Origin of the sequence: Microlunatus panaciterrae (assembly GCF_016907535.1) — a bacterium.
GTDB classification, from domain to species: domain Bacteria; phylum Actinomycetota; class Actinomycetes; order Propionibacteriales; family Propionibacteriaceae; genus Microlunatus; species Microlunatus panaciterrae.
Genome location: NZ_JAFBCF010000001.1, coordinates 3,026,517 through 3,487,889, shown reverse-complemented (window position 1 = coordinate 3,487,889; position 461,373 = coordinate 3,026,517). Strand labels below are relative to the sequence as shown.

391 protein-coding genes, 6 tRNA genes, 5 pseudogenes and 1 riboswitch (2 of these 403 running past the window's edge) are annotated in these 461,373 nt (G+C 68.4%); of the genes and pseudogenes, 195 read left to right on the top strand and 207 right to left on the bottom strand.

Annotation, left to right across the window (positions count from 1 at the left end; translation table 11 throughout):
* The 7 genes and pseudogenes from gap to uvrA form a co-directional block, all read right to left on the bottom strand.
* A protein-coding gene (gap, locus tag JOE57_RS15880; protein ID WP_204919528.1) for a type I glyceraldehyde-3-phosphate dehydrogenase crosses the window boundary here: on the bottom strand, positions 1 to 319 show its 5' portion. 686 nt of this gene lie to the left of the window's left edge; only the first 319 of its 1,005 coding nucleotides appear in the window; its start codon is at positions 317 to 319; its stop codon lies off the left edge, out of view.
* A gap of 159 nt (positions 320 to 478) precedes the next feature.
* Positions 479 to 1,465: a DNA-binding protein WhiA gene (gene whiA, locus JOE57_RS15875; protein WP_204919526.1), complete on the bottom strand. Its 987-nt coding sequence runs from the start codon at positions 1,463 to 1,465 to the stop codon at positions 479 to 481.
* Positions 1,466 to 1,550: 85 nt separating this feature from the next.
* A complete protein-coding gene (locus JOE57_RS15870; RefSeq protein ID WP_420827686.1) occupies positions 1,551 to 2,531 on the bottom strand; it encodes a gluconeogenesis factor YvcK family protein in 981 nt (326 codons plus the stop codon).
* Complete coding sequence (gene rapZ / locus JOE57_RS15865) at positions 2,528 to 3,418, bottom strand: RNase adapter RapZ (RefSeq protein ID WP_338041342.1); 891 nt, start codon at positions 3,416 to 3,418, stop codon at positions 2,528 to 2,530. The genes JOE57_RS15870 and rapZ overlap by 4 nt, the downstream gene beginning before the upstream one ends.
* A 7-nt stretch (positions 3,419 to 3,425) precedes the next feature.
* Positions 3,426 to 5,429 carry an excinuclease ABC subunit UvrC gene (uvrC, locus tag JOE57_RS15860; RefSeq protein WP_204919524.1) on the bottom strand — a complete coding sequence of 668 codons (2,004 nt, stop codon included), beginning with the start codon at positions 5,427 to 5,429 and terminating at the stop codon, positions 3,426 to 3,428.
* A gap of 50 nt (positions 5,430 to 5,479) precedes the next feature.
* Entirely contained in the window at positions 5,480 to 5,914 is a 435-nt protein-coding gene (locus JOE57_RS15855; RefSeq protein ID WP_338041341.1) for a Rieske (2Fe-2S) protein, read from the bottom strand.
* A 503-nt stretch (positions 5,915 to 6,417) separates the two neighbouring features.
* Positions 6,418 to 9,306: pseudogene (gene uvrA, locus JOE57_RS15850) on the bottom strand (excinuclease ABC subunit UvrA); the annotation flags it as partial.
* A gap of 89 nt (positions 9,307 to 9,395) precedes the next feature.
* Between uvrA and JOE57_RS15845 the strand changes: the two are divergent.
* Positions 9,396 to 10,163 (top strand): maleylpyruvate isomerase family mycothiol-dependent enzyme, encoded by a 768-nt coding sequence (locus tag JOE57_RS15845; protein ID WP_204919519.1) that lies wholly within the window; start codon positions 9,396 to 9,398, stop codon positions 10,161 to 10,163.
* A gap of 71 nt (positions 10,164 to 10,234) precedes the next feature.
* Positions 10,235 to 10,903 (top strand): MBL fold metallo-hydrolase, encoded by a 669-nt coding sequence (locus JOE57_RS15840; protein ID WP_204919518.1) that lies wholly within the window; start codon positions 10,235 to 10,237, stop codon positions 10,901 to 10,903.
* Here JOE57_RS15840 and JOE57_RS15835 read toward each other — a convergent pair.
* Positions 10,870 to 12,093, bottom strand: coding sequence for a hypothetical protein (locus JOE57_RS15835; protein WP_204919516.1), 1,224 nt, complete (start codon positions 12,091 to 12,093; stop codon positions 10,870 to 10,872). The two genes, JOE57_RS15840 and JOE57_RS15835, sit on opposite strands and share 34 nt — an antisense overlap.
* Before the next feature lie 153 nt (positions 12,094 to 12,246).
* On the opposite strand from JOE57_RS15835, the gene lon reads away from it, so the two are divergent.
* Positions 12,247 to 14,607 carry an endopeptidase La gene (gene lon, locus JOE57_RS15830; RefSeq protein WP_204919514.1) on the top strand — a complete coding sequence of 787 codons (2,361 nt, stop codon included), beginning with the start codon at positions 12,247 to 12,249 and terminating at the stop codon, positions 14,605 to 14,607.
* A 59-nt stretch (positions 14,608 to 14,666) separates the two neighbouring features.
* Here lon and JOE57_RS15825 read toward each other — a convergent pair whose 3' ends face one another.
* The 7 genes from JOE57_RS15825 to polA all read right to left on the bottom strand — a co-directional run bounded on the left by JOE57_RS15825 (position 14,667) and on the right by polA (position 25,719).
* Positions 14,667 to 15,638, bottom strand: a complete 972-nt coding sequence (locus JOE57_RS15825; RefSeq protein ID WP_204919512.1) for a TerC family protein — start codon at positions 15,636 to 15,638, stop codon at positions 14,667 to 14,669.
* 235 nt (positions 15,639 to 15,873) lie between these two features.
* Entirely contained in the window at positions 15,874 to 17,970 is a 2,097-nt protein-coding gene (uvrB, locus tag JOE57_RS15820; RefSeq protein WP_204919511.1) for an excinuclease ABC subunit UvrB, read from the bottom strand.
* A gap of 99 nt (positions 17,971 to 18,069) precedes the next feature.
* The gene (locus JOE57_RS15815; protein ID WP_204919509.1) at positions 18,070 to 19,110 is read right to left on the bottom strand and encodes a hypothetical protein; all 1,041 of its coding nucleotides are present in this window, start codon (positions 19,108 to 19,110) and stop codon (positions 18,070 to 18,072) included.
* Positions 19,107 to 20,294, bottom strand: a complete 1,188-nt coding sequence (locus tag JOE57_RS15810; protein WP_239578975.1) for a PrsW family glutamic-type intramembrane protease — start codon at positions 20,292 to 20,294, stop codon at positions 19,107 to 19,109. Before JOE57_RS15810 ends, JOE57_RS15815 begins: the two co-directional genes overlap by 4 nt.
* A gap of 254 nt (positions 20,295 to 20,548) precedes the next feature.
* The gene (gene coaE, locus JOE57_RS15805; RefSeq protein ID WP_204919505.1) at positions 20,549 to 21,163 is read right to left on the bottom strand and encodes a dephospho-CoA kinase; all 615 of its coding nucleotides are present in this window, start codon (positions 21,161 to 21,163) and stop codon (positions 20,549 to 20,551) included.
* An 87-nt stretch (positions 21,164 to 21,250) separates the two neighbouring features.
* Positions 21,251 to 22,729: a 30S ribosomal protein S1 gene (gene rpsA, locus JOE57_RS15800; RefSeq protein WP_204919503.1), complete on the bottom strand. Its 1,479-nt coding sequence runs from the start codon at positions 22,727 to 22,729 to the stop codon at positions 21,251 to 21,253.
* A 236-nt stretch (positions 22,730 to 22,965) separates the two neighbouring features.
* Positions 22,966 to 25,719 carry a DNA polymerase I gene (gene polA / locus JOE57_RS15795; RefSeq protein WP_204919501.1) on the bottom strand — a complete coding sequence of 918 codons (2,754 nt, stop codon included), beginning with the start codon at positions 25,717 to 25,719 and terminating at the stop codon, positions 22,966 to 22,968.
* Positions 25,720 to 25,789: 70 nt separating this feature from the next.
* Here polA and JOE57_RS15790 point away from each other — a divergent pair, with 70 nt between their 5' ends.
* On the top strand, positions 25,790 to 26,248 hold the full coding sequence (locus JOE57_RS15790; RefSeq protein WP_239578974.1) for a PaaI family thioesterase: 459 nt from the start codon (positions 25,790 to 25,792) through the stop codon (positions 26,246 to 26,248).
* On the opposite strand, the gene JOE57_RS15785 is transcribed toward JOE57_RS15790, so the two are convergent.
* From JOE57_RS15785 to JOE57_RS15760, 6 genes are all read right to left on the bottom strand, one after another.
* Positions 26,230 to 26,937 carry an ABC transporter ATP-binding protein gene (locus tag JOE57_RS15785; RefSeq protein ID WP_275588361.1) on the bottom strand — a complete coding sequence of 236 codons (708 nt, stop codon included), beginning with the start codon at positions 26,935 to 26,937 and terminating at the stop codon, positions 26,230 to 26,232. The genes JOE57_RS15790 and JOE57_RS15785 overlap by 19 nt on opposite strands.
* Positions 26,930 to 27,817, bottom strand: coding sequence for an ABC transporter ATP-binding protein (locus JOE57_RS15780; protein ID WP_204919496.1), 888 nt, complete (start codon positions 27,815 to 27,817; stop codon positions 26,930 to 26,932). The genes JOE57_RS15785 and JOE57_RS15780 overlap by 8 nt, the downstream gene beginning before the upstream one ends.
* A gap of 13 nt (positions 27,818 to 27,830) precedes the next feature.
* Entirely contained in the window at positions 27,831 to 29,546 is a 1,716-nt protein-coding gene (locus tag JOE57_RS15775) for a branched-chain amino acid ABC transporter permease (protein ID WP_204919494.1), read from the bottom strand.
* Positions 29,543 to 30,490 (bottom strand): branched-chain amino acid ABC transporter permease, encoded by a 948-nt coding sequence (locus JOE57_RS15770; RefSeq protein WP_204919492.1) that lies wholly within the window; start codon positions 30,488 to 30,490, stop codon positions 29,543 to 29,545. The genes JOE57_RS15775 and JOE57_RS15770 overlap by 4 nt, the downstream gene beginning before the upstream one ends.
* Positions 30,491 to 30,620: 130 nt before the next feature.
* On the bottom strand, positions 30,621 to 31,790 hold the full coding sequence (locus JOE57_RS15765) for a branched-chain amino acid ABC transporter substrate-binding protein (RefSeq protein ID WP_204919490.1): 1,170 nt from the start codon (positions 31,788 to 31,790) through the stop codon (positions 30,621 to 30,623).
* A gap of 226 nt (positions 31,791 to 32,016) precedes the next feature.
* Positions 32,017 to 32,643 carry a response regulator gene (locus JOE57_RS15760; protein ID WP_204920510.1) on the bottom strand — a complete coding sequence of 209 codons (627 nt, stop codon included), beginning with the start codon at positions 32,641 to 32,643 and terminating at the stop codon, positions 32,017 to 32,019.
* A 201-nt stretch (positions 32,644 to 32,844) separates the two neighbouring features.
* On the opposite strand from JOE57_RS15760, the gene JOE57_RS15755 reads away from it, so the two are divergent.
* A tRNA-Leu gene (locus JOE57_RS15755) sits at positions 32,845 to 32,930 on the top strand.
* Between the two features lie 90 nt (positions 32,931 to 33,020).
* On the opposite strand, the gene pyk is transcribed toward JOE57_RS15755, so the two are convergent.
* From pyk to JOE57_RS15735, 4 genes are all read right to left on the bottom strand, one after another.
* Positions 33,021 to 34,436 (bottom strand): pyruvate kinase, encoded by a 1,416-nt coding sequence (pyk, locus tag JOE57_RS15750; protein WP_204919488.1) that lies wholly within the window; start codon positions 34,434 to 34,436, stop codon positions 33,021 to 33,023.
* 70 nt (positions 34,437 to 34,506) lie between these two features.
* Positions 34,507 to 35,433: an RluA family pseudouridine synthase gene (locus JOE57_RS15745; protein ID WP_204919486.1), complete on the bottom strand. Its 927-nt coding sequence runs from the start codon at positions 35,431 to 35,433 to the stop codon at positions 34,507 to 34,509.
* Positions 35,430 to 36,041, bottom strand: a complete 612-nt coding sequence (locus tag JOE57_RS15740; protein ID WP_239578973.1) for a signal peptidase II — start codon at positions 36,039 to 36,041, stop codon at positions 35,430 to 35,432. The genes JOE57_RS15745 and JOE57_RS15740 overlap by 4 nt, the downstream gene beginning before the upstream one ends.
* Positions 36,014 to 36,469, bottom strand: coding sequence for a TraR/DksA C4-type zinc finger protein (locus tag JOE57_RS15735; protein ID WP_204919484.1), 456 nt, complete (start codon positions 36,467 to 36,469; stop codon positions 36,014 to 36,016). Before JOE57_RS15735 ends, JOE57_RS15740 begins: the two co-directional genes overlap by 28 nt.
* Before the next feature lie 97 nt (positions 36,470 to 36,566).
* On the opposite strand from JOE57_RS15735, the gene JOE57_RS15730 reads away from it, so the two are divergent.
* Complete coding sequence (locus JOE57_RS15730; RefSeq protein ID WP_204919482.1) at positions 36,567 to 36,959, top strand: hypothetical protein; 393 nt, start codon at positions 36,567 to 36,569, stop codon at positions 36,957 to 36,959.
* Between the two features lie 114 nt (positions 36,960 to 37,073).
* Here the strand turns inward: JOE57_RS15730 and JOE57_RS15725 are convergent, their stop codons facing one another.
* The 17 genes from JOE57_RS15725 to mraZ form a co-directional block, all read right to left on the bottom strand.
* Entirely contained in the window at positions 37,074 to 37,892 is an 819-nt protein-coding gene (locus JOE57_RS15725; RefSeq protein ID WP_204919480.1) for a DivIVA domain-containing protein, read from the bottom strand.
* A gap of 131 nt (positions 37,893 to 38,023) precedes the next feature.
* Positions 38,024 to 38,317, bottom strand: a complete 294-nt coding sequence (locus JOE57_RS15720) for a YggT family protein (RefSeq protein ID WP_204919478.1) — start codon at positions 38,315 to 38,317, stop codon at positions 38,024 to 38,026.
* A gap of 61 nt (positions 38,318 to 38,378) precedes the next feature.
* Complete coding sequence (locus tag JOE57_RS15715) at positions 38,379 to 38,891, bottom strand: cell division protein SepF (protein ID WP_204919476.1); 513 nt, start codon at positions 38,889 to 38,891, stop codon at positions 38,379 to 38,381.
* 126 nt (positions 38,892 to 39,017) lie between these two features.
* Positions 39,018 to 40,307 (bottom strand): cell division protein FtsZ, encoded by a 1,290-nt coding sequence (gene ftsZ / locus JOE57_RS15710; protein WP_204919474.1) that lies wholly within the window; start codon positions 40,305 to 40,307, stop codon positions 39,018 to 39,020.
* Positions 40,308 to 40,575: 268 nt separating this feature from the next.
* Complete coding sequence (locus JOE57_RS15705) at positions 40,576 to 41,316, bottom strand: cell division protein FtsQ/DivIB (RefSeq protein ID WP_204919472.1); 741 nt, start codon at positions 41,314 to 41,316, stop codon at positions 40,576 to 40,578.
* A complete protein-coding gene (gene murC, locus JOE57_RS15700) occupies positions 41,313 to 42,869 on the bottom strand; it encodes a UDP-N-acetylmuramate--L-alanine ligase (protein ID WP_204919471.1) in 1,557 nt (518 codons plus the stop codon). The genes JOE57_RS15705 and murC overlap by 4 nt, the downstream gene beginning before the upstream one ends.
* The gene (murG, locus tag JOE57_RS15695; protein WP_204919468.1) at positions 42,869 to 43,969 is read right to left on the bottom strand and encodes an undecaprenyldiphospho-muramoylpentapeptide beta-N-acetylglucosaminyltransferase; all 1,101 of its coding nucleotides are present in this window, start codon (positions 43,967 to 43,969) and stop codon (positions 42,869 to 42,871) included. The genes murC and murG overlap by 1 nt, the downstream gene beginning before the upstream one ends.
* Positions 43,966 to 45,270, bottom strand: coding sequence for a putative lipid II flippase FtsW (gene ftsW, locus JOE57_RS15690; protein ID WP_338041340.1), 1,305 nt, complete (start codon positions 45,268 to 45,270; stop codon positions 43,966 to 43,968). The genes murG and ftsW overlap by 4 nt, the downstream gene beginning before the upstream one ends.
* 36 nt (positions 45,271 to 45,306) lie before the next feature.
* Complete coding sequence (gene murD / locus JOE57_RS15685; RefSeq protein WP_420827685.1) at positions 45,307 to 46,785, bottom strand: UDP-N-acetylmuramoyl-L-alanine--D-glutamate ligase; 1,479 nt, start codon at positions 46,783 to 46,785, stop codon at positions 45,307 to 45,309.
* Positions 46,767 to 47,837: a phospho-N-acetylmuramoyl-pentapeptide-transferase gene (gene mraY, locus JOE57_RS15680; protein ID WP_204919463.1), complete on the bottom strand. Its 1,071-nt coding sequence runs from the start codon at positions 47,835 to 47,837 to the stop codon at positions 46,767 to 46,769. The genes murD and mraY overlap by 19 nt, the downstream gene beginning before the upstream one ends.
* Positions 47,834 to 49,285, bottom strand: coding sequence for a UDP-N-acetylmuramoyl-tripeptide--D-alanyl-D-alanine ligase (locus JOE57_RS15675; RefSeq protein WP_204919461.1), 1,452 nt, complete (start codon positions 49,283 to 49,285; stop codon positions 47,834 to 47,836). The genes mraY and JOE57_RS15675 overlap by 4 nt, the downstream gene beginning before the upstream one ends.
* Positions 49,282 to 50,814, bottom strand: coding sequence for a UDP-N-acetylmuramoyl-L-alanyl-D-glutamate--2,6-diaminopimelate ligase (locus JOE57_RS15670; RefSeq protein ID WP_204919459.1), 1,533 nt, complete (start codon positions 50,812 to 50,814; stop codon positions 49,282 to 49,284). Before JOE57_RS15670 ends, JOE57_RS15675 begins: the two co-directional genes overlap by 4 nt.
* Entirely contained in the window at positions 50,808 to 52,526 is a 1,719-nt protein-coding gene (locus JOE57_RS15665; protein WP_420827703.1) for a peptidoglycan D,D-transpeptidase FtsI family protein, read from the bottom strand. The genes JOE57_RS15670 and JOE57_RS15665 overlap by 7 nt, the downstream gene beginning before the upstream one ends.
* A 307-nt stretch (positions 52,527 to 52,833) precedes the next feature.
* Positions 52,834 to 53,529: a cell division protein FtsL gene (gene ftsL / locus JOE57_RS15660; protein WP_204919456.1), complete on the bottom strand. Its 696-nt coding sequence runs from the start codon at positions 53,527 to 53,529 to the stop codon at positions 52,834 to 52,836.
* Positions 53,526 to 54,515 carry a 16S rRNA (cytosine(1402)-N(4))-methyltransferase RsmH gene (gene rsmH / locus JOE57_RS15655; RefSeq protein WP_338041339.1) on the bottom strand — a complete coding sequence of 330 codons (990 nt, stop codon included), beginning with the start codon at positions 54,513 to 54,515 and terminating at the stop codon, positions 53,526 to 53,528. The genes ftsL and rsmH overlap by 4 nt, the downstream gene beginning before the upstream one ends.
* Complete coding sequence (locus JOE57_RS19005) at positions 54,512 to 54,646, bottom strand: hypothetical protein (protein ID WP_275588360.1); 135 nt, start codon at positions 54,644 to 54,646, stop codon at positions 54,512 to 54,514. The genes rsmH and JOE57_RS19005 overlap by 4 nt, the downstream gene beginning before the upstream one ends.
* A 214-nt stretch (positions 54,647 to 54,860) precedes the next feature.
* The gene (mraZ, locus tag JOE57_RS15650; protein WP_204919454.1) at positions 54,861 to 55,289 is read right to left on the bottom strand and encodes a division/cell wall cluster transcriptional repressor MraZ; all 429 of its coding nucleotides are present in this window, start codon (positions 55,287 to 55,289) and stop codon (positions 54,861 to 54,863) included.
* 338 nt (positions 55,290 to 55,627) lie between these two features.
* Between mraZ and JOE57_RS15645 the strand changes: the two genes are divergently transcribed.
* From JOE57_RS15645 to JOE57_RS15635, 3 genes are read left to right on the top strand one after another with little or no spacing between them, the layout of a single operon-like run.
* Positions 55,628 to 56,614, top strand: a complete 987-nt coding sequence (locus JOE57_RS15645) for an AAA family ATPase (RefSeq protein WP_239578972.1) — start codon at positions 55,628 to 55,630, stop codon at positions 56,612 to 56,614.
* 2 nt (positions 56,615 to 56,616) lie between these two features.
* The gene (locus JOE57_RS15640) at positions 56,617 to 57,903 is read left to right on the top strand and encodes a DUF58 domain-containing protein (RefSeq protein WP_204919450.1); all 1,287 of its coding nucleotides are present in this window, start codon (positions 56,617 to 56,619) and stop codon (positions 57,901 to 57,903) included.
* A complete protein-coding gene (locus tag JOE57_RS15635; protein ID WP_204919448.1) occupies positions 57,903 to 60,116 on the top strand; it encodes a transglutaminase TgpA family protein in 2,214 nt (737 codons plus the stop codon). Before JOE57_RS15640 ends, JOE57_RS15635 begins: the two co-directional genes overlap by 1 nt.
* Positions 60,117 to 60,320: 204 nt before the next feature.
* Here the strand turns inward: JOE57_RS15635 and JOE57_RS15630 are convergent, their stop codons facing one another.
* The 8 genes from JOE57_RS15630 to JOE57_RS15595 form a co-directional block, all read right to left on the bottom strand.
* Positions 60,321 to 60,719 (bottom strand): DUF3040 domain-containing protein, encoded by a 399-nt coding sequence (locus JOE57_RS15630; protein WP_204919446.1) that lies wholly within the window; start codon positions 60,717 to 60,719, stop codon positions 60,321 to 60,323.
* A gap of 185 nt (positions 60,720 to 60,904) precedes the next feature.
* Positions 60,905 to 62,071: a DNA polymerase IV gene (dinB, locus tag JOE57_RS15625; protein ID WP_204919445.1), complete on the bottom strand. Its 1,167-nt coding sequence runs from the start codon at positions 62,069 to 62,071 to the stop codon at positions 60,905 to 60,907.
* A 10-nt stretch (positions 62,072 to 62,081) separates the two neighbouring features.
* The gene (locus JOE57_RS15620) at positions 62,082 to 62,810 is read right to left on the bottom strand and encodes a methyltransferase domain-containing protein (protein WP_204919443.1); all 729 of its coding nucleotides are present in this window, start codon (positions 62,808 to 62,810) and stop codon (positions 62,082 to 62,084) included.
* A gap of 50 nt (positions 62,811 to 62,860) precedes the next feature.
* Positions 62,861 to 66,829: a DNA polymerase III subunit alpha gene (locus JOE57_RS15615; RefSeq protein WP_204919441.1), complete on the bottom strand. Its 3,969-nt coding sequence runs from the start codon at positions 66,827 to 66,829 to the stop codon at positions 62,861 to 62,863.
* Positions 66,826 to 67,284: an SAV_6107 family HEPN domain-containing protein gene (locus JOE57_RS15610; protein ID WP_204919439.1), complete on the bottom strand. Its 459-nt coding sequence runs from the start codon at positions 67,282 to 67,284 to the stop codon at positions 66,826 to 66,828. The genes JOE57_RS15615 and JOE57_RS15610 overlap by 4 nt, the downstream gene beginning before the upstream one ends.
* 11 nt (positions 67,285 to 67,295) lie before the next feature.
* Positions 67,296 to 67,640, bottom strand: coding sequence for a DUF6504 family protein (locus JOE57_RS15605; protein ID WP_204919438.1), 345 nt, complete (start codon positions 67,638 to 67,640; stop codon positions 67,296 to 67,298).
* A 285-nt stretch (positions 67,641 to 67,925) separates the two neighbouring features.
* Complete coding sequence (locus tag JOE57_RS15600; RefSeq protein ID WP_204919436.1) at positions 67,926 to 68,660, bottom strand: PIG-L deacetylase family protein; 735 nt, start codon at positions 68,658 to 68,660, stop codon at positions 67,926 to 67,928.
* Positions 68,661 to 68,820: 160 nt separating this feature from the next.
* Positions 68,821 to 69,804, bottom strand: a complete 984-nt coding sequence (locus JOE57_RS15595) for a PfkB family carbohydrate kinase (protein ID WP_204919434.1) — start codon at positions 69,802 to 69,804, stop codon at positions 68,821 to 68,823.
* A gap of 66 nt (positions 69,805 to 69,870) precedes the next feature.
* Here JOE57_RS15595 and JOE57_RS15590 point away from each other — a divergent pair, with 66 nt between their 5' ends.
* The gene (locus JOE57_RS15590; RefSeq protein WP_204919432.1) at positions 69,871 to 71,355 is read left to right on the top strand and encodes an FAD-dependent oxidoreductase; all 1,485 of its coding nucleotides are present in this window, start codon (positions 69,871 to 69,873) and stop codon (positions 71,353 to 71,355) included.
* Between the two features lie 64 nt (positions 71,356 to 71,419).
* Complete coding sequence (locus tag JOE57_RS15585) at positions 71,420 to 73,609, top strand: HelD family protein (protein ID WP_204919430.1); 2,190 nt, start codon at positions 71,420 to 71,422, stop codon at positions 73,607 to 73,609.
* Here JOE57_RS15585 and metF read toward each other — a convergent pair.
* Positions 73,560 to 74,483, bottom strand: coding sequence for a methylenetetrahydrofolate reductase [NAD(P)H] (gene metF, locus JOE57_RS15580; protein ID WP_204919429.1), 924 nt, complete (start codon positions 74,481 to 74,483; stop codon positions 73,560 to 73,562). The genes JOE57_RS15585 and metF overlap by 50 nt on opposite strands.
* 48 nt (positions 74,484 to 74,531) lie before the next feature.
* On the opposite strand from metF, the gene JOE57_RS15575 reads away from it, so the two are divergent.
* From JOE57_RS15575 to JOE57_RS15560, 4 genes are read left to right on the top strand one after another with little or no spacing between them, the layout of a single operon-like run.
* Positions 74,532 to 75,662, top strand: a complete 1,131-nt coding sequence (locus tag JOE57_RS15575; RefSeq protein ID WP_204919427.1) for a polyprenyl synthetase family protein — start codon at positions 74,532 to 74,534, stop codon at positions 75,660 to 75,662.
* 12 nt (positions 75,663 to 75,674) lie between these two features.
* Positions 75,675 to 76,880 (top strand): ankyrin repeat domain-containing protein, encoded by a 1,206-nt coding sequence (locus JOE57_RS19245; RefSeq protein WP_204919425.1) that lies wholly within the window; start codon positions 75,675 to 75,677, stop codon positions 76,878 to 76,880.
* Between the two features lie 10 nt (positions 76,881 to 76,890).
* Positions 76,891 to 78,036, top strand: a complete 1,146-nt coding sequence (locus tag JOE57_RS15565; RefSeq protein WP_204919423.1) for a MalY/PatB family protein — start codon at positions 76,891 to 76,893, stop codon at positions 78,034 to 78,036.
* 2 nt (positions 78,037 to 78,038) lie between these two features.
* A complete protein-coding gene (locus JOE57_RS15560) occupies positions 78,039 to 78,782 on the top strand; it encodes a lipoate--protein ligase family protein (protein WP_204919422.1) in 744 nt (247 codons plus the stop codon).
* 173 nt (positions 78,783 to 78,955) lie between these two features.
* Here the strand turns inward: JOE57_RS15560 and thiE are convergent, their stop codons facing one another.
* Positions 78,956 to 79,678, bottom strand: coding sequence for a thiamine phosphate synthase (thiE, locus tag JOE57_RS15555; protein ID WP_338041338.1), 723 nt, complete (start codon positions 79,676 to 79,678; stop codon positions 78,956 to 78,958).
* A 60-nt stretch (positions 79,679 to 79,738) separates the two neighbouring features.
* On the opposite strand from thiE, the gene thiO reads away from it, so the two are divergent.
* The 6 genes from thiO to JOE57_RS15525 all read left to right on the top strand — a co-directional run bounded on the left by thiO (position 79,739) and on the right by JOE57_RS15525 (position 86,344).
* Positions 79,739 to 80,878, top strand: a complete 1,140-nt coding sequence (thiO, locus tag JOE57_RS15550) for a glycine oxidase ThiO (RefSeq protein ID WP_204919420.1) — start codon at positions 79,739 to 79,741, stop codon at positions 80,876 to 80,878.
* A complete protein-coding gene (gene thiS / locus JOE57_RS15545) occupies positions 80,875 to 81,084 on the top strand; it encodes a sulfur carrier protein ThiS (protein ID WP_204919418.1) in 210 nt (69 codons plus the stop codon). Before thiO ends, thiS begins: the two co-directional genes overlap by 4 nt.
* On the top strand, positions 81,077 to 81,847 hold the full coding sequence (locus JOE57_RS15540; RefSeq protein WP_204919416.1) for a thiazole synthase: 771 nt from the start codon (positions 81,077 to 81,079) through the stop codon (positions 81,845 to 81,847). The genes thiS and JOE57_RS15540 overlap by 8 nt, the downstream gene beginning before the upstream one ends.
* 130 nt (positions 81,848 to 81,977) lie before the next feature.
* Positions 81,978 to 84,056, top strand: a complete 2,079-nt coding sequence (gene pknB / locus JOE57_RS15535; RefSeq protein WP_204919414.1) for a Stk1 family PASTA domain-containing Ser/Thr kinase — start codon at positions 81,978 to 81,980, stop codon at positions 84,054 to 84,056.
* 66 nt (positions 84,057 to 84,122) lie between these two features.
* Entirely contained in the window at positions 84,123 to 85,061 is a 939-nt protein-coding gene (locus JOE57_RS15530) for a DMT family transporter (protein WP_338041337.1), read from the top strand.
* Positions 85,058 to 86,344: a hypothetical protein gene (locus tag JOE57_RS15525; protein ID WP_204919412.1), complete on the top strand. Its 1,287-nt coding sequence runs from the start codon at positions 85,058 to 85,060 to the stop codon at positions 86,342 to 86,344. The genes JOE57_RS15530 and JOE57_RS15525 overlap by 4 nt, the downstream gene beginning before the upstream one ends.
* Here JOE57_RS15525 and JOE57_RS15520 read toward each other — a convergent pair.
* The 7 genes from JOE57_RS15520 to JOE57_RS15490 form a co-directional block, all read right to left on the bottom strand.
* Positions 86,313 to 87,455, bottom strand: a complete 1,143-nt coding sequence (locus JOE57_RS15520; protein WP_338041336.1) for a flavin-containing monooxygenase — start codon at positions 87,453 to 87,455, stop codon at positions 86,313 to 86,315. The genes JOE57_RS15525 and JOE57_RS15520 overlap by 32 nt on opposite strands.
* 37 nt (positions 87,456 to 87,492) lie before the next feature.
* Entirely contained in the window at positions 87,493 to 88,155 is a 663-nt protein-coding gene (locus JOE57_RS15515; protein ID WP_204919408.1) for an SDR family oxidoreductase, read from the bottom strand.
* Complete coding sequence (locus JOE57_RS15510; RefSeq protein WP_204919407.1) at positions 88,155 to 88,811, bottom strand: MBL fold metallo-hydrolase; 657 nt, start codon at positions 88,809 to 88,811, stop codon at positions 88,155 to 88,157. Before JOE57_RS15510 ends, JOE57_RS15515 begins: the two co-directional genes overlap by 1 nt.
* Positions 88,812 to 88,840: 29 nt before the next feature.
* On the bottom strand, positions 88,841 to 89,860 hold the full coding sequence (locus tag JOE57_RS15505; protein WP_204919405.1) for a GntG family PLP-dependent aldolase: 1,020 nt from the start codon (positions 89,858 to 89,860) through the stop codon (positions 88,841 to 88,843).
* A gap of 210 nt (positions 89,861 to 90,070) precedes the next feature.
* Complete coding sequence (locus JOE57_RS15500; protein ID WP_204919403.1) at positions 90,071 to 91,465, bottom strand: class II 3-deoxy-7-phosphoheptulonate synthase; 1,395 nt, start codon at positions 91,463 to 91,465, stop codon at positions 90,071 to 90,073.
* Positions 91,466 to 91,533: 68 nt separating this feature from the next.
* Positions 91,534 to 92,334, bottom strand: coding sequence for a lysophospholipid acyltransferase family protein (locus tag JOE57_RS15495; RefSeq protein ID WP_204919401.1), 801 nt, complete (start codon positions 92,332 to 92,334; stop codon positions 91,534 to 91,536).
* Entirely contained in the window at positions 92,331 to 93,104 is a 774-nt protein-coding gene (locus tag JOE57_RS15490; protein WP_204919400.1) for a lysophospholipid acyltransferase family protein, read from the bottom strand. The genes JOE57_RS15495 and JOE57_RS15490 overlap by 4 nt, the downstream gene beginning before the upstream one ends.
* Positions 93,105 to 93,274: 170 nt before the next feature.
* Here JOE57_RS15490 and JOE57_RS15485 point away from each other — a divergent pair, with 170 nt between their 5' ends.
* Both JOE57_RS15485 and JOE57_RS15480 read left to right on the top strand, forming a co-directional pair.
* Entirely contained in the window at positions 93,275 to 93,805 is a 531-nt protein-coding gene (locus JOE57_RS15485) for a hypothetical protein (RefSeq protein WP_204919398.1), read from the top strand.
* Positions 93,802 to 95,040: an ornithine cyclodeaminase, nickel-pincer nucleotide-dependent gene (locus tag JOE57_RS15480; RefSeq protein WP_204919396.1), complete on the top strand. Its 1,239-nt coding sequence runs from the start codon at positions 93,802 to 93,804 to the stop codon at positions 95,038 to 95,040. The genes JOE57_RS15485 and JOE57_RS15480 overlap by 4 nt, the downstream gene beginning before the upstream one ends.
* Here the strand turns inward: JOE57_RS15480 and JOE57_RS15475 are convergent.
* The 6 genes from JOE57_RS15475 to JOE57_RS15450 form a co-directional block, all read right to left on the bottom strand.
* The gene (locus JOE57_RS15475; RefSeq protein WP_204920503.1) at positions 94,973 to 96,046 is read right to left on the bottom strand and encodes an ROK family glucokinase; all 1,074 of its coding nucleotides are present in this window, start codon (positions 96,044 to 96,046) and stop codon (positions 94,973 to 94,975) included. The genes JOE57_RS15480 and JOE57_RS15475 overlap by 68 nt on opposite strands.
* Before the next feature lie 11 nt (positions 96,047 to 96,057).
* A complete protein-coding gene (locus tag JOE57_RS18780) occupies positions 96,058 to 96,909 on the bottom strand; it encodes an SRPBCC family protein (RefSeq protein ID WP_239578971.1) in 852 nt (283 codons plus the stop codon).
* A 4-nt stretch (positions 96,910 to 96,913) separates the two neighbouring features.
* Positions 96,914 to 98,050 (bottom strand): glycosyltransferase family 4 protein, encoded by a 1,137-nt coding sequence (locus tag JOE57_RS15465; protein ID WP_204919394.1) that lies wholly within the window; start codon positions 98,048 to 98,050, stop codon positions 96,914 to 96,916.
* On the bottom strand, positions 98,047 to 99,300 hold the full coding sequence (locus JOE57_RS15460) for a gluzincin family metallopeptidase (RefSeq protein ID WP_204919392.1): 1,254 nt from the start codon (positions 99,298 to 99,300) through the stop codon (positions 98,047 to 98,049). The genes JOE57_RS15465 and JOE57_RS15460 overlap by 4 nt, the downstream gene beginning before the upstream one ends.
* 53 nt (positions 99,301 to 99,353) lie before the next feature.
* Positions 99,354 to 100,445 carry an NlpC/P60 family protein gene (locus JOE57_RS15455; protein ID WP_204919390.1) on the bottom strand — a complete coding sequence of 364 codons (1,092 nt, stop codon included), beginning with the start codon at positions 100,443 to 100,445 and terminating at the stop codon, positions 99,354 to 99,356.
* A 9-nt stretch (positions 100,446 to 100,454) separates the two neighbouring features.
* A riboswitch (cyclic di-AMP (ydaO/yuaA leader) is annotated at positions 100,455 to 100,620 on the bottom strand.
* Positions 100,621 to 100,711: 91 nt separating this feature from the next.
* Entirely contained in the window at positions 100,712 to 100,948 is a 237-nt protein-coding gene (locus JOE57_RS15450) for a hypothetical protein (RefSeq protein WP_338041335.1), read from the bottom strand.
* Between the two features lie 168 nt (positions 100,949 to 101,116).
* On the opposite strand from JOE57_RS15450, the gene JOE57_RS15445 reads away from it, so the two are divergent.
* From JOE57_RS15445 to JOE57_RS15435, 3 genes are read left to right on the top strand one after another with little or no spacing between them, the layout of a single operon-like run.
* Positions 101,117 to 102,832, top strand: a complete 1,716-nt coding sequence (locus JOE57_RS15445) for a DEDD exonuclease domain-containing protein (protein WP_204919389.1) — start codon at positions 101,117 to 101,119, stop codon at positions 102,830 to 102,832.
* 28 nt (positions 102,833 to 102,860) lie between these two features.
* Positions 102,861 to 103,139 carry an Lrp/AsnC family transcriptional regulator gene (locus JOE57_RS15440; protein WP_204919387.1) on the top strand — a complete coding sequence of 93 codons (279 nt, stop codon included), beginning with the start codon at positions 102,861 to 102,863 and terminating at the stop codon, positions 103,137 to 103,139.
* 8 nt (positions 103,140 to 103,147) lie between these two features.
* Positions 103,148 to 103,339 (top strand): hypothetical protein, encoded by a 192-nt coding sequence (locus tag JOE57_RS15435; protein ID WP_204919385.1) that lies wholly within the window; start codon positions 103,148 to 103,150, stop codon positions 103,337 to 103,339.
* A 22-nt stretch (positions 103,340 to 103,361) separates the two neighbouring features.
* On the opposite strand, the gene JOE57_RS15430 is transcribed toward JOE57_RS15435, so the two are convergent.
* Together JOE57_RS15430 and JOE57_RS15425 are read right to left on the bottom strand one after the other, a co-directional pair.
* Positions 103,362 to 104,222 carry a rhomboid family intramembrane serine protease gene (locus tag JOE57_RS15430; protein ID WP_204919383.1) on the bottom strand — a complete coding sequence of 287 codons (861 nt, stop codon included), beginning with the start codon at positions 104,220 to 104,222 and terminating at the stop codon, positions 103,362 to 103,364.
* Positions 104,223 to 104,275: 53 nt separating this feature from the next.
* Complete coding sequence (locus JOE57_RS15425; RefSeq protein WP_420827684.1) at positions 104,276 to 104,794, bottom strand: peptidylprolyl isomerase; 519 nt, start codon at positions 104,792 to 104,794, stop codon at positions 104,276 to 104,278.
* Positions 104,795 to 104,975: 181 nt separating this feature from the next.
* Here JOE57_RS15425 and JOE57_RS19240 point away from each other — a divergent pair, with 181 nt between their 5' ends.
* The gene (locus JOE57_RS19240; RefSeq protein ID WP_204919380.1) at positions 104,976 to 106,094 is read left to right on the top strand and encodes a sunset domain-containing protein; all 1,119 of its coding nucleotides are present in this window, start codon (positions 104,976 to 104,978) and stop codon (positions 106,092 to 106,094) included.
* Positions 106,095 to 106,325: 231 nt separating this feature from the next.
* Here the strand turns inward: JOE57_RS19240 and JOE57_RS15415 are convergent, their stop codons facing one another.
* Complete coding sequence (locus tag JOE57_RS15415; protein ID WP_204919378.1) at positions 106,326 to 107,336, bottom strand: LacI family DNA-binding transcriptional regulator; 1,011 nt, start codon at positions 107,334 to 107,336, stop codon at positions 106,326 to 106,328.
* 33 nt (positions 107,337 to 107,369) lie between these two features.
* On the bottom strand, positions 107,370 to 109,376 hold the full coding sequence (locus JOE57_RS15410) for an aldo/keto reductase (protein WP_239578970.1): 2,007 nt from the start codon (positions 109,374 to 109,376) through the stop codon (positions 107,370 to 107,372).
* Between the two features lie 182 nt (positions 109,377 to 109,558).
* Here JOE57_RS15410 and JOE57_RS15405 point away from each other — a divergent pair, with 182 nt between their 5' ends.
* The 3 genes from JOE57_RS15405 to JOE57_RS15395 are packed head-to-tail and all read left to right on the top strand — an operon-like array spanning position 109,559 to position 112,715.
* Positions 109,559 to 110,845 carry an ABC transporter substrate-binding protein gene (locus tag JOE57_RS15405; protein WP_204920500.1) on the top strand — a complete coding sequence of 429 codons (1,287 nt, stop codon included), beginning with the start codon at positions 109,559 to 109,561 and terminating at the stop codon, positions 110,843 to 110,845.
* Positions 110,845 to 111,822 carry a carbohydrate ABC transporter permease gene (locus tag JOE57_RS15400; RefSeq protein ID WP_204919376.1) on the top strand — a complete coding sequence of 326 codons (978 nt, stop codon included), beginning with the start codon at positions 110,845 to 110,847 and terminating at the stop codon, positions 111,820 to 111,822. Before JOE57_RS15405 ends, JOE57_RS15400 begins: the two co-directional genes overlap by 1 nt.
* Positions 111,819 to 112,715, top strand: coding sequence for a carbohydrate ABC transporter permease (locus JOE57_RS15395; RefSeq protein ID WP_420827683.1), 897 nt, complete (start codon positions 111,819 to 111,821; stop codon positions 112,713 to 112,715). Before JOE57_RS15400 ends, JOE57_RS15395 begins: the two co-directional genes overlap by 4 nt.
* A gap of 18 nt (positions 112,716 to 112,733) precedes the next feature.
* Here JOE57_RS15395 and JOE57_RS15390 read toward each other — a convergent pair whose 3' ends face one another.
* Entirely contained in the window at positions 112,734 to 113,495 is a 762-nt protein-coding gene (locus JOE57_RS15390; protein WP_204919374.1) for an endonuclease/exonuclease/phosphatase family protein, read from the bottom strand.
* A gap of 82 nt (positions 113,496 to 113,577) precedes the next feature.
* On the opposite strand from JOE57_RS15390, the gene JOE57_RS15385 reads away from it, so the two are divergent.
* Positions 113,578 to 114,576, top strand: coding sequence for a DUF2804 domain-containing protein (locus JOE57_RS15385; RefSeq protein ID WP_204919372.1), 999 nt, complete (start codon positions 113,578 to 113,580; stop codon positions 114,574 to 114,576).
* Positions 114,577 to 114,588: 12 nt separating this feature from the next.
* Here JOE57_RS15385 and JOE57_RS15380 read toward each other — a convergent pair whose 3' ends face one another.
* Positions 114,589 to 117,849, bottom strand: a complete 3,261-nt coding sequence (locus tag JOE57_RS15380; RefSeq protein ID WP_204919370.1) for a S41 family peptidase — start codon at positions 117,847 to 117,849, stop codon at positions 114,589 to 114,591.
* A 107-nt stretch (positions 117,850 to 117,956) separates the two neighbouring features.
* Between JOE57_RS15380 and JOE57_RS15375 the strand changes: the two genes are divergently transcribed.
* Both JOE57_RS15375 and JOE57_RS15370 read left to right on the top strand, forming a co-directional pair.
* Complete coding sequence (locus JOE57_RS15375) at positions 117,957 to 118,496, top strand: hypothetical protein (RefSeq protein ID WP_204919368.1); 540 nt, start codon at positions 117,957 to 117,959, stop codon at positions 118,494 to 118,496.
* A gap of 32 nt (positions 118,497 to 118,528) precedes the next feature.
* Complete coding sequence (locus JOE57_RS15370) at positions 118,529 to 119,212, top strand: A24 family peptidase (RefSeq protein WP_204919366.1); 684 nt, start codon at positions 118,529 to 118,531, stop codon at positions 119,210 to 119,212.
* A gap of 3 nt (positions 119,213 to 119,215) precedes the next feature.
* Here the strand turns inward: JOE57_RS15370 and JOE57_RS15365 are convergent, their stop codons facing one another.
* A complete protein-coding gene (locus tag JOE57_RS15365; RefSeq protein WP_204919364.1) occupies positions 119,216 to 119,620 on the bottom strand; it encodes a pilus assembly protein CpaE in 405 nt (134 codons plus the stop codon).
* Positions 119,621 to 119,684: 64 nt separating this feature from the next.
* On the opposite strand from JOE57_RS15365, the gene JOE57_RS15360 reads away from it, so the two are divergent.
* Positions 119,685 to 120,566 (top strand): DUF2510 domain-containing protein, encoded by an 882-nt coding sequence (locus JOE57_RS15360; RefSeq protein ID WP_204919363.1) that lies wholly within the window; start codon positions 119,685 to 119,687, stop codon positions 120,564 to 120,566.
* Here the strand turns inward: JOE57_RS15360 and trpD are convergent.
* From trpD to JOE57_RS15345, 3 genes are read right to left on the bottom strand one after another with little or no spacing between them, the layout of a single operon-like run.
* Positions 120,563 to 121,630 carry an anthranilate phosphoribosyltransferase gene (gene trpD / locus JOE57_RS15355; RefSeq protein WP_204919361.1) on the bottom strand — a complete coding sequence of 356 codons (1,068 nt, stop codon included), beginning with the start codon at positions 121,628 to 121,630 and terminating at the stop codon, positions 120,563 to 120,565. The two genes, JOE57_RS15360 and trpD, sit on opposite strands and share 4 nt — an antisense overlap.
* Before the next feature lie 4 nt (positions 121,631 to 121,634).
* Entirely contained in the window at positions 121,635 to 122,072 is a 438-nt protein-coding gene (locus JOE57_RS15350) for a response regulator transcription factor (RefSeq protein WP_204919359.1), read from the bottom strand.
* Positions 122,069 to 123,133 (bottom strand): cytochrome c oxidase assembly protein, encoded by a 1,065-nt coding sequence (locus tag JOE57_RS15345; RefSeq protein WP_338041334.1) that lies wholly within the window; start codon positions 123,131 to 123,133, stop codon positions 122,069 to 122,071. Before JOE57_RS15345 ends, JOE57_RS15350 begins: the two co-directional genes overlap by 4 nt.
* A gap of 146 nt (positions 123,134 to 123,279) precedes the next feature.
* On the opposite strand from JOE57_RS15345, the gene ctaE reads away from it, so the two are divergent.
* From ctaE to JOE57_RS15315, 6 genes are all read left to right on the top strand, one after another.
* Entirely contained in the window at positions 123,280 to 123,987 is a 708-nt protein-coding gene (gene ctaE / locus JOE57_RS15340; protein WP_204919357.1) for an aa3-type cytochrome oxidase subunit III, read from the top strand.
* Positions 123,988 to 124,107: 120 nt separating this feature from the next.
* Complete coding sequence (qcrC, locus tag JOE57_RS15335; protein ID WP_204919355.1) at positions 124,108 to 124,911, top strand: cytochrome bc1 complex diheme cytochrome c subunit; 804 nt, start codon at positions 124,108 to 124,110, stop codon at positions 124,909 to 124,911.
* A complete protein-coding gene (qcrA, locus tag JOE57_RS15330; RefSeq protein WP_204919353.1) occupies positions 124,908 to 126,008 on the top strand; it encodes a cytochrome bc1 complex Rieske iron-sulfur subunit in 1,101 nt (366 codons plus the stop codon). Before qcrC ends, qcrA begins: the two co-directional genes overlap by 4 nt.
* Positions 126,008 to 127,786 (top strand): cytochrome bc1 complex cytochrome b subunit, encoded by a 1,779-nt coding sequence (gene qcrB / locus JOE57_RS15325; RefSeq protein WP_204919351.1) that lies wholly within the window; start codon positions 126,008 to 126,010, stop codon positions 127,784 to 127,786. The genes qcrA and qcrB overlap by 1 nt, the downstream gene beginning before the upstream one ends.
* A gap of 93 nt (positions 127,787 to 127,879) precedes the next feature.
* Complete coding sequence (locus tag JOE57_RS15320; protein ID WP_204919349.1) at positions 127,880 to 128,635, top strand: hypothetical protein; 756 nt, start codon at positions 127,880 to 127,882, stop codon at positions 128,633 to 128,635.
* Positions 128,636 to 128,792: 157 nt separating this feature from the next.
* Positions 128,793 to 130,310, top strand: coding sequence for a GuaB1 family IMP dehydrogenase-related protein (locus JOE57_RS15315; protein ID WP_204919347.1), 1,518 nt, complete (start codon positions 128,793 to 128,795; stop codon positions 130,308 to 130,310).
* A 1-nt stretch (position 130,311) separates the two neighbouring features.
* Here the strand turns inward: JOE57_RS15315 and JOE57_RS15310 are convergent, their stop codons facing one another.
* The 6 genes from JOE57_RS15310 to ctaC all read right to left on the bottom strand — a co-directional run bounded on the left by JOE57_RS15310 (position 130,312) and on the right by ctaC (position 137,033).
* Positions 130,312 to 131,199, bottom strand: coding sequence for a 3-methyladenine DNA glycosylase (locus tag JOE57_RS15310; RefSeq protein WP_239578969.1), 888 nt, complete (start codon positions 131,197 to 131,199; stop codon positions 130,312 to 130,314).
* A gap of 106 nt (positions 131,200 to 131,305) precedes the next feature.
* Complete coding sequence (locus JOE57_RS15305) at positions 131,306 to 133,684, bottom strand: PEP/pyruvate-binding domain-containing protein (RefSeq protein WP_204919345.1); 2,379 nt, start codon at positions 133,682 to 133,684, stop codon at positions 131,306 to 131,308.
* Positions 133,685 to 133,694: 10 nt separating this feature from the next.
* On the bottom strand, positions 133,695 to 133,967 hold the full coding sequence (locus JOE57_RS15300) for a DUF2277 domain-containing protein (protein ID WP_204919344.1): 273 nt from the start codon (positions 133,965 to 133,967) through the stop codon (positions 133,695 to 133,697).
* A 56-nt stretch (positions 133,968 to 134,023) separates the two neighbouring features.
* Positions 134,024 to 134,419 (bottom strand): cytochrome c oxidase subunit 4, encoded by a 396-nt coding sequence (locus JOE57_RS15295; protein ID WP_204919342.1) that lies wholly within the window; start codon positions 134,417 to 134,419, stop codon positions 134,024 to 134,026.
* Positions 134,416 to 136,191: an aa3-type cytochrome oxidase subunit I gene (ctaD, locus tag JOE57_RS15290; RefSeq protein WP_204919341.1), complete on the bottom strand. Its 1,776-nt coding sequence runs from the start codon at positions 136,189 to 136,191 to the stop codon at positions 134,416 to 134,418. Before ctaD ends, JOE57_RS15295 begins: the two co-directional genes overlap by 4 nt.
* Positions 136,188 to 137,033, bottom strand: coding sequence for an aa3-type cytochrome oxidase subunit II (ctaC, locus tag JOE57_RS15285; protein ID WP_338041333.1), 846 nt, complete (start codon positions 137,031 to 137,033; stop codon positions 136,188 to 136,190). Before ctaC ends, ctaD begins: the two co-directional genes overlap by 4 nt.
* A 102-nt stretch (positions 137,034 to 137,135) precedes the next feature.
* On the opposite strand from ctaC, the gene JOE57_RS15280 reads away from it, so the two are divergent.
* Together JOE57_RS15280 and JOE57_RS15275 are read left to right on the top strand one after the other, a co-directional pair.
* Positions 137,136 to 138,278 (top strand): aminotransferase class V-fold PLP-dependent enzyme, encoded by a 1,143-nt coding sequence (locus JOE57_RS15280; RefSeq protein WP_204919339.1) that lies wholly within the window; start codon positions 137,136 to 137,138, stop codon positions 138,276 to 138,278.
* Positions 138,279 to 138,342: 64 nt separating this feature from the next.
* Positions 138,343 to 138,579 (top strand): sulfurtransferase TusA family protein, encoded by a 237-nt coding sequence (locus tag JOE57_RS15275; protein ID WP_338041332.1) that lies wholly within the window; start codon positions 138,343 to 138,345, stop codon positions 138,577 to 138,579.
* 136 nt (positions 138,580 to 138,715) lie between these two features.
* On the opposite strand, the gene JOE57_RS15270 is transcribed toward JOE57_RS15275, so the two are convergent.
* Entirely contained in the window at positions 138,716 to 139,078 is a 363-nt protein-coding gene (locus tag JOE57_RS15270) for a HesB/IscA family protein (RefSeq protein WP_204919335.1), read from the bottom strand.
* A 146-nt stretch (positions 139,079 to 139,224) separates the two neighbouring features.
* Complete coding sequence (locus JOE57_RS15265; RefSeq protein WP_204919333.1) at positions 139,225 to 140,295, bottom strand: glycerate kinase; 1,071 nt, start codon at positions 140,293 to 140,295, stop codon at positions 139,225 to 139,227.
* Positions 140,296 to 140,347: 52 nt separating this feature from the next.
* Here JOE57_RS15265 and JOE57_RS15260 point away from each other — a divergent pair, with 52 nt between their 5' ends.
* On the top strand, positions 140,348 to 140,938 hold the full coding sequence (locus JOE57_RS15260; protein WP_204919331.1) for a DinB family protein: 591 nt from the start codon (positions 140,348 to 140,350) through the stop codon (positions 140,936 to 140,938).
* A gap of 23 nt (positions 140,939 to 140,961) precedes the next feature.
* Positions 140,962 to 142,134 carry a quinolinate synthase NadA gene (nadA, locus tag JOE57_RS15255; RefSeq protein WP_204919329.1) on the top strand — a complete coding sequence of 391 codons (1,173 nt, stop codon included), beginning with the start codon at positions 140,962 to 140,964 and terminating at the stop codon, positions 142,132 to 142,134.
* Between the two features lie 91 nt (positions 142,135 to 142,225).
* Here nadA and larA read toward each other — a convergent pair whose 3' ends face one another.
* From larA to JOE57_RS15240, 3 genes are read right to left on the bottom strand one after another with little or no spacing between them, the layout of a single operon-like run.
* Positions 142,226 to 143,521, bottom strand: a complete 1,296-nt coding sequence (gene larA, locus JOE57_RS15250; protein WP_204919327.1) for a nickel-dependent lactate racemase — start codon at positions 143,519 to 143,521, stop codon at positions 142,226 to 142,228.
* Positions 143,521 to 143,805 carry a PspA-associated protein PspAA gene (gene pspAA, locus JOE57_RS15245; RefSeq protein ID WP_204919325.1) on the bottom strand — a complete coding sequence of 95 codons (285 nt, stop codon included), beginning with the start codon at positions 143,803 to 143,805 and terminating at the stop codon, positions 143,521 to 143,523. The genes larA and pspAA overlap by 1 nt, the downstream gene beginning before the upstream one ends.
* Complete coding sequence (locus tag JOE57_RS15240) at positions 143,802 to 144,677, bottom strand: PspA/IM30 family protein (protein WP_204919323.1); 876 nt, start codon at positions 144,675 to 144,677, stop codon at positions 143,802 to 143,804. Before JOE57_RS15240 ends, pspAA begins: the two co-directional genes overlap by 4 nt.
* A gap of 312 nt (positions 144,678 to 144,989) precedes the next feature.
* Here JOE57_RS15240 and JOE57_RS15235 point away from each other — a divergent pair, with 312 nt between their 5' ends.
* From JOE57_RS15235 to JOE57_RS15225, 3 genes are all read left to right on the top strand, one after another.
* Entirely contained in the window at positions 144,990 to 145,559 is a 570-nt protein-coding gene (locus JOE57_RS15235) for a DUF3043 domain-containing protein (protein WP_204919321.1), read from the top strand.
* Between the two features lie 67 nt (positions 145,560 to 145,626).
* The gene (locus JOE57_RS15230; protein WP_204919319.1) at positions 145,627 to 146,634 is read left to right on the top strand and encodes an aldo/keto reductase family protein; all 1,008 of its coding nucleotides are present in this window, start codon (positions 145,627 to 145,629) and stop codon (positions 146,632 to 146,634) included.
* Complete coding sequence (locus tag JOE57_RS15225; RefSeq protein ID WP_204919318.1) at positions 146,634 to 146,849, top strand: hypothetical protein; 216 nt, start codon at positions 146,634 to 146,636, stop codon at positions 146,847 to 146,849. Before JOE57_RS15230 ends, JOE57_RS15225 begins: the two co-directional genes overlap by 1 nt.
* A 39-nt stretch (positions 146,850 to 146,888) precedes the next feature.
* Here the strand turns inward: JOE57_RS15225 and JOE57_RS15220 are convergent, their stop codons facing one another.
* The gene (locus JOE57_RS15220) at positions 146,889 to 147,236 is read right to left on the bottom strand and encodes a hypothetical protein (RefSeq protein WP_204919316.1); all 348 of its coding nucleotides are present in this window, start codon (positions 147,234 to 147,236) and stop codon (positions 146,889 to 146,891) included.
* Complete coding sequence (gene gcvT / locus JOE57_RS15215) at positions 147,220 to 148,353, bottom strand: glycine cleavage system aminomethyltransferase GcvT (RefSeq protein WP_338041331.1); 1,134 nt, start codon at positions 148,351 to 148,353, stop codon at positions 147,220 to 147,222. Before gcvT ends, JOE57_RS15220 begins: the two co-directional genes overlap by 17 nt.
* Before the next feature lie 139 nt (positions 148,354 to 148,492).
* Here gcvT and JOE57_RS15210 point away from each other — a divergent pair, with 139 nt between their 5' ends.
* On the top strand, positions 148,493 to 149,998 hold the full coding sequence (locus JOE57_RS15210) for a leucyl aminopeptidase (protein WP_204919312.1): 1,506 nt from the start codon (positions 148,493 to 148,495) through the stop codon (positions 149,996 to 149,998).
* A 140-nt stretch (positions 149,999 to 150,138) separates the two neighbouring features.
* Positions 150,139 to 151,170 carry a hypothetical protein gene (locus JOE57_RS15205; RefSeq protein WP_204919310.1) on the top strand — a complete coding sequence of 344 codons (1,032 nt, stop codon included), beginning with the start codon at positions 150,139 to 150,141 and terminating at the stop codon, positions 151,168 to 151,170.
* A gap of 87 nt (positions 151,171 to 151,257) precedes the next feature.
* Here the strand turns inward: JOE57_RS15205 and JOE57_RS15200 are convergent, their stop codons facing one another.
* Positions 151,258 to 151,602, bottom strand: coding sequence for a hypothetical protein (locus JOE57_RS15200; protein ID WP_204919308.1), 345 nt, complete (start codon positions 151,600 to 151,602; stop codon positions 151,258 to 151,260).
* 79 nt (positions 151,603 to 151,681) lie between these two features.
* On the opposite strand from JOE57_RS15200, the gene lpdA reads away from it, so the two are divergent.
* From lpdA to JOE57_RS15165, 7 genes are all read left to right on the top strand, one after another.
* On the top strand, positions 151,682 to 153,076 hold the full coding sequence (gene lpdA / locus JOE57_RS15195; RefSeq protein WP_204919306.1) for a dihydrolipoyl dehydrogenase: 1,395 nt from the start codon (positions 151,682 to 151,684) through the stop codon (positions 153,074 to 153,076).
* Positions 153,077 to 153,240: 164 nt separating this feature from the next.
* Entirely contained in the window at positions 153,241 to 155,040 is a 1,800-nt protein-coding gene (gene sucB / locus JOE57_RS15190) for a 2-oxoglutarate dehydrogenase, E2 component, dihydrolipoamide succinyltransferase (protein ID WP_204919304.1), read from the top strand.
* 14 nt (positions 155,041 to 155,054) lie between these two features.
* Entirely contained in the window at positions 155,055 to 155,990 is a 936-nt protein-coding gene (locus JOE57_RS15185) for a TIGR01777 family oxidoreductase (protein WP_204919303.1), read from the top strand.
* A complete protein-coding gene (gene lipB / locus JOE57_RS15180; protein ID WP_204919301.1) occupies positions 155,987 to 156,727 on the top strand; it encodes a lipoyl(octanoyl) transferase LipB in 741 nt (246 codons plus the stop codon). Before JOE57_RS15185 ends, lipB begins: the two co-directional genes overlap by 4 nt.
* A 9-nt stretch (positions 156,728 to 156,736) precedes the next feature.
* Entirely contained in the window at positions 156,737 to 157,693 is a 957-nt protein-coding gene (lipA, locus tag JOE57_RS15175; RefSeq protein WP_204919299.1) for a lipoyl synthase, read from the top strand.
* A 33-nt stretch (positions 157,694 to 157,726) separates the two neighbouring features.
* Complete coding sequence (locus JOE57_RS15170) at positions 157,727 to 158,497, top strand: DUF4191 domain-containing protein (RefSeq protein WP_204919297.1); 771 nt, start codon at positions 157,727 to 157,729, stop codon at positions 158,495 to 158,497.
* Positions 158,498 to 158,621: 124 nt separating this feature from the next.
* Positions 158,622 to 160,415, top strand: a complete 1,794-nt coding sequence (locus JOE57_RS15165) for an ABC-F family ATP-binding cassette domain-containing protein (RefSeq protein WP_204919295.1) — start codon at positions 158,622 to 158,624, stop codon at positions 160,413 to 160,415.
* Between the two features lie 12 nt (positions 160,416 to 160,427).
* On the opposite strand, the gene JOE57_RS15160 is transcribed toward JOE57_RS15165, so the two are convergent.
* The gene (locus JOE57_RS15160) at positions 160,428 to 161,216 is read right to left on the bottom strand and encodes an alpha/beta hydrolase fold domain-containing protein (protein ID WP_204919293.1); all 789 of its coding nucleotides are present in this window, start codon (positions 161,214 to 161,216) and stop codon (positions 160,428 to 160,430) included.
* A 158-nt stretch (positions 161,217 to 161,374) separates the two neighbouring features.
* Between JOE57_RS15160 and JOE57_RS15155 the strand changes: the two genes are divergently transcribed.
* Genes JOE57_RS15155 through JOE57_RS15140 form a run of 3 tightly spaced genes read left to right on the top strand, consistent with a single transcriptional unit; the run spans position 161,375 to position 166,700 of the window.
* Positions 161,375 to 164,203: an FAD-binding and (Fe-S)-binding domain-containing protein gene (locus JOE57_RS15155; RefSeq protein WP_239579877.1), complete on the top strand. Its 2,829-nt coding sequence runs from the start codon at positions 161,375 to 161,377 to the stop codon at positions 164,201 to 164,203.
* A complete protein-coding gene (locus JOE57_RS15145; RefSeq protein WP_204919289.1) occupies positions 164,200 to 165,570 on the top strand; it encodes an FAD-binding oxidoreductase in 1,371 nt (456 codons plus the stop codon). The genes JOE57_RS15155 and JOE57_RS15145 overlap by 4 nt, the downstream gene beginning before the upstream one ends.
* A gap of 26 nt (positions 165,571 to 165,596) precedes the next feature.
* Positions 165,597 to 166,700 (top strand): pyridoxal-phosphate-dependent aminotransferase family protein, encoded by a 1,104-nt coding sequence (locus JOE57_RS15140; protein WP_204919287.1) that lies wholly within the window; start codon positions 165,597 to 165,599, stop codon positions 166,698 to 166,700.
* 22 nt (positions 166,701 to 166,722) lie between these two features.
* Here JOE57_RS15140 and JOE57_RS15135 read toward each other — a convergent pair whose 3' ends face one another.
* A complete protein-coding gene (locus JOE57_RS15135) occupies positions 166,723 to 167,181 on the bottom strand; it encodes an RDD family protein (RefSeq protein ID WP_420827682.1) in 459 nt (152 codons plus the stop codon).
* A gap of 271 nt (positions 167,182 to 167,452) precedes the next feature.
* On the opposite strand from JOE57_RS15135, the gene glnA reads away from it, so the two are divergent.
* Positions 167,453 to 168,877, top strand: a complete 1,425-nt coding sequence (gene glnA, locus JOE57_RS15130; protein ID WP_204919286.1) for a type I glutamate--ammonia ligase — start codon at positions 167,453 to 167,455, stop codon at positions 168,875 to 168,877.
* A 1,388-nt stretch (positions 168,878 to 170,265) separates the two neighbouring features.
* Here glnA and folE2 read toward each other — a convergent pair.
* Genes folE2 through queC form a run of 4 tightly spaced genes read right to left on the bottom strand, consistent with a single transcriptional unit; the run spans position 170,266 to position 172,874 of the window.
* Positions 170,266 to 171,075: a GTP cyclohydrolase FolE2 gene (gene folE2 / locus JOE57_RS15125; protein WP_204919284.1), complete on the bottom strand. Its 810-nt coding sequence runs from the start codon at positions 171,073 to 171,075 to the stop codon at positions 170,266 to 170,268.
* Positions 171,076 to 171,079: 4 nt separating this feature from the next.
* The gene (queD, locus tag JOE57_RS15120) at positions 171,080 to 171,448 is read right to left on the bottom strand and encodes a 6-carboxytetrahydropterin synthase QueD (protein ID WP_204919282.1); all 369 of its coding nucleotides are present in this window, start codon (positions 171,446 to 171,448) and stop codon (positions 171,080 to 171,082) included.
* Positions 171,445 to 172,080 carry a 7-carboxy-7-deazaguanine synthase gene (gene queE / locus JOE57_RS15115; protein ID WP_204919280.1) on the bottom strand — a complete coding sequence of 212 codons (636 nt, stop codon included), beginning with the start codon at positions 172,078 to 172,080 and terminating at the stop codon, positions 171,445 to 171,447. Before queE ends, queD begins: the two co-directional genes overlap by 4 nt.
* Positions 172,077 to 172,874, bottom strand: a complete 798-nt coding sequence (gene queC / locus JOE57_RS15110; RefSeq protein WP_204919278.1) for a 7-cyano-7-deazaguanine synthase QueC — start codon at positions 172,872 to 172,874, stop codon at positions 172,077 to 172,079. Before queC ends, queE begins: the two co-directional genes overlap by 4 nt.
* A gap of 8 nt (positions 172,875 to 172,882) precedes the next feature.
* Between queC and JOE57_RS15105 the strand changes: the two genes are divergently transcribed.
* From JOE57_RS15105 to JOE57_RS15045, 13 genes are all read left to right on the top strand, one after another.
* Positions 172,883 to 173,752, top strand: a complete 870-nt coding sequence (locus JOE57_RS15105) for a hypothetical protein (RefSeq protein WP_204919276.1) — start codon at positions 172,883 to 172,885, stop codon at positions 173,750 to 173,752.
* Positions 173,749 to 174,885 carry a DGQHR domain-containing protein DpdB gene (gene dbpB / locus JOE57_RS15100; protein ID WP_204919274.1) on the top strand — a complete coding sequence of 379 codons (1,137 nt, stop codon included), beginning with the start codon at positions 173,749 to 173,751 and terminating at the stop codon, positions 174,883 to 174,885. The genes JOE57_RS15105 and dbpB (JOE57_RS15100) overlap by 4 nt, the downstream gene beginning before the upstream one ends.
* On the top strand, positions 174,882 to 176,132 hold the full coding sequence (gene dpdA / locus JOE57_RS19000) for a tRNA-guanine transglycosylase DpdA (protein WP_204919272.1): 1,251 nt from the start codon (positions 174,882 to 174,884) through the stop codon (positions 176,130 to 176,132). Before dbpB (JOE57_RS15100) ends, dpdA begins: the two co-directional genes overlap by 4 nt.
* 10 nt (positions 176,133 to 176,142) lie before the next feature.
* Positions 176,143 to 177,246 carry a DGQHR domain-containing protein DpdB gene (gene dbpB / locus JOE57_RS15090; protein WP_204919270.1) on the top strand — a complete coding sequence of 368 codons (1,104 nt, stop codon included), beginning with the start codon at positions 176,143 to 176,145 and terminating at the stop codon, positions 177,244 to 177,246.
* A gap of 137 nt (positions 177,247 to 177,383) precedes the next feature.
* The gene (dpdE, locus tag JOE57_RS15085) at positions 177,384 to 180,773 is read left to right on the top strand and encodes a protein DpdE (RefSeq protein WP_204919269.1); all 3,390 of its coding nucleotides are present in this window, start codon (positions 177,384 to 177,386) and stop codon (positions 180,771 to 180,773) included.
* A gap of 1 nt (position 180,774) precedes the next feature.
* Positions 180,775 to 183,372 (top strand): protein DpdF, encoded by a 2,598-nt coding sequence (dpdF, locus tag JOE57_RS15080; protein WP_204919267.1) that lies wholly within the window; start codon positions 180,775 to 180,777, stop codon positions 183,370 to 183,372.
* The gene (gene dpdG, locus JOE57_RS15075; RefSeq protein ID WP_204919265.1) at positions 183,372 to 184,292 is read left to right on the top strand and encodes a protein DpdG; all 921 of its coding nucleotides are present in this window, start codon (positions 183,372 to 183,374) and stop codon (positions 184,290 to 184,292) included. Before dpdF ends, dpdG begins: the two co-directional genes overlap by 1 nt.
* The gene (dpdH, locus tag JOE57_RS15070; protein ID WP_338041329.1) at positions 184,289 to 187,345 is read left to right on the top strand and encodes a protein DpdH; all 3,057 of its coding nucleotides are present in this window, start codon (positions 184,289 to 184,291) and stop codon (positions 187,343 to 187,345) included. The genes dpdG and dpdH overlap by 4 nt, the downstream gene beginning before the upstream one ends.
* The gene (locus tag JOE57_RS15065) at positions 187,342 to 188,052 is read left to right on the top strand and encodes a hypothetical protein (protein ID WP_204919261.1); all 711 of its coding nucleotides are present in this window, start codon (positions 187,342 to 187,344) and stop codon (positions 188,050 to 188,052) included. The genes dpdH and JOE57_RS15065 overlap by 4 nt, the downstream gene beginning before the upstream one ends.
* Positions 188,049 to 192,545, top strand: coding sequence for a protein DpdJ (dpdJ, locus tag JOE57_RS15060; RefSeq protein WP_204919259.1), 4,497 nt, complete (start codon positions 188,049 to 188,051; stop codon positions 192,543 to 192,545). The genes JOE57_RS15065 and dpdJ overlap by 4 nt, the downstream gene beginning before the upstream one ends.
* Entirely contained in the window at positions 192,542 to 193,066 is a 525-nt protein-coding gene (gene dpdK / locus JOE57_RS15055; protein ID WP_204919257.1) for a phospholipase D-like domain-containing protein DpdK, read from the top strand. Before dpdJ ends, dpdK begins: the two co-directional genes overlap by 4 nt.
* Positions 193,056 to 195,221 (top strand): protein DpdD, encoded by a 2,166-nt coding sequence (gene dpdD, locus JOE57_RS15050; RefSeq protein ID WP_204919255.1) that lies wholly within the window; start codon positions 193,056 to 193,058, stop codon positions 195,219 to 195,221. Before dpdK ends, dpdD begins: the two co-directional genes overlap by 11 nt.
* Positions 195,222 to 195,886: 665 nt before the next feature.
* Complete coding sequence (locus tag JOE57_RS15045) at positions 195,887 to 196,249, top strand: helix-turn-helix transcriptional regulator (protein WP_204919254.1); 363 nt, start codon at positions 195,887 to 195,889, stop codon at positions 196,247 to 196,249.
* Here JOE57_RS15045 and JOE57_RS15040 read toward each other — a convergent pair.
* The 3 genes from JOE57_RS15040 to JOE57_RS15030 all read right to left on the bottom strand — a co-directional run bounded on the left by JOE57_RS15040 (position 196,227) and on the right by JOE57_RS15030 (position 198,148).
* The gene (locus tag JOE57_RS15040) at positions 196,227 to 196,436 is read right to left on the bottom strand and encodes a hypothetical protein (RefSeq protein WP_204919252.1); all 210 of its coding nucleotides are present in this window, start codon (positions 196,434 to 196,436) and stop codon (positions 196,227 to 196,229) included. The two genes, JOE57_RS15045 and JOE57_RS15040, sit on opposite strands and share 23 nt — an antisense overlap.
* Before the next feature lie 423 nt (positions 196,437 to 196,859).
* Positions 196,860 to 197,072 (bottom strand): hypothetical protein, encoded by a 213-nt coding sequence (locus JOE57_RS15035; RefSeq protein WP_204919250.1) that lies wholly within the window; start codon positions 197,070 to 197,072, stop codon positions 196,860 to 196,862.
* A gap of 74 nt (positions 197,073 to 197,146) precedes the next feature.
* The gene (locus tag JOE57_RS15030; protein WP_204919248.1) at positions 197,147 to 198,148 is read right to left on the bottom strand and encodes a TerC family protein; all 1,002 of its coding nucleotides are present in this window, start codon (positions 198,146 to 198,148) and stop codon (positions 197,147 to 197,149) included.
* 206 nt (positions 198,149 to 198,354) lie between these two features.
* On the opposite strand from JOE57_RS15030, the pseudogene heR reads away from it, so the two are divergent.
* A pseudogene (heR, locus tag JOE57_RS18770) lies at positions 198,355 to 199,059 on the top strand (heliorhodopsin HeR).
* Positions 199,028 to 199,153 carry a hypothetical protein gene (locus tag JOE57_RS19330; RefSeq protein WP_204920491.1) on the top strand — a complete coding sequence of 42 codons (126 nt, stop codon included), beginning with the start codon at positions 199,028 to 199,030 and terminating at the stop codon, positions 199,151 to 199,153. Before heR ends, JOE57_RS19330 begins: the two are co-directional and overlap by 32 nt.
* 421 nt (positions 199,154 to 199,574) lie before the next feature.
* Here the strand turns inward: JOE57_RS19330 and JOE57_RS15010 are convergent, their stop codons facing one another.
* Positions 199,575 to 200,087, bottom strand: coding sequence for a putative immunity protein (locus JOE57_RS15010; RefSeq protein WP_204919242.1), 513 nt, complete (start codon positions 200,085 to 200,087; stop codon positions 199,575 to 199,577).
* A 183-nt stretch (positions 200,088 to 200,270) separates the two neighbouring features.
* On the opposite strand from JOE57_RS15010, the gene JOE57_RS15005 reads away from it, so the two are divergent.
* The 8 genes from JOE57_RS15005 to JOE57_RS14970 all read left to right on the top strand — a co-directional run bounded on the left by JOE57_RS15005 (position 200,271) and on the right by JOE57_RS14970 (position 206,803).
* Positions 200,271 to 200,594, top strand: coding sequence for a YciI family protein (locus JOE57_RS15005; RefSeq protein ID WP_204919240.1), 324 nt, complete (start codon positions 200,271 to 200,273; stop codon positions 200,592 to 200,594).
* Positions 200,591 to 201,823, top strand: coding sequence for a sigma-70 family RNA polymerase sigma factor (locus JOE57_RS15000; RefSeq protein WP_204919237.1), 1,233 nt, complete (start codon positions 200,591 to 200,593; stop codon positions 201,821 to 201,823). Before JOE57_RS15005 ends, JOE57_RS15000 begins: the two co-directional genes overlap by 4 nt.
* Before the next feature lie 85 nt (positions 201,824 to 201,908).
* Positions 201,909 to 202,193, top strand: a complete 285-nt coding sequence (locus JOE57_RS14995; RefSeq protein WP_204919235.1) for an ArsR/SmtB family transcription factor — start codon at positions 201,909 to 201,911, stop codon at positions 202,191 to 202,193.
* Positions 202,190 to 202,603, top strand: coding sequence for a VOC family protein (locus JOE57_RS14990; protein ID WP_204919233.1), 414 nt, complete (start codon positions 202,190 to 202,192; stop codon positions 202,601 to 202,603). Before JOE57_RS14995 ends, JOE57_RS14990 begins: the two co-directional genes overlap by 4 nt.
* Positions 202,604 to 202,909: 306 nt before the next feature.
* Positions 202,910 to 203,668: an NAD(P)H-binding protein gene (locus tag JOE57_RS14985; RefSeq protein ID WP_204919231.1), complete on the top strand. Its 759-nt coding sequence runs from the start codon at positions 202,910 to 202,912 to the stop codon at positions 203,666 to 203,668.
* A gap of 179 nt (positions 203,669 to 203,847) precedes the next feature.
* Positions 203,848 to 204,735 carry an RNA polymerase sigma-70 factor gene (locus tag JOE57_RS14980; protein WP_204919229.1) on the top strand — a complete coding sequence of 296 codons (888 nt, stop codon included), beginning with the start codon at positions 203,848 to 203,850 and terminating at the stop codon, positions 204,733 to 204,735.
* A 140-nt stretch (positions 204,736 to 204,875) separates the two neighbouring features.
* Positions 204,876 to 206,168: a radical SAM protein gene (locus JOE57_RS14975; RefSeq protein WP_204919227.1), complete on the top strand. Its 1,293-nt coding sequence runs from the start codon at positions 204,876 to 204,878 to the stop codon at positions 206,166 to 206,168.
* Positions 206,165 to 206,803: a class I SAM-dependent methyltransferase gene (locus JOE57_RS14970; protein WP_204919225.1), complete on the top strand. Its 639-nt coding sequence runs from the start codon at positions 206,165 to 206,167 to the stop codon at positions 206,801 to 206,803. The genes JOE57_RS14975 and JOE57_RS14970 overlap by 4 nt, the downstream gene beginning before the upstream one ends.
* Before the next feature lie 242 nt (positions 206,804 to 207,045).
* On the opposite strand, the gene JOE57_RS14965 is transcribed toward JOE57_RS14970, so the two are convergent.
* A complete protein-coding gene (locus JOE57_RS14965) occupies positions 207,046 to 208,134 on the bottom strand; it encodes a hypothetical protein (RefSeq protein ID WP_204919223.1) in 1,089 nt (362 codons plus the stop codon).
* A gap of 148 nt (positions 208,135 to 208,282) precedes the next feature.
* Here JOE57_RS14965 and JOE57_RS14960 point away from each other — a divergent pair, with 148 nt between their 5' ends.
* The 3 genes from JOE57_RS14960 (at position 208,283) to JOE57_RS14950 (ending at position 211,318) form a co-directional block, all read left to right on the top strand.
* Entirely contained in the window at positions 208,283 to 208,789 is a 507-nt protein-coding gene (locus JOE57_RS14960) for a CHRD domain-containing protein (protein WP_204919221.1), read from the top strand.
* Between the two features lie 64 nt (positions 208,790 to 208,853).
* Positions 208,854 to 209,180: a putative quinol monooxygenase gene (locus JOE57_RS14955; protein ID WP_204919219.1), complete on the top strand. Its 327-nt coding sequence runs from the start codon at positions 208,854 to 208,856 to the stop codon at positions 209,178 to 209,180.
* Positions 209,177 to 211,318, top strand: a complete 2,142-nt coding sequence (locus JOE57_RS14950) for an ADP-ribosylglycohydrolase family protein (protein ID WP_204919217.1) — start codon at positions 209,177 to 209,179, stop codon at positions 211,316 to 211,318. Before JOE57_RS14955 ends, JOE57_RS14950 begins: the two co-directional genes overlap by 4 nt.
* Here the strand turns inward: JOE57_RS14950 and JOE57_RS18765 are convergent.
* Together JOE57_RS18765 and JOE57_RS18760 are read right to left on the bottom strand one after the other, a co-directional pair.
* A complete protein-coding gene (locus tag JOE57_RS18765; RefSeq protein WP_239578965.1) occupies positions 211,305 to 211,556 on the bottom strand; it encodes a hypothetical protein in 252 nt (83 codons plus the stop codon). The genes JOE57_RS14950 and JOE57_RS18765 overlap by 14 nt on opposite strands.
* An 8-nt stretch (positions 211,557 to 211,564) precedes the next feature.
* Positions 211,565 to 212,233: a hypothetical protein gene (locus tag JOE57_RS18760; protein ID WP_239578964.1), complete on the bottom strand. Its 669-nt coding sequence runs from the start codon at positions 212,231 to 212,233 to the stop codon at positions 211,565 to 211,567.
* A 150-nt stretch (positions 212,234 to 212,383) separates the two neighbouring features.
* Between JOE57_RS18760 and JOE57_RS14940 the strand changes: the two genes are divergently transcribed.
* Positions 212,384 to 213,388 carry an aldo/keto reductase gene (locus tag JOE57_RS14940; protein ID WP_204919215.1) on the top strand — a complete coding sequence of 335 codons (1,005 nt, stop codon included), beginning with the start codon at positions 212,384 to 212,386 and terminating at the stop codon, positions 213,386 to 213,388.
* Here JOE57_RS14940 and JOE57_RS14935 read toward each other — a convergent pair.
* Positions 213,376 to 214,269, bottom strand: a complete 894-nt coding sequence (locus JOE57_RS14935; RefSeq protein WP_204919214.1) for an ROK family protein — start codon at positions 214,267 to 214,269, stop codon at positions 213,376 to 213,378. The two genes, JOE57_RS14940 and JOE57_RS14935, sit on opposite strands and share 13 nt — an antisense overlap.
* Positions 214,270 to 214,476: 207 nt before the next feature.
* Here JOE57_RS14935 and JOE57_RS14930 point away from each other — a divergent pair, with 207 nt between their 5' ends.
* The 3 genes from JOE57_RS14930 to JOE57_RS14920 are packed head-to-tail and all read left to right on the top strand — an operon-like array spanning position 214,477 to position 217,963.
* Positions 214,477 to 215,361: a fumarylacetoacetate hydrolase family protein gene (locus JOE57_RS14930; RefSeq protein ID WP_204919212.1), complete on the top strand. Its 885-nt coding sequence runs from the start codon at positions 214,477 to 214,479 to the stop codon at positions 215,359 to 215,361.
* Positions 215,351 to 215,779 carry a PPOX class F420-dependent oxidoreductase gene (locus tag JOE57_RS14925; RefSeq protein WP_239578963.1) on the top strand — a complete coding sequence of 143 codons (429 nt, stop codon included), beginning with the start codon at positions 215,351 to 215,353 and terminating at the stop codon, positions 215,777 to 215,779. Before JOE57_RS14930 ends, JOE57_RS14925 begins: the two co-directional genes overlap by 11 nt.
* 39 nt (positions 215,780 to 215,818) lie before the next feature.
* Positions 215,819 to 217,963, top strand: a complete 2,145-nt coding sequence (locus JOE57_RS14920; protein WP_204919204.1) for a glycoside hydrolase family 36 protein — start codon at positions 215,819 to 215,821, stop codon at positions 217,961 to 217,963.
* Here JOE57_RS14920 and JOE57_RS14915 read toward each other — a convergent pair.
* Positions 217,960 to 221,463, bottom strand: coding sequence for a patatin-like protein (locus JOE57_RS14915; RefSeq protein ID WP_204919202.1), 3,504 nt, complete (start codon positions 221,461 to 221,463; stop codon positions 217,960 to 217,962). The genes JOE57_RS14920 and JOE57_RS14915 overlap by 4 nt on opposite strands.
* 29 nt (positions 221,464 to 221,492) lie before the next feature.
* Positions 221,493 to 222,560 carry a glycoside hydrolase family 130 protein gene (locus tag JOE57_RS14910; RefSeq protein ID WP_239578962.1) on the bottom strand — a complete coding sequence of 356 codons (1,068 nt, stop codon included), beginning with the start codon at positions 222,558 to 222,560 and terminating at the stop codon, positions 221,493 to 221,495.
* 177 nt (positions 222,561 to 222,737) lie between these two features.
* On the opposite strand from JOE57_RS14910, the pseudogene JOE57_RS19325 reads away from it, so the two are divergent.
* From JOE57_RS19325 to JOE57_RS19230, 3 genes and pseudogenes are all read left to right on the top strand, one after another.
* Positions 222,738 to 223,305 (top strand): annotated as a pseudogene (locus tag JOE57_RS19325) (rhomboid family intramembrane serine protease).
* A gap of 89 nt (positions 223,306 to 223,394) precedes the next feature.
* Complete coding sequence (locus tag JOE57_RS14900; RefSeq protein WP_204919200.1) at positions 223,395 to 223,970, top strand: hypothetical protein; 576 nt, start codon at positions 223,395 to 223,397, stop codon at positions 223,968 to 223,970.
* Positions 223,963 to 224,169 carry a DUF6186 family protein gene (locus JOE57_RS19230; protein ID WP_204919198.1) on the top strand — a complete coding sequence of 69 codons (207 nt, stop codon included), beginning with the start codon at positions 223,963 to 223,965 and terminating at the stop codon, positions 224,167 to 224,169. The genes JOE57_RS14900 and JOE57_RS19230 overlap by 8 nt, the downstream gene beginning before the upstream one ends.
* A gap of 10 nt (positions 224,170 to 224,179) precedes the next feature.
* Here the strand turns inward: JOE57_RS19230 and JOE57_RS14890 are convergent, their stop codons facing one another.
* Positions 224,180 to 224,896: a hypothetical protein gene (locus JOE57_RS14890; protein ID WP_204919196.1), complete on the bottom strand. Its 717-nt coding sequence runs from the start codon at positions 224,894 to 224,896 to the stop codon at positions 224,180 to 224,182.
* Between the two features lie 794 nt (positions 224,897 to 225,690).
* Here JOE57_RS14890 and JOE57_RS14885 point away from each other — a divergent pair.
* From JOE57_RS14885 to JOE57_RS14870, 4 genes are all read left to right on the top strand, one after another.
* Positions 225,691 to 226,674 carry a Gfo/Idh/MocA family protein gene (locus JOE57_RS14885; protein ID WP_204919195.1) on the top strand — a complete coding sequence of 328 codons (984 nt, stop codon included), beginning with the start codon at positions 225,691 to 225,693 and terminating at the stop codon, positions 226,672 to 226,674.
* Between the two features lie 30 nt (positions 226,675 to 226,704).
* Positions 226,705 to 227,709 (top strand): Gfo/Idh/MocA family protein, encoded by a 1,005-nt coding sequence (locus JOE57_RS14880; protein WP_204919193.1) that lies wholly within the window; start codon positions 226,705 to 226,707, stop codon positions 227,707 to 227,709.
* Positions 227,710 to 227,917: 208 nt separating this feature from the next.
* Complete coding sequence (locus tag JOE57_RS14875; RefSeq protein ID WP_204919191.1) at positions 227,918 to 228,448, top strand: gamma carbonic anhydrase family protein; 531 nt, start codon at positions 227,918 to 227,920, stop codon at positions 228,446 to 228,448.
* Positions 228,445 to 229,293, top strand: a complete 849-nt coding sequence (locus JOE57_RS14870) for a nucleoside hydrolase (RefSeq protein WP_204919190.1) — start codon at positions 228,445 to 228,447, stop codon at positions 229,291 to 229,293. Before JOE57_RS14875 ends, JOE57_RS14870 begins: the two co-directional genes overlap by 4 nt.
* A gap of 34 nt (positions 229,294 to 229,327) precedes the next feature.
* On the opposite strand, the gene JOE57_RS14865 is transcribed toward JOE57_RS14870, so the two are convergent.
* Positions 229,328 to 230,863 (bottom strand): mannitol dehydrogenase family protein, encoded by a 1,536-nt coding sequence (locus JOE57_RS14865; RefSeq protein ID WP_239578961.1) that lies wholly within the window; start codon positions 230,861 to 230,863, stop codon positions 229,328 to 229,330.
* Positions 230,864 to 231,334: 471 nt separating this feature from the next.
* Between JOE57_RS14865 and JOE57_RS14860 the strand changes: the two genes are divergently transcribed.
* Together JOE57_RS14860 and JOE57_RS14855 are read left to right on the top strand one after the other, a co-directional pair.
* Positions 231,335 to 232,186 (top strand): DUF559 domain-containing protein, encoded by an 852-nt coding sequence (locus tag JOE57_RS14860; RefSeq protein ID WP_204919188.1) that lies wholly within the window; start codon positions 231,335 to 231,337, stop codon positions 232,184 to 232,186.
* Positions 232,187 to 232,370: 184 nt separating this feature from the next.
* Positions 232,371 to 233,354, top strand: coding sequence for an aldo/keto reductase (locus tag JOE57_RS14855; RefSeq protein ID WP_338041328.1), 984 nt, complete (start codon positions 232,371 to 232,373; stop codon positions 233,352 to 233,354).
* A gap of 76 nt (positions 233,355 to 233,430) precedes the next feature.
* On the opposite strand, the gene JOE57_RS14850 is transcribed toward JOE57_RS14855, so the two are convergent.
* Positions 233,431 to 234,327 (bottom strand): LysR substrate-binding domain-containing protein, encoded by an 897-nt coding sequence (locus tag JOE57_RS14850; protein ID WP_204919185.1) that lies wholly within the window; start codon positions 234,325 to 234,327, stop codon positions 233,431 to 233,433.
* Between the two features lie 146 nt (positions 234,328 to 234,473).
* On the opposite strand from JOE57_RS14850, the gene JOE57_RS14845 reads away from it, so the two are divergent.
* From JOE57_RS14845 to JOE57_RS14825, 5 genes are read left to right on the top strand one after another with little or no spacing between them, the layout of a single operon-like run.
* Positions 234,474 to 235,196 (top strand): DUF4129 domain-containing protein, encoded by a 723-nt coding sequence (locus tag JOE57_RS14845; RefSeq protein ID WP_204919184.1) that lies wholly within the window; start codon positions 234,474 to 234,476, stop codon positions 235,194 to 235,196.
* Positions 235,193 to 235,759, top strand: coding sequence for a hypothetical protein (locus JOE57_RS14840; protein WP_204919182.1), 567 nt, complete (start codon positions 235,193 to 235,195; stop codon positions 235,757 to 235,759). The genes JOE57_RS14845 and JOE57_RS14840 overlap by 4 nt, the downstream gene beginning before the upstream one ends.
* Positions 235,753 to 236,733 carry an AAA family ATPase gene (locus JOE57_RS14835; protein WP_204919180.1) on the top strand — a complete coding sequence of 327 codons (981 nt, stop codon included), beginning with the start codon at positions 235,753 to 235,755 and terminating at the stop codon, positions 236,731 to 236,733. Before JOE57_RS14840 ends, JOE57_RS14835 begins: the two co-directional genes overlap by 7 nt.
* A 13-nt stretch (positions 236,734 to 236,746) precedes the next feature.
* The gene (locus JOE57_RS19225) at positions 236,747 to 238,111 is read left to right on the top strand and encodes a DUF58 domain-containing protein (protein WP_204919178.1); all 1,365 of its coding nucleotides are present in this window, start codon (positions 236,747 to 236,749) and stop codon (positions 238,109 to 238,111) included.
* A complete protein-coding gene (locus tag JOE57_RS14825) occupies positions 238,108 to 238,713 on the top strand; it encodes a hypothetical protein (protein ID WP_204919176.1) in 606 nt (201 codons plus the stop codon). Before JOE57_RS19225 ends, JOE57_RS14825 begins: the two co-directional genes overlap by 4 nt.
* 35 nt (positions 238,714 to 238,748) lie before the next feature.
* Here the strand turns inward: JOE57_RS14825 and JOE57_RS14820 are convergent, their stop codons facing one another.
* From JOE57_RS14820 to JOE57_RS14800, 5 genes are all read right to left on the bottom strand, one after another.
* Positions 238,749 to 238,901: a hypothetical protein gene (locus JOE57_RS14820; protein ID WP_204919174.1), complete on the bottom strand. Its 153-nt coding sequence runs from the start codon at positions 238,899 to 238,901 to the stop codon at positions 238,749 to 238,751.
* A 153-nt stretch (positions 238,902 to 239,054) separates the two neighbouring features.
* Positions 239,055 to 239,567: a DsrE/DsrF/DrsH-like family protein gene (locus tag JOE57_RS14815; protein ID WP_204919172.1), complete on the bottom strand. Its 513-nt coding sequence runs from the start codon at positions 239,565 to 239,567 to the stop codon at positions 239,055 to 239,057.
* Between the two features lie 52 nt (positions 239,568 to 239,619).
* Positions 239,620 to 239,934: a TusE/DsrC/DsvC family sulfur relay protein gene (locus JOE57_RS14810; RefSeq protein WP_204919170.1), complete on the bottom strand. Its 315-nt coding sequence runs from the start codon at positions 239,932 to 239,934 to the stop codon at positions 239,620 to 239,622.
* A gap of 10 nt (positions 239,935 to 239,944) precedes the next feature.
* Positions 239,945 to 241,201: a type III sulfide quinone reductase, selenoprotein subtype gene (gene sqr / locus JOE57_RS14805; RefSeq protein WP_204919168.1), complete on the bottom strand. Its 1,257-nt coding sequence runs from the start codon at positions 241,199 to 241,201 to the stop codon at positions 239,945 to 239,947.
* 122 nt (positions 241,202 to 241,323) lie between these two features.
* Entirely contained in the window at positions 241,324 to 243,774 is a 2,451-nt protein-coding gene (locus JOE57_RS14800; protein WP_204919166.1) for a RyR domain-containing protein, read from the bottom strand.
* A 180-nt stretch (positions 243,775 to 243,954) separates the two neighbouring features.
* Between JOE57_RS14800 and JOE57_RS14795 the strand changes: the two genes are divergently transcribed.
* The 4 genes from JOE57_RS14795 (at position 243,955) to JOE57_RS14780 (ending at position 247,800) form a co-directional block, all read left to right on the top strand.
* A complete protein-coding gene (locus JOE57_RS14795; RefSeq protein WP_204919164.1) occupies positions 243,955 to 244,944 on the top strand; it encodes an MsnO8 family LLM class oxidoreductase in 990 nt (329 codons plus the stop codon).
* A gap of 83 nt (positions 244,945 to 245,027) precedes the next feature.
* Positions 245,028 to 245,768, top strand: coding sequence for a VIT1/CCC1 transporter family protein (locus JOE57_RS14790; RefSeq protein ID WP_204919162.1), 741 nt, complete (start codon positions 245,028 to 245,030; stop codon positions 245,766 to 245,768).
* A 37-nt stretch (positions 245,769 to 245,805) separates the two neighbouring features.
* Positions 245,806 to 246,465, top strand: coding sequence for a class I SAM-dependent methyltransferase (locus JOE57_RS14785; protein ID WP_204919160.1), 660 nt, complete (start codon positions 245,806 to 245,808; stop codon positions 246,463 to 246,465).
* A 165-nt stretch (positions 246,466 to 246,630) separates the two neighbouring features.
* Positions 246,631 to 247,800 (top strand): acetylxylan esterase, encoded by a 1,170-nt coding sequence (locus tag JOE57_RS14780; protein ID WP_204919158.1) that lies wholly within the window; start codon positions 246,631 to 246,633, stop codon positions 247,798 to 247,800.
* Between the two features lie 33 nt (positions 247,801 to 247,833).
* Here the strand turns inward: JOE57_RS14780 and JOE57_RS14775 are convergent, their stop codons facing one another.
* From JOE57_RS14775 to JOE57_RS14740, 8 genes are all read right to left on the bottom strand, one after another.
* A complete protein-coding gene (locus tag JOE57_RS14775; protein ID WP_204919157.1) occupies positions 247,834 to 248,715 on the bottom strand; it encodes an inositol monophosphatase family protein in 882 nt (293 codons plus the stop codon).
* A 115-nt stretch (positions 248,716 to 248,830) separates the two neighbouring features.
* Positions 248,831 to 252,145 carry a DEAD/DEAH box helicase gene (locus tag JOE57_RS14770; protein ID WP_204919155.1) on the bottom strand — a complete coding sequence of 1,105 codons (3,315 nt, stop codon included), beginning with the start codon at positions 252,143 to 252,145 and terminating at the stop codon, positions 248,831 to 248,833.
* A gap of 95 nt (positions 252,146 to 252,240) precedes the next feature.
* A complete protein-coding gene (locus tag JOE57_RS14765) occupies positions 252,241 to 253,350 on the bottom strand; it encodes a Gfo/Idh/MocA family protein (RefSeq protein WP_204919153.1) in 1,110 nt (369 codons plus the stop codon).
* A gap of 44 nt (positions 253,351 to 253,394) precedes the next feature.
* A complete protein-coding gene (locus JOE57_RS14760) occupies positions 253,395 to 254,057 on the bottom strand; it encodes a hypothetical protein (RefSeq protein ID WP_204919151.1) in 663 nt (220 codons plus the stop codon).
* 110 nt (positions 254,058 to 254,167) lie between these two features.
* Positions 254,168 to 255,403: a lanthionine synthetase LanC family protein gene (locus JOE57_RS14755; RefSeq protein WP_204919150.1), complete on the bottom strand. Its 1,236-nt coding sequence runs from the start codon at positions 255,401 to 255,403 to the stop codon at positions 254,168 to 254,170.
* Between the two features lie 107 nt (positions 255,404 to 255,510).
* Positions 255,511 to 256,443, bottom strand: coding sequence for a T3SS effector HopA1 family protein (locus tag JOE57_RS14750; protein WP_204919147.1), 933 nt, complete (start codon positions 256,441 to 256,443; stop codon positions 255,511 to 255,513).
* The gene (locus JOE57_RS14745; RefSeq protein WP_204919145.1) at positions 256,443 to 257,414 is read right to left on the bottom strand and encodes a phosphotransferase; all 972 of its coding nucleotides are present in this window, start codon (positions 257,412 to 257,414) and stop codon (positions 256,443 to 256,445) included. Before JOE57_RS14745 ends, JOE57_RS14750 begins: the two co-directional genes overlap by 1 nt.
* Before the next feature lie 3 nt (positions 257,415 to 257,417).
* Complete coding sequence (locus JOE57_RS14740) at positions 257,418 to 258,857, bottom strand: chymotrypsin family serine protease (protein ID WP_204919142.1); 1,440 nt, start codon at positions 258,855 to 258,857, stop codon at positions 257,418 to 257,420.
* A gap of 173 nt (positions 258,858 to 259,030) precedes the next feature.
* Here JOE57_RS14740 and JOE57_RS14735 point away from each other — a divergent pair, with 173 nt between their 5' ends.
* Entirely contained in the window at positions 259,031 to 260,296 is a 1,266-nt protein-coding gene (locus JOE57_RS14735; protein ID WP_338041327.1) for a geranylgeranyl reductase family protein, read from the top strand.
* A 96-nt stretch (positions 260,297 to 260,392) separates the two neighbouring features.
* On the opposite strand, the gene JOE57_RS14730 is transcribed toward JOE57_RS14735, so the two are convergent.
* A complete protein-coding gene (locus JOE57_RS14730) occupies positions 260,393 to 261,175 on the bottom strand; it encodes a helix-turn-helix transcriptional regulator (RefSeq protein ID WP_204919136.1) in 783 nt (260 codons plus the stop codon).
* A 73-nt stretch (positions 261,176 to 261,248) separates the two neighbouring features.
* Here JOE57_RS14730 and JOE57_RS14725 point away from each other — a divergent pair, with 73 nt between their 5' ends.
* Positions 261,249 to 262,196, top strand: a complete 948-nt coding sequence (locus JOE57_RS14725) for a phytanoyl-CoA dioxygenase family protein (protein ID WP_204919133.1) — start codon at positions 261,249 to 261,251, stop codon at positions 262,194 to 262,196.
* Positions 262,197 to 262,278: 82 nt separating this feature from the next.
* Here JOE57_RS14725 and JOE57_RS14720 read toward each other — a convergent pair whose 3' ends face one another.
* The gene (locus JOE57_RS14720; protein WP_204919130.1) at positions 262,279 to 262,638 is read right to left on the bottom strand and encodes an SPW repeat domain-containing protein; all 360 of its coding nucleotides are present in this window, start codon (positions 262,636 to 262,638) and stop codon (positions 262,279 to 262,281) included.
* Between the two features lie 128 nt (positions 262,639 to 262,766).
* On the opposite strand from JOE57_RS14720, the gene JOE57_RS14715 reads away from it, so the two are divergent.
* The gene (locus JOE57_RS14715) at positions 262,767 to 263,765 is read left to right on the top strand and encodes an SDR family oxidoreductase (RefSeq protein ID WP_204919128.1); all 999 of its coding nucleotides are present in this window, start codon (positions 262,767 to 262,769) and stop codon (positions 263,763 to 263,765) included.
* A gap of 8 nt (positions 263,766 to 263,773) precedes the next feature.
* Here the strand turns inward: JOE57_RS14715 and JOE57_RS14710 are convergent, their stop codons facing one another.
* On the bottom strand, positions 263,774 to 265,096 hold the full coding sequence (locus JOE57_RS14710; protein ID WP_204919125.1) for an erythromycin esterase family protein: 1,323 nt from the start codon (positions 265,094 to 265,096) through the stop codon (positions 263,774 to 263,776).
* Positions 265,093 to 266,427, bottom strand: coding sequence for a phosphoribosyltransferase family protein (locus tag JOE57_RS14705; protein ID WP_204919122.1), 1,335 nt, complete (start codon positions 266,425 to 266,427; stop codon positions 265,093 to 265,095). The genes JOE57_RS14710 and JOE57_RS14705 overlap by 4 nt, the downstream gene beginning before the upstream one ends.
* A 281-nt stretch (positions 266,428 to 266,708) precedes the next feature.
* Between JOE57_RS14705 and JOE57_RS14700 the strand changes: the two genes are divergently transcribed.
* Complete coding sequence (locus tag JOE57_RS14700; RefSeq protein ID WP_204919120.1) at positions 266,709 to 268,178, top strand: FAD-binding oxidoreductase; 1,470 nt, start codon at positions 266,709 to 266,711, stop codon at positions 268,176 to 268,178.
* Positions 268,179 to 268,256: 78 nt separating this feature from the next.
* Here JOE57_RS14700 and JOE57_RS14695 read toward each other — a convergent pair whose 3' ends face one another.
* The 5 genes from JOE57_RS14695 to JOE57_RS14675 all read right to left on the bottom strand — a co-directional run bounded on the left by JOE57_RS14695 (position 268,257) and on the right by JOE57_RS14675 (position 275,267).
* Positions 268,257 to 270,695, bottom strand: coding sequence for a TIM-barrel domain-containing protein (locus JOE57_RS14695; protein ID WP_204919118.1), 2,439 nt, complete (start codon positions 270,693 to 270,695; stop codon positions 268,257 to 268,259).
* Between the two features lie 173 nt (positions 270,696 to 270,868).
* Positions 270,869 to 271,708 (bottom strand): pentapeptide repeat-containing protein, encoded by an 840-nt coding sequence (locus JOE57_RS14690; RefSeq protein WP_338041326.1) that lies wholly within the window; start codon positions 271,706 to 271,708, stop codon positions 270,869 to 270,871.
* Positions 271,709 to 271,779: 71 nt separating this feature from the next.
* Entirely contained in the window at positions 271,780 to 272,421 is a 642-nt protein-coding gene (locus JOE57_RS14685; RefSeq protein WP_204919115.1) for a fasciclin domain-containing protein, read from the bottom strand.
* 86 nt (positions 272,422 to 272,507) lie between these two features.
* The gene (locus JOE57_RS14680; protein WP_204919112.1) at positions 272,508 to 273,476 is read right to left on the bottom strand and encodes a neutral zinc metallopeptidase; all 969 of its coding nucleotides are present in this window, start codon (positions 273,474 to 273,476) and stop codon (positions 272,508 to 272,510) included.
* A gap of 105 nt (positions 273,477 to 273,581) precedes the next feature.
* Entirely contained in the window at positions 273,582 to 275,267 is a 1,686-nt protein-coding gene (locus JOE57_RS14675) for a serine/threonine-protein kinase (protein WP_204919110.1), read from the bottom strand.
* Positions 275,268 to 275,657: 390 nt separating this feature from the next.
* On the opposite strand from JOE57_RS14675, the gene JOE57_RS14670 reads away from it, so the two are divergent.
* The 4 genes from JOE57_RS14670 to JOE57_RS14655 all read left to right on the top strand — a co-directional run bounded on the left by JOE57_RS14670 (position 275,658) and on the right by JOE57_RS14655 (position 281,388).
* Positions 275,658 to 276,194, top strand: coding sequence for a hypothetical protein (locus JOE57_RS14670; protein ID WP_204919109.1), 537 nt, complete (start codon positions 275,658 to 275,660; stop codon positions 276,192 to 276,194).
* A 137-nt stretch (positions 276,195 to 276,331) separates the two neighbouring features.
* Positions 276,332 to 279,019 carry a pyruvate, phosphate dikinase gene (gene ppdK / locus JOE57_RS14665; RefSeq protein ID WP_338041404.1) on the top strand — a complete coding sequence of 896 codons (2,688 nt, stop codon included), beginning with the start codon at positions 276,332 to 276,334 and terminating at the stop codon, positions 279,017 to 279,019.
* Between the two features lie 264 nt (positions 279,020 to 279,283).
* On the top strand, positions 279,284 to 279,757 hold the full coding sequence (locus JOE57_RS14660; RefSeq protein WP_204919104.1) for a MarR family winged helix-turn-helix transcriptional regulator: 474 nt from the start codon (positions 279,284 to 279,286) through the stop codon (positions 279,755 to 279,757).
* Positions 279,754 to 281,388: a chloride channel protein gene (locus JOE57_RS14655; RefSeq protein WP_204919102.1), complete on the top strand. Its 1,635-nt coding sequence runs from the start codon at positions 279,754 to 279,756 to the stop codon at positions 281,386 to 281,388. The genes JOE57_RS14660 and JOE57_RS14655 overlap by 4 nt, the downstream gene beginning before the upstream one ends.
* A gap of 22 nt (positions 281,389 to 281,410) precedes the next feature.
* Here the strand turns inward: JOE57_RS14655 and JOE57_RS14650 are convergent, their stop codons facing one another.
* Positions 281,411 to 282,835 carry an alkaline phosphatase PhoX gene (locus tag JOE57_RS14650; RefSeq protein ID WP_338041325.1) on the bottom strand — a complete coding sequence of 475 codons (1,425 nt, stop codon included), beginning with the start codon at positions 282,833 to 282,835 and terminating at the stop codon, positions 281,411 to 281,413.
* 515 nt (positions 282,836 to 283,350) lie between these two features.
* On the opposite strand from JOE57_RS14650, the gene JOE57_RS14645 reads away from it, so the two are divergent.
* The 7 genes from JOE57_RS14645 to JOE57_RS14615 all read left to right on the top strand — a co-directional run bounded on the left by JOE57_RS14645 (position 283,351) and on the right by JOE57_RS14615 (position 292,130).
* The gene (locus JOE57_RS14645) at positions 283,351 to 284,394 is read left to right on the top strand and encodes a hypothetical protein (RefSeq protein ID WP_239578958.1); all 1,044 of its coding nucleotides are present in this window, start codon (positions 283,351 to 283,353) and stop codon (positions 284,392 to 284,394) included.
* A complete protein-coding gene (locus tag JOE57_RS14640; RefSeq protein ID WP_204919099.1) occupies positions 284,391 to 286,487 on the top strand; it encodes a phosphocholine-specific phospholipase C in 2,097 nt (698 codons plus the stop codon). Before JOE57_RS14645 ends, JOE57_RS14640 begins: the two co-directional genes overlap by 4 nt.
* 82 nt (positions 286,488 to 286,569) lie before the next feature.
* Positions 286,570 to 287,025, top strand: coding sequence for a group II truncated hemoglobin (locus JOE57_RS14635; RefSeq protein WP_204919098.1), 456 nt, complete (start codon positions 286,570 to 286,572; stop codon positions 287,023 to 287,025).
* Positions 287,026 to 287,086: 61 nt separating this feature from the next.
* Complete coding sequence (locus JOE57_RS14630; protein WP_275588356.1) at positions 287,087 to 288,034, top strand: chitosanase; 948 nt, start codon at positions 287,087 to 287,089, stop codon at positions 288,032 to 288,034.
* A gap of 204 nt (positions 288,035 to 288,238) precedes the next feature.
* Entirely contained in the window at positions 288,239 to 289,261 is a 1,023-nt protein-coding gene (locus JOE57_RS14625; protein ID WP_204919097.1) for a MauE/DoxX family redox-associated membrane protein, read from the top strand.
* Positions 289,258 to 290,079, top strand: a complete 822-nt coding sequence (locus JOE57_RS14620; protein WP_204919095.1) for a hypothetical protein — start codon at positions 289,258 to 289,260, stop codon at positions 290,077 to 290,079. The genes JOE57_RS14625 and JOE57_RS14620 overlap by 4 nt, the downstream gene beginning before the upstream one ends.
* Positions 290,076 to 292,130 (top strand): DUF642 domain-containing protein, encoded by a 2,055-nt coding sequence (locus JOE57_RS14615; protein WP_204919092.1) that lies wholly within the window; start codon positions 290,076 to 290,078, stop codon positions 292,128 to 292,130. The genes JOE57_RS14620 and JOE57_RS14615 overlap by 4 nt, the downstream gene beginning before the upstream one ends.
* A 201-nt stretch (positions 292,131 to 292,331) precedes the next feature.
* Here JOE57_RS14615 and JOE57_RS14610 read toward each other — a convergent pair whose 3' ends face one another.
* The gene (locus JOE57_RS14610) at positions 292,332 to 292,742 is read right to left on the bottom strand and encodes an ester cyclase (protein WP_204919091.1); all 411 of its coding nucleotides are present in this window, start codon (positions 292,740 to 292,742) and stop codon (positions 292,332 to 292,334) included.
* A 264-nt stretch (positions 292,743 to 293,006) separates the two neighbouring features.
* Between JOE57_RS14610 and JOE57_RS14605 the strand changes: the two genes are divergently transcribed.
* Positions 293,007 to 293,726, top strand: coding sequence for an alpha/beta hydrolase (locus tag JOE57_RS14605; RefSeq protein ID WP_239578957.1), 720 nt, complete (start codon positions 293,007 to 293,009; stop codon positions 293,724 to 293,726).
* 193 nt (positions 293,727 to 293,919) lie between these two features.
* Here JOE57_RS14605 and JOE57_RS14600 read toward each other — a convergent pair.
* The 9 genes from JOE57_RS14600 to JOE57_RS14560 all read right to left on the bottom strand — a co-directional run bounded on the left by JOE57_RS14600 (position 293,920) and on the right by JOE57_RS14560 (position 301,907).
* A tRNA-Ala gene (locus JOE57_RS14600) sits at positions 293,920 to 293,992 on the bottom strand.
* Between the two features lie 67 nt (positions 293,993 to 294,059).
* Positions 294,060 to 294,698, bottom strand: a complete 639-nt coding sequence (locus JOE57_RS14595; RefSeq protein WP_204919086.1) for a histidine phosphatase family protein — start codon at positions 294,696 to 294,698, stop codon at positions 294,060 to 294,062.
* On the bottom strand, positions 294,695 to 295,063 hold the full coding sequence (rsfS, locus tag JOE57_RS14590; protein WP_204919084.1) for a ribosome silencing factor: 369 nt from the start codon (positions 295,061 to 295,063) through the stop codon (positions 294,695 to 294,697). Before rsfS ends, JOE57_RS14595 begins: the two co-directional genes overlap by 4 nt.
* 48 nt (positions 295,064 to 295,111) lie before the next feature.
* Positions 295,112 to 295,759: a nicotinate-nucleotide adenylyltransferase gene (gene nadD, locus JOE57_RS14585; RefSeq protein ID WP_204919081.1), complete on the bottom strand. Its 648-nt coding sequence runs from the start codon at positions 295,757 to 295,759 to the stop codon at positions 295,112 to 295,114.
* Positions 295,760 to 295,804: 45 nt separating this feature from the next.
* Complete coding sequence (locus JOE57_RS14580; protein WP_204919079.1) at positions 295,805 to 295,951, bottom strand: hypothetical protein; 147 nt, start codon at positions 295,949 to 295,951, stop codon at positions 295,805 to 295,807.
* 23 nt (positions 295,952 to 295,974) lie between these two features.
* Entirely contained in the window at positions 295,975 to 297,213 is a 1,239-nt protein-coding gene (locus tag JOE57_RS14575; RefSeq protein WP_204919078.1) for a glutamate-5-semialdehyde dehydrogenase, read from the bottom strand.
* Between the two features lie 67 nt (positions 297,214 to 297,280).
* Positions 297,281 to 299,782, bottom strand: coding sequence for a transglycosylase domain-containing protein (locus JOE57_RS14570; RefSeq protein ID WP_204919076.1), 2,502 nt, complete (start codon positions 299,780 to 299,782; stop codon positions 297,281 to 297,283).
* 85 nt (positions 299,783 to 299,867) lie between these two features.
* Positions 299,868 to 300,476 carry a hypothetical protein gene (locus JOE57_RS14565; protein WP_204919074.1) on the bottom strand — a complete coding sequence of 203 codons (609 nt, stop codon included), beginning with the start codon at positions 300,474 to 300,476 and terminating at the stop codon, positions 299,868 to 299,870.
* A 738-nt stretch (positions 300,477 to 301,214) separates the two neighbouring features.
* Positions 301,215 to 301,907: a TetR/AcrR family transcriptional regulator gene (locus JOE57_RS14560; RefSeq protein ID WP_204919072.1), complete on the bottom strand. Its 693-nt coding sequence runs from the start codon at positions 301,905 to 301,907 to the stop codon at positions 301,215 to 301,217.
* A gap of 396 nt (positions 301,908 to 302,303) precedes the next feature.
* Here JOE57_RS14560 and JOE57_RS14555 point away from each other — a divergent pair, with 396 nt between their 5' ends.
* From JOE57_RS14555 to JOE57_RS14515, 9 genes are read left to right on the top strand one after another with little or no spacing between them, the layout of a single operon-like run.
* Positions 302,304 to 302,522 (top strand): Flp family type IVb pilin, encoded by a 219-nt coding sequence (locus JOE57_RS14555; protein WP_204919070.1) that lies wholly within the window; start codon positions 302,304 to 302,306, stop codon positions 302,520 to 302,522.
* 49 nt (positions 302,523 to 302,571) lie between these two features.
* The gene (locus JOE57_RS14550; protein ID WP_204919068.1) at positions 302,572 to 303,015 is read left to right on the top strand and encodes a TadE/TadG family type IV pilus assembly protein; all 444 of its coding nucleotides are present in this window, start codon (positions 302,572 to 302,574) and stop codon (positions 303,013 to 303,015) included.
* Positions 303,003 to 303,959, top strand: coding sequence for a pilus assembly protein TadG-related protein (locus tag JOE57_RS14545; RefSeq protein ID WP_204919065.1), 957 nt, complete (start codon positions 303,003 to 303,005; stop codon positions 303,957 to 303,959). Before JOE57_RS14550 ends, JOE57_RS14545 begins: the two co-directional genes overlap by 13 nt.
* 12 nt (positions 303,960 to 303,971) lie before the next feature.
* Positions 303,972 to 304,697, top strand: coding sequence for an RcpC/CpaB family pilus assembly protein (gene cpaB, locus JOE57_RS14540; protein ID WP_204919063.1), 726 nt, complete (start codon positions 303,972 to 303,974; stop codon positions 304,695 to 304,697).
* The gene (locus JOE57_RS14535; RefSeq protein ID WP_204919061.1) at positions 304,694 to 305,971 is read left to right on the top strand and encodes a CpaE/TadZ family protein; all 1,278 of its coding nucleotides are present in this window, start codon (positions 304,694 to 304,696) and stop codon (positions 305,969 to 305,971) included. Before cpaB ends, JOE57_RS14535 begins: the two co-directional genes overlap by 4 nt.
* Complete coding sequence (locus JOE57_RS14530) at positions 305,971 to 307,449, top strand: TadA family conjugal transfer-associated ATPase (RefSeq protein ID WP_204919059.1); 1,479 nt, start codon at positions 305,971 to 305,973, stop codon at positions 307,447 to 307,449. The genes JOE57_RS14535 and JOE57_RS14530 overlap by 1 nt, the downstream gene beginning before the upstream one ends.
* Complete coding sequence (locus tag JOE57_RS14525; protein ID WP_204919057.1) at positions 307,446 to 308,402, top strand: type II secretion system F family protein; 957 nt, start codon at positions 307,446 to 307,448, stop codon at positions 308,400 to 308,402. Before JOE57_RS14530 ends, JOE57_RS14525 begins: the two co-directional genes overlap by 4 nt.
* Positions 308,403 to 308,433: 31 nt before the next feature.
* The gene (locus tag JOE57_RS19220; protein ID WP_204919055.1) at positions 308,434 to 309,333 is read left to right on the top strand and encodes a type II secretion system F family protein; all 900 of its coding nucleotides are present in this window, start codon (positions 308,434 to 308,436) and stop codon (positions 309,331 to 309,333) included.
* Positions 309,334 to 309,337: 4 nt separating this feature from the next.
* On the top strand, positions 309,338 to 309,976 hold the full coding sequence (locus JOE57_RS14515) for a prepilin peptidase (protein ID WP_204919053.1): 639 nt from the start codon (positions 309,338 to 309,340) through the stop codon (positions 309,974 to 309,976).
* Positions 309,977 to 310,004: 28 nt separating this feature from the next.
* Here JOE57_RS14515 and JOE57_RS14510 read toward each other — a convergent pair whose 3' ends face one another.
* From JOE57_RS14510 to rplU, 11 genes are all read right to left on the bottom strand, one after another.
* Positions 310,005 to 310,511: a methylated-DNA--[protein]-cysteine S-methyltransferase gene (locus JOE57_RS14510; RefSeq protein ID WP_204919051.1), complete on the bottom strand. Its 507-nt coding sequence runs from the start codon at positions 310,509 to 310,511 to the stop codon at positions 310,005 to 310,007.
* A gap of 80 nt (positions 310,512 to 310,591) precedes the next feature.
* Positions 310,592 to 311,053: a pyridoxamine 5'-phosphate oxidase family protein gene (locus tag JOE57_RS14505; protein WP_204919048.1), complete on the bottom strand. Its 462-nt coding sequence runs from the start codon at positions 311,051 to 311,053 to the stop codon at positions 310,592 to 310,594.
* 88 nt (positions 311,054 to 311,141) lie between these two features.
* Entirely contained in the window at positions 311,142 to 312,257 is a 1,116-nt protein-coding gene (locus JOE57_RS14500; RefSeq protein WP_239578956.1) for an ABC transporter ATP-binding protein, read from the bottom strand.
* Positions 312,254 to 313,327 carry an ABC transporter ATP-binding protein gene (locus JOE57_RS14495; protein WP_204919046.1) on the bottom strand — a complete coding sequence of 358 codons (1,074 nt, stop codon included), beginning with the start codon at positions 313,325 to 313,327 and terminating at the stop codon, positions 312,254 to 312,256. Before JOE57_RS14495 ends, JOE57_RS14500 begins: the two co-directional genes overlap by 4 nt.
* A gap of 2 nt (positions 313,328 to 313,329) precedes the next feature.
* On the bottom strand, positions 313,330 to 314,271 hold the full coding sequence (locus JOE57_RS14490; protein ID WP_239578955.1) for an ABC transporter permease: 942 nt from the start codon (positions 314,269 to 314,271) through the stop codon (positions 313,330 to 313,332).
* Positions 314,268 to 315,308 (bottom strand): ABC transporter permease, encoded by a 1,041-nt coding sequence (locus tag JOE57_RS14485; RefSeq protein WP_204919044.1) that lies wholly within the window; start codon positions 315,306 to 315,308, stop codon positions 314,268 to 314,270. Before JOE57_RS14485 ends, JOE57_RS14490 begins: the two co-directional genes overlap by 4 nt.
* Before the next feature lie 106 nt (positions 315,309 to 315,414).
* Positions 315,415 to 317,085 (bottom strand): ABC transporter substrate-binding protein, encoded by a 1,671-nt coding sequence (locus JOE57_RS14480; protein WP_204919042.1) that lies wholly within the window; start codon positions 317,083 to 317,085, stop codon positions 315,415 to 315,417.
* Between the two features lie 191 nt (positions 317,086 to 317,276).
* On the bottom strand, positions 317,277 to 318,470 hold the full coding sequence (proB, locus tag JOE57_RS14475) for a glutamate 5-kinase (RefSeq protein WP_204920475.1): 1,194 nt from the start codon (positions 318,468 to 318,470) through the stop codon (positions 317,277 to 317,279).
* A complete protein-coding gene (obgE, locus tag JOE57_RS14470) occupies positions 318,448 to 319,950 on the bottom strand; it encodes a GTPase ObgE (RefSeq protein ID WP_204919040.1) in 1,503 nt (500 codons plus the stop codon). Before obgE ends, proB begins: the two co-directional genes overlap by 23 nt.
* Positions 319,951 to 320,202: 252 nt before the next feature.
* Positions 320,203 to 320,475 (bottom strand): 50S ribosomal protein L27, encoded by a 273-nt coding sequence (gene rpmA, locus JOE57_RS14465; RefSeq protein WP_204919038.1) that lies wholly within the window; start codon positions 320,473 to 320,475, stop codon positions 320,203 to 320,205.
* A gap of 9 nt (positions 320,476 to 320,484) precedes the next feature.
* Positions 320,485 to 320,796: a 50S ribosomal protein L21 gene (rplU, locus tag JOE57_RS14460; RefSeq protein ID WP_204919037.1), complete on the bottom strand. Its 312-nt coding sequence runs from the start codon at positions 320,794 to 320,796 to the stop codon at positions 320,485 to 320,487.
* Between the two features lie 373 nt (positions 320,797 to 321,169).
* Here rplU and JOE57_RS14455 point away from each other — a divergent pair, with 373 nt between their 5' ends.
* Together JOE57_RS14455 and JOE57_RS14450 are read left to right on the top strand one after the other, a co-directional pair.
* Positions 321,170 to 321,928 carry a HipA family kinase gene (locus JOE57_RS14455; protein WP_204919035.1) on the top strand — a complete coding sequence of 253 codons (759 nt, stop codon included), beginning with the start codon at positions 321,170 to 321,172 and terminating at the stop codon, positions 321,926 to 321,928.
* A complete protein-coding gene (locus tag JOE57_RS14450) occupies positions 321,925 to 322,305 on the top strand; it encodes a DUF3037 domain-containing protein (protein WP_204919033.1) in 381 nt (126 codons plus the stop codon). Before JOE57_RS14455 ends, JOE57_RS14450 begins: the two co-directional genes overlap by 4 nt.
* Here JOE57_RS14450 and JOE57_RS14445 read toward each other — a convergent pair.
* Positions 322,302 to 323,747 carry an FAD-dependent oxidoreductase gene (locus tag JOE57_RS14445; RefSeq protein WP_204919031.1) on the bottom strand — a complete coding sequence of 482 codons (1,446 nt, stop codon included), beginning with the start codon at positions 323,745 to 323,747 and terminating at the stop codon, positions 322,302 to 322,304. The two genes, JOE57_RS14450 and JOE57_RS14445, sit on opposite strands and share 4 nt — an antisense overlap.
* Positions 323,748 to 323,783: 36 nt before the next feature.
* Here JOE57_RS14445 and JOE57_RS14440 point away from each other — a divergent pair, with 36 nt between their 5' ends.
* Positions 323,784 to 324,173 (top strand): DUF1304 domain-containing protein, encoded by a 390-nt coding sequence (locus tag JOE57_RS14440; protein ID WP_204919028.1) that lies wholly within the window; start codon positions 323,784 to 323,786, stop codon positions 324,171 to 324,173.
* Between the two features lie 31 nt (positions 324,174 to 324,204).
* On the opposite strand, the gene JOE57_RS14435 is transcribed toward JOE57_RS14440, so the two are convergent.
* Both JOE57_RS14435 and JOE57_RS14430 read right to left on the bottom strand, forming a co-directional pair.
* Positions 324,205 to 327,351 (bottom strand): Rne/Rng family ribonuclease, encoded by a 3,147-nt coding sequence (locus tag JOE57_RS14435; protein ID WP_338041324.1) that lies wholly within the window; start codon positions 327,349 to 327,351, stop codon positions 324,205 to 324,207.
* A 308-nt stretch (positions 327,352 to 327,659) separates the two neighbouring features.
* Positions 327,660 to 328,379, bottom strand: coding sequence for a TIGR03936 family radical SAM-associated protein (locus tag JOE57_RS14430; protein WP_338041323.1), 720 nt, complete (start codon positions 328,377 to 328,379; stop codon positions 327,660 to 327,662).
* A gap of 70 nt (positions 328,380 to 328,449) precedes the next feature.
* Between JOE57_RS14430 and JOE57_RS14425 the strand changes: the two genes are divergently transcribed.
* Complete coding sequence (locus JOE57_RS14425) at positions 328,450 to 329,712, top strand: CynX/NimT family MFS transporter (RefSeq protein ID WP_204919025.1); 1,263 nt, start codon at positions 328,450 to 328,452, stop codon at positions 329,710 to 329,712.
* Between the two features lie 173 nt (positions 329,713 to 329,885).
* Positions 329,886 to 330,794, top strand: coding sequence for a type IV toxin-antitoxin system AbiEi family antitoxin domain-containing protein (locus tag JOE57_RS14420; RefSeq protein ID WP_204919023.1), 909 nt, complete (start codon positions 329,886 to 329,888; stop codon positions 330,792 to 330,794).
* A 123-nt stretch (positions 330,795 to 330,917) separates the two neighbouring features.
* Here JOE57_RS14420 and JOE57_RS14415 read toward each other — a convergent pair whose 3' ends face one another.
* The 4 genes and pseudogenes from JOE57_RS14415 to JOE57_RS18990 form a co-directional block, all read right to left on the bottom strand.
* A complete protein-coding gene (locus JOE57_RS14415; RefSeq protein ID WP_204919021.1) occupies positions 330,918 to 332,912 on the bottom strand; it encodes a TIGR03960 family B12-binding radical SAM protein in 1,995 nt (664 codons plus the stop codon).
* A gap of 153 nt (positions 332,913 to 333,065) precedes the next feature.
* Complete coding sequence (locus JOE57_RS14410) at positions 333,066 to 333,347, bottom strand: HU family DNA-binding protein (protein ID WP_425561290.1); 282 nt, start codon at positions 333,345 to 333,347, stop codon at positions 333,066 to 333,068.
* Between the two features lie 127 nt (positions 333,348 to 333,474).
* Positions 333,475 to 334,153: pseudogene (locus JOE57_RS14405) on the bottom strand (response regulator).
* Positions 334,146 to 335,444 (bottom strand): histidine kinase, encoded by a 1,299-nt coding sequence (locus JOE57_RS18990; protein ID WP_204919019.1) that lies wholly within the window; start codon positions 335,442 to 335,444, stop codon positions 334,146 to 334,148. Before JOE57_RS18990 ends, JOE57_RS14405 begins: the two are co-directional and overlap by 8 nt.
* Positions 335,445 to 335,603: 159 nt before the next feature.
* On the opposite strand from JOE57_RS18990, the gene JOE57_RS14395 reads away from it, so the two are divergent.
* From JOE57_RS14395 to JOE57_RS14370, 6 genes are read left to right on the top strand one after another with little or no spacing between them, the layout of a single operon-like run.
* A complete protein-coding gene (locus JOE57_RS14395; RefSeq protein WP_204919017.1) occupies positions 335,604 to 336,758 on the top strand; it encodes an extracellular solute-binding protein in 1,155 nt (384 codons plus the stop codon).
* Between the two features lie 27 nt (positions 336,759 to 336,785).
* The gene (locus JOE57_RS14390) at positions 336,786 to 337,679 is read left to right on the top strand and encodes an ABC transporter permease (protein ID WP_204919016.1); all 894 of its coding nucleotides are present in this window, start codon (positions 336,786 to 336,788) and stop codon (positions 337,677 to 337,679) included.
* Entirely contained in the window at positions 337,679 to 338,530 is an 852-nt protein-coding gene (locus JOE57_RS14385) for an ABC transporter permease (protein ID WP_204919014.1), read from the top strand. The genes JOE57_RS14390 and JOE57_RS14385 overlap by 1 nt, the downstream gene beginning before the upstream one ends.
* Positions 338,527 to 339,690, top strand: coding sequence for an ABC transporter ATP-binding protein (locus JOE57_RS14380; RefSeq protein ID WP_204919013.1), 1,164 nt, complete (start codon positions 338,527 to 338,529; stop codon positions 339,688 to 339,690). Before JOE57_RS14385 ends, JOE57_RS14380 begins: the two co-directional genes overlap by 4 nt.
* The gene (locus JOE57_RS14375; RefSeq protein WP_275588352.1) at positions 339,690 to 340,595 is read left to right on the top strand and encodes a glycerophosphodiester phosphodiesterase; all 906 of its coding nucleotides are present in this window, start codon (positions 339,690 to 339,692) and stop codon (positions 340,593 to 340,595) included. Before JOE57_RS14380 ends, JOE57_RS14375 begins: the two co-directional genes overlap by 1 nt.
* A complete protein-coding gene (locus tag JOE57_RS14370; protein ID WP_204919009.1) occupies positions 340,579 to 341,403 on the top strand; it encodes an inositol monophosphatase family protein in 825 nt (274 codons plus the stop codon). Before JOE57_RS14375 ends, JOE57_RS14370 begins: the two co-directional genes overlap by 17 nt.
* A gap of 26 nt (positions 341,404 to 341,429) precedes the next feature.
* On the opposite strand, the gene ndk is transcribed toward JOE57_RS14370, so the two are convergent.
* Genes ndk through JOE57_RS14355 form a run of 3 tightly spaced genes read right to left on the bottom strand, consistent with a single transcriptional unit; the run spans position 341,430 to position 343,725 of the window.
* Entirely contained in the window at positions 341,430 to 341,864 is a 435-nt protein-coding gene (gene ndk / locus JOE57_RS14365) for a nucleoside-diphosphate kinase (protein ID WP_204919007.1), read from the bottom strand.
* A 26-nt stretch (positions 341,865 to 341,890) separates the two neighbouring features.
* Positions 341,891 to 342,262, bottom strand: coding sequence for a DUF4233 domain-containing protein (locus JOE57_RS14360; RefSeq protein WP_338041322.1), 372 nt, complete (start codon positions 342,260 to 342,262; stop codon positions 341,891 to 341,893).
* Complete coding sequence (locus tag JOE57_RS14355; RefSeq protein WP_204919005.1) at positions 342,253 to 343,725, bottom strand: bifunctional folylpolyglutamate synthase/dihydrofolate synthase; 1,473 nt, start codon at positions 343,723 to 343,725, stop codon at positions 342,253 to 342,255. The genes JOE57_RS14360 and JOE57_RS14355 overlap by 10 nt, the downstream gene beginning before the upstream one ends.
* Before the next feature lie 114 nt (positions 343,726 to 343,839).
* Between JOE57_RS14355 and valS the strand changes: the two genes are divergently transcribed.
* Positions 343,840 to 346,458 carry a valine--tRNA ligase gene (valS, locus tag JOE57_RS14350; protein WP_204919003.1) on the top strand — a complete coding sequence of 873 codons (2,619 nt, stop codon included), beginning with the start codon at positions 343,840 to 343,842 and terminating at the stop codon, positions 346,456 to 346,458.
* 235 nt (positions 346,459 to 346,693) lie between these two features.
* On the opposite strand, the gene JOE57_RS14345 is transcribed toward valS, so the two are convergent.
* A complete protein-coding gene (locus JOE57_RS14345; protein ID WP_204919001.1) occupies positions 346,694 to 347,272 on the bottom strand; it encodes a TetR/AcrR family transcriptional regulator in 579 nt (192 codons plus the stop codon).
* A 96-nt stretch (positions 347,273 to 347,368) separates the two neighbouring features.
* Here JOE57_RS14345 and JOE57_RS14340 point away from each other — a divergent pair, with 96 nt between their 5' ends.
* Positions 347,369 to 348,223: an oxidoreductase gene (locus tag JOE57_RS14340; protein ID WP_204918999.1), complete on the top strand. Its 855-nt coding sequence runs from the start codon at positions 347,369 to 347,371 to the stop codon at positions 348,221 to 348,223.
* Between the two features lie 178 nt (positions 348,224 to 348,401).
* Here JOE57_RS14340 and clpX read toward each other — a convergent pair whose 3' ends face one another.
* The 3 genes from clpX to JOE57_RS14325 all read right to left on the bottom strand — a co-directional run bounded on the left by clpX (position 348,402) and on the right by JOE57_RS14325 (position 351,098).
* Positions 348,402 to 349,691, bottom strand: a complete 1,290-nt coding sequence (clpX, locus tag JOE57_RS14335; protein ID WP_204918997.1) for an ATP-dependent Clp protease ATP-binding subunit ClpX — start codon at positions 349,689 to 349,691, stop codon at positions 348,402 to 348,404.
* 103 nt (positions 349,692 to 349,794) lie between these two features.
* On the bottom strand, positions 349,795 to 350,451 hold the full coding sequence (locus JOE57_RS14330; protein WP_204918996.1) for an ATP-dependent Clp protease proteolytic subunit: 657 nt from the start codon (positions 350,449 to 350,451) through the stop codon (positions 349,795 to 349,797).
* A 14-nt stretch (positions 350,452 to 350,465) separates the two neighbouring features.
* Positions 350,466 to 351,098 (bottom strand): ClpP family protease, encoded by a 633-nt coding sequence (locus tag JOE57_RS14325; protein WP_338041321.1) that lies wholly within the window; start codon positions 351,096 to 351,098, stop codon positions 350,466 to 350,468.
* A gap of 148 nt (positions 351,099 to 351,246) precedes the next feature.
* Between JOE57_RS14325 and JOE57_RS14320 the strand changes: the two genes are divergently transcribed.
* Positions 351,247 to 351,729 carry a glutathione peroxidase gene (locus JOE57_RS14320; protein WP_204918994.1) on the top strand — a complete coding sequence of 161 codons (483 nt, stop codon included), beginning with the start codon at positions 351,247 to 351,249 and terminating at the stop codon, positions 351,727 to 351,729.
* Between the two features lie 134 nt (positions 351,730 to 351,863).
* Here the strand turns inward: JOE57_RS14320 and tig are convergent, their stop codons facing one another.
* A complete protein-coding gene (gene tig / locus JOE57_RS14315) occupies positions 351,864 to 353,291 on the bottom strand; it encodes a trigger factor (protein ID WP_204918992.1) in 1,428 nt (475 codons plus the stop codon).
* A 201-nt stretch (positions 353,292 to 353,492) separates the two neighbouring features.
* Here tig and JOE57_RS14310 point away from each other — a divergent pair.
* The 7 genes from JOE57_RS14310 to JOE57_RS14280 all read left to right on the top strand — a co-directional run bounded on the left by JOE57_RS14310 (position 353,493) and on the right by JOE57_RS14280 (position 356,767).
* Positions 353,493 to 353,565: transfer RNA gene (locus JOE57_RS14310), tRNA-Pro, on the top strand.
* 46 nt (positions 353,566 to 353,611) lie between these two features.
* Positions 353,612 to 353,685 (top strand) — tRNA-Gly (locus JOE57_RS14305).
* A gap of 175 nt (positions 353,686 to 353,860) precedes the next feature.
* Complete coding sequence (locus tag JOE57_RS14300; protein WP_204918990.1) at positions 353,861 to 354,271, top strand: YciI family protein; 411 nt, start codon at positions 353,861 to 353,863, stop codon at positions 354,269 to 354,271.
* Between the two features lie 6 nt (positions 354,272 to 354,277).
* On the top strand, positions 354,278 to 355,468 hold the full coding sequence (locus JOE57_RS14295; protein ID WP_204918989.1) for an RNA polymerase sigma factor: 1,191 nt from the start codon (positions 354,278 to 354,280) through the stop codon (positions 355,466 to 355,468).
* 145 nt (positions 355,469 to 355,613) lie between these two features.
* A complete protein-coding gene (locus JOE57_RS14290) occupies positions 355,614 to 356,063 on the top strand; it encodes an iron chaperone (RefSeq protein WP_204918987.1) in 450 nt (149 codons plus the stop codon).
* Between the two features lie 166 nt (positions 356,064 to 356,229).
* Entirely contained in the window at positions 356,230 to 356,469 is a 240-nt protein-coding gene (locus JOE57_RS14285) for a hypothetical protein (protein WP_204918985.1), read from the top strand.
* 85 nt (positions 356,470 to 356,554) lie between these two features.
* Complete coding sequence (locus JOE57_RS14280) at positions 356,555 to 356,767, top strand: hypothetical protein (protein ID WP_204918983.1); 213 nt, start codon at positions 356,555 to 356,557, stop codon at positions 356,765 to 356,767.
* A gap of 70 nt (positions 356,768 to 356,837) precedes the next feature.
* Here the strand turns inward: JOE57_RS14280 and JOE57_RS14275 are convergent, their stop codons facing one another.
* The 3 genes from JOE57_RS14275 to JOE57_RS14265 form a co-directional block, all read right to left on the bottom strand.
* The gene (locus JOE57_RS14275) at positions 356,838 to 357,110 is read right to left on the bottom strand and encodes a GlsB/YeaQ/YmgE family stress response membrane protein (RefSeq protein WP_204918981.1); all 273 of its coding nucleotides are present in this window, start codon (positions 357,108 to 357,110) and stop codon (positions 356,838 to 356,840) included.
* Between the two features lie 611 nt (positions 357,111 to 357,721).
* Positions 357,722 to 359,740, bottom strand: coding sequence for a hypothetical protein (locus tag JOE57_RS14270; protein ID WP_204918979.1), 2,019 nt, complete (start codon positions 359,738 to 359,740; stop codon positions 357,722 to 357,724).
* A gap of 57 nt (positions 359,741 to 359,797) precedes the next feature.
* Positions 359,798 to 360,835, bottom strand: coding sequence for a glycerophosphodiester phosphodiesterase family protein (locus tag JOE57_RS14265; protein WP_204918977.1), 1,038 nt, complete (start codon positions 360,833 to 360,835; stop codon positions 359,798 to 359,800).
* Positions 360,836 to 361,190: 355 nt separating this feature from the next.
* Here JOE57_RS14265 and JOE57_RS14260 point away from each other — a divergent pair, with 355 nt between their 5' ends.
* Together JOE57_RS14260 and JOE57_RS18735 are read left to right on the top strand one after the other, a co-directional pair.
* Positions 361,191 to 361,442 carry a hypothetical protein gene (locus JOE57_RS14260; RefSeq protein ID WP_204918975.1) on the top strand — a complete coding sequence of 84 codons (252 nt, stop codon included), beginning with the start codon at positions 361,191 to 361,193 and terminating at the stop codon, positions 361,440 to 361,442.
* Positions 361,442 to 362,314 (top strand): annotated as a pseudogene (locus JOE57_RS18735) (MFS transporter); the annotation flags it as partial. The gene JOE57_RS14260 and the pseudogene JOE57_RS18735, both read left to right, overlap by 1 nt.
* A gap of 29 nt (positions 362,315 to 362,343) precedes the next feature.
* On the opposite strand, the gene JOE57_RS18730 reads toward JOE57_RS18735, so the two are convergent.
* Both JOE57_RS18730 and JOE57_RS14250 read right to left on the bottom strand, forming a co-directional pair.
* Complete coding sequence (locus JOE57_RS18730) at positions 362,344 to 363,738, bottom strand: CHASE3 domain-containing protein (protein ID WP_204918974.1); 1,395 nt, start codon at positions 363,736 to 363,738, stop codon at positions 362,344 to 362,346.
* Between the two features lie 281 nt (positions 363,739 to 364,019).
* Positions 364,020 to 365,465, bottom strand: a complete 1,446-nt coding sequence (locus tag JOE57_RS14250) for a CYTH and CHAD domain-containing protein (RefSeq protein WP_204918972.1) — start codon at positions 365,463 to 365,465, stop codon at positions 364,020 to 364,022.
* A gap of 132 nt (positions 365,466 to 365,597) precedes the next feature.
* Here JOE57_RS14250 and JOE57_RS14245 point away from each other — a divergent pair, with 132 nt between their 5' ends.
* Entirely contained in the window at positions 365,598 to 366,683 is a 1,086-nt protein-coding gene (locus JOE57_RS14245) for a hypothetical protein (protein ID WP_204918970.1), read from the top strand.
* Between the two features lie 406 nt (positions 366,684 to 367,089).
* Here the strand turns inward: JOE57_RS14245 and JOE57_RS14240 are convergent, their stop codons facing one another.
* The 4 genes from JOE57_RS14240 to JOE57_RS14225 all read right to left on the bottom strand — a co-directional run bounded on the left by JOE57_RS14240 (position 367,090) and on the right by JOE57_RS14225 (position 374,435).
* Complete coding sequence (locus JOE57_RS14240) at positions 367,090 to 368,190, bottom strand: ScyD/ScyE family protein (RefSeq protein WP_239578953.1); 1,101 nt, start codon at positions 368,188 to 368,190, stop codon at positions 367,090 to 367,092.
* A gap of 185 nt (positions 368,191 to 368,375) precedes the next feature.
* On the bottom strand, positions 368,376 to 369,401 hold the full coding sequence (locus JOE57_RS14235) for a magnesium and cobalt transport protein CorA (RefSeq protein ID WP_338041320.1): 1,026 nt from the start codon (positions 369,399 to 369,401) through the stop codon (positions 368,376 to 368,378).
* A 394-nt stretch (positions 369,402 to 369,795) separates the two neighbouring features.
* Positions 369,796 to 371,235: an FAD-binding oxidoreductase gene (locus tag JOE57_RS14230; protein ID WP_204918967.1), complete on the bottom strand. Its 1,440-nt coding sequence runs from the start codon at positions 371,233 to 371,235 to the stop codon at positions 369,796 to 369,798.
* 101 nt (positions 371,236 to 371,336) lie between these two features.
* Positions 371,337 to 374,435, bottom strand: coding sequence for an ATP-binding protein (locus JOE57_RS14225; RefSeq protein ID WP_204918965.1), 3,099 nt, complete (start codon positions 374,433 to 374,435; stop codon positions 371,337 to 371,339).
* Between the two features lie 209 nt (positions 374,436 to 374,644).
* On the opposite strand from JOE57_RS14225, the gene JOE57_RS14220 reads away from it, so the two are divergent.
* From JOE57_RS14220 to JOE57_RS14210, 3 genes are all read left to right on the top strand, one after another.
* Complete coding sequence (locus tag JOE57_RS14220) at positions 374,645 to 375,637, top strand: M14 family zinc carboxypeptidase (protein ID WP_204918963.1); 993 nt, start codon at positions 374,645 to 374,647, stop codon at positions 375,635 to 375,637.
* A gap of 67 nt (positions 375,638 to 375,704) precedes the next feature.
* Entirely contained in the window at positions 375,705 to 377,132 is a 1,428-nt protein-coding gene (locus JOE57_RS14215) for a DNA polymerase IV (protein ID WP_204918961.1), read from the top strand.
* Between the two features lie 40 nt (positions 377,133 to 377,172).
* Positions 377,173 to 377,469 (top strand): DUF503 domain-containing protein, encoded by a 297-nt coding sequence (locus JOE57_RS14210; RefSeq protein ID WP_204918959.1) that lies wholly within the window; start codon positions 377,173 to 377,175, stop codon positions 377,467 to 377,469.
* Between the two features lie 39 nt (positions 377,470 to 377,508).
* Here the strand turns inward: JOE57_RS14210 and JOE57_RS14205 are convergent, their stop codons facing one another.
* The 6 genes from JOE57_RS14205 to JOE57_RS14180 are packed head-to-tail and all read right to left on the bottom strand — an operon-like array spanning position 377,509 to position 385,659.
* Positions 377,509 to 378,369 carry a DUF4261 domain-containing protein gene (locus JOE57_RS14205; RefSeq protein WP_204918957.1) on the bottom strand — a complete coding sequence of 287 codons (861 nt, stop codon included), beginning with the start codon at positions 378,367 to 378,369 and terminating at the stop codon, positions 377,509 to 377,511.
* 17 nt (positions 378,370 to 378,386) lie between these two features.
* Positions 378,387 to 379,235 carry an alpha/beta fold hydrolase gene (locus JOE57_RS14200; RefSeq protein WP_204918956.1) on the bottom strand — a complete coding sequence of 283 codons (849 nt, stop codon included), beginning with the start codon at positions 379,233 to 379,235 and terminating at the stop codon, positions 378,387 to 378,389.
* Positions 379,232 to 379,954, bottom strand: a complete 723-nt coding sequence (locus JOE57_RS14195) for a DUF998 domain-containing protein (RefSeq protein ID WP_204918954.1) — start codon at positions 379,952 to 379,954, stop codon at positions 379,232 to 379,234. The genes JOE57_RS14200 and JOE57_RS14195 overlap by 4 nt, the downstream gene beginning before the upstream one ends.
* A complete protein-coding gene (lysX, locus tag JOE57_RS14190; RefSeq protein ID WP_204920464.1) occupies positions 379,951 to 383,241 on the bottom strand; it encodes a bifunctional lysylphosphatidylglycerol synthetase/lysine--tRNA ligase LysX in 3,291 nt (1,096 codons plus the stop codon). Before lysX ends, JOE57_RS14195 begins: the two co-directional genes overlap by 4 nt.
* Positions 383,242 to 383,296: 55 nt before the next feature.
* Complete coding sequence (locus JOE57_RS14185) at positions 383,297 to 384,880, bottom strand: hypothetical protein (RefSeq protein WP_204918952.1); 1,584 nt, start codon at positions 384,878 to 384,880, stop codon at positions 383,297 to 383,299.
* Positions 384,853 to 385,659 (bottom strand): Fpg/Nei family DNA glycosylase, encoded by an 807-nt coding sequence (locus JOE57_RS14180; RefSeq protein ID WP_204918950.1) that lies wholly within the window; start codon positions 385,657 to 385,659, stop codon positions 384,853 to 384,855. The genes JOE57_RS14185 and JOE57_RS14180 overlap by 28 nt, the downstream gene beginning before the upstream one ends.
* A gap of 55 nt (positions 385,660 to 385,714) precedes the next feature.
* Here JOE57_RS14180 and JOE57_RS14175 point away from each other — a divergent pair, with 55 nt between their 5' ends.
* Positions 385,715 to 385,978, top strand: a complete 264-nt coding sequence (locus JOE57_RS14175; RefSeq protein WP_204918948.1) for a hypothetical protein — start codon at positions 385,715 to 385,717, stop codon at positions 385,976 to 385,978.
* A 436-nt stretch (positions 385,979 to 386,414) separates the two neighbouring features.
* Here JOE57_RS14175 and JOE57_RS14170 read toward each other — a convergent pair whose 3' ends face one another.
* Both JOE57_RS14170 and JOE57_RS14165 read right to left on the bottom strand, forming a co-directional pair.
* Entirely contained in the window at positions 386,415 to 386,888 is a 474-nt protein-coding gene (locus tag JOE57_RS14170) for a ribose-5-phosphate isomerase (RefSeq protein WP_204918947.1), read from the bottom strand.
* A 37-nt stretch (positions 386,889 to 386,925) separates the two neighbouring features.
* Positions 386,926 to 387,678 carry a DsbA family protein gene (locus tag JOE57_RS14165; protein ID WP_239578952.1) on the bottom strand — a complete coding sequence of 251 codons (753 nt, stop codon included), beginning with the start codon at positions 387,676 to 387,678 and terminating at the stop codon, positions 386,926 to 386,928.
* Between the two features lie 44 nt (positions 387,679 to 387,722).
* Here JOE57_RS14165 and pepN point away from each other — a divergent pair, with 44 nt between their 5' ends.
* Complete coding sequence (gene pepN, locus JOE57_RS14160; RefSeq protein ID WP_204918945.1) at positions 387,723 to 390,293, top strand: aminopeptidase N; 2,571 nt, start codon at positions 387,723 to 387,725, stop codon at positions 390,291 to 390,293.
* Positions 390,290 to 391,429: a Nif3-like dinuclear metal center hexameric protein gene (locus JOE57_RS14155; protein WP_204918943.1), complete on the top strand. Its 1,140-nt coding sequence runs from the start codon at positions 390,290 to 390,292 to the stop codon at positions 391,427 to 391,429. Before pepN ends, JOE57_RS14155 begins: the two co-directional genes overlap by 4 nt.
* 22 nt (positions 391,430 to 391,451) lie before the next feature.
* Here JOE57_RS14155 and JOE57_RS14150 read toward each other — a convergent pair whose 3' ends face one another.
* Together JOE57_RS14150 and JOE57_RS14145 are read right to left on the bottom strand one after the other, a co-directional pair.
* The gene (locus JOE57_RS14150) at positions 391,452 to 391,838 is read right to left on the bottom strand and encodes a DUF5130 family protein (RefSeq protein ID WP_204918941.1); all 387 of its coding nucleotides are present in this window, start codon (positions 391,836 to 391,838) and stop codon (positions 391,452 to 391,454) included.
* Positions 391,825 to 392,112, bottom strand: a complete 288-nt coding sequence (locus JOE57_RS14145) for a hypothetical protein (protein ID WP_204918939.1) — start codon at positions 392,110 to 392,112, stop codon at positions 391,825 to 391,827. Before JOE57_RS14145 ends, JOE57_RS14150 begins: the two co-directional genes overlap by 14 nt.
* A gap of 62 nt (positions 392,113 to 392,174) precedes the next feature.
* Between JOE57_RS14145 and pyrR the strand changes: the two genes are divergently transcribed.
* Genes pyrR through JOE57_RS14125 form a run of 4 tightly spaced genes read left to right on the top strand, consistent with a single transcriptional unit; the run spans position 392,175 to position 395,673 of the window.
* Positions 392,175 to 392,780, top strand: a complete 606-nt coding sequence (pyrR, locus tag JOE57_RS14140) for a bifunctional pyr operon transcriptional regulator/uracil phosphoribosyltransferase PyrR (RefSeq protein WP_204918938.1) — start codon at positions 392,175 to 392,177, stop codon at positions 392,778 to 392,780.
* A complete protein-coding gene (locus JOE57_RS14135) occupies positions 392,780 to 393,733 on the top strand; it encodes an aspartate carbamoyltransferase catalytic subunit (protein WP_204918936.1) in 954 nt (317 codons plus the stop codon). Before pyrR ends, JOE57_RS14135 begins: the two co-directional genes overlap by 1 nt.
* Entirely contained in the window at positions 393,730 to 395,001 is a 1,272-nt protein-coding gene (locus JOE57_RS14130) for a dihydroorotase (RefSeq protein ID WP_204918934.1), read from the top strand. The genes JOE57_RS14135 and JOE57_RS14130 overlap by 4 nt, the downstream gene beginning before the upstream one ends.
* Positions 395,002 to 395,052: 51 nt before the next feature.
* Positions 395,053 to 395,673, top strand: a complete 621-nt coding sequence (locus tag JOE57_RS14125; RefSeq protein ID WP_204918932.1) for a mechanosensitive ion channel family protein — start codon at positions 395,053 to 395,055, stop codon at positions 395,671 to 395,673.
* Positions 395,674 to 395,777: 104 nt separating this feature from the next.
* Here the strand turns inward: JOE57_RS14125 and JOE57_RS14120 are convergent, their stop codons facing one another.
* A complete protein-coding gene (locus JOE57_RS14120) occupies positions 395,778 to 396,209 on the bottom strand; it encodes an OsmC family protein (RefSeq protein WP_204918930.1) in 432 nt (143 codons plus the stop codon).
* Positions 396,210 to 396,280: 71 nt separating this feature from the next.
* Between JOE57_RS14120 and JOE57_RS14115 the strand changes: the two genes are divergently transcribed.
* The gene (locus JOE57_RS14115) at positions 396,281 to 396,694 is read left to right on the top strand and encodes a globin (RefSeq protein ID WP_204918928.1); all 414 of its coding nucleotides are present in this window, start codon (positions 396,281 to 396,283) and stop codon (positions 396,692 to 396,694) included.
* A 29-nt stretch (positions 396,695 to 396,723) separates the two neighbouring features.
* Here the strand turns inward: JOE57_RS14115 and JOE57_RS14110 are convergent, their stop codons facing one another.
* The 6 genes from JOE57_RS14110 to JOE57_RS14085 all read right to left on the bottom strand — a co-directional run bounded on the left by JOE57_RS14110 (position 396,724) and on the right by JOE57_RS14085 (position 406,227).
* Complete coding sequence (locus tag JOE57_RS14110; RefSeq protein WP_204918926.1) at positions 396,724 to 397,755, bottom strand: NAD(P)-dependent alcohol dehydrogenase; 1,032 nt, start codon at positions 397,753 to 397,755, stop codon at positions 396,724 to 396,726.
* Between the two features lie 10 nt (positions 397,756 to 397,765).
* Positions 397,766 to 398,617: a thioesterase family protein gene (locus JOE57_RS14105; protein ID WP_204918924.1), complete on the bottom strand. Its 852-nt coding sequence runs from the start codon at positions 398,615 to 398,617 to the stop codon at positions 397,766 to 397,768.
* Between the two features lie 112 nt (positions 398,618 to 398,729).
* Positions 398,730 to 400,190 carry a rhamnulokinase gene (locus tag JOE57_RS14100; protein ID WP_338041318.1) on the bottom strand — a complete coding sequence of 487 codons (1,461 nt, stop codon included), beginning with the start codon at positions 400,188 to 400,190 and terminating at the stop codon, positions 398,730 to 398,732.
* A 2-nt stretch (positions 400,191 to 400,192) separates the two neighbouring features.
* Positions 400,193 to 402,253, bottom strand: coding sequence for a bifunctional aldolase/short-chain dehydrogenase (locus tag JOE57_RS14095; RefSeq protein ID WP_204918922.1), 2,061 nt, complete (start codon positions 402,251 to 402,253; stop codon positions 400,193 to 400,195).
* A 6-nt stretch (positions 402,254 to 402,259) separates the two neighbouring features.
* Complete coding sequence (gene rhaI / locus JOE57_RS14090; RefSeq protein ID WP_204918920.1) at positions 402,260 to 403,426, bottom strand: L-rhamnose isomerase; 1,167 nt, start codon at positions 403,424 to 403,426, stop codon at positions 402,260 to 402,262.
* Positions 403,423 to 406,227: a glycoside hydrolase family 78 protein gene (locus tag JOE57_RS14085; protein ID WP_204918918.1), complete on the bottom strand. Its 2,805-nt coding sequence runs from the start codon at positions 406,225 to 406,227 to the stop codon at positions 403,423 to 403,425. Before JOE57_RS14085 ends, rhaI begins: the two co-directional genes overlap by 4 nt.
* A 350-nt stretch (positions 406,228 to 406,577) precedes the next feature.
* On the opposite strand from JOE57_RS14085, the gene JOE57_RS14080 reads away from it, so the two are divergent.
* On the top strand, positions 406,578 to 407,594 hold the full coding sequence (locus JOE57_RS14080) for a LacI family DNA-binding transcriptional regulator (RefSeq protein WP_338041317.1): 1,017 nt from the start codon (positions 406,578 to 406,580) through the stop codon (positions 407,592 to 407,594).
* 16 nt (positions 407,595 to 407,610) lie between these two features.
* Entirely contained in the window at positions 407,611 to 408,393 is a 783-nt protein-coding gene (gene fabG, locus JOE57_RS14075; protein WP_204918915.1) for a 3-oxoacyl-ACP reductase FabG, read from the top strand.
* Between the two features lie 184 nt (positions 408,394 to 408,577).
* Here the strand turns inward: fabG and JOE57_RS14070 are convergent, their stop codons facing one another.
* The 4 genes from JOE57_RS14070 to JOE57_RS14055 form a co-directional block, all read right to left on the bottom strand.
* Positions 408,578 to 410,392, bottom strand: coding sequence for an AMP-dependent synthetase/ligase (locus tag JOE57_RS14070; RefSeq protein ID WP_204918914.1), 1,815 nt, complete (start codon positions 410,390 to 410,392; stop codon positions 408,578 to 408,580).
* A 173-nt stretch (positions 410,393 to 410,565) separates the two neighbouring features.
* A complete protein-coding gene (locus JOE57_RS14065) occupies positions 410,566 to 411,789 on the bottom strand; it encodes an acetyl-CoA C-acetyltransferase (protein ID WP_204918912.1) in 1,224 nt (407 codons plus the stop codon).
* A 185-nt stretch (positions 411,790 to 411,974) separates the two neighbouring features.
* Positions 411,975 to 413,120 carry an acyl-CoA dehydrogenase family protein gene (locus JOE57_RS14060; protein WP_204918910.1) on the bottom strand — a complete coding sequence of 382 codons (1,146 nt, stop codon included), beginning with the start codon at positions 413,118 to 413,120 and terminating at the stop codon, positions 411,975 to 411,977.
* A 160-nt stretch (positions 413,121 to 413,280) separates the two neighbouring features.
* Complete coding sequence (locus JOE57_RS14055; protein ID WP_204918908.1) at positions 413,281 to 413,832, bottom strand: YceI family protein; 552 nt, start codon at positions 413,830 to 413,832, stop codon at positions 413,281 to 413,283.
* A gap of 100 nt (positions 413,833 to 413,932) precedes the next feature.
* Between JOE57_RS14055 and JOE57_RS14050 the strand changes: the two genes are divergently transcribed.
* The 3 genes from JOE57_RS14050 (at position 413,933) to JOE57_RS14040 (ending at position 418,232) form a co-directional block, all read left to right on the top strand.
* A complete protein-coding gene (locus tag JOE57_RS14050) occupies positions 413,933 to 414,397 on the top strand; it encodes a MarR family transcriptional regulator (protein ID WP_204918906.1) in 465 nt (154 codons plus the stop codon).
* A gap of 18 nt (positions 414,398 to 414,415) precedes the next feature.
* Positions 414,416 to 417,229, top strand: a complete 2,814-nt coding sequence (locus JOE57_RS14045) for an FAD-binding and (Fe-S)-binding domain-containing protein (protein WP_204918904.1) — start codon at positions 414,416 to 414,418, stop codon at positions 417,227 to 417,229.
* Positions 417,230 to 417,308: 79 nt separating this feature from the next.
* Positions 417,309 to 418,232 (top strand): LLM class F420-dependent oxidoreductase, encoded by a 924-nt coding sequence (locus JOE57_RS14040; RefSeq protein ID WP_204918903.1) that lies wholly within the window; start codon positions 417,309 to 417,311, stop codon positions 418,230 to 418,232.
* Positions 418,233 to 418,247: 15 nt separating this feature from the next.
* Here JOE57_RS14040 and ettA read toward each other — a convergent pair whose 3' ends face one another.
* The 6 genes from ettA to JOE57_RS14010 all read right to left on the bottom strand — a co-directional run bounded on the left by ettA (position 418,248) and on the right by JOE57_RS14010 (position 426,729).
* A complete protein-coding gene (ettA, locus tag JOE57_RS14035) occupies positions 418,248 to 419,930 on the bottom strand; it encodes an energy-dependent translational throttle protein EttA (protein WP_204918901.1) in 1,683 nt (560 codons plus the stop codon).
* A gap of 127 nt (positions 419,931 to 420,057) precedes the next feature.
* Positions 420,058 to 420,519: a single-stranded DNA-binding protein gene (locus JOE57_RS14030; protein WP_204918899.1), complete on the bottom strand. Its 462-nt coding sequence runs from the start codon at positions 420,517 to 420,519 to the stop codon at positions 420,058 to 420,060.
* 161 nt (positions 420,520 to 420,680) lie between these two features.
* Entirely contained in the window at positions 420,681 to 422,327 is a 1,647-nt protein-coding gene (locus tag JOE57_RS14025; RefSeq protein ID WP_204918898.1) for a YfjP family GTPase, read from the bottom strand.
* Complete coding sequence (locus JOE57_RS14020) at positions 422,327 to 424,201, bottom strand: GTPase domain-containing protein (RefSeq protein ID WP_204918896.1); 1,875 nt, start codon at positions 424,199 to 424,201, stop codon at positions 422,327 to 422,329. The genes JOE57_RS14025 and JOE57_RS14020 overlap by 1 nt, the downstream gene beginning before the upstream one ends.
* 53 nt (positions 424,202 to 424,254) lie before the next feature.
* Positions 424,255 to 425,766, bottom strand: a complete 1,512-nt coding sequence (locus JOE57_RS14015) for a PrsW family intramembrane metalloprotease (protein WP_204918895.1) — start codon at positions 425,764 to 425,766, stop codon at positions 424,255 to 424,257.
* A gap of 81 nt (positions 425,767 to 425,847) precedes the next feature.
* Positions 425,848 to 426,729: a slipin family protein gene (locus tag JOE57_RS14010; protein WP_204918893.1), complete on the bottom strand. Its 882-nt coding sequence runs from the start codon at positions 426,727 to 426,729 to the stop codon at positions 425,848 to 425,850.
* A 75-nt stretch (positions 426,730 to 426,804) separates the two neighbouring features.
* Here JOE57_RS14010 and JOE57_RS14005 point away from each other — a divergent pair, with 75 nt between their 5' ends.
* On the top strand, positions 426,805 to 427,317 hold the full coding sequence (locus tag JOE57_RS14005) for a MarR family transcriptional regulator (RefSeq protein ID WP_204918892.1): 513 nt from the start codon (positions 426,805 to 426,807) through the stop codon (positions 427,315 to 427,317).
* A gap of 253 nt (positions 427,318 to 427,570) precedes the next feature.
* Positions 427,571 to 428,401, top strand: coding sequence for an oxidoreductase (locus JOE57_RS14000; RefSeq protein WP_204918890.1), 831 nt, complete (start codon positions 427,571 to 427,573; stop codon positions 428,399 to 428,401).
* Between the two features lie 45 nt (positions 428,402 to 428,446).
* On the opposite strand, the gene JOE57_RS13995 is transcribed toward JOE57_RS14000, so the two are convergent.
* The gene (locus tag JOE57_RS13995; protein ID WP_204918888.1) at positions 428,447 to 429,070 is read right to left on the bottom strand and encodes a maleylpyruvate isomerase family mycothiol-dependent enzyme; all 624 of its coding nucleotides are present in this window, start codon (positions 429,068 to 429,070) and stop codon (positions 428,447 to 428,449) included.
* Between the two features lie 66 nt (positions 429,071 to 429,136).
* Between JOE57_RS13995 and JOE57_RS13990 the strand changes: the two genes are divergently transcribed.
* Positions 429,137 to 429,580, top strand: coding sequence for a MarR family winged helix-turn-helix transcriptional regulator (locus JOE57_RS13990; RefSeq protein ID WP_204918886.1), 444 nt, complete (start codon positions 429,137 to 429,139; stop codon positions 429,578 to 429,580).
* Between the two features lie 26 nt (positions 429,581 to 429,606).
* Here JOE57_RS13990 and JOE57_RS13985 read toward each other — a convergent pair.
* Positions 429,607 to 429,679, bottom strand: a tRNA-Arg gene (locus JOE57_RS13985).
* Between the two features lie 124 nt (positions 429,680 to 429,803).
* Between JOE57_RS13985 and JOE57_RS13980 the strand changes: the two genes are divergently transcribed.
* The 3 genes from JOE57_RS13980 (at position 429,804) to JOE57_RS13970 (ending at position 431,849) form a co-directional block, all read left to right on the top strand.
* Complete coding sequence (locus JOE57_RS13980) at positions 429,804 to 431,027, top strand: MFS transporter (RefSeq protein WP_420827681.1); 1,224 nt, start codon at positions 429,804 to 429,806, stop codon at positions 431,025 to 431,027.
* A gap of 35 nt (positions 431,028 to 431,062) precedes the next feature.
* Positions 431,063 to 431,671 carry an oligoribonuclease gene (orn, locus tag JOE57_RS13975; protein WP_204920460.1) on the top strand — a complete coding sequence of 203 codons (609 nt, stop codon included), beginning with the start codon at positions 431,063 to 431,065 and terminating at the stop codon, positions 431,669 to 431,671.
* Between the two features lie 102 nt (positions 431,672 to 431,773).
* Positions 431,774 to 431,849, top strand: a tRNA-His gene (locus JOE57_RS13970).
* Positions 431,850 to 432,270: 421 nt separating this feature from the next.
* On the opposite strand, the gene JOE57_RS18725 is transcribed toward JOE57_RS13970, so the two are convergent.
* Positions 432,271 to 432,669 carry a recombinase family protein gene (locus JOE57_RS18725; RefSeq protein ID WP_338041316.1) on the bottom strand — a complete coding sequence of 133 codons (399 nt, stop codon included), beginning with the start codon at positions 432,667 to 432,669 and terminating at the stop codon, positions 432,271 to 432,273.
* A gap of 154 nt (positions 432,670 to 432,823) precedes the next feature.
* On the opposite strand from JOE57_RS18725, the gene JOE57_RS13960 reads away from it, so the two are divergent.
* From JOE57_RS13960 to JOE57_RS13885, 16 genes are all read left to right on the top strand, one after another.
* A complete protein-coding gene (locus JOE57_RS13960; protein WP_204918885.1) occupies positions 432,824 to 433,648 on the top strand; it encodes an alpha/beta fold hydrolase in 825 nt (274 codons plus the stop codon).
* 132 nt (positions 433,649 to 433,780) lie between these two features.
* Positions 433,781 to 434,038, top strand: a complete 258-nt coding sequence (locus tag JOE57_RS18720) for a helix-turn-helix domain-containing protein (protein WP_338041315.1) — start codon at positions 433,781 to 433,783, stop codon at positions 434,036 to 434,038.
* 32 nt (positions 434,039 to 434,070) lie between these two features.
* Positions 434,071 to 434,691 (top strand): DUF1819 family protein, encoded by a 621-nt coding sequence (locus JOE57_RS13950; RefSeq protein ID WP_204918883.1) that lies wholly within the window; start codon positions 434,071 to 434,073, stop codon positions 434,689 to 434,691.
* Positions 434,688 to 435,287, top strand: coding sequence for a BREX protein BrxB domain-containing protein (locus JOE57_RS13945; RefSeq protein ID WP_204918882.1), 600 nt, complete (start codon positions 434,688 to 434,690; stop codon positions 435,285 to 435,287). Before JOE57_RS13950 ends, JOE57_RS13945 begins: the two co-directional genes overlap by 4 nt.
* A 5-nt stretch (positions 435,288 to 435,292) precedes the next feature.
* Positions 435,293 to 438,814: a BREX system P-loop protein BrxC gene (gene brxC / locus JOE57_RS13940; RefSeq protein WP_204918880.1), complete on the top strand. Its 3,522-nt coding sequence runs from the start codon at positions 435,293 to 435,295 to the stop codon at positions 438,812 to 438,814.
* Between the two features lie 12 nt (positions 438,815 to 438,826).
* Positions 438,827 to 442,348, top strand: coding sequence for a BREX-1 system adenine-specific DNA-methyltransferase PglX (gene pglX / locus JOE57_RS13935; RefSeq protein WP_204918878.1), 3,522 nt, complete (start codon positions 438,827 to 438,829; stop codon positions 442,346 to 442,348).
* On the top strand, positions 442,341 to 442,526 hold the full coding sequence (locus JOE57_RS13930; protein ID WP_204918876.1) for a hypothetical protein: 186 nt from the start codon (positions 442,341 to 442,343) through the stop codon (positions 442,524 to 442,526). The genes pglX and JOE57_RS13930 overlap by 8 nt, the downstream gene beginning before the upstream one ends.
* A complete protein-coding gene (pglZ, locus tag JOE57_RS13925; RefSeq protein WP_204918875.1) occupies positions 442,523 to 445,018 on the top strand; it encodes a BREX-1 system phosphatase PglZ type A in 2,496 nt (831 codons plus the stop codon). Before JOE57_RS13930 ends, pglZ begins: the two co-directional genes overlap by 4 nt.
* A gap of 14 nt (positions 445,019 to 445,032) precedes the next feature.
* Positions 445,033 to 447,150 carry a BREX system Lon protease-like protein BrxL gene (gene brxL, locus JOE57_RS13920; RefSeq protein ID WP_204918873.1) on the top strand — a complete coding sequence of 706 codons (2,118 nt, stop codon included), beginning with the start codon at positions 445,033 to 445,035 and terminating at the stop codon, positions 447,148 to 447,150.
* The gene (locus tag JOE57_RS13915; RefSeq protein WP_204918872.1) at positions 447,147 to 449,000 is read left to right on the top strand and encodes an ATP-dependent nuclease; all 1,854 of its coding nucleotides are present in this window, start codon (positions 447,147 to 447,149) and stop codon (positions 448,998 to 449,000) included. Before brxL ends, JOE57_RS13915 begins: the two co-directional genes overlap by 4 nt.
* Positions 448,997 to 450,724: a UvrD-helicase domain-containing protein gene (locus tag JOE57_RS13910; RefSeq protein ID WP_204918870.1), complete on the top strand. Its 1,728-nt coding sequence runs from the start codon at positions 448,997 to 448,999 to the stop codon at positions 450,722 to 450,724. Before JOE57_RS13915 ends, JOE57_RS13910 begins: the two co-directional genes overlap by 4 nt.
* Complete coding sequence (locus tag JOE57_RS13905) at positions 450,721 to 452,820, top strand: GTPase domain-containing protein (RefSeq protein ID WP_204918868.1); 2,100 nt, start codon at positions 450,721 to 450,723, stop codon at positions 452,818 to 452,820. Before JOE57_RS13910 ends, JOE57_RS13905 begins: the two co-directional genes overlap by 4 nt.
* Entirely contained in the window at positions 452,813 to 454,543 is a 1,731-nt protein-coding gene (locus JOE57_RS13900) for a GTPase domain-containing protein (protein ID WP_204918866.1), read from the top strand. The genes JOE57_RS13905 and JOE57_RS13900 overlap by 8 nt, the downstream gene beginning before the upstream one ends.
* A gap of 373 nt (positions 454,544 to 454,916) precedes the next feature.
* On the top strand, positions 454,917 to 455,255 hold the full coding sequence (locus tag JOE57_RS13895; protein WP_204918864.1) for a relaxase domain-containing protein: 339 nt from the start codon (positions 454,917 to 454,919) through the stop codon (positions 455,253 to 455,255).
* Positions 455,256 to 455,326: 71 nt separating this feature from the next.
* The gene (gene mobF, locus JOE57_RS13890; RefSeq protein WP_204918862.1) at positions 455,327 to 458,557 is read left to right on the top strand and encodes a MobF family relaxase; all 3,231 of its coding nucleotides are present in this window, start codon (positions 455,327 to 455,329) and stop codon (positions 458,555 to 458,557) included.
* A gap of 141 nt (positions 458,558 to 458,698) precedes the next feature.
* Positions 458,699 to 458,896 carry a hypothetical protein gene (locus tag JOE57_RS13885; protein WP_204918860.1) on the top strand — a complete coding sequence of 66 codons (198 nt, stop codon included), beginning with the start codon at positions 458,699 to 458,701 and terminating at the stop codon, positions 458,894 to 458,896.
* Positions 458,897 to 459,065: 169 nt separating this feature from the next.
* Here the strand turns inward: JOE57_RS13885 and JOE57_RS13880 are convergent, their stop codons facing one another.
* Positions 459,066 to 461,373: the 3' portion of a DEAD/DEAH box helicase gene (locus JOE57_RS13880; protein ID WP_275588511.1), read on the bottom strand. It continues 551 nt past the right edge of the window; the window shows 2,308 of its 2,859 coding nt (coding positions 552-2,859); its start codon lies off the right edge, out of view — the gene reads right to left on this strand; the stop codon is at positions 459,066 to 459,068.

Sequence of the window (461,373 nt, the reverse complement as noted above, 5' to 3'; positions counted from 1 at the left end):
CCTTGGTGGCGTCGGTGAAGAAGCCGGTGGACTCGATCACCACATCGGCGCCCAGGTCCTTCCACGGCAACGCGGCCGGGTCCTTCTCGGCGAAGGACTTGATGACCTTGTCGCCGACCTTGATGCCGCCCTCGACGACCGCGACCTCCTGGCCGAGCCGGCCGAGGATCGAGTCGTACTTGAGCAGATGGGCCTGGGTGTCGTCATCGCCCAGGTCGTTGAAGGCGACCACCTCGATGTCGGCGCCGCTGGCGACGGCGGCGCGGAAGAAGTTGCGGCCGATGCGGCCAAAGCCGTTGATACCCACACGTACGGTCATGCTGGTGTGTCTCCATCCTGCTCAGGGGCAATTCTCGAAGTCGTTTCGGACACTACCCACAGTAACGAACTTCGCGTTCTGCGCTAGGTACCGGACCTAGCGGTGGTACGCAGCCCAGACCAGGCCGACGCTGGTCTCAGTGCCGGGGCCGGCCGCCGGCTATTCGGCGTCCTCGAGCATGTCCGGGCTGAGGTTGGCCTCGGTGTTGGGGATGCCGAGCTCGGCGGCCCGTTTGTCGGCCGTGGCCAACAGCCGGCGGATCCGGCCGGCGACGGCATCCTTGGTCAGCTGCGGGTTGTGCAGCTGGCCGAGCTCCTCCAGGCTGGCCTGCTTGTTCTCGATCCGGAGCAGCCCGGCCGCCTTGAGGTGGTCCGGCACCTGGTCGCCGAGGATCTCCAGAGCACGCTCCACCCGGGCCCCTGCGGCCACCGCGGCCCGTGCCGAGCGGCGCAGGTTGGCGTCGTCGAAGTTCGCCAGCCGGTTGGCCGAGGCACGGACCTCCCGCCGCATCCGGCGCTCCTCCCAGGCGAGGAGGGACTCGTGCGCGCCCAGCCTCGTCAGCAGCTGGCCGATCGCGTCCCCGTCGCGGATGACGACCCGGTCGACGTTGCGGACCTCGCGCGCCTTGGCGCTGATGCCGAGTCGCCGGGCCGCGCCCACCAGGGCCAGCGCCGCCTCCGGGCCGGGGCAGGTAACCTCGAGGGCCATCGAGCGGCCCGGTTCGGTCAGCGAACCGTGGGCCAGGAAGGCTCCGCGCCAGGCGGACACGCACTCGTCCAGGCCGCCGCTGACGACCTGGGCCGGGAGTCCCCGGGCGGGCCGACCACGGGAGTCGATCAGCCCGGTCTGCCGGGCCAGCGCCTCACCCTCCTTGATCACCCGGACGATGTAGCGGGTGCCGCGCCGCAGGCCGGAGCCGTTGACGATGACCAGGTCGCTGGGATGACCGAACACGTCGGCGATCTCGGTCCGCAGCCGCCTGGCGGCGGCACCGGTGTCCAGCTCGGCCTCGATCACGATCCGGCCGCTGACGATGTGCAGGCCGCCCGCGAACCGGAGCGTCGCAGCCACCTCCGCCTTCCGACAGCTGGGCTTGGTGACCTTGATCGTCGCCAGTTCTGCCTTCACCTGCGCCGTCATCGCCATTGCTGCATGATGCCACGCTCACCCGCCGGATAGCCCATCAGCCCCGGAAATCCGCCTCCGGCCCGGGCCGGCTAAGACTCTGTGGTCAGCTGTCGAAGATCTCCGCGTAGGCGGACGCCAGCCGCAGCGGGTCGTGGCGCGGCGAGCCGTCCCGGGCTGCCAAGTCGGCGACGACCAGCTCGGCACCGAGTGAGGCGGCGTAGGATTTCAGGTGCCTGTCCTCGGCGGCGAACCGCGCATCGGCAAGGACCACGTCCAGCCGCAGCCGGGGCGCGTGCTCGGCCAGCAGCTCGATATGCCGGGCCGCGGTGAAGCCTTCGGTCTCGCCGGCGGGCTCCAGGTTGAGGGTGAGCAACCGCCGGGCGGGGGTGCTGCTGACGGCGGCGGCGAGCTCCGGCACCAGCAGGTGCGGGATGACCGAGGTGAACCAGGAGCCGGGGCCCAGGATGACCCAGTCGGCCGCCAGCACCACCTCGACCGACTCCGGGCAGGCCGGCGGATCATGCGGATGCAGCCGTACGGCGCGGACCTCGCCGGTCGTCTTGGCCACCTGCGCCTGGCCGCGGATGGAGGAGATCTCGTCCGGCAGCATCGGGTCCAGCCCGATCACCTCGGCCTCGATCTCCAGCGGCACAGACGACATCGGCAGCACCCGACCACGGGCGCCGAGCAGGGAGGCCACCATGTCCAGCCCGGCGACCGGGTCGCCCAGCCGTTCCCACAGCCCGGCGATCAGCAGGTTGCCGATCGCGTGACCGCTCAGCGGGCCGGTACCGCGGAAGCGGTACTGCAGCACCTCAGCCCAGGTCCGGCCGGACTCGTCGTCGCCGCACAGCGCCGCCAGTGCCATCCGCAGGTCGCCGGGCGGGAGACAGTCCAGCTCGTCGCGGAGCCGGCCGGAGGAGCCGCCGTCGTCGGCCACCGTCACCACCGCCGTCAGCTGGTCGGTGACGCGACGTAGGGCGGTCAGGTTGGCGTACAGCCCGTGCCCACCGCCGAAGGCGACCACCGCCGGCAGTCGCGGGTTGATCGTCAGCCCCCCCGGCAGCGACAGCGCCGAGCTCATTCCCGGCCCACGTCGCGGTGCAGCACCTTGGTGGCCATCCCCTGGGCACGGAGCCGGCGGCCGAACTCCTCCGCCATCGCCGTGCTCCGGTGCTTGCCGCCGGTGCACCCGATGGCGATGGTGGCGAACCGCTTGCCCTCGGTGATGTAGCCGCCGGCCATCACATTCAACAGGTCCTGCAGCCGGTCGAGGAACTCCTCGGCGCCCTTCTGTCCGAGCACGTAGTCGCTGACCGGCTGGGTCAGCCCGGTGAGCGGGCGCAGCTCCGGCACCCAGTGCGGGTTGGGCAGGAAGCGCACGTCCACCACCAGGTCGGCGTCGACCGGGATGCCGTTCTTGAAGCCGAACGAGACGAGGGTGACCCGGAGCTGGTCGTTGTCCGGTCCGCCGTAGGCATGGGCGACCCGGGAGGTGAGCTGGTGCACATTGAGGGACGAGGTGTCGATCACCAGGTCGGCCGCGGCGCGGAGCGTGGCCAGCGTCTCCCGCTCACGGAGGATGCCGTCGAGCAGCCGGCCGTCGCCCTGCAGCGGGTGCGGTCGGCGGACCGACTCCTGCCGACGGACGATCACGTCGTCGCTCGCCTCGAGGTAGAGGATCTCGGGCAGGGTGCCGACCGCGTTCAGGTCGGTGAACATGGTGGGCAGCTGTTCGAAGAAGGTCCGGGTCCGCACGTCCAGGACGACGGCCAGCCGGCTGATCTCGGACTGCTGCGCCAGCGCGCAGACCTGCGGCAGCACGCTCGGCGGCAGGTTGTCGATCACATACCAGCCCAGGTCCTCCAGCGCGTTGGCTGCGGTGCTGCGGCCGGCGCCTGACATGCCGGTCAGCACCACCAGCCGGAAGGGCTCCGGTGCTTCAGGGGTCGCAGGCTGCTCGGTGCTCACCCGGCCATTATCCCGCCCGGTTGTCTACGCCGCCGAGCACCTCTCCGGTGGCGGTGTTGATCGACTCCCCTTCCGGCTTCTGCTGCAACGCCGACTTGATGGCCAACGCGGTCTTCAACCCGAACCCGGGCACGTCGGCGATCTCCTCAACGGTGGCCGCACGGAGCTTCTTCAGGGAGCCGAAGTGAGCCAGCAGTGCCTTGCGCCGCACCTCGCCGAGACCCGGCACCTGGTCCAGCAACGACTCGACCATCGACTTGCTACGCCGGGACCGGTGGTGGGTGATGGCGAACCGGTGGGCCTCGTCCCGCAGCCGTTGCAGCAGGTAGAGCCCCTCGCTGGTGCGGGGCATGATCACCGGTTCGTCGGTGTCAGGCAGCCAGACCTCTTCGAGCCGCTTGGCCAGCCCGCAGAGCGCCACGTCGTCGATCCCCAGCTCGAGCATGGCCTGGGCGGCGGCCGCCACCTGCGGCGGACCTCCGTCGACGACCACCAGACTGGGCGTGTACGCGAACCGGCGCGGAGCACCGGTGGTCGGGTCGACCAGCAGCGGACCCTCGCCGTCGACCGGGGCGGCGGCGGCACGGTCGTCCAGCAGCCGACGGAACCGGCGGGTGATCACCTCGTGCATCGAGGCGACGTCGTTCTGCCCCTCCACACCGCGGATGACGAACCGGCGGTACTCCCCCTTGCGCGGCAGCCCGTCCTCGAACACGACCATCGAGGCCACCACCTCGGTGCCCTGCAGGTTGGAGATGTCGAAACATTCGATCCGCAGCGGCGCGGTCGGCAGGTCGAGCGCCTGCTGGATCTCCTCCAGGGCGCGGTTGCGGGTGGACAGGTCGCCGGCCCGGCTGGTCTTGTGCCGGATCAGCGCCTCCTGGGCGTTGCGCGACACCGTCTCCATCAGCACCTTCTTGTCTCCCCGCTGCGGGACCCGGATGGCGACCTGGGAGCCGCGCCGGTCGCTGAGCATCCGGGTGAGGGTCTCCACCGAGGAGGGTTCGGCGGGTACCAGGATCTCCCGCGGGATGGACGCGGCCTCCGGCGGTTCGGGGTCGCCCTCGGCGTACAGCTGCTCGGCGTACAGCTGGACCAGGAACTTCTCCAGCAGCTCACCGGTGTCGGCATCGTCGACCCGGTCGGCGACCCAGCCCCGCTCGCCGCGGACCCGGCCCCCGCGGACGTGGAAGATCTGGATCGCCACCTCCAGCGGATCCTCGGCCAGGGCGACCACGTCGGCGTCGGTGCCGTCCCGCAGCACGATGGCGTTCTTCTCCATCGCCTGCTGCAGCGCACCGATGTCGTCGCGCAGCCGGGCTGCGCGCTCGAACTCGAGGCTGGCGCTGGCCGCCTTCATCTCGTTCTCCAGCCGTCGCAGCATCGGAGCAGTCTGGCCGGCCATGAAGCGGCAGAAGTCCTCGACGATCGCCCGGTGCTCATCGGCGCTGACCCGGCCTACGCAGGGGGCGGAGCACTTGCCGATGTAGCCCAGCAGGCACGGCCGGTCGATCTGCTTGGCGTGCTTGAACACGCCCTTGGTGCAGGAACGCATTGGGAACACCCGAAGCAGCAGGTCGACCGTCTCCCGGATCGCCCAGGCGTGCGAGTAGGGCCCGAAGTACCGGTTGCCCTTGCGCTTGGGGCCGCGGCCGACCATCACCCGGGGGAACTCCTCCGCCAGGGTGACGGCCAGCCACGGGTAGGACTTGTCGTCGCGGTACTTGACGTTGAACCGCGGGTCGAACTCCTTGATCCAGGAGTATTCGAGCTGCAGCGCCTCGACCTCGGTCTGCACCACCGTCCAGTCGACCTTGGCCGCCGTCAGCACCATCGACTGAGTGCGCGAGTGCAGGTTGCTCAGGTCGGCGAAGTAGGAGTTCAGCCGCGAGCGCAGGCTCTTGGCTTTGCCGACGTAGATGACCCGGCCATGCTGGTCGAAGAAGCGGTAGACGCCCGGCGCTGTCGGAATGGCTCCCGGCGCGGGACGGTAGGAGGAGGGGTCGGCCACTGCACCAGACTAGGTGGGCCGACCGACAGTGCCCGGCCCAGGCCCGACTGCTACCCGCTGATCACCAGGTCCGCACCGGACACGGTCACCTTCGCCGCCGGCAGGGCCTTCTGGGCCGGTCCGCTGACCGGTGACCCGTCGGTGATCGAGAAGTGGCTGCCGTGGCAGGGGCAGATGATCTCGGCGTTCTGGATCTGCCCAACCGGGCAGCCCGCGTGCGTACAGATCTTGCTGAACGCCTTGAACTGGCCGGCCGCCGGCTGGGTGACCACATAGTCCGCATCGGGCAGGATGACACCACCGCCCTCCGGTACGTCGGCCTTGGCGACCCGCGCGCCGGCGCCGGTGGTCTTGGCGGCGGACGGGGAGGTGATCCGGCTCTCGGTTGTACAGGCGCCGAGGGCGGCGGCACCGGTGCCGGCCAGTGCAACCAGGCCGGCGGACTTCAGCACAGTGCGGCGGGTGGGACCAGCGGGTTTGGACACGGGGTTCTCCTGTCGGCGGGCACGCTTGTTGGGTTCACGACCGGGAACCACCGTTGGTTCCCACTGACGGGACGACGCCGAGCAGGCCGAGGTTCATCCCGTCTCAGCTGTTGGAACTGACCAGGCTGGAAACGTCAACTCGCCTTGCGCGCCGGTCTCCTGTCGTCGCCCGCCTTGCCCGCCACCCGTGGCGTCGCCGCGGTGGCGGCGCCGCGCGGGCTGGTCCCCAGGGTGCTGCGGGCGGTGCTCTTCTTGGCCGGGCTCTTCTTGGCCGGGCTCTTCTTGGCCGGGCTCTTCTTGGCGGTGCTCCTGCTCCCGGCGGCCTTCTGGGTGGCGCTTCCACTGGCGACGCCGGTCGTGGCCGTGCTCTTGCTGGCGGTGCTCTTGCTGGCGGTGCTCTTCTTCGCGGTGCTCTTCTTCGCTGGGCTGGCCCCCCTGGCACCGCTGGTCCTGCCGGCCGACGACGGGTTGGCCGCCTTGCCGCCGGCCCCGTTGCTCGTGGACAGCAGCTCAGGCTGTGCCGAACCGACCGGCACCTCCCGGCCGTCGAGCAGGGGGCGGAGGAAGGCGCCGGTATGCGACGCAGGATGCATCGACACCTCCTCCGGGGTCCCCTCGGCGACGACCATGCCGCCCCGCGAGCCGCCCTCGGGGCCCATGTCGACCAGCCAGTCGGCGGTCTTGATCACGTCGAGGTTGTGCTCGATCACCACCACCGTGTTGCCGGCATCGACCAGCCGGCCGAGCACCCCCAGCAGCTTGCGGATGTCCTCGAAGTGAAGCCCGGTGGTCGGTTCGTCCAGCACATACATGGTGCGCCCAGTGGAGCGCTTCTGCAGCTCGCTGGCCAGCTTGACCCGCTGGGCCTCACCGCCGGACAGGGTCGGCGCCGACTGCCCCAGCCGGACATAGCCGAGGCCGACATCGACCAGCGTGCGCAGGTGCCGGGCGATCGCCGGCAGGGCCGCGAAGAACTCCAGCCCCTCCTCGATCGGCATGTCCAGCACCTCGGCGATCGTCTTGCCCTTGTAGTGCACCTCGAGGGTTTCCCGGTTGTACCGGGCGCCGTGGCACACCTCGCATGGGACGTAGACGTCCGGCAGGAAGTTCATCTCGATCTTGATGGTGCCGTCGCCGGTGCAGTTCTCGCACCGACCGCCCTTGACGTTGAACGAGAACCGGCCCGGCTGGTAGCCGCGGACCTTCGCCTCGGGGGTCTCGGCGAACAACCGCCGGACATGGTCGAACACGCCCGTGTACGTGGCCGGGTTGGACCGTGGCGTACGCCCGATCGGGGACTGGTCGACGTGGATGATCTTGTCGATCTGGTCGACGCCGCTGATGGTGCGGTGCCGGCCCGGCACCTCCCGAGCGTTGTAGATCCGCTTCGCCAGCGCGGTGTAGAGGATGCTGTTCACCAGCGTCGACTTGCCTGACCCGGACACCCCGGTGACCGCGATCAACTGTCCGAGCGGGAAGGTCACCGAGACGTCGCGCAGGTTGTGCTCGACCGCGTTGTGGACCGTGATCGCCCGCTGGGGATCGCGTGGCCGGCGGGTCGCGGGCAGCGGGATGCTCCGCCGTCCGGAGAGGTAGGCGCCGGTCAGCGAGTCCGGATGGTTCAGCAGCTCCTCGACGGTGCCGGACACCACCACATGACCGCCGTGCTCCCCCGCGCCCGGGCCGATGTCGACGGCCCAGTCGGCCATTCTGATGGTGTCCTCGTCGTGCTCGACGACGATCAGGGTGTTGCCCAGGTTGCGCAGCCGCACCAGCGTCTCGATCAGCCGGCGGTTGTCGCGCTGATGGAGGCCGATGCTCGGCTCGTCGAGGACGTACAGCACGCCCACCAGGCCGGAGCCGATCTGGGTGGCCAGCCGGATCCGCTGCGCCTCCCCGCCGGAGAGGCTGGCCGTGGGCCGGCTCAGCGAGAGGTAGTCGAGCCCGACATCCAGCAGGAACCGGAGCCGCTCGTTGATCTCCTTCAGCACCCGCTCGGCGATCTGTCGCTCGCGGTCGCTCAGCTCGAGACCGGACAGGAACCGGGCCGCCTCGTCGATCGACATCGCCGACACCTCGGCGATGTTGCGGTCGCCGACCGTGACGGCAAGCGAGGTCGGCTTCAGCCGGGCGCCGCGACAGACCGTGCAGGGCACCTCGCGCATGTAGCCGGCGAACCGCTCCCGGGAGGTGTCGGTCTCCGCCTCGGCGTGCCGACGTTCGATGTAGGACACCACGCCCTCGAACCGGGCGTTGTAGCTGCGCTCGCGGCCGTAGCGGTTGCGGTAGCGGACGTGCACCTGGTCACCGACGCCGTGCAGCAGGGTCTTCTTGGCCGAGCTGGGCAGCTCGGCCCAGGGCACCTCGGTGCTGAAGCCCTCGCTCTGGGCCAGCGCGTCGACCAGCCGGATGAAGTAGTCGGCGACATGCGCCGACGACCAGGGGGCGATGGCACCCTCGGACAGGCTCTTCTGGTCGTCCGGGACCACCAGCTCGGGGTCGACCTCCATCCGGGTGCCGAGGCCGGAACACTCGGGGCACGCCCCCCACGGCCCGTTGAAGGAGAAGGCCCGCGGCTCGAGCTCGTCGATGCCGATGTCGTGCTCGTTGGGGCAGGCCATCTTCTCGGAGTAGCGGCGCTCCCGACCGGGGTCGGCGGCGTCCAGGTCGACGTAGTCGATGGTGACGACGCCCTGGGTCAGCCCGAGGGCGGTCTCCACCGAGTCGGTCAGCCGCTGCTTCATGCTGGGTTTGATCGCGAGCCGGTCGACCACGACGTCGATGGAGTGCTTCTTCTGCTTGTCCAGCGTCGGCGGTTCGGTCAGGGTGTGGATCTGCCCGTCGATCCTGGCCCGGCTGAAGCCCTGACCGGCCAGCTGGCGGAACAGGTCGACGTACTCCCCCTTGCGACCGCGGACCACCGGGGCCAGCACCTGGAACCGTGTGCCCGGCTCCAACGCCATCAACCGGTCGACGATCTGCTGCGGCGACTGCCGGCTGATCGGCTCGCCGCAGACCGGGCAGTGCGGGCGCCCGGCGCGGGCATACAGCAGCCGGAGGTAGTCGTACACCTCGGTGATCGTGCCGACGGTCGAGCGGGGGTTGCGGCTGGTCGACTTCTGGTCGATCGAGACGGCCGGGGACAGGCCCTCGATGAAGTCGACGTCGGGCTTGTCCATCTGCCCCAGGAACTGCCGCGCGTACGCCGACAGGGACTCCACATAGCGACGCTGGCCCTCGGCGAAGATGGTGTCGAAGGCCAGGCTCGACTTGCCCGACCCGGACAGGCCGGTGAACACGATCAACGCATCTCGGGGCAGGTCGAGGGAGATGTTGCGGAGATTGTGTTCGCGCGCGCCGCGCACGATGAGCCGGTCAGTCACGCCGAACATGCTATGCCGCCGTACTGACAATTCTCGACTCGTGCCGTGCCGGGGACCAGCCGACACGGCTGTCCGGGCCGCGCACTAAGTTGTCTTCCATGGATTCGCGTGATGTGCCGGCCGAGCCGGAGAAGGCGGCCACCGAACCCGGGTCCAGGTCAGACCTGCACGCGGTCCGGAGCCTGGTGACCCACGCCACCCAACGATTGCTGGGTGACACCATTGCCGTGACCGACGAGCAGTGGTCGGCCCCCAGCAGACTGCCGGACTGGTCCCGGGCGCACGTCGGCACCCACCTGGCCCGGCAGGCCGACGCGCTGGTCCGGTTGACCGACTGGGCCCGGACCGGTCAGCCCACCGCAATGTACGCCTCGGGTGAGCAACGCGACGCCGAGATCGCCGCCGGCGCCGGCCGCACCGGGTTGGAGATCCAGATCGACCTGGATACCACCGCCGACCACCTGGCCGAGGCCTTCGAGGCGCTGGACGAGGCCGCCGCATGGGACACCGAGGTGGAGCTCCGTGGCGGCCAGACGGTCAGGGCGCGACTGCTCCCGCTGGCCCGGTTGGGTGAGGTGCTGCTGCACCATGTCGACCTGGACATCGGCTTCGAGGTGGCCGATATCGACGACCTGTCGGCCGAGTGGTTGCTCGAGTGGTTCGCCTTCCGGTTGGGTCAGCGGGAGGGCTTCCCGGCGCTCAGGCTGACCGCCGACTCGGGCCACACCGTCTCCGTCGGCGACCCGTCAACGGGCCAACCCTCCGAGGTGAGCGGACCCGGCAACCTGCTGCTGGGCTGGCTGACCGGTCGGCTGGCCGGCTCGCAGCTGGCCGGCGCCGAGGGCATCACCCTTCCGCCACTCTGAACTCCGCTGTACCGGCCCCGGCCGACCCTTGTCATCAAACGAGAGTGCGCCCAACGAGAGGATGGTTAACGATGCCTGGTCTGGGACATGTCGAGCCCGGCGGTCCACCACTGGTCACTGCGCTGTCGGACACCGTCACCCTGACCAAGATCTCGGTGGGACCGATGGACAACAACGCCTATCTGCTCCGCGCCGGTGGTCAACCGGGCGCCGGCGTGCTCATCGACGCAGCCGACGACCCGGAGCGGCTGACGACGGTGATCGGTTCCGAGCAGCCGGCGGTCATCGTCACCACGCACCGGCACGGCGATCACTGGCAGGCGCTGGCCGAGCTGGCCCGCAGCTCGCAGGCGCAGCTGGTCTGCGGCCGTCCGGACGTCGACGCCATTGCCACCGGAGCCTGGGTCGAGGGTCTGGTCGGCGTCTGGGACGGAGACGTGATCGCGCTCGGCGACGAGTCGCTGGATGTGATCGGGTTGGTCGGCCACACCCCGGGCTCGATCGCGCTGGCCTACCGTGGTGGCCCGGTGCCGCACCTGTTCAGCGGCGACAGCCTCTTCCCGGGCGGCCCGGGCAAGACCGGCTCAGCGGCCGACTTCGCCACCCTGATGGACGACCTGGAGCACAAGGTCTTTGCCGAGTTCGACGACCAGACGGTGGTCCATCCGGGCCACGGCGACGACACCGTCCTCGGGCAGGAGCGACCTCAGCTGCCCACCTGGCGGGCCCGCGGCTGGTAGCCGGGCTGGGGCAGGTCGAGTCCCGGTAGGTGCACCTTGATCTTGGCCGCCATCATCTTGTAGAAGTCGTCGCTGTCCAGGTAGGCACTGTGGTTCTGCTGGATGGCTCGGCCCAACAGCAGCCCCATGTCGTCGACGCCGTCGATGATCCCCTCGGCCCGGAAGCTCATCAGGTCGGCGTAGTCCCAGACGTTCCACCAGTAGCCGAGATGCCGCTCGTCCGGCCGGGGCACCAGCTCGATCCGGCCGGCCCCGTACGCCGGGCTGCTCTCCAGAAAGAGCTTCAGCTCCTCGAACAGTCCGACCTGCGAGCCGCAGGAGCACCAGAAGTCGATCCGTACCTCCCGGTACTGGGGCATCCGGGGCAGGAAGTGGCTGATCACGTCGTAGATGATCTGTCCGCCCATGCTGTGACTGAGCACCACCAGCGGCTCACCGCCGCGGTCGAGCTGCAGTTGGCGCGCCTCGGCCAGCACACTGAGCGTCCGGGCCGGGATCGGGCCTGGGTGCAGCGCGTCGCCGCGGAGCCGCAGGTAGGCCAGCAGGTCGCCCATGAAGATCGGCACATAGTTCTCCAGCGGGCTGCGGATCCGGTTCAGCACGGCGATGATGTTGGCCCGCTGGCGAGCCAGCACCCGATCGCCGGCCGGCTTGATCTGCTTCCCCAGCGACTCCCACCAGCGCGGTCCCTCACGGCCGTCGGCGCCCTGGCCACTGCGCCGCAGCGAGGCTCGGGCGCCTTCGATCGCGTCCGACAGGAAGTCGTCCGCCTCGGTCGCGGTCGCACACGACTGCAGGGTGGCCGACGTGTCCGGGTGCCGCGCCACCGCCCAGATGGCCTCGATCAGGCCCGGCCACTGCGAGGTGTCGGGGGTCCGCCCCAGCACCTCGTGCTCCAGTCGTTGGCCCAGCTCCTCGCCGGACAGCGGACGCAGGTCGACCTTCGCCGGGTGTCGGGCCTCCTGACCAGGGGACACCCGGAAACGGTCACCCCAGGCGAGCGTCGCTCCCAGGTCACCCCAGTACATCCGCAGGATGGGCACCCCGGCCGGGTCGGCGGAGATCGCCGGAGCGACGTGCGCGCGCAGCCTCGCCTCCACCTCCGCCCAGGGCACCTTGCCGTACCTGCGCGGCAGGTCAGCCTGGCTGTCGTCACGGATGGCGACACCGTGGATGAAGACGATGGGCATGCCCGGCTTCCTTCCGCTGAGGTCTCAACTTCAACCTTACGGGTGTCCACAGGCGGTGCAGCCGGCCAGGTTTCGCCCTGGGAGAACGCTGGAACAAAGTGCCCTGGCCAGACCTTGAGTCTGTGACACTCAAGTCTTGGAGGTTAGGTTCCGATGGCCGCACCCACCCGTTTACCCGTTCTTTTTCTCACCGATCTCGTCGTCCTGCCCGGGATGGTCGTTCCGATCGAGCTGGACGACGCGGCCCGGGCTGCCGTCGACGCCGCCGGCAGCAGCGCCGGTGGCAGGTTGCTGATCGCGCCGCGGCTCGAGGACCGCTACGCCTCCTACGGTGTTGTCGCCTCGATCGTGCAGCAGGGTCGGCTTGCGACCGGTGAGCCCGCCGCGGTCATCCGGGCCGAGCATAGGGCCCGGATCGGCTCGGGGGTCTCCGGCCCCGGCTCCGCCCTGTGGGTGGAGGCTGAGGAGGTCCAGCACGCCGAGCCGGACGAGACGGTCAAGGCGCTCGCCGCCGAGTACAAGGCGCTGGTGGTGTCCACCCTGCAGCGTCGCGACGCCTGGCAGGTGATCGACACCGTCAACCGGGTCAACGACACGTCGGCACTGGCCGACCTGGCGGGCTACGCCCCCTACCTGGACGACGCCAAGAAGCGCCAGCTGCTGGAGACTCCCGACGTTGTCCAGCGGCTTACGCTGCTGATCGGCTGGACCAAGGACCACATCGCCGAGGTCGAGGTGAACGAGAAGATCGCCGACGACGTCCGCGAGGGGATGGAGAAGAGCCAGCGGGAGTTCCTGCTCAAGCAGCAGCTCGCCGCCATCCGTAAGGAGCTGGGCGAGGACGCGCCGGAGGGGGCCGAGGACTACCGGTCCCGGGTTGAGCAGGCCGACCTGCCGGACGAGGTGCGTAAGGCGGCCCTGCGCGAGGTCGGCAAGCTCGAACGCGGCAGCGACCAGAGCCCGGAGGCGGGCTGGATCCGCACCTGGCTGGACACCGTGCTGGAGCTGCCGTGGAACAAGCGGACCCGGGACGCCACCGACATCGCGGCCGCCCGCGCCGTCCTCGATGCCGACCACCACGGCCTCGAGGACGTCAAGGACCGGATCGTCGAGTATCTGGCGGTCCGGGCCCGACGGGCCGAGCGGGGTCTCGAGATCGTCGGTGGACGTGGCTCCGGAGCCGTCCTCGCGCTCGTCGGTCCGCCCGGCGTGGGCAAGACGTCGCTGGGCGAGAGCGTGGCCAGGGCGCTGGGCCGCACCTTCGTCCGGGTGGCCCTGGGCGGGGTACGCGACGAGGCCGAGATCCGGGGACACCGGCGCACCTACGTCGGTGCGCTGCCCGGCCGGATCGTGCGGGCCATCAGCGAGGCCGGCTCGATGAACCCGGTGGTGTTGCTGGACGAGATCGACAAGGTCGGTTCGGACTACCGTGGCGATCCGGCCGCGGCTCTGCTGGAGGTGCTCGACCCGGCTCAGAACCACACCTTCCGCGACCATTACCTCGAGGTCGACCTCGACCTGTCCGACGTGTTGTTCCTGGCGACGGCCAATGTGGTCGAGTCGGTCCCGCAGGCTCTGCTGGACCGGATGGAGGTGGTGGCGCTGGACGGGTACACCGAGGATGACAAGATCGCGATCGCCCGCGACTTCCTGCTCCCCCGTCAGCTGGAGCGGGCGGCGTTGACCGCCGACGAGGTGCGGCTCACCGACGAGGCGCTGCGCATGATGGCGGCCGACTACACCCGCGAGCCGGGTGTCCGCCAGCTGGAGCGGCTGATCGCCAAGGCGCTGCGCAAGGCCACCACCCGGCTGGTGGGGCTGCCGGCGCCGACGGGAGACTCGCGCCCGGACCGGGTGGTGATCGACCTGGCCAACCTGCGCGACTACCTGGGCCGGCCCCGGTTCACCTCCGAGGCTCACGAACGCACCTCAGTGCCCGGTGTGGCCACCGGCCTCGCCGTGACCGGCCTCGGCGGTGACGTGCTCTTCATCGAGGCGAACGCGGTGGAGGGCAAGGGTGGGCTGACCCTGACCGGTCAGCTCGGCGACGTGATGAAGGAGTCGGCCCAGATCGCGCTGTCCTACGTCCGGGCGCACGCCGTTGCGCTGGGCATCACCCGGCCGGAGATCCTGGACAGCAACATCCACATCCACGTCCCCGCGGGTGCGGTGCCCAAGGATGGTCCGTCGGCGGGTGTCACGATGGTGACCGCCCTGACGTCGATGGCTCTCGGCCGCCCGGTGCGCTCCGACGTCGGGATGACCGGGGAGGTGACGCTGAACGGGCGGGTGCTGCCGATCGGCGGCGTCAAGCAGAAGCTGTTGGCCGCCCAGCGGGCCGGGCTGACCACGGTCTTCGTCCCCCAGCGGAACGAGCCGGACCTGGACGACGTACCCGCCGAGGTGCTCGCGGCCATCGACGTCCGGCCGGTGAGTGATGTGGCCGACCTGCTCGCGAACGCGATCGAGGGTGAGCTGACCGGCACCGAGCCGGTGCGGCACAGCGCGGCCTGACCCCTGCTCAACGGCCTCCGTCCGCCTGCTTGGCGGTCGGGGGCCGTTGTGCCTTCGAGCTAGAGCAGCTCCTCGGCCGCCTTGGCGTTCTCCTCGTTGCTGGACTTGACCAGGCTTGCCACTGTGGTGATGGTGAGGGTGACGATAATGAACGTCAGTGAGAGCCAGATCGGCACCTCGAAGTCGACCACGTGGTATTCGTGCAGAGCGTGCAGCACGAGCTTGAGCCCGATGAAGGCCAGGATGACCGACAGTCCGATCGACAGGTAGACGAGCCGGCGGAGCAGGCCGCCGATCAGGAAGTACAGCTGCCGCAGCCCCATCAGGGCGAAGACGTTGGCGGTGAACACCAGGTACGGCTCCTGGGTCAGACCGTAGATCGCCGGGATCGAGTCGAGCGCGAACAACAGGTCGGTGCTGCCGAGCGCGATGATCACGAACAGCATCGGGGTGATCAACCGATGACCGTCCTGCAGCACGGTCAGTCGGGTACCGCGGAAGTCATCGGTGGACTTGAAGTGCTTCTTCACATAGCGCATGGCCGGGTTCTCCGGCGCCTCCTCGTCCTCCTCCTTGAGGTAGTCCAGCACCAGCTTGACGGCGGTGTAGAGCAGGAAGGCGCCGAACAGGAAGAACACCCAGCTGAACCGGTCGATGGCCGCCGCGCCGACAGCGATGAAGATGCCGCGCATGACGAGGGCGAGGATGATGCCCACCATCAGCGCGAACTGCTGCAGGTGCCTGGGCACCTTGAGCTTGGTCATGATGATGACGAAGATGAACAGGTTGTCGATCGACAGGCTGTACTCGGTCAGCCAGCCGGCGAAGAACTCCCCGGCATAGCGTGCACCCGAGATGGCCCATACCCCGAAGCCGAAGAGGACCGCCAGGCTGACGAAGATCCCGATGAACAGTCCGGCTTCCTTCATCGACGGCTCATGCGGGCGGCGTCCGATGATGAAGACGTCGATGGCGAGAACCGCGATCATCACGACAACGGTGATGATCCAGGCGTAGAGGTGTACGTGCATGCGCGCAGCCTTTCGAGAAACTCGATCCGAGAACATTGACGTCTCGGAGGTCTCTTCCGCTAGTCGCCTAGCCGATGGCACCGGGAGCGCCCGGACGAGCTCGTACGGGAGGCAGCCGTGATGACGATGCCGACGCGAAGGAATACTCCCCTCCGCCGTCCACTATGTCAGGTCGCCCCGGCGCTAGGCGAATTTGACACCCGGCGGCCGGGCGGGACCTGCCGGGGTGGACCGGTCAGCGGTTGGCCTCCACCATCTGCCGCAGCTCCTTCTTCAGCTCTGAGATCTCGTCCCGGAGCCGGGCGGCCACCTCGAACTCGAGGTTGGCGGCAGCGGCGTGCATCTGGGAGGTGAGCTCCTCCACCAGGTCGGCCAGGTCCCCTGCCGGCATCCCGGCCAGCTTGCGGGCGTGGGCGCCGGCCTCTCCGTCCGCGCCCAGCGCCGGCACCGGCGACTTGCGCCGACGGCCACCCCCGGAGAGCAGCTCCTCGGTATCGGCGTCCTCCCGGGCCAGCATGTCGGTGATGTCGGCGATCCTCTTCCGCAGCGGCATCGGGTCGACGTTGTTCGCCTTGTTGTAGGCGACCTGCTTCTCCCGGCGCCGGTTGGTCTCGTCGATGGCGGCGGCCATCGAGTCGGTGATCCGGTCGGCGTACATGTGCACCTGCCCGGACACGTTCCGGGCGGCACGGCCGATCGTCTGGATCAGGCTCTTCTCGCTGCGCAGGAAGCCCTCCTTGTCGGCGTCCAGGATGGAGACCAGCGACACCTCCGGAAGGTCGAGGCCCTCGCGCAGCAGGTTGATCCCGACCAGGACGTCGTACTCCCCCAGCCGCAGCTCACGCAGGAGCTCGATCCGGCGCAGGGTGTCCACCTCGGAGTGCAGGTAGCGGGTCCGAACGCCGTTCTCCAACAGGTAGTCGGTCAGGTCCTCCGACATCTTCTTCGTCAGCGTGGTGACCAGCACCCGCTCGTTCCTTTCGGTCCGGAGCTTGATCTCGGCCATCAGGTCGTCGATCTGGCCCTGGGTCGGCTTGACGATGACCTCCGGGTCGATCAGGCCGGTCGGCCGGATGATCTGCTCGACGAAACCGTCCGAGCGGGCCAGCTCGTAGTTGCCCGGCGTGGCGGACAGGTAGACCGTCTGCCCGATCCGCTCGACGAACTCCTCGAACCGCAGCGGCCGGTTGTCCATCGCGCTCGGCAGCCGGAAGCCGTGCTCGACCAGGGTCCGCTTGCGGGACATGTCGCCCTCGTACATGCCGCCGATCTGCGGGACGGTCACGTGCGACTCGTCGACCACCAGCAGGAAATCCTCCGGGAAGTAGTCCAGCAGGCAGTTCGGCGGGGTGCCCGGTCCGCGCCCGTCCATGTGCCGGGAGTAGTTCTCGATGCCGGAGCAGGTGCCGATCTGGCGCATCATCTCGATGTCATAGCTGGTGCGCATCCGCAGCCGCTGCGCCTCCAGCAGCTTGTGCTCGCGCTCCAGCTCGCCCAGCCGGTCGGCCAGCTCGGCCTCGATCGTGCTGATGGCCCGCTCCATCGTGTCCGGTCCGGCCGAGTAGTGGCTGGCCGGCATGATGAAGATCTCCTGGTCCTCGGAGACCACCTCTCCCGTGAGCGGGTGCAGGGTGGACAGCCGCTCGATCTCGTCGCCGAAGAACTCGACCCGGACCGCGAGCTCCTCGTACTTGGGGAAGATCTCCAGGGTGTCGCCACGGACCCTGAAGGTCCCTCGGGTGCCGGCCAGGTCGTTGCGCGCGTACTGGATGCCGACCAGCTGGCGCAGCAGCGAGTCCCGCTCGATCTCCTCGCCGACCTTGAGCGTCACCATCCGCTCGAGGTAGGACTCCGCGCTGCCCAGGCCGTAGATGGCCGACACGGTCGCCACCACGATGACGTCCCGCCGGGTGAGCAACGAGTTGGTTGCCGAGTGTCGCAGCCGCTCCACCTCCTCGTTCAGCGAGGAGTCCTTCTCGATGTAGGTGTCCGTCTGCGGGACGTACGCCTCGGGCTGGTAGTAGTCGTAGTAGGAGACGAAGTACTCCACCGCGTTCTTGGGGAAGAACTGGCGCAGCTCGTTGGCGAACTGGGCAGCCAGCGTCTTGTTCGGCTGCATCACCAGCATCGGCCGCTGCAGCCGCTCGGCCAGCCAGGCGATGGTCGCGGTCTTGCCGGTGCCGGTGGCGCCCAACAGCACCACGTCCTGCTCGCCGGCGTTGATCCGGCGTTCCAGGTCGGCGATGGCCGCGGGCTGGTCCCCGGAGGGGTCGAAGTCGCTCTCGACCCGGAACGGGGCCACCCGACGCTGGAGCTCATGGACCGGACGCATGACATCGAGACTACGTCCGGCCACTGACAAAGCGCGAAGGGCGTCTCCGCTGGACTGCGGAGACGCCCTCGGCGTCGACTCTCTACCGGCAATGCGGCGTCAGGACACCTGCCCCTTCACCATCGACACCACCATGGACGCGAAGTCCTTGTTGAGCTGTGTCAGGTCGCTGCCCTTGTCGAAGTACACCGTCCCGACCACCGCCAGGCCGTCCGCGGACCGGATCGACACCAGTGAGGTGACCTGGATCTGGGCTGACCCCTGCGACGTTGCCACGGTCACCATCATCGAGCAGGCGGCGGCCTTGACCTTGCTGTTGCCGAGGTCGCGGGCCTTCGCCTCGCCCAGCTTCGGGTCGCTGTACTTCGCCGACAGCTGCTTGTGGTAGTCAGTGCACACCTGCTCCGGCGTCGCCGTGGCCTGCAGCTGCGCCTGCTGACCGACGAACACGTCGCGTCCGTTGCTCAGCTGGGCCAGGTTCGGCTTCTTGCTCTTCAGGTCCCAACCGGCCGCCGGGGTCAACGTGATGTTGTTGCCCAGGTCGATCGACTCGCCCGGCGGCTGCTGCTCCTGCGAGGCACTGGGCGACGGTTGGTCCGTCGTCGTCGACGGCGACGGGGTCGGGTTGTCCGGCGGACTGGACGTCGTCGGGCCGGAGGATGGGGTGGTCTGCTGCCCCGGCGTGATGGTGACCGTGGGTCGGTCCTTGCCGTTGGTCAGGGCGATCACGATCCCACCGACCGCAGCCAACAGCACGACCGCTGCCACCACGATGCCGATGATCATCGCGTTGCTCTTCTTCTTCGGCGCCCCACCGGGGCCGGTCGGGCCGCCGGGACCCTGTCCACCACCGAAGCCACCCTGACCGCCCCCGAGGCCCTGACCGGTCCCGAACTGCTGCGGCGGTCCCTGGTAGCCACCCTGCGGGTAGCCGGCCGGCTGGCTGTACCCCTGCCCTGGCTGCCCCGGCTGCTGCGGCTGCTGCGGATAGCCCGGCTGCGGCTGCGGCGGGTACCCGCCCGGCCCCTGCGGTGGGTAACCGCCTGGGCCCTGCGGCGGGTAGCCACCCTGCCCCTGCGGTGGTCCCTGAGGTGGGTAGCCGCCCGGCTGAGGGCCCCACTGGCCCGGGTCCTGGCTCATGCCCGGCCCTCCTCGTCATTGCGGAACGTGTCCTGAGCGGTGTCCTCGGCCGCTGTGTGCGGCTGTGCTGTCGGGGTGCTGGGCTGTTCGGACCCCACAGTCGGTGGCGGCTGCTGGGCGAGGGTGTCCTCGGCAGCTCCGGCCGTACCGGCAGCGTGCGCCCCGGCTGGGCCGGCTCCCGTAGCTGCCAGCACCTTGACCCGGTGGGACTTGGGGGTGACCCGGACGGCCGTACCGCACGCGTTGCAGAAGGCTGCGTGCTCCAGCAGCGGCATCTCGCACTGGGCACAGAACTGCAGCTCGCCGGCGGCACCGAGGCCGCCCTGGCGGGCCGACCGCTCCAGCGCCGCCTCCATCAGCCCCACATGCAGCACGTTGCGGATTCTCAGGATCAGGATGCCGAGGATGATGATGCCCCAGAGGATGCTCAGGAAGATGCCGGTGGCCGAGTTCGACACGAACGAGAACAGGTAGGCACCTGCCTGGTAGGCGATGTTGGCCACGATCGCCTCGGCCAGCCCACGGTAGTAGCGCGGCGTGAAGCCGTCGTAGCCCTTGCCCAGGCCTGAGTATTCGGCGCAGGCGATACCGGTCGCTGTACCGAACAGCAGCGGCTTGACGAAGCCCTCGAGGAAGATCAACGAGACCCACTGACCGGGGTCCTGTGCCACCAGGCCACCGGTGAGCAGGTCCCAGTGCTTGACCAGGGTGTCGAAGGTGGCGTACGCCACGCCGGAGATGACACCGAAGGTCAGGCCATCCATCAGGTCGTCGAACTCGGGCCGGCTGGCGAGGATGATCGGGCCGACCTGCTTGATCGCCTCGCCGATGATCGGCACCAGCAGGGCCATGATCAGGAAGCCTCCGATGGTGGGGGCCGAGATGGTCTCCCCACCCAGCCCGGTGATCGGAACGGCGTTGCCGGCGAGCATCCGCCAGACGATGGTGAAGGCGATGGTGAGTGCCCCGGTGAGGACGAAGGCCAGCGCCGTCACCGGAATGGGCTCGTCCTCCCAGAGGTTCACGTCGTAGATGTAGACGATGTAGACCACCGGGATGGCGAAGGCAGCCACCAGCACGGCGATCGGCATGGCGCCGAAGATCGCCGCCAGCAGGGCGACGGTCAACGCGATGACCAGGGCGACCCGGTAGGTCTGCGGGCGCTGTCCGACCCCGCGCGGCATGATCGTCGAGATCAGTGCAAACGAAGCAACCGGCTCGTCCGGTTTGACAGCAAACGACTTCCGTCGCGCCAAGTCCGGGGATCGCATGTCCTGCCCACAGATCTGGCAGAAGTGCGCCACCTCCGGCATCTCAGCCCGACAACGTGGGCATTCCAACGCCAACCTCCTTGATCAAGTCGGGGCGGAAGACACCCGACGCCACTTAGGGTCCCGTATCACAGGGTCGCCCGCAAACACCATTGACAACGTTGTGATCACGTTTTCGCAAAGCCCTCGCCGGTGGCCGGGCTGCGGAGGCTGGCCCACAGCTCGGCCACCCGGCGCTCGAGCCGGGACGGGGAGCCGTTGTTGTCGATCACCACATCGGCGACCGCGAGCCGCTGCTGCCTGGACGCCTGGGCGGCGATCCTGGCGCCGGCCTGTTCGGCCGAGAGACCCCCGCGCTCCAGCAGCCTGGCGAGCTGCACCTCAGGATCCACGTCCACGACCACGACCAGGTCGAAGCCGTCCTGTTGACCGGTTTCCACCAGCAGGGGGATCACGTGCACTACGACGGCATCGACCGGCGCCTGCCGCTCCAGCTCGGCCGCGCGGTGCCGGACCGCCGGGTGGATGATCTTCTCCAGGTCGCGTCGAGCCGCGGCGTCGCTGAAGATGATCTTGCCCAGTGCGGCCCGGTCCAGGGCCCCGTCGGCGAGCACTGCTGGCCCGAACCGCTCGACCACCGCAGCCAGCCCCGGGGTGCCGGGTGCCACCACCTCTCTGGCCAGCAGGTCAGCGTCGATGATCACCGCACCGTGGCGGTGCAGCAGCTCCGACACCGCTGTCTTGCCCGAGGCGATGCCCCCTGTCAGTCCGACCCTCAGCATGGGGCTCAGTATCCCGGAAACGACGAGACCTCCCACCCGCAGGTGAGAGGTCTCGTCGTCGTTCGTGCTGCCGGTGGGCCGCTCGGCTCAGTTGCCGCCGGTGAGCTTGTCCCGCAGCGCCTGCAGAGCCTCGTCGGAGGCCAGCGAACCCTCGGGTGCCTGCGGCGTCCCGGTGGCAGCCGCCGGCTCGCTGCCTGCGGTGCTGGCGGACGAGTAGGAGGAACCTTCGGCAGCCGCGCCTTCGGCTGCCTCGGCCTCTTCCACCTGCTTCTTGTGCGCCTCCCAGCGAGCGTGCGCCTCGGCGTACTGCTGCTCCCAGGCGGCGCGCTGCTCGTCGTAGCCCTCGAGCCACTCGCCCGTCTCCGGGTCGAAGCCCTCCGGGTAGAGGTAGTTGCCCTGGTCGTCGTAGGACGCGCTCATGCCGTACAGGGTCGGGTCGAAGTCCTCGGCTCCGGCGTCGACACCCTCGTTGGCCTGCTTCAGCGACAGCGAGATCCGGCGGCGCTCCAGGTCGATGTCGATGATCTTGACCATCACATCGTCGTTCACCTGGACGACCTGCTCCGGGATCTCGACGTGACGCTCGGCGAGCTCGGAGACGTGCACCAGACCCTCGATGCCCTCCTCGACCCGCACGAAAGCACCGAACGGAACCAGCTTGGTGACCTTACCGGGCACGATCTGGCCGATCTGGTGGGTGCGGGCGAATGCCTGCCACGGATCTTCCTGAGTGGCCTTGAGCGACAGCGAGACGCGCTCGCGGTCCATGTCGACATCGAGCACCTCGACGGTGACCTCGGTGCCGACCTCGACAACCTCGCTCGGGTGGTCGATGTGCTTCCAGGACAGCTCGGAGACGTGCACCAGGCCGTCGACGCCGCCAAGATCGACGAACGCGCCGAAGTTGACGATGGAGGACACGACGCCCTTGCGGATCTGGCCCTTCTGCAGCTGGGTGAGGAAGTTCTGCCGCACCTCGGACTGCGTCTGCTCCAGCCAGGCCCGCCGGGACAGCACCACGTTGTTGCGGTTCTTGTCCAGCTCGATGATCTTCGCCTCGAGCTCCATTCCGACGTACGGCTGGAGGTCGCGGACCCGGCGCATCTCGACCAGTGAGGCGGGCAGGAAGCCGCGCAGACCGATGTCGATGATCAGGCCGCCCTTGACGACCTCGATGACATGGCCGGTGACGACCCCGTCCTCTTCCTTGATCTTCTCGATCGTCCCCCAGGCGCGCTCGTACTGAGCCCGCTTCTTGGAGAGGATCAGCCGACCTTCCTTGTCCTCCTTCTGCTGGACCAGGGCCTCGATCTCATCGCCCACGCTGACCACGTCGAACGGGTCAACGTCGTGCTTGATGGAGAGTTCCTTGGAGGGGATCACACCCTCGGTCTTGTAGCCGATGTCGAGGAGGACCTCGTCACGGTCGACCTTGACGACGGTGCCGGTGACGATGTCACCGTCGTTGAAGTACTTGATGGTTGCGTCGATAGCCTCGAGAAAGGCTTCGGGCGATCCGAAGTCGTCGATTGCGACCTGCGGTGGTGCCTCAAGGGAGGACGTCATGTAGTAGGGCTCCGATAGTGGGATTACGGTTGGGTTGCACGCCGTAGCCCGGTCCGTAGGTGCCGAGGAATCAACGGAGGTTCTTCAAACCCGGTGCTGACAAGCGTTCGACTCGTACGAGCGTGACCTACTCTGTCCGAAGTCACGCAGGCCACAGCGCCCACCCAGACTACCGAGTCGGGCGAATGAGGGTCAATTTCGGCCAGATAACGGTCCAGGCCCCTGCCGGCAGCCGCTCAGTGGGCGGCCTCGTGCCAGGACCGGCCGGTGCCGACCGAGACGTCCAGCGCAACCGTCATCTCTGCCGCGTGTCCCATCTGCTCGCGGACCAGCTCCTCCAGGGCGGCCGCCTCACCCGGGGCGGCCTCGAACACCAGCTCGTCGTGCACCTGGAGCAGCATCCGGCTGCGCATCCCGGCGGCGTCGATCGCGCGCTCCACCTTGAGCATGGCCACCTTGATGATGTCGGCCGCGGATCCCTGGATGGGGGCGTTCAGGGCCATCCGCTCGGCCATCTCCCGGCGCTGCCGGTTGTCGCTGTTCAGGTCCGGCAGATAGCGCCGCCGACCGAGCATGGTCTCGGTGTACTGGGTCCGGCGGGCCTCCGCCACCAGGGACCGGAGGTAGTCGCGGACCCCGCCGAAGCGCTCGAAGTACTCGTCCATCAGTCCCTTGGCCTCGGACACCTCGATCCCCAGCTGCTGGCTCAGACCGTAGGCGCTGAGGCCGTAGGCCAGGCCGTAGTTCATCGCCTTGATCTTCGCCCGCTGCGCCGTGTCCACCTGGTCGGCGGGGACGCCGAAGACCCTGGCCGCCATCACGGTGTGGAAGTCCTCGCCCGAGCGGAACGCCTCGATCAGCCCGGCGTCGGCGCTGGCATGAGCCATGATCCGCATCTCGATCTGGGAGTAGTCGGCGGTCAGCAGCGACTCGAAGCCCTCGCCGACGACGAACGCCTCCCGGATCCGGCGCCCCTCCTCGGTCCGGATCGGGATGTTCTGCAGGTTCGGGTCGGTGCTGGACAGTCGCCCGGTGGCGGCGATGGTCTGCACGTAGGTGGTGTGGATCCGGCCGTCGTCGGCGACCGACTTGAGCAGGCCCTCGACGGTCTGGCGCAGCCGGATCGCGTCGCGGTGGATCAGCATCTGCTCCAGGAACGGATGCCCGGTCTTGACGTAGAGCTGCTGCAGCGCCTCGGCGTCGGTGGTGTAGCCGGTCCGCGTCTTGCGGGTCTTCGGCATCCCCAGCTCGTCGAAGAGCACCACCTGCAGCTGCTTCGGCGACCCCAGGTTGATCTGCTTGCCGAGCACCCGGAACGCCTCGTCGGCGGCGCGGTTGACCGTCGAGTCGAACTCGGACTCCAACTGGTGCAGGTGGTCCAGGTCGATGGCGACGCCGGTCTTCTCCATCCGCGCCAGGGTGCGCACCAGCGGCAGCTCCACGTCCCGCAGCAGCGCCGTCTCGTTCCGCTCCTCGATGCCGGCGTCCAGCGCCTCGGCGAGGTCGATCACGGCTCGGGCCCGGACCATCGCCGCCTCGGCCGCCACCTTGGCGCCGGAGTCATCGTCGCCGAAGTCGAGGGCGAGCTGGTCCTGGGTGGCCGGGACCCCGGCCGTCTCCACCCGGAGCTCCCGCTTCAGGTAGCGGACGGTGAGGTCGGCCAGGTCGAAGGTGCGCTGGTCGGGCCGGGTCAGGTAGGCGGCCAGCTGGGTGTCGGAGGTGATCCCCAGCAGGTCCCAGCCCCGGGCCCAGGCGGCCAGCAGCGGTCCCTTGGTGTCGTGCAGCGCCTTGGGCCGGGTGGGGTCGGCCAGCCAGGCGGCCAGCGCGTTCTCGTCCTCGGGGCCGAGCTCGGTCACCTCGACGTAGGCGGCGGCGCCGTCGGCGGCCGCCAGCGCGAGCGCGCCGATGTCACCGGTCCCCGACCCCCAGTGGCCGATGACGTCGACGCCGGTCCGCGCGCCGGCGGCGTGCCGCTGCAGCCATCCGGGCAGCTCCCCTGCGGCCAGGATCTGCCCGGTCACCTCGAACCCGCCCTCCGGCTGCGGCTCCTCGTTGGGCAGGGTCTCCAGCAGCCGGTCCCGCAGCACCCGGAACTCCAGGCCGTCGAAGAGCTGGTGGACCGCCTCACGGTCCCAGTCCCGGCGGAGGAAGTCGTCGACGGTGAACGGCAGCTCGAGGTCGAGCACCAGGGCGTTGACCTGCCGGTTGCGGCGGACGTCGTCGAGCCGCTCCCGGAGGGCCTCGCCGGCCTTGCCCTTGATCTCGCCGGCCGACACCAGCAGGTGCTCCAGACCGTCGAACTGCTCCAGCCACTTGGCCGCCGTCTTCGGCCCCACCCCGGGCACGCCGGGCAGGTTGTCGCTGCTCTCCCCCACCAGTGCTGCCAGGTCGGGGTAACGCCGGGGGGTGACCAGGTATTTCTCCTGCACGGCAGCCGGAGTCATCCGGGCCAGGTCGGAGACGCCCTTGCGCGGGTACAACACGGTGACCCGGTCCGAGACCAGCTGCAGCGCGTCCCGGTCGCCGGTGCAGATCAGCACGTCCATGTCGGCTGCGGCTGCCCGGGTGGCGAGCGTGCCGATGATGTCGTCGGCCTCGAACCCCTCCTTCTCCAGGTGCACGATGTTGAGGGCGGTCAGTACCTCCTTGATCAGGTCGACCTGGCCGCGGAACTCGTCCGGCGCCTTGGAGCGGTTCGCCTTGTACTCGGTGTAGACCTCCGACCGGAAGGTCTGTCGGGAGACGTCGAAGGCGACCGCGAGATGGGTCGGCCGCTCATCCCGGAGCACGTTGATCAGCATCGAGGTGAAGCCGTAGACGGCGTTGGTGTGCTGTCCGGTGGTGGTGGAGAAGTTCTCCACCGGCAGCGCGAAGAACGCCCGGTAGGCCACCGAGTGCCCATCGATCAAGAGCAGCTTGGGACGTTCGGTCGACCCGTCCGCGGTCGCGGTGCTGGGGCTGGCGGTCGGCGGCTTCTTGACGGTCGGCACAGCTCAGACTCTATCCGCGACCTCAGACAGCCCACCGCCACCGTCCGGCCGGGCACCTATGCTGACGCTCATGACGACCGACCTGCCGGAGTGGTTCCTCAACGTCCGCAGCGCGCTGGACGAGAAGATGGGGCTTGAGGTGCTCGAGCTGTCCGCCGAACGGGTGGTCGGCCGGATGCCGGTCCAGGGCAACACCCAGCCGATGGGCCTATGGCACGGGGGCGCCTCCTGCGTGCTGGCGGAGACGCTGGCGTCGATCGGCGCCGCCAGCCACGCGCTGCCGGACCGGCTCGCCTTCGGTGTCGACATCAACGCCACCCACCACCGTTCGGTGGCCGAGGGCTGGGTCACCGGCACGGCGACGGCGCTGCGGCTCGGCCGTACGGTGGTCAGCTACGACGTGGCGCTGACCGACGACACCGGTGAGCGGATCGCGACAGCCCGGGTCACCTGTCAGCTGGCACCGGCCCGGGCTACGCCGGTCGACCTGCTGGCCGGCGCCCAGCGAGCTCAGTCCTCACCCAGGTAGGCCTTGCGGACCGCCTCGTCGACCAGCAGGTTTCTGCCGGTGTTCTCGAGCACGATCCTGCCGACCTCCAGCACGTAGCCGTAGTCGGCGAGCGACAGCGCCGCCTGCGCGTTCTGTTCCACCAGCAGGATGGTGACACCCTCGGACTTGAGCTCGACGATGGTGGACATGATCCGCTGCATCATCAGCGGCGAGAGCCCCATCGACGGCTCGTCCAGCATCAGCAGCTTCGGTCGGCTCATCATCGCCCGGCCGATCGCCAGCATCTGCTGCTCGCCCCCGGAGAAGGTACCGGCGGGTTGGGCCCGCCGCGCCTCGAGGATGTCGAACAGGGCGAACACCCGCGCCAGGTCCTTGGCTATCCCCGCCTTGTCCCGGCGGGCGAAGGCGCCCAGCCGCAGGTTGTCCTCGACCGTCAGCCGCGGGAAGATCCGCCGCCCCTCGGGCGACTGCGCCAGACCGCGGGTCAGCACCTCGTGTGCGGGGACGCCGTCGATCCGCTTCCCGTCGAACCAGATCTCGCCGGACTCGGGCCGCAGCAGGCCGGAGATGGTCTTCAGCGTGGTCGTCTTGCCGGCACCGTTGGTGCCCACCAGGGTGACCACCTGGCCCTGCTCGACCTTGAAGGTGATCCCCTTGACGGCGCGGACCCGGCCGTAGGCGACCTTCAGGTCCTTGACCTCAAGCATGGCGGTCCCCCTCATCCGGTGCGGGCCTCCCGGTCGGCTCCGGTGCGGTCCTACCGCCGGTCGGATCCGGGCCGGTCGTTGCGGCGGCCGGTTCCTCGGCCGGCCCGGTGCCGATGTAGGCCTCGATCACCCGCGGGTCCGACTGCACCTCGGCCGGTGTCCCCTCGATCAACGCCTTGCCCTGCACCAGGCACAGCACCCGGTCGCAGAGGTTGAAGATGAACCGCATGTCGTGCTCGATCACCACCACAGCGAGGCCGGAGTCGCGAATCTTGAAGATCAACTGCTCCGCCTGCCGGGTCTCCTGCGGGTTCATCCCCGCCGTCGGCTCGTCCAGCAGCACGAGCTTCGGTTCGGTCGCGAGCGCCCGGGCGATCTCCAGCCGGCGCTGGTCACCGTAGGAGAGGTTGCGGGCGAGATGGTCGGTGACCGTGCTGAGCCCGACGAAGTCGAGCAGCTCCTGCGCCCGAGCCCGGGTCTCGCGCTCCTCCCGGCGGAACTTGGGGCCGCGGATGATGGAGGTGAAGGCCCCGGAGCTGGTCCGGCAGTAGCGTCCGACCATCACGTTCTCCAGCGCCGTCATGTTGCCGAACAGTCTGATGTTCTGGAAGGTCCGGGCCATCCCGGCCTTGACCACCTTGCGAGGCTTGGGTGGCAGCACCGCCCCGTCGAAGACGACCCGGCCGGTGGTCGGCAGATAGAGCCCGGTCAGGCAGTTGAAGAAGGTCGTCTTGCCGGCGCCGTTCGGACCGATCAGTCCGACGATCTCACCCGGGTTGACGTGGAAGTTGACCGAGTCGACCGCCACCAGGCCGCCGAACCGCATAGTGACGTTCTCCACCGTCAGCAGAGCCTGCGTGTCGGCCTCGGCCTGCGTCATCGCCCCACCCCCTTCATCGAGTCGTCCCCTTCGTCGCGGCACGGACCTCCAGCTCGTCCTCGATCCGCTCGGCGAGCTCCTCGTCCTCCTCGTGGAACTCCAGCGCCCGGCGACGGCTGGCCACCAGACCCTCCGGTCGGAACCGCATCATCAGGACCAGCAGCAGGCCGAAGATCAGCAGCCGGTACTCGTTCACGAACCGCAGCTTCTCCGGCATCAGCTTCAGCAGGGTCGCACCGACCAGTACCCCGAGGACGGTGCCCATGCCGCCCAGCACGATCGCGGCCAGCAGGAAGGCCGACTCCAGGAAGATGTACTGGTCGGGGGTGACGCTGATGTCCTGGTGTGCCTTGATGGAGCCGGCCACCCCGGCCAGGAAGGCGCCGCCGGCGAAGGCGAACACCTTCAGGCCGAACACGTTCACGCCCATCGCCTCGGCGGCCTTCTCATCCTCACGGATGGCCACCCAGCCGCGGCCGATGCGGCTGTTGTTCAACCGGGTGAAGACGAGGATGAACAGCCCGACCATCACCAGCAGCAGGAAGTAGTAGTTGGAGAACCGGCCGAGCTCCAGGCCGAGGACCGTGTGTCGTTGGCCGAAGTCGTACCCGAACAGGACGAGATCGGGGACGGCCGGGATCCCGTTGGACCCACGGGTGAGCAGCGGCCCGTCGGTGCCGTCCAGGTTGTTCATCGAGATCCGGAAGATCTCACCGAAGGCGAGCGTAACGATGGCCAGGTAGTCACCGGAGACTCGCAGGGTCGGCGAGCCGATGATCAGGCCGAGGGTGGCGGAGATGCAGGCGCTGATCAGCACCACCACGATGAACGGGGGGTGCCAGCCGACGGTGGAGAACGCCGACTCGGACAGAATCGCCGAGGTGAAGGCACCGGCACCGAGGAAGGCGATGTAGCCGAGGTCCAGCAGACCGGCCAGTCCGACCACGATGTTGAGGCCCATCGCGGTCCCGGCGAAGATCAGCACCTGGGTGGCGATGGACATGTTGGCGTCCGAGCCGCCCTGGGTGAACGGGAAGGCGAAGGCGACCACGAACGCTGCCAGGATCAGCACCTTGCGGTGCCGGGCCGACGCGGCCGACAGCCACTGCATCAGCCCGGAGCGGATCAGCACGGCGACGACAGTGGCGACGAAGGTGACGAAGGTGACGAACGCCCCGCCCCCGCTGAGGTTCAGCGCGAACGCCGCCGCCAGCATGGCGGCGCCGACCGTCAACGCGATCAGCAGGATCTCCAGCCACTGCGGAGCCTGGGCCGCCGCGATCGTCGGAGCACGGTCGGCCGCCATCAGCCGGGTCCCGACGAACGAGGCGGCGCCACCGGCCAGCGCGACCCAGCCGCCGTACATCACGTTGACCAGACCGCCCAGCTCCAGGGCGATGCTGACCAGCACCAGCAGCAGGAACACCAGGGCGCCGGTGGAGGCCGCCTTCGCCGCCCGGACCCAGCCGAGCCGGTGCCGGAACCGGCCGACCCCGATCAGCCGGGGAACCAGCAGAGCGGCCAGCACCAGCACGCCGAGCGCGAGGCCGCAGAACTGCAGCGGCGACGGGCCGCCGAGGAAGGTCATGTCGTCCAGTGCCGCCGACCCGTAGGCCCAGGGCAGGTAGGCGGAACCGATCAGGACCACGGCGCCGACCAGGCCGACGAGCCGGCCGGTGGTGTGGGAGCGGAGCTGCTGTTCGCGGCTCAGCGTGGGGATCTTGATCATGCCCGGTCCACCACCCTCGCACCCAGCAGCCCTTGGGGCCTGAAGACCAGCACCAGAATCAGCAGAGCGAAGGCCCAGACGTCCTTCCAGGCCGAACCGCCGAACTGGCCGGGGATGAACGCCGTCGCCATCGACTCGATGACGCCGAGCACCAGGCCGCCGACGACGGCCCCGTTGATGTTGCCGATACCGCCGAGGACGGCGGCGGTGAAGGCCTTGAGCCCCGCCAGGAAGCCCATCTTGAAGTCGATGTTGGTGTAGCGGAGCCCGTGCGCCAGGCCGGCCACCGCCGCGAGCGCGGCGCCGACGGCGAACGCGACCATGATGATCTTGTCGACGTTGATGCCCATCAGCCGGGCCGTGTCCGGGTCCTGCGAGGTGGCCTGCATGGCGCGGCCCAGTCGGGTCTTGTTCACGAAGACGTAGAGGAAAATCCAGCAGATCACCAACGCGATCAGGGTGAAGAGCGCCGCTCGCTGGATGATGATGCCGCCCAGATCGATGGCCTCACCGGTCACCCCGTCGATCTGGGGGAACGGGATGGCCCGCTTGGCGTCAGGGAAGCCAGGGATCCGGCCGAAGAAGAGCCGGATGAACTCCTGCAGGAAGACCGAGATGCCGATCGCGGTGATCAACGGCGCCAGTCGCGGAGCGTTGCGCAGCGGCCGGTAGGCGAATCGCTCGGTCAGCAGGGCGACGGCGACGGCGACGGCCATCCCACCGATGAGCATGACGGGCAGCATCCACCAGGCGTGGATGTCGCTGCCGCTGCCCAGCACCAGCCAGGTGGCCAGCGCACCGAACGCCCCGATCATGAAGATCTCGCCGTGGGCGAAGTTGATCAGCTGGATGATTCCGTAGACCACTGTGTAGCCGACAGCGATCAGGGCGTAGAGAGCTCCGAGTGACAACCCGTTCACGAGCTGTTGGAGGAAGACGTCCATCAGGCCTCCGGTCGACGATGGTACGGGCACGGAGGTGGGGGCCGGCTGCTGCGCCCGCCCCCACTCCATTGGGCCTTCATGAAACTGCGATGCACCAATGATGCGCCACTGTCAGGCTCAGCGGGTCAGGTTACTTGAACTCGCCGGTCTTCTCTGCCGTCCACTTGCCGCCCTTGACCTTGTAGACCGTCAGGACCCGGGTGGTGGTGTCACCGAACTGGTCGAAGGCCACCTTGCCGGTCGCACCGTCGAAGGAGACCTTGCTCATCTCGGTGATGGTCGGCTCCAGCGCCGACTTCACATCCTTGGCGTCCTTGAGCGAGACCTTCAGTGCGTTGATGATGGCGTTGGCCGCGTCGTAGGAGTAGGCCCCATAAGCCGCATAGGGCTCGGAGTAACCGGCCTTCTGATAGGCGTCGACGAAGGCCTTGGCCGAGGCCAGCGAGTCGGTCGGCGCGCCAACGGAGGTAGCCAGGTCACCCTCGCTGGTCTTGCCGGCCAGCTGGATGTAGGCCGGGTCGTAGATGCCGTCGCCACCCATCAGCGGGACCTTGAGGCCGGCGGCCTTCATCTGCTGGCTGAGCGGACCTGCCTGCGGGTACTCACCGCCGTAGTAGACGGCCTTCGGCGAGGCGCCCTTGACCTTGCTGATCACCGAGGAGAAGTCCTTGTCGTCGGGGTTGATCGTCTCGGCAGCCAGCACCTTGCCGCCCATCTCCTTGTACGCCTTGGTGAAGGCCTCCACCAGGCCCTGACCGTAGGCCTTCTTGTCGTGGATCGTTGCCACCTCGGTGAAGCCGGCGTCATAGAGGTACTTGGCGGCGAACGGGCCCTGGATCAGGTCGTTGGTGCAGGTACGGAAGTAGTTCTTGTAGGCCCGCTTCGGGTTGCTGGCGGCGTCCGGGCCGCGGGTCAGTGCAGGTCCGGTGTTAGCCGGCGACACCTCGGTGATGTTGGCCGAGTTGAGGACCGGCTGCACCGCCTGGGCGACGGAGGAGTTCAGCGTTCCGACGACCCCGATCACCTCAGGATCGCCGGCCAGCTTGGTGGCTGCGTTCCGGCCGGTGTCGGGTTGTGCCTGGTCGTCCTCAGCGGCGATCTCGAGCTTCCAGCCCGGGATCGCGTTGGACTCGTTGGCCTGCTTGATGGCCAGGTCGACCGAGTTGCGGATGCCGAGCCCGAGCGCGGACAGGTCACCGGTCAACGGAGCGATCACGCCGATCTTGGCGACCTTGGCTTGGCTGGCGGCGGTGCCGCCGCCGCTGGTTTGGGTGCGGGTACCGCACGCGGACAAGGCCATAGTGGCAGCCAGCAGAGCGACCCCTGCTACGGCGAGCCTTCCTTTGAGCACGATTCCTCCTGTAGGTACTTGTCCAGCAGGTCGCGCCGAGGCAGCCGCGACCCTGCCCCGCGATGGCGGGCATGCTGCACACTACGTCGCCGGGCCAGGAGGATGGCTCAAAGCGCCACGCGTGTTGCCAACCTGTTACACGACCGCAAAGACGCGTCAGCCGGCGGCGCGGGCGTCACTTCTTCGAGGTGGACTTTCGCGCGCCGGACTTCTTCTCTCCAGCGCCGTGTTCGATGACGCCTTCGGCCACCTCACGCATCGACTTGCGCAGATCCATCGCCGTCTTCTGGATCCAGCGGAACGCCTCCGGCTCGGTCAGCCCGAGCCCGATCTGGAGCAGCCCCTTGGCCTTGTCCACCGCCTTGCGCGACTCGAGTCGTTCGTGCAGGTCGGCGACCTCCGCCTCCACCGCCTGGATCTCGGCGTAGCGGGCCATCGCGATCTCGATCGCCGGAACCAGGTCGGCCTTGCCGAACGGCTTCACCACATACGCCATCGCACCCGCCTCACGGGCCCGGTCCACCAGGTCGCGCTGGCTGAATGCCGTCAACATGACCACCGGCGCGATCCGGTCCGCGGCGATCCGCTCGGCTGCGCTGATGCCGTCCAGCTTGGGCATCTTGACGTCCATCACGACCAGATCCGGCCTCAGCTCCACAGCCAGCGCCACCGCCTGCTCACCGTCGCCGGCCTCGCCGACCACCTGGTAGCCCTCCTCGGTCAGCATCTCGACCAGGTCGAGCCGGATCAGCACCTCGTCCTCGGCCACCAGCACCCGCGTCGCCGTTGTCTCGTCGATGATCTGTGCGGCCGTCTCGGCTGCCGGCGCCGTTTCGGTCGCGTCGTTCTCGTTTGTCACGGGCTCACTCTAACGGTTCGCCGGAGCGGCCCGGTGACTCGGTGCGGCCGACCTCGAGCGGCATGGCTACAATGATCCGGCGCAGCGCGAAGGCAGCCGTCATCCTCCGGGTGGGTACGTCGTCGGGCAGCGCGCTGCACCTCTGCCGGGGTGGCGGAATGGTATACGCGGACGGCTCAAACCCGTCTGTTCGCAAGGACATAGGGGTTCGACTCCCCTCCTCGGCACCACACAGCCCGACCACCGGGCGCCATCCTCATGGGACAGGCTCCGGTTCACCGACGCCGGCCCGATCGGACAAGCGCCGGCGAGGACCTGGCTCAGAGCGGAGCGCCGACCCGTCGGACGCGGAGCAGGTTGGTGGCCCCGGCGACCCCAGGCGGGGACCCGGCGACGATCACGACCCGCTCGCCGGGCTGGATCAACCCGAGCTCGGTCAGCGACTTGTCGACCTGCCGCACCATCTCGTCGGTGTGGTCGACGGTGGGCACCAGGAACGACTCGACGCCCCAGCTCAGCGTCAGTACCGCCCGGGTCGCATCCTCCGGGGTGAAGGCGAGCAGCGGGATCGGCGACCGGAGCCGCGAGAGCCGGCGAGCGGAGTCGCCGGACTGGGTGAAGGCGACCAGGTACTTGGCGCCCACCCGTTCGGCCACCTCCGCAGCCGCCTTGGCGATCACGCCGCTGGTGGTGTGCGGGTCCCAGTCGATCGACTGGACCTGGTTGATGCCGTGCGACTCGGTGTTGTCCACGATCCGGGCCATCGTCTCGACGGTGACCACCGGGTAGGCGCCGACGCTCGTCTCACCGGACAGCATCACTGCGTCGGCGCCGTCCAGGACGGCGTTGGCGACGTCGGAGGCCTCGGCCCGGGTCGGCCGCGGGGCCGAGATCATGGACTCGAGCATCTGGGTGGCGACGATCACCGGCTTCGCCCAGCGGCGGGCCGCGGTGACGATCTTCTTCTGGACCAGTGGCACCTCCTCGAGCGGCAGCTCCACGCCCAGATCCCCGCGGGCCACCATGAAGGCGTCGAACGCGTCGATGATCTCGTCCAGGTTCTCGACCGCCTGCGGCTTCTCGATCTTGGCGATGACGGGGACGCGACGGCCCTCCTCGTCCATCACCTGGTGCACCATCTCGATGTCCCGACCGGACCGGACGAAGGACAGTGCGACCATGTCGACGCCGTTGCGGAGCGCCCAGCGGAGGTCGTCGATGTCCTTCTCGCTCATCGCCGGCACGCTGACCGCCACACCCGGAAGGTTGATGCCCTTGTTGTTGCTGACCGGGCCGCCCACAACCACCCTGGTCACGACATCGGTCTCGGTTACCCCCGTCGCCTCGAGAGCGATCCGGCCGTCGTCGATCAGGATCATGTCGCCGGCGCTCACGTCACCGGGCAGGCCCTTGTAGGTGGTGGAGCAGCGGTTCACGTCGCCGGAGATGTCGTCGACCGTGATCGTGAAGGTGGCGCCGTAGGTCAGCAGCACCTTGTCGTCGGCGAACCGACCGAGCCGGATCTTCGGGCCCTGCAGGTCGGCGAGCACCCCCACCGGCCGGCCGGCCGCCTTGGCTGCAGCCCGGACACTGTGCAGGTTCTTCTCATGGTCCGAATAGTCGCCGTGGCTCATATTGAGCCGGGCGACGTCCATCCCGGCATTGACCAGCTCCAACAGACGTTCGGGGGCCGATGAAGCCGGGCCGAGCGTGCAGACAATTTTGGCTCTTCGCACCCCACGACAGTAGCGAAGTCGGATGTGCTCTGGGAAACCACCGCCCTACTGGTCCGCTCGACCGCGCCGGTCAGCCGCCGCGGACGAGGTCCAGCGCCCGTCGCAGGTCCGGCGGGTAAGGGGACTCGAAGGTGACGTACTCGGACGTCCGCGGGTGGGTGAAGCCGAGCCGGACCGCGTGCAGCCACTGTCGTTCGAGTCCGAGTCGGGCCGCCAGCACGGGGTCGGCACCGTAGGTGGGGTCACCGATGCATGGGTGTCTGATCGCGGCCATGTGGACCCGGATCTGGTGCGTCCGGCCGGTCTCCAGCTTTACCTCGAGCAGGGTCGCGCCGACGAAGGCCTCCAGCGTCTGATAATGGGTGACGCTGTGCCGGCCGCCGGACATCACGGCCATCTTGTAGTCGGCACCCGGATGCCGCCCGATCGGCGCCTCGATCGTGCCGACGAACGGATCCGGATGGCCCTGCACCAGCGTGTGGTACGTCTTGTCCACGGTGCGCTGCTTGAAGGCGCGCTTGAGCATCGTGTACGCGTTCTCGCTCTTGGCAACCACCATCAACCCGGAGGTGCCGACATCGAGGCGTTGCACCACCCCCTGCCGCTCGGGCACACCCGAAGTGGAGATGCGGAAGCCTGCTCCGGCCAGGTGCCCGACCACCGACGGGCCGGACCAGCCGAGGCTCGGGTGGGCCGCAACACCCACCGGCTTGTCGACCACCACCAGGTCGTCGTCGTCGTAGATGATGTCGAGGCCTTCAACGACCTGCGGCACCACCGCCACCCCGTTGCCGGACTCCGGCATCGCGACCTCGAGCATCGCACCGGCGTTCACCCGGTCGGACTTCGCGACCTGTACCCCGTCCAGCTGGACCTGCCCGGCCGCGATCAGGTCGCTGCTCCGGGATCGGGAGAGGCCCAGCATCCGCGCCATCGCAGCGTCGACGCGCTCCCCCTCCAGGCCCTCGGGAATGAGCAGCACCTTGACATCGCTCACGGCTGCTCCGCCTCGGTCTGCGGAGACTCCGCGGCCGAGCCGGCAGACGGTTCCTTGGCCGGCCGGATGTAGCGTCGCCCGTCCAGGGTGACGTTGCGGACCACGGACAGGAACATGATGGCGACGGCGGCTGCGGTGATGCACATATCGGCGACATTGAAGATCGGCCACCTCGGCAGCTGGAGGAAGTCGACGACGTGACCGTGCAGGAACCCTGGATCGCGGAACAGCCGGTCGCCGAGATTGCCGGCCACCCCGGCGGTCAGCAGGCCGAGAGCAACGGACCAGCCGGCGTGCCCGATCTTCGGCACCAGGCGGACCAGGACGAACACCAGCACCAGGATCGAGAGGGCGGCGAACACCACGGTGTACTTCTCCCCCAGGCTGAACGCGGCTCCCGGGTTGCGGACCAGGTGCAGGTGCAGCAGACCGCCGAGCAGCCGGACCGGTCTGCTGCCGTCCAGGTAGGCCATCGCCAGAACCTTGGTGGCGATGTCCAGAACCAGGCCGGTCAGCGCCACCCCGGCGAACAGCAGTCGCAGCCCCCGCGGCGAGCGCCGGACGACCAGCGTGCTGTCGGCTATCGCCGTTCCTCGCGTTGCTTGCATGTCACGCACAGTGTCGCACGCGGAAACGCCTGCAGCCGCCCCTTGCCGATCGGCTGACCGCAGTTGTCGCAGCGGCCGTAGGTGCCGAGCTCGATGTGCCGCAGCGCCAGCCTGGACTGGTCCAGCATCTCCCTGGCGTTGTTGGCCAGCGACATTCCGTGGTCCCGCTCGAAGTTGGCCGAGCCCACATCGGCCGGGTCACGTCCCGCACCCTCGGTGCCGTCGCGCAGCAGCCCGACCAGCTCGGCCTCGGACGTCTCGATCTCCTTCTCCAGTCGTTCGATGTCCTCGACCAGCTCGGTCTTCACCTCATCCAGCTCGGCCGTGGTCCAGGGGTCCTCGCCGTCGCGAACGGGCAATGAGGCTGCGTCGACCGGGGTAGCGGTCTTGTCCGGAACGTGCTCCGGATGGGTAGGGGTCTTCTTCACCGACGGTGCTTCCTTTGTTCTGGTGTGGGCACGCGACTCTACCGCAGCCGCTGTCGGCGTTGCTCGGGTCACTGACTGTTGGGTGTCTGCTGCCTTCTTGGCAGCCGTCCTCGTTGCTGTCGTCTTCGTTGCTGTGGTCTTCGTTGCTGTGGTCTTCGTTGCTGTGGTCTTGGCTGCAGTGGTCTTGGCTGCTGCCGTCGTCTTGGCTGCCGTCGTCGCTGCTGCCGCGCTCTTCGCTGCCGTGCCAGCGGCGGAGCTCTTCTTGGCTGCAGCGGTCTTTCTGGCTGCGCTCGTCTTGGCGGTTGACTTGGTCACTGCCGTCTTCGGCGAAGTGTCCGTACTGGACTTCCGCACCGCCCTCGTCGTGGTTGTGCTCGACGTCGCCACGCTCTTCTTGGCGGGTGTCATGAAGCCCCCTCTGGCTGGTCGGAGTCTGGCTGATCCGACGTATCGCAGTGACAGTAGGGCCGAAATGTCGTTTCTTCAATGACCGGCGGGCAAAATTCAGACTTTCATCAGCCGAGGGAGCACAAAGGAAGAGCCTCAGATTCGGGGCTCTTCCCTCTGTTCGGATCTGTTTGTGCCTACCGCGTGCCGCTCTCGGTCAGTGCTGCTCGCCGAGCAGCGCATCCAGCCGGGGCGTGTTGCTGCCGGGCGAACCGCCACCGAGCGTCGGAGCGTCGTCGCGGTGCTCGTCCGGTCCGGCGCCCTGCTCCTCGGCAGGCCGGTCCTGGTCGGCGTGGGCCAGCTCGGGTACCTCGTCCGGCTCGGCCCGGCCCTGCCTGATCTCGTCCAGATGACCCTGCAGCTGCTGGGTCAGGTTGGTGCGGAAGGCGGCCTCGAACTGCCGCAGGTCGGCGACCGCCTGGCTCAGCTCGTCGCGCTGACGCTCCAGGTCGCTGAACATGTCGCGACGGCGGTTGGCGATCTCCTGGTCCAGCTGCTCGGAGCGACCCAGGGCATCGGCCTGCAGCCGCTCTGCGCTGACCCTCGCCTCGGACTCGACTCGTTCAGCGCGGGTACGCGCATCAGTGGTGACCTGATGAGCGGCGCGGTCCGCCTCCTCCTTGATCCGGTCGGCCTCTTCCTTGGCCTCGGCGACCAGCTGCTCGGCCTGGTTGGCGGAGAGCTCCACCAGCCGGACCACGGCTGCACTGGCCTCCTTGCTGGTGGTGACGACGATGGGTCCGCCGCCGGACGGTTCGCCCTGCTCCGCCTGGTAGACCGGGGCGGCCTGCGGGACGGCTGGCGCCGAGGACTTCAGCGACTCGACCTGCCGCTTCAGGTTCTGGTTCTCTTCGATCAGCTGAGCGAAGGTCTCCTCGACCTGGTCGACGAACTCGTCAACCTCCAGGACCTCATAGCCAGATTTGCGGGCCATGCGGAACCGCATGTTGCGCACATCGTCCAGCGACAGCGTCATCGTTCACCTCGGGTTTGGTAAGTGGAACTCAGGGGGTGGGCCACTGCCCATCTCGCCTACCGTACCGAATGTGGCTGCAGATGCCACATCCGCGGTCGCTGTGTCGACCCCACTGCCAGGCCGCGCCGCGTTCACCGGATCAGCGTGAAAGTCACCACCCGCATCAGGATGCTGACCAGGATGAACAGCGCCAGAAAGGCCAGATCGAGCATCATGTTGCCGACCCGAACCGGCGGCAGCACCTTACGGAGCAGCCGCAGTGGCGGATCGGTGATGGAGTAGATGATCTCGGCGAACACGAGCATCGGCCCGCGCGGCTCCCATTCGCGGACCAGCACCGGAATCCAGGAAAGGATCATCCGGGCGAAAAGGATCAACAGGAAGATCCACAGGACTCCGTTGAGGACTAACCCAGCAACTGCCACATTCACTCCGACTCAAATCAGCGCGTCGACAACGACCTGCCGACGACTTGGCTGGACGGAGTCAGCTCTGGTTGAAGAATCCGCCCGCAATCCGTTCCTTGTCCTCCGCTGTGACGTTCACATTTTGCGGCGACAGCAGGAACACCTTGCTTGTTACACGTTCGATAGTGCCACGCAGGCCAAAGATCAGGCCAGCGGCGAAGTCGACCAGGCGCTTGGCGTCCACGTCCTCCATCTCGGACAGATTCATGATCACCGGGACACCGTCGCGGAAGTGCTCACCGATCGTGCGCGCTTCGTTGTAGGTACGCGGATGCACGGTGATGATGCGGGACAAGTCAGCCTTCTGAGGGGTCACAGGAGCGGGCGGGGAGTGGACCGTGCTGCCGTTGGAGGGACGCCTGGTCTCGAGCGGCGTCACACTGGCGGGCCGATGCGATTCGGCGCCGACGAGGTCCTCCCGGCTGACGCTCTGGGTGGACTCCTGATCGGAGTCGTAGTCCTCGTAGTCAGCGTATCGATCGTCGGTGACCAAGCCCAACCATGCAGCCGCACGCTTCAATTTTTCGGCCATCTGTCCGCCTCGCCATCCTTCTGCTTCTCCCGGGTGCACGTCCGGGGACGACACTACCGGCTGGACCCCGCCAATCCAGGCAACGTCGCGGCCGACACGCGCCGCGAGTTGCCCGGTGCGGTGGGCCTACTTCAGGAAGTCCGGGATATCCAGGTCGTCATCGTCGCCGGTGGGCCGGGACTGCCTGGGCGGCTGCTGAGCCGGCTGGCCCTGCCCGGCCCCAGGGTTGCTCGGCTGGAAGACGCCACCACCCTGGACCGGGCTCGGCGGCTGCTGGGGGGCGACCGGGGGCGGCTGCTGGTTCTGCCCGCCCTGCTGGTTCTGCCCGCCCTGCTGGCCGAGGTGACCGGCAGCCGAGCCGCCGAACGGGTTGGTGGTCTGGGTCGGAACGGCGGGCCGGGCCGGGGCCGCCTGCTGGTTGCGGACATCCGGGTTGCGGGTGATGCCCGGCTGCCGGCGAGGTGGCTGGCCGCCATCGAAGCCGGCGGCGATCACGGTGACCCGCACCTCGTCGCCGAGGGCGTCGTCGATGACCGTACCGAAGATGATGTTGGCGTCCTCGTGTGCCGCTCCCTGGATCAGGTTGGCCGCCGCGGAGACCTCGAACAGACCGAGGTCGGAACCGCCGGCGATGGACAGCAGCACGCCATGGGCCCCGTCGATGCTGGCCTCCAGCAGCGGGGACGAGACGGCCATCTCGGCAGCTGCGCGGGCGCGCTCCTCGCCGCGAGCCGAACCGATGCCCATCAACGCCGATCCTGCGTTGGACATCACCGACTTCACGTCGGCGAAGTCCAGGTTGATCAGGCCGGGCGTGGTGATCAGGTCGGTGATGCCGGAGACACCCTGCATCAGCACCTGGTCGGCCTGCTTGAACGCATCCAGGATGGCGACCTGGTGGTCGATCATCTGCAGCAGCTTGTCGTTCGGGATGACGATGAGGGTGTCGACCTCCTCGCGCAGCTGCTCGATGCCGGTCTCGGCCTGGGTGGAGCGGCGCTTCCCCTCGAAGCTGAACGGCCGGGTGACCACGCCGATGGTCAGCGCACCGAGCGCCCGCGAGATCCGGGCCACCACCGGAGCACCGCCGGTGCCGGTGCCGCCGCCCTCGCCCGCGGTGACGAAGACCATGTCGGCGCCCTTCAGCACCTCCTCGATCTCCTCAGCGTGGTCCTCGGCCGCCTGCCGGCCCTTGTCGGGGTCAGCACCGGCACCGAGCCCCCTGGTCAGCTCGCGGCCGATGTCCAGCTTGACGTCGGCATCACTCATCAGCAGCGCCTGAGCGTCGGTGTTGACCGCGATGAACTCGACACCCCGCAGGCCCGCCTCGATCATGCGGTTGACGGCGTTCACGCCGCCCCCGCCGACGCCGACGACCTTGATGATGGCCAGGTAATTCTGTGATGCGGTGACCACGCGCTACGCCTCTTTCTCCTGCTTCGGAACGATGGGGCCCCGATGCAGATCCCAGGGCAGAGGCTCCCGGCGGGACCAGGAGTCTTGACCTGAGGTCAACGTCTTAACCAGACCACGGGGAAGGATGGAGGCAGACAGGGCGTGATGCACACGCTATGAGATCGGTTGTACGGGTGTCCACACAGGAGCGACTGACACGCCCTCCAACCTTCAGAACCCGGCTATCTCTGAAGGTGAGGTTCACCTTTACCTTTCCACCGGTCGGAACTCAGCGGGTGGTGGGGTACGCAGGTGCCGAGACGTCGTAGACAGAGGCCCTGCGCTTCAGCAGCGCCTTGGCGACCTGGGCCTTCAGCCCGGATTGCTCAGCGCTCCCCCACACCACCACCGAGCCGTTCTCCAGCAGCAGCCGGATGGTGTCGGGAGAGTCGGCGGTGATCTTGTCCACCTTCTTGGCGACCGACCTGGGCAGCGCGCTGACGACGACGCCGAGGTCAGCCAGCAGCTGTTGGTCTGCCATCGGGTCGACATCGACCACCAGCCGCTTGCCCGGGTCGCTGACGACCTGGAACGGCACCCCGTGCCGGTCCACCATCACATAGCTGCCCTGCCGTCCGGCGGCGTAGACCGCCGTGCGCTCGGTAACGGCGATCCGGACCGTGCTCGGCCAGGACCGGGAGACGATTACCGACTCCACCGGCTTCAGGGCCCGGACCCGGGCGGCCACCGCGTCCAGGTCCTGCCGGGCCATCGGCACCCCGACCGGGACCGCAGCTGCGGTCTGGACCTGCTGGCTGGTCAGCAGCTGCACGCCAGTCACCCGGACCTGCTTCACCGCGAGGACCGGAGAGAACCCGACCAGCCAGGTGAGGCCGGCCACCAGGGCAACCAGCAGCAGCCCGATGCCGAGCCGGACCGCCAGCCCGCGACGGGAGTGGAGGCGGCGGCGGCGCCGGATCAGGCCGGCGTCGGCGACCGTACTCGGCCGCCGCAGGGTGGTCTGGCTCATCCGGCATCCTTCGCGACCGTGTCCCCGTGACCGTTATGCCCATGCCCGTTGTGCCCGTGCCCGTTGTGCCCGTGCCCGTTGTGCCCGTGCCCGTTGTGCCCGTGCGGGGCGTGCTGGCGCCGCTCGATCTCGGCCACGATCAGCGGCGCGATCTTGGTCACGTCGCCGCAGCCGATGGTGATGACCAGGTCGCCCGGGCGGGCGACGTCGGCGACCGCCGCGGGGGCCGCGTCCCAGTCCGGTTCGTAGGTGACGTGCGCTGTGCCGGGGGTGATGGCATCGCTGACCATCCGTCCGGTGATCCCCTCGATCGGATCCTCCCGGTCGCCGCAGACGTCCATCACGACGGCCTCGTCGGCCAGCTCCAGCGCCTGGGCCAACTCGGCCCAGAAGTCCCTGGTGCGGGTGTAGAGATGGGGCTGGAAGCAGGCCACCAGCCGGCCCCCGTCCAGCCCGACCTGGGCGGCCCGCAGCGTCGCCGCGACCTCGGTCGGATGGTGGGCATAGTCGTCGTAGACGCGGATGTCGCCGGCCCGGCCGACCAGCTGGAACCGACGGTAGGTGCCGCCGAACGCCGCGAGGGCTGCCCTGGCGGGCGGGTCCTCCGCGCCGAGCCAGCGGGCGACAGCGTAGGCGGCGGCGGCGTTGTGCACGTTGTAGCGGCCGGGAACGGCTAGCTCCACCGGCCCGCCCGAGCCCAGGCCGTCCAGGGTGAAGGAGGACCCGACACCGGCGAAGCCGACGTCGGAGATCCGCAGATCGGCGTCGGGACTCTCCCCGTAGGTGATGATCTCGATCCGCCCCCCTTCGGTCTGGCTGCCCTCGGCACGCTGGTGCTCGCGGACCTTCTCTGTGAGCGCGATCGCTCCCGGGTCGTCGGAGCTGACCACCAGCAGTCGCACCTGTTTCCCGGTGGCGAAGCGGAGGAACCCGGCCGCATAGTTCTCCGGAGTTCCCCAGTTGACCAGGTGGTCCGGGTCGACGTTGGTGACCACAGCGACCTCGGTCGGATACTGCAGGAACGACCCGTCGCTCTCGTCGGCCTCGACGACGAACACGTCGCCGCCGCCCAGGTGGCCGCCGGTCTTCGAGCCGGTCCGTGCACCACCGATCACAAAGGACGGGTCGAGACCGCAGGCGGTCAGCACCTCGGAGATCATCGCCGTGGTGGTGGTCTTGCCGTGCGTCCCGGCCACCGAGATGCCGCGGTGACCGGTCATCAACGATGCCAGTGCGGCGCTGCGGTGCAGTATCGTCAGGCCCCTGCGCCGGGCCTCGGCCAACTCCGGGTTGTCCTCCCGGATGGCCGAGCTGGCGACGACGGTCCGGGCTCTCCCGAGCTGTTCGGCTGCATGCCCGACGTGCACCCGGGCTCCGCGCGCCTCCAGTGCCCGCAGGTACGGCGAGTCCTGCCGGTCGCTGCCGCTCACCTCGACTCCGAGCTCGGTGAACACCGAGGCAATGCCGTTCATCCCGGAACCGCCGATGGCGATGAAATGGACCGGGCCCAGGCTGTCGGGGGCGGGCACCGTCACTGGTTCGATCAAGCCCATCAGCGAGCCACCTCCAAGGTCATCTTCGCCAGCTGGCTGGCGGCATCCGGCACGGCAACGCTACGGGCAGCCGCCGCCATCCGGGCCAGCACGTCCGGGTGCTGGATCAGCGCGGGGATCCGCTCGGCCAGGTAGTCGCCGGTGCAGTCGGCGTCGCGCAGCAGCTCGCCGCCACCGGCGCCGACCACGGCGGCGGCGTTCCTGGCCTGCTCACCGTTGCCGTACGGCCAGGGCACGAAGATCGCCGGCAGCCCGACCACGGCCGTCTCGGCCACGGTGTTGGCGCCGGAGCGGCCGAGCATCAGGTCCGCCGCAGCGTAGGCCTGCTCCATCCGGTCGACGAAGGCCAGCGGGCGGTAGGCCGCGCCGGTCTCGGAGTCGACCAGCTCGTGGATGTCCTCGGTCATGTTCTTCGGGCCGAGCACGTGCAGTATCTGGATCCCCCGCGACAGCAGCCCTGCCTTGGCCTCGGCCACCGCCTGGTTGATCCGCTGGGCTCCCTGCGAGCCGCCGCTGACCAGCAGCGTCGGCAGCTCGGCGCTCAGCCCGAACAGGGCCCGTGCGGGCGGTCGGGCCTGCTCCCGGTCCAGCTGGGTGATGGCCCTCCGCAGCGGTAGCCCGAGATAGCGGGCGTGCGGCAGCGGGGTGTCCGGGAAGGAGACCGCGACCCGTTCGGCGAACCGGGCGGCGAGCTTGTTGGCCAGGCCGGGCAGTGCGTTCTGTTCGTGGATCACGATCGGCACCTTCAGCCGGCGGGCCGCCAGGTAGACCGGGGTGGAGACATAGCCACCGAAGCCGAGGACCACATCGGCCTGGTGCCGTCGCAGGATCGCCTCCGACTCCCGCACCGCGCCCCACAGCCTGACCGGCACCTTGAGCAGGTCCAGGTTGGGCCGGCGTGGCATCGGCACCGGCGCGATCAGCTCCAGCGGCAGCCCGGCCTCCGGCATCACCCTGGTCTCCAGGCCCCGGGAGGTGCCGACAGCGGTCAACGAGATGCCGTCGGACAGTTCGGTCAGCGCCTGGGCGGTGGCGATCAGCGGCGAGGTGTGGCCGGCCGAACCGCCACCGGCGAGGACGACGCTCAGTGGCCGGGTCATCGTCGACCCGGTTCGACGGCTCGGGCCCGGCGGGAGCCGACAACGGTCGTCATCCGCGGCCTGGGCTTCTTCTTGTCCGGGCGCAGGATCTTCCTCGCCTCCGGCTCGTTTCGGGCACAGGCCACCAGCAGGCCGAGGGCGCCCAGGTTGGCCAGCAGAGCCGACCCGCCATAGGACACCAGCGGCAGCGGGACGCCGGCGATCGGGACCATCCGCAGGACCACGGCCAGGTTGATCAGGGCCTGGATCATGAACCAGGCGGTGACGCCGGCTGCCGCGTACCGGGAGAAGTTGTCGTCCGAGCGGAGCGCGATCCGCACTCCGGCATAGCCGAGCACCAGGAACAGCGCCAGCACCACCAGGCTGCCGAACAGGCCCAGCTCCTCACCGATCACGGCGAAGATGAAGTCGGTGTGCGCCTCTGGCAGACTGCCCCATTTCTGCCGGCTGGCGCCCAGGCCAACCCCCCACCAGCCACCGGAGGCGATGGCCAACATGCCGACGGTCGCCTGCATGTTGGCACCGGCGGTGTCGGCGTTCGGGTTGAGGAAGGCGGCCAGCCGCCCCATCCGGTTGGGGCTGGTGACGAACAGCGCCACCACCCCGGCCACCCCCAGACCGCCCAGGGCGAGCAGGATGCGCATCGGCGCGCCGACGATCCAGAGCACGCCGGCGACGATCCCGGCCATCACGACCGCGGTCCCGGCGTCGCCCTGGAAGACGATCAACAGGATCATCAGGCCGGTGACGGGCAGGAAGGGGACCAGTAGGTGCTTGGGCTGGTCGAGCAGCCTGTCCTTGCGCGCAAGGATGTCGGCGCTCCACACGATGATGGCGAGCTTGGCGAACTCCGACGGCTGCATCCGCAGCGCCGAGGTGCCGAGGTCGAGCCAGTTGCGGTTGCCGTTGACGGTCACACCGAGCGGTGTGTAGGTCAAGATCAACAGCACTGCGGCGACCAGCATTCCCACCCAACCGAGCACTCTGAGCCTGGAGGGTGAGAGCCGCGCCATCACCCAGGCGAACAGGAAGCCCAGCACCAGGAAGACGATCTGGCGCTTGACGAAGTAGTAGGAGTCGTCGGTGTGCACGTAGGCGTACACGCTGGACGCCGACAGCACCATCATCATCCCGAGGCCGAGCAGCAGCCCGGCCGAAGCCAACACCAGGTGGTAGCTCGCCAGCGGCCGGTCCAGGATATTTCTGACCGCGGCCAGCAGGCCACCGGGGCCGTGATCCTCGCCGCTCCCCTTGGACTTCGACGCAGCGCTGCTGCGAGACGGGGGCGACAGGGTGGTCACGCTGCGGCTCTCCTTCTCTGGTTGCGGATCACCGGCTCATCCGGACCGCGGCCCGGACTCGTCGAGGTCCTCGACCGCACGGGCGAAGGCCTCACCGCGGGCGGCATAGTCGGTATACATGTCCAAACTGGCGCACCCCGGCGTCAGCAGGACGGCGTCACCGGGCCTGGCCAGGGACGCAGCCGCGGCGACGGCTTGAGCCATGGCACTAGTGTCCGTTGATTCGATCCTGATCACGGGGACTTCCGGCGCGTGTCGGGCAAGGGCGTCGGCGATCACGCCACGGTCGACACCGAGCAGCACCGCCCCCCGCAGCCTGCTGCCGTGCCGGACCACCAGGTCGTCGAAGGTGGTGCCCTTCGCCTGTCCGCCGGCGATCCAGACCACGGAGTCGAAGGCGCGCAGGGCCGCATCAGCGGCGTGCGGGTTGGTGGCCTTGGAGTCGTCGACCCACCGGACCCCGTCCCGGTTGGCCACTGTCTGGATCCGATGACCCCCGACAGCGACGCTGCGCAGTCCGTCACGGACCGCCGTGGCCGGCACCCCGAACGAGCGGGCCAGCGCGGCCGCGGCCAGGGCGTTCGCCACATTGTGCGGTGCAGCAGGCGACACGTCGGACACCTTCGCCAGCTCCAGCGCGGAGTCGCGGCGCTGTTCGACGAACGCCCGGTCGACCAGCAGGTCGTCGACGACACCCAGCATCGACAGCCCGGGGGTGCCCAGGGTGAAGCCGATGGCGCGGGCACCCTCGACGACGTCGGCCTCCTCGACCAGTCGTTCGGTGGCGGGGTCGGCCACGTTGTAGACGCAGCTGGCGTGCACACCGTGGTAGATCTTGGCCTTGGCTGCGGTGTAGGCCTGGAAGTCGCCGTGCCACTCGAGATGGTCCGGCTGCAGGTTCAGCACCGCAGCCGAGTGCAGCGACAGGGAGTTCGACCAGTGCAGCTGGAAGCTGGACAGCTCCACCGCCAGCACGTCGTACGGCTCCGGGTCGAGCACCGTCTCCATGATCGGCCGGCCGATATTGCCGACTGCGGCCGTGCGCAGACCGGCGGCGGAGAGGATCGAGGCGAGCATCTGGGTGGTGGTGGTCTTGCCGTTCGTGCCGGTGATGCCCAGCCACGGCACCGGCCGCTGTGGTCGGCTGAGCCGCCAGGCCAGCTCGACCTCACCCCAGATCGGCACCTGGCGACGAGTCGCGACGACCAGCAGCGGCGCCGTCGGGGCCCAGCCGGTGGTGATCACCAGGTCCGTGTCGGCGGGCAGCGCGGCGGTGGCGCCCGGACCGAGCCGGACGTCGGCGCCCAGCACCTCGAGCAGCTGGCCCTTCTCCCGGTTGGCCTGGTCGGCCTTGTCGTCGAGCACCGTGACCCGGGCGCCGAACTCGATCAGTCCGTCGGCTGCGGCGAAACCGGAGACGCCGATGCCGGCGACGACGACGTGCGCCTGCGGCCAGGGCGACGCGCCGTCGGCCGTCGGCAACCAGCTGAGTCGAGTCATGATCCTGCCACCCATTCGGCGTAGAAGATTCCCAGGCCGGCCGCAACGAACAGGCCGGCGATGATCCAGAAGCGCATCACGATCGTCACCTCGGCCCAGCCGAGCAGCTCGAAGTGGTGATGCAGCGGCGACATCCGGAACAGACGCCTGCCCTTGGTCAGCTTGAAGAAACCGACCTGGAGGATCAGCGACATGGTGATGATCACGAACAGGCCACCGATGATCAGCAGCAACAGCTCGGTCCGGGTGAAGATCGCCAGTCCGGCGAGCGCGCCGCCCAGCGACAGCGATCCGGTGTCGCCCATGAAGATCTTCGCCGGTGACGCGTTCCACCACAGGAACCCGAAGCAGGCACCGGCCAGCGCGACAGCGACGACGGCGAGGTCGTACGGGTCGCGCACCTCATAGCATTTCGGCCCGGCCGAGGCGGTGTAGGCGCAGCTCTGGTTGTACTGCCAGATGTTCATCAAGGTGTACGCCCCGAACACCATCACACAGGCGCCGGTGGCCAGCCCGTCCAGTCCGTCGGTCAGGTTGACCCCATTGCTGGCGGCGGCGACCAGCAGCAGCACCCAGATCAGCACCAGCACGATCGGCAGCTCGAGGAACGGGATGTCGCGCAGGAACGAGACGAACTGGGATGCCGGGGTGATGCCGCGTTCGTCCGGGAACTGCAGTGACAGCAGCCCGAAGACGATGGCGACCACCGCCTGGCCGGCCATCTTCGCCTTGCTCCGCAAACCGAGCGAGCGCTGCTTGGAGATCTTGATGAAGTCGTCCAGGAAACCCACCAGCCCGAGCCCGGTGAACAGGAAGAGGACCAGCATCGCCGAGGCGGAGGGGACGGTCATCGTCAGCAGATGCGAGGCGAAGTAGGCGAACAGCACCGAGGCGATGATGACCAGGCCGCCCATCGTCGGTGTTCCGCGCTTGGTGTGGTGCGAGGTCGGGCCGTCATCACGGATCAGCTGCCCGTAGCCGCGCCGAACCAGCATGCTGATCGCGACCCGGGTCCCCAGCAGAGTGCCGAGCAGACCCAGGCAGCCGGCGAACACGATCGCCTTCATCGGCTCGCCTCAACCGCCGAAGCAGCCAGCAGGGCGTCGGCGACGGTCTCCAGACCCACGCCACGCGAGGCCTTCACCAAGACGATGTCTCCTTCGCGCAGCCGCTCCACGAGGACGGGCACCGCCGCAGCCTTGTCGTGAACGAACAACGCTTCCTCTCCTGACAGACCGGGCCCGGCGCCGTCTCGGGCGTCCGGCCGGCCGGCTCCGACGCTGATCCCCCGGGCGGCGTCGCCGATGACCACGACCCGGGAGATGCCCAGCGCTGCCGCAGCCGCGCCGATCGCGCGATGCTCGGCCTCCGAGCCGTCGCCCAGCTCGAGCATCTCGCCGAGCACTGCCCAGGTCCGGGCCTGAGGATATCGACGCCGGCGGGAATGTCCCAACTCGGCGAGGGTCTGCAGGGCGGCCAGCATCGAGTCGGGGTTGGCGTTGTAGGCATCGTTGACCACCACGACCCCGTCGGGGCGTTCGGAGATCTCCATCCGCCAGCGGGACCGGAGCCCGGCAGCGCTGAGGGCGGACGCAATCCGGTCCAGGTCGACGCCGAGGGCCGTTGCCGCCACGGCAGCCGCGACCGCGTTAGGCACCTGGTGCCGGCCGAGCAGGCGCAGCCGGACCTCGGCACGCCGGTCGCCGGCGTGCAGCGTGAAGCTGTACCGGCCGAGGTCGTCGCCGGCGGCGTCACCGGCCCAGACGTCGGCGCTCGGGTCTTGGGTGGAGAAGGTGAGCACCCGGGCGCGGGTCCGGTTCCGCATCGCGGAGACCAGCGGGTCGTCGGCGTTCAGCACGGCCGTGCCGTCGGCCGGCAGTGCCTCGACCAGCTCGCCCTTGGCCAGCGCAATCCGCTGCTGGCTCCCGAACTCGCCCAGGTGGGCGTGCCCGACGTTCAGCACCACACCGACGTCGGGAGGCGTCAGCTGACAGAGGTAGGCGATGTGGCCGACGCCGCGGGCGCCCATCTCCGAGACCAGGTAGCGCGTGCTCGGTTCGACCCCGGTCGCAGTCAGCGGCACACCGATCTCGTTGTTCAGTGACCCTCGGGGGGCGATCGTGCTGCCGTCGGCCTCCAGCACCTGAGCCAGCAGGTCCTTGGTCGAGGTCTTGCCCTGCGAGCCGGTGATGCCCACGACTCTCAGGCCGGTGCGTCTGGCACGGCGCACGACCTCGGCGCCGATCTGGCCGAGCGCCGCCTGCGGGTCCGGCACGACCAGGCAGGGCCCGCCGGACACCGGCCGCGCGGTGACGGCCGCGACCGCTCCCCGCTGCCAGGCCTGGTCGACGTAGTCGTGCCCGTCCACGTGCTCACCCGCGAAGGCGACGAAGACCGCTCCCGGCACCACCGCACGGGAGTCGATGACCACGGCCGTCACCTGGGCGTCCGCGCCGGTGGCCGGTGGCGGACAGCCGATTGCCGCGGCCAGCTCAGCCACGCTGAGCGGCATCATGCCGCTCCTCCGTTGAGGACGTTCCACTCCTGTTCGACCACTGCACTGTCGCTGAACGGATGCACGGTGCCGCTGACCTCCTGGCCCTCCTCGTGGCCCTTGCCCAGAATCGCGACGACATCATGAACACCGGCCCGTTGCAGAGCCAGCCGGATCGCTGACCGACGGTCGCCGCCGTCCAACACCTCGACGCCACCGGTCAACGAGGTCGCCACCTCCCGGGCACCCTCGAGAACACGGGCCCGGATCGCCGCCGGTTCCTCGGTACGTGGGTTGTCGTCGGTGACGATGACGACAGCCGCTCCGCGCGCCGCGGCGGCACCGATCGGTCCGCGCTTCTGCACGTCCCGGTCACCGCCCGCTCCGAGCACGACGATGCAGCGCCGTCCGGCCAGCGAGGACAGTACCGAACCGACCGCCTGGGGGGTGTGCGCGAAGTCGACGATCACGGTCGGCGCCTCAGGGCCGAGGTCGACGCGCTGCATCCGTCCCGGTACCTGCGCCGCGGCCAGCCCGGTGACCGCGCGATCGAGATCGACGTCGACCGCGGCCAGCATCGCGACCGCGGTGACGGCGTTGGCGATGTTGAACTCCCCCGGCAGGCCGAGGACGAGGTCGAGCTGGCCGAGCGGCGTCGTCAGCACCAGCCGGCTCGACCCGTCGGTCTGTGGCTCGATCCGGTCCGGGAAGAAGTCGGCCCCCGGCGCCAGGCTGGTCGTGGTCAGCCGGACGGCCGCGCCGGCCCTGACCCGGTCGGCGAGCTGGCGTCCGCGCGGGTCGTCGATGTTGACCACCGCGTGCCGGGTGCGGGCTGCGGTGAACAGCTCCGCCTTGGCTTCGAAGTAGGCCTCCTCGGTGCCGTGGAAGTCGAGATGGTCCCGGCCGAAGTTGGTGAAGCCGGCGACGTCGAAGGTGATGGCGTCGGCCCGGCCGAGAACGACCGCGTGCGAGGACACCTCCATCACGACCGAGTCGGCCCCGCCCTCCCGCATGGTCGCCAGCAGGGCCTGCAGCTCCGGCGACTCGGGCGTGGTGATGGTCGTCCGGGCCGACTCCAGCGCCTGCCCGTCCAACCGGAAGCCGATCGTCCCGATCAGTCCGGGCCGCCGTCCGGCGGCCCGGAGGGCCGCCTCCAGCAGGTAGCTGGTCGTCGTCTTGCCGTTGGTGCCGGTGACCGCCAGCATCGTCAGCCGCTCGCTCGGCCGGCCGAAGATGTCCGCTGCGGCCCCGGCCATCGCCCGGCGCGGGTCGGCCACAACGACGACAGCGGCCGGCAACCCGGCCGCCAGCGCCGCCCCCTCGGCGTCGGTCAGCACGGCTGCGGCACCGGCGTCGACCGCCGCCGCGGCAAACCTGGCCCCGTGCGTCGACCGTCCCGGCAGGGCGACGTACAGGTCGCCCGGCTGGACCAACCTGGAGTCGAGCGTGATGCCGGACACCCCGACGTCTGGGCGGTCCGTGCCAGGGAACAGCGACCCCAACGGGATCGGGTGCGGTTCCGGCGGGCGCAGTGACCGGGGCGTCACCATTCGATGGGCTTCTCGGGAGCTTTCCTGGTCGAGGGCAGGACCGAGTAGCGGGACAGGGCGAACTCCATCACGTCGTGATAGACGGGGCCCGCCACACCGCTACCCGTGTCACCCGCGCGCGGGTTGTCGACGACCACGTACGTCATGATTTCAGGATTGTCGGCAGGGGCAAACCCGACATACGACACGGTGTAGCCCCGATAGCAGCCACAGCTGCTGTTGACCCGCTCGGCGGTGCCGGTCTTGCCCCCGGTCCGGTAGCGGTCGATCGCCAGCTTGTGGGTGCTGTCGTTGACAACGACCGCCTCCATCACGTCGCGGACCTTCGCCGAAGTCTCCGCGGACACCACCCGCCGCGGTGCCGCCCGGTCGAGCGGGACCGACGCACCGGTGCTGTCGCTGGCCGACTTCAGGATGGTCGGCTGGTGGTAGACGCCGCCGTTGATGATCCCGGAGATCGCCGCCGCTTCCTGGATGGCGGTGACCGACAGTCCCTGACCGAACGAGATCTGGTCGCGCGTGTAGTCCTTCATGTCGGGTCCGGGCAGGTGACCGGCAGCCTCCCCGGGCAGCTCGATGCCGGTCTTGGCGCCCAGACCGAAGCGGGCGAGATAGTCGTGCAGAGTCGCCTTGTCGCCCTGCCGCGCGAGCAGCACGGTGCCGATGTTCGATGACTTGGACACGACACCGCGCAGCCTCAGCTGCAGGTCGCCGTGGGAGAAGTAGTCCTTGATGTAGCCGCCGCCGGAGGACACCCGCCCGGGGACCAGGACCTTGGTGTCCGGCTTGGCGACGCCGGAGTCCATCAGAGCCGCCATGGTGAGCACCTTCTCCACGCTGCCCGGCTCATAGGCCGCCGAGACGGCTCGGTTGCCGCGGTCCTCGGCGTCGGCCTTGCCCGGCTTGTTGGAGTCGAAGGTCGGGTAGTTCGCCATCGCCAGCACTTCGCCGGTCTTGACGTTCATCACGATCGCCGTTCCGGTGTCAGCCTTCGACTCGGTGACCTGGGCCGCCAGTCGTCGCTGGGCGACCCACTGCAACTCCGAGTCGAGGGTCAGCTGGTAGTTCACCCCGTTCGTTGCCGGGGTGACGACGCTGCTGCCGAGCGGGATCTTGCTGCCGTTGGGTGCACTCTCGTACACCTCCTTGCCCTCCACGCCGGCCAGCTCGGTGTTCCGGCCGTACTCCAGGCCGGCCAGTCCCTGGCCGTCGGCGCCGACGAAACCGACGATGTTGGAGCCGACCGCACCGGCCGGGTAGGTCCGGATCGGGTCGCTCTCCCGGAAGATGCCGTAGAGATCGAGGTCGGTGAGCTCGGCGGCGATCTTCGTGTAGGTGGCCGCTGGGACCTTCTTCGCCACGTAGACGAAACGGGTGTTGGGCTTCGTCAGGGCCGCCATCGTCTTGGTCCGGTCCAGCTCAAGGTATTTCAAGAGCACGGTCGTGATCTCGGCGGCGTGCGGTGCGGTGTGCACCGGGTCGGCAGTGATCGCCACCGCGGGCTCGGTGGCCGCCAGCACCTCGCCGTTGCGGTCGGTGATGTCGCCCCGGGACGGCAGCAGCGGCAGGGTGCGGGTCAGCTGGCTCGCCGAGGTGGCCGCCAGCGCCGAGGAGTCGAAGCCCTGCAGCTGCACCAGCCGGCCGGCGCACAGCGACACGGCGATGGCCAGGGCCAGCATGACCATCCGCAGCCGGCGGCCGGAGTCGCCCAAGGGCATCCGCAGCGGACCCCGGTAGGACTTCTTCTCCTGGGCCCTCCCCCGGCCTGTTCTGTGCTGCCCCGCCCTGTGCTGCCCCGCCCTGTGCAGCCCGGTCCTACCCGATGCTGTCGTCCGCGGCCCGGCCGAGCCGTGGCCGGTGCTCCGTCCCCCGGTGCCGGAACCTCGCTGCGCCCTGGCGGTCCTGGTCGCGCTCGTCTTCTTCGGTTCAGTCGTCTTCCTCGAGCCAGCGGCCTTCCTGGGCGGGGTGGCCTTGCTGCTGCCGGCGCGGGACGGGTGTGGGCGACGTTCGGTTGCCATCTCAGCCGCGCCCTTCCGTCTGCTTCTTCTGAGCTCCCGCCTTCTTCGCCGCAGCATCCTTCTTGCCCTTGGCGGCGGCGTCCTTCCCGGTCTTGGCGGCAGCGTCCTTCTTCGCCTTCGCGGCAGCGTCCTTCTTCGCCTTCGCGGCAGCGTCCTTCTTCGCCTTCGCGGCAGCCTCCTTGGCCTTCGCGGCCGCCTCCCGCTTGGCCTCGGCGGCCTTCGCCTTGCGTTTCGCTTCGGCGGCGGCCGCCTCTGCGGCCAGCTGCTCGGGCGTCTTGACGATCAGGCTAGGGACCTCGTTGCCGTCCACCCTCTTCGGCTTGCCCACCAGCTTGCCCTCGGGCAGCACCAGGAAGGCCGGCTCGGGATTGGGCCGCATGCCCATCTGGGAGGCCTTCAGGGCGAGCTCCTGCGGCGCCCGCAGATCGGCCACCTGACGGCTGAGCGTGGCCTCGGTGTAGGCCAGCTCGGTCGCTTGACGGTTCAGTGCGCGGGCCTCGAAGGCCTGGTTCTGCAGCGACGTGTTGAGCATCAACAGCCCGGCCATCCCGATGCCGAAGAGGCCGATCAGCACCAGCACGAACGGTGTCCGAGCCATCCTCGGAGCGAGCGTCGGCACCGGTCTCAGCCTCGGCTGGATGGCCGGCTCCGACAACGATTCCCTCAACCCGGTGATGGGTGCCCACAACGCGCTCACGCGGCCGCCTCCTCGATTCGTACTGCTGCCCGCAGCCGGGCCGAAGCCGCCCGCGGGTTGGAACGTGCTTCTTCTTCTGTCGGTCGCTGCGCCCCACGGGTCAGCAGCCTCAGCTCCGGGCCGAACCCGGCGGGGACCACCGGCAGGTTGCGGGGCGCCCGGTCGGTGGACCTGACCCGGAGGATCTGCTTGACCAGCCGGTCCTCCAGTGAGTGGTAGGCGAGCACCGCGATCCGGCCGCCGACAGCAAGGGCCGCGATGGCCGCCGGCAGTACCGCCTCCAGCGCCTCCAACTCGGCGTTGACCTCGATCCGCAGTGCCTGGAAGGTCCGCTTGGCCGGATGTCCGCCGGTCTTGCGGGCCGCCATCGGGATCGCGTCGTAGAGCAGCCGGACGAGCCGGGCCGAGGTCGTGAACGGTTCGAGCTCACGTTCAGCCACGATCCTCCTGGCGATCCGGTCGGCGAACCTCTCCTCGCCGTACGTTCTGAGGATCCGGGCCAGGTCGGCCGCGCTGTAGGTGTTGAGGACCTCGGCCGCGGTCTTGGCCTGCTTGCCGTCCATGCGCATGTCCAGCGGGGCGTCGACGGAGTAGGCGAACCCGCGCTCGGTCCGGTCGATCTGCAGCGAGGAGAGGCCGAGGTCGAGCAGCACGGCCTGCACCCGCGGCGTACCCAGCTCGTCCAGCACGTCCGGCAGCTCGTCGTAGACCGCCTCCACCAGGGTGGTCCGGTCGGCGAACGGCGCCAGCCGTCGCCGCGCCTGATCCAGCGCCTGCGGATCACGGTCGAGCCCGATCAGCCTGGCCTGTGGGCAGGCACGTAGCAGAGCCTCGGCGTGTCCGCCGAGGCCCAGAGTGCAGTCGACCAGGATGTGATCCCCGCCGGAGCCGGCCGGCTCGTCCGCGGCGGGCTGCAGAGCGGGTGACAGCAGGGCGACGATCTCGGTCAGCATCACCGGGATGTGCCGGTCCTCGGACCCATTCACCCGAGCCACCTGACCAGGGCCCAGAGCAGCAGCGTCGCACCGGTGGAGGCGGCGAGGGACAGTCCGGCGACGGCTACCCCATCTCGGGCGTCGTGCCTGATCCGGCGCGACTTCGTCTCCAGTGCGGACATCTCGACCCCAGCCCTACATGCGGTTTGGTGTTGCCTTGCGGTTTCGGTGGTTCCCCCGAGTGGTGCAGCACGGCTCGTGTCTTGAGGTTTCAACCCGAGGCCTGCGGGAAGTACTACCTGGCACCGGGGAAGGTGTGCCAGGGAGTCAGACCTGCAGGTTGAAGCCTCACTACACGAGCCGTTCGGTTCTCGAACCTGAGTCGGGTGGGCCGACTCACAGTCCTTCGAACACTTCTTCGTTCATCTCGGCGAACGCCGATTCCTGCTGCGTGGAGTACTCCGCCCAAGCGGCGCTGTCCCAGACCTCGACCCGGTTGATCGCTCCGACCACGACACAGTCCTTGTCGAGACCCGCATAGGCCCTCAGATGGGGAGGGATGGTGATGCGGCCCTGCTTGTCCGGTGTCTCGTCCGAGGCCCCGGACGCCAGCATGCGCTGGTAGTCGCGGACCCGCTTGACGCTGGTCGGTGCGCTCTGGAGTTGTTCGGTCTGCTGGATGAACGTCGCCATCGGCCAGATGGTGAGGCAGCGGTCTTGTCCCCGCGTGATCACCAGGCCGTTGGCGAGCTCGTCCCTGAACTTCGCCGGGAGGAAGAACCGGCCCTTCTCGTCGATCTTCGGAGTGTGCGTACCCAGAAACACGGACGCACCTCCTAGCTCCACTTAAGGACCGATCTGCTCCACTTTGCGCCACTGTACTCCACTTTGCTCCACTGGGCATCTTTTCCCCTCCCCCTGCCTCCCGGTGTGTTGCTGGGCTGGCCGAGCGGAGGCACCGCGCCGGTTGGTGCGGGGTGGCCGCGACCGAAGCGGGGTCAGGGTGGGTTGCCCTCCCACCGCGTACTTTTGGTGCACGCCCCCTGCTCTGTGGACGGGCGCATAGCATGAGTACGCACGCCACCGCTGGTGGCAGGTGCGCGCCGGCCCAGTCGGCGACTGGTCACACAGCCGACATGTCGGCGCGGGCACGGAGGGTTCAGTTGAGTCTGAGTTACGACAAGAGCGCCGAGGCCACGACCTACTCCCTCGGGGATGTGGTGCAGATCGCCGGCCGGATCCGGACCGCCATCGAGCGAGTGATCGAGGGCAAGCGCAGCTCGATCGATCTGGCCCTGGTGGTGCTGCTCGCCGAGGGGCACCTGCTGGTGGAGGACGTCCCGGGAGTCGGCAAGACGATGCTCGCCAAGTCCCTGGGTCGGTCCATCGCCTGCTCGGTCCGCCGGGTGCAGTTCACCCCCGACCTGTTGCCATCCGACATCACCGGCGTCTCGGTCTTCAACCAGGAGACCCACGACTTCGAGTTCAAGCCGGGCGGCATCTTCGCCAACATCGTGGTGGGTGACGAGATCAACCGGGCCTCACCGAAGACCCAGTCCGCGCTGCTGGAGTCGATGGAGGAACGCCAGGTCAGTGTCGACGGCACCACCTACCTGCTGGAGGCGCCGTTCATGGTGGTGGCGACCCAGAACCCCATCGAGATGGAGGGCACCTATCCGCTGCCCGAGGCGCAGCGGGACCGGTTCATGGCCCGGATCGAGATGGGCTACCCGACCCCCAGCTCCGAGCTGGACATGCTCGACTCGCACGGCAGCAGCGACCCGTTGGCTCAGCTGGAGCCGGTCACCGACGGCGCGACCGTGCGCGGCCTGATCGAGGCGGTCAAGACCGTCTATGTCAGCCCGGCGGTGAAGCACTACATCGTCCAGATCGTCAACGCCACTCGGCATTCCCATGACCTGCGGCTGGGCGCCTCGCCGCGGGCCACCCTGCAGCTGCTGCGGGCCAGCCGGGCGTACGCGGCGTTGGCCGGACGGGACTACGTCAGCCCCGACGACGTCGCCGCGCTGGCTGTGTCGGTATTGGCGCACCGGGTGCTGCCGTCCACCGACGCCCAGCTGGCCCGGCGCAGCGTGGCCGACATCATCTCCCACGCGGTGCACGCGGTGAAGATCCCCGACCGAGCCTGACGATGCGCAAACCCTGGCAGCTGCTCACCGGGCGGGGACGGATGTTCGTCGTCGCCGGGGTCGTGGTCGTGCTGATCGCCATGGCGACCGGCCAACGTGACGTGATGCGGGTCGGGCTGCTGCTGGCGGTGCTGCCTGTCGTCGCCGGCGTGCTGGTCGCCAGGGCCAGGCTGCGGATGTCCTGCGAGCGGTCGGCGGAGCCGGCTCAGGTGTCGCTGGGGTCCCCGATCCGGGGCAGCATCACCCTCGGCCAGGACGGGCGGCTGCCGGCCGGCATCTTGATGCTGGAGGACCAGGTGCCTCCCGAGCTCGGCAACCGGCCCCGCTTCCTGGTCGACAAGGCCGACCTGAGCTGGCGCCGGGAGGTGGACTATCCCCTGCTGGGTCGGGTCCGGGGCAGGTTCCACACCGGCCCGCTGCGGGTGCGCACCACCGACCCCTTCGGCCTGGTCCGGCTGGACCGGCAGTTCGTGGCGACGACCGAGGTGATGGTGACTCCCGAGATCGTGCCGCTGCCGGCGATGCGCTCCGCCGGCGGGGTCGGCAACACCGGCGAGGCCAGGCCGCACCGGATCGGCACCGTCGGTCAGGACGACGCCCTGGTCCGGGAGTATCGACACGGCGACGACGTCCGGCGGATCCACTGGCGCTCGACGGCCCGCTGGGGTGACCTGATGGTGCGGCGCGAGGAGCAGGCCTGGGATCCGAGCGCCAGCATCATCTTGGACTCGCGGGCCTCCGCGCATGCCGGCCAGGGGATGTACAACTCGATCGAGTGGGCCATCTCGGCTGCCGCCTCGATCGCCACCCACTTCCTGGATGACGGCTTCAGCATCGAGATCTACGAGGCCGACGGACCGCTGCACATCACCGGCACGATGGGTCAGCACAGCTCCGCCAGCCACCAGCTGGTGATCAGCCGGCTGACGGACCTGCGGGCCCGCCAGACCCACAGCATGCATTACGCGGTCGAGGCGGCAACGGCGGACCGGGCCGGCCAGCTGGTGATCGCGATCATGGGCCGGACCAGTGCGGACGACGCCTACGCCCTGCTCCGGGCCCGCCGCAACCGGGCGCAGGGGTTGGCGATCATGCTCGACGTCGACACCTTCGCCGACCGGGCGCGGGCCGCTGACGAACCCTCCGAGCTCCAGCGCAAGGCGCGCGCGACCCAGGAGCTCGCGGCCCAGATCCTGCGGGACAACCAGTGGCGGGTGATCGAGGTCAAGCGCGGCATGTCCGTCGCCGACGCGTGGAGCGGCCTCGAGCAGCTGTCGGCGGTGGCCTGATGCACGCCACCGACCGATCCGGGATCGCCGTCGCCGTCTCGGTGATGCTGGCGACGTTCGCACTGACCCCGCTCACCAAGGACAGCTCGTTCCTCGGCGTCAGCTGGGTCGTCATCATCGCCCTCGGCGTGGTGGCCGTGCTGATGCGCCGGGCCCGGTTGAGCGCACCCGCGGTGCTGGTCGCCCAGCTGCTGCTGCTCGGCGTCGTCCTGGTCGCGCTCAGCCTCACCATGCCGGCGCCTGCCGCGCCCTGGTACGAGCACTTCTTCGGTCTGTACGGCGCCGGGGCCGAGCACATGCGGACGCAGGCCTCCCCGATGGATCCCGACAACGGGGTGAAGCTGATCTTCGTGTCCGCGATCGGCGTGATCGCCGTGATGACCGACCTGCTTGTGTCGGGAATCCGCCGCCCGGTGTGGGCGATCGCGCCGCCGGCGACCCTGTTCCTGGTGCCGGCCATCGGTCTCGGCACCGACACCGGGCTGATCAGCTTCGGCTGTCTGGCTGTCGGCTACCTCGGCATTCTGGTGGCCGAAGGTCTGAACTCCACCGCCCGGTGGACGCGTGGCCTGAGCCGCGACTCGGCCGAGGGCATGGGAACCGCCGCGCCGGTGGTCTGGCGGTCCGCCGGCTATATCGCCGTCCCTGCTGTGGTGCTGACTGTCGCTCTCGGCGTCATCATGCCGACACTGAGCCTGCCGGGTTGGGGTCTGGGCAGCGGCCAGGGCGGCTCCGGGCCGCTGGAGCTGGCCGACCCCACCCTGGACCTGCGGCGCAACCTGAACCAGCCCACCGACCGTCAGGTGATGAGCTACACGACCGACCGGCCCGGCGGGGTCTACCTTCGAATGGCGTCGCTCCCCAAGTTCAGTGACGCCGGTTGGCAGGTCGCCACGATCCGGCTCGACCGTGGCGACCAGCTGCCGGCGGTGCCGGGGCTGCGACAGGAGCCGGCGAAGCGCCGTACCACCACCATTACGGTGGGCGACTTCCGTTCGGAGTATCTGCCGCTGCCGTACGCGCCCCGCCGGATCCAGGTCGCCGGCCAGTGGGGGTCGGACGAGCAGTCCCTGGTCGTGCACTCGACCAGGTCGGGCAGCGGCATCCGCAACCTCACCTACACCGTGGAGAGCGTCGACATCGATCCGAGCGGCGAGGACCTCGCCCAGGCCAGTGCGGGGACGCCCACCGACTCCGCGCTGACCAGCGTCGTGCCGAACGACCTGCCGGACTCGCTGGTGAAGCTGACCCGTCAGGTGACGGCGAACGCGCCCACCCCGGCACTGAAGGCGGCCGCCATCCAGGCCTACCTGCGCAGCGCCCGGTTCACCTACAGCACCGAGCCGCAGCCGGGCACCGGCTACCAGGCGCTGGAGAACTTCCTGCTGAAGGACCGGCGCGGCTACTGCGAGCAGTTCGCCGGTTCGATGGCCATGATGGCACGCGTGGTGGGGATCCCGTCCCGGGTCGCGGTCGGCTTCCTACCGGGCGACCGGCAGGGTGACACCTTCAAGGTATCCGTGCGCGACATGCACGCCTGGCCCGAGCTGTATTTCTCCGGGTTCGGCTGGGTCCGGTTCGAGCCGACGCCGGCGGTGGCGTCGGCCCCGTCGTGGACGGTCCGTGGTCCCAGTGACGCCGGTGAGGACCCGACCAGCCGACCGAGCAGCACGTCGCCCACCCAACGCGCGTCGGCCGGCCCCAACCCGACCGTCGCTCCGACCCAGGGCCCGACCACGGGCGACTCGACCGCCGGGTTCCCGTGGCGCAAGACGCTGACCGGCAGCGGCATCGCTCTGTTGGTGCTGCTGATCCTGGCGTCGCCGGCGACGATCCGGATCCGCCGCCGCAGCGCCCGGATGGCCGACGGCCTGATGCCGGATGAGCGGGTGGAGGCCGCCTGGGCCGAGATCAAGGACACCCTGGTTGACCTCGGTGGCTCCTGGCCGGAGGGGTCTCCTCGGATGATCGGGACGGAGGTCGCCACCCGCCTGCATCAGGACAAGTCGGCGACGCTGACCCAGGTGGCGACGCTGGTGGAACGCGCCCGCTACTCACGCAGCTTCGACGACCCGGCCTCGGTGCAGAACATCAACCAGATGACCGACGAGATCCGTCGAGGGCTGGCCGAGCCGAGGTCCGGCTGGCAGCGGCTGTGGGCCTTTGTGGCGCCCCGGTCGCTGTTCCGTGGGCTGTTCCGCGCCCGGGACTGACACCCTGTCTCGGCGGCAAGGCACAGCCGAATTTCAGACGCAGCGAGCCTCACCCAAGACGCAGCCGAACTGGAAAGCGGCAGACGACAAAGCGACCCTCGATGGAGGGTCGCTCAGCCTGTGGGGTGGTGCGGTATCAGTGTCAGATCGGTGGTGCTGTGAGATCGGTGGTGCTGTGGGAGAGGGTTGTGGCGCTGCGAGGGCTCAGAAGCCGGACTCGTCGCGCCGGCGACGCCAGCGCTCCTCCATCTTGTCCATGAAGCCCTGGGAGTCGTCCGAGCCCGAATGCGGTGTCTTGAGACGGTCCGGGGTCGACTCATGGTCGGAACCGCCGCCGGTGACATGTTGCCAGGAGTAGATCGCGGTGACTGCTGCGGCGACCATCAGGACGAACCCGAGCACGCTGAGGAACAGGTAGGTCGACATCCCGGCGATCAGCAGCGCAAGCCCGGCGAAGAACGCCACACCGGCCAGTGCGGCACGTCGGCGGTGCACCCTGCGCACCCCGGTGCCCCGAAGCGTATTGACCAGCTTCGGATCTTCCGCAGCAAGAGCAGCTTCCATCTGTGCGAGGAGCCGCTGCTCTTCCTCTGAGAGGGCCATGGGCCACCTCCCGCATTCTCGTCGAGCCCGGTCCGTCGTGCTTGTTCACCGGTGAGGCAGAGAGGTGACGCAACGACCGATCCACTCCTCTTGAGTGGATCTGCGACCAGTCTAGGCGGCAGAGGGGTGAAGGGAAACCCATCAGGCAAAACAGTGACCGGGCCCGGCAAAAGTGTGCCGATCCGTTATCCGCGTGCCCGCCTGGTCAGCGCGGCCCGTTGCACCGCCGCCGGGCCGAACTTGCGAATCGCCGCGTCCATCGCCTGCTCCGCCTCCCGCCAACCCTTGTCGGGTTCGGTCAGCTCGGGTTGCCGGTAGGCCCGCTCCGCCTCGACCAGTCCCTCCACCCGGACACCGACCCGCCGGATCCTGGCCCGCTGCAGGCCGAGCTTCTCATACAGGGCGACGGCGTGATGGTGGATCTCGTCGGTGACATCGGTCGGGCTGGTGACGGTCACCGACCGGGTGAGGGAGGTGAAGTCGGCGAACCGGATCGAGATGGAGATGGTGCGACCCATCATCCGCGCCTTCCGGAGCCGGTAGGCCGTCCTGGCGGACATCCGCAGCAGCTCGCGCTTGACCACCTCCGGGTCGTCGGTGTCCTTGCCGAAGGTCTCCTCCGAGCCGACGCTGCGCTCCGGCGCCCTGGCGACCACGCCGCGGTGGTCGCGACCCCAGGCCAGGTCGGACAGCAGCGCACCCTGGTGTACGCCGAAGGCTCGCTGCAGGGTGCTCCTGGATGTGTGGGCCAGCTCAGCCACGGTGAACAACCCGAGCCGGTGGAGCTTCTCGCTGGTCGACTCCCCCACCCCCCACATGGCCTCGACCGGCAGCGGGTGCAGGAAGGAGATGACGTCGTCGGCCGGCACCTCGCGCAGCCCGTCGGGCTTGGCCGCCTGCGAGGCGAGCTTGGCGATGAACTTGGTGGGGCCGATGCCGACCGAGCAGGTGATCTGCTGTTCGTCGGCAACGACCGCCCGTAGGTACTCACCGATCGCGCTGGGCGGTCCGAGCTGCCGGACCGAGCCGGTGATGTCGAGGAACGCCTCGTCGATGGACGCCGACTCGACCACGGCGGTCACCGACTCGAAGATGACGACGATGGCTTTGGAGACCTCGGCGTAGGTGTCGAAGTCCGGCTGGATGATGATCGCCTTCGGGCACAGCCGGCGGGCCTGCGTCATCGGCATCCCCGAGCGCACCCCCCGCTCCCGGGCCGGGTAGGTCGCCGACAGCACCACCCCACGGGTGGAGCCACCGACCATGACCGGCTTGCCCTTCAGCTCGGGACGGCGCCGCAGCTCCACCGAGGCGTAGAAGGCATCCATGTCGATGTGCATGATGATGCTCATGTCGGCGGTCCTAGCCGGCGGAGGGGGTCTGGGCAAAGACATGCACCAGTGGGGCCATCGCCCGGAACGCCGGGTCCTGGCTGATCTCCGCCTCGAGCGCGTACAGCTCGTCATAGGCGCCCGTCTCGGATTCGACCAGGGCCTCCGGCACATGGTCGGCGATGGCGCCGATGCCGTGCAGGCTCAGGTTGACGAACCCGGCCGCCTGCACCAAGTCGGTGACCCGGTCCACGTCGAACCGGGAGGCGTCGGCGAACACCCGCCGGGCCGAGGCGAGGTGGCCGGCCAGTGCCTGGCTGAGGACCACCGCATGCCGCTGGGACACCAGCAGACTGAGCGCTCCGCCGGGACGCAGCACCAAGGCCATGGCGGCCAGCGCATCGACCGGCGAGTCGACCACTTCCAGGACCCGGTGGCAGACCACGAGATCAGCGCCGCCGACACCGATCAGGTCGACCACGTTGCCGGCATCGCCCTGGACACCGCGGATGCGACCGGTGGCCGCCGACTCGGCGGTGCGGCGCTCCAGTGAGGCGAGGGCATCCGGGCTGGGGTCGATGACGGTCACCGAGTGGCCGAGCCGGGCGAGGGCGATGGCGAGGCCGCCGGTGCCGCCGCCGACGTCCACCACATCGCAGACACCGGTGCCGGTGCTGGCCTGCCAGCCCTCGAGCTGGCTGGTCAGCAGATCGAGCAGGTACGCCTGGGAGACGGATCGGCGCCGTCGTGGCCCGGCCATCGGCGTTCTCCTTCTCTCGATCAGCAGACGTGTGCAGAAGCCTAGTGCAGTCATCGTCCTGAGCTCCCTGGGCTGGTGTGCCAGACCTTGCGTGGTGGGTCGGTGATAGTGCTGTCGGCCGGCTTGATGTCGGCGTACGGGGACTGCCGGAAACCGCTGGCGTGCACCAGCACCCGTCGCCTGCCCATGCCCCCGCCACGGGTGTGCTGCTGGGCGTCCCCATCCGCGACAGCGGGAAGGGTGGTGGCACCCCCGGGGCCGACCAGCTCCTCATCGGCTGGCCGGGCGCCGTCGGCCGGGCGGGCGTCGGCCGGGCCGAACCCCTCGGGCGGCAGTGCCATCAGCTCGTGCACGGCCTCGATCGCGCGGCCCGCATCACCGGTCTGGTCCAGGGTCGCCCGCCAGCAGCTGTGCAGGGCGTTCAGGTCCCAGCAGCCGGTGGCCCGCAGCGACACCCCGCGTGGTCCGGTCCGCCGCAGCTCGCCCCGGACGACCAGCATCCAGGAGGCGAACAGGGTCGCCGCATACGGACCCTGGGCGTCTTCGAAGAAGGTGGCATCCACCGGCCCGGTGGTGTCGTCCAGGGTGAGGAACACCACCCTGCGGCCGGACCGCACCGGCGGCGTCTGGGTCGCCACCTTGACGCCGGCCACCAGCAGCTCGGATCGGCTGCGGGCCGACAGCAGGTCGGCCGAGAAGGTGATGCCCAGCTGTTTCATCATCGGCAGGTAGAAGTCGACCACGTGCCGGCTCGCATCCAGGCCGAGAATGCTCAGCTCGGCCCGGACCCGTTCGGCATCGGACATCTCGGGCAGCCCCGAGCAGACCAGGTCGGACGCCGGTGGTGCCGGCGTCGCCTGTTCGGGTGTCTCCAGGTCGGGCTCCTCGGTGAAGTCGAAGGCCAACTGGACCGACTGCGCCCGGACCGGGGCGGTGGCGGCCGACTGGGCCTTGGCGAGATCCCGCGGATCGGTGCCGGTGCTGGATGGCCGGGTCGAGCTGGTCCGCCGCAGCCCACGGGCCTTTGAGGCGGCCCGGGCGGCCGCCTGCTCCTCACGTTGCAGGTCGGCCACGGCCAGCAGCAGGTCCCGCCGGGTGACCCGGTTGCGCCGCCGGACCGGGGTGGAGACCCCGATGCCGTAGATCGAGTCGAAGCCGCCGGCCAGCACCAGCCGCTCCACCACCGGATGCGAGACGGAGGACCTGAACCAGAAGTCCGACAACGAGTGGTAGGGCCGGCCGGCCACGATCCGTTCGATCTCGGTCTCGTTGATGCCCTTCACATCGGCCAGCGACAGCCGGATGCCGAAGTCACGGCCGTCGGGCAGCCCGGCACCGGGGGCCAGCCTGGGCGGCAGCCCGAGCACGGTCGGTGGCGGCTCGTCATATCGGCCCACCCGTTCGACGGTGTAGGCACCGGTGCTGGCGTTGACGTCGAGGCTGAGGATCGCGACACCGAGCCGCCGGGCCTCTTCGATGATCAGCCGCTTCGGGTACATGCCGGGATCGTGGGTCAGCACCCCGGCCAGGAAGTGCGCCGGATAGTGCGCCTTCAGCCAGGCCGACTGGTAGGTCGGCAGGGCGAACGCGGCCGCATGCGCCTTGCAGAACCCGAAGGAGGCGAAGGCCTCCAGCACCTCCCACACCTGGTCGATCACCGACTCGGGGTAGCCCCGTCGGCGGGCGGCCGGAACCAGCCAGGCCTTCACCTCGTCCTTGCCGAGGTGGTCCCCCAGCCCGCGCCGGGCCTCGTCGGCCTCGGCCAGCGAGCAGCCGGTGAAAGTGGCGATGATCTGCAGCACCTGCTCGTGGAAGACCACCACCCCGGCGGTCTCGCGCAGGTGCTCCTCCAGATCGGGGTGCAGGAACTGCGGAAGGCTCCACCCTTGCCTGGCCCGGAGGAAAGGGGTGATCATGTCGCTCTTGACCGGCCCGGGCCGGAACAGGGAGATGTCGATGATGATGTCATTGAACGTCTCCGGGGCGAACTTGCCGACCAGCTCGCGCTGACCGGGCGACTCGATCTGGAAGCAGCCCAACGTCGCCGCGTTCTTGATCATGGCGAACGTGTCCTGGTCGTCGAGCTCCAGCCCGTCCACATCGACCTCGATGGCCTCGGTCCGCTTGATCTCGCTGATCGCATGGGCCATCGACGACTGCATCCGGATGCCCAGCACGTCGAGCTTCAGCAGCCCGAGGTCCTCGACATCGTCCTTGTCGAACTGGCTCATCGGGAACCCGCCGTGGCTGGCCTCCACCGGGGTCCGGTCCAGCAGGGTCGCGTCGCTGAGCAGCACCCCGCAGGGATGCAGGGCGATGTGGCGGGGCAGCCCGTCGAGCGACTCGACCAGGCTGAACAGCAGGTCGAGCCGACGCTCCCCCAGCCCGGCAGCACGCAGCTCCGGCAGGTCACGTAGCGCAGACCGGGCATCCCTGGCCCGGATGTGCGGGAAGGCCTTCGCGATCGCGTCGACCTCCCCCGGCGGCAGGCTGAGCGCGGCACCGACATCACGGACGGCATGCCGCACCCGGTAGGTGTCCAGCATGGCCACACAGGCCACCCGCTCACCGCCGAAGGTGTCCAGGATCTTCTCGTAGACGTCCAGCCTGCGGGCGGACTCGACGTCGATGTCGACATCGGGGAGCGCCCGCCGCAACGGCGACAGGAACCGCTCCATCACCAGTCCGTGCCGCAACGGGTCGACCCCGGAGATGCCGAGCAGGTAGTTGACCAGGCTGCCGGCGCCCGACCCGCGGGCGGCGCACCGCACTCCCATCTCCTTGATCAGGCCGACGACATCGGCCACGGTGAGGAAGTACGGCGCGAACCCGAGCCCGGCCACCACCTCCAGCTCCGCTGCCAGCCGAGCCTCGATCCGGCCCATCTCGGTCGGCCCGGCCGCGCCGTAACGGCGGGCGACACCGTCACTGCAACGTTGCCGCAGGATCGCCAACGCGTCGGCGGCGGGCGTGCCAGACCGGTTCAGGCCAGACCGGTTCAGGCCAGACCGGTTCAGGCCAGACCGGTCCAGGCCAGACCGGTTCAGTACCGACAGCTCCGGGAGGTGGATCTCCCCCAGACCGAGGTCACGACGCGGGTCCAGGGCACATCGGGTGGCGAGGGCACGGGTCTGGGCCAGCAGCCGGGTGCCACCGTTCTCCCCTCGGCCGGCCTGCCTGGCCACCTCGTCGGCGATCTCGGCCATCTCCTTGCCGGACTTGAGATAGCCCTCAGCGTTGCGCCGGTCGACGTTGCGGGTGTCCAGGGCCACCAGCCGGCGGGCCGAGTCCAGCACGTCCACCGTCGGAGCCAGGTGCCGGTCGCTCATCCGGACCGCGTTGGTCAGCACTGCCGAGATGCCCTGCCGGTCGGCGAGCCCCAGCATCCGGGCGGCCTGGGTGAGCGAGCCGAACCCGTCACCAGGGTTGCGGTAGTGGGTGACCGCGACCGCCAGCTGCTGGAGGTCGACCCGTTCCTGCCACCGGTGCAGCACCTCCTCGGCCAGTCCGGGCTGGTTGGCCGAGGCGGCCTCGCCGAGCTCGGAGTCGGCCCCGAGCATGATCATCAGCTGACCGTCGGCGGCATGGTCGGCGATGAGGTCCAGACTGCTGACCGGTTCCCCCCGGTGGCCGGACAGATGGGTGGTCGAGACGAGCCGGCAGAGCGAGGCCCAGCCGGCCTTGGAGGTGGCCAGCACCACCACCCGCGGCAGCCGCTGGTCGCGGACCGCACCGCCACGGGTGGGCGTCCGAGAAGTCGCTCGGGCTGATCTCCGCCCACCGGCGAGCCGGTCGAACAGGAAGGGCACGGCGAGGTCGACACCGAGCACCGGAGCTATGCCGGTGCGCAGACAGGCTTTCGCGAACCGGACCGCGCCGTAGAGGCCGTCCCGGTCGGTCAGGGCCAGGGTGTCCATGTCGTACTCGGCGGCGCGTTCCACCAGGGTGGACGGATGCGATGCGCCGTAGCGCAGGGAGTAGCCGGAGGCGACCCGCAGATGGACGAACGGGTCGGTCATGGCCGGCCTGCTCTCGAGTCGCGATGATGATCAAGACCACGATGATGATCAAGACGCCGCTCCACCAGCCCGAGAAAGATCTGGGCGTCACGGACCAGGTCATCCGCCTCGCGACCGGTCACGATCGCTGTCGCACCGGCCCGGACGGCGTCACGCTTGCCTTCGGTGGCGGCGAAGAACGCGGCCCACTCGCCGTACTCAGGAGCCACCTCCGCCAGCACCCGCCAGGCGTTGCGTGGCCGGCCGCTGTTCCTGCTGGTGCGGGTGGCACGAAGCGCCAGCACGACGGCGGCGATGCGGAGGGCGGCCATGTGGGCTGCCAGGAACCTCTCACTCGGGTGTCGAGCCAGCTCTGCCTCGATCAGTGCCGACCGGGCCCGGTTCAGGTCCGCGCGAAGCTGGTTGCCGAGCGGGGTCGAATGTTGCGGAGCGGACTCCGGATGCGGTTCAGCCACGGTCGTCAACCTCAGTCCATCACCGTACGGAGCCGCCACTGACCGGTGCCCCAGACGTGGGACAGCTCGTAGACGCCCTGATGCCCGGCCCGGCCGTTGGCGGCCACGACCCGCCAGACCTCCTCCTCGGCCAGCAGGTCGGCCTCCACCTCCTCGGCGTCGCCGCGACCGGACCGGGAGTCGGTGCCACGCAGGGCCCGGGCCGAGGGGCCGTCCCACCAGGCGCCCGTCTCCACCCACCGGTTCTGCACGTCGCGTACCACCCACAGGCGGTTCCGCCACAGGAACTGGGCAGGGGCTTCGAGTCCGCAGACCAGACCCCGCCGGACCTCGATCGGATCGTTGTATGAACGCATGTCTTCTTCCCTTAGGCCGAGCAGATCTCACTTCTCGACCCCTCCCTGACAGCAGTCAGGGACTGGGGCACCCCGGCACGGACGGGGGTCGAGTCCATCCGTGCCGAGGCGAGCCCATGCGCGTGCCGCGAACACGTGCATCGCCAGCAACTGAGCTGGCAGATCGAACGAGTCGGCTATCCGGCCCTTCCCCAAGTGCCTGATATCGAACATCTGTTCGAACAAGAACTACGGTACACCGGGTCACTGACAGTTCGTCAAGTGCCGCAGCCGGGACCGCTGATGTCAGTCGCCCCAACCCATCCGGAACACCTCGAAGGTGGTCGCCAGCGGAACTCCGAACCGGGTGCCCGCCTGCCGGGCGCCGCTCTCCAGGAACTCCCCGGCGTCGAAGTTCTCCCAGCCCAGTCCGTCGATGTAGGCCCGGTGCGCCTTCAGCGAGGCGACCCCGGCGTCGAAGGTCGCGGTGATGTCGACCGCATGCTCGGCCATCGGCGAACCGGCCGCCCAGACCTCCCTGACCCCGCCCCAGGTCTGCAGTCCCTGCTCGACCTGCTCGGGGAAGATCCACCGGTTGCCGGCATCGCGGACCGCGTCCAGAGTCGCCCGGCCGACGGCGATGTGGTCGGCCTGGTTGAGCGACCGGCCACCCCAGTGGTCGCGGAAGTTCCCGGTGATGACGATCTCCGGGCGGTGCCGGCGCACCGTCTCGCAGATGACGCGGCGCAACCCCACCCCGTACTCCAGGATCCCGTCCGGCAACCCGAGGAAGTCCACCCGGTCCACCCCGACGATGCGCGCCGACTCGACCTGCTCGGCCTCCCGGACCACCTTCGCCTCGATCGGGTCGAGCCCGTCGATCCCGGCCTCCCCACTGGTCACCATGCAGTAGTTGATCGACTTGCCCTGGCCGGTCCAGCGGGCGATCGCCGCGGCCGCGCCGAACTCGAGGTCATCCGGGTGCGCCACCACCGCCAGCGCCGTGGTCCATGACTCGTCCAGCTGCTGCAACTCGGTCATGACCTCAGCGTAAGGGACAGCACCAGGGGCGGCTCTGCCCGAGTCCGCTCCCCACTGACAGGAATCGACCACTCGTTCCTCGCCACCCTCTTTGACAGGCCACTCTTGAGCGTGCCGCCGGATCCGCCGCGCGATCGAGTGGTCGATTCCTGTCAGATCTCTAGAGCCGGATGCCCTTCAGATGTGGCTCGATGTCGGCCGCCGCGTCGTCACCGAACGCCGCAGCGAAGCGCGGCAGGAAACTGCCGTTGAAGCGGTATTCCTGAGTTCCGACGATGGCGATCACATAGCTGGACAGCAGCGAGCCGATCTGCGCACACCGCTCCATGCTGACGCCCCAGGCCAGCCCGGCCACGAACCCTGCGCGGAACGCGTCGCCGACACCGGTGGGGTCGACCCGCGCCGTCTCCGGTGCGATCGGCACGTCGACCCGGTCCTCGCCCTTGATCTCGACGGTGGCACCGTGCCGGCCGCGGGTGATCACCCGCACCCCCACCCGCTCGAGGATCTCCTGGTGGCTCCAGCCGGTCTTCTGGCTGATCAACGAGTCCTCGTACTCGTTGGAGAACAGATAGGCCGCCCCTTCGATCAGCCGCCTGATCTCGTCACCGTTCATCCAGGCCATCTGCTGCGACGGGTCGGCGACGAACTCGTACCCGCGGATGCGGCACTCCTCGGTGTGCCGTTGCATCGCCTCAGGGTCGTTCGGGGAGATCACCACCAGGTCCAGCCGACCGACCTTCTCCGCTATCGGGGTCAGCTCGATCTGCCTGGCCTCGGCCATCGCCCCGGTATAGAACGAGGCGATCTGGGCATGGTCGGCGTCGGTGGTGCAGACGAACCGGGCAGTGTGGGCCGTCTCCGAGACGTGCACCGGCCAGGTGAGTACGCCGTGACGGTCCAGCCAGGCGCGGTATTCCCGGAAGTCCTCGCCGACCGAGCCGACCAGCAGCGGGTCGAGCCCCAGCGCGGCCAGCCCGAACGAGATGTTGGGCGCGATGCCGCCGCGCCTGATCTGCAGCTCCTCGACCAGGAACGACAGCGACACCTTGTCCAGGTGTTCGACCACCAGCGACTCCGAGAAACGACCCGGGAAGGTCATCAGATGGTCCATGGCAATCGAGCCGGTCACCGCAATATGCACGTCTGAGAGCCTAGCTGCGCTGCGACCGGGCCGCTGAACGCCGCTCGGGTCCCCTACGCTCGCCCCATGGGAGACGACCGCCGGGTGCTGGTGATCGGTGCCGGCCTGGCCGGGATGGCGGCCGCCGCGCGGCTGGCCAAGGCCGGTCACCGGGTCGAGGTGTTCGAGGCCCGAGACCGGGTGGGTGGGATGTACGCGGCCGAGGTGCTGCGCCCTTCGACAGGCTCAGGGCGCGTAGCGCAAGGCTCAGGGCACGTGGCGCAAGGCTCAGGGCACGTGGCGCAAGGCTCAGGGCACGTGGCGCAAGGCTCAGGGCACGTGGCGCAAGGCTCAGGGCACGTGGCGCAAGGCTCAGGGCGCGTAGCGCAAGGCTCAGGGCACGGCGAGCCAGGGTCAAGGCCCGGGGGTGAGGTGCTGGTGGACGCAGCGCCGGCGGTGATCGGGTTCCCGGCGCCTTGGCGTGACCTCTTCCGCAAGAGCGGCCGGCCGATGGATGCGGAGATGGCTCGGGCCGGGATGGACCTGGTCCCGGCCGCACCCGCCCGGCACCGGTTCGCCGACGGCACCGAGCTGGTGCTGCCGACCGACCGGGGCGACCAGCTCGAGGCGCTCGGCGAGGCCTACGGGCGGCCGGTCGCGGAGCGTTGGCGCGGTTTCGTGGACCACCTCGATGACGTCTGGCAGGCGCTGCGACCGCTGGGCCTGGAGTCGGAGCTGCGCGACCGCGACCAGCTGAGGGCGGTGCCGAGGAAGCTGCTGAGACCCCGGCACAGTGTGGAGACGCTGGCCCGCGGCATCGGCGAGCCGCACCTGGCCGACATCATCCGCGGGGTCGCCTACCGGCTGGGTTCGCCGCCCGGGCGGACACCGGCCTTCTGCGCTGTGCAGCTGTCGGTCGAGCGGCGGTTCGGCCGCTGGACCGTCGTCACCCCCACCGAGCAGGGCCGGACCTCGACTCTGGTCGAGCTGCTGGCCGAGCGGCTGCGGTTGCGGCGAGTGCCGGTCCGACTGGAGACCCCGGTGCTGCGGATCAGGGTGGACGACACCGGACGGGCCGTGGGCGTGACCACGGCCGACGGTGATCTGGTCGACGGTGCGGCGGTGATCTGCACCGCCGACCCGTGGCAGAGCTGCAACGTGCTGCTCGCGAACGCCCTGCTGGACCGCTCGGCCGTTGCGCTGCGGCGAGCGGTGAACCGGCTGTCACCGGCGCGCCACCCCTCGGTCCGACACGAGCTGCTTGCCGACGGCTGCACCGAGGTGACCGAGACGATCAGCTATGACGGCAGCGGCGTCCCGGTGGTGACCTTCGACCGCCCGGTGGGCACCGGCACCGTCCGCAGCAGCCACGACCACCGCGTCAGCACCGCGCGACCCGGCGCCGGGGTGGCCTGGAACGGCTTCCGCAGCTGGCTCCACCGCCCTCCAGTCACCACCAGCGTTCCCGGGCTGTTCCTGGCCGGGCCCTTCTCCCGCGGCGGCGCGGGGCTCTCCCAGACCCTGCTGTCCGGCGCGCTGGCCTCGTACGGCTGCCACGATCTCCTCGGATGAGGAAGACCTGGCGAATACCGAGTAAACTCAGATGTTCACTTTTCTGGGGTAAGGATCACTCTTCTTGACTTCTCCGAAATCGCCGGCTCAGCCGACCACCGCGTTGGAACAAGAGATCGCCATCGAGCAGGCTCACGTCGACCTGGTCTATACGCGTCTGGCGGAGGCGACCCGGTCAGCCAGGCAGGTCGCCAGCGAGGGCCGCTCGCTGTTCCAGTCCGACCGCGCCGACTTCGTCCGGGAGGAGGACGGCACCGGGCTGTACGAGCGTGACGTTTTCGCCTTCCAGTCCGCCAAGCGCCTCGCCGTCCTGGACGCCGAGCACGAGGGCCTGGTCTTCGGCCGGCTGGACCACACCACCGGCGAGATCCGCTATGTCGGCCGGATCGGCGTCCGCGACGGCGACTACGAGCCGCTGGTGATCGACTGGCGGGCACGGGCCGCCGAGCCCTTCTACCGGGCCACCCCGACCAACCCGATGGACGTGGTCCGACGGCGGGTGTTGCGCTGCCGGGGCGACCGGGTGATCGGCGTCGAGGACGACCTGCTCGACGGTGAGAGCGCAGGCTCCGAGCTGGTGGTGATCGGCGAGGGTGCGTTGATGGCGGCCCTGACCAGGGCCCGCGGCCACACCATGCGCGACATCGTCGCCACCATCCAGGCTGAGCAGGACGAGGCCATCCGGGCGCCCTACCAGGGTGTCACCACCATCTCCGGCGGCCCGGGCACCGGGAAGACCGTGGTCGCCCTGCACCGGGCGGCCTACCTGCTCTACTCGCACCGGCGACGGTTCGAGAACGGCGGCGTGCTCGTCGTCGGCCCCTCACTGGTGTTCATGAACTACATCGAGCGGGTGCTGCCGTCCCTGGGCGAGGACTCGGTCACGCTGCGACCGATCGGGATGGTGGCCTCGGACGTGGTCCGGCTGCGCGGCGAACGGGTGGATGAGCCCGTCGCCGCCGCGGCGAAGGGCAGTCTGCGGATGGTGCAGGTGCTCCGACGGCTGGTCTCCGACCCACTCACCTCCACCCCGCAGGAGCTCAGGCTCACGTTGCGCGGGGACGTGCTGCGGGTCGGCAGCCACACGCTGGAGCGGATCCGCCGGGACGTCCTCGCCCATCACAAGCTCAACCAGGGCCGGGAAGCCGCCGAGGCGGCCCTGCTGAAGGCGCTCTGGCGCTCGAAGCCGGCCGACCTGGACCTGGAGCGGGAGGAGTTCGACGACCAGGTCTCCGACACGGCGACCTACCGGATGTTCCGCAACGCCTGGTGGCCGACGCTGAGCGCCACCCAGGCCCTCGCCCGGCTGGGCGACCGCGAGGTGATGTCCAGGGTCGCCGACTCGGTCCTGTCACACGCCGAGCAGGAGGCCGTCAGCGCGAGCTACCGACAGCAGCTGGACTGGACGGTCGCCGACGGGGCGCTGCTGGATGAGCTGGTCGACCGGCTGGGGGCCGTTCCGGAGTCGGAGGATGACGAGATCTCGCTGTTCATCGACACGGACGAGGAGGTCAACGAGGTCGTCACCACGATGGATCGGCTGGCCGGCCCGCGCGAGATCGACCCGTTCGCCGAGGCACACCAGACCTACGCCCACATCCTCGTGGACGAGGCTCAGGACATCACCCCGATGCAGTGGCGGATGCTGCGCCGTCGGGGCGCCCAGGCCAGTTGGACCATCGTCGGCGACCCGGCCCAGAGCTCCTGGTCCGACGCCGAGGAGGCCGAACGTGCCCTCAACGAGACCATCGGGCGTGCGCCGCATCGGCACTTCCGGATGAGTACCAACTACCGCAGCCCGGCCGAGGTGTTCGAGCTGGCTGCGCAGGTCGTGGTGGACGCTTACCCGCAGGCCGACCTGCCGACGGCGGTCCGCTCCACCGGGATCGAGCCCGAGCTCAGGGTGGCCGACGGCGAGGGCCTGCCGGCGGCCGCGGTGGAGGTGGCCAGGGAGCTGCTCCGGCAGGTCGAGGGCACGGTGGGGGTCATCTGCCCGCCGTCGCTGCTGGCCGAGGTCGGCACCGCCCTCCGGCAGGGAGGTCTGCAGGTCGACCAGACCCGGGTCGTGGCCGTCACCCCTCTGCAGTCCAAGGGGTTGGAGTACGACGGTGTGGTGGTGGTGTCCCCCGATGACGTGGTCGCCGAGTCACCTGGTGGCGTACGGACGCTCTACGTCGCCCTGACCCGACCGACCCAACGGCTGGTCACCGTCGATGCGGCGCCTGGTGCAATCTGGCGTAAATCTCTCGGGTAGCCAGCGACCTGTTCTGGGTGAAGAAGTGCAGGCCCGGGGCGCCGCCGTTGAGCAGCGTCTCCGACAGTTCGGTGGCGATCTCGATGCCGACCCGGCGGACCTGGTCGGCGTCGTCGGCGACCTCGTGCAGCCGGTCGGTCACCGTCGCCGGCAGCGCCGCACCGGAGAGCTCGGCGAACCGGGAGATCTGCGGCAGGCTGGTGACCGGCATGATGCCGGGGATGATCGGGATGTCGCAGCCGAGCGCCCGCACCCGCCCGACCAGGTCGAAGTAGTCCTGGGCCCCGAAGAACAGCTGGGTGATGGCGAAGCTCGCCCCGGCCCGAGCCTTGTCGACTAGGATGCGGGCGTCCAGGTCGGGGTCGCCGTGCTCGGGGTGGACGTCCGGGAAGGCGGCGACGCCGACGCAGAAGTCGCCGAGCTCGCGCACCAGCGACACCAGCTGGGTGGCGTTGTCGAGGCCCTCCGGGTGCGGCACCCATAGTTCGCGCGGTCCACCGGGCGGGTCGCCACGGATCGCGAGCACGTGCCGGATGCCGGCGGCGGCGTACGAGCCGATCACTCGGCGCAGCTGGTCGCGTGACTGGCTGGCGCAGGTCAGATGGGCCATGGTCCGCAGGGTCGTGTTGCGGGCGATGTCCTCGGTGACCCGGATGGTCCTCTCCCGGGTCGAGCCGCTGGCCCCGTACGTGACCGAGACGAAGTCCGGGCCGAGCGCCTCGAGGTGGCGCACCGTCTGCCACAGCTGACGCTGCTGAGCGTCGTCCTTCGGCGGGAAGAACTCGAACGAGAACAGCGGGCCGGTCGAGCTCTCCAGCAGGTCCGCGATCGTCGGCGTACGGGAGCGCCGGGAGAACTCGGTTCGAGCGGACATAGCCACACCCTAGGTCAGCGCCCCAGGTCCACTTCGTAGGCTCACCATGTGGGCAATGATCACAACGACGCTCCGAGCCGGGTCCTCGACCCGTCCGATCCGGTGTCGCCGACGTTCCGGACCGCGGTGTCGGAGTCGATTGCGACCTTCCTCGCCAGCCAGCTGCCGGTGCTGGACGCCATCGGCGACGAGCTCGGTCCGGTGCACACCCTCGCCGGCCGGCTGCTGTCCGGCGGCAAGCGGTTGCGGCCCGCCTTCGCGGTCTGGGGCTGGGTCGCGGCCGCCGGCCTGCCGTCGTCCTCGCCCGGGCCGTTGCTGACGGCCGCCGCCAGTCTGGACCTGCTGCATGTCAGTGCGCTGGTTCACGACGACGTGATGGACTCCTCCGACCTGCGGCGTGGTCAGCCGGCGGCGCACCGCGAGTTCGAACGGCTGCATGCCACGGCCGGCTGGCTCGGCGACTCGGCGGTGTTCGGGCACGCCGGGGCGATCCTGCTCGGCGACCTGCTGCTGATGTGGTCGGTGCAGATGCTGCACGAGGCAGGCCTGGACCCGGTCGCGCTGGGCCGCGCACTCCCGGTGCTGGAGGCGATGCGTACCGAGGTGACCTGTGGGCAGTTCCTCGACGTGGTGGCCCAGGCGCAGCCGACCAACGGCCACGGGAGGCAGCGGGCCCTGGACGAGGCCAACCGGGTGGTCGAGTACAAGTCCGCGCGTTACACCGTCCAGCGACCCTGCCAGTTCGGCGCCGCGCTGGGCGGTGGCGACGAACGACTCCAACAGACCCTCGCCGACTACGGCTCCCCGCTGGGCCGTGCCTTCCAGTTCCGCGACGACCTGCTCGGGGTATTCGGCGACCCGGCGCTCACCGGGAAGCCTGCCGGTGACGATCTTCGCGAAGGCAAGCGCACGCTGCTGGTCGCGCACACCTATGCCCAGACCACGCCGGCCGGCCTGGCGCTGCTGGACGCGCTGTTCGGCGACCCTGGGCTGGATGCCGATGGCGTCGCCCGGCTGCAGCAGGTGATCGCCGACTCCGGCGCCAAGCAGGCGGTGGAGCGGATGATCAGCTCCAACCACGACCGCGCGCTGGCCGCTCTCGCCGCCGGCGAGCTGACCGACCCTGGCCGTACGGCGCTGACGGCCCTGGCTGAGGCCGCCGTCCAGCGGGACTACTAGGCGGGCTGCGCCGTGACCGAGTTCGCCGAACGCCTGCTTCGCGAGGGCTGCCTGGACTATACCGACGACCGACCCGAAAGGGTCGCGTCCGCCCAACGCCTGCTCGCTGACCGTCCAGACCTGGCGGCGACGGACGTGTTCACGATGGCGGCGACCGGCGCCCACCACCGCCTCCGCACCCTGCTCGCCGACCAGCCGGAGCTCGCCGATCGCCCGGGCGGCCCGTGCGACTGGCAGCCGCTGCTCTACCTCTGCTACAGCCGTCTCGGTGACGGCCCCGGCCGTTCGGCCGTGGAGACTGCGCGGCTGCTGCTGGCGGCCGGCGCCGACCCGAACGCCGGCTTTCTCTGGAACGACCTGCCGTCGCCGTTCACCGCGCTGACCGGTGTCCTCGGCGGCGGCGAGCAGGACCAGCCGGTGCACCCGGACGCGGCACGGCTGGCGCGGCTGCTGCTTGAGGCCGGCGCCGACCCCAACGACAACCAGGGTCTCTACAACCGGATGTTCTCTGCTGCCGACGATCATCTCGAATTGCTGTTCGAGTTCGGTCTCGGCGCCGGCCTCGACAGCCCGTGGCGCCGGCGGCTCGGGCACCGCTATCCCTCCCCCACCGAGATGGTGACCGAGCAGCTGCGCTGGGCGGCCGACCACGGTCTGCAGCACCGGGTCGAGCTGCTGCTCCGGCATCAGGTCGACCCGGACGGCCGGGGCTACCACCCCAACTACGGTGACCAGACGCCCTATCGGCTGGCGGTGCTGGCCGGCTTCCCGGTGATCGCGCAGCTGCTGGCCGAGGCAGGAGCCGACACCTCGGTGGTGGACGAGGTCGACAGCTTCCTCGGCGCGTGCCTGGCCGGCGACGAGCAGCGGGCTGCCGACTGGGCCGCCGCCGACCCGTCCCTGCCGCGGCGGGCGCGGGAGCGGCTGCCCACCGCCGTGGCCAAGGCCGCCGAGAACGGCCGCACCGGTCCGGTCCGGCTGCTGCTCGGCTACGGCTTCGACCCAGGGGTTCCCGAACGGTTCGGCCGCACCGCACTGCATGAGGCCGCCCACGGTGGCCACACCGACCTGGTCCGGCTGCTGCTGGAGGTGGGCGCCGACCCGAGCGTGACCGACGACCGGTTCCGGGCGACGCCGGCCGACTGGGCCCGGCACAGCGGGCAGCTGGACATCGCCGAGCTGTTGAGCGACGCCGAGCGCAAGCTCGGCAGCCGTTAGTCTTCGCCGCATGCCGAACCCGTTCGAGCAGCTCTCGCTGGAGGCCCTGCGGCGTCGTACCAGCCTGAAGTGGCGGCTGTACGAGCCCGACGTGCTGCCGCTCTGGGTGGCCGAGATGGATCTGCTGCCGGCACCGGCTGTCGTCCGGGCGCTGACCGACGCGCTCGACCTGGGTGACACCGGATATCCGTTCGGCACCGGCTACGCCGAGGCGTTCGCCGACTTCGCCGGCTGGCGCTGGGACTGGCCGATCGCGGCGGACAGCATGGCGACGGTGCCCGATGTGCTGACCGGGACCGCCGAGGTGCTCAAGCTGCTGACCGGTCCGGGCGACGTCGTCGTCGTCAATCCGCCGGTGTACCCCCCGTTCTACCGGTTGGTCGAGAGCATCGGGCGGCGGATCGGTGAGGCGCGGCTGACTGCGGGGCACCGGATCGACCTGGTCGCGCTGGACCGTGCCTTCGGCGAGGCCCGCGCCGGTGGCCGACCCGCGGCCTACCTGCTCTGCAGCCCGCACAACCCCACCGGCACCGTGCACAGCCGGACCGAGCTGCAGGCGGTGGCCGAGCTCGCGGCCGGCCACGGGGTCAGGGTGGTGGCAGACGAGATCCACGCCCCGTTGGTCTATCCCGACACCCCGTTCGTGCCGTACCTGAGCCTGCCGGCGGCCGCGGACGCCTTCGTGCTGTCCTCAGCGTCGAAGGCCTGGAACCTGGCCGGGTTGAAGGCGGCGCTGGCCGTCGCCGGCCCGGCGGCGATGCCCGACCTGGCAAGGCTGCCGCCCGAGGTCGGCTACCTGGTGAGCCACCTGGGCGTCATCGCCCATCGGGCCGCGCTGACCGGCGGGCGGGACTGGCTGGCCGAGACGGTGTCCGGTCTGGACCAGAACCGCCGGCTGCTGGCTCGACTGCTCGCCGCTGAGCTGCCGCAGGTGCGCTACCAGCCGCCGGCCGGCGGCTATCTGGGCTGGCTCGACTTCCGCGACCTCGAGCTGGCCGGCGACCCGGCCGAGCTGATCCTGCAGCGCGGCCGGGTGGCCCTCAACTCGGGACCGACGTTCGGCGGTGGCGGCGAGGGGTTCGCCCGGATCAACCTGGCCACCTCGCCGGCGATCCTGACCGAGGCCGTCCGGCGGATCGCCGCGGCGGTCGGCTGACGATGCAATTGCTGTCCGGACCCCTCCAGCCGGCCGACCCGGCGCTGGAGATGGCCTTCGCGTTGGCCCTGCTCCGCCAGGTGGACCGGGCCGAGCGGGACGACACGGTGCGGATCTACCGGGCGGGGGTACCGACGATGGCGTTCGGTCGCCGGGACACCAGGCTCGCCGGCTTTGCGGCTGCTGTCGAGATGGCCCGGCGGTCCGGGTTCGCACCGGTCGTCCGCGCAGCCGGTGGCCGGGTCGTCGGCTACACCGGATCCGCGCTGGTGGTCGACCACGTCGGCCGGGGGTCGCGGTTCCCGAGCGGGATGGAGCAGCGGTTCGCCGACTTCGGTGCCCTGTTCGCCAGGGTTCTCCGCAGCCTCGGCGTGGACGCCAGGGTCGGCGAGGTGCCCGGCGAGTACTGTCCCGGCGCCCATAGCGTGAACGCCCGCGGCACGGTGAAGCTGGTGGGCACCGCGCAGCGGATCGTCCGTGACGCCTGGCTGTTCAGTGCCGTGCTGGTGGTGGACGGCACTGCGGCGCTCCGGCCGCTGCTCACCGAGGTGCACCGCCGACTCGACCTGCCGTTCGACGCCGCCTCGGTCGGCTCGGTCGCTGACGAGGTGCCCGCCGTCACCACCGCCGATGTGCAGGCAGCCGTGCTCGCCGGCTACGCCGACCGCTACGACCTGCGGCCGGTGGAACCGGCAGCGACCACCCTCGCGCTGGCCCGTGGGCTGGTCGGCGACCACCGGGCCTGACCCGGGCGACCGGGCTCAGGTTCGAGGGGGTCAGGTTCGAGGGGGCTCAGGTCCGAGCGGGCTCAGGTGCGCTGGGACCTCGAGACCGGCAACTCGTCCTGACTAATCCTGGACACCTGACTAATTCCTGGGCACCTGGCTAATTCCTTGGGCACCTGACTAGGAAGACGAGCTCATCCGCGAGCCAGGGCCGCGAAGGTGTACCGCTCCATCCGCTGGTCCGCGTTCCAGGCCTCCCGCAGCCGAGCCTTCAGCGCGGCGGCGGCGGCCGCCGGGTCGGACGCCTCGGTGATCGGACGGACCACGCAGATCCGCTTCGCGCCGGCGGCGAGCACGTCGTCGAGGTTGTCCGCGTTGACGCCCCCGATCGCGAACCACGGCTTGGACGCCACGTCCCACGGCGGTTGGACCTCGGTGGCGTAGCGGACCAGGTCCAGCCCGACCGGCGGATAGTCGGGCTTGGTCGCGGTGGCGTACACCGGCCCGACACAGAAGTAGTTCACGTCGTCGTCTTCCACGGCCTGGTCGGCCTGCTGCCGAGAGTGGGTGGAGCGACCGATCAGCGCCCAGCGGTGCAGGTGTCGGCGGGCCGCCCTGGCCCCGCCGTCGGTCTGGCCGAGATGCAGCAGGTCGGCGGAGAACCGTCCGGCCAGCTCGGCGGAGTCGTTGACACAGACCAGGCCCTGGTAGTTGAAGGCGACCTCACGGGCGCGCCCCAGCACCTCCAGCTCCTGCTCGGGAGCCATCCCCTTCTGCCGGATCTGGATGATGTCGACGCCACCGGAGAAGGCGGCGTGCAGGAAGTCCTCCAGGTCACCCTGCCGCTCACGCGCATCCGTGCACAGGTAGAGCCGGGCGAGGCGCAGCCTGGTTTCGAGTCCCATCAGTGCAGTCACCTCTCCAGCCTAGTGGGGCGGCCCCGGTCGGTCCGTCGGCCAACTCAGTACCATGACGTGGTGCCCCAGACCCCTACCGCCGACGTCGTCATCGTCGGCGGCGGACTGATCGGCACCTCCATCGGTTGGCGCCTCGCCCAGGCCGGGCTGCGGGTCACGGTCGTCGCCGGTGATGCCGAGGCTGCCGCCTCGCGCGTTGCGGCAGGCATGCTGGCGCCGGTGACGGAGACGACGTTCACGGAGGAGAAGCTGCTCCGGCTGACACTCGCCTCGATCGGCATGTTCGACGACTTCGCCACCGAGGTCGGGACCGCCAGCGGCCTGCCGGTCGGGCTGCGGCGGACACCGACGCTCTCGGTAGCCTCCACGGCCGACGACGCGGCCCGGCTGGGCATGCTGGCCGACTACCTCACCCGGATCGGCCTCGAGTCGGAGCGGCTGACCAGCCGCGAGTGCCGGCGGCAGGAGCCGCTGCTGGCGCCTACCATCCGCTCCGGGCTGCTGGTCGGCGGCGACTGGAGCTGTGACAACCGGCTGCTGTGGGCCGCCCTGCGCGAGGCCGCCGGTCGGGCCGGCGTCCGCCGGGTCGACGGCGCCGTCGGCCGGCTCGAGCTCGCCGGCGACCGCGTCGTCGGGGTCCGGCTCAGCGACGGCAGCGGGATCGCCACCGATCAGGTGGTGGTGGCGGCCGGCGCCTGGGCAGGCCAGCTGGACCTGCCCCTCCACCTCCCGGTCCGGCCGGTCAAGGGCCAGATCCTGCGACTTGACCCGGCCGGGCTGCCGCAGCCGGGCCTCACCGTCAGGGCCTTCAGCCAGGGGGCCGAGGTCTACCTGGTGCCGCGCGAATCGGGGCACGAGGTGGTGGTCGGGGCGACCGTCGAGGACCTGGGCTTCGATCCCAGGGTCACCGCCGGCGGCGTCTACGAGCTGCTCCGTGACGCCCGGGCGGTGATCCCGATGACCGCCGAGTACACGCTGGCCGAGACCTCGGTGGGATACCGACCGGGGACCCCGGACAACGCACCTATCCTGGGAGCCAGTGGCATCGACGGGGTGACCCTGGCCACCGGCCACTACCGCAACGGGGTGCTGCTGACGCCGATCACGGCATCGGTGGTCGCCGCCGCCGTCCTGGACGGGGCGCTGCCGGACGTCGCAGCCGGTTTCACCCTGGCCCGTTTCGAGGAGCGAGAGAGATGATCATCTACGTCAACGGCGAGGAGCGCAGCGTCAGCGACGACGCGACCCTGATCGACGTACTCGGCGCTGAGGTGGAGAACGGCGAGCCGCGGCGCGGGATCGCCGTCGCCGTCGACGGCGCGGTCGTCCCCCGCCGCCAGCTGACCGGCACCGAGCTGCGTTCCGGAACGCGGGTCGAGATCGTGACGGCGGTGCAGGGTGGCTGACGACACGCTCAAGATCGCCGACCGTGAGTTCGGATCACGACTGATCATGGGCACCGGTGGCGCACCGAGCCTGGAGGTGCTCGAGGCCGCCCTGGTCGCCTCCGGAACCGAGCTGACCACGGTCGCGATGCGCCGGATCGACCCCAGAGCCGCCGGCTCGGTGCTCGAGCTGCTCGATCGGCACTCGATCGCGACGCTGCCGAACACGGCCGGCTGCTACACCAGCGCCGAGGCGGTGCTGGTCGCCCAGCTCGCCCGCGAGGCGCTGGGGACCGACTGGGTGAAGCTCGAGGTGATCGCCGACGAGGTGACCCTGCTGCCCGACCCGATCGAGCTGCTCGACGCGGCCGAGCAGCTCGTGGCCGACGGCTTCGTGGTGCTGCCTTACACCAACGACGACCCGGTGCTGGCTCGGCGGCTGGAGGACGCCGGCTGCGCGGCGGTGATGCCGCTCGGGGCACCGATCGGCTCCGGGCTGGGCATCCGGAACCCGCACAACATCGAGCTGATCGTCGCCGCCGCCGGTGTGCCGGTGGTGCTCGACGCCGGCATCGGTACCGCCTCGGAGGCGGCGTTGGCGATGGAGCTGGGCTGCGACGCGGTGCTGCTGGCCTCTGCGGTGACCCGCGCCGAGCACCCGGTCCAGATGGCCGAGGCGATGCGGCTGGCTGTGCGCGCCGGCCGGCTCGCCCGACTGGCCGGACGGATCCCGGTGCGCCGCTATGCCCGGGCATCCTCCCCGGACGAGGGGCGCATCGACTAGGTGGAACGGCAGTCGCTATTCGTCCAGAGACCGGCGCGCCGCGCCCGGAAAGGCGGCGAGCCGCTCCTACACTCCAAGACAAGGCCCACACGGCCCTCCTTCCCCGACCGTGTCTGGAGCAGGCGTGACAATGACGAGCCTCGGTGACCCCCTGGTGGGGCATGTGCTCGACGGTCGCTACCAGATCATCCAGCGACTGGCCCGCGGTGGCATGGCCACCGTCTACCAGGCCGTGGACACCCGGCTGACCCGCACCGTCGCCGTCAAGGTGATGCATGTCGGCCTCGGTGACGACGCCGAGTTCGCCCGCAAGTTCGACCGCGAGGCCCGCGCCGCGGCCCGGCTGTCCCACCCCAACGTGGTCTCGGTGTTCGACCAGGGCCGCGACAACGGCCGGCCGTACATCGTGATGGAGTACGTCGAGGGAATGACGGTGCGGGACGTGATCAGCCGCGAGGCGCCGGTCTCCGCATTGCGCGCCCTGGACCTGATCGAGCCGGTGCTGAACGCGCTGGCCTGTGCCCACGACGCCGGGCTGGTCCACCGCGACGTCAAGCCCGAGAACGTGCTGATCTCCGACCGGGGCCAGATCAAGGTCGCCGACTTCGGGCTGGCCAAGGCCGTCACCGCGCAGACCTCCACCGCCACTGCGGGCCTGCTCATCGGCACCGTCTCCTATCTGCCACCTGAGCTGGTCATCTCCGGCAAGGCGGGGCCGCGCTCGGACGTCTACAGCACCGGCGTGGTGCTGTTCGAGCTGCTCACCGGGCGCAAGCCGCACACCGGGGAGACGCCCATCCAGGTCGCCTATGCCCATGTCCACAACGACGTCCCGCCGCCGTCGGAGTTCGCGGCCCCTGGCACCATCCCGCCCTACCTCGACGCGCTGCTGGCCTGCGTGACCGCACGCGACCCGGACGCCCGGCCGCACGACGCGCGGGTGATGCTGATGCAGGTACGCCGGGTGCGGGCCGCTCTGAAGGAGGGCCTGCATGACGACCCGGAGCTCACCCAGGACCTGACCACCCCGCTGCTCGGGCTGCAGGACCGGCCCGCGTTCGGCGACGACGAGCTCGCGGCAGTCGATCCCGACCCGTTCTCAAGGGCGCAGGGGGTCGACTTCGAGCCGACCACGACCGTCACCGGCCCCGCGGCTGACCGGCCCGCGGGTCACGCGTCGGCCCAGCGGGTGCTGACCCGGGTGCCGGTGTCGCCCCCCTCCCCGTCACGCGTCAGCGCCTTGGCCGGCTCGCGGCGCCGTCCGGCCACGACCAGCCCTGTCGGCACGGACCGTCTGCAGGACCAGCACCGCCGGCAGCGCCGCAACCGCTGGCGCGGCTGGATCGCGCTGGTCCTGGTGCTGATGCTGACGGTGCTGGCTGCCACCGCGGGTTGGTACCTCACCAAGGGCCGCTACACCACCGCCCCCGCTTTGACCGCGATGACGCAGGACCAGGCCGCGGCCGCGGCACGTGAGTCCAGCCTCAACATCGCCTTCCACCAGGCGTTCAGCGAGACCGTCGCCAAGGGCAGCGTCATCTCCACCGACCCGGCTGCCGGCAGCAGGATCGAGTCCGGCGCCACGATGACGGCGGTCGTGTCGAAGGGTCCGGAACGGTACGCCATGCCCGACCTGGTCGGTGAGAGCCGGACCGACGCGCTCGCCGCCCTGAAGAAGCAGAACCTGGCGGTCGGCAAGGTCTCCGAGACCTGGGATGACACCACGGCCAAGGACCATGTGCTGAGGGCCTCCCAACGGGCCGGCGCCAGGCTCAAGAAGCTGACCCCGGTCGACCTGACCGTCTCTCGCGGACCGAAGCCGATCGACATCGTCGACTACACCGGCAAGTCGGCCACGGACGCGCAGAAGGCGCTGAAGAAGGCCGGCTTCACGGTGAAGGAGACCACCCGCCATTCCGGCAGCGTCGCCGCCGGTCTGGTGATCAGCCAGAGCCCGGACAAGGGCAACGGCAAGAAGGGCGACACCATCGCGCTGGTCCGCTCGCTCGGGCCGGTGCTGGTGACGGTCCCGAACGTGCGCGCGATGGGGCTGCAGGCCGCCACCCGGGTGATGGCCGACCGCGGCTTCAAGGTGGCCAAGAAGCCGGTCAGCCAGAACTTCCTCGGGGTCGGTTTCGTCGCCTACACCGATCCGCGGTCCGGCACCAAGGCACCCAAGGGCTCCACCGTCACCCTCTACTACGTCTGAGCGCGCCCCTCTGCTGTGACGCCCCATCGCCTGTGAGACCCCATTCACTGTGAAAGCCTGCTGCCCGTGAGCCCCCGGCGCAACCATCTCGCCTTCGTCGCCATTCTGGCCATGACGGCTGCCTGGGGCTCGACGTTCTTCATGATCAAGGACGTCGTCACCCGGATCCCGGTCACCGACCTGCTGGCGGTCAGGTTCGCCATCGCGAGCCTGGTGCTGGTGCTGGTCGCCTTCCGGCAGCTGAGGATGAGCGCGGCCACCTTGGCCCGCGGTGTCGGGCTCGGGCTGCTGTACGGGGTCGCCCAGATCCTGCAGACGGTGGGCCTGTCCCACACCGCGGCCAGCGTCTCCGGCTTCATCACCGGTCTCTACGTCGTGGCCACCCCGCTGTTGGCGGCGCTCATCTTCAGGGTCCGGGTCAGTGCCGTCACCTGGATCGCCGTCGGGCTCGCCACCGGCGGGCTGGGCGTGCTGTCGCTCCAAGGTTTCGCCCTCGGCTACGGCGAGCTGCTCACCCTCGGTGCGGCCATCATCTATGCCGGGCACATCATCGCCATGGGCCGCTGGAGCACACCGGAGACGACGATGAGCCTGACCGTGGTGCAGATGGTCGTCATCGCCCTGGTCTGCACGGTCGGCGCCCTGATCGGCCCCGGGGACTGGCGGATCCAGCTGCCCGGGTCCGGCGGCGACTGGCTGGTGATCGTCTACCTCGCCGTCGTCGCCGGCGCCCTGACCATGTTCCTGCAGACCTGGGCGCAGGCCCGGATCGAGCCCACCCGGGCTGCGGTGGTGATGTCGATGGAGCCGGTCTGGGCCGCAGCGTTCGCGGTGGCCCTCGGTGGTGAGAGGATCAGCTGGCGGATGCTGCTCGGCGGCCTGGCGATCCTGACCGCCATGTATCTGGTGGAGCTGGCTCCGCGACGCAGCCTGAGGGCGGCCGAGGCCACTCTCGAGGCGGCCGATGACCTGACCGCTACCCCGGAGAGGCCCCATTCCCCATGAACAGCAGCACGGTCCTGCTCATCCTGGTGCTGCTGGTGGCCGCAGGTGTCGCCGTAGCGGTGGTCTTCGCCGTGCGGCGCCAGCTCTGGAAGGGGAAGATCCGCGAGCTCGGCTGGCGCTACGAGTCGTCCCCCAGCCTGGCCAGCGCCCAGTCGCTCGGTGTGCCCCCGTTCGGTGTCGGTATCAGCCGGAAGGTCGACAACGCCATCGTCGGCCGCACCCGGTCGGGCTGGGCCTTCCAGTCGCTTGAGTACACCTACACCGGCGGTGGACCCGCGTTCGACGACCGGGTGGCGATGGTGAGCCTGCCGCTCGCCCTGCCGGAGCTGTACGTCTGCAGCCGGGCGACGACGCCGCGCCGCACCGGGGTCCGCTGGCCGGAGGTGACGGTCGACCCGGCCTTCGGGACTGTCTTCGGCGTCCGGGCGGCCGAGCCCGGCTACGCTACGGCGGTGCTGACCCCGCAGGCTCGCCAGCAGCTCGTCGACTGGGCCCGAACCGGGCCGGTCGACCTCAGCATCGACCACCGGTCACTGGTCGCGTTGGGAGCGCCCAAGGACCCGGACGAGCTGACCGTGTTCGTGGACCGGCTCGCCGGGGTGGCTGCGGCGATGGACCTGGGCCGGCTCGGTGGGTACGCGATCGCGGACAAGGTGCCGGGGTACGGCTTCTACGGCCAAGACTGGGCCTGGGTCGGGGTGGACGACTCACTGATCCCCGCCTTCGCCGGGATCGACCCGTTCGGCGTGGGGACCGGACGGCGGACCTCGGACGTGATCCGCGGCACCGTCCGCGGCGTGCCGATGACGGCCTTCCGCTACCACTGGCAGACCACGCACACCGAGACCAGCACAGACAGTGAGGGCCACACCCACACCCGCACCGTCACCGACCACCACCAGCAGCCGATCATCGCGCTGAGCCTGCCGGTGCAGGTGCCCGATCTGTCGGTCCTGCCGGAGGGCCTGCTGCGGCGGCGGCGCGACATCGACTTCGAGAGCCAGGCGTTCAACGAGGCGTTCACGGTCATCTCAGCCAGCCGGAAGCTCGCCTACGACGTGATTCATCCGCGGATGATGGAGTTCCTGCTGGCTGCTCGGCCCGGCAGGTTCTGCTTCCACCGCAACCTGCTGGTTGCCTACCCAGCGTCGCATGACACCCAGTTGATCAGCCAGACGACGGACTTCCTCACCTCGTTCCTGGGCCGCATCCCGGAGTTCGTCTGGCGTGACCTGGGCGCGACCCAGCCGCTCAGCGTGCCGACGCCCGCTCTCGGGCGCTGATCGCCCGGGCGACGGCCCGGGCGTCCAGGTTGATCTGCAGCAGCAGGCCCTTCAGCGCGTTGGCGAGACCGACGAAGTAGAGGTCGGGTGCCCACGGGCTGGTCCGACCGCCCTTCACCAGCGGGCGGTCACCGCTGAGCACCCCGAGATGGCCCACCAACGCGGGCAGTGTCCGCCGATAGCCGGTTGCGGCGATCACCACATCGGCCCGGACCCGCTGCCCGTCCGCGAGCTGCACCCGGTCGGGGTGCAGGGCGACCACGGCCGGCACCACCCGGACCGTACCCAGCCGGAGCTGGGACAGCAGTCCGACATCGATGGTCGGCACTACATCCGTACGGCGCATCTGCGCGACCAGACCCTCGCTGGGCCGACCCACGCCGAAGCCGGTCAGGTCACCGACCGTCACCCGCTGCAGCAACCGGTTGACCGGGTCGACGACCGGTGCGGGCAGCAGGTCATTGAGGATGCCGAGCAGCGTCGTCGGCACCGGCCCGATCTGGCGTGGCACGATCTGCGGCGGTGTGCGGATCGCCAACCGCACCGAGCGGGCACCGTGCTCGGCCAGGTCGGCGGCGATCTCCGCGCCCGAGTTGCCGCCACCGACCACCAGTACGTCCAGGCCACGGTAGACCGACCCGTCCCGGTAGGCCGCCGCATGCAGCAGCTCGCCGGTGAACTCTGAGGCTCCCGGCCAGTCGGGCAGCACCGGCTCCTGGTTGTAGCCGGTCGCCACCACCACGCTCCGTGCCGTCAGCTCCCCCTGCCCTGTCAGCACCCGGTAACCGCCGGCGGACCGTTCGACGCGATGGACGTCGACGCCGAGCCGGACCTGCAGCCGGTGGTGCGCCGCATACTGCTGCAGGTAGGCGACCAGGTCGTCCCGGCCGACCCAGCGGCCCATCGTGGCCGGGATGCGCAGTCCCGGCAGGTGCGACTGGACGCGTGGCGTGTGCAGATGCAGCCGCGCGTACCGGTTCGCCCAGGATTCCCCGACCGTGTCGCCGCGGTCCAGCACCTGCGCCTCGACTCCATGCCGGCCCAGCGCCGCCGCAGTCGCCAGGCCGGCCGGTCCCCCGCCGACCACCACAACCGCAGTTGGCTCGCTCACCCGCTCAGCGTAGGACCGGAACGGCGGCCCCGGTGCGCTACTGCCCGGCCCCGGCCTGCGCGGCCAGCGCCTCATTGATCGGTGTCTCGCCGGAGATGGCCTCGAACTGGCACCGGACCGCCGTCCGGTGCAGAAGCGCCTCGATCACCAGCGCCGCCACATCAGCCCGCGGGATACTGCCGGGCCCGGTCTGTTCGGCCAGGGTGACCAGTCCGGTCGGCTGGTCGTCGGTCAGACCGCCCGGCCGGATGATAGTCCAGTCCAGGTCACGTCGGCGCAGGTCGGCGTCCGCCTCGCTCTTGGCCCGCAGATAGATCTGGAAGACGTCGGTCGAGTCGGGGTCGAAGCTGTCGGCACCGAGGGCCGAGACCATCAGGTAGCGGTTGACACCCGCCCGCTCCGCGGCATCGGCCAGCAGCACGGCGGCATCACGGTCGACGGTGAGCTTGCGCTCCGGTCCGCTGCCGGGTCCCGCGCCGGCGGCGAAGACCACCGCGTCCACCCCGACCAGGTCAGCAGCCAGGGCGTCGAGGGCCACCTGCTCCAGGTCGATCAGCACCGGGATGGCGTCCAGCTGCAGCAGGTCGACCGCGTGGTCGGGGTTGCGGATCAGACCGACGGCCTGATGTCCCGCCTCGGCAAGCCCCTGCAGCACCAGCCGGGCGATCTGGCCGTGACCGCCGGCGACGACGACGCGCATCAGAACGCCTGCGGCCGGCCGCCGCGCAGGTCGACGAGCGCGGTCTCGGTCATGTCGTTGACCCGGCCCAGGACCAGTGCCCGGCCGCGGTCGTTGAGCAGCTCGTCGTGGATCGGGAAGCCGTGCGGAGCTGCGACGGCGCGGACGAAGTCGATGGTCTCCTTCATCGCCGCCCAGGGCCCGTAGGCGGGCATCGCCAGGACGTCGACTCCCTCGGGTGCGGTCGCGTAGGAGTCACCCGGGTGGAACACGGTCGGTTCGCCCTCGGCACTGACCAGCAGGCCGACGTTGCCGATCCTGGGGATGTCCCGGTGGATCTCGGCGTGCGTGCCGCCGACAGCAGAGATCGTCACCGGCCCGAGCGAGACGGTGTCACCAGCCGCGATCGGCGTGATCGCGCCCAACTCGGCGATCTTGCCGTCCCGGACCAGGCCGGGGATGCTCGGCTCCACCAGCACCCGCGCCGACGGGTTGGCGGCCAGCAGGGCAGGCAGCTGCTGGTCGTCGAGATGGTCGGGGTGCAAGTGGGTCACCAGCACGGCGTCGAGGTCGGTCAGGGAGCGCCAGGCGTCGGACAGGTTGCCGGGATCGAACAGGATCCGCAGGCCCGCCATCTCCACCAGGACACAGGCGTGCCCGAGATGCTGAAGGTGCATTCCCCCACCGTACGACACGACGGCACCGCTCAGAGCAGTTGGCCGACGATCTCTCCGGCCCGGCGGCAGCCGTCCGCGTCGACGCCGAGGTGGGTGACGGCCCGCACCAGCCGGGGGCCCAGCGCGGACACCAGCACCTGCTGCTCGGCCGCGGCCCGGGCCACCTCCGCGGCGGAACGCTCGCCGGTGTCGATCACCACGATGTTGGTCTGCACCGCGTCGGGGTCGACCGCAGCCGGGGCACGGTCGGCCACTGCCGCGGCGAAGCTGCGGGCGTTGGCGTGGTCATCAGCGAGCCGGTCGACGTGCCGGTCAAGGGCGTGCAGTGCAGCCGCCGCCAGCATTCCCGCCTGCCGCCAGCCGCCGCCGAGACGCTTGCGCCACACCCTGGCCCGGGCGATCCGCTCGGCCGAGGCCACCAGCACCGACCCGACCGGAGCGCCGAGGCCCTTCGAGAAGCAGACGCTGACGGTGTCGAACAGCCGGCCGTAGTCCAGCAGCGGGATTCCGGTGGCCACCGCGGCGTTCCACAGCCGGGCGCCGTCGAGGTGGAAGCCCAGCTCGTGCTCGGCGCACAGTTCGGCGATCGCCCTCAACTGGTCGAGGTCCTGGAGCGTCCCGCCGCCGAAGTTGTGGGTGTTCTCCACCGCAACGGCTGCTGTCGAGACGAGATAGGGACCGGCCTTCGGCGAGATGATGGCGGCCACCTGGTCGAACTCGGCCAGCCCGCGGTGCGACGGGAACGTCCGCATCGTCAGTCCGTGCACCGCCGCATGGGCGCCCATCTCCGCCCGGGCGATGTGCGCCTGGACGTCGCACAGCACCTCCTCACCCGGCTCGACCAGGGCCCGGACACCCAGCAGGTTGGCCATCGAGCCGGTCGGGCAGAACAGACCGGCCTCGTGTCCCAGAATGCCGGCGACCCGATGCTCCAGCTCCAGCACCGTCGGGTCCTCGCCGTAGACGTCGTCCCCGACCGCAGCAGCCAGCATCGCCTCCCGCATAGCGCTGGTCGGCTTGGTCACCGTGTCCGAGCGCAGGTCCACCACGTGCCCTGAGCTTGTCGAAGGGCCAATGACGCGCCCTGAGCTTGTCGAAGGGCCCTCCACGTGCCCTGAGCTCAGTACGTGCCCTGAGCTTGTCGAAGGGCGTCCTTCGACAAGCTCAGGACGCGGATTGGGTTCAACAGCCGGTCCTTCGACAAGCTCAGGACGCGGATCGGGCTCAGGACGCGGATGGGGTGGGAGCGCGGTCACTGCTCAGAAGTCGATCGGCTGGTAGTCCTGGACCGGGTTGGCCCGCCGGATCCGGCCGTCCGTCAGCCGCTCGGCGACCATGAAGGCGAGCTCCAGCGACTGGTTGCGGTTCAGCCGCGGGTCGCAGAGGGTCTCGTAGCGGTTCACCAGGTCGGCCTCCACCAGGTCGTCGCCGCCACCGACACACTCGGTCACGTCACCCCCGGTCAGCTCGACGTGGACACCACCAGGCCAGGTGCCAAGCTCGTCGTGGACGTCGAAGAAGCCGTTGACCTCGTCGATCACATCGGTGAAGGCGCGGGTCTTGTAGCCGTTGGCCGCCTCGAAGGTGTTGCCATGCATCGGGTCACAGACCCACGCAACCTTGCGACCGCTGTCGGTGACCTTCTTCACCACGTCCGGCAGTACATCGCGCACCCGGCCTGCCCCCATCCGGGTGATGAAGGTGATCCGGCCGGGCTCGTGGTCCGGGTCCAGCCGGTCGGCCAGCTGCAGAGCGGTGTCGGCGGTGGTGGTCGGGCCCAGCTTCACCCCGAGCGGGTTGCGGACGTGCCGAAGCAGCTCGACGTGGGCGCCATCGAGCTGACGGGTGCGCTCGCCGATCCAGAGGAAGTGGCCCGACACGTCGTAGGGCAGGCGGGTGCGGGAGTCGATCCGGGTGAGGGCCTGCTCGTATTCCAGGCTGAGCGCCTCGTGGCTGGCGTAGAAGTCGACCGTGCGGAACACGTCGTCGTCGATGCCGCAGGCGACCATGAAGGCCAGCGCCCGCTCGATCTCCGACGCCAGATGCTCGTAGCGCTGCCCGGCAGCGGAGTTCTTGACGAAGTCGGCGTTCCAGGAGTGCACACTGCGCAGGTGCGCGAAGCCGCCGGTGAGGAACGCCCTGCTCAGGTTCAGCGTGGCTGCCGACGCGTTGTAGACATCCAGCAGCCGTTGCGGGTCGTGCGCCCGCGCCTGCGGCGTGAACGCGAAGCCGTTCACCGCATCGCCACGGTAAGCGGGCAGGGTGACACCGTCGCGGGTCTCGGTGTCGGAGCTGCGCGGCTTGGTGTACTGCCCCGCCAACCGACCGACCTTGACGATCGGCACCTGCGCGGCGTACGTCAACACGACCGCCATCGACAGCAGCACCCGGAGCTTGCCGGAGATGTTGTCGGCGGTCACGCCGTCGAAGGTCTCCGCGCAGTCACCGCCCTGCAGCAGGAACGCCTCGCCGGCGGCAACGCTGGCCATCTTCGCCCGCAGCTCGTCGCACTCGCCGGCGAAGACCAGGGGTGGCAACCGACGCAGCTTGGCGACCACCTGCTCGACCGCGGCGGTGTCCGGGTAGGTCGGCTGCTGGAGCGGCTTCAGGGCATGCAGATCAGCCAGTGACGGGATGTAGGACGACTCGGACACGCGCTAAGCCTAGACGCCCGACCTCCGACGCCCGCCAGCAGCCAGCAGATGGACCGGCCGAGCACGGGTCAGGCCTGCGGGGAGGTCTCGGCCTCCTCCTGGGCGGCGGCCTCCCGAGCGGCCAGCTCCTTGGCCTGTGGTGCGTACATGTCGATGTACTCCTGCCCGGAGAGCTCCATGATGGCGTACATGATCTCGTCGGTGATGGAACGCAGGATGAAGCGGTCCTCGCTCATCCCCTGGTAGCGGGAGAAGTCGAGCGGCTTGCCGAACCGGATGGTCGGGCTGATGATCTTACTGATGATCTTGCCCGGCGGCGCGATCACATCGGTCCCGATCACCGCCGTCGGGACCACCGGGACGTTCGCCTCCAGCGCCAGTCTCGCCACCCCGGTGCGGCCCTTGTAGAGCCGGCCGTCATGGCTGCGGGTGCCCTCGGGGTAGATGCCGAACAGCTCACCGCGCTCCAGCACCTTCAGCCCGGCCCGCAGCGCGCCCTCGCTGGCGCGGCCGCCCTGACGGTCGATCGGCACCTGACCGGTGCCGGTGAAGAAGCGTTTCTGCGCCCAGCCCTTCAGACCGACGCCGGTGAAGTAGTCGGACTTGGCGACGAAGGTGACCCGGCGGTCCAGGGCCAGCGGCATGAACAGCCAGTCGACGAAGGACAGGTGGTTGCTGGCCAGGATCGCCGGACCGTGCGCTGGGACGTTCTCCACGCCCTCCTCGATCGGCCGGAAGATCTTGCGTACGCCGGGTCCGAGGAGCACGTTCTTGAGCACCCAGTAGATCCCCCGGCCCCCCTCGCCGCCCTGACCGCTCTCAAGCTCGACCTTGTCGCCGTCGACCCGGACCAGCCGGTCCTCGCTCATCTCGACGACCCGGAGCTCAGCGTGACCGGCACCGGCGGAACCGGGCGGCCGAACCCTGGTCGCGGTGCGGTCGCGGCAACGAGCTCGCGCCCTTCGGCCCGGGCCGTCTTGACACTGATGGCGTAGGCGTCGACGTACTCCTGGCCGGAGAGCTCCATGATCGCGTTCATGATCTCGTCGGTCACCCAGCGCAGCACGTCCCGGTCGCTGCCGGCGGAGGCATAGCGGGTGAAGTCGAGCGGCTTGCCGATCCGGATCCCGGGCCGGCGCATGATCGGGAAGCCGAAGAACCTGCTGCGCACGGCCTGGGTGGCGAACATCGCCACCGGGATGACCGGGACGCCCGACCTGAGCACCAACCTGGCGGTGCCGGTCTTGCCCTTGTAGAGCCGGCCGTCGGGAGAGCGGGTGCCTTCCGGGTAGATCCCGAGCAGGTGTCCCTCCTCGAGCACCTCGAGCACCCCGTCCATGCTGGTGGCACTGGCCCGGCCGCCGGAGCGGTCCATCGACTTCTGGCCGATGCTCTTCAGGAACAGGGTCGTCAACCGGCCGCGGAAGCCGCGACCGTGGAACAGCTCGGCCTTCGCCGGAAAGGTCACCCGCCGGCCGATCATCGCGGGCAGCAGCACCGTGTCGCCTGCCGACAGGTGGTTGCTCGCCAGGATGGCCGGGCCCTCGTCAGGGAGGTTCTCCGCTCCCTCCACCCAGGGTCGGCAGACCAGCCGCAGAGCGGGTGCGACAGCGAACCACTTGAACAGCCAGTACAACAACCGAGCCTCCTGATGTCGAGCAAAACCCTAGGCCCTCGGAGCCGATCGTGCGACCAGCGGCCCGTCTGTGCCCTCAGGTGGAGAATACTTGCGCGCCTGTCTACGATTCGCTCGTGAGCAGTATGTTCCGGTGCGATGATGCCCGGCACCGGCTGGGGAAGGGTTGACCGGTGCCCCGCCCCAGCGAGGACGATCGGGAGGCGATCGACCGCGCCTTCGCCGAGATGATCGCCGGCTACCACCTCACCGCGGAGCGCGATGAGCCGATCGCCGACAGGACCGCACCGGAAGAGCCCGCGACAGCGTCCCCCGCTGCACCGGCGCCCCCCGCTCCCCGCCCGAGCGTCCACGGCGCGAACGACCCGCCCGACCCGGGCTGGGCCGACGAGCATCCGCTGTTCAGCTATCCGATCACGCCGGACGAGTCGGCGAAGTCGAAGGAGCCGGTGCAGCAGGACCCGGTCGAGAGCTTCGTGCCGGAGCCGGTTCCGCCGCTGACCCGTCCGGCCTGGCCGGTGCTGCTCGGTTGGATCGGGATGGGTTACGCCGTGCTGACCATGCTGGTGGTGCTGGTCGGGGTGCGGCCGCCCTCCTGGGTCGGTTGGTTGGCGGTGGGCGGCTTCGTCGGCGGTTTCGGCATCCTGGTCGCCCGGCTCCCCCGCAACCGTCCCCCGGATGCGGGTGACGGGGCGGTGCTGTGAGCGCCGAGGAGACCGTCGAGCTCAGCGGGCACATCATCGACAGCGGCGTGTTCTCGGCGTTGCTGGACGACATCCACGAATACGGCGCCGACTTCACCATCACCCGGTTCGAGGTCGGCCACCACTCCGGCGACCCGTCCTGGGCACAGGTGCGGGTCTCGACCGAGACGGCGGACGACCTGCAACGACTGCTGATGCGGTTGCAGACCCATGGCGCCAACCTGGTCGACATCGGCGAACCGCAGATCGTCGCAGCCGATGCGGACGGCGTCTTTCCGGACGGGTTCTATTCGACCACCAACCTGGAGACCCAGCTGCGGCTGGGCGGCCGGTGGGTCAGCGTCGAGCGGCCGGAGATGGACTGCGGCCTGGTGGTCGAGGATGGGGTGACCGGCCCCACGGTCCGTACCGTCCCGATGGCCGATATCCGTGCCGGCATGCGGGTGGTCTGCTCGGCCCAGGGTGTCCGGGTCACGCTGCCGCAGCCGTCCGAGAGCGACCGCGGCTTCGGCTTCATGGATTCTCAGGTGTCGAGCGAGAAGCCGCAGGCGCTGCTGGTGCGGCAGGTCGCCGACGAGATGCGGGCGACCAGGGCGGCCGGGCAGAAGGTGCTCTGGGTCGGCGGTCCTGCGGTCGTGCACACGGGCGCGGCGCCGGCGATGGTCGCACTGGTCGACGGCGGCTACGTCGACGTGCTGTTCGCCGGCAACGCGCTGGCTACCCACGACATCGAGGCCGCACTGTACGGGACGTCGCTCGGTGTTGACCTGGTCGCCGGGCGCGGCGTCCAGCATGGCCACGAGCACCACATCCGGGCCATCAACCAGATCCGCCGGGCCGGTTCCATCCGCGCCGCGGTCGACACCGGCGTGCTGACCGGCGGTGTGATGCATGCGCTGGTGCGTGGTGGCCACGACTTCGTCCTGGTGGGCTCAGTCCGCGACGATGGGCCGCTGCCGGATGTCTTCACCGACGTCCTGGAGGGTCAGCGGGCGATGCGGGCCCGGCTGGACGGGATCGGCTTCTGCCTGATGGTGGCCACCACCCTGCACTCGGTCGCTACCGGCAACCTGCTGCCGGCATCGGTCCCACTGGTCTGCGTCGACATCAACCCGGCGACGGTGACCAAGCTGGCCGACCGCGGCTCGGTGCAGGCCCGCGGCATTGTCACCGACGTGGGGCTTTTCTTGCACCAGCTTGCCGCGGAACTAACGGACTATCGCGTCGGGCCTTGATCCGGCGGCGGCCCTTGCGGCGACGAGGCCAGAACCCTGCGCGGGCGGTCTCCGGCGGCTCCAGCAGCGAGTGCCTGGCCAGGTCGGCCGCGCCGATCAACCCGGCGTCGTTCTTGAATCGGGCCAGCGTGAGCAGCGCCTCCGGCCGATAGCCGCGACCGGTCAGTGTCCGGTGGAAGGACCGTTGGGCCGGCACCAGCAACAGGTCCCCGGCATCGCTGACCCCGCCGCCGATCACCACCAGGTCCGGGTCGAGTGCGGCAGCCAGGTTGGCGATCCCCTGCCCCAGCCAGCCACCCACGTCGGCCAGCAGCTCGGTCGCCGTCGGCTCACCCTGGATCGCCGCTGCCGTGATGGCCGGCCCGGTGATGTTCTCCACCTTGCCGCCGGCCATCTCCAGCAGCCTGGCCGCGACCGGAGAGTTCGCCAACGCCATCTCGCGGGCCTCCCGGACCAACGCGTTGCCCGACGCGTACTGCTCCCAGCAGCCGCGGTTGCCGCACTCGCAGCGGTGACCGCCCGGGACGGTGATCATGTGGCCCCACTCGCCCGCCATCCCGTAGCGGCCGCGGAACAGCTGTCCGTTGATGACCAGCGCCCCGCCGATTCCGGTACCCAGCGTGACACAGACCATCACCGCCGAGCCGATCCCGGCGCCGAACTTGTACTCGGCCCAGGCGGCGGCGTTGGCGTCGTTGTCGACGATCAGCGGCAGGTCGAGTCGCTCGTTGAGCCGGTCCCGCAGCGGCTCCTGCCGCCAGGCCAGGTGGGGCGAGAACGCCACCACCGCCTGGTGGGTGTCCACCCAGCCGGCGGCCCCGATCCCGATCGACTCCACCCGGAACTCTCGGCGCAGGTCCGTGACCACGTCGACGATGGTGTCCTCCACCGCCCGTGGACTGCGCGACGGGGTCAGCTTCCGCTGCCGGGCCAGGATGTTGCCCTGCTCGTCCACCACCCCGGCGGCGACCTTGGTGCCACCGATGTCGACACCGATACTGAGCAGCTCGGTCACGGTCAGCCTTCGACCCGCTTCTTCAGGCCCTTCAGAGCACCGTCGATGATCGTCTTCTCGGCCTTGCGCCTGAACATCCCGATCATCGGCATGTTCACGTCCACCTTCAAGGTGTACGTGACGGTGGTGGTGCCGCCCTTCGGGGTCAGCAGATACGACCCGTCCATGGTCTTCAGGAGGGTGCCCTTGACCAGCTTCCAGCTGACTGCGTCGGTTGCCCAGCTGTACTCGAGAACGTAGTCGTCCTTCACCAGAGCGTGATCGAGGACCATCCGCACCGTCTTCGCCTTGCCGCCCTCGGAGGTCAGCACCTCCGCGCTCTTCATCGAGTCCACCCACTGCGGGTAGGAGTCGAAGTCGGAGATGACCGCCATGATCTCGCTGGGTGTCGCCGCAATATCGATACTGGACTGGGTCTGGTCCGCCACTGTGCCCGCCTTTCGCGATGGTCGCCTGCTCAGAACACTATCGGCATCGCGGGAACGTACCTCCAGCTCGTCCTTCAGGCTGAACAGCAGCCGTCGCCAGCGGCGCCCGTAGGCGGCGAGCAGCAGTCGTTCCCGCCGACGCCACAGGGCGGCGAACGGACCACGCGGGATCCGCGGCTCGGTGTCAGTTCCGGCGACCGTGGGCTGAGCCCGCAGCCACCAGTGCACCACCGCACCGCGACCGACGGCCTGTACCCACCACTCGCAGCTGCCCACCAGCTCCCCGCTGACCACGGCCCGGACACCTTCGGCACCCCGGTCCTCGTACGGTCGCAGCACCAGGCCGGGGCTCCATTCGCCCACCCGGGCGCGCAGCCGCTCGGCGATCAGAGCCGGATCGGCGGCGATGTAGGTTTCGGACTCCATCAGGTCAGTCTGCTGGAGGCAGGTCGAGAGCGTCGAACAGGGTGGCTCGGGCCCGGTCGATGCCGAACCGGTCGAGCACGAGTGCCCGGCCGGCAGCGCCCATCCGGCGGGCCAGCTCGGGTTCGGCGAGCAGCCGGTCGAGTCTGGCGGCGATGGCGTACGGGTCGTGCGGGTCGACCAGGTAGCCGGTCTCGCCGTGTCGCAGCGTCTCGGCGGCACCGCCGGAGTCGCCGACCACCACCGGCAGCCCACAGGCGGCCGCCTCGACGAAGGCCAGTCCGAGCCCCTCGGGGTTGAGCCCGGCCAGCCGCGTCCGAACCGGCAGCGCGAACACGTCGGCCTGCTGGAGCTGGTGCACGATCTGCGGGTGCGGCAGTGAGCCGGTGAACCGAACCGTCGACGTCAGGTTCCGTTCGGTCACCTGGGTCTCCAACCTGCCCCGGTCCGGACCGTCACCGACGAGCACCAGCTCCGGTGGGGTCGGCCAATGGCGCCTACTCAACAACAGCGACCAGGCGTCGAGCAGCGTCGAGAATCCCTTCTGTGCAACGAACCTTCCGACGGCGATGCAGCGCGGCCGGTCGCCGGGTGGCCGACCCGCGGCGGCCGGTGCGAACGCTGCCGGGTCGACCGGTGGGGCCAGTCTGATCATCCTGGCGCGGGCGGCCGGCGACAGCGCAGGGGCGATCCGGCTGGCGGTGTAGTCGGAGATGGCGGACAGGTGGTCGACCCCATCGGCCATTTGGCGGAGCAGCCGTCGGGCACCGGGTAGCGCCGCCCACCAGGTCTCGTGGCCATGGCTCACGGCCAGCAGCCGGACGGCCCCGGCTGCGCGGAGCGTTGGTGCGAGCAGGCTCAGCGGCGCGGCGGCGCCGAAGACCACCCTGGTGGAGCCGGTGCTGACCAGCAACCGGCGCGCCTCCATTGCCACTAGCGGGGTGGGCAGCAGCAGTCGGTGCCGGCGCACCACCGTGAACGGCAGCGTGCTGTCGAGGGCGTCGGCACCCGGGACCCGGGAGGTCAGCACTGTCACCCGGTCTTCCGGCCGCTCAGCAAGCAGCCGAGCCAGCTGCAGGACGAACGACTCGATGCCGCCGATCCGCGGCGGGAAGTCGTTGGTGACGATCAAGGTCCCGGTCATCGGCCGGCCGCCTGGTGCTGGACGTAGCGACGCCAGCCGGAGGTGAAGTCGGCCAGGCTGACCCCGAGCAGGGCCGGCATCGCCCGGGACAGGTCCCCGCCGTAGCGCCGCTGCAGCTGGTCGTAGAAGTCCCGCGCAACGGCCGGCGACGTGAGGTGGGCCAGGTAGCTGACGGCGAACCAGGCCTCGGCGTAGCTGAGGTCCAGATCCTGCGCCTGCGGGGAGAACTGTTCGTCGCCGGGCAGCGCCCGCGGCGCGCCGTGGCTGCGGGTGTCGGCCAGGAACCCGGCGGCCGCGGCGTGGCTGGCCTGCGGGTAGGCGCGGTAGGCCACGAAGTCGGCGTAGCCCTCGACCACCCAGAGCGGGGACGGCGAGCTCGGCGAGGCGAGGATCACATGGGTGGCCTCGTGGGCGAGGAGGACGGCCACCGCCAACTCACCGAGCCGGTCGCTCTGGGCCGGGTTGACGATGATGCGCAACGGAGCGGAGGCAGCCTTCGTGCCGTCCGGCCAGGTCAGAGCGGCTATCTGGCGGTAGCTGCCGGGGGTCGCGGCCACCATCCGCTCCAGTGCGCGCTGGCTGCCCGGGACCTCGATCACCAGGCGAGGAGTTCCGCCGAGCTGGCGAGCGACGGCGAGGGCCGCCCGGTCCGCCCTGGCGAGCCAGGGCCCGAGGGCGACGCCGGTGCTGCCGATCACGGTGGCATGCCCCCGCCGGGCTGCATGCACCGGCTCGCAGCACCACAGCGGTTGAGCGGTCGTGCGGTCGCCGTCGGTGCTGCCGGCCAACAGCTGACGGCCCTGCTCGCCGCGGAAGGTGAGCCAGACGATGTGCTCCGCCGGTGACCGGTCACCCTGCAGCCGCCAATCGACCAGCGCCTCGGCCACCCAGGCGCCGCCGCCCAGCAGCTGCTGCCGGCGCGCCGACAGCGGGCGCTGCTGGCCGGTGAGGGTGATGTCGAAGGACAGCAGGCCGAGCCCGGTGAGATTGTCGTAGAGCATCGCCGCGGTGGGGGTGAAACCCGGGTCGGCCCGGGAGAGCCAGCGGGTGAAGGTGTCCCGGTCGGCCGACAGCACGGCGCCGCCGATCGCGTCCGCGGCCTGCTGCGCCAAGAGCAGTGCAGAGCCTCGCGCTGTCCCGGTCGGGCCGGCAGTGGTCGGGCCGGCACTGGTCGGGCCGGGGGCGGTCGGGCTGGCTGTGCAGCCGGCCACCAGGGCCAGAATGAGCAGTAGGGCCGCGAGCCAAGACAACAGCCCTCCCGGGCGGTGGGCTCGGGAGGGCTGGACGTTCCGGGTGGGCAGGGTCAGCCTGGGCGACGGGCGCCGGCGAAGGGCATCGAGTCGACGCTGGCGTAGCCGATGGGCTTGCCGGGCCGGGAGGCGTGGATGACCTGGCCGTTGCCCGCGTACAGCGCGACATGGCTGAGGCCGCTGTAGAAGAACACCAGGTCGCCGGGCTGCAGCTCCGATCGGGACACCGGACGTCCGTTGCCGAACTGTGCCTGCGAGGTCCGAGCGAGGCTGACGCCAGCAGCGGCCCAGGCGGCGCCGGTCAGGCCGGAGCAGTCGTAGGCGTCCGGCCCGGCGCTGCCGTAGCGGTACGGCTTGCCGAGCTGGCGGCGAGCGAAGGCCAGCGCGGTGGCGCCCTTGCCGGATCCGGTGGAGGTCGACGGAGCATCCTTGGAGGTGCGATCGCTTGAGCGCGAGGTCGCGGTGCCGGAGCGCGAACCCGCCGACTGGGCACTCTCGGCCGCCTTACGGTCGGCGGCGGCACGGGCGGCCTCTTCCGCGGCGAGGCGGCGGCGCTCCTGGTCGGTGAGCTTGCTGAGCACGGCCTTGGCCTGCAGGACCTTCTGGTCCGAGGCTGCGCGAAGGTCCTTGAGCTTCTGCTCGTGCTTCTTCAGGTCACTCAGGTCGGTCTCGGCCGAGCGTTGCAGACCGGCCAGGTTGGCCTGTTCCCGCTGGAAGTCCTGCAGCACGGTGTTCTGGTTCTCGCTGACCTTCTCCACGGTGGAGATCTGGCTCAGGAACCCGGCTGTGTCCGAGGTAAAGAAGAGCTGGGCAGTGGTGTCGATGGTGCGGTTCTGGAACTGCGCCAGCGCCACCTGGCCGACCTGGTTGCGCATCCGGGCGACCTTGGCGGTCTGCGCCGCGACGTCTGCCTGCTTGGTCTTCAGCGCCTTCTTGCCCGCGGCCACCTTCTGTTGGATGCCGGCGTACTCCTGGTCGATGGCGGCCGCCTCGGTTTCCAGCTGGGTGACCTGGGTCTTGGCCTCGTCAATGGTGAGCGGTGGGTCGGCGGCTGCCGGCACACCGGAGAAGATGGTCGCCGTCAGAGCGACTGCCGAAACCCCCAGAGCAGCGTTCCGCAGGAACGTACGAGTGCGTGATGTCACGCCGAGCTGACCCCTTCACAGTTGACGCCGACCAGGTGAGCTGACGGATTCGGGCGGGGAAGGTGCGCCCTACAGCCAACCGCTGCACCGCGGTCTGCCGATTCACCCCACAAGATTGGTTCCCCGGCTCCCCGGTGTGCGCGAGCGTACGCCGGGGATTGAGCGTGCCCCGTGGCTGAGGACTCTTGCCCCCGACTGCACCACGACGCTGAGGACAGCGTAGGTCACGAAATGATCACTGTCCAACCGGTCCGGGTCCTGGTTGATCAGGCATAGTCCTGCCAGGTCAGCGGCGCCTGGACCGATACTCCGGGTGTGGTCCGCGGCACCAGCCGCAGCGGCGGCACCAGGCCCGAGTCGGCCAACGCGGCCAGCGCCGCCCGCTCGTCACCGTCAAGGTCGACCCCCTCCTCCGGCGCGCCCAGCAGAACGCTGATGACGCAGTCGTCACAGGCCAGCCCGCGGGCCACGCAGGTCTGACAGTCGACGTGCAGGGAATCCATCTCGATCTCCTCCATCTGAGGGCGGCCCCGTCCACTGGGCGGGTCCGCACCATCTCCGTCCCGGCGCAGCGGCCGGGATGTAGCCCACTCTGGCCGAGGCCACTGACAGTGCCGCCGGACGACCTCACTCAGCCAGGGAATGTCAGCGGTGTAACTTACGGTGCTGCCATGAGCACCACCGGCACACTGCAGGACTCGTTCGACGACCTCGGCACCCACCTGTCGCACGTCACCTTCTGTGTCGTCGACCTGGAGACCACCGGTGGGGCCGAGGACGACTCGATCACCGAGATCGGCGCGGTCAAGGTGCGCGGCGGTGAGGTGCTGGCCGAGTTCCAGACGCTGGTCAACCCGCATGCGCACATCCCGCCGCTGATCGCCGTACTGACCGGCATCACCAACCAGATGGTCGCCGAGGCCCCCGCGCTCCCGCAGGTGCTGCCGGCCTTCCTCGAGTTCGCCGGCGGCACCGTTCTGGTGGCTCACAATGCGGGCTTCGACGTCGGCTTCCTGAAACGGGCCTGCGCCCGGCAGGAGTACCCGTGGCCGCGGTTGCCCGTCCTGGACACGGTCGCGCTGGCCCGGACCATCCTGCTCCGCGACGAGGTGCCGAACTGCAAGCTCGGCACCTTGGCTCAGCATTTCCGCTCGGCCACCACCCCCAACCACCGCGCGCTGGCGGACGCCCGGGCCACCGTCGACGTGCTGCACGGCCTGATCGAGCGGGTCGGCAACCTCGGCGTGCACACCATTGAGGACCTGCAGGAGTTCACCCGGCGGGTCTCCCCGCAGCGACGGGCCAAGCGCGGCTGGGCCCATGACCTGCCTGCCAAGCCCGGGGTCTACCTGTTCGTCGCCGACCAGGACGACCAGCGGCACGTGCTGTACGTCGGCAAGAGCAGGAACATCAAGACCCGCGTGCGGACCTACTTCACCGCCTCCGAGACCCGACCACGAATGGACGAGATGGTCCGTCTCGCCACCGGTGTCGAGGCGATCCCCTGCGAGACGGCGCTGCAGGCGGAGATCTTCGAGCTGCGCATGATCGCCGCCCACAGTCCGCGCTACAACCGGCGGTCGAAGTTCCCCGAGCGCCAGCACTGGATCAAGATCACCCAGGAGGCCTTCCCCCGGCTGTCACTGGTACGCAGCGTCCGCGACGACCGGGCCACCTACTTCGGGCCGTTCCGGCGCCGCCAGCAGGCCGAGGACGTGGTGCTCGCGCTGTACGACGCCTTCCCGATCCGCCAGTGCACGCCCCGACTGAGCACCCGGACCACGACACCGGCCTGTGCGCTGGCCGGGATGGGCCGCTGCTGCGCCCCCTGCGACGGCACCACGCCGGTGCACACGTACGCGCTGATCGTCGAGCAGGTCCGGCAGGCGCTGGCCGGAGACGCCCGCCCGGTGGTGTCGGCGATGCGGGAGCGGCTGCATCGGCTGATCCGACAGCAGCGGTTCGAGGAGGCCGCGACCATCCGGTACCGGTTGGAGACCCTGGCTCAGGCGGGCCGACGGTTCCACCGGGTCCGCAGCCTGGCCGGCTGTCCGCAGATCGTCGCCGCCCGTCGGGAAGGCCCGGACTGGGAGATCCACGTCATCCGGTACGGCAGGCTGGCCGCAGCCGGCCTGGCGACCCCCTCCGACGTCCCGCAAGCGGTGGCGCGGGCGATGGTGGTCACCGCCGAGACGGTGGAGCGGCCGATCGACCCGCTGCCGGCAGCCGGGATCGAGGAGACCGAACGGATCGCCGATTGGCTGGAGCAGCCTGGCGTCCGGCTGATGGAGATCGAGGGCGACTGGATGTGGCCACTGCACGCGGTGCTGACCCATGCGGACCTGGTGCAGTACGGACTCGGCACAGCCGCCCTGGCGACCGCCTGACCGCCGGGCCGAGGCTAGGATGACGCCCATGGTCACCGCGATTGTGTTCGTCAAGGCCGACGTCGCCCGGATCCCCGAGGTCGCCGAGCAGCTGGCCGCCCTCGACGGCGTCAGCGAGGTCTACTCCGTGACGGGGCAGATCGACCTGATCGCCCTGGTCCGGGTGTCAAACCACGACCAGGTGGCCGACGTCGTCGCCGACCGGATCAACAAGGTGCCGGGGGTGCTGAGCACCGAGACGCACATCGCCTTCCGGGCGTACTCGAGCCACGACCTCGAGGCGGCCTTCTCGCTCGGAGCCGACTGACCGGCCCGATGCCCCAGCAGACGACGTCCACGCCCCCGTCGGTCGACCGGGACCCGGCCCGCTGGCTGTCCTCGAGGGCGCTGCCGGTGCTCACCCTGCTCTTGGCGACCGCTTTGCTGGCGACCATCGTGATCGCGCTGCTGCTCTGGCACACGCCGGTGATGGAACCGCTCGACATCCCGACCGCCGGCCGCGGCTGAGCGGATCCGGCCCGGGGGCTGGTCAGCCCACGCCGAGGCTCACGCGCAGCACGACCGCCGCCGCACACAGCACCGCGACACCGGCCAGCCCGAGCGCCTGGACCGTGGTGCGCCGGTCCCTCGGAGCGAAGGCCAGTACATACCCGGTCAGCGCGCCGACCGCCATGCCGCCCAGCTGCCCGATCCAGAGGTAGCCGCCGAACCCCATCACAAAGCTGTACAGCAGCAACAGCACCAGTAGTCCAATGTCGCCCCGGATGTCCTCGCCAGCCCGCAGCTTGACGATGCCGTTGGCGGCCAGCAGGCCCACCACTGCGGCCGAGGCGCCGACGGCGACCAGCTCGGGAGGCCCGAAGACGAACAGGCCGGTCGCCCCGCCCAGGCCGGAGAGGACGAAGAGCGCCAGGAACCGCCACCGTCCGAGAACAGCCTCCAGGGTCCGCCCGGCGATCCACAGCACCAGCCCGCTCATCAGCAGGTGCAGCAGCCCGTAGGTGGAGAAGCCATAGGTCAGCAACCGCCAGTACTCGCCGCCGTACACCCGGAAGTTCGCCAGGACCAGCAGGTTGGCTACCAGGCCGCTGCTGATGAGGTTGAGCACATACGCGCCGGCGAGGACCCCCATCAGGATCTTGGTCATCGGTGCGGAGCCGGAGGTCAGCGCCCCGCCGAACCGGGTGCGCGGAGCCCGCACGCTGGACCGGTCGCGCCGGACGCAGTCAGGACACTGGAAGCCGACCGAGGCGGGCTGCATGCACTCGCCGCAGATCGGTCGGTCGCAGCGCTGACAGCTGATCCCGGTGTTCCGGTCGGCGTGCCGGTAGCACGCCTGGAAGCGGGGCGCCTCGAACCCGGGCCCACGTGCCTGCGGTGGTTCAGACACCGGCCACACCCTTCTCGACGCCTACACGCTTCCCGGGGTCCTGTTGCGCCGGCTCAGTCAGAGATCTCCACCGTCTCGATGACGACAGGCGAGGTCGGGCGGTCGCCACGGTCGGTGGAGACCGAGGCGATGGCGTCCACGACGTCGCGGCTCGCCTGGTCGGCGACCTCGCCGAAGATGGTGTGCCGACGGTTCAGGTGCGGCGTCGGGCCGACGGTGATGAAGAACTGCGAGCCGTTCGTGTTGGCACCCGCGTTCGCCATCGCCAGCAGGTAGGGCTTGTTGAACACCAGCTCGGGGTGGAACTCGTCGGCGAACTCGTAGCCGGGTCCACCGGTTCCGGTGCCCAGCGGGCAGCCGCCCTGGATCATGAAGCCGTCGATCACGCGGTGGAAGGTCAGCCCGTCGTAGTACTTGCCGGTGGTCTTCTGGCCGGTCTTCGCGTCGGCGTACTCCTTGGTGCCGCTCGCCAGCCCGACGAAGTTCTCGACAGTCTTCGGAGCGTGGTCCGGAAACAGGTTGATCACGATGTCGCCGTGGTTGGTGTGCAGGGTCGCGGTCTTGGAAGCCACAGAGGTTGCCTTTCGCATCGGGTGGTACGTCGGCTGCCATCCTGTCACGTGGCCCAAAACCGGAACTGACCGGACCACTTGGCCGGCTGCTGCCGCTTTCCCCCTGCCGGGAGGCCGCAGCCAGACGGTACGGTGGAAAAAAGCTCCACTGTGGAGCTGGAGGTCTCACCACGGAGGAAATGTGAAGCGCAAGAGTTCCGACCGCTACGAAGCCGCCCGAAAGAAGGTCGTCCCAGCCGCCGACGAGTTCGTCCACACGGCCGCTGAGCGCATCGCACCGCTGGTTCACGATGCCGCCGACCGAGTAGGGCCGCTCGCGCAGTCCGCCGCCGACCGAGTAGGGCCACTGGCCCAGTCCGCCGCAGATATGGTCGCTCCACTGGCCCAGTCCGCCCGGGACCGCGTCGTCCCCTACGCTCAGCAGGCCGCCGAGGCGGTCACCCCCTACGCCCACCAGGCGGCGGAGCGGGTCGCACCGCTCGCCCACAGCGCCAAACAACGCAGTGCCAAGGCCGCCCATGACGCGCTGGACAAGTACGGTCCCGTGCTCGACGACGCCCTCGACCGGGTCACCCCTGCCGTCGAAGCTGCCCGGCACCGGGTGCAGGACGACCTGCTGCCGAAGCTGTCCGAGGCGCTCGAGGCAGCAGCAAGCTCCGCTGTCGCAGTCGAGGCGACCAAGCGTGGCCGGGCGACGGCCGCAGCCCTGAAGGGCGAGCTGGCCGTACCGGAGAAGAAGAAGAAGGGTCGCTGGGTCAAGCGGCTCGCCATCGTCGCCGCTGTCGGCGGTCTGGCCGCCCTGGCCGCCAAGAAGCTGCTCGGCAACAACGACAACGAGTGGCAGGCCGCGCGACCCACCGCCCCGTACGGCAGCACGACCGAGGCAGCCAAGCCGACGGTCTGGACCGACGTCTCGGACACGTCCGCCGGGGGCGCGACCGCTGCGGGAAAGCAGGGCGAGGAGAAGCCAGGCGAGGAGAAGCCAGGCGAGGAGAAGGCGGCGGGCGAGGAGAAGGCCGAGGTCGCCGCCACGGCAGCCACCGAGCTGAGCGAGTCCGAGGGTGCCACCGCGGAAGGTGCAGGCGAGAGCGGCGTCGAAGCGAGCTCAGACGGCTCCGGCTACGGCGAGGGCGCCTATGTGGGGACCGAGCCGCCGGAGGGCTTCGTCATCAAGGGCAACGAGCGCTCGATGAAGTACCACCTGCCGGACTCGGCCGGTTACACCGGGACCATTGCCGAGGTGTGGTTCAACTCCGAGGCGGCTGCGGAGGCCGCCGGCTTCACCCGCGCTCAGCGCTAGTCGGCCCGCAGACGAATGGTCAGGCGCCCCACCCACTCGGGTGGGGCGCCTGATGTCTCTGGGGGCACAGCTGCAGGGCCAGCCCTTCGACAGGCTCAGGGCGCGGTGGGACCTCGGGCTCAGGGCGCGGTGGGACCTCGGGCTCAGGGCGCGGTGGGACCTCGGGCTCAGGGCGCGGTGGGACCTCGGGCTCGGGGCGCGGTGGGTCCGCGGGCTCAGGCTCGCGAGGACTCAGCTGGACTCGCGGATGACCAGCCGGTGCGACACCGTGCGACGCACCATCGGACCGCCGAGCGGCAGCGTCCCGGCGTACATCCCGAGCACCGTCTCTACCGCGGCCTGGGCCACCTGGGTCATGTCCAGGGCGAGGGTGGTGAGCTGGGGGCTGACGAAGGTGCCGATGCTGAGGCCGTCGATGCCGATGACCTTGACCCGGTCCGGGACGGCGACGCCCGCCTGACGCAGGGCCTGCAGTGCGCCGAAGGCGGTGATGTCGTTGAAGGCCATGATGGCATCGGTCTCCGGCCGGTCCACCAGCAGCTTGCGGGTGGCCTCGGCCGCCGGACCCAGCCCGATTCCCTCCGCCCGTACGACCGGCACCGACAACCCGCGCAGCTCCATCGCCGACACGAACAGCCTGGCCCGGAAACTGGGCCGGGTCGCGCTGGTGACATCCAGCATCACCGGTTGCCGGACGCCACGCTCCAGCAGATGGTCGACCGCCTCCGACATGGCGGTGGCGAAGTCCAACACGATGGACCCACGCTGGGTCTGCTCCTTCGACACGTCGATCTCCACCACCGGCATGCCGGCCAGCAGGACGTCGGCCTGCTCGGAGGCCAGCCCGAGGTAGCCGATGACCGCGTCCACCTGGTGCGTCAGGTCGGCGATCAGCTCAGCCGGGTGACTGGTGTGGATGGTGTCGGCCAGCACCACGTTCCAGCCGTTGTCGGCCGCGAAGCCCACCACTGCCGAAGCCAGTTCGGGATAGTACGGGTTGGTCAGGTCGTCGATCACCAGTCCGAGGGTCCGGTGCTCCTGCTTGACCAGACCCCGCCCGAACCGGGAGGGGCGGTAGCGGAGCTCACGCGCGGCCTGGAGCACCCGCTCCTTCGTCTCCACGCTGATGCCGGGCATGTTGTTCATGGCCCTGGTCACGGTCTGGCGGGAGACGCCGGCTGCCGCCGCCACGTCGTTGATCGTGCTCGGCCGAGCCACCCCGCCCTGCCGCACCTCCGCCATGACCGTGACCCTATCGAGTTCGGGCCGGATCGCTCAGCCGGTGGCCAGGTCCAGCCAGGCGACCTGTTCCGGCGTCAGCTCCACCCGCAGCCCCTCCATCGAGGAACGGCACTCGGCGATCGAACGTGGCCCGAACAGCGGGAAGGTCGGGAACGGCTGGTGCAGGACGAAAGCGAGCGCGACAGCCGTGGTGGCCACCCCGAACTCTGCGGCCAGCTTCTCCGCCCGCCGCAGTCGCTCGAAGTTCTCGTCGCTGTAGTAGCAGCGGACCAGCTCCGGGTCGGAACGGTCCTCCGGCCGAGCCCGACCGGTGAAGAAGCCCCGCGCCTGGGACGACCACGGCATCAACGGGATCTGCCGTTCGGCCAGCCAGCGCTTCGACTCCGGGTCGGTGGCGTGCCTGCAACCCTGCCAGGGCACGTCATAAGCCTCGGCCAACCCGAAGTGGTTGCTGAGCACGGAGAAGCCGTGCTTGCCGTTCGCCCGGGCGTACGCGTTGGCTTCGTCCATTCGCTCCGTCGACCAGTTGGAACCGCCGAACACCCTGATCCGACCTGCCCTGACATGCTCATCCAGCACGTCGACGAACTCGTCCACCCCGATCTCCGGGTTGTCGCGGTGCATCAGGTAGATGTCGGCGTAGTCGGTCTGCTGCCGCTCCAGCGACTCCAGCAGCTGACGGGTGATCGACTCCGGGTCGCAGTGCGGGGTGTGCGCACCCTTGGTGATCACCACCACCTCGTCGCGGATGCCGCGGTTGGTGATCCACTGCCCCAGCAGCCGCTCATGGTTGCCACCGCCGTAGATGTAGCCGGTGTCGAAGGTGTTCCCGCCGACGCTGAAGAAGTGGTCGAACAGTGCCGACGCGTGCGAGAGGTTGGGCTGGTTGTCGCAGCCCATCACCAACCGGGACACCCGCTTGCCCACGCCGTCGATCTCGCCGTAGCGCATCAGGCTGTCGTCGACCGACAGCGCGGCACCCGAGACCGTCGGGATGTCCGCGTCGTCGGTCTCGAAGGGATAGCGCAGCCCGATGGCGGCGCGCCACTGGTCCAGCACCTTCGCGTTGCCCAGGGAGTCGTCGAGGCTCATCTCCACCGCCTCGCCCGCTCCCGCGGACGAACCAGCGCGCACACTGGCGGCCAGCGCGTCGGCCTCGAGCGCGTACGGCTTCGCGTCCCCGAACGACATCGTCTCCGGCGCCTTGCCGACCACGGTCAGCGTCAGCATGGGGTCGGTGGTCAGCGTCCACGGGTCGTTCAGGTGGATCTTGCCTGCGGAGCCGTAGATCGTCACGTCGTTGCTGTCGGACAGCCGAACGCCGGTCCGTACCGACGCGCTGACACCGCCGGGGAAGCTCAGCAGGGCCACCGTCCACTCGTCCACACCGGTCTCGCCGACGGTGCCCACGGCGGAGAGCTCAGTCGGCTCGACGAACGCCCGACCCACTGCGGCACCGGCGATCGCCCGGGCGTAGGACACCGGGTAGCCGCCGACGTCGAGAATGCCACCGCCGGCGAGGTCGGCCTGGAAGAGCCTTCCGGTGGGGTTGCCCGCGGCGAAGGCGAACGAGGCGTCGATGTGCGTGAGCTCACCGATCGCACCGTCGGCCACCAGCTCGAGCACCCTGCGCGTATGCGGGTGAAACCGGTACATGTACGCCTCGACCAGGCTGACGCCGGCGCTACGGGCCGCGTCGACCATCGCCATCACCGACCCGTGGTTGACCGCCATCGGCTTCTCGCACAGGACGTGCTTGCCGGCCTCGATCGCGGCCAGCGTCAGGCGGGCGTGACCGGTGTGCACGGTGGAGATGTAGACGCCGTCCACCTGGTCGTCGGCGAGCACCTCGGTATAGCTACCGGCCGTTCCCTCGACCCCGTGCTCGGCGGCGAAGCTTCTCGCCCGCTCGGGGTCGGAGCTGCCGATCGCCTGCAGCACCCCCGCCCGGCTGCTGGGCAGTTGGGAGGCGAACCTGCGGGCGATGTTTCCCGGGCCGAGAATGGCCCAGCGGAAGGTGTTGTCCATTTCCTCGTTCATCCATCCTGTGTCGCGGATCGAATCGGGCGAGCCTGCGTGAACGTTCACGCCCAAGCACGCTAACGCGACCGGCAGCTCGGGTCAAGGGGTTGACATGATCAACTTGAGCGTGTCACAGTGCCCGAGTTCCGTGATCGTTCACGTCGGGGGAAGCTTCAGCTCAATGATGAGAGTGAGACTGCATGGATTCCCTGTCCCGACGACGATTCCTGGCCGGCGCTGCTGCGCTGGCGGGTGGCGCTGCTACCGGCCTGCTCTCCGGCTGCGGCTCGAGTGTGTCGATCTCGAAGAGCCCCGACGAGCTGGTCCTGTGGTACTGGAACCGGTCCATCTCCCCCACCCTGCTCGGCCAGGCCGCCAAGCAGATCCCGGGCACGGACAAGAGGCTGCGGGCCGATGTGATCGGTGGCACGTTCGACACCAAGCTGCGGACCAGCCTTGCCGGCGGCGCCTACATTCCCGACATCAGCGGCATCAACTCCAACTGTTCGCTGTACTTCCCGAGCGAGGATCTGTTCACCGACCTGAACGAGCTGGGCGCGGCCGAGCACAAGGACAAGTACTTCGACTGGAAATGGCAGCTGGGCACCACCCCGACCGGTCGGCTCTGCTTCTGGCCGATGGACACCGGACCGACCGGCTTCTACTACCGCTCCGACCTGTTCAAGAAGGCTGGCCTGCCGGAGGATCCGGAAGCGGTCAGTGAGGCGGGCAGCACCTGGGAGAGCTGGATCGAGCTCGGCCAGAAGCTGAAGAAGAACGCCCAGGCGTCGATCATCAGCAACGCCTCGATGATCTTCGGACAGTTCATCAACGCCAGCCCCGAACGCTACTTCGACAAGCAGAACAGGCCGCTCTACGCCCAGGAGGGCAGCGCCGTCCGCAAGGCGTGGGACCTGTCGGTACAGGCGATCAAGGCCGGCGTGACCGGCAACCTGCAGATCAGCACCGACCAGAACTCGGCCTGGGTGAGCGGCAAGACGGCCGGCCACATCGAGGCCGTCTGGTGGGCCGAGATCCTTAAGGATACCGCTCCGGACACCTCCGGCCACTGGCGGCTCGCCTCCCAACCGGTGAAGCCCGGCAACAGCGGCGGCTCCTTCCTCACGGTGCCCAAGACCGCCAAGGACCCGGAGGCAGCCTTCGCCTTCATCAGCTGGCTGACCTCCCCGGAGAACCAGGCGGCCACGTTCAACGAGATCCAGCTGTTCCCCTCCACCCCGGGGTCGTTCACCAGCGGCACCATGAAGGGTGGCGGCAAGTTCTTCGGACCGCAGGATGAGCTGAGCTTCTTCGAGCAGGCGGCCAAGGAGGTCCCCACCACGTTCGTCAGCACCTACGAGAGCCAGGTCGGCGCCTTCGCCCTCGAGCTCGCCAACGTCGAGACCGGCGGCAAGGACCCCAACCGCGCCTGGGACGACGCCGTCTCCCAGACCGACCGGGTCCTGAAGAAGAGAGGAGTGATCTGATGGCGATCGCCGAACAGACCCCGACCACGCGGCTGGAGCAGTCCACCCCGGAAACGCGCCGACGACCCACTGCCTTGAAGAAGTTCTGGCCCCAGTACCTCGCCGTCTCACCGTTCTACATCTTGTTCCTGATCTTCGGGCTGTTCCCGATCCTCTTCTCGATCTTCCTCTCCTTCCAGGACTGGGACGGGATGGGTGAGATGAAGTTCGTCGGGTTGGCGCAGTATCAGTACCTGCTGAGTGACCCGCGGTTCTGGAACGCCGTCGGCAACACCTTCATCATCTGGTTCCTCTCGACCATCCCGATGCTCTTCTTCGCACTGGTGATCGCCTTCCTGCTGCACCAGAACATCCGGCTGAAGGGCTTCTACCGGGTCGCCTTCTTCCTGCCCAACGTGACCAGCATGGTGGCGATGGCCATCGTCTTCGGCTCGGTCTTCTCCGACTCCTTCGGCCTGGTCAACTCCGCGCTGACCGCGCTGAAGATCGAGAACATCCCCTGGCTGTCCACCAGTCTCGGGATCAAGGTGACCATCGCGGTGATGGTGATCTGGCGTTTCACCGGCTACAACGCGATCATCTACCTTGCCGGTCTGCAGGCGATCCCGACCGAGCTCTACGACGCGGCGAAGGTGGACGGTGCCAGCACCTGGCGGATCTTCTCCTCCATCACCGTTCCGCTGCTCCGACCAGTGATCCTGTTCACCGTGATCACCTCGACCATCGGCGGACTGAGCCTGTTCACCGAGCCGCAGGTGCTGCTCGGCAACGGCGGCGGTACCGACGAAGCCGGCATGACCATCGTGCTCTACCAGTACAACCAGGCGTTCACCCAGTTCGACTTCGGTTACGGGTCGGCCATCGCCTGGGCCCTGTTCATCATCGCCTCCCTCTTCGCCATCATCAACTGGCGGCTGGTCGGCGAACGCGACGGTATGAAGATCCGCCGGAACAACAAGACGGAGGCCGGCTCATGAGCAACGCCACCCTTACCCGCCCTCAGCTGGCCGACCCCACCCAGGCCCGTCAGGACCGGAATGCGGTCAAGCGCAGCATGGTTGCGCGGGTGGTCACGCACCTGTGCATCTGGGTGGGAGTGATCATGTCGATTTTCCCGTTCTACTGGCTGGTGGTGATGTCGACCAATACCACCGGCGACATCTTCGGCTACCCGCCCAAGCTGACCTTCGGCCCGCACCTGCTGGAGAACCTGCACAACGTGATCGCGAATGTCGACCTGCTGCAGTCGCTGGCGAACACCGTCTTCGTGTCGCTCTCCTGCGCCCTGCTGGTGATGTTCTTCGATTCGCTGGCCGCCTTCGCGTTCGCCAAGTACCACTTCCCCGGCAAGAACGTGTTGTTCATGATCCTGCTCGTCACCTTCCTGATCCCCGGCAGCCTTTCGCTGGTGCCGAGCTTCGTCCTGGTCTCCAAGCTGGGCTGGATCGGCGGCTTCCAGTCGTTGATCATCCCGGGCGCAGCCAACGCGTTCGGCATCTTCCTGTTGCGGCAGTTCGCCACCAGCTCGATTCCCGACGAGCTGGTCGAGTCCGCCCGGATTGACGGCGCCGGGTTCTTCCGTACCTACTGGAACGTGGGAGTGCCGATGCTGCGCGGGGGTCTGGCCTTTCTCGGCATCTTCACCTTCATCGGTGCCTGGAACGACTACGTCTGGCCGCTGATCGTGCTGGTCGACCCCAAGCGACAGACGCTGCAGACGGCACTGCAGACCCTGAACACGATCTACAGCACCGACTACGGGATGGTGATGGCTGGCGCCTTGATCAGCGTGCTGCCGTTGATCGGCGTGTTCATCATCGGTTCGCGCCACTTCATCTCCAACATCGCCGCCGGCGCCCTGAAGGGCTGAGCGGCAGAGGCCGGAGGTTCAGCGAAGGGCGACCAGGTCCGCCACCACCGGGTAGTGGTCGGAGGCGCCGGAGCGGACCACCCAGGTCCGGAGCGGAGCCAGCTCCCGGCTCATCCAGATGTAGTCGATCCGGCGCCCGCTGGAGGTGAACGGCAAGCCTCGCCCGGCCCGCCAGGCGTCGGTCAGCCACCGCCGCAGCCCGGACAGCTCCCCGGCCCGGGAGAGAGCGTTGAAGTCGCCGGCAACGACGGTCGGGAGCTGCCGCTGGTCGAGGTGCTGCACCAGCTCGGTCGCCTCATGCCGACGGGCCCGGCGGTCATGCGCCGACAGGTGCGTGTTCACCAGCCGGATCGTCCTGCCGCCCCAGTTGACCTCTGCCGTCAGCAGTCCCCGCGGCTCGTTGGCCCGGAGCGCGTAACGGAGGTGTCCGCGATCGGAGAAGGGCAGCCGGGACAGCAGAGCCAGACCGTACTCACGATCGGGAGCGGCTTCGCGGTCGGCGGGCAGCACCAGGATGGGCGCGAAGTGCAGGTGCATCCCCAGCCGCTCCGCGTACCACTGCGGCTGGTCCAGGTGCCCGCTCCGCGGGTGGAAGTGGCGGTCGACCTCCTGCAGGGCGACGATGTCGGGTGAGCAGGACTCGATTGTGCTGGCGATCGCCCCCAGGTCCAACCGGTTGCGCCGGTCGGCGCCGTGATGGGTGTTGTAGGTCATCACCCGCAGCCGGCCGCCCGCTGCATCGGCCGGGCCCGGGCGCTCTTGCCGGAAGCTCCATCGCACCCGCGCGATCCTATGCCGCCTCCCGGCCAGTCCGCCGGACGCCCTGACCGAGCCCGGATTTCGCACTACGCTCGTCGTCACCATGACACGCCAGCATGAGGTCGAGATCACCGAGCCGGTCGATCTCTGCCTGCCCGACGGCCGGTTGAACCCGGCTGCGGTGGGCTGGACCCGTCGACCCCTGCATCGCTCGGTCCTGACCGGGTGGGGCCGGCGCAAGCGGTGGGAGTACTGGGGGATCGTCTCCCCCAGCCACATCATCGGCGTCACCGTCTCCTCGCTCGACTATGTCGGGGTGCACGAGCTCTATGTGCTGGACCGCCAGACGGAGGTGGAGACCGACTGCACCAGGGTGGTGCCCCTCGGGCGGGGCGTTGAACTGCCGGAACGCAGCGGCGTGGGCACCGTCAGCGGTCGGGCGCCAGGCTTGCGGATCGACATCGACCAGCAACCGGACGGGACCCTGCTGGTGGCCACCGGGCCCGACGTGAGGCTGCAGTTGCTGGTCGAGCAACCGGCCGGGCACGAGTCGCTCGGCGTTGTGGTGCCCTGGAGCCGGCAGCAGTTCGTCTACACGGCCAAAGACGTCGGTCGGCCGGTCAGCGGCAGCCTGCATCTGCGCTACGAGGAGCATCCGGTGCCGCTCGACTCCTCCTTCGCCGTGCTCGACCACAGCCGGGGACGGTGGCCGTACCGGACCCACTGGACCTGGGCCGCAGGCAGCGGCACGGAGGCCGGCCGCCAGCTGGCCATCCAGCTCGGCGGCGGCTGGACCGACGGCACCGGCTCGACAGAGAACGCTCTCTTCGTCCAGGGGCGCATGCACAAGATCAGCGAGGACCTGACCTGGGAGTACCGCCGGGACGCCCGGCGTCGCCCCTGGCTCATCCGCGGCGAGCGGCTGGCGGCCAGTTTCCACCCGTTCCACGAGCGGGTGGCCAGGACGAACCTGGGCCTGGTCGCCGGCGAGACGCACCAGATGTTCGGTTTCTTCGAGGGCTGGGCCAGCACGGACAGCGGCGAGCGGGTCGGCCTGGACGGGCTCGTCGGCTGGGTCGAGGAGGCCGACAACCGCTGGTGACGGTCCGGCGGCTCAGCGCCGCACCCGGGGCGGCGGCATCGCCGGAGGTTCCGCCGCCGGGGTCCGCGCCAGCCGGTCCAGCGCCTCGGCCACAGCCCGGTCCAGCTGGACGTCCTCCGGCCGGTACCAGTCGGCCGGGGAGACGACGACCTCGATGTCGGGGTCGATGCCGTGGTTCTCGACCCCCCACCCGTAGCCCTTCAACCAGAACGCATACCGCGGCTGGGTGACGCCGGTGCCGTCGACCAGCTCGAACCGGCCGTCGATGCCGACGACGCCGCCCCAGGTGCGGACGCCCACGACCGGGCCGAGCCCCATCGCCTGGGCGGCCGCGTTGACGATGTCGCCGTCGGAGCCGGACCACTCGTTGGCGACGAAGATCACCGGTCCGCGGGCCGACTGGTGCGGGTAGTCCTCCTGGCTCGCGTAGTGCCGCGCCGTCGTCCAGCCGAGCACCTTGCGGGCCAGCCGCTCGATCACCAGCTGGCTGGTGTGCCCACCGCGGTTGTAGCGGACATCCACGATCAGCCCTTCGTGTCGGGTGGCGACGTCGATGTCACGGTGGATCTGGGCCCAGCCGGGCCCCGCCATGTCCGGTATATGCAGGTACCCGAGCCGGCCGCCACTGGCCTGCCGCACATAGTCCCGCCGCCCGGCGACCCAGGCCTGGTAGCGCAGCGGCTCCTCGTCAGCGAGCGGCAGCACGACCACCCGCCGGTCCGGCGATCCGTCGGCCGGTCGCAGGGTGATCTCCACCGGCTTGTCGGCCGCCCCCGTCAGTGCGGCACCTGGACCGAGCCTCGGGTCCAGGGCGCGACCGTCGACAGCCAGAATGAGGTCGCCGACCGCCGCACCGATCCCGGCAGCGCGCAGCGGCGAGCGCGCATCAGGATCCGACGACTCACCGGGCAGGATCTTGTCGATCCGCCAGCCGCCACCCTCCACCGGTGACAGGTCGGCACCGAGCAGGCCGACCCGTCGGCTCTGGTCGCCCGGCGGCTGGCGTGGCATCACGTAGGCGTGGGAGGTGTTCAGCTCGGCCACGGTCTCCCAGAGCAGGTCGACCAGGTCGTCGTGGCTGCTCAGCGCGTCCACGATCGGCCGATAGGGGTCGAGCACGCTCTCCCACTCGATCCCGTCCAGGTCGGCGCGCCAGTAGTGGTCCCGCATCAGCCGGGCGTTCTCCTCGAACATCTGGCGCCACTCGGCAGCCGGGTCGAGCTCGAACCGGAGCCTGCCGAGGTCGACCTCGACCCGGGCCGAGTCGTCCGGCTTGACCTGCCGGTCGGCGGGCAGCACCAGCACCGAGTCGCGGTCGCGGACGACCACCCGCTGGCCATCGCCGGAAAGGGCGTACGAGTCGAGCCGATCCACCAGCGTGACCAGCTTGCGAGCCTCGAAGTCGAAGCACTCCAGCACGTCGGCGGGCTCATCCCCCTGGACGCCTGAACGGGAGCTGCCCAGCACGCCTTGGACCGGACGCTCCCGGATCCACAGCACCCCCTTCGCAGCCGCGCGCAGATCGCGGTAGTTCCCGGCCGCGACGGCGAACGGGAGGATGCGCTCCTCGAAGCCGTCGAGGTCGACCGGGTCGCTGACGACCGCCGCGGCCGCCGCGACGGTGTCCGTCTTCGCCCGCTCATCGGCCTCCTTCGCCTTGCTCAGCCGCCACCCGTCCGCGCTGGGTCCGAACGGGGCCGGTGTGGTGCTGGCGAGTGGGATCAGGTAGGGCCGCACCGCCGAGGAGAACATCAGATTGAACACATGCGTGTCGTAGTTGGGGTCGAAGGTCCGGGCCGACAGGAATGCGAGGTATTTCCCGTCCACGGTGAAGCTGGGCGAGAAGTCGGCGAACCTGCCGTCAGTGAGCGCGACCGACTCGGCAGTGGGGTCGGACAGGTCGACCAGCCTCAGCTGGGAGTGGATGCCCAGCGGGTTCATCGGCTGGCTCCAGACGAGATAGCGGCCGTCCGGCGAGAAGGCCAGGTCGACCGCCTCCCCCTCACGGCTTCGCCCGACCTGGCGGACGTCCCCGCTGTCCACGCTCAGCACCCACACCCGGCCGTCATGGCTGATGCCGGCAACCTGGTCGCCGGCCCGGTTCGGCTCCAGATGCAGCACCCGTCCCAACTGGCCGGCGGCCAGTACGCGCACCGGGACGTCGGCAGTGAAGGCGTGCACCTCCAGCCGATCCTCGCCAGCCGCATCGCTGACGAGGATGGCCTGGGCGGTGTCGCCGAGCGCCCGCGGCTCGCGGATCCGGATTGCGGAGTCGGCTGCCAGGGCCCGGGCCGGCCCTTCCCGGTGCGACAGGTGGTAGGCGTTCCCGCGCCAGGCGACCAGGGATCCGTCAGCACCATGATCGGGCCGGATATCGGTGAGGTTCTCGGTCGGCGTGAGCAGCCGCGGGCGCCGACCCGGCGCGGGCGCGCCGAGGGAGACCTCGATCCGCATCGGTTCGGCGCTCAACTCCGGCAACAGGTAGAGCGCACCCCGGGCGTGGTACACCACCCGTTCGCCGTCGGAGGCCGGGTCGCGGACGTACCCCTGGTCGACGGTGTGGTGGGTGTGCCGGGTCAGCTCGGCGGAGCTGGCCAGCGGCTGCAGCGAGAACAGGTTGGCCTGGGCGTCCGCCCGGCCGGGGAGATCCGCCTCGTGGTCGCTGGCGAACAGCAGTCGGTCTCCGATCCACAGCGGAGCCACCAGCCCTGCGGTCAGCTCGGGCAGCAGCCGTTCGTAGTCGGCGCCGTCACCGGCCCGGTCGAGCCACAGCTTGGCGGCGGTCCCGCCGCGGTAACGCTTCCACGCAGCAGGCTCGCGGCTGCCCGGTGTCGCCACCACCACCGGACCGTCCGGGTGCACCGCAACTCCGGACACCGGCCCGTAGCGCAGCCGCTCCATCCGGCCGTCCAGGTCGACGGCCTTGGCGAACACGTGGCGCAGGTTGTCCTCCCCGGCCGACGACGCCACCAGCACCCGACCGTCGCCCGTCCAGCCCAGCACCCGAGTGGTCGCGTTGCCCCAGTAGGTGAGCCTGCGAGGCTGGTAGCTGTCGAGATCCATCACCATCACGTCCCACTGGCCGTCGCGGGTGGAGGTCCAGGCCAGCTGCCGGCCGTCCGGGGAGAATCGCGGGTACTTCACCGGGACGGTGTCGCTGGTCAGACGTGATGCGCGGCCACCCGCCACGGGAGCGACCCAGAGGTCGTCGGCGGCGCAGAACACCAGCTGGTCGGCGTGCAGGTGGGGATACCTGAGGTAGGCGTCGGACATGCTCGGGAGCCTACCGGCGGGCACCGACACGGGCATCAACGAACCGTGACCGCGGCACCTGCCGACGGACCGCTCACAACCGGGTGCCGACGCTGGCCTTCCTGGACATGACCAGCAGGACCCGACCCAGCGCCACCCTCCAGAACAGCGGCACCCCCAAGGACATCGCCACCCTCCAGGACAGCGCCACCACCCCGTGCGAACTGTCCTGGGTAGACGCGACCCCGTTCCGTGCCCATCTGCGGCATCTGCGGGAAGCGACCGGGGAGGACTGGCGGGTGATCGCCCTGCTGGCCGGCATCCCCACCGGCGCCATGGAACGGCTGATGTTCGGCCGCCGCGGCCGCCCGGTCCGCCGGATCAGTCCGGTGGTGGCGCGCCGGCTCTACCGGCTCTCGCCCCACCGGATCAACAGGGCCGGCGCGGCGATGGTCCCGGCCGGTCTGACCGGGAAGCTGCTGGCTCAGCTGGTCGAGCACGGATCGTCCACCCTCGAGCTGGCCGAGCGGCTGCGGCTGCCGCACCCCGAAGTGGTCGCCCTGGTCGCCGGCCGGCAGCTCCGCTGCAGCCGCCTCACCGCGCTGCGCACCCGGGTCGTGCACGAGGCAACGGTCGGCCAGCAGTGGCGGGCGGATCGGGCGGCCTGACGTGCGAGCCGGAGACAGTACGATCGACGACCATGGACAGCTGGCCTGGATGGTTGGGAGTCGCAGCCGTCACCGGCCTCGCGATGCTGCTGGTGACGGCCCCGACGCTGCGTCGCCTGCCCGAGCCCGAGCGGTCGCCCGAGCCGGAGCCCGAGGCCAAGATTCCCTACCGGCGGTTGGCCCAGCCGCCGTTCGTGCTCGGCTGCACTGCGCTGTCGGTGGCCGCCGCGCTGGTCGCTGCGGTGACCATGCCGGTCCAGGTGCTGCCACTCTGGCTGGTGCTGGCGACCGTCGGTGTGCTGCTGGCCGCGATCGACGCCGTCACCACCTGGCTGCCGTTGCTGCTGACCCGGGTCGCCTGGCTGCTGATGGGGCTGGCGGCCCTGGTCAGTCTCCTGTTCGGGGCTTCCCCCAGCCAGCTGGTCCGCAGCGCCCTCGGAGCAGCGCTGGCGACTGCGCTGTACTTCGCCATCTGGTGGCTGACCCGGGCGGGGATCGAGTTCGGCGATGTCCGGTTCGCACCATTGATCGGCGCGGCTGCCGCCGCCCAGTCGTGGCCGCTGCTGATCCTGGCGCTCGTCCTCGGCACCGTCGCCGGCGGAATCTTCGGGCTGGTCCGGCTGCTGTCGGGGCGGCGGCAGGCGTTCCCCTATGCACCCTCGATGCTGCTCGGCCCGTTCCTGGCCGGCCTGGCCCAGCAGCTGTCGGGGGTCTGACCTTCAGTCGGGCTCGCCGAAGGTGTACAGCAGGGCGCGGGCGTAGGCGTCGCTGGCCTCCCGCTCCGGTGGCGTGTGGTAGGCGCGGCGCGGTCCGGAGACGGTCACCACGTAGCCGTCCGGTGATCGGTCGAGAGACAGGAAGACCTCCTCCAGCAGGGTGCGCAGCTGCGACTCCCGTGGCAGCCAGACCACCTCGCTCGACTCGACCGAGTCCAGCGCCCATTCGACCGTTCCGTTGAAGTGGAACCGGGACTGGCCGTCCTTGACGACCAGCTCGACCACCATGTCGCTGATGGTGAACACGGAGTCGGCGATCTCTGGGCGTGGGATGAAGAACTGGTCGGCGTTGGCCGGTTCCCAGGTCAGGTGGGTCGACAGCCGCTGGGCGAGATCACGAGAGATCATGCAGAGAGTATTCCCGATCGTCCATCGCCCCGGGGTCATTGGCCGGTCGGGCTAGGCTTTCGCGGTGACCACCCCTCGACCCGGCTGGTACCCCGACCCGGCCGGGACGGAAGACCTCTTTCGGTTCTGGGACGGGCAGGAGTGGACCGAGGCGATCAGCGAGTCGCGTCAGGCGCCCCCGCCACGCGCAGTCCCGCCGCCCTCCGCAGCCTCCCCCGCCAGCACGGATTCCAGTTCTTGCGGGAGGCTCGACCCGGGACCTCGGCACACCGGCGTGGCCGTGGTCGCCTTCACGATCGGGGTGGCGTTGTTCGTCACCGCCGGGCTGTGCCTCGGTGCGGGCCTGGTCTGGCAGCAGTCGAAGGCGAAGACGCTGTCCCGGCCGTCGACCAGCACCCCCGCCGCCGGCCCGGCAGGCCAGGTCGACGAGGCCACCGGCAGGGCCAGGATCGGCCGCGTGGAGATGCAACTGCCGGGTGAGCCGTACCAGGTCTACGCCGGGTCGGTGCCGGTCGAGGGCGCGTTCGACATCTTCTTCGTGTCGAATGCGGTCGTGCACCGCAACTTCGCCGCACACCAGGACTGGTCGGCCACCGTCGGCTTGGCGCACCTCACCGGCTCGGCCGTCAAGAAGCAGGGACTGACCGGGGCAGGTGAGTCCACTCTGCGGACGATCACGCAGCACTTCTTCGGCGGCCATCCGACCACGGTGACCACTCCGACGGTCTCGAGCGGTCAGGTCAGCGGTCATCCGTCCGTCATCGTACGAGCCGAGGTGCACTACGCGATCAGCAAGCTCGCCAGCAGCCACGACGTGGTCACGGTGGTCCTGGTCCAACTGAACGACGGGTCCCTGGTCGCGGCGATCAGCTCCATCCCCGACGACGCGGAGCCGGCCGTTCGCCGGCAGGCCGCCGCGGCGCTCGCGACCCTGCAGATCTCCTAACCGGCCGCCTGCCGGGTCGCCGCGACCCACTGCTGCAGCTTGGCTCCGGCGGCGCCGGAGGTGAGAGACTCCTCTGCTGCGACCAGCTGGTCGGCGAACTGGCCGACCAGGTCGGCGTCCAGGTCCGGGCCGTTGAAGGCGAGCAGGGCGGCTGCCGCGTTCAGGGTGACGATGTCCCGCACCGGTCCCGCCTTGCCGGCCAGCAGCTCCCGCACGACCTCGGCGTTGGTGGCCGGATCACCACCCACCAGGTCCTCGACCCTCGCCCGCGGCAGACCCAGCAGCGTCGGGTCGAACTCGCTCCGCCGGACCTGCCCGTCACGGAACAGCCAGATGCTCGACGTGGTCGTCGTGGTCAGCTCGTCCAGCCCGTCGGCACCGTGGAAGACCATCCCCTGGTTGCCGCGTCGGGCGAACACGCCCGCCATCAGCTCGGCCATCCGCGGATCGGCGACGCCGACCGCCTGCGCGTTGGGGCGGCCGGGGTTGGTCAGCGGGCCCAGGAAGTTGAAGGTCGTCGGGATGCCCAGCTCGCGTCGTGCGACGGAGGCATGGCGCAGCCCGGGATGGTAGTGCGGGGCGAACAGGAAGCCGATTCCGGCGCTCTGGATCACCTGCTGCTGCCGGGCGGGGGGCAGGTCCAGCACGACGCCGAGCTGCTCGAGCACGTCGGCCGTCCCGCAGGCCGACGAGGCCGCCCGGTTACCGTGCTTGACCACCAACGCACCCGCGCCGGCGGCGACGATGGCCGCCATGGTGGAGATGTTCACGGTGTTGGCCCGGTCGCCGCCACTGCCGACCACATCGACCGCTCGCCCCTCGACGGTGATCGGGCTGGCGTACGACAGCATCATCTCCGCCAACCCGACGATCTCCTCGACGGTCTCGCCCTTGGCCCGCAGCGCCACCACGAAGGCTGCCATCTGCACCGGAGTCGCCTCGCCGGCGAGGATCTGACCCATGGCCCAGGCTGTCGCGTCGCTGCTCTGGTCCTCACCACGGACCAGCCCCGAGAGCACGGTCGGCCAGGTGAGCCGGGGCCCACCGTGCTGGTTCACCGTCATCGGCTCAGCCGGGGGTGACCGAGGTGCCCAGCCGACTGCGCAGCAGCGCTGCGACGGCAGCGGGCAGCCGGATCGGGTCGACCGGGTGCGAAATGGCTGCCTCGGCGCGCGACCAGGTCGCCAGCCAGGCGTCGTCGGGCCGGCCGGTCAGCACCAGGATCGGTGGGCACTGGAAGATCTCGTCGTGCAGCTGTCGGCAGATCCCCATCCCGCCGGGGACGGCCTCCCCGTCCAGCACCGCAACATCGATGCCGCCTCCGTCCATGGCCCGAATCACGGCCGGCTCAGTGGCCACCTCGACCACACGGAGCTCCGGCAGGTCGGCGGCGACCCGGCGACCGAGCGCCAGCCGGATGTCCTCGCGGACCGTCCGGTCGTCGGAGTAGACGAGGACCGTGGCCTGGGCGACCGGGGGCGTGTCAGGGTGGTCTGCGGGGCTCATGTTCGTCTGTCCTCATTCTGCCGTGGCTGGGTCAACGGAGTCTGCACCGTCGTCGGGTTCGACTGCAGCGAGTCGATGGTATCGCGCCGTTGCTGCTGCGCTCCCGCTGCTTGGGCCCGGGCTGCCTTGGCCTCGAGCATGTCCAGCCGCCGGTCCTCCCGGAGTGCCTCCCGCTGGCTGGCCGCGAACCACTGGACGAACAGCACAGCGATGAACACCAGGGCGACCACGTCACCGCTGCCCCACAGGATGCCGCCGGCCAGGTACTGGTCCTGGGCGGGGCTCTGCCCCCAGGTCCGGTGGAACGACAGGTACCAGTCCTCTGCTATCAGGGCATCCGAGCTCATGATGGTGATGCCGAGAAACGCGTGGAAGGGCATCGAGAGGAACAGCAGCAGCAGCCGTAGCGGATGGGTGACCCGACCCGGCACCGGGTCCACCCCGACCAGCGGCACCAGGAAGAGCAGTCCGATCAGCACGAAGTGCAGGTGCAGCACGTTGTGCCAGAACGGTGAGGCCAGCGTGATCGGATAGATGTCGGAGTAGTACAGCGCGAACGGGTTGGCGACGAACAGCGCCAGAGCCAACGGCGGGAAGGTCAGCACTCGCGCCACTCTGGAGTGCACGACGGTGAGGAGCGCCGACCGTGCCCGGCGCGGAAGGGTGCGCAGTGCGAGAGTGACCGGTGCGCCGAGGGCCAGGAACAGCGGCGTCATCATGGCCAGGATCATGTGCTGCACCATGTGCACGCTGAGCAGCACCGTGTCGTAGGTGCCGAGCGCCGAGAGGGTGGCGATCGCAGCACTGCCCAGCCCGCCACCCAGGAATGCCACCGTCCGGCCGATCGGCCACCGGTCGCCTCGCCGGCGGAGCCGCTGCACCCCCCAGAGATAGAGCGCCGCTGTCACCAGCAGTCCCAGGCCCAGGAACCAGTCCCAGCTCCAGGCGGTCAGCAGCCTGATCGGCGTGAGCGGAACGGGCTGCTCGTGCGGCGTCGCATGCATCGGGACGAGCCAGCCGACCGTCAGCGGAAGGACGGATTTGGCCACGAAGATGCTCACAAGGTCAGGCTAGTGCCCGCCGGAAGGCGCCTCGACCCCCGTCCAGGCATGCCCGAAAGCCGCCTTCGCCGGAGTCGAAGACACAAGAACACACCGATAGCGTGCCCCGGGGTGACCAAACCTGCAGGGCGGGCAATAATGACCACGTGGCAACTTCAACGGACACGGCGACCGGGCTACCGACCAGGCCCCACGGCGCGCTGCACCAGATCCCGCAATCCCGCCTGCGCGGCCATCCCGGCCGGCCGGACGCGGTAGCGGTCGGCACCATCGTCTGGTTGGCATCGGAGCTGATGTTCTTCGCCGCCCTGTTCGCGGCCTACTTCACCATCCGCAATGTCACCAACGCTGCCGCCACCGACCCGGCCCAGAGCCTGTGGGCCATCTCGACCGAGCACCTGAACATCCCCTTCGCCATTCTCAACACCAGTGTTCTGGTGGCGTCCTCGTTCACCTGCCAGATGGGTGTCTTCGCGGCCGAGCGCGGGCAGGTGTCACGGGCCGGCAGCCTGCTGAAGGTCACCAAGTGGGGGCTCCGGGAGTGGTACGTCCTCACCTTCCTGATGGGCTCGTTCTTCATCGGCGGCCAGGTGTTCGAGTACGCCGAGCTGATCCACGAGGGTCTGACCATCTCCGCCAACGCCTACGGGTCGGTGTTCTTCCTGGCTACCGGGTTCCACGGCCTGCACGTGACCGGTGGCCTGATCGCCTTCCTGCTGCTGATGGGGCGCACGTTCCTGGCTCGTACCTTCACTCACGAACAGGCGGTCAGCGCCGTTGTAGTGTCCTACTACTGGCACTTCGTCGACGTCGTCTGGATCGCCCTGTTCGGGGTCATCTACCTGCTCCGCTGAGCGTGTCGAGGCTCACACCGCAAGGCCCCACAACTGAACAGCCGGGTGCAACCAAACGTCGCCCGGGCACCGAATAGTCATCAGAACTCCACGAGTTTCGGATCAACCGAAGGGATCCCAGTGCGTTTCCTGTCTTCGCGACGACGTCACCCGGCGGCCAAGGGGCTGCTGTTGGTGTTGGCGCTGTTCACCATGGGCGCGCTGTACTCCCTGGTGGCGCCGGCCGCCCAGGTCTCCGCGGATCCCGGCACCAGCCAGCAGGTGGCCAAGGGCAAGGCCCTGTTCGCGGTCGGCTGCGCCTCCTGCCACGGCCTGAACGGCGAGGGCGGCAGCCAGGGACCGTCGCTGGTGGGCGTGGGCGCGGCCGCAGTCGACTTCCAGGTGGGCACCGGACGGATGCCGATGTCGCGTCCCGGCGCGCAGGCGCCGCGCAAGGAGAACCGCTACACCGACGAGGAGATCGCCGCACTGGCGGCCTTCGTCGCGACTCTCGGTCCAGGCCCGGCCATCCCCACTCCCGACCAGTACGAGCCGAAGGGCCTGTCCAGCGAGGACATCGCCCGCGGCGGTGAGCTTTTCCGCACCAACTGCTCGGCGTGCCACAACTTCGCCGGCGCCGGTGGCGCCCTGCCCAACGGCAAGTACGCCCCCTCGCTGGAGGGCGTCAGCAGCAAGCACCTGTACCAGGCGATGCTGACCGGCCCACAGCAGATGCCCGTCTTCTCCGACGAGGTGATAACCCCGAAGGACAAGCGCGAGATCATCGCCTACCTGCAGACGCTGGAGACCCGGCCGAGCCAGGGTGGGTTGACCCTGGGCGGCCTCGGCCCGGTCGCTGAGGGCTTCTGGGCCTGGGTGCTCGGCCTCGGGTCACTCGTCGGCTTCGCTATCTGGATCGCAGCAAAGGGGGCTCGCGCACGATGAGTCAGCACGATACGCACGACTCCGCCGGACACGACAGCACCGGCAAGGAGCTGGCCGTCACCGACGACCCGCGCTATCCGGTGCCCAACCCGGGACTGGAGGAGCACCTGCCGCGGCTGACCGACGTCGACGAGAAGGCCGGTAAGCGCGCCGAACGCCAGGTCGCCACCATGTTCGGACTGGTGCCGCTGCTGGCGATCGCCTTCGTGGTGATCTACTTCGCGGTCCCGAAGGATCTGGCGATCGACTTCGGCCCGCTGCACGCCAACGCCCTGCACACCCTGCTCGGCCTGACCCTCGGTGCGGCGATCCTGCTGATCGGCATCGGTGCCGTGCAGTGGGCCCGGCAGCTGATGGGTGACGTCGAGATCAGTGAGGACCGGCACCCGGCGGCCTCCTCGGAGGAGGCCCGGGCCGCGACCCTGGCCGAGTTCGACAAGGGTGTCGCCGAGTCGGGCATCACCCGGCGCAAGGTGCTCGGCCGCAGCCTGGCCGGTGCGCTGGGCGTGCTGGGCCTGCCGGCACTGGTGATGCTCGCCGACCTCGGCCCCTGGCCCACGAAGAAGGTGCGGGCCCAGACCATCGAGCACACCATCTGGAAAGAGGGCATCCGGCTGGTCAACGACATCACGTACACCCCCATCAAGGCCGAGGACCTCCGCATCGGGCAGCTGGTGAACGCGCAGCCGGAGAACCTGCAGGACCTGGAGGGCGTCGAGTTCGTCCAGGAGAAGGCCAAGGCCTCGATCATCATCGTCCGGATGAACCCGCAGACGATCAAGATCCCCGACTCGCGCAAGGACTGGCACGTCGGCGGGATCCTCTGCTACTCCAAGATCTGCACCCACGTCGGTTGCCCCATCAGCCTGTGGGAACAGCAGACCCACCACCTGCTCTGCCCGTGTCACCAGTCGACCTTCGACCTCGGTGACGCCGGCGTCGTGGTCTTCGGCCCGGCGGCCCGTTCGTTGCCGCAACTGCCGATCACCACCGACGCCGACGGCTACCTGGTCGCCCGGAGCGGGTTCACCGTTCCGGTCGGACCCAGCTATTTCGAGCGGGACTCGCGTCAAGACTTCAAGCAGGGTGACAACTGATGGCAAAGCCAGCCGCAACCACAAACCAGGCGCCGATTGTCGAGGCGCACGCCCCCGACAAGCAGCTCGGCCCGGTACTCAAGGCCGCCGCCGGACCCGCCAAGTGGGCCGACGACCGTCTCGGGCTCGCCGCCCTGGGGCGCAAGAACCTGCGTAAGGTGTTCCCCGACCACTGGTCGTTCCTGCTGGGTGAGGTGGCGCTGTACAGCTTCATCATCCTGCTGCTGACCGGCGTCTTCCTGACCATCTGGTTCAAGCCGTCGATGGCCGAGGTGGAGTACGACGGCACCTACCAGCTGCTTCGCGGACTGCCGATGTCGGAGGCGTTCTCCTCGACCCTCGACATCTCGTTCGACGTCCGCGGCGGCCTGCTCATCCGGCAGATGCACCACTGGTCCGCGATGCTGTTCGTGGCCGCCATGCTGGCGCACATGCTCCGGATCTTCTTCACCGGTGCGTTCCGCCGGCCACGGGAGATCAACTGGCTGCTCGGCGTCGCCATGTTCTCGATCGGCATGATCGAGGGCTTCGCGGGCTACTCGCTGCCGGACGACCTGCTCTCCGGCACCGGCCTTCGTTTCGTCGACGGTCTGATCCGGTCGATCCCGATCATCGGCACCTGGGCGGAGTTCTTCGTCTTCGGCGGCCAGTTCCCGGGCGGCATCATCATCGCCCGCCTGTACATGGCCCACATCCTGCTGATCCCCGGGCTGATCCTGGGCCTGATCAGCGCCCACCTGGCCCTGGTGGTCTACCACAAGCACACCCAGTACCCGGGCCCCGGACGGACCGAGAAGAACGTGGTCGGCTACCCGCTGTTCCCGGTGTACATGGCCAAGGCCGGCGGCTTCTTCTTCATCGTCTTCGGTGTCACCACGCTGATGGGTGCGCTGCTCACCATCAACCCGGTCTGGATGTTCGGACCGTACAACCCGGCACAGGTGACGGCCGGCTCGCAGCCGGACTGGTACATGGCCTTTGTCGAGGGCGCGATCCGCATCATCCCGAACTGGGAGTGGCACATCGGCGGCACCACCTGGTCGTGGAACATCTTCCTGCCCGGTGTCGGGCTGATGGGTCTGCTGTTCACGGTGATGGGCGTCTACCCGTTCATCGAACGCTGGGTCACCGGCGACACCGGTGAGCACCACATCCTGGACCGGCCCCGAAACAGGCCGACCCGGACCGCCTTCGGTGTGGCAGCGATGACCTGCTACGGCCTGTTCTGGATCGGCGGCGGCAACGACATCATCGCCACCCAGTTCAACCTGTCACTGAACTCGATCACCTACTTCCTGCGGTTCGCGGTCTTCATCGGACCGGTGCTCGCGTTCCTCATCACCAAGCGGATCTGCATCGGCCTGCAGCGGTCCGACCGGGCCCGGCTGCTGCACGGTGCCGAGTCGGGGGTCATCGTCCGCGATCCCTCGGGTGAGTACGCGGAGAAGGAGGTCCCGGTCAGCCTGGACGAGGCCTATGCCCTCACCCAGCACGCCGAGCTGCTGCCGATCGAGGCCGGTCCCGAGGAGGACGCCAACGGCGTGCCCGCCAAGACGATGTCGGCCAAGGAGAAGCTCAGGATCAGGGCGAGCCGGTTCTACTTCAAGGACAACGTCCGCAAGCCCAGCCGGGCAGAGCTGGAGGCGGCGGCCGCCCACCACGACGGTCACGGCAATGGCAACGGGCACCCGGTCGAGGGCAACGGGCACGCCATCGAGGGCGAGGAGCGCAAGGAGATCGGAGCCGTCCGGACCGACGAGTTCGGCATTCCCCGGTAGTCGGGCCTGTGTCGTTGGTCACGCCTGACAACGATTCGCCTCACGGCATCGTTGAACGGGGGTACTGACCGACGATAGCCGCTTTCGAGGGACATGACCGACAATCAGCGCCGCACGCCCACCGACCACCAGTCCGAGCCTGACCACCGGAAGAGAACGAGCCGGCTGGACCTGTCCCTGAGCCAGGTGCTCAGTGGTGCGGCCGCGGCGGCGACCGCAGCCGCACTCGGTTCCCACCTCGGCGTGGCCGGCACCATCCTGGGAGCGGCAGTGGCGAGTGTCATCGCGGCCATCGCCGGATCGGTCTACACCGCCTCGTTGCGCCACACCGGGAGCGGTGTGAAGAAGGTGCTGATCCGGTCGGCCGGTCATGACACCGGGCAGGCCACCCTGCAGCCGCCCATCGCAGTCGGCGGCCCACACCGGACCCGGACGCCCAAGCGGCTCACCGGCGTACTGGTGGTGGCCGGTGCCGCCTTCACCCTGGCCGTGCTGGGGATCACCGCGACCGAGGCCCTTCTCGGCCACTCGCTGTCCGGCGGCGGCGCGACCACGGTGCAGCAGGTCAGCCACCCCGCCGGGAACGGGCAGGTCGACACCACCCGGACTGACCGGCGGCAGCCGACCCAGACGCCCAGCCAGGACCCCTCGGCCACAGCCGCCACCCCTGCCGGTCCAGCGCCCACGCCGACCTCGGCCGACCCGACCTCGGCGTCGACCACGACGGCGCAGCCCGGCGATGCCTCCCCGACGACCGGGACCGTGCCGCCGGCGGCGCCGAGCCAGTCGACGACGACCGGGGCCGCCGGGCAGTCGGCCTCCCCCACCGCCGGCGACGGTTCCCGCTGAGGTCTGCTGGCGACGCGGCGGGCTGGGCGCCAGTCAGCCCGTCGAGCCGCCAACACCCGTACAAAGCCAAGGAAACTGTCACTCAGCCAGGCGGATTTCCCTGGCTTCGTGACAGTTTCCCAAGTCGACTTGGGAAACCGACACCCCCCCCGCGCTGATGGGCACCGGCTCGCTCGGAGGGGGCCGACCGGAGGAGAATGGTGGAGTGCGATTCCTCAACCCGAGCCATACCCCGGCTTATGACCTGACCTACTCCGACGTCTTCATGGTCCCCCGCCGGTCCGCGATCACCTCAAGGCTGTCGGTGGATCTGACCAGCACCGACGGGATCGGCACCACGCTGCCGCTGGTGGTCGCCAACATGACCGCCGTCTCCGGTCGGCGGATGGCCGAGACGGTGGCGCGGCGCGGCGGCATCGCCATCATCCCGCAGGACATCCCGACCGGCGTGGTCGCCGAGACCATCACCAAGGTGAAGGCCTCCCACATCGTGTTCGACACCGCGGTCACGGTGACGTCCGACACCACCGTCGGCGGCGCCTTGGCGCTGCTTGCCAAGCGCGCACACGGCCTGGTTGTGGTGGTCGACCGAGACCGTCCGATCGGAGTGGTGTCGGAGTTCGCCGCGGCCGGCGTCGACCGGTTCGCCCAGGTGCACGAGGTGATGACCGACGACATGCTGGTCGTCGGCCCGACCGCGTCGCCCGAGGAGATCTTCGACGCGCTCAGCGTCCGGCACGAGGAGACGGCTCTGGTGGTCGCCGACGGCCGGTTGCTGGGCGTGATGACCCGCAGGGGTGCCCTCCGCTCCACCCTGTACCGACCCGCTCTCGACCGGGACGGGCAGCTGATGGTCGGCGCCGCCGTCGGCATCAACGGCGACGTGGCCGGTCGGGCCGAGGCCCTGCTGGCGGCCGGCATCGACACGCTGGTGGTCGACACCGCGCACGGCCACCAGGACAAGATGATGCAGGCGCTGAAGGCGGTCCGTGAGGTGCGCGACCGGCTGGCCGAGGCCGGCGGATCCGCGTCCCGTCGGGTCCCGATCGTGGCCGGCAACGTCGTGGCAGCCGAAGGTGTCGATGACCTGGTCGAGGCCGGTGCGGACGTGGTCAAGGTCGGTGTCGGGCCGGGGGCGATGTGCACCACCCGGATGATGACCGGGGTGGGCCGCCCGCAGTTCAGCGCGGTGCTGGAGTGCGCCGAGGCCGCCCGGGCTGCGGGTCGTTCGGTCTGGGCCGACGGCGGTGTCCGCTACCCCCGGGACGTGGCGCTGGCGCTGGCGGCCGGCGCGGGCAGTGTGATGATCGGTTCCTGGTTCGCCGGCACCTACGAGAGCACCGGCAACCTGCTGCACGACCACCAGGGCAGGATGTACAAGGAGTCGTACGGGATGGCGTCGGCTCGTGCGGTGAAGCTGCGCACCCGGGACTCCTCCGGCTTCGACCGGGCCCGGGCCGGCCTGTTCGAGGAGGGCATCTCGTCGTCCAGGATGTACCTCGACCCGGAGCGGCCCAGTGTGGAGGACCTGATCGACTCGATCATCGCCGGCGTCCGGAGCAGCTGCACCTATGCCGGTGCCGCCGACCTGGAGGAGTTCCACCGCCTTGCCGTGGTCGGCGTCCAGTCACACTCGGGTTATGACGAGGGCCGGCCGCTGCACGCCAGCTGGTGAGTCACCCGAGCAGCTCGTCGGTCAGCCGGAGCAGGGCCCGACGCAGCGGCTCAGCCCGGTCGGCGAACACCCGTTGAGCCGCGACGTAGACCGCCCTGCCCTCGGCCGTCTCGACCGCCACCGGTGCGTACCCCAGCGAGGTCAGGTCGTAGGGGCTCGCCCGCATGTCCAGCTCTCGGATCTCCCGGGCCAGCGCGAAGCAGTCGGCCACCAGCTCCGACGGGGTCAGCGGCGACAGCTTGTAGGCCCACTTGTACAGGTCCATGTTGGCGTGCAGGCAGCCTGGCTGTTCGACCTCCGGCTGGCCTTGCCGGGTCAGCGGGAGCAGGTTCAGCGGTCTGGCCGGCTCGGTGAAGAAGCGGTAGGCGTCGAAGTGGGTGCAGCGCACCCCGCGCTCCTCGACGATGGCGGCCACCCGCTCCGGGGGGAACCGGAGCGGCAGCTGCGGGTGGCGGAGCCGACGCTGGTCCTGCCGGTAGACCATCGCCCACTCGTGCAGACCGAAGCAGCCGTACTGGGCCGGTCTGCCGACGGTCCGCCGGAGCAGGTTGTGCACCCAGGCCACCGTCTCACCGCGGGCCGACAGCACCGCAGCAGTGTCGACGCTCACCCCGGCGCTGCTGCGACGGTAGTCGCGCAGGTCGGCCAGCTCGGCCGCCGAGTCGCCGGTGAGCCGCACGCCGTGGCCGGGGTGCCAACGGCGCAGCTGGTAGGGCCGGTAGGAGTAGTACTCGAACAGGAAGTCCTCGACCGGGTGCGGCCGGCCGTGGCTGCGCCGTTGCCGGTGTCCCTCCAGCCAGCTGTCGACGCGGGCCCGGTGGTCGTCGCGACGGGCATGCCAGGTCGGCTCGTCAAGCACGAGCGGCTGGGCGGTGGGCGCGGTGGACACGGCACCCCATCCTAGGCGCGCTCGGCCCCCGGTGCGCTCGGGCCTCGGTGCAATCGGGCGGCGCCGCCCGGGCAGGTCGCGGCCCGGTCCGGATCCAGTTGGACCGTCACCCCGGCAGCACGACCCCGCGGTTTCCGTCGACGGTGACCAGGCTGCCCTCGGCCAGGGTGTCGACCGCGTCGAGGGTGCCGAGCACGGCCGGGATGCCATACTCGCGGGCGACGATGGCCGCGTGCGAGCCCGGGCCGCCGGTGTCGACGACCACCGCTGCAGCCCGCCGGAACAGGGGTGTCCAGGACGGGTTCGTGTACGGCGCCACCAGCACCTCGCCGGGTTGCAGTCGGTCGAACTCCGCTGCCGAGCGGATGATCCGTACCGGACCGGTGGCCACGCCGGCGGCACCGGCGGTCCCCCTGGCGAGGGTGCTGCCATCCTTGGGCGGCACTGACAGGTAGCGACGGTCTACCACCGGCCGGCGACCGAGGGTGGCACTCACCCGCCGTCGGTGCTCCACCAGAGCGCGGAGGCGGTCCCGGTCTTCGGGACCGGGTGGCCAGGTCAGCGCCAGCTCGTCCCGGCGGAGCCAGAAGACCTCCTCGGGCGCAGCCAACGCACCCACGTCGGTGAGCCGGCGACCATACTCGAGCAGGATGCGTCGCACCACCGGCTGCGCCATGGTGGCGTAGTAGTGGGTGTCCTCGCGGAACTGGGTGAAGCCTCGGGCCCGTTCGAGCTGCACCTCGACCCGCCGCCGGATCGGGGGCAACCGGGTCAACGGATGGGCGAAGAGCTCCCGCTCGGCTCTCGCGGTCCCGTTCGCGGTCGCGGCTGCCGGTTGCCCGGCACTGGCCTTCAACAGGGCCAGCACGGTCTCCGGGGCGTCGCGCCAGCAGGGCTGGCTGACATAGAGGAGCAACGACTCGCGGTGGCCGTGCACCCGCAGGAAGGCGTCGAAGTCGGCCAGGAAGCCGACCCCGGACGGTGAGGCCGCCAGCGTCGCCCGGATCCGGTCAGCAGGCTGCTCGACGAAGGTTCGGGCCAGCTCCGCGTCGGCCCGGATCCGGTCGGCCAGCTCCTCCAGCCACCGGTTCGTCTCCGCGGTCCTGGTCTCGACGCCGGCCATCAGGGTGCCGATCAGCCGACCGCGGTTCAGCAGCCGTAAGGTGATCTGGAACCGGCCGAGGGCCAGCACCGCACGGGCCAGGAACCGGCTCCGGAGCTCGAGCGCGCTGACGAACAGCTCCAGGGCACCGGTCATCGTCGGCTCGAGATCCGCGTACGGCAGCAGGGTCAGGTCGCGCCCCAGCCCGTCGCTGACCCCTGCCAGGAACCGCCGCATCCGCGGATCGTCCATCAGGACCTCTCGGCTGTAGCGATCCCCGTGCACGGCACTGCGGAGCATCCGCACCGGGGTGGACGGACCCACCCGAGGGGCTACCGGCACCAGCTCGACCAGAACGCCGTCCTGCTCGACCAGAAGGTCCTCGAAGGACCGCGGTCGCACGCCCATCGAGCCGACGAACAGTTCCACCCCCGCATAGCCGGCGGCGGTCCAGCTCGTCACGTCCATCGGGGTGGGCCGGATGGGCAGCAGTTCGGCCAGCATGGTGGCCATCGCCCGCTGCGCCCGGCTGACGTCGACAGGGGTGGGAAGGGCGGTCATCGCGCGAGCCTGCAGGATGTGGAACCGGCCGTCGGCCAGGGCCCACTCGATGTCCTGCGGCTGCCCGAAGAGTCGCTCGATCCGGGTCGCCAACCGGGTCAGCTCACGGAGCTGGCTTCGGGTCAGCACCGGTGTAGTGCCGACCGCGCCGGTGGTCTGGGTGACGCCGCCGCCGCGGACGGATCGGATCGCCACCTCGGCCCGCCCGAGGGTGATCGTGCGTGCCCGGCCCGTGCGCTTGTGCACCAGGTAGTGGTCGGGGGTCACCAGGCCGGCCGCGACCGCCTCGCCCAGCCCGGGGCTGGCGTCGACCGCGGCCAGCTCGCGTGCACCGCTGACCGGGTCGGCGGTGAAGATCACGCCCGCCACCTCGGAGTCGACCATGGCCTGGACGACCACGGCCATCGAGGAAGCCGCGTCGTCGAGGCCCAGCTCGGACCGGTAGTCGACCGCCCGTTCGGTCCACAGCGAGGCCCAGCAGCGGTGGACGGCAGTCAGCACCGCGTCCTCGCCGACGACGTTGAGGAAGGTGTCGTGCTGGCCGGCGAACGCGGCCCCCGGCTGGTCCTCGGTGGTGCTGGAGGACCGGACGGCCACCGGCCCGACCTCGAGCCGCCGGTAGGCCGCACGGATGGCCTCGGACACCTGGGCATCCTGGTCACGGCGGCGGAAGGCCTCGGTGGTGACCACATACCCTGGCGGGACCGGCAGACCGGCCCGCAGCAGCGCACCGAGCGCCGTCGCCTTGCCACCGGCGAGACTCAGCGACTCGGGCCCGAGCTCAGCCAGCGGCAGCACCAACGGGACGCTTGCGATGACCATCGATGCCGGCTCAGGCGTTCGCGAACCGCTTCGCGCTGCGCTCGCGGGCCCGCTCGGCCTCCACCTCGCGGTTCTTGGGTGGAGCGGAGGTGGTCAGCGCCTCGAGCAGGTGGTGGGTGGCGTGCGCCACCTCCGCAACGGCCCGGTCGAAGGCCTCCTGGTTGGCCTTCGACGGCTTGGTCGTCCCCGCCACCTTGCGGACGTACTGCAGCGCGGCGGCGTGCACCTCGGCAGACGTGGCCGGCGGGTCGAAGTTGTGCAGTTGATGGATGTTCCGACACATACTGCGACCCTAGTCGTTGGCGGCGACAAGATCACCCCTGTCGACGACGCAAGCGGCTAGTGCGCGTGCTCCTTGCGGTAGAACTCGTAGATCCAGCCGGTGCAGGTGAAGGCGCCGAGGGCGAAGCCGAGGATCATCAGCCACCAGCCGAACACCGGACCCAGCGCGATCAGGGCCACGGTCAGCGCGCAGAACAGCGGCCAGATGCTGTGCGGCGGGAAGAAGCCGAGCTCGCCGGCGCCCTCGGCGATCTCGCCGCCCTTGCGGTCTTCCGGCCGGGGGTCGATCCGGCGGGAGATGAGCCCCAGGTAGCCGGTGATCATGAACACCAGGAAGAAGGTGAGCAGCAGCGCGGCGGTGCCGGCCGGTTCGTGACTGGAGAACCAGTAGATGGGGGTGACGACCAGGAAAAAGATCGTCAGCGCACCGAAGATCCAGGCCTCTGCCCTCATCGGCCCTCCCCCGCCTCGTGGTGACCGGCCTCGTGGTGACCGGCGCGATTGTGCAGCTCCGCCATCCTGCCCTCGTCCTCACCGGCGTCGAGCAGCCCGTCCTCGTCGGCGTTGTTGGCCGGGTACTCCAGCAGTGCGACCTCCGGGTGGTGCAGGTCGAAGGCCGGCGACTCGGATCTGATCCGCGGCAGCGAGGCGAAGTTGTGCCGCGGCGGTGGGCTACTGGTGGCCCACTCCAGCGACCGACCCCAGCCCCACGGGTCGTCTGAGTTCACCAGCGGAGACTTGCGCGAGATCCAGACGTTGTACAGGAACGGCAGCATCGAGACCCCGAGCAGGAACGCACCCACCGACGAGACCTGGTTGAGGACGGTGAAGCCCTCGTTCGGCAGGTAGTCGGCGTACCGGCGCGGCATCCCTTCGACGCCCAGCCAGTGCTGGACCAGGAACGTGGTGTGGAAGCCGATGAACAGCAGCCAGAAGTGGATCTTGCCCCAGGTCTCGTTGAGCATCCGCCCGGTGAACTTCGGCCACCAGAAGTAGAAGCCGGCGAACATCGCGAACACCACCGTGCCGAAGACCACGTAATGGAAGTGAGCGACCACGAAGTAGGTGTCGGACACCTGGAAGTCCAGTGGTGGGCTGGCCAGGATGACCCCGGTGATGCCGCCGAACAGGAACGTCGTCAGGAAGCCGATGGACCACAGCATCGGGGTGTCGAAGGTCAGGCTGCCGCCCCACATGGTGCCGATCCAGTTGAAGAACTTCACCCCGGTGGGTACGGCGATCAGGAACGTCATGAAGGAGAAGAAGGACAGGCTGACCGCACCGGTGACGAACATGTGGTGGGCCCACACCGCCACCGAGAGGGCGCCGATGCCGAGGGTGGCGCTGACCAGACCGATGTAGCCGAAGATCGGCTTGCGGCTGAAGACCGGCAGGATCTCGGTGATGATGCCGAAGAACGGCAACGCGATGATGTAGACCTCAGGATGACCGAAGAACCAGAACAGGTGCTGCCACAGGATCGGTCCCCCGTTGGCGGCGTCGAACACGTGCGCCCCCAACGCGCGGTCGGCCTCGAGCACCAGCAGCGCCGCAGCCAGGATCGGGAACGCGATCAGCACCAGGATCGAGGTGACCATGATGTTCCAGGTGAAGATCGGCATCCGGAACATGGTCATGCCGGGAGCCCGCATCGTCAGGATCGTGGTGATGAAGTTCACCGCGCCCAGGATGGTGCCCAGACCGGCCAGGTAGAGGCCCATCAACCAGAGGTCACCGCCGACGCCGGGAGAGTTCACCGCATCGCTCAACGGCGCGTACGCGAACCAGCCGAAGCTCGCTGCCCCCTCGGGTGAGAGGAAGCCGGAGACGGTGATCAGGCCACCGATCAGGTACAGCCAGTAGGAGAACATGTTCAGCCGCGGGAAGGCCACATCGGGGGCACCGATCTGCAGCGGCATGATCGCGTTCGCGAACCCGGCGAACAGCGGGGTGGCGAAGAGCAGCAGCATGATCGTGCCGTGCATGGTGAAGAACTGGTTGTATGTGTCGTAGGACAGATACTGCAGCCCCGGGAAGGCCAGCTCGGCACGGATGGCCAACGCCAGCAGACCGCCGAAGGCGAAGAAGCACATCGAGGTGATGAAGTAGAGGTTGCCGATCACCTTATGGTCGGTGGTCGTCACCCACTTCCAGATGGTCTGGCCGAGCTCACGGGTCGGTGCTGCGACGTCGGTCGCCGTTGCGGTCCGCTCCAGTGTGGTCACCGGTCACCTTCTTTCTGAGTGCCACCGATGGTGGTGCTGCTCTGCGCGCCCTTCGCCTCGCCGATCTGGCCCTTGTCGGCAAGGCTCTTCAGGTGCGCGTTGTAGTCGGACTGGCTGACGATCTTGACGGTGAAGATCATCGCCGAGTGGTAGGTCCCGCACAGCTCGGCGCACTTGCCGGCGAAGGTCCCCTCCTTGGTCGGCGTCACGTCGAAGGTGTTGTGCCGACCAGGCACGACGTCCATCTTCATGTAGAACGACGGGATCCAGAAGGAGTGGATGACATCGGGAGAGGAGAGCTTGAACCGGACCGACTCGTTGACCGGAAGGTAGAGGGTCGGCGACTTCTCGATCGTCCCGGTCTCCCAGACGTCGTTGCCGACCGCCGAGTTCTGGGCTTCGCGGTAGTTGAACGTCCATGACCACTTCTGGCCGACCACGTCGATGGTGTGTGCCGGCTTGGCCTCCTTGGCCAGCACGTTGTCCTGGCTGATCACGGTGAAGTAGAACAGCACCGCGATGGCGATGAACGGCGCAGCCGTGTAGAAGATCTCCATCGGCAGGTTGTACCGGGTCTGGCGCGGCAGCTCGCTGCCGCGGCGGCGGAACCGGATGATGACGTAGCCGATCAGGCCCCAGACACCGAAACCGACGATGCCCCCCAGGATCCAGAAGCCGATCCAGAGGTCATGGATGTACGGCGCCCGGTCACCGGCGGCCTCGGGTAGCCCGAGCCGCTGCAGATGCGCGACATCCGCTGAGCTGCACCCGGCGAGCGCCAAGGCGGCGACCGCAACCATCGCCGCCAGCGGCCGGCGCAGCCACTTGTCCCTCACACCCACGTCGTGCCTTCCTAGGTTCAAAGATCAGACTGGTCGAAACACTACGGTCACCTTAACGCAGGACGTCGGAGCGAACGGTGCGGGTTCGGTTAAGTTTCAGGTGTGGCGAATTCGGTGGTCCCAGCCTTCCTGGACGCGTCTTCCGGTGAGCCGATGCTGCCCGAGGCACGGGAGGCCTGGAACGCGGCGCAGGACTCCGGCTGGGGCGACGTGCTCCGGCTGCACCGGCCGGGCAGACTGGCTGCGCAGGCCCTCGACCGGGCCCGAGCCCTGGTGGCCGAGACCGTCGGCGCCCGGGAGGACGAGGTCGTCTTCGTCAGCTCCGGCACCCATGCCGCCCACGCGGCCATCGCCGGCCTGGCGCTGGGGCGAGCCCGAACCGGCCGCGGGCTGGTCGCCTCCGCTGTCGAGCACTCCTCCGTGCTGGCTGCCTGCGACACCTTCGGCGACGGCCGTCGGGTTGGGGTGGACCGGCTCGGCCGGGTCGACCTGGCCGGGTGGCGCGAGCAGGTGGAACGCCCCGACGTCGCGGCCGCCTGCCTGCAGGTCGCCAACCACGAGGTCGGCACGCTGCAGCCGTACGGTGAAGCGGCTGAGATCTGCCAGGGCGCGGGCGTACCGCTGGTGCTGGACGCGACCAGCGCGCTCGGCCGGATCCCGCTCGACCAGGCCGGCGGATGGTCGGTGCTGACCGGATGGGCCGGGGCCTTCGGTGGACCGGCGTCGGTCGGCATCATGGTCATCCGTCGGCGAGCCCGCTGGCGAGCCCCCTACCCCGCCGACGACTACCAGGCGGGTCGGTGGCCGGGCCCCGTCGACGTACCCGCCGTGGTGGCGGCCGCGGTCGCCCTGCACACCTGGGTGCAGCAGCGGGCGGAGGTCGCAGACCGGCAGCGGGTGCTGGTGGACCGGATGCGGCACCGGATCGCCGCGACGGTGCCCGACGTCGACCTGGCCGGCGACCCCGACCAGCGGCTGCCGCACCTGCTGACGTTCTCCGTCCTCTATGTCGCCGGCGAGGCGCTGACCCTCGAGCTGGACCGGGCCGGTATCGCCGTCGCCAGCGGGTCGGCCTGCAGCGCCAGCTCGGAGGAACCCTCGCACGTACTGGCGGCGATGGGGGCACTCACCCACGGCAATATCAGAGTCGGGTTGACCCGGACCTCGTCCCAGACCGAGGTCGACGCCCTCTGCACCGCGCTGCCCCCGATCGTGGCCGAGCTGAGGTCACGCCTCGACCTGTGAGCGTGCGGCCGGGGCCCTCTCCTCGGCACGAGGTGTTGACTGGTCGGGGTGTTGAATGGTCGCCGTGACCACATCCCCGGAGGACCAGCCGGCCCTGCAGCTGGACTGTCTCGGGATGAAGTGCCCGCGGCCGATCATCGAGCTGGCCAGGCGGATGTCCGAGGTGCCCGTCGGAGCGGTGGTTGAGCTGCTGGCCGACGACCCGGCGGCCGGACCGGATGTCGCCGCCTGGTGCCGGATGCGCAGCCAGCAGCTGGTCGCCGACCAGCGACCGCGGTTCCTGATCCGCCGCACGGCCTGACAGCGATCACACCCGGAGACGGCCAAGGCCCCCGCTCCGAAGGAACGGGGGCCCCAGGCTCGATACCACAGGCTCATTGGCTGAGACTCGGTGCTGTCGGCTGGCGCTCGGCGCTACCAGCCGCGAACGCCAGGTCTCAGTGGAAGCTGTCGCCGCAGGCGCACGAGCCGCCGGCGTTCGGGTTGTCGATGGTGAAACCCTGCTTCTCGATGGTGTCGACGAAGTCGATGGTGGCGCCGGACAGGTAGGGGGCGCTCATCCGGTCGGTCACCACGTTGACGCTGCCGTAGGACTTGACGATGTCGCCGTCCAGGCTGCGCTCGTCGAAGAACAGCTGGTAGCGAAGGCCGGAGCAGCCACCCGGCTGGACCGCGACGCGGAGCGCCAGATCGTCACGTCCCTCGCCCTCGAGCAGAGCAGCGACCTTGCTCGCTGCCTCGTCGGTGAGCACGATGCCGTCGGTCACGGGGGCTGCGGTGGTCTGGTCCTGCACAGTCATATTCTTCTCCAGTCTGCTGACTCGGCTTGTACATCGCAGAACCTCACGACACCGGCGAGTATTCCCGCCGACTGTGCTCGTCCTGCCGGAGTCAGTCTACGACCGCCGGACGGGCGTTCCAAACCCCCAGGACGCGGCTGTTGTCCTCACCAGGACCAGGACCGGGCGATCCGGCGGCTGGTCGCCGCCAGTTCGGCGGCGGTGGTGTCCCCGCCGGTGGGATCGTCCCCGGCCGAATCCCGGACCGCGTAGGCCGACTCGATCCCCATCGTGCGCATCTCCCGGCCGCCGATCAGAACCTCGCCGGCGACCACGATGCAGGGGCAGAGCGCCGCGCCCGCCTGCCGTGCCGCCTCGGCGACCACGCCGCCGCCTCGGCCGGCGAAGTCGAACACGCCGCAGCCGGTCACCACCAGGTCGGCACGCCGAACCGTCGCGGCCAGGTCGGCCAGCTCGGCGGTGAAGGCGGGGCCGGAGAGGATCCGGCCGCCGAGTGCGGCGATCGCCATGCCGGTGCCGCCACACGCCCCGACACCGGGCAGGTCGAGGACCTCGGGTCGAGCCAGTCGGGCGAGGCGCTCCAGGCTGGCGTCGGTGGCCAGCAGCCTCGCCGGGTCGTCGCCGGCCTCGCGACCCTTGAGCGAGGTGATCCCCCGCAGTCCGACCAGGAGCTGTTCGGTCTGGTCACCGGGAACGACGCCGATGAGCTCGGCGTCCCCGAGCAGCTCGATGACCGGGTCCAGGTCGAGCCGGGTGAGGTCGCCGAGGGCGGCCACTCCTGCATCGAGCGGGACGTCGGCGGTGGCTCCCAGGGCAGCCAGCAGGCCGGCGCCGCCGTCGTGGCAGCGGGCTGCGGTCAGGTCGACGAGGATGCGGGCGGGCCGGGTCGCGGCGTTCTGCAATGCCTGCCGGAGGGCCCGTCCCAGCCCCACCGAGCTGCCGTGCAGGTCGATACCTGTAGACGGCTGGGCCGACGGGGGTTCCGGGGCGACCAGGAGGGCATCCGCGCCGACCGTCAGGTTGACGATGAGGTCGTCGAGCACGCCGGAGACGAGGTCGCTGCCCCACTGGTCGGCGACCGCCTGGGCGAAGCCACGGCCGGCCTCCCCCATCGGGACCACGGCGACCTCGGCGTCAGGCCAACCCTCGGCGATCGCGGTGCCGGCCCGGGCCGATGACATCGCACCGATCGAGTCGACGGCCACCACTACACGCATGAGGAGGATTGTCCTCTAGTGGTTGTCAGAGGGCCGTGCCAGGTTGGACTTCATGGACACCGGGCGCGAGATCGACTGGACAGCCGAGCTGGCGCAGCAGCTCGACTGGCACTGGCAGCACCAGGTCCGGCCACGGTTGGCCGGGCTGACCGACGCGGAGTACTTCTGGGAGCCGGTGGCCGGCTGCTGGAACCTGCGCCCGCGTTCGGCCGGCACCCCACCGGAGGCCGCCGGCGGCGGTGACTTCGTGATCGACTTCGCCGTGCCCGAGCCGGTGCCGCCGCCGGTCACCACGATCGCCTGGCGGATCGGTCATCTCCTGGTCGGCGTGCTCGGCGCACGCAACGCCAGCCACTTCGGCGGTCCGCCGATCGACTATCAGAGCTATGACTATCCGGGAACGGCGGCACTGGCGCTCGAGCGGCTCGACCAGGCGTACGCAGGCTGGATCGGCGGGGTGCGCGGCCTCGACGATGCCGGGCTGGCCCGGCCGTGCGGGGAGTACGGCTTCGAGCAGGACCCGATGGCCGGGCTGGTGCTGCACATCAACCGCGAGACGATCCACCACTGCGCCGAGATCGCCCTGCTGCGCGACCTGTACGCCCACCGTCAGCCACCCCTCGATCCTCGCCCGCCTGGCTGAGGGGGCGCCGGTAGGCTGGGAGAATGACCATCACCTCCACCCCGCTGTCGCTCTTCGTGCTGGGCAAGGAGTCGGACCCGCAGTCCGAACGAGGGGTCGAGTGCCCCGGGGACCTGCCGCCCGCCTCCGACCCTGCACTGGTGGAGCGAGCGCGCCGCGCGAAGGCTGCACTGGGCGACCGGCTGTTCGTCCTCGGCCACCACTACCAGCGGGACGAGGTCATCCAGTTCGCCGACGTCACCGGTGACAGCTTCAAGCTGGCCCGCGAGGCGGCTGCCCGGCCGGAGGCCGAGTTCATCGTCTTCTGCGGAGTGCACTTCATGGCGGAGTCCGCCGACATCCTGACCGCGCCGGAGCAGAAGGTGATCCTGCCCGACCTGGCGGCCGGCTGCTCGATGGCCGACATGGCCCGGCTGGCGCAGGTGGAGGATGCCTGGGACGTGCTCGCGGCCGCCGGCGTCGCCGACGTCACCGTGCCGGTGACATACATGAACTCGTCGGCCGACATCAAGGCGTTCTGCGGTCGGCACGGCGGCGTCGTCTGCACCTCCTCCAACGCCAAGTCGGTGCTGGAGTGGGCCTTCCAGCGTGGTGAGAAGGTGCTGTTCCTGCCCGACCAGCATCTCGGCCGCAACACCGCCGTCCTGCAGCTGGGCCTCGGGCTGGACGAGTGCGTCGTCTACGACCCGCACCGGCCCGACGGCGGGCTGACCGCCGAGCAGCTGGCGGCGGCGAAGGTCATCCTGTGGAAGGGCCACTGCTCGGTGCACGGCCGGTTCACGGCCGAGGCCGTCGACGACGTGCGCGCCCGGATCCCCGGCGTCAAGGTGCTGGTGCACCCCGAGTGCCAGCACGAGGTCGTGCTGAAGGCAGACCTGGTCGGCTCCACCGAGTTCATCATCAAGACCCTGGAGCAGGCACCCGAAGGCTCGGCCTGGGCGATCGGCACCGAGCTCAACCTCGTCAAACGGCTCGCGAACGCCCACCCGGACAAGCAGATCGCCTTCCTGGAGAAGACGGTCTGCTACTGCGCCACGATGAACCGGATCGACCTGCCGCATCTGGTCTGGGCGCTCGAACAGCTCGTCGAGGGCAACGTCGTCAACCAGATCACCGTCGACGAGGAGACCAGCCGGTACGCCAGGGAGGCGCTCCAGCGGATGCTGGACCTGCCCGGCGAGACCGCCAAGGACTAGCCACCGCCAGCTGCATCCTGATGCCGTCCCGTCAGGCTGAGGTTGGATCTCCGGTCGTCTCCGGTAGGGGTCGGCAGCGCCGCCTCGGGGGTCAGCGCAGGTAGGGAATCGTCTGCGGACCCTCGGGCAGGACGCAGCAGCGTGCCCCCGGGCCGGCCGCGGCCAGTGCGGCGAGGACGAAGGCGCCGACATCGTCGACCGCACCTAGGTGCGCCGTGGCGAGCTGCTCGCCGGTCAGGCCGGCACAGTGCACGCTGACCCTCGCCCGGGTCTGCACCTTGGCCTGGATCTGCACCTGCCACTGGTCCGGCACGGTCTCCGACCGGCCCTCGATCTGGGCCAGCAGGGCCGCCGGCGACTCCGCAGACGTCAGGACGTCGACGTACGAGCCATGGTCGGGAAAGCCGTCTGAGCACTCGGCGACGGCAACCAGCACGCCACCGGGCTTGACCACCATCGCGCCTGCCGACATGCCCTTCACCGCCTGGTAGAGGTTCTGGTCCAGCGGGTAGCCGGAGTTGGTCGTGACCACCACATCGAACGGACCGTCCACCGGCACCATCGCCAGCTCCCTGGCCTTCTCGCAGGCGGCCGCGTGCATCGCGAGCAGGTCCCCGCCGAACGCCTCGACGATCTCATGGTCCCGGTTCATCACCACGTCAACTGCGTAGGTCGCACCGGTCTGGGCGGCGATCGCCCGGACGTCGTCGTGCACCGGGTTGGTCTCGGTCACCCCCCAGGTCGCCCTCGGGTCGGCGATCCGGGCCGCGTCGTGCAGCACCAGCACCGTGTCCAGACCGGCCAGGCCCGGCGCGATCATCTTCGGGCCGCCGCTGAAGCCGGCGAAGAAGTGCGGCTCGACGAACCCGGTGGTGATCTTGATGTCGGCCTCCACCCAGTGGGTGTTCAGCCACACCGGCACACCGTTGCCGGCGGTCCCGCACCAGGTCAGGCTGTCCGGGTCGCGGGCGTCGTGGTTGACGACCCGGACCCGGTCGACCACAGCGTCGGTCAGCATCTCCCTGAGTTCGGCGTCGTCGTTGCCGCGGTGGGTGCCGGTCGCGACCAGGATGGTCACGCGGTCCAGGTCGACCAGGTCGGCGATCTCGGCCAGCACCGCCGGGACCATCACCTCGCGCGGCTGAGCCCGGGTGCCGTCGCAGACCGAGATCGCCACCGTCGAGTCACGGGAGGCCCCAGCCGCGGCCAGCCGCTCTCGCAGCGGGAGCCCCGCCACCGGCTCGCGGAGGGCGCGGCGCACCTCGGCAGCCGGGTCGGCGACGCCGGGCCGGTAGCTCGGCTCGATCACGGTGGTCTGGTCACTGGGCAGGTCGACGACCAGCCCGTCGCGGCCGTAGGCGAGCCTGATCTGTCGGGTGCCGGGCATCAGCCGGGGATGAGTCCCTCTTCGGACTCGTCCAGCAGCCGCCGCACCTCGTCGAGGGTCGCGTCGGACGAGGGCAGGATGAGGTCGGAATCCTGCAGCGCGTCATCAGGGACGACCGCGCCGCTGCTGCGGACCTGCTCGAGCAGCGAGTGCAACGCCGCAGCCAGCTGCTGCTCGTCGTTCGCCTGCACCGCCTGCTCGACGGCATCGTCCAGTCCGTTCAGGGCGGCCACCGCCTGCTCGTCGAGCACCCACTGGCCCTCGCCGAGGATGCGCACGATCATCGCAGGTCCTCGTGGTTCGGCTGCTGCACCCCAGGAGCCTGCTGCTGCCCGGTCGACCACTGCTGGCCGGCGTCCGGGGCGGTGTAGCCACCCTGGGTGGGCGGCGCCGCCGACTGCGGCGTCGGGTTGCCCTGACCCTCGAGGGCGGCGGGCGCAGCCGCGGCCGGACCGGCGCCGAGGGATGCCTTCATCCGGGCCAGCTCGTTCTCGACGTCGGAGGACGAGGCCAGCTGCTCGAGTTCGAGGGTGATGTCGTCCTTGGCCGTACCGGTCGGGTCCTCCAGTGCACCGCTGGCGAGCAGCTCGTCGATGGCACCGGCCCGGGCCTGCATCTGGGCGGTCTTGTCCTCCGCGCGCTGGATGGCCAGCCCGACGTCGCCCATCTCCTCTCCGATGCCGGAGAAGGCCTCGTTGATCCGGGTCTGCGCCTCGGCTGCGGAGTAGGTCGCTTTGATGGTCTCCTTGCGGGTCCGGAAGGCGTCGACCTTGGCCTGCAGCCGCTGGCTGGCGCGGGTGAGCTTCTCCTCCTCGCCGAGCAGCTGGGCGTGCTGGGTCTGCAGGTCGGCCAGCTGCTGGGCGATACCCGACTTGCGGGTCAGCGCCTCGCGGGCCAGGTCCTCACGACCGACCTGAAGAGCCTTCTGCGCCTGCTGGTTGAGCTTGTCGATCTGAGCGTTGAGCTGGTTGGCCTGCAGTTCCACCCGCTTGCGGCTGGTGGCAACGTCGGCGACGCCACGACGGACCTTCTGCAGGAGCTCGAGCTGGCGCTGGTAGGAGTAGTCGAGGGTCTGCCGCGGGTCTTCCATTTTGTCCAAGGCCTTGTCGGTCTTGGCGCGGAAGATCAACGAGATGCGCTGAAAAATGCCGCTCATGACGTGTCAGCTGGTCCTTCCAGTCTTCTGGGTGCAACGAGGTGTCCCTCACTCTATGCCTGCGGCGGTAGCGAACACAGGTCACGGTTGCGGGTAGTTTCGTCATTGGGTGGAACCCCTGACAGAATCCAGGGGTTCGAGCGATCGGGTCGGGGTGGCGGCCGGCGGCACCGCCGAGAGCCTCACCGGAGGCGATCGCGAGAGGGCCCAGCTCCACTGCACCACCCGTCACCAGCCCTGTCCAGTTCAACCCCGTTAAGTTCAACCCCGTTTAGCCAGCATCGTCCAGCCAGCACAGTCGAAGAGGTACCCGTGGCATTCTTCCGTCGCAACAACAACGAGGTCGCCGACCCCGAGCCGAGCGAGCCGACGATGGACTCGACCGTCGCCGGGCGGGCGAAGAAGGACCGGCCGACGCCGACCCGGAAGGAGGCTGAGGCGCTCCGCCGGCAGCGGCTGCACCGTCAGCTGACGAAGAAGGAGGCCCGGGCGGAGAACGCCCGCGCTGCCCGTACCGACCGGATGCGCGCGATGCAGGCCCGGGACGCGACGCCCGAGAAGGCCCTGATGCGTGACTATGTGGACTCGCGTTTCAACATCGGCGAGTTCCTGCTGCCGAGCCTGGTGGTCATCCTCGCGCTCACGTTCCTCAACTCGGTGCTGCCCGCACTGACGTTCATCAGCACCATCCTGATGTACCTGTTCATCCTGCTGGTGATGTTCGACGGCTTCCTGATGTGGCGGGGCTTCAAGAAGGTGCTGGCCGAACGGCAGCCACGGGCGCAGACCAAGGGGCTGCTGTTCTACGGGATGAACCGGGCGATTCAGATCCGTCGCTTCCGGGTACCGCCTCCCCGGATCAAGCGCGGCGAGTCCTTCTGACCGACCCAGCTCTGATCCACCCCCATTCTCATCGGCACGTCTCCCATCATCGAGTGAAGAGGACAGCATGGAGTTTCGTTATCTTGGCAACAGCGGCCTGAAGGTCTCGGCCGTCTCCTACGGCAACTGGGTGACGCACGGCTCGCAGGTCGAGGCCGAAGCCGCTACCCGTTGCGTCCAGGCGGCACTGGAGGCCGGCATCACCACCTTCGACACCGCGGACACGTACGCCAACACCAAGGCCGAGGTCATCCTCGGTGACGCGCTCGCGGGTCAGCGGCGGGAGAGCCTGGAGATCTTCACCAAGGTCTACTTCCCCACCGGCCCCGGCGGCCCGAACGACACCGGTCTGTCCCGCAAGCACATGATGGAGTCCATCAACGGCTCGCTGAAGCGGTTGAAGACCGACTACGTCGACCTCTACCAGGCGCACCGCTACGATCACGAGACTCCTCTCGAGGAGACGATGCAGGCATTCGCCGACATCGTCCGGGCTGGCAAGGCGCTCTACATCGGCGTCAGCGAGTGGACGCCCGATCAGCTGCGCGCCGGGCACGCCCTGGCCCGCGAGCTGCGCATCCCGTTCGTCTCCAACCAGCCGCAGTACAGCGCCCTCTACCGGGTGATCGAGCCGGAGGTCGTGCCGACCTGCCGTGAGCTCGGCATCAGCCAGGTGGTGTTCTCGCCGATCGCCCAGGGAGTGCTGACCGGCAAGTACAAGCCGGGCCAGCCGGTGCCGGAGGGTTCCCGGGCCACTGACGAGCGCGGCTCGCAGTTCATCCAGCACATGCTCACCGACGAGGTGCTGACCCGGGTGCAGAAGCTGGCGCCGCTGGCCGAGGCCGAGGGGCTGAGCATGGCCCAGCTGGCCGTCGCCTGGGTGCTGCAGAACGACAACGTGGCCTCCGCCATCACCGGCGGGTCACGCCCGGAGCAGATCGCCGACAACGCCGCCGCCGCCGGCAAGAAGCTGTCCGCCGAGACGATGGCCGGCATCGACGAGGCGCTCGGAGACGCGGTCGAGCGTGACGGCTCGGTGGTCGGGCAGGCCTCGCCGAAGTCCCGGCTGACCTGATGAGCTGGCGCTGGCAGGCCGACAAGCCCCGAGGCGTCGTCATCGACGCCGCCGGGCTGGGACTGGAGCAGACGTTCCCGGCCCAGGGCGACGCGGAGAGCTGGCTGGGCGAGGCCTACCCGGAGCTGGCCGAGGCGGGCGTGACCGCCGTCAGCCTGTTCGAGGGGGACCGGCTGGTGTACGGACCGATGAGCCTGGCACCGGAAGGCACCTGACCGGACGGCTCCGGGTCGAAGACGAGCGGACCTCGGCGGTCAGCGTGGTGTGTCATTCGCGCCGGGCGGCGGGGTCCGCCGTCGCCGGCGGTTCTCGCCGGTGAGGAGCATGGCGCCGAAGCCGGTCACCACGACGCCCACGCCGACGATCACCGGCCTGGCGTTGCGGACCGCCGCAGCCCGCTGTTCATAGCTCTGCACTCCGGTGCCGTCGGCCTTGCGGCAGACGTCCCCGGGGTGCATCAGCGCGCCCCGGCAGGTGACGTCCGGGTGCGCGCCGAGGGTGAATGGGTAGGCCATGATCAGCAGCCCGACGATGATCAGCAGCAACTGGGCCACTGGCGGCCAGGGCGCTGTGCGCCGGGCATGATCAGGTTTCACGGACACCGGGGGTGACGAACGGCGGCCGGGTGATCACGAACGACTCGGCCCGGCCGCGGATGTCCACCGTCACCGTGTCACCGTCGGAGAAGGCGGCATCGACCAGTGCCAGGGCGATGCCCGTCTTCAGCGTCGGGGAGAACGTCCCCGAGGTGACCTCGCCGATCCTGTCGCCGGCCGGGCTGGACACCGTCATGTGCGGTCGCGGGATCCCTCGACCGACCGCCTTGAGACCGCGCAGCAGCCGACTCGGGCCGGCCTCCTTCTCGGCCCGCAACGCCCGGTCGCCGAAGAAGGCGGGCTTCTTCCAGCCCACCGCCCAGCCGAGCCGCGCCTGCACCGGGGTGATCTCTGGTGAGATGTCCTGGCCGTGCAACGGGTAGCCCATCTCGGTACGCAGGGTGTCGCGGGCACCCAGGCCGGCGGGCCGCAACCCGTACGGCTGGCCGGCGGCGACCACCGCGTCCCAGACGGCGACGGCCCGGTCGGCCGCTGCCACCAGCTCGTAGCCGCGCTCGCCGGTGTACCCGGTCCGGCAGACGGTGACGGGCGCGCCCTGGAAGGAGGCGGTGACGAAGGACATGTAGTCGTGGCCGGCGGGCAGCCCGGCAGCGGTCAGCACCGCGTCGGAGTGCGGTCCCTGGACGGCGATCACGAAGAAGTCCCGGTGCTGGCTGGTGACCACGACCCCCGGCAGAGCTGCCTCGGCCAGCCGGGCCACGACGGCCGCGCAGTTGGCCGCGTTCGGGATCAGGAATACCTCGTCGTCGGACTTGAGATAGGCGATCAGGTCGTCCACCACACCACCGTCGTCCGCGCAGAGCAGGGTGTACTGGGCCTGTCCGGGGCCGATCCTGGTCAGGTCGGCGGTCAGACAGGCGTTGACGAAGTCCGCTGCCCCGGGACCGGCGACGGTGGCCTTGCCGAGATGGCTGACGTCGAAGAGGCCGACCGCGTTGCGGACCGCCGCGTGTTCGGCCAGCACTCCGCCGGCGGCGTACTCCAGCGGCATCGACCAGCCGCCGAACTCGGCGAACTTCGCACCGGCCTCCAGGTGGCGGCCATGCAGCGGTGACGTCTGCAGCTCGGTGGCTGCCGGCCCTGCGTGGTCGTCGGGCGACACGGTGTCTCCTCTCCGCCCGGAAGCCTCCGGGGACATTCGGAACCTATCGCAATCTCGACGCCGGATCGGACGGGCTAGCCTGTCTGTTGCCCAGCCTGTCTCTTGCTGGTCCCACCCGCCTTGCTGAAAGGGAACCCTCGTGCCCGCACCCGCACTGCCCCCGCTCACGTTCTCCCGTACCGTGCCCAACGATGCCGATGTGCTGATCATCGGTCTCGGCGGCTCCGGAGTGGTCGGCGTTCCCGACGGTGTCGAGAAGGACTACGCGAAGCGGTACGGGGTGGCGCTGGCCGAGATGGCCAAGAGCCTGGGGGCCAAGGCCGCGGCGGACAACTGCCAGGCCATCCCGGGCATCGCCGGCGGTCCACGGATCCTGGTGGTGGGGATCGGCGAGACGGAACCGACCCCGGAGGACCTGCGGCGGGCCGCCGGCGCCGGGGTGCGCAGCGCGGCCGGGCTGGCCGACGACGAAGCCCTCGGTGTTGCCGTGTCGCTGGGTGCCACCGAACCGGAGACGGTCCGCGCCGTCGCCGAGGGGGCGCTACTGGGCAGCTACCGCTACGCCCCGATCACCTCCGGCGACGCCGCCGAGGCGCGGATAGGCAAGATCACCGTGATCGGCGAGGCGAGCAGCCGTCAGGGTCCGCTCCAGGACTCGGTTGAGGCCGCCAAGGTGGTCGCAGCTGCGGTGCTCGTCGCCCGGGAGTGGGTCAACATCCCGCCGAACCTCCTCTATCCGGAGTCGTTCGCCGAGGAGGCCCGCGGCCTGGTCAAGGACGCCAAGATCGCTATCGAGGTGCTGGACGAGAAGGCGCTGGCCAAGGAGGGCTACGGAGGCATCCTGGCGGTCGGCGGCGGGTCGTCGCGCCCTCCGAGGCTGGTGCGGCTGAGCTATGCGCCGCGCGGGGCGAAGTTCCACCTGGCCCTGGTCGGCAAGGGCATCACCTTCGACTCCGGCGGTCTGAACATCAAGCCGGGCGACGGCATGTACACCATGAAGAGCGACATGTCCGGCGCCGCGGCGGTCCTCGCCGCCACCCATGCGATCGCCCAGCTCGGTCTCAAGATCAAGGTCACCGCCTACGGCGCGCTGGCCGAGAACCTGCCCTCCGACACCGCGTACCGGCCGTCGGACGTGTTGACCATGTACGGCGGCAAGACCGTGGAGAACGGCAACTGCGACGCCGAGGGCCGGCTGGTGATGGCCGACGCGCTGGCGCGGGCCGGTGAGGACAAGCCGGACCTGATCATCGACGTCGCCACCCTGACCGGCGCCTGCGTGGTGGCCCTCGGCGAGCGCACCGGCGGCCTGATGACCAACGACGAGGAGACCGCCGATCGGATCCTCGACGCCGCCGAGATGGCCGGCGAGGACTTCTGGCAGCTGCCGATCCCCAAGGAGATCAAGCCCAAGCTCGAGTCCAAGGTCGCCGACTTGCGCTCCACCGGCAGCGACCGGTATGCCGGCGCCCTGGTCGCGGCCGCGTTCCTGCGCGAGTTCATCGGCGAGGACACCCCCTGGGCCCACCTCGACATCGCCGGCCCCGCCTTCCACGGCGGCGCCCCCTACGGCTATGTCTCCCCCGGCGGCACCGGCGTCGCAGTCCGAACCCTCGTCGCCCTCGCCGCCAACCTGACCGCCTGAGACCCCGTTGGCGGCTTGTGCAGGTTTCAAGACCCGCACGACCTGCACAGCCCGCCAACGCGGAAGGCAATAAGGGCTGAGGCTGTGGAAAACCCCGATTTTCTCTCGATCCGAGTCTGCCGGTCGCGCAGTCTGGCGGGATGGCACGTAGCCGGTTCCGGACTGAGCTGACCACTGCACAGCTGCCGCTCTCGGCGGCCGAGCTCGTTGCCCGCGGCGTCACCAGGTCGATGCGCTGCGGACCGAAGTGGCGGCGCACGAGCCGCGGCTTCTTTCTGCCCAGCCAGCTGCCGGACACCCCGACCCAGCGCATTCTTGCGGCCGTTCCCCTCGTGCCGGCTTCCGGTGCCATCACCGGCTGGGCTGCAGCCTTCGCCCGCGGGGTCGACGACCTAGACGGTTTGGACCCGTGCACGATGCAGCCGCTCCCAGTGCTGATCTGCCTGGGCCGGGACGTCGGCCGTGGAACGGCTGCGGCGTACTGCCGGGACCGGCTCCCCGATTCTGATGTCGCCGAGGTGGCGGGGATCAGGTTCACCACTGCCCTGCGTGCCGGGATGGACTGCGCACGGTCGGCCCCAGACCTTGCTGAGGCAGTGGCTGTCGTGGATGCGATGGCCCGGCAACGTGTCTTCGGGCTGGGGCTGCTGGCGCGCTACCTCGGGCGGCACCCGGGTTGGCGAGGCATCCACCAGGCCCGCCGAGCCTGCGAGTTGGCTGACCCCCACGCGCGCAACGGGTGGGAGTCAAGGCTCCGCGTCTTCTACCAGGTCGACCTGGGACTGCCCAGGCCACTGGCCAACGCTCCCCTCTTCGACCGGCGAGGCAATCTTCTCGGGATTGGGGACCTGGTGGACCCGGATGCCGGTCTGGTGCTGGAGTTCGACGGTCAGGACCATCGAGGTCGCCACCGGCATCGGGCTGACAACGTACGCGAGGAGCGGCTGGAGGACCATCATCTGGTCGTGATCCGTGTCGACAGTCTGGATCTGCGCCACCATCGGGCCGATCTCAAGGCGCGGGTACTCAGCGGTCGACGCCGTGGTCTGGCCCGTGACCGGAGCCGGGACCGGTGGACGCTGCGTCAGCCCGACTGGTGGCTGGCCGACGAACCGATCGACGAACAGCTGACTGCTGAGGAACTCGGGTGGCTGCTCGGCGACGGCCGCTGATCCCCAGGCCCGTACGCTTTGGCGGGCTCTGCACCTCTTCCCCGCATTCCGACCTGCATAGCCCGCCAAATGCCGGAGTATGGGCGCTCAGCGCAGGTGAGGATGCTTCTTGTTGCGTGTGTTGTAGTCCCGCATCCGCTGCGGGTAGCCGACGACGGCGGCGTCGTAGCCGGGGATCTGCAGGTGCTCGGCGAAGGCGTGGGCCCATTCGGGTGACGGGACCACCCGTCGGGTCCACTCGCCGTCGTACGCGACCAGCAGCAGGGTGGTCTGGGTGACCGAGGTCTTGGGCTCGACGTATGCCTCAACCCCCTTGCGGGTGCGGGCGAACTCGGTCAGGTGCAGAGTGACGGCGTCGTCGACCTGACGACCGGCGCGACCGCCCCTGGTCCCGCGCCTCAGCCGTGCCGGACCCCTCTTGAACCAACCCATGTCGCCAATTATGGCTGCGCCGACCAAGATGCAGCGCCACCTCGACTCCGCCGGAGCGGCAACTGACAAGATGGCGGCCATGACTGCGAGCTATGACCTGGTCATTCTGGGCGCCGGCAGCGGGGGGTACGCCTGCGCCCTCAGGGCGGCGCAACTGGGGCTGACGGTGGCCCTGATCGAGAAGGACAAGGTCGGCGGCACCTGCCTGCACCGCGGCTGCATCCCGGCCAAGGCGATCCTGCACGCGGCCGAGATCGCGGATGCGGCCCGCGACGGCGCCAGGTTCGGGGTCCACGCCACCGTCGAGTCGATCGACGCGGTCGGCGTCCGCGACTATGCCGACGGTGTCGTCAACCGGCTCTACAAGGGCCTGACCGGACTACTCGGCTCACGCACCATTACCGTCGTCGCCGGTGAGGGCCGGCTGGTGCGGACCGAGGACGGTCCGGCGGTCGTGGTCGGCGACCAGACCTACACCGGTACCGGCATCGTGCTGGCCTCTGGCTCCTACCCACGGACGCTGCCCGGACTCAGCATCGACGGCGAACGGGTGATCACCAGCGACCACGCGCTCCGACTCGACCGGCTGCCCCGCTCGGCTGTGGTGCTCGGCGGCGGGGTCATCGGGGTCGAGTTCGCGTCGGCGTGGCGGTCGTTCGGTGTCGACGTCACCGTCGTCGAGGCGCTCCCCCGGCTGGTGCCCAACGAGGAGCCGGAGATCTCCCAGGCGCTGACCCGGGCCTTCCGCCGACGCGGGATCCAGGCGGTCACCGACCATCCGATGGAGTCTCTGGAACAGACCACGGACGGCATCCGGCTGAAGCTGGGCGACCGCTCCCTCGACGCGGATCTGCTACTGGTGGCCGTCGGACGCGGCCCGGCCACCGACAACCTGGGCTATGCCGAGGCGGGGGTCGCCCTGGACCGCGGCTTCGTCACCGTCTCGGCCCGGTTGGAGACCTCGGTGCCCGGCGTCTACGCGGTCGGCGACCTGGTCGCCGGGCTCCAGCTGGCCCACCGGGGGTTCGCGCACGGCATCTTCGTCGCCGAGGAGGTCGCGGCCCGCACCGGCCGGTACGACAGCAGCCCCGTCCCGGTGCTGGACCGCGACATCCCGAAGGTGACGTACAGCGACCCCGAGATCGCCTCGGTCGGCCTGACCGAGGCCCAGGCCCGGGAGACGCTGGGTGAGGTGGAGACCCTGAAGTACGACCTGGGCGGCAACGGCAGGTCGCAGATCCTCAAGACGCAGGGCTTCGTCAAGCTGGTCCGGGCCAAGGACGGACCGGTGGTGGGGGTGCACATGATCGGCGCCCGGATCGGGGAGCTGGTCGGCGAGGCGCAGCTGATCACCAACTGGGACGCCCATCCCAGCGACGTGGCCGGGCTGATCCACGCCCACCCCACCCAGAACGAGGCGCTCGGTGAGGCGCACCTGGCCCTGGCCGGCAAGCCGCTGCACGTGCATGGTTAGCCCGGTGGCCCGGGCCGGGGCGATGCCCACCCACTCAGGCGTCGTCCGAATGCCCGCCATTCGGCGCAGCCCTCGCGCGGCCCGGAGCCTCGGAGGCTAGGCTGATCCCGACTTAACGCAGATCACGTCACCGTGCCCAGCACACGAAGGGGTCCCGAACCACCATGTCGACTTCTGTAACTCTCCCCGCACTCGGCGAAAGCGTGACCGAAGGTACGGTCACCCGATGGCTCAAGCAGGTCGGCGACACGGTCGCCGCCGACGAGCCGTTGCTGGAGGTGTCCACCGACAAGGTCGACACCGAGATCCCGTCCCCCGCCGCTGGCGTGCTGCTGGAGATCAAGGCGCAGGAGGACGAGACCGTCGAGGTCGGCGCCGTGCTGGCCGTGATCGGTGACGAGGGTGAGGGCGGCGGCGAGGCTGCGCCGGAGGCCGAGGAGCCTGCAGCCGAGAGCGAGCCGGAGCCGGCAGCGGAGCCGGAGCCCACCCAGGAGCAGGCGCCCACCGCCGAGGACCAGTCCGAGCAACCCGCCCCCAAGCCGGCGAAGGCGTCGTCGGGCGCGGGCACCGAGATCACGTTGCCTGCTCTGGGCGAGAGCGTGACCGAGGGTACGGTCACCCGCTGGCTCAAGCAGGTCGGTGACCGGGTCGAGAACGACGAGGCCCTGCTGGAGGTCTCCACCGACAAGGTCGACACCGAGATCCCCTCCCCTGCGGCCGGGGTGCTGCTGGAGATCCGGGTCCAGGAGGACGAGACCGTCGAGGTCGGCGCCGTGCTGGCCGTCGTCGGCGAGGAGGGAGCGGCCGAGGCCGAGCCCGAGCCGACACCCGAGCCCGAGCCGACACCCGAACCCGAGCCGACACCCGAGCCCGAGCCGACACCCGAACCCGAGCCGACACCCGAGCCCGAGCCGACACCCGAACCTGAGCCGGAGCCCAAGCCCGAGCCGAAGCCGGAACCGAAGGCCGCCCCGGCGCCGGAGCGCCGATCCGCCCCCGTGCCGGTGGCGACAGCCACCGACGCCGAGGCCGGCTATGTGACCCCGCTGGTCCGCAAGCTGGCGGCGGAGCACGGGATCGACCTGGGCACGGTGAACGGGACCGGTGTCGGCGGTCGGATCCGCAAGCAGGACGTGCTGGCTGCGGCCGAGTCCGCCAAGGCCGCGCCGGAGCCGGAGCCGGCGGCCGCCCCCGCCGCGAGCGCACCGGCAGCTGCCGCGGTTGCGGTGCAGCCGAGCTCGCTGCGTGGCACCACCGAGAAGATGACCCGGCTGCGCAAGACCATCGCCAACCGGATGGTCGAGTCGCTGCACGTGGCCGCCCAGTTGACGACCCTGGTCGAGGTCGACCTGACCAACGTGTCCCGGCTGCGGGCCAGGGTGAGGGACGACTTCGCCGCCCGCGAAGGCGTCAAGCTGTCCTACCTGCCGTTCCTGGTGAAGGCGGCGGTGGACGCGCTGAAGGTGCACCCGAAGGTCAATGCCACCATCGACCTCGAGGCCGGCACGATCACCTACCCGGCGGCCGAGAACGTGTCGATCGCCGTCGACACCGACAAGGGGCTGCTGGTGCCGGTGCTGAAGGAGGCCGGCGACCTGAGCCTGGCCGGCATCGCCCGCAAGATCGCCGATCTGGCCGAGCGCAGCCGCACCAACAAGCTGGTCCCCGACGACCTGGCCGGTGGCACCTTCACCATCACCAACACCGGCAGCCGGGGCGCGCTGTTCGACACCCCGATCATCAACCAGCCGCAGTCGGCGATCCTCGGCACCGGCGCGCTGGTAAAGCGTCCGGTGGTGGTGACCGACAAGGTGCTGGGTGAGGTGATCGCGGTCCGCGACATGATGTACCTCGCCCTGTCGTACGACCACCGGATCGTCGACGGCGCCGACGCGGCCCGCTTCCTCAGCACCCTGAAGGAGCGGCTGGAGGAGGGTGACTTCGGCGCGGAGTTCGGTCTCTGACCTACGCTGACGGGGTGAGCACAGACACCAAGAAGTTCCTGCTGGCCGGCAGCTCCGGATTCCTGGGCAGTGCGCTCCGGGTGCATCTTGCCGAGCACGGGCATGAGGTGGTCCGGCTGGTGCGGCGGCCGCCGGCGACAGCGACCGAGTTCCGCTGGGACCCCGCCGCCGGCACCGTCGACCAGAGCGCTCTCGAGGACGTCGACGTGGTGGTCAACCTGGGCGGCGCCGGCATCGCCGACCGGCCGTGGACGCAGGCGCGCCGGGAGGTCATCCTGAGCTCTCGGCGCGAGACCACCCTCACCCTGTCGCGTGCGCTGGCCCGGCACGCCGACACCGGCGCCCGGCCGGCACTGCTGCAGGCCAGCGGGGTCGCCTGGTACGGCACCCGGTCCGGGCCGGAGCCCTTCACCGAGGACGCCCCGGTCGCCGACGACTGGCTCGCCGGTGTGGTGCAACGGTGGGAGGACGCCACCCGGCCGGCCACCGAGGCCGGGCTCCGGGTGGCGCTGCTGCGGACCAGCCCGGTGATGGACGGCTCCGGCGGTCCGCTGAAGCTGATGAAGCTGCCGTTCTCCCTGGGTCTGGGAGCCCGGCTCGGCGACGGTAGCCAGCACATGGCCATGATCAGCCTGACCGACTGGCTCAACGCGGTCAGCTGGATCGCCGACCACGAGGACGCCTCCGGCCCGCACAACCTCACCCTCCCGCAGCCCTGCACGAACGCCGAGTTCACCGCGGCACTCGCGGCTGCCCTGCACCGACCGGCCGCTCTGCGAGCTCCGGCCCTGGTGCTCAGAACCGCCCTGGGCGAGCTGGCCGACCAGCTGCTCGGCGACCAGAACATCGTGCCGCGACGGCTGCTGGACGAGGGGTTCAGCTTCGTCGCTCCAGATGTCGAAACGACGGTCCGGGTGGCGCTCGGCCAGCGCGTAAACTCGCCGGCATGAGTCTGGAGTTCCGATACCCCGGCGGCCTGGGCAGCGCGCTGACCGACTACCGCGAGGCCTGGGACCTGCAGCGCAGCATCCACGCCGAGGTGGTCGCCGGCTCGAGCCCCGACACTGTGATCCTGCTGGAGCACCCACCCGTCTTCACCGCCGGCAAGCGCACCGAGGCGCATGAACGTCCTCTCGACGGCACCCCGGTGGTCGACGTCGACCGTGGTGGCAAGATCACCTGGCACGGCCCTGGACAGCTGGTGGGCTATCCGATTGTGAGACTGCCGGACGCCGTCTACGTCGTCGACTACGTCCGACGGCTCGAGGAGGCCATGATCCGCACCTTCGCCGAGCTGGGCCTGGCCAGCGGGCGGGTGCCGGGACGGTCCGGCGTCTGGGTGCCGGCCGACGCCACCCGACCGGAGCGCAAGGTCGCCGCCATCGGCGTCCGGGTCGCCGCCCGCGCCACGATGCACGGCTTCGCCATCAACGTCGATCCGGACATGTCCTGGTTCGACCGGATCATCCCCTGCGGGATCGCCGACGCCGGCGTCACCTCGCTGGCGCTCGAGCTGGACCGGCCGGTGCTGATCACCGAGGTCGCGCACGTGCTGCGGCCGTACCTGGAGGAGATGCTGTCCTTCCAACCCTACGACCGGTCCCCCGACGTCGCGGCCGTGCCGCCGGTGCCGGCAGGCGTCAGCTACGGTCTCACCGTTCCCAGCCCCGCCGGGGTCAGCGAGTAGTCTGGCCTGGTGACCATCGCACCCGAAGGACGCAAGCTGCTGCGGCTCGAAGTTCGCAACGCAGCAACCCCCATCGAGAAGAAGCCGTCGTGGATCAAGACGACGGCGAGGATGGGTCCGGCGTACCGCGAGCTCACCGAGCTGGTCAAGAGCGAGGACCTGCACACGGTCTGCCAGGAGGCCGGCTGCCCCAACATCTTCGAGTGCTGGGAGGACCGCGAGGCCACCTTCCTGATCGGCGGCGACCAGTGCACCCGGCGCTGCGACTTCTGCCAGATCGACACCGGCAAGCCGGCCGACTTCGACGCCGCCGAGCCGCTGCGGGTGGCCGAGTCGGTGCAGAAGATGGGCCTGCGGTACGCGACCGTCACCGGCGTCTGCCGCGACGACCTGCCCGACGAGGGTGCCTGGCTGTACGCCGAGACCATCCGCAAGATCCACGAGCTCAACCCCGACGTCGGCGTGGAGATGCTGGCCCCCGACTTCTCCGGCAACCTGGACTACCTGTCCCAGCTCTTCGACGCCTCCCCGGAGGTGTTCGCCCACAATGTGGAGACGGTGCCGAGGATCTTCAAGCGGATCCGGCCGGGCTTCCGCTACGACCGGTCGCTGGACGTGCTGCGGGCCTCCAGAGACGCCGGCCTGGTAACCAAGTCCAACCTCATCCTCGGCATGGGCGAGAGCCGCGCCGAGGTCTCCGAGGCACTGCGCGACCTGCACGACGCCGGCACCGAGATCATCACCATCACGCAGTATCTGCGCCCGTCGCCGCGACACCATCCGATCGCCCGCTGGGTGACGCCGGACGAGTTCGTCGAGCTGCAGGGTGAGGCCGAGGAGATCGGCTTCGCGGGCGTGATGAGCGGTCCGCTGGTCCGTTCCTCCTACCGCGCTGGCCGTCTCTACCGCCAGGCCGTAGAGTCCCGCCTGGACTGGAAGCCACTCGCTGCCCGCACCCAGAGGTAACACGAGCCGAGACAGAGTAGAAGAGAACCCACGATGGCCAAGACAGACGCGAAAGACGCCAAGGCGCAGCTCAAGGCGGCGAAGCAGGCCGAGAAGGCCCGCAAGAAGTCCAGCACCGACCCCGCCGACATGGGCCGGGTCCGCCAGATCATCAGGGCCTACCAGCTCACCCACGAGCATGACAAGCAGCTGCCGCTGCTGATGCTCGGCGCCTTCCTGCTGCCGATCGTGCTCGGACTGGTCATCTCACTGTTCTGGCCACACCCCATCTACCTGACCTTCCTGGGCGTCATGGTCGGCCTGCTGCTGGCCATGATGATGCTGGCCCGGCGCGCCAAGCGCGCCACCTACAAGCGGTATGCCGGACAGGCCGGTTCGGCCGAGGTGGCACTGCAGATGCTGCCGAAGCAGTGGGTGTCCGCCCCGGCCATCGCCGCCAACCGCCACATGGACGCCGTCCACCGGACCCTCGGCCCGGGTGGCCTGGTGCTGATCGGCGAGGGTGAGCCCGGCCGACTGAAGCCGCTGCTCGCCTCCGAGGTCAGGAAGCATGAGCGGGTCGCGTACGGCGTCAAGGTGACCACCATCGTGATGGGCGACAAGCCGGGCCAGGTCCCGCTGGACAAGCTGACCGACCACATCCGCAAGCTGCCCAAGACGCTCCAGCCGGCCCAGATCACCGACATCAAGATGCGGCTGCGGGCGCTGGACGCGGTCCGACCGCAGCTGCCGGTGCCGAAGGGGCCGATGCCCACCAGTCCACGTCAGGCCAAGGGCTCTCGACAGGCGATGCGCGGGCGCTAGCTGGCTGAGGCACCGCCGCCCCGCCCCAAGCGCGGTCGGACCCAGCACGGTCGGCCCCAACACGGTCGGACACAGCATGGTCGGACCGGGCACGGTCGGACCATGCCGCTAGGATGGAAGGTCCATGGCCAATCTGATCAATGCCGAGCGCATCTCCAAGTCGTACGGCACCCGCACCCTGCTCGACAACGTCAGCATCGGACTCGGCCAGGGCGACGTGATCGGGGTCGTCGGGCGCAACGGTGACGGCAAGACCACCCTGCTGCGGATCCTGACCGGAGTGCTCGAGCCGGACTCCGGGCGGGTCACCCACACCGGCGCCGTCTCGGTCGGCTACCTGCACCAGGCCGACGACTTCTCCGCCGACGCCACCGTGCGGGACATCATCGTCGGCGGCCGGCCGGACCATGTCTGGGCCGCCGACCCCCTCACCCGCGGTGTCGTCGAGCACCTGCTGGCCGAGGTCGACCTGGACGCGACCGTCTCGTCGCTGAGTGGCGGCGAGCGACGACGGACCGCGCTGGTCGCGCTGATGCTGAGCAACCACGACCTGCTGGTGCTGGACGAGCCGACCAACCATCTCGATGTGGAGGCCGTCAGCTGGCTGGCCGCGCATCTCAACCAGCTGCAGGCCCGCAATGTGGCGATGCTCGTGGTCAGTCACGACCGCTGGTTCCTGGACGCGGTCTGCACCCGGATCTGGGAGGTGCACGACGGGGTCGTCGACGCCTACGACGGGGGCTACGCGGCGTACGTGCTGGCCCGGGCGGAACGGGCCCGGCAGGCGGCCGGGATGGAGGTCCGCCGAAAGAACCTGCTGCGCAAGGAGCTGGCCTGGCTCCGCCGTGGCCCGCCGGCTCGCACCTCCAAGCCGAAGTTCCGGATCGACGCGGCGAACACCCTGATCGCCAACGAACCGCCTCCCCGGGACCGGTTCCAGCTGCAGCAGTTCGCGGTCTCCCGGCTGGGCAAGGACGTCTTCGATCTCCACCACGTTGACGCCGCCGTGGGCTCCGGCGATGACCGCCGGATGCTGCTGTCCAACCTGGACTGGTCGATCGGGCCGGGCGACCGGATCGGGCTGGTCGGGGTCAACGGCGCCGGCAAGACCACCCTGCTGCGGCTGCTGACCGGCGACCGCCAGCCCGACGCCGGCACGGTGAAGCGGGGCCGCACCCTGCAGATCGGCCACCTGTCCCAGGCGGTCACCGAGCTGGACGGCTCCGAGCGCGTACTGGACGCGGTGAACGCGATCCGCCGGGCGACCACACTGGCGTCCGGACGGGAGAGCACCACCTCGTCGCTGCTGGAGGACTTCGGCTTCACCGGCGACAAGCTCACCACCCGGCTCGGGGAGCTGTCCGGTGGCGAGCGGCGCCGGCTGCAGTTCCTGCGGCTGCTGCTGGCCGAGCCGAACGTGCTGCTGCTGGACGAGCCGACCAACGACCTCGACATCGACACGCTGACCGTGCTGGAGGACTACCTGGACTCCTGGCCAGGCACGCTGATCGTGGTCTCGCACGACCGCTACTTCCTCGAGCGGGTCTGCGACGTGACCTACGCACTGATGGGCGACGGCCGCTGCGTGCTGCTGCCCGGCGGCGTCGAGCAGTATCTCGAGCATCGGCGCAACCAGCCTCGCGGACCGGTCCGCAGCGGCGGCTCCGAGGCCGGCTCCGTCGTCGACGGCCAGGGTCCCTCCGCGGCCGAGGTCCGGCAGGCCAGGAAGGACCTGTCCAGGATCGAGCAGCAGATTAAGAAGCTGGACGGCCGGACCGCGAGGCTGCACAGCGAGATGGCCGCGGCGGCCGCCGACTACGCCCGGCTGACCGAGCTGCAGGCCGAGCTGGACCAGGTCACCGCCGCCAAGGAGGAGCTCGAGCTCAGCTGGCTGGAGACGGCCGAGCTGGTCGAGTGAGGCATCAGCGCCTCACTGACGTCCGCCCCTCGGATCATCAGCCCGTTCACTGGTCTCCCCCGGGTCGAGCACGCCGGTCTCGGTGAGCCAGCGGGCGCACAGCTCCATCCACTGGGTCACGTGCGGCACCTCGTCCAGGATGCTCAGACCGTGCCGGCCGTGCGGGAACACATGCAGCTCGACCGGGACACCGTTGCGGGCCAGCGCGTCGGCGTACCGCAGCGAGTTGGAGAGCGGCACGGCGTCGTCGTCAGCGGTGTGCCACAGAAACGTCGGCGGCGTCCTGCTGCTCACCCGGTACTCCAGCGAGTGGTCGCGCCGCAGCTGCAGACTCGGCTCGCCGAGCAGGTTGCGCGCCGAGGGCTCGTTCACCTCGTGCACGAACGAGATCACCGGATAGCCCAGGATCGCGAAGTCGGGCACGCCGCCGTCGGCATCGGCGTTGGACAGCGAGGCCGCCAGGTGACCGCCGGCGGAGAACCCGATCACCCCCACCCGCTCCCGGTCCACGGCCAGGCCGAGGTCACCGGCCCGCAGGGACCGCAGCGCTGCCACCGCATCCTCCAGCGGCGCCGGGTGGCGATGCGGCGACATCCGGTATCGGAGCACGACGGCGTGCAGGCCGAGCCCGTTCAGCCAGCGGGCCACCGGCTCGGCCTCGTGGTCGGCATGCATCTCGTAGGCTCCGCCGGGCAGCACCAGCACCGCCGGTCGCGGCCCGGGGCCGGGGGATCCGGCTTCAGGGGATCCGCCTTCAGGGGATCCGGCTGCAGGATGCACGGTCAGTGAAAGGTCCGTCACGGCCGCGAGCCTAGCGACCGTAGGATGACCAGCAGACAGGGCCGGCGGTGCGACGGCCTGTCGGCCTCGGACGACGACCAGAAGCGAGGAACCACGTGACCCGGACCCAGGCCTCGTCCCGGGCGGTCGACGACGCCGCCGAACCGGCGGCACTGGCGATGCTCCGCGACGCGCTCGGCGATGGCGCGGACGTCAGCTCGCGTGCCTTCGATCGGATCAGCGCCGCCGTCGACGCCTCGCACTACCTGCTCACACCGAGTGCCGTCATCCGTCCCCGCGACGCCGCCGAGGTGGGCATCGTGCTCGCCCACGCCCGGGCGTCCGCGCTGCCGCTGACCTTCCGCTCCGGTGGCACCAGCCTGTCCGGCCAGGCGGTCACCGACGGGCTGCTGGTCGACACCCGGCGCCACTTCCGCCGGATCGAGGTCCTCGACGACGGCCGGCGCGTCCGGGTGCAGCCGGGTGCCACCGTGCGCCAGGTCAACGCCCGGCTGGCCCGCCATGGCCGCAAGCTGGGTCCCGACCCGGCCAGCGAGATCGCCTGCACGATCGGCGGCGTGGTCGCCAACAACTCCAGCGGGATGGCCTGCGGGATCACCCAGAACTCCTACCGCACCCTCGAGTCCATGATCATCGTGCTGCCCAGCGGCACGGTGCTGGACACGGCCGACCACGACGCCGACGAGCAGCTGCTGAGCCGTGAGCCGCAGCTGCACGCCACCCTCGCCAGGCTGCGCCGGGAGCTGACGACCGACCCCGAGCTCCGGCTGGAGGTGGAGCGGCAGTACAGCATGAAGAACACCATGGGCTACTCGCTGAACGCGCTGCTCGACTTCGAGCAGCCGGCGCAGATCCTGGCCCATCTCATGATCGGCAGCGAGGGCACGCTGGGCTTCGTCGCCGAGGCGACCTTCCGTACCGTGGCGGTGCACAAGCAGGCGGCCACCGCCTTCTGCGTGTTCTCGACGCTGGAGGCGGCGACCGACGCGCTTCCGGCGCTGGTGGCGAGTGGGGCGACGACCATCGAGCTGCTCGACGCGGCCTCGCTCCGGGTGGTGCAGCAGGATCCGGCAGCGGTCGGCAGCATCCCCGACATCGAGATCACCGGGCAGGCGGCGCTGCTGGTGGAATACCAGGCCGCCGAGCCGGACGCCCTGGCCCGGCTGCGGGACATGGCCACCGAGGTGCTGGCCGGACTCGCGCTGGAGCTGCCGGCCGAGCTCGTCTCGGACCCGGCCATCCGCGGCAACCTGTGGCAGCTGCGCAAGGGGTTGTACGCCGCCGTCGCCGGCAGCCGGCCCAGCGGCACCACCGCGCTGCTCGAGGACATCGCGGTGCCGGTCGGTTCGCTGTCGCGGACCTGCGCCGACCTGCAGGTGCTGTTTGACCGGTACGGCTACGCCGATGCGGTCATCTTCGGCCATGCCAAGGACGGCAACATCCACTTCCTGATCAACATCGACTTCTCCGAGCCCGACCAGCTCGCCGGCTACCGCGCCTTCACCGAGGAGATGGTCGAGCTGGTGCTGGCCGCCGGCGGGACGCTCAAGGCCGAGCACGGCACCGGCCGGATCATGGCGCCCTTCGTTCGTCGCCAGTTCGGCGACCGGCTCTACGGGTTTCTGCTGGAGATCAAGAACGGCTGCGATCCGACCGGCCTGCTCAACCCTGACACGGTGCTGAGCTCCGACGCGGAGCTGCATCTGAAACATCTCAAGGCCACCCCGGGTGTCGGGCCGGAGGTCGACCGCTGCGTAGAGTGCGGCTACTGCGAGCCGGTCTGTCCCAGCCGTGACCTGACGACCACTCCGCGGCAGCGGATCGTGGTCAGGAGAGCGATGGCCGAGGCCGCCCGGGACGGCAACGAGCGGCTGCTGGTCGAGCTCAGCGAGGCCGCCGACTACGAGGTGGTCGACACCTGCGCCGTGGACGGGATGTGCCAGACCGCCTGCCCGGTGTTCATCAACACCGGCGACCTGGTGCGACGGCTGCGGTCCGAGTCGGCCGGCCGGGCCGCCGAGGCCGGCTGGAAGGTGGCAGCGAAGGCGTGGGGCCCGTTCACCGCGGTGGCGGCGGCCGGGATGTCGGTGGCCGCGGCGCTGCCGCCGGCCCTGATCGGTGGGCCCAACCGGCTGGCCCGGCGGCTGGCCGGCGCCGAGGCGGTCCCGCTGCTGTCCGCGGAGCTGCCCACCGGTGGTCGCCGGCGCCGGGCCAGCCCCGGGCATGAGGCGGTCGAGGCGGTCTACTTCCAGGCCTGTGTCGGCACCATGTTCGGGCCGGCGGACGGCTCGGACGGCGTCGCCGCAGCCCTGCGGGCGCTCTGCGACCGGGCCGGGATCGCGCTCAGCACCCCCGAACGACCGGCCACGCTCTGCTGCGGCACGCCCTGGAAGTCCAAGGGCATGACGGACGGCTACGAGCTGATGACCCGCCGTACGGTGCGGGCGCTGTGGCTGGCCACCGACTTCGGCCGGTTGCCGGTGATCTGCGACGCGTCGTCGTGCACGGAGGGGCTGGCGCTCGCCTGGGAGCAGCTGGCTGCGGCCAACGGGCGGCAACCCGAGGACCTCCGGTTCGTCGACGCGGTCCAGTTCGTCGCCGAGACGGTGCTCCCCCGGCTGCCGGCGACCAAGCGGATCGGGTCCCTGGCGCTGCACCCGACCTGCTCCAGTACGCGGTTGGGCACCAACAGCCACCTCAACCAGATCGCCGAGGCGATCGCCGAGGATCCGGTGGTGCCGAACGGGTGGGGCTGCTGCGGCTTCGCCGGCGACCGCGGACTGCTGCATCCCGAGCTGACCGCCAGCGCGACCCAGCCGGAGCGGGAGTCGCTGGCCGAGCGGAGCTTCGACGCGTACGCCTCCAACAACCGCACCTGCGAGCTCGGGCTGACCCGCGCCACCGGGCAGCAGTACCGGCACATCCTCGAACTGCTGGAGGAAGCCACCCGACCGGCCGCCGACGCGGTCGCTACATTGACCACATGAGCCCCACCCCACCGCTGGACGAGCTGATCGCGGAGCTTCCCGACGGCGCGGTGACCACCGACCCGGCCACGATGGAGGGCTACCGGTTCGACTGGGCCCGCGACACCGGAGCCGGCATGCCGCTGGCCGTGGTCCGGCCGCTGGACGCCGATCAGGTGCAGACCACCGTCCGCTGGGCGCATCGTCACCGGGTGCCGGTGGTGCCGCGCGGCGCCGGCAGTGGCCTGTCCGGCGGCAGCTCGGCTGTCACCGGAGCCCTCACCCTCAGCCTGGACCGGATGCGGGCCGTCGAGATCGACGCCGCCACCCGGGTGGCGGTGGTCGAGCCGGGGGCGCTCAACGCCGAGGTCAAGGCCGCGGCGGCCGAGCATGGACTGTGGTACCCACCGGACCCGTCCTCGTTCGAGATCTGCTCGATCGGCGGGAACATCGCCACCAACGCCGGCGGTCTGTGCTGCGTCAAGTACGGCGTCACCACCGACTATGTGCTCGGGCTCGACGTGGTGCTGGCGGACGGCACGCTGGTCACCCTGGGCGGCCGGCGGATCAAGGACGTCGCCGGGCTGTCGCTGCTGAAGCTGTTCGTCGGCAGTGAGGGGACGCTCGGCATCGTCACCCGGGCGATCCTGCGGCTCATCCCCGCACAGCCGGTCCGGGCCACGCTGGTGGCCACCTTCCCGACCGTGAAGGCGGCCGCCGAGGCGGTGGTCGAGGTCGGCCGGACCCTGCGGCCGTCGATGATGGAGCTGATGGACCGGGCCTCGGTCAACGCGGTCGAGGACTATCGGCCGATGGGACTGGACCGGGAGGCTGGCGCCATGCTGCTGGCGCAGTCCGATGCACCGGGCGAGGCCTGCGCGGTGGAGATCGACACCATGGAGCGGATCTTCACCGCGGCCGGTGCGGTCGAGACGTTCGTCACCCACGACGCCGAGGAGGGTGAGATGTTCGCCGCCGCCCGGCGCGCCGTCTTCTCAGCCGTCGAGGCCCGCGGGGCGCTGATGCTGGAGGACGTCGGGGTGCCGGTGCCGATCCTGCCGGTGCTGCTGACCGGCATCGCCGAGATCGCCGACCGCTACGACATCGAGGTGCCGGTGGTGGCGCATGCCGGTGACGGCAACACCCATCCGAACATCATCTACGACCCCGCCGATGCCGACTCCCACGCCCGCGCGTCGGCCGCCTTCGTCGAGATCATGGAGCTGGCCATCTCCCTCGGCGGCACCATCACCGGCGAGCACGGCGTCGGCCGGCTGAAGCGGGCGGCGCTGCCGGCCCAGCTGGGACCCGAGGTGATGGCGCTGACCCACACGATCAAGCACGCGTTGGACCCTGAGGGAATCCTGAACCCCGGCGCGGCACTCTGAACGGAGGGCCAGGTAGGTTCAGAACCATGCCATCTGCATTCCCCGTACTGGAACGTCATCTGTTCGGACCCGGCCCCTCCAACCCCTATCCGGAGGCCACCGCCGGGCTCGGGCTGCCGCTGCTCGGTCACCTCGATCCCGAGTTCCTGCGGATCATGGATGAGACCTGCAGCCTGCTGCGGACCGCCTGGGGCACCAGCAACGCCCGCACGCTGCCGCTCAGCGCCACCGGTTCGGCCGGGATGGAGGCCGCCTTCGTCAACACGGTGACCGACGGCGACGTCGCCGTGATCGCCGTCAACGGGCTGTTCGGCGAGCGGATGTGCGACGTGGCGGCCCGCTGCGGCGCCGAGGTGGTGCGGGTCGACCACGAGTGGGGTGCGCCGATCGACCCGGAGCGGGTGGCCCAGGCGCATCCGAACCCGAAGGTGATCGCCGCCGTGCACGCTGAGACCTCGACCGGGGTCCGCTCCGACATCGAGGCGCTGGGTCAGTTGAAAGGTGACGCGCTGCTGATCACCGATGCGGTCACCTCGATCGGCGGGATCGAGCTGCGGGCCGACGACTGGGGCATCGACGTGGGTTACGCCGGCACCCAGAAGTGCCTGGGGGTGGCGCCCGGGCTGGCACCGTTCACCATCAACGACCGGGCCTTCGAGCGTCGGATCACCACCCCGCGGTCCTGGTATCTCGATCTCGGCCTGCTCGGCGGCTACGTCGGGACCGGCGGCGGGGGTGGCCGGACCTACCACCACACGGCTCCGGTGGCGATGGTGGTCAGCCTGCACGCCGGGCTCAACCGGGTCCTCGACGAGGGACTGGAGCAGGTCTGGGCCCGGCACGCCGAGGCTGGCCAGCAGCTGCAGGACGGCCTGCAGGAGATGGGCCTGGAGCTGTTCGCCCAGGAGGGCTGGCGGCTGCCCGAGCTCACCACCGTCAAGGTGCCGGACGGGGTCGACTCCGCCGCGGTCCGGGCGCTGCTGCTCGAGCGGCACAACATCGAGATCAGCGGCGGCGCCGGTGCGTACGCGGCGACGGTGTGGCGGATCGGCCTGATGGGTCACAACGCGCGTCCGGACGCGGCCCTGCTGATGCTGGCCGCGTTGAAGGACGTGCTGGCCCGGGTCTGAGGCGGCTCCGGCGCTGACTCAGCTAGCGCCGGTTGATGACGACCGTTCCGACGGCCAGGTCGTGCAGGCCGCGGCGGTTGCCGTCGACGACCATGGCCGGCAGCGCCAGGCAGACCAGGGCGGCCCGGGCGATGCCGCGCAGGAACCCGAGCGGCCGGCCGTCCATCCGGTACACCCCGATCCGGGTCAGGGTCTGGCCGATGCTGCCGCCGGTGAGCACCGACAGCACCGCCGACTCGACGAAGAAGACGGTCAGGATCATCCAGGACCGCCAGCCGCTGCCGGTGAGGACGGCAGTGCCGAACAGGCCGACCGCGGCGGCCATGCTGAGCGCCCAGTCCAGCAGCAGCGCGGTCACCCGTGCCTTCCACGACGCGAGCGAACCGCGACCCGTGCTCGGCAACCCGAGCATCTCCCCCGGGTACTGCTTGTCGGCCGGGGTCGACGTCCGCTCCCCGCTCGTCCGCTCATCGTTCGCCACAGGCCGAGGCTACCCGGCCATCGGCCGTCGGGCGGGGGGTGGCGTCTCGCAGAGCAGGCAGACGGGACGGTGGCGTACCGCCGGGACTGGACTGGTGGGAGACTGCGGGTGTTACACGCGCGAAACATTTGTGCAACTGGACAGAAATCGGAGGTCCCTAGGCTCGGTCGTATCCGAGCGTGAGGAGCACGATCGCGCTCGTCCAGCCCAGAACCGCTCACCCGAGCACTGGTGCTCTCACCGAGCACTACCGACTTTCACCGGAGGACAGATGTTCCAAGGAGCCGACGACCTGTTGGCCTACGTCAAGGACGAGGGTGTCGAGGTCATCGACATCCGCTTCTGCGACCTGCCCGGCATCATGCAGCACTTCACCGTTCCCGCAGGCTCGTTCGGTCCGGAGGTCTTCGAGGAAGGCCTCGCCTTCGACGGATCGTCGATCCGCGGATTCCAGAAGATCCACGAGTCGGACATGGCCCTGCTGCCGGACCCGACCACCGCCTACCTGGACCCGTTCCGCCGGGCCAAGACGCTGTGTGTGAACTTCTTCGTGCACGACCCGCTGACCAAGGAGCCGTACAGCCGGGACCCGCGCAACATCGCCCGCAAGGCGGAGGCCTACCTGGCGTCGACCGGCATCGGCGACACCGCCTACTTCGCACCCGAGGCGGAGTTCTACGTCTTCGACGACGTGCGGTTCGAGACCAAGGCGAACACCGGCTACTACTCCATCGACTCCGAGGCCGGCGCCTGGAACACCGGCCGGGTCGAGGAGGGCGGCAACCGCGGCTACAAGGTCCGCTACAAGGGCGGGTATTTCCCGGTCGCCCCGGTCGACCACTTCTCCGACCTGCGTGACGACATGGTCCGCCACATGGAGAACTCCGGCCTGATCGTCGAGCGCGCCCACCACGAGGTCGGCACCGCCGGCCAGGCGGAGATCAACTACCGCTTCAACACGCTGCTGAGCGCCGGCGACGACGTGATGAAGTTCAAGTACATGGTGAAGAACACCGCCTGGGCGGCCGGCAAGACGGCCACCTTCATGCCGAAGCCGATCTTCGGTGACAACGGCTCCGGGATGCACGTGCACTCCTCCATCTGGGACAACGGTGACCCGCTGTTCTACGACGAGGCGGGCTACGGCGGCCTGTCCGACATCGCCCGCTGGTACATCGGCGGCATCCTGGCCCACGCCCCGGCGCTGCTGGCCTTCACCAACCCGAGCGTGAACTCCTACCACCGGCTGGTGCCCGGCTTCGAGGCCCCGGTCAACCTGGTCTACAGCTCGCGTAACCGCTCGGCCTGCATCCGGATCCCGATCACCGGGTCCAACCCGAAGGCGAAGCGGGTCGAGTTCCGTTGCCCCGACCCGTCCTCGAACCCGTACCTGGCGTTCTCGGCCATCCTGCTGGCCGGCCTGGACGGCATCCAGAACAAGACCGAGCCGGCCGCGCCGATCGACAAGGACCTCTACGAGCTGCCGCCCGAGGAGCACGCCTCGGTGCCGACCGTCCCGGCCAGCCTGGACGCGGTGCTGGAGGCTCTGGAGTCCGACAACGAGTTCCTGCAGCAGGGTGACGTCTTCACCCCCGACCTGATCGAGACCTGGGTCGACCTGAAGCGCACCACCGAGATCGACCCGATCCGGCTGCGTCCGCACCCGCATGAGTTTGAGCTGTACTACGACATTTAGTCCCGCGTGGGTGACGCCCACCGGCTGAGTGCCTCAAAACGGCCCCTGACCTGCGAAGACACCTTCCAACGTCTTCCATCGTCAGGGGTCGTTTTTTGGTCACATGTGGCCCCATATGGCCGACGCCCCGCCGCCATGTGACCCAAGCCAGGCCTCGTAAAAACTCACGTCACCCTCAGGCGCCTTGGCGGTGAAAAGATTCCGCCATGGCCGAGGTCGCACTGGCCCTCACCCGGGGAGCGTTCCACTATTTTGGAAGATGATTGGAATCTATTCCAGAATAGTGAAGCGCGGCAGCTCGCTACTGGCCTGGCGTCGACCAGATCACGGCGCCCGGTCTCGATTGGAGTCCGGCTTACGGCCTGCGGGACCTCGCCGACTTCCTGCTGGAACGCACCGAGACGGACTTCTCCAAGCCGCTGGTGGCGGTCTCGCTCAAGACCCGGGCGGAAACGCTTTACGAAGCCATCCTCGAGCCGTTGGACGGACACCCTTCGCATCCTCTGAGAGCGAAGACATCGGTTTCGTCCACGGGAGCAAGAACAGCCGATCACTCAGTTCCAGCAGTGAGTTCCTGGGCGAGTTCAGCGCGCGCCCCGCCGGCATCTTGATCGCGACCGGCCAGTTGCTTGGCGAGGGCTTGATGACCCACGATCGACGCTGCAGTCGTCACCTACCCGTCTGAGAGCATGGGCCACCTGATGCAGGTTGCGGGTCGCGCGATCCGATGGGCACAGGGCAAGAAGACAGCACACGTAGTCCAGGTACGGGCCTCGAAGCTTGACTACCACTTCGACCAACGGTCGCTCAACCAAGACATCAGCGATGCTCTGCGACCGACTCTGCACGACATCCCAGTTTCGACCCTTACCGAACTCGTCGATCAGGTCGAGCGAATCATGGCCGAACAGGGTTGCCGGACCCAGTTGTTGAACGGATTCGCTCTGCACTTGGCGCCATCGACATTGAGCGCCCGAGTCTGATGCTCGCCGGTACTCCATACTTTGGCGACGCAACCAGGTTCTCCGAAGATGCCGTGCGGGACGGCGTTCGGGTCGACAAGAATGAACGCGGCCGCTTTGTTCGTCTGTTAACGAAGCTTCTGACCGTTGCAGCGACATCAAGAACTCACGCGCCTTCTCAGCCAAGTTCCTGCTGGACGAGCGCTCGGCGGGCGGGCTCGGGCTTCGTACGCAAAGCTCCAGTCGATGCAGTACGCACGCAGGGAGATTGCCCGCGAGCCGTACTACGGAGCTGATTGCCGTGGCTACAACTCAGGCAAAGCCACTACCTGGTTGAAGTAGTTCACGTTCTCCTACCGACCCTCAGTACCCGTCGAACTGGAGGCGTTCCTTTCAGATACCTACAACCGAGCGGAGTTGCTCAGCTCATATAGTGCCGAGCCTGCCCGCTGGGCTACCCGGAGACCACGAGACGGCAGCCACCGCGTCGTGGCTGTGGATGCTCTCGAAGTTTCGTACGCTCACCGAGTGGGCTATCCCGCGTTCACGGCAAGCCTGTGACAGATCGCGCGCCATATCTTCGACGAAGGCTGGACGGTCGTGGGCCGCCATAGTGACAACGCGCTCGTCTGGACGCTTGATCAGTGGGAACACGGGGCTTGAACCGACTGAGCGAATCATGGCGAAGGCAGCGGCGACGTCGAGGGGATAGATGTCCTCATCCCGCCCCACAGTCGTGAGACGCACCCTGCTGCGCTGATTGTGGGCACCGTAGTCGCTAATCGCCTTACTGCAGGGACACAGGCTGGTGACGTCCGTGCCGACGGTGACGGCGAGCTCGGCCTGCCCAGCGATTAACTTCGCGTCCAACTCGACGTCACAGACCTGCCACGCTTCCTTCTCCGACGCCGGAGCTTGAACCCGGAACGCCATCGGCGTCGCCACGACGACCTGGACCTTGTCGACGTCGAGGCGGTCCGCAGCCACCTTGAGGGCCTGAGGAAGCCGTTCAGGCTCGAGGTCCTGGAGTTCGTCATGGATGATCTCGACCATCCGACTCATGTGGGTGCCGCGACGATCGGCCGGCAGCGTCACCGTGACGTCGAACGTCGCAATGCCACTGTGCATGCTCGCGCCGTCGTTGAAGCGAACGGGGTACTGCACCCCAGCGATGCCGACGCGATCGAGCTCGATTTCACGCTCGTCCACCTGATCCTGAATGTCCGGCAGCGCCACCTGACTACTCCCCGCGGTAGATGCAGCCAGAGGTGCAGGTTTCACGAACCCGCACCTCTGTGAGGTTTGAAAGGTCCACGCTCAACCGATCCCAGATCCACTTCGCCAGTACCTCGCTGGTCGGGTTCTCGAGACCCACAACGTCGTTGAGGTAGCGGTGGTCGAGTTGGTCCTCAAGGGGCTTGAAGGCGACCTTCAGGTCGCCGAAGTCCTGAACCCAACCAGTGCTCTCCCCCACTGGCCCAGCCACGTGGACCTCGACTCGATAAGAGTGTCCGTGAAGTCTGGCGCACTTGTGACCCTCAGGGACGTTTGGCAGCCGGTGAGCTGCCTCAAAGGTGAACTCCCGGTAGATCTCGGCGGTGTGGGTCACGGAATTCCTAGGTGTTTGTGCGTCTGCAGACTCAGTTGCCAGAGCGGATGATCAAGACAGAACTTCACGGCCAGTTCGGTGTTCGCGGCCGCGTCCGGGCCGTCCATCGGCTGCACGCGGAAGCTCTCAAAGTCCAGGTGTTCGAACGTCGTTGGGTCAACTCCGCCCTGCGGGACAACGAACTTGAGTTCCTGTCCTTCGTGGACGATTAGATCGGAGCCAATCTTGGGGCTGACACAGAGCCAGTCGATGTCCGGAGGCGGTGCGACCGTTCCGTTCGTCTCGACGGCAACGTAGAAGCCCCGCTCGTGGAAAGCCGCGATGGCCGCCGGGTCCAACTGCAGAAGAGGCTCGCCACCGGTGCAGACGACCATGGGGCGTCCGCCACCGTTCACCGGCCACTTCGCAGCCACAGCCTCCGCCAACGTCTGCGCGTCGGCGAACTTGCCGCCACCCTCGCCATCAGTTCCGACGAAGTCGGTGTCACAGAACTTGCAGATCGCTCGTTCGCGGTCAGCCTCCCGGCCGGTCCACAGGTTGCAGGAGCTGAAGCGGCAGAACACAGCGGGGCGGCCAGCGTGCGTGCCCTCGCCCTGGAGCGTGTAGAAGATCTCCTTGACCTTGTAGGTCACGCAATCGCCTCCTGATAGCTGACCGGGTCTGAAAGACCAGCGTCCGCAAAGCCGCGGAGGCGCAGGAGGCATGAGTCGCAATGACCACAAGAACGGCCGTCGTCGTCCGGGTCGTAGCAGGACAGGGTGAGCGAGTAGTCGACACCAAGCTTCGTTCCGAGCTCAACCGTCTCCGCCTTGGTGAGGTTGATCAGCGGCGTGTGGATCTTGAGTTGGGTGCCCTCAACGCCGGCCCGAGTCGCGAGGTTGGCCATCTGCTCGTATGCCGCGATGTACTCGGGACGGCAGTCGGGGTAGCCGGAATAGTCGAGCGCGTTAACACCGATGAAGATGTCGGCTGCTCCCACCACTTCGGCGTAGGCCAGCGCGAATGAGAGGAACACCGTGTTGCGAGCTGGCACATAGGTGATGGGGATCTCGTCGTCGCCAATCTCGTCCGCCGAGTCGTGCTTCGGCACCTCGACATCCGCGGTCAACGCAGATCCACCGAACACACGAAGGTCGATGCCGCACACCACGTGTCGCGCGACCCCAGCCGCCTCGGCGACGCGCTGCGCCGCAGCAAGTTCGACCTCGTGCCGCTGTCCATAGCGGAAGCTCAGGGCGTACGGCTCGAAACCCTGGTCCTTCGCGATCGCGAGCACTGTCGTCGAGTCCAGGCCCCCGCTCAGCAGGACGATGGCCTTCCGCGTCATGTCCAACACCCTCTTCACTCGGTCGATGGGGGCCTCTTGCCCCGTACTGTCGAAACTACACGATAGAGTAGCTGGAACGAACGCGTAGTTTCGGAGCATGTGAGGCCATGTCGCGACACAAACTGACGATCATCGTCACCTGTACTGACAGGAAGTCGGCGACCCCTGATGACGAGTTGATGGTCCGCAATCTTCCCACTGGACAGGTGAGCGCTCGCGCCCGGGTGTGGAAGGAGGGCCTCGCGCGAGCGACGGTGCGCCGCCCCCTGATCGACCTGTACGGCGGCGAGACGTGGAGTCAGGTTCGTGCCCTAGCACTCAAGGCCACGAACCTCAGGTACGAGCCAACGATGTTCGTGGTTTCGGCAGGACTCGGGCTCCAGCACGTCTCCACTTCGGCTCCCGCCTACGCCGCGACTTTCAGTACCGGTCACGCCGACTCGGTCGGCGCATCTCTTTCGGAGTCTCAAACTTGGTGGGGCGCACTCCCCCACGCCGACGTCCCTCTTGCAGGACGAGCGATCTGGGTCTTGTCTGAGGCCTATTCACGCGTTGTCGGCCAGCAGTTGCTCGAGGACACCGCCCCCAGTGACGTACTGGTGTTCGGCGGGTCAAAGGAGATCCGCGACAGCCTGCGCGTCCCCTCGGACCGATCATTGCGGCGTGCGCTCGGGGGCACCGTCACCAGTCTCAATGTTCGCGCCGCAACGCAGTGGCTGAGTTTGTCCGACGGCAAGGATCCATTCACGAGTGCGGCGCGGGACAAGTGGCGAACCTGGTCGCACGAGAAGCGGCATCGCGAGGTCTTTGATCGCAAGCCCATGTCTGACTCTGCGGTGGTTGCGTTCGTCCGAGAGCTCCGCGTGCATCAACCCACCGTCTCCAAAACGGGCGCGCTCAAGGTTCTTCGCGAGGCGGGCATGGCATGTGAGCAACGACGATTCTCGACTCTCTTTCAACAGGCGGTGACTCGATGACGGATCCAAAGTGGCTGGTACGCCGGGCACTCAAGGTTCTTCAGAGCGAGGACACTCCGCTCTATCTCTTCACGTTGGCAGCTGAGGAAGTCGACCTGGTCGCGGACGTTGCGCGGATCGGTCGGGATGAGGCAGGCAAGCTCATCGGATACCAGCGCCCAGAGAAGCAGAAGCACGTGAAGCAGATCCAGGAGTACCTGGACTCGGAGGATCCAATCTTTCCCAACGGGCTGATCCTCGCGTTGCCGCCTGAGGTCAAGTTCAAGTCGAGTCGTGGGCCGACCACGACAGATGGGCTGGCTGTCGCCGGAACGCTGGAGATCCCGATAGCTCCCGACGGCGATGGCCCGCGGCCGGCTTGGATCGTCGATGGCCAACAGCGAAGCCTTGCACTATCTCGCACCAAGAACCGCCGGCTCCCGGTGCCGGTGGCAGGCTTCGTCGCGGCCTCGCTCGAACTTCAACGAGAGCAGTTCTTGCGGGTCAACACCGTCCAACCACTACCGACTGGGCTCGTCACAGAACTTCTCCCAGAGATCGCCAGCGTTCCCTCTGCACGGATGGCCACGAGACAGTTGCCCTCCGCCCTGGTTGACATGCTGAATCACGACTCAGATTCGCCGTTCCATGGACTCATCCGACGGGCATCCACTCCGGCAGACGACAAGAAGGTCACTGTCGTCACTGACAACAGTCTCGTAGAGGCGATCCGAGAGTCTGTCGAATCCCCGTCTGGGGTCCTCTTCCCCTACCGGAATATCGCGAGTGGGACCACAGACACCGAGGGCATCCGACGTGTCCTCGTCGCCTATTGGGGCGCCGTACACGACACCTTCCCCGAGGCTTGGGGTGCGAACCCAACTGCGAGCCGCCTCATGCACGGAGTCGGAATCCGAGCCATGGGCCGACTCATGGATCGAGTCATGACCCACGTACGAGACGACGACCCTCGTGCTCGTGAACTCGCCGCAGCAGAACTGCGTCTCATCGCTCCGAAATGCCGCTGGACGGACGGCACGTGGGAAGACCTGGGCGTTGCGTGGAACGACCTGCAGAACACCCCTCGACACATCAGCGCGTTGTCCAACTACCTGGTTCGGACGTACCTTGCTGAGCGAACGGGCCGCAAGTGAAGTTCTACTTCCCCGACAGCCAGGACCTCGTCAGTCCGGCCTACGACTTCCTCCGGGACGAGTACCCGGCCCACCGCGTTCGTCAGCGGGACGACCGGTACGCGCACGAGGTCCTAGCCGAGGCTCCGTACCACGGAATCCTCGTCAGCAAGTCGATCGTGGACGGATCGATCAAGGGCGCTGGCAAGTACTCCGGTGCACAGCGGGCTCGCCTGTACCGGATGGGCGTCCATCGCTTCTTCCGGTTGCCTCGTGGCGTGGAAACGTTGGGCGACAACGGCGCCTTCAACTACATCGATGAGCCCGTCCCACCCGTGACGGTCGCCGAGACGCTCGACTTCTACGAGGAGTGCGATTTCGACGCCGGAGTGAGCACAGACCACGTAATCTTCGGTTACGAACCCGAGGCAACTGCGAAGACCGCGGATCCCGAGTGGGTCGAACGGCGCAAACTCACGCTTCGCCTCGCCGAGGACTTCATCTCGCTCACGAATGATCGACGCACCCGTGTTCAACCAGTCGGCGCCGCCCAGGGATGGAGCCCAACGAGCTACGCCGACAGCGTCAACGCCCTCCAAGAGATGGGATATGAGCGCATTGCGCTGGGCGGCATGGTGCCTCTGAAGACCGACCAGATCCTGGCCTGCCTGACTCAGATCTCGACCATCCTCGCGCCCGGAACCGAACTGCACCTGCTCGGGATCACCCGTATCGACGCCATGGACCGGTTCTCCGCACTGGGCGTCACCAGTTTCGACAGCACGTCAGCCTTCAGGCAGGCGTTCATGGACGATCGGAAAAACTACCACACGAACGAGCGCGCGTACGTGGCAATCCGCGTGCCCCAGGTCGACGGCAACCCCACTCTGAAGCGGGCGATCCTGGCAGGCTCCGTCAGCCAGAAGGATGCCCTCACTGCCGAGCGTGAGGCGCTCAAGGCACTTCGTGCGTTCGACGGCACGCCGGCAGGGCGCCAAGACTGCCTGGACGCGCTGGGGGCATACGAAGTCGTGTGCCAGAGCAAGAAGTCGTACCTCGACGCGTACGCGGAGACTCTGGAAGCCGAGCCCTGGCGTCACTGTCCCTGCTCTATCTGCAGGGAGCACGGGGTGGAGGTCGCCATCTTCCGCGGTACTGAGCGAAACAAGCGACGTGGATTCCACAACCTTTCGGTCCTCAGGCACCAGATGGGGCAACTTGTCCACAGCCGCGCAGCGGTTACCAACTTCGCAGACGCCAACACCTAGGATTTCGTCCGTGGCCGACTGTTACGAGATCCGACTCCCTGCCCTCAAAATTCGCCAGGGCGAGCAGGCCATCTTCGCGTTCGGTGTAGACGGCAAGCGGATCCACGAGTTCACGACAGTGAGTCGCGTTCACCGTGACGACACCGAACTTCAGGGCTACCAGCGCCCCGAGGTCCTGAGCCACATCCGGGCGATCCGGAGGTACCTCGAGTCGGACGGAGCGATGCTCCCGAACGCCGTGGTCCTTGCGTTCGATGAGCGGGTCAGCTTCGAGGCATCTACCGATCGAAGCGCCTTGGACTACGTCACGGCAGGCGAACTCGTGATCCCTGTTGACGAGTCGCTTCCCGACGATCAGAAGCCGGCATGGCTGGTCGATGGTCAGCAGCGCAGCGCAGCAATCCGTGACGCCGACCTTGCAGAGTTCGCTGTAGCTGCTGTCGGGTTTATCGCGCACGGTGAAGCTGAGCAGCGCTCACAGTTCATCCTTGTCAACAACACGAAGCCGCTGCCGAAGGGGCTCATCCACGAACTCTTGCCTGACACCGAGGGGCACCTGCCGACGGCGTACGCCAAGAAACAACTGCCGGCGCGCGTGCTCTCAGCACTGAACTTCGGAAGCCGGGCTGACGGTCAGCCGTTCGCAACTCGCATCGCCACACCGACGATGGCGAACGGCTACATCAAGGACAACAGCGTCCTGAAGATGATCGAGAACAGCCTCTACGACGGCGCGCTCTACCAGTACCGCGACCCCATAGACGGCACGGGCGACGTCGACCAGATGCTGCTCCACCTGAACTACTTCTGGACGGTGGTCGCAGTGACTTTCCCAGAGGCGTGGAACCTGCCACCTACCAAGTCCCGGCTCACGCATGGCGCCGGTATCCAGGCCATGGGCTACGTGATGGACCAGTTGACTGACGGAGTGCCGGCGGTCGAACTGCCTGGGCTTAACCTGGAGAAGAGGGTTGCCAGTCTGCGGTCGCACTGCGCGTGGACCTCGGGGAACTGGGATTTCGGGGCCGAGCAGATTCGGCGTTGGAACGGAGTCCAGAACACCCCGAATGACGTTCGGTTGTTGACCAGCCACTTGCTCCGCGCCCTGCGCTGACACTCTCCAGCCGCCGGATTGCGCCAACTACCCCCAACTGTCGGACGTCTTTATTGCTTTACTACGCTCTGTGGGGTGAGGGCGAAGCGGGGGCAGGAATGACGGGTGGGGTGGTGTGCCCACTGTGCGGTTCGGCGATGGTGATGCAGTTCGCCTCCCGTGGGCGGAACGCCGGGCAAGCCTTCTGGGGCTGCCCGCAGTTTCCGCGCTGCCGCGGATCGCGCGACGCCGAGGGCAAGGCGCCGCAGCCGCGCCAGCCACGCAAGAAGGCTGCCCCACCGTCCTCTCCGATGATCGGACGGCGAACAAGGTCCCTGAGTCGCGGCGACCTGCTGGTGTCCTCGGATAACCGCTTCGGCCCCGGCAAACTCGTGGCGCGAGAGGGCGACCGCCTGGTGCTCGAGTACTTCGACGCGCCCGGCCCAGCCGCATCAGACCGCTACCGCGAGGCGGTATCGCGCGCAAGCCTCACCCGACTGACCCTGTTCCCCGAACTTCGCGTCTTCTGGCAGGACAAGGATGACCGTTGGCGCTCCGGGCGCATCATCGAGGCAAACGAACACAACGACATCTACGTCCGGGGGCACGAATGGGAGGGATTTGTCCCCGAGGGGCAACTGCACGTTCGCTGGAACAAACCTCTGGTGGATCCGGTCGGCTTCGGGGAAGCCGGCATGCTCGAGTCGCCGATCCTCGCTGAACTGCGTCTTCCCTTCTTGCGCAGCATCCTTCAGCAGCGCTCGGCGGCCCATGGGATGCGATCCGTGCTATCGAGCTGCATCGAACTCCATGCCCACCAGGTTGAGACGGCTTGGCGAGTTCTGCAGGACCCTGTCCAGCGCTATCTCCTTGCCGATGAGGTCGGGCTAGGCAAGACCATCGAGGCGGGGATCATCATCCGCCAGATGCTGCTGGACAGCCCCAGTCTGCGGGTCCAATTGATCTTGCCTCCGTTTCTACTCGAGCAGTGGAAGCGAGAGTTGACCCAGAAGTTCCGCGTGCAGGACTTCACCGGGGCGCATGTCCGCTTCAGCCGTGATGATGAGCCGTCGGACTGGGACGCGGCAGACCTCGTCGTTGTCGACGAGGCACACAACCTTGCACGGATGTCAGTCAGCACGGATCCCGATCTCGCATTTCGCTTTGATCGGCTTCGTGAAGTCGCCCTTGCAAGTCCGCGCCTATTAATGCTTTCCGCGACACCAGCCTTGCACAACGAGGACCCCTTCCTAGCGATGCTCAAGCTGCTTGACCCCGCGGTTTACGCCGACACCACCGCCGAGCAGCTCCGATCGCGCCTAGAAGCTCGCGCCGGCCTGGGCCGCGTGTTTCTGGGGCTGCAACCCCACCTCCCAGGCGTCCTGCTGAAGGGGCGCCTGAAGGAGGTCGAAGCGTCGTTCCCCGACGACGCCGAGGTTGGTGAACTGGTTGCGCGCGCCCGCGAGTCGGTGGCCACACAAGACAAGGACGAGACGGCATCACTGATCCAGGCACTGCGCACGCACGTTGCCGAGGTCTACCGCGTCCACCGACGAATGCTTCGCACCCGGCGAACGACGGCGCTGGAAGGCACCTACCGGGTATCCGGTCGTCGCGCGCCCGAGCCAGTTCTGTTGGAATCGACCCCGCGCGACGAAGTTGCAGACGCTCTCGACCGATGGCGGGAACAAGCTCTGGCATCGGCCGAAGGCAACCCGGCAGCGATGACCATGGCCGGACGCGCGTTCGCGGAGGCCGTAGCAGTGGCCCTTGATCCGAGCGCGCTACAAGAGTGGGCGGCAGGCCACGCCGCTGCTCCAGTAGCCGCCGAGGAGGTCGCCGCGCTTAAGCGCATCGAGCAGGACATGGCCTACGCGGACCGACGGGCCACCGTCAGTCGCCCGTTCGCTGACGCACTGAGCGAACTCATGACGTCGAACGAGCGTGCCGTCGTTTTCTGCCCCACAGTTGACTTGGCAACTGAACTGGCTGAGGAACTCAAGGATCTTTTCGGCGCCAAGTCGGTCTTCTGCCATGTGACGACCCAACGTAGCGAGGAGAATGAGCGTGCGGTGCGCTCGTTCGAAGCGGTCCGCAAGGCGGCGGTCTTGGTCGCCGATTCATCGGCCGAAGAAGGTCGCAACCTCCAGTTCGCCAATGTTCTGGTGCATCTGGGGCTTCCGGGATCAGCGAACCGTCTTGAGCAGCGCGTCGGCCGCTGTGACCGGTGGTCACCCGAAGGGTCAGGAGAGTGGCGATCATATGTCGTTTCGGGACATGCGGATCACATCTATGCTGGCGCCTGGGAGCGCATCCTCTCGGACGGTTTCGGGATCTTCGACAGTTCCGTCGCCAGCCTTCAGCAGGCCGTCGACGACGCAACCGACGAGGCGTGGCGGATTCTCCTTCAGATGGGTCTCGGCGGCGTCGCCTCCGCGGTGACGCGGGTTCGGGAGATGCTCGCCGCGGAGATCGAGCGCGTCCGCGAACAGGACGCGCTCGACAGTCTGGAGACGAGCGTCGACGAGCGCTCCGTTTACGCGCGGATCGCGGACGTCGAATCCGACGCATCAGCCTTCGCGAAGGTAAGCGACGACCTTCTTGCAGCGAACAGTGCCGCTGGCAATCTACGATTCGAGCGGAAGGGCAACCCTGCCGCCGGCTTGGGCGGTTACGAGGCGCTCGGCCGCCTGCCGGGAAAACAAGCGCAGATTCCGCTGATCTCTGCATCGCGCCTCGTTCGGGACTTCCTTCCCCTGAAAGGCCACGTCGGAACGTACGTTCGGGAGGTCGCCCTCGCGCGTGAGGACGTCCACCTCTACCGGTACGGAGATCCGTTCATCGACGCCGTCAGCGATTTCCTCTGGCACGACGATCGCGGCCGAGCGTTCGGGATGTGGCGCTGGCTGCCCGAGTGGCCCCGCGACGACACGCCCCTTTATCGGTTCGACTACGCCGTCGAGGCCGACCCTCTCGATGGTCCGTCCTCAGAATATCCTCGTCGCGAACTCATGACGGTCAGTGCAGGCATGGACCAACGTGCGCTGACGCGGCGCGCCGACGGGATCTTCCCTCCCATCATCGTCAGCGTTTGGATGACATCCGGTGCGCAGGAGTTGACATCCAGGTCGCACCTCGACGCGCTTTCCGCCCCATACGCGAAGCCGGGTCCGATTCGTGCCGGCGGCGACTACTCGCTAAACCGTGTCAGGATCAACGAGGCCTACGAACTCATTCCCGCAGGCAACTGGGGCGAGTCTTGGCGATCCGCGGAAGGAGCCGCTCAGCGGCTAGTCCGCAGTCGAGAGGACGTTCGTGCTGCGGTCGAGCGAGCTACTGCCATCGCCAACCGAGACTCAGCAACGAGGCTGTCGCAACTGCGTCTCCGAGCCATGCGCACAACAGGATCGGAACTCGTCCGTTTGGAGGAGGAACTTTATCGCGAGGAAGCCATCGCCAGCGCCATGACCGCCGCCGTGACCGCACCATCACTACGGCTTGACAGCACCGGCATCGTGGTTCTCTCCGGCCGAGCCCTGACGAGCTGACATGACCGATCAGTGGAACTTGGCGAGAGCCCACCTGGCTGGCGCCAAAGACAACCGCGACCTTCTGACCGGGTCCCACCGCCGACTGGTGGATGCATGGTTCTCGGAGGTGCCGGGGGCCGAGATCGCGGGTGATGTTGCCGCGCTCCTGGGCCAGGTACTGCGTCACCGCCGAGGGACTTCAGGTCATTCCAATAGCTTCCTGATCCTTCGACTCGACGAGCGAGGCGTTCCGGTTGAGACACTTCGCCTGGCGAACCTCGACGTCACCAAGTTCGGCCTGTACGAGCACCACATCGCCATCGGCCCAGACTGGGCGCCCGACTGGCTCCGCGGCGACGTGCGCTGGATCGACTTGGCCTGCACGAGCCCCGACAGTTTCGAGGGCCCGAAGGGGGTCGTGTCCACCTCTGCCCGACACGACATGGCGGTGCCGGTTGACCCGTCTGTGGCTGCTATTGCTGGCATCGACACTTACCGTTCGCGCAGCCAGGCGAGCGCCGTCCGGACGGCCGCACTTGCACCTGCAGGCGACACGCTCCACGTGGTCCTACCAACCGGGACAGGAAAGTCCCTGGTGGGCATCGCGCCCGGGTTACTCGCCCGTACAGGGGTAACGGTCGTCGTGGTCCCGACCATTGCACTGGCCCTTGACCAGGAGCGCCAACTTCATCAACGGTTTCCGAACCAGGGCCTCCCTCAAGAATTGGCCTACTACGGCGATCGTGCGGCGACTGAAAAGGAGGCGATCAAGGAGCGCCTGCGCGACGGTAGGCAAAGGGTGCTCTTCACCTCGCCCGAGGCTCTCGTCACCGGTTTGGCGCAGGCTCTTCGGCGCTTGGCTGCCCGGGGCGAACTGAGCCACGTCGTGATCGACGAGGCACACCTCGTACGCACCTGGGGCCTGAGTTTCCGACCCGAGTTCCAAGTCGTCGCCTCCCTGATTGCCGAACTGCGAGAGGTCGCCCGAGCGCAAGGGGTAGCACCGCCTCATGTTGAACTACTGACAGCTACCCTCTCCCGACAGAGCCTGCTGCTGAACGACGAACTGTTCGCCGGAACCGGCACCTCCCTATTCGTAGGTTCGACATACCTACGCACTGAGATCCGCTACCTGTTTGCGCCGCCCGCCCCCAACGAATCGCGCCTCGACCGAGTAGTCGAAGCGCTCCACCACCTTCCGCGGCCGGCGATCGTGTATACGACCAAGAAGGAGTCGGCCGACACCCTCGCAGTTCGGCTCCGACAGGCGGGGTTTGGCCGCACGGCGGTCTTCCATGGCGATGTGCGCGCCGGCGACAGGCTCAAGGTCCTGCGGGCATGGTCGGGCGATGCCGGCCCGACGTCCGTCGACGTCGTCGTGGGGACTAGTGCCTTCGGCCTTGGTGTTGACCAAAGCGACGTTCGTTCTGTGATCCATGCCTGCGTGCCCGCCTCAGTCGACCGCTTCTATCAGGAAGTTGGGCGCGGTGGCCGCGACGGTCACGCGGCCGTGTCGGTCTGGATGCCGAGCACTACCGATGCCCAGGAGGGGCGCGCCATCGAGAACGCCACCGTTCTTGGTGACAAGAAGAGTTGGGGTCGTTGGGACGCGATGCGTTCAGCGCGCATCTCGGACGACCCGTTGCGCCGCGAACTTGTTGTGGACACCAGCACCGTTCCTTCCTGGCTTTACCACGCCTCTGACAGCAACCAACTGTGGAACCGCAACACTCTGGTCCTGCTGCAACGGGCCGGGGTACTCGATATTGTCGACACTCCCCCGCCGACCCTGGAGCGCGTTGAATGCGAACCTGAGGCTGATTGGCAACAGCGCGTCGATGCTGCCTGGTCCGCATACGTGAAGCACGCGACCGTCCGCATCCGCTCGGGCATTCCGAATGTCGACGAGGCAACTGTCCTGCACGCGATCGATAGGGTTCGACGTGAGATCCGTGATTCAGAATCCGACTCGCGCGACCGGATCGAGCGCATGTTCAGGCTGGACGAATGCTGGGGTTCAATCCTGAGCGAGGAATACGCGTACGAAGACGTTGGCGCGATGTGCGCTCATCAGGTCGTCGCGCCCGCGTGCTCGGGGTGCCCCGCTGTCGCACACGTTCACGAGCCGTCTTTGCGGGCTGCGCGACCGGTCGTGCAGGAGGCATTTCTCCCGCAACTGCACCGCGAGGTAAGTCCCACGCTTGCGGCGATGGCCACCAGTGGTCGGACACTGGTCGTGACCTATCCCGAGGGAGATCTCCGGATCCACCTTGCAGAACTCGTTACGAAGGCAGTGACACACGGCGTCCGAGGAATCTTGGCTTCCGCAAGTCTGGTCGGCTTGCCCGCGGTAGTTGACGCAGGTCGCTCTGCACCGGAAGGACTGGTCGCCACTGATCCGCTCGTTGCGGGTCCACCCCGAACGTTCCCGATCCCCACGTTGGTCCTCTTGGACCCGACCGATCCACCCCAGTTGAGTTGGCTCGCAGGTCAAACTGGTTCCCTTCGGATCGTCGTGCTTCCGGAAGAGACGACGGACCCCGAGTATCCCGGCCAACCAGTAAAGAGCATTCGCGTCCCGCATTGGACGCTCTCGTACTTCCTTAGGAGCTTGTGATGGCAGTACTCAACCCGCCACGCACCCTGCCGGGCCTCGGCCGCGCCATCGTGAACTACCTCCTCGATGCGCGTCGTTCGCCGACCGAGGACGACCTCGTCGCCGCCTTCAAGCCGGAAGGCCTAAACCCCGGCGCCGAGGCAGCCGGCGGACTGAAGAACACGATCTCCTCTCTGCGCGCGATCAACGTGCTCGAAACGAATGCCGACGCAACGCTTCAACTAGGGCCTCAGGTCCCGACCCCGAAGTCTCCATTCGACGCTCCGAAGTTTCGACGACTCCTTCAATCCCGCGTCTTCGACCTCGGCCGGGATGGCGACATTTGGGCAACACAACTCGGCGACGGCCACACCAGTGGTGCACGTGACCTCAACCGCGCCCTGACCTGGGTGATGGCTCAGGACGCGCTGGGCCAACCACTGTCTTGGACCGAGAACCTGCAAACGCTCCAGCCTGAGCAGTTCGGCACCACCGATCGCGAATCGTGGGCCATCGTCAATGACACTCGTTGGGTGGCGGCTTCCCGATGGATTGTCGCCCTCGGTTTGGCGACCCCGTCGGTCATGAAGGACCGGACCGGCGTGGTTCCGCTACCAGTTGCAGCGGTCGAGGACGCACTGCGAACCATGCCCGCAGACCGTCTCCCAATCCATGACCTCCTCGCGCGCATCGGACAGGCACTTCCCGTCCTTCATGGCGGGTCGATGCGTTCCGGGCTGGTATCCCTCCTCGGCACCGACCCGGACCCAGGAATCATCGCCGACTGCGCGGACAGCTCGGTCGGGCAGGCACTGCGCACTCTCGAGGAGCGCGGCCGTATCCGGTTCGAAACACTCCCAGACGCACAAGGCATCCGTCTGTCCCGATTCGACGCCGCGCGACAAACGCACGCCATCGTGAAGTCTGGAGGAAAGAAGTGAGTTGGCGTGGCACCCTCCCTGCGGCCTGCTGGAATGCACATGAGGCTTCAGCGATCATCCCTGTCGAGGCGGAAAGCACGTCTGACGGCGTCTTCCTAGCCACACACAGCACCATCCCGATCACCCAGCGTGACCAGGTGGACAACGCCCGCGGCGGCGCGGTGGTTGACGAACGCTCCTTGCTTCGTGCTGTACAGGAGCAGCCTGCGGACCAGCCGATCATTCCCATCCTCGGCAAGTCCGGAACAGGCAAGTCCCACCTCGTCCGGTGGCTACGAGCTCACCTGGAAACGAAGGAATCGACCCGCCTGATCTTCGTCCCCAAGCACCGAATGTCGCTGCGTGGGATCCTCGAACTGATCCTTGAACACGCAAGCGGCGAGCGGGCCGACGAACTCCGGGCAAAGGTCGCGACCGCAGTCGATGCCGCCGCGGACGAGAAGACCGCACAATTGAAACTGCGCAACGCACTAGCAGTGAACATCGAGACACGTGGGAATCGCACCGACGGGTCACCCGAGGAGATCGAACTCCGCGCGTATCTCGCTTCTCCCGGTGGCCTTCCGGCGCTCTTCGGCGACGACGTCTTCCGAAGCCGACTCCTCGACCAGAACGGGCCCATCGCCCGCCTTGTGCGCGAGAAGTTGTCCGGGAAGGGCGATGAGGACAAGGACGATGCCTTCGGCTTCACCGCCGACGACCTGAACCTCTCTGTTGACGACGTCAACCGGGCCGGCCAGGCCGCACGCGAGGTCGCCGGCGCGCTGACCAGCGAACGCTCCTTTCGTGAACTCGCCGCAAGAATGATCAACGAGCAACTCGGCCCGTCCGTGAGCGAGGTCTTCGGCGTGGGCGGCGACGATCTCAAGCAGATCCTCACCGACGTCCGCGTGGAGATGGACAAGCAGGGCCTCGAGCTATTGGTGCTCATCGAGGACTTCTCGATCTTCCAAGGCATCCAGGGTGGGCTGATCGATGCCATCACGCTCATCTCTACTGAGGCGCAGAGGCTGTGTCCGATGCGAGTCGTAATGGCCGTCACCACCGGTTACTTCATCAATCAGATGCCGGAAACTGTCTACACGAGGACGTACCGAGTCTTTGATCTCGACCTACCCGACGGAAGGGGTGCGTCGTTCCAGCCAGCAGGGTTCGCGGGTCGATACCTCAACGCCGTTCGAGTCGGGGCAACGGAGCTCGATGCAGCACATGCAGGCGGGGATGAGGTACCCAACGCCTGCGAACAGTGCCCCGTCAACGCGGAATGCCACTCATCGTTCGGCCAGGTTGACGGCTACGGCCTCTTCCCGTTCAACACCGCCGCCCTCGACCGCGCCATCAAGAGCCAATCCACGGACGGCGGTTTCGTGGCTCGCAACGTGCTGACCCGTGTCCTTCGGCCGGTGCTGCATCGTGATCAGGCCGAGATTGACAATGGCCGCTTCCCGAGCTATGGCTTCGCCAATGACTTCCGGTCCGGTGCGAGCGACCGCCTGGCGAACATCGAGGACCAGTTCAAACTGCGGTCGCCCGGAGACGAGGAACTTTCCGAACGTCGCGTTCGGCTCGTCCGATTTTGGGGCTCAGGGGCGGGCGCGGTAAACCTCGCGCCGACGATCCATGACGCCTTCGAAGTCACGCCGATCAACGGTCTCGACGATCCGAAACCGCCGATCGTGGACCCCCGTCCGTCTACGCCCACCCAGCCTTCGCCGACTCCCACCCCGACTCCACAACCAGTCGCTGCGGGTCCGGCGCTCGTCAAGGCCGTCGATGGCTGGCTCGCAACCGGCAACATCCTGCAAGGCGAAATTAACGACCTTCGAAACATCGTCTTCCAGGCGGTTCGACAGCGACTCGCGTTCGACGACGGTTACGGCGGCGACAGTCTGTGGGGCAACGACAAGGCCCTCGCACCAGGGTTCGAAGCGAAGATGGTCGAGTTCAGCCAAGCGAAGATCGCTGGCGCTGTCTTGCCGATGGACCGATCGAACCCAGAAGACATGCGAGCGCTGCGGGCACTCGCATGGGCCAACCACAAGAACAACTGGGCAGAAGTGCCGGACGGAGAGCGTCTACAGAGGCTCACCGAGACTGCCATCGACCGATGGGCAACGAGGGTGGGTGGCACCATCCTCCCGCCGGAGCGTCCCAACGATGACACCGAACTGGCTCGGCTCGTCGAAGTGCTACTCAACATTGCACGAGCGCTCGGAATCGCCGATGCGTTCAAGTCGGACACCACCAGTCGGATCCGAGCCCTCTTCGCCCCAATCCCTGCACGGACAGATCTCGAGTCGAGAGCCGGTCTCAGGTCCCTCCACGGCTTCCTGGTGGACGGTGCCGGCAGCGGTAACAGCGTGACTCGCGTCGGCCGCGGCCAACTCCAACAGCGACTGCTCCGTCACGCCTCCTACAGCCAGGGTTCCGGCAAGCCCCTTGCCCTGGACCTCCACAAGGTGGCCAAGGTCGTCCGGAGCGGGGCCGCGGGCGCGCCCTGGCCGGAGTCGACACCCGACCTGGTCAAGTCCTCGGTCTCGACCATCGAGGCCCGGCTCGCGTCAATCGACTCCTTGCACGCCGAAGCTTCGAACCTGGTTCCCGATCTCTCCGACCTCGGAGGCGAGCTTGCCGACGTCGCCGCAGAACTTCTAGTCCTCGTGAACGAGCGAGCAAACGCCGGCGCGCTGCCAGGCGGGATCAATCCAGCCGACCTCCAAGCCGCAGCGAAGGCTGTCAGGCCCGGCGACCAACGCAAGGTCGAGGCCACCTTTGCTGAGCTGAGTCGCTGGGATCAACTCACGATTGAGGAGAAGTTCCAGGTCCTGAATGGCGACTGGGACGAGCCAGCGCGGCGAGTGGATACCTGGCTCCGGATGGCCCGTCAAACCGTGCGCCTGCTTGAGCACAGCCTTGGCAACGGCAGCCCCTCTGACGTGCAGCGCGAATACGCTGAGGCACGCGACCAACTGATCGCCGACCTCACGGCCATGGCCGACTCAATCTCGACCCCAGCAACCGAAGATTCATCCGGACCAGAGGAACTCGCATGACCCTGCGCAGCACCATCCAGGATCTGCGTGCCCACGCCGACGTCGCCAACGACGAACACCAGGTCAAGGTCCGGACAGGACAACTCGCAGATCTCAGTGCACGCCTCGCACCGCCTTTGGCGGAGTTGCCCGCGCTCAACGTCGCGCTGAGTGAGGTTGAGCAACTCGATGTTGAACTGCCGGCGGGCCGCGAACAGGATGCATCCCAGGTAGCCGAGAGTCTCCGTGTGCTGGCGACTGAGGTTCCGTCGCTCGGAATGGATCAGAATCTCGACCTCGCCAAGGAACGCGTCCGGTCAGCCGAGAAGTACGCCAAGGAACTACGCGCTCTCGTCGCAGGCACGTGGCAGACGTATGTGAGTCAGCCCCCGCCAGCGGTCAATGGCGATCTCATCGACGCACTGGCGCAGGGCGGTGTTGACGTCGAGGAGATTCGCGATGCTCTGGAGACGGCGCGCGCCCGGTTGCTCACAGTCACCAGCAGGCTGATCCCGGACCGCGGTGCGGTTCAGAAGTATCGAGACGCCATCGAGTCGATCCACCGTTGCGGCGAACAAATCGGAGAGGTGGTTGACGCCGATATCGCCGAGGGCATCGTGGGGTCTCAGGAGCCGTCCGGCGTGCCACTGACCTGGTTCACGGCTGATCGTCTCGAGAAGCTCCGTGCTCTTGGCATCGTCGATCGATTCAAGGTGCACCTGCGATGAACCCGGCGCTGCTGACCAGGATGCTTGACCGACTCGAGTCCCTCGAGGATCCACTGCTGTGCTGGGGCGTCGTCGACGGGGGCTTCAGCACGGATGAACTTCGTCAGGTGATCGGCGACGAACTCACTTCCAGCCACGAGTGGGATCTGAGTGCAGACGACGTCATTGAGGCAATGACTGCGCGCGCGCTACTCGTGCACGACTCAAGCGCGTCGCCAGGCCGTTGGCGTACCCGCAACGGCGAGACCATCCGCTTGGTGGCGCGACTGCGACAGACCTTCCTCGGCCAGACCTGGCAATCGGGGACCAATCTGATCTCCGACTTCCGCTACGCACGCCGGCCCCGCTTCTACCCAAAGCGCGATCACCCCTGGACCACGGCTCTCGAAGGGGTCGTTGGCCCCATCGACGCGTATCGAGGGGTGCTTGGGGTCCTAACCCAACGCGATGGCAAGCATGACCTCTTGGGAGGGTTCCAGGTCCGCGCTACGAGGCACATCTTGACCGCGTTGCAGAGTCAGTCCACAACAGCCACCGTGGTCGGTGCCGGAACCGGAAGCGGAAAGACAAACGCGTTCTACCTCCCTGCGTTCAGCTACCTGGCCGGCATCACGGACCCTTCCGCATGGACCCGCGCCCTAGCCGTCTATCCCCGGACCGAACTGCTGAAGGATCAACTGGACACGGCGTTCGCCCATGCTTGCCGACTCGACGATCTGTGGAAGCTGTCCACTGGACGATCGATGACGATCGGCGCCCTCTACGCCAGCACGCCCACGAGTGCGAAGAACGTAAGGCTTCCCCATCGCGGTTGGGGAAAGCGCCCCCAAGGCATGGCTTCCCCGCAGATGCGCTGTCCCGGTGATGGCTTCGCCCAATGTGGAGGCGAACTCGTCTGGCCGAACGAAGACATCGATGCCGGGGTCGAACGCCTCGTTTGCGCTACCTGCCGGCGCTCGTTCGGACAGGACCAGGTCGTCCTTACCCGGCAATCAATGCAGAAGTCCCCTCCCGACCTGCTCTTCGTGACTACCGAGATGCTCAATCGCGGTCTCTCCGATCTGAACCTCACGCGACCTTTGGGCATCGACGTGCCGGTCGGCAAGAAGCCTCGGATGATGCTCCTCGATGAGATTCACACCTACGACGGAACCACCGGCGCACAGGCTGCGATGGTGCTCCGCCGGTGGCACCACAGCATTCAAACTCCCATTACGTTCGTCGGTCTTTCTGCGACGTTGTCGAGCCCGATCCGCCACATGGCAGACCTGACCGGGGTCGACGACGAACTCGTCACCAGCATCACGCCCGATGCCGACGAGTTGGAGTACGAGGGCGCGGAATACTTGCTCGCCCTCCGCAGCGATCCCACCAGCGGCGCGTCTGTACTATCCACCACCATCCAGACATCCATGCTGCTCCCGCGGGCGCAGGATGAGCCGGCGAGTCGGATCTCATCCGGTATTTACGGAACGAAGGCCTTCGTCTTCACGGACGACCTCGATGTCACCAACCGTCTCTTCTCGTACCTCCTTGACGCGGAGGGGCAGCGGTACGCGTTCGGGAAGCCCAAGTCCTTCAAAGCTCCTCTCGCGTCAGTACGCGCCAACCCCAACGGGGGCGATGTCACGCAACAGCGCCGCGCGGGTCAACTCTGGGATCTGTCGACCGCTATCGGTCACAAGTTCGCGACTATCGGCGAGGGCTTGCGCGTTAGTCGAACCACGTCCCAAGACTCAGGCGTTACTGCCGACAGCCAGTTGATCGTCGCGACAGCCTCACTCGAAGTTGGCTTCGACGACCCCGACGTCGGCGTAGTCATTCAGCACAAAGCACCTCGCGGGGTAGCCGCCTTCCTTCAGCGGAAGGGGCGAGCGGGACGCAAGCGGACCATGCGGCCCTACACAGCAGTCGTGCTGTCCGACTACGGCCGCGACCGCGCGACGTACGAGTCGTGGGACACCCTGTTTGATCCCGTGCTGCCTGATCTCGTGCTCCCGATCCGCAACCGAGCCGTACTACGCATGCAAGCCACCATCGCGATGATCGATTGGCTAACAAGTCAGCTTCGGCAACAGGGCGTCCCGAGAACGACAATCGGTTGGACCGCCCTTGGCCAGAAGCCGGCCGACAGTTTCGCCAAGCCGGGCCGCGAGACTCAACTCAAGGCCGTTGAGATCTTGAACGATGCCCTCCGCGATCCGGACCGTCAGCGAAGCCTGCGCACGTGGGTGCAGAACGCACTCGGCCTGTCCGACTCAGAGGCCAACGAGGTCTTGTGGCATCCGCCGAGGCCACTGTTGCTTCAGGCGATCCCTACGTTGCGTCGCCGACTCCTCCACAACTGGAGCGTGGCAGAGGCCAGCGGAGTCCACGAGTTTCGCGATCTCATGGGTGGCAATCCCCTGCCCGACTTCTTCCCGATGAACCTCTTCAGCGAACTAGCTTTGCCCGAGACCTTCGTGAGCATTCCGCCCCAGTCGGACCGGGATACCGACCGAGAGCTCCAGGCGATGGGTCTCGGCCAGATGCTCCGCGAGTACGCACCTGGTCGCGTTTCACGCCGATTCGCAACTCGGAATCTCGAGCACCGCCACTGGATTCCCGTTCCGATCGGCGTTGCTGAACCTGTGCTTGAGCTCACCACAATCCTGCCGGTCTTCGGAGTCGAGGAACCTTGCACCGTCGACATCGACGGCACACCGACGACCACAACGGTGGTTCGCCCCGATCAGGTCGTAGTCGAGCTACCGCCGAAGGCAGTGAAGGACTCGTCCAACGCAACGATGCAATGGCGGTCGCAGTTCATCGAAACGGGGACCGGCCTGATCATCCGCGTGCCAACGGCCGACCCTGTCGGGCGCCTGATCAGGGACGCTCGCTTCTTCGTGCATGCTCAGAACGCTCACGTCAATGTCCATCGTGCGGCCGTGAGCGCTGATGCCACCCTGAACCTCGAGGACGGCACTGAGCAGCGAGTACGATCACGGTTCACGCTTCATGGCCAACCGGCAGCGATGGGCTCCACTTTTGACGTGGACGGATTGCGCATCCGAGTGGAACTGCCGGAGGACATCGCCATCCCAGCCGACCTCCTGCCCGGGCTGCGCAGTGCCTGGTTCAAGCACGTCCTGCTCAATGACGATGAGTTACTGGGCTCCCTGAATAGCTTCCGGATCGACTGGCTGCACCAGTGCCTAGAGGCCATGCTGCTCACCACGTCAGTACGTGACCAGAGCACGCTCGCGGAGGCTTACGCAACGATCCACGACTCGTTTGACGACAAACTCGACGAAACCCTCGACGCCATGTTCAGAGCCTCCAGCGTGATCGAGTCAGAGTCCGCGGTGCTGTCACGAATGGGCGCTCGGCTCAAAGAAGCACTCAAGGACCCCGCGATCGCGGCCCGACTCGACGCCTTGGCGCCGCAATACTGGTCTCCCGAGCCCGCAACTTTCAGCCACTGGCTCCGGGAGCGGACGCTTTCGACGCTTGGACACGCGACGCTTGCTGCGGCGAGACAGATCTGCCCGGAACACGATCCTGAAAGCGTCATCGTTGACATCGAGCCCGGATATGACGCCGACGGCAGGCCGCGGGCCGGCGAGATTTGGTTGTCCGAGTCGTCGATCGGCGGCGGCGGATTCGTCGAAGCCCTCGCAGCGCGCGTCCGCCCCGATCCGCGTCGACTCCTTCGGCTCATCCTCCGAGCTACGCAGCCCAGTACGTACGAACTCGTTGACAGCCACCTTCAGCGGGTAATCGACCTCATGGCAACGGACGCCACCTGGTCTGGCCTCGTCAACGACTTTCGATCTGCGCCTGATCAGGTAACGCGCGTCCAGGCGCTCGGGCGGATCAGGGATGGCCTTCGCCAATCAGGCATCTACGGCGCCGAACAGTCCGTCGTTTCCTCACTAGCAAGCCGCGTTCTTCGGCCGGGTTCAACACCATCGACTGACGCGACGTTGGCGACTGTAACAACCGAGTGGAAGTCTGAAGAGCGGCGGCTCGGTGTCGAGATCCCGCCTCGCACCTGGGCGTACCTGATGCGTACGCGCTCCGACCTCGATTCTGGTTTGGTCCTCACAGGCGGAGGTAGCGAGCGCCAGCGCATGGATGCGGTACAAAGCCTGCTCTGGCCCCGCGGCTGGCAACTCCGTGCCGAAGAATTGAACGTGTGGAATCCCTTTGCCGAGAACTTGCCTGCGGCACCCGAGGTTCTGCGATCGCTCGCGTCAGCGGGCGATCCTCCGCTCCCGCTGACCGGCGACTTCCGAAATCGCGTCCGGCAGACCCTGGCACAGCGTGGCTCCGCACAGGTTCTGGCCACCCCAGAGCAGGCCCGGGATCTCGCAGACCTGCTCGTGGGTGTGTGTGTCGAACCAGTAGTGACCGAATACCTCAACGTGTATCCCCGAGTCGTGGAGATCGACCATCGGGCGAATGGCGACGTGCTCGTCACACTCGAACTCGCTGAGGTGTCGGCATGAGACGGATCACGACCTCGGGCCGCGGACAGACCCGCGTTCTAAACGACCTGATGCAGAACCTGCTCATCACGGAACTGCTGGTTCCCTCCGGGCAACTGTGGGTTCTGTCGCCTTGGATCTCCGACATCGAGGTCATCGACAACACAGCGGGCCAGTTCAAGACCGTCTTGCCAGGCCTCCCGTCGCGAAGGATCCGGCTGACGGAGGTCTTGATCGAACTGGCTCGTCGTGGCAGCGATGTTCGCGTCCTGACTCGCAATGTTGAGAGCAACGTTGTTGCCCGTCAGCGACTCGAGAATGTCGGCGGACTGGGCGCCAAACCGGCAGTGAGAATCCATCCCAACCTCCACGACAAGGGCATCTTGGGTGACCGATTCCACCTTCAGGGATCCATGAACTTCACGTACTTCGGACAGGCGGTCAACGCAGAGGGCGTCACGTTGACGCGCGACCCTCACGCGATCGCGGAAGTTCGGATCGCGTACAACGCTCTCTACGAAGGTGCAGGTCATGCAGGCTGAGGAGTTCTTCGGCTCGGGCAACGACATCACCCCCGCACGGCTGCCGCCCGAGCACGAGACATCGATCGAGAACTGGCTAGATGCCATCAGACGTGGACAGATCGCGTTCCTGCCGAGGGTGACCAACAGAAACCTTTACTGGTACGGCTTCGCGCCCACGTTGCGGGAACGGAAGGAACTGCTCACGCTCCTGGACGCCTGGATTGGCCCTACGTTCAGCGACCTGCCAAGAAGCCGAGGGCGCCTGTACCCCCAGGATCCGTTTGATATTGTTCTAGCCTCAACGGACGTACCACCTCTGCGGTTTGAGGTACTCCCACGCGGCAGTGCGGCGTCTCGTGATGAAGTACGTCAAACGCTCCTCGTGCTCTCCAAGATGGTGTGGAAGCGTCCGCGCTCGGAGTTCGACGCACCTCGAACCACGGTCGAGGTCCTCGACGACCTAGGCCACGCAATCGGCGCTCGAGATCGTCGGATTGCCCTCGCGTGCCTCCGGGAACTTGAGGCCTCCGCTGATCTCGACCAGTCGAACCTCGCATTCCTCCGCTTGCGGGTATACGCGGGGCTTGGGGACACGGCTGCAATCTTCGCCGACCAAGACCTGGAGCACGTCCTCCAACTGCGTCGCCCACTCGGGATCACCCGACTGCTTCAGAACGCGGTCTACGAACTCTACCTGGAGTCGGCTGACACCTCCGGTGACGGAGCAGCCTTGCTCGAGGCTGCCAACCGGATCCCGGCCGGTCTCCGGACGCTCGCGACGGGAGGCGCGACACAGGCTCGACCGGCGCTGCTGGTCGAGTTCATGCTCGCGAAGTTGCGAGGCGCCGCAACCGCAACGCTTGATCGGTTGGCCGACGAGGCTCAGTCATTCTCGCCAACGTTGGCGAACCCCCTCCGCCTGCTGATCACGCCAGAAGCCGAACCTCCTGAGACGCTGGCTCAAGACACGTCGGATCCGGCGACGGTCACGCCGACAGACGAACTCCACCGCCTCATCGCGGAAGGCGAGTTCGCTGCCGCAGTCGTCGCCGGCCTTGCCGAGACACCGTCGTCGACCACTGCCGCCCTGCTGCTCGGATGCATTCGCGAACTGGAGGATCCCCAACTAGCTGCCGAAGTCGCGACGTTCGTCGAGGCTTCGGGGCTTCACGAGGAGTCGCGCAAAGACGATGTCGTCGTCCGGGCCGACCTGGAGTGGCTGGCCGGGTTCCTCAACCCGCAACGGAACCTCGGATGGCTCGGCTGGTTTGACGCATTGGAAGCTAACGATGTCCCAGGCGCAGCGGTCGACTTCAGCGTCAGCGCCGATTGGGCGCCGCTCGACCATGCGACCGTCGCGAACCGCCTAGCTTCCTTGGATGAAGAGACGTTGGCTCGGCTCGGAGACCATGGCGGTGCATTCATGGCAGCGCATTCGTCACTGTTCGCGGCCGTCGACGGCGCCGAACTCTGCGAACGAGTACTCGCGGGCTTTGCCGTCAGCGAAAAGAACACCGCGGGCATCCGGGTTCAGACAGTCGCACTCCTGGAGTACACGTCTGCGTCCGGCCCAGGGGCCGACATTCTGGCCTCCTCGCTGCTGTGGACAGAAGACATCCTGCGGGCGGGAACCTCCGCCGTCACTGCGCACTGGACGGTCGACGTCCTGCAGGCGGCAACGACGAGTCCCCAAGCACGCGCATTGGATGCCAAGACTCGATTGTTCTACTGTGCGCTCGAGGTTCTGCGGCCGGTGCGCTCCAGCCTCAGCCTCGCTGATATCGAAGGACTTCGCCTGGTCGCCGAGGAGTTGGCAACCAGCCTGCCCGTCGACTTCGAGGTTCAGACTTCAGACGCAGACCCCGCCGCGGCCTACCGACATCTTGAAGCTTCGGTCGTCGTGCTCTATTCGCTCACCGAGTCTGCGATTACCCGTGCCGCGCAGGTCCTTCGGCGGCTTATCCCAGGCATTGATGTACGCACGACGGCTGAGCATGACGGGAGTCAGCAACTGGCGGCCCTCAGTGCAAACGCCGACGTATTCGTCATGGTTGCGGCATCGGCTAAGCATGCCGCGACCAACTTCATCAAGGACCACCGCGGGGGCCGCCCAATCATCCAGGTCAACTCGCGAGGTTCGTCCGCCATTCTGCGCGAGCTAAGTGAAGGGTGACGCCGCGGAATGGGATCCCGCTGAGCACCGCCAAACTGGCGTGACCGCCGCAGCAGTTGCACGACCCGCCGAGTGGACTGCCAGGAGAGCGACCTTGATGGCGTCCCAAGCAAGGACAATTGCGACGAGGTTGAAGCAGCCAGGGGCCCGGCCGTGACCGCCTCATCGATGACGTGCATCCACGTCAGCAGGACGGTCGCCAGCGCGAGGAGCACTACGGCCATGCCGAAGGCGGGCGGCGCGGTGCGAACTCGACGGGCCATCAGGTTCGAGGGTGCGCAACGCTTGAAATAGCGATGGCTTGCCGCAACGACAGCAATGACCGGGAGCGCGAGCAGTATTAACATCGATGCCTCCGAGGAAGTGGACCTTCCTCGAGCCGCCGCATCCGCGGACGCTGCCTGTCCCCCGCGGAACCTGTGGATACGAGTGGGCCCGTGGCTCCCTATGGAGCCGAAACGACCCGAGCGCTGGCGGCCACCGAGGCCGCGCCACGATCGAACGAGCCAGCGGCCGCCGCAGCGCGGACGGCCCCATAGTTCGCTGGCGGTCGCTTCGCTGTGCCTCGCTCTCCGCTCCCGCGCCGATTGGCAGGTCCGAGGTGATCCGGGTAGCGGTCGCGGTACGCGGCTAAGGACGAAACGCATCTCGCGTATGCTGCTTCCATGCCGGGCGAGTGGACCTTCATGTCGAACCACGGGCACGTGTTGGTGTGTTTGGCCCGTGACCCGGACGCGCGCATGCGCGACGTGGCCGAGGCGGTCGGGATCACCGAGCGGGCGGTCCAGCAGATAGTGCGGGACCTGGTGGCGCAGGGCTACCTGCGCAAGGAAAAGGTGGGTCGCCGCAACCAGTACGAGGTCGTGCGCAAGGCGCACTTCCGCCACGAGATGGAGGCCCACGTCACGCTCGGCGAGTTCGTCGGCCTGGTGGTCGACCGCGAGCGAGCCGTCGGCCAGCTTCGCGGTCCGCACGGCACAGTGAGCCAGCGGAGCCTAGACGATCCTAGGGACGACGAACTCGGCTGATCAGCGCCGCGCGGACGTGGGATTCCAGGTCGCCGTCAAGGACCAGTGCGATTTGGCCGCCGGGCAGGATGACCGGCTCGATGAGGTCGTCGACGAGATCGTGCACCACTTCGGTCACCACCTCAGTCGTTGTGCCGGACGACCCGACCACGGCGATGCCGGGGCTGATGAAGCTGTCCTCGACCAAGGGCATCCCGGCACGCGGGGCTGCACGGTGCGCCAGCAGTGCTCAATCCCGGTGGCGACGTCCGCCGGTCCGCCCCGCAACGCCTGGGTAAACGTCCCAGGGTGCCCTGGCGACGGTTCCGGAGATACTTCTCGATTGTCTCGATGCGGGCCAGGGCGAGGTCCAGGGCGGTGTCTCGCGGCCGGTACCGACGCGTCCGGCGAGCCGCTCGAGGTTGCTGCTCACGGCACAGAACCGGTCGAGCAGGCGGGGTCATCCAGCCAGGACCAGCGGGCTGGGGTGCTCGGCGCGGTGGTCGCCCAACATCCGGTCCACCGCGCGGAGAAAGCTGTCGTTCAGATCGCTGCGGGCCTTTTCCGCGCCGGGATCACCATGTCCGTGAAGTCTGATCCCTCCGCTGCCGCGACACGGATCCACTTGGCCTTACCGGCTGGGCGGTCCGTGGCCGGCGCTCCCTGCCAGCTCCTCGATCCGTCGCTGACGAGCCTGAGCTAGCCGTCGCCGTCGCGACACCACCAGTGCGGCGTCGCTCGACCACGACAGGCGGGACAGCACGAGCACCACGTCGACGGTCGCCTCCATCATCAGCTCGGCCCACAGCAGACTTGCCACGAGCTCCTCGAGCGTGAACTTCACCGTCCAACACCAGCCGCACCCTTCCCAGGCTCACGCTCAACCGCGTCTCGTGCCCGGCTCTGCGATGCCGAGCGTCATCGCAGAGCCGCCTCGGTGTCGTCGGCCTCGCTGTCGTCGGCCTCGTTGTCGCCTGCATCGGGGGCCGACTCGTCAGCGACTGTCGCCGGCAGGTCCCGGGTGGCGCGCAGGCTCCACACGACGGCGACGGTGATGCTCGTGGCGATCACGGCCATGGAGAGCCAGATCGGGACCTTGTAGACGTCGAGGAGCAGCATCTTGACGCCGACGAAGACCAGAACCACGGCCAGACCGGCCTTGAGGTAGATGAACCGGTGGATCAGGTCGGCGAGCAGGAAGTACATCGCCCGCAGGCCCAGGATCGCGAAGGCGTTGCTGGTGAAGACCAGGAACGGGTCCTGGGTGACAGCAAAGATCGCGGGGATCGAGTCGACGGCGAAGATGATGTCGGTGACCTCCACCAGGATCAGCACGGTGAACAGCGGGGTCGCCACCCACTTGCCGGCCTTCTTCACCCAGAACTTCTGCCCGTGGTACTCCGCGGTGGACGGCACCCGCCTCTTGACCCAGCGCAGTACCGGGTTACGCGACGGGTCCAGTTGGTCATTGCGGTGGGTGAACATCTTCCAGCCCGTGAACACCAGGAATGCGCCGAACAGGTACAGGATCCAGGCGAAGTTCTCGATCAGTACCGCACCGCCAGCGATGAAGATCGCCCGGAACACCAGAGCGCCGAGCACCCCGTAGAACAGCACCCGGTGCTGGTACTCACGAGGCACGGCGAAGTAGGTGAACATCAGCGCGAATACGAAGACGTTGTCGACCGCCAGCGACTTCTCGATCAGATAACCGGCGTAGTACTCACCGCCCGCTTGGGCGCCGTAGACCCACCAGACCACGCCACCGAACGCCAGGCCCGAAGAGACCCAGACCGCTGACCAGATGGCGGCCTCACGAACCGACACCACATGGGCGGTGCGGTGGGCGAACAGGTCGATCGCCAGCATCGTGAGAATGACGGCGAGGACCGCAGCCCAGGTCCAGAGCGGAACATCCATATTAAGGTACCTCCACCGTGCCCGCACGACGGCGAGCAGTTGGAGGTCTCCCCCACCATCCCAGGTGCCTGGGGCGGCCGACGCTCCGGGCCGAACAGGGTCGGCCGAACTGACGGAGACATCGTGAGCGGGGTACTCCCCTCGTGGGGTACAGTATTCACGAAGTATGATTCGTATGTCAAGCCTGCTGCTGATGGGAGCGCCCGATGACATCACGACCAGCCGATACCCAGCCCAACGCCCAACGCGGTGTTCATCCAGTGGCAGCCTCGCTGCGGCGCGACAACGCAGCGGCCGGGCTGGTTCATCTCGTACAAGCGACGGTCGTGATCGTCCTCGCGACGAGCTTTGCCCTTCCGGTCACCGCCTCCTACCTGCAGGGCCCGCCCGGGACTCCCACTCGGGACCCAGTAACGCTGTTCGAGATCCCGACCGGCGCAGCCGTAGCGGCCTTCCTGGCTCTCTCGGCACTGGCGCACGCGCTGATGTGCACCGTGTGGTGGCGCCGTTACCTCACCGACCTCGACCGGAGCCGCAATCCCGCCTGATGGGTGGAGTACTCGATCTCGTCGTCATTGATGATCGTGCTGATCGCGCAACTCGTCGGGATCTCCGACATCGCTGCCCTGCTGGCGCTCTTCGGCGTCAACGCCGCCATGATCCTGTTCGGCTGGCTCCAGGAACGCTACGAGAAGCCGGGCGGGCACGGCTGGCTTCCCTTCATCTTCGGGTGTATCGCAGGGATCGTGCCCTGGCTGGCCATCAGCATCTACCTACTTTCCCCCGGCTCGACCTCCTCAGCGACCCCGCCCGGATTCGTGTACGGCATCTTCATCTCGCTCTTCGTGTTCTTCAACATCTTCGCGCTCAACCCAATGGCTGCAATACCGTGCCCGCGGCCGCTGGTCTGACTACCTCTTCGGCGAAAGGATCTACATCCTGCGCAGCCTCACCGCGAAGTCCGCTCTGGCCTGGCAAATCTTCGCCGGCACGCTCGCCTCCTGACCCCGGCCAGCGCACACCAACTGTCTCCAGTCGTGGAAGGTCCAGCCGCGTGCGGGTACTGGAGCGTTGGCTGCTTGCGCATGCGCCACTCCCCACTAGTAGTGCGTAGATGGATCCTGGTGAGGCTGGTGGTTTTCGTGAGGCTGCTGCACCCATTTACGGCCCGGGACGGGCGCCCCGACAGGGGCACTTTGGCTAGATGGGATTTGGGCCAAAAGCCTCTGGACGTGATCCGACGGACGCAACTACTACGGTCTCGGGCCGGAACTATCGATTCGCTCGGTGGGGTGAGGGATTGGCCCGCGCTTACAACAAGTAAGTGCTCACCGGCATGTTCCAATACCGGCCAACGTCACCCATCACGGCCCGGAGTATTCGAGTTTTCCTACTACGACATCTGAATCGCCCTGACGCGAGCCCATCAGTCAAATACCGACCAGCAGAGGTCATTCCGCAACCTCTGGTCATCCAGTACGAGCTCGCGGATCGCCTCCGGCAGTTGGTCCTGCTGCCATTGACACTCAAGTCGCCCCGCAGCCAGGCTCTCGCCCTCCGGCGCGGCAACCCGTGCCGCCTTGATCGCATAGGCGGCCGCCCCGAGCTCATGCGCGGCGACGTGGGCGACGGCTCCGGCTTGGCCGGCGGCATAGGCGGCATGCCGTGCCGCTCCACGCAGGTCCCGGGCGGCTCCCATGGCATGGCCGCCCGCCGCGCGAGCCTCCATCATCGTGACCTCACCACGGGCCCAGCCGCGAGCCTGTTCGATCGCCCGACGCGGGCGGAGGTCCCCAGGCTGGGCCGACTCGAAGAGGTCGAGCACGTGCTCGGCGCAGGAGGCCGCCCAGAGAGCGAGAAGACGGTGATCAGAGTCAGTGAGAGTCCCCCCACGGCGGATGGTCACGAACCGAGGGTCCCGGACCTTGGACAGGATCATGGTTGGCGCTCCTTCTGCCTCCACCGCCGCACCCACAATGCTCATACGCGACCATGAACGAGAACAAGCCGATGAGTCCTTGCAAGAAACCTGGAGGCGGTGTCGGATCGGACCAGAGGTGTTCGTAGCAGGGGTGAGCGGCCGCCCACCAAGGGCGCCCCACAGCACAGGAGATGATCCCAGATGCAATACCTGTTCTCCGTCATCGACGACGGCGCCGGCTTGGCCACCCCGACCGAGGAGGCCGACATCGACGCGTTCAACGACCGGCTCCGGGCGGAGGGTCACTGGGTGTTCGCCGCCGGCCTCGGCTCCCCCGACTCGGCCACCGTCATCGACAACCGCCGCGGTGAGGCGGTGGTCACCGACGGGCCGTTCGTCGAGTCGAAGGAATACCTCGCCGGCTTCTGGATTATCGAGGCCGCAGACCTGGACCAGGCGCTCAAGCTCGCTGCCGAGGGGTCGAAGGCCTGCAACAGAAAGGTGGAGGTGCGACCGTTCCTGTGAGCGAGCTCGAGGTCCGGGAGGCGATCACGCGCGCCCACCGGGAGGAGTGGGCGCGGGTGGTCGCCGCCCTGACCAGGCGTTTCGGTGACCTCGACATCGCCGAGGAGGCGGCGGCCGAGGCGTTCGCGACCGCCGTCGCGCGGTGGCCGACCGACGGCGTACCGGCCAACCCCGGCGCCTGGCTGACCACCACCGCCACCCGCAAGGCCATCGACCGGCTCCGGCGCGAGAACAAGCGCGACCACAAGCAGCAGGAGGCTCAGATGTTGCACGACGACGCTCCGCCCGAGCCTCTCGGCGCCATCGACGACGAGCGGCTCCGGCTGATCTTCACCTGCTGTCACCCGGCGCTTGCGATGGATACCCGGGTGGCGCTGACGCTGCGCATGGTCGGTGGTCTGACCGTGCCCGAGATCGCCCGCGCCTTCCTGGTGCAGGAGGCCACCATGGGGCAGCGGATCACCCGCGCGAAGGCCAAGATCAAGGCGGCTCGGATCCCTTATCGGGTGCCGTCCGCGGAGGATCTGCCGGTACGCGTCTCCGGCGTACTCGCCGTGCTGTTCCTCGTCTTCAACGAGGGCTACCTGGCGACCGGACCGGACACCGATCCCGTACGCCACGACCTGACCGCCGAGGCGATCCGGCTCACGCGTCTGATCCGTACCCTGATGCCGCAGGACGGTGAGACGACTGGGCTGCTGGCGCTGATGCTCCTCATAGAGGCCCGCCGGACCGCCCGGGTCTCGCCGACCGGCGAGCTCGTCACCCTCGACGAGCAGGACCGTGGGGCCTGGGACGCGGCGCTGGTCGCCGAGGGGCATCGGCTGGTGCGCGAGCGGCTGGCCGCCGGGGTGGCTCCCGGTCGCTACCAGCTCCTCGCAGCGATCAACGCCGTGCACACCTCCGCTCGTGACATACGCGACACCGACTGGTCGCAGATCGTCGCCCTCTACGACCAGCTCGTCCGCCTCGACCCCTCGCCCATCATCGCCCTCAACCGGGCCGTCGCGATCGCCGAGCTTGACGGTCCGGAGGTGGCCCTGGCGGCCGTCGACCGGCTCGAGGACAGGCTGGCCGGCTATCACGCCTACCACGCGACCCGCGCCGACCTGCTGCGCCGGCTGGGTTCCAGCCAGCGGTCACGCGAGGCCTACGACCAGGCCATCGAGCTGGCGGGCAACAGCGCCGAAATCGCGTACCTGACCCGCCGCCGCGACCAACTGGGCTAGCGCCCGAGCGGAGCGGCGCGGACCGGGACATGCAAGTAGGCGCTTGCCCTTGATATGCAAGTCCGTGCTTGCCTATGGTGGAGCCATGGTGGATGTCTTCCGGGCGCTGGATGACGAGACGCGGCGCCTCGTCCTCGATGAGCTCGCCGCCAGTGACGGCAAGACCCTGTTCGACATCTGCACCGTGCTGACGACCCGGCACGGTCTCAGCCTGACCCGTCAGGCGATCTCCCAGCACCTCGGCGTACTCGAGTCGGCGGGGCTGGTCGTGACGGAGCGACGTGGTCGTTCCAAGTTCCACTACTTCAACCCCGCACCGCTGTCCGAGATCACCCGGCGGTGGCCCCACCCAGAGAGGACCCGTTCATGAGGATCAACCTGACGACCGTGTACGTCGACGACCAGCGAGCCGCACTCGCCTTCTACGTCAACGTCCTCGGCTTCACGAAACGCCGAGACATACCGGTCGGCGAGGCTTCCTGGCTCACCGTCGTCTCGCCGGAGTCTCCGGACGGACCGGAGCTGCTGCTGGAGCCGGCCGGTCACCCCGCGGTCAAGCCGTATCGGGACGCCCTCGTCGAGGACGGCATCCCGCTCGCCCAGTTCGCCGTCGACGACGTCGAGGCCGAGTATGCCCGCTTGACCAGCAAGGGTGTGTCGTTCACCCAACCTCCCACCGACATCGGCGCCGCCGTCCTCGCCGTCTTCGACGACACCTGCGGAAACCTGATCCAGATCGTTGCGGAGAAGCCGGAGACCGCCGAAGGCCCGCCAAGCTAGGGTCCACGAGATCCGGCTGGAGAGTCTGCAGGACGCGGCGGTAGTCAGGAAGGCGAGGGCGGACTCAGGCTCAGGACGCGGAGGCCCTTCGACAAGCTCAGGGCGCGAAGGCCAGGCTCAGGGCGCGCGTGCCGAGGTGTTTACGCGCTCTGAGCTTGTCGAAGAGCGGTGAGCTGATCACCGACCCTCCGCACCCGTTTCGCGGTACCGGGGGCGGGCGTGTCACAGGTCAGCGGCCTGTCTGGTCATGAGTAGTGCAGGAACACCCCAGCACTCAACACCCCTCAACGCTCAAAGGAGCACACCGTGAAGATCGTGATCATCGGCGGCACCGGACTCATCGGCTCAAAGCTGGTCCGGAAGTTGACCGCGGACGGACACACAGCAGTGCCGGCCGCGCCGAGCACCGGCGTCAACACCCTCACCGGCGAAGGCCTGGACGTTGCATTGAAGGAGGCCGACGTGGTCGTCGACGTCTCCAACTCACCATCGTTCGCAAACGACGACGTGCTGTCGTTCTTCACCACCTCCACCACCCACCTTCTTGCCGCGGAGAAGGCCGCCGGTGTGACCCACCACGTGGCATTGTCGGTGGTCGGCACCGAACGGCTGCCCGACAGCGGATACCTCCGCGCCAAGGCTGCCCAGGAGCAGTTGATCGAGAACTCTGGGCTCCCCTACTCGATCGTGCAGGCGACCCAGTTCTTCGAGTTCGTCTCCGGGATCGCCGACTCGGCCACCGTCGACGGGGAGGTGCGGCTCTCGTCCGTGTGGTTCCAGCCGATGGCCGCCGAGGATGTCGCGACCGCGCTCGGTCGGGTCGCTGCCGAAACGCCACTGAACGGCCGGCTGGAGATCGGTGGGCCGCTGAAGGTGCGGATGGACGAGTTCATCCGGGAGGCCTTGAAGGAGCGCCACGACCCACGGACGGTCGTCACCGACCCTGACGCACGCTATTTCGGAGCCCTGCCCACCAACGGTGAGCTGGTCCCCGGTCCCGACGCCGAGTTGGCTACCACGACGTACCGAGACTGGGTGTCGGCGCAGCTGGCCTCCCAGGGCTGAGACTGGTCGTGCCGCGGGTCGGTGGCCCGGTCGCCGGACGCGCCGCACCGGGTCGCCACACCTTCGGAGCTGCTGGTGGCCAGCGCAGCCCTCTCTGGTGCGTGACGACCATGGTGCCGCGAACCACGACTGCGACGACGCCTCCCAGCGGTCGCCTCACAACCCCTTAGGCTCAGCCCATGGGGACGGACGTCGACGGCGGTCTAGGACCTGCCCTCGAGATCTTCGACACCGCCCGGCCGCGCCTGTTCGGCATCGCTTACCGGATGCTCGGGAGCGTCGCCGAAGCGGAGGACATCGTCCAGGAGGCCTGGCTGCGTTGGCAGCAGACCGACCGCGACGTCGTACGCAACCCACAGGGCTTCCTGACCACGGTCACCACGCGGCTGGCGATCAACACGGCGGACTCCGCCCGCGTCCGCCGGGAGCGGTATGTGGGTCCGTGGCTGCCCGAGCCGGTCGACACCAGCGCCGACCCCACTCTCGGGGCCGAGCGGGCAGAGGCGCTCGAGGCGGCGGTGCTGATGCTGCTCGAGACGCTACCGGCGCGTGAACGGGCGGCCTACGTGCTCCGGGAGGCCTTCGACTATCCGTACGGCCAGCTCGCGGAGCTGCTGGAGACGAGCGAGGCGAACGCCCGTCAGCTGGTCAGCCGGGCCAGGAGACACGTCGGCACCAACGACCGTGAGCCTGTCACCGCCGCCGAGCACCGCCGCCTGCTGGACGCGTTCGTGCAGGCCGCACAGGAGGGCGACCTCGAGGCGCTGGAGCGGCTGCTCGCCGAGGACGTCGTGAGCCTGTCCGACGGCGCCGGCGTCGTCCGGCGGGCGGCGCGCATCCCGGTGGTGGGGCGGAGTCGCGTGGCGAAGTTCCTCGTGGCCTTCGCGCCGTCGTTCTGGCCGGGCACCGAGGTAGCGGTGCTGCAGACCAACGGCCGACCATCGGTGCTGATCCGTCAGGGCGACCAGCCGGTCGCGTTGCTCACCCTCCGCATCAGCAGCGCAGGTATTCACCGGATCATGTGGGTGATGGTGCCGGACAAGCTCGGGGTGGCTGCCCGGGGCTAGGCGCCGCACCGAGGGCTGATCCACACCAGCCACGCCGCACCTCGGAATCGACCACCCGGATCCACCCGTCCTCTAGGGGGTCCTTGGACTCTGGGCTCAGCGGCGGGGCGCTGCTTGACTGGTCCCGAGGAGGAGTGCCGGTGAGCGTCGCCGAGAGCAGCACCGTGGCGGCTCTGCGGCCTGCGGTCGTCCTTGACTCCTTCGATGGGCCGATGGGGGCCTATGTGCACGTGCCGTTCTGCGAACGGATCTGCCCCTTCTGCCCCTACAACAAGGTGCGCGCGGAGGAGCACCTGGCGCAGCGGTACTTCGCGGCACTGCACCGGGAGATTGACTGGTACGTGGCCGAGCGCGGCGTCCCGTTCACGTCGCTGTACATCGGCGGCGGCACCCCGACGCTCTACCCCGACGAGCTGGCCGAGGTGATCCGACAGATCCCGGTGTCCGGGGAGCGGGCGGTGGAGGTGCTGCCGACCCATGGCACCGTCGAGCGGCTGGATCGTCTCGCCGAGATGGGCATCACCGCAGTCAGCATCGGCGCGCAGTCGTTCCACGACGGGGTGCTGCACCAGCTCCGCCGGCCCCACGACGCGGCGGCGAGCCGGGCGGCGGTGGAGAACGCTCTCGGCCGGTTCGCGCTGGTGGACGTGGACCTGATCGTCGACGTGGCCTGGGAGGATCGGGACGCGTTCCCGGGCGCCTTCATCGACGACGTCCGCACCTGCTTCGCTCTCGGGGTGGACCAGGTCTCCACCTACCCGCTGATGCGCTTCGGCTTCACCCCGTTCGGCACGGCCCGACACGACCGCCGCCGTGAGCATGCCGTACTCGCTCAGGTGACCGAGCTGGCGGAGTCGATGGGCTACGAGCGCCGCTCGGTCTGGACGTTCAACCGGCGGGGCGCGGCGCCGTACACGTCGATCACCCGGCGCCGTTTCCTCGGGATGGGCGCCGGCAGCACCTCCTATGCCGGCGGCGACTTCTACGTCAACCATTTTGGCGTCGGCAGCTACGCCGACGCGATTGAGCACGGCCGGCTGCCGGTCGCCCGCTGGCTGCATCTGGGTCGGTGGGGCGGCGCCGCCTATGACGCGTTCTGGCAGGCCTACTCCGGCGGCGTGGACGTGGAACAGCTCAGGCAGTCGTACGGCCAGGTGGTGGCGGCGGTGGCCCGCGCCGGACTGGCCCCACTGGTGCTGGCCGGGCTCCTCCGTCGCGCTGCGGGCGGCTACCGGCTCACCGCGCGCGGCTTCGACGCGTACCACGATCTGGAGCGCTGGGTGACCTACCAGCTGATCGAACCGTTGTGGGCCGAGATGCTCACCGAGCACGCGGCACTGCCGTGCGAGGAGACTCGGGCCCGCTGGGTCACACCCGAGCGGGCCCGCAGTGGGCGAGCCTGGTCGTTGGCCCGCCGGCTGTTCGAGCGATGACGCCGGCCGGCCGGAGGCACCGGCTGAGCGACCGGTGGTGGACGGTCGTGTCGCCCGGCTACGACCGCGCGGTGGGACTGGTGGGATGGCACCGCTGGCTGGACACCCTGGTCGCCGATCTCGGCTCCGGCCGCGTGCTGGAGGTGGGCTGCGGACCGGCGCACCCGGCGCCGCGGCTGCTGGCCCGCGGGGTGGATTATGTCGGGCTGGATCGCAACGCCGCCATGCTGGCCCGGGCTGCCCGGCGCACCGGCTGTGGCCCGGGCACGGCGGCGCTGGTCCGAGCGGACGTGACCGCATTGCCGTTCGCCGACGATGCCTTCGACGTCGTGCTCGCCGCCGGGGTCCTCGGGCTGCTGGATTGCGACTCGCGACGTGCCGCCCTGCAGGAGATGGCGCGGGTGGCGCGCACCGAGGTCCGGCTGCTCGAGCCCGTCCACCGGCCCGGCACGCCGCAGCGGAGGATGAGATCGCACCTGCTGGCGCTGGTGCGGGATCGGCCGCTCGAGCTGGCCGAGTTGGTCGCATGCGGGCTCGAACCGAGGCTGTGCGGGCCTCCCCTGCTGGCCGGTGTCTACTCTGCCGTCTGCGCGATGAAGCCTCGTGGGAGGAATCGACCACTCGTCACCGACTGAGCGGGCCGCCCCGCCTGGGCCGGCCGGCACGGGCCCCATGAATGGTCGTTTTCTTGCATCCCCACGATCATCCCGGTGCCCTGAGCGTTGTCGAAGGGCCATCGTCACGTTCTCGGCCTTCGACAGGCTCAGGCCGCGGATCGCGCCACGTGCCCTGAGCTTGTCGAAGGGCCATCGTCACCTTCTCGGCCTTCGACAGGCTCAGGCCGCGTATTGGGGCGCTCAGGCCCGCGCACCTAAGGTCAGGCGAGGCGGAGGGCGGGCTCGGGGCGGTGGACGCCGCGCGGGCGGTAGCCGACCGCGGCGGAGAGCCCGGCCAGATCGGCCAGCAGCCAGATGATGGCCAACCACATCTCGGTCCCCTGCAGGCCGGGCTCGGTCTCGGCCAGGGCTGCCGTGGAGGGGTGCGGAGCCTGGAAACCGAAGCCGGCACCGTCGGTCCAGTGTCCGAGCGCGTCGGCCAGCAGAGTGCGCGCGGTCTGGGTGATCTCGTCACTGCGATAGCCCGTCTGCCGGCCGGCCAGCCAGAGCGGGTGGGCGACGTCCAGGACGTTGCAGGCGTTCTGCCGGTGCGGGGCGAAGAAGCGCTGGCTGCGGGTGTGCTCCAGGACGGTGTCGATCACGCGCTCGGGGTACGGCAGCGGAAGGTCGAACTGGGCGAAGGTCCCGCGGGAGGCCCGGTAGAACCCGTTCACCACCTGCAGCAGCCCGTCGTCCGGGCCGGGGGTCCCCCACATCCCGGTTCGTCGGTCGGCCCTGGTCAGCAGCCAGCCGAACACCGCCTCGGCCGCCCCACGGGTGCCGGGAACGCCGCGGGCGAGGTTCCAGCGCAACGCCGTCCCGACCATGTCGACCCAGTGGCCGGACCGCCACGGCTGACCCTCCCAGGGCTGGCGCTCCAGTCCGTCGATGAGCTCGGCAGCATCGGCGTCGGCGACGATGTGGGTCGGTTCGGCGAACCTGCTGCCGAGGATGTCCAGGGCGTAACCGACGCAGAGCACGTGATAGTTGGCCTGGTCGTCGAACAGGTCGGTGACCGGAGGCAGCTGCTCACCGGTCTGGTCGAAGGCGGACACCAGGCCGGTCTTCGGATCCTGCAACTCGATCAGCCGGTCCCGGTGCTGCTCGGCCGACAACTGCGGCGGTGGGCCGCCGAGCAGCAGGTCGGCGATCTCGATGGCGTCACACTGGGCCCGCACGGTCGGCGGCTGACCAGGTCGGTCGACGAAGAGACCGCCGGAAGGCCCGGTAACCCAGCTTCGGGCCAGCACCTCCGCCGCCTGATCACGAGCCCGATCAACGAACGTCACCAGCTGCTCACCGAGAGTCACCCGGCACACGCTACCGGGCTGGGTTGAAACGAATCAATCCCCGCCCACCAGGTGTCGGCGAGCGACGACTGTTGACCGGGCCGTTGACAGGTCGCGGCCGGGCGCGCACGCTGAGGAAGTCCATGTCTCGACCGGAGGGGAGCAGTCAATGACGACTACCGAGAGCAGGTTCGCCGCACTACGGCACAACGGGGTTTGGCGCAGGAGTGTCGCGCTGGCGGCGATAGCGACCATCAGCATCGGCGCGACCGTCCCGGCGTACGCCGACGGTGGCCATCATCGCCACTCGAACAAGACGTTGCACGCCACCCTGACCGGTGCCAAGGAGGTTCCTGGACCCGGCGACGCCAACGGGCGCGGCAAGGCGACGGTGAAGCTTCGGCAGCACAAGATCTGCTTCACCCTGACCTGGCGGAGGATCGACGCGCCCACCGCCGCCCACATCCATGCGGGCAAGGCCGGTGTCGCCGGACCCGTGGTCGTCCAGCTGCTCTCGGTGCCGGGCGGCCTGGGTGCACCGGTCAACCGCGTCGGCGGCTGCACCGAGGTCGACCCGGCGCTGGTGAAGAAGATCCGCAAGGACCCGCGCAGCTACTACGTCAACATCCACAACAAGGACTTCCCGTCCGGTGCCATCAGGGGTCAGCTGCACTAGCCCGGTCGATCGGTGCTGGCCCTAGAGTGTGGGCAGCACACAGCACCGAGACCGAGGAGTTCGGATGATCTTCATCTGCGTCAAGTTCCAGGTTCAGCCGGAGTACGCCGACAGCTGGGTGGACTTCACCTCGGAGTTCACCCAGGCCACTCGCAACGAGCCGGGAAATCTCTGGTTCGACTGGTCCCGCAGCGTCGACGACAGCTGCGAGTACGTCCTGGTGGAGGCGTTCCGCGACGGTGAGGCCGGCGCCGAGCACGTGCAGTCCGAGCACTTCAAGAAGGCCATGCAGCAGCTGCCCACCCGGCTGGTCGCCACCCCCAAGATCATCAACTTCGAGACTGAGGGTGACGACTGGTCCGAGATGGGCGAGATGACCGTCCCGGCATGACCCGGAAGACGTCCACCATGACCAGCAGTCGAAGCGTCACCCTGCTCGACCAGCCGTCGTTGCCCGACGACTACCTGACCCGGGTCTACGCGGGCGTGCTCGGCAAGATCATCGGCGTCTACCTGGGTCGGCCGTTCGAGGGCTGGACGCACCAACGGATCATCGCCGAGCTGGGCGAGATCACCGACTATGTCCATGATCGACTCGGGCAGCCACTCATCGTCACCGACGACGACATCACCGGCACGTTCACCTTCATCCGGGCCCTGGAGGACCGCGGCTTCGACCCGGGGCTGACGCCGGCCCAGATCGGCGAGTCCTGGCTCAACTACCTGATCGAGAACCGCACCATCTTGTGGTGGGGCGGCCTGGGCACCTCGACCGAGCACACGGCCTACCTCCGGCTGAAGTCCGGCATCCCCGCCCCGGCAAGTGGCTCGGTGGCATGCAACGGCCGGGCCGTCGCGGAGCAGATCGGTGGCCAGATCTTCATCGACGGCTGGGCGATGCTGTCCCCAGGCGACCCGGAACGGGCCGCCGAGCTCGCCCGCCGGGCCGCCTCCGTCAGCCACGACGGTGACGGGATCCACGGCGCCCAGGTGATCGCCGCAATCGAGGCGCAGGCGTTCATTGAGCCCGACCTGGAGACGCTCCTCGACACCGCCGTCGGCCTCATCCCGGCCGACTGCACCCTGGCCAGGGCAATCGCCGACGTACGACAGTGGCACCGTGACAGCTCCGACTGGTACGCCACCCGCGCGCTCATCGAGCAGCACTACGGCTACCACCTCTTCCCCGGCGTCTGTCACATGGTGCCGAACCACGCGCTGATCATCGCCGCCCTGCTGCACGGCGACGACGACTTCAGCCGGACGATGATGATCATCAACAGCAGCGGTTGGGACACCGACTGCAACTCCGGCAGCGTCGGCGCGATCATGGGCATCAAGAACGGTCTGCGGGGCATCGACGATGCCACCGGCACGGACTGGCGCGGCCCGCTGGCGGATCGGCTCTACCTCCCGTGCGCCGAGGGCGGCCGAGCGATCTCCGACGCAGCCACTGTTGCGGTGCGGATCGCCAACGCCGGCGAGATCCTGCACGGAAGGGCACCGACGCGACCCAAGCAGGGCGCCCGGTTCCACTTCAGCCTGCCCGGTTCGGTTCAGGGCTTCCAGTCACTCGGCGCCACGCCTGACGACCCCGAGCAACCCGTACGCCCGCTGGTGATCAGCAACGACGCCGGACGGCTGGAGCTGACGCTGCGAGAGGACAGCCGGGAGGCGTTCGTGGCGACCCCGACGTTCATCCCGCCGGAGGCGGTCGAGATGCCGGGCTATCAGCTGATCGGCTCCCCCACGCTCTACCCGAGCCAGCGGGTCGAGTTCACCCTGGCCGCGCCCGCGGCCAACCGGGCCGACGTGACCGTCCGACCGCTGATCGACTACTACGGCGCAGGCGACCGTGTGCAGCGGAGGTTCGGTGACCCCTGCACCCTCAGCGCCGGCGCCGACCACACCGGTGGCTGGGTCATCCCCGACGTCGGCGGAGCTCCCGTGCTGCGGTTCGGTTTCGCCCTCACCGGAGAGCCGGGCGATGCGCTGCTGGTCGACCGGGTCCACTGGGACGGTGCGCCGACACTGACCCTGGGCCGGCCGGCCTTCGACAGCACACTGTGGCGGCGCGCCTGGGTGGATGGTGTCGACGACTGGGCCGGGCACTGGCCGGAGGACTACAAGCTGGCACAGAACCGCGGCACCGGGCTGATCGCCCAGGGCGACGAGACCTGGACCGACTATGAGGTGTCCGCCGACCTCGACGTCCTACTGGCGCTGAGTGCCGGCGTGGCTGCCCGGGTCGGCGGCCTGCGCCGCTACTACGCGGCGGTGATCGCCGGCGACCGCGCGAGGCTGATCAAGGAATGCGACGGGCTCGAGGTGCTCGCCGAGGTGCCGCTGCCTCACCCCGGCTCGCGTCACCGGCTGAAGCTCCAGGTCACCGGCGACCGGATCAGCGGCACGGTGGACGGAGTCCCGATCGGGTCGGTCAGAGATCACAGTCTCACCGGTGGTGCTGCCGGGCTGTTGATCTCCGAGGGGACCCTGTCCAGCGGGCCGGTCGAGGTTAGGAGCTGCTGAGCGCCAACAACCGTTCCGGCGCGAGGCAGGAGATGAGGCAGCGTTCCTTGCGATCCTGCAGCAGCTGAGCGGTCCAGTCGGTGAATCCACCGTCACCGATCTCCAGCTCCTCGGCACCACGGATGCCCATGATCATCATCGCCGCGCTGCGGTAGTAGCCGTGGGCGCGGGTCCGCTGCGGGTCCGCCAGCACGGGGGTGGCCGACGCCGCCAGAGCCGGCGCCACCTGCTCGGACATCCGCTGACTCAGCGCCGGTGCGTCGAACAGGGTGTAGTTGATCTTGCCCGACCCGGCCCGAGCACGACTTCCAGCACCCTCTGCCAGTACCGCAGGTGCAGGCTGAGCAGGTCGGCCTCGGTCCGGGCCGAACCGTGGTCACGGGCGCTCGAGACGAGCGCGAACAGGGTGAAATGGGAGCTGAATCCCGCCGGGAAGCGCTGGGTGCGCAGCACCCGGTGACAGCTGGCCAGATGCACGTCCGCCGTCGGGTCGAGTCCGCGCCGCCGAGCCGCTTCCACCGCCAGTACGTTCGTCTGATCGCTGACCACCTCGCTGTTGCGCACCGTACTGAGGACCCGGTTCTGATCGGCCGCACCGACGGCCGTACAGGTGCCCAGTGGTGCCACCGGCGACAGGGCCACCCCGGCGAAGGTGTCCGGCAGCAGCTCCCAGAGGGTGGCCTCCAGCCGGCTGAGACGTCGCGGATCGACCTCGGCCGGCCGGACGAAACGGTCCTCGGACCAGCGACGCATCAGACGCGCGGGGCTCACCTGCTCGGCTCGGGTACGAGCCACTGCGAGCTGCAGGCTCTGCAGGTCGGTGGGCGTCATGGTCTCGGACAGCACCTGTTCGGCACCCGCAGGCAGCTGTCCCCACACCCGGCGGGCATGGCCGGAACGCGTGTCGTCGGTCATGGCCACACCCTAGGTGGGCCCGGCCGCGACGGCCAGTGGATTGACGACCGCCCCAGGTGGGTAGACACACTGAGGAGGGACGATGACAGACTGCCCCGGGACGAGCCGTCAGCGCCGTCCTCCCAATCGACCACCCGCAGGAGATCAGTGATGGAGTACACCAAGCTCGGCCGTTCGAACATGTCCGTGAGCAAGATCTGCCTCGGCACGATGCATTTCGGTCCCAAGGCAGACGAGCAGCAGTCGTTCGCGATCCTGGACCGCGCCCTGGAGCTCGGCATCAACTTCATCGACACCGCCAACGTGTACGGCGGCGCCGACGACCCCGGACGTTCCGAGCAGATCATCGGCAACTGGTTCGCCGCCCGCCCCGGAGCCCGCGACCGGGTGGTGCTCGCCACCAAGGTGTACGGCCCGATGGGCGACAGCGACGACCCGAACGAGGCCGGCGGCTTCTCCGCCTACAAGGTCCGCCGGCACCTGCAGGATTCACTGCGCCGGCTGCAGACCGACCGGGTCGACGTCTACCAGGTGCACCACATCGACGAGCGGGTCTCGCCAGAGGAGTTCTGGGGCACGTACGAGAAGGCGGTCGCCGACGGGGATGTGCTCTATGCCGGATCCAGCAACTTCTCCGGCTGGGGGCTCGCCAGGTTCCAGCAGCAGGCCTGGCAGCGCGGCTTCACCGGGTTCGTCTCCGAGCAGACCCAGTACAACCTGCTCAGCCGGGTGCCGGAGATGGAGGTGCTGCCGGCGGCTCGCCACTTCGGCATCGGTGTCATTGTCTACATGCCACTGGCCGGCGGTCTGCTGACCGGCAAGACCCAGTCGTTCGACGGCTCCCGGACCCGTCAGGTCGAGGAGGAGTACGGGATCAGCCTCGGACCCGACAACAGCCAGTTCAGCGACTTCAGCGAGCTCTGCCGGCAGATCGGCGAGCCGGAGTCGGTGGTGGCCACCGCCTGGGTGCTCCAGCATCCAGCGGTGGACTCGGCCATTGTCGGCATCCGCACAGTCGAGCAGTTGGAGGGAGTCGACCGGGCCGCCGCACTGCAGCTCGACGAGTCAGCCATGGCCCGACTGGATGAGATCTTCAACATCAACAACGGCCGCCGGATCGGGCCCGGAGAGTCCCCGCAGGCTCACGCCTGGTGACGCGCAAGGTCGGCAGCCCCCAGCGGGCCGGCGTCGGCGGCCAGGGTCCCGGCCGCGAACTCCGGCGTCAGGCCCGCCCAGTAGGCTCCGAGCTCTGAGCGCATGCTCCGTTGGGCCTGCTCGGCGAACAGGTCGTAGGCGTCCGACACTCCGCCGCTGATCACCACCAGCTGCGGGTTGACCAGCATGGCCACGTTGGCCAGGCCTCGGCCCAAATAGTCGCCCAGCTCGAGGTAGCAGCCGAGGGCCCGCTCGTCGCCGGCCCTGGCCAGCTCGTACACGTCCGCCCCGGGCAGTATGGCTGCCGCCCGCCGGTTGATCGAGCGACCGCTGACATAGTTCTCCATGCAGCCGTGCCGACCGCACGCGCACGGGTAGCCGTCCGTGATCATCACACTGTGGCCGATCTCACCGGCGGCGCCCTGGTGCCCGCGGACCAGCTCGCCGTTGACGATGAGCGCACCGCCGACGCCACTGCCCAGGGTGATCGCCGCCATCGACGTCGCCGCCGCCCCGGCGCCGAAGCGGTACTCGCCCCAGGCAGCGGCGTTGGCGTCGTTCTCCAGCACCATCGCCAGCCCGGTGCGCTGCTCCAACCGGTCCAGCAGCGGCTCCTGCCGCCAGGACGGGAAGTTCGCCGAGAACACCACCGAGCGGCGGTCCGGGCCGATCCACCCGGCAGCGGCGAGCCCGACCGACGACACGTCCGGAAGGCTGCTGCGCAGCGCCGCGATGCAGGCCACGATCGCGTCCTCGATGTCGGCGCTGCTGCCCGCGCTGGGCGTCGGCTGCACGTCCCGCCCGACCACCTCGCCCGACTCGGTGACCGCCGCCCCCTTGATGCTGGTCGCACCGATGTCGATGCCGAGGGTGAGAGTCATGCTGCGCACTCCTGTCTGGGATGGCCGGCCCGGTGGGGAAAGCTCGAGGTCACTATCGCAAATGCCGATCATCATCGTTCGTCGACTCCCCGCACTTCCCAACGAGCGACACGGTGTGCGGGGTGTGAGACGGTGCCGGGGCGCGTCGCCCGCCGAGGCGGCCCTGTCGCTAGGGTGGAGAAGCCCCCCGTCAGAACAGGAGCCACGATGGCGCTGGTCCGCTTCTCCCACAACGGTGTCCCGACGTTGGGTGTCGACACCGACGACGGCATCCGGCCACTGGAGCTGACGCTGGCCGAGCTGCTGGCGCTGCCCCTGGACCAGGCGCAGACCCTCGTCCAGACCGTCCAGGCGGACCCCGTCGACGCGAGCTGGCTGCTGCCGCCGGTGGATGTCCAGGAGGTGTGGGCGGCCGGCGTCACCTACCGGCGCAGCCGGGACGGGCGGATCGAGGAGTCCGGCAACGAGACCCTCTATGACCACGTCTACGCCTCGGCGCGGCCGGAGATCTTCTTCAAGTCCACCGCCGGCCGGGTCGTCACCGACCAGCAGCCGGTGGGCATCCGGGCCGACTCCGGCTGGGATGTGCCCGAGGCCGAGATCGGTCTCGTGATCAACTCCGCCGGCGAGATCTTCGGTTTCCTGGTGGGCAACGACATGAGCAGCCGTTCGATCGAGGGAGAGAACGCGCTCTACCTTCCGCAGGCCAAGGTGTACGAGGCCTCCTGCGCACTCGGCCACCGCATCGTCGGCGTCTGGGAGGCGCCCGAGCTGCCGCTGGCGGTGTCGGTGTCGATCACCCGGGACGGTGAGCAGGTCTACAGCGCGCATACCGACAGCAGTGCGATGAAGCGTGGCTTCGAGGAGCTGGTCGACTGGCTGACGCTGGCGATGCCGTTCCCGGACGGTGTCGTCCTGCTCACCGGCACCGGTCTGGTGCCGGATTCCTCCTTCACCGTCCGCGCCGGCGACCTGATCACCGTGCAGATCGACGGTGTCGACTCGCTGACCAACCCGGTGATCACGGTCGGCGGCTCCGCACCCGACCCGGTCCGGACGGATGGCGACAGGAGCTCGAGCCTTGCTCGCTGACCCGTTCCGGCAGCTGTTGGCGGCGTCGCACCACGGCGTCCTGGTCACCCTGAAGCGTGACGGTCGGCCACAGATCTCCAACGTCGCCCACAGCTATGACCCGGTCGGTGACCGGATCCGGGTGTCGATCACCGACGACCGGGCCAAGACCCGCAACCTCCGCAGGGATCCCCGGGTCAGCTTCTATGTGACCAGTCCCGACTTCTGGTCCTACGCCGTTGCGGAGGGAAACGCCGACCTGACACCGGTCGCCGCAGAGCCCGACGATCCGACGGTGGAGGAGCTGATCGAGGTCTACCGCTCGATCGGCGGCGAGCATCCCAACTGGGACGAGTTCCGCGCGGCCATGGTGGCCGAGCAGCGGCTCGTCCTGCGTATCCGGGTGGACCATCTCTACGGCATGGTCCGACCCACCTGATCCTGTCCGCCCGACCCTCCCCACCCTCGAGAGCGAGCCATGAGCCCTTCCCTGATCGACTTCGGCACCGACCTGGTCCTCACCTTCCGCTACGACGACGACACCCCGCTGAGCCTGGTGTCGATCCGTCCGGCGATCGGGCCTGCGCATGCCGACCCTGCGACCGTGCCGGCGGTGCCCTTCGTGGAGGTGCTGACCGTCGCCGACGGACGCCGGCCCGGCTACCGCTACAGCGAGACGCTGGTCGGCTCACGGCTGCGCTACGTCTCGCACCAGGCCACCGGGACCGACCTCCGGATCACCCAGAACGATCCCGTCACCGGGCTCATCGTCACCAGTGTGATCATCGCGACCCCGGGTCGTGGCGCGTTCCGCAGCTGGACCGAGGTCGAGCTGCCTGGGCCCGGTGAGGTGTTGCTGCAGGCCGTCACGTCCTTCGCCACCGGCGCCTTCCTGACCGACTCGGGCGTCGAGCTCAGTGCGCTCGACCTGCTCACCGCCGAGTCGGACTGGGTGGTCGAGAACCGCTGGCAGCGCCGGCCGGTCCGCGACCTGCAGCTGGTCGACATCAACACCGATGCCCACTCCCACAGCCCGCGCAGCCGGATAGGCGTCACCGCACACTCGTCCTGGTCGACCGGCGAACGGCTGCCGATCGGGGTGGTCGCGGCGCGCGACGGCGGCTACGCGCTCGGCTGGCAGATCGAGCACAACGGGCCCTGGCATTTCGAGGTCGCGGAGAACCTGACCGGGGCGTACCTGGCGCTGCTCGGGCCGACCGACCTGGAGCACGGGTGCCTGGTGCTGGTCGACAACACGCACCCCTTCACCTCGGTCCCGGTCTCGGTGGCCTGTGTCGACGGGACCGCCGACGACGCCTTCGCGGCCCTCACCTGGCAAAGGCGTGCCCTGCTTCGTGACCACCCGCAGAACGCAACCCTGCCGTTGATCTTCAACGACTACATGAACACCCTGATGGGTGACCCGACCACGGAGAAGCTGCTCCCGCTGATCGACGCAGCGGCGCAGGCCGGCGCCGAGTACTTCTGCATCGACGCCGGCTGGTACGACGACGGCGGCTACTGGTGGAACAGCGTCGGTGAGTGGAAGCCCTCGACGAACCGATTCCCCGGTGGCCTGGGCGAGGTGATCGACCGGATCAGGAGCCACCAGATGGTTCCCGGTCTGTGGTTGGAGCCCGAGGTCGTGGGGGTCGAGAGCCCGGTCGCCGACCGGCTGCCGACCGACGCCTTCCTGCAACGGCACGGCACCCGCATCGTTGATCATGAGCGCTACCTGCTGGACCTGCGGCACCCGGCGGCCAGAGCCCACCTCGACGAGGTGGTCGACCGGCTGGTCGGCGAGTTCACCGTGGGCTACTTCAAGCTCGACTACAACGTCACCCCGGGACTCGGCACCGACCTGGACGCCGTCTCCCCCGGTGCCGGTCTGCTCGCCCACAACCGTGCCCTGCTCTCCTGGCTCGACGGTGTGCTCGACCGACACCCGGACCTGATCTTGGAGAACTGCGGCTCGGGGGCGATGCGGCAGGACTACGCGATGCTGTCCAGGCTGGCCCTGCAGTCGACGTCGGACCAGATGGACCCGTTGCTGTATGCCACCATCGCTGCGGCGGCACCTGCCGCGGTGCTGCCCGAGCAGGCCGCCAACTGGGCCTACCCCCAACCAGGCATGAACGACGAGGAGATCGTCCTGACCATGGTCAACGGGATCGCGGGCCGGCTCTACCTGTCCGGCCATCTGGCCCAGATGAGCCCATCCCAGCTGGCCCTGGTCACCGCCGGGGTGGAGGCGCACAAGGACCTCCGCGCGGCGCTGCCCACCACCGAGCCGTTCTGGCCGCTCGGCCTGCCGGCCTGGACGGCACCGGTGGTCTGCGTCGGCCTGAGAGGTGCCGACGCAACCTACCTGAGTGTATGGAAGCGGTCCGAGGGCGAGCGGACGATCGAGCTCCCGCTGACCGAACACCGAGGTCATCACCTCCGGCTGGCGGAGCACTTCCCGAGCGCCGACACCCCGGTGCAGGACCGACACGACTGGACCTTCGACTGGGACCCCGAGACGGCCGTGCTGCGGATCGGGGTCGGCGCGAGCGCACCGTCGGCGCGGGTGCTGTCGCTGATCCCCTCCCCGGGCCGCACCGACACCGGCCAGCCTGCCTAGGCCTCCGGGCCGAGCGGAGGCTGGATGGTGGCGCATCGCTCGGTCCAGACATAGAGCCCGGCGAGGCTGAGCGCCAGGGCGACGTACTGGACGGCGAAGCCGACGAGCCAGTGGTCCGGCAGCAGGCAGACCGCGAAGCAGGCCACCACCACCACCGCTGTGGACACCAGCAGCAGGCCTGGCGACACCGTCCGGTCCGAGCTGCGGCTGGTCCGGCGGCGCAGGCTCGCCCACACCACGTCGAGCTGGGTGGCCAGGAAGGCGCCACCTGCCAGCAGTCCGCCCCAGGCGGCCTGCGCCCAGCCGTTGTGCACGTCGAACTGCCAGTGCAGGCGGAGCGCAACCGTCCAGAACACGATGCCGACCACGATCACCGTGGCCGGGACGAGGCGCAGCAACCACAGTCTGGCTCCGTTCAGAGGGACCCCGCTGCGGGCGTGCTCTCTGGCGGCGTTGGGCAGCAGCAGGTGCGCCAGGAAGACGAACGAGGCCAGCCCCAGACCGAGAATGACCGGGACGTGCGCGGCCGAGGCCCAGCTACCGGTGGCGGCACTGATCGCTCCCCAGGACAGCAGGCCGGCCAACAGCGTGCTGAACGGTGAGACCAGCGACAGCAGCAGAGCGGGCAGGAACGTCGGCGCCAGGGCCCACGCGGCGGTTCTGCGGACGAGGGCCCACGCCGGTTCGGACCGGTGCCTGGTCCCCTGGGCTGGGGCGGCGCCGGGCGGCTCCGGAGCCCGGGTCCCCACCACCGCCCGCCAGATCACCAGCCCCAACTGGACGAGGACGCGGCGCAGCTCGGCCCGTCGGAGCAGCTCCATCACCGTCTCCTCGCCGACCTCACCCACCCTCCGCAGCCGGTCCAGCGGGCCGGGTGCGCCGCCGGCCTGGGCCCGAGGGGGCGGCACCGTCGCGGCGACGCCGTCGGCCTGGGGTGGGTCGTCGCGCCCGACGGCGCGGTCGTTGAGCTGGTGGAACCAGCCGATCTCGGTCGCCAGGATGTCCCAGTGCAGCCGTTCGGTGGCGACATCGACGAACCAGGACTCCACCGCGCGGTCGCCGTTGACCAGCTCCTGCTCGAGCTGCTGCCAGCGTGAGCCGAGGAATGCCGCCCACTCCTGGTCGTGCGCGCCGCCGGTGAAGAACTCCCGCAGGGCCCGACGCGGGTCGGCAGAGTCGGCGTCGGGGGCGAGGGCGGCGGCCACCCGGTCCTCCCTCGCGATCAGGGAGACCAGCGTCTGGGCACTGTCGAGCCGACCCCAGATCCAGTCGTTGTCGCGCCACCGCGCGCTGAGAAAGCCGGCGAAGTTGGCGACCTGGTTGCCGCTCAGCTTGAGGTTGACCCTGTTCTGCTCGGTGATCGGACCCTTCAGCAGTCGATCCTCCAGCGGACTCCTGTTGGTTGCCGACATGACCGCGAACAGCGGCACGGCCGGGCTGGACAGCGGGTCCGGCCGCAGGCCTCCGACCAGCACCTCGAGTGAGCACAGCGTCTCGCCCATCGTGGCCCGCCGCGAATGCTGGGTCGGTTCGAGCCGGTCGGGCGCGTCGATCAGGTCGAAGGCCTCCTCACAGCCGAGCACCGCCTCCCACAACATCGCGTACGGCGTGACTGGCTCCCCCGCGTCCGGACCCGGGCCCCTGGCGGCCGTGGCACGCGGGATCGAGGCGGAGGAGCTCTTCACCGCCAGCACGGCCAGGTCGTAGGCCCACCGGCGCCAGAACAGGGCCATCGCCTCATGGCCCGTCTCGGCCGGGGGCTGATCCAGCTGGGCCAGCAGGGCGGCGAGCTCACGGGTCGCCTGCCGGAGCAGCGCCACCGGCGCAGCGACCGGGTGCCCGTCGCCGTCTCGCAGATGCTCGTCTGCCAGCCGCAGCAGGATCCGGTCGCGAGCGGCGATGGTCATCTCGATGGCCAGCCGTACGGCGTACAGCCGGGACCTCAGCCCGGCGACCTCCGGGTGGTCTCCGGCCTGTTCGGCCACCCGGACCGCCTCCATCAGCAGGGTCACCGCGCGGGCCGCCACCAGTGGGGTCTGCGCCTTGAAGCCCAGCTGTCCCTGCACGTCCTGGCTCTGCAGCGGGCCGGCCAATGCAGCGGCGTCGTCGTCGGACACCGGGCGGAGCAGCGGCGCGGTGCGCTCCGACTCACCGAGAGCCTGCACCTGGCGGTCCGGGTAGGTGTCGGGCGGCAGTGGCAGCGGGTCCGGCGCGACCAGCGCGTACGGGTTCAGCAGCAGCTGTCGCAGCCGTCCGATCTCCATCCGGCCGAGCAGCCGGACATAGGTCGGGTCAACCTGGTCCCCGGCCGCGTCCCGCAGACCCTCGGACCCGGCCAACGACAGCGTCGCCACCATCGCTGCCTGCTGCGCACTGGTCAGTCCGGCCGCCTCGCTGAGCGCCTGGGCGTCGTCGAGGACGGACTCGGTGTTGGCCTTGACCCGCAGCGAGGCGATCACCAACTTGATCATCCCGAGCACCGACCTGCTCCGCGGCCGGTCCCTGTTGATCACTCCCGCATCCGCCGCCGCGGCTGTGGAGTCCTTGTCCGGCACCGGCTCGAGATAGACCAACCAGCGGTCCACCGGTGCCGTCGCCGGCATCCCGGCGATGCTGCGGATCGCCCACGCGATCGGGATGTTGTCCAGCAGACCGCCGTCGACGAGTTCCACCCGGCCGGGCATCTCGTCGTCTTCGGTGCCGGTCTCCGAGCTCACCCCGTAGAGGTCGACCTGCTGCTCCGGTACGTCGGTCAGCACCCATGGAGCGCTCGGCTCGAAGGCGCCCGGGAACGAGGAGGTGGTCCGGGCGGCGTAGGCGAGCCTGCGCCGGCCGAAGTCGGACTCGATGAAGTCGTTGATCGCGTGATCATGGTCGGTCTCCCGGCTGACGTACAGCGCGTCGGCGATGCCGGGATAGCGGAATCGGATGAAGCCGGCGTTGGTTCGGGCTCGCAGCGGCGAGCCGGCGGTCGGGAACAGCGCGTCGCGCCGACCCTGCAGCCGGGTGGCCGTGACCAGCAGCCGCAACGGATGCTCACTCACCCGGGTCAGGTCGCTGGTCTGCAGTTGCCGCATCGCCAGCACCAGCTGCCGGTAGAACGCCTGGTCCCCGTGCAGCAGCGACAGCGGCGGATCGGCCCACGGTCGTCGGGCCAGCCGGTGCAGGTCGGCAACCTTGAGCCAGACGTCACGCACACCGTCGTCGAACCGGGCTCCGGAGGCGATGTTCTGACTCAGCAGGACGCCGTTCAGGCCGCCCGCGCTGCTGCCGGACAGCACATCGACCAGGACCTTGTCGTAGCCGCACAACCGGAGCAGGGCGCGGTAGCGCGACGACTCGGTGGTGGCGTCCGCTGGCGCCGCCTCACCGCCGTCGCCCTCCTCGCGGAGCCGGGCGATCTCCCGGCAGGCGCCTCCCATCCAGACCGCCAGGCTCACTCCGCCCTTCATCGCCAGCGCGATCCGCAGCTCTCCCGGCAACCGGGCACGATCATCCATGGTGCATCTCCTCGGTGCGGTCCGCTCTGTCAGCCGAGCGTGTCGATCCGGGCCACGCCGATCTTGGAGTCGGCCATCCCGTAGAAGGCGTAGCGCACGCCCGCGACCTCCTCGATCGCGGTCGGGAAGACCACATTGGGCACTATGCCGGAACGTTCGTCCTCCGTCTCCGCCGCCAGCAGCGGCTCCGCAGTCCGGGACCGCACCTGCCACGGCTGGTCGGCGTCCAAGATCATCGCGCCGGCCGCGTAGTTGACGTTCTGCTGCTGGTCGAAGGCGCTGTCGATCCGGCCGGTCACGCCGTGGTGCAGCACCAGCCAGCCCTCGGGCACCCGCAGCGGGGGCGGGCCGGCGCCGATCTTGAGTGCCTCGAAGGGATATTCAGGGCCGGCCAGGAAGCGGTGCTTGGACCAGAGCGTCAGAGCTGCCGAGTCACGCCGCACGTCCGCCAGCGGGAGGAAGCTGATCCAGATGCTGTGCCGGGACTCCGCCAACCACGGGGGTGGTTGGCTGCCCTCCCCCGGTTTGATCTCTTCGAGGTCCCACATGGGCCGGTGCAGAACCGCCAGGCTCGGCACCCCGTCCGGGTCGGTGACCGGCTCGGGGAAGAACACGGTGTCCTTGTTGTGGTACAGGTTCAGGTCGACGTCGTGACGGTCGTCGTAGCGGAACAGCACAGGCCCGAGGCGCGTCCAGCTGCGCAGGTCGGTCGAGGTGGCGATGGCCGTCCTCGGCCCGAGGGGGCCGTAGGCGACGTAGGTCATCACGTGCAGGCCGAGCTCGCCGACCCAGGTCACCCGCGGGTCCTCCACCCCGGCGTTGCGGGCGCCGTGCTCGAAGGACCGCTCCGGCTCCAGCACCACCCCCTGGCGTTCGACCGAGCTGGGCACGCCGTCGACCACGGTGACCCGGGCCAGGCCGACCCTGGACACGTTGCCGGCCGCGACCAGCCGCGGCAGCAGGTAGAGCTCCCCGTCCGGCCCGCGCCCGGAGGCGGGGTTGAGCACCCCTTCCACCTCGAGGGCATTGCCCTCTTCCGGGCTCATCACCACGCCGCACCGGGTCAGGCGGTAGGGAAACGGCTGGCTCTCGGTCATCTGTCCTCTTCTCCGGCCGGCGACCCGGCGACCCGGTGGCCCCGGCCCCGGTGTCGGATGGCAATACCGTACCGCTGCTGGAGGGTGGGGAACGCGGATCGGTGACCGCCCGTTGGTGACGATGAAGGAGGCGTGATGAGACGCGGTGTGGAGAGCGCCGGTGGGGCCGCGGCACTGATGCTGTTGTTGCTCGGGCTGCTCTGGGTTCTGGAGATCGTCGACCAGGCCGGCGGCCACTGGCTGGACAACTACGGCATCCATGCACGTGAGGTCGACGGGCTGCCGGAGATCCTCACTGCGCCGTTCCTGCATGCCGGTTTCGCCCACCTGATCAGCAACTCGCTGCCGTTCTTCGTCCTCGGCTTCCTCGTCCTTCTCCGGGGGTCTGTACCGCTGGGTCGTCTCCTCCCTGGTCAGCATCGTCAGCTCAGGACTGGCCGCCTGGGCGCTGTCGCCCGTCAACAGCGTGGTGCTCGGCGCCAGCGGTCTGATCCTGGGCTGGCTGACCTACCTGCTGGTGCGCGGTTTCCTGACCCGCAATGTGGGACAGGTGATCATCAGCGTGCTGGTCCTGCTGGTGTACGGCGGCATGATCTCCGGGGTCTTCCCCACCTCCGCCGGTGTGTCCTGGCAGGCCCACCTCGGCGGTGCCGTTGGAGGCGTGCTGGCCGCCTGGTGGCTGCATCGACGCAGCAGCCACCACCGGAGCCGGACGGTGGCCGTCGGGAGACGCCCCAGCCGCTGACCGTGGCTGATCGCCAGCACCGGTCCCCTCTTGCGGGCGTACGGTGGGTGGCGCGAACCCCGGGAGGTGGGTGAGGCGAGGTGTCCGAGGTGCTGAGGCAGACCAGGGTGGCTTCCTGGTCGATGCTGGTGCTGCTGCTGACCGGCATCTTCCATCTTGTTCGCGGGGCTCCGCTGGATGCGGTCCTCTTCTTCGGGATGGGCGTCGCGCTGGCGCTGGATGCGCGGTTCGGGGCCCGGTTGGCGGCGCCGGACGTGCCGACTCTGCCGTCCCGGACCTGGCCGGGCGTCGTGGTCGCGGTGCTGATCGGTCTGCTGCTCGGCTTCGCGTCGCGGCGGGGCCTGGCCGCGCACCTGGTGATCCCGGCCATCGGAGTCGCGACCCTGGCGTTGGGCTGGGGCCAGCGGGACTCCGCCGGCGTGACGCCGAGGCAGCGCCTGCTGCGGCTGTCGCGCTGGGTGGTCGTCGCCCTGGTCCTGTGTCTGTGGGAGCTCGTCAACTATCTGATCCAGCGGGTCACCGGGCGCGACTTCGCCCATCCCGCCATGTCGGACCTGATGGACCCGCTGCTCGACGTCCGGCCGTTGCGCGCCGGCCTGGTCACCCTCTGGCTGCTCGGCGGGATCGCCCTGCTCAGGCTCGGGCGAGGATCTCACCGTGACTAGCCGGCTGGTCACGATCCTCGGCTTCGTCCTCGGCGGCCTGGCGCTGCTGGTCCTGGAGGTCTGGGCACGGCGCACCGACCGCTCCCAATCGCTGGCGGGGATTCTGGACCGGGTGATGGAGCGACGCGTCAGCCGGCTCACCATCCTGCTGTTCTGGTGGTGGCTCGGCTGGCACTTCCTGCTGGTCCCCGCGGCCTGACCTCAGCCGGTCAGTCGGGCAGCAGGCGGCACACCGGGCACTGGCGTTCGGCCAGCCAGCGCGCGGACCTCGGTCGCAGCCCACCTGCCAGCCGGTCCAGCTCGCCGTCGGTGAACGCGCCCGACTGAGCCCAGAGCAGCACCACCCCCTCGCCTCGGACGACGATGCGCTGCCGCGAGTCAGCGACCGAGCAGAAGACGCCGTTGCCCTGGTCTTCGCACCGGACGGCCAGGTTCGGGTCCGGGGAGCAGTTCCTGGGTGGCTGAACCACGCTGTCGTCGATCTGGGTGACCTCGACCCGGAGCGCGCGACCCTCCGGGTCCTCCACCTGGTAGGAGAAGCCGCGGGCGACCACGCTCTCGATCACCGTTCCATACGACCAGCCCCGGTCGTCGGCCAGACCTACCGGAGTCACCCCCTCCCTCAGGTAGGCCTGCTCCCGATTGTCCGCAGTGCGCAGGTCGAGCGCGACCGTCGAGATCGGCGCCAGCGACAGCACCAGAAGCAGCGCCAACCCCCGCACCACCCATGCCGGGGCCTGGAGTGTCGACGGCAGCATCGGCCCGGCTGGCTGGGTGACCCAGGCGGCCGCCGCCGGTGACAGCAGTGCCATCACGACGCGGACCAGCTCCAGCCCGGGTGAGGCGATCGCGCAACCGACCAAGGCGATCACCAGGAGCCCGAACAGCAGCCCCATCCGGGTCCGGTGACAGAGAACCAGCAGCACGACGGCGCCCGCCGCCAGTCCGGCGACGGCGCCGTAAATGACCCAGCCGAGGCAGGCGAGGCCCTGGCATCACACCGGGACGAGGCGACCGCCCCCGCGACCACGCCCAGCGCACCGATCGCGACTGCGGCCAGCACCACCAGGTAGCCGCGGAGCAGCCGGTTGACGCCCATCGGCCGCCCCGCACCCGCGACCTGCAGGTCCGGACGGCCGTCGGGGTGGGAACGATCAGTGGTCTCGGTTGGGCGCACCTCACCACCTTGTCAGCCGGCCGGTCCGCGGACATCAGTCCTGCGTCGGGTCCGCGCCCATCCCTGGGTCTGAGCTGGGCCCTCTTCGGTCAGATCCCGGTCGTGCCGAAAAACCCTCCGGCCTCGAGAACGGGCAGTAGGTCTCCATCTGCGGACCGACCCGGTCCCGGGCCCCATCGGCTTGTACCTCGACGAGCCCGGCGGCGCATACAGGGCGAACCCGCCCGACCAGGCGTACGGTTTGTCGCCCTCCTGGAATTTGCGTAGGCGGGTGCAGCCAGGTCCAGGTCGGGCGCAGTAGTTCTCCACGGCAGGTGTTGGCGGTGGACAGTCTGGTCAGCGGGTCGGTATCGCCGCCACCTGGTTCTGCAGCCCGACGAAGGTCGGCGCCTTCATCCGGAGGTGCGTCGTGCCCCCGCGTCGTGCGTCCAGTACCGAGGATGAGGGGTACCAATATGTCCGGACAATGGATACGGTGGGATTACTCCAAACGATGGAGTTTACGGAAAAGAAATCACTTCGCGAGATGAAGGGTTGATCATTTTGGCCGCACCACTCAGGGTCGCCGTCCTCAGCTTCTGGCATGTCCATGCCGGCGACTACGCGCGTCAGACCCAGCAGCATCCCGGCACCGAGTTGGTGGCCGTCTGGGACGATGACGAGGAGCGCGGCAAGCTCGGCGCCGAGCAGTTCGGGGTCGAGTACGTCTCCGACCTGGACGCCCTGCTGGCCCGCGACGACATCGACGCTGTCACCATCACGACCTCCACCGACGTTCACCGCGACATCATGGTGAAGGCCGCCGAGGCTGGCAAGCACATCTTCACCGAGAAGCTGCTAGCGCCCACGGTCGCCGAGGCCGAGGAGATCATCGCCGCCGCCGACGCGAACGACGTCAAGCTGATCGTGTCGTTGCCACGGCTCTACCACGGCTATACACAGGCCATCACGGAGGTCATCACCTCCGGCAAGCTGGGGCGGATCACCTACGGCCGGGTCCGGCTCTCGCACTCCGGCGCGGTCCGCAACTGGCTGCCCGAGCGCTTCTACGATCCGCAGACGGCGATCGGCGGCGCACTCACCGACCTGGGCTGTCACCCGGTCTACCTGACCCAGCTCTTCCTCGGGGAAGCGCCGAACACCGTCAGCGCCACCTACCGCTCGGTCACCGAGCGGGCGGTCGACGACCATGCAGTGGTGACGGTCGGCTACGACGACCAGGCCATCGGCGTGATCGAAGCCGGCTTCGTCAGCCAGAACCCGTTCACGATCGAGCTCAACGGCACTGAGGGCAGCCTGCGCTACACCGATGCTGGCAACCACCTGACCGTGTTCGGCGAGGCGTTCGGCGACGGCTGGCAGAGTGTCGATGTCCCAGAGCACGGGCAGGATGCCTACGGCCAGTGGGTCGACCACATCAGCAACGGCACCCGGGCCGACGACAACCTGGCCCGCGCTGTGGAGCTGACCCGGCTGGTGGTGGCCGCGAACGCCTCAGCCGCCGACGGCCGCTCCGTCATCCTCTAACCCTCCTCTGGCACAGAACGGAAACCCCCCATGACATCCACCCCCATCAAGGTCGGCCTGATCGGCGGCGGCGGTATCGCCAGCGCCCACATCAAGGGCTACCAGGCCTATGCCGACAAGATCGGCGTCACGGCAGTCGCCGACGCCGACGCCGAGACCGCCAAGCGCCGGGCCGAGGAGCTCGGTGCAACGGCGTACACCGACTTCAACGAGCTGATCGCCGATGCCGACATCGACGCGGTCGACATCTGCCTGCCGCACCATCTGCACAAGGACGCCATCGTCGCCGCGGCGAAGGCCGGCAAGCACATCCTGTGCGAGAAGCCGCTGTGCCTGAGCCCGGACGAGGCCCGCGAGGTGCAGGCGGCTGTGACGGAGAACGGTGTCACGCTGATGAGCGCCCACAACCAGCTGTTCATGCCGGCTGTCGCCAAGGCCAAGGAGCTGCTGGAGGCCGGCACCATCGGCACGGTCTACGAGGTCCGTACGACCGACAGCTTCTTCAACAACTTCGACCCGGCCAACATGGGCTGGCGGGCCAGCGCCAAGACCAGTGGCGGCGGTGAGCTGATCGACACCGGCTACCACCCCAGCTATCTGATGCTGCACCTGGCCGGCGGCTCCCCCGTCGAGGCGACGGCGCTCCTTTCCACCCACCGGTTGAGGTTCATGGAGGGTGAGGACTCCGCCCAGGTGCTGATCCGGTTCGACAACGGCGTGGTGGGGCATCTGGTCACCAGCTGGGCCTACACCCCGGCGACGGTCACCGAGCGCTTCTCCGCAGTCGGTGAGCTCGGCTCTCTGCACAGCGACGGCACCTCGCTGACCTACAACCTGCGCAGCGGCGAGTCCGAGACCTTCGACTTCGAGCCGGTTGACACGATTCCTGCCGAGATCGGTCACTTCGCTGACTGCCTGATCAACAACACCCGCCCGCTGCACACCGAGAAGGAGGGCATCGAGGTGCTCGGCATGATCCTGGCCGCCTACGAGGGCGCCAAGAACAAGAGCATCGCCCCGGTCCTCCAGGTCTAGGCCCACCGCGCCGTGATGCCCCCGTGCCCTGAGCTTGTTCCCGTGCCCTGAGCTTTGTCGAAGGGCACCTGCGCCCTGAGCCCTCACCGCGCGGGGACAGGCTCAGGGCGCGTTCTCGCTCAGGGCAGGTATCGGTGGCCTCGACGCGCGACCGCGTAGGCGGCTATGGAAACATGCGGAGGGCAGCCCACAGCCAGGAGGACCTCGTATGACCCCACACATCCTCAGCTTCGGCGACGCGACCCCCGAGGTCGATGCCAACGCCTGGCTGGCGCCGACAGCGACGGTGATCGGGCAGGCCACCGTCGAGGCACGGGCGAGTGTCTTCTACGGGGCAGTGATCCGTGCGGATATGGACCGGGTGAGCCTCGGCGCGGGCAGCAACCTGCAGGACAATGTGGTCGTCCACACCGATACCGGATTCCCAACCGTCATCGGCGCCGGGGTGAGTGTCGGACACTCCGCCGTCGTTCATGGCTGCACCGTTGAGGACGACTGCCTGATCGGCATGAACGCCACCGTCCTGAACGGTGCCGTGATCGGCACCGGCTCGCTGGTGGCCGCCGGCGCCGTTGTACTAGAGGGGACGGTGATCCCGCCCCGCTCGCTGGTCGCCGGAGTCCCCGGAAAAGTCCGCCGCCAGCTGACCGACGAGGAGTTCGCGCACGTGGTGGAGAACGCCCGGATCTATGTCGGTCTCGCGGCCCGCCACCGCGACGCGGAGCGGGTGCGGTCGTGAACGTCGCCCTCGACACCGACATCGGCACCGATGTCGATGACCTGCTGGCCCTCGCCGTCCTGTTCGGCTCCCCCGAGCTCGACCTGGTGGCGGTCACCACGGTGTACGGCGACACCCAGCTCCGGGCCCAGATGGTGGCCCGGGCCTACCGGGCAGCCCTGCGGGACCTGCCCCCGATCGTTCCCGGTCTGCGGCAGCCCCGGTCGGGCCGCGAGATCTACTGGCCCGGTCACGAGGGTGATCTGATGCCCGACCTCGGCCGCGAGTCGGTGGACGCCGATCTTGACGCGGCCGACGTACTCGCTCGTACGCCACTCGTGATCGGGATCGGTCCACTGACCAACATCGCCGAGGCAGTCGAGCGGCCCGGCTGCGGCATCGAGCAGCTCTACCTGATGGGTGGCAACTTTCCCGGCGGAATCGAACACAACATCAGCTGCGACGTGGTGGCCGCTGCAGCCGTGTTCGAGGCCCAGGTCCCGGTGACGATCATCGGCATCGACCAGACCAGCCGAGCCAGGATCGATCCGGCGGCAGTGGAGCTGTTCGATCATGCCGGCGACTTCGGCCAGCTGGTGGCCGCTCACGTGCTGCAGTACTGGCAGGTGACCGGCCGCGGCCACAACACTCCGCACGACCCGCTCGCGGTGTTGATGATCACCAACCCGGAGCTGTTCACCTTCGTCAACGGGACGATCACGGTGACCGAGACGAGCAAGGGAGACGGGCGCACCGAGTTCAGCCCTGACCCGGCCGGGCCGCACCGGATCGTCGCCGACTTCGAGGTGGCCGCGGCAACAGAGGAGATCGTCCGGCGGATCTGCGCCGCCCCGCAGCCACTCTGAGCCGTGCCGCCCGACCTGTTCAGTCGAAGCGGAATCAGCGAGCCACCAGCGCCTGGAGCGTGGCCCGGGCTCCGTCCTTGTGCAGCGAGTCCAGCGCCCACGTGTACGCCGAAACGAACCGCTCGTCGTCGACCAGGTCGGCGAACAGCTGACGGTTCTCGATGAAAGCGGTCGGCTCGTCGTGCTGCCGTGCCGCCGTCGCCTTCAGCGACTCGGCCAGCCGGTCCACCACCGTGATCGGGTTGCCCTGCTCGTCGACCCCCTCCGCGTACCTGGCCCAGCTGGCCACGACAGCTGCCGACAGCCGGATCTCCCCTCCGTCGGCCAGGTTCTGCTGGATCACCGGCACCAGCCACTTCGGGATCCGGTCGGACGACTCGGCCGCGAGCCGGGCGATCGTGTCGCGGACCTCGGGGTTGGAGAAGCGCTCGATCAACGTCTCCATGTAGTCGCCGAGATCGATCCCCGGTACCGGCTTGAGGGTGGGCGCGGCCTCCTTGCGCATGTAGGCGAGCAGGAACTCGGCGAACAGCGGGTCTCCAGCCGCCTCATGGGCATAGGTGTAGCCGGCCAGGTGGCCGAAGTAGGCAAGCGCCTGGTGGCTCGCGTTCAACAGCCGCAGCTTCATCAGCTCGTACGGCTCGACGTCGTCCACCAGCTGCACGCCGGCCTCCTCGTACGGCGGCCGGCCCTTGACGAAGTGGTCCTCGAGCACCCACTGGAAGAAGGGCTCGGCTACCACCGGCCAGGCGTCCTCGACGCCATACCGCTGCTTGATCTCCGCCCGGTCCTCGTCTGAGGTGACCGGGGTGATGCGGTCCACCATCGAGTTCGGGAAGCTCGTCTCGGCATCGACCCACCGCGCCAGCTCGGGATCCTTCAGCTCCGCGAAGGCGAGGAACGCGTCGTGGCAGACCCGACCGTTCTCCTGGATGTTGTCGCAGGTCATCACCGTGAACGCCCCCAGGTCGCGGTCACGGCGGCGGCGCAGCGCCTCGGTGACCAGTCCGAAGACGGTGGCCGGGACGGCATCCGGCGCCAGGTCGGCCAGGATCTGCGGGTTCGTCTTGTCGAACTGGCCGGTGACCGGGTGGTTGTTGTAGCCACCCTCGGTCACGGTCAGAGAGGCGATCCTGGTGTCCTGGTGCGCCAGCCGTTCGATCACTGCCTCGGGGTCGTCCGGAGCGAGCAGGTAGTCGATGATGGAGCCGATCACCCGGGCATCCCGGCTGCCGTCGGGGTGCTTGATCAACAACGTGTAGAGCCCATCCTGCGCCTCCATCACGTCCTTCATCCGACGGTCTCCGGGCAGGACGCCCACTCCACAGATCGCCCAGTCACGGGCCAGCCCGGCACTCAACAGTCGGTCGATCGTCATTGCCTGGTGCGCACGGTGGAAGCCGCCGACCCCGAAGTGCACGATGCCGGCCTTGAGGCCGGTCCGGTCGTACGACGGGAGCTCCAGGTCGGGCGTGGCCCCGGCCAGGAACTCATGCTCGGTGCGCTGATCCATCTCGACGACCTTCCGTTCGGTGATCCCGCCCTTGGACCGGGCCGATTTCCCATTCAACCAAGGTCGTCTGAGCGTGTCGAGGGCTCGCCAGGCGGAGCGTGACAGGCGGACGGCGCAAGAAACCGACCAGTCATCGCGCACGGACAGCGGGGCGCAGCCTGACGGCCGCGCCTCATCCACAACGAGTGGTCGCTTCCTTGCGTTGTCCCCAGATCTCTCCACGCCCGACACGGTTCGACGGCCGATCCACATATTCCAGTTATGGGCGAACAACCACAGCACGTTGACCCGCCGGGGCGCGAGACGCAGCCCGAGCCCCCGCACGAGACGCGGCCTGAGCCTGTCGAAGGCCGACACACTCGGGAGCCCTTCGACAAGCTCAGGGCGCGTGGTGAGGGGCTCAGGGCGCGGGGTGCGCGGGGTGAGGGGCTCAGGGCGCGGGGTGAGGGACCTAGGGCACCGGGTGAGGGGCTAAGGGCTCGGGGTGCGGGAGCCAGGGCGGGTGGCGCCCGGGCTGAGCTCGACCGCGTGATCCGGCAGAACGGCGGGGTGATCGCCGTGCGTGACCATCCTCAGTTCGCCAGCACACTCAGCCGTCTGGTCCGGGAACGCCAGCTGGTGGCCAGCCTGCCGGGCGTCTACGTTCCGCTCGAGCTGAGCCGCGACCCGTTGACCAGGATCCGCGCGGCGATGATGTGGGACCCCGACGCGGTGGTCTTCGGTGGCGGGGCTGCGCTGGTGTCGTTCTGGCCCGGGCTCCAGGTCGGCGACATCGCGTTGGCCGTGCCCGGCAACCGGAGGATCACGAGGCCCGGCTACCGGATCGTCCGCAGGGTCGTTCCGCCAGAGCTGGTCCGCACCCGAGGGCCGGTGCGATTCACGGCTCCCGCGCTCACCGCGCTCGACCTGTGCGACACCCCTGTCGGGGCTGGCGGCATCGACACCGTCCTGCGCACCCGAGCCGCCACGCTCGCCCAGTTGCATCAGGCATTGGAGGACACCCGGCACCGTCGCGGCAACCAGGACCGCCGGGCGCTGCTGCTGGACTCCCGCGATGAGCCCTGGTCGGCCGCCGAGCGGCTGGCGCACCGGCTGCTGCGAGAGGCGGGGATCTCCGGCTGGCGGGCCAACGTGGCCATCGCCACGGTGGGCCAGATCTACTTCGGCGATATCGTCTTTCGGCGGCAGCGGCTGGTGCTCGAGGTTGATGGGCGGAGGTTCCACGACGACCTCGCCACCGACACCTTCGAGTACGACCGGTGGCGGCAGAACCACCTCGTGCTGGCCGGGTGGCGTGTTCTGCGGGTCACCTGGACGATGCTGACCGACCATCCGGTGCAGGTCGTCTCCCTGGTCCGACAGGCGTTGGAGGGTCCGTGAAAGGAATCGACCATTCGTTCCGTCGCCGGCCCACGAGCCGGGCGGGAGCCCGCTCGGCGGAAGCTATGGATGGTCGATTCCTTGCAGGGCCGGCGAGGCGGAGCAGCCTGCGGCTGCGCACTCAGAGATTGCGCTTCTCAATCTCATCAGACTGATCGGTTGGATTTCCGGGCTGGGACACGGCATGGTGAAAACCATGGATTACACCCATCTCGGCCGCACAGGCCTCACCGTTTCTCGTCTCTGCCTCGGCACCATGAACTTTGGTCCGCAGACCGACGAGAGCACCTCCTACTCGATCATGGACTCCGCTCACGAATACGGCGTCAACTTCTTTGACACCGCCAACGGCTATGGCGGCAGCAAGGGCAAGGGTGCCACCGAGACCATCCTCGGCAACTACTTCGCCCAGGGTGGCGGCCGTCGCGAGAAGACCGTCCTCGCCACCAAGGTGTACGGCGACATGGACGAGTGGCCGAACAACGGCAAGCTGTCCGCGCTGAACATCCGCCGCGCGCTGGACGCCAGCCTGAAGCGGCTGCAGACCGACTACATCGACCTCTACCAGTTCCACCACGTCGACCGGGCCACCCCGTGGGACGAGATCTGGCAGGCCCTCGAGACTGCGGTCGCGCAGGGCAAGGTGCTCTACGTCGGCAGCAGCAACTTCGCCGGCTGGCACATCGCCAAGGCCCAGGAGGCCGCCGCTCGGCGTAACTTCACCGGCCTGGTGAGCGAGCAGTCGATCTACAACCTGCTCAAGCGCGAGGTCGAGCTCGAGGTGCTGCCGGCCGCGCAGGACTACGGCCTCGGTGTCATCCCGTGGTCGCCGCTGCACGGCGGTCTGCTCGGCGGTGTGCTGAAGAAAGAGGTCCAGGGCGTCCGTCGCCTCGAGGGTCGGGCTGCGGAAACGCTGGCCGAGCACCGCGAGCAGATCGAGGCGTACGAGAGCTTCGCCGACGAGCTCGGGCACGAGCCGGGTCAGCTGGCACTGGCGTGGCTGCTGCATCAGCCGGCCGTGACCGCGCCGATCATCGGCCCGCGAACCCAGGAGCAGCTCGACACCGCCGTCAAGGCGATGGAGATCTCCCTGGACGAGAGCGCCCTCACCAAGCTGGACGAGATCTTCCCGGGCCACAAGCCGGCCCCGGAGGACTACGCCTGGTGATCGCGTAAACCAGACGCATCAACAGCAGTGGCCGGGCCCTTCGGGGCCCGGCCACTGGCGTCTCCACCCCCAAAGGTCAGGCGGCCGCCGTCGGCGCACTCTGCGCGCTGACATCGAACTGGGACAGCAGCTCCTTGGCCGCCGGCGACGGCTGGTGCGGCAGCGCCACCGCGACACGCCACTGCAACCGGTCGTGGTCGATGGCGACCGCAGCCAGCTTGTCGGGTCGCTTGCGCGCGAAGTGCTCCGGCACGATGGCGATGCCGAGCCCGTGCTCCACCAGGTCCAGCAGGGTGTGTACGTCGTTGACCTCCATCGACACCCGGTGGGGTGACCCGATCGAAGCGAAGGCGCGCTCAGCCAGCACCCGGGCACCCCAGCCCGGAAGGAATCCGACGAAGCTCTCCCCCACCAACCGGTCGATCTCGACCGAGGTGAGCGCCGCGACCGGATGGCTCGGATGGCACAGTACGACGAACGACTCGACCGACAGCGGGACCAGCTGGAGCCCGATCGGGTCGGGGTCGCAGATCGCCACCAGCGCCAGATCGACCTGCCCGGCGCCGACCTTGGCCACCAGGTCGGCCGAACCCTCATAGCTGAGCCGCACCTCGACGCCCGGATGCCGGCTACGGAATCCGGCCAGCTCCTGCGGCAGGTTCAGCACTCCGAGGCACTGCTCGGTACCGACGCTCATCGTCCCCCGCAGCACCCCCTGGACCGCAGCCACGGCGTTCTTGGCTGCGGTGGCGCTGGCCACCGTACGCACCGCCTCGTCCAGGAAGGCACGGCCCGCCGGGGTGAGCTCCACCCGACGGGTGCTGCGGACGAACAGCGGTGAGCCGAGCTCGGTCTCCAGCGCCCGGATCGATGCCGACAGTCCCGACTGAGAGATCTGCAGCAGCTCGGCGGCGTGGGTGAAGTGCTGCTCCTCGGCGACGGCGATGAAGTGCTCCAGCTGGCGAAGTTCCACAACCTGACTCTAGCCCCGGGTCGCCGCCTCCCGATCGGCCGCACGCATCGGTGGGCAGGTCGGCCTGGCGGTCGCCGGTCCCGGCCCACCGCCGGAAAGCGCGCGCCCTATGCTGGACTTTCCTCGTCTGGACGGAGCAGAGAAGCTTGCGGTTACGCACGCGGTCGGTCGGCGCCCTGGTGGGTGTCGTCACCGTGCTCGTGCTGGCGCTGCTGGGCGCCGCTACCGGCGGCTCCTGGACGCTGGAGCACCGCAACTTTCCACAGTTCGCCCGGCCGGATCGACCGTTCGAGATGCCGACGCCGGCAGGGGGCATGCCAGGCCCGGCATCGGCGACCCCACAGCCCCACCCGCCGGCGCTGCACCTCGACCTCAGCTGGCTGGGCACGCTGGCCCTCGCTGTCGGGGTGCTCGCCGCGGTCGGCCTGCTCTGGTGGCTCTGGCAGCGCTTTCGGCGCACGGTGTCGACGGTACGGGAGGACCCGCGGGGCCTGGGGGCTGCCTTGGTTGCCGACCAGGCGATGCCCGATCTGCCGGTGCTGCGGCAGGGCATTGCTGCGGCCACCCGCTCCCTGGACCGGATCTCCGACCCCAACAACGCCATCGTCGCTGCCTGGCTCGAGTTGGAGGAGGCCGCCGACGGCTCCGGGGTGACCCGGCAACCGGCCCAGACCCCGACCGAGTTCACCGTCGACGTGCTGGCTCGGACCGAGGCCGATCCGGTCGCCACGCGCGAGTTGCTGCGGCTCTACCACCGGGCCCGGTTCTCCAGCGCCGGCGTCGGTCCGAATGAGGTCGCCGCCGCTCGGGCCTGCCTGGGTCGGCTGGCTGCCAGCTGGACCGGCGCAGCACCGGGGCCGACGCCATGATGGACTTCGAAGCCCAGCGGATCCGGCGGACCAGGGTCGTCTGGGTGGTCGTCCTCAGCGTGCTGGTGCCGGTGGCCGCCTTCGTGGTGGGCGTCAACTGGGTGCAGTGCCTGCTGCTCGGCACCGCCACCGCCACCGTCGGCGGCCTGCTCGCCCTGCTGCCGGCGGGTGAGGACGTGCCCTGGGAGCCACCCGACGACCAGATCGCCGACGGTGCCCGGCGCGAGGTGACGCGACTGTCCTGGACGCTGGGCGGGCATGAGAACAGGGTCGGCGAGGCACCGTTGCGCCGACTCCGCGAGCTCGCCGTGACCCGCCTCGCCGCCCGCGGCGTGCAGGTGGACGACCCCGCCGGACGAGAGACGGCGGCCCGGCTGCTCGGCGACCAGGTCTGGGCCGTGCTGACCGCCGAGACGGGCCCGCCGCCGCGCTTCGACACCTTCGTCCGGTGCGTCGATGCGCTCGAACGCCTGGACACCCTTCCTTCCGGTGACCACCCGGACCACGCTCACCGCCCCCGCCCGTACGACAATCCAACCGTTCCAGGAGCCCCGTCATGGTGACCGCCCAACCACTGCCCGTAGCCGAGGTGTCGCGTCTGTGCGGCACTGTCCTTACCGAGGTCGGGACCGTCGTCGTCGGGATGGAGTCGGCGCTGCGGACCGCGCTGGCCGCCATCCTTGCCGGCGGGCATGTCCTGTTCGAGGATGTCCCGGGGCTGGGCAAGACGCTGGCTGCCCGCAGCCTCGCCACCGCTCTCGGCCTGGACTTCCGCCGGTTGCAGTGCACCCCGGACCTGCTGCCGGCCGACATCACCGGCTCGTACGTGTTCGACCCCGCCGAGTCGCAGTTCGTCTTCCGGGCCGGGCCGGTGTTCACCGGTCTGTTCCTGGCCGACGAGATCAACCGGACAGCGCCCAAGACCCAGTCGGCGCTGTTGGAGGCGATGGCCGAACGCCAGGTCACCGTCGAGGGGCACAGCTTCCCGCTGGCGAAGCCGTTCCATGTGATGGCCACCTCCAACCCGGTCGAGTACGAGGGCACCTACCCGCTGCCTGAGGCCCAGCTGGACCGCTTCATGGTCCGGCTCGCCGTCGGCTACCCCGATCGTCAGGCGGAGACGGAGGTCTTGATCCGACGGTTGGAGCGCCGCACCGAGGAGGCCTCGGTCCGCCAGGTGGTGGACCCGGAGACGGTGCTGGCCATGCAGGCGGGTGTCGAGGCAGTCGAGGTCGACCGTGACATCAGCCGCTACTGCGTCGACCTGGCCGCCGCGACCCGCGGGCATGGCGCGGTCGAGGTCGGCGCCTCCCCGCGTGGTTCACAGGCTCTGGTCCTGGTCGCCCGGGCACTGGCTGTGCTGTCGGGCCGTGACTATGTGACGCCGGAGGACGTGAAGGAGATCGCGGTCAGCGCGTTGGCCCACCGGCTCACCCTCAACCCGCAGACCTGGGCGACCGGCCTGCAGCCCGCCGACCTGGTCCAGACACTGCTGTCCCAGGTGCCCGGACCGGCCGCCGTCGCCTCGGCCCGTTGATCAGGAGCGCCCGGTGAGCATCCCCGAATACCGTCCGCCGCCGGCACTCCCCCAGCGCTGGCGCACCAGCGTCGCCGCCGGCGCCTGGACGGTGGCCGGGATGGCCCTGCTGGTGCTCGGCCTGTTGACCAGGCGCCCGGATGTCGGGGTTCTCGGCGTACCGCTGGTGCTCACCGTGGTCTGGAACTGGCTGCACCGGCCGGACCGGTCGGGGACCGCCTCGCTGCGGGTCGGCGGCCAACTGGCCGAACCGGGAGAGATCGTCGGCCGGTTGACCCTCTCACCGGCGCCCTCGGTCGCCAGCATGCACGTGCGGGTGGCCGCACCCGGGCACCGGACCAGCGAGGTGCTGGTCGCTGCCCGGCAGCAGCGGGAGCTGCGGCTGACGATGTCGACCGTACGCACCGGGCAGCACACGGTGTTCTCCACCGACTGCCTGGAGGCGGGAGCCGACCACCTGGTACGGCACACCCCGTTCTCGGTACGGCCGGTGACCGTCATGGTGCTGCCCGCGGCGAAACCGCTCCGCCAGCTGCCGCTGCCGTTCCGCCTCCAGGGCCTGACCGGAGCCCATAACTCACGACGTGCCGGCGACGGGGGCGACCTGCACGACATCAACCTGTTCCAGCCGGGCGACCGGCTCCGCCGGATCGACTGGCGGGTGACGGCCCGACGCGGCCAGACGCCCGCTGCGGCTGGACCGGGCTCCGCCCGGCTGACCGACCTCTACGTCCGGCGGACGTTCGCCACCGCCGATGCGACAGTGATGCTCGTCCTGGACTCCCGCGACGAGGTCGGTCCCGACATCTCGAACTGGAGCGGGGCGACCGAGGTCCGCCAGGACCAGGCCACCTCACTGGACGTGGCCCGGGAGGCGGCGGCCTCGTTGGCCCGCCGCTTCCTCGACGGCGGTGACCGGGTCGGTCTCGAAGACCTGGGCAGGATGCGCCGACCGGTCCCGCCGGCGGGCGGCCGCCAGCAGCTCCGGCGGCTGGTACACCACCTCGCGCTGGCTCAACCCGAGGGCGAACCCAAGCCGCGGCGGCGGGCTCCCCGGCTGCCGTCGGGTGCCCTGATCATCGTGTTCTCCACCTTCCTCGACGACGACGTGGCCCGGCTGGCCTGGTTGTGGCGGCAGAGCGGGCATCGGGTGATCGCCGTCGACGTGCTGCCCAGGCTCGAGGGTGGATCGCTGCCGCCGCGGTTGCACACCGCCTACCGGATCATCCGGATGGAACGTGGCGACCGGTTGCGCGCGCTGGCGGGCACCGGGGTCGAGCTGGTGCACTGGGAGGGCGACCCGGACGGCAACGGCTCTACGGAGAACGTCCAGGTCTCGCTGATGGCGCTGGCCCGCAGACGGGCGGACCGGCGATGAGCGCAGCAGGCGGCCCGACCGCCGACACGCGTTGGCAGCGGCTGCTCCGGGCGCTGCGGGTCGACCGGTCGCCGTCGGCCCGAGCCAAGCCGTGGGTGCGGATCGAGATCGGTCCCAGCGTCGGCGGCTGGGTGCTGCGCCTCGCCATCGGGCTGATCGCCTGCGGCTGCGCGGCCCTGACCGTGTCAGGTGCCTTCTGGTGGGTGCTGACCGGACTGGCTGTGGCCCTGGTGATCATCCGGCCGCAGGGGATGGCACCGGCGATGCTCGCGCTCGCGCTGGGCCTGACCCTGGTGCTCTCCGGCGGCGACCCGTGGCGATGGCAGAGTTTCGCGCTGCTGCTGGGCGTCCACCTGCTGGTGGTGCTCGGCGCGACGAACGGCGACCTGTCCTGGCGGGGCCGACTCGAGCTGGCCGTCCTGCTTCCCGCACTGCGCAGGCTGCTGGTGATGCAGGCCGTCGCCCAGCTCTTGGCGGTGGTGATGGCGTGGTTGTCGAGCCAGGCGGTGCGCTCCGGAGGTCTGGCCGTGCTCGGCGGTGTCGGCCTTGCGGTGCTGGCCTGGGCGCTGCTGTCCCGCCTCGCGCAGACGTTGCGGGGCTGACCGGCCCGGCCTGGGCTGAGCCGGCAACAGTCGGGTCAGGCTGGGTCGTCCGCGGCCCCCCAGGCGTCGTCGACGGAGGTCTCACCCTCGGTGCGGGGGTGGTCGTGATGGATGGTCGGCCGTGCCGGTGGGCGCTCAGCAGGCTCCGTCGGCTTGTCCTTCGCATCCTCGACGGGCTGCTCGCTCATCTGGCTCCCTTTCCCTGCAGCGCTGTGGACCGGAGGCGTAGCTGCTCGCCATCGCCGCCGCCTCACTCTCAGTCTGCCGCTCCGTCTGTCCGAGCGGAAGGCCACCATGGCCCACACCCTGCGGGCCCTGGTTTGGCGGCGTGCCCGGACGGGTCAGATGAACAGCATCTGGGCGCCCTCGGTCTTCTCGATGAAGTCGCTGGCGCTGATGATGTCCTCGACCTCGTCGTAGAGGTCCTCCTTGGTCAGCTTGTTCATGTCGGCCGACATCCGGCAGGCCCACAGGTGGCCGCCGGAGGCGACGATCTGCTCGAGGAACTCGGGCACCTCGGGTACGTCCACGTCGGCGATCGACTTCTTCAGCCGGGAGGTGGCCAACGCGGTCATTCCCGGCAGGCCGCCGAGGCCTTGGGGCATATGGGTGGCGGTGTTGCCGAGCATGGTGAACTGCAGGTCGCCCATCGTCTTCTTGTTGATCATGTCGAAACCCCAGAAGGTGAAGAACAGATGCGTCTCCACCCCTTCACCCAGGGCGGCGTTCGCCAGGATCAGTCCGGGGTAGGCCATGTCCAGGCTCCCCTTCGAGCAGATGATGGCCAGCTTGCGGCCGGTCGGGGTCTCGTTGTCGAACTGCGGAACGATCGCCGGTGCGGCGTCGGTGGTCATGTCTTGATCTCCTTCATAGGTGGTGCGTGGTGAGAGGTGCAGACGGTCGGGCTCAGACGCAGCCCTGCGGCTTCGGCAGACCGGAGATGTAGGCCATCTTCTTGGCCGGCTTCTGCGGGAACAGGGCGAACAGCTCCTTGATCGGAACGCCACCGACGGTGGCGACGCGACGCAGGGTCGCCGTCTCGCCCTGCTCTTCGAAGTCCTTGCGCAGGAAGCGGATCGCCTTCCAGTGGGCGTCGGTCAGGGTGATGCCGATCTGGGCTGCCAGCACGGTAGCCAGCGAGTCGTCCCATTCGTTCGGGTCGGTCAGGAAGCCTTCGTCGTTGACATGAATCTGATGACCGTCGAGCGTGGTCACAGGCATTGCATTCTCCTTATGTGATGAGGTTCTCGGTACGGTTGGGGTTCTTCTTGCCGATCATGGACATGTGTGCCGGCAGCGGCATCCAGCGACCCGGCAGGAGCACGTTCCAGTAGATCCAGCGGAAGGCGAGCTTGCCGAGATGGTTGGCTCGCGTCTCCTTGAGCAGGCCCATCGGGCCAACGAGGGGCAACGGGTAGGCGCCGGGCAGCGGCTCGGTGTCGTAGTTGAAGTCGATCAGCAGCCCCTTGTGGTCGCCGGACTCGATGAAGCAGTTCGCATGGCCGTCGAACGCACCTGTCATCGGCCTGCCCTGGATGAGCTGGAGGAAGTTGTCGACGAAGATCTCCACGGAGAAGTGCGCGACCGAGCCGGCCTTGGAGGTCGGGATGTCGGAGGAGTCACCGACGGCGAAGATGTTCGCGAACTGCTTGGACTGCAGCGTGTGTCGGTCGACGGGTATGTAGTTGAGCTCGTTGCCCAACCCCGACCTGGCGACGAAGTCGGCGCCCATGTTCAGCGGGATGGTCACCAACAGGTCGAACGGGACCTCGCGCTCGTCGAACGAGACCAGCATCTTCTTCTCGTTGTCGATGTGCTCGACCAGGAAGTCGGACTCGACGTGGATCTTGCGCTCGTCCAGCATCGACCCGAGGTGTGCCGACGCGATGGGTTTGGTGAAGGCTCCCGGCAGCGGCGTCACGTAGACCAGCTCGACCCGGTCCCGGATCCCCCGCTTACGCAGCCAGGAGTCGGCCAGGAAGGTGAACTCCAGTGGTGCCACCGGACACTTGATCGGCATGTCGGTGATGTGCACGACCAGGCGGCCATGGTCGAACTCCTTCAGCGCCGACGCCAGCGCCTGTGCACCGTCGAAGGTGAAGAAGTCGAAGATGCTGCGCCGCCATTCGGAGCCCAGCATGCCCGGGGTCTGGTCGGGACGCGGAGACGTACCGGAGGCGATCACCAGGTAGTCGTAGGCCAAGGTCCGGCCGTCGGTCAGGGTGACCAGGTCCGCCGCTCCGTCCACCCGGTCGACTTCACCGATGACGAAGTCGACGCCGTCCGGCAGGAAAGCGTGTCTCGACCGGGACACCTGCTCCGGCTTGTAGGTGCCGAACGGCAGGAACAGATAGCCCGGCTGGTAGGGATGCACGTCGTCTCGGTCGACGACGGTGATGTGCCAGTCAGTCGCCGCCAGGCGCCGCCTCAGCTTGTTGACGATCATGGTGCCGGCGGTTCCCGCACCCAGCACCAGCAGTCGCTTCATGGGTGATACTCCTCGAGTTCAACGTGGTTGGTGTTCCTGCCAACCACGCTAGGAGGCGCTCTGCACAGTCAACAGTGCCAAAGGTCCCCACGTACCCGGTGGGGTATCTCACACTGGCTCGTTCAGCCAGCGTCGACGCTCTCGTAGTTGGCCGCATAGTGCTCCTGGGTGATGACGTAATGCTCGCCCTTCGTCCCTCGGATGACCCAGTCCCCGGCCCGGGCGGTCTCGGCGCCCTCCATCGAGGCGACCACCTCGCCGTCGATCGCCGGCCTGGCCTGGACGACGCCCGTTCGGCGCCAGCGCTGCCCGTCCACGTGCTCATAGCTGGTCTCGAACACCGCCGGCGCCACCGACCAGATGCCGCCCTTGCCGTCCGAGAGCCGCCAGTCCCCCGGACTTGCCCGCAGCACCTCGCCGTTGCCGTTCCGCCAGGTCCACGCCTGCTCGACCTGCTCTGCCGTCACCTCACCGACCCGCCGTACCGCACGCCAGCGCAGGGAGGAATCGGGCTGAACGGGAGTGGTCCTGACCGGCCTGGACCGGTAGCCCAGCCCACGCAGGATCGCCACGGTGTCCATCACGTTGTCCCTGGCGCGGCTCCTGTTCTTGTCGTCGAGCTCCTCCCACGGCAACAACGCCGTGTGGCGCCGCCTGCTGTCATCGCGTACGGCCGCCTGTCGCCACCCACTGTCCAGGTAGTAGCGCATCCAGGACTCGTGCTCGAGTCGGGCCAGCTGCTCCACCTCCTCGGGGCTGAAGTCGAGATCCTCCTCGGACTCGCCGGCGGCAGCACCCCAGGTGCGGCCGAGCCGCTCGGCGCTGGCCAGCGTGTTGGTCACCAGCCGGATGTTGGAGCCGCGGAGGAACGGCGACAGCCGATCCCAGGAGACGTGCGCCTGCTGCTTCGGATCCGGCGGGGTGGCGAACTTCAGCAGATAGAGCTCGTGCACGATCCGCGCCGCACGTTCCCAGCTGTCGATGGCGACCCGATCCGACGGCTCGAGCGTCAGCCCGTACGGATACAGCCGCTCCATCGCCGGCTCGGGACTGAGGCCCTCGTGGCCGGGCTTGGGGTCGAAGATCGTCCAGGCGGGGAAGCGGGCGGCGAGCGAGGTGCCGAACTGGGCGGAGACGTCAGCTGGCCGCTCGGTCAGGATGACCACCGGTTGCGCGCTCCCCCGCAGCGCGTCGGCCAGGTTCTCCGCGGTCGGCAGCTGCCCCAGCACCCGCAGCGTGGCCAGCTGGGCGGAGTTGCCGAACCGCTCCTGCCGGAGCCGGTGCTGCTCGTACAGGGTGGCCGCGGTCGCACCCATCAGCACGACCTCTCGGTGCAGGCTCCCCGGGCCGGTGGTCAACGGGACGGCCCTGGCGGTGTCGAGGACAGCCTGCTCCCGGTTGCGCTGCGCCAGTTCGGCACACAGCGCCAACGCCAGCGGCGACTGTCCGATCACCACCAGCCGGTCCCAGCCGAGCTGCTCCATCCGGGTCAGGATCATCGAGGCGGTCACCTCATAGATGCTGAGCGCATCACTGATCCAGGTAGTGGTGCCGTCGGCGCCCTCGGCCGGCTGCGCCACCCGGTAGGAGTTGGTCCGACGCCAATACTCCGCCTGCCAGGGGTCGTCGATCCGCAGCACCAGCCGCGGTGGCAGCCGCGAAGACGGTGGACGGGCGGCGGCAGCGATCGCGCTGACCAGCTCGGCCCGCTGGGCGTTCAGGGAGGCATCGGCGGCGATCAGGTAGAGGGTCCGGATCTTGAACCGGCCCCCGCTGGTCAGCAACGAGCGGAGCTCCGCCGGCCGGTCGAAGTTCACGGTGACGGCGCGGGCCCGGATGGAACGGGCGGTGCTGACCAGCGGGTCCGCGTCGTTGTCCGTCAGCACGGCGAGCGTCTCCCCGAACTGGAGGTCCCCCCGGGCCCGCCGCAGCAGGGCGACGGAGGCCTCCTCGAGACCGGACACCACCACCAGGGCAGGGGCCAGCCGGATCCTGATCCGGTCCACCTGGGCGCGGAACACCGCGGCGACCACACCCGTCGCAGCCAGCGCGACGATGGACTTGGCGAACAGCTCGGCCACCTGGATCGCCTGCGGGATCTGGGCCGGACAGCCCGGCAGGTTCCTGGTGCCGAAAGGCTGCTCCGCGTTGCCGAACGACAGGCTGATCGTCCAGACCAACGGGGTCCAGAACGGGCTGCGGCCCGCGGTGCAGCCCCAGTAGGAGACCATGCCCAGCACCAGGATGGTTGCCACCAGGGTCGAGGTGGCGATCAGCGAGTAGCCCCGCCGCTGCCCACGACGAGGCAGCCAGATGACCAGGTAGGCGCCGATGGCGAGCAGACTCTGCGCCAGGCTGGGCCACCACGCGGTCGGGTCGCCGTACCCGGAGAGGAGCCCGGGCCACTCGCGGACCGCCTCGACCGGCAACACCACGGCGAGCACGAGCGCGACCAGGCCAGCCAGGTAGCCGGCCAGCAGGACGGCTGCCAGCAGGTTCGGGCCGGCCAGGGTCTGCTCGCGGCGCAGCTGGCCGCGAGCCGGCTGAAGCGGTCGACGGTCGGCAGCGGACATGACTGATACCTACCGCACCGTGCCAGGCCACGGCCGGGCCGGGGGCCGAAGATGCCTAACAGTTATAGAGCTCAGTGGCAGGCGACGGGGAATGTCCGGAGCCAGCGGATGGTTGTCGGCAGAGATGCCGTGCCGCGCTGGCGCCATCGCCGTCCGATCCAACCTGCCGCAGGAGGCACCGTGCCGTTACCGCTTTCCGTCCTTGATCTCGCCCCGATCAACGAAGGAGGGACGGCCCGCGAGGCGCTGCTGCAGAGCCTGGACCTGATCCAGCACGCGGAGAAGTGGGGGTATCGGCGCTATTGGGTCGCCGAGCACCACAACATGATGGGCGTCGCCTCGGCCGCCACCCCGGTGACGATCGGGTTCCTGGCTGCCGGGACCTCCACGATCCGGGTGGGGTCGGGCGGCGTGATGCTGCCGAACCATGCCCCGTTGGTGGTCGCCGAGCAGTTCGGCACTCTCGCGAGCCTGTATCCGGACCGGATCGACCTCGGCCTGGGACGGGCACCCGGCACCGACCAGCTGACGGTGCTGGCGCTGCGCCGCGATCCCGCCAGCAGTGACCAGTTCCCCTCCGACGTGCAGGAGCTCCAGCACCTGCTCGGTCCGCTGCAACCCGGTCAACGGGTGCGGGCGGTGCCCGGTTACGGCACTCGGGTGCCGATCTACATCCTCGGCTCGAGCTTGTTCGGCGCCCGCCTCGCTGCCGCGCTCGGGCTGCCGTACGCCTTCGCCTCCCATTTCGCCCCGGATGCTCTGCAGGCCGCGGTCCAGGCGTACCGGGAGAACTTCCGGGCCTCCGAGCAGCTGGACGCCCCGTACGTGCTGGCCGCACTGAACGTCGTGGCCGCCGAGACGGATGCCGAGGCCACCCGGCTGTTCACCACCATGCAGCAGCGCTTCCGTGACCTCGGCCGTCCGGGCGACAGCCAGGGCCGGCCGCCGGTCGAGGACATCGAGGCGGTCTGGACGCCGGCCGAGAAGGCTCGGGCGTCGCACATGCTGCGTTATGCGGCCGTCGGCTCGCCGCAGACGGTCAAGGAGTCTGTGGCCGACTTCGCCGCGCATGCCGACGCCGACGAGCTGATCGTCGTCACCAACACCTTCGACCATGCCGACCGGCTCCGCTCGTATGAGCTGCTCGCCGACGTGCACGCCCATGGCTGAGTCCGCGACCGGGCCGTCCGGCGAGCGGCAGGCAATCCTGCCCTTCCTGGAAGGTCCGGACCGTCCGTGATTGTGTGGACGCCATGAGCGAGACCGACGCCGAGACCACCGCTGACCAGCCGCACGAGGACGAGCCGCACCGCGCCGGCCTCAACAACCGGCTGAACTGGCTGCGCGCCGGGGTGCTGGGTGCCAACGACGGCATCGTCTCGGTGGCCGCGGTCGCGGTCGGTGTCGCCGGCGCGACGACGGCCATCGGCCCCATCCTGACCGCCGGTTCGGCGGCCCTGGTCGGCGGCGCCATCTCGATGGCGCTCGGCGAGTACGTGTCGGTGAGCAGCCAGCGTGACAGCGAGCGCGCCCTGATCGCCAAGGAGCGGCGCGAGCTGCGGGAGATGCCGGAGGAGGAGCTGGCCGAGCTCACGGCCATCTACCAGGAGAAGGGGCTCAAGCCCGAGACCGCCCGTCTGGTGGCGGAGGAGCTGACCGAGCAGGACGCTCTGAAGGCCCACCTCTCGGCGGAGCTGAACATCGACCCGAACGACGTCGTGAGCCCGTGGCGGGCCGCCCTGGCCTCGGCCGCGGCGTTCACCATCGGCGGCATCCTGCCGATGCTGGCGGTGCTGCTGATCCCCACCCCGTGGCGGATACCGTTGACGTTCGCCGTCGTCCTGATCGCCCTCGCCCTGACCGGGGCGAGTGGTGCGTACCTTGGGGGCAGCCGGGTGCTGAGGCCGACGTTGCGGGTGGTGATCGGCGGTGCGCTGGCGCTGGCGGTGACCTTCGGGCTCGGCTCCCTGCTCGGCACTGCCGGCATCGGCTGACCTCCGGAAGCCTCCGGACAACACCTCGAGGAGCCTGATGCCTGCACAGAGTGAGGGCGAGCAGTTCGTCTCGCATCCGATCTTCGCCCGCGCCTACATCAGGGCCAGTGCGGCGATGGACCGCAGCGGTGGTCGCGAGCTGCGGCAACGCCTGCTGGCGGGGCTGAGTGGCACGGTGGTCGAGGTCGGGGCCGGCAACGGCCGGAACTTCGCCCACTACCCCGCCGAGGTGACGTCGGTGCTGGCCGTCGAGCCCGAGCCCCGGCTGAGAGCCGCGGCCGAGCAGGCGGCCCGGGACGCACCGGTCCCGGTGCGGGTGGTGGCCGGGGTGGCCGACCGGCTGCCGGCCGACGACGCGAGCCTGGACGCCGCCGTCACCTCGCTGGTGCTGTGCTCGGTGCCGAACCAGGCGACTGCCCTGGCCGAGATCCACCGGGTCCTCCGGCCCGGCGGCAGCCTCCGCTTCTACGAGCACCTGCTGGCCGAGCACCCGGGCGCGCTCAGAAGGGCGCAGCGGTTCGTGGACGCCACCTTCTGGCCGCCGCTCACTGCCGGCTGCCACTGCAGCCGCGACACCCTCGCAGCGATCGCCGCCGCCGGCTTCACCATCGTCCGGCCCGAGCGGTTCCGGCTGCCGAGAACCGGCTTGGTGATGCCGGCCTCCCCCCATGTGATCGGCACCGCCGTCCGTACCTGACCCCGAACGTGTGATGGCGTGTCGGTTTCCCAAGTCAGCATGGGAAACTGTCACATGACGGGGACGATTTCCCTGGCTGAGTGACAGAATCCCAAGTCGACTTGGGAAACTGACCGACCCCCGCCCGCACCGACCGATCCCCTCGGCGCTTGTACGATGACGGCCATGTCCGACGACGGCACCAGCTCCGGCTATGAGGATCCCGGCTACGGGAGTGATCGCGCGGTCGCGACGCATCCTCTCGGCGGTTACCAGGACTGGCCCGCGTACGCCCGGGGGCGAGCGCCGTTCCACAACACCGGCTCCGCGCTGGCCCATCTCGGTGCGGTCCTGGGGGTACGGGCGCCAGCCGAGCCGACGCCCGAGCTGCGGACAGAGCAGAGCTGGGAGCATGGCGGGCTGACCACCACCCGGTTGAGCTGGAGTGTCGGCTTCGGGCCCCGGACGGTCGGCTACCTCATCCGACCGACTGGCGCCGCGTCCGCTCTGCCCGGAGTGCTGGGCCTGCACTGTCACGGCGGCTACAAGTGGGTCGGGGCGGAGCAGCTGGTCGATCTCGGGCCGGATACGTCGGCGGAGGCGCTCGGCCTGCAGGCCGGGTACTACGGCGGCCTGGCCCCCGCCACGGAGCTGGCCCGGCGCGGCTTCGCGGTGTTGACGCATGACGCGTTCTGTTGGGGCAGCCGTCGGTTCGAGCTCGACCCTCCACCGATGGGAATCCTGCCGACCGTCGCCGGCGCGGAGGCCCTCTGGCGCGAGCAGGGGGTCACTCCCTCGGCGGCGGAGCGCTACAACGTCGCCGCCGCGGCACACGAGCACACCGTGGCCAAGACGGCCGGCATCCTGGGCACCAGCCTCACCGGTACCGTCGCCGCCGACGACCTGGTGGCGCTGGAGATCCTCGCCTCGCTGCCAGAGGTGGACGCCGAGCGGCTCGGCGCGTTCGGCTTCTCAGGTGGCGGTGGTCGGTCGGTGATCCTGGCGGCCCTGTCGGCCAGGGTCCGCAGCTATGTCGTGAGCTGCATGATGGCCACCTTCGAGTCGCTGATGCCGCACTACATCGACAACCACTCGTGGCTGCTCAACAGCCCGGGGCTGTGGCGATACGCCGACTGGCCCGACGTCACCGCGGGCCGGGACGGCCAGCAGCTGCTGGTCCAGTACGGGATCGAAGACCCGCTGTTCCCGATCGAGGGCATGCAGGCGGCGGACCACCGGTTACGGCAGCTGCATGCCGACCGCTATCGGGGCTCGTTCTACGCCCAGGGACACCTGTTCAACGAGACGCCTCAGCGGGAGGCCTGGGACTTCTTCGCGCGGACCCTGGCCGGCTGATCCACCCGACCGAGGGTTCGTCGGCGACGAGACTCAGAGCAGGGCCGAGAGCGCCGACGACGCAAGGTCGTAGTCGGCGACCGTCGCCAGATAGCCGGGTGCCAGCCACGGCGCTTTCGCCGCCGACTCAGCCCCCAGTGGCAGATAGCTGCCCCCGGCCTGTTCGACGATGAGGTAGCCGGCCGCGACGTCCCAGGGATTGATCCCGAAGCCGTAGGCGGCAGCTGCAGCGCCCTCCGCCACCAGGCACAGCGACAGCGTCGTGCAGCCGAGCCGGCGCATGCTCGCGAAGCTTCGGACCAGCTGACGGTAGGTGGCCAGCGACTGCCCGGCGGCCTCGTCGTCGCGTAGCAGGTCCGGCCCCGGGAAGGAGGTCAGCAGCAGCGCCTCCCGGTCACGCACCGCACCTCGGCTCCGCATCGGCACCCCGTTCCTGCTGGCCCCGGCGAGGCTGGCGGCATAGGTGACGTCCCGCAACGGCTCGAAGATCACCCCGGCGAGCATCCTGCCGTCCAGGGCGGCGCCGATCGACACCGCAAAGTGTGGCACGCCCATGGCGAAGTTCGACGTACCGTCAATCGGGTCGACGATCCACTCGACCGCCCCGTCGCCGGTGCGACCACCCTCCTCCCCCAGGACGCCTGAGTCCGGGATCGCCGCCAGCAGGGCCGAGCTGAGCATCTCCTCGGCCTCCCGGTCGTGTCGGGTGACGAGGTCCTGGAAGTTCTTCTTCAGCGAGACATCCTGCACATCGGCGAAGGCGTCGCGGAGATAGTCGCGCACCCCGTGCGCCGCAGCCGTCGCGACCCGCTGCAGATGTGCCGAGAACGCCAGCTCGCCGACGTCCGCGACGTCGCGACGGGCGTCGCGGCCGTCCGGGGCGGCGGGTGATGGGGATGATCTTGGTGCGGTCATGACGTCCTTCGGCTGGTGCTCGGCTCCTGCCGGGCCGCCGCGCTGCGTACGCGAAGTCCAGCAGGGAAGATCGGGTCCCACCGTAGCCGCTAACCGACCGCGGACCGGTCGAGCCTCAGCTCAACAGCTCGCGGATGTCCTTGGCCGTCAGACGGGAGCAGGTGGCCGACGCCTCACCCATCACGCTGTCGAAGAGCTTGATCTTGCTCTCCTTCAGCGCCATCACCTTCTCCTCGATGGTGTCGATGGCCACCAGGCGGTAGACATGCACCTTCCTGGTCTGACCGATCCGGTGCGCACGGTCGATGGCCTGCGCCTCCGCTGCCGGGTTCCACCAGGGGTCGAGCAGGATGCAGTAGTCGGCCTCGACGAGGTTGAGGCCGAAACCGCCGGCCTTGAGGCTGATCAGGAAGGCCGGAACGGCTCCGGTCCTGAAGCTGTCGATCACGGCGGCACGGTTGCCGGTCTTGCCGTCCAGATAGGCGTAGCCGATCCCGACGCTGTCGAGCAGGTCACGTACCCGGGACAGGAACCGGGTGAACTGGCTGAAGATCAACACCCGGTGTCCCTCCGCCACAATGTCCTCCAGCAGCTCGCGCAACGCCTCGAGCTTGGTCGACGGGACGTCGGCGTACTTCTCGTCGTAGAGGCTCGCGTCCAGGCTGAGCTGGCGCAGCGCGGTCAGGGACCGGAAGATCTCGAACCTGTTCTCGTCAAGGTCATCCAACAGACCGAGCACCTTCTTGCGCTCCCGCTGCAGATGGGTCTGGTAGACCCGACGATGCCTAGGCAACAGTTCGAGCTCCACCACCTGCTCCTGCTTGGGCGGCAGCTCTGAGGCCACCTGCTCCTTGGTCCGGCGCAGCATCAGCGGCCGGATCCGGCGCCGCAGCCGGGCCAGCAGCTCGACGTCACCGTCCTTCTCGATCGGTCGGCGATAGACGTCCCCGAACTGTGCCGGGGTGCCGAACAGACCGGGAGCGGTGATCGAGAAGAGCGACCACAGCTCCATCAGGTTGTTCTCCAACGGAGTGCCGGTGATCGCCAGCTTGAACGGGGTCGACAGTCGCCGTACGCAGGCGTAGGCCCGTGACTGGTGGTTCTTCACGAACTGCGCCTCGTCCAGCACCAGGCCGTCCCAGCCGAGGGCGTCGTAGGCCTCGAAGTCGATCCGGAACAGCGCATAGGAGGTGACCACGATGTCGGCGTCGGCGGCGACGTCGGCCAACGTGTAGCGGCCGCGACCGGTGGTCTCGCTGATCACCGCCACCCGCAGCCCCGGGGCGAACCGTCGGCACTCGTGGGCCCAGTTGGGCACCACGCTGGTGGGCGCGACCACCAGGAACGGCGGTCGGTCCCGTGCCGATGCACCGGCCTGCTCCCGGACGTGGCAGATCAGGGCCAGCGTCTGCAGCGTCTTGCCCAGGCCCATGTCGTCGGCCAGCACGCCACCCAGCCGATGCTGGTAGAGGAAGGCCAGCCACCAGAAACCCTCGCGCTGGTAGTCCCGCAGCGTCGCCTGGAGGCCCACCGGTTGCGGTACCTCGGTCAGCTCCGCGCCCTCCCGCAGACCGGCGACCGACTGCTGCCACGCCTGGGCCTGCGCAGTGACGACGGCCAGGGTCGCGAGCTCGTCCCACAGCGCCGACTGGAACCTGCTGATCCGCACCTCCCCTTCGGCGGCGTCGGAGAGGGCGTTGGCCTCCTCGATCAACGCCAGCAGCTGGCGCAGCTCGGGATGGTCGAGCGAGAAGTAGGTGCCACTGGGCAGGATCATGGTGTCCTCGCCGGTGGCCAGTGCCCGAAAGACCTCATGGAACGGGACCTCCTCGCCCTCGATCCGGATCGTCACGGCCAGCCCGAACCAGTCCCGGTCGCCGGCGATGTCGGTGGTGGCCAGCTCGATCGTCGGCGCGGAGGTGGCCTGTCGATAGCTGACCTGCTGGCCCTCGATGTCGACCAGCACGTCGGGGTGGCCGGTCAGCTCGGGCAGCAGCCGTCCGACGAGCTCGACCGTGTCGCTCCCCTCCACCAGTACGCGCTCGGCCAGCCGGGGCCCGGACGGCGACTGCTCGAACAGGAAGGGGAACCTTCCGAGGTCCAGGCGCTCCAGCAGGGCCGTCTCGGCCCCGGCATCACGGCCGGCTCCTGGGCCCCCGCCCGGAGCGTGCGTCCCGATCGGATGCAGCAACCCGATGCCCTGAACCACGACCGGATGGAGGCCCCGTCGCGTTCCGACGCCGGGCGGATCCTCGCTGCGCCGGTAGAGCCAGCACCACTCGACCTCGAGCCGGTGCTCCGGCAGCACCTTCGCCGCGAGGACCAGCATCGGCCTCGGCAAGCTGGGGGGTTCGAACGACCGATCCGTCGAGACCGTCTCCATCCTGGACCGCAGGACCGGGAAGAAGTCGTCCAGGAAGCGGCCGGCGTCGGCGGCCGGGATGCTGATACCGCCCTTGTGCTCGGTCAGTCCACGCAGCTCCCGCGGCAGCGGGCGGTCCAGTAGGGCCAGCGAGAACCGTCGGTCCTGCAGCCGGTTGTCGACCGCCACCAGCGTCGGCGACCAGTAGGCGATCGCCTGTCCCGGCTCGCCCAGGAAGCCGAAGGCCCCTGCGTCGAGTGGCTCCTCGCCCAGCCGGGTCATTGGCTGCACGGTCAGCTCGTCGTCGCCGCGGTGCAGGTCGAGCACCAGCGAGGCGGTGGTGTCGCTCAGCCGGACCGGAGTTCGGTCGTCAGTGTGCAGCAGCGTCAGCCCGACCTCGACGGCCTCCCTCAGCAGTGACCAGAGGGTCCGCATCGGAAGCAGGTCCAGCCGGAGCCACGGGTCGGCGCCGTACTGGTGGCGGGTGGTGGCGTGCAGCGCGTTGATCGCACTGAGGATGCGGTGATGGTCGGGGTTCCACTCCTGGTAGCTGTGCGCGTAGGTGACACTGCTCCAGCTCACCCGGCCGCGGATCCACCTTCCCTTCGACCCCATCGCCAGTGGCCGGCCGTGCAGCGCCAGTCTGGATCGGTCCGCGGTCGGTTGCAGCTCCAGCTGAAGGGCCAGCGGGGCCGGCGCCGGCCTGTGGTCGCGCGGTACGAGTCCTGAGAGCAGCTGCTCCCACAGAGGCCTGCCGTCCCCACCGCCACCGCCCTCCAGGTCGCGTCGGAGCGCCAGCAGTACGGCGACGACGTGCTTGCAGTTGACGTGCACCGGGCAGGAGCAGACTCCGACCGTGGGCACTGTTTGCCCGTCGGCGTCGGAGAACATCACATTCACCCGGTACGCCTGGCCGCCGCTCCCGCTGACGTGACCCTCGAGCACGGTGTCCGCCCGAGCCCATCGATAGGACTGCACCCTGCCCTGCCGCTCATATTCCCGGCCGCGTTCGAACGCGCCGACGTCGACCAGGTCTTCGATGGTCTCGAGGTCGAGCGTCGGCGCCATGGGTGGACTTTCTGGTGATCGGGCTCGTCGCTGGCTGCGACTGCCTCTCGAGTCTACGAACGGGCACTGACAGACCTGCTGTCCGTGCCGGCGGATCAGCCGTAGTCGGGTATCGCGACCTCGGCACCGGCGGACATGGCCGACGAGTGGGCGCAGATGCCGGGCGCCGTGAACCGCGCGGCCGCCCGGTGGTCGACGACCGGCGGGCGGCCTTCGACCAGGCTGCGGACGAACTCGTGCACCAGATGCGGGTGCGACCCACCGTGACCACCCGAGACGGTGAACGGCTGCAGGGGCGCCGGCAAGGTGCCGGTCACGGCCGGCGGATGCAGGTCGATCACGTCGACCGGTCGTCCCCGCTGCCCCGACGTCCGGCCTGACATGCGGAACTGCTTCATCGGGCCGCCCTCGAGCTGCGGCCACTCCAGCGCCCCGGCGTCGCCGTACACCGAGAACCCCTCCAGGTAGCTGCGGCCGAGCTGGAAGAAGGAGACGGTGATGTTGGCCGCCAGAGCCTCCTCGGCCGCGCCGGGGGACGCCGGTGAGCGACGACGCAGCGTGAAGAGCGCCGTCTCGGTGCCGAACGTATTGCCTGAGAGTCCTCGCCGCTGCGGTGTGAGCAGCCCGGACCCGAGACAACGCACCGACTCGGCCCTGGCGTCGGCAAGGGCCAGCGCCGGTGACAAGGCGTGGGTGACGTAGTGCATCGGCGGAAAACCCAGCCAGTACGGCGGGTAGCCGTCGAGGTTCTGCAGGTGCTCGCCACGGAAGAAGCTGAGCTGGCCGAGCTGTCCCCGCTCGAGCAGCGACCGGGCGTAGAAGAACTCTCGCGAGCACACGGCCGTCTCCATCATCATGTAGGTCCTCCCGGTCCGGCCCTGGACCGCGATGATCCGATCGATGTCAGCCAGGCTGGTGGCCATCGGTACCGCACAGGCGCAGTGCCGGCCCGACTCGAGCACCTTGATCACCTGGTCGGCGTGCAGCGCCACCGGGGTGAGCAGGTGCACCGCGTCCCACCCCCTGCTGTCCAGCAGGTCCTCCAGGCTGCGGTAGCTGTCGGCGACCTGGCACCGTTTTGCAACGGCGGCCAGCCGGCCCGGGTCCGGGTCGACGATGCCCACCCGCCCAACATCGGGATGCGCCTGGTAGAGCGGGACGAAGTCTGCACCGAACCCGAGCCCGACCACAGCGATGTCGATCATCGACCCATCCAAGCGCATCGACGGGGTCGGTCATGCGTGAAGCTCTAGTGAGGCTCGTGTCTGATCATCCAGTTCAGCATCCACCCGGTGAGCAACGCCATCGACGCCGCCATCACCAAGCCGCCGATCGCGCCGATGGCAGCCACCACGATGCCGGACTGCCCCGGCTGCCAGAGGGGAAGCACGACGGCCAGGAGGACGGTGAGGCCGATCGCCCAGCCGATCGCGACGGCAGGGATCCAGCGCCAGGCCCGGGCCAGGTGATGACGCAGTACGCGCCACTGCAGAAAGCCGAACGAGAACAGCATCAGACAGCCGAGGACGGCCGCGACGGCCACGGTCAGCGCCGTGGGCCAGTCCAGCCAGACCTGGTCGAAGGTGCTCGGCAGCATGCCGATCAGCCAGGCGAAGCCGGCGGCACTCGTCGTTGCCGCGATCCAGTCCCGACGCCGCAGCGCCGGCCACCGGCGATGCAGCACCACGGACTGGGCCGTGCCCAGCACCGCCCCCTCCACCAGTCCGGCAGCGACCATGGCGAAGAGAAACCGATAGGGGCTGGTGCCAGCAGCCAGCGTGCCGACCAGGGCAGGAGCCAGGAAGCCGAGGAACTCTCCGATCGTGACGAGCAGCACCCAGTCAGCGAAGATGCCACCCTCATGCCCGGGCCGTCGACCGGCCCTTGTGGACGTGTGGCCGGTCGTCGTCATATCGTCCCTTCGCCGATGTCAGTGTGGTTGACAGCCCCATCGTGCGTCGGCGTCCCCATCCCCGACAGAGCAGGAAGACCCGCTGTGGTCGGGACCAACGGCTCGGTGCCTCATCGAATGCCGAGCAGCGCCGGCGATCCGATCCGGTCGGGGTAGGCGGCGCGGGCCAGCACCAGTGCTGCTCCACCCAGGCCGAGGAACAAGCTGCTGCCGCCCGTGGCCGACAGCCCGGAAGGCCAGTCGAGAGGATTCTGGCCCAGTAGGTCGGCCACGGCGACTGCCATCGACCGGGCCGCCGCCAGGTGCTCGGGGACCTCCCAGAGCCGGTGTGCCGACAGCAGGACGTCGAGCGGACCACCCAGGCCGTGGCACAGGGTCAGGCCGCCGGCCAGCGCTGCTGGATCCTGGGCCTGGGCCAGCTGCACGGAGTCGGCCAGCACCTGACCGCAGGCCTGGACAGCAAGCTCGGCCTCGGCGGTCAGCTCCTCGAGCGGAAGTCCGAGCTCCAGTCCCTGGCCGGACAGCGCGAGCAGCCGCAGTCGGACCGCCCCGATGCCCGCGGCCCCATGGCACCACAGCGCCGGGTGGGACGGCGGGACGGTGCGGAGGTCGGGCCAGCGTCCACGCACCGGATCGAACCAGGACCGCTCCCAGCGCAGCGCCTCCCTGATCAGCTCGCCGGCCCGGGGAGCCAGGGCCTCGTACCGCGCAGCGGTCTCAGCGAGCGCCCAGACGACGCCGGAGTTCCCGTGCGCCAGCCCGCAGAGTGGACGCCCGGCCAACGGATCCGGGGCCTCCGGCTCCGGCCAGCAGTAGCCGCCCGGGCCCCCATGGGCACTGCGCTCCAGCAGCAGGAGAGCCGTCTCGGCCTGTGCAGCGGTCAGGTCCCCGACCAGCAGCCCTGCGACGCCCGAAGTGAGGTCGGCCGAGCCCGGCGGGGTGCCGTCCCAACCGAGGTCGACTCCGAGCGACTCGGCGGTCCGGCTGCCGGTCAGCACCTCAATGCGCTTCTGAGCCAGGCCGACCCCGGCCCGTCCGGTCAGCAGACCCGCAGGCAGCTGGGCCGCTCGGGTTGAGGTGTCCGCCATCACCCGCTGGGCCAGCTCGACCAGGTCGTCGCGACCGAGGAGGACCCCCAGCTCGGCACAGACCCAGGCGGTGCCGGCGTCGCCGTCGTACAGCGTCGGGTTGCCGGCGCGCATCCTCGTCGGCCTGCCGTCGCCGGTCAGCTCCCAGCTCAGCCAGCCCGCCCGTTCGCCGTCCCGGAAGGCCACCCCCGCCAGCGTGTCGGCGCACCGCTCGACCAGCCGTTGCAGGTCCAGAGCGGGCGACTGCTGCTCTTGCACAGGCCCACCCGGCCGGGGTTCTGTCGACCTGCTCGGGTCGTCGGGCGCTGAACGCCGATCGGCGACCGCTCGGCTGGCGGTGAACACGTCACCGGGGGTCTCCACTCTCATCGCTCCTCCGGGACGGTTCGGCGCGGCACGGCGGGTCGGGGTCGCAGGTACGGCTCTGCCGGGTCGAGACCGGCGGCGCGGAACCGGCCGGCCACCGCAGCAGGCACGTCGTCGCGCGCCTGCGACCCGGCGATGCCGGCCGCAACGAGAGAGCAGCACAGCTCGCCGAAGCTGCGGCCGTCGCCCGGGTCCTCTGCTGCGGCGATCCCTGCGGCGACGCGCAGGGTCAATGGCGGTGAGTGGCGTCTCAGCATGTCGCCGGCTTCGCTGCACAGCTGTCCGAGCAGTGCGCTGTCGCGCAGTTGGTCCAGCGGTACCGGCAGGTAGACGACGGTGGCGTCGGGTCGCCGCAGCGCCACCGGATCGGCCGCGACCTTGATCATCCAGGGGTCATTGGTCGACAGGAGGAGGCGGGTGAGCAGCTGCAGCAGCGCCGGCAACCGGTCCGGTCTCGGGGCCAGGTAGATCCGGGTCAGCCCGCCGGGCGGCGTGATCAAGTTCCAGCCGGCCCCCCAGGTACGCCACCAGCCCTCCGTGGGCGGCGCGTCGCGGCGGTCCCGGACGCTGACCCGCTCGCCGACGACCGGCGTCATCCCCAACCGCTGCGAGCCGGCGGGATGGGCGTAGTCACCGCGCACCACGGCCCGCGCCGGCTCACCCGGCCGGCCGACCACCAGCACGCCGGATGCCCCCGTCCGCAGCACCGTGGCCTCCAACCATCGGCTGCTGCCGGCATGAGCCTGGCGCAGCACACCGGCCAGCGGCGGTCCCAGCTCATCCACGTCCACGGGTCCGACGTCCGGGTCCGGGGCTGCGTACCATTGGTGGTACAGACGTTGGGTCAGCTCGTCCTGACCACCCGAGTCCGGCCAGCCGAGCTCGGCCGCCCGGTGCAGGTCTGCCGCAGGCTCCGGTGCCCAGTGCGGCATCAGGCCACCGCCTGGCAGTGCATCCGCCGATCCTCGGCGGCGAAGCGCCGCGCCCGGTCGAGCAAGGCGGCCACGTCGTCGCCCAGGCCGGGGGTGGGCTCCTGCAGCGAACGGGCGGCCAGCTGCCAGGCCGTCATCAACGCACGCATGGCCTGCAGCGCCGACGTCGCGCGTCCAGAACCCCCGGCCGTGCGGTAGCCGGTCAGGAAGTGCTCAACCAGGGGCTCGCTCGGCGCCTGCCAGACCGGGGCCATCCACTCCAGGCTGTCGATCACCGTCGCCACGTCCCAGCCTGGCTCGCCCAGCCCGGCAGCCTCGAAGTCGATGAAGGTCAGCTGCGGCTGATGATCATGATCGCGGACCAGAACGTTGGCGGCGCTCAGGTCTCCGTGGATCCACCGGTCGTGCGTCCAGTCACGGTCTGCGGTCTCCGCCGCCTGCCGCAGCTCGGGCTCGTCCCTGGCCCGCAGCACCGCGCGCAGCTCGGCCGTCTCGGCACCGGCCATGGAGGGCGGCAGCGTGTCCAGTTGAAGTGCCCACGGCCGTGGCGCGAGCAGTGAGGGAACGGCCGTTGTCGGCCACTGGTGCAGGGTTGCCAGCGCGACGCCCCAAGCGGCGCACACCGCAACCAGGTCGGTGACCGGGCCCTGGCGTCGGGTCAGCGCGGTTCCTGCCAATGCAGTGGTCCAGAGGGTCCGCTGGTCGGCAACCATGATCATCTGCGGAACCAGACCAAGATCAGCCAGGGAGGTGAGGGCGGCTCGTTCGTGACCGATGGCATCGTCGCCGTCAAGCAGCGAGGCGGCACCGCGCTGCTTGACGTAGACGATCGGCTGGTCGTGGACGGAGATCACCTGCACGTGATTGCTCCGGGACTCGTCGCTGATCGTGACGGCACCGATCAGCACGTCGCGGCTCGTGACCAGCTGCGCCTGGGCGGCGTGTGCCACAAGCTCCGGAGCTGTCAGCATCGCTCAGCGCTCCCCGGTCTTCTCCTCGGCGGCCAGCGCCTCCAGCGCGGCAAGGTAGCCGGCGACGAAGGTGTCTTCGAGCTCCTCCCCGCTGGTCCCGTACTGGTCCAGATAGCCACCGAACTGACCCATCCGGGGGCGCTCGACCGGACCGCCCGGTTCGAAGTCCCCTGGACCGCAGACGGCACGGGTCGGACAGCTGACCCGGGTGACGAGACACGAGGCCGACCGGGTGACGAGATCGTTGCAGATCACGGTCCGGCTGACCCCGCACACCGCGGGTCTGGTCACCAGGTCGCACACCGCGGGTTTGGTGACGATGTTGCACACCGCAGGCCTGGTGACGATGTTGCAGATCACTGTCCTGCTGAAGCTCTCGCAGATGGCCGGCTTGGTGACCACGAAGTCGCAGATCACCGGCCTGGTGACCAGGGTCGGACGGTCGATGACGAGGTTGACATCCAGCTCGTCCAGGGCTGCCGCGATCGGGTTGGCGAACGTCATCGAGCCGTCGTTGGAACCCGCGAACAGCAGCCCGACCACGTTGCGGTTCATGTCCATCACCGACGAGCCGGAGTCACCGTGGTCGGAGAAGCGGGGCGACTTGGTGGTGTCGGTGTCGATCCGGATCTGGTGCCGCAGCGTCCGGGTGCCGACTCCGGTGCCGTAGTCGATGGAGACCGTGAAGTCGGTCGACTGCACCGTGCCGAAGGTGTGTTCGGTGGTCCGTCCCCGCTTCTGTACGGCCATGCCGACGCTGGCGACCCCCTGGCCGACCACGGTGCCGATACCGGTGACGGAGGGCTCCGACGGGCGTCCGGCGTCGATCGTGATCACTGCACCGTCGGTGTTCTCGGTCAGCTGTGCACGGGTGAGGCTGCCGAAGAAACCCGTCGGAGAGCCACCGTCGACTCGGGACGGCTGCACCATCCGGTCCCCGACCGTCCAGGTGTTGTTGACGCAGGCCACGTGGAAGTTGGTCAGCGCCATCCGGGCGCCGCTGCTGCGATCCTCGACGATGGCGCCGAGGGTGCCGACGAAGACGTAGTTGCCGGCCGACGGTACGTCCGGGGGCGACAGGAACACCGTCCGGGCGGGTCCGATGCCGATGCCGCCGACGAGGGTCGGGTAGGCACTGGTGTCGACCTGGCTCACCGCCTCCTGGAACCGTACGGCCTGCTGCAGCTCGATCACGAGCTCCTGGACGTCGGTCTTGACCCCGTTGATCTCCTTCGGGATCGCCTGCGCCTTCGTCAGCTTGGAGTCCGGCTTCTTCTTCTCCACATAGACCACGATGCTGAGCTCGCCGGTCGGCTTCCCCTCGGAGATCTTCTCGCCGATGTCGACACCCACCACGCCCTCCCGGGCGATGAGCTCGTCCTCGACCCGCTCCTTGACCGGGCGGATGGCCGCCCTCGCCTCATGTTCTGACTGAGCAGACATGTCGTTCCTTCCTCCGCAGTCCCGCCGATCGGGACCCCGACAAGAAAGAGTCCGTCGATCGGGAAAGTGATACATCGGGGGCTTCCAAGCGGGCTCGGCGCACCGCGTCCATGGCCAGGGCACAGGTGCGCAGCGATTTCGGAACTGCAGGTCGCCAATGCGAGAATCCAGGGGTGACCGAACTGCCGACCGATACCGACGTTCTTGTCGTCGGAGCCGGTCCGGCCGGGTCGTCCGCGGCCGCCTGGGCCGCTCGGGCCGGGTTGGAGGTGGTCCTCGCCGACGCCGCGACCTTCCCCCGAGACAAGACCTGCGGTGACGGACTTACGCCACGGGCGATCGCCGAGCTCGACCGCCTCGGTATGGGCGACTGGATCCGCCGGCAGGGCACCAACCGGGGACTTCGCGCACACGGCTTCGGCCAGGTGCTGCACCTGCCCTGGCCCGGTGGATCGCTACCAGACCACGGCTCCGCGGTGCCCCGCACGGAGCTCGATGCACGGATCCGTCAGGTGGCGCTCGACTCCGGTGCCGCCGCCCTCGACGGCGCGCGTGCGGTGGACGCCGTCCGTGAGGCAGGCCGGGTCACCGAGGTCCTGTTCACCCTGGCCGACGGGGCGACGCACCGGGTGCACTGCAACCGGCTGATCGTCGCCGACGGTGTGCGTTCCCCACTCGGCCGGGTGCTGGGCCGGGAGTGGCACCGCGACACCGCCTACGGAGTGGCCGGCCGCTGCTATGTGAAGTCCGGTCGCAGCGACGATCCGTGGATCTCCTCCCACCTGGAACTGCGCGGCGAGCGGGGCGAGATCCTGTCCGGCTACGGCTGGATCTTCCCGCTGTCCGACGGGGAGGTGAACCTCGGGGTCGGGACGTTGGCCACCGCGAAACGGCCGGCAAAGGTGCAGCTGCGTCCGCTGATGGAGTTCTACGCCCGTCAGCGACGCGACGAATGGGAGCTCGGCGACGAACTGCGGCTGCCGACCTCCGCCCTGCTGCCGATGGGTGGTGCCGTCTCCGGTGTGGCCGGGCCGAACTGGGCTCTGGTTGGTGACGCGGCCGCCTGCGTCAATCCCTTGAACGGTGAGGGCATCGACTACGGGCTGGAGACGGGTCGGGTGGTCGTCGACCTGATGCGGGCCGAGGATGACCTTCAGCTCGCCTGGCCGGCCCTGCTGCGCCGGCACTATGGCGAGTCGTTCTCGATCGCACGGCGGCTCGCCGGCCTGATCACCGTGCCGCACCTGCTGCCGGTGTTCGGGCCGGTCGGCATGCGCTCGCAGCTGCTGATGACCGTGGCGCTACGGGTGATGGGCAACCTGATCACCGAGCAGGACCGTGACCTGGTCGCCCGCGCCTGGCGGGCGGCTGGCCGGATGTCGGTCAGGCTCGACCAGCGGCCACCGTTCCCGGCCGCAGACGTGAGAGCGGCCGGCTGAGTCTCGCCCTGCAAGGAAACGACCAGTCGTCGGCAGACGGGTGGCCGCGGCCCACGCCGAGTCCGCCCCCGGCCGACGACGAGTGGTCGGTTCCTGTCACGAGCCGGAGCGGAGTGCGCGCGGAGGCGCCCCGAACTCGCGCCGGCACGCCTTGTTGAACGCCTGCAGGTCGGCGATGCCGACGGACGCCGCGACCGAGGAGATCGACTGGGTCGTGTCCTGCAGCAGATGCCGGGCCCGGGCCATCCGGCGCCGGCGCACGTAGGCGGTGACGCTGCAGCCCATCGCTGAGCCGAACAGCCGGTTGAGGTGACTGGCCGAATAGCCGGTGGCGGCAGCGATCTCCGGCACCGTCAGGCGATCCGCCAGATGGCCCTCGACATGGCGCACCGCCGCCCGGAGCGCCGGATGCTCGCCGTCGGCCTGGCTCCCGCGGCGCTGCTCGAGGGTGGCCAGACTCCACAGCACCGACCACACCTCCGCGGCGAGATGATCCGGTTCGAGCAGGTGCCTGGCCGACCGCAGCCGCTCCTGCAGGACGGGACCGTCGACCCCCAGGTCCTGCATCACGGGGACGTCGCGGGTCGGGCCGCTCCGCGGCATGAGCAGGTGAGCGAAAAGATGCTCGGACGGGCCCCGGAACTGAAACTCCATCACCGCTCCGGGCGGCACCAGACTGGCGTGACCGGGACGGATCCGGTGGAGCACCCCGTCCAATGTCACCACACCGTCATAGCCGTACAGATGCAGCGAGTGCAGCTCGGGCAGGACCCACCGCTCGTGCCGATGACGCGTGCCATGGACGCCGATGCCGATGCCCCTCACCTCCGGCGGGCGGGCCAGCCGGAGTGCCAGTCGATGATCTGCTGCAACCTGCATCGTGATCGATGGTAACCACAAATGACCCGACAGAACCACGACAGACAGGCGAATCGCCCTCTAGCGTTGCCCCATGCGCACCATTGCACGCGAGATTCCAGCACGCCGGGACAGTGTCGAGGGGAACACCCGGATGCGGGCAGGTAACCAGGGCAACCTGTCGCCGGCCCAGGTCGAGCAGTACGACACCGAGGGGTACCTGGTGCTGCCGGACCTCCTGACGGAGCAGGACATGGCACCGGTCCGGGGGGCGTTGACGGAGAAGGTGGACCGGATCGCCGCAGAGCTGGTCGCGGCCGGCCTCATCGACGACCCGCTGACCGATGCCCCCTTTCCGGTCCGGCTGGCCCGGCTGTTCGAGGGGCTGGCGCCGGAACACTTCCTCGAGTTCGGCCGCAGCTGGCGGGACCGGATCGCCGGCTACCACACGCTGATGAGCAACCCGAAGATCCTGGACGCGGTCGAGAGCCTGATCGGTCCGGAGATCTTCTCCAACCCGGTGTACAACGTCCGTCCCAAGGTGCCCAGGATCGCCGCCGGAGCCGTCCCCTGGCACCAGGACAAGTCCTACTGGCCGGACGCCAACTCCAACCCCGTCATCACCGTCTGGATCTCGTTCGTCGACGCCACACTGGAGAACGGCTGCCTGCACGTGCTGCCGAGGACGCAGAAGCAGAAGGTGCTGCCGTTCCACCAGGAGGAGTACAGCGGCACCGGGTTCCTGACAGTCGATGTCGAGGGGCTGGCCGCCGGCAAGAGCCGGGAACGGGCGCTGCCGGTACGGGCCGGCACCGCGATCCTGTTCAACGACCGGCTGGTGCACAGCTCGACGCCGAACAACGCCGACCATGTCCGCTGGAGTGTCGACCTGCGCTATCAACCGACCGACCAGGATCCGATGCCGGAGCACGGCGCGGGGTTCCTGGCGCGCAGTCGCCGCCACCCGCAGCGGGTGGCCGACCTGCAGGACTGGCTGGCCGGCCGGCCCGAGCACGCCGACGAGGCCACAGCACCGAGCTGAGCCGCCGGACCTGCCAGCGGCCCACGCCAGGTGGGCCGCTGGAGATGCATCGCTGACGACACAGCTTGATCAGGGTGTGAGGTCAGCTGTGCGCCACCATCTGGTCGTGGTGAACCCGGTTGCTGGCCGGGATCCCCAAGGCGCCGACGATCAGGGCAACGCCGCCCGTGGCCCAAGCCGTGATGGCCATTCCCATCAGACCCGAGAACCCGAGCACGAACGGCGCGATGATCAACAGCACGCCCAGGATCGCGTGGATCCACTCCGACGCCACCGCTCCGGGCGCAGCGAGCGACCACAGTGCCGTCACCGCGAGCACGGCCCCCAGCCCGATCAGCGACCAGGTCGCCCGGGTTGTGGTCTGTGTCCAGATCGGAGACAGCAGCGCGTACAGACCAGCGGCGAGGGCCACCCAGTCCTGCCAGCGAGTCCATTTGCGCATCTCAAGCCACCACCTTTCAGTTCAGATCCGTCGCCTCTGGCGGATCGCCATATCACCACGGTAGATCCGTTTCGTGTCGGCACAAGAGGTCCGAAGGCCTGTTCAGCTGCGCTCGATAGAGTCACGTCATGAGCCCACTCAAGATCCTCTTCATCGGCGGCACCGGCACCATCAGCGCGGCCAGCTCGGCCCAGACGATCGCCGCCGGGCACCAGTTGACGCTGCTCAACCGCGGCACCACGGCGAGCCGACCGGTGCCCGCGGGAGCCGAGGTACTGACCGCCGACATCCGGGATCCCGCCTCGGTCCGCAGCGCGCTGGGCGCTCGCGAGTTCGACGTCGTCGTCGACTTCATCGCCTTCACCCCCGACCACGTCCGCACCGACATCGACCTGTTCACCTCCCGGACCTCGCAGTACGTCTTCATCAGCAGCGCCTCCGCGTACCAGAAGCCGGTTGCCCGGCTACCCATCGTGGAATCGACCCCGCTGCGCAACCCGTACTGGCAGTACTCCAGGGACAAGATCGCCTGCGAGGACCTCCTGCTGGAGGCCTACCGCGACGACGGCTTCCCGATCACCATCGTCCGTCCGTCCAGCACGTACGACCACAGCCGGGTGGCCCTCCCCGGTGGTTGGACAGTGGTGGATCGGATGCGGCGCGGGTTGCCGGTCGTCGTCCACGGAGACGGCACCTCGCTGTGGACGATGACGCACACCGAGGACTTCGCGATCGGCTTCGTCGGCCTGCTGGGCCACCCGCAGGCGATCGGCGACTCCTTCCACATCACCTCCGACGAGGTGCTGACCTGGAACCACATCTTCGGCCTCTACGGCACCGCCCTCGGCGTGACGCCGCAGCTGGTGCACGTCGCCTCCGACACGTTGGCTGCGGTGCTGCCGGAGATCGGCCCAGGCATCGTGGGAGACAAGGCCCACTCGGTGATCTTCGACAACAGCAAGATCAAGTCGCTGGTTCCTGAGTTCTGCGCGACCATCCCCTATGCGACGGGGGTACGCGAGATCGTCGGCTGGCATGACGAACACCCGGATGCCCAGGTGGTGGATGCCGGCCTCAACGCACGGCTGGACGCCCTGATCGACAAGGTGCAGAGCCTCGGGAACTGACCCACGCGTCAGAAGCCGGTGGGCTCCGTCTCCAGCTCGGGTTCGCTCGGTCTGGCCTCGTGATGCAGCGGCTGCAGGGCCCGCGTGTCCTCCAGCCAGATCAGTGCGTCATAGCGGCCGCCCATCCTCGTCGGGACATAGTTGGCGAACTCCCGCTGCGGGTGGTACACCACGCCGATCGCCCGGTGACCCGCCCGGGCCGCCAGCCAGGGTCCCGAACGATCGGCACCGAAGATCAACACCGACGGCCGGCCGAGCACCCGGTGTAGCAGATCCTCATGGCTTCCGGTGCGTGCGGGCGGGACCGGCAGCATCTCCTCCGGAGAGCCCCAGGCCTCTGCGGCCAGCACCGATCCACGGTGCGAGGCGAACCCGACCAGCGCCACCCCCTCGGCCGCGTGCCGTTCCCGCATCAGCTGCCCGACATTGACCATTCCGGCCGAGGCCATGTCCGTTGCACGGGCATCGCCGACATGGGTGTTGTGCTCCCAGATCAATCCCTTCGACTGCGGACCCAGATGCTGGGCCAGGCGGTCGACGGTGTCCACCATGTGCCGGTCCCTGACGTTCCAGGACTCGCGATCACCGCGCATCATGATCCGGTAGTACCGCTCCGCCCCGGCGGCCACCTCCGCGTTCTGTACCGCGTCGAAAGCCTCGTCATCGACCTGCGACCTGATCTTCGCTCGCTCCCGAACCGCAACCAGCAGCGCAACCACATCGGGCTCGCAGGACAGCGGCACCAGCCGGGAGCTGCGGGCATAGAGATGCGGGTCCTCGTCGTACGGGACGAAGCACTGCCAGGCCTGCATCGCCTCAGGCACCGCGTCCGGGGCGTTCGCCTCCAGCCACTCGATGATCTCGCGGAGCGAGTCCCACAGCGAGTAGACATCCAGTCCGTAGAAGCCGACCCGCGCGGAGGCCGGGCGACCCAGATTCCATTCGTGCAACCAACCGAGGAAGTCCGCCACGTCGCGGTTGGCCCACATCCAGGTCGGCCAGCGCTCGAACCTGGCCAGCAGGCCGGCGGCGTCCAGCTCCTGCTCGTCCAGCCCGCGCACCCAGCGGTTGATCCGCCAGCAGTCGGGCCAGTCGCCTTCGACGCCGATCCAGCTGAAGCCGTGCCGCTCGATCAGCCGGCGGCTGAGCAGAGCCCGCCACCGGTAGAACTCGTGGGTGCCGTGCGAGGCCTCCCCGATGCAGACGAAGCGTTCCCTGGCCAACCGCTCGACCAGGGGGTTCAGGTCGTCCACGCTGGTGAGCGGCCGCGCCAGTTGGCTGATCTCGCTCAAGACGGCACTGGCGGTGACCGGAGCAGCCGGCGTGGTCATTCTGCCCGCTCCGGTGTCGAGACGGCGGCAGCCGGCAGCAGGTAACGGGCGAACCAGTCCCGGGCCAGCAGCGCCGCCTCGGCCAGCGTGCCGGGTTCCTCGAACAGATGGGTGGCGCCGGGGACTACCGACAGTCTGTTGGTGCAACGCAGTCGCGCCTTCGCCTGGCGGTTCAGATCCAGGACCAGGAGATCCTCACCACCGACGATCAGCAGTGTCGGCGCCGTCACCGCACCCAGGTGTGGTCCGGCCAGGTCCGGGCGGCCGCCCCGGGACACCACCGCTGCGATCTGGTCACCCGCCTGCGCAGCCGCCACCAGTGCCGCTCCGGCGCCGGTGCTGGCGCCGAAGTAGCCGATCCGGCAACCGGCTGTGTCGTCGCGGGTGGACAGCCATCGGGTGGCTGCCAGCAGACGCGCGGCCAGCAGCGGGATGTCGAAGACGTTGGCCCGGTCGAGCTCCTCCTCGGGTGTCAGCAGGTCCAGCAACAGGGTGCCGATCCCCGCCTCGAAGAGCACCGAGGCGACGAACCGGTTGCGGGGGCTGTGCCTACTGCTCCCGCTGCCGTGGGCGAACAGGACCACGGCCGACGCCCGCTCCGGCAGATGCAGGTGTCCGGCCAAAGTCACGCCCCCGGCGTCGATCTGCACGTCGGTGTCGCTGTCGGACGGCAGAGCCGTCTCCCGGTCATGCTGCTGGTGCCGCGCCGCGGCGTCGAGCAGGGCGATCACCTCCTCGTCGCTGGTCGGCGAGAAGTCGCGGTAGTAGTTGCCGACGGCCATGAAGCCGAGCGGTGTCGTGACACAGATGACCTCGTCCGCCTCTGGCAGGTGCCGTACGGTGTCGGCAGGGCCGACCGGGACGGCGAGAACGACCCTCGCCGCGCCGAGGTGACGAGCCACCTCACAGGCGACCCGAGCGGTTGAACCGGTCGCGATGCCGTCGTCGACCACGACCGCCACCCGCCCGTGCAGGTCGATGCGGTCCCGGCCGCGGCGGAGCCGGGTCACGCGATCCTCCAGCACCGCCCGCTCCCGCGTCTCCACCCGTCTGAGGTCGTCTTCACTCACCCTGGCCTGGGCCAGTACGCGTGAGTCCAGCACTCGCGCACCCCCCTCGCCGATGGCTCCCATCGCGAGCTCCGGCTGGTAGGGAACTCCGAGCTTGCGGACGACGATGACGTCGAGTGGCGCCCGTAGGGCCATAGCCACCTCGTAGGCGACGGGGACTCCCCCGCGTGGCAGGCCGAGCACCACCACATCGTCCTGGCGAAGATGCTGCAGCCGCGACGCCAACCGGCGGCCGGCGTCGACCCGGTCCGAGAACACCATCGTCTGTCACCTCCATCGTCTGAAGCCCTTCGCCCGGTGCTCGATCGAGCACCTCGTTTCAGCGCCATCGTCATGCCCGGGCCTGGCGCACACCAGAGCCTTTGGTCCCCGATCTCCGCAACCCCACGGAGGGCCTGTATCAGATGGACGGCTGGGTGCCTCTGAGACCCGGATGGTTGACCCAGGCCGAGCGTGACCCACGAATCGCCTGCAGCACCGATCCCCACCACCGGGAGCTGGAACAGCCGGCGACCGCAGCCCAGGACAGAGGAGAGCAGTACATGAGCATCACCCAGGATCAGACGACTCGGCAGGACATCAGCCTTGATCGGGAGGTGCGCGAGGCAGCCGTCTCCCTGGAGTCCCAGTCCCCGGTCAGCTCCGACCGGCACACCGACCCGGCACTGCGCGGGCTCGCCGGCCGTCTGCGCGGACGGCTCGCGACAGCCGCCGATCCGGACTGGGACCAGGCCCGGAGCGCCTGGAACCTCGCAGTCGACCAGCGTCCGGTGGCCGTCGCCTTCCCGGCCGACGCCGGGGATGTGGCCCAGGTCATCGGTTACGCCGCCGAGCACGGCCTGCGTGTCGCGCCGCAGAGCGGCGGCCACAACCCAGCCCCGCTCGGCGACCTGAGTGGGACCATCCTGTTGCGCACCACGCTGCTGAAGGACATCGTCGTCGACCCGCAGGCACACCGGGTCCGGGCTGGGGCCGGTGCGCTCTGGGGGGAGGTGAACGCGGCCCTCGCGGGGCATGGCCTGGGCGCCCTGTCGGGTTCGTCACCCGACGTCGGCATCGCCGGCTACACCCTGAGTGGGGGTTACAGCTGGCTGGGCCGGCGCCACGGGCTGGCGGTCAACCACGTTCTGGGGGCCGAGGTGGTGACCGGTGACGGGCGCATCCTGGAGGTGGATGCCGACACCGAGCCGGAGCTGTTCTGGGCCCTCCGTGGCGGTGGCGGCAACGGTGCGGTGGTGACGCGGCTCGACTTCCGCGTCTTCCCGATCGACCAGGTGTACGCGGGGTCGCTGCTGTTTCCGATCGACCGGGCCCGCGAGGTCTTCACCGCCTTCGAGACCTGGACGCGCGACCTGGACGAGGCGGTCACTGCCTGCGCGCGGCTGCTCCGCCTCCCACCGCTGCCCGAGCTGCCCGACTTCCTGCGCGGCCAGTCGTTCGCGGTCGTCGATGGTGCGATCCTGGGCAGCGAGGAGTCCGCCCATCAGCTGCTCGAGCCGCTGCGCGCGCTCGGCCCGACTGTGGACCTGTTCGGGGTGATGCCGGCCACCCAGCTCGCCCAGATCCACATGGACCCGCCCGCGCCCACACCGGCTGCCGGTGGCGGGGTGATCATCAACGACATGTCCGCGGAGACGATTGAGGCGATCCTGGCCGTTGCCGGCCCGGAGGCCGACACGTCGCTGCTCGCGGTCGATGTCCGGCTCCTGGGTGGTGCGCTCGGGCGGCCGGTGCAAGACGGTGGTGCGGTGGACCACCTGCCAGGACGGTTCCTGGTCTTCGGAGTCGGTGTGACGCCGAACGCCGACCTGCATGCGCTGGTCGAGGCTGATGTCCGATCCCTGCTGCGTGGTCTCGGCCCGTGGCGCAACGACCGCACCTACGCCAACTTCAGCGAGTCCTCCGAACCCGCCAGCCGGTTCCACTCCCCGGAGGTGCTGGCCCGGTTGGTGGCGGTGCAGGAGGCGGTGGACCCGGACCAGATCATCCGCGCCAACCACCCGTTGCGTTGATGCCCGGGCGCTCCGGACGTTGAGTCGCGGAGCGGCTCCGGAAAGCGCGCATGATCAACAAACAGGCAAGATCAACAGCTAGCCGAGGTCGAAACGGAGGGTGAAGGCCTGACCGGTGTTCGGCAGCCGGAAACGGACCCGTTCGCCCGGGGCCCCGCCGATGCCGGCCAGCTCTTCATCCGCCAGCCAGACCGTCGACGGCGAGGCGCCGTGGATGATCAGGTCGAAGGCCTCTCGGGCAAACTCGGGATAGCCGTTGCCCTCCACTGCGGCCTCGACCGTGATGGCGCGGCCGCTGCGGGTCACTTCGAAGCTGGTCCGGTACCGGCCGCCTTCGAGCGCGGCGAAGGTGAGCCCGTCGTCCTCCTGCAGGAACGAGCCGAAGGTGCCGTCGAAGCCGGGGGCGAACAGATGCAGCTCCACCACGGCAGGGCGGTAGCCATCGGTGCTGTCCGGCGCCTCGGACCACATCGGGATGACCGCACCGCCGCGGGCGAAGATCGGGATCCGGTCCATCGGCGTCGGTGTCAGGAGGAAGCGGCCGCCGTCGACCGGTTCGTCGCTGTGCCAGTCGTACCAGGTGCCGGCCGGCAGGTAGACCTGCCGGGCCGTGACCCCCGCCTCGACGACGGGCGCCACCAACAGGTCCGGGCCGAGCAGGAACTCGTCGTCGATGTCGCGGACGGTGCCGTCGTACTGGAAGTCGAAGACGAGCGGCCGCTGCACCGGAGCGCCGGTCTCGGCTGCGCGGAGGAAGGTCGCATAGAGGTAAGGCAGGAGTCGGTAGCGGAGCTTGATCGCCTCCCGCACCAGACCCTCGATCACCTCACCCCACGCCCAGGCGTACTGGTCGACATTGCCCATAGCGGAGTGGTTGCGACAGAACGGGGTCAGCACGCCGTACTGCATCCAACGCAGGAACAGCTCGGCGTTGGAGCTGCCGGCGAACCCGCCGATGTCGGCCCCGACGAACGGCTGGCCGGAGATGCCGAACCCGGCCGCCATCGGCAGGCTGAGCCAGAGATGGTCCCAACGCGACAGGTTGTCTCCCATCCAGTTGGCTGCATACCGCTGGATGCCGGCGAACCCGGCGCGGGACAGCACGAACGTGCGCCGGTCCGGCATCGCCTCCAGCAGTCCGGCCGTGGTGCCCATGGCCATCAACAGGGCGTACTGGTTGTGATAGCGCTCGTGGGGATGGGCGCCCTTGCCGAAGCGCATGCCGTGCGGGTCGACCACTCCGGTCGCCGGCTCGTTCATGTCGTTCCAGATGCCGGCCAGCCCCGACTGGACGTGTGCCGCGTTCAGCTGGCCCCACCAGGCTCGCGCCTCTTTGGTGACGAAGTCGGGAAAGGCGGTGTTTCCCGGCCACACCTGCCCGATGTAGACGTCGCCGCCCTCGGTCTTGCAGAGCACGTCCTGTTCCACCGCCTGGTCGAACACCCAGTAGCCCGGGTCGTACTTCACCCCCGGGTCAATGATCGTGATCACCCGGAATCCCTGCTGGGCAAGGCGTTGCAGCATGCCGGGCGGATCCGGGAACGCCTCGGTGTTCCAGGTGAACACCCGATAGCCGTCCATGTAGTCGATGTCCAGCCACAAGGCGTCACAGGGAATATCCGTGTCGCGATGGCGGTCCGCGAGCTGCTCGATCGTCTGCTGGCGGTAGGTGAACCATCGGCACTGGTGATAGCCGAGTGACCACAGCGGCGGTGGTGCCGCGCGACCGGTGAGCCAGCTGTAGGCGGCCAGGATCGCGGGCATGTCCGGTCCGGCGAAGATGTACTCGGTGTACTGCCCGCCGGAGAAGTGGATGCGGTACTCGTCGGCGCCGGTGAAGTCGTAGTCGGCGCGGTAGCCGTTGTCGATGAAGGATGCCGCCATCTCACCGGACGGATAGGCCTGGTGGTAGAAGAACGGGATCGACACGTAGTAGGGGTCGAACTCGACACTGGTCCGTTCCGAGCGAGGGTCGTCGGCGGCCCGACCGGCGGTGAACGCGCCCGACGCCGTCGGGTTCAGCACATCGGTGTTCCACAAGGTGAAGTCGCGGCCCTTCCGGTTGTGCCGGCCGGTCTTCTCCCCCAGGCCGTAGATCGCATCCTCCTGACGACAACGGCGTCGCAGAGCGAACGCGTCGTTGAGCGTCGCGTAGGCCTGGTAGCTGCCGTCCGCGTCAGCCGCGGTCTCGATCACCATGCTGCCGTCGAGCCGGTGCACCTCCAGCCGGAACGGGTCGAGCCAGAGCGAGACCACCAGCGCCGCGGTACGCAGTCTGACGACGTCGGCGTCCCGATCGACGTCGAAAGCAACCGGCTGGGACATCGGATCGACGCACACCGCGAATGTGGGCGATTCGTCGAACGCACCGGCACGGCTGATCTTGAACCGCACCACGTCGTCGCGGACCACGTCGATCCGCAGTTGCTCACCGTGCAGCTCGGCGAGCAGGCCGCGGTCCGTCTCCGTCACCGAGTCGACCCGCTCGAACCGCAGATAGTTGCTTGTGTCGGTCACCGTCACCCCTGTCTCGTCCGTCCTCACCGGGCAACTTCGCCTAGGTTCAAGGTCCTCACCCAGGGTCTGCCCTGTGTGACGTACGACGAACGTGCGCGAACAGCGCCTCGGCCGGTCTCACTGCAGACAATCGTCTCTTCCGCGGGCCGTCAACCCCCGCGAGCCGGCCATGATCAGCTCCAGTGGACCGGGCGCTGCAGCGAGGACGCGAGTGCGGTGTGCGTGTCACCTGTGGCGGCATTCACCTGCGGCTGGGTCAGGAAGATCGCCCGGGACAGGTCGGCGTGACCGAGATCGGCGGCGCGGAGATCGGCCCCGAGTAGATCCGCCCAGCGCAGATCGGCGCCAGACAGGTCAGCCGCGATCAGGCAGGCCCCACGCAGGTTGGCACCCCTCAGATCGGCGCCCTTCAGCTTCGCGCCGATCAGGTCCGCACCCCGATGCTCCCGCTTCCGGCCAGGCACGTCGGCGCGGACGAGGTCGCTGACCCGGAGAAGCAGCTCGCCCACCACCTGCCGGTGCGCGGAGACGTCGAGCTGCTGAAGGTCAGCAGGGGTTCCCGTGGCGAGCTGCTCGGTCTGAGTCAGCGTCTCGCGCAGCTCGGGATGGAGCGGTCCGGAAGGCTCCAGAGCCAGCGCCTCGGTCAGGTACCAGAGCAGTTCGTGCAGCTGCCGTACCACTGGGAACACTGCGAACATCAGCGCCGCCGTGGCCGGACTCAGCCGCCAGTCCACGCCGCCGAAGATGACCTGGGACACCTGCTGGCCGGCGCCGAAGCAGTCGTAGGCCGTGCAGCCGGGAAAACCCTCCTGCCGCAGCCGCGGATGGATGCCGCACCGGAGATCCTCCTGCAGGTGGACACACGGCTGTCCGGCGGCCTTGTCGAAGGCGAAGTCCGCCGAGGCAGAGAACGGCAGAGCCACGCAGCAGAGGGCGAAGCAGCTCTCACAGTCCGCGGCGAGGGGGAGCCGGGTGCCGTGACTCGGCTCCCCCATGTCGCTCTGCTCACTCACCGACTGCCTCCCACCCTGCGACCGTATCGGCCATTATCCCGGTACGGTCGGCTGGCAGCCGGCAGTCCTGCTCAGAGGTCGGCGGGGCGCAGGACCTGGCTGATGCCGTGGGCGATCTGCAGATTGCCCTTGTTGAGGTCACGTCGGACCACCCGCGGGTTGGCGTCGTTGGGATCGGCGTCGACCAGGCTGACGCTGCGGCACCGCACCTTCACGGTGAGGGTCGACCCGGCCAGAGCGGTGCTGAGCACGGCACCATTGGAGCGCACCGCAGTGCGGTAGGTGATCGTCGCTCCCGGCACCACGTGATAGAGCAGTACGGATTCGATGGTGTCGACGCCCAAGGTCGAAGCAAGAGTGCTGAACACCGCCGCCTCGCTGCGCGCGGACGACCCGGTCAGGTCCCTCGCCAGCGACCGGAAGGCCCGATCGGTCGGCAGGAACGCGGTCAACGCCACCGACCCGTTCGCCAGCACCGCGACCGGGCTGTTGGGCTTCGCCTGCAACACCGCCCGCACGGCATTGTCGGCGATGTCGAAGTCGTTCGGGTTGCGGTCGAACCCTGATCCGTCCTTGGCCAGCAGCATGGCCAGGCTCGTCGTTCCCGGCATGTGGTGGCGGCTGTGCGCTCCGGCCGGCAGGGCGCCGACCAGGGTCGTCGCCGCGGCCAGCACCACAGCGCAGCCGAGCTGCGCGAGTCGTCGTGCGATCATGCGATGTCTCCTTCAGGGGATGGTGAGAACCTCTTGTCAGCACTTCCCCCGCCGGAGCATCGACGGATGCAGTCGCAGCCGAATCTCTAGCCGCCGAACTCGGGCCAGAACGCCTTTGTGCAGTTGGCCGGCACCCCGCCGCGAGGATCTGCCTGCGAGCCGTACAGCCCGATCTGGAAGGCGTTCTTCCGTTCGGCCGGGGTGCCGTGCGGATCTGTCCCACCATCGCCCTGGTCACCGATCGCCGCCAGCGCGTTGAGCGCCTCGTCGACATCGCCAGGGTCGAGAGACCCGTCGGTTCCCAGGGACAGCGCGTAGGTATGCACGCCGGCGAAGCAGTCGGCGATCAGCTCCTTGTTCTTGCCCTTGGCCATCGGGGTCCGGCCGGTGTCCTCGGCCAGCTCGGCGGTCACGCTGTGCCCGAACTCGTGGGAGAGGATGACGCCGGCGGCATAGTCGCCGACCGCCTTCACATCGCTGACCTGGGTGCCGAAGATGTCGCCCGACCACATCCTGGCCAGAGTCTCGATCGGGATGATGATGTGACCGTTGTCGGTCCCGTTGGACACGTCGCAGTAGAAGGCGTTCGGATAGGAGCTCGGCATCCCGTTGGCACTCGTACACGGCGTCAGGACGAGGCTCTGACCCGGCTGGATCAGGTCGAGCACCACGTAGGGCTCCGGGTAGCCCTGGGCCTTGAACCAGGCGGTCCAGACACGGTCCGCGTTCTGCAGGATGTCGATGGCGTACTGGGAGGTGGCCGCGTAGTCGACCTCGCCCGAACGGTTGTCACTCGTTGCCGCCGCACCGCTGCGGTCCAGCTGGTAGTCAGCGGTGCCGGTGGACGTGTCCCCTCCGGGCGCTGTGGTGGAGCCGGCCGGTGTCGGCTGGCTCGATGGAGCCGAAGAGGCCTGCTGGGAGGTGGGTGGCGGCTGCTGCGCACCCGCGGTGCCCAGCGGCAGCAGACCGCTGCAGCCGGACGCGAACGCGGCCAGGCATGCGTACGTGAGCGCGCCCACCAGTGTGGCCGCTCTTGTGCGCTGACGATTCGACATGACGGACGCCTTCCCCCGAGGACATCGACACGATTCCCGTGTCGGCTCACCCTAGTCCGAAAGCGTCCGCTCCGAGGCGAAGTCGGCAGAGTCCCTTGGCGGTGGCTACTTGGTCGAGCTGCTGAGCACCGAGGAGTCGTTGATCTTGAGCACTCCGCCGTCGTTCACCAGCCGGTACGACGTGCGCTCCTCGACGACCTTCCCGTCCTTGAAGCGGTAGGTGACCGTGGCCACCGCTCCGTCGGGTGGCGTGCCGCTCACCTTGGACACCGAGACCTGATCGATGTCCTTCCAGAACTTCTGGTAGGACTTGCGGCCCCCCGCCGTCCTGTTCTGATAGGAGGGCGTCAGGAGCTTCCAGGCCTGTTCGGTCTTGCCGGGCACCAGGGCGTAGTAGCTGGAGATCGCCTGCGCCAGCTGTGCGGCCGTCGGCGCGTTCTTCGCTGAGGACGACTTGCTGGCCGTTGGGGTGGCCTTCGGTGAGGTCGACGGGCTGCGCGTCTTGGACGGCGTGGCACTGGTCCGAGACGACGTGGCGCTGGTCTGGGACGACGCGCTCGGCGCAGCTGACGACGACTGGGACGGAACCGGCGCGCTCGACTGCGACGGATCGGCCGGCGGAGCAGCGCTGTCGGGCCCGTTGAGCAGGGGCACCACGCTGGCGGCCAGGATGGTGAGCACGAGCAGGACCCCGACCACCACTGCGGCCCGGGTGAGCGTGCGACGCCGCGCCGGCGGCGACGGTCGGTCAGCGGCGGGCGTCGACGATGGGCGCGCCGCGGTGGCTGGCGGCCAAGTCCTCGCGCCGGCGACGGCGGCCGCCTCCCCCGCTGGCGGATACGCCTCTGCGCCGGGAGTGCGCGTGGTGGGGCTCACGGTGGTGGGCGTTGCCGTGGGCGGCTCACCGGCCGCAGGCTCAGCAGCGGCCGCCGGAAATGCGACGGTCGGCTCGATCCCGCCCGACTCGGCACTGACGCCCCCCACATCCGCGAGCAGGGACGCCACCTCAGTCATCGACGGACGGTCGGCCGGGTCCACCGACAGCATGCTCTCCAGGACGGGCGTCAGCCGGCCGCTGCGCCGGGGAGGCTCGAAGTCGCCGGAGGCGACCTTGTGCAGTAGGGCCATGGAGTTCTGGTCCTTGCCGAACGGCGGTGCCCCCTCGATTGCGGCGTACAGCGTGGCGCCGAGCGAGAAGACGTCGGACTTGGAGCTCGACTCTTCACCTCGGGCGACCTCGGGCGAGAGGTAGGCGGGCGTGCCGTGCACCAGGCCGGTCGTGGTCAGACTCACGTCGCCCATGGCCCGCGAGATCCCGAAGTCGCTGATCATGGCGCTGCCGTCCTCGGCGATCAACACGTTGCCCGGCTTGACGTCGCGATGGACGATGCCCACCTGGTGGGCAGCCGCCAGCGCGGAGGCGACCTGCACTCCGATCGCGGCGGCCTCGGCCGGCTCCAGCGTTCCCCGGTCCCGGAGCACCGCCGAGAGTGGGTGCGACGGGACGAACTGCATGATCAGGCACGGCTGACCCTCGTGCTCGACGACGTCGAACACCGGCACGGCATGCCGATGGTGCAGCCGAGCGGTGATCCGGGCCTCGCGCATCGCCCGCTGGGTCGCCAACTCTGACTCGGCGTCGCTGAGTTGCGCCTGCTGATGCAACAGCTTGAGCGCGACGGCCCGATGCAGCCGGTCGTCCCACGCCTTCCAGACCACGCCCATCCCGCCGGACCCAACCAGCTCGACCAGGCGGTAGCGGCCCGCAATGAGAGCGTCAGGCGCAAGCATGACGACCTCCGTCTCCTCGATGTCACTTACGGGCGATTCGGCTCCTGAGCCTACGACACCTTACGGCGGACCCGCCGAGTGCGACCAAAGGCGTCCGGCTGCCGGCGGCACCGACCCCGGAATCGAGCTGTGGCGGTGCCCGTGACGTCAGGTTTACTCGCCGGCCTGCACGATCGTCGCGACGATCCGCCGCTGTCGTGTGCCGGGTCGTCGCGCGCTGTCGATCCCCGACGGCGTCAACGCCGGCAGCCCAACTCAGGAGAGGCCCCCGGGACGTTCGGCGCTCGCCCCAGGCACTTGTGCCCTGGCAGCCTCCCGCCCGCGCCGCGCAGGCTGGAGTCGACAACGGAGGCGGCGACGCGCGCCGTCCTCGAAACAGGAGTGTTGATCATGAGGGTCGCAGCGCTACTGGCTGCCGCATGGTTGGTGATGATCACGGGCTTGTCCGCCTGCACTGCATTGTCCACCCGCACTGGTTCGGGAACCGATGGGGAGATCTGGCAGTGGGCGCTCGGCAGGAACGTGTGGAGCGACTCGGATCTGCAGCAGTACGGCCAAGGGTTGGGACGATCCTCGGACACGAGCGTGAACGTGCAGCAGGAGGGCTTCCAGCTGACCCTCGACGCCAGCGGGACCGTGATCGCAGTCACGCTCTACAACGACGAGAACGCCATCGGCCTGCCCAGCTCTGATGCCAGCTTCAGCGCCTACCAGGGCACGCTGCCCGCCGATCTCACCTGGACGGACACGGCCAGCAGCATCGGCGCGACCTATGGCGCCGCCAACCAGTCCGGCGGTTTCGGTACCGAGATCATCTTCACCTACACGACGAGCGACAACTACCGCCTTGAGCTGGCCTTCGCAGCACGGCACGAGCGCGACCTTCCGAATGCACCGATCCACACCATCCGGGTCAGCCAGCTGTGAGCCGGGCCCAGCCGGCCCCTGGTACCCGGCACCAAACCGCCGACCCGACCCTCGATCGCCATCGATGAAGCAGATCGTGGCCAGCGAAGTCGGGACCGATGGCCCTACTGGTCGGGAGTCGGCCGGTTCATGATCAAATCATGACCAAGTACGTCTATGACTTCTCCGAAGGCAGCAAGGACCTGAAGGATCTCCTCGGCGGCAAGGGTGCCAACCTCGCCGAGATGACCAACCTCGGGCTGCCGGTACCACCGGGGTTCACCATCAGCACCGACGCCTGCCGCGCCTATCTCGAGCACGGGCAGGCGCCCGAGGGTCTCGCCGAGGAGGTCGACGAGCACCTGGATGCGCTGGAACAGAAGATGGGTCGCAGGCTCGGCCAGGCCGACGGTCCACTGCTGGTCTCGGTACGCTCCGGTGCGAAGTTCTCCATGCCCGGCATGATGGACACCGTCCTCGACGTCGGGCTCAACGACGACTCGGTGCACGGCCTGGCGGCCTTGGCGGGCGGAGACAAGCGCTTCGCCTTCGACTCCTACCGTCGTCTCCTGCAGATGTTCGGTTCGACCGTGCTCGGCATCGACGCCAAGGTCTTCCATGACGAGCTGGACCGGGTGAAGGCCCACCGTGGCACCCGGAACGATCTCGATCTCAACGTCGATGACCTGGAGGCGCTGGTCACCACCTACCAGGAGCTGATCGTCACCCACACCGGCCGACCGTTCCCACAGAACCCCCGCGAACAGCTCGACATGGTTGTCGGCGCCGTCTTCGACTCCTGGAACACCGAGCGGGCGACCATCTATCGGCACGAGGAGCACATCCCCAACAACCTCGGCACAGCGGTGAACATCTGTGCGATGGTCTTCGGCAACGGCGGCATGGACTCCGGCACCGGGGTCGCCTTCACGCGCGATCCTGCCTCCGGTGCACAGGGGGTGTACGGGGACTACCTGCAGGACGCCCAGGGCGAGGATGTCGTTGCAGGCATCCGGAACACCGTTCCACTGGCCGACCTCGAGCAGCTCGACAAGACGTCCTACGACCAGCTTCTCGACATCATGGCGAAGCTGGAGACCCACTACCGCGACCTGTGCGACGTCGAGTTCACCATCGAGCATGGCAAGCTCTGGATGCTGCAGACCCGCATCGCCAAGAGGACCGCGGAGGCGGCGTTCCGGATTGCCTGCCAGCTGGTCGACCAGCAGCTGATCGACATGCACGAGGCGATCCGTCGGGTGAACGGGGCTCAGCTGGCCAACCTGATGTTTCCACGGTTCGACACCCACGCCGAACGGGTGCTGATCGCCACCGGCATGAACGCCTCACCCGGCGCCGCGGTCGGCAAGGTGGTCTTCGACTCTGAGAGCGCCGTCGAATGGGCCGAGCGCGGCGAGTCGGTGATCCTGGTCCGGCGCGAGACGAACCCCGACGACCTGCGGGGAATGGTCGCGGCGACCGGCATCCTCACCAGCCGTGGCGGCAAGACGTCGCACGCGGCGGTCGTGGCGCGCGGCATGGGACGCACCTGTGTCTGCGGAGCCGACTCGCTGACCATCGATGTCAAGGGGCGGAGGATGCGCACCCGGGACGGGGTCGAGATCGCCGAGGGCGATCTGATCTCCATCGACGGAACGACCGGCGAGGTGTTCGCCGGCGAGGTACCGGTGGCGGACTCGTTGGTGGTCCGACACTTCGAAGGCGACGAGACCACGACCGGTGACGAGCTCGTGGCAGCCGTTTCGCGCATCATGGAGCATGCCGACCGGACCCGGCGGATGGCCGTCCGAGCCAACGCCGACACCCCCGAGGATGCGGCCAGGGCACGCCGCTTCGGCGCACAGGGGATCGGGCTGTGCCGGACCGAGCACATGTTCCTGGGCGAACGCAAGGCGCTGGTCGAGAACCTGATCCTGGCCGAGTCGCCCGAGGAGCAGCAGGCCGCACTCGCCGAGCTGCTGCCGCGGCAGCGTGATGACTTCGTCGGCATCCTGGAGGCGATGGACGGGCTCCCGGTGACCATCCGGCTGATCGACCCGCCGCTGCACGAGTTCCTGCCGGACTATGCCGACCTTGCGGTCGAGGTCGCTCTGCACGACGAGCGAGGCAAGCGCGACACCAAGGAGCACAAGCTGCTTGAGACGGTGAAGCGGTTGCACGAGGTGAACCCGATGCTCGGCCTGCGCGGGGTCCGGCTCGGCATCGTCATCCCCGGCCTGTTCGCCATGCAGGCGCGCGCCATCCTGGAGGCGGCTGCCCTGCGCGTGCAGGCGGGCGGTCACCCGCACCCGGAGATCATGATCCCGTTGGTAGCCACCGTGCAGGAGTTCGAGCTGGTATGTGCCGACATCACCAAGGTGGCCGCCGAGATCGAGGCGGACACCGGGGTGCGCCCCGACTATAAGGTCGGCACCATGATCGAGCTCCCGCGGGCCGTGATGGCTGCCGGTGAGATCGCCCGCGCTGCGGAGTTCTTCTCGTTCGGCACCAACGACCTGACCCAGATGACGTGGGGCTTCTCCCGTGACGACGTGGAGGCATCCTTCTTCGGCACCTACCTGGAGAAGGGCATCTTCGCCGTCTCGCCGTTCGAGTCGCTCGACACCCAGGGCGTCGGCCAGCTCATCAGGTACGCGGTCGAGCACGGCCGCGCCACCCGTCCCGATCTGCACCTCGGTGTCTGCGGGGAGCACGGCGGCGACCCGGACTCGATCCACTTCTTCGACGAGGTGGGCCTCGACTATGTCTCCTGCTCGCCCTTCCGGGTGCCGATCGCCCGGCTGGAGGCTGGTCGTTCCGGCGCGGGTCCGTCCGAGTCGGCCTGACAGGCACCGCGCGCTGGCTGATGACAACGAGAAGCCGGCCCGTCTTCTCCCCCGAGGGAGACGGGCCGGCTTCTGCATCTCTGGGTCGCGGCGCTGGCACGTGGGGAGGATCTCGCCACCCGACCGGGCACCGGCCCTGAGTCGCGTTCAGACTTTCACCCGCAGCAGCAGGTACGGAAGGGACCTTGGTCCCTATCCTCGCGAGACCGCCCGGCTCTCATTTCGGGTTCGCCGACAAGCGTTGCGATATGCAAGACTTGCATAATGCATGAGAATCCCCTGGCCGAGGTCGTCGAGACCCTTCAGCAGGCCACCCGCGACTTCCTGTCCGTCGCCACGCACAGCGTGGACGCGGCCAGCGAGATCTCGCTCCCCCAGATGCGGTTGCTGCTAGCCATCTCGGAGACGACCGGGTCCTCCTGCGCCGAGCTGGGTCGCGAGCTGGGCATCGCCGGGTCGTCCGTGACACGACTCGCGGACCGGTTGTCCGGGTCCGGCCATCTTGTCCGGGAGAGCTCTCCGACGAATCGCAGTGTGGTCGTGCTCCGACTGACCGAACTCGGTCAGCGGGCCGTGTCCGAGGTGCTCTCCTGGCGCGAGCACGTCTTCAGCGAGGTCGCCGCACGGATGGCGCCAGAGTCGACAGCGCACGTCGTACGCGGCCTGACGGCCTTCCATCAGGCCCTCAACACCCAGTCCCTCAGCACCCAGTCCCTCAACACCGAGGCATCCCGGTGAGCCACAGAGCGAAAGGACGCCCGGAGGCGAAGCAGCCACTGGGTGACTTCAATGTGAGCCGTCGGATGCTCGTGATCACCGCCTGGGCGGTGCCGGTGGGCGCGCTGAGCGCGGTTGCGGCCTACCTGCTGCTGCATCTCATCGGCCTGACGACCAACCTGGTGTTCTACCAGCGGTGGTCCACGCGAATGGTGGCCCCCGGCGCCGACCACCCCTGGTGGCTGGTGCTGACCGCCCCGGTGGTCGGCGGGTTGGTGGTGGGCCTGATGGCCCGGTACGGGTCGGAGAGGATCCGCGGGCACGGCATGCCGGAGGCGATCGAGGCGATCCTGACCGGTGGCAGCAAGGTAGATCCGAAGGTCGCCGCTCTCAAGCCGATCTCGGCCGCAGTCAGCATCGGCACCGGCGGCCCGTTCGGCGCCGAGGGTCCGATCATCATGACCGGCGGCGCGATCGGCTCGATCCTGGCCCAACACGTACGGCTGACCGCGGACGAACGCAAGACCCTGCTGGTGGCCGGCGCTGCCGCCGGGATGGCGGCGACCTTCAACACTCCGCTGGCTGCGGTGCTGCTGGCGGTCGAGCTGCTCCTGTTCGAATGGCGGCCGCGCAGCCTGGTGCCGGTGACGACCGCGGTCGTGGTGGCCGCTCTCCTTCGTCTGCCGATGCTCGGCAGCTCGGCGATCTTCCCGATCACGCACACGGTGGACCAGATCCCGGCCACGGCCACCCTGCTGGCCACCGTCGTCGGTGCCACCGGTGCCGTCCTGGCCATCGCGGCCACCTGGCTGGTCTACCAGGCGGAGGACGCGTTTCGTCGCCTCCCGGTGCACTGGATGTGGTGGCCCGCCATCGGCGGGGCCATCATCGGGGTCGGAGGTCTGATCGAACCACGGGCTCTTGGCGTCGGGTACGACGTCATCGACACCCTCCTCACCGGCCAGGCGACAGTCGGACTGATCATCGGCATCCTGATCGTGAAGACCCTCATCTGGTCGTTGTCCCTGGGATCAGGCACCTCCGGCGGCGTCCTCGCCCCCATGTTCATGATCGGCGCCGCCCTCGGAGCTGCCGAGGGGCTCGGCCTGCCCCATGTCTTCCCAGGGTTCTGGGCCATGCTCGGCCTGGCCGCGGTGGTGGGCGGCGTGATGCGCTCACCCCTCACTGGAGTCATCTTCACCCTCGAACTGACGCACGCCTGGGTCGCTCTGCTGCCACTCCTGGTTGCCGCCGGAGTCTCCTACGCCATCTCGGTGCTCGCCCTGCGACGGTCGGTGCTGACGGAGAAGATCGCCCGACGCGGACTCCATCTGACCCGCGACTACACCACGGACCCGCTGGAGACCTTCTTCGCCGCCGACGTCATGAGCACCGAACCGGCAGCGCGCGCCGAGGCGACGCGGCTCCTCGCCGCCGACGGTCTGAGCGTGACCGAGGGCGACACCCTGCGGCACGTCGCCTACGAGTGCGCCCGTTCGGCCACCGACCGTGCCGTCGTGGTGGCCGCCGACGGCACGGCTGTCGGCGTGGTGACCCTTGCCGACCTGCTGCAGGCGAGGCTGCACGACCTGACCGAGGACACCCAACGCCAACGCCACCTCAACCTCCGGCGCTCGGCCCGCGATCGGTGAGCTGCGCCGGGCTAGAGCTCGATCAGGAACGCGAGCCCAGGTACTTCCTCCAGGGCCCACGGATCGCGAAGCTATGCCCCGGCTCCTGGACGTTGCCGAACAGGACGGCGCCGCTGGGTGAGAAGGTCGGGCCGGTCATCTCGCTGTAGACGTTCGCTCCCGACGTCGTCTGTTCCTGGACGATCAGGTTCCGGGCAACAGCCTGGGCGCCAAGGTCGCGGGACCAGCTCAGCAGATGGTTGGCCGTGTTGCCGTCCTCGGACAGGATCAGGCTGCCGTACGGAGAGACGTGCACGCCGTCCGGTCCGTCGAAGGCCAGATCGCGACTCAGCCCCAGTCCCGTCTCGGGGTCCACGGTGTCGCTGTGCAGCAGCTCGTTGTACGGGAAGTAGGCGGTCAGCGTGAGGGTCTGCGAGCGGTAGTCGTAGTACCAGATCTGGCCGTCATGCTTCGTGGCGTCCGCCGGCAGGTCGCCTGCTGCGAAGGCGAAGCTGGCGACGAAGTACATGCCGTGCCTGTCGCCCCAGGCCCCCTCCAGCTTCTTCGACCGGGTGACCTCTCCGTCCTTGAACTGCTTCCGCAGCGGCGTTGTGGCGGCGTGCCGGTCGGGCACCTGCTTCCAGGACGTCTTGAACGGCCGGCCGATCTGGGCGGCGGTCACGTACGCCAGGTCGGGCAGCACGCTGCCGTCAGGAGCATGCACGACCAGGGCCTCCAGACGACCAGCGTCCGGCTTCAGCGACTGGGCGATGTAGCGTCCCAGCCGGTAGCCCTCGGCGGCGGTCCACCGGTACAGCAGGCCATTCGGCTTGCTGGCGTCCTCGGTGAGATAGGCCCGCTCACGGGTGGACTCGATCACCACCGCCTCATGGGGAGCGCGCCCCCACGCCTGGATGGGCTGGGGAGCCTGCTGGTCAGGCATGGCGGGGAACACCTCGAAGACGTAGCCGTGATCCTTCTCCAGCGTGCCCGTGCCGGCCTTAGCGTCGCTCTCCTCGCAGGTCAGCCAGGATCCCCACGGCGTGATGCCGCCGGCGCAGTTGCTGATGGTCCCGGACAGGCCGACCCATTCCGACAAGCGCTTGCCGCGTGCGGTGGTCTCGATGACCGTCACGCCGCCGCCCAACACACCCGGGTCGTAGACGGTGCCGCGAACCAGCGGAACGGGCTGGGCACTCCCCGGTCCGGCCTCGTGGTTCTGCAACAGCCGCAACCGATCCCGGCCGTGGGCCACGACGCCGGTCCCATCGGGGCGCTCGGGCGTCTTGCCGATCGTCTTGCCGGTGCCGTCATGGATCTCGGTCTTGCCGGACACGGCGACCAGGTCGTACGCAAACCCGGCCGGCAGGGCGAGGAGATCGCCCTCCGACGACTCCAGCGGTGGAAACAGTGTGGCGCCCGCGCGGTGATGGTCTCCTCCATCAGCGAAAGCAGGCTCTGCCGACACGAGACCTGAAGTTGCGGCGACGAGACCCACACCTGTGAGAGCCCCGCGGTTGAAGAACTGGCGGCGAGAAACCGACATAAGAAACCCCGTCCTTTGAGTCAGACATTCAACGCCCGACTGGGCGTCCGGCCTCGAAATCTTCCCGGTCGGGGTGAACGACCGGTGAACCCGACACGACGAACAAGCGGGCACTCGACGTCCTTTTCTGCACACCCCTCGCGCTCTGCGCCTGTCGAAGAGCCACGCACTCTGAGTCTGTCGAAGAGCCATGCGCTCTGAGCCTGTCGAAGAGCCACGCGCTCTGAGCCTGTCGAAGAGCGGCCCTTCGACAGGCTCAGGGCACGACCACCAAGCTCAGAGCACGACCATCAAGCTCAGGGCACGACCACGAGGCTCAGGGAACGATCACCACTCAAGATGTTCCTTGTCGTGCACCGAGGAGACGGGTGCGCTTCACCCACCCGTTACCCGGTTGATCAAGGCTTTCAACCCTCGCTATCCACCAAGGGGAGTCAATGAAACGTCGTCTGGGTTTGGTCGTCACATCCGTGGTCAGCCTTGCCGCTTTGGCCATCACCGCCGGCTCGGCTTCCGCGCAGCAGACAGGCAGGCAGGCACATGATCACGGCCACGGTGGCGGCTACAGCTTCGCTGTGATCGGTGACATCCCCTACGGAGATGGGGAAGTCGCCGCCTTCCCCAAGGTCGTGGCTCAGATCAATGCTGACCCAGACGTACAGCTGGTGGATCATCTGGGCGACATCAAGAGCGGATCCAGCGTCTGCAGCGACAGTTACTTCCAGTTGATCAAGTCTGACTTCGATGGCTTCCAGGACCCGCTGGTGTACACCATCGGCGACAACGAGTGGACCGACTGTCACCGACCCAACAACGGTGCTTACAACCCGCTCGAGCGAATGGCCGCCCTACGGCAGGAATTCTTCCCCAGGCCTGGGCACACCCTGGGCCAGCACAGCGTGCAGGTGGACTCCCAGGCTGACGCGGGATACCCGGAGAACGTCCGGTACAGGCGTGCCGACGTGACGTTCGCGGCTGTCCACATCGTCGGGAGCAACAACAGCATGCAGCCGTGGACCGGCAACAGCGTGGCCACCCCCGAGCAGACGGCGGAGGTGCTCGGGCGGACCGCCTCGGTCATCGAGACGATTCATGAGTCGTTCGGCTCGGCGAGAAAGAATCACGACCGCGCCGTCGTCCTGCTGACTCAGGCAGACATGTTCGACCCGACCGTCACCTCTCCCAGCTTCGACGACTCCTACGCCTTCCAGCCCATCGTGGCAGCCCTGGCGCGGGAGTCGGCGACCTTCCCCGGTCCGGTCTACCTGTTCAACGGTGACAGCCACACCTACAACACTGACAAGCCACTGGCCAGCGGCTCGCGCTGGCTCTCCTTCTACGGCCTGAATAGACCCGTCGACAACCTGACCAGGGTCACCATCGACGGCTCCGACAACGCGAACAACTACCTGAAGGTCACCGTGCAGCCACATCACAAACCGGTCCTGACCTGGACCCGAGTCAAGTTCAACGCCTCATGACCGGCATCTCGAGACGGCGCGTCCTTGGTGCCGCCGCAGGTGGAGCCGCGCTGTCGTTGCTCCCTCCCTCGGTCCACGAGGCCATGGCCCGCCCGATGCGACCCGGGGGCCTCCGCGCGATCAAACATGTGATCGTCCTGATGCAGGAGAACCGGGCGTTCGACCACTACTTCGGGACCCTGCGCGGGGTTCGTGGCTTCAACGACGGCACGCCACTGCGCCTCCCCGATGGCCAGAGCGTCTTCCACCAGCCCGACGCGGCCGGTGGCACCGTGCTCCCGTTCTCCGTGCGGCAGGCGGCGGCGGATGCCGGACGGGACCGAGACGCGATCCAATACCTCGGCGCACTGGCGCATGGCTTCAAGGACGCCACCCAGGCATGGGCCGACGGTTGGTACGACAGGTGGATCCCGGCGAAGACCCCGGCGTGCATGACCTACTACGAGCGGCGCGACATCGCCCTGCAGTATGAGCTCGCCGACACGTTCAGCTTCTGCGACGCCTATCACTGCTCCGTGTTCGGCTCCACCAATCCCAACCGTAACTACCTCTGGTCGGGCACGGTCGGCAACGAGCCCGGCAGTCCGGACCGCGCCGTGACCAACGCGGCCTACTCCTACGATCATGCTGGCTACGACTGGACCACCTACCCGGAACGGCTCGAGTCGGCCGGCATCTCCTGGCAGATCTACCAGGAGTGGGACAACTTCACCGACAACGCCGTCGAGTACTTCCAGCGGTTCAAGAAGATCGGACACCAGATCCTCGCCCACGTCCACGGCGGTTACCGGACGACCGAGGAGTTCTACGACAAGCTCTTCGCCAAGACCGATGCGGAGCGCTCCCGCGCTCTCGGAGAGTTCGAGGCCGGGGTGGCGGCCCTCGCCCCTGAGGACCGGCGGCTGTTCACCCGAGCCATGTATCGGAGCGAACCGGGCACCCTACGCGCTCGGCTCAAGGCGGATATCAAGGGCGGGACGCTCCCCGCTGTGACGTGGCTGGTGCCCCCGGCCATCGAGTCGGAACATCCGAGCGTCTCCACCCCGGTGGGCAGCGCCAACCTGATCTACGACGTGCTCGACATGATCGCCTCGGACCCTGACACCTGGTCATCGACGGTCCTGATGCTGAACTTCGACGAGAACGACGGTTACTTCGACCATGTGCCGCCGCCGGTGGCACCTCGACCCGAGTCCGGCAACAGCGACGACTGGTTCAACGGCCAGCCGATCGGGCTCGGGCCCCGGGTGCCGATGACCGTCGTCTCGCCGTGGACGGTCGGCGGCCGTGTCTCCTCGGAGGTGTTCGACCACACGTCGGTGCTCCAGTTCCTGGAGCGGTGGACCGGGGTGGCGGAGCCGAACATCAGTCAGTGGCGCCGCGCGGCAACCGGCGACCTGACCGGTCTCTTCAGCTTCGAGCGACAGCGGCAGGCACCGTCACTGCGGGCACCCGGTCCGGTGCCGGCCGTGACGAGCCGATGGAGCCCCACCCCGCCGAAGGATCAGGCGCTGCCCGCCCAGGAGAGCGGCCGACGCCACACCTGCCCGCTGCCCTACCGCCCGTCGGTGCATGCGAACGTACGGGCCGGAGAGGTGGCGCTGGAGCTCACCAACACCGGCTCGGCACCGGCGCACTTTGCGATCTACCGCTACGGCGGTGAGCGTCGACCTGTCGAGCATCTCGACGTCCGCCGAGCGGCCCTGCGCCGGATCCCCTTGGGCACCGACCGCTACCACCTGGCGATCCAGGGACCCAACCGGTTCTGGCGCGAGCTGAGCGGCAGCACCTCGGGTCAGGCGGCCGCCGTCGAGGCCACCGCCCGGCAGCTCCCAGGCCGTCAGGTCCTCGACATCATCCTGACCAACGGCGGTCGCGAGCAGGTCACCGTGACCTTGACCCACGGCGACGAAGGCACGCCTCGGTCGCAGCTCAGACTGCGTGCCCACTCGACCCGACGGGTGTCCTGGTCCACCGACCAGGGCTGGTACGACGTGTCTGTCGCCGTTGTCCAGGACCCGACCTTCCATCGCCGGCTGACCGGACGGGTGGAGGACGGCCGGATGGGAGTCAGCCCGCCCGACGCCGACTGACGTCGAGCCGGACACCGTCACGGCGGTGCGCGACCGGCGGTGGAGCCTTGCGTCCGGTCTCCGGCTGACCGACACTCGATCCATGGACACGGTGTACGAGGCCGCCGGCGGGTGGCAGGCCTTCGTCGACCTGGCGCACGCCTGGCACCGGCGGTGCCTGGTGGACTCGGTCGTCAGTCATGCCTTCTCCCATCCGGGCCAGCATCCCCAGCACACCGAGCGGTTGGCCGCGTACTGGGCGGAGGCCCTCGGTGGGCCCTCGACGTACACCGACCAGTTGGGAGACCACAGCCATGTCCAGCGGCTGCACGCCGGAGACGGCGAGCATCAGGAGATGGATGAGCGCGCCCAGCGTTGCTTCGCACTCGCGCTCGACGACGCGGGCCTGCCTGACGACGAGCGGTTGCGTTCGACCCTGAAGGACTACTTTCGCTGGGCCACAGCGGATCTGACGAGATACCCGGACTCGGCGGCTGACGTGCCGTCCGGCCTGAAGCTGCCGCACTGGTCCTGGGACGGACTCGTGGTCGATCCCTGACAGGCTTTCGGCGTCCTCGGAACCGGCGTCCAGCCCTGACGGATCAGCATGAGAAAGCATCATGAACACAACTAGACAGCCGATCGGGCACGTCACGATATTCTCGTCGCTCTTGACGGCTTCTGCCGTGCTCATGGCTGGGGCTGCCGCCATTGCCGTCCCCGCAACTTCTCCGTACGACGCCAGCAAGCCAACGGTGACAGGTCGAGCCACCGTTGCTGCCGCGAGCACCCAAGCCATTCAACTGCCGGGGGCGTCGTCAACCCCGATGATCCCTCACACCTCACGTACCAGTGCAGCCGACCTCAGCGATCCAGCGAAGAAAGACATCGCCATGCAACTGGTGTCGAGCGCCGAGAATTCCTCACTCGACTGGAAGGCCCAATACGCCTATATCGAGGACATCGGGGACGGCCGCGGATACACCGCGGGCATCATCGGGTTCTGTACGGGATGTGGTGACCTGTTGCGGCTGGTGCAGGAGTACAACAGACTCGTCCCAGGAAACGTCCTCACCAAGTACATCCCCGCCCTTGAAAGAATCGGTAGTCGGGACGGCACACACGCCGGTCTCGATCCGAACTTCATCACTGATTGGAAGACTGCAGCGGAAGATCCACAGTTCCAGCGAGCGCAGAGGGATGAATGCGATCGTGGGTATTTCAACCCCGCCGTTGCGCAAGGCAGGACCGACGGCTTGCACGCTCTGGGACAGTTCTTTTACTACGACGCTCTCGTCATGCACGGTCGCGGTGATGACCCCATCAGCTTTGGGGGCATCCGTGCCACGGCCATGAAGAAGGTGAAGACGCCGGCGCAGGGAGGGGACGAGGCGGCCTACCTCAACGCCTTCCTCGACGCACGCAAGGCAGCCATGCTCACCGAGGCGGCCCATGATGACACCAGCCGCGTCGATACCGAGCAGCGCGTCTTCCTGCAGGCAGGCAACCTCGACCTCGACGCGCCGCTCACCTGGCAGGTCTACGGCGACCGCTACACCATCAAGTAGCACCATGGCCGCTTCTGCTCGTCGAGCCATTGATGCCATGCTCCAGCACGCGGCGTGAATACCTGCGCAATTCCAGGCACCCAATTGAAGGGCTTGAGGCCACAGACTACTCATCCCCAGCCAATTCCTGTGAACTCATAGACAATCTGGTCTTCGGGTGGATAACTTTTGTCGAATCCCGATCCGCCGAAGCAGGTGGCCCGCATGACCGTTCTCGTACTTCTCAGCTACGCGCTGGCTGCCGTGTTCATCTTCTCCACCTGGCAGAAGGTTCGAGCTCCGGCGCTGGCAAGATCGGCCGCCACCAATCTCGGTATTCCCGACGCACTTGCCGGTGTTGGCGTCTATCCACTCTGTGTGGCCGAGGCGCTGATCGCTCTCGGCTTGTTGATCGAGCCTCTGCACCGGCCGGCCGCCTGGGCCAGCCTGGTCCTGCTGCTCGCCTTCACGACGCTCGTTGCGGCGAACCTGGTCCGCGGCAACCGACCCGCGTGCGGCTGCTTCGGCGCCCTCAGTCAACAGACCATCGGTGCCGGCACCATCGTCCGAAACGCGGCGCTCACGGCTGCCGCTGGCCTCTTGGTAATCTCGCCGGCCGTCCTGGGGAGCCCGATCGAGCCGGCCTTGGCAGCGCACCCGGGAATTCCGTGGCTGGTCTCGCTGGTCGCCCTCCTCTTCGCGGCGAGCAGCGGCTGGGTGGCGGTCGCGGTGCTACGCCGGCACGGCACCTTGGTCTTACGGGTCGAAAGCCTCGAACAGCGACTGAAGCCGTTCAGCGACCTTGAGTACGTCTTCGAGGAGGAGCCGGCGACGCCACCGACCACTGTTGATCTCGCCTCCGCCGGGTTGAAGGATCCCCTCAGTTTGGACCCGATCAACCTGGTGGAGCTCGCCAGGACACGTTCGGTGTCCGCGCTGCTGTTCGTGGATTCCGGCTGCGGGGGTTGCCGGGACGTTCTCCAGGTCCTGGAGTCCGGCGGGGAGGCACCGCTCGATGTCCTGGTGACCAGCGCCACCGCCCTGCCCACGTTGCCCGGCGCCTGGACCGCGCGCTACGACGATCCCGGTCTGCCGCGCCGACTCGGCTGCAGTGGGGTGCCCTGCCTGGTCCCGCTCGATCCGAACGGAGGGGTTGCCGGACCGCCGCTACTCGGCCGGGACGCGGTGCTGGAAGCGCTGCGCAGACACCCGCAGCGCGTTGATCCGGTGCAAGCGGTGGTGTCATGACCGTGGAACCTAAGCGAGACGGCATCGACCGGTTGGGGGTGCTGCTTGCGTCCACGCCCAACCGCCGCAGTCTCCTCAAGGCGCTACTGCTCGGATCCGCGGCCGCTGTGGGCATTCCCTGGGCAGTCGCGGCGCGGGCGGATGCGGCGGCCAGCAACAACCAGACCGGGACCTGTACGGAACTCAGCGACTATCGCGGCAGCACCGGAGTCACCGACTCCGCCGGCAACTCCCACGCCGGCTACTCGGGATGGACCGAGGGCAAGGTCAACACCACCTACAAGGCCAGTTGGACCGGAACCCAAGGCTGGACCTGTCCTTGCCCACAGATCACCGATGAGGTGTATCCGGATCAGAGCAGTTGTGATCACGTCTGCCATCCCGGTCTCGGCGGCTGCCTCGTCGCCTGCGGCGGTGGTGGGGTGTGCCTGGAGACCAAGCCGCTCAAGCTGAAGATGACCGTCACCAACACCATCAGCCGACTCTCCTGGGCGCCGGCGGGTGGGGAGAAGTCGATCTCGGCCGCGTGCCGTACAGAGTTGCGACGGTGGAACACCGGTATCGACGCCCACGAGGCCCACCATGCCGCCGACAACACGTCGGTGGTCAACAAGGCCAATCAGGCCCCGGCCAAGAGATACAAGGCGTGCGGCAAGACTGAGGCCGAGGCGGAGGCCAACCTGTTGCAACAGCTCAACAAGGCCGCTACCGATGCCTCCGCGGCCGCCCAGAAGGAGATGAACCGGCTGGCCGCCGAATTCCATGCCTCCCCTGCCGGTGCCCCGATCAATGACCCCGACTGTGGAATCTGCGGATGAATGTCAGGCGAGCGGCCGCGCTCGGACTCGCGTTCCTGCTCGGTCTCGGCCTGCTGGGTATCAGCGGCTCGAGCGTTGCCTCGTCGAAGACGCTCCCGGTCGCGGCCGCGCCGATCGCGGTGCTGGCCGACCCCTCGGGAGGCCGGATCTTCGTCGTGTCCGGCCGTACGGTCAGCGTCATCTCGGCGACCACTGAACGAGTGGTCTCCACCTTCCCGGCACCGCCCGACCCGAGCGGAGCCGCCTACTCGGCCGCGACGGACCGGCTCTTTGTGACCAGTCTGAGCCAGAACACCGTGACCGCGTTCCGGCCCGGCTCGGGCCAACGGCTGGGCACGGTCAACGTGGGCGGCGGCCCGTACGCCATCGCAGTCAGCGATGAGCTCAAGCGGCTGTGGGTCACCAACAGCGAGGCCAACACCGTCAGTGTGCTCGACTCCTCGACGCTCGCGGTGACGCAGACGATTCCGGTGGGCCAGCGCCCGTACGGGATCGCCCTGGATGACGCCTCCAAGGTCCTCGCGGTCGCAAACCGTGGCAGTGGGGTCATCAGTCTGATCAACACCACGACCGGAGCAGTCAAGTCCTCCCCTTACCTCGGCGGAGGTCCAGTTGATCTTGTGGTCGACCCCGCAGGGAATGCCTTCGACATCGTCCGCACCGATGCCGATGCCATCACTGTCATCAAGGCGGACGGCACCCGTATGCGGGACCTGACCATCGGTACGGCGCCGTTCGGCGTGACCGCGTGGCCCGGCAAGAAGCTGATCTTGACGACAGAGGCCCTCGACAACACGTTGGCTGTGATCGATCCGGCGTGTGAGACCAACGCGCCGAGGTTGACCACCGGAGCGAATCCGGTCGCGGTCGCGGTGATCGGTTCGAGGGCGTACGTGGCCAACGTCGACGATGCGACGATCTCCATCCTCGACCTGCCCACCACCGTGCCGGCCTGCAGCAAGCCGCAGGCCCCCGTGATCACTGGGGTCGAGCCGCTGTCGGGCACACAGGATGGCGGCACCACCGTCACCGTGACCGGGACATCGCTCGCAGACGTCAGTCGGATCGATTTCGGCACGGTGCCGGGGACGGGACTTTCCTGCCAGGCCACCAGTTGCACCGTGCTGTCACCGGCGGGTACGGGGGTGGTCGACGTGACCGCGGTGAACCCGGTCGGTCGGTCCGGGACTTCCCCGTCCGCGCGGTTCGCCTATGTGATCGGCGAGCCCGGTCCGATCACCCTGCCGGAAGGCAACCTGATCCGTGACGGGGGCTTCGAACCGCCGGGTGCGGAACAGATCCAGAGCTTCGAGACCATCGACTCCGCCGATGTCGCCAAGCTGGGTGCAGGCTGGGTGATGTCGAATCCGGCCAGTGTCGACCTGGTCGGGCCGGGCGCGGACCAGGCCGCCGAGGGCACGCAGTTCGTTGACCTCAACGGCAACAACAACGCCGACGCGACCCAGACCGAACTGCGTCAGGATGTCACCACCCGGCCTGGGCGGGCGTACCGGGTCAGCTTCAGCCTGGCCGGCAACCCGAACGGCGATCCACCCCTCAAGACCCTGAGCGTCGGGTTCGGGGCGGTGCTCCGCTCGTTCGAGTTCGACGCGTCCGACAGCACTACCGGGGAGCTGGGCTGGAGGCCGGAGACCTTCACGGTGACCGCCTGTCGCGACACCACCCGGCTCAGCTTCCGCTCCACGACGCCGGGGACGCGGGGGCCGCTCATCGATGCGGTTGCCGTCGTCGATGCGGGCCCAGGACAGCCGTGCTCGACCGGCAGCCCATCGCCCTCCCCGACCCCGACTCTCAGTCCGACGCCCTCTCCGACCCCACCGCCCACTCCGACAGGTTCGGCGTCGGCATCCCCGACGACCACCGCCAGCGATTCGCCCACGGCTCCGACGCCCCGCCCACCGGATCCGTCCACGGGCCCGGACGGCCTGGGCAAAACCGGTGGTCCGGCCCTCATCGTGCTGGTGGTCGCCGCCCTGGCCTTGCTCATCGGCTCGGCCCTCCTCGTGCTCGGGCGACGTGCGGCTCGCTAGTGGTTGCGGGGCGCTGGCGCACCAGCTCTTGGGTGAGGTTGCAAGCGGAGGCCTGTCGAGGGGTGTACTGACAGTAAATCCCAGTCAGCACGGAATCCTTTCCGGGCCTGACCGCACTGGTGCATCGGGTGTTGGGGCCTGTCCTGGCGCACCCCCGCTGGGTCAGCACTTTCCGCTGCGACAAGAGAGGGTGATGCCAGGTCAAGGACTGAGTTGGTCCAGCAGCCCCTTCGTGTCCGCCTCAACCCAGCCTTCCACAGCCTTGCCGGACTCCATTCGGAAGATTTCTATCCACGTCGTCGTAACAAACCGACCGCTGGCGGCTTTGCCCATGAACTCGCCTTGGTGTGTCCCTCGATCTGTCCCACGAACGACGACCCGGTCCCCCTCCGCGATGACATCCTCCACCGAGGTGACGAGGTCCGGGAAGGCGACGCGGTAGGCGACCACACCTCGGCAATAGTCATCGGAACTCTGCACTGAGAAATTCAGAGAGTTGTGGCTGACGAATTGATCCCCGAGGAAAGCCTTCAATTCTGCAGGGTCGCCCTTGTTCCAGCCTTCCTCAAAGAAGCGACGGACGGCGGCCTTGTTGTCGTCTTCAGACGTCATTCTGACTCATCCCTTGTCCCCCGTTGGCCCGCTGTGGTCCAACCGCTGGCCGATCAAACAAGCGTACGACTCGCTCGACTGGCCGCGCCAGAGGTCGAGTGGCTGATTGACAACTCCAACTGGCCGACTGTCTCCTTCCCGCTCGAGAGCCGTCTCGCCGCCTCGGCGACGGCGACTGGATCGGTGCGAGAGAATGGGCCACGCTTCAAGCCCTGCCGACGTGGCCCACGCGCTACTTGACCTCGGAAGATCGAGATGCAACCCATGGATGACCCGACAGCCACCAACCCGGTCGATGCCGAGCCAGTGCCGGCACCTGCTCGCGCTGATCCGATAACGGGGGAGCTGATCACCGAGACGTTCGACTATGACGGTGGGCGCCAGGTCACGGTCTACCTGCCGCCGGATCCACCCGAGGCCGTCGTGTTTGCCGGTGACGGACAGCTGATCGCGCACTGGGGCGGCTACCTTGAGGCAGCCGACGTGCCATCGACGATGATCGTGGGTGCCCACCGGACAGACGCTGAGGATGAGATGGTACGCATCCGTGAGTACTCACCCGCCTTCGATCAGAAGCAGTTCGCGGCGCACGAGGACTTCTTCGTGGAGGATGTCCGCAGCTGGGTGCGGTCGCGCTTCGGCGTTGCGCTGCCCCCCGAACGCACAGCTGTGTGCGGCGTATCGGCGAGTGCCGAGCTCGCGCTTGCGATGGGGCTTCGGCATCCGGACCTCTACGGCACGATCTTCTCCGCCTCCCCAGGTGGTGGCTACCGACCGCCTGCGGTGTTGCCCAGCGCACTTCCGCGCACCTACCTCACGGGCGGCACATTGGAGCCGTTCTTCCTCGAGAACGCGACCCGCTGGGCAGACGCACTGCGTGGTGCCGGTGCCGACGTCGTCATGACCGAGCGGGTCGGGGACCACGGCGACTCGTTCTGGCAAGCCGAGTTCACACTGATGGTGGCCTGGGCGTTTCGACCCTGAACCACCAAGCGCAAGCATCCACGCTTCCCGGCGAGGGACCGTCCAGCGCTGTCACCAGGCACTTGCCTGAGATTCCAGGCTTGCCCGGAAACGGATCGGTTTTGCGGGACCAACGGCCGAGTCAGTTGGTGGGTCACACCAAGGCACGGATTACCTGCACTCGACAACACGCTGGCTGGGCGGAACGTTTGGGTGGAGCTTAGGGGATTCGAACCCCTGACCTCTTCCATGCCATGGAAGCGCGCTACCAACTGCGCCAAAGCCCCTCGATGCTGTCCGCCCGACTCACGCTCTCGAACGAACCCGGAAGATACTAGCGCGTCCCCCGGGGAGTCACGAAATCGGGTCCAACGGCTCGACCGCCCCCTGCACGTTGTACTCCTCGATCCGCCAGTATCCCCCGCTGTGACGCTCGACCGAGATCCAGCCGCAGTTGTGCAGCCCGCCCAGCCGAGTCCAGGTCTCCGGCGGGAAACCGACCAGCCGGCAGACGCCGACTCGGGCCGCCAGCCCGTGCATGACGGCGATCACGGTCGACCCCTCGGGCGCCGAGCCGCCGAACTCCTCCAAGGCCTCGGCCACCCGGCTGGCAACCTCCTCCACCGTCTCGCCGGTCGGGGATCGTCGCACGTCCTCACCGCGGCGATAGCGCGCCGCCAGCTCGGGGTCGATCTTGGCCACCTGCTCGGGGGTCAGCCCCTCCCAGCTGCCGACGTGGATCTCACGCAGTCGCTTGTCCAGGCTGACCTCGAGACCGGTGCGCTCGGCCAGCGGTGCGGCGGTCTCCCGGGCGCGGATGAGGTCGCTGGCGACGATCGCGACCGGCTTCTTGCGCGCCAGGGTCCGGGCCACCGACGCGGCCTGGTGCCGACCCAGCTCGTCCAGCGGCACGTCGGCCTGGCCCTGGAACAGCCCGCTCGCGTTCCACTCGGTCCGGCCGTGCCGCCAGACGATGATCCGTGCCGCGGTCACCGGCGCTCGTCCAGGTTCAGCTCGATCCGGCGGCAGTCGTGCCAGAGCCGTTCGAGGGCATAGAACTTCCGCTCATCCGTGTGCTGCACGTGCACCACCAGGTCGAGATAGTCCAGCAGGACCCAGCGCTGCTCGCGATCACCCTCCCTGCGCACCGGCTTCGCGTCCAGACCCCGCAGGGCCTCCTCGATCCCGTCGACCACGGCGCCCACCTGGCGCTCGTTGCTCGCGGTCACGACCAGGAACACGTCAGTGATCGCCAGCTGCTCGGAGACGTCATAGGCGATCAGGTCGGTACCGAGCTTGTCGACGGCAGCCTTCGCAGCGGTCTGGGTCAACAGCAGGGCACGTTCAGTGGCGGTCAAGATTCTTCTTCTCTCGTGGGGACATCAGCATGATCAAATTGGTCAGGTCTAGCGGTAAAGGCCGCGTTTGGCGATGTACTGCACGATCCCGTCCGGCACCAGATACCAGATCGGATCCATCGCCTGCACACGCTCTCGGCAGTCCGTGGACGAGATCGACAGCGCCGGCACCTCGATCAGCGTGATCCGCCCCTCGGGCAGATGCTCGATGGCCGGCGAATGCAGCTCGACCCCGGGTCTGGTACAGCCCACGAAGTGCGCCAGGTCAAACAACTCGTCGACCCCGCGCCAGGTCACGATCTGCGCCAGCGCGTCGGCGCCGGTGATGAAGAACATGTCGATGTCGCTGCCACGCTCAGCGCGCAGGTCCTTCAAGGTGTCGACCGTGTACGTCATCCCCGGCCGGTCCACGTCGACACGGCTGACGGTGAATCTCGGGTTGGAGGCGGTCGCGATCACCGTCATCAGATAGCGGTCCTCGGCAGCCGAGACCTTGCGGTCCACCTTCTGCCACGGCTCCCCGGTAGGGACGAAGACCACCTCATCGAGCTCGAACTTGCGACCCACCTCACTTGCGGCCACCAGGTGGCCGTGATGGATGGGGTCGAACGTGCCACCCATCACACCGAGGCGGTAGCGACGGCCTTCGGAGGCGGCGGGGTTGCGGGCCAGCCCGAGCCCGAGCGTCTCGGTCACCGGCGGGCCCCCTCAGGGACCGCGAGCAGCTCTCTCACCAGACGACTAGCTATGCCGGCGCCCCTTGCCGATCGACAGGGTGATCAGCAGGAAGATCACCAGGATGCCGAACGCGATCAGGCCGAAACCCCATGCGGGGATGGGCAGCGCATGCTGCACCTCGGTCTCGAGGAGTGCGAGTCCAAACGTCATGGCGGCAGCCTACCGGTGTTCAGTCATCCGCGGGTCTGACCCGCCCCGGTGAGGACGTACTTGGTCGACGTCATCTCCGGCAGCCCCATCGGTCCGCGGGCGTGCAGCTTCTGGGTGGAGATGCCGATCTCCGCCCCGAAACCGAACTCTCCCCCGTCGACGAACCGGCTGGACGCGTTCACCAGCACGGCGGCGGCGTCGATCTCCGCGACGAACCGCTGCGCCGAGGTCTGGGACTCCGTGACGATCGTCTCGCTGTGACCCGTCGAGTACGTGCGGATGTGCGCCACGGCCCGGTCGAACGAGTCGACGACCGCCACAGCCAGGTCCAACGAGAGGTACTCCTCGGCATAGTCGGCCTCCTCGGCGCGGAGCACTTCTCCGTACCGCGCCGTCTGCTCGTCCCCGTGCACCGTCACCCCGGCCGCCTGCAGCACCTGCAGTGCGTGGGGAAGGAACGTCTCTGCGATCTCGGCATGCACCAGCAGCGTCTCCACCGCGTTGCAGACCGACGGCCGCTGGGTCTTGGCGTTCAGCAGGATCTCCAAGGCCATCGCCGGGTCGGCGGTGGCGTCGACGAAGAGATGACAGTTGCCGACGCCGGTCTCGATCACCGGCACCTGGCTGCCGCGCACGACGGCGTCGATCAGCCCGGCTCCGCCCCTGGGGATCAACACGTCGACCAGGCCACGGGCCGCCATCAGGTCGTTCGTCACCTCGCGAGGGCCGACCACGAGCTGGACGGCGTCCGCTGGCAGGTCAGTGGCGCCGAGACCCGTCCGCAGCGCGTCGACGATGGCCGCATTGGACTCGGCGGCCGAGCTCGAGCCGCGCAGCAGCACCGCATTGCCCGACTTGAGGCAGATGCCGGCGGCGTCGGCGGTGACATTGGGCCGGGCCTCGTAGATGATGCCGACGACACCGAACGGCACCCGGACCTGGCGCACCTGGACACCGTTGGCGTTCGTCCAGCCGCGGACGACATCTCCGACCGGGTCGGGCAGCGCCGCAAGGGAACGAAGTCCGTTGACCATGCCCGACACCCGGTCGGCGGTGAGTCGCAACCGGTCGATGAGCGCCGCGCTGGTGCCGACGCTCTCGGCGCGCCGGACGTCCAGGGCATTCGCGTCCAGCACCGCCGCCTCGGCCTTGGCCAGCGCATCTGCCATGGCATGCAGGGCGGCGTCCTTGGCCGACCTGGTGGCTCCGGCCAGCGGCCGGGAGGCCTCACGTGCACGCAGGGCCTGCTGTTCGACGTTCATGGGACAAATCTAGTCCGGGCGGGGACGGCGAATCCTCCCGTCCACCAGTGGGCCACGACGAGCCGGCTCAGCCCTTGCCCTTCTTCTGTTCCGCCGCCTTCTTCTGGGCAGCCTTCTTCTCGGCGGCCTTCTTCTGCTCGGCCGCCCTCTTCTGCGCAGCCCGCTTGGCCTCCGCCTGCGCCCGCGCCTGGGCCCGGGCCCGGTCAGCCGCTGCTCTGCGGCGGGCCGCGACGATCGCGGGATCCTCACCAGCCGAGTACACGATGTAGATCGTGCTGAACTCCCTCACGATGCCCCGGCAGGGTGAGATGCCGAGCAGGGTGCCGCTGGGCCTGCTGCTGTAGGTGTAGCCGTTGGTGACGGTGAAGCCCTTCCGCTCCAACAGCTTCGTCGCCCGGCGGACGCTCATGCCACAGACGTCCGGCAGACGCACCGAGCGGCCCTGGTCGATCACCTTCGGCGGCGCCTTGAACTTCGACTTGGGCACATGCCGCAGATACTTCTCCATCACCGGCTTCCAGATCTTCATGCCCGCGTCACCACCGCCGGAACCCTCGAGGTAGGTGCCCGAGTGCGGAAGGGTGTAGCCCTTGACGCCGCCGTGGCGGAAGCCCTTCTTGCCCTTCCGGAACGGCTTCTTCTGGTTGTCGATCGAGATCATCGCCACGCCGGCGATGTCGGGGGTATAGCCCACGAACCAGACCGCCTCGGCACTGTCGATGGTGCCGGTCTTGCCAGCCTGGTCACGGCCGTCGGAGATGCGTGCCCGCAGACCGGTCCCCTTGGACATCACCGTCCCGAGCAGCTTGTTCATCCCATCGGCCACCTTGGCGGAGAGCACCCGCTTGCAGTCGGCACTCGGAGCAGCCAGCTCCTTGCCGTTGCGGGTGATGATCTTGGAGATGATGATCGGGTTGCAGTGGATCCCCCGGGCCGCGAACGTCGCATAGGCCTCGGCCATCGACATCGGGCTGACCTCGACTGAGCCCAGGGTGAAGGCCGGCTTGTCCTGGTAGAAGTCCACCAGGTCACGGCCGGCCGAGCTGCTCTTGACGCCGAGCCTCTTGGCCATCTTGGTCACCCGGCACATCCCGGTGGCCAGCTCCAGCTGGACATAGTAGTTGTTGACCGACATCTGGGTGCCCTTGTACATGTCCATCACGCCGTTGTAGCCGGTCGAGTTGCTCACCTTCCAACTGCCATAGACGTGCCGTCGACCGTGGCAGCTCTCGAACGCCCGGCCGGAGTAGTTCATCGTGCGCTGCGCGTTGAACTTCTTGGTGAGCGGGATGCCCTTCTCGAGGGCCGCTGCCGCGGTGAAGGCCTTGAAGGTGGACCCTGCCTGGTATCCCTGGGCCCCGCCCATCGATGGCTCGACGGAGTAGTTCCAGTAGGTTTCGCCCTTCCTGATCCTGGCACCCATCACCGGTCGGCTCTGCGCCATGGCGATGATCAGTCCGGTGCCGGGTTGGATCATGTCCATGGTCGAGATCACCGGGTCCCTCGGGTCGATGACCCGGTTGATGGCCTTCTGCGCTGTCCGCTGGCTCCTCTGGTCGATCTTGGTCTGGACCGTGAGCCCGCCCCTCTTGATCATGTTGACCCGATCCTCGACCGTTCGCCCGAGGCTCGGCGACTTCTCCAGCGACTGCTCCACGTACTGGCAGAGGAACGGATACTTCGTGCCGACGCACCCGTTGCGGACGGTGGTGACCTTCGTGCGGTCGAACCTGACCTTCTTGGCAGCGGTGGCCTGGCCCGGTGTGATCACCGCCAGCTCCGCCATCCGGTTCAGCACCTCGTCGCGTCGTTGCATGGCGGCGGCCAGGTCGCGAACAGGGTTATGGGCATCGGGGTTCTGCACCAGCCCGGCCAGCATCGCGGCCTGCGGCAGGCTGAGCTTGGCGGCACTGATGCCGAAGTAGTGACGGGCGGCCGCCTCGACGCCGTAGGCGCCGTCGCCGTAGTAGGCGATGTTGAGATAGCGCTCGAGGATCTGGTCCTTATTGAGCTTCTGCTCCAGCGACGTGGCGTAGCGCAGTTCCTGGATCTTTCGGGCGTAGGTCGTCTCCTGGGCCGCCTTGATCCCTTCCAGGTCCCCGGCCTGCCGGGCCTTCTCGATCTGCACCATCTTGACGTACTGCTGCGTGATCGTTGAGCCGCCCTGGGTGGGTCCGCCCGCGGAGGAGTTGCGGATGAAGGCTCGCAACGTCGCCTTGACGTCCAGCGCGCCGTGCTCGTAGAAGCGGTGGTCCTCGATGGCCAGCTGCGCCTGCCGCATGATCGGAGCGATCTTCGACAGCGGTACGTACACCCGGTTCTGGTCGTACAGGTAGGCCAGCACCGAGCCATCCCCCAGCAGGATCTTGGAGCCCTCTGGTTGGGGCGGCGTCACCAGGGCCTCGGGGAGACTCTCAAGCTCCCGTGCGGCCGCTCGGCTGCCCATCCCGGCAAGACCTGCGACGGGGACGACGAGCCCGGCCACCAGCACCCCGACCAGCACGCTGGTGACGAGGAACATCGCCAGCGCATAGCCGAGGTGCAGGATGCGCTTCGGGGTGCCGAGCATGACGCCAGGCTACGATCAGAGCGCTGGAAAGTGAGTAACAAACAGGCAACGTTGCGTTGCCCAGCGGTCGGCAGGTCGACCCGGGTCAGTAGAGGGTGGCGAGCCTGGCCCGCACAATCCGGAAGCGGCGCAGCAGCCCCCAGGTGCAGTTGAGCAGCATCAGCACTCCGGCGGCGCTCGCGACCAGGATCAGCGACTCGTCCCCCGCCAGCACGGCCCAGCTGAACCAGAGCACCTGGTTCAGCACGTTCATGAACAGGAACGGCAACGAGACGCCGCGGATGTTCGGGGCGTTGACCAGCAGTTGGAACTGCACCAGCTGGGCGATGGCCGACGGCAGGAAGGCCGCGATGGCGAACGCCAGCGGCCCCGCCCAGACGTCGAGGGCGACCGTGACCGCGCCGAGCGCGAGACCGGGCGCCAGCAACGGCAACCAGCTCAGCTGACGGTCCCGCCGGATCAGCCCGAGAATGGTCACCACACAGGACAGCAGGACGAGGTTGGGCAACCAGATGTTCGGGTGTGCGAACAGCACTCCGTGGCTGGCCCAGGCGAGGTTGGTCCCCACCATGGTCTGCCAGGCCATCACCGAGACGCCGGCCGAGGTCCGGGACCGAAGGAGCCGGATGACCTGAGGGGCGAAGACGCAGGCGCTGTAGACGCCCGCCGCCCAGCCGAGGGATTCGATGATCATGATCGTGCTTTCTTGCAGCGCGCGGCTGCACCTGGGACAGAACGGGACAGGAACGGCGACGCTGCCGGAATTTGCCGCCCGCTCGAAGCTGCCGCGGGGCCGATGATCATCGGGGTTCGGACGGGACCAGACTAGGGCCCCGATCGCCCCGCCGACAACTCGACGCGCAAATCACCGACAAGATCGACAATCGTCCTCAATCCAGCGACTCTTGAGCAGCCGAAACCACTGCCACGGCAAGGAAACAGCCATCCGGCACCAGGCGGTCTGAGCCTGTCGAAGACCCCGATGCCCACGCGGTCTGAGCCTGTCGAAGACCCCGAAACTGATGCCCTTCGACAAGCTCAGGGCGCGGATGGCAACCACGTGGTCTGAGCCTGTCGAAGACCCACTGGCAACGCCCTTCGACAAGCTCAGGGCGCGGATGGCAACCACGTGGTCTGAGCCTGTCGAAGACCTGGAACTGACGCCCTTCGACAAACTCAGGGCGCGGATGGCAACCACGTGGTCTGAGCCTGTCGAAGACCCCGAAACTGATGCCCTTCGACAAGCTCAGGGCACGGATGGCAACCACGTGGTCTGAGCCTGTCGAAGACCCCGGAACTGGCGCCCTTCGACAAGCTCAGGGCACGGGTGCAGAACCGCCCTTCGACGGGCTCAGGGCACGGGTGCAGAACCGCCCTTCGACAAGCTCAGGGCACGTGCGTTGAACCGCCCTTCGACAGGCTCAGGGGGTGGTTAGCCGGCGTCGCTGAACTCCACGTGATGGTTCTCGGTGGGCGTGGACTCGGCGTCGGACGCCGCGGGTTGCGCCTTGGGCCGGCGAGGTGCCGGCAGACCCTCACGGATCTGGTCGAAGGCGACCTGGAGGAGTTCTGGCAACAGCTTGGGGTCAGCCCCCGACAGTGCCCACATCCGCGTCGCCGACTTGACGCCGGCGATGGCAGCGGCGGTCACCAGCCAGGGGTACATGTCGCTGTCGACGTCGGTCCCGGATCTGGTCGCCACCGCCTCCCGCAACGCCGCTTCGAAGTCCTCGTACTGGGCCGTCTGGAACGGCCGCAGCGAAGGATGCTGCTCCGCCAGCGCCATCTTCTGGAGACTCAGTGTCAGCTGTTCCGGCGAGACGACCTTGGCCCTCTCGATCAGGATGGTGGCCAACGCCTTCAGCGTCGGCTCGGCCGGGTCGACAGCGAGAAAGTCCTCGATGATGCCCGGCGTGTCCTGAGTTCCGGCGGCGACAACCGCCTCCTCCTTGCAGGTGAAATAGTTGGAAAACGTCCGTGGCGAGACGAACGCCACATGGGCGATCTCCTCGATGGTGACGTGGTCAAGGCCCTTTTCCAGGGCCAGTTGTAGGGCAGCGTCCGCGATTGACTCGCGGGTCATCTGCTTCTTCATCTCTCTTAGGCCGATCCCCGATTCGCTCATGGTCACCACTGTAACCCCTGGTGCACAGGCAGCGAAGTTGCAGATCTCGCAAACTTCGCAAACTTTGAGACTTGACGTCGGAGGAGCTCGGCTGGGGCCGACTCGGGGATGTCCACGAGGGTCCTTTCTTGAGGTTGGGCCGCACATCTTGAGTGGACCTTAAGGTCTTCTTGAGGCCCAGGAAAGGCGGTACTGCGCCTCAGGGACATCCCTCAGCGCACTCAAGCGGGGGCAAGCAAACCACTTCCGTCACCTAAACAGCAAGTTCGCCGCCCCAACAAGTTTGCATATCCCGCAAACTTCTGTCAGAGTTCTCATCAACGCCGATCCACTCGGACCGGCACACAAACTTCGTTACTCCGGGAGCATCCGGGGTCGCTAACCCAAGGAGTCACCATGACCGGTGCAGTCGCCTACCTGTACACCATCCTCGGCTTCGTCCAGGACCGTTTCGAGGGACGTAAGGACCGCGGCGCGACCGCTGTCGAGTACGGCCTGCTCGTCGGCCTGATCGCTGTCGTCATCATCGTCGCCGTCACCACCCTCGGTGGGCAGCTGAACGCGCTGTTCACCTCGGTCAGCAACAAGCTGCCGGCCGCTCCGGCCGCTCCGTGAGCCATCGGCTCCACGGGTGAATGCCCCGGCGCAGCACCCCGCTCCAGGGGTGCTGCGCCGGGCCTCACCAGGCCAGCTGGATCACATCTACCGGGGGGAAGAGATGAAACGCCAACGCAGTGAACGCGGGGCCGCCGTTGTGGAGTTCGCCCTGATCGTCCCGATGCTGCTGCTGCTCGTGTTGGGGATCGCCGAGTTCGGCCGGGCCTACAACATCCAGACCACCCTGTCGGGCGCCGCCCGCGAAGGCGTCCGGGTGATGGCGCTGAACAACAACGTCGCCGCCGCCAAGACGGCAGCAAAGAATGCAGCACCGACGCTCAACCTGACGGACACGCAGATCAGCGTCACGCCCGGCACCTGCGTGGTCACCGCCGCGACACCGACGCCCACGGCGACGGTGCAGGTCACCTATCCGATGAGCTTCCTCAGTGGGTTCTTCGGTACCACCATCACACTCAGGGGAAAGGGAGTCATGCGGTGCAACGGCTGAAAAGTCCGCGTCGGAAGACGGAGCGCGGCGCTGTCAGCGTCATGGTCGCGCTGCTGATCATCCCGCTGATGGGTTTCGCCGCCATCTCCATCGACGTCGCGGGCATGTGGGCCGAACGTCAGCAGCTGCAGGCGGGTGCCGACGCGGCCGCCCTCGCCATCGCTCAGGACTGTTCCCGCAACAACTGCGGGACGCCCTCTCAGACCGCGCTGACCTTTGCCAGCGCCAACCTCAACAACGGCACGGCCACGCCGATCGTCATCACTCCCGCGCTGGCTCCGTCGACGGGTCACGTCACAGTGCAGAACTTCGGGATCAGCAAACACATGTTCGCGCCGGTCCTCGGGATCAATCAGAAGACGGTCAGCGCACAGTCGTCTGCCAATTGGGCCTACCCCAGCGGCGGGACGATGGTGCTGCCGTTGACGTTCTCCTGGTGCGAGTTCAAAGCCCAGACCGGCGGCGGGGTTCCCTCCGGGACGACAGAGCGAACCGTCTACTTGAGCAAGAGTTCCGGCACCTCGTGCACGGGACCATCGAACAACGTGGTCCCCGGCGGGTTCGGCTGGGTCGATCCCGATGCCGGCGCCTGCAGCAAGAACAGCCTCATCTCGGCCGTTCTCACCTCCAGCACTGGCAACTCTCTGCCGTCCGGCTGCAGCACAGCCGATTTCCAGGCGCAACAGAACAAGACGGTGCTGCTGCCGATCTTCGACCAGGCCGGCGGTACGGGAAACAACGCCTGGTACAAGATCTACGGCTACGCAGCCTTCAAGATGACCGGTTACTACTTCGCCGGCCAGTATTCCTGGAATCCCCCCTGCAGTGGCAGCGAGCGCTGCATCAAGGGATATTTCACCAAGTTCGTGGACCTGACGGAGGCCTACACCTCCAGTCCCACCGCCCCCCAGCTGGGGGCGGCCATCGTGTCCCTCACCCAATAAGAGAGTCTCATCGTGAAACGTCGTCTCATCGCCGCCGTCGTGGCGGTCGTCCTGGCCGCGGTCGGAGCGGTGCTGGTGTTCGGCTACGTCGCCGCCGCGGACCAGCGGGCCATGGCCGGGATGCGGACCGTCAACGTCCTGGTGGTCAGCAAGCCCATCCCCGAGGGAACGTCCGGCGACCAGCTGACGAACCTCGTCACCGTCAAGACGCTGCCGGCCTCGGCGGTACCGGCCGGCATCGTGACCACCCTGGCCGAGATCAAGGGCCGGGTGGCCAACACCGAGCTGCAGCCGGGTGAGCAGCTGCTCGCCTCCCGGTTCGTCGACCCGGCCTCGCTGGCCCAGGCCGGCACAGTGGAGGTGCCCAAGGGGCTGCAGCAGGTGTCCGTCCTGCTGGACTCCCAGCGGGTGCTCGGCGGCAACCTCAACGCGGGCGACACGGTGGGCGTCTTTCTCTCGCTTGAGGGTGGTGGGACCCACCTGCAGCTGCACAAGGTGCTGGTGACCCGGGTCCAGGGTGGTCTCACGCCCGCACCCTCGACGGACACCAAGGACGCGGCAGCAACGCCGGCCCCGCTGCCCCAGGGTAGCGTCATGGTCACCCTGGCCGTCAGCGCCCGCGACGCCGAAAAGATCGTCTTCACCGCCGAGAACGGCCACATCTGGCTGTCTCACGAAACCAAGGACGCCGCAGAGAGCGGCACCAGTGTCGTCACCGGAAAGAGCGTGTTCCAATGAGTCGCATCGTTCTCGCTACCGCTTCTGCCGAGCTCGAGGAGCTGATCCACGACGCCACCGGCGGCAACTACCTGGCGCTGCCGCAGGGCCCGCTCCCGCTCGACCCGTCGGCGTTGTTCGCGCAGCTCAACGGTGCCCCGGCGCCTGAGGTGGTCGTCCTCGACTGCCAGCTGGACGCAGGGCAGGCGCTCGAGCTGGCGGCCGGCTTCCACCAGCAGCACCCGCAGATCAGCGTCGTGCTGGTCAGTGACCAGGGTCCGGAGCTCGCCCTCGACGCGCTGCGCGCCGGTGTGCGGGACATCGTGAACCCGTCCACCGACGTGCTGCATCTTCGCTCGACCCTCGACCGTGCTGCCCAGGCTGCCCGGATCCAGGCGGTCGTGGCGCTGCCCGTTCAGGGCCAGTCCGCCGCCACGGGTCGACCCGCTGGCCGGGTGATCAGCGTCGTCTCCCCCAAGGGTGGTGTGGGCAAGACCACCGTCGCCACGAACATCGCCGTCGGTCTCGCCCAGACGGCACCGAACTCCACCGTGCTGGTCGACCTGGACATCCAGTTCGGCGACGTTGCGAGCGCACTGGATCTGGAGCCGGAGTACTTCCTGGCTGAGGCCGTCCAAGGCTCGGCGAAGAGCGACTCGATGGTGCTCAAGACCTTCCTGACCCAGCACCAGACCGGCCTGTACGCCATCTGCGCCCCGGACTCGCCGGCGGACGCCGACGGCATCACCAGTGAGGACGTCAGCCACCTGCTGCAGACGCTGGCCGCCGAGTTCCGCTACGTCGTGGTGGATACCGCACCGGGTCTCTCCGAGCACACCCTGGCAGCGCTGGACCAGACGAGCGATCTCGTCCTGCTCACCAGCATGGACGTGCCGGGCGTACGTGGCATGCGCAAGGAGCTGGACACACTGGCCCAGCTGGACATGCTCGTCGAACGGCGCCAGGTGGTGCTGAACTTCGCCGACAACGGGTCGCTGCTGTCGGTGGCCGACGTCGAGGTCACCATCGGCGCCTCCGTCGACCTCGAGCTTCCCCGCTCCAAGGCGGCCATCACCGCAGTCAACCAGGGCGTCCCGCTGCTGCAGAGCGGCGTGAAAGACCCGCTCACCAAGCAGCTCCGCAAACTCGTCGAGCGGCTGGTCGCAGCCGGGGGTCAGGACCTGCTGCCGGTCGAGGCCGTTCCGCTGCAGATCCCGGTCGAGGCCAAGGCCGTCAAGGTCCACCCCAAGCGGGCAGCCTCCCGTTGGCGCCGCACCCGGCAGGTCGTGGCCTGATGAACCTCTCCGAGCGCCTGCACAAGGCCCGCACCGGTGAGTCGACGCCACAGCGTCAGCCTGCACCCGAGCCGGTGGCCACCGCGGTCAGCCCGACCGTGGCCACCGCACCGCGTCCCGCGGCCACCGCCGCCGTCGCAACCGCGGCGCCGGCCCGGCGGCCCGAGCCGATGATCGTCACTGCCGGCAGCGACCCGCTGACCAAGCTGAAGGATCGGGCGGCCACCGCTCTGTTCGCCCGGATGGGTGCCCGGCTGAACGACCCGTCGCTCAGCGAGCAGCAGCTGCACGCACTGGTCCGCTCCGAGCTGAACCATGTCGTCGAGGAGGAGAAGGTCCCGCTCACCGCAGAGCAGCAACAGCGACTGATCCGCGACGTCCAGGACGAGGTCCTCGGCCACGGGCCGCTGCAGCGTCTACTGGACGACCCGACGGTGACCGAGATCATGGTCAACGGCCCGGACATGGTCTATGTCGAGCAGGACGGCAAGCTGACCAGGGCCCAGGCCGGGTTCGCCTCCGAGGAGCACCTCCGCCGGATCATCGAGCGGATCGTGTCCCGCGTCGGGCGGCGGATCGATGAGTCGTCCCCGCTGGTCGACGCCCGGTTGGCGGACGGCTCTCGGGTCAACGCGGTGATCGCGCCGCTGGCGTTTAACGGCTCGTCGCTGACCATTCGGAAGTTCTCCAAGGACCCGTTCAAGGTCAACGACCTGATCAACTTCGGGACGCTGTCACCGGAGATGGCCGAGCTGCTGCAGGCCTGCGTCGAGGCGCGGCTCAACATCATCGTCTCCGGCGGTACGGGCACCGGCAAGACGACCCTGCTCAATGTCCTCTCGTCCTTCATCCCCGAAGGCGAGCGGATTGTCACCATCGAGGACGCCGTCGAGCTGCAGCTGCAGCAAGAGCATGTCGTGCGGCTCGAGAGCCGTCCGCCCAACATCGAGGGTAAGGGTGAGATCGGCATCCGCGAACTGGTGCGCAACTCGCTGCGTATGCGTCCCGACCGCATCGTCGTCGGCGAGGTCCGCGGGGGGGAGAGCCTGGACATGCTGCAGGCCATGAACACCGGCCACGACGGGTCGTTGTCGACCGTGCACGCCAACTCTCCGCGCGACGCGATCGCCCGGCTCGAGACGCTGGTGCTGATGGCCGGGATGGACCTGCCGCTGCGGGCCATCCGCGAGCAGATCGCCTCGGCCGTCGACGTCATCGTCCAGCTGTCCCGGCTTCGGGACGGCACCCGCCGGGTGACGGCCGTCACCGAGGTCCAGGGCATGGAGGGACAGACGGTCACCCTGCAGGATGCCTTCCTGTTCGACTTCTCCGCCGGCGTGGACGCCAGCGGCAAGTTCCTCGGCAAGCCCATCGCAACCGGTGTCCGTCCACGTTTCACCGACCGCTTCGACGAGATGGGCATCACCCTCTCACCGCGCGTCTTCGGCACCCCCAGCCAGCGGCAGGGTCTGCGATGACGTCTCTGCTGACCCCCTTCCAGCTGGCCATGGCGGGCGTGGCTGTCTGCTCGCTGGCCGTGCTGATGGTCGTCTACCTGGTGCTGGCGCCCGGACCGGCCCGGCTGCCGTTGGCGCGCCGGCGGCTGGGTGCGGCACCTGAGCTGGGACCGCTTGCCAAGGCGACCGCGGGTGCGACGGCGATCATCGACCGCGCCCTCAGCCGACGCGGTGGCGCGGGTGCCACCGCCGCCGCGCTGGAGCGGGCCGGCGTGAAGACCCGGATGCAGGACTTCGCGCTGCTCGTCATCGTCTCTGCGCTCTCCGCTGCGGCGATCGGTGTGCTGCTGGCGGGGCCGCTGCTCGGACTGCTGCTCGCGCTGGCCGTACCGGTGCTGGCCAAGGTGATGCTGGGTGTGCTCGCCAGCCGACGCCAGCGCGCGTTCGCCGACCAGTTGGAGGACTCTCTGCAGCTGATGGCCAGCAGCCTCCGGGCCGGTCACAGCCTGTTGCAGGCGCTGAACTCCGTGGCCCGCGAGGCGGAGGAGCCGACGTCGGAGGAGTTCGCGCGGATCATCAACGAGACCCGGGTCGGCCGCGAGGTCGGCCAGGCGTTGGAGGAGACCGCGCAGCGGATGGACAGCGAGGACTTCGTCTGGGTGACCCAGGCGATCGCCATCAACCGCGAGGTCGGCGGCAACCTCGCCGAGGTGCTGGACGGTGTCGGCCACACCATCCGCGAACGCAACCAGATCCGTCGCCAGGTGAAGGCGCTCAGCGCCGAGGGCACCCTGTCGGCCTACGTGCTGATGGCGCTGCCGTTCGGCATCGGCGGCTTCCTGATGTTCTCCAACCCGGCCTACATGGCCAAGTTCACCCAGAGCTACGTCGGCTACGGTCTGATCCTTGCCGGTGTCATCCTGCTGACCGTGGGCGGCCTCTGGCTGCGCAAGGTCGTCAGCTTCAAGTTCTGATTCGTTCGCGTCCCCAGGAGGACAGATCGCCGTGCCACCCATCATCTTGATCGCCACCGCCGCGATCAGCCTGTCCCTGCCGTTGCTGGCATGGTCGCTGTTCGCCCGCCCGGACCGGATGCACCAGCAGGTGATGACCAACCTGCAGCGTGGCCTGCAGCGAACGGACCGGGAGGCGAACCTGGACGCGCTGAGCGCAGCCGAACGTCCGAGCGGACTGACGGCGCTGGCCAGGCGGCTCAGCCCTCCCGGTACCGCTCAGCGGCTCGACCGACTGCTGGCCGGAGCCGGGCGGCCGGCAGCCTGGCCGCTCGAGCGGCTGATGGTGACCAAGCTCCTGCTCGCCCTGGTGGCCGGCGGACTCGGCCTGCTCTACGTCAGCTCCAAGCCCACCGCCCTGGTGGTGGCGATCACAATCATCGTCACCGTTGTCGCCTACTTCCTGCCCGAGCTGCTGCTGCAGAGCCGCGGCAAGGAACGCAACCAGAAGATCGCCCTGGAGCTTGCCGACACCCTCGACCAGATGACCATCGCCGTGGAGGCCGGCCTCGGCTTCGACTCCGCGATGGCGCGGGCCGGGAAGAACGGCAAGGGCCCGCTGGCCGAGGAGCTGGTCCGCACCCTGCAGGACATCCAGATGGGCCGCTCCCGGCGTCAGGCGTACGAGGCGTTGGCGACGCGGACCGACACCGCGGACCTGCGCCGGTTCATCCGGGCCGTGATCCAGGCCGACGCGTATGGCATCTCGATCGCCGACGTGCTTCGCACCCAGGCGGCGGAGATGCGGATGAAGCGGCGCCAGCGGGCCGAGGAGAAGGCCATGCAGATCCCGGTGAAGGTGATCTTCCCGCTGATGCTCTGCATCCTGCCGGTCCTCTTCATCGTGCTGCTCGGGCCAGCCGTGATGGACATCATCAAGGCGTTCAGCTGACCCCGTGGGTACCCAGATCGTCGTCCTGACCGCCGTCGTGAGCGGACTGGCAGCGGCCGGCCTCAGTCCCTGGCTCCGCGCGCTCGCCGACTCCAGTTCGGGCTGGCTCCGCCCTGTCGTTCCCGCCAGCCTGGCGGTGGCTGCCGGCGCCGGTGCCGCGGCGGTCGCGACCGGTGCGGCCGAGTTGGTCGGCTTCGCCCTGCTGGCCCTCGGTTGCGCGTTGCTGGCGGCCGTTGACCTGGCGTCGGAGCGGCTGCCGGACCTCATCGTCGGTCCGCTCTACCCACTGCTGCTGGTCCCGCTGACCGTCGCTGCCGCCCTGCACCAGGAGTGGAGTCGGCTCGGCCGGGCCGCCGTCGCCGCGGCCGTCCTGTTGGTCTGCTACTTCGTGCTCGCGTTCATCTCGCCGTCCAATCTCGGGCTCGGCGACGTCAAGCTCGCCGGCGTGCTGGGGGCATTCCTCGGCTGGCTGGGCTGGTCACCGGTTCTGCTCGGCAGCCTGGCGGCCTTCGCACTCAGTGCCGTGACCGCCCTGGTGCTCCTGGTCGCTGTCCGGGCCGACCGGCGCAGGTCCTACCCGTTCGGACCGTTGATGGTGGCGGGCGCGGCCGTCGGCGCGGCCTGGGGACCCTTCTTCCTGTAGGTTGTCGCCCGGTCGGGAGCCGACTGGGCTAGAGCGGCAGGGTGGGAGGCATGGCTCCTTCCAGCTCGAGCAGCCGGCGCTTCGTCTCCAGACCACAGCCCGGGTCGCCGCCGGAGTAGCCACCGAGTCCGTCGTGGGCCACCACCCGGTGGCACGGGATGATCAACGGCAGCGGGTTCGCGCCCATGATCGACCCGATGGCCCGGGCCGGCACTCCCGATCCGCTGCGGGCGGCCAGCTCACCGTAGCTGATGGTCTGGCCGTAGCCGACCGTCGCCACCAGCGTCAGCAGCACCGTCCGCGTACTGCCCACCAGACCAACCAGGTCCATCGGCAGTTCGAACACCTGTCGCTCGCCCGCGAAGTACTCGCGGAGCTGCCGCAACGCCGCCCCCAGCGTCGGGTCCCGACCTGACGTCGCCGCATCGCCCGCCTTAAGCTGCCAGCCGACCCGCCGGACACCAGCCGGGCCCGCAATCACCCGGACCGTCCCGACCGGGCTCTCCAACTGGTCGGAGAACAGCTCACTGGACATGATCCCAACCTACGTGCCGGGACTGACACCTGTGCAGCGCCGATCGCGGGGCTGACCCGACGCTCAGCCTGACAGTGTGCTTACGCTGATAGGGCGCTGGGCAGCCGGTGCTCGAAGTCCAGGATGGCCACCCAGTCCGGAACGATCCGGATCCGGGCCATCGGCTGACCGCGCAGCTGGTCGGCCCAGGCCCTCCCCTGCTCCGCCCCGAAGTATCGCTCCGCCGCCGCTGCATACTCCGAGGACAGATCGTCCAGCATCTCGACGGTTGCCCTGCCGCGCAACGACAGAACGTGGTACGGGTACGAGTTACTGTCGATGGTGACGGCCACCTCGGGACGGGCGGCCAGCGCCTTGAGCTTCGGTGCCCGTGGCGGGGTGCCGAGGACTATCGCCGTACCGTCCCAGTGGAACCAGACCGGCACGACTCGAGGCGTGCCGTCCAGCCAGGTGTAGGCCAGCCGGGCCGGTACCGCCGCGGTCAGCATCTCCTGGGCCACCGGATCGTTGAGAAGGGAGACGTCCCCCTGCGCTGTGCTCATGTCGTGCTCCTTCGCCGCTGCCTCACCGTCGACGTTACGCGCCTCGGTAGGGCCGTGGAAGGGGTCACGCCGCCCGGATCCGGCGCCCTCAGCGACTCGGCTCGACCACCAGTCCGGCGTCTGCGACACCGATCGCTCCGGACAGGATCTCCTCGGCGTAGTGGCAGGCCACCCGTCTGCCCGGAGCGAGCTCGACCAGCTCCCGAAGAACGGGTTCCTCGGTGTCGCACCGGGTCTCCTGGCGGAACGGGCAGCGGGTGTGGAAGCGGCAGCCACTGGGCGGGTTGGCCGGGCTGGGCAGGTCGCCACGCAGCAGGATCCGCTCGCGTTGGTCCTCCACCACCGGGTCCGGGATGGGGATCGCCGACATCAGCGCGATCGTGTACGGGTGCAGCGGCCGGGCGTAGAGGTCGTCGCTGGCCGCCTCCTCCACCAGCCGGCCGAGGTACATCACACCGATGGTGTCGCTGATGTGCCGCACCACGGCAAGATCATGAGCGATGACGATGTAGGTCAGGCCGAGCAGATCCTGCAGATGCTCGAGGAGGTTGATCACCTGAGCCTGCACCGAGACGTCCAGCGCGCTGACCGGCTCGTCGGCGATGACCAGATCCGGGTTCAAGATCATCGCGCGGGCGATGCCGACCCGCTGCCGCTGACCACCGGAGAACTCATGCGGATACTTGGCCAGCGCGGCCCGCGGCAGCCCCACCACCTCAAGCATCGACGCCACCTTGGCCAGGTGGCTGGAGGGGCTGTCGGCACCGAACTCCGCCTTGTCCGCCTCCGACAGACCGTGCGTCTTCAGCGGTTCCATCAACAGACTCTGAATGCTCATCCTCGGGTCCAGGCTGGCCAACGGATCCTGGAACACCATCTGCATTCGGCGTCGGGTCAGCCGCAGCTGCTCCCGGCCCAGCCCGTTGATGTTCTGGCCGTCGAAGATCACCGTGCCACCAGTGGGCTCCTCCAGTCGCAGCACGGCCCGGCCGAAGGTCGACTTGCCACAGCCCGACTCCCCCACCAGGCCGTAGGTCTCCCCACGCCTGACCTGCAGGTCGACCCCATCCACGGCGCGCACATGGCCGATGGTCCGGTCGAAGACCAGCCCCTTCTTGATCGGGAAGTGCACCTGAAGGCCGCTGACTGCAAGTAGGACCCCGGCGTCGGTCATCTGCCCGGGATCGGGGACCTTCTCACTCATCGCAGCTCCCTGGGCTCGGATGCCTCATCGGTCGGATTCTCGGCGGCCGGATGGATACACCGGACCTGGTGCCCGCTGCGACCCATCTGGACGAGCTCCAGCCCGCCGACGATGCAGTCCTCCTGCACGTGTGCGCATCGCGGCGCGAAGGCGCAGGCCCGCGACCAGGCAACGGTGTCCCTCGGCGTCCCGGGAATCGGGTGCAGCGGCTCGCCCCTGGGCGCGTCCAGCCGTGGGATGGAGTTCAGCAGCCCCTCGGTGTAGCGGTGGCGGGGATGTTCGAAGAGCTCCCGTCGCCCGGCTGACTCGACGATCCGCCCGGCGTACATGACGTTGACGGAGTCGCACAGACCGGCCACCACACCGAGGTCGTGGGTGATCATGATCATCGCCGTGCCCGACTCGGTGACCAGCTCCTTGAGCAGCTCGAGCACCTGGGCCTGGATGGTCACGTCCAGCGCGGTGGTCGGCTCGTCGCAGATCAGCAGGGCCGGCTTGCAGGCCAGGGCGATGGCGATCAGTGCCCGTTGCCGCATGCCGCCGGAGAGCTGATGCGGATATTCACGCAACCGCCGGGCCGGGTCGGGGATGCCGCAACGACGCAGCAGATCCTCCGCCTCGGTCCGGGCATCGGCTCGGGAGATGTCCTGGTGTCGACGCAGCACCTCGGTCACCTGCAGCCCGATCGGGATGACCGGGTTGAGCGAGCTCATCGGATCCTGGAACACCATCGCGAGGTCACGCCCCCGCAGAGCCGACATCTGGTTGGCGTTCAACGCCAGCAGGTCCCGACCACGGTAGAGAACCTCGCCGCTGACCCTGCTGGTCCGCTCCGGCAACAGTCCCATCACCGCCATCGCCGTGACCGACTTGCCACTTCCAGACTCACCGACGACACCGACGACCTCCCCCGGCCTGACGGTGAACGACACCCCGTCCACCGCGGTCGTCGGCACCGTACCGCGCCGCTGGAACTGGACCTGCAGGTCCCTGATCTCCAGCAGCACCTCGTCGCGGTTGACGGGCTCCCGGGCCCCACGCCTGGTCACGCGGGTCGTGGTCGAGCTCATGGTCATCGCCTCGACTTCGGATCGAGTGCTTCGCGCAGCGCCTCACCGAGGAGGGTGAAGCCGAGCGCCGTGACGGCGATGCAGGCGCCGGGCAGCAGAGTCAGATGCGGGTCACTCTGCAGCCGGTCCTGGGCCTTGACCAGCATCCGCCCCCATTCGGCCACGGTCGGATCCGGTGCACCGAGGCCGAGATAGGACAGTGCGGCCACCTCGATGATGGCTGTGGCCAGGGTGAGGGTGGCCTGCACGATCACCGGGCCGAGGGAGTTGGGCAGCACATGGCTCATCACGATGGTCCGCCTCCGCAGCCCCAAGGAGCTGGAGGCCAGCACGTAGTCCTGACCGCGCTGAGACAGCATCGAGCCCCGCAGCAGCCTGGCGAAGATGGGGACCTGGGCGACGGCGATGGCGATCATGATCGCGCTCGGCCGACGGCCCATCACCGCAGCGACACTGACCGCCAGCAGCAGGGCGGGGATGGACAACATGATGTCGACCAGCCGCATCACCAGGGTGTCGGTCCAACCGCCGAAGGCACCGGCGATACTGCCGATCACGAACCCGCCGAGCAGACCCAGCGCGGTGGACACCACCCCGATGATCAAGGACTGGCGGGCACCGAAGATGAGCTGGGTGTACAGGTCCGAGCCGAACGGGTCCAGCCCGAGCAGATGACCCGGCGAGGCCCCGGGCACGTCGGTCGGGGTGACCTGGCCGATCCAGGCGCTGTTGGCCGGGTCGTAGGGGGCGATCAGCGGAGCGAAGACCGCGACCACGACGAAGGCCAGCACGATGATCGCACCGAGGATGGCCGAGGGGTTGCGCCGCAGCCGCTCGAACGCACCCTGCCAGAGGCTGGTGCCCCGCTCGTCGCTGACGCCGTCACCCATGATCGCGGACAGCGATGCCGGGCGTCCGGTTGCAGAAGGGTCGGTGACGGTCATGCGGTACGCAACCTCGGGTCGATGAGTCCGTACAACAGGTCGACGGCCAGGTTCACCAGGGCGTAGACCACCGCGATGAACAGGATGAAGCCCTGCAGGACGGCGAAGTCCAGACTGCTGATGGCGGTGAACAGATAGCTGCCGATGCCGTTGATCGCGAACACCGACTCGGTCAGCACCGCACCGGCGAGCAGCGCACCCGCCTGGAGGCCGATCACTGTGGTGACCGGCAGCATGGCGTTGCGCAGCACGTGCCGCCGGGTGATCACCCGGCGGGCCAGTCCCTTGGCGTTGGCAGTGCGGACGTAGTCCTCGTTCAGCACGTCGATGACCGACGCCCGGGTCATCCGGACGATGATCGCGAGCGGGATCGACCCGAGCGCGATGGCTGGCAGGATGAGGTGCAGGACGGCGTCCCAGGCAGCGTCCCACTCACGGGTGATGAGGCCATCGAGCACGTAGAAGTTGGTGATGTGGGTCGCGTCGATCCGCGCGTTCTGCCGGCCGGAGGAGGGCAGGAAGGCCAGGTCCGACAGCGGAAAGCCGAAGACGCTGCCGGGCAGACCGACCGCGAAGACCACCTTCAGCAGGTAGGCCAGCACGAAGACCGGGATCACCACACCGAGCAGCGAGCCGCCCACCGTGATCGTGTCCAGCAGGCCGCCGGCCCGTTTGGCGGCGAAGTAGCCGAGCGGGATACCGACGGCGATGGCGAAGATGAGCGCAGCGACCGCGAGCTCGATGGTCGCCGGGAACCGCTCGAGGAAGGTGCCGAGCACCGGTTCGCCGGTTCGCGGCGAGACCCCGAAGTCGCCCGACAGCAGCGCCTTGGTGTAGATGAAGTACTGCTGCCACAGCGGCTTGTTGAAGCCGTACACCTCGTTCAGCCGGGCGATTGAGTCCGGCGTGGCCTTCTCCCCCAGCAGCGCGCGCGCCGGGTCGCCGGGGAGCGCCCGGAGCCACATGAACAGCAGAATGCTCAGGCCGAACAACACCGGCACCATCAGCAGCAGTCGCCTGACGGCGAATCTCAACATCGGTGGCCCTCTCGTCCGCGCGGGCTGGCTTCAGACCCGGCGAGGGACGGCTCGGTCAGAGCCGTCCCTGCCATGGCCTGTGGGTTGATCAGGTGCTGACGGCAGCTCACCGATCAACGGTGATGTTGCTCCACACCTCATCCTGGACCGGGCTGGCGACGTAGCCCTTGACGCCCTTGCCAAAGGCGAGCGACGGCGCCGGGTGGGCGATCGGGACGCCGGGAGCGTAGTCCGCGATCTCCTTGTTGATCTGCTTGTACAGCGGGGTCTGCTCTTCACGCGTGGGCAGCTCGCGGGCCTTCTTCAGGTCGGCGAACAGCTTCGGGTTGTCGAAGCCCCACTCGTTGGACTTGGCACCGAAGAAGACGCCGATGAAGTTGTCCGGGTCGTTGTAGTCGCCGGTCCAGCCGAGCAGGTGGATGTCCCGCTTGGTGGTTCCCTCCGGGGACTGAGCCAGGTCGAGGTAGTCCGGGCTCCACTTGGCGGCCACCGGGGTGATCTTGATGCCGACCGCCTCCAGCTGGGACTTGATGGCGACGAAGGTGTCCTCCGGCGTCGGCATGTAGGGCCGGGAGACACCGGTCGGGTAGGCGAACCGCAGGGTCAGGTTCTCCGCTCCGGCCTCCTTGAGCAGCTTCTTGGCCTTGGTCGGGTTGTAGGCGTAGTCGGTCACGCCTTCCTCGTAGCCTTCAACCATCGACGGCATGAACTCCTTGGCCGGTGCGGACCCTTCGGGCAGCGACTGCTTGACCACGGCAGCCTTGTCGATCGCATAGCTGATCGCCTGCCGGACCTTGAGGTTCTTCAGCGCCTTGTTCTTCTGGTTGAACCCGAGGTAGAGGATGTTGAACGCTGGCCGGTTCTCGATCTGGAAGCCCTTGTCCTTCAGCGCCTGGACATCGGCGGGAGCCACCAGGTCGTAGCCGTCGATGTTGCCCGCCTCCAGCTCCTGGGTGCGAGCCTTCGGATCACTGATGGTGCGGATGATGACCTTGCTGACCTTCGCCTTGTCACCCCAGTAGTCGTCGTTGCGGGTCAACGTCACCTGCTGGTCACGCTCCCACTTGTCGAACTTGAACGGGCCGGTCCCGGTCGGGTGCGCAGTCGCATAGGCGGAGAACCGGGGATCGGTCTCGGTGCCCTTGGTGTCGTCGGCGTTGTACTTCTTCAGCGCCGTCGGGCTCTGCATCGAGAACGCTGGCAGCGTCATCGCCTGCACGAAGCCGGCGAACGGCGTGTTGAGCTTGATGGTCGCCTGCGTCGCGCTCTTGGCCTCGCAGCTGTCGTAGATGCCCTTGGTCTTGCTGTCCTTGAAGCCCTTGAACAGCTTGCCGTAGTAGTAGGTGATGTTCTCGTTCTGGTTCAGGCCGGTCCAGTTGTACCACCGGTCGAAGTTGGCGCAGACGGCTTCGGCGTTGAAGTCGGTGCCGTCGTGGAACTTGACGCCCTCCTGCAGCGTGAAGGTGTAGCTCTTGCCGTCCGGGGTGTTGGTCCACGACTTGGCCAGCAGCGGCTCGAGGTCGACGGTTCCGGGCTTGGTGCTGACCAGCCCCTCGAAGATCTGACGCGAGACCCGGAACGTCTCGCCGTCGCTGGCCATCGCCGGATCCAGCATGACCGGGTCGGACGAGGCCGCGAAGACGAAGTCTCCGCCGCTGGTGCTGGCGGTGCCGCTGCCCGTGTCGCGCTGGCTCTTGGCGCAGGCGCCGAGCGTGCCCAGCACCGCCAGCGACGCGACGAGCGCCACCCCTTTACCGAATGATTTGTTGAACCGCATTGGAGTCACCTCTTTTTGTGCGGACCGGTGGGTCCGGCTCGAAAAGTCCTGACCTGGACGGGTGATGTCCCGCTAAGTCTGGGCAGACATTACTCCACTGACTCCACCGCGTCACAGACCGGTGCGGACCCTGGAGCATCTTGTTGTCAAGGTGCAACCTCGGCGCAACACGACCGACCCCTCGGCTGCTGTCAGGCCGACGCGGTGGGCCGCGGACCCGGGTGGGTGACCAGCACGATGAGGGCATCGCGGTGCACCACCGTACGGTCATAGCCGGCGCCCAGCTCGGCCGCCAGGTCGCGGGTCTGCCGACCGATCAGGTCGGGCAGCTCGTCGGCGTCGTAGTTCACCAGGCCGCGCGCCACCACCGTACCGTCGGGGGCGACCAGGTCGACCGGCTCACCGGAGGCGAACGACCCCTTGACCGAGGTAATGCCCGCCGGCAGCAGCGAGGCCTTGCGCTGCACCACCGCCCGCACGGCTCCGTCGTCCAGCCACAGCTCACCGTGCCCGTCGGTCGCGTGCGCGAGCCACAGCAACCGGGTCGGACGCCGCTTGCCGGTCGGGTGGAAGCAGGTGCCGACCGGTTCCCCGGCCAGAGCCCGGGCCGCCCGGTCGGCCAGCGTCAGCACCACCGGAATGCCGGCAGAGGTGGCGATCCGGGCCGCGTCGATCTTGGTGGTCATGCCTCCGGTGCCGACGTCGGAGCCCCGGGCGGAGGTGTCGATAGTGGCCAGGTCGGCGTCGGAGCGTACGTCGGCAACCCGGCGTGCACCAGGCTTGCTCGGGTTGGACGTGTAGAGCGAGTCCACGTCGCTCAGCAGCACCAGCGCGTCGGCATGCACCAGGTGGGCCACCAGGGCGGCCAGCCGGTCGTTGTCGCCGAACCGAATCTCGTGGGTGGCGACAGTGTCATTCTCGTTGACGACCGGCACCACACCGAGCTCGAGCAGCTTGCCGAGGGTACGGTAGGCGTTGCGGTAGTGGCTGCGCCGGGTCACGTCGTCCACGGTGAGCAGCACCTGACCGACGCCGAGGCCGCGGCGACCGAAGAACTGGGTGTAGTAGCCCATCAGCAGGCCCTGGCCGACGGACGCGGCGGCCTGCTGGGTGGCGAGGTCACGCGGCCTGGTCTTCAGGGCCAGCGGCGACAGCCCGGCGGCGATCGCTCCCGAGGAGACCAGCACCACCTCCCGGCCGCCGTTGCGCACCTGCGCCAACGTGTCGACCAGCTTCTCGATCCGTTCCGGGTCGATCCCACCCTTGGGCGTGGTCAGTGACGATGAGCCGACCTTGACGACCACCCGGTGCGCCTCGGCGATATTGGTGCGCAGCTGGGCCGCTGCACGGGTGGCAGCCCGGTCAGCCGCGGCGTCCGGTGGCATTCTCGTCATCGGTCTCGTCCTCGAACTCCGGCTCGGCGAAGCCGTCGCCCAGCGGGCCGGCCTCCCGGGCGGCTCGGTAGGCCTCATCCTTGACCCGCCGACGCTGCGCCGCCGGTCGGTCGGCCTCGAACCGCTGATCCTCACCGCGTCGGCTGAGGATCTCGGCGCCGACGTCGATCTGCGGAGCGAAGTCGAACACCACTGCATCCTCGCCCCCGATGGCGACCCCGTCGCCGGCCCGCGCGCCCAGCTCCAGCAACCGGTCCTCGATGCCGATCCGGTTGAGGCGGTCGGCCAGATAGCCGACCGCCTCGGCGTTGTTGAAGTCCGTCTGCCGCACCCAGCGTTCGGGCTTGTCGCCACGCACGCGCCAGAGCTCACCCTCGCGGGCGATCTGAAACTCGTCCTTGCCACCGGCGACGCCCGCCGGGCGGAGAACGATCCGGGCCGGTGCCGGTGGCGGCAGGGCGGCCCGCCGCTCGGCCACCACCTCGGCGAGGGCGAAGCTGAGCTGTTGCAGCCCCTCACCGTTCTTGGTCGAGATCTTGAACACCCGCAGGCCGCGCGCCTCGATGTCCGCGGCGACGATGTCAGCCAGGTCGCGGGCGTCAGGGATGTCGATCTTGTTCAGCACCACCAGCCGGGGCCGGTCCTCGAGTCCGCCGTGGGCGGAGAGCTCGGCCTCGATCACGTCCAGGTCCGACAGCGGGTCCCGGCCTGGCTCGAAGGTGGCGCAGTCGAGGACGTGCACCAGCGCCGCGCACCGCTCGATGTGGCGGAGGAAGTCGTGGCCCAGCCCGCGGCCTTCGCTGGCACCCTCGATCAGCCCGGGCACATCCGCAACGGTGTACGTCACGTCGCCGGCGACGACGACGCCCAGGTTCGGCACCAGGGTCGTGAACGGATAGTCGGCGATCTTCGGCCGGGCGCGGGAGATGGCTGCGACCAGGGAGGACTTGCCGGCGCTCGGGAAACCGACCAGGCCGACGTCGGCGACGACCTTGAGCTCGAGGGTGATGGTGCGGGTCTCACCCTCCTCGCCCAGCAGAGCGAAGCCGGGCGCCTTGCGGCTGGCGGAGGCGAGCGCGGCGTTGCCGAGTCCACCTCTACCGCCCTGGGCGACGATCAGCTCGGCGCCGACCCCCGTCAGGTCGGCCAGCTGCTCGCCGGTGTCCGCGTCGGAGACGACGGTGCCGTCAGGTACGGCCAGGATGACGTCCTCGCCCCGGGCACCATTGGAGTTGTCCCCCTTGCCGGGGACCCCGCTCGGCGCCCTGCGGTGGGACTGGCGGTGATAGTCCACCAGGGTGGTCAAGTCCGGGTCGACGCGCAGGATGACCGACCCCCCGTCACCGCCGTTGCCCCCGTCCGGACCGCCCAGCGGCTTGAACTTCTCCCGCCGCACGGACGCGCAACCGTGGCCTCCGTTGCCGCCGTAGACGTGCAGGGTCACCCGGTCGACGAAACTGGGAATCGCCATCGGACGCTCCTAACGTACGTACTGCTGCGGGTCGGCTACGGGACTTGCGTTCAGTTTCCCAAGTCAACTAGGGAAACTGTCACTCAGCCAGGCAAATTTGCCTGGCTGAGTGACGGTTTCCCAGGTTGACTTGGGAAACCGACCACGGGGTAACCGACAAAAAAGGGGGGCCGCACCCGCCAGGGGAGGCGGGACGGGAAATGAGAAAGGGCGGCCCCGGACATCTGGGCCGCCCTGCTCGGAAAGACTGTCTTACTCAGCCGAGACAGCAGCCTCGACCGGGGTGATGTTGACGACGCGACGTCCACGCTTCGACCCGAACTCCACGTGGCCCTCGCGCAGGGCGAAGAGGGTGTCGTCGCCGCCACGGCCAACTCCGTCGCCGGGGTGGAAGTGGGTGCCGCGCTGCCGGACGATGATCTCGCCGGCATTGACCAGCTGGCCGCCGAACCGCTTGACGCCGAGGCGCTGCGCGTTGGAGTCACGACCGTTCCGCGTCGAGGACGCGCCCTTTTTGTGTGCCATGTCGTTCCCTCAGCTCTCGATCCCGGTGACCTTGACCTGGGTGTACCGCTGACGGTGCCCCTGGCGCTTGCGATAGCCGGTCTTGTTCTTGTACTTCAGAATGTGGATCTTCGGACCCTTGCTCGCCCCGACCACCTCGGCCGTGACACTCGCCGAGCCGAGTCCGGACTTGTCGGACGTGACGGTCTCGCCGTCAACAACCAGCACGGGCTGAAGATTCACCTGCGCACCAACAGCAGGGTCATCAACCTTGTCGACCTCGATGACGTCGCCGACAGCGACCTTGTGCTGGCGGCCGCCACTACGCACGATCGCGTACACGCCTGACCTACTCTCTTATCAGTTTCGTCTGGTTGGGCATGCGGTCCGAATCCCCCTAGAAGATCTGCAGACGTGCACACCGGAAGTACGCCTCGACCGATCAAACAAGAACAGTCCGCGCACCGAGGGTCAAGACTACGCACCCGCATGAGCGGGGTCAAACCGGAGCGCCGCTCCCCGCTTCGCCTGCGGGCAGGGCTCGGCGCCGATAACAGGCATTGCCCCGCGCTTCTCGGGGGGTAAGCGCGGGGCAATGCGAGCATGACTCTAGGCACTTAACTACCCAATGTCCAATCCCGGCGACACCGGGTGACACACTGTGTCGCCAGCCGGTCCCGGCCAACCGCGGGAGGCCACCCACTAGCCTGTCAGCGTGCTCCCACGGATCGCCGCCACGGCCTACCTGACGCCGTTGCGAGAGGGCGGTTCGCTGCCCGGACTGATGGAGGCGGACGACTCCGGGACGTACGTGGTCAAGTTCACCGGCGCCGGGCAGGGGCCCAAGGCCCTGGTTGCAGAGATCATCGTTGCCGAGCTGGCGCGCGCCCTCGAGATCCGAACGCCCGACCTCGCCCTGATCGATGTGGACGCCGAGATCGGACGCCGGGAGCCGGATGAGGAGGTGCAGGAGCTGGTCACCTCCAGTGCCGGCCTCAACCTGGCCATCGACTTCCTGCCGGGTTCGGTCGGCTACGACCGAGGCTTCGCCGTCGCCCGGGAGGAGGCGGCCAAGGTCGTCTGGCTGGACGCCTTCGTCGCCAACGTCGATCGGAGCATCCGCAACACCAACCTGCTGATCTGGCACCGCAACCTGTGGGTGATCGACCACGGTGCCTGCCTGCGGTTCCATCATGCGTGGAGCAGCCGGGACAGCTTCGCCCGCTCGACCTACAACTATGCCGATCATGTGCTCAGCCCGCTGGCCGATCCCCGACAGGTTCATGATCAACTCGCGCAGCGGGTCAGCGCGGAGGCGATCGCAGCGGCCACGGCACAGGTCCCGGACGCGTGGCTGGCTCCGGACCCGGACCGGCCCGACCCACGCGCCCCGGTCGACGCCGACGCCGCCCGCGCGGCCTACTGCGACTACCTCCTGGCTCGCCTCGACGCCGCCGAGGAGTGGCTGCCGTGAACGATCCGAAGCCCTTTCAGTACGCCGTTCTGCGGGCCGTGCCACGGGTCGAGCGCGGTGAGTATGTCAATGTCGGGGTGATCATCTACTGCCAGGCCGACGAGTTCCTGGCCGCCGCCCTGGACATCAACGAACGGCGGCTGCTGGCCTTGGCGCCGGACGCCGACCTGGACGCGATCCGCACCTCCGCAGAGTCGGTCGTCCGCGGATGCCACGAGCCTGTCGGCAGCGCTCGCGAGAACACCGGTTTGGCCACCCGGTTCGGCATCCTGACGGCCCCGCGGAGCACGGTCGTCCAGCCCTCCCCCGTGCACGCCGGGGTCACCCGCGACCCGGAGCGCACCCTGGCCGAGCTGCTCACCCGGCTCGTCCACTAGCTCTCCCGGCCGGCCTCGTCGTCAGGCTCATCAGCAGCAGCGAGCAGCTCGGCCCGGTGCGCCAGAGTGGTCCGTTCCCGACCATGGCTGTGTCCGAGCTCGATCTCGGCGGCGTCGATCCGGCGCCAGGCGGGCATGCCGAGAGGGTGGATGCCTCGGCTGGCCAGCAGAGCGTCCAGCTCGTCGATCCGGTGCCGTGGCACCACGTCGCCGTCGTGCACATCCGCCAGCAGTGAGGTCACCGTCTCGACGGCATCGGACTTGTTGGTGCCGATCACCCCGGTCGGGCCACGCTTGATCCATCCGGTCACGTACTCGTCGTCGGAGAAGGCTCCGTCACGGATCACGCGACCCTCGGAGTGCGGCACCCGACCGGTCGACTCGTCGAAGGGCACCCCAGGCATTTCGATCCCCTTGTATCCAACGGATCGGACCACCAGCTGCGCCTCGATCGTCTCGCCCGGCCCAGCCCCGTCGACGAAACCGTCGGCGTTCAGTCGGGTGCGTTCGGTCTCGACCGCACGGACCCTCCCCTCTCCCAGCAGCCGGATCGGCCTGGTCCAGAACCGGAAGTGGATCCGCCTGCTCGCCCCGCTCGGCTGCCGCGTCGCCCATTCCCTCATCACCGCCACGTTGCGCGCCGCCACCTTGTCCTGACCGACCACGGCCTGGCTCGACTCGTCCAGCTCGAGGTCACGCTCGTCGATGATCACGTCTACGCCGGGCAGCTGTCCGATCTCGCGCAGCTCCTTGGTGGTGAACGAGGTGTAGGCCGGTCCACGACGACCCAGCAGGTACACATCGGTCACGGTCTTTCCGGCCAGCGAGGCCAGCACGTCGTCGGCCATGTCGGTCTCGGCCAGCTCGTCCGCCGACTTGATCAGCACCCTGGCCACGTCCAACGCTACATTGCCGACGCCGACGACCACCGCCTGACGGGTGGTGGCGACCAGCTGCGCCGCCCGTTCGGCCTCAAGCTCCAGCTCATCGGGGGCCGTCCGTCGCGCCGTCCGATCGGTGTCCGGATGCACGTCGGGGTGACCGCAGTACCAGGCGACGAACTCGGGCGCCGCGATGCTGCCGACCAGGTCCTCGCCCTCGATCCCCAACCGCCGGTCCGAACCGGCACCGAAGGCGTAGATCACCGCGTCGACGGTGGATCGCAGCTCGTCGACGGTGACGTCCCTGCCGATCGTGACGTCACCATAGAAACGGACCCCGGCCTTGCTCAGGGTGCGTTCCAGGGTGTTGCGGATCGAGCGGATCGAGTGGTGGTCGGGTGCGACCCCATACCTGACCAGACCGAACGGCACCGGCAGCCGATCGAGGACGGCCACCTGCACGGGCACCTCACTCTGCTGGCTGAGCGCCTCGGCTGCATAGATCCCGGAGGGGCCGGCCCCGATGATCGCGACGACAAGTGGCTGGTTCTCAGCGGGCATGCCTCAGTATTGCCGATCCGTGACAGGATCGAGGCCATGACCTACGTTGCGCTGGGGCTCGCCTTGCTGGCCGCCATGCTGCACGTGGTGATCTTCGCCATGGAGTCGCTGCTCTGGACCCGGGAGACGATCTGGCGGCTGTTCGGCCTGAAGACGCAGGACCAGGCCAGGCTGACCCGACAGCTGGCCTTCAACCAGGGCTTCTACAACCTCTTCCTGGCGATCGGCACCGGCAGCGGGGTGATCTTGGTGCTCACCGACCGACCGGCGGCAGGCTGGGCCTTGATCATCTTCGGCTGCGCCAGCATGGTGGCGGCTGCGGTCGTGCTGCTCTCCACAGGCGCGAAATACCTGCGCGCGGCGCTCACCCAGGCCGGCTTCCCGCTACTGGCGTTGTTGGCGGCGGCAGTCGTCCGGCTGGTCTGAACCAGCCGGACGACGGTGCTCGCGGTCGACCTCAGCCGGTGGTCGTCACCGGGTCCGGAGCCGGCTGAGCCTCGACCATGGCCGGCTGCTGAGGCTGCTCCGCGGCCGGGCTGCGATCCCGGTCACCGGCCGGGTGCTCACCGTCCCCGTGCGGCTGCGGCTCCGGCACCGGGTGGCTCGACTCCTGGCCGTTGCCCGACTGGTGATCCGCTGCGGGGGTGTCCACGGCAGGCGTCTCCTGACCAGCGGCGTCGTCGCCGGCCGCCTCGCCGCCACGCCCGCGGCGTCGACGGCTCCGACCGGAGCGCTCCTCCCGGTTGGCCCCATCCTGATGGCTGCCTTCGCGGTGCTCCTGATCGGTTCCGGGCTGCGTCGAGGCGTCAACTGCGGCAGCACCGTCTCGTGACCCGTCGCCGGAGTTCTCCTTCTCAGCGGCCTTGTCCTTCTCACCCGCCTTCTCCCTGTCCCCGGCCGGCTGCTGCTTGCCGGACTGGTTGCCGGGGCGCGGGCCCTGGTTGCCGGAGCCCTGGCGCCCCGGCTGGTTGCGCCGGTTCCGGTTGCCGGCGTCACGGGTCCCCCCGTCAGCCTGCTTCTGGGACTCGACGGGCACGTCGTGGAGCTGGACGCCCCGGCCCTGGCAGTGCTCGCACTCGGCGCTGAACGCCTCCAGCAGGCCGGTGCCGATCTTCTTCCGGGTCATCTGCACCAGACCCAGACTGGTCACCTCGGCAACCTGGTGCCTGGTCCGGTCCCGACCCAGACACTCCACCAGCCGACGGAGCAGCAGTTCGCGGTTGGCCGGCAGCACCATGTCGATGAAGTCGATCACGATGATGCCGCCGATGTCGCGCAGCCGCAGCTGGTTGACGATCTCCTCCGCCGCCTCCAGGTTGTTGCTCGTGACGGTCGCCTCCAGGTTGCCGCCGGCACCAGTGAACTTCCCGGTGTTGACGTCAATCACTGTCATCGCCTCGGTCCGGTCGATGATCAGTGAACCGCCCGAGGGCAGGAACACCTTGCGCTCGAGACCCTTGGCGATCTGCTCGTCCAGCCGGTGGGCGGCGAACAGGTCGCCGTCGCTGTCGGCGTCCCAGCGCGTCAGCCGGTCCTTCAGGTGCGGGGCCACGTGGGACACGTACGCCTCAACCGAGTCGTAGGCGTCGCTCACCGAGCCGTTGCCCTGGATGATCAGCTCGTTGAAGTCCTCGGTGAACAGGTCGCGGACGATCCGTACGGTCAGGTCCGGCTCGCCGTAGAGCAGCTGCGGAGCGCTGCCGGCCTTGACCTTGCGCTCGATGTCCTCCCATTGCGCCTTCAGCCGGTTGACGTCGCGGACCAGCTCCTCCTCGCTGGCACCCTCCGCCGCAGTGCGGACGATCACGCTGGCCTGGTCACCGACCAGGTCGGCCAGGATGTCCTTCAGCCGTTTGCGCTCGGTGTCCGGCAGCTTGCGGGAGATCCCGGACAGATGCCCGCCCGGGGCGTACACGATGTAGCGCCCGGGGATGGAGACATGGTTGGTCAGTCGGGCACCCTTGGCGCCGACCGGGTCCTTCGACACCTGGACCAGCACCGTCTGGCCGGACTTGAGGGCCTTCTCCACCTTGCGGTTCTGACCCTCGGCGCCGAACGACTCCCAGTCGACCTCGCCGGCGTACAGCACCGCGTTGCGACCGCGGCCGATGTCGATGAACGCGGCCTCCATCGACGGCAGCACGTTCTGGACCCGACCGAGATAGACGTTGCCGATCAGGGACGCAGCGGAGTCCCGGTCCACGTAGTGCTCGACCAGGATGCCGTCCTCCAGCACGGCGATCTGCGACAGGTCCTCGCGCTGACGGATGATCATCTTCCGGTCGACCGACTCACGCCGGGCCAGGAACTCGGCCTCGCTCAGGATCGGCGCTCGGCGGCGGCCGGCCTCACGACCGTCCCGGCGACGCTGACGCTTGGCCTCCATCCGGGTCGAACCCTCGATACCGGTGACCTGCTGCTGGGCCTGCTTGCGGCTTCGCGGCTCACGGACGCGGACCACCACCTCGGACGGGTCGTCCGGGGCGGCACCGGCGTCCTCGCCACGGCGGCGACGCCGACGGCGACGGCGCCGCTGGCCCTCGCTCTCGCCCTCGTCTCCGTCGTCGTGGCTCGTCTCCTGGGCGGCATCGTCAGCCGACTGGCCCGGTTCGTTCTGGTCCTTCTCGGCCTCGTCGGAGCTGTCGGTGTCCTCCTCGTCGGACTCGGCGGTGTCGTCCGACCCGCCACGGCGGCGACGGCGGCCACCGCGGCGGCGGCGACGGCGGCGCGGCTGGCCGTCACCGGACTCGTCGTCGGTGTCTTCGCTGTCCTGCTCGGCGCTCTCCTGCTCACCCGCCTCCTGGTCAGCGCCCGGCTGATCCGTCGGCTCGGGCTCGGCTGCGCTCTCCTCGGCGGTGGCCTGCTCGGCGGCGAGCAGCGCGGCAGCCTCCTCGTCCTCCACCAGCTCAGCCTCGGGCGTGGGCACCTCAGTCGTCGGCGCAGCCTGGCTCTCGGGCTGGGGGCGGCTCACCGCAAAGTCGGGAACGGCGAACGGGTCGGACACCGGACGGCGGGTGCGGCGACGGGCCGGCTTTTTCTCCGCCACAGCCTCCGCCGGAGCCTGCTGCGTCTGGTCGTCGTGCGGGCTGCCGCTGAACGGCGCGGCCGGGCTGGTCGGCTCGGCGATTGGGGCCTCTGCCGCCTGACCCGTTTTGGGCTCGGGCTGGGCCGGGGCCGCCTTCTTGGCGGTGCGCTTGCGCGGCGTCCTGGCCGTCGGTTCGACAGCCGCGGCCTCCCCGGCGGCGGCAGGCGCCTCGTTGGGCGACGTTGCGGCAGGCGCCTCGTTGGGCGACGCGGCCTTCTTCGCTGTGGCCCTCTTGGCGGTCCGCTTGGCCGGAGCCTTCTTGGCCGGCGCAGTGGCCTGGCCGTCGCCCTCGGCGGCCGGTGCCGCAACGGTCGGCTGCGGCTCGGCTACCGGTGCCGCAACGGTTTCCTGTGTCGGACTGACCGGAGCGCTCACCTGGATCGGCGGCGCCTCAGGAGCACTGGCCGGGGGGCCGGCCGGGCGGCTGGCAGCGCGGCGCCGGCGGGGCGGCGCCGGCTCGGACGGTGCTGCGGTGGTTGCTGCTGTGTTCTGGCTTGTGTCGGGCTCATTTTCGAGCATCCGGACTCCTCTGCGACGCACCCCTTGGGCACGCATTCTCGTTTCGCCACTCCCAGCAGGACTGGGTGGCGGAAGCTGTTGGTCGCCCGATGGTGTGAGTCACAGTCTCCCGCGGTCTAAGGAGCCCACCCTTTCGGGGGGACCTCGCTCGTCGCGGTGCAGAAACTGCCGCACAGCACTGCGATCTGTCACCTCGCAGTTGCCCACATCGGGTTCGAGCACACGGTGTGCTCTAACCATGGGCCCAGTATCCCACACAATGTGCAGGGATCCGTCAGCCGACCTGTGCGACGCGCGAGAGGTGTCGCTCAGCGTACGGTCAGCGGGTCGGCGATCTCGCCGGTCTCCTCCTCCAGGGTGCCCTGGGCGAGCCGGGTGATGACTGGAACCTCGACCGGCGCGAACGACGGCGAGACCTCTCCCAGCGCGGTCAGCACGTCGTCCGGCCGCACCAGCGGGGTCTGGTGTCGGCAGACCAGCAGGATCTCCCCGTCCGAGACGCGCAGCGACACCACCGCCTGGCGGGCGTCGAAGCTGCGGATGCCGTTCTTCGTCATCCGCTGGACCAGGACCGACGACTGGCCCAGGAAGTTCTCGCAGGCAGCACCCAGCTCCGCGGCATCGATCCCGGGGAGCCGGATCTGCCAGAGCGAGCCGGTCAGCAGGTCGGCCAGGGCGCCCGGCGGGGCGACGATGGCCTCGACCACATCCAGGCCGGGCGGAAGGGCCTCGTCCAGCGCGGCCCGCACCCGGTCGGGGTCACACTCGGCGGCCAGGCCGATCTCCAGGTACTCGGCCTCGCTGGCTGCTCCGGTCGGCGAGGCGTTGGCGTACGAGATCCGCGGATGCGGCGAGAAGCCGGACGAGTAGGCCATCGGAATGCCCGCGCGACGCAGCGCCCGCTCGAAGGCCCGCGAGAAGTCCCGGTGGCTGGTGAAGCGGGCCCGACCGCGTTTGGCATAGCGCAGCCGCATCTTCTGCACCGGGGGCGCATGCTGCTCAGGCTGGGTGCGCTGCTTCTCGGACACGGCGACGAGGATACCGTCGGAGCCGGTTACGGTTGGTCGCCGGCAACGTCAGGTCGGTTCAGGAGGAACGATGGAAACCGGGCAGACCCAGCAGTCCACTCGGAGCCGCGGCGGCGGGCTGCCCGAGTCGCGCTGGCTCGTGATCGGGGGTCTGCTGATCCTGGCGTTCAACCTCCGTCCGCTGGCGGTCGCCCTCGGCCCCTTCCTGCCGACCATCACCGGCGAGCTGGGGATGGGGCCCGCCCTGGCGGGTCTGCTGACCGCCCTGCCGGTGCTGTGCTTCTCGGGCTTCGGCGCGCTGGCACCGATGGCAGCCGCCCGGTTCGGGGTGCACCGGGTGATGCTGACCGCGCTCGGCCTGGTCATCGTCGGGCAGCTGATCCGCGCGGCGACCGGTTCCGCACTGGTCTTCCTGCTGTCCACCATGGTCGGTCTGTCCGGCATGGCCGCCGCCAACGTCCTGCTGCCCTCTTTGGTCAAGCTGCACTACAGCCATCGGGTGGGGCTGGTCACCGCCCTCTACTCGACCTCGATGACGATCGGGGTCGCCGCCGCCAGCATGCTGACGGTGCCGATCGCGCACGCTCTCGGCGGCTGGCGCTGGGGCCTGGGCATCTGGGCCATCACCGCAGCAGTGGCCGTGCTGCCCTGGTTGCTGCTGGTGCGCCATGACAGCCCGGACGTGCCGACTCCCGGGGAGGCGACTGCGGTGCAGGGCGCGCCGATAAGCATCCGCCAGGTGGCCCGCACCCGGCTGGGCTGGATCCTGGCGGTCTTCTTCGGCGTTCAGTCGATGCAGGCGTACGCCATCTTCGGTTGGCTCGCCACCATGTACCAGGACGCGGGCTACTCCACCGCCGCCTCGGGGTTCTTCCTCGGCATCTCGGCCGTCGTGGGGATCCCGCTCGCGTTCCTGTTCCCTGCCTACACGGCCCGGAAGCGGCAACCGTCAGGGCTGCTGGTGCTGATCTTCTGCTGCCTGGTCGGCGGCTATGTCGGGCTGCTCCTGGCGCCGTCCGCCTTGCCGTGGCTGTGGGCGATCCTGCTGGCTCTGGGGACGGCCGCCTTCCCCGTGATCCTGGCCCTGATCGGGCTGCGGGCACGGACCAGCCAGGGCACCGCGGCGTTGTCCGGGTTCACCCAGAGCGTGGGCTACCTGATCGCAGCGCCCGGGCCGTTCCTGGTCGGTGTGCTGCACGCCGCCACCGGCGGCTGGGTGGTGCCCAAGCTGTTCCTGATCGCCCTGGCGATCCCGCTGCTCGTCATGGGTCTGCTGGCCGTCCGGCCGAAGTTCCTCGAGGACGAGTTGGAGCATCGCCGGCAGCGCCGCTGAGCGTCCCCCGCGTCCGTGCAGACGGTACGCACTCCGTACAGGCCCTCGGAGACCTGCACGGAACAGAGAGGATCTGCACAGTGGCGTGACTCAGGTCATTAGGGCTCCAAAAAGCTATCCACAGATCGTCTCCAGGGCCCGACCCGCACTGTCAGAGGCGTTGGACTGGACGGATGGATGACCTCATTCTCCGCCGCAACCTGCTGGCAGCCGGATATCAGCGAGACGAAATCGCGCGGATGCGGCACCGCGGCGAGCTGATCGGGATACGCCGCGGGGTCTACGTCGAGCCGCCGGAGCAGCCGCCTCCGGTGCGGGACGTCCACGAGCGGCTGCTCCGCGCCTGCCTGCACGACATCTCCCCGGAGGCGGTCGTCAGCCACGAGTCGGCCGCCCTCCTGCATGACCTTCCCGTGTGGGGGACCCGGCTCGAGCGGGTGCATTTCACCCGTGACCGCTCCAGCGGAGGCCGCCGCGGACGGCAGCTGCACCTGCACTCGGCACCGCTGGCGGACGGTGACGTGGTCGAACTCGCCGGTGTACGTGTCACGTCGCTGGCGCGGACGGTCGCCGACCTCAGCAGGACACTCCCCTACCGGCAGGCGGTCGCGGCGGGCGACCAGGCGCTGGCCGCCGGCCTTGACCGGGACCAGCTGGAGCAGATGCTTGGGCGGATGCGGCATTGGCCGGGGGTGGCCGGGGCCCGCCGGGTGGCGGCCTTCCTCGACGGTCGCAGCGAGAGCCCGGGCGAGTCATTGAGCCGGGTCGTTCTGGATCGGCTCGGTCTGTTGCCGGTGGAGCTGCAGTACGAGGTCTTCGGTCCCACCGGCACCCTGGCCGGCCGGTCCGACTTCGGCTGGCCGGAGCAACGCACCCTCGGCGAGTTCGACGGCAGGGTGAAGTACGGCCGGCTGCTGCGCCCCGGACAGACCGCCGCCGACGTACTGTTCGCCGAGAAACAGCGCGAGGACGCCCTCCGCGACCTCGGCTGGCAGGTGGTCCGCTGGATCTGGGATGACCTGCAGCGGCCGCAGGTCATCCGGGACAGGCTTCAGCGGGCCTTCGCCCGGGCGGCACGATGAGTGCCAGCGCTCCGTGCAGTCCGTGGGCACTCCGTGCAGGCGCCCGGAGCCCTGCACGGAACGGCGAGGGCCTGCACAGTGTGCCGTGGTGGGTCTCGACGGTCTGCACAGTGCCCGGCGGGCTCAACGAGCGACGCCGGAGCTGACCGAGGCGATCGGCAGCAGTGACCGGCCGGTGGGCCCGATCTGGATGGTGGTGTCCAGCTGAGGGCAGACGCCGCAGTCGAAGCAGGGGGTCCAGCGACAGTCGTCGACCTCGACCTCGTCCAGCGCGTCCTGCCAGTCCTCCCAGAGCCAGTCGCGGTCCAGCCCCGAGTCCAGATGGTCCCAGGGCAGCACCTCGTCGTAGTCGCGCTCGCGCACCGTGTACCAGTCGAGGTCCACGCCGGTGCCCTCGAGACCCGACGCGGAGCAGGCGACCCAGCGGTCGTAGGAGAAGTGCTCACTCCAGCCGTCGAACCGGCCACCGTCGCGCCAGACAGCCTCGATGATCTTGCCGACCCGACGATCACCGCGGCTGAGCAGCCCTTCGATGATGCCGGGTTTCCCATCGTGGTAACGGAATCCGATCGCCTTGCCGTACGCCCGGTCGGAGCGGATCACGTCCCGCAGCTTGGCCAGCCGGGCGTCGGTCGTCTCGGCGTCCAGCTGGGCAGCCCACTGGAACGGGGTGTGCGGCTTCGGCACGAAGCCGCCGATGCTCACCGTGCAACGGATGTCGCGCCGGCCGCTGACCTCGCGCCCGGTCGCGATCACGCGCCTGGCCAGGTCCGCGATCGCCAGCACGTCATCGTCGGTCTCGGTCGGCAGCCCACACATGAAGTAGAGCTTCACCTGACGCCAGCCGTTGCTGTAGGCGGCAGCCACGGTCCGGATCAGGTCGTCCTCGTCGACCATCTTGTTGATCACCTTGCGCATCCGGTCGGAGCCACCCTCCGGCGCGAACGTCAACCCGGACCGCCGCCCGTTGCGGGACAGCTCGTTGGCCAGGTCGATGTTGAACGCGTCGACCCTGGTGCTGGGCAGTGACAGCGAGATGTTGCTACCCTCATAGCGATCCGCGAGCTGGCGGGTGACCTCACCGATCTCGGAATGGTCCGCACTGGACAGGCTGAGCAGCCCCACCTCCTCCAGGCCGGTGGCCTCGATCCCACCCTGCACCATGGCCCCGATGGTCTCGATGCTGCGCTCGCGCACCGGCCGGGTGATCATGCCCGCCTGGCAGAACCGGCAGCCACGGGTGCAGCCGCGGAAGATCTCCACCGAGTAGCGCTCGTGCACCGTCTCGGCCAGCGGCACCAGCGGCTTCTTCGGGTAGGGCCAGGCGTCCAGATCCATCAGAGTGTGCTTGGCGACCCGGAACGGCACCCCGCTGCGGTTCGGTGCGACCCGCTGGATCCTGCCGTCGGGCAGATAGTCGACGTCGTAGAACTTCGGAACGTAGACGCCACCTCCGGCGGCCAGCCGCAGCAACAGCCCATCCCTCCCTCCGGGTCGGGCCTCGGCCTTCCATTCGCGGATCACCTCGGAGATCTTGAGCGCGATCTCCTCGCCGTCGCCGAGCACCGCCGCGTCGATGAAGTCGGCGATCGGCTCCGGGTTGAAGGCCGCATGCCCGCCGGCCAGCACGATCGGGTCGTCCTCGGAGCGGTCGACGGCGTGCAGCGCGATCCCGGCCAGGTCCAGCGCGTTCAGCATGTTGGTGTAGCCCAGCTCGGTGGCGAAGCTCAGCCCGAGCACGTCGAAGGCGCCGACCGGACGGTGCGAGTCCAGCGTGAACTGCGGAATCCGGTGCTCGCGCAGCATCGCCTCCAGGTCAGCCCAGACGGCGTAGGTGCGTTCGGCCAGGATCCAGTCCTGTTCGTTCAGCACCTCATAGAGGATGGCCACCCCCTGGTTCGGCTGCCCCACCTCGTACGCATCGGGATACATCAGGGCCCAGCGGACGTCGACTGACGACCAGTCCTTGCTGACGCTGTTCAGCTCTCCGCCGACATACTGGATCGGCTTGCCGACCTTGGGAAGCAGCGGCTCGAGCCGACAGAACAGGGATCCGGGGTCGTGGTCGTTCGAGGCGGCACGGTGCTCAACGGTGGTGGGATCAGCAGTGGTGGTCATAGCGTTCCCAGCGTAACGAACTCGGCCCGCATGGTGCTTTGTCCAACTGGGCCACCGGGCGGGATGGTCTACTCCAGGTGGAACGACGAGGCCCCGAGACCCGCCAGAGCGAGTTCGGGGCCCCTTAACGATCGACGCGTGTCGGTGGAGCGACTACTTGGCGACGGCCTTCTTAAGCGCGCTGCCGGCGGTGACCTTGACGCCGTAGCCGGCAGGGATCTGCAGCTCCTCGCCGGTCCGGGGGTTCCGGCCGGTGCGGGCGGCCCGCTCGACCCGCTCGACGTTCAGAAAGCCGGGGACCTTGACGGCCTCACCCTTCTCCAGGTTGGCGATGACGACGTCCTGCAGCGCGGACAGTGCGGCGTCGGCCTGCGTCTTCGACAGCGATGCCTGCTCGGCGATCGCGGCCACGAGCTCGGTGCGATTCAGAGACATAAGTAGTGCCTTTCCGGTGGTTCGAATCTGTCGCCCCGTCGGGGCTCTACGGTCGAGACTACGTGCCATCGCTCCAGAAATGGCGTAACCCCGCCGTTCTGGACGTCGCCGGCGCGTGCTCACCACCTCAGCCGCCGGCTCTGACGAGGCCGGTCTCGTAGGCCAGCACCACCAGCGCGACCCGGTCGCGCAGACCGGTCTTGGCCAGGATCCGGCCCGACGTGGGTCTTCACTGTGGCCTCGGAGAGGACGAACTTGTCGGCGATCTCCGGGTTGCTCAGACCTCGGGCGATCTCCAGCAGCACCTCACGCTCCCGGCCGGTCAGGCTGCTGGTCCGGTCGGGTACCGAGGTGCGCTCGGGCACGGCGTCGACGAACTTCTCGATCAACCGCCGGGTCGTGCTCGGCGCGACCACCGCGTCCCCGGAGAACACCGTACGGACGGCAGCGAGCAGGTCGCCGGGAGGTGTGTCCTTGATCAGGAAACCGGAGGCCCCGGCACGGAGCGCGGAGAAGGCGTACTCATCCAGGTCGAACGTGGTCAGCACGATCACCCTGGGCAGCTCCTGGCCGCTGTCGGCGGACCGCTCGGTGATGATCCTGGTCGCCTCCACCCCGTCCATCCGGGGCATCCGGACGTCCATGATCACGACATCGGCGGCCGTCACGGCGAGCTTCTCCACCGCCTCACCCCCGTTGCCGGCTTCGCCGACCACCCGCATGTCGGGCTGGGAACCGATCAGCATCGCAAACCCGGCCCGGACCAGCTCCTGGTCATCCACCAGGAACACCCGGATCTCACTCATGCAGTGGTCCCTCTCCTCGAAACGGCAGCCAGGCGTCGACGACGAAGCCTCCATCCTGCACTGCACGGGTGTGGAGGTCGCCGCCGACCGCAGCCACCCTCTCGGCCATGCCCACCAGCCCATGCCCCGGCGGCCCGGTCACAGCGGGCCCACCCAGGTCGGGCGGGCCGTTGCGGATGATCACCCGCAACCCCGAGGTGGAGTGGTCCATCGTCACCTCGACCGCTCGGCCGCCGTGCTTGCGTGCATTGGTCAGGGCCTCCTGCACCACCCGGTAGGCGGTGAGCTGGACCATCGGCGGCACGGCGCCGGAGTCACCGGTGTCGGTCAGCGTGACGTCCGCTCCTGCGGCGGAGGCTTCGGCGACGAGCTCGGGGATGTCATCCAACGCAGGCTGGGGCACGTGGGTCGGCCCGCCGTCGTCGTGCTCGGCGCTGGCCAGGGTCAGGTCGTCGCCGTCAGCACGCAGCAGTCCGAGGAGGTCACGCATCTGCGCCAGCGACTCGCGGCCGGTGGCAGCGATCTGTTCCAGGACGGCCCTACCCGTCGCCGGTGACTGCTCCACCACGTACGCGGCCCCGTCGGCCTGGACGACCATCACCGACAGGCCGTGGGCGATCACGTCGTGCATCTCCCGCGCGATCCGGGCCCGCTCCCCGGCGGCCGCGATGATGGCCTGCTGCTCACGGTCCCGCTCCAGCTGGTCGGCTCGCGCGGACAAGGCGATGACACCGGCGCGACCGGACCGGAGACGCTCACCCAAGGCCCAGGTGATCGCCACCAGCCCGGCGGCCCCGAATGAGGACAACAGCCGAACGGACGTGCTCGGGGCGGCCAGCTGCCGGTCGACGTAGCCCCACCAGTCGGTGGCCGCACCGACGAGCACTGCGACGGTGGCCACTGACAGGGCGACCAGGGCGAACCGTCTGTCGGTGTAGCCCACCACCGAGTAGAGCGAGAACAGCAGGCCGGCGTCATAGAGCCCGATCGGAACGCCCGCCATCATCTGAAGCAGACCGAGGACGAAGATCAACCCGAAGGACGTCACCGGGAGGCGACGCCGGAGGGCCAGCGGAAGGTTGATCAACGCCACGAACAGCGCGTCGTCCCAGCTCGCCTTCGGCGAGAAGACCTGGAGCAGCAGAAATCCCACAGCGGTGAACACCAACGCGATCAAGACGTCGAAGAGGAGGCTCCGGCCCGGCAGAGCAGGACCGACACCGATCCCGTCACTGGCGTCGAGCAACCGGCTCAGCCGGGCCCGACCCGGGGCGGCAGGGGTGGCTGACACGAAGGGAACATATCGCGGCGGTGAACGTTGGGCGACGACTGAGCCAGATGGTGCTCAGGCCTAGCGCCACATAGGTTGACCATGGTTATATGGCCCGAGATTTGTCATTACATTCGGTCATAGGGACAAGCGGCGGGGGCCGGAAAGGGAAGTTCGCCCATGAAGCGCAAGAGACTTGCAGCAGTTCTGGCCGCGCTGACGCTCGCAGTCGGCGTCAGTGCGTGCCAAGGTAACGGACCCGGCGCGACGAAGGACACCGGGTCGGATTCGGGCTCAGCGAAGACGATCAAGGTCTACGCCAGCGGTGACACGAACATTCAGGATCTCTGGCAGAAGACGCTGATCCCTGCCTACGAGAAGGCGAACCCGGACGTCAAGGTCGTGCTGCAGTTCGATCTGCACGGTGAGAACTCGTCCCAGGTGATCGCCAAGCTGGCTGCCGCAACGCAGCAGAAGAAGGACCCCGGCATCGATCTGGTCGAGGGGGTCGGCAAACAGGCCGGCCAGGCGGGACTGCTCGCCGACCCGAAGCCGAAGGTGCCCAACCTGGCGAATGTCGACTCGAAGGTCGTCGCCGCTGCCGGCACCAACGCGATCCCCTACCGCGGGTCGTCAGTCCTGCTGGCCTACAACGCCGACAAGGTCACCGACCCGCCCAAGACCCTGGACGAGCTGCTGGCCTGGATCAAGGCCCACCCCGGCAAGTTCGCCTACAACTCACCGAAGACCGGCGGCTCCGGCGGCGCCTTCGTCACCACCGTGCTGGACAAGTACGTACCCGCGGACGTCCGGGAGAAGATGACCACCGGCTACGACAAGGACCTGGAGAAGTACTGGGAACCGGGCTGGAAGACGCTGGCCGGGTTGAACCCGTACGTGTTCCAGAAGGGTGTCTACCCGAACGGCAACAACGGCACGATCGACCTGTTGTCCAGCGGTCAGATCTGGATGCTGCCGGTCTGGTCGGACCAGTTCCTCAGTGGCCAGGCCAACGGCACCATCCCGAAGACCGCGAAGATCGCTCAGATCTCGAATCCGACGTTCACCGGCGGTTCGACCGAGGTCGGCGTGGTGAAGGCGTCCAGCAACCAGGAGCCGGCGTTCGCAATGGCCAACTGGCTGCTCGAACCGGACCAGCAGAAGGCGATCGCCGAGAAGATCGCCGGCTACCCGGTGATCTCACTGGACAAGCTCCCGGCCGAGGTGCAGGAGGAGTTCAAGGATGCCAAGCCGGACCAGCTGCGGCCCGGGTACAACTCCGACCACGGCAACGACATCAACAACCTGTGGGACCAGAAGGTTCCGGGCCACTAGGCGCCCGGACGAGCTGAGCGCGAAGAGATGAAGAAGCGACCCCTTGTCGGCCTGCTGATGGCCAGTCCACCGCTGCTGCTGGTGGCCGTGTTCGTCGGCTTCCCGATCGTGGTGGCGGTGGCCTACAGCCTCGGCCATGTCGGCGGTCTGAACCAGACCATCGCCACCATCGCCAGGGAGCAGCATGAGGTGGACCACTGGTGGCAGATGACCGCCGGGGCCTACCGCGACGTGTTCGCCGACGAGCGGTTCCGGCGGGACCTCACCACCACCGTGGTGATCACCTTGATCTCCACGGCGACGGTGGTGGTGCTCGCCTGGGTGATCGCGCTCTACTTGCGGGTGTCGCAGTCCTGGGCGGCCAAGGCCCTGTCGGCGCTGGCGGTGGTGCCGATGTTCATCCCGGTGGTGATCGCGTCCTGGGCCATCCTCACCTTCTACGCCGGCGACGGGCTGATCCGTTCGGTGGCGGCGAAGTTCGGGGTGGAGGCACCCACCTGGGGCTACAGCGTCACCTGCATCATCATCGGCCTGGTCTGGACCCACCTGCCGTTCGCCACCCTGATGATCGTCTCCGGGGTGCAGAGCGTCCCGGACTCGCTGATCGAGGCGGCCAGTGACGCGGGCGCCTCGTTCTTCCGCACCGTGCGCTCGGTGATCGCGCCGATGGCGATGGTGCCGACCGTGATCGCCGGCACCTTCACCGCCATCGGCACCCTGGGCTCGTTCACCGTGCCCTACTTCACCGGGCCGAATGCCCCGAACATGCTCGGGGTGGACATGGCCAGCTATTTCCAGGCCTTCAACCGGCCCCAGCAGTCGGTGGTGATGGCGGTCGTCGTGTTCGTGATCGCCGCCGGTTTCGGTGCCATCTACGTCTGGGCCAACTTCCGGTCGGCACAAGAGAGTGGGCGGGTCTGATGACCAGCACCGTACGACTGTCCGAACGTCAGCCGCTGACCGTGGCCCGCTCGGTCAAGGCCGTGCTCTCCCTGCTGCTGCTCGTCACGCTGGGGGTCTTCATTCTCGGCCCGCTGCTGTGGCTGGCGATCAGGGCGTTCGCCACCGGCTGGACCTATCCGAACCTGACGCCGGACGGCTGGACCCTGCACTGGTGGCGCCAGGTCCTCGCCGACGAGCAGCTGTCGTCGGCGATCGGGCTCAGTCTCGCGTTCGCGGTGACGACGATCGGGGTGTCCTCCGCGATCTGCCTGCCCGCGGCCTACGCCTTCGCCCGGTTCGACTTCCCGGGTCGTCGGTTCTTCCTGATCGGTCTGTTCGCCACCAACGCGTTCCCCAAGATGGGGTTGTTCGTGGCGCTGGCGTCGCTCTTCTACGCGTTCAACCTGATGAGCACCTTCACCGGGGTGGTGATCGTGCACGTGCTGGGCACGGTGGTGTTCATGACGTGGATCCCGGCCGCGGCCTTCGCGTCGGTCCCCCGCAGTCTCGAGGAGGCGGCGCAGGACGCGGGTGCCGGCAAGCTGCGGGTCTTCTTCACGATCACGCTGCCGATGGCACTGCCCGGCATCCTGGTCGCGATCATCATGTCGTTCCTGGCCTCGTTCGACGAGGCGCAGGGCACCTACCTGGTGGGGGCGCCGGTGTTCTACACGATGCCGACCGAGATGTACTCGCTGGTGCTGAACTACCCGCGCCAGGTGGCCGCCGTCTTTTCCATTCTGCTGTCGATCCCCTCGGTCGTGCTGCTGCTGCTGGTACGCAAGCACATCATGGGTGGACAGCTCGCTGAAGGGTTCCAGATCCGATGAGTGTCGACAAGGACATCATGACCGCCACCGCCGCACCCGCGGTGGCCTCCGGGACAGCACAGCACCCCGGCTCGGCCGGCCTGCAGCTCAAAGGCATCACCAAGGTGCTGGGCGGTCGTACCATCGTGGACGACCTGGACCTCACCGTGCACCGGGGTGAGCTGGTCTGCCTGTTGGGCCCCTCGGGTTGCGGTAAGACCACGACGCTACGGATGATCGCCGGCTTCCTCACCCCCGACGCCGGCAGCGTGCAGATCGACGACCAGGACGTGACCCGGCTGCGGCCGGAGAAGCGGCCGACGGCGATGGTGTTCCAGAACTACGCCCTCTGGCCGCACATGAGCGTGTTCGACAATGTGGCGTTCGGTCTCAAGCTGCGCAAGCTGCCCAAGGCCGAAATCGTCGAACGGGTGCAGGAGATGCTGGAGCTGGTCAACCTCACTCATCACATCCGCAGCCGGCCCGCCAGGATCTCCGGCGGCGAGCAGCAGCGGGTGGCACTGGCCAGGGCGCTGGTGCAGCGGCCGGCGGTGCTGCTGCTGGACGAGCCGCTGAGCAATCTCGACGCCAAGCTCCGGGTGCGGGTGCGCGAGGACATCCGTGAGATCCAGCAGCGATTGGCCATCACGACGGTTGTGGTCACCCACGATCAGGACGAGGCCCTGTCCATCTCGGATCGGGTGGCGGTGATGAACGGCGGTCGGATCGAGCAGTACAGCAGCCCGATCGACCTCTACCGGCGGCCCAGCACGAAGTTCGTCGGCAGCTTCGTCGGTGCCATGAACGCCTTCCCGGGCACGGTCCGCCACACGGACGGCACCCTGGTCGCCGTGCTCGAAGGTCGGGTCGAGGTCCCCGTGGACCCAGGTGACAGCGCCCCCGGCACGTCATCGAGCACCGGCTCCGAGGTGGGCGTCCGGCCCGAGGACGTCACCGTCGCCGAGAACGGAGCCGGCGCCCCGGGCACGGTGTCCCGGGTGATCCCCCGTGGCCACTTCACCGAGATGGTGGTCGTGCTCAGCGAGAGCGGATCGGACCAGCCCCTGACGGTGCGGGCCTACCTGGACAACGGCGACCCGTTGTCGGTGTTGCAGGACGGCGCCCAGGTGCGGGTCCGGTTCCGCTCGGTGCTGCTGTACGCCGACGAGGTGCTCACCTGATGGCGGACCTGGGCTGCAACGGTCATGAGGGCCGCTCTTCGACAGGCTCAGAGCGCGGGACGTGTCCTGAGCCTGTCGATACGTGTCCTGAGCCTGTCGATACGTGTCCTGAGCCTGTCGAAGGAGCACGGCGGGGCCGGACGGCTGGCCGCCTCCCGGCGCTGCCCCGACCGATCGGCGTCGGCGTCGGCGCGAAGGCCATCGCGCACCGGGGAGAGCCGGTCGGGTTCCGCGAGAACACGTTGCCTGCCCTGACCGCCGCGTTGGCGGCCCCGGCCGACCTGATCGAGATCGACGTCAAGGTCACCGCTGACGGTCAGGTCGTGCTGTTGCACGACGACACCCTCGAGCGGCTCTGGGGCCACCCCGGTGAGATCCGACGGCTCGAGCTGGCCGACCTGACGGCCCTGGCCGGTGACGGCGTGCGGATACCGCTGCTCAGCGAGGCCCTCGAGCTGCTCGCCGGCAGCGGTACGGCCCTGCTGATCGACATGGACTCGGCAGAGTGGGCGACGCCGAGCCAGCGAGTGGTGGAGCAGGCCATCACGGCCGGTCGGCTGGACCGGTCCGAGATCGTCTGGTGCGGACGGACCGAGTCGTTGCAGGTCATCCGCGAGGCCGACCCGGACGCCCGGATCGTGCTCTCCTGGGACGAAGGGAACGGCAACGGCGGTCCGCCGACAGACGCCGTGGTCGACCTGCTCGCGCCGGAGGCCTACAACCCGCACTGGCCGATGATGACCGGCGAGGTCATCGACTGGGCCAGGGAACGACAGCTGGCCACCTGCTGCTGGACCGTGGACGACGCCGCTCTGATGCACCAGCTGCTCGACCTGGGTGTCGACGCGCTGATCAGCAACCAGATCGGCACCCTCAGGAAGGTGCTCGATGACCGTTCCCGGTGACGACCACCACGCTGACCTCGATCTGGACAGCGCGCTGGGGGTGGCGCTGGAGGCTGCCCGGATCGCGATCAGGACCGTCCGCGACACGCCCCTGGGCGCGGTCCGCACCAAGGCCGACGCCGCCGACCCGGTGACCGAGGTCGACACGGCCGTCGAGCGCGCGGTCCGGGAGCTGATCGGCACCCGGCTGCCCGGACACCGGGTGGTCGGCGAGGAGTACGGCGGTGAGGCCGGCGACGGGCCCACCTGGTACTGCGATCCGGTGGACGGCACCACGAACCTCGCCGCGGGTCTGCCCTGGACGTCGTTCTCGCTGTCCCTGGCGGTCGGTTCCACTCCGCTGGTCGGGGTGGTCGCCGATCCGTGGCGGTCGGAGATCCTGCACGCCGTCCAGGGCCGCGGATGCTTCGTCGACGATGTCCAGGTGCCGGCCGCGCGCGGCGACAACCGGTCCCGGCTCAGCGGTGGTGTGGTGCTGACCGAGTGGGCCCGGCACCAGCCGTGGCCGGGGATGTTGGAGCTGCTGGCCGCACTGGCGGAGCGACACTGCACCACCCGGGTGATGGGATCTTCCACCCTGACCCTGGCGCAGCCGGCGGCCGGACGCTGCACCGGCGCCGTGGTCGGCGAATTCCACCCCGAGGACCATCTGGCCGCCACCCTGCTGTGTCAGGAGGCGGGCCTGGCCGTCTGGGACGAGTCAGGCCGACAGCAGCCCTTCCCGGCCGAGGGTGGGCTGATGGTGGCCGACCCCGCCGCTGCCGAGGAGCTGTTCACGCTCTGGAGCGCGAGCCGTCGCTCGGGGTGAGCGGCAGGCCACTTCACTGCCAGGGATCAGGCGAAGTCGGGGAACCAGAGAGCGATCTCCCGCGCGGCCGACTCGGCCGAGTCTGACCCGTGCACCAGGTTCTCCCGGTTCGACAGGGCCCAGTCCCCTCGGATGGTTCCCGGGGCCGCCTTGCGGGCGTCGGTGGCTCCGTTCATCGTCCGCACCACCTCGATGACCTGGTCGCCCTCGAGCAGGACCGCGACCGATGGACCGGAGGTGACGAAGGTGCGCAGCGGCGGGTAGAAGTCACGCTCAACGTGCTCGGCGTAGTGCTGGTCGGCCAGGTCGCCGTCGACGTACCGCAGGTCCATGGCCACGATCTTGAGACCGCGGGACTCGAACCGGCTCAGGATGGCACCGACAAGACCACGCCGGACGGCATCGGGCTTCAACAGGACGAAGGAGCGCTGCGGTGCAGCCGCCACTGGATCAGAACTCATAGCCCAGACCCTATCGGGCCCGGTCGCTAGAGCCCGTCCGGATCCGCGACGACCTCCCGCTTGCCGGCATCGAGCCGCTTGCCGAGGATGAAGCTGATCAACCACAGACCGGCGAAGAACCCGCCGACCAGGAACATCGCGGGAGTGAGCAGTCCGAGCAGGATCGCGGCGCCCTGGGTCAGCCAACCGATCACGAACCCGACCGGTCGTCGCAGCAGACCGGCCGCAACCAGGGCGAGCGCAGCGGCAACGGACCCGAATCCGACCGCCGGCCCGACCGCCACCTTGGACACCTGCAGCATGACGGCGATCGCCAGCCCGAAGATGATCACCTCGAAGATCAACACCGACAGCAGGACACTGCGCATCGGGTTCTTCGGCGAGAGGGTCAGAACCACTTGTCCCGCTCCGCCTCGGTCACGTCGCCATCAAGATGATCAGGATCGTCCCACTCGTCCGCGTCGTCCCCCTGCGACTCGTCAGCGCCCAGCTCGGCACCGACGACCTCGACCCGCGGCGGCCGGCGAACCGGCTTCTGTGGAGCAAGCAGCGTCCTGGCCTCGCCCACGGCGACCACGGACCCGGTGACCAGCACGCCGGCGGCGCCGACCGTGTCGCTCTCCGCCATGGTGACGGCTCTCTCGATCGCCTCGTCCATCCGGGCGACGACCTGCACCCGGTCCGTGCCGAAAATGCCCTCGGCCAGCTCACCGAGCTCCGCGGCAGGCATCCCGCGGGTGCTGGAGGCGACCTGAGTGACCACCACCTGGTTCATCACCTCCTCGAAGGTGCGCAGCACACCCTCGGCGTCCTTGTCGCCCATCACTGCGACCACGCCGATCAGCGGGTTGAAGTCGAAGGCCTCGGTGATCGTGGCGGCGGCCGCCCTGGCGCCGTGCGGGTTGTGGGCCGCGTCCAGCACCACCGTCGGCGAGCTGCGGACCACCTCCATCCGGGCCGGAATCTGGACGTCGGCGAAGCCTTCGCGGACGACGTCGGGATTGAGCGCCTTCATCCCCAGGAACGCCTCCACCGCCGCCAGGGCGACCGCGGCGTTGGCCGCCTGATGGGCACCGTGCAACGGCAGCAGGATCTCGTCGACCGGCCCCTCGGATGCGTTCAACCGGATCAGCTGTCCGCCGACCGCAACGACCCGGTCGAGCACGCCGAAGTCGATCCCCTCGCGATGCACCAGTGCCCCGACCTCGCCGCACCGCTCCAGCAGAACCGTCGCAGCCTCAAGGCTCTGCCCTGCCAGGATCGCCTGCGCACCCGGCTTGATCACGCCGGCCTTCTCGCGAGCGATCAGCTGCACTGTGTCACCGAGCAGATGGGTGTGGTCCAGGTCGATCGGCGTGATCACGGCTACGCCGGCATCGGCCACGTTGGTGGCGTCCCAGGTGCCGCCGAGTCCGACCTCGATCACCGCCACGTCGACCGGAGCGTCGGCGAAGGCGGCGAAGGCCATCCCGGTGATGATCTCGAAGAACGTCATGGCCACCCCGTCGATCTGCTGGTCGTCGACCAGCTGGACGTAGGGCTCGATCTCGTGCCACAGCTCGTCGAACCGGTCGGCGCTGATCGGCTCGCCGTCCAGCGCGATCCGTTCCGTCACGTCCATCACGTGCGGGCTCGCGAAGCGTCCAGTCCGCAGACCGTTGGCGCGCAGCAGCGACTCGATCATCGCCGCCGTGCTGCCTTTGCCGTTCGTACCGGCCACGTGGATGACCGGGTAGGCCTTCTGGGGATCACCCAGCAGGCGGGTCAGGGCCTGGATCCGACCCAGGCTGGGCGCGACCCGATGCTCGGGCCAGCGTGAGGTGAGCGCAGCAACGACCTGTGCGTGGGAGTCAGCAACCATATCCGTTGCAGTCTAGTCGCCGACGCCATGGGCCTGCCCAACGGCGGTCCGCAGGTGTGAGGCTGTGGACAACCAGGATGCGCGGGCCCTGACGTCTTACGTAGGATTCTGCCCATGACTACCCAGCCCCCGTCCGACCGATCCGCTGCGCCTGCCGATGCCGGTGCACGTGTCGTACCGGACAAGCCCGTGCTGGAGGGGCTGGAGGACAAGTGGATCGAGACCTGGAAGGCCGACAACACCTATGCGTTCGTCCGGCCGGACAGTCGAGCCGAGGTGTTCAGCATCGACACCCCGCCGCCCACCGTCTCAGGCTCGCTGCACGTGGGCCACGTGTTCTCGTACACCCACACCGATCTGATCGCCCGCTACCAGCGGATGCGGGGCAAGCAGGTCTTCTATCCGATCGGCTGGGATGACAACGGTCTGCCCACCGAGCGGCGGGTGCAGAACTACTACGGGGTGCGTTGTGACCCGTCGGTCCCCTACGACCCCGACTTCACGCCGCCGGCGAAGGCAGACCCGAAGCGGCAGCTGCCGATCAGTCGGCGCAACTTCGTCGACCTGTGCCACGAGCTGACCCACCTGGACGAGCGGACCTTCGAGGACCTGTGGCGTCACGTCGGCCTCAGCGTGGACTGGTCCTCGCTGTACACGACGATCTCGTCGGACTCGCAGGCCGTTGCCCAGAAGGCTTTCCTGCGCAATGTGGAGCGCGACGAGGCGTACCTGTCCGAGGCTCCGACAATGTGGGACGTCACCTTCCAGACCGCCGTCGCCCAGGCCGAGCTGGAGGCGCGTGACTACCCCGGCGCCTACCACAAGATCAACTTCCAGCGCACGGACGGGACCGGCCCGGTGCAGATCGAGACCACCCGGCCGGAGTTGATCGCGGCCTGCGTGGCGCTGATCGCCCACCCGGACGACGAGCGCTACCAGCCGCTGTTCGGCAGCACGGTCACCAGCCCGGTGTTCGGTGTCGAGGTGCCGATCCTCGCCCACGAGGCGGCCGAACCCGACAAGGGCGCCGGCATCGCCATGTGCTGCACCTTCGGCGATCTGACCGACGTGACCTGGTGGCGCGAGCTGCGGTTGCCGGCTCGGACGATCGTCGGCCGGGACGGCCGGATCCTCCGCGAGGTTCCCGACTGGCTGACCGGAGCGACCGCGCTGACCGCGTACGGCGAGCTGGCCGGGAAGACCACCTTCAGCGCCCGCGAGGCGATGGTGGCCCTGCTGCGCGAGTCCGGCGATCTGGACGGCGAGCCGACGCCGACCGAGCGGAAGGCGAACTTCTACGAGAAGGGCGACAAGCCGTTGGAGATCGTCTCCACCCGCCAGTGGTACATCCGCAACGGTGGTAGGGACGAGGGTCTGAAGCAGCAGATGCTGGCGCGCGGCGCCGAACTGCGCTGGGTCCCGGAGCACATGAAGCACCGCTACGACAACTGGGTCGGCGGCCTCAACGGCGATTGGCTGATCTCCCGGCAGCGCTTCTTCGGGGTGCCGTTCCCGGCCTGGTACCCGCTGGACGCCGACGGCGAGCCCGACTACGACCGCCCGATCCTGCCCGCCGAGGCCGACCTGCCGATGGACCCGAGCAGCGACTGCCCCAAAGGGTTCGACGAGTCCCAGCGCGGCGTCCCGGGTGGCTTCGTCGGCGATCCCGATGTGATGGACACCTGGGCCATCTCCTCGCTCAGCCCGCAGATCGTCTGCGGCTGGGAGCGCGATCCGGAGCTGTTCGCGCTCACCTTTCCGATGGACCTCAACACCCACGCGCACGAGATCATCCGCACCTGGCTGTTCTCCCGGGTGGTGCGGGCCCACTACGAGAACAAGTCGCTGCCGTGGGAGCGGTCGATGATCTCCGGTTTCGTGGTCGACCCGGACCGGAAGAAGATGAGCAAGTCCAAGGGCAACGCCATCGTGCCCACCGAGATCCTCGAGCGGTACGGTTCGGACGCCGTGCGCTGGCGGGCAGCGATGGCCCGGCCGGGACTGGACTCCCCCTTCGACGAGAAGCAGATGAAGGTGGGGCGCCGGCTGGCGATGAAGGTGCTGAACGCCAGCAAGTTCGTGCTCGGGCTGGCCGGCCGGACGGACGCGTCGGCGGTGGATGCCTCTGCGGTGACCGAACCGGTGGACCAGGCCATGCTGCGCGACCTGCGCGCCGTCGTCGAGGAGGCCACCCGGGCGTTCGACGCCTTCGACTACACCGGCGCGCTGGAGGTGACGGAACGCTTCTTCTGGCAGTTCTGCGACGACTACCTCGAGCTGGTGAAGGAACGGGCCTACGGGTCGCCGGCGGAGGCCGCCACCGCCTCGGCGCAGGCCGCGTTGGTGCTGGCGCTGGACATCCAGCTCCGGCTGTTCGCACCCTTCCTGCCGTTCGTCACCGAAGAGGTCTGGTCGTGGTGGCACCCGGGTTCGGTGCACCACGCGGCCTGGCCCACGGCCGACGAGATCGCCACCGACGGCGACCTGGGCCTGATGCGTGACGTGGCCGCCGCCCTGATCGCCATCCGCGGCGCCAAGTCCCAGGCGAAGGCGTCGATGAAGGTCGAGGTGAGCCGAGCCGAGTTCGCCGGTGAGGCCGACCAGCTGGCCCGGCTGAAGCTGGTCGAGGCTGATCTGCGTGCGGTGGGGCGGATCATCGGTGAGCTGGTCTGGACTCCGACCGACGACGCCGAGCTGCGGGCCGACATCGTCCTCGTTCCTCCCGCCTCCTGACGCGTCCCGAGCCTGTCGAAGGACCGCGCCCTGAGCCTCACCGTGCAGGCCCCCGTCACTCTGTGCAGACGTCTGAGGGCCTGCACAGAGTGATCAGGATCTGCACAGTCGCTTAGGGGCGTGGCGCGGCCTTCGACAGGCTCAGGGCGCGGCCCTACAAACAGGGTCAGGACGCGACCCTTCGACAGGCTCAGGACAGGCTCAGGGCGCGGCCCTACAAACAGGGTCAGGGCGCTCAGGTGCTTGGAACCGCGACCAGGCGCCGTACGGCGGTGATGAGCGCTGCGCGGGCCCGGCTCCGCGCCGTTGCCGACAGGGAGCCGAGGTCGAGCCCGGGAGAGTGCAGGGCCGCTGTGGTCGAGAGACCCACGATGAGCGAGAGCAGCTCTGCGGCCTCGATTTCGGTCGTGATGGCGCCAGCCTGCTGCGCCCTGGCAACGGCCGCGACCTTGGTGGCGTTGGCTGACCGGATGAGGTCGGACTGCGACTCGAGGTGGCTGCGCTCCAACTGGTACCAGGTCGCCAGCCGGAGCAGCTCAGGCCGGCTGCCGTAGTGGTCGAACAGGGCCGCCGCATAGTGGTCCAGGTGTTCCGCGTCGATCGGGACCTCTTCCACGGTATCGGCCACCAGCGCGGTGGCCACCGCCTCGAACAGTGCGTCCTTGCTGCCGAAGTAGGTGTAGATCAGCGACTTGTTGCACTCGGCCGAGTCGGCGATCCGGTCGACCCGCGCGCCGGCGATGCCGTAGGTGGCGAACTCGCTCACCGCCGCCTCCAGCAGGCGCTGTTTGGTTCTGCCCGCATCTCTCACCATGGCGCCATCCTCTCAAACTAACCAGTTAGTTGACAACCGTAGGCGACTGATGTTTCACTGCCAGTCAAGCAACTGGTTAGTTACATAGGAGCCATCATGACCAACAGGACAGCTATCGTCACCGGCGCCTCGTCGGGCATCGGCGAGGCCACCGCCCGCCGGCTGCAGGCAGACGGCTTCACCGTCTACGCCGGGGCCCGCCGAGTCGAGCGGATGCAGGGGCTGGCCGAGCTGGGAGTCCGGGTGCTCGCCCTCGACGTCACCGACGACGACTCCATGGTGGCCGCCGTCGAGCAGATCCTGGCCGAGACCGGACGGATCGACGTACTGGTGAACAACGCCGGGTATGGGTCGTACGGTGCCGCCGAAGATGTTCCGATGACCGAGGCGAGGTATCAGCTGGAGGTCAACCTCTTCGGTCTGGCTCGACTCACCCAGCTCGTTCTGCCGGCCATGCGCGAAGCCCGCAGCGGACGCATCATCAACATCTCCTCCATCGGTGGCCGGTTCGGGGAGTCCCTCGGCGCCTGGTATCACGCCAGCAAGTTCGCCGTCGAGGGCTACAGCGACTCGATCCGGCTCGAGCTTGCTGACTTCGGCATCCACGTGGTCGTCGTGCAGCCTGGGGCGATCAGGACCGAGTGGGACGGGATCGCCTTGGACAGCGCGATGACTCACTCCGGAGACACCGCGTACGCGGCCCATGTCGAGACGATGAGGGCGACGTACGACAGCGCCTTCGGCGGGCTGGGCGCGGATCCGAGTGTCATCGCCGAGGCGATCCATCGCGCTGCCACCGCACGACGTCCGAAGATCCGCTACGTTGCCCCGCAGTCGGCCAAGGCGATGATGGTCCTGGCCCGCCTCCTGCCGGACAGGCTCAAGGACACCCTGTTCCGGCGGATGCTGATGGGTGGCGGGATCGACGTGGACTCCGCGGTCGGGGTCTGAGGTACGTCGCCCTTCGGCAGGCTCAGGGCGCGGTGACCGGGGCTCCTGTTGTGCCCTTCGACAGGCTCAGGGCGCGGAGACAGGCTCAGCCGCAGTGACCGGGGTCGCTGTTATGCCCTTCGACAGGCTCAGGGCTCGGAGACAGGCTCAGAGCGCGGAGTCAGGGCGCGGGGACGAGTCAGGCGCTCTTTTCTCGCCGCTCCCGCTTGGCCAGCTTCTCCCGGGGCACCAGGGTCGGCAGCACGGAGTCGTTGACAACCTCGGCGGTGATGATCACCTGGGCGATGTCCTCGCGGCTCGGCACGTCGTACATGATGTTGAGCAGCACCTCTTCGAGGATGGCCCGCAGGCCCCGGGCACCGGTGCCACGCAGCAGGGCGAGGTCGGCGATGGCCTCGATGGCGTCGTCCGTGAACTCCAGCTCGACACCGTCGAGCTCGAAGAGCTTCTTGAACTGCTTGATCAGGGCGTTGCGGGGCTCGATCAGGATACGGATCAGCGCATCGCGGTCGAGCGGGCTCACCGAGGAGATCATGGGCAACCGGCCGATGAACTCCGGGATCAGTCCGAACTTGACCAGGTCCTCCGGGCGGACGTCCTCGAACGGGTCCTCCGAACGCGGCTTGCGCGTCTCGATGTCGTTGTTGAACCCCAGCGGCTTCTTGCCGACGCGCTGATCGACGATCTTGTCCAATCCGGCGAACGCGCCACCGACGATGAACAGCACATTGGTGGTGTCGATCTGGATGAAGTCCTGATGGGGATGCTTGCGGCCACCCTGGGGCGGCACACTCGCCGAGGTGCCTTCGAGGATCTTCAGCAGGGCCTGCTGGACGCCCTCGCCGGACACATCCCGGGTGATCGACGGGTTCTCACTCTTGCGGGCGATCTTGTCGACCTCGTCGATGTAAATGATGCCGGTCTCGGCCTTCTTCACGTCGAAGTCGGCGGCCTGGATCAGCTTCAGCAGGATGTTCTCGACGTCCTCGCCGACATAGCCGGCCTCGGTCAGCGCGGTCGCATCGGCGATGGCGAACGGGACGTTCAACATCTTGGCCAGCGTCTGCGCAAGGTAGGTCTTGCCGCAACCGGTCGGCCCGATCAGCAGGATGTTGGACTTGCCCAGCTCGACCCCGTCATCATCGACCCGCCGGGCCGGGTTCGCCACCTGAGCCTGGACCCGCTTGTAGTGGTTGTAGACGGCCACCGCGAGCGCCTTCTTGGCGCTGCCCTGCCCGATCACATAACCGTCCAGGAACTGGCGGATCTGCTGAGGCTTCGGCAGCTCGTCGAGAAGGCCAACATCGCCAGCCTCGGAGAACTCTTCCTCGATGATCTCGTTGCAGAGATCGATGCATTCGTCACAGATGTACACACCTGGACCGGCAATCAGCTTCTTGACCTGCTTCTGGCTCTTTCCACAGAACGAGCACTTGAGCAGATCGCCGCTCTCTCCGATTCGTGCCATGTCCGCCTCCTTCCTTCACTGCCGCTCACTGGTTGCCACATTAACCCGACCAGGTCGGGAAGTGGAGCATATTTCCCCTGGGGATCAGCTCCAATGCGGCAGCTCAGACCGGCAGTGCCTTCAACGAGGTGAGGATGTCGTCGATGATCCCGTAGTCCTTGGCCTGCTCGGCCGTGAGGTACTTGTCGCGCTCGATATCGCGGCTGACCTCTTCCAGGTTCTTGCCGGTGTCGCCGGCGAGCATGCCCTCCATCAGGGACCGGATCCGCAGGATCTCCCTGGCCTGGATCTCGATATCGGATGACTGCCCGTAGCCGCCTTCGGTGGCCGGCTGGTGGATCAGGATCCGGCTGTTCGGCAGCGCAAGACGCTTGCCCTTGGTGCCGGCGGCCAGGATCACGGCCGCGGCAGAGGCGGCCTGGCCCAGGCAGACGGTCCGCACGTCCGGCTTGATGTAGCGCATCGTGTCGTAGATCGCGGTCAGCGCCGTGAAGGAGCCGCCCGGGGAGTTGATGTAGATCTCGATGTCGCGCTCGGAGTCCATCGACTGCAGGCACAGCAACTGCGCCATCACGGCATTGGCGATCTCGTCCGAGATCGGGGTGCCGAGGAAGATGATGCGATCCTCGAACAGCTTGGTGTACGGGTCGATCCGCCGCATGCCGTAGGAGGTCCGCTCCTCCCACTGCGGGATGTAGTAGTCCATCTGCGGGGCGAACGGTTGGCCCTCAGCAAAGGGCGCGCCAAACTTCGCGTTCATGGTGATTCGCTCCTTCACTGGTTGGGGGCGTCGTCGGTGGAGATCTGCGCGGCCGAGGAGAACACGTGGTCGATGAACCCGTACTGCTGGGCCTGCTCGGCGGTGAACCAGCGGTCCCGGTCGGAGTCGGCCTCGATCTGCGCGAGGGTCTGACCGGTGTGCGAGGCGATCAGGTTCTGCATCACGCTCTTGATGTGCAGCGACTGCTCAGCCTGGATCCGGATGTCGCTGGCGGTGCCGCCGAGGCCACCGGACGGCTGGTGCATCATGATCCGGCTGTGCGGCAGTGCGTACCGCTTGCCCTTGGTACCGGCGCAGAGCAGGAACTGCCCCATCGAGGCGGCCAGACCCATCGAGACGGTGGCGACGTCGTTGGATATCCACTGCATGGTGTCGTAGATGGCCATGCCGGAGTCGACCGAACCACCGGGCGAGTTGATGTACAGCCAAATGTCCTTATGCGGGTCTTCGGCGTTCAACAACAGCATCTGTGCGCAGATGGCGTTGGCGTTCTCGTCCCTGACCTCGGAGCCGAGGAAGATGATCCGGTTCTGCAGCAGAGCCTGATAGACGTTGTCGTCCAGGCCGAAGCCGCCCGACTTGCCCGCGGCTCGGGGCTGCTGCACGTTTCCTTGATGTTCAGTCACGGAAGCGAACTTACCCCGAGGCACCGACGAATCTGAGGGGATACCGGCTTTGTTCGCTATCGGCGCACGGGCGCGGCGCGGCTCTTTCGCCCGCGGCCGGCAGTGGCCCCCAGGCGTGTCGACGGGACCGGTGGGTAGATTCGAGCAGGTGACCACACTTTCTGATTTCTCCGCCACCTCCATCGGCGGCGTCGAGACCCCGCTCAGCCAGTACGCCGGCAAGGTCGTCCTGGTGGTGAACACAGCGTCCAAGTGCGGGTTCACCCCGCAGTACAAGGGCCTGCAGGCGTTGCACGAGCAGTACTTCGACGCCGGTCTGGTGATCCTGGGCTTCCCATGCGACCAGTTCGGGCACCAGGAGCCGGGGGCCGAGGACGAGATCGCCGAGTTCTGCGAGCTGAACTATGGCGTCACCTTCCCCCTGTTCGCCAAGATCGACGTGAACGGTGACGGCGCCCACCCGTTGTTCGCCTGGCTGCGCTCCGAGGAGTCGGGCATCCTGACCGATGCGATCAAGTGGAACTTCACCAAGTTCCTGATCGGCAAAGACGGACGTCCGATCAAGCGGTATGCACCGAAGACGGAGCCGGAGAAGCTCTCCGACGACATCGAAGCGGCGCTCGCCGCCTGAGTCGCCTGCTCCCCGACCCCATCCCCGAGGTCGGTGGAGACCAGGGCCAAGCCCTGGGCCTGAAACGAGGCGTCCCCGCCCGCGGCTGCAGCCGTGAGCGGGGACGTCGTTTGTTGCTGGAGACTTCGCCCGGGTCAGGCCCGAGTCTCGTCGGCGTCGTCGGTGTGGACGTCCTCCGGGGCCACCTCGACGGTCTCGGCGGCCTCAGCCTCGGCGGCCGCGTCACCGACGCTCCCATCAGGAAGCAGGTTTGAGAGCTCCACCTTCTCACCGTTGGAGTCAGTCACGGTGGCGGCCTCGACGATCAGCGCCAGCGCCTTGCCACGACGGATCTCCGTCATGTACTCCTCGATGTGGTGCGGGTGCTCCTGCATGTGCCCGGCCACCTGCTCGGGGCTGGTGCCCTGCTGCTGGGCCTTGCGGATGATGTGCTGGGTCAGGTCGTTCTGGTCGATCCCGATCTGGTGCTCGTCGGCGATCTTGTCCAGCACCATCTGAGCCTTCAGGGCATCGCCGGACCGGCTGTGCACATCGGCCCAGAAGCCCTCGACGTCGTTGTCGTCCTCGGTGTCGATCAGGTACTGCTCGAGGGTGAGCTGGGCCTGGGCGAGCTGGCTGTCGATCTGCTCACGGCGGGCCTCGACCTCGGAGTTGAGGACGTTCTCGGGGACCTCGATGTCGATCTGCGCGATCAGGTTCTCGAGGACGGCGTCGCGGGCCTTGCTCGCCTGCTCGAGCCGGGCCATCTGGGTCAGCCGGGAGGTGAGATCGGCCCGCAGCTCCTCGATGGTGTCGAACTCGGAAGCCGTCTGGGCGAACTCGTCGTCGGCCTCGGGCAGCTCCTGCTCCTGCACCTTGGTGACCGTCACCTCGATCTCGGCCTGCTCACCCTTCAGCGGGCCGCCAACCAGCTCAGAGGTGAAGGTCGCGGACTCGCCCGCCGACAGCCCGATGATGGCCTCGTCGAGACCCTCGAGCATCTGGCCGGAGCCCACCTCGTACGACAACTCGGAGGCAGTCGCGTCCTCGAGGTCCTCGCCGTCCTTACGCGCCACCAGGTTGATGACGACCAGGTCGCCGTCCTGCACCGGCCGGTCGACCGGGTTCAGGGAGCCGAACCGGGAGCGCAGGGTGTCGAGCTGCTCGTCCACCAGCGTGTCGGGCACCTCGATGGCGTCCACCGTGACGTTGATCGAGGAAAAGTCAGGCACGTCGAAGTCAGGACGCACGTCGACCTCCGCGGTGAACTCGATCAGGTCACCGTCCTCCAGCTTCGTCACCTCAACGTCCGGCTGGGCCAGCGGGTTGAGGTTGTTCTCGGTGACGGCCTGGCCGTAGAACTGCGGCAGTGCCTCGTTGAGCGCCTCCTGGATGATGACGCCACGGCCGAAGCGCTGGTCAATGACCATCGGTGGCACCTTGCCGTGCCGGAACCCGGGGATGTTCACCGACTTCGCGATCTCGCGGTACGCCTTGTCCATGCTTGGCTTGAGATCGGCGAACGGAACCTCAACGGTGATCTTGACCCGCGTAGGGCTCAGCTGCTCAACAGTGCTTGGCACGAGGTGACTCCTGGGTGATCGGTGCACGGGGCGGTAGCTCCCGAGGGATGGAGGGCTCCATGAGAGCCTCGTCAATCCTACGGTTGGCCCCTGACCCGGCCAAATTGACCCGGCCGAACGGACCCGACCTCCGCCCGAACGCCACGCCGGGCCTGGATTGGGCTCAGCCGCCCCGGTGTCCTACACTCGACGATGCATGTCCGGGGCGTAGCGTAGTGGCTAGCGCGTCTGCTTTGGGAGCAGAAGACCGCAGGTTCGAGTCCTGTCGCCCCGACTCCGCGGTTCGGCTGAGGCGAGACCTCAGCCGGGTTTGCGGTCCGGCGGGTGTAGCTCAATGGTAGAGCCCCAGTCTTCCAAACTGGCTACGCGAGTTCGATTCTCGTCACCCGCTCCAAGCACGAAGCCGCAGGTCAAGGGACGCCCCTGACCTGCGGCTTTTCTGGTTCCCGGCCCAAGCCACCACCGAAGTCCCCGGCAAAGATGGTGATGTCATGTCGAGAAGCGCTGACCAGTTCCGCTCACCACGTGAAGGGCCACGACAGGCGGGGCCCAAGACCCAGGAGAACACCATGCCGAAGTACCTGCTTCTCAAGCACTACCGCGGCGGCCCGGCGCCGCACCATCCGTTCCCCCCGATGGACCAGTGGGCCCCCGAGGACGTGGAGGCGCACATGGCCTTCCTCAAGCACGTCGGCGAGCTGCTCCAGGAGAACGGCGAGTACGTCGACGCGCAGGCGCTCACGCCGGCGCGCACCTGGGTGCGCTACGGCGGTCCGGACGCCGCACCCGTCACCACCGACGGCCCGCTGCCGGAGACCAGCGATCTCGTGGCGGGCTGGTACATGGTCGACGTCGAGTCACACGAGCGCGCGATCGAGCTCGCGGCCTACGTCTCCTCCGAGCCCGGCCCAGGCGGGAAGCCGCTGTATGAGTGGATCGACGTCCGGGAGGTCATGTCCGAAGCACCCTCGGGCGACTGACCCGACATGATCGAGGGATCGACGCAACCGCTGGACGGGGGCTCCCTGCGCGCCCTCGTCCCGCGGGTGCTCGCGGTCCTGGTCCGGCGGGGCGAAGACTTCGATGCCGCCGAGGACGCGCTGCAGGAGGCTCTGCTGGAGGCGCTGCGGGTATGGCCCGGGCACCCGCCGCGCGAGCCGCGCGCGTGGCTGACGACCGTCGCCACCCGGCGCCTGGTGGACGCCCGCCGGAGCGAGGCCGCCCGGCACCGCCGCGAGGAGGCCGTCGACGCCGAGCCGCGGGCCGGCGTCACCGAGGAGGGTGACGACACCCTCTTCCTGTTCTTCTGCTGCTGCCACCCCGACCTCGCACCCGCCTCCCAGGTGGCGCTGACCCTGCGGGCCGTCGGCGGTCTCACCACCCGCGAGATCGCCGAGGCCTTCTTTGTACCTGAGGCGACGATGGCGCAGCGGATCAGCCGGGCCAAGCGAGCCTTGCGGGGGCGCCGCCTGGACCAGCCCGGTGACCTTGCCGTCGTACTGCGCGTGCTCTACCTCGTCTACACAGCCGGCCACGCAGGACGGGTGGACCTGGCTGTCGAGGCGATCCGGCTCGCCCGCCAGCTCACCCTCGCCACCGACGAACCGGAGGTGGGCGGGCTGCTCGCGCTGATGCTCCTCAACCACGCCCGACTGCCGGCGCGGCTCGACCCCGAGGGGCGGATCGTCACGCTCGACCGGCAGGACCGCAGCCGCTGGAACACCCGCGAGATCGCCGAGGGAGTGCGCGTCCTGCAGTCGGCGCTGGCCGCACATCGGGTCGGTCGCTACCAGGTCGAAGCCGCCATCGCCGCCCTGCACGACGACGCGGCGAGCGCCGAGGAGACCGACTGGCCGCAGATCCTCGCCTGGTATGACGACCTTGTCGCCCTGACCGACGACCCGGTACGCCAGGACCCCGCCGCGGTGCTCGCCCGCGCGGTCGCGGTCGGCCATGTCCTTGGCGCCACAGCCGGCTTGCGCGAGACGGAGCGGCTGCGGGATGTGCTCGGCGATCGCCACCGTTGGCACGCCGTCCGCGGTTACCTGCATGAGCTGGGCGGCGACCTTCCGGCCGCCGCCGCTGCCTACGCGGAGGCCGCGCGCCGAGCCACGAACGTCGCCGAGCGCGACCACCTGGTCCGTCAGGCTGCCCGGGCGCGGGCCACCGAGCGATGAAGGACAGTCCTCTCACTGGAGGGCGCAGAAGGCGGCTGCGATCGATCAGGAATCGAGAAGCGTCACACGCTCGCTGAGCCCTAGCCTTGAGACGGAGGGCGGCGGCCGGACGCCGCGCCACTGAGCGTCAGAAGGGAAGACGAAAATGCCAGCGAAGAGTGCCACGACCGAGTCCGAAGGCTTCACCGCCCAGGAGCGCGCGGCGATGAAGGAGCGCGCCGCCGAGCTGCGCGCTGAGGGCAAGAAGGGTGCCAAGAAGGCGGACGGCCTGCAGTCGGTCCTCGACCGGATCGCGGAGATGGCGCCGGAGGATCGTGCGCTCGCCGAGCGCGTGCACATGGTAGTGACCGCGACCGCCCCGGAACTGACCCCGAAGACCTGGTACGGGATGCCCGCCTACGCCAACGCGGACGGCAAGGTCGTCCTGTTTTTTCAGGACTCGGGCAAGTTCAACTATCGGTACTCGACCCTGGGCTTCCAGGACGCGGCGAATCTTGATGACGGTGACTTCTGGCCGGTGTCGTACGCGCTCCGACAGTGGAGCCCCGTAGTGGAGAAGAAGGTCGTCGAGCTGGTGAAGGCCGCCATCTCCTGAAGCTGCCGCGGCCGGGCGCGGCAGTCCTCTGGTAGGCGGCCGGAGTCCTGGTATCTACGGGTGCCCAGCTGGTGTCTACGGGTGCCAGTTGTTTCGACGAATCGCCTCCCGACGACGCATTCCAGCACTATGCTTCGAGCCACCGCCGCATCGAGGGAGCGCCGCAATGAGAACGACCGATCCTGACAACATCCGTGAGCTCTTGGAGTCCATGGGCCGCCCGGTGCCAGAGCCAGATGTGCTGCAGCAGATCATCGACGCCATCCTCAATTCGGGCCTCACCGCCACTACGCTGGCGAGCCACGTGGCGGTGCTACAGAAGATCGCCAATATGGTGCATGTCGAGCTGTCGGTGGTGAAGGCCATCGCGGATGCCGTCCTGGGAGGCTTGCGATCTAGCGCCTAGCCGGTCCGGCGAGACCCGACCCGGTATGCTCGCTGGCGATGTCGAAACGCCGCCTGCCACCAGCACAGAGCCGGGAGCGCGCGTCATGACCGGTCGCTGGATCAGCCAGCCGGACGGCTCGCTCCTCGCGAGGGGCAGGTTCGTCTGTGTGGAGATCAGACAGGCCCGGGGCAGTTTTCTGGTGGTCTCGGGCGGCTCCTTGCGGGGAGAGCGACACGACACGATCGAATCCGCAAAGAAGAGCGGCATCATGTGGTTGGCACTGCTGGACGATCTGCACAGACCGGGTGATCGTTGAACAGGGGGCACCACACAGAAGAACCCCGGTCCCGCCAACGCGGGACCGGGGTTCTCGTCGGTCGATGCTCTCAGACCCGGTTGGTCCTGCTACGGCCGGTCACCGCGGAAGCGATGACGACCAGCACGGCTGCGACGACGATGGCGACGATCCAGCGCACCCAGTCGATGCCCGGGCTGCCATTGCCCCCGAACGCGACGTAGACGTACCAGCCGATGATCACACCACCGATCCCGCACAGAATGGTCAGCCACAGCGGGATGTTGTCCCGGTTACCTGGAGCGACAAACTTACCCAACAGGCCGATGATGATGCCTGCGATGATGACGCCGATGATTTCCATCGTTTGCCTCTCTCTGTAATGACGGTCGCCCAACTGCGACCGCGGCCCGATGCTACTGCGGTCTGACCCGACCTGCAGGCTCCAGGCGACCGACACGCCGCCACGGCGGGGACGGTGTGTCTGGTCAGGAGCCGAACGGCAGGTAGGCCCTGGGCCGCGTGAACGTTCCGGGCCGCGGTTCGACCCGCTCGACCAGGCAGCCGCGCAGCCGCCCGGCCGCACCACTGGTGGCATTGCGCGCCCATCTCGTTGTAGACCCAGGAAACGTCCGACAGCAGCTGCACGAGGGCCAGGTTGCCCGGCTCGAGCGGCGCCCTTTCATTGAACGAATTCTCGGACACCGACGCCTTGCGTCGTTGGGCTCGCGAACGTTCTTGGGCGATGATCTTGGCGTAGCGTTGACTCTGCCTCGCCACGGCCGGCTTGGCGAACACCGTGCGGTGGCTTCCCCCGCCCACTGAACATCGGATGGTACTTCTCGCTCCTGCCCTTCAGGCCGCGTTGGTCGTACGTCGCCTCGAGGCGGAGGACGACGCTCCCCTTCTCCTGTGGTGCGCTTCGCCCGCGAACCCTCCCAGGCTGCCGACACGACCTCACGGGAAGTCACGAGTTTAGGCCCGCGCTTCGCTTGCACCGGCGAGAGATCGTGCCTCGGCCTGGTCGCGACGCCGGGCTCGATAGGCCCGGTCGATCCAGAGCGCCCAGACGCTCACGGTGAACGCCGCTGTCAACGTCAGCCAGACGCTGGAGCCTCCGTCGTTCACCAAGGTGCCCAGGACGGCGGTCATCAGAGCCGCAACGGCGATCGGACGGATGGTGCTGAGGTCTGTCGACAGCGGACCCAACAGGCGGCGGAAGATCAAGATCCACAACGCGATGCCGATGATCAGCGAGATGACTCCCATCGGGGCGACCAACGACTCAGCCGCTGCTGCGGCCTTGCGGATGACGATGTCGGCCGCGTCTCCGTCGATGACGCGCTGGACGAAGTTGCCCAGATGGCTCCGGGCATCAGGTCCTCGCCGCCAGTCCAGCCACGAGATGACGACCACGGCGAGCAGGCCCACCAGGCCGATTCCCGCCAGCTTCCGCCAGGTGACCGGGAGGTCGGTAAGTGCCAGCAGCAACCACAGCACACCCGGCGTCAGCGCCAGAACGCCACCGAAGTCTGCACCCATGGACGGCCAACCCATGCAGAGCACGGTCCCGAACCCGACCAGGGCGACAGCGCCCAGTGCGGAGATCCGATGCCCGGCCGCCCGCAGACGGTGAGCCAGGTAGCCGGCGAGCAGCAACGCCGCCGAGGAATAGACCGCGAAGGTGACATTGCCGAAGCCATACCAGCGACCGCCATTCGTCGGTCGCGAGTTCAGCATCGAGCCCGGCTGCATCACCGCGCCCAACGCTGCGTCGACGGTGAAGGCAGTCACCACGACAGCTGCGCCCACCCCGGCCACGGCAAGATCATTCCGCCGGGCGACGACGAGAACGAGGGCGGTCAGCACAACGGCCCAACCCGCCACCAGCAGACTCAGCACCAGCCCCGGTGAGCTGGTGTCCTGCCAACGCACCGCCCCAGTGAGCATCATGGCCGCCGGCAGGATGCAGCCGAAGGACACGATCACCCGTGACACGTCGAACCGACGCACCATCAGGCTGACGACCAGGATGACCATCAACACCGCGCCGCCGATGCCGAGGGCGATCTGCCCGCGAAGGGCCGCAGCGGACAGAGCGGTGACGGCCGCGAGGTGCCCGTGCAGTGCATCGGCCGTCACCGGAGCGACACGCACCATCAGCGGGGATCCGTCGATCGGGGCAGTCACCGGCGGGGCGCCGCGACGCCCGAAGTCCACCAGCACACGGGTCAGATCGGTCAGGTTGACGACACCATCACGGCGCGTGCTCGCCGACGTGAGCCAGCCCGCCGGGCTGCTTCGAAGCAGGTAGAGAGCCTGCAACCGCGAGTCGTGGGAGTCCGACGGCGGACCCACTCCCGTCACTATGAGGCTGACGTCGCTACGTCGTGCCAAAGTCGTGATGATGGCGTCGGACTCCTCCCCCGGATCGACCAACGTAATCGGGCACGGGGTCGCCAAGTCAGCGTCGATGAACTCCTGCACGGTCTGATAGCGCGCGAGCGACCCGTCGGAGCGCGCGGCCGCCAGCGCCGCCCCGGGTCCGACCGCAGCCACACAGCCAGGAACGAGCTCGGCGAGTGTCCCGAGCCGGGCGTCGCCGTTGTGTGCGGCGGCTGCGGCCAGGCGCCGCTGCCACTCGACCACGTGTTGATCTTCAACCTGGGGAGTGCACAGTCCACCGACCGCGGTGCGACGACCGGCCCCCAGCGTGGACCAGCCTGCAGCCGCACAGTCGCCGATGTAGCGCGGCCGCACGGACACCGCCCCCGCCTCCGCGGTTGCCGCATGCGCGTTCAAGACGGTCCGCTCGGCATCCGTGAGCTGGTACCCGCCCTTGCCACCGACGACGACCACCTTGCTTGTCGTGATCGCTGTCGACTGCGGATGAGGACGGGTGTCGTGAACCGCCCGAAGACCGATGAAGACGACAGCGATCAGCAGCAGGCAGGTCGTCCAACTCCACAGCAACGGCCGTCTGGTCCCCTTCACAGGGGCGATCGGTTCGTCACGCGTAGCCAATTGTCACATCCGCCTCCAGAGTCCAGCTCAACTCATCCAGGACCTGAAGAGAGCCGGGTCGTCCACCATCACGCAGTCTGCGTCCACCTCGCGCGCACGATCAAAGTCTGACTTGCTGACGCCGTTGTAGGGCCAGACCTCGACCTGGGCTCGGTGCAGCCTCACGACTTTGTCTTTCGTCAGACGCTGCAGCAGGGAAATGTACACCGTGGCCTTCGCGTTGCGGATGGTGCGAAGACGATAACCCCTGTGGTACGAGATCAACGCACGCCGCAGCCGGGGCTCGACAGCCGCGAACTGCCGCAGCGTAGCTGAGTATGTGCTCGCCACCGTCGTCCGGGACAGCATTCCGGCATGACGTACTTTGCGCACATAGTCCCTGATCTGCGCCGCAGTAGGATGACCCTTGGCCTCTGGATTCACCGGCCTTCCCAGGGACTTCGCCAACCTCAGAACCTCGGCGAAGGTGGGTATCCGCTCTCCTCTGCCGGCGTCGCACCGGCGGAGCTGCCTCAACGTACGTTCGGCGACAGGCCCGCTGCAGTCTGTGGTCCGGTCCAGCGTGGTGTCATGAATGACGACTGCCACTCCATCCTCCGACCACTGGACGTCGAACTCCAAGATGTCGGCGGACCTGGCCGCCCGACGGAAGGCAGCCAGAGTGGACTCCGGCGCTCCCTTGTTCGTGCCGCGGTGACCGGCGATCATCAAGATCCGACGACCTGAGCTCGGGATCGCGGCCGGCGCCTTCCACACAGGCCTCGTCCTCCTCATCAGAACCCGCCAGGTCCTGCTGTCGATCTTGCCGGTAGCCGCCAGTCCGTGCAGGCGCTGGAACCTCTTGACTGCCGCCCTGGTCCTCGGTCCAAAGTACCCGGTCCGGTACCTGGGTCGCAGCACCTTCGCCTTGACCAGCCGCGACTGGAGCACCATCACCTTCCGCGATCGTTGGCCGAATCGCGGGTAGTGCCGAGTGGCTGCCTGAGCGGTCTGGGAGAAGGCGAGAGCGGGCCCCAGTACGGGGACGGTGCCGGGAGCCCCGATCATCGTCGCCACCATGATCATGATGGCAACTATCGTCGCAGCCCAGCTCCGCACGGCCTTGGCCGGCTCGCGGCCAGTGTCGGAGCGTCGATGCCAGGCTCCCCGACGTCCGAGTCGTTGCCGAAACGAAGATCCTCGGTCAGCTGATGTCGCCATCGTGGGCCCCCTCACCCAGCGCCAGATCCATAGCGTATGAACGGGTTCGCCCGGCCAGGCAGGGACGAAGGCCCCTATCAGGGCCCCCCTTTGGGCCCGTCCCTGAGCCCGTCGAAGGGCTCACTCAACCGCTCTTCCACAGGCTCAGAGCGCACGGGCGGAGATATCCGTGTACTGACAGAACCTCCCTCTTTGCCGCCAGGTCTCGTACGGTGTGTCGGTGACGGACCACCAGGCCCGGGATGCGCGAGTCCTCCATACCTCCGCGCCGGACGAAGCCCCTGACGAGAAGGACCCTGTGGAGATCGAAGAGCGCCAACCCATCTGCAAAGGACCTGCCGAAGGGGTGACCGGCGACGTCTGGGCCACCCAGTTCGCCAGGTCCGAACCCGGCATCGACGCCGAGTGCCGGTCCGACCGCCACGCGCTCCGTGACGAGAGCACCGTCGAGCCACGCGTGGCCGGAGTCTGATGAGCCCGGCTGACACCCGAACCCGCTCAAGACGTGGAGGAACCGATCTGAGACACCTGCTCGTTCCCTCCTCAGCGCTGCTGTGGGGGTTGCAGATCTCGTTCCTCAGCCCGGCTCTGGCGCTGATCCTGGTCAATCTCTACGGCGCCACGACTGCGGAAGTGGGTTGGGTGCTCTCCATCTACAACGCCAGCGGTTTTCTGGCCTCCCTGGCGCTGCCTGCCTACGCCGACAAAAAACACGACTACCTGAGACCGATGCTGGTCTGCGGCGCGCTCACTGCCGTGCTCGCCATCGTGCTGGCGATCACGACGACCCTTCCGGTCGCCACCATTGCACTGGTCCTGATCGGCGGTCCAGCCGGCGTGGGCAGCTCCATGCTGTTCGCCCAACTGCGCCACTCCGGAGCCAGACCAGCCGAGATCGTCAACACCCGAGCCATCGTGTCGGTGGCCTGGGTTGGCGGTCCCCCGCTCGCCACCTTCATCATCGGTTGGTTCGGCAACCGCGCCATCCTGCTCGCCATCGCTGCCGTCGCCGTGCTCAACATCACCACCACCGCGATCATGATCACCCACCGCAGCGCCGCAGCCCGGGCAACAGCAGCATCCGGCAATCCCACAACGCCCTTGGCCAGTTCGGATGCGGCGCCGGTCAACCGCATCGAGATCGTGCTGATCATGGCGGCCTTCATCCTGCTGCAGGCCACTAACGCCACTGCGATGACGATCATGACCGTCTACGTGACGGAGACTCTTCAGCTGGACGTGATCTGGGCCGGCATCGCCCTCGGTGTGGCCGCCGCCCTCGAAGTGCCTGCCCTGCTGCTGATCGGACGACTCAGTGAGCGGCACTCACATCTCGGTCTGATCGCCACCGGCTGTCTCGCAGGGATCGCCTACTACCTGGGACTGGCCTTCGTGACCGGGCCGGGGAAGATCGGGCGCGCCGGAACCACCCAGCTGACGGCCGTGCCACCGTCGGCGCCCGGACCGAACTCGGCAGCACCGCCCAGATGCTCCGCGCGGGCGACCATGTTGAGGAGGCCTGAGCGCTGCGCGCCTGGGCTGAGCCCGATGCCGTTGTCAGTGACGGTGAGCTGCAGCTGGCCACTGACACCCGAGATCTTCACCACCACCCGATCGGCATGAGCGTGCCTGGCGACGTTGCTCAGGGCCTCGCGCAGTACGGCCAGCGCTTCGGCCGCCACCTCTTCGGCGACAGCCACGTCGCCCTCGATCTCCAACTCCGGGACGAAGCCCAGTGAACGGGCGGAATCCCGCACCAGCCGGGTCGCCCCCTCCCGCAGGTCGCTGAGGTCCCCCCGGGTGATGGCGAAGATCACCGCCCGCAGCTCACGGATGACCTGGTCGGTCTCGTCGATGAGCGGCTGGATCTGCCCGGTCATCTCGGGACGGCGGACCGTGAGAGAACTCAGGGCGAGACCGATGGCGAAGATCCGCTGGATCACCAGATCATGGAGGTCGGCCGCGAATCGGTCCCGTTCGTCGTGGACGCTCAGCTGGCGCTGCGCTTCGAGCAACTCGGCGTTCCGGGCCAGCAGAGCGGAGCGCATCCCTTCGATGGCGGCTCCGATGCTGGCGATCTCGCGGGGGCCTTTGGCTATGATTGGCTCATCGTGTCCGGCAACGGAGAAGGCGTTCAGCTGGCGCAGAAGGTCTCTCAGTGGCCGCTCGAGCAGGCCGTACCACAGCAACAGCGCTATCGCCGCGGCCGCGACAGCGATCCCACCGCTCAGCAGGGACATCGCCGCCGCGGCAGAGTTAGCCGCCGTCACCACGCGAATCTGGGCGACGACAATCGCCGTGATCTCTGCTTCCAGCGTCTCCAGCTGGGTGCGCAGGTCGTCGAACAGCGCCTTCTCCCGCATAGCTTGTCGAGCAAGCTCGCGGGGTGCAACCGGCCCGCGCTTACGCTGGGCGATACTGGGTTCGGCGACACCCGACGACCACAGCTCGGCGCTGGCAATGACCTTGTCCAGCTGGGCCAGCGCCACCGGCTCTGTCTGCAGCAGCATGCTCAGCGCCGCCTGGAGCGTCGCCGCCCTGGCTCGCCCTGTCTCGTAGGGTTCGAGGAAGGAATCGTCCCCCGTGAGCAGGAAGCCTCGCTGACCGCTCTCCTGGTCGATGTAGGCCATGGCCAACCGGGCGGCGTCCTGCTGCGCTGGCCGGATCCTGCCTCGCAGATGTTCTTGTGCTTCGAGGCTACGACGCAGCTGTTGGTTGGCCACCAGCGCGTTCGCGAGCAGGACACCGACGACGGCGCCTACCACCACAGCAAGCCAGAATCGCAGTCCGACGACTCGACGCCACTGTGTCAAGGCGACGTGCGCCGGTGGGCGCACCAGTGCGAGCAGCCCTTTCACGGCAGTGCCCCGATGACACGGGCAGATCGCATCCCTGTTGAGTCACTGCTGTCCCAGCGCACCGATCGTCCCCGCCCGTCTCAGGTCCTCCGACCTTGGTGCATCCTACCCTTCTGTGCTCTTCAGCAGCCCTTAACGAAGTCGGCCCCGCCTACCTGTGGGGATGCGAGGAACGAGTTGCTGCTGGTGCCTCAACGCGTATCGATGCGCAGCTTGGCGCGGATCCTTTCGGCCGTATGCCATTCACCCGCAAGCAGGATGCCGTAGGTGAGTCCGTTATGGCCCGCGCGAGTGCCCATTGTCGTCCCCAGTTTCAGCAGGAAGGCGGCGCTGACCACGCTGTCCTGATGCTCCCCCAGCCGCTTCTGCAGCTTCTTGCCATGGCGCACCGACTTGCTGGCCTTCTTGCCCAGGACAGGGGCGGCGAGCTCAGCTGCATAGCGGAATCGTTTCCCCGCCTTCCGCGCTCGGTGCAGGGCGGCGACGTCCCCGCCCGCGGAGCGGAGGCGCCGGTCCAGCTTCCGTTTGGCCTTCTTCAGATGGTCCGCTGCCTCCGCGGCGGGCTGCGTAGCCTCAGCCGTCAGCGGCGGTGCAGTCCGCCAGGCGTCCAGCAGGTCGAGCAGCTGCCGGTAACGCTCGCTGGCCATCCCGGTCGCGACCGCCTCGAGGTGGTCCGAGCGCTCGACCGACAGCGTCGACTCGATCGTGGCGGCCACTGGGCCCAGCACATACTCCGGTGGCAGCTCGGCCACCTTCGCGGCCAGCCTGGCGATCAGGATGTCACGATCACGCACCTCACCCAACAAGTTCGCAAACCACACCACCTCGGCGTCCAGCTCGGCGACGCGCTCCGCATCGAAGACCGAGCCGAACGTCCGAAGCGTGCTCCGCAACCGACGCAGCGCCACCCGGGTGGCATGCACCATCGGTTGACTCAGCCGAAGACCAAGATCGCCGAGCGCGATCGCCGTGTACTGCTGTTGCAGGTAGTCGTCGATTAACTGTCCCAGCGTCCCCTCCTCCTGCCGGTCGGCGGAGGAAGCGGCGGAACCGAGCGCGCGCCGCAGCTTGGAGGTGTCAGGCGACGGGCGGGCTCCGACGTCCGTGAGCCGCTGACCGAGGATGCTCAGCAGTTCTTGGTCACCCGCGGGCCCGAGCTCAACCTCGACCTCGCGCCACGTGTCCAGAGTGGCTGCCTCCCCCGCCCTGACACTCTGCACGCGGTCGTCGGCGATCTCGGCCAGCAGTTGACCGCTCCCGTCCAGCAGGCGTGTGACGGTCCTGGTAGTGGTGATCGTTGCCACCGAGCGGAGCTCCTGACCTCTGGTCACGCCTGCCAAGGGCTGCGCCAATGCGGCCGGCACCGACCGTGAGCGGGACCGACTCCTGATCTCCATACGCCCGTCGGCGGCCGGAACCTTGAGCTGCCAACCCACGTCCGCGTCTCCAGTGCGTCGACGAAGGGTCAGGCCCAGTCGATGCAGATCACCCCGCTCGGTGTCGAAGTACTCACTCTCCAACCGCAGCTCGGCGGTCTCCACGTGCCCTGCTGGGAGGAGGAGATCAGCCGGATCGGGCAGGACGAAGGTCGAATCAACCTCGTACTTGTCCTCCCGCTCGAGATGTGCCGTGACCATTCACCCATCCTGCCACCTTGCCGATCATCGCAACGATCGAGAACTCCGCGAAAGTCATCACTGCACAGGGCGTCGTGTTACCGCTATCGTCGAAGGGTGGCCGGTGAGCCGAGCTGGGGACCGAATGGCGCTGTGGCGTTCTCGATCACAGGTCCTGCGGAGCTTGCACTGCCACCCGGCAGGTCCGGCGTGGTCCCCTTCACGGTGACGAACCTGATGGGCCGACCGGTCCAGGTGCGGCTGCTGTCGCAGCCCGTCGGCGCCACCGATCCCTCCTGGGTGTCGGTGGTCGGAGATTCGGAGCGACCGATGGTCGTCGGGTCGACCCTGACGGCCGAGCTCAACATCACCGTCCCGATGACCGCTCCCCCTGGAACATTCCTGACCCGACTGGTAGCCGTTCCGGAGGATGACACCGAGGCCGCAGTCCAGGGGCCGGCCCTGTCCGTGACCGTTCCGCCGGCACCGGTCCGCAAGCGGCCTCGCTGGCTGTTGCCCTTGATCATCGGCCTTGCGGTGTTGCTGGTGGCTGGTGCTGTCACCGTGTTCTTCCTGACCCGACCCCCGAAGGCTCCGGTGAGCGTGACGCCGCCCAGTATCGGCGGTACGCCTCCGGCCAACATCGGGGACCAGCTGACCGGATCACCGGGAACGTGGAAAGGTGCCGCGGTGATCACCACTAGTTGGAGCCGCTGTACGAGCGGGAACTGCGTCGCCATTGCGGGGGCCACCGGCAAGAGCTACACCGTGACCGCCGCCGATGCGGGCACGTCTCTCCGCTTCGTCGCACACGCCTGGGCGGTCAAGCAGGGGCAGGAACCGTCGACCATCAAGGAGTCGGCCGACTTCGCTGTCTCAGCCCCGAAGACCCCGGTCTTCACTCCGACAGTGCCGGCCGTGTCGGTGTTCCGCGGCGGTGGCTATCAGGCACTGGTGCTGAAGGCGGTGCAACGCAACAACGTGCTGGTGCTCACCATCGACGCCACCGGTCAGGCTGATCTTCGCGACCCGAACACGAGCTGCCTCAACGTGGTCGCAGCGGACGGTACCGCCGTCGCCACCGCCCGCGTATCGGACTCCAGATGGACTGTCCGTACGCCGGGTCACTACTTCGGTGACATCTCGTTCTCCTTCGACCAGCTGCCGAAGGGCGAGTATCAGTTCCTCTACTCCTGTGCGCCCGACTACTCGCCCGCCTCAGTAGGGTCCTACGGCTGACCTTGAACAGGTCCCCCTGAGTGGCAATGCGCGCCACGAGCTGGCACCACGTGCCCTGAGCTGGTACCACGCGCCCTGAGCTTGTCGAAGGGCTCCCGACGCAAGAGACCCCAAGCCTGCGATCAACGCCCTTCGACAAGCTCAGGGCACGTAGTGAGGATCGAGGCCTTCGACAAGCTCAGGGCACGCAGCGCTCAACACCCTTCGACAAGCTCAGGGCACGCAGCGCTCAACGCCCTTCGACAAGCTCAGGGCACGCAGCGAGGCTCAAAACCGGGGAAAGCTCAGGGCACCGGAGTCAGCAGATGGGGTCGCGTCCAGCAATCGGCGAAGGAAGTTGATCTTCCCAACAGACCGAGAGGGCCCACGGCGCTCGCCGTGGGCCCCACTCGTGATAGTCGACAGGTCAGCGTCGCGTGATGTGCACGATCGACCCGTTACCAACCGGACCCTCAGGTCCCATCTCGGCCATCGTGCCGGCCCACAGACCGTCGTGTCCGGACTCCACCGAGAGGGCGTTCGGCAGGTCGACGTAGGTCCGGCGCTTGCCGTGGTCGAGCACCGAGATCCGGCCGCCGAACAGCTCGGCGACGTAGATCCGGCCGTCCCGACCGAGGGCCAGGTCGGTGGCACCCAGGAAGCCTGACCCGATCTGGGTCACATGACCGTTCCAGGGGTTCACCTTGAACACCTTGCTGCGGGCTCCCAGGCTGGGATCCTCCGGTCCCCCGGCCAACGTGCTGACGTACAGCCAGCCGCCGGGTCCCACCTCCACATCGGTCGGCACCGCCTCGAAGTTGTAGGTCACACCGATAACGCAGTCCGGCATGTGCAGTCCGGCGGCGATCTCCTTGGTGATCTTCAGCGGGTGCCGAGGCAGAATGGCCAGCGTCGAGATGTGCCCCCGGCGGTCCACCTTGAGCAGGTCGTTGCCGCCGGCATCGGCCACCACCCACGAGTGCTTGCCGACTGCGGCGACCGCGTACGGATGCGAGTCGACCAGTCCTGCATAGCTTGCCGGCGGACCGTCGGGGATGCTCTCCAGGGCCGCCTTGACGCAGGGGCTCGGGTTGTCCACGCCGTAGTTCATCCCCGAGTCGGGGTTCTTCGTGCGTTCGTACGTCGAGAGGTCAGCCGTGGTCCGGCTGCCCCGTGGCCCGTAGATGTTCAGCGCCGTGTCCCCGGTGGCGTAGTTCGTCGACGTGTAAGCCAGAGAGCGGCCGCTGCGCGTCACGTCCAAGCCGGCGACCTCACCGGGCTGCGGACCTTCGGCTACGGTTTTGAGGGTGCCTCCGGACAGCCGGGACACCAGCGAGGTGCCTCCGTCGGCGACGTACACGTGTCTCTTGGACAGAGCCAGTGAGAACGGCGCGATCACCTGGGTGTTGACCACATGGACTTGTGGTTGGTATGGGTCGTACTGTCCGTGCGCCGAAGCCGGCACGGACATGGTGGCGAACAATGCGGTAGTCGCCACGGCGGCGGCACCCAACATCTTCTTACGCATCACAATCGTCCCCCGATCGAGAGTAGTTAGATACCAGGCAGCATGCCTGCATTCAATACGACTCGTCAACGGTTTGGTATAGATGTTCCGGTTCGACCCAATCGGCATCCTTCTTGGTGGTAGGCCAGTGACAAAACCTAACCATGCATGGAAAATCGGGACCCTTGGACGAGGCCGTCGGCGCCCTACAACCAGCGCTTCGCCTTGAAGATCACGTAGAGGCCGACGCAGATCGCCACCATCATGATCAACGCATAAGCGTATCCGAAGCGCCACTCCAGCTCGGGCATGTGGGCGAAGTTCATCCCGTAGATGGTTCCGACCACGCTCGGCGCGAAGATGATCGCGGCCCAGGACGAGATCCGCTTGACCTCTTCGCTCTGTTGGAGGCTGGTCTGCGTCAACCGCTGCATCTCGTCGTTCTGCCGCTGGGCGACCAATGTCGCGTTGACCGACAGGATGTTCTGCAGCAGTGTGCGAAAGGCATCGGCGCGCTCGGCCTGCCGGACCGCGTGGTCCTGGACATCCCGGAGGTTGCGCTGAAGCTCGATATCGACGTCTTGCTGGGCCAAGCCGGCAATCAGCTGGTCGAGCATCCCGGGCAGCGGTCGGGTGGCTCGTTGGAACTCGATCACCTCCCGCGACAGCTCGTAGATCCGCCGCGAGACCTGCGGGTCACCAGCGAAGACCTGATCTTGGATCTCGTCGATGTCGTTCTCCAATCCCACCAGTACCGGCAGGTACTCATCCACCACCTGGTCGAGGGTGGCGTAAAGCACGGCGCCGGGGCCGAGCCGCAGAAGGTCCGGGGCGTCCTCGAGCCGCTTCCTCACCCGGGCCAGGTCCGGCGACTCCGCGTGACGTACGGTGACCACGAAATCGGGCCCGGTGAAGACGTGCAGCTCGCCGAACTCTACCCGCTCTTCCTCGTCGATGTAACGCGCCGGTCGCAGCACGGTGAACAGCACGTCGTCGTAACGCTCGAGCTTCGGCCGCTGGTGTGCCCTGATGGTGTCCTCGACCGCGAGCGGGTGGATGCCGAACTCCGTGGCGACCGAGATGACCTCCTCCGGCTCGGGCCGATAGAGGCCGATCCAACCCATGCCGTGCCGCTCGCGCAGCAGCTCATAGGTGACGTCCAACGACTCCGGCTCACACTGCCGAGCGCCGTCGACATAGACGGCATTGTCGACCACGACCACGACCAGCACCCTTCCTCATCCGCCGGGACCGCCCCGCTGGACTGATCTGCAGACTACCCAGCGGGGCGCGGTCCTGCGCCCTGAGATCACCGAAGCGCCCTGAGCCCGTCGAAGGGCAACCGCCACCCGCGCCCTGAGCCTGTCGAAGGGCAACCCCCACCCGCGCCCTGAGCCTGTCGAAGGGCGGTCTTCGACAAGCTCAGACCACGTCATCCCTCTAGGTCTTCGACAAGCTCAGACCACGTCATCCCTCTAGGTCTTCGACAAGCTCAGACCACGTCATCCCCCAGGTCTTCGACAAGCTCAGACCACGTCATCCCCCAGGTCTTCGACAAGCTCAGACCACGTCATCCCCCAGGTCTTCGGCAAGCTCAGACCACATCCCCCCAGGTCTTCGACAAGCTCAGACCACGGACGGGGTCGTGTTGTTGGCCGGCCGGATGTTCTGGTTGACGTGGAACACGTTGTCGGGGTCGTAGCGACGCTTCACCATGGCGAGACGCGCGTAGTTGCCTCGATAGGACGCCTGGACCCTGTCCTGGCCCTCGTCCATCAGGAAGTTGACGTAGGCTCCGCCGGCCGAATACGGGTGCAGCTCCTCCCAGTAGGCGCGGGCCCACTGGGCCAGCTCCTCGGCTTTCGCCGGATCGGGGTCGACGCCGACGATTACTCCGGCCCAGCCGCCGTCGCGGTAGGCGAAGGCGGTCGCGTCCTCTGCCACCCGGCTGGCGGCGCCGTCGATCGGATACAAATGCATGGTGCTGGCAGGGCTCGGGAGCTTCTCCGCATACTTCAGATGGACGTCGATCGCGGCGTCGGAGATCTCGGTGCAGAAGTCCGCCCGCCAGTACCACTGCAGCCCGGGCGGGTAGATCGGGTCGAACAGCGACTGCATCACGGTGTAAGGCATCGGCTGGATCCCGACCATCATCGGCGAGCCGAAAGTCTTGATCGGCGCCAGCACCTCGTCGGCCTTGTCGTGGCTACCGGTGTAGCACCAGATCAGGGCACACGCCTTGCGACTCCACAGATGCTCCGGGAACGGTGGGCCGGTGGGAACGGTCACGATGCCGAGCCAGCCGTTGAGCTCCTCAGGAAGGGACGGCAGGAGCTCGCGATACCAGCGCATCACCTCGGCCGTGTCGGCCAGGTCGTAGAACACCGGGCCGCCGATGATCACGCCCTGCTCCCCGATGTCGCCACACCGGAACGTGAACGAGGTGACCACTCCGAAGTTGCCGCCACCACCGCGGAGGGCCCAGAACAGGTCCTCGTGGGACGTCTCGCTGGCGGTGACGAAGCTGCCGTCGGCCAGCACGACGTCGGCTTCGAGCAGGTTGTCGACGGTGAGGCCATAGCGCCGGGCGAGGTAGCCGATGCCTCCGCCGAGGGCGAGCCCTCCGACGCCGGTCGAACCGATGATCCCTGAGGGGGTGGCCATTCCGAAGCCCACGGTGGCGTGATCCACGTCGCCCCAGGTGCAGCCACCGTCGACGCGGACCTTGTGTTCGTCAGGATGCACGGTGGTACTGCGCATCGACGACAGGTCGATCGTCAACGCACCGTCCCAGACGCCGAGCCCGCCGGCGTTGTGACCGCCACCTCGGACTGCGATCTCCACCGCATGGGCACGACAGAAGCGGACACAGGCAATCACGTCGGTGACGTCTCGGCAGAAGGCGACAGCGGCCGGGTGCTTGTTGATCATGCCGTTGTAGACGGCACGGGCGGAGTCGTAGGCCGGGTCACCCGGCAGTACGAGGGTGCCGCGCATGGCGGCTGCGAGCTCTTCGTACGGGACCGGCGTGATGCCTGCCGGCGGTGTCGGTGCAATGGTGCTCATCTGGGTTCCTTGACGTGTGAGTGGCACCCGACCTTCGGGTGCGGCCATTCCCCGACACTAGGAAGCAGGCGTTCCTGGAGCGTTCGCCCGACGGCAGAGCCTCAGTTGACCAAGGGAACGCTGCTCCGAACGGTGGGAGCACCCCGGAGCTGCAGGTCGGCCTCGATCCGACGGAGCAGGGCCACGCTGCCCTGGCTCCGGGCCATCTCCGCAGCCGCTCGAAGCCGGTCCACCGCGGCCGCCCGGGGGTCGAAGCCCGCGCGGATCCGCATCACCTCGGGCAACCACCAGCGATCATCTCTGGCCTGACCGCCGCTCAGTGCGGCGTCGAGGGTAGCCGCCGCCGCCTCCGGCCGGTTCGCGTCGGCGAGGCGGTCGGCCAGCAGCGCCAGCCAGTAGGGCATCCGAGTGAAGGCCCCCTGCGCCCGGAGCCCGTCGATGCCCTGCTGTAACAGGGAAAGACCCTGTCCGTCCTGCCTGGCCCAGCCGGACAGGATCCTTCCCCACTCCGGGTAATACGCGAAGGAGTATCTCTGACACAGGTCGCACAGCTCGGCGGCGCTCTCCGCCACCCCGACCCGATCGCCCAGCAGCTGGTGGGTGATGGCCGCAAAGCCGAGCGCCACAGCAAGACTGAACGGGTGCTCGATGCTGCGTGCCAGCGTCACCGCATCGGCGCAGGCGGTAATGGCCTCCGCCTCGTGGCCGAGCAACCAGTGCGCCTGAGCCGCCCAGGCGGCACCGTGCACGTCCAGCCGGGAGCCGACCATGAGCGACACGACGCCATGCCGGTCCCGGACCACCGCGAAGTGTTCCAGGGCCTCGGCCGGCATGCCCAGGCTGAAGGACGACCCGGCATAGGCGAAGTGCGCCTGGCTGCTCAGGTCGTCGTCCGGGCCGACCATGGCCACCGCCTGGGCCGCGATCCGACGGCCGTCGAGGATGCGACCCTGGACGAACCGGGAGGCCCACAGGCCGACAAGAGTGGTCAGCTGCAGATCCGGGCGACACAGCCGCTCGGCCAGGACGAGGGACCGCTCGAGCGCCTCCTGGAGTTGCGACGACGAGAAGCCGTGCTCGGCATTGAGGGGGGCGGTCATGGTCATCAGGCAGTTGAGCTCACGTGCGTCCCGGTCCGGGCCGGTCGGCATCGCGCGGATGATCTCCAGCGCCTGCCGGTTGAGCCGGTTCGACTCGGCATGGGCGAACCTACCGGCGGCTACCTCAGCCGCTCGCAGATAGTGCGGCAGGGCGCGGTCCGGCCTGCCGCCGCGCGAATACTGCTCGGCGAGCTGGACGGCCACCCGGTCGAGCTGGTCGGGGTGCAGCAGCTCGAACCCCTGGGCCAGCCGGCGGTGCAACAGCCAGCGCTGCGGCGGGCTGACCAGCCCGTAGGCCGCGGCGCGGAGCAGATCATGGGTGAAGTCGTAGCCGTCGGGCAGCTCGCGGATGAGCCGTCGCCGCCACAGCTCGTCGACCGCCTCGACCACGAGGTCGGAGGTCAGGTCGCTGGCCTCGGTGAGCAGGTCCAGGGTGAAGTCGCGGCCAACCGCCGCGGCCAGGGCGGCGACCTGCCTGGCCGCGGGCGAGGTCTGGTCCAGGCGATGCCGGAGAACGGCCGCCAGATCCCCATGCTGCAGCTGTCCGTCGTCATAGCTGGCCCGGGCGGCCTCCACCACGTACAGGGGGAACCCAGCGGTTGTGGCCTGCAACAGGGCAGTCGCCCCCTCCGGCAGCGGGCGGCCGGAGACGGCCTCGGCGAGCCGCCCGGTCGCCGTCTCGTCCAACGGGCCCAGCGACACCTCGGTCAGAACGCCGGCCGGCCGCATCCGGTGCAGCCATCGAGCCAGCTCAGGTTGTTGCTCGTCGTCGTCGCGCAGGGTCGCCGCCATCAGCAGCGGGCTGTCCTGGGCGAACCCGAGACAGAACGCGATGAACGACAGAGTCTCCTCATCACACCACTGGAGGTTGTCGAGCACGAGCAGGGTCGGGCGACCCAGCCCGCTCAACGCACGCGCGAGACCCTCGAAGAAGCGGTGCCGCTGCCAGCCGTCCACCATCGCCCGGGTGCCTTCGGTGATCGCGGCATGGTCGGTTCCACCCGTCGGGACCAGCCGGTCGACCTCGAGGCGCCAGAGCGGCTCCAGCGCTGCCGTGGCGGTTCGGACGGCAGGGTCTCGCAGCCAGTCCCCCACCGGCGCCAGGGCCAGTCGTGGAGCGGTGCCAAAACACTGGGCCACCGCCACGGCGGCGCCCTGACGACGAGCCAGCGCAGCCAGCTCGGCCACGAGTCGGGACTTGCCGACGCCAGCTTCCCCGCGCACGAGAACCAGCCGCGGGTCCCCCTGCACCGCTGCCTGCCAGAACGACCTGAGCAGACCGAACTCGTGGTCGCGGCCCACCAGTTGTGCTGCCGCCAGCCCGGAGCGAGAAGCCGGCTCAAGGTCGGTCCGCCGGCCTGGTCCAGCCGAGCCGTCCTGCGCCATCAGCCGACGCATCAGGTTGCGGGTGGCGCGGTCCGGCTCGACGCCCAGCTCACGTTCCAGCACCGACGAGCAGCGATGAAAAGTGCTGATCGCTCCGGCACGGTCACCATGGCGGACCTGGAGCTCCATCAGCGTGCGATAGCCGACCTCCTCCAACGGCTGCAACGTGATCCTGCGTCGCGCCGCCTCCAGGGCCGGCGCCAACGCGCCCTGCTGCATTCCGATCCGGCAGATCAGGTCACAGAGCGCGACGCACTGCTCGCGAAGATCAGCGCGAAGGTCCAGTAGCCAGTCGTCGTAGAGCGCCGGGAGCAGGTCCCCCCGGTAGACCTCGAGGGCCTTGACGGCGTGTCCCAGTGCTCGGGCAGGTTCGGACGCCCTCATGGCGGCCCGGCGCTCGGTTTCGAACACCCTGACGTCCACCCGACAGCTCGTCGAGTCGACCCAGCACAGGTCTCGACTGGTGACGACCACCGCAGGATCGTCGTCGAGCAGCTGCCGCAGATGATGCAGCTCGCGACGGAGGTTGGTCAGTGCCTGCGCGTCCCCTGACTCGGGCCAGAACAGGCCCGCGATCCGCTGCCGTTGCTGCGGGGCTCCGGCATGAGCGGCCAGCAGGGCCAACAGCGACACCGTCCGAGACGGACAGGGCCGGGCGGCGCCGGTGGCGACGTCGGTGATCACCTGCTCCCCCAAGAGCGAGACCTGCAGCATGGTCAGAGGGCCTCCCCGTTCAGGGTAGACCTGAATGCCGGCGCCCACGGCGGCCTCTCGGTGTCCCGTCCTCGCTGCGACCGCGAACGGTCTCATCCGGACCTGGCAGCGTTGCCCCCGACGTCCTCCCACCGCGATACTGCGGCCAACGGGGGGCGTCCACCCGGCGACTCGAGAACCGAGTGCGCCCAGCCGAAAGGTTTGTGACTATGCGAAGGTGCATCGGCGCTCGGATCGGTGCCCTGCTGGCGCTGGTTGCCCTCAGTACGGCGTTCGTGCTGCTGGCACCGCAGCAGACCGCGCAGGCGCAGCCCACCCAGACCAGGGCCGTGAACTACCCGAGATATGGGCAGCGCAGCGCGGCTGTGCTTTCCCTGCAACGGAAGCTGGTGAAGGCCAGGTTCCTGGCGGCTCGCTATCGCACCGGCTACTACGGCACCCTGACCCGGGCAGCAGTCAGACGCCTCCAGGACCGCAACCGGTTGAAGGTCACCGGCAGGGTCGACGCACGGACCATGGTGGCGCTGGATCGGGCCGTCGCAGCACAGGCGCCCGCTCGGACGTGGTACCACCGCGAGACGATCGGCTACTCGGCCGAGGGCAGGAAGATCGTTGCCTATCGGGCCGGCCAGAGGGGCAAGCCCGTTGTCGTGGTCGTGGCGACGATGCATGGCGAGGAGAACCTCGGGCACTACGTCGCGCAGGGCCTGCTTCGGGGACGCCGGATCGCCGACGTCGACCTCTGGGTGGTTCCGGTGATCAACCCGGACGGCTACATCCGCAGCCGCCGCTGGTTGGCCGGCGGCGTGGATGCCAACCGCAACTATCACGACAGGTTCATCGTCCGCGCCCACTCGGGTCCGTTCGCAGCGTCGGCGAAGGAGACCCGGGTCATGATGAAGTTCCTCGACCGGGTCAACCCGAGATACCTGGTGTCGTGGCACCAGCCGCTGTACGGGGTCGACTCCTACCGGGTCAAGGACAAGGCGCTGATGAGGCGGTTGTCCAACGGTCTCCGGCTGCCCATCCGGCGGCTCGACTGCCACGGCTCCTGCCACGGCACCATGACCGGTTGGTTCAACGCCAACCATGCCGGGGCAGCGATCACTGTCGAGTACGGCTACACGGCGCGCTCGGTGGCCACCATGCGGGGCCGCGACGCCGACGCACTGCTCAAGGCCCTGGGCGGACGCCGGGTCTGAGCTGCTCCGGGCCCGGCCCCCAGGGGCCGGGCAGGGCAAGTCGCGCCGGGCAAGGCAAGATGGTTCGGTGCGCGGTCAGGCCTCGATCCTCCATCTCGACCTGGATGCATTCTTCGCGGCCGTGGAGCAGCGAGACAAGCCCTCCCTGCGCGGCAAGCCGGTGGTGGTCGGAGGTACCGGTCAGCGGGGCGTGGTCGCCACCGCATCCTACGAGGCCCGCGTATTCGGCGTCCGTTCAGCGATGCCGAGCCACGAGGCCCGTCGACGGTGCCCGAACGCCGCCTTCCTCTCCGGCCGGTTTCCCGTCTACCGGGAGGCCAGTGGCCGGGTGATGGCGGTGCTGCGCGAGCTGTCGCCGGTGATCGAGCCGCTGTCCCTGGACGAGGCGTTCGTCGACCTGGCCCGCGCGGACCGGGTGATCGACTTCACCGAGGCGGGCCTGCGCTCGCTGGTGGTGGAGCTGAAGCGGGCCGTGACTGAGGCGACCGACGGGCTGACCGCCTCCATCGGCATCGGCAGCTCGAAGCTGATAGCCAAGATCGCCAGCGAGATCAACAAGCCGGACGGTGCCTTCATCGCCATGCCCGGAACGGAGGTGGAGCTACTGCGGCCGATGCGGGTCGAGGTCATCCCCGGCGTCGGGCCGGTCACCAAGGAGAAACTGCACCGGATCGGCATCCATACGGTGGCAGACCTGCAGCAGGTCGAGGTCGACGAGCTGGTCCAGGTCGTCGGCCGGGCTCAGGGCGAAGGACTCGCCGCCCTGGCCTTCGCCCGAGACGACCGGCCGGTCGAGCCGGAGCGGGAGGCCAAGTCGATCTCGGTCGAGGACACGTTCGAGTTTGATCTGGTCGACCCGAGAGTGCTGGGCGAGGTGACCGAGGCACACGCCCGGCAGGTCGCCCGCCGCCTGCGTGCCGCTGCGCTGTTCGCCCGTACGATCACGATCAAGGTACGCCTGCACGACTTCACCACCTGCACGCGCTCGAGGACACTCCTCGGCGCCACCGACCGCGCAGAGATCATCGCCGACATCGCCCGAACGCTGTTGGCCGGCGTGGACACCAGAGGTGGTGTCCGGCTGCTCGGAGTGGGCGTTGCAGGACTGACGGACCTGCTCCAGGAAGACCTGTTCGCAGCCGACGTGACCGAGCTGGAGACCGGAGAGGCGGACGTGACCGACCGTGTTGCGCCGACAGCCGTGAGCCGACCTGACCCGGCGGCGTCCACCAACTGGCCACCCGGCGCCGATGTCGATCATGATGAGCACGGCGCGGGCTGGGTCTGGGGAGCCGGTCGCGGAAGAGTCACCGTACGGTTCGAGGCGCGTGACACTCCGCCCGGCCCGGTACGCACCTTCCGGATGGACGACCCGGCCCTGCATCGGCGCGCCGCTGTCGGACCTCCAGAGCCGGACGAGGTTCCTGGCTCTGCAGTCGTTGGCCCTTCGACAAGCTCAGGGCACGGAACCGACCGTCCACCCGAGAACGCCTGACGCGAACCGAACACTGCACGGGATAGGTGACACTGTTTCCATGTGGATTGGCTGGATCGAGTTCGACCTGCTCCTCGGCGACGTGCACTCGTTGAAGGAGAAACGCTCGGTGATCCGTCCGCTGGTGGCGGAGATCAGGCGCCGGTTCCAGCTCAGCGCTGCCGAAGTTGATCATCTCGACCTGCACCGCCGAGCGGGCATCGGCATCGCCTGCGTCTCCCCCGATCAGGCCCATCTGACCGAGTTGCTGGACGCGTCCGAGCAGTTCGTAGCCTATCGGCCCGAGCTGGAGCTGCTCTCGGCGCGCCGCGGCGTGCGGCGCAGTCAGGACGGCTGACCGGTCGGGAGCGGAAAGCGCTGAGCGGCTGTCGGTCTACTAGCGGCGTACCCCCACGGCGTACGGTGGTCCGAGGTCGATGTCGATCACCGGTCTGATCGGTTCGGCAAGCGCGCTCTCGTGTCGGACCAGGTAACGCTCCTCACCGGTCGGACCAGACACCGTGTGACCGTCGTCGATCACATCCCCGGCCTCGAAGATGTAGTGAGCCGTGTTCAACAACAGGGCCGCGACCTGCCCCGGGTCCCGGTCACGGAAGTGACACTGCACGTCCGGCAGGTCGAAGACATGCAGTCCAAGAGTGTCCATCACCGTGCTGTCCGGCTCGTCGCCTTCGCCTGTCATGGTGAAGAACCGTACGTTGATGGGACCATTCAGTTGATGATCGGCAAAGGTGGCCGGATCGGTCACCTGCTGGCTGTTGGGCCAGCTGACCGCCGCTGGTGCCGTCTCGGTGATCAGGGCACCGACCACCCGTCGAAGGGCCTCCAGTCGTTGACTGGGCGCGAAGAAGCTGGCCAACAGCTCGCTGGCCAGCAGGCTCCCCGTGCTCCGCTCCAGTGCTGCGTCCGCACCCGGCCAGTCCCAGGTCTGCGCGGTGCTCGGCTTCTGCTTTCCCGCCTGATCGAGGGTTGACGCGGCGAAGACGGCGGTCAGTAACGGCATTGGACCCTGTTCCATCTGCACCGTCAGATCAGGGTGCGGGATCACGAACGACAGATCGCGGGTCTCCAGACCTGGGAAGGTCGCCGCCAACCGGTCGCGCAGATGCGTGTCCTGCAGGTCCGGCACCTGCTCGTACCACAGTTCGGCCATCAACAGCCCCGTCGCGCCCAGCGGTGCACCGGGGTCGAAGGTCTCACCGGCCACGTGGGCGGCCTCGTCATGTGGGTCGGTCATCTCATCGTCTCTCTGGTTCATTGGTCGCCCTCGGTTTGGCCGATCGACCGCACCGCCGCCACGACAGCGTCGGGCCGGTCAATCATCACCAGGTGGCGGGCGTCTTCCAACACGATCTGTCTGGCCGCCAGCAGCACCGACAACCGGTGCTGGTCGACCACCCATCGCTCACCACCGTCTCCGGCCGCAGTCAACACCACCGTCGGGATCACCGGCATGGCGGTGCGTTCGCGGAGCTCCCGCAGCTCCTCGATCTGGGCAGGATAGCTGGCCTGCTCGGCGATGATCATCGCCAGCGCCTGCGGATTGCGGAACAGCTGCAGGGTCGGCCGGCTCAGGATCGAGGGCGCCGCCCGACCGGTCTGGGAGATGACCATGATCCGGGCCGCCAACGAACCGAGGTGGTCGAGCACCGGCAACTGCGCGGCCCACCGCACCAGCCGAGCCAACCTGAGCCACAGCCGGAGAGGACCCGTCCGCAGCGTTCGCCACTCCACGCTGCTGTCGACCAGCACCAGCCCGCAGACCAGGTCCGGGCGCAGCCGGACCAGCGCCTCCGCCTGCAGGCCGGCCATCGAGTGCCCGACCATGATCACCGGGCCGCCGATCCTGTCCACCAACGCAGCCAACGTCGCCACCTCGGCCGCCAGCGTCGGCAGGGTGTCCGGCCAACGGGTCCCGGCCAGGCCCGGCCGGTCCATTCTGGCTGTGGCTCTCCCGTCCAGCAACCGGACGACCTCGTCCCAGAAGCTGAACGGCACTCCGCAACCACCGGCCAGCACGACAGCGGGACGGCTGCCAGCGGTGGTGAGTAGATGCACCTCGCGTCCCGCCAGCGTCGTGATCTCGCCGGGAACGCACGTCACCTCCGCTCCTCCTCGTCGGGGTCGTGGAACTGGAAGTGGTGCGGTCCGAGCGGCAGATGCTCCGACAGCCCGGCTCCGACAGCGAGGAACCAGAAGGAGGCGATCAGCACCATCACCGCCTGCGGGTAGCCGATCCCCGGGACGCCGGCTGCCAGCATGACCATCATCACGGTCAGCGATAGAGCCTCCAGCAGGGTCAGCGCCAAGAGCAACCGCTGCATCCACGGTGCCAGCCGGTGGGACTGGCGCGATCCGAGGAAGGCGGCGACCAGCGAGGTGACGATGCCGATCTGGGCGCCGACGCTGGTGAACGTGTGCAGATAGTGCACCAGCGACAGCAGCCCTTCCTCCTCCTCGACCAGGCACACCTTGCTCAGCGTCGGCGAACAGTCCATCGCGAAGAAGGCGTCGAAGAACGTCGACAGAGCGAAGAAGACCAGTCCGAACGCCGAAAGCACCCACCAACGCCGACCCTGACCGCGGGGTTCCCGCCAGCGCAGCAGCGCCTCGACCCCGATCGCCCCCACCACCAGCGCTGTCAGCAGGTCCCCACCGCGGAAGAAGAAGTTGTTGGGCTGGTCTGAGGCGGACAACTCGGAGAGATAACCGTTGAAGAGGGCCGCGTTGCCGTTCATCGGCGCCCAGAGCAGCCAGGTGTTGTAGCTGAACAGCACCACATAGCCGAGGAGCAGCCAGATCCGTGATGGCCTGCTCCTCATCCCCGACTCCGTGGCCGTACCAACGGGAAGGCGATCGTGTCCCGGATCGTGCTGTTGGTCAGCATCATCATCAGGCGGTCCAGGCCCATTCCGAGGCCTCCCGACGGGGGCATCGCATACTCGAGAGCCACCAGGAAGTCCTCGTCCAGCTCCATCGCCTCAGGGTCACCGCCCGCAGCCTGCAGTGACTGGGCCGTCAGCCTGACTCGCTGCTCCACCGGGTCGACCAGCTCCGAGTAGGCCGTACCGAGCTCGGCGCCGAAGGCCACCAGGTCCCACCGCTCGGCAAGCCGGCCGTCCTCCCGGTGCGGTCTGGTGAGCGGCGACACCTCCGCCGGGAAGTCGGTGTAGAAGGTCGGCCGGACGGTGCGGTCCTCCACCAGATGCTCGTACAGCTCGAGCAGCACCGCTCCCCGTCCCCAGCGCGGGTCGCAGGGGATCCCCCGAGCGTCGGCCAGCGCCGCCAGAGTGGACCGGTCGGTGTCCGCTGTCACCTCGACCCCCAGAGCGGCCGACACGGCGGCGTTGACGGTGATCACCGGCCAGGGTTCCGCAAGATCGACATCATGCCAGCAGCCGGAGTGGTCACGGCCGCCGACGACCAGGCTGCCGTTCGCGGCCTGGGCGGCGCGGACGATCAGCTCCTGGGCCAGGGTGCGCATGGTGGTGTAGTCGCCGTAGGCGTGGTAGGCCTCGAGCATGGTGAACTCGGGGTTGTGACTGGCGTCGGCCCCCTCGTTACGGAAGTTGCGGCCGATTTCGAACACCCGGTCCACGCCCCCCACCATCAGCCTCTTCAGAAACAGCTCGGGGGCGATCCGCAGATAGAGCGGCAGGTCGTAGGCGTTGATGTGGGTACGGAAGGGCCGGGCGTTCGCACCGCCGTGGATGGTCTGCAGGATCGGCGTCTCCACCTCGAGATAGCCCTCGCCATCGAGGGTCTGGCGGACGGCTCTGACCGCTGCCGAGCGGGCAGCAAGCATGCGCCGGGCGGTGGGGTTCACGGCCAGGTCGAGATAGCGCTGCCGGACCCTGGTCTCCGGGTCGGTGATGCCGCGGTGCTTGTCCGGCGGCGGCCGTAATGACTTTGCGGTCAGCAGCCACTCTGACGCCTCGAGCGACAGCTCGCCTCTGGCCGACAGGATCATGGTTCCTTCGGCCCCGACATGGTCACCCAGGTCGACCACCCGGCGGAACTCGTCCATCGCCACGTCACCGGTCGCGCTCCGGGTGAGCATCAGCTGCGCATCGCCGGTCCAGTCGCGGAGCCGGACGAAGATCACCCCGCCATGGTCACGGACGCCGAGGACCCGGCCGGCCACCCTGGCATGCTCCCCCAGTCGCAGCTCCCCGGCACCGGCGGTGGGGCGAAACGACGGGGGGTAGGGGTCGATCCCCGCCGCCAGCAGCTGCTCTCGCACCTCCATCCGCAGCCTGGTCTGCTCCGGCCTGTTGTCCGCAGGCTCGACTTCCGCTTTCCCTTCGACTGCGGCAGGGGCGGTGGCGGGGGCCTCGATGCCGGCCAGTTCGACCGGTGGCCGCTGCACCGCCTCGATCCGCGGCCGGAGGAAGAACGGCAGATCGATGAAACCCTCAGCCACGCCGGAGGCGGCCCCGACCAGGGCGATGTCGCGCGTCTCGGCGTAACACAGGAAGCGTGGATACCAGTCCGGGCGGTACTTGACGTTCGACCGGAACAGCGACTCGATCTGCCACCAGCGCGAGACGACCAGCAGCATCCGCCGCCAGACCCGCAGCACCGGCCCAGCACCGATCCGCGCCCCCTCCTCGAAGGCGCTGCGGAACACGGCGAAGTTCAAGGACACCCGCCGGATGCCGATCTCCCGCGACGCGCCCATCAGGGCACTCACCATCAGCTCGGTCACGCCGTTGTCGGCCCGCGGGTTCCGGCGCATCACATCGAGTGAGAACCCGTCGTCACCCCAGGGGACGAACGACAGCAGGCCCGCAACCTCGCCCTCCGGCCCGGCCTGGACACGATCTGCCGGGAACAGGGCCTCCACCATCAGGCACGCCCCGTCGGCCGGATCCCCGAGCCGGCCCAGGGCCATCGAGAATCCGCGCTCGGTCTCGGTGTCCCGCCAGGCGTCCACCAGGGCGATCAGCGCGTCGAACTCCGCCCGGTCGATCTCGCGGTGGCGGCGGATCCGGGTGTGATAGCCCATCTTCTCGAGTCTCTGGACCGCCTGCCGGACCGGCCGCATCTCGCGCCCCTCCAGCTGGAAGTCCTTCGCGGATAGCACCGCCTCGTCGCCGAGCCGGATGACCCGCAGCCCGGAGCGGGCGTACGCAGTCGCTCCCGCCTCACTGGCCCCGATCACCGCCGGCGTCCAGCCGTACGTGTTCACCAGCTGGTGCCAGGCCGCGATTGCAGAAGGCCAGTGGTCGGGTTCGCCGATCGGGTCGCTGCTCGCCAGGCAGACGCCCAGTTCCAGCCGGTAGGTGATCGCCGCCCTGCCGTCGGGGGCGAACACGACCGACTTGTCCCGACGGGTGGCGAAGTAGGCGAGCGAGTCGGCACTCGACTGGGCCACCAGGGCGCGGACCAGGGGCTCGTCCTCGGGCGACATCAGGGCCGCTGCCCGCTGGGAGCGCATCAGTGCCACCAGAGCGGCCAGCAGCGTGACCGCCACCAGGGCCCCGATGGTGCTGCTGATCCACGTCGGCGGGCCGCCCGGGGGCAGCTCCGTACCCGGGACGAGTCCCAGCATCCGCCGGAACAGCCAGACCAGCCGGCTGCGAGGCTGCGCCAAGGGGCCCGGCGACAGGGTCACCAACAGCATGCCGACAACGGTGGTCAACGCCAGACCGCCGATCAGCACCAGCAGCGCTTTGCGGACGCCGCCCGGCGGCCGGCGCGCGGAGAATTCGGCGCGGTGCACGAGCAGGGTCACGAAGATGCAGCCCAGGGTCGCCAGGTTGAGCGAGAAGCGGGCCAGCAGCAGCTGGTCCCCGACCTGCAGCGGTTCGTCGGCCGAGATGAGCACCAGCAGGATTCCCACATAGAGCAGTGAGTTCAACAGGATCCCGGCCAGGAAGATCAGGGCCACCACCAGCCCCATCCGTTTGCGGCGGGCCAGTGCCGCGCCGAGGATGACCAGGAAGACCGCCACGCCGACGGTGGACGAGTCGATCGGGATGAACAGCGTCGACACGACGTCGATGACCACCCCAAACCAGAGCACCCCGGGAAAGACCAGCTTGATCACCAGCAGCGCAGCCACGATGAAGAACAGGCGAGAGATCAGGAAGGGCAGCTTGGGCATGCCGGGGCGACGTTGCACCAGGTGACGGGTCGAGCTCACAGCGCCCACCTTCTCATCACGCGGCCTGACGGCCCAGCACCAGCCAGGCGAGGGCGCGCTGATGCGTCCGGTCGTGGCCGGACAGCACCACCGGCCGATAGCGGTCAGCCAGCGCCTGCGGTGTCACGCCCCAGCTGTCAAGGAAGTTCTCGCCGACCTCGTCGGGCAACAGGCTGAGGATGGTGACCAGGTAGCCGAGCGTGTCGTCGCCGACCGGCTCGGTGAGCTGTCCGGGAAGCCCGTAGCCGAGGTAACCGCCGAGGCAGCCGACCAGGCGCAGTACGTCGTCGCCGACCACCTCGATGTTGCGTTGCACCACCATGATCAGCTCGAGCTCAGCCAGCCGGTCCCGCAGAACGTCCTCGTTCGCCCGGCGGCCGGAAGGCACGGCACCGATCGTGTGCCGAAGCAGGGACAACCGGTCCAACACCTCCGTCACCGGCCGACCGGCCATCATCAGTGCGACGCAGAGACGGGTAGCCGCCAGCCCGAGCCCCGGTCGGACCGCTTCAGCCGACAGCAGACTCGACCGGGCGACCTCGACAAGATCATGATCGCCGGTCCGCGTCCATTCACCGCAGAGCAGGGCCACCTCGAACGGGTCGCAACGCCCACGCTCAAGCAGCCCGGCGCTGAACAGCTCCAGCGCGTCGGCGGCGGGTTCGGGATCGGCCACCAGCATCTCGGCCAGCGCCCGCTGCACCAGCAGGGCCGCCGCCGCGTCCGCCAGCCTGGTGACGCCGGTCGCCGAGGTCGGTCCTGCCAGGACCTGCTCCGCGGCGCGGGCCAGGACCTGGTCCATCGGGCGCACCCAGGTCACCTCGAACCGGGTGGTCCCCCGACCCGATCTGAGCTCGATCGGATACGGACCAGGCTCCTCAGCGGCCACCTCGCGTACGCCCTCATTGGTGCTCACTGTGAGGGAGCCACCGGTGACCAACGCGGTGTCCTCGTCCATGATCTCCACCGGTTGGCCCATGGTCAGCACCGCCGGCGCCGGCACCACCCCGAGCCGGCCCCGGCCCAGGCGTGCCGGCGTCGGATGGAAGTCCCACAGCCACTGGACGATGTAGCGACCCCGGGGCGGCAGGTCGATCGGGCCCAGCTCCAGACCCTCGGTGGTGGCTCGGGCGAGTTCACCCCATTGCAGGGTCCAGGCAAGCAGCGGACCGTCGCCGTCGGCCGGATAAACGGCGTAGCCGGCGGTCGCTCCGGCGGTCAGGGCCCAGCCGAGATAGCCCGGCGACGGACGCAGTGCGAGGCTCGCACGTTCGATGCTGACCGGTTCGGAGCCGAGGTTGGTGATCGCCAGCCGGACGCCCCAGGCGGTCGTCACGGTGTGCCGGATCACCAGCGAGAGATGCGTCTGGGTGGCCTGGTAAGAGACCTCCAGCTCATCGGCGTCGGACACCATCCCGACCCGCATCCAGTCCTGCGTCTGGCCGTCGACCACCAGCGAGCCGGGGCCGAAGCCCGGCGCCAGGTAGCCACCGTCGGACCGCGAGTCGTGCGCGACCCGCAGCAATCGTCCGTCCGGGTCGAACTGGACCGACCCAGCGGGCAGCCGGAAGGTCAGCCCCGCCGCTGGCATTTTCCGCACCAGAAGAGGTTACGTCCGGCCAGCACCTCGGTCCGCACCTTCGACCCGCAGACGAAGCACGATTGCCCGTGCCGCCGGTAGACGTACACCTCACCACCGTGGTCGTCGACCCGCGGTGGACGTCCCATTAGCTCGGGCAGGTGTTCGGGCCTGACGGTGTCGATCCTGTTGTCGGTCACCCCCTGCGGCATCAACGCCAGCAGGTCGGCCCAGATCGCGTCCCAGCTGCGACGGCTGAGCCTGCTGCCTTCACGGAACGGGTTCAGGCGCTGTCGGAACAGCACCTCGGCCCGATAGACATTGCCGACGCCGGACAGCACGGTCTGGTCCATCAGCAGGGCGGCGATCGGCCGGTTGGACCGATGGATCCGGGTCCAGGCCCGCTCGGGGTCGGCGTCGGGCCGCAGCGGGTCAGGCCCGAGAGCAGCCACCTGGCGGGCCACCTCGTCCGGCGTCCGCAGTACACACGCCTGCGGGCCGCGTAGGTCCGCGACCGTGTCCTCGGCGGCGAGCCGGACCCGGACCTCGCCGCGCGGCGGGGCCGCCGGGCCGATCTGCAGGCCGCCGATCAGGCCGAGGTGGATGTGCAGCAGCAGTGCCCGGTCGAACTCGAGAAACAGGTGCTTGCCGTGCGCGGACGCCGTCACCAGGGTGGCGCCGTCGATCAGTGCGGCGGACTCGGCGAACCGTCCCTGCGGGCTGGTCACCGCGAGCTGCCGGCCGCCGAACGCGGCGTTCAGGTCCAGCGCCAGCCGGTGCAGGGTGTGACCCTCGGGCATCTCGATACTCCTCAAATGTGCTGCGGGCGGCCAGCGGTCACTCTAGGCTTGTGCCATGACAGGACGCTCGGAGGGTTCCGGGGTGCCATCGCCACACAGCGATGCCGGAATCACAGCGAACGCGAACGACGGCCGGGAGCCGTGGCCGAGGGACTTCGGCCGGGACGGGGTCTCCGGACTGGTGTCGGCGGATCGGGCCCTGCGTGCCCGAGATGTGTCCCGGCCCACCCGGGAGGACGAGGAGTACGCCGAGTCCGTACTCAGCAGCCTACTGGCGCGGGTAGAGGGCAAGCGCCCACGCGCCTCGGCGAGGGTGTGACCGACATCGCGCTCTGAGCCTCGATGCTCCTTTCGGCGTCATCTGGTGGTCGGTTGCCGCGATGCGCTCAAGGATGGGGACGTCTTCGCCGACGACGGAATGCCAGAAGTCGCGTTCTGCCGAGTTTTCGACCCGGATCGGCCCTGGAGGGCGGCAGAAGTCGCGTTCTGCCGAGTTTTCGACCCAGGTCGGCGCAGGCGGCCGGCAGAAGTGGCGTTCTGCCGAGTTTTCGACCCGGATCGGCGCCGGAAGGCGGCAGAAGTCGCGTTCTGCCGAGTTTTCGGACCCAGATCGGCGCAAGCGGACGGCAGAAGTCGCGTTCTGCCGAGTTTTCGGACCCAGATCGGCGCAGGCGGACGGCAGAAGTCGCGTTCTGTCGAGTTTTCGACCCGGATCGGCGCCGGAAGTCCTCACTGCCGAAGAACGCGGCTGCGCGTCACTCGGTGGCAGGCTTGGGAACCTCGTGGGTGCGCTCATAGTCGCCCAGCATCTGGATCCGGCGGGCGTGTCGTTCCTCGCCACTGAAGGACGTGGAGAGGAACAACGTAACGAGTTCGAGCGCCTCCGCCTCGGTGTGCATCCGGGCACCGACGGCCACCACGTTGGCGTCATTGTGCAGTCTGGCCAGTTGCGCCGTCTCGGTGTTGTACGCCAGCGCTGAGCGCACCCCGCGGACCTTGTTGGCGGCGATCTGCTCACCGTTGCCGGACCCCCCGATCACCACCCCGAGCGAACCCGGGTCAGCCACCACCGCCACAGCCGCCGGGATGCAGAAGACGGGGTAGTCATCCTGCGGATCCAGCTGTGCCGGACCGTGGTCGACCACGTCGTGCCCGGCCGAGCCCAGCTCGGCCACCAGGAAGTTCTTGAGGTCGAAGCCGGCGTGGTCGCTGCCGATGTGTACGCGCATGGCAGAACTATCTCAGGTCGGGCCGGGCCGGGCAGGGTCAGCCGCCGATCCCATCAAAGATCGGTGCCACTGTGCGACTGCGCTTGAGCTCGAAGAAACCGGGATAGGAGGCGAGCCGGACCACGGCGTCGAACATGCGACCGGCCTCCTCCCCGGTCACGATCGGTGACATCACCGGACCGAAGATGGCTGCCCCGTTGATCTTCAGCACCGGCGTGCCGACATCCTTGCCGACCAGGTCCATCCCCTCGTGGTGCGACCAGCGCAGCGCGTCGTCGTTGTCACCGGTCTCGCCGGCGTCAGCCAGCTCCGGCGGAAGGCCGACGTCGTTCAGCGCGGCTACCAGCGTGCTCCGGTGGACACCCTCTTTGTGATGATGGAGCCGGACGCCGAGGGCGGTATAGAACGCGGCCAGCTGCTCCTGGCCGTACTGCTGCCAGACGGTGAGGGCGATCCGCACCGGAGCCCAGTTGGCATTGAGCATTCGGCGGTAGTCGTCGGAGACGTCGCGATGTTCGTTCAACACCGACAGGCTCATGACGTGGAAGATCGTCTTCACCGGACGGACCTTCTCCACCTCGAGCATCCAGCGCGAGGTGAGCCACGCCCACGGGCAGGTCGGGTCGAACCAGAAGTCAACCAGGGTGGGCTGATCGGTCTCGGCCGTTGCGGACACGCTCTCGAGCTGCGCACCCTTCTTCGCAGACCTCTTCTTGGCTGCGTCCTTCCTGGCTGGGTCCTTCTTGGCACGGCCCTTCTTCGAGACGCTCTTCTTGTCCGACTTCGCCATGCCGCCAAGACTACGGAGCAGACCGGTCGTGACAAGATCGGGGCATGGTCTTTCCCGCCAACCTCACCCGCGACGAAGCGCGTGCCCGCGCGAGGCTGATCAGCACGCAATCGTACGAGCTGCTGGTCGACCTCACCGGCCGGGACCTCGAGCAGCCCGAGAAGACGTTCGTGTCCACCGCCACGGTCCGCTTCACGGCCTCCTCGGCCCAGCGGTCGCACATCGACCTGATCGCCGACCGGGTGCTGACCGCCTCGCTGAACGGGGTGGACCTGGACCCGGCGGGGTTCGTCGACTCCAGGCTTCCGTTCGAGGCGGCTGCGGGGGCCAACGAGCTGACGGTCACTGCGGTGCTCAACTACAGTCGCAGCGGCCTCGGGCTGCACCGCTTCGTCGACCCGGCCGATCAGCGGGTCTATCTGTACAGCCAGTTCGAGACCTCCGAGGCCCGCCGGGTGTTCGCCTGCTTCGAACAGCCCGACCTGAAGGCGAGCTACACCGTCTCGGTGCTGGCGCCGGCGGACTGGACGGTCATCTCCAACGGGCCTGAGTCGGGCCGGGTGCAGCACGAGGGCGGCGTCGCCCAGTGGGATTTCGCCACCACCGAGCCGATCTCGACCTATCTGGTCGGGGTGGTGGCCGGTGAGTACGCGGTTCTGACCGACTCCTACACCGGGATGAAGGGGCCCATCCCGATGTCGCTGCTCTGCCGTCGGTCTCTGACGCAGCACCTCGACGCCGACCGGATCCTCGCCACCACCCGACGTGGCTTCGACGTCTTCGAGGCCCAGTTCGACTACCCCTACCCGTTCGCCAAGTACGACCAGGCGTTCGTGCCGGAGTACAACATCGGTGCAATGGAGAACGTCGGCTGCGTGACGCTGCGCGACGAATATCTGTTCCGTTCCCGCAAGACCGCGGCGGCCTACGAGAGCCGGGACAACACCATCCTGCACGAGCTCGCACATATGTGGTTCGGCGACCTGGTGACGATGCGCTGGTGGGACGACCTGTGGCTGAAAGAGTCGTTCGCGGAGTGGGCCTCGCACTTCGCCCAGTCGGAGACCGCCGGCGACCCGGCCCATGCCTGGGCCTCGTTCTGCAACGGGCGCAAGACCTGGGCCTACCGTCAAGATCAACTTCCGTCGACGCATCCGATCGCGGCCGACATGGTCGATCTGGAGGCCGTCGAGCTGAACTTCGACGGGATCACCTATGCCAAGGGCGCCTCGGTGCTGCGTCAGCTGGTCGCCTTCGTTGGCCGGGACGCCTTCCTGGCGGGTGCCCGCCGATACTTCGCCGAGCACGCGTTCGGCAACACCGAGCTGGCCGACCTGCTCACCGCGCTCGAGCAGCCGTCCGGCCGGGACCTGTCGGGCTGGTCGAGCGAGTGGTTGGAGAAGGCTGGAGTGAACACCCTCCGAGCCCGTTTCAGTACGGACGCCGAAGGTCGGTTCACCACCTTCTCGGTCGAGCAGACCGCACCGGCACTCTGGCCGACCCTGCGCAGCCACCGGCTGGCGATCGGACTGTACGAGCTGCAGCAGGGAGCGCTGGTCCGGGTGCAGCGGATCGAGACCGACATCTCCGGCGCCAGCACAAAGATCACCGAGCTGGTCGGACTGCGGCAGCCTGACCTGGTGCTGGTCAACGACGACGACCTGACGTATGCGAAGGTGCGGCTGGACGACCGCTCGCTGCGGACCTTGATCAACAGCATTCACCGGATGGACAGCCCGCTGGCGCGCGCCGTCTGCTGGGGAGCGAGCTGGGACATGTGCAGGGACGCGGAGCTGCGTGCCGCCGACTATGTCGAGCTGGTGCTGCGTGGCGTCGTGGCGGAGTCCGACCTGACCGCGGTCGGGGCGATGCTCCGGCAGGGTCGACAGGCCGTGGCGTCGTACACCCCGCCAGAGCGACGGGACGCGGTCGCGACCCGTTGGGAGACGGGACTCCTCGAGCAGCTCGAGTCGGCCGCAGCAGGATCGGACCACCAGCTCGCGTTGGCCCGGGCCCTCGCCCTGGCGGCCCGTAGCGCCGCTGCTGCGGACCGGTTGACGGCATGGCTGCACGGCACCGGCGTGCCGGACGGCCTGGCGGTGGACACCGACCTCCGCTGGGCGCTGGTGACCGCGCTCGCCCGGCTCGGCCGGATGGATGATGCCGACCTGGCGGCCGAGCTCACCACCGACAACACCATCGCCGGGGCCGAGCACGCGGCCGAGGCACGGGCCGCCCGGCCTACCACGGCGGCCAAGGCCGATGCGTGGGCGCTCGCGGTCGACGGCGATGACATCGCCAACGAGACGCAGCGGTCGATCTGCCAGGGGTTCTGGCAGTCCGACCAGGACGACGTCCTGGCGCCGTATGTCGACCGCTACCTTGCGGAGGCCGAGAAGATCTCCGCCGGTGAGGGCATCTGGCGGACCAAGGCGATGTCGCTGCGCGACAACGTCCTGACGCTGCTGTTCCCCGGTCAGGGGATCACCCCGGAACGGCTGCAGCAGATCGACTCCTGGCTGGCGACCGCACAACTTTCCGACTCCGTCCGCCGGATCGTTGACGAGCGGCGCGATGACGCTGCCCGCGCGCTGCGCTGCCAGGCTGCCGGATGAGCGCACCGACGATCGGCAGCCTCGTCTCGCTGTTGGAGGGGTTGTACCCGCCCGCCCGGGCGGAGGACTGGGACCGCGTCGGGTTGGTCATCGGTGCCCGATCGGCTGAGGTGCGTCGCGTCCTCTACACCGTCGACGTCACCTGGGCGGTGGTGGAACAGGCACGCCGACGGGACGCGCAGCTGATCATCGCCCATCATCCGTTGCTGCTGCGGGGCATCCATGCAGTCGATCTTGATCATCCCAAGGGCCGGCTGGTCGCCCAGCTGATCACCAGCGGGATCGGGCTCTACGTCGCCCACACCAACGCCGATGTGCCGACCGGCGGCACGGTCGATGCGCTCGCCCACACCCTCGGGCTGCAGGACTGCCGGCCGCTGGTGCCCGCGCCGGCGGAGCGGCTGGACAAGATCATCACCTTCGTGCCCAATGATCATGCGCAGCAGCTGACGGATGCGTTGGCCGTCGCCGGCGCCGGGGCGGTCGGCGACTACGACCGCTGCGCGTTCCTCACCGAGGGCACTGGCACGTTCCGGCCGCTCGAGGGGTCGGACCCCTACCTCGGACGGACCGGGCAGGTCGAACGGGTGTCGGAGACGAGGATCGAGATGGTGCTGGACCGGTCCCGGCGCGACGCAGTGGTGTCGGCGCTGCTCGCAGCCCACCCGTACGAGACGCCGGCCTACGACGTGCTGGAACTGGCGGCGGTCGCCGGCGACGCAGGGCTGGGACGGGTCGGCACCCTGCCCGTGCCCAGGTCGCTGCGCGACTTCGCCGCGACCGTGGCGGCCGCGCTGCCGCCGACGGCCGTCGGCGCCCGGGTGAGCGGCGTCGCGGATCAGGAGATCTCGGTGGTGGCGGTCCAGGCCGGCGCCGGCGATGATCTGCTGGACGTGGCCCGGAGCTCCGGCGCCGACGTCTACGTGACCTCAGACCTCCGGCACCATCCGGCCAGCGAGGCCCGCGAGTGGTCACCGGCACCGGCCCTGATCGACATCCCGCACTGGGCGGCCGAGTGGACCTGGCTGCCGGTGGTCCGGACCCTGGTCGATGACGGACTGGCCGCCACCGGCCACCGGGTCGAGTCGGTCATCTCGGAGATCTGCACCGATCCGTGGGACTTCGTGATCCGGTAGGCCGTGCGGCGGGAGAGGGCAGTCAGCCCTTGACGTGCAGGTTCTTCGGCGCGCGGGCGGCTTCGCCGAGTTGCTGGATGCCCTCGACCAGACCGCCGACGATGTCACCGCCGACGAAGGAGGCCTGCATCGACGCCGCGGCCAGTCCGCACTCGACGTCGCCGAGCGTACGGCGGACCTCTGGTCCGGTGACGATCTCCAGCGCCCGGAACTCCGGGTCGCACATCACGAGCACCGAGTGTTCCGGGTCCGCCAGCGAGCTGTGCAGCCGCTCGGCGTACCCGCGGGAGTTCTCCTCAGAGACGCCCACGAAAACCGAGAACTTGAACCGTGAGATGGCCTCCGCGTTGCGGACCGCCTTCTTGATCCGGTCGATCTCGGCCGGGGTCAATGCGTCACCAGCGAGCACTTGCGCCTCCAACCTCGCGGGGGCCAGCAGTGCCCTCCAAGGCCTTGGCCTCGGTGGAACCGGCGCCCAGCCACAACGTCTCCTGCACCGCGACCGGCGACTTCCGGCTGGCCCTGGCCAGCGTCGGGGCCTTGGCCAGCAGAATGATCACGACGCAGATGAGCGCGGGGATGCCGATTAACAGACCCCACTCCTGCACGAACGACGGGTTTTCAGCCACCGGCCATCCCGGCAGCGTTTCCAGGGGCACTAGCATGCTCAAGAGTTCACTCACCTGCCCTACGGTATCCGTAATCGGAGATTGTGGCCCGGCAGCCCGCCAGCAAGGAGGATTCGGTGTCCGAATCGCAACCCGAGGCCTCCCGGGTCGTGCTCGACGAGGAGGAGATCGCGCGTGCGCTGATGCGGATGGCGCACCAGATCCTCGAGGCCAACCGTGGAGCCGAGGGTCTGGTCCTGATCGGGATCCCGACCCGGGGCGTCGTGCTGGCCGAACGGCTGGCGAAGGCCATGTCGGAGGTTGAGGGTGCCTCGATCCCGACCGGCGCACTGGACATCACCCTCTACCGCGACGACCTGCGGCGCAACCCGACCCGGGCGGTCGGACACACGGCCATCCCGGTGAGCATCGACGACGCGGTGGTCGTCCTGGTCGACGACGTCTTGTTCTCCGGCCGTACGGTCAGGGCCGCGTTGGACGCGCTCGGTGATCTTGGCCGACCCCGGGCGGTCCGGTTGGCCGTCCTGGTCGACCGGGGTCACCGGCAGCTGCCGATCCGCGCCGACCATGTGGGCAAGAACCTGCCGACAGCGGCGAATGAGAGGGTGAGCGTGCGACTGGCCGAGACAGACGGAGTGAATGAAGTGACCATTGCCCGGGGACCCGAGAAGACGGCCGACGGGGCCGCCGTCGCCGGCCGCCAGGGCGGTGAGGAACGCTGATGCGTCACCTGCTGTCGGCTGCCGACCTGGACCTGAAAGCCATCAGCTCGATCCTCGACCTGTCGGAGGAGATGTCGACGGTCCAGGACCGGCCGGTGAAGAAGCTGCCGGCGCTGCGCGGCCGGACCGTGGTCAACCTGTTCTTCGAGGACTCCACCCGGACCAGGTCCTCGTTCGAGATCGCCGGCAAGTGGCTGTCGGCGGACGTGATCAACGTCAGCGCCAAGGGCTCCTCGGTGTCGAAGGGCGAGTCGCTGCGCGACACTGTGCTCACCGTCGCCGCGATGGGGGTGGACGCGCTGGTGATCAGGCACATGACCTCCGGCGCGCCGTGGCAGGCGTCGCAGTGGATCGACGCCCAGGTGATCAATGCCGGGGACGGCACCCACGAACACCCCACCCAGGCGCTGCTGGACGCGTTCACGTTGCGACGCCATTTCCGCCGCACCGACCCCGCGCTGTCCGACTTCAGCGGCAAGACGGTCGCCATCGTCGGAGACCTGACCCACTCTCGGGTGGTGCGGAGCAACGTGCTGCTGCTGCAGACGCTGGGCGCTCGGGTCATCCTGGTCGCCCCGCCGACCTTGCTGCCGTCCGGGGTGGAGAGCTGGCCGGCCGAGGTGAGCACCGACTTCGACGCCGTGATCGGCTCTGCCGACGCGGTGATGATGCTGCGGGTGCAGCGGGAGCGGATGTCCGGCGGCTACTTCCCGACCGCGCGGGAGTACACGGTCGGCTACGGCCTGACCCGGGCCCGGTTGGGTCGGCTGCGCGAGGGGGCGGCCATCTGCCATCCCGGTCCGATGAACCGTGGCCTGGAGATCTCCGCCGACGCGGCCGACGCAGCAAACTCGTTGATCTTGAACCAGGTCGCCGCGGGCGTCGCCGTACGGATGAGCGTCCTGTACCACCTGCTGGGCGGCGCCGACGACAATCCAGGAGTGACCTCATGACCGAGCTGTTGATCATCGGCTCCGACGTGCTCGGCGAGGGCCGTCGGGACCTCCTGATCCGCGACGGAGTGCTGGCCGACCCAGCGACTGCCGGCGCAGCGGTCGAGCGGGTCGATGCCGACGGGTTGGTCGCACTGCCCGGTCTGGTCGACCTGCACACCCACCTCCGCGAGCCGGGGCGGGAGGACGCCGAAACGGTCGAGTCCGGAACCGCAGCTGCCGCCCGGGGCGGCTTCACCGCAGTACTGGCGATGGCCAACACCGTCCCGGTGACCGACACCGCCGAGGCGGCCCAGTATGTGGCGGCACTCGGCGACCGGGCGGGACATGCCCAGGTGGTGCCGGTCGGCGCGGTGTCGAAGGGTCTGGCCGGCCAAGAGCTGGCCGAGCTCGGGCTGATGGCCAGATCGTCTGCGGGCGTCCGCTTCTTCTCCGACGACGGTCACTGTGTCGACGACTCACGGCTGATGCGACGGGCCCTGGAGTACATCCGTGCCTTCGACGGGGTGATCGCCCAGCACGCCCAGGACCCCCAGCTCGCTGGCGTCGACGCCTGCTGCCACGAGGGCGAAATCTCCGGGCGGCTCGGCCTGGCCGGCTGGCCCTCGGTGGCCGAGTCGACGATCGTCGCCCGCGACGTCCAGCTGGCCGAGCTGACCCGGTCCAGGCTGCACGTCTGCCACGTCTCCACCGCGGAGACCGTGGAGGTGCTGCGCTGGGCCAAGGGGCGGGGCATCCAGGTGACGGCCGAGGTGACACCGCATCACCTGCTGCTGACCACCGACGAGGTGATCGGCTATGACCCCACCTTCAAGGTGAACCCCCCGCTGCGGCCGCAGGAGCACGTGGTGGTGTTACGTGAGGCGCTGGCCGACGGCACGATCGACGCCGTCGCCACCGACCATGCGCCGCATGCGAGGCACGACAAGGAGCACGCGTTCGGTGACGCGGCCTTCGGCATGGTCGGCCTGGAGACCGCACTGGCGGTGGTGATGGATACCATGGTCGAGACCGGTCGACTGACCTGGTCCGGGGTGGCTGACCGGCTGTCGGTCACGCCGGCCCGGATCGCCCGGCTGGGCGGCCAGGGGCGGCCGCTCACCGTGGGTGAGCCGGCCAACCTGTGTCTGGTCGACCCCACCGCCCGGGCGGTGGTCGACCGGGACCGTTCGGCATCGCTGTCCCGCAACAACCCGTGGCACGGCCGTGACCTGCCGGACCCGATCCAGCTCACCGTCTGGCGTGGCGCCATCACCTACCGGCGCTGACCCGCTGCGCTGGCTGGGATGGCGCCGGTAGCGGTCGTTAGGGTTGGCCGTATGCCTTCCTGGTTCCCCCGCACTCTGACCGAGTTCTTTGCCTTCGTCCCGCTGCGGATCGCCTTCCTGCTGGTGCTCGCGGTGCTGTCCCGGTGGCTGCTGCATCGGCTGATGGACCGCTGGGTGCGGCGCGCGATCTCGCGGCAGCCCCACTCACGGTTCAGGGCAGCGCAGGTGATCATCCAGGCCACCAGCCTGCCGTCGGCGCGCCGGCAGCAGCGGATCGCCTCGCTGGGCTCCCTCGGCCGCAACATCATCACGGCGCTGATCTTCCTGGTGACGCTGCTGATGGTGCTGTCCGAGCTGCACTTCAACATCTCGACGATTCTGGCCGGCACCTCCATCGTCGGCATCACGGTCGCGTTCGGCACCCAGAACATCGTCAAGGACCTGATCTCTGGAGTGTTCATGCTGATCGAGGACCAGATCGGGGTCGGCGACTTCGTGGACATGGAGAAGGCCTCCGGCACGGTCGAGGAGATCGGGCTGCGGGTCACCCAGCTGCGCGGCGACGACGGCACCGTCTGGTACGTCCGCAACGGCGAGGTACTGCGGGTGGGCAACTTCAGCCAGGGCGGCGCCGGGCGCCCCCAGCCCGTCGAGCCGGCTCCCGAGGTCTAGCAGACGAATCGGCGCGTCATCGACTCCCCCGGGCTCGTCGCCCCTGGCGGGTGGCGGCGAAGGTGCGATGACGCGCCGATCTGTGCGTTGGCCCTACCCTGCGTCTACTGGGCGAGAGTCGCCTCGAGGGTGATCTCGGTGCCGGTCAGCGCCTGGCTGACCGGGCAGTTCGCCTTGGCGTCCTGGGCCGCTGCCTCGAACTGCTCTGCGGTCAGCCCGGGCACAACGGCGCGTACGGTCAGCTTGCTTCCCGTGATCCCCGTGCCGGGGACGAAGGTGACGTCGGCGGTGGTGTCGAGGCTCGTCGGCGGGGTGCCGGCCTTGGCGAGGCCATTCGACAGCGCCATCGAGAAGCAGGTCGAGTGGGCAGCCGCGATCAGCTCCTCAGGGCTGGTCCGGCCGCTGGCGGCCTCCTCCGCCCGGGAGGCCCAGGTGACGTCGTAGGTGCCAATGCCGGACGAGACGAGCTCGACGGTCCCGGCACCCTCCATCAGGGAGCCTTCCCAGTGTGCGTTGGCGGTACGAACGGTTGCCATGAATTTCTCCTCAGGGTTTGTGGTGAACGTCCACTTTGGTCCCATCCTGCCAGTGAGCAAGAATGGCGTCGATGACTAGTCAGACTTTCTACGAGGCGGTCGGTGGCCATGACACCTTCGTGGCGCTGATCCGCCGCTTCTACCAGGGCGTGGCCTCCGACCCTCCGCTGCGGGCGCTGTATCCCGAGGACGACCTGGGACCGGCCGAGGTGCGGTTCCGGATGTTCCTGGAGCAGTACTGGGGCGGTCCCACCACCTACAGCGAGCAGCGTGGTCACCCGCGGCTGCGGATGAGGCATGCCCCGTTCGAGGTGACCCCGACCCAGCGCGACCGGTGGCTCAAGCACATGCGGGACGCCATCGACTCCCTCGAGCTGACCGAGGCACAGGACCATGAGCTCTGGACGTACATGGAGCGGGCGGCCTTCTCGATGGTGAACACCCCGGACGGCCAACCCGACCAGCTGACCGCCTTCCAGCGGTAGATCGACGCGCTCTGGCCGAGAGCCGGTGCTCAGCGGCCCGGGTACACCATCGGCTTGAGGGTCTTCGGATCCGTCCGGCCGGCCTGCAGCGCGTCGGCCACCTGGTCGAGCCCGAACCGCCCGCTCACCAGGCCGTCCAGGTCCACCGTGCCGGAGGCGGCGAGCTGAATGGCCGCCGGGTAGCAGTTGGCGTAGCGGAACGTTCCCGTCACCCACAGCTCGCGGACCTGGATCAGTCCGACGGGCAGCTCCATCTCGGCAGCCCCCATCCCGACCAGGACGACCCGGGCCGCCGGCGCGGCCGCGGCGAAGGCGGCCTTGACGGCCGTGGGCGCGCCGCTGCACTCGAGCACCACGTCCACCTCACCGACCTGGTCGACCAGCGACCCGGTGGCGGCGTCGACGGTGAGGTCGGCGCCGCGGACCTTGGCCGTCTGCAGCCGGAACGCGTTGGTGTCGCTGACCGCTACCCAGGCACCGCGTGAACGGGCGACGTCGGCACAGAGCAGGCCGACCGGTCCGGCGCCGGTGACCAGCACCCGGTCCCCGGGCTCGACGGCCGCCTTCTTGTTGGCCCAGATGCCCACCGACAACGGCTCGATCAACGCTGCCGCCTCGTCGGACAGGCTGTCCGGCACCGGATGGGCCCGGTGGGAGTCCAGCACGACGTATTGGGCGAAGGCGCCGTGCACCGGTGGCGTGGCGAAGAACTGCACGTCGGGGCAGAGGTTGTAGCGTCCGATCAGGCACTGACGGCAGCGTCCACAGGTCTGCTGCGGCTCGAGGGCCACCCGTTGGCCGACCTGCCGGTCGGTCACCTCGGCCCCCAGGGCGCGGATGGTTCCGGAGGCCTCGTGTCCCAGCACCAGCGGCGCGTTCACCACGAAGTCGGCGATCCGGCCATGGTCGAAGTAGTGCACGTCGGATCCACAGATGCCGACCGCGGCGATCTCGATCAGCACCTGCCGCGGGCCAGGTTGCGGCACCGGGCCCGAGTGCACAGACACGTCGTGGACGCGTTCCAGAAAGCTCAGACTCTGCTCTGCCGGGATAGTGGTCATGGCGGTCAGCCTAGTCCCCGCTGATCACCAGCCGCTGCGCCAGGCTGTGCCTGGCGGCCGGGTCGAGCGGGGTCGGTCGACCGGCCCGGTCGGCGCAGACCAGGACGCTCCGGGCTGCCGCATACACCTGCCCCCGATCGGGATCGGTGATCTCGGCCGCAAGGGTGATCGAGGACGTGCCGATGTCGGCGACCACGGTGCGGACCTCGTACGGCTGCTGCCGGAAGTCCATCGGCTTCAGATACTCCAGGTCCTGACGGACCAGCAGCCAGACCTCGTCGCCCGGTCGCCAGACCGAGGCAAGCAGGTTGATCCGGGCCTCCTGGACGAAGTCGAAGTACTTGACGTTGTTGACGTGGTTGTAGGAATCCAGGTCGGACCAGCGCACCTGGAACTCGAAGACCTGCTCCACAGCGGCGGCCGACCAGCGCAGCCGGGGCAGCGGGCGGAGCTCCTCGGTCGGTTCCAGTGACGCAGCCAGATGGTCACGCTCCTCCGGCCTCAGTCGGCGGAGCGACTGGCTGGTGAGGTCGAACGGCACCGCCCCGGTGCGGGCCCGCGCCACCAGAGTGTCACCGTCCCAGAGGTCGTAGGCGATCGAGAACCGCCCCACCCGGACCGAGTCCACCCACAGCTCGATCCGCAGCGGTCGCTCGCTGAACTCGATCGGCCGCAGATACTCCACCTGGTGGCTGACCACCAACACCCCGGTCCGCAGCAGCTGGGCCATCACGGGTGGGCCGCAGAGCAGGAAGTCCACCCGGGCCTCCTGCAGATAGTCCAGGTAGATGGCGTTGTTGACGTGGCCCTGCGCGTCCATGTCGCCCCATCGCATCGGACAGAGGTAGGTGTGCCTGCTCACCCGAGGCATCCTACGGCGGGGGTGCGAGGAATCCGCCACTCGTCGAAGCGACCGTCCGGCCGCCCGGCGTGGCCCCTCGCCACAGGGTCGACGAGTGGTCGATTCCTTGCAGTCAGCTGCGGACCGCGGACTCCTGGGGCGCGTAGTGCGTCAGGTCGTAGGACCGCACGACCAGCTCACGCAGGTCCTCCAGCGTGCCGGCGACCGCGCCGTGGGTCCGGGCCTGCACCAGCACATTGCCCAGCGCGGTGGCCTCGACCGGGCCGGCCACCACCGGCAGGCCGCAGCGGTCCGCGGTCAGCTGGCACAACAGGGCGTTCTGGGACCCGCCACCGACCACGTGCACGACGTCGATCTCCCGGCCCGACAGCCGCCCGGCCTGCTGCACGATGTCGGCGTAGGCGTGCGCGAGGGAGTCCAGCACGCAGCGCACAAGTTCGGCCCGGGTCTGCGGCACCGGTTGCCCGGACCGTTCACAGGCAGCGGCGATCCGTTGCGGCATCCGCCCCGGAGCGATGAACTCCTCGGCATCCACGTCGACCAGCGGTCCACCGGGCCGGACCTGCTCGGCGGCCGTCAGCAGGTCAGCAAGATCTACCGGTGGACCGTCGCTCTCCCACTCCCTGATCGACTCGGTCAGCAACCACAGGCCGCCGGCGTTGCGCAGATAGCGGATGCGGTTGTCCACTCCCCCCTCGTTGGTGAAGTTGGCCTCGCGGCTGGCCTCGGTGAGGATCGGCTGCTCCAGCTCGACCCCGACCAGCGACCAGGTGCCGGAGGAGATGTAGGCGAATCCCGGCTGTTCCGCGGGCACAGCGACCACGGCTGAGGCGGTGTCGTGGGAACCCACCGCCGTCACCAGGGTGGACCGGCTGAGACCGGTCCGCGAGACGATCCCGGGCAACAGGGAACCGGTCACGCTCCCCGCTGCGCTGACCGGGGGGAACAGCGTCGACGGGATGCCCACCCGGTCGAGGACCAGTGTCGACCAGTCGTGCCTGGCCGCGTCGAACAGGCCGGTGGTGGAGGCGTTGGTCGCCTCCGACCGCTGCACTCCGGTCAGCCAGTAGGCCAGCAGGTCGGGCAGCAGCAGGGCTGCGCTCGCCCGCTGCCAGCGCTCCCCCAGCTTCTCCGCCGCCAGCTGGTAGATGGTGTTGAAGGGCAGGAACTGCAACCCGGTGATCGCATACAGCTCCTCCGGCGGCATCGCGGCGTGGACCGAGTCGATCACCGCTGCGGTCCGGTCGTCGCGGTAGGCGTACGGGTCGGCCACCAGCTCTCCGTCGGCGTCCAGCAGGGCGTAGTCCACCGCCCAGGTGTCGATGCCGATGCTGACCACGTCGGGATAGCTTCCGGCGAGCTTGCCGAGCCCGGTCAGGACCTGGTCGAACAGGCCCCTGATGTCCCAGAAGAGCGAACCGTCACGTTCGCTCACCCGGTTGCCGAAACGGTGGACGACCTCCAGCCGGACCCGGTGGGCGGCGTGGTCCGAGCCCTCGACGATGCCGGCCATCACCCGACCGCCGGACGCGCCGATGTCGACGGCGCCGAAGACCGCTCTCACCGTGGTCACCGCTACCGCAGGAACGCCGCGGCCACACCGGCATCAACGGGGATGTGCAGCCCGGTGGTGTGGCTCAGCTCATCGGAGGTCAGCACGGCGACGGCGTTGGCCACATGCTCGGGCAGTACCTCCCGCTTCAGCAGGGTGCGCTTCGCGTAGTAGGCGCCCAGCTCCTCCTCCGGCACGCCGTACACGGCGGCGCGCTTGGCCCCCCAGCCGCCGGCGAAGATGCCCGAGCCCCGGACCACCCCGTCCGGGTTGATGCCGTTGACCTTGATGCCGTACTCGCCGAGCTCCGCCGCCAGCAACCTGACCTGATGCGCCTGGTCGGCCTTGGTGGCGCTGTACGCCACGTTGTTGGGACCGGCGAAGACCGAGTTCTTCGACGAGATGTAGACGATGTCGCCACCGAGCTTCTGCGCCATCATCACCCTCGCCGCGGCCTGGGACACCAGGAACGAGCCCTTGGCCATCACCGAGTGCTGCAGGTCCCAGTCGGCCTCGGTGGTCTCCAGCAGCGGCTTCGAGATCGACAGGCCCGCATTGTTGATCACCAGGTCCAGGCCGCCGAAGGCCAAGACCGCGGCCTCCACAGCAGCCGCCACCTGGCCCGCGTCGGTCACATCGGCCTGCAGGCCGATCGCCACATCGGTGTTGCCGAGCTCCGCGGCCGCCTGCTGGGCCGACTCGAGCTTGAGGTCGACCACGGCCACGCAGGCACCCTCGGCGGCGAGCCGGGTGGCGATCGCCTTGCCGATGCCGCTCGCCGCACCCGTGACCAGGGCGATCCGGCCGGCATGGGAGCGTGGCTTGGGCATCCGCTGCAGCTTGGCCTCCTCCAGCGCCCAGTACTCGATCCGGAACTTCTCGCTCTCGTCGATCGGGGCGTAGGTCGAGATCGATTCCGCGCCACGCATCACGTTGATGGCGTTGAGGTAGAACTCGCCGGCGACCCGTGCGGTCTGCTTGTTGGCCCCGAACGAGAACATTCCCACCCCGGGGACCAGCACGATCGCCGGGTCGGCGCCCCGCATCGCCGGCGAGTCGGCGTCGGCATGCCGGTCGTAGTAGCTCTGGTAGTCGGTGCGGTACTGCTCGTGCAGCTCCTGCAGCCGCGCCACCGACTCCTCGATCCCCGCTCCGGCGGGCAGGTCGAGCACCAGCGGCTTGACCTTGGTCCGCAGGAAGTGGTCCGGGCACGAGGTGCCGAGTGCAGCCAACCGGGGATGCTCTGTGGCCGCGAGGAAGTCGAGCACGACCTGGGCGTCGGTGAAGTGCCCCACCATCGCCCTGTCAGCGGAGGCCAGCGCCCGGACGTGTGGCGCCAGTGCGGCGGCCTTGGACCGTCGCTCCGTCTCCGGCAGCGCCTGGTAGCCGTCCAGGACCGGACCGAACGGGTCCGGCCGGCCGTTGCTGTCCAGGTAATCCTGGGCGGTCTTGATGATCCACAACGAGTTGGCCTCCGCCTCCTCGCTGGTCGCCCCCCAGGCGGTGATGCCGTGGCCACCGAGGATGGTGCCGATCGCCTCCGGGTGGTCCTGCTTGATCCTGGCGATGTCCAACCCCAGCTGGAAGCCGGGTCGCCGCCAGGGCACCCAGACGACCTTGTCGCCGAAGATCTCCGCGGTGAGCTTCTCGCCGTCCGCCGCGGTGGCGATCGCGATCCCGGAGTCCGGGTGCAGGTGGTCGACGTGGTCGGCATCCACCAGGCCGTGCATGGCGGTGTCGATCGACGGAGCCGCACCGCCCTTGCCGTGCAGGCAGAAGTCGAACGCGGCCACCATCTCGTCCTCGCGGTCGATGGCCTGGTCTCCGAAGGACTCGTACAGCCCGACCAGCGAACGCATCCGGTCCACCCGCAGCACGGCCAGGCCCTTCTCGGTCAGTGTCCCGAGGTCGCCGCCGGAGCCCTTGACGTACAGCAGCTCAACCGGCTCGCCGGTCACCGGGTCGGTCCGCGAGGTCTTGGCCGAGGTGTTCCCGCCGGCATAGTTGGTGTTCTTCGGGTCGGCGCCGAGCCGGTTCGACCTGGCGATGAGCTTGGCTACGGCGTCCTGGGTGGATTCGGTCATCAGGCGTCAGGCCCCCCATCCTGCTTGGTCTCCGCCGATGCGCTCGGCGATGATCTGGTCGCGGTACCCGCTGGCGTTGTACGCGGCCACCGGGTCGGCCGGCAGCCCGCGCGACTGGCGCCAGTCGGCAAGGTCGGAGCGGACATCGGTGTAGAAGGCGTCCATGAAGATCTGGTTGGCCGCCAGCACGTCCCCGGCCTGTTGGGCCTGGGTCAGTGCCTCGGTGTCGACCAGCAGCGCCCTCGCCGTCATCTCCTGCACGTTGAGCACCGAACGGATCTGGCCGGGGATCTTCTCCTCGACGTTGTGGCACTGGTCGAGCATGAACGCCACCCCGGACTCGGGTCCGTAGCCGCCGCCCCGGATCACCTCGAAGAGGATCCGGAACAGCTGGAACGGGTCCGCAGCCCCGACGATCAGGTCGTCGTCGGCGTAGAAGCGGGAGTTGAAGTCGAACGAGCCCAGCTTGCCCAGCCGCAGCAGTTGGGCGACGATGAACTCGATGTTGGTGCCAGGCGCGTGGTGCCCGGTGTCCAGGCAGACGAAGGCCCTCTCCCCCAGCGCCACGCAGTGCGCGTACGAGGTGCCCCAGTCGGGCACGTCGGTGGCGTAGAAGGACGGCTCGAAGAACTTGTACTCCAGCACCAGCCGCTGGTTGTCGCCGATCCTGGCGTAGACCTGCTGCAGCGAGTCCGCCAGCCAGTCCTGCCGACTGCGGATGTCACCCTGGCCCGGGTAGTTCGTGCCATCGGCGAGCCAGATCTTGAGGTCCCGCGAGCCGGTGGCGTCCATGATCTCGATGCACTCGTGCATGTGCGCGATCGCCTTGTCCCGCACGCGCCGGTCGAAGTGCGCCAGACTGCCGAACTTGTAGTCGTCATCCTGGAAGGTGTTGGAGTTGATCGTCCCCAGCGCGACTCCATGATCAGCAGCGAACGCCGCCAGCTTGCCGTAGTCCTCCACCTTGTCCCAGGGGATGTGCAGCGCCACGGTCGGTGACAGGCCGGTCAGCTCGTGCACCTTGGCCGCGTCTGCGATCTTCTCCTCCGGCGTGCGGGGCACACCCGGTTGGGAGAACACCTTGAACCGGGTGCCGGAGTTCCCGAAGGCCCACGAGGGCAGCTCGATCGCCTGACCAGCCAGCTGGTCGGCGATGGCATCGAAACCCGTCATCGCACTGACTCCTTCTCTCCCGACCCGATGCCCAGGAGGTTGTTGATCTTCTTCAGGTAGTCCGGGATGTCCCCGCCCTGCATCTCCCGCCGGGCGATCACCGAGATCGCCTCCACCGGAGCGTCGTGGACGGCGCCCAACTGCTGCGCGACCTGGGCCGCGTCGTCCACCACCCCGTGCTCGATCAGGATCTGGGTGACCGAATCCCACAGCGGCTTGTGGTCGAGGACGTCACGCACGGTCTCGACCGGCTCCTCCTGCTCGACCCTGTCCGCCACGTTCCAGCTGTGGCTGCCGTGCCCGACCTGCTCCGGCGTCTCGCTGCCCGGCAGGAAGACCTCAGCCGTGCTGCCCGGAGGCACCGTGACGTCCAGGTTGAACCGGCCATCGCTGCGCCGCCAGGAGACGCTCACCAGACCGTACGGGCTGCGATGGCTGGCCTTCGCCCAGGTCAGCCCTCCACCCGGAATCGGCCGCACGGTGATCTTGCGATAGCCCGGCGCGGCCGGCGCCAGCCCGGCGAGACGCCGGTGCATCCAGTCGGCGACGGCACCGAGGGCGTAGTGATTGAACGAGGTCATCTGTCCCGGGTTGATCGACCCGTCCGGGAGCATCGAGTCCCACCGTTCCCAGATCGTGGTCGCACCCATGGTGATCGGGTAGAGCCACGACGGACATCCCTTCTCCAGCAGCAGCCGGTAGGCCAGCTCGTCCTCGCCGACCTCGCTGAGGGCATCGAGGATGAGGGGGGTCCCGACGAAGCCGGTGCTGACCCGGAAACCGGCCTTGCGCACCAGCGTGGCCAGCCGTTCGCCGGCCCTGCTGCGCTGCTCGTCGCTCAGCAGCGACCAGACCAGGGCCAGGCTGTAGACGGTCGGGCAGTCGCTCAGCACGCGCCCGTTGGCGCTGACGTACTCCGCGTCGAAGCCGGCCAGTGCCCGGGCGGCGATCTCGCTGTAGTGCGCGGCGTCGGCGTCCTCGCCGAGCAGCTCGGCGGTCCGGGCCACGAGCTGGGCCGAGTGCACCAGGTGGGCGGTGGCCACGACGTCGGGGTCGGCCTGGGCCGCAGCCGGGTCGTCGGGCGGGGCGATCGGGTCCAGCCAGTCACCGAACTGGAAGCCGCCGGCCCACACGCCGTCCGGCCCAGCCAGCGAGCTGATCTTGTCGACCCAGCGCTTCATGCTGGCGAACTGGGTGCGCAGCACATCCATATCGCCGAACCGCTCGTACAGGACCCAGGGCACGACGGTCGCCGCATCTCCCCAGGCCGCCGCTGCCGGGGCCTCGCTGCGGATGATGTCCGGGATGACGAACGGGACCGAACCGTCCGGGTGCTGCTCCACGGCCAGGTCCTTCAGCCAGGAACTGAGGAACCCCGCGGTGTCGTAGAGGAAGCTCGCCGTGGGCGAGAAGACCTGGATGTCGCCGGTCCAGCCCAGCCGCTCGTCGCGTTGCGGGCAGTCGGTCGGCACGTCGAGGAAGTTCCCGCGCATCCCCCAGACGACATTGGCGTGCAGCTGGTTGAGGTCGGCATCGGAGCTTTCGAACCAGCCGGTGCGCTCCAGGTCGGAGTGCAGGACCGCCGCCTCGATCTGGTCGGCCGTGAGCTCGTCGACACCGGTGACCTCGACATAGCGGAAGCCGTGGAAGGTGAACTGGGGCTCGAGCAGCTCCTCCCCCGCGCCGGAGAGCACGAAGGTGTCGGTGGCCTTGGCACTGCGCAGCGGCCGGACGCCCAGCTCGCCGTGCTCGAGCACCTCGGCATGGCGGATGGTGATCTCCTGGCCCGACTGCCCGGACACCTTGAGCCGCACCCAGCCGACCAGGTTCTGGCCGAAGTCGACCAACAGCTTGCCGCTGGGTGAGCGGTCCACGCTTCGGGCGGCAAGGACCTCGGTGATCCGAACGGGCGGACCCTCCGGGGCGACCAGGGTGCTCAGGTCGCGGTCGAGCACCTCGACACCTGCGGCGGCGTCCCCGGCGGTGTTGGGAACCCGCAGGTCGGTCCGCTGCCCGTCGTAGATGTCGTCGAACAGGATGCCGCTCGGGCAGCTCGACCATGAGGCGTCGGTGCCGACGACCTCGGTCCGGCCATCCGCATAACTGATCTCGAGCTGCGCCAGCAGCCCCAGCCGGTCGCCGTACAGGTCGAACTTGTCGCTCCAACCGAGGCGGCCGCGGTACCAGCCGTTGCCGAGGATCGCCTCGAGGCGGTTCGTGCCGGTCTGCAGCAGGTCGGTGACATCGAACGTCTGGTAGCGCAGCCGGTGGGAATAGCTCGTCCACCCGGGCGCCAGCTCCTCGGCACCGACCCGCTGGCCGTTGATAGAGAAGCGATAGAGGCCGAGCGCGGTGACGTACAACCGGGCGGAGGCCACCTCGCCGGACAGCTCGGTGTCGGAGAAGACGATCGGCGCCGGGTCTTCGTGGCCGCCGCCGCCAGCCGGTGTGATGAACCTGGCCTGCCAGTCGGCCGGGTCGAGCAGTCCCGCTTCGAGTGCGACAGGTTCGGAGAGCTCGGTCTGCCCTGCGCTTCCCAGTGCCCGGACGCGCAAGGTGCCCCGCTCACGTGAGGTCAGTGGCTCGAACGGCCAGGGCACCAGCACCTGCTCGGTGCTGTCCACGCGCGCGGTATGCGCCTGGCCGCCAGCCGGGCTGTACTCCACCTCGTAACCGGTCTGCCGCCAGTCGGCGGCGTCGGTCGAGATGGTCCAGGAGAGCCGGGGTCGAGCGGTTCCGAGGCCCAGGGTGTCGGCGCGGTGCTCGATCTGCAGGCTGTCGACCGATGCGGTCTGTGACATCTTTGTCTCCGAGTGTTCGAGGGTTCGGCGGGCACTGAACGGCAGTGTGAAACGCCTGTACGTCAAGAGTTGGAGTGAACTGAGGCGAAGCGCAGGTTGAATCGTTTCATCACTGTCTGGCGACGATACTTCGCGTCCCGAGGCTTTGTCAATGGTGCGGGTCCAATGGTGCGGGCGGCAGTCAGTCGCGCTCGCTCAGCAACGTGCGTCGTGGAATGTCTGATCTCGGTCCCTACTGATGTGAACCGTTTCATGTTTTCCTTGGTCATGGTGACACGTAAGATCGCCAGCACCATGACGACGGGACCAGCACGATGACCTCACAGGCCGCCTCCGCGAGTATTCGCGACGTGGCCGAGCGGGCAGGGGTTGCCCTGGGCACCGTGTCCAACGTCCTGAACCGGCCGGAGAAGGTGGCCGAGGCCACCCGACTGCGGGTGCTGCAGGCGATCGAGGAGCTGGGCTTCGTCCGCAACGACGCCGCCCGCCAGCTCCGGGCCGGCCGGAGCCGGACCTTGGGTCTGGTGGTGCTCGACGTCTCCAACCCCTTCTTCACCGACGTGGCCCGCGGCGCCGAGGACCGTGCCGCCAAGGAGGGCCTGTCCATCCTGCTCGGCAACAGCGACGAGGCGGTCCGGCGGGAGGCCGCCTACATGGACCTGTTCGAGGAGCAGCGCGTTCAGGGACTGCTCATCTCACCGATCGGCGATGTGTTCGCCCGGCTGGAGCGACTGCGCGAGCGCGGCACGCCCACTGTCCTGGTCGACCGGTTGGCCCAGGGTCACCCGTTCTCGTCGGTCTCCGTGGACGACGTGGCCGGCGGTCACCTCGCCGTCTCGCACCTGATCGAGCAGGGCTGCCGACGGCTCGCCTTCGTCGGCGGACCGCTGACCATCCTGCAGGTGGCCGACCGCCTCAAGGGGGCCAACCGGGCCGTCGCCGAGCACCCCGGCGTGACCCTCGAGGTGATGTCGCACACCGGTCTCACGGTGCACAACGGCCGAGCGACCGGCGAGATCATCCTCAACCGGCCGGTCACCGAGAGACCCGACGGCATCTTCGCCGCCAACGACCTGGTGGCTGTCGGGCTGCTGCAGGCGTTCGCCGTGCTGAACGCGGTCGACGTACCGCATGACATCGCGATGGTCGGCTACGACGACATCGACTTCGCCAGCGCCACCGTGGTGCCGTTGTCATCCGTCCGGCAGCCGTCGGCGTTGATCGGGCAGACAGCCGTCGACCTGCTGTTGCAGGAGGTCGAGGCGATGCGTGCAGGCCTGCCGTTCGAGCATCAGCAGATCGTCTACCAGCCCGAGCTGGTGATCCGTGAGTCGAGCCTGCACCAGGGTGCCCTCGGCAACGACTGACCGCTAGGGTCGGACCATGACCAGCCAACGTTCCGGCGCGCGTGCTGAGGTCGACCACGTCGCACTCGTCACCGGGAGCGCCCGCGGCATCGGAGCGGCCATCGCCCACCGGCTGGCCCGGGACGGGATGGCGGTCGGGGTCGTCGATCTCGATCGGGAGGCCAGCGCTCGGACGGCCAACGCCATCATCGAGGAAGGTGGCCGCGCCATCGCCATCGGCGCCGACGTCTCCGATGAGGCCGACGCGACTCGGGCGGTCGACCAGGTCGCCGCGGAGCTGGGGCCTGTCACCGTCTTGATCAACAACGCGGGCATCATCCGTGACAACCTGCTGTTCAAGATGAGCGTCGACGACTGGGACGCGGTGATGAACGTCCACCTGCGAGGTGCCTTCGTCATGACCCGAGCCGCTCAGGCGCACATGACGCAGGCGAAGTGGGGCCGGATCGTGAACCTGTCGTCCACCTCGGCCCTCGGCAACCGCGGCCAGGTCAACTACTCGGCAGCCAAGGCCGGACTGCAGGGCTTCACCAAGACGTTGGCGCTCGAGCTCGGCAAGTTCGGGGTGACGGCCAATGCCGTCGCCCCTGGCTTCATCGAGACCGAGATGACCCGCGCCACCGCCGACCGGCTCGGCGTCGACTTCGACGACTGGAAGGTCGCCGCCAGCCGCGACATCCCCGTAGGCCGGGTCGGCACCCCAGAGGACATCGCCGCCGTGGCCAGCTTCCTCTGCAGTGACGAGGCGTCCTACGTCTCCGGCCAGGTCATCTACGTCGCCGGCGGCCCCAAGAACTGAAAGCACACGCGCCCTGAGCACAACCCACGCGCCCTGAGCCTTAAGCGCCCTGAGCCTGTCGAAGGGCATCAACGGCGCTCTTCGACAAGCTCAGAGCACGGAGTGTCCACGCGCCCTGAGCCTTAAGCGCCCTGAGCCTTACGCGCCCTGAGCCTTAAGCGCCCTGAGCCTGTCGAAGGGTCAGCTAGTCCTCGTAAAGACTGTTCAGCATGTCCTCGTACTTCTTTTCAACGGCCTTGCGCCGGATCTTGAGGCTCGGCGTGACCTCGCCGTCCTCGACGCTGAGCTCGTTGGGCAGGATCTCGAACTTCTTGATCGTTTCCCACCGCTCGAGGTTCTTGTTGGCCTCGTTGATGAAGGTCTCGATCATGGTCCGCACCTCACCCGACTGGGCCAGCTCCTCGTACGACTTGCCTGCTTGACCGTGCGCGGCGGCCCACTCGTTGATCGCCTCGGGATCCAGGGCGATCAACGCCGACACATACTTGCGCCCCTCGCCGTGCACGATGATCTGGCTGATGTACGGACTGGCGGCCTTGACCACCCCCTCGACCTTCTGCGGTGCGACGTACTTTCCGCCGGAGGTCTTGATCAAATCCTTCTTGCGGTCGGTGATCCGCAGATAACCCTCGGCGTCGAGCTCGCCGATGTCTCCGGTGGCCAGCCAGCCGTCCGCGAGGACCTCGGCGGTGGCTTGGGGATGGTTATGGTAGCCGCGCATCACTCCTGGACCCTTGATCAGGATCTCTCCATCGGGGGCGATCTTGACCTGGGTGCCGGGCACCGGCGGTCCCACAGTGCCGAAGCGTGGTGTTCTCGGATCGTTGACGAAGCTCGCGGCGCTGGTCTCCGTCAGACCGTAGCCCTCCAGCACCCGCAGGTCGGCCGCGAAGAACCACTCCTGCACCTCGCGGCTGAGGGCGGCCGAGCCCGAGATGAAGAACCGGATGTTGCCGCCCATCCGCTCCTTGATCTTGCTGAAGACGAGGCGGTCGGCCATTTTGTACTGGACGCCGAGCAGACCGGTGGGATACCTGCCCTCCAGCCGGATCGCGCTGGTCTTGCGGCCGATCGAGAAGGCCCAGTCGAAGATCTTGCCCTTGACGCCGGAGGACGCGCCCATCATCACCTTGGCGCGCACCTTCTCGAAGATCCGCGGAGCACCGGCCATGAAGGTGGGATGCACCTGCCCGAGGTTGTCGACGATCCGCTCGATAACCCCGTCCACCGCGGTGGCGAAGCCGATCTTGAGCTGGACCGCGATCAGCGCCTTGCCGAACACGTGGGAGAGCGGCAGCCAGAGGTACTGGAGGTCCTCCTTGCTCAGGAGGTCCTTCATCTCCTCGATCGCGGCGCCCTCGTACGTCCAGCTGTCGTGCACCAGTTCGACACCCTTGGGGCGTCCGGTGGTGCCGGAGGTGTAGATCAGGGTGGAGAGGCTGTCGGGTCCCACCTTGGCGATGGCGTCGTCAACGGACGTGGGGTGCTCGGCCAGGTATGCCCGGCCGGCGATGGTCAGCTGCTCCCAGCTGGTCACCTTCTCGTGGTCGACCTTGCCGTCCAGCAGCACGATGGTGATCAGCTCGGGCAGCTGGTGGAGGTGGTCGAGGACCTTGGCGACCTGGAGGTCGTCCTCAGCGATGACGATCTTGGACTGGGAGTCGCCGAGGATGTAGGCGACGTCCTCGTGCTGGGTGGTCGGATAGACCGTGGTGGTGGCGCCGCCGGCGCACATCACCGCCAGGTCGGCCAGGATCCATTCGATCCGCGTGTTCGAGGCGATCGCGACCCGGTCCTCGTGCTGCAGCCCGAGAGCCATCAGTCCGGCCGCCAACTCGAAGACGCGGTCCTTGGTCTGGTCCCAGGAGAGCGAGACCCAGTTCTTCCCGTCGAGGTAGCGGAAGGCCTCCCGTGGCCCGGAGGCCCGGACCTGCTCCAGCAACATGGCGCCCACCGACGGAGGACGCAGCGCGAGGCGTTCTTCCAGCGTTTCGGTCATCACAGCTCCCAGATCTCCAGTGGCCAAGCAACATACCGCAGCCCGGTCATCGTCCCACCCTGACGACGGTGATCCGGCGTACATCTGGAGGGTAGCCAACCCCGCCCAGAAGGGGGCTGGGCCGGGCAATCTCTCGGCGAAAACTCAGGCTCCTGGCGACGGGTCACGTCCGGTCAGCTGAGCCGCTGCAGCACGATGGCCATGCCCTGCCCGCCGCCCACGCACATCGTCTCCAGGCCGAACTCGACGTCGCGGCGCTGCATCGCGTTCAGCAGCGTCGTCATGATCCGGGCGCCGGTGGAGCCGAACGGATGTCCGAGGGCGATCGCCCCGCCGTGCACGTTGAGCCGTTCGAGATCGATACCGAGGTCGCGGTAGGAGGCGATGACCTGCACGGCGAAGGCCTCGTTGATCTCCACCAGCCCGATGTCCTTGATCGACATCCCGGCCTGCGCCAGGGCCCGCTTGGAGGACTCGACCGGACCCAGCCCCATGATCTCGGGGCTCAGCGCGCTGACGCCGGTCGCGACGATCCGGGCCAGCGGGGTCAGGCCCAGCTCGGCGGCACGGGTGTCGCTCATGATGACCACGGCAGCGGCGCCGTCGTTCAGCGGGCAGCAGTTGCCGGCGGTGACCGTACCGTTCTCGCGGAACACCGGCTTGAGGCTGGCCACGGCCTCCAGGGTAGTGCCGGCCCGGGGACCGTCGTCCCGGCTCACCAGCGTTCCGTCGGGCAGCGTCACCGGCACGATCTCGGTGTCGAAGACGCCCTCGGCGATGGCCTTCTCGGCCAGGTTCTGCGACCGGACGCCGAACTCGTCCTGCTCGGCCCGGCTGATACCGCGCAGGGTGGCGACGTTCTCGGCGGTCTGGCCCATGGAGATGTAGATATCAGGCAGGGCACCGTCGGTCCGCGGGTCGTGCCACACCTCGTTGCTCAGTGCCGTGGCCTGCGTCCGCGCAACCGCCTCAGCGAACAGCGGGTTCTGGGTGTCGGTGGGGTCGACACCGGCGGACCCGAAGTTGCGATACCGGGAGACGCACTCAACCCCGGCCGACACGAAGGCGTGGCCCTCCCCCGCCTTGATGGCGTGGAAGGCCATCCGTGCCGTCTGCACACTGGAGGCGCAGAACCGGTTGACGGTGGCCGCGCCGACGCCGTCCAGCCCGAGCTGCACCGCGACCCGGCGAGCCATGTTGCCGCCGTGCTCGTCGCGCGGCTCGGCGCAGCCCAGGTAAAGGTCGTCCAACGTTGCCGGGTCGAACCCGTCCAGCTTGCCCAGCGCGGCGCCGATCACGCCGGCCGCCAGGTCGTCCGGCCGGACCTCTTTGAGCGAGCCCTTGAACGCCCGTCCGATCGGCGTCCGCGCTGTGGAGACGATGACTGCTTCTGGCATCAGGTGTCCTTCGTACTGAATGTTGGTCGTCACAGTGGAGGTTGGTGGCACGTGACCAGGGAAACTGTCACTCTGCTAGGGCGATTTCGCTGGCTTCGTAACAGTTTCCCAAGTCGACTTGGGAAACCGACCCGCAGCCCGACCCGCAGCCCGACCCGCAGCCCGACCCGCAGCCGAGGCAAGGGTCACAGGCCCAGGTCGCGGCCGATGAGCTCCTTCATGATCTCGTTGGAGCCGGCCCAGATCTTGGTCACCCGGGCGTCGGCCCAGGCGCGGGCGACGCGGTACTCGTTCATATAGCCGTACCCGCCGTAGAGCTGGACACAGGCGTCCAGCACATCGTTCTGGACCTGCGAGGTCCACCACTTGGCCTTGGCCGCGTCGACCGCGCCGAGCGTGCCGGACACCTGCTCGAGGATGCAGGCGTCGACGAACGCCTGGGTCACCTCGCAGCTGGTGACCAGCTCGGCAAGCACGAACTTGTTGTGCTGGAAGCTGCCGACCGGCTGGCCGAAGGCCTTGCGCTCCTTCACGTACGCCAGAGTCTCGCCCAGGATCTGCCTGGCATGGGCGATGTTGCTGACCGCGGCGCCGATCCGCTCAGCCACCAGCCGCTGCATCATGTAGATGAAACCCTGGTCCACCTCACCGATCACGTTCGCCGCCGGCACCCGGACATCGGCGAAGAACAGTTCGGCAGTGTCCGACTCGGGCTGGCCGACCTTGTCCAGCTTGCGACCACGCTCGAAGCCCGGCATCCCGGTCTCGATCGCGAACAGGGTGATGCCACGGGACTTCTTCTCCGGCGAGGTACGGGCGGCCACCAGCACCAGGTCGGCGGAGTACCCGTTGGTGATGAAGGTCTTCGACCCGTTGACGATCCAGTCGTCACCATCGCGGACGGCGGTGGTTCGCAGCGCCGCCAGGTCGGAGCCTCCCGATGGCTCGGTCATGCCGATGGCGGTGACCAGCTCGCCGGTACAGAACCTCGGCAGCCAGCGCTGCTTCTGCTCCTCGGTACAGAGGTCGACCAGGTACGGCGCCACACAGTCGGCGTGGATGCCGACACAGGAGGAGTAGGCGAAGGCCAGCTTGGACAGCTCCTCGGCCAGGATCATCGAGAAGCGGGGGTCGTCGACGCCCGCACCGCCGTACTCCTCCGGGATGTTCAGCCCGAGAAGGTGCTGCTTGCCCATCTCCAACCACATCTCGCGGCCGAACTCGTGGTTGGCGATGTGCTTCTCCTGCTGCGGACGGAGCTGCCGGTCGACGAAGGTCCGGCAGCTGTCGCGGAACGCCTCGTGATCCTCGTCGAACAATGTCCGTCTCATCGCAGTCCCTTCGCCGAGCCTAGTTACTCATCAGTAACCGGTGGTTGAAAGGATACCCCCGGCATCGGTCGCGTACGGCCAGCACAGCCGACAGCGCCGCCTCGACCGCGAGGTCGAGACGGCGCTGTGCAGAGAGGTCGGGAGAGAGCACAGGTCAGGCTCAGGCCTTGACGGCCTCGATGGTGAGGGTGATGTCGACCTTGTCGCCGATCAGCAGCTTGCCGCCGTCGAGCGGGACGTTGAAGTCGACCTTGAAGTCCTTGCGGTTGATGGAGGTCCGGGCCTCGACACCCAGCCGGGTGGCGCCATAGGCGTCGACCGCCACGCCCAGGAAGTCAGCGGCCAGGGCGACGCCCTTGGTCACCCCGTTGATGGTGAGGTCGCCGTTGATGACGTACTCGCCGTCGTTCTCGCTGATGCCGGTGCTGACGAAGGTCATCTCGCTGCCGGTCGCCGGGTCGAAGAAGTCGGCGGACTTGATGTGGCCGTCACGCTGAGCGTTGTTGGTGTTGATGGACGACAGCTTGATGACGGCCGAGACCGTCGCGTCGGTCGGGTTGGACCCGCCGGTGGTGATCTCGGCGGCGAAGTCGGCGAACGTACCGCGGACCTTGCTCATCAGGTGCCGTACCGTGAAGGCGACCTCGGAGTGGCTCGGGTCGACGTTCCAGGTTCCGGCGACCAGGTCGGTGGCGATGACATCATGGGACATGTGGTGCTCCTTGGGAGAGGATGGATTGTTTAGTTTTCAACTACTCCAAGGATACGACTTTAAGTTGAAATGTCAACTTCTTCTGGATAGGGTTTGAGCCGTGTCGAACGAACAGGTCTGTGCCCCGTGGCTCAGCCAGGAACAGCAGCGCATCTGGCGCGCCTACCTGCTGGGCAGCGCACGCCTGTCCGAGCGCCTGGACGCTGACCTGCGCCAGTTCGGCATCGACCTCGCCGAGTACGAGATCCTGGTCTGCCTGGAGGAGTCGGAGGGCCACCAGCTGCGGATGTCGGAGCTTGCCGACGCCGTGCACCAGTCCCGGTCGCGGCTCACCCACACCGTCGCCCGGATGGAGAAGGCGGGTCTGGTAGAACGGACCCTGTGCCCCACCGACCGACGCGGTGTCTGGGCTCGACTCACCGAGGCGGGTATCCAATTGCTGAAGACTGCTGCTCCAAGCCACGTCCAGGCGGTCCGGACCAACTTCGTCGAGGCGATGACCGAGGAGGACTACGCCGCCCTCGGCCGCGCCTTCGCCGCCGTGCTCGCCGTCGAAGCTGACTAGCGCCGGCTCCCCCAGCCGATGAGCCAGACACTCGCCGCCACCGTCGACGTGGCCGACCTCACCCGCCAGCTGAGCCGCCGAGGCATCAGCGGCGTCATCGACCACACCCGGCTCACGCGGGCGATGTACTCCTCCGACGCCTCTCTGTACCGGATCGTGCCGCAGGCCGTCGCCCAGCCGCGGACGGTCGACGAGGCGGTCGCCGTGCTGGAGCTCGCAGCCGAGCTGGGCCTGCCGGTGACCACCCGTGGCGCGGGCACGTCCTGCGCCGGCAACGCGGTCGGGCCGGGGTTGATCCTCGACGTCGCCCGGCACCTGAACAGAATCGGCGAGATCGATCCCGAACAACGCACCGCGCAGGTGGAGCCGGGCGTCGTGCAGGCCAGCCTGCAGTCCGCAGCGGCACCGTTCGGCCTGCGGTTCGGCCCCGACCCCTCGACCCACACCCGCTGCACCATCGGCGGCATGATCGGCAACAACGCCTGCGGGCCGCGGGCACTGGGCTACGGCAAGACCGCCGACAACGTTGTCGCTCTCGACGTGCTGACCGGCTCCGGTGAGCGGCTCCGGCTGAACACCGACCAGCCGGCCGACTCGGCGACCCTGGCCCAGCTCAAGGGCGTCGTCGGATCACACCTGGGCACCATCCGGACCGAGTTCGGGCGGTTCGGTCGACAGGTGTCGGGCTACAGCCTGGAGCACCTGCTCCCTGAGAAGGGTTTCAACGTGGCCCGCTTCCTGGCCGGCACCGAGGGCACCCTGGCCGTCATCCTGGGGGCCACTGTCCGGCTGGTCGCCGACGCGCCGCACAAGATCATGATCGCGCTCGGGTACCCCAGCATGGCCGAGGCCGCCGACGCCGCGCCAGCCATCCTGCAACACGCCCCGACCGCCTGCGAGGGCCTGGACCGCCGCATCGTCGAGGTGGTGCGGACCCGGCGCGGCGCAGGAGCGGTGCCGCCGTTGCCGGCCGGCGACGGCTGGGTGTTCGTCGAACTGGTCGGCGACGACCCGGCGGAGATCCGGGACCGGGCCGACCGCCTGCTCGCCGGCTCCGGCTGCAAGGACGGCTTCGTCGTCGCGGACCCGGCCCAGGCCCTGGCACTGTGGAAGATCCGTGAGGACGGCGCCGGGCTGGCCGGTGTCAGCCTGTCCAGTCCGGCCTACCCGGGCTGGGAGGACGCGGCCGTCCCACCTGAGCATCTCGGCGCCTACCTGCGTGACTTCGAGGCGCTGCTCACCCGGCACCGCCTGCATGGTCTGCCGTACGGCCACTTCGGTGACGGCTGCGTGCACGTCCGGATCGACTTCCCGCTCACCGAGACCGGCGGCGCGGCCGTCTACCGCTCCTTCGTCGAGGAGGCCGCCGCCCTGGTCGCCGGCTACGGCGGCTCGATGTCCGGCGAGCACGGCGACGGTCGGGCCAGGTCCGCCCTGCTGCCCACCATGTACTCCGCCGCGGCGCTCGGGGTGTTCGCCGAGGTCAAGGCCGCCTTCGACCCGGACAACCTGCTCAACCCCGGGGTGCTGGTCGACCCGGACCCGGTCGACGGTCGGCTGCGGGCCGCGGCGCTGCCCGGCAAGGAGCTGATGCGGACCGAGGGCCACTTCGCCGCGGCCGTGCACAACTGCTCCGGCGTCGGGAAGTGCCTGGCCGACAACACCGGCGGGCTCGGGGTGATGTGCCCGTCGTACCAGGCCACCCGGGAGGAGAAGGACTCCACCCGCGGCCGGGCCAGGGTGCTGCAGGAGATGATCAACGGTGAGGTGATCCAGCTCGGCTTCAGGTCGCCTGCGGTGCACCAGGCCCTGGACCTCTGCCTTTCCTGCAAGGGATGTGCCCGCGACTGTCCGACCGGCATCGACATGGCCACCTACAAGGCTCAGGTTCTGGACCACACCTACCGCGGCAAGCTCCGCCCGCGCAGCCACTACGCCCTGGGCTGGCTGCCGCGCTGGGGCCGGTTGATCACCCGCATCCCCGGGCTGGCGTCCTTGATCAACTTCACGATGTCCGCGCCGGGCCTGCGGCGGGTGGTCAAGTGGACGGCCGGGGCGGACCAGCGCCGGTCACTGCCCCGCTTCGCCCGGCGAGCAGCACGGAGCAGGGTCGCACTCTCCGAGCGCGCCGGCGCACCCGTGATCATCTGGGTGGACTCGTTCTCGGACTCGTTCACCGGGGGTGGGGTCGAGGCGATGGTCGAGGTGCTGGAGTCGGCCGGCTATGCGCCGACGTTCCTGGAGTCCACGGCCTGCTGCGGACTGACCTGGATCAGCACCGGCCAGCTCGACGGTGCCCGTCGTCAGCTGCGGGCCAGCCTGGAGGTGCTGCATCCGCACGTCGCCGCCGGCACCCCGATCGTCGGGCTCGAGCCGTCCTGCCTGGCGGTCTGGCGCAGCGACGCCGCCGAGCTGCTGGACGACCCCCGGGTCGCGGAGGTCGCCGCGGGGGTGCACACCCTGGCCGAGCTGTTGAACGCCACCGAAGGGTGGCGGCCGCCGGACCTGACCGGCACCGAACTGGTCGCCCAACCGCACTGCCACCACGCCTCGATCATCGGCTGGCAGGCCGACGCGGCACTGTTGAAGGCGACCGGAGCCACCGTCACCACGGTCGGTGGCTGCTGCGGTCTGGCGGGGAACTTCGGCGTCGAGAAGGGCCACTACGACGTCTCGGTGAAGGTGGCCGAGCACGATCTACTGCCCGCCGTTGCGGCTGCGCCGGACGCGGTGGTGCTGGCCGACGGGTTCTCCTGCCGGACCCAGCTGGCCGAGCTGGCCGACCGCCAGGCGATCACCCTGGCCGAGCTGCTGGCCTCCCGCCCCCACTGACGCCATACCCCTCTGCACCGGGAGCGGCGGTCTCGACCCGACCGTTGTGGCAGGCCGGGCGGCGGGCGAGGATGGGTCCATGCGTATTGGACTGCAGGTCCCCTACTTCTCCTGGCCCGACGCTCCCCAATCGATCGGGCCGACGTTCGGACGGATCGCCCGCAATGCCGAGCAGGCGGGCATGTCCAGCCTGTGGGTGATGGACCACTTCTTCCAGATCAGCATGATCGGGCCGCCCGAGCTGGACATGGTCGAGGGCTACACCGCCCTGGCGTTCGCGGCCGGGCAGACGTCGACGATCGAGCTCGGCACGCTCGTCACCGGTGTCACCTACCGTCACCCGGCCCTGCTGATCAAGACGGTGACCGCGCTCGATGTGCTGTCCGGTGGTCGGGCCTGGCTGGGCATCGGGGCAGCCTGGAACGAGGAGGAGCACCGCGGCCTGGGCGTGCCCTACCCGCCGGTGTCCGAACGGTTCGAACGGCTGGAGGAGACGTTGCAGATCGCCCACCGGATGTGGGAGGGCGACGAGAGCCCGTACACCGGGAAGCACTTCCAGCTGGAGCGCCCGCTCAACGTGCCGCAGGCGCTACGGCGACCCCACCCGCCGATCCTGGTCGGCGGCGGCGGCGAGCGCAAGACCCTGCGGCTGGTGGCCCAGTACGCCGACGCCTGCAACATCTTCGACCTCGGCCGGGCCGGCGTGAAGGCCAAGTACGACGTGCTGAGGCGACACTGCGCCGACCTCGGGCGCGACTACGACGAGATCGAGAAGACGGTGCTGACGCGGGTGTCGCTGTCCGGCACCGGCGGCGAGAAGATGCCGTCCGGGGAGAGGACCCAGACGGTCGACCAGTTCGTCGAACGCCTGGGACGACTGGCGGAGATCGGCACCGGCACCACGATCGTGGGGATGTCCAACGACAGCGACGACGACGTCTACCCGCTGGTCGCCGAGGTCGTCCGGCAGGTCAGGGACCTCGCCCCGGCCCGCGCCGGCTAGGCCGACCGGGCCGGGTCAGCCCCGGGTCAGCCGACGGTGGGTGGCCCGGTGCGGCCGGGCCGCCTCGGCGCCCAGCCGCTCGATCTTGTTGGTCTCGTAGTCGGCGAAGTTGCCCTCGTACCAGAACCACTGCGCCTGGTCCTCGTCGTTGCCCTCCCAGGCCAGGATGTGCGTCGCCACCCGGTCGAGGAACCACCGGTCGTGCGAGATGACCACGGCGCAGCCCGGGAAGTCCAGCAGGGCGTCCTCCAGCGACTGCAGCGTCTCCACGTCCAGGTCGTTAGTCGGCTCGTCGAGGAGCAGCAGGTTGCCGCCCATCTTGAGGGTCAGGGCCAGGTTGAGACGGTTGCGCTCACCGCCGGACAGCACGCCGGCCGGCTTCTGCTGGTCCGGGCCCTTGAACCCGAAGGAGGCCACATAGGCCCGTGATGGCACCTCGAAATGGGCCACCTTGATGAAGTCCAGGCCGTCGGAGACCAGCTCCCAGACGTTCTTCTTCGGGTCCAGGCCGGCCCGGCTCTGGTCGACGTAGGAGATCTTGACCGTCTCGCCGATGTTGAGCTTGCCGCTGTCCGGCTGCTCCTCGCCGACGATCATCCGGAACAGCGTCGACTTGCCGACTCCGTTGGGCCCGACGATGCCGACGATGCCGGCCCGCGGCAGCGAGAAGCTCAGGCCGTCGAACAGCTGCCGGTCGCCGAAGCCCTTGACCAGCTGCTCCGCCTCCAGCACCACGTTGCCCAGCCGGGGGCCCGGCGGGATGTTGATCTCCTCGAAGTCCAGCTTGCGGGTCCGCTCAGCTTCGCTGGCCAGCTCTTCGTAGCGCGCCAGCCGGGCCCGGTTCTTGGCCTGCCGCGCCTTGGGGTTGGAGCGCACCCATTCGAGCTCCCGGTCGAGGATCTTCGCCCGCTTGGCGTCCTTGCGGCCCTCGACGGCCAGCCTGGACTTCTTGGTGTCCAGGTAGGTCGAGTAGTTGCCCTCGTAGGGGTGGGTGCGGCCGCGGTCCAGCTCGAGGATCCACTCGGCGACGTTGTCCAGGAAGTACCGGTCGTGCGTCACTGCGAGCACCGCACCGGGGTAGGACTTCAGGTGGCCCTCCAGCCACTGCACGCTCTCGGCGTCCAGGTGGTTGGTCGGCTCGTCCAGCAGCAACAGGTCGGGCTGCTGCAGCAGCAGCTTGCAGAGCGCGACCCGGCGCCGCTCGCCCCCGGAGAGCACGTCGACGTTCGCGTCGCCCGGCGGGCAGCGCAGCGCGTCCATCGCCTGGTCGAGCTGCACGTCGATGTCCCAGGCCTGCCGATGGTCCAGCTCCGTCTGCAGATCACCCATCTCGGCCAGCAGGGAGTCGAAGTCGGCATCCGGATCCGCCATCGCCTCAGAGACCTCGTTGAAGCGGTTCAGCATCCGCTTCGTGTCGGCGACCCCCTCCTCGACGTTCTCCAGCACCGTCTTGCCCTCGGTCAGCGGGGGCTCCTGCAGCAGGATGCCGACAGTGGCCTCCTTGGCCAGCCGCGCATCGCCGTTGTTCGGCTGCTCCAGGCCGGCCATCAGCTTGAGCAGGGTGGACTTGCCGGTGCCGTTGGGGCCAACGACACCGATCTTGGCGCCCGGAAGGAAGTCCAGGGTGACGTTGTCGAGGACGACCTTGTCACCCAGCGCCTTGCGTACGTTGTGCATCGAGAAGATGAACTCAGCCATGGGGGACTCAAAAACCTTTGCTCGTCGGAATCTTCGGCCGATCAAGTATGTCAGTGAATCCCGGAAAGTCCGCTACCGCGCTCGGGCCGCACTCGCTGGGGTGGCCACGGTCGAGGGTCGACAGGTATCAGGCCGCGTCTTCGTCGGCCTCCTCATCACCCAGAGCCTTGGCCTCGGCGTTCGCGATCAGCTCGCCGAGCTCGGCATCGGGGTCCTCCAGCGGGACGGAGCGTTCGAACTTCTTGAACACCGAGGTGCCCCGGGAGAGGTCATGGCCGATCGTCAGCGCCTCGAGCACCATGCGTTCGTGCCGCTCCCCGTCGTCGCGTCCCTCCCACACCTGGGTGCGGAGGCGGCCGACGACGATCACCGGGTCGCCCCTGCTGATGCTGCTGGCCGCGTTGTCGGCCAGCGCCCGGAAGCAGGTCACCGTCACCCAGGTGGTCTCGCCATCCCGCCAGTCACCGCCACGACGGATCCGCGGCGTGCAGGCCAGCCGGAAACTGCCGGTGGCGACCCGGTTGTCCTGTCCCGAGCGGTACTCGACATCGCCGCCGACATAGCCGGACATGGTCACATTGGCTTCCATCTCATCCTCTTCTCTCGATCGGTCTCCGGCGGAGACGTGTCAGAAGAAGGTTGTGCAGGCCGGCCGAAATCGTGCACGTACTCCGCCGACCTGTGGACAAGTCGGCACCCGCACCTGCCTGTGGACGACGACCAGGGCAACCGCCGAAACCGCGACCGGCCTCAACTCCGAGCCTGCTCCAGGGCGAGTCGGGCCTGCTCGTAGCGCTCCAGCTCAGCGGTCACCGGGTCCAGCACCCGAGTCTTGCTGACCGATCCGATCGCGGCCCGCAACGCCCGGCCGGCGCGGGCAGCCCGGCGGCGGGCCCCGACCTCGACGCCGATCCGACTGAGCCCGGCCAGCAGCAGGCCGGCGATCACCCCCCCGACCACGAGGACGGTCGGGGCGGGGAGCCCCCACCAGGCCACCCTGGGCAACGGCGGCAGCTGGAGATACAGGAAGACGAAGGCCGACCCGAGCCAGCCCAACCCGGCCAGCACCACCACGACCAGCAGCCACTGCAGGATCCTGACCAGCGTCCACCAGCGCCTGTGCCGGTCCAGATCCAGGTCGGTGGTCGCCATTGCCCGGTCGAGGCTGTCCGGCAGCAGCGCGTGCTGGGACCTGGCGGCAGCCTTGACGGCGTCCACCCAGCCGCGGGAGAGGCCGGCCGAGACCTCGTCGGCCAGGTCGCGCAGTGCAGACTCCACCCGGGCGTCATGGACGCCGCCGGCAGCGGGCAACGAGGTGCGGCTGATCCGGGCCGGGTCGAGCTCCTTCCGACGCCCTCCAGCGCCCAGCCGGTCCAGGTGCAGCCGGCGCAGCGGGTCGGGCTTGAACTTGGCCACCCAGGCCAGTACCGGCCAGCCGGTCGCCAGCCCGCCCCGGAGGCGCCAGGCGTTCCGGACGGCGTCGGTGACGATGGGCACCCCGGCTGCCCGGGCCAGTGTGCGGTTCAGCCGGTCGATCGCCTGAGGGGGCAGCCCTTTCGCCCTGGCTCCCCCCTGGGCACCAGCCAGCAGCTCGGCCGCCTGGGTCACATCGGCCGCCAGCCGGCGCGCCGCCGCTTTCTTCTCGGCCACCTGCCGGGCCAGCAGCCGACGCAGTTCGGCGATCCCCTCCCCGGTCACCGCCGACACCGCCAGCACCTCCACCCGGCCCAGCCCTTCCGCCGCCAGCAGCCGCTCCAGGTCCCGCAGGCACTGGTCGCGCTCGTCCGGGGTCAGCGTGTCCGCCTGGTTGAGGACCACCATCATCACGTCGGCGTGCCGCGCCAGCGGCTTGAGGTAGCGGTCGTGCAGTGCGGCGTCGGCATACTTCTGCGGGTCGACCACCCAGACCAGCAGGTCGACCAGCTGCACCAGCCGATCCACCTCCATCCGGTGCGACAGCTCGGTCGAGTCGTGGTCGGGCAGGTCCAGCAGCACCAGGCCGTCCAGGGCCGCGGCCTCGGCCGGGTCGTCCTCGACAGCATGGCGACGCGGGATCTTCAGCCAATCCAGCAGCTCCTCGGCGGACTTGTCGCCCCAGCTCGCCGCCAACGCCTGCGACGTGGTCGGACGGCGGACACCGACGACGGCCATGTCGGTCCCGCTGAGCGCGTTGAAGGTGCTCGACTTGCCGGATCCGGTCGCTCCGGCCAGGGCGACCACGGTCGCATCCCCCGAGATCGCCAGTCGCCGGTCGGCCTGCTCGATCAGCCGCCGAGCCTCGGCGACCGCACGGTCGTCCACCCGCCCCTCGCAGAGCCCGGCGGCCGTGTCCAAGGCCCTGATCCGCTCCACCAGCCGAGCCGAGTCATCCTTGCGTGCCAGCAGCTTCTGGACCATCAGCGCAGCTCTCCTCGCTGAGAGGCCGGTCGTTCCTCGACGATCTCGGCGTCGACGATGTCGTTCGGCCCCTCCGCCGAGCCGGTCTGCAGGTCGACCTGGCGGACCGTCGGCGCCTCGATCGCCCGACGCTCCTCCCCTGCCGGCAGCTGCTGCTCCCCGTTGCCGGCCGACCTGGGCAGCCCCTCGGCCCGCGCCCGCTCCACTCCGTCCGCCGCCTCCCGCAGCCGGACGGCCTGCTCCGGGTCGAGCCCGAGGCCGTCCAGGATCCGGTGGTAGCGCAGCAGCTCCTGAGACATCAGAGCCTCCACCCTGGAGTCCAGCTCCTCCTTGGCGGTCTCGGCCAACCGGCGTACGGCCTGGTCGCCGAACACCGCCTCCAACACCCGCTGGGCGAGCACGGCGGTGCCGCCGGCCACCCCGACCTCCGCTCCGACCAGACCACCGGTATGGGCGAAGACGACGATCATCAGCGCCACCCCGACACCGTTGACGCCGAGCGCGAGGAACCTGGCTCTCGAGCGTTTGCTCATCCCCTCGTCGGCGACCAGCTCCAGCACCGCCCCCTGCCAGTCGCGGATCGTCCGGGCGGTGTCGACGGCGAAGTCGCGGGACGACCGGGACAGATCCTCGGGCGACCGCTGCAGCAGCTCCCGCCCAGCCGAATGCGCCTGCCAGGACGCCTCGGCCCGCTCGGCCGCGGCGTCACCCTGCTCGCGCAGCAGGGCCTCCAGCCCCGACTCCACCGCGACCTTCAGGTTGCCGGCGCCCGGCGGCTCACCCTTGAAGGCGGCCACCACCCGGTCCCGCAGCCAGCTGACCTTCTGCTCCAGGGCACGGAAGAACTCACCGGTGCCCACGAACTCGTGCCAGCGGGCCAGCACCTCGCCGCGCAGCAGGGTCCCGTCGGCGGTCTGTACCCCGACCGTACGGACAGCCTCGGCATAGGAGTGGTCCACCTCGTCGCGCAGCTGCCGGACCGCCTCGAGCTGGTCGTCGACCGCCGACGCGAGGGTCGGCGCCCGCCGGACCAGCGCAGCGATGGCCCCGTCGAGCGTGCGGTGCACCACCTCGGCGCGGCTGGCCGAGTCGCGTGCCAATGACGCCAGCCAGCTCCGGATCGGCTGGATCGCCGAGGCCGGCAGCAGGCCGGTGGCGTCGACGGTGGTCTCGGGTACCGCGAAGAGCGGCGACTCGCCCAAACCCCGGTCGGTCATCATCTGGCCCAGATGCGCCGGCACCTCCTGCATCGCCTGGGGCGGCACCCGGTCCAACACGACGGCAACGGCTGCGCTGCGGTCGGCAGCAGAGAGCAGGAAGTCCCACGGCACCGCGTCGGCGTACCGGGCAGCCGAGGTCACGAACAGCCAGAGGTCGGCCGCGGCCAGCAGCTGGGCGGCCAGCTGCCGGTTCTCCGAGACCACCGAGTCGATGTCTGGGGCGTCAAGGATGGCGAGACCGGCAGGGATCGTGTCCTCGGGCACCAGTTGGATGGCGCGGGAGTCGGCGGCCGCTCCGGACGACCGCGCCAACCCGGGCAGGATCCGGTCGTCAATGAACCAGCGTGAGTCGAGCGGGTGGTGCACCAGTACCGGGGCCCGGGTCGTCGGCCGGATGACGCCGGGAGCGGTCACCCGCCGACCCACCAGCGAGTTGACCAGGGTGGACTTGCCGGCACCGGTGGACCCGCCGACGACGGCGAGCAGCGGCGCGTCGATGGTGGCGAGTCTCGGCAGCACATAGTCGTCCAGCTGGCTGGTGATCTCGCGCACCGTGGCCTGCTTCTCGGCGGCACCGGGCAGCACCAACGGCAGCCGGACCGGACTGACGGCGGCGCGCAGCTCGGTCAGTGCGGACTCGAGCCTGCTCGGCATTTGTTGCTCCTGTGCCCGCGCCGATGGCGCCTGATCGGTCCGGGTCGACTGAGCTACTGGCCCGGAGGTTTCCAGCTGGGATCCACCTCAGAGTATTGCGTGGCCGCCTGACCGAGCGGTGCGCTGCCGGGCTGCGGCGCGCCGGGGGCCGGAAAGTTGCCGCCGATGCCGGCCGGACCGGGATAGTTCGGCGGGGCCCAGGCGGCCCCAGCGGTGTCGTTGCGGTCGAGGAAGGCAGGCTTCCGGAACTGCGGATAGCTGGCCCGACCCGTCGGGTGCAGCACCGCGGATCCCCGCAGACTGCGGACCCGGCTGAGCAGCACCTTCTCCCGCGCCAGCCCGGCCCGGTCGACCAGACCGCGGGTCATCGCATCGCGCAGATAGGCGAGCTCGGTCATCGCCCGCTGCATCCTGATGGTGTCCAGGAAGACGGCGGGGCCGAGGAAGAGCGCATGCCAGAGCGCCTTGGTTCGGGTCCGCAGCCGGGACAGGTCCCTGGGGTCACCCTCCGGCAGCCAGCCCAGTCGAACATAGTCGGTCAGTCGCTCACGGATCAGCCGCCCTTCGCGGAACAGCTGCCGGACGACAAAGACGGTCAGAGCGACCACGGCCGGGACCGCGACACCGAGGTACATGAACAGCAGCGAGGGCCCGCTCACCAGGGTCGCGGTCGCGTTGAACGACATGTGCAGGAAGGCGGCCGCACAGAACCCGGCCAGTGGGGCCACCACCCGGACCACCTTGCTCTTGGAGCGCAGTGCGACCGCCAGGCCGATCCCGGTCATCGAGGTGAAGAGCGGGTGGCCGAAGAATGTCATCAGTCCGCGCAGCTTGAACAATGACTGCAGGGCCTGCTCCGGCTCGACCTCGCCGAAGGTCTGGGCGGCGTACCGGTAGACGCGGCCGTAGTAGAGGATGTTCTCGACGAACGCGAATGCGGTAGCGGACAGGCCGGCCAGGACGATGCCGCTGAGCCGGCTGACCCATTGATAGCGCATCAGGATGGCGAGCCAGAACAACACCGTCGCCTTGGTGGACTCCTCCACGAACGGCGCGACGTAGATGGCGGCACGGGCACCGGTTGCGGGGTCGCCGTCGCCGAGGATGCTCAGGTGCGAGGCTGCCCAGCTGTTGATCTGGGCGGACAGGAAGGTGGCCACGCAGGCGCCCCAGCCGAAGGTCATCAGCCAGATCCAGAACCGTTGCGGCCGGAACCGGTCCGCCCACAGGAACACCAGCGACAGTGGGATGGCGGTGACGGCGGCGTACTTCGCCGCCAGCGGGATGGCCTCGGTGCCGAGCCCGAGCAGCTTGCCACCGGGCACCTGCCGGTCGGGCACCACCTGACGGTAGAGCAGCACCAGGCAGGTGGCGTAGACCAGCAGCATCACCACGCTGAGCCAGAACAGCTTGCTCGTCAGCATCCGCTTCGGCCACGGCTCGCCCGGGTCGGGCTCACGCGGGATTCCTGACCGGGCGGCTGTCCGTCGGGGGTCCTGGTCCCGGGCTGCCCGCTTGGACGCGCGAGCGCGCGCAGGTGCGTGACCCGCCTGGGTGACCGACATGCCGCCAAGGTTACCCAAGCCGCGGACCACGTCCTGCAGCCAGCACGCCTCGAGGGCCCGGCCGTTCGTTCCCTGACCGCGTCAGGCGCTGATGCTGGCCGGGTGCGAGGGCTGGTCGAGCTCACCCGGGACGCCCGGGCCGGGCTCCGACGGGGCACGGAGAGTGGATAGGCTGACCCGCTCCGTGCCGCCCGTGGTCTCGGCCGGCGGGGTGGACCGTTCGAGGAAGCGGAGCAGCTCGACCGGGAAGGGCAGTACCAGGGTCGAGTTCTTCTCGGCAGCCACCTCCACCACGGTCTGCAGCAGCCGCAGCTGCAGCGCGGCGGGGCTCTCGGCCATCACGTCCGCCGCCTCGGCCAGCTTCTTCGAGGCCTGCAGCTCACCGTCGGCGGTGATCACCCTGGCCCGCCGCTCACGCTCGGCCTCCGCCTGCCGGGACATCGAGCGCTTCATCGACTCGGGCAGGGCGACATCCTTGATCTCCACCCGGTCGATGTGCACACCCCACTCCAGCGCCGGACTGTCGATCATCAGCGCCAGCCCCTGGTTGAGCTGCTCGCGGTTGGTCAGCAGGTCGTCCAGGTTGCTCTTGCCGATGATGGAGCGCAGCGAGGTCTGGGCCACCTGTCCGACCGCGAACTCGTAGTTCTCCACGTCGACGATGGCGCACCGCGGGTCGACCACCTTGAAGTAGACGACGGCATCCACCCGTACGGTTACGTTGTCCCGGGTGATGCCCTCCTGGCTCGGGACCGGCATGGTGATGATCTGCATGTTCACCTTCTGCAGCCGATCGATGACCGGAACGATCGGCACTAAACCGGGGCCGCGGAGCGTTCGCCGCACCCGGCCGAGCCGGAACACGACGCCCTGCTCGAACTGCTGCACCACCCGAAGGCTCATGCCCACACCCACCAGGGCGAGGAGCACCACCCCGATCAGCACCATGACCCAGACGGCCATCGCACCCTCCTCACGACTCTGATATCGTAACACGATGTATAGCGCCTCAACAGCCGTGGAAGCGCCAGGTGCAGCGTGACGACGTCGAGCCCCACCGACGGCGCGAGCGGCGACGGCGAGCGCGGCTCGGACCCCCTGACCAAGGCCGACTTCGAGGAGCTGGCCCGGTTCCGGTTCGGCATCCGGCGCTATCTGCGAGTTAGCGAGGAGTACGTCCGCAGCCACGGACTGACCGCGCAGCGCTACCAGTTGCTGCTGGCTCTGAAGGGGTTCCCGGGTCGTGACTGGGCCTCGGTCTCCGAGCTCGCCGAGCGGCTGCAGGTCCGCCATCACAGCGTGGTGGAGCTGGTCGACCGGACCGAGCAGCAGGGGCTGGTGCAACGGGCCAGCCACCCCGACGATGCCCGAGCGGTACGCGTCCAGCTCACCCGGAGCGGCGAGCAGGCGCTGGCTCGGCTGGACCAGCTGCATCGCGACGAGCTGCGCCGGATAGGAGTGGCCTTCCGCACCCTGCAGTGGGACGCGCTGCTGGAGCAGGACGGCGGCGACGGCGACCGACCGGCCCCGGAGCGACGCACCGGCAGATGATCGTCCTGGGGCGGCCACAGACAGGCACTGGCGGTCATAGACAGATGGCAGGGCCTCCCACGTCCAACGCTGCGGGCGGTAGCGTCGTGGCCAGCGCGCAGCCCGGACGCCTTCGAAAGCCCCAGGCATCGCCGTGACCGAGATGAGGCCGATGACACGTCGACCACCAGACGGATCGGCACACAACTCAATTGATTTCACCGGCTCGATTAATTCCAAAGGCTCAGTTGATTTCACAGGGAGGATGACGGACATGCCCACATGGTTGATCACCGGCTGCTCGACAGGGCTGGGGCGGGAGCTCGCCCAGGCGGTCCTGGCGCACGGACACAACGCGGTCGTCACCGCCCGTGACGCGGCGAGTGTGCAGGATCTGGCGGACGCGCATCCCGCCACCGCGCTCGCCCTCTCGCTCGACGTCACCGATCAGGCACAGGTCACCCGCGCCGTGCAGCAGGCGGAGGAGCGCTTCGGCGGTGTGGACGTGCTCGTGAACAACGCCGGCTATGGCTACCGGGCCGCGGTCGAGGAGGGCGAGGAACCCGCCGTGGCGCAGCTGTTCGCCACCAACTTCTTCGGTGCTGTGGCGATGATCAAGGCGGTTCTGCCCGGCATGCGTTCCCGCCGCCACGGCTCCATCGTCAACATCTCCTCGATCGGCGCGCGCATCTCGCCGGCGGGCTCCGGCTACTACGCGGCGGCCAAGGCCGCCCTGGAGGCGATGTCGGCATCGCTCCGCAGGGAGGTCGAGCCGCTCGGCATCTCCGTGACGGTGGTCGAGCCCGGCGGGTTCCGGACCGACTTCTCCGGCCGTTCGCTGCAGCAGGCGCGTGAGCCCATCGCCGACTACGCCGACACGGCCGGACGGCGGCGCAAGGAGCACGACACCACCCACGGCACCCAGCCGGGCGACCCGGTGCGGGCCGCGCGGGCGATCATCACAGCCGTCGAGGCGCCCAGCTCGCCGTTCATGCTGATCCTCGGTCAGGACGCGCTGCAGGCCTTCCGGGCCGTGGCCGACGGGCTGCTCAGGGAGCTGGATGAATGGGAGGAGACCAGCCTCAGCACCGCCTTCACGTCCTGAGTCCGAGAAGCCGCGCACACTCGTGATCGTGGGGCTTCGGAGACGTCAGGAGGGCAGGCCCTCGACTCCGGAGCCGGCGAGATCGCTCCGGGCGGCCGTGGTGCGCCCGGTCATCAGGAGCAGCAGGGAGAGCGCGCTGCCACGGACCTCCGGCCCCGCACCGACGGACCAGTCGGTGTCGGTGGCCGTCAACCTGCGCCCGGCGAGGCGGCGGCTGGCGTTGAACGGCCACCCCATGGCCCAGACCCGTTCGAGTCCTTGGCGGGTGTAGTCGACGGGGACCGGGAAGTCGCGGCGCAGCGGGATCGCCAGGTCCTGACTGTGCACGATCACGTCGAAGAGTGAGTTGCGGGTGTCCAGGGCTCGGGCTGTCGTCCGGTCGTCGGCGTGGTCACGCAGCTTGGTGACGATCCGCTGCGGCGGAACGGAGCCGGCACGCCGGGCGAGCAGGGTGTTGATGCGGTTCGGGTTGAAGCCGGCGCGGGGCGCGGCAGCGATCATCTGCCAGGTGGTGATGGTGGGCACCAGGGCCAGGTGGCCGGCGACGTCGCGGACCCGCCAGCCCGCACAGAGCGAGGCGGACTCCCACTCGGCGGGGCTGAGCGTCTCCAGCAGGTCGGCAATCCTGAGCCGGACCGTACGGACCGCCGACCAGTACTCCTCGTTCATAGCCGACCCCTTCTCTGCGACCCTCCCATATTAGTCCGAACTTCGGACTTCTGTCACGATGAAGCCATGGCTGCCGATGACGCTGAGGCGATGAACCTCGGACTCTTGCTGTTCATCCCGTACCGGTTCATGGAGTCGGCCGTGCTCGCCGCGCTCAAGGCGCACGGGCACGACCTTCCGCTGAGCCAGGCCCGGGTGTTCCAGCGCATCGCACCAGCCGGGTCGCGACTCGGCGAGCTGGCGCAGGCGGCACAGGTGAGCAAGCAGACTGTGGGGTCGATCGTGGACCAGCTGGAGCGGGCGGGATACGTCAACCGCATCCCCGACCCGACCGACGCCCGCGCCCGGCTGGTGGTCGTCACGGACCTGGGCCGGGCACTGGTGAAGCTGAGTGTGCCGGTGGTCCGCGAGATTGAGAGCGCGTGGGAAGCGCATCTCGGACCGGCCAGGACCCGCGAGCTGCGGCAGGCGCTCGAGGCTCTGCGGGAGATCACCGATCCCTTCGCCTGACCGAAGGTCGCTTCAGCGGGTGGTCGCGCCCCCGGTAGGAATCGAACCTACGACCGACAGATTAGAAGGCTGCTGCTCTATCCTCTGAGCTACGGGGGCCGAGCGCGGCCTGGCGGCCGGCGCACGACTAGGCATTTTATCTGCCCGGCCATACTTCTCCTACCGAGGCGATGCGCGCCGGGGCCGCGCCGGCGTCCGCCGGCCGGCCGATAGGGTTCTCCCGGTGAGCCACCCCGACCAGCACGCGGTCCCCTGGAGCAAGCTGGTGCTGCCCGCGTACGGCCCGACCGTGCTGGTCTCGATCGGCTACGGCGCCGTGATCCCACTGATCGCCCTGTCGGCCCGGGCGCTCGGGGCAAGCGTCGGCACCGCCGCTCTGGTGGTCGCCCTGATCGGCATCGGCCAGCTGGTCGGCGACCTGCCCGCCGGGGCGCTGGCCGCCCGGATCGGTGAGAAGCGGGCCCTGATCGGTGCCTGCCTGGTGGACTCGCTCGGACTGCTCTGCGCCTTCCTGGCGCACTCGGTGGTCCTGCTGGCCGCCGCAGTCTTCGTGACCGGCCTGGCCGGAGCCGTGTTCTCGCTGGCCCGGCAGGCCTACCTGACCGAGGCCATCCCGATCCGAATGCGGGCCCGTGCCCTGTCGACCCTGGGCGGCACGTTCCGGATCGGGTCGTTCATCGGACCGTTCATCGGCGCGGTGCTCGTGTCCCACTGGAGCATCGGCTCCGCCTACGGGTTCGCGGCCGCGATGAGCCTGGCAGCCGCCCTGCTCACCTTCCTCTTGCCCGATATCACTCACGGGCACCACGTGAACCAACCCGACGGGCGCCGGCACCGGTCCGTCTGGTCGGTGCTGGCCGAGCACCGACGGGTGTTGTTGACCCTGGGCAGCGGCGTCCTCGTGCTCTCGGCCGCCCGGGCCACCCGGCAGTCGATCGTGCCGCTCTGGGCCGAGGCGCACGGGCTGGACGCCACCACCACCAGCCTGATCTTCGGCATCTCCGCCGGTGTGGACATGCTGTTGTTCTATCCGGGTGGGGCGATCATGGACCGGTTCGGCCGGGTCTGGGTGACCGTCCCGTCCATGATCATTCTTGGCCTTGGCTTCTTCCTGCTGCCGTTCACCTCCGGCGCCCTGTCGATCGGCCTGGTCGCGGCACTGATGGGGCTCGGCAACGGGATCTCGGCGGGCATCGTGATGACACTGGGCGCCGACGCCTCCCCCGACGACGCACGGGCCCAGTTCCTGGGCGGCTGGCGGCTCTGCAGCGACTTCGGCAACGCCCTGGGTCCGCTGGTGATCAGCTTCGTCACCCTGTTCGCGCCGTTGTCGGTGGCGGCCGTCACCCTGGCCGTGATCACCTGGGCCGGCTCCGGCTGGTTGGGCCGATGGGTGCCGCGCTACGCCCCCAAGCCGCACACCTACCGGGTCGCGAGTCGAAGGTGACAAGCCCGCGGCCTAGAGTGGGGCGGGTGAGCGAAATGCTGGTGTGGATCGACTGCGAGATGACCGGGCTGGACCTCGTCAATGATGCCCTGATCGAGGTGGCGGCTCTGGTCACCGACGCCGACCTGAACGTGCTCGGTGACGGGGTCGACGTGGTGATCGCTCCCAGCGCCGAGGCGCTCGCCCAGATGAGCGACTTCGTCCGCAACATGCATGAGACCTCGGGGCTGCTGGACCAGCTGCACGCCGGTCTGACCATGGCCGACGCCGAGCACAAGGTGATGGACTACATCACCCAGTTCATCCCGGAGCCCAAGAAGGCCCCGCTGGCGGGCAACACGATCGGCACCGACCGCGCGTTCCTGGCACGCGACATGCCCACCCTCGAGTCGCACGTGCACTATCGCAACGTCGACGTGTCCAGCATCAAGGAGCTGGCCCGCCGCTGGTACCCGCGCGTCTACTACCAGTCGCCGGCCAAGAGCGGCAACCACCGCGCACTGGCCGACATCCAGGAGTCCATCGAAGAGCTCCGCTACTACCGCGAGACGCTGTTCGTGGCGCCGCCAGGCCCGGACACGGCCACCGCCAAGGAGATCGCCGCCAAGCACCAGGGCATCCTGACCGGCGCGCCGCGCGCCTGAGTCCGCTACCGGGGCGGCCTGATTTTCGCTGCACCCGGTTCTCCGGCTACACTTCACGCTGCTGCACGTGAGCGGGCCGAGGTCCGCCCTCGAGGGAGCATGGTGGGTATAGCTCAGCTGGTAGAGCACCTGGTTGTGGTCCAGGAAGTCGCGGGTTCGAGTCCCGTTACTCACCCCAGGTGGGTCAGGTGTGAACTTTCGACCAAGGGACCACCCTTGGAGGAAGTTCGCACCTGGCCCTCTTTCTTTGCCTCGGCGGCCCAGGTGAGAGCGTCGGCCTGCAAGTCGGCGTCGCTCAGTCCGTCGTATGGAGTCCGGTAGCCGACGCGCACGTCGTTGTCCTCGTCGACATAGATCGCCTTGAACAGCGCTTGGTTGCACAGCCGGCGGTTCGCGTCGTCAGCGTTGGCGTAGATGTCGGCGACGTTGGACAGCAGGTTCAGTGAGTCATCGAGATTCGCCCGCGCGTCCGCGTAGTGCCCGTGGTGCGCGGCGATCCGGTACGCGATGGTCTCCAGCGAGGCCGTGATCCGGTCCTGCTCCTTCTTGAGGAGATCGAGCGGGATCGCGCCGGCGTAGTGGGCCTGGAGCAGCTTCTGTTATTCATGCACCTGGGTCGCGTCCGCTGCCGAGCGGTGAGCGCCGAGCACGGTCTGAACCTGGTCCCACACCTCGTTCGGGACGATCGCCTCGTGCGCTCCGGCGTAGGTGACACCCTGATATCGCACGCTGCCCTTGTCGTAGGGGTTCGTCAGCATCCGGTGCACAGAAGACTTGGTGATGGGCCGCGATGGCTGTCGTGGCGTCGCCGCACTGGTCAGTCCGCAGGCCACGAGCTCTTGGTGGAGCTGGCTCGTCGTCCAGTCGCCGGAAGCGAACACCTGGAACGCCCACCGGCCCAGCGGCGCTCGTTCACCGTCGGTCTCGACGGTGCGGACTTCCCGTCCGAACTCGTCACGCACCCCGACGTTGCGGTAGCCGATGGGTGCCCTCGCCACTGTGCCTCCCTGCGCTGCCTTCTGCGACAAACCCTTGACCACCTCGGTGGCGAGGTTGCGCGACTGGGTACAGGTCTCCGCAGAGACACTCGATCGCGGGACAACTCGGGTCGCGAGAAGGGTGGAGAAGCGCGCGCCTGGATTCACTCCGAGAGTGGGCGACCGCACCTCCTGGAGCGGCATCTACTACGCGACCCCACAGGACGCCGGCCTCCACGCACAGGACATCACCATCGGTACTCCCGCAGGGCCAGCCCCCGCCTGGCGCTTCGACGGCGACCGCACAACCTGGGCGATTCACATCCATGGCCTCGGCAGTATCCGAGCCGGAACACTCCGCGGCGTGCTCGCGGCAACTGATCTCGGCTACACCTCACTCGTCACCACCTACCGCAACGATGGCGAAGGCCCACGGGTCGGCAACGGCCGCTCAACCCTCGGCGCCACCGAGACCCCCGATGCCGAAGCCGCCATCGAGTACGCCGTACGGCACGGAGCCCGGCACATCGTGCTCTTCGGATGGTCGATGGGGGCAGCCATCGCGCTCCAGCTCGCCAACCGCTCGCCGCACCGAGACGCCATCGCGGGCCTCGTGGTCGACTCGCCCGTGCTCGACTGGACCGAGGTCATCAAGGCGAACTGCACCCGCAGCGGCCTCCCCGCAGCAGCGGGCAGCCTCGCGATCCCGTGGCTGACCCTCCGCCCCCTGGCTCGCATGGTCGGCCTACCGGCGGCCATCCCGCTCCGATCCTTCGACTGGACCGTCCGAGCGGCCGACCTCACCACGCCCACGCTCATCCTCCACGGCACCCAGGACGACTCCGTACAGATACGGCTCTCACAAGCGCTCCAAGACCGCCGCCCCGACCTCGTCGCGCTGGAGGCCTTCGATGCCGGACACACGCTGTCGTGGAACTCCGACCCCGGCCGATGGCAGTCGGCGGTGACCACCTGGCTCACCACGCGCATCCCGTCCTGACAAACCTCGCGAGAACCGCCCACGGCACCCATCTCGTTCGGCCACGCCCGGACAAACCCGACTCAAGAGGCACACTCCCGATATCATCAAGCGTGTTGGCCCGCTCGGGCCGTAGAGCGAGGGAGGACCAACGTGGCTGAGCCGTGGCTGTCCGCAGACGACATCGCCGCCCACCTCGGGGTCACCAAAGACACCGTCTACACCTGGATCGCCGAGAAGGCCATGCCCGCCCACAAGATCGGGCGCCTCTGGAAGTTCCAAGCCAGCGAGATCGACGACTGGGTGAGACGAGGCGGGGCCGCGTCCTCGTCCGAGACCGCGCAGTCGGGGTGGGCATCGCACCACTCTCAGCCGTCACCGTCGCTTTGTCGGTGGCACCCCATAACCTGATCCACTGCCCAGGAACCGGAAGGAGGCACCAGATGAGCGTCACATTCCAGACGGACGGCCGATACGCACTGTCGTTCACCAGCGGTGCCCTCTTGACCAGGGAGGCCGTCATCGCCGCGCCACTTTACCTGGACGTTCGTGACTGGAGTGCTGTCCGCGACCAGCTCCGCGCGGAGAATCTGCTCCAGGCGAGAACCGCATCGTCCGGGTTCCGGCTGGCGCGCGAGGTCGCGCAGCGCTTGGCGGTGCTCACAGATGCTGAACTGGAGTTGCTGCGCGACGCCAGTCCCAGCGAGCGTGGCCACCTGATGTGGGTCGCGGCATGTCGACGCTACGCGTTCATCGGCGACTTCGCCGAGGAAGTGGTGCGGGAACGGTTCCTGCTGCTCACGCCCACGCTTGGCTACGACGACTTCGACAGCTTCGTTCGAGGGAAGGCGCTGTGGCATCCGGAGCTCGCTGAGGTGAAGGACTCGACGTTGCAGAAGCTCCGCTCAACCGTGTTCCGGATGCTGACCGAGGCTGGCCTGCTCACCGGCGGTGAGATCGTCCACGCGCCCCTGTCCGAGCGGGTCCGAGACGCGCTGGATGCGCAGGTACCCAGCGATGTGCGGTTCCTCCCGACTCGCGACGGCAAGGAGGGCACGCTGTGACATTGAATGAACTCACTCATGAGGAGGAGCACCTGTTCGCGGTGCTCAGCGGCGATCGTTTCTTGAAGATGGAGGGTCTCTCGAACGAGGTCCCGTTCTTCATCTACCCCTACGAGCCCGAGCACGCCCTCGACGTGGCGAAGGCGAAGAAGCGGGTCAAGAACCGGCTGGCGAGCAGAGGCATCGAGGTTCGCGAGATCAACCTCTACGACCTGTCGGTGGAGGTTCTCAAGGAGCGCGGCGACTGGGACGAAGTGCTTGAAGTCGAGCCCGAGCTGGACAAGGCCGAGTTCACCGAGATGCTGCAGTCCATGCTCAACCCGCAGCAGCGCCTCGCTCCTGCCATTAGAGCGAAGCTCGCTGACGGCGGATTCGACATCGTGTTCCTGACCGGGATCGGCGAAGTCTTCCCCTACATCCGCTCCCACAACGTGCTCAACAACTTGCAGAGCGTCGTGGTAGGCCGACCGATGCTCATGTTCTTCCCCGGCCGCTATGAGCAGTCCGACACCCTCGGCTCGTCGCTGGTGCTGTTCGGCAGGTTGAAGGACGACCAGTACTACCGCGCCAAGAACATTCTGGAACAGGAACCGTGACCGTCATGCAACTCACTGAGATTTTCGCCAAGGACGTCCAGCGGCCCATCGAGGGCGTCATCAAGGCCGATGACGTTGCGCACCTGGGCACCGAGGTCGACGAGTACGTCCTGACCAACGAGGCAGCCAAGGGGCTGGAGCTGCTGCTTGAGGCGTACACGAGCTACACCAACGCCAACGGTGTGTGGATTTCGGGCTTCTTCGGTTCCGGCAAGTCGCACCTGTTGAAGATGCTCGCGCACCTCCTGGGCGACGTGGAGGGCGACGACTTCCCGCGCGGCCGCGTCTCGGCGAGTTTCCGCGCCAAGGCGACGGACGCCTTCTTGCCACCGCTGCTCGACAAGGCCGACCGCATCCCGGCGAAGAGCCTCCTGTTCAACATCGACCAGAAGGCCACCCTGATTAGCAAGGATCAAACCGACGCCCTGCTGCGTGTGTTCGTGAAAGTCTTCGATGAGTCCCGCGGCTACTACGGCGACCAGGGCCACATCGCCCGGTTCGAACGGCAGCTCGACGACGAGGGCCAGTTGGACGCGTTCAAGGACGCCTTCCGTGCTGTGTCCGGTCGCGAATGGGTGGAGCGCCGGCCGAGCTTCGGGCTCCCGACGGTTCGCCGCCAGGTCAACGAGGCATACGCCCAGATCACCGGCCTGGACGCATCGACCGCTCCCGACGTCCTGAAGACCTATCAGGACACCTACTCGGTGTCGATCGAGGACTTCGCCGACGAGGTCCGCGCGTGGCTGGACAAGCAGCCAGCAGGCTACCGACTGAACTTCTTCGTCGATGAGGTCGGGCAGTTCATCGGCTCCAACACGCATCTGATGCTGAACCTTCAGACGATCGCCGAGTCACTGAACACGAAGTGCGGCGGGCGTGGTTGGGTGTTCGTGACCTCACAGGAGGACATGGACAGGGTCGTCGGAGACCGCACCAAGCAGCAAGGCAACGACTTCTCGAAGATTCAGGCCCGGTTCAAGACCCGCGTCAAGCTCACCTCCGCCGACGTGGAAGAGGTCATCCGCAAGCGCCTGCTGGAGAAGAACAACAAGGGCGCCCAGGTGCTCGAAGCGGTCTACGCGCAGGAGTCGGCGAACTTCAAGACGCTCTTCGACTTCGTCGATGGCGCCAAGACCTACCGCAATTTCACCGACGAGGCCCACTTCGTTGGCACTTACCCGTTCGTGAGTTACCAGTTCCCTCTGTTCCAGGCCGCGATCGAGGGCATCTCCGACCACAACGTGTTCGAGGGCCGCAACAGCTCTGTCGGTGAACGCTCCATGCTGGGTGTCGTCCAGCAGGTCGCCAAGGACATCGGTGACGTCGAGATCGGCACGCTGGCCACATTCGACAGCATGTTCGCTGGCATCCGCGCCTCGCTGAAGTCCGCAGCACAGCGCTCCATCGACCGGGCCGAGCGCGACCTTCCCAACAGCGGCTCACCGGTCACCAAGCTCGCGGTGCGGCTGCTCAAGGCGCTGTTTCTGGTGAAATACGTGGAGAGCTTCCAGGCCACCCCGCGCAACCTGACTGTGCTGGTCTACAACCGGTTCGGGCTGGACCTGCCGGCGCTGTCCAAGCAGGTTCAGGAAGCGCTGACGCTGCTGGAGACGCAGACCTATGTGCAGCGCAACGGCAACGTGTACGAGTACCTGACGAACGAAGAGCAGGTGATCGAGGAAGAGATCAAGAACGTCGAGATCGACTCCTCCGAGGTTTCGACCCGGCTCAACAAGATCCTCTCCGGCGATGTCGTCAAGACATCGAAGCTCCGCTACGCCAAGAACGGGCAGGACTTCGCGTTTGGGTACAAGCTCGACGACCAGGCCTTCGGCCAGCAGCGCGAACTCTCGCTGCACTTCATCACCCCCGAGTACCCCTACGGTCCGGAGGAGATTCGGATGCACTCGGCGGGCAAAGACGAGCTGCGCGTGATACTCGCCCCCGATGACCGGGTGCTGGCCGACCTGCGGCTGCTGATCAAGACCGAGAAGTACACCAAGCGCAAGCAGACCAGCTCACTGTCCCCGACCGAGGAGCAGATTCTGCGAGCCAAGGCGACCCAGAACGCGGAGCGGGAGAAGGAGCTGGTCGAGCGCATCCGCCGCGCCGTCGGACGCGCCGATCTCGTCATCAACGCCGCAGACCTGCCGGCGGGGTCGCAGGACGCAATCACCCGGATCACTGACGGGTTCCAAGACCTCATCGCGCGGACCTACACGCAGCTGAGCCTCCTTGGCGGACGCACCTACTCCGAGCAGCAGGTCGCCGGATTCGCGAACCCTGATCAGTCCGCGATGATTGACGACTCCTCGCTCCACGCGCTCGCCGCACCGGCCGACGAGCTGCTGTCGTACCTGCTGCAGCGTGACCGGCTCGGTGAGCAGGTCACGGTCAAGAAGATCGTCGATCACTTCCAGGCCAAGCCCTACGGCTGGGACCTCGCCTCCATCGAGTGCGTCACAGCCTGGCTCGTCGGCACCTCGAAGATCATCCTCACCGTCGACTCCAACATCCTCAAGCGCAGCGAGGTCGCCGCCGCGCTGCGCAACACGCAGAAGCACTCCCACGCCGTCGTCGCTCCGCAGAGGACCTTCGATCAGCGCAAGGTCGCGGCACTGCGCGCGTTCTGCACAGACTTCTTCGACGAGCCCACCGCGCCGAAGGACCCCCTCGAACTGGCCCGGCACGCCAGCGAACGCCTCCGCGCCAAGCTCGACGAGCTCAAGGCACGAGTCAGCGGCTCGAAGTACCCCTTCGTTTCTCAGCTCGACGCTCCGATCTCGCTGCTGGAGTCCGTCGCTGGTAGGCCGGACGACTGGTACCTGACCGAATTCGCCATCGCCGCCGATCTGCTCGACGCGAAGACCGACATCATCGACCCCATCCAGGCATTCCTCGGCGGCGCCCAGCGGAAGATTTTCGACGAGGCAACCGAGCTGGTTGCCGGCAACGCCAGCAATCTCAACTACCTCCCCTCCGGCAGCAGCCAAGACGTGGCGCAACTCCTCGCCGACCCGCAGGCCTTCCGTGGCAATCGCATGACCAAGCTCAAGGCTGCCGCGGTCGAGCTCCAGTCCCGCATCGACGATGCGCTTGTGGCCAACCGCGATGAAGCACTGTTGGAGATCGACTCCCGTTGGGCGCCCCTCCAGACCAGCACGATCTATCTGGACGCCACCGACGACGCCCAGCACAGCGTGAGCCAGAAGGTCAGCGCGATCCTCGACCGAATTCGCAGCGAGAGCCAGATCGCCATCGTCCGCGAGATCGCGAACACCTTCGAGGAACGCACATACCCGGCAATCCTCGACCAACTCGCCGCGTCGCCCCGCACCAGCAGCGCGGACGACAACGACGAGCCAACCCCCGCCCAACCCACGAAGCAGACCGTCTCGGTCAAGAGCATCAGCGCCACCGGTATCCACGGCGTTCTGGAGACCGAGGAGGACGTCGATCGCTACCTCGACGCGCTGCGTGCGGCACTGGTCCAGGCCCTCAACGACGACAAGCGCATCGCGCTGTAGGAGACAACACGTATGGAAACCGCACCGCTGAAGAGCTTCGCCACCTGGGCCAGGCGCGAACTCATCACCCAGGTCAGCGCCCGACTGACCGCCGTGCTCGCCCCAGCCTCACCGGAGCGGGTCGAGAAACCGCGTGCCGTCACCATGCTCGAACGCGACATCGCAGCTGCCGGCGGCGGAGCCAAGGGCAAGGACGCGGTCGCCGACAAGGTCGCCTACACCTGGTTCAACCGCATCATCGCGCTGCGTTTCATGGACGCCAACGGCTACACCGGCGTCGGCGCCGTCTCACCCGCTCATGGCCAGCAGACCGGACAACCAGAGGTACTCGCCGACGCCAAGCGCGGCAACATCGACCCCGCCGTTGTTAGCAACAAGCGCACCCTTGACACGATCATCGGACTCCTCGACGGCACCCGTCCCAGCGCAGACGCCCAAGGCGAGGCGTACACACTTCTGCTCGCGGAGTACTGCCGCTATTGGAACCGCTCCATGCCATTCATGTTCGAGCGTGAAGGCGATTACACCGAACTCCTCATCCCCGCGAACCTCCTCGCCGCGGACTCCATCCTCACCCGGGCCACTGCGGTGCTCACTCAGGAGGTCTCCCGGGATGTCGAGGTGATCGGCTGGCTGTACCAGTTCTACATCTCTGAGCGGAAAAGTGAAGTCTTCGCAGAGTTCAAGAAAGGGAAGAAGGCTGGCGCTACCGAGATTCCCGCCGCGACCCAGTTGTTTACCCCGCACTGGATCGTCCGCTACCTCGTCGAGAACTCCCTCGGCCGCCTCTGGATGCTCAACCACCCCTCCTCCCGGCTCGCCGACCAGATGGACTACTACATCGCACCAGTCGACGAAGAGACCGACTTCCTCAAGATCAGCAGCCCCGAGGAGTTGAAGGTCATCGACCCGGCCTGCGGCTCCGGCCACATGCTTACCTACGCCTTCAACCTGCTCTACGCGATCTACGAGGAAGAGGGCTACGCCCCATCTGAGATTCCTGAGGTGATCCTCACTCACAACCTCTACGGCACTGAGATCGACCCACGTGCCGGAGCGCTGGCGGCGTTCGCTTTGACCATGAAGGCCCGCGCCAAGCAGCGGACGTTCTTAAACAAGCCAGTCGCGCCCAACGTCTGCGTCCTCGACCCGATCCGGTTCACGCCAGACGAGATCGACTTCCTGCTGGCCCGCGGCGGCGACAAGCACGCCGAGTCGGCCTTCTGGAACCAGTTCGAGCACGCCGACACGTTCGGGGCGCTCATCCAGCCTAACCCGGAGCTGACCGTTCACCTCAAGCAGCACATCACCCAGCTCGACGACGGTGGGGACATCCTCCTGGCCAACTTGCTGGACTGCGCAGGACGGGTCATAGCCCAGGCCGAATACCTCAGCCAGCGCTACCACGTTGCGGTGACAAACCCGCCCTACATGGTTCTGCGCAACATGGGCGACCGGTTGGCAACCTTCGTGAAGGCCCGTTTCCCGGAAGCACCATCGGATTTGTGGGCTGCCTTCATCATCCGTGCCCGCAGGTTGGTCGTTCCGAGTGGGTTCACGGCAATGATCACCATGCAGAAGTGGATGTTCGGATCATCCTATCGGGATCTCCGGCAGGGCGTGTTGAATGGGGGGTCCATTGCATCACTTATTCAACTCGGGCCTGGCGCGTTCGACTCCATTGGCGGCGAAGTTGTTTCGACAGCGGCGTTCGTTTTGACCGGCGATGGCGTGTCGGGGGTAGTCGGCGAATTTCTCGACTTGACGCTCGCGCCAAACGAGGTGGGCAAGCGGCGTCTTCTTGAACTTGGCGTTGGGGACGCTTCGCGTCGCTTCCGAGCCTCAGTAGATCAATTTCGGATGGTCCCGGGTTTGCCGGTTGCTTACTGGATTCCGGAGAGGGTTGCGAGGTCTTTCGAGGGAAAGGCGTCGTTTGGTTCGCGAGCGGAGCTCAAGTCGGGCGTTTCGACCGGGGACAACTCGCGATTCCAACGGTGTTGGCATGAAGTTTCCTTCGGCCGAATAGCCCCAATTGGCTCCAGAGACAGCGCGTCGAAGTTTCGCTGGGCGCCGTGCAACAGCGGGGGTGAGCCTCGCAGGTGGTACGGGAACAACACCGTGGTTATGGACTGGGAGGACGCTGGCATGCGTATCCGACAGCATCCTGGTTCCGCGCCGCGAAATCTGGAGTACCAAGGCCGTGAGGGAATCACCTACACGAAGAACGGTGGCGCCACCTTCGCAACCCGCTATTCGCCCGCCGGGTTCGTATTCGATGACACAGGCAGGATGATATTCCCGCGAAGTGCAGCGGCAATAAGCGAGGTGTTGGCGTTCACGAACTCGGTCGTGGCTCAACTTTACCTTGACATCATGTCCCCAGGGCTGAGTTACACGAGTACCGAGATCGGGAATATGCCCAGCCTTGACTTTGAAGCGTCCCAAGTGTCGAATCGCGTGGAACGTGCAATAGAGATATCGCGCAATGATTGGGATTCGCGCGAGCACTCCTGGGGGTTTGATGTGTCGCCAGCCCTCACGGCACATCGAGAATCGGGAGCGACGCTAGCTGCTTCATGCTCAGCGTCAATCAGAGACGGTCGAGCACTGACGGTGGAGCTTCGTGGCCTGGAAGCGGCCAACAACGAGTTCTACTCGAAGCTGTACGGTCTTGATGGCGAGGTGGAAACGGACGTTGCAGAGGCTCAGATCACGCTCTTCCGTAATCCGGCGTTCGTGGTTCCAAATGCGGTGACAGATGCCGAGCGTGATCTGGGAGCTGTTCGGATTCTCGTTGGGGACCTCGTCTCCTATTCCGTGGGCTGCATGTTCGGTCGCTATAGCCTCGACGAACCCGGCCTCCTCCTCGCCGATCAAGGATCAACGGTGCAGGACTACCTCACGAAGGTGCCGGTGCCGACCCTCGTCCCCGATGCAGACAACGTTCTTCCGATCGTCGATGGTGACTGGTTCGAGGATGACATCGTTGCGCGGTTCCGCCAGTTCCTGCGGGCGGCGTTTGGGGAGCAGCACTTCGAGGAGAACCTTCGGTTCGTTGAGGAGACGCTTGGGGTCAAGGCGCTGCGAGAGTACTTCATCACTCGGGCCGGTCGGTCGAAGTTCTACGACGATCACGTGCAGCGGTACAAGAAGCGCCCGATCTACTGGCTGTTCTCCAGTCCGAAAGGGTCGTTCAACGCGCTGATCTACATGCACCGCTACACCCCGTCCACCGTCTCGACGGTGTTGAACGAGTACCTGCGCGAGTTCGAGTCGAAGCTGGAGGCGAACCTCCAGCACCAGGATCGTCTCGCCGCCGGAGACGGCACGCCACGCGAGAAGGCTGCGGCGCTAAAAGAGTCTGATCGGCTCCGTAAGGTGCTACTGGAGCTGGGCGAGTACGAGCACGATGTGCTCTACCCGTTGGCATCGCAGCAGATCGCGATCGACCTCGATGACGGGGTGAGGGCCAACTATCCGAAGCTCTACCCGGCCCTCAAGAAGATCACAGGGTTGGAGTCTGCCGATGAGTGAGACCGAGCGGACGCCAGGTGGCAGGCAGATTGTCGTCTCACTGGCACGACAGTCCCTCGCCGGGGCCGGCTACGCAGAGTTCGATGGTAAGCGCAAGCGCCAGGAAGCGCTCAAAGCTGACGCCGCCGACCTTGAGACTCTGCGAGCGATCGAGCGAAAGCTGGAGGGCGACGAGTGAGTTCACTTAGCGCGGTCCTCCCGCACCTGGAGCAGCGGTTCGAGTCGCAGCGGCTCGTCTTCTGGCATGACGCCGACGGCGAGTACGCCTCCGAGCTCGACGCCCTGGACGTCGCCGGTGTCACCACGTTGCGGGTGGAGAACAACGAGTACGCGGTGAAGAACAGAGTGCTCCATGATGAGCCGACCGGCAAGTTTCTCATCTACCGCGGAGCCCCCGTGCCGCCCGGTATAGGGAACTGGCTTCTCGATCTTGAACTGGCGTATGGGGTATTCACCGCCGACCGGACGACGCTGGTGCGTCAGGGGCTCGGCCTCACCGGCAGCGGGATCGACGCGGTGATCCGGGACCATGAGAAGTTCTTCCGCGCCGCGAAGCGGGTTCAGAGCCTCAGGGCACTGCTCACGGCCGAAGATAACGCGGACCGGCTGCGCGCCAAGATGTGCGCGGTGCTGCTTGGTCAGCGCGAACACAGCATGCTGGAACTCACGCGCGCCCTGCTGACCGAGAACGCGCGCGACGACCGCGACAAGTACGAGGCCCTAGCCGAGCAGGGACTCGACAGTTTCCATTGGGCCGGCGTCGCCAAGATTTACGGCTACGAGGCGAGCGAACCCAGCGTCGATGACTTCGTGCTGTGGATATTCCGCCAGGCGATCAACGGGTTCGCGTCGGACACCCCTGCCGCCCTGCGCAACATCCAGCTCGACTTCGCGAGCCTGCGCAACGACCGCCGCAGCGCTGACGCCCTTGCCATGCTGGCACGGCGGGCCTCGGAGAGCCTGGATTACGCCAGCAGCATCGAAGACGCCGAACTCTCTGAACTCGTCGGGAACGATCTTTTCGAGGACGTAGAACGCAAGGTCATCAGCACCCTCGCTCGCGCCATCGTCGAGCGGACGATGAGTGCGCGCGAGGTGTTCGAGACCATCCGTGCTCGCCAAAGCAGCATCTGGGTTGATAGTTATCGGGAACTGTATGCGGCGCTCGGCGCGGCCTCCGACGTGCTGAGTGAACTCGCGACCGAGAAGTTCGAGATCACCTCGTTCGACGAGGGTCTCGACCGGTACCGCAAGAGTTGGTTCCGCATCGACCAGCTCTACCGGCAGTTCCACTTCGCCGCCCGCACGACCGAGTACGCCGGCCCGCTCGAAGTTCTCCGGGTCGAGGTGGAGAAGCACTACGCGAACCGGTTCCTCTACGAACTCGGCACCACCTGGCAGCAGCAGGTCGACGCGGTGGATAACTGGCGGTCGGTGACGCTGCGTCCGCAGACGAGGTTCTTCGCCGATCACGTCGAGCCGATCATCCGGAAGGGCAACCGGAAGGCCGTCGTCATCATCTCTGACGCTCTGCGCTACGAGGTCGCCGACGAGCTTCGCTCACGCATCCGCCAAGAAGACCGGTTCGACGCAACGCTCGAAGCGGTGCTCGGCGTCCTCCCGAGCTACACCCAACTCGGCATGGCCGCCCTCCTGCCGCACAAGAAGCTGGGCCACTCCCACGGTGGGGACCCGGTGCTCGTCGACGGCCAGCGTTCCGACGGAACAGGGAACCGCAATAAGGTGCTTGCTCTGGTAGATGGGTTCGCGATCCAGGCAGAGGAAGTCCTCTCCATGCCGCGCGCCGAGCTGCGGGAGCTATATGGCGCGCATCAGGTGCTGTACGTGTACCACGACCGGATCGACGCAGTGGGTGACAAAGCCCGCACCGAACGCCAGGTGTTCGAGGCCGCCAATGACGCTCTGCGCGATCTGGTCGACCTCATCAAACGTCTGACCAACGCGAACGCGACGAACATCCTCGTGACCGCCGACCACGGCTTCCTCTACCAAGACACCGCGCTCGCCGATGCGTTCTACCTTTCCACCAAGCCCCAGGGCGACGACCTCGTGGTGACGAACCGCCGATACGTACTGGGGCGAGGCCTCAAGGACGATCCCGCATTCCGAAAGTTCCAGCCTGAACAGCTCGGGCTCAGCAGCGATCTCGAAGTGCAGATTCCCAAGTCAATCCACCGGCTCAAGCTGCCCGGCGCAGGCTCACGGTTCGTCCACGGCGGCGCCTCACTCCAGGAGGTCGTCGTGCCGGTGCTGACGGTCAACAAGAAGCGTAAGAGCGATACTCGTCTGGTCAACGTGGAGGTCTTGCCGGAGACCGACAAGATCACCACGGGTCAACTTGTCGTGAAACTCTTCCAGTCCGAGCCCGTCAGCGAAAAGGTGCAGCCGCGCACGCTTCGGGCAGGCATTTACGTCGGTGAGACGTTGATCTCGAACCAGTCCGAGCTGATCTTCGACCAGCCGTCCGACGACAAGCGCGACCGCTACCAGAGCGCACGGATGCTGCTCAGCCAGGACGCGAACGAGTTCAACAACCGCTCCGTCGAGTTCCGCCTCGAAGAGCAGATACCCAACACCACCCAGTGGCGCGTCTACCAGCGGGCTCAGTACTTGCTCAAGCGCTCGTTCACGTCGGACTTCGATTTCTAGGGGAAGCAACAGCCATGACCGACACCGAGAACCCGAGCGCCGAGACGAGCACGCCGCAGCAGAGCGACCTCGACTACAAGATCAACCTGCTGTTCGGCGGGTCCGTCGTCCGCAAAGACCTCGTAAAGGCCGTCAAGGGCAACGCGATCGTCCCCTCCTACGTTCTGGAGTACCTGCTCGGCCAGTACGCCGCGTCCGATGACGAAGCGACGATCCAAGCCGGCATCGACGCGGTGCGCAAGATTCTTGCGGACCACTACGTGCACCGCAACGAGTCGGAATTGGTGAAGTCCACCATCCGAGAGAAGGGCCGGCACCGGATCATCGACAAGGTCACGGTGACGCTGAACGACAAGCAGGACGTGTACCAGGCGTCGTTCGCCAACCTCGGGCTGGGCGGCGTGATCGTCGAACCGGCGACGGTGAAGGCGAACCCGAAGCTGCTCGTCGGCGGCGTGTGGTGCATCTGCGACATCGAGTACTCCCACAGCGATGACACCAGGGTCGTGCCGTGGATGCTGGGGAGCCTGAAGCCGATCCAGATGTCGAGCTTCGACTACGAGGGCTACCTCGCCTCGCGGGAAGGCTTCAATACTGAGGAGTGGATCGACCTGCTGATCCAGTCCATCGGGTTCAACCCCGAGATGTTCGGACGGCGCGCCAAGCTGCTTCAGCTCGTCCGGCTCATCCCGTTCGTCGAGCGCAACTACAACCTCGTCGAGCTGGGACCGAAGGGCACAGGCAAGTCCCACATCTACTCCGAGTTTTCACCCCACGGCATGTTGATCTCCGGCGGCGAGGTCACCGTCCCGAAGCTCTTCGTCAACAACGCCAACGGACGCATCGGCCTGGTCGGCTATTGGGACGTCGTCGCGTTCGACGAGTTCGCAGGCAAGAAGAAGCGCACCGACAAGGCACTCGTCGACATCATGAAGAACTACATGGCGAACAAGTCATTCTCCCGTGGCGTCGAGACTCTCGGAGCAGAGGCGTCGATGGTCTTCGTCGGCAACACCTCGCACACCGTGCCCTACATGCTCAAGCACTCCGACCTGTTCGACGAGCTACCCGAGGTCTACCACGACTCCGCCTACCTCGACCGCCTCCACTTCTACATCCCCGGCTGGGAGATCGACACGATCCGCAGCGAGATGTTTTCCTCCGGCTACGGCTTCGTCGTCGACTTCATCGCCGAGGTACTGCGGTCGATGCGTAACACCGACTACTCCGACCGATACCAGCACCACTTCACCCTCGGATCAGACATCTCCACGCGAGACCGCGACGGGATCCACAAGACCTTCTCCGGTCTGATGAAGCTCATCTACCCCAACGGCGAGGCGACCCCAGCAGAGATCGAGGAACTGCTCCGCTTCGCCATCGAGGGGCGCAAACGCGTCAAAGACCAAATCCTGCGGATCGACACCACGATGGCCGCCGTCAACTTCGGCTACGCCGACAAGCCAGGCACATGGCACAGCGTCACCACGCTGGAAGAGGACGAGTACGCCGACTACTACCAGGCCCGCCGCCCCGAGACCGAGGACGGCACCGATTCGTCTGCCCCCTCCGAGCTGGCGGGCGAGGAGGCCGGAGTTCCGGCCCCGACGGCGGTCGACGTAGCGCCCCAGCTGTTCGAGGGCCACCGCGAGTTCCAGGAGAACCAGCGCGGGGTCTCCTACGAGACGCTGCTCATGCCGTACCTGCGCAGCGCGACGGAGATCACCATCGTCGATCCCTACATCCGCCTACCGCACCAGGGGCGCAACCTCGTCGACCTACTCGCACTATTGGCAGCGAGCAAAGACCCCGCCGACGAGATCGCGGTGAAGCTGGTGACCAAGGAGGACCGCGGCGAGTACGCCCAGCAGCACCTCCTCATGCTCAAGGACATCCAAGACAGCGCCGCCACCGTGGGTATCAAGTTCACCGTCACCTGGGACGAGACCATCCACGACCGGTCTATCCGCACCGACCACGGCTGGAAACTCCTCCTCGGCCGGGGCCTCGACATCTTCCAGAAGGGCTCCGGTAGCCAGTTCGACCTCGGCTCCCGCCGCCAGGAGTTCCGCCAGGTCTTCGCGTTCGGCATCACCTACATCCTTGAGACCGCAGCTGAGGCGAACAGATGAAGGTTCGCCAGCTGGAAATCGAGAACTTCCGCGGTGTCTGCTTAGGCAAGGTTGTCTTCGCAGACAACACTCTGTTGGTTGGTGGGAACAACGTCGGCAAGTCAACCGTGTGCGAGGCTCTTGACCTCGTCCTCGGGCCAGAGCGCACGAGTCGACGCCCAGTTGTGGACGAGCACGACTTCCACAGAAGCACATACGTAGACGCTGACAAGACGGCCATCCCGATCGTCATTCGCGCAGTCGTTGTTGACCTGCCCGACGAAGCACGCCGAAGGTTCGGAGGGCACCTCCGACGGTGGAATGACACAGATCGGGCCTTCGTCGATGAACTTGACGACGGCGCGGAGCACGCTGACGACGAGGGCGTAACCTGGGCGCTTCCGGTCTCCTTCCGAGCGCGATATGACGCGGTCGAGGACGACTTTGAAGCAGATACCTTCTTTGAGCACCCGCTTCCAGAACTTGACGAACTTGACGACGAAGAGGCGGCTTCACTCGGCGAAGGACGCGATCGTTTCACCAGGGCTCACAAGCGGCTCTGCGGATTCGTGTATCTCCGCGCACTGCGCACTGGATCGCGAGCGCTTGGTCTCCAGCGCGGTTCACTCCTCGACACGGTTCTCCGTCTGAGCGAGGAGGGCTCAGCCGAGATGTGGATGGAAACGCTTCGGCAGATGCGCGACCTCGACCCGGCGATCGGCGCAATCCCAGGCCTAGAGTCCCTCCTCACTCAGATTCGCGAACGAGCAGGCGGTTTTGTTCGGCTGGCGGGCAACGATGACGCCACGGCCTTCTTCGCCTCGGACCTCACGCGTGAGCACCTCCGGGAAGTCGTCAGGCTGTTCGTCGCGACGGGGCCAAGCGATCACGCCGTCCCCTTTACCCGGCAAGGGACCGGCACCGTCAACCTTCTGGTCTTCGCGTTGCTCACGATGATCGCTGACTTGAAAGAGCGACAGTCCGTCATCTTCGCGATGGAAGAGCCCGAGATCGCGCTGCCTCCGCACACTCAACGCCGAGTTGCGCGGTTCGTGAAGAAGGAAATGGGGCAGGCCATCGTGACGTCGCACTCGCCGTATGTCATTGAGCAGTTCGAACCGGACGAGATCGTCATGCTGAGCCACGGGTCCAGGGGAGTTGTGGCTGGCTCGCCCATCGACCCCGCCGGCATCAAATTGAAGAGCTATCGCAGCCAGCGACGCCAGTTCTCTGAGGCGATCTTGAGCCGAGGCGTCCTCGTCGTCGAAGGCGAGACGGAGGCATCCATTATTCCAGTCGCAGCAGCAGTGCTGGAGAAGTCGGACGCTGGTTACGTTCACCCAGACCCTGCAGGCGTAACCATCTTCACAGCGAATGGCGACGGTGATGTGCCCCGATGGGCACCGATCCTCCGAGCTCTTGGCAAGGTCCCATTCGGAATGGTCGACAAGCAGACCACACCGTACACCGGGGGAAATGCCGTGTCACTCAAGTCCTTCGAGGAGTTCTGGGAGTCGCCGGTCGAAGGCATCGAAGAACTGATCGTCTCCCAGCTACCGACCGCGGTGCTGCGGCGCTTCATGGACAAGGCCGTTCAGCTGCCTGATTTCCCGGCACATCAAGCGAAGTACGACTCTTGGGTCACGGACGCCGACCTCCCCGAGATCGCGCTGAAGACTCTGGAAGCGCGCAAGGGCGATGCCTACGGCTACGCCGCGTTGCTCATCGAAGGCTGTCAGAGCCGGGATGACCTGCCGGAGTTCCTGGTTGCTGCACTCGAACGGATCAACGAAGTCCTTACACCAGCAGCTACTCCCACTGACGCGCATGGACAACCAGTTGACGATGAGGCTGCTGACGGGGACGAATGAACATCATTCTCTCCGACGTTGGCCTGTCCGCACTTGAGGCGGACGGGACCGTGCTCGTCACCGGCGGCCCTGGATCGGGGAAGACTACTCTCGCACTCCTCAAAGCTCAGCGGCAGATCGCCGCGCTGGAGGGCGGTCAAGAGGTCCTCTTCCTGAGCTTCTCGCGAGCTGCCGTTCGACAGGTGCTTCTGAGATGCAAGGACATCCTCACCGCCAAGGAGCGCAAGCAGATCGCAGTGAGGACATATCACGCCTTCTGCATGGACATCCTCAGGAGTCACGGTCGTCTTCTCAACGGGAGGCATCCAACCATCCTGTTCCCTGGCCCCGAACGGCTCGCCAAGGCAAAGCATGAGGGCGATTGGGCGATAGAAGTGCAGCGACTGGCTGTTGAGGATGGGAGATACGCCTTCTCCACCTTCGCCGATCGCGCTGCCGACCTCCTCGCCCGCTCGTCGAGCCTTCGCGAGCTGATCTCAGAGATGTACCCGATCGTCATCGTCGACGAGTTTCAGGACACCGACGACGCGCAGTGGGCATTGGTGCAGCAACTCGCGCTCAACAGCACTCTGGTAACACTCGCCGATCCCGACCAACGGATTTTCGACTATCAGGCGGACATCGATCCACGTCGGCTGGACCAGTACCGTGCAACGTTCACCCCGAAAGAGTTCGATTTCGGCGGAGCCAATCACCGCAGTCCCAACGCGAGCATCTTGTCCTTTGCGGATGCAGTCATGGCGAACGAGACGCTGCCGACCACGAGCGATGTGAAGCAACTCTCCACGTACCCAAGGAATCACGAAGCCTCCGTACATGCTGCCGTCACGTGGATGCTGTCGCAGCTCAGAAAGGCGGGAATCGAACATCCAAGCGTCGCTGTTCTCGGTCGGTCGAATGGCTACGTCAGCGACATCTCGCTCATGCTTGGCAAGGAGCACACGTACAACCAGCACCTGTTGAAGCCGCTGGAACATCACGTCGTGCGGGACGCGGAGTTGACGGCCGCGGCTGCCCAAGTTGTGGCTTCGATCCTTGAGTGGCCCCTCCACGACGTCACATCGGCGGCGGCTACCACTCTCGACTGCATTGCGGACTTCTACGATATGAAGAACGCGGAGCACCCAAGCAATTCTGCTCAGAACATCGCCGCCAGTTACCGCGCGGCAGCGTCGAACGTCAGGGCAGGGAAGGAACCTCGATCAGGAGCCGCGAAGGCAGTGAAGCGCGCCTGCGAGGCTGGCCTCGCATTCCGCGGCGATGCAATCGCCGACTGGCTCACTGCGCGCGCGGTTCTGGAATCTAGCGACAAACTCGCTGAACTGCTCACGGCCGCGCGGTTCAGGCTCTTCAGAGCAACCGACGAGATCGGCGGGCGGTTAGCAGCACAGTGGGCTGAAACCGGAACTTACCAAGGTGCCCGAATCATCGTGCAACGCGCACTCAATCTGGGAAAGCTGCTGGCGACCGAGACCGAGCCTCGTGGCGTTGTGCTGATGACCTTGCACAAGTCCAAGGGCAAGGAGTTCGATGGCGTCGTCATCGTTGAGGGCCAGTACGCCGGGGCGTTCTTCAATGAGAAGCGGGAAAGACCTCCCTTCGCTGCGACTCGCCGCCTTCTCCGCGTCGGGATCACCCGAGCACGTCACCAGGTCGTACTCGTCCGCCCAAGTACCGCGCCACCTCTAACGCTTCCCCCTGGGACTGAAGGCTCGGCAGCATGAAGGCGCGACACGACTGGAGTCCCGAGGCGCGTGATCAGTTCTTCGGCCCTGAACCGAGGAGCGATGATCCGCTGCCCGCGCACTCCGAGGCAGTTGCATGTTGCCGCTCGGTTCTGCGCGAAGCTCACCGCGGGAGCGTTCGTGCCCTGAGAAGCCACGAGACCACCGCATACCTCCTTGACTTCGTGGAAGCCGCTGCCATCGCGGACACCACTACAGCCGGTCGACCGATGCGAGTGGTTCTCATGGGTCGCACGATGGCCGGCAAGAGCACACTTCTGGCGGCACTCACCGGCGGGTCTGCGGAGAGAATCGGTGTCGGAGCTCAGCGCACCTCCCGCGATGTGTTCGCAGCTCCCGCCCTCGATCTTCAGGAAGTCGAGATCGTGGACACGCCCGGTGTTGGAGCCAAGGATGGAGCTGAGGACGTCGCCCTTGCGATGGCAGAAGTTCCAGGTGCCGACCTGGTGTTGTGGGTCGCCAGCAACGACTCCTTCCAGGAAGAGACGGCTCAGGCGCTCCGTGCCGTGGCGTTCCGAGGCAAGCCCGTCGTGGTCGCCTTGAACTGCCGCGCACGCCTCTTCGATGAACTCGATCGTGAGGACTTCCTGGATGATCCCGCGTCCGTGTTCGACCAGCACCAAGGACACTTCGAGACGATCCGCGCTCACCTCTCGGCCGCAGGAGTCCAACCTTTGGCCGAGGTGATGCTGCATGCCGAAGCGGCGCGGCAAGCTCGAACCGATGAAGAGTTCGGCTCTGGCCTCAAGAGCGCGAGTAGGGTCCAGCATCTTCTAGACACACTTGAGCAGGAGTCGCGGGTCCACCGAATCGCTCGCCGGGTGCTTCGGGCCACTGACGAGGTGCGCGTTCAAGCTCAGATGCTGAGCGAAGTCCTAGCCGACAGCGAGCAGCAGATTCGGGACCTCGTGCGTGTTGCGCGAGGACTCCGAAAGGACCAGCAACTCCGCGCCGCACGGCTAGTGGACGCCTGCCAGCAGCGCGTGGAAGACGATACGGTCCGCATGATTGGCCAGCGGCACGGATGGCACCAGACCATCGCCGACTTCGGTCCGCAGGTGGCGGGGAAGTGGGAAGAAGAACAGGACTCGCTCATCGCTGAGCTCGATCAGGCTTTGACCTCGCACCTCAACGAACTCTTACGGGCCATCGCCGAGGCAAACAGCGCCGCCGAGCAGGAGTGGTCAACGGCCACTCTGGCCGCTCCCCGGATCGAAGGACTGCGGGACTTCCGCGGCCTCTGGAAGCGACGCGCTGCGGGTGCGGTAGTCGGTGCTGGCGGGGCGCTCGCCGCGGCCCTGCTGGGCGCGAAAGTAGGAGCCCTCGCCGGAGGCGCATTTGGAGGGCCGATCGGAGCCGGTGTCGGGTTGATCGTGGGAGGGGTCGGCACCGCCCTGGTCAGCCCGCTTCGAAAGAAGGTGCAGTCCCTATTCAAGGGGAAGGGCAGAATCCTTGAAGAGAACCGAGAACTGCTGCGCGTTGAAATCGGCAACGTCCTGGAGGAGATGGAGCGCCAGGCTCGTACCCAGACCGACACCATCATCGGACGTATCCGCGCCGATCTGTCCTCAACCGCAGAGCAACGGGCTGAGGCGGAGGTAGCTGTGCTTGATGTAGCCGAGCTCCTAGCAGGTCAACAGAAGCTCATCAGCGCCGCCACAGCAGCACTCGACCACGACACGGCCGTCTGCCTCCTCCAGGTCGACGGACGGCCGCGTCTGGCCGCGTCTGTCGAGCGGGTCACGAGACTCGCCGGCGTGTGCATCGCGGTCGAGGTGACTGAGCAATCCTTCGCGGAATCCTGGCTCTTCCCGCCCTCGTCACCCGAGGTCATGACGTTCGGGCGACCTCCGTCTCCCGAGATACCCGGCGCGCGCGCTGCTTCATATGTACTTGGCCTGACCGAGCAAGTGCCGAAGGTGTTGCGCGCGCACACTGACCGCACCTCCGTCACGATCGATGCCCTCGTGCCCGAACCCGTCCTAGCTGCGTGGTCGGCAACACTCTCGGACCATCTGGGTACCCAGATCACAATCGCTCGCCCCAACTCGCTAGGAGTCCCCCGGAATGAATGACCTGCTATTTCACGCTGCCCCTGCAGCCGTACGCGACCTCTCCCAACGCCTGACGGAGCTGCTCGGCCAGCTTCCCTCAGACGAGCGGTCGAAGCTCCTTGGCCTCCTCGTCGTTGACGAACACGAACGTCCGCGGATGGTTCTCACCGGGCAATACAGCAGCGGGAAATCGACTCTCATCAAGGCGCTTACCGACGAAGCGGCCGAGGTTGTCATCGACTCCGGAGTCGCGACCGACCAGGTCCAGGTGTTCGACTGGGACGGACTGGTCGACCTCGTTGACACACCTGGTGTGCAAGCGGGCTTGTCAGAACACGACCGCCTGGCCGAAGAGGCGCTCCGTACCGCCGACCTGGTCCTGTTCGCTGTCACCGTCGATCTCTTCGATGACAGATCGGTCGAGCACCTGCGTCACATCACCGAAGACCTGCGGAAGGCGCCGCAGCTCCTGGTAGTCATCACCAAGAGCCGCACGCTTCACGCCGCTGACGGTGTACGCGAAGCTGCGGTCCGAGCAGCACTCGGCACATTTGCGGATCAGGTGCCTTGGGCCGAGTGCGATGCCAAGACTTACCTTGATGGCCTCCACGAGAACGATCCGCTTCGCGCTACCCGCCGTATCGAGGCATCCGGCATGGCGGAAGTGACAGACACGATCAACCAAATCGCCCGAGAGCGTGGGGAACTGGCCCGTTTCCGCGTTCCTCTTCAGCAGATCGCGTTGGCCGCTGGCGAAGCGTTGGCCGCGCTAACCGATGACCCAGATGAGGAGGCGGTCCTCACCGTGCTGGCACGGCAGCGTAGGGCACTGACGAATCGCCGTGGGCTTCTCGACTCGGCTCTCGACCGAGAGGCATCAGAGTTTCGTTCAGCATGCATCCGAGCTGTCGAGACACTGGCGGACACCGCCGAGTCCATCGAGGAGTCTGAGAACCCTGACTGGTCCAAGCTTGAAGCCGCCTCTGACACGCTGAACGCTCAGCTATCCGCGGCCAACCAGCGATTCACCGATGGAGTGCATGCCGTCGTGAGCTCGCAACTCGCGGACTTCACCTCCGAGGTGCGCGAGATTGAAGCCTCGCCATACGCTCACCAGTTGCGAGAGCTGGACGTTCAGGGCGTCGTTGAGGCGCAGGAAATCCCAGCAGACACACGGTTGGTGCGAGACACAGGCCGCAGGCAGCGACGAGTAACTGCCTGGGGGCCGAAAGCGGCAGAACACTTGAAGAGCTTCCAGAAGAGCTGGGGCGCTGGCGATGGCATCAAGCAAGCAGCCGGCAGCAGCGGTCATCAGATCGTGTACAAGGTGGGCAAGCTCGCGGGGTGGAAGTTCGAACCCTGGCAGGCCGTCCGCTGGGCAAACAACATTGGAAGGTTCGCCAAAGCTGGAGCCTTTGTCCTGCCGGTCGCGCTGGAAGCGTATGCAGTGGTCAGTGACGAGCGCCAGGAGTTGCGAGTCACGAAAGAGAAGCTTCGCCGCCGGAGTGCCCTGGTCGGCAGAGTTTTGGCACAATGCGACGAGATCTCACAGTCTGCGCTTGCTCAGGTGCGGGCGGAACTCGATGCCGAGTTCGACGCAGCCGTGCGGGAGATCGACACCGTGAACTTGTCGGTGCGCGACAACCAGGTTCTCCGTAGCGACCTGAACCGCGACATCGGTGCGATACAGGCGGAAGCCACAGCGGTGCTCGACCGACTCGGCGTACCGGCCGGGGAGACGTGAAGCGCCAGGGCCGCCGTTGCAGGTGAACAGCGACTCGTTCGTGAGTCACAAGTCGCCACCGACGTCCGGTTGGTGTAATGAGCGCTCCGGCTGACGGTCGTCCTCGACAGGCGCTCCTCGTCGAGGACGAACGCCGAGCTTGTCACCTGCCAGGTGCACGATCCCGACACACGCCCACCGCCCGTACTCACCGACCTGAGCCACTTAGGCCGACGCCCCATCGAGACCGCCGCTGAAGCCCTCTGTCTGTGGCCGCAGCTCCGACCCCCGCTGAGGCCACACGCCTCTTGCAGGTCGAGGGAGACGGCTCGATCGCTCCACAAGTCACAGGGCGCGAATGCCTACCTGCCCGGCAGGACCGGGAGGTTGTGGCATGACGGTTTCGATGCGCGTGATGTCGGCGGGAGACGGCTACAAGTACTTGCTCAAGACGATCGCGGCGGCCGACGGCGATAGGCCGCTGTCAACACCTCTGACGCGCTACTACGTGGCGGCCGGTACGCCGCCTGGCCATTGGCTCGGCCTCGGAGTCACGTCCCTTGGCCGCGGGGAGCTGACGGCCGGTGATCGCGTCTCAGAGCCGCAACTCCAACTCTTGATGGGAATGGGCCGCGATCCGATCACCGGCGATCCGCTCGGCTTGGCATTCCCGGTCTACAGGACTCCGGTGGAACGGATCGAGTCCCGGATCGCCGACCTTGATCCTCGTTGACGCCTGGTGCGAAGGGTGAAGCTGTCGCGCAGATCGTGGCGGACGAGACCGCGCGCGGAAGGCGACGTGCGGTGGCGGGGTTCGACTTCACGTTCTCGATCCCGAAATCCGCTTCGGTGGTGTGGGCGGTCGCTGATGCAGGGGTGCAGGCGCTGATTGGTGAGGCGCACCATCGCGCCGTTGCGGAGGTGGTTGCGTTCATGGAACGCGAGGTTGCGGCCACCCGCACCGGCGCAACCGCCGGGGACGGTGCGGTTGCACAGGTCGACGTCACCGGGCTCATCGCCACGGCGTTTGATCACTTCGACTCCCGCGCCGGCGACCCCCATCTCCATACGCATGTCGTCATGAGTAACAAGGTCAAGACCGTCCTCGACGGCAGGTGGCGCTCGCTCGACGGCAGGCCGATGTACGCCGCCGTCGTCGCCCTCTCCGAGCTGCACGAAGCGGTGTTCGCTGACCACATGACCCGCACCTTCGGCGTGGCATGGGAGGCCAGAGAGATGGGGCGCGACCGTAACCCAGCCTGGGCGATCGCCGGGGTGCCGGAACAGCTGATCGCAGAGTTCTCCACCCGTGCACGCCATATCGACGCCGAGACTGACAGTCTCATCGCCGACTACGTCGCCAAGCATGGGCGGCGTCCGACGCCGGCGGCGATCATGAAGCTCAGGGCCCAAGCCACGCTGAGCACCCGGCCCGAGAAGCAGGTCCGATCCCTTGCCGACCTCACCTCGGAGTGGAGAACTCGCGCGACCAAGACGCTGGGCCAGGACGCGACGATGTGGCCGCGCGACCTCACCGACAACGACAAGCCACTGCTCCTGTGCGCCGACGACGTTCCACTCGACATCATCGGCGAGCTGGGCCGTTCGGTCGTGGAGGTAGTCGGCGAGAAGCGCTCGACGTGGCGCCGGTGGAACCTCATGGCCGAGGCATCCAGGCAGACGATGGGCTGGCGGTTCGCCACCATACAGGATCGAGAAGCCATCGTCGCGATGGTCTCCGACGCCGCCGAGCTCGCCTCGCTCCGGCTGACGCCGCCTGAGCTCGCCACCTCCCCCGTCGTCTTCCGCAGACCGGACGGCACCTCGGTGTTCCGCCCGAAGACCTCGACGGTGTTCACCTCGGAGACCCAACTTGCGGCCGAGGACAGACTGCTCGAACGCGCCAGCTTGCTGACCGGCCCCACGGTGACGCTGACCACGGTCGAGCAGATCGCGCACAGGCCCGATGAGGACGGTCGGATGCTCGGCGACGACCAAGCCGACGCCTTGACGCGGATCGCCGTGTCGGGGCGGATGGTTGACATGCTGGTCGGTCCCGCCGGCGCGGGCAAGACCACCGCCATGAACGCTCTCCGCCGGGCCTGGGAGACTGAGCATGGCGCCGGTTCGGTCGTCGGTCTCGCGCCATCGGCCGTAGCCGCCCACGTACTTGCCGACGAACTGGGGATCGCGACCGAGAACACCGCGAAGTGGTGGCAGAACCACCTCCTCCACGGCACCACGTTCGAGGCAGGTCAGCTCGTCATCATTAACGAGGCTTCACTGGCGGGCACCCTCTCGCTCGACCGCATCACGCACCTTGCTCAGAGGGCTGGAGCGAAGGTGCCACTGGTCGGCGACCACGCCCAGCTGCAATCCGTGGACGCCGGCGGCGCGTTCGCGATGATCGCCCGAGACCGGCACGACACCCCCGAGCTGGTCGACGTCCACCGCTTCACCCACAGATGGGAGAAGAGCGCCTCACTCGGCCTCCGCCACGGACGCACCCATGCCATCGACGCCTACCTCGCGCATCGGCGCATCCACGATGGCGACGCGGAGACCATGACGGATGCCGCCTACAGCGCCTGGCGCACCGACCGCGATGCGGGCCTGGTGTCGGTGCTGATCGCTGAGACCCGCGAGGAGGTGACCGCCCTCAACCGTCGAGCCCGGGCCGACTTGATCCTCAATGGCTCCCTGAACCCCGACAGCGAGGTCGAGCTGCACGACGGAACAGGCGCCGGTGTCGGAGACACGATCATCACCCGAAAGAACGACCGGAAGCTCCACACCATCACGGGGCGGGACTGGGTGCGCAACGGCGACGTCTGGATCATCGCAGCCGTCGGTGACGACGGGACCATCACCATCGCGCGCGACCGCGGGGTCGGCACCGGTGTCCGCGACGACGGAACCATCACGACCCGCAGACGAGGACGTAGGTTCGGCGGGAGCATCCTGCTCCCAGCGGCGTACGTGGCCGAGCACGTCGATCTCGGCTACGCAGTCACCGCCTGCCGCGCCCAAGGCGTCACGACCGACACGGCGCACGTGTTGGTCGAGCCGACCTCAACCAGGGAGAACTTCTACGTCGCGATGACCCGAGGACGGCACTCGAACCACGCCTATGTCACCCTGGACCGCGCCAACGACCATGCACAGCGTCACCCCGGCGACGATCCCGACGCCACCGCGCGAAGCGTGCTCTACGGCGTTCTGCAACACAGCGGAGCCGAGCTATCGGCGCACGAGACCATCGCCGCCGAGCAGGAACAGTGGGGCTCGATCGCCCAGCTCGCAGCCGAGTACGAAACCATCGCCGCCGCAGCCCAACACGACCGCTGGGCCACCCTCGTCCGTGGTTCTGGACTCACCGACGAGCAAGCAGACAGCGCCATCGCTTCCGAGGCGTTCGGTCCGCTCGCCGCCGAACTCCGCCGCGCCGAAGCCAACCACCACGATCTCGACGCGCTTCTGCCGCGTCTCGTCGCAGCCCGCGGGTTCGGTGACGCCGACGACATCGCTGCCGTCCTCCACTACCGCTTCGAGCGAGCAACCGCCCGCCCCGCTGGATCAGGGCGGACCCACAAGCCACCGCGCCTCATCGTAGGCATCGTTCCGCAGGCGCGCGGAGTCACGGACGCCGAAATGCGAGAGGCGCTCAACGAACGAGAGGCCCTGATCGAGGCCCGCGCCGACGCCGTGCTCGACACCGCACTGACTGAGGCAGCGCCCTGGACCAAGGCGCTCGGCGCGCCGCCCCGAGACCGTCAGCAGGTCACGAGGTGGCGAAAGGCCGCGCGAGTGGTCGCCGCCTATCGAGACCGTTACCAAGTCAGCGACGACACACCCCTCGGTGTTCCGCCCGAGTCGGCCGCGCAGAAGATCGACGCCGCGCGGGCAAGGGCTGCTCTCGACAAGGCGCTCCATGTCTCCGCCGATGCGAACCGTCCAGCAGAGGTAGGTAGCCGCCGCCCCACACCCTCGGATACTCACACGCGGAGTCAGTCTCAGGCAGGGCGCAGCATCTGATCCTTCCAGATGCCGCTGGCGCGGCGTAATGTTGGAGGCGAGGTGGATTTCTCCTTACCTTTGGGCCGTTCGCGGCAGACCTCCGGGTCACTCTTCACGCACCGTCTCGACGACGTGCTCGCGTGTTGAGAGGAGCCCATCATGATTCGCCTACTGTGGACAGCCAGCGCAGAGGTTCGCTACTACCTGCGCCGATACATGCCGAGCAACATTGTGCTCGACCTGATCCGCACCAGGAAGGGACTGAAGTGGGGCTTGCCTGCCATGCTCCTGGCCGTTCCCTACTTGGTCGTCGCCTCCTGGTGCACCGTTCTCATCGAGAACGGTGGCCCTGGATAGCTGCATCTCGTCGTTCTGATCTGCATTTGGAACGCTTTCAAGATGGTGGCCATCGGCCCGGTGAGCGTCGCGATGCTTGTGAAGGCTCACGCTCATGAGCGGCGAACCCTCGCGCGGGTCGGCCACAAAATCGGGCATCCGCACAGACGCGATCAGCTACGAGCGCCCGCTACGTAGATGCGTAGACGTCGAAGGTGCCTTTGGTGACGCTCTGCACATACGACGCCGCGCCAGCGATCAGCCTAAGTTGTTCATCCGAGGATGCCTTGATGCTGAGGCCTGGTTGGGCGATGACAGTCGAGACCCGGGGGAATAGTTGGGGCGCTTGCTGCCGGATTCGGAAGAGGGCTTCTCGGTCGCCGATTTCGAATGGACTGAAACCGGTCCTCCTTGTGTAGGCCTTCGCGCGGCGGTCGAGGTGTTCCAGCAGCGGAAGAGCACCGTTGTCGCGCCATCGTGCTCCTCGCATCGCCTGACCACAGACCTCGTACAGGTCATTGAGGCGTGAGCCGGCAGTGGGCTTCGACGAGTACTTGCAGTGCACTAGCGTGATGTGGAGATCGCCCTTGTCGACACGGATGCCCACGAGGTCAGCAGCTTCTCCAGAGCGGTCGTCATCGATGAGGACGTCGAATGTCCGGCTCTCCGACAGGTATCGGGATATGTAAGCCTGAATGGAGTTCGTCTTGCGCTCGATACCTTGCGATTCCACCGTAATGTCAACGCCATTGCCCATCCAGTCGAGTGCTCGGAGCTGTTCACGCGGGTACGGAGCCAACTCGGTTCGCGGCGCCAGAAGCCGATCGTCCCCCGTGACCATGCGATCTCCGGACAGGAAGAGTGTCGGCTTGTGATTGTTGAGCCAGGCGGAGAAGGGAGTCTTCGCGTCTCGCCAGCCGACGACCTCGGCGTCGTCGCCCACTGCGCTGTAGTGCAGGCCATGGGAGCCAAACTGTCCCTCATAGGCCAGCTCCCACGTGGGAGTCATGATCGAGAAGCGGAGCGGGCCGCTGGTGCCATAGTCGTCGATCCTGAACTCAGCGTCGGTGAGCAGAACACTTGAGTCCTTGTAGCTGAGTCTGGAGGATGTGCCATTTCCCAGGTAGAGGTCCCAGGGCCACTCCATCGCGAGGATCGGGAACGTGGGTCGCTCCTTCACGTCGATCGGGATGATCATGGAGCGGAAGAGCGAATGAATGTCGACGCTGCTGTCGCGCAGCTTCGCGCCTTGCTGCTGACACCAGGTTCGCCACTCGGCGAGGTTGGGCGCGGTGCGCATGGACCAGAACCTTCCCGAGAGCGACGCGGCGATGGTCACGCGGTCACCTTCTTCGAAGGCTTTGGCGGCGACGTGGGTGTTGGCCTTGTGAGTGCGTTCGGCCTCGGTCAGGGCAGTTTCCACGTCACCGCCGACGTGCATCGAGAATCGCTTGTCACGATCGCGAGCATCGAGAAGACCGATGTTGGTGGGAATGAGTCGGTCGAGCTTCGAGAAGACCTTGAAGGTGTCGTAACCGTTGACCGGTCTCGGCTCATGCCCAAGCACAGCCTCGACGAGGTCGTTGAGGCTGTGCTTCGTGTCAGAACAATGGACGTAGAGGAGGCTCTGGACTCGATCGCGGTACATGGCGACAAGTGTGTAGTCGGTCGCGCGAAGCGACGGTATGTCCCCCCAGCGCAGGTCTGCAATGGTCTCAATCACGAACCATGCAATGGTGTTCTCGGTGTTGACGCTGATGAGGTCGTCCAACACTGAGTCCCCGTAGATATCACGCGCTGCGAGCGGGTTCCAGTCGATCGTGGATGTCGCGAATGCTTTGGCGCTCATCTTGGGCTCCAGGAGGCCAACGGGCACATCCGGAGGGTTGTCGACGAATGACGCCTCGAACTCGCTGACTTCGTTTGCGCGCTCAGTGGCACGCTCGGTGATGTCGCTCAGCACCTTGTCCCAGTCCGGGTCCTCGCGGAGAAGGAACCGCATGGGCGAGAGTGCTTGGCGCGGGTCTTGACGCACGAAGACGCTCGCTCGACCGATCGGGAGTGGAGAGGACGTTCTGGCGAGACGGCCGATGAGCTGCACCATTGGGCTCAATGATCGGTGTGCATCGTGGAAGGCGCCTACCTTCAGGGTCGGTAGGTCGAATCCTTCGCCAAGCATGTCGACGCAGACAATCACACGGCTGGTTCGGTCTCGCATCGCCTTCAGCGTCTCTGCTCTGCGGCGTGCCGACATCGAGTCGTAGATGACCTTCGGCGTGAACTCGGGAGCGAGACGCGAGTAGAGCGCGTGGACTTCATCGGCCCTTGTCTTCGTTCCCACACGGGCCAGCAGTAGGTGCTCGTGACCGGCGGCCAGGTCCTCACGAAGCCGCGTCACTGCAGCCTCGGCCAATGCCTCATCGTCATCGTCCAGATCGAGCACCGCGGTGAAGTCGATGGTGCTGAAGTACCCCTCCGCCTGAGCTTCACGTAGGGGG

What these genes read in the sequence shown, in the direction of transcription:
- JOE57_RS13930 (WP_204918876.1), top strand. Translation starts at nt 442,341, where the DNA reads ATGAGTGAGACCGAGCGGACGCCAGGTGGCAGGCAGATTGTCGTCTCA.
- JOE57_RS14680 (WP_204919112.1), bottom strand. Translation starts at nt 273,476, where the DNA reads ATGTCGAATCGTCAGCGCACAAGAGCGGCCACACTGGTGGGCGCGCTC.
- JOE57_RS15230 (WP_204919319.1), top strand. Translation starts at nt 145,627, where the DNA reads ATGGAGTTTCGTTATCTTGGCAACAGCGGCCTGAAGGTCTCGGCCGTC.
- JOE57_RS15590 (WP_204919432.1), top strand. Translation starts at nt 69,871, where the DNA reads ATGGGAGACGACCGCCGGGTGCTGGTGATCGGTGCCGGCCTGGCCGGG.
- JOE57_RS14275 (WP_204918981.1), bottom strand. Translation starts at nt 357,110, where the DNA reads ATGGAAATCATCGGCGTCATCATCGCAGGCATCATCATCGGCCTGTTG.
- pepN (WP_204918945.1), top strand. Translation starts at nt 387,723, where the DNA reads ATGGTCTTTCCCGCCAACCTCACCCGCGACGAAGCGCGTGCCCGCGCG.
- JOE57_RS15835 (WP_204919516.1), bottom strand. Translation starts at nt 12,093, where the DNA reads ATGCCCATCGTCTTCATCCACGGTGTCGCCATCCGTGACGACAGCCAG.
- JOE57_RS14910 (WP_239578962.1), bottom strand. Translation starts at nt 222,560, where the DNA reads ATGACCGAGAGCCAGCCGTTTCCCTACCGCCTGACCCGGTGCGGCGTG.
- JOE57_RS15450 (WP_338041335.1), bottom strand. Translation starts at nt 100,948, where the DNA reads ATGGATTCCCTGCACGTCGACTGTCAGACCTGCGTGGCCCGCGGGCTG.
- JOE57_RS14040 (WP_204918903.1), top strand. Translation starts at nt 417,309, where the DNA reads ATGCGTATTGGACTGCAGGTCCCCTACTTCTCCTGGCCCGACGCTCCC.
- qcrA (WP_204919353.1), top strand. Translation starts at nt 124,908, where the DNA reads ATGAGTCAGCACGATACGCACGACTCCGCCGGACACGACAGCACCGGC.
- JOE57_RS14630 (WP_275588356.1), top strand. Translation starts at nt 287,087, where the DNA reads ATGAACACAACTAGACAGCCGATCGGGCACGTCACGATATTCTCGTCG.
- JOE57_RS14330 (WP_204918996.1), bottom strand. Translation starts at nt 350,451, where the DNA reads ATGAACGCGAAGTTTGGCGCGCCCTTTGCTGAGGGCCAACCGTTCGCC.
- JOE57_RS14720 (WP_204919130.1), bottom strand. Translation starts at nt 262,638, where the DNA reads ATGCGCAAATGGACTCGCTGGCAGGACTGGGTGGCCCTCGCCGCTGGT.
- JOE57_RS15605 (WP_204919438.1), bottom strand. Translation starts at nt 67,640, where the DNA reads ATGCGTTCATACAACGATCCGATCGAGGTCCGGCGGGGTCTGGTCTGC.
- JOE57_RS15510 (WP_204919407.1), bottom strand. Translation starts at nt 88,811, where the DNA reads ATGCACCTTCAGCATCTCGGGCACGCCTGTGTCCTGGTGGAGATGGCG.
- sqr (WP_204919168.1), bottom strand. Translation starts at nt 241,201, where the DNA reads ATGAAGCGACTGCTGGTGCTGGGTGCGGGAACCGCCGGCACCATGATC.
- coaE (WP_204919505.1), bottom strand. Translation starts at nt 21,163, where the DNA reads ATGCTGAGGGTCGGACTGACAGGGGGCATCGCCTCGGGCAAGACAGCG.
- JOE57_RS14935 (WP_204919214.1), bottom strand. Translation starts at nt 214,269, where the DNA reads ATGACTCTCACCCTCGGCATCGACATCGGTGCGACCAGCATCAAGGGG.
- nadA (WP_204919329.1), top strand. Translation starts at nt 140,962, where the DNA reads ATGACCATCACCTCCACCCCGCTGTCGCTCTTCGTGCTGGGCAAGGAG.
- rhaI (WP_204918920.1), bottom strand. Translation starts at nt 403,426, where the DNA reads ATGACGGGTTTCGATGCCATCGCCGACCAGCTGGCTGGTCAGGCGATC.
- ettA (WP_204918901.1), bottom strand. Translation starts at nt 419,930, where the DNA reads ATGGCTGAGTTCATCTTCTCGATGCACAACGTACGCAAGGCGCTGGGT.
- JOE57_RS14225 (WP_204918965.1), bottom strand. Translation starts at nt 374,435, where the DNA reads ATGCTGCAGGTCTCGCTCTTGGGGGAGCAGGTGATCACCGACGTCGCC.
- dinB (WP_204919445.1), bottom strand. Translation starts at nt 62,071, where the DNA reads ATGAGCATCATCATGCACATCGACATGGATGCCTTCTACGCCTCGGTG.
- brxL (WP_204918873.1), top strand. Translation starts at nt 445,033, where the DNA reads ATGACCGACACCGAGAACCCGAGCGCCGAGACGAGCACGCCGCAGCAG.
- JOE57_RS15815 (WP_204919509.1), bottom strand. Translation starts at nt 19,110, where the DNA reads ATGAGCCAGGACCCGGGCCAGTGGGGCCCTCAGCCGGGCGGCTACCCA.
- JOE57_RS14955 (WP_204919219.1), top strand. Translation starts at nt 208,854, where the DNA reads ATGATCTTCATCTGCGTCAAGTTCCAGGTTCAGCCGGAGTACGCCGAC.
- JOE57_RS13950 (WP_204918883.1), top strand. Translation starts at nt 434,071, where the DNA reads ATGAGCGTCACATTCCAGACGGACGGCCGATACGCACTGTCGTTCACC.
- dpdD (WP_204919255.1), top strand. Translation starts at nt 193,056, where the DNA reads ATGCAGGCTGAGGAGTTCTTCGGCTCGGGCAACGACATCACCCCCGCA.
- JOE57_RS15030 (WP_204919248.1), bottom strand. Translation starts at nt 198,148, where the DNA reads ATGGATGTTCCGCTCTGGACCTGGGCTGCGGTCCTCGCCGTCATTCTC.
- JOE57_RS15440 (WP_204919387.1), top strand. Translation starts at nt 102,861, where the DNA reads ATGGTCACCGCGATTGTGTTCGTCAAGGCCGACGTCGCCCGGATCCCC.
- JOE57_RS15635 (WP_204919448.1), top strand. Translation starts at nt 57,903, where the DNA reads ATGCACGCCACCGACCGATCCGGGATCGCCGTCGCCGTCTCGGTGATG.
- dpdK (WP_204919257.1), top strand. Translation starts at nt 192,542, where the DNA reads ATGAGACGGATCACGACCTCGGGCCGCGGACAGACCCGCGTTCTAAAC.
- JOE57_RS14440 (WP_204919028.1), top strand. Translation starts at nt 323,784, where the DNA reads ATGACCTACGTTGCGCTGGGGCTCGCCTTGCTGGCCGCCATGCTGCAC.
- clpX (WP_204918997.1), bottom strand. Translation starts at nt 349,691, where the DNA reads ATGGCACGAATCGGAGAGAGCGGCGATCTGCTCAAGTGCTCGTTCTGT.
- JOE57_RS14820 (WP_204919174.1), bottom strand. Translation starts at nt 238,901, where the DNA reads ATGAGCGAGCAGCCCGTCGAGGATGCGAAGGACAAGCCGACGGAGCCT.
- proB (WP_204920475.1), bottom strand. Translation starts at nt 318,470, where the DNA reads ATGCCACCGGACGCCGCGGCTGACCGGGCTGCCACCCGTGCAGCGGCC.
- JOE57_RS14265 (WP_204918977.1), bottom strand. Translation starts at nt 360,835, where the DNA reads ATGATCATGGTGGCGACGATGATCGGGGCTCCCGGCACCGTCCCCGTA.
- JOE57_RS15785 (WP_275588361.1), bottom strand. Translation starts at nt 26,937, where the DNA reads ATGCTTGAGGTCAAGGACCTGAAGGTCGCCTACGGCCGGGTCCGCGCC.
- JOE57_RS13895 (WP_204918864.1), top strand. Translation starts at nt 454,917, where the DNA reads ATGACGGTTTCGATGCGCGTGATGTCGGCGGGAGACGGCTACAAGTAC.
- glnA (WP_204919286.1), top strand. Translation starts at nt 167,453, where the DNA reads ATGTTCCAAGGAGCCGACGACCTGTTGGCCTACGTCAAGGACGAGGGT.
- JOE57_RS13995 (WP_204918888.1), bottom strand. Translation starts at nt 429,070, where the DNA reads ATGAACGAGGAGTACTGGTCGGCGGTCCGTACGGTCCGGCTCAGGATT.
- JOE57_RS15465 (WP_204919394.1), bottom strand. Translation starts at nt 98,050, where the DNA reads ATGACCGGGACCTTGATCGTCACCAACGACTTCCCGCCGCGGATCGGC.
- JOE57_RS14045 (WP_204918904.1), top strand. Translation starts at nt 414,416, where the DNA reads ATGAGCCAGACACTCGCCGCCACCGTCGACGTGGCCGACCTCACCCGC.
- JOE57_RS15315 (WP_204919347.1), top strand. Translation starts at nt 128,793, where the DNA reads ATGGGCACCGGCTCGCTCGGAGGGGGCCGACCGGAGGAGAATGGTGGA.
- JOE57_RS15495 (WP_204919401.1), bottom strand. Translation starts at nt 92,334, where the DNA reads ATGAGCGAGGACCGGCTGGTCCGGGTCGACGGCGACAAGGTCGAGCTT.
- fabG (WP_204918915.1), top strand. Translation starts at nt 407,611, where the DNA reads ATGACCAGCCAACGTTCCGGCGCGCGTGCTGAGGTCGACCACGTCGCA.
- JOE57_RS14835 (WP_204919180.1), top strand. Translation starts at nt 235,753, where the DNA reads ATGGTGACCGCCCAACCACTGCCCGTAGCCGAGGTGTCGCGTCTGTGC.
- JOE57_RS14775 (WP_204919157.1), bottom strand. Translation starts at nt 248,715, where the DNA reads ATGACCGCACCAAGATCATCCCCATCACCCGCCGCCCCGGACGGCCGC.
- sucB (WP_204919304.1), top strand. Translation starts at nt 153,241, where the DNA reads ATGTCGACTTCTGTAACTCTCCCCGCACTCGGCGAAAGCGTGACCGAA.
- JOE57_RS15725 (WP_204919480.1), bottom strand. Translation starts at nt 37,892, where the DNA reads ATGACGCTGTCGCTGGACGATGTGCGCAACATGCGGTTCCGCATGGCC.
- JOE57_RS14710 (WP_204919125.1), bottom strand. Translation starts at nt 265,096, where the DNA reads ATGACCACGCCGGCTGCTCCGGTCACCGCCAGTGCCGTCTTGAGCGAG.
- JOE57_RS14250 (WP_204918972.1), bottom strand. Translation starts at nt 365,465, where the DNA reads ATGGTCACGGCACATCTCGAGCGGGAGGACAAGTACGAGGTTGATTCG.
- JOE57_RS15365 (WP_204919364.1), bottom strand. Translation starts at nt 119,620, where the DNA reads ATGATCTCTCGTGATCTCGCCCAGCGGCTGTCGACCCACCTGACCTGG.
- JOE57_RS15405 (WP_204920500.1), top strand. Translation starts at nt 109,559, where the DNA reads ATGGATTCCCTGTCCCGACGACGATTCCTGGCCGGCGCTGCTGCGCTG.
- JOE57_RS15840 (WP_204919518.1), top strand. Translation starts at nt 10,235, where the DNA reads ATGCCTGGTCTGGGACATGTCGAGCCCGGCGGTCCACCACTGGTCACT.
- JOE57_RS14230 (WP_204918967.1), bottom strand. Translation starts at nt 371,235, where the DNA reads ATGAGCACCATTGCACCGACACCGCCGGCAGGCATCACGCCGGTCCCG.
- JOE57_RS14525 (WP_204919057.1), top strand. Translation starts at nt 307,446, where the DNA reads ATGACGTCTCTGCTGACCCCCTTCCAGCTGGCCATGGCGGGCGTGGCT.
- JOE57_RS14290 (WP_204918987.1), top strand. Translation starts at nt 355,614, where the DNA reads ATGCCAGCGAAGAGTGCCACGACCGAGTCCGAAGGCTTCACCGCCCAG.
- JOE57_RS15260 (WP_204919331.1), top strand. Translation starts at nt 140,348, where the DNA reads ATGGACACCGGGCGCGAGATCGACTGGACAGCCGAGCTGGCGCAGCAG.
- JOE57_RS14210 (WP_204918959.1), top strand. Translation starts at nt 377,173, where the DNA reads ATGTGGATTGGCTGGATCGAGTTCGACCTGCTCCTCGGCGACGTGCAC.
- JOE57_RS14180 (WP_204918950.1), bottom strand. Translation starts at nt 385,659, where the DNA reads ATGCCCGAGGGTCACACCCTGCACCGGCTGGCGCTGGACCTGAACGCC.
- JOE57_RS15350 (WP_204919359.1), bottom strand. Translation starts at nt 122,072, where the DNA reads ATGAGCCCCGCAGACCACCCTGACACGCCCCCGGTCGCCCAGGCCACG.
- JOE57_RS15375 (WP_204919368.1), top strand. Translation starts at nt 117,957, where the DNA reads ATGACCAGCAGGACCCGACCCAGCGCCACCCTCCAGAACAGCGGCACC.
- JOE57_RS15765 (WP_204919490.1), bottom strand. Translation starts at nt 31,790, where the DNA reads ATGGCCTTGTCCGCGTGCGGTACCCGCACCCAAACCAGCGGCGGCGGC.
- JOE57_RS14410 (WP_425561290.1), bottom strand. Translation starts at nt 333,347, where the DNA reads ATGTCTCTGAATCGCACCGAGCTCGTGGCCGCGATCGCCGAGCAGGCA.
- JOE57_RS15265 (WP_204919333.1), bottom strand. Translation starts at nt 140,295, where the DNA reads ATGCGTGTAGTGGTGGCCGTCGACTCGATCGGTGCGATGTCATCGGCC.
- JOE57_RS14065 (WP_204918912.1), bottom strand. Translation starts at nt 411,789, where the DNA reads ATGCCAGAAGCAGTCATCGTCTCCACAGCGCGGACGCCGATCGGACGG.
- qcrB (WP_204919351.1), top strand. Translation starts at nt 126,008, where the DNA reads ATGGCAAAGCCAGCCGCAACCACAAACCAGGCGCCGATTGTCGAGGCG.
- JOE57_RS15640 (WP_204919450.1), top strand. Translation starts at nt 56,617, where the DNA reads ATGCGCAAACCCTGGCAGCTGCTCACCGGGCGGGGACGGATGTTCGTC.
- JOE57_RS14115 (WP_204918928.1), top strand. Translation starts at nt 396,281, where the DNA reads ATGACTAGTCAGACTTTCTACGAGGCGGTCGGTGGCCATGACACCTTC.
- dpdE (WP_204919269.1), top strand. Translation starts at nt 177,384, where the DNA reads ATGGTGATGCAGTTCGCCTCCCGTGGGCGGAACGCCGGGCAAGCCTTC.
- JOE57_RS14565 (WP_204919074.1), bottom strand. Translation starts at nt 300,476, where the DNA reads ATGATCATCGAATCCCTCGGCTGGGCGGCGGGCGTCTACAGCGCCTGC.
- JOE57_RS14530 (WP_204919059.1), top strand. Translation starts at nt 305,971, where the DNA reads ATGAACCTCTCCGAGCGCCTGCACAAGGCCCGCACCGGTGAGTCGACG.
- JOE57_RS14620 (WP_204919095.1), top strand. Translation starts at nt 289,258, where the DNA reads ATGACCGTGGAACCTAAGCGAGACGGCATCGACCGGTTGGGGGTGCTG.
- JOE57_RS14800 (WP_204919166.1), bottom strand. Translation starts at nt 243,774, where the DNA reads ATGTCCGCTGCCGACCGTCGACCGCTTCAGCCGGCTCGCGGCCAGCTG.
- JOE57_RS15675 (WP_204919461.1), bottom strand. Translation starts at nt 49,285, where the DNA reads ATGATGCCGCTCAGCGTGGCTGAGCTGGCCGCGGCAATCGGCTGTCCG.
- JOE57_RS15170 (WP_204919297.1), top strand. Translation starts at nt 157,727, where the DNA reads ATGGCCAAGACAGACGCGAAAGACGCCAAGGCGCAGCTCAAGGCGGCG.
- JOE57_RS15515 (WP_204919408.1), bottom strand. Translation starts at nt 88,155, where the DNA reads ATGCGCGTCGTCGTCGCCGGCGGTCACGGCCAGATCGCCCGGCTGGTG.
- JOE57_RS15295 (WP_204919342.1), bottom strand. Translation starts at nt 134,419, where the DNA reads ATGAGGGCAGAGGCCTGGATCTTCGGTGCGCTGACGATCTTTTTCCTG.
- lpdA (WP_204919306.1), top strand. Translation starts at nt 151,682, where the DNA reads ATGACTGCGAGCTATGACCTGGTCATTCTGGGCGCCGGCAGCGGGGGG.
- rpmA (WP_204919038.1), bottom strand. Translation starts at nt 320,475, where the DNA reads ATGGCACACAAAAAGGGCGCGTCCTCGACGCGGAACGGTCGTGACTCC.
- JOE57_RS14815 (WP_204919172.1), bottom strand. Translation starts at nt 239,567, where the DNA reads ATGACCACCGACGCCGCACCGGCGATCGTTCCGCAGTTCGACAACGAG.
- JOE57_RS15705 (WP_204919472.1), bottom strand. Translation starts at nt 41,316, where the DNA reads ATGAGCCAGACCACCCTGCGGCGGCCGAGTACGGTCGCCGACGCCGGC.
- JOE57_RS15810 (WP_239578975.1), bottom strand. Translation starts at nt 20,294, where the DNA reads ATGCCGCGCGGGGTCGGACAGCGCCCGCAGACCTACCGGGTCGCCCTG.
- JOE57_RS15165 (WP_204919295.1), top strand. Translation starts at nt 158,622, where the DNA reads ATGGCCAATCTGATCAATGCCGAGCGCATCTCCAAGTCGTACGGCACC.
- dpdF (WP_204919267.1), top strand. Translation starts at nt 180,775, where the DNA reads ATGACCGATCAGTGGAACTTGGCGAGAGCCCACCTGGCTGGCGCCAAA.
- murD (WP_420827685.1), bottom strand. Translation starts at nt 46,785, where the DNA reads ATGGGTGGCAGGATCATGACTCGACTCAGCTGGTTGCCGACGGCCGAC.
- JOE57_RS15600 (WP_204919436.1), bottom strand. Translation starts at nt 68,660, where the DNA reads ATGACCGAGTTGCAGCAGCTGGACGAGTCATGGACCACGGCGCTGGCG.
- JOE57_RS14700 (WP_204919120.1), top strand. Translation starts at nt 266,709, where the DNA reads ATGAGCATCACCCAGGATCAGACGACTCGGCAGGACATCAGCCTTGAT.
- JOE57_RS15320 (WP_204919349.1), top strand. Translation starts at nt 127,880, where the DNA reads ATGACCGACAATCAGCGCCGCACGCCCACCGACCACCAGTCCGAGCCT.
- JOE57_RS14940 (WP_204919215.1), top strand. Translation starts at nt 212,384, where the DNA reads ATGGAGTACACCAAGCTCGGCCGTTCGAACATGTCCGTGAGCAAGATC.
- JOE57_RS14480 (WP_204919042.1), bottom strand. Translation starts at nt 317,085, where the DNA reads ATGCGGTTCAACAAATCATTCGGTAAAGGGGTGGCGCTCGTCGCGTCG.
- JOE57_RS15140 (WP_204919287.1), top strand. Translation starts at nt 165,597, where the DNA reads ATGCCATCTGCATTCCCCGTACTGGAACGTCATCTGTTCGGACCCGGC.
- JOE57_RS14435 (WP_338041324.1), bottom strand. Translation starts at nt 327,351, where the DNA reads ATGCTCGAAAATGAGCCCGACACAAGCCAGAACACAGCAGCAACCACC.
- lipB (WP_204919301.1), top strand. Translation starts at nt 155,987, where the DNA reads ATGAGTCTGGAGTTCCGATACCCCGGCGGCCTGGGCAGCGCGCTGACC.
- JOE57_RS14010 (WP_204918893.1), bottom strand. Translation starts at nt 426,729, where the DNA reads ATGGCCGTCTGGGTCATGGTGCTGATCGGGGTGGTGCTCCTCGCCCTG.
- JOE57_RS14950 (WP_204919217.1), top strand. Translation starts at nt 209,177, where the DNA reads ATGACCCGGAAGACGTCCACCATGACCAGCAGTCGAAGCGTCACCCTG.
- JOE57_RS14725 (WP_204919133.1), top strand. Translation starts at nt 261,249, where the DNA reads ATGCGCACCATTGCACGCGAGATTCCAGCACGCCGGGACAGTGTCGAG.
- JOE57_RS19005 (WP_275588360.1), bottom strand. Translation starts at nt 54,646, where the DNA reads ATGTCCGCACTGGAGACGAAGTCGCGCCGGATCAGGCACGACGCCCGA.
- larA (WP_204919327.1), bottom strand. Translation starts at nt 143,521, where the DNA reads ATGCCCGGCACCCGACAGATCAGGCTCGCCTACGGCCGCGACGGGCTG.
- JOE57_RS14760 (WP_204919151.1), bottom strand. Translation starts at nt 254,057, where the DNA reads ATGACGACGACCGGCCACACGTCCACAAGGGCCGGTCGACGGCCCGGG.
- orn (WP_204920460.1), top strand. Translation starts at nt 431,063, where the DNA reads ATGCTGGTGTGGATCGACTGCGAGATGACCGGGCTGGACCTCGTCAAT.
- brxC (WP_204918880.1), top strand. Translation starts at nt 435,293, where the DNA reads ATGCAACTCACTGAGATTTTCGCCAAGGACGTCCAGCGGCCCATCGAG.
- JOE57_RS14505 (WP_204919048.1), bottom strand. Translation starts at nt 311,053, where the DNA reads ATGAGCACAGCGCAGGGGGACGTCTCCCTTCTCAACGATCCGGTGGCC.
- JOE57_RS14915 (WP_204919202.1), bottom strand. Translation starts at nt 221,463, where the DNA reads ATGGATGATCGTGCCCGGTTGCCGGGAGAGCTGCGGATCGCGCTGGCG.
- JOE57_RS14015 (WP_204918895.1), bottom strand. Translation starts at nt 425,766, where the DNA reads ATGTCGGTCACCCAGGCGGGTCACGCACCTGCGCGCGCTCGCGCGTCC.
- JOE57_RS14640 (WP_204919099.1), top strand. Translation starts at nt 284,391, where the DNA reads ATGACCGGCATCTCGAGACGGCGCGTCCTTGGTGCCGCCGCAGGTGGA.
- thiS (WP_204919418.1), top strand. Translation starts at nt 80,875, where the DNA reads ATGATCATCTACGTCAACGGCGAGGAGCGCAGCGTCAGCGACGACGCG.
- JOE57_RS14750 (WP_204919147.1), bottom strand. Translation starts at nt 256,443, where the DNA reads ATGCCGCACTGGGCACCGGAGCCTGCGGCAGACCTGCACCGGGCGGCC.
- JOE57_RS14095 (WP_204918922.1), bottom strand. Translation starts at nt 402,253, where the DNA reads ATGACCGAATCCACCCAGGACGCCGTAGCCAAGCTCATCGCCAGGTCG.
- murC (WP_204919471.1), bottom strand. Translation starts at nt 42,869, where the DNA reads ATGGGCTTGATCGAACCAGTGACGGTGCCCGCCCCCGACAGCCTGGGC.
- JOE57_RS14495 (WP_204919046.1), bottom strand. Translation starts at nt 313,327, where the DNA reads ATGAGCTCGACCACGACCCGCGTGACCAGGCGTGGGGCCCGGGAGCCC.
- JOE57_RS15565 (WP_204919423.1), top strand. Translation starts at nt 76,891, where the DNA reads ATGCCGAACCCGTTCGAGCAGCTCTCGCTGGAGGCCCTGCGGCGTCGT.
- JOE57_RS14840 (WP_204919182.1), top strand. Translation starts at nt 235,193, where the DNA reads ATGATGGACTTCGAAGCCCAGCGGATCCGGCGGACCAGGGTCGTCTGG.
- JOE57_RS15200 (WP_204919308.1), bottom strand. Translation starts at nt 151,602, where the DNA reads ATGGGTTGGTTCAAGAGGGGTCCGGCACGGCTGAGGCGCGGGACCAGG.
- JOE57_RS15380 (WP_204919370.1), bottom strand. Translation starts at nt 117,849, where the DNA reads ATGTCCGACGCCTACCTCAGGTATCCCCACCTGCACGCCGACCAGCTG.
- dbpB (WP_204919274.1), top strand. Translation starts at nt 173,749, where the DNA reads ATGACGGATCCAAAGTGGCTGGTACGCCGGGCACTCAAGGTTCTTCAG.
- JOE57_RS14855 (WP_338041328.1), top strand. Translation starts at nt 232,371, where the DNA reads ATGGTGAAAACCATGGATTACACCCATCTCGGCCGCACAGGCCTCACC.
- JOE57_RS15445 (WP_204919389.1), top strand. Translation starts at nt 101,117, where the DNA reads ATGAGCACCACCGGCACACTGCAGGACTCGTTCGACGACCTCGGCACC.
- JOE57_RS14380 (WP_204919013.1), top strand. Translation starts at nt 338,527, where the DNA reads ATGAGTGTCGACAAGGACATCATGACCGCCACCGCCGCACCCGCGGTG.
- JOE57_RS14055 (WP_204918908.1), bottom strand. Translation starts at nt 413,832, where the DNA reads ATGTCCCATGATGTCATCGCCACCGACCTGGTCGCCGGAACCTGGAAC.
- JOE57_RS14605 (WP_239578957.1), top strand. Translation starts at nt 293,007, where the DNA reads ATGGATGACCCGACAGCCACCAACCCGGTCGATGCCGAGCCAGTGCCG.
- whiA (WP_204919526.1), bottom strand. Translation starts at nt 1,465, where the DNA reads ATGGCGATGACGGCGCAGGTGAAGGCAGAACTGGCGACGATCAAGGTC.
- JOE57_RS14285 (WP_204918985.1), top strand. Translation starts at nt 356,230, where the DNA reads ATGAGAACGACCGATCCTGACAACATCCGTGAGCTCTTGGAGTCCATG.
- JOE57_RS14025 (WP_204918898.1), bottom strand. Translation starts at nt 422,327, where the DNA reads ATGGTCCAGAAGCTGCTGGCACGCAAGGATGACTCGGCTCGGCTGGTG.
- JOE57_RS14970 (WP_204919225.1), top strand. Translation starts at nt 206,165, where the DNA reads ATGACGCCGGCCGGCCGGAGGCACCGGCTGAGCGACCGGTGGTGGACG.
- JOE57_RS14370 (WP_204919009.1), top strand. Translation starts at nt 340,579, where the DNA reads ATGACCGTTCCCGGTGACGACCACCACGCTGACCTCGATCTGGACAGC.
- JOE57_RS15620 (WP_204919443.1), bottom strand. Translation starts at nt 62,810, where the DNA reads ATGGCCGGGCCACGACGGCGCCGATCCGTCTCCCAGGCGTACCTGCTC.
- JOE57_RS15370 (WP_204919366.1), top strand. Translation starts at nt 118,529, where the DNA reads ATGGACAGCTGGCCTGGATGGTTGGGAGTCGCAGCCGTCACCGGCCTC.
- uvrB (WP_204919511.1), bottom strand. Translation starts at nt 17,970, where the DNA reads ATGCGTCCGGTCCATGAGCTCCAGCGTCGGGTGGCCCCGTTCCGGGTC.
- JOE57_RS14340 (WP_204918999.1), top strand. Translation starts at nt 347,369, where the DNA reads ATGACCAACAGGACAGCTATCGTCACCGGCGCCTCGTCGGGCATCGGC.
- JOE57_RS14625 (WP_204919097.1), top strand. Translation starts at nt 288,239, where the DNA reads ATGACCGTTCTCGTACTTCTCAGCTACGCGCTGGCTGCCGTGTTCATC.
- JOE57_RS14070 (WP_204918914.1), bottom strand. Translation starts at nt 410,392, where the DNA reads ATGACCGAAACGCTGGAAGAACGCCTCGCGCTGCGTCCTCCGTCGGTG.
- ndk (WP_204919007.1), bottom strand. Translation starts at nt 341,864, where the DNA reads ATGAGTTCTGATCCAGTGGCGGCTGCACCGCAGCGCTCCTTCGTCCTG.
- JOE57_RS15010 (WP_204919242.1), bottom strand. Translation starts at nt 200,087, where the DNA reads ATGATCCTGTCCAAGGTCCGGGACCCTCGGTTCGTGACCATCCGCCGT.
- JOE57_RS14930 (WP_204919212.1), top strand. Translation starts at nt 214,477, where the DNA reads ATGGCGCTGGTCCGCTTCTCCCACAACGGTGTCCCGACGTTGGGTGTC.
- JOE57_RS15045 (WP_204919254.1), top strand. Translation starts at nt 195,887, where the DNA reads ATGCCGGGCGAGTGGACCTTCATGTCGAACCACGGGCACGTGTTGGTG.
- metF (WP_204919429.1), bottom strand. Translation starts at nt 74,483, where the DNA reads ATGTCCGCTCGAACCGAGTTCTCCCGGCGCTCCCGTACGCCGACGATC.
- JOE57_RS14395 (WP_204919017.1), top strand. Translation starts at nt 335,604, where the DNA reads ATGAAGCGCAAGAGACTTGCAGCAGTTCTGGCCGCGCTGACGCTCGCA.
- JOE57_RS14170 (WP_204918947.1), bottom strand. Translation starts at nt 386,888, where the DNA reads ATGCGCGTACACATCGGCAGCGACCACGCCGGCTTCGACCTCAAGAAC.
- JOE57_RS14000 (WP_204918890.1), top strand. Translation starts at nt 427,571, where the DNA reads ATGCCCACATGGTTGATCACCGGCTGCTCGACAGGGCTGGGGCGGGAG.
- JOE57_RS15615 (WP_204919441.1), bottom strand. Translation starts at nt 66,829, where the DNA reads ATGACCGACCCGTTCGTCCATCTGCGGGTCGCCTCCGGCTACTCCCTG.
- JOE57_RS14295 (WP_204918989.1), top strand. Translation starts at nt 354,278, where the DNA reads ATGATCGAGGGATCGACGCAACCGCTGGACGGGGGCTCCCTGCGCGCC.
- JOE57_RS14510 (WP_204919051.1), bottom strand. Translation starts at nt 310,511, where the DNA reads ATGTCCAGTGAGCTGTTCTCCGACCAGTTGGAGAGCCCGGTCGGGACG.
- JOE57_RS14020 (WP_204918896.1), bottom strand. Translation starts at nt 424,201, where the DNA reads ATGCCGAGCAGGCTCGAGTCCGCACTGACCGAGCTGCGCGCCGCCGTC.
- JOE57_RS13915 (WP_204918872.1), top strand. Translation starts at nt 447,147, where the DNA reads ATGAAGGTTCGCCAGCTGGAAATCGAGAACTTCCGCGGTGTCTGCTTA.
- JOE57_RS14375 (WP_275588352.1), top strand. Translation starts at nt 339,690, where the DNA reads ATGGCGGACCTGGGCTGCAACGGTCATGAGGGCCGCTCTTCGACAGGC.
- JOE57_RS14130 (WP_204918934.1), top strand. Translation starts at nt 393,730, where the DNA reads ATGACCGAGCTGTTGATCATCGGCTCCGACGTGCTCGGCGAGGGCCGT.
- JOE57_RS14175 (WP_204918948.1), top strand. Translation starts at nt 385,715, where the DNA reads ATGACAGGACGCTCGGAGGGTTCCGGGGTGCCATCGCCACACAGCGAT.
- lon (WP_204919514.1), top strand. Translation starts at nt 12,247, where the DNA reads ATGGCCGCACCCACCCGTTTACCCGTTCTTTTTCTCACCGATCTCGTC.
- JOE57_RS14220 (WP_204918963.1), top strand. Translation starts at nt 374,645, where the DNA reads ATGCGAAGGTGCATCGGCGCTCGGATCGGTGCCCTGCTGGCGCTGGTT.
- JOE57_RS15670 (WP_204919459.1), bottom strand. Translation starts at nt 50,814, where the DNA reads ATGGTGACGCCCCGGTCACTGCGCCCGCCGGAACCGCACCCGATCCCG.
- JOE57_RS14165 (WP_239578952.1), bottom strand. Translation starts at nt 387,678, where the DNA reads ATGGCGAAGTCGGACAAGAAGAGCGTCTCGAAGAAGGGCCGTGCCAAG.
- JOE57_RS14920 (WP_204919204.1), top strand. Translation starts at nt 215,819, where the DNA reads ATGAGCCCTTCCCTGATCGACTTCGGCACCGACCTGGTCCTCACCTTC.
- JOE57_RS15270 (WP_204919335.1), bottom strand. Translation starts at nt 139,078, where the DNA reads ATGACTGTGCAGGACCAGACCACCGCAGCCCCCGTGACCGACGGCATC.
- JOE57_RS15105 (WP_204919276.1), top strand. Translation starts at nt 172,883, where the DNA reads ATGTCGCGACACAAACTGACGATCATCGTCACCTGTACTGACAGGAAG.
- JOE57_RS14030 (WP_204918899.1), bottom strand. Translation starts at nt 420,519, where the DNA reads ATGGAAGCCAATGTGACCATGTCCGGCTATGTCGGCGGCGATGTCGAG.
- JOE57_RS14155 (WP_204918943.1), top strand. Translation starts at nt 390,290, where the DNA reads ATGAGCGCACCGACGATCGGCAGCCTCGTCTCGCTGTTGGAGGGGTTG.
- JOE57_RS14880 (WP_204919193.1), top strand. Translation starts at nt 226,705, where the DNA reads ATGACATCCACCCCCATCAAGGTCGGCCTGATCGGCGGCGGCGGTATC.
- JOE57_RS14790 (WP_204919162.1), top strand. Translation starts at nt 245,028, where the DNA reads ATGAGCGAGACCGACGCCGAGACCACCGCTGACCAGCCGCACGAGGAC.
- rpsA (WP_204919503.1), bottom strand. Translation starts at nt 22,729, where the DNA reads ATGACGTCCTCCCTTGAGGCACCACCGCAGGTCGCAATCGACGACTTC.
- JOE57_RS14645 (WP_239578958.1), top strand. Translation starts at nt 283,351, where the DNA reads ATGAAACGTCGTCTGGGTTTGGTCGTCACATCCGTGGTCAGCCTTGCC.
- JOE57_RS14875 (WP_204919191.1), top strand. Translation starts at nt 227,918, where the DNA reads ATGACCCCACACATCCTCAGCTTCGGCGACGCGACCCCCGAGGTCGAT.
- pspAA (WP_204919325.1), bottom strand. Translation starts at nt 143,805, where the DNA reads ATGATCGTGCGCATCCTCGGCGAGGGCCAGTGGGTGCTCGACGAGCAG.
- JOE57_RS14110 (WP_204918926.1), bottom strand. Translation starts at nt 397,755, where the DNA reads ATGACCACTATCCCGGCAGAGCAGAGTCTGAGCTTTCTGGAACGCGTC.
- JOE57_RS15005 (WP_204919240.1), top strand. Translation starts at nt 200,271, where the DNA reads ATGCAATACCTGTTCTCCGTCATCGACGACGGCGCCGGCTTGGCCACC.
- JOE57_RS14195 (WP_204918954.1), bottom strand. Translation starts at nt 379,954, where the DNA reads ATGAGGAGCAGGCCATCACGGATCTGGCTGCTCCTCGGCTATGTGGTG.
- JOE57_RS13990 (WP_204918886.1), top strand. Translation starts at nt 429,137, where the DNA reads ATGGCTGCCGATGACGCTGAGGCGATGAACCTCGGACTCTTGCTGTTC.
- JOE57_RS15145 (WP_204919289.1), top strand. Translation starts at nt 164,200, where the DNA reads ATGAGCCCCACCCCACCGCTGGACGAGCTGATCGCGGAGCTTCCCGAC.
- JOE57_RS14580 (WP_204919079.1), bottom strand. Translation starts at nt 295,951, where the DNA reads ATGACGTTTGGACTCGCACTCCTCGAGACCGAGGTGCAGCATGCGCTG.
- JOE57_RS13885 (WP_204918860.1), top strand. Translation starts at nt 458,699, where the DNA reads ATGATTCGCCTACTGTGGACAGCCAGCGCAGAGGTTCGCTACTACCTG.
- JOE57_RS15790 (WP_239578974.1), top strand. Translation starts at nt 25,790, where the DNA reads ATGACGACCGACCTGCCGGAGTGGTTCCTCAACGTCCGCAGCGCGCTG.
- JOE57_RS13905 (WP_204918868.1), top strand. Translation starts at nt 450,721, where the DNA reads ATGAAGGCGCGACACGACTGGAGTCCCGAGGCGCGTGATCAGTTCTTC.
- JOE57_RS14420 (WP_204919023.1), top strand. Translation starts at nt 329,886, where the DNA reads ATGGATGACCTCATTCTCCGCCGCAACCTGCTGGCAGCCGGATATCAG.
- JOE57_RS18765 (WP_239578965.1), bottom strand. Translation starts at nt 211,556, where the DNA reads ATGTCCGAGCAGGTGGCGCCGGCTCTGGCGGCGTCGGCCACCCCCGTG.
- JOE57_RS15870 (WP_420827686.1), bottom strand. Translation starts at nt 2,531, where the DNA reads ATGAGCTCGGCGCTGTCGCTGCCGGGGGGGCTGACGATCAACCCGCGA.
- JOE57_RS14240 (WP_239578953.1), bottom strand. Translation starts at nt 368,190, where the DNA reads ATGCGTAAGAAGATGTTGGGTGCCGCCGCCGTGGCGACTACCGCATTG.
- JOE57_RS14445 (WP_204919031.1), bottom strand. Translation starts at nt 323,747, where the DNA reads ATGCCCGCTGAGAACCAGCCACTTGTCGTCGCGATCATCGGGGCCGGC.
- JOE57_RS14355 (WP_204919005.1), bottom strand. Translation starts at nt 343,725, where the DNA reads ATGGTTGCTGACTCCCACGCACAGGTCGTTGCTGCGCTCACCTCACGC.
- JOE57_RS14995 (WP_204919235.1), top strand. Translation starts at nt 201,909, where the DNA reads ATGGTGGATGTCTTCCGGGCGCTGGATGACGAGACGCGGCGCCTCGTC.
- JOE57_RS14765 (WP_204919153.1), bottom strand. Translation starts at nt 253,350, where the DNA reads ATGATCGACATCGCTGTGGTCGGGCTCGGGTTCGGTGCAGACTTCGTC.
- JOE57_RS15300 (WP_204919344.1), bottom strand. Translation starts at nt 133,967, where the DNA reads ATGTGTCGGAACATCCATCAACTGCACAACTTCGACCCGCCGGCCACG.
- JOE57_RS18760 (WP_239578964.1), bottom strand. Translation starts at nt 212,233, where the DNA reads ATGACCGACGACACGCGTTCCGGCCATGCCCGCCGGGTGTGGGGACAG.
- JOE57_RS18780 (WP_239578971.1), bottom strand. Translation starts at nt 96,909, where the DNA reads ATGGAGTCCGAAACCTACATCGCCGCCGATCCGGCTCTGATCGCCGAG.
- JOE57_RS14660 (WP_204919104.1), top strand. Translation starts at nt 279,284, where the DNA reads ATGCATGAGAATCCCCTGGCCGAGGTCGTCGAGACCCTTCAGCAGGCC.
- JOE57_RS15435 (WP_204919385.1), top strand. Translation starts at nt 103,148, where the DNA reads ATGCCCCAGCAGACGACGTCCACGCCCCCGTCGGTCGACCGGGACCCG.
- JOE57_RS14060 (WP_204918910.1), bottom strand. Translation starts at nt 413,120, where the DNA reads ATGAGACGGACATTGTTCGACGAGGATCACGAGGCGTTCCGCGACAGC.
- JOE57_RS14555 (WP_204919070.1), top strand. Translation starts at nt 302,304, where the DNA reads ATGACCGGTGCAGTCGCCTACCTGTACACCATCCTCGGCTTCGTCCAG.
- JOE57_RS14990 (WP_204919233.1), top strand. Translation starts at nt 202,190, where the DNA reads ATGAGGATCAACCTGACGACCGTGTACGTCGACGACCAGCGAGCCGCA.
- JOE57_RS14570 (WP_204919076.1), bottom strand. Translation starts at nt 299,782, where the DNA reads ATGCTCGGCACCCCGAAGCGCATCCTGCACCTCGGCTATGCGCTGGCG.
- pknB (WP_204919414.1), top strand. Translation starts at nt 81,978, where the DNA reads ATGACGAGCCTCGGTGACCCCCTGGTGGGGCATGTGCTCGACGGTCGC.
- JOE57_RS15630 (WP_204919446.1), bottom strand. Translation starts at nt 60,719, where the DNA reads ATGGCCCTCTCAGAGGAAGAGCAGCGGCTCCTCGCACAGATGGAAGCT.
- obgE (WP_204919040.1), bottom strand. Translation starts at nt 319,950, where the DNA reads ATGGCGATTCCCAGTTTCGTCGACCGGGTGACCCTGCACGTCTACGGC.
- JOE57_RS14135 (WP_204918936.1), top strand. Translation starts at nt 392,780, where the DNA reads ATGCGTCACCTGCTGTCGGCTGCCGACCTGGACCTGAAAGCCATCAGC.
- JOE57_RS14345 (WP_204919001.1), bottom strand. Translation starts at nt 347,272, where the DNA reads ATGGTGAGAGATGCGGGCAGAACCAAACAGCGCCTGCTGGAGGCGGCG.
- JOE57_RS14740 (WP_204919142.1), bottom strand. Translation starts at nt 258,857, where the DNA reads ATGTCTGCTCAGTCAGAACATGAGGCGAGGGCGGCCATCCGCCCGGTC.
- JOE57_RS14120 (WP_204918930.1), bottom strand. Translation starts at nt 396,209, where the DNA reads ATGGCAACCGTTCGTACCGCCAACGCACACTGGGAAGGCTCCCTGATG.
- JOE57_RS15400 (WP_204919376.1), top strand. Translation starts at nt 110,845, where the DNA reads ATGGCGATCGCCGAACAGACCCCGACCACGCGGCTGGAGCAGTCCACC.
- JOE57_RS14300 (WP_204918990.1), top strand. Translation starts at nt 353,861, where the DNA reads ATGCCGAAGTACCTGCTTCTCAAGCACTACCGCGGCGGCCCGGCGCCG.
- JOE57_RS14825 (WP_204919176.1), top strand. Translation starts at nt 238,108, where the DNA reads ATGAGCGCAGCAGGCGGCCCGACCGCCGACACGCGTTGGCAGCGGCTG.
- JOE57_RS15845 (WP_204919519.1), top strand. Translation starts at nt 9,396, where the DNA reads ATGGATTCGCGTGATGTGCCGGCCGAGCCGGAGAAGGCGGCCACCGAA.
- JOE57_RS15780 (WP_204919496.1), bottom strand. Translation starts at nt 27,817, where the DNA reads ATGACGCAGGCCGAGGCCGACACGCAGGCTCTGCTGACGGTGGAGAAC.
- JOE57_RS14745 (WP_204919145.1), bottom strand. Translation starts at nt 257,414, where the DNA reads ATGCTGACAGCTCCGGAGCTTGTGGCACACGCCGCCCAGGCGCAGCTG.
- JOE57_RS15395 (WP_420827683.1), top strand. Translation starts at nt 111,819, where the DNA reads ATGAGCAACGCCACCCTTACCCGCCCTCAGCTGGCCGACCCCACCCAG.
- JOE57_RS14980 (WP_204919229.1), top strand. Translation starts at nt 203,848, where the DNA reads ATGGGGACGGACGTCGACGGCGGTCTAGGACCTGCCCTCGAGATCTTC.
- JOE57_RS14785 (WP_204919160.1), top strand. Translation starts at nt 245,806, where the DNA reads ATGCCTGCACAGAGTGAGGGCGAGCAGTTCGTCTCGCATCCGATCTTC.
- JOE57_RS15770 (WP_204919492.1), bottom strand. Translation starts at nt 30,490, where the DNA reads ATGGACGTCTTCCTCCAACAGCTCGTGAACGGGTTGTCACTCGGAGCT.
- JOE57_RS14535 (WP_204919061.1), top strand. Translation starts at nt 304,694, where the DNA reads ATGAGTCGCATCGTTCTCGCTACCGCTTCTGCCGAGCTCGAGGAGCTG.
- JOE57_RS15715 (WP_204919476.1), bottom strand. Translation starts at nt 38,891, where the DNA reads ATGGCCGAAAAATTGAAGCGTGCGGCTGCATGGTTGGGCTTGGTCACC.
- JOE57_RS14780 (WP_204919158.1), top strand. Translation starts at nt 246,631, where the DNA reads ATGTCCGACGACGGCACCAGCTCCGGCTATGAGGATCCCGGCTACGGG.
- JOE57_RS13910 (WP_204918870.1), top strand. Translation starts at nt 448,997, where the DNA reads ATGAACATCATTCTCTCCGACGTTGGCCTGTCCGCACTTGAGGCGGAC.
- trpD (WP_204919361.1), bottom strand. Translation starts at nt 121,630, where the DNA reads ATGACGGTGAACCAGCACGGTGGGCCCCGGCTCACCTGGCCGACCGTG.
- JOE57_RS15205 (WP_204919310.1), top strand. Translation starts at nt 150,139, where the DNA reads ATGGCACGTAGCCGGTTCCGGACTGAGCTGACCACTGCACAGCTGCCG.
- JOE57_RS15740 (WP_239578973.1), bottom strand. Translation starts at nt 36,041, where the DNA reads ATGCAAGCAACGCGAGGAACGGCGATAGCCGACAGCACGCTGGTCGTC.
- JOE57_RS14575 (WP_204919078.1), bottom strand. Translation starts at nt 297,213, where the DNA reads ATGAACGTCGAACAGCAGGCCCTGCGTGCACGTGAGGCCTCCCGGCCG.
- JOE57_RS14730 (WP_204919136.1), bottom strand. Translation starts at nt 261,175, where the DNA reads ATGCAGGTTGCAGCAGATCATCGACTGGCACTCCGGCTGGCCCGCCCG.
- JOE57_RS14385 (WP_204919014.1), top strand. Translation starts at nt 337,679, where the DNA reads ATGACCAGCACCGTACGACTGTCCGAACGTCAGCCGCTGACCGTGGCC.
- JOE57_RS14500 (WP_239578956.1), bottom strand. Translation starts at nt 312,257, where the DNA reads ATGAGTGAGAAGGTCCCCGATCCCGGGCAGATGACCGACGCCGGGGTC.
- JOE57_RS14960 (WP_204919221.1), top strand. Translation starts at nt 208,283, where the DNA reads ATGACGACTACCGAGAGCAGGTTCGCCGCACTACGGCACAACGGGGTT.
- JOE57_RS14615 (WP_204919092.1), top strand. Translation starts at nt 290,076, where the DNA reads ATGAATGTCAGGCGAGCGGCCGCGCTCGGACTCGCGTTCCTGCTCGGT.
- JOE57_RS15305 (WP_204919345.1), bottom strand. Translation starts at nt 133,684, where the DNA reads ATGGTCATCGCAAGCGTCCCGTTGGTGCTGCCGCTGGCTGAGCTCGGG.
- JOE57_RS13900 (WP_204918866.1), top strand. Translation starts at nt 452,813, where the DNA reads ATGAATGACCTGCTATTTCACGCTGCCCCTGCAGCCGTACGCGACCTC.
- dpdG (WP_204919265.1), top strand. Translation starts at nt 183,372, where the DNA reads ATGGCAGTACTCAACCCGCCACGCACCCTGCCGGGCCTCGGCCGCGCC.
- JOE57_RS15525 (WP_204919412.1), top strand. Translation starts at nt 85,058, where the DNA reads ATGAACAGCAGCACGGTCCTGCTCATCCTGGTGCTGCTGGTGGCCGCA.
- JOE57_RS14125 (WP_204918932.1), top strand. Translation starts at nt 395,053, where the DNA reads ATGCCTTCCTGGTTCCCCCGCACTCTGACCGAGTTCTTTGCCTTCGTC.
- JOE57_RS15560 (WP_204919422.1), top strand. Translation starts at nt 78,039, where the DNA reads ATGCAATTGCTGTCCGGACCCCTCCAGCCGGCCGACCCGGCGCTGGAG.
- JOE57_RS14485 (WP_204919044.1), bottom strand. Translation starts at nt 315,308, where the DNA reads ATGTTGAGATTCGCCGTCAGGCGACTGCTGCTGATGGTGCCGGTGTTG.
- lysX (WP_204920464.1), bottom strand. Translation starts at nt 383,241, where the DNA reads ATGCCCAAGCTGCCCTTCCTGATCTCTCGCCTGTTCTTCATCGTGGCT.
- pglX (WP_204918878.1), top strand. Translation starts at nt 438,827, where the DNA reads ATGGAAACCGCACCGCTGAAGAGCTTCGCCACCTGGGCCAGGCGCGAA.
- JOE57_RS15385 (WP_204919372.1), top strand. Translation starts at nt 113,578, where the DNA reads ATGACACGCCAGCATGAGGTCGAGATCACCGAGCCGGTCGATCTCTGC.
- JOE57_RS14415 (WP_204919021.1), bottom strand. Translation starts at nt 332,912, where the DNA reads ATGACCACCACTGCTGATCCCACCACCGTTGAGCACCGTGCCGCCTCG.
- JOE57_RS15410 (WP_239578970.1), bottom strand. Translation starts at nt 109,376, where the DNA reads ATGAACGAGGAAATGGACAACACCTTCCGCTGGGCCATTCTCGGCCCG.
- JOE57_RS14670 (WP_204919109.1), top strand. Translation starts at nt 275,658, where the DNA reads ATGAGGGTCGCAGCGCTACTGGCTGCCGCATGGTTGGTGATGATCACG.
- JOE57_RS14610 (WP_204919091.1), bottom strand. Translation starts at nt 292,742, where the DNA reads ATGACGTCTGAAGACGACAACAAGGCCGCCGTCCGTCGCTTCTTTGAG.
- JOE57_RS15415 (WP_204919378.1), bottom strand. Translation starts at nt 107,336, where the DNA reads ATGGCGGAGGTGCGGCAGGGCGGGGTGGCTCGGCCGAGCACGATCAAC.
- JOE57_RS15065 (WP_204919261.1), top strand. Translation starts at nt 187,342, where the DNA reads ATGACCCTGCGCAGCACCATCCAGGATCTGCGTGCCCACGCCGACGTC.
- JOE57_RS14810 (WP_204919170.1), bottom strand. Translation starts at nt 239,934, where the DNA reads ATGCCTGTGACCACGCTCGACGGTCATCAGATTCATGTCAACGACGAA.
- valS (WP_204919003.1), top strand. Translation starts at nt 343,840, where the DNA reads ATGACTACCCAGCCCCCGTCCGACCGATCCGCTGCGCCTGCCGATGCC.
- JOE57_RS15225 (WP_204919318.1), top strand. Translation starts at nt 146,634, where the DNA reads ATGAGCTGGCGCTGGCAGGCCGACAAGCCCCGAGGCGTCGTCATCGAC.
- mraY (WP_204919463.1), bottom strand. Translation starts at nt 47,837, where the DNA reads ATGAAGGCGATCGTGTTCGCCGGCTGCCTGGGTCTGCTCGGCACTCTG.
- JOE57_RS14490 (WP_239578955.1), bottom strand. Translation starts at nt 314,271, where the DNA reads ATGACCGTCACCGACCCTTCTGCAACCGGACGCCCGGCATCGCTGTCC.
- JOE57_RS15775 (WP_204919494.1), bottom strand. Translation starts at nt 29,546, where the DNA reads ATGATCAAGATCCCCACGCTGAGCCGCGAACAGCAGCTCCGCTCCCAC.
- JOE57_RS14715 (WP_204919128.1), top strand. Translation starts at nt 262,767, where the DNA reads ATGAGCCCACTCAAGATCCTCTTCATCGGCGGCACCGGCACCATCAGC.
- JOE57_RS15240 (WP_204919323.1), bottom strand. Translation starts at nt 144,677, where the DNA reads ATGAGCGGCATTTTTCAGCGCATCTCGTTGATCTTCCGCGCCAAGACC.
- JOE57_RS14685 (WP_204919115.1), bottom strand. Translation starts at nt 272,421, where the DNA reads ATGATCGCACGACGACTCGCGCAGCTCGGCTGCGCTGTGGTGCTGGCC.
- queC (WP_204919278.1), bottom strand. Translation starts at nt 172,874, where the DNA reads ATGCTCCGAAACTACGCGTTCGTTCCAGCTACTCTATCGTGTAGTTTC.
- JOE57_RS14705 (WP_204919122.1), bottom strand. Translation starts at nt 266,427, where the DNA reads ATGGTGTTCTCGGACCGGGTCGACGCCGGCCGCCGGTTGGCGTCGCGG.
- JOE57_RS14770 (WP_204919155.1), bottom strand. Translation starts at nt 252,145, where the DNA reads ATGGCGCCGACGCTCGACCTCGAGACCATCGAAGACCTGGTCGACGTC.
- JOE57_RS14280 (WP_204918983.1), top strand. Translation starts at nt 356,555, where the DNA reads ATGACCGGTCGCTGGATCAGCCAGCCGGACGGCTCGCTCCTCGCGAGG.
- JOE57_RS14675 (WP_204919110.1), bottom strand. Translation starts at nt 275,267, where the DNA reads ATGCTTGCGCCTGACGCTCTCATTGCGGGCCGCTACCGCCTGGTCGAG.
- JOE57_RS14425 (WP_204919025.1), top strand. Translation starts at nt 328,450, where the DNA reads ATGGAAACCGGGCAGACCCAGCAGTCCACTCGGAGCCGCGGCGGCGGG.
- JOE57_RS14085 (WP_204918918.1), bottom strand. Translation starts at nt 406,227, where the DNA reads ATGTCACAGACCGCATCGGTCGACAGCCTGCAGATCGAGCACCGCGCC.
- JOE57_RS14205 (WP_204918957.1), bottom strand. Translation starts at nt 378,369, where the DNA reads ATGACCGACCCACATGACGAGGCCGCCCACGTGGCCGGTGAGACCTTC.
- JOE57_RS14560 (WP_204919072.1), bottom strand. Translation starts at nt 301,907, where the DNA reads ATGAGCGAATCGGGGATCGGCCTAAGAGAGATGAAGAAGCAGATGACC.
- murG (WP_204919468.1), bottom strand. Translation starts at nt 43,969, where the DNA reads ATGACCCGGCCACTGAGCGTCGTCCTCGCCGGTGGCGGTTCGGCCGGC.
- dpdJ (WP_204919259.1), top strand. Translation starts at nt 188,049, where the DNA reads ATGAACCCGGCGCTGCTGACCAGGATGCTTGACCGACTCGAGTCCCTC.
- JOE57_RS15825 (WP_204919512.1), bottom strand. Translation starts at nt 15,638, where the DNA reads ATGCACGTACACCTCTACGCCTGGATCATCACCGTTGTCGTGATGATC.
- JOE57_RS14390 (WP_204919016.1), top strand. Translation starts at nt 336,786, where the DNA reads ATGAAGAAGCGACCCCTTGTCGGCCTGCTGATGGCCAGTCCACCGCTG.
- JOE57_RS14635 (WP_204919098.1), top strand. Translation starts at nt 286,570, where the DNA reads ATGGACACGGTGTACGAGGCCGCCGGCGGGTGGCAGGCCTTCGTCGAC.
- JOE57_RS15155 (WP_239579877.1), top strand. Translation starts at nt 161,375, where the DNA reads ATGCTCCGCGACGCGCTCGGCGATGGCGCGGACGTCAGCTCGCGTGCC.